Source organism: Pseudomonas sp. S2_C03 (assembly GCF_054668405.1).
The window spans coordinates 3,321,228-3,776,721 of record NZ_CP162766.1 but is presented as its reverse complement, the minus strand read 5'-3'; the positions used below and the strand labels follow the sequence as shown (position 1 = coordinate 3,776,721).

The following is a 455,494-nucleotide window of genomic DNA, read 5'->3' as shown; positions in this document are numbered from 1 at the left end:
CGGGTGAGGGTGGCGACGCTGGAGGCAATCGCCTGTTGTACCGTGACCGCCAGATTGCCCGCCGAAGGCTGGGTGATTGCCAGGCTGGTGCCCTGGGGGAGCGGCTGGTTGCTGGTGGCCTGGACCGTGGTCTGCCGGCCGCCCTCGAGGGTCACCTTGAGCAGCAGCTGAAACGTCTGATCCGCCTGCTTTAACGACAGTACTTCAGCCTTGGCCGATTGCCCGGCGCTGATCAGGCCTTCCACCGGCGTCAGCAATTTGAGCAACTCACCGCTCGTCACCAGCGGCCGTGAGGTCGCGGGGGTGGGTTGGGGGAGCGGGAGGATGTTCATTTCGCCTGTCATACGCGGTCACAACCTGAAGAAATTGCCCTCTTGAGAGTAGGGCATGACATGTATAATGCCGCCCGTCTTTCAGAGAGTGGCAAAAACATTGCAATTGTTTGACGCAGCTCTCTAGAACAGGCCGCCAATGCGACTATGCTGCACCCCTTTAGCGGCCGCCGAGCTGCCGACTTGAACCGTAAAGGCCCGTGATCTCTTGACCAGTCCAGTCCTGCAAACCGTCGCCCTCGCCTGTGAGCGAGACCTCCGACTGCTGTTCGAAAATCTCGATTTGAGACTGGCCAGTGGCGAAATGGTGCAAATCAGCGGTCCCAACGGCAGCGGCAAGACCAGCCTGCTGCGCTTGTTGTCCGGCCTGATGCAGCCGACGGCTGGTCAAATCCTGCTAAACGGCCAACCGCTTAACGAGCAGCGCAACGAACTGGCACGTAACCTGTTATGGATCGGCCATGCCGCCGGCATCAAGGACCTGCTGACGCCGGAAGAAAACCTCAGTTGGCTCTGCGCCCTGCATCACCCGGCCAACCGTGAGTCCATCCAGGATGCGCTTGCCCTGGTCGGACTGCGCGGATTCGAGGATGTTCCCTGTCACACCCTGTCCGCCGGCCAGCAACGTCGCGTCGCGCTGGCGCGGTTGTACCTGGACAGCCCGCCGCTGTGGATTCTTGACGAACCGTTCACCGCCCTCGACAAGCAGGGCGTGGCGCAACTCGAAGCTCATCTGGCCGGCCACTGCGAACGCGGCGGCATGGTGGTGTTGACCACTCACCACACACTGACTCGCAAGCCGGTCAATTATCGCGACATCGATTTGGGGAATTGGGCCGTATGAGTGTGTTCGGTCTGCTGGTGGCCCGTGAGGCGCGTCTGTTGTTCCGCCGTCCTGCGGAGTTGGCCAATCCGCTGGTGTTCTTCGCCATTGTGGTTTCCCTGTTTCCACTGGCGGTCGGACCCGAGTCTCAATTGTTGCAAACCTTGTCTCCGGGACTGGTGTGGGTAGCGGCTCTTTTATCGGTCCTGCTCTCGCTGGACGGGCTTTTCCGCAGTGATTTCGAGGACGGTTCCCTCGAACAGTGGGTCCTTTCGTCGCACCCCCTGCCTCTTCTGGTTTTGGCCAAGGTACTGGCACACTGGGCCTTCTCTGGCCTGGCCCTGGTTTTACTCGCTCCACTGCTGGCATTGATGCTGGGTTTGCCAGCCGCCTGTCTGCCGGTGTTGCTGCTTTCCCTGTTACTGGGTACACCCGTGCTGAGCCTTCTGGGTGCAGTGGGTGCAGCCCTGACGGTGGGGTTGAAGCGCGGCGGCCTGCTGTTGGCTTTGCTGATTCTGCCGCTGTATATCCCGGTGTTGATTCTCGGCAGCGGCGCCTTGCAGGCCGCGTTGATGGGCATGCCGGCGACCGGTTATCTGCTGTGGCTTGGCAGCCTGACCGCCCTGGCAATAACCCTGACACCGTTTGCAATCGCTGCTGGCCTGAAGATCAGCGTCGGCGAATAATAATGAGGTCTGATCAAAAACTGATCACTTCTTTGAACCAAAGAATGACCCACGCTCCTCGTGATGGCGAGTGGCAACCGTGATGGAAACAGCAATGAACTGGACCTGGTTTCATAAGCTCGGCTCACCCAAGTGGTTCTACGGCATCAGCGGCAAGCTGCTGCCCTGGTTGAGCGTCGCCGCCGTGCTGCTGATTGGCGTCGGTACCGTCTGGGGCCTGGCCTTCGCGCCGCCTGACTATCAGCAAGGCAACAGCTTTCGCATCATTTATATTCATGTCCCCACCGCGCTGCTGGCCCAGTCCTGCTACGTGATGCTCGCGGTGTGCGGCATCGTCGGACTGGTATGGAAAATGAAACTGGCCGATGTTGCCCTGCAATGCGCGGCGCCCATCGGCGCCTGGATGACCGCCGTGGCGCTGGTCACCGGAGCGATCTGGGGCAAGCCGACCTGGGGGTCATGGTGGGTCTGGGATGCCCGACTGACGTCCATGTTGATCCTGCTTTTCCTGTACTTCGGTCTTATTGCACTGGGCAACTCCATCAGTAATCGTGACAGTGCGGCCAAGGCCTGCGCGGTGCTGGCGATTGTCGGCGTGATTAACATTCCGATCATCAAGTACTCGGTGGAGTGGTGGAACACCCTGCATCAGGGCGCCACCTTCACCCTCACTGAAAAACCGGCGATGCCCGTGGAAATGTGGTTGCCGCTGCTACTGATGGTGCTGGGTTTCTACTGTTTCTTCGGCGCCGTGCTGTTGCTGCGCATGCGTCTTGAAGTGCTCAAGCGCGAAGCCCGCGCCAGCTGGGTCAAGGCAGAAGTGCAGAACAGCCTGGAGGCCGCTCGATGAGTTTTGCTTCATTTGGCGATTTCCTCGCCATGGGCCATCACGGCCTGTATGTCTGGTCGGCCTATGGCATCTGCCTGGCGGTGCTGGTTCTGAACGTGGCGGCGCCGGTCCTGGCCCGCAAGCGGTATCTGCAACAAGAGGCGCGTCGTCTGCGCCGGGAGAGCGGCAAGTGAATCCGTTGCGTAAAAAGCGTCTTATCATCATTCTGGCGATTCTGGTCGGTGTCGGTGCTGCGGTTGGCCTGGCGCTGAGCGCCCTGCAGCAGAACATCAACTTGTTCTACACGCCCACCCAGATCGCCAACGGCGAAGCGCCGCTTGACACGCGCATCCGCGCCGGCGGCATGGTCGAGAAGGGGTCGCTGCAACGTTCAGGCGATTCGCTGGACGTGAAATTCGTCGTTACCGATTTCCAGAAGTCCGTCACGGTCACCTATCGCGGCATCCTCCCGGACCTGTTCCGTGAAGGACAGGGCATCGTCGCCCTGGGCAAGCTCAACGCCGATGGCGTGGTGGTCGCCGATGAAGTGCTGGCCAAGCATGATGAAAAATACATGCCCCCGGAAGTGACCAAGGCGCTTAAAGAAAGCGGTCAATCTGCCCCAACACCCGTGAAGGAGGGTTGATCGATGACTTCCGGTCTGTTTATTCCAGAGCTGGGTCACCTGGCGATGATCCTGGCGTTGTGTTTTGCCCTGTTCCAGGCCGTGGTGCCATTGTTGGGTGCCTGGCGCGGTGATCGCTTGTGGATGAGCCTGGCTCAGCCCGCCGCCTGGGGGCAGTTTGCCTTCCTGGCGTTTGCCTTCGGTTGCCTGACCTACGCGTTCATGACCGACGATTTCTCGGTCGCCTACGTCGCCGGCAACTCCAACAGCGCATTGCCCTGGTATTACAAATTCAGCGCCGTATGGGGCGCGCACGAAGGCTCGTTGTTGCTGTGGGCGTTCATCCTCGGCGGTTGGACCTTTGCCGTGTCGGTGTTCTCGCGTCAACTGCCGCAAGTCATGCTGGCGCGGGTGCTGGCAGTGATGGGCATGATCAGCAGCGGTTTCCTGATGTTCCTGATCATCACCTCCAACCCGTTCTCGCGCATCCTTCCGCAGATTCCCACAGACGGTCGTGACCTCAATCCGTTGTTGCAGGACATCGGCCTGATCGTGCACCCGCCGATGTTGTACATGGGGTATGTCGGTTTCTCCGTCGCCTTCGCCTTTGCGATCGCCGCGTTGCTTGGCGGTCGCCTCGATGCGGCATGGGCGCGGTGGTCGCGTCCATGGACTATCGTCGCCTGGGCCTTCCTGGGCATCGGTATCACCCTCGGCTCGTGGTGGGCTTACTACGAGCTCGGCTGGGGTGGCTGGTGGTTCTGGGACCCGGTGGAAAACGCCTCTTTCATGCCATGGTTGGTGGGAACAGCGTTGATTCACTCGTTGGCGGTCACGGAAAAACGTGGCGTGTTCAAGAGCTGGACCGTGCTGCTCGCCATTGCGGCCTTCTCCTTGAGCCTATTGGGTACGTTCCTCGTGCGTTCCGGCGTGTTGACCTCGGTTCACGCCTTCGCCGCCGATCCAGAGCGCGGCGTGTTCATCCTGTTTTTCCTGTTGTGCGTTGTCGGTGGCTCGTTGACCCTGTTCGCTCTGCGGGCACCGGTGGTCAAGAGCCAGGTCGGCTTTAATCTCTGGTCTCGGGAAACCCTGTTGCTGGGCAACAACCTGGTACTGGTGGTGGCTGCCTCGATGATTCTGCTGGGCACTTTGTATCCGCTGGTCCTCGACGCGATGACCGGGGCCAAGCTGTCGGTCGGCCCGCCGTACTTCAATGCGCTGTTCATTCCGTTGATGGCCGTGTTGATGGTGGTCATGGCGGTCGGTGTGTTGGTGCGCTGGAAAGACACCCCGGTGAAATGGCTGACAAGCATGCTCACCCCTGTGTTGCTCGGCAGTGCTGCGCTAGCGGTAGTGGCAGGCATCGCTTATGGCGATTTCAACTGGGCGGTGATTGCGACGTTCATGCTGGCGGCGTGGGTATTGCTGGCCGGCGTGCGCGATATCCTCGACAAGACGCGTCACAAAGGCCTGATCAAAGGTCTGCCGACCCTGACCCGCAGCTACTGGGGCATGCAAGTCGCGCACCTGGGCATCGCCGTGTGCGCACTCGGTGTCGTGCTGTCGAGCCAGAACAGTGCCGAACGTGACCTGCGCCTCGCTCCGGGCGAGTCCATGGACCTGGGCGGTTATCAGTTTGTGTTCGAAGGTGCCAAGCACTTCGAAGGCCCGAACTTCACCTCCGACAAGGGCACCATCCGAGTCATCCGTGACGGTCGTGAAATCAGTGTGCTCCATCCGGAAAAACGCCTGTACACCGTGCAGGGCTCGATGATGACCGAAGCCGGGATCGATGCCGGTTTTACCCGCGACCTCTACGTTGCCCTGGGCGAGTCGCTGGGGGATGGTGCCTGGGCCGTGCGAGTGCACGTCAAACCGTTCGTTCGCTGGATCTGGTTCGGCGGGTTGCTCACCGCGTTCGGCGGGTTGCTGGCAGCGATGGATCGTCGTTATCGGGTCAAGGTAAAAAGCCGCGTGCGTGAAGCACTGGGCATGAGTGGAGCCACTGCATGAAACGTTGGTTGATGCTGTTGCCACTGGCGATTTTTCTGGTGGTGGCTGTTTTCCTGTATCGCGGGCTGTACCTGGACCCCGCCGAGCTGCCTTCGGCGATGATCGGCAAGCCATTCCCCGAGTTTTCGCTGCCTGCTGTGCAGGGCGACAAGACCCTGACCCGCGCCGACATCGTGGGTAAACCGGCGCTGGTCAATGTCTGGGGCACCTGGTGCATTTCCTGCCGGGTCGAACACCCGGTACTGAACAAACTGGCCGAGAAGGGCGTGGTGATCTACGGCATCAACTACAAGGACGTCAACGCCGATGCCTTGAAGTGGCTGGCGGAGTTCCACAACCCCTATCAGTTGGACATCCGTGACGACGAAGGCACTTTGGGCCTGAACCTGGGCGTGTACGGTGCGCCGGAAACCTTTTTCATCGACGCCAAGGGCATCATCCGCGACAAATTCGTCGGGGTGATCGACGAACAGGTCTGGCGTGAAAAACTGGCGGCCAAGTACCAGGCCATGGTGGACGAGGCCAAGCCATGAAGCGCTGGATTGCAGCGGCCATTCTTGGTTTGAGCATCGCCGGCGTGGCGCACGCCGCCATCGATACCTACGAGTTCGCCAAGGAAGGCGATCAGTGAGCGCTTTCGCGAGTTGACCAAAGAGCTGCGTTGCCCAAAGTGTCAGAATCAGGACATTGCCGACTCCAATGCCCCCATCGCCGCTGACCTGCGCAAAGAGATTTTCCGCATGTTGGGTGAGGGCAAGGACAATCAGCAGATCATCGACTTCATGGTCGACCGCTACGGTGATTTCGTCCGCTACAAGCCGGCCCTCACCGCCAAGACCGCGTTGCTGTGGTTCGGGCCCGCCGGCCTCTTGCTGGGCGGTGTGGTGATCATTGCCGTCATCGTCCGCCGTCGTCGCTTACAGCGCGCCGACAACCGCGCCGAGCTTTCCTCTGATGAGCGTGAGCGTCTCGACCACCTGTTGGATAAAACCAAGAATGATTGATTTCTGGCTCGCTGCAGGTCTGCTGCTTCTGGTAGCCCTGAGTTTTCTGCTGATTCCCGTTCTTCGTGGCCGTCGTGCCCAGCTCGAAGAAGATCGCACTGCGCTCAACGTCGCACTCTATCAAGAGCGCGTGGCCGAGTTGCAGGCTCAGCAGCAAGAAGGTGTTCTCGACAGCGCGCAAATGGACAGTGGTCGCGCCGAAGCCGCCCGTGAGCTGTTGGCCGACACCGAGGGCGCAGACACTTCCCGGGTTTCTCGCCTGGGCAAACCGTTGCCTCTGTTGGCGGCGATCCTGGTGCCGCTGCTCGGCTTGGGGCTATATCTGCATTTTGGTGCCAGCGACAAGGTCGAGCTCACCCGTGAGTTCGCCCATGCACCGCAATCGATGGAAGAAATGACCCAGCGCCTGGAGCGAGCGGTCGAGGCGCAGCCGGATTCGGCGGAAGGCCTGTACTTCCTTGGCCGTACCTACATGGCACAGGATCGTCCTGGGGACGCGGCGAAGATCTTCGAGCGCACCGTCAATCTGGCGGGTCGCCAACCTGAGCTGTTGGGGCAGTGGGCTCAGGCCCAGTATTTCGCCGACGGCAAGAAGTGGTCGGACAAGATCCAGGCCCTGACCGACGAAGCCTTGAAGGCCGACCCGAAGGAAGTCACCAGCCTTGGCCTCTTGGGCATCGCCGCGTTCGAGAGCGCGCGTTACCAGGACGCCATCGACTATTGGACGCGCTTGTTGACTCAACTGCCGCCGCAAGACAATTCCCGCGCAGCCTTGCAGGGCGGCATTGATCGGGCAACGGAGAAGCTCCAGGCCAGCGGCGGTAAAGTGGCGCAGGCACCTTCGCAAAAGCCACCTGTGGCCAAGGGCCCAGCGCTGCTCAAGGTCAGTGTTGACCTGGCGCCGGAGCTCAAGGCCAAGGTCCAGCCAGGTGACAGCGTGTTCATTTTTGCCCGCGCCGTTTCCGGACCTCCGGCACCGCTGGCCGCCAAACGACTGACCGTGGCGGACCTGCCGGCGACTGTCGAACTGGGCGATGCCGATGCAATGATGCCGCAGTTGAAACTGTCGAACTTCCCTGAAGTCCAACTGGTTGCACGCATCTCCCGCGCTGGTCAGCCGGCAGCCGGTGAGTGGATCGGTCGCAGCCAGCCTCTGGCCAGCAGTACCACCGCGGCGCAAACACTGACCATCGACAGCCCGGACAAATAACAGGAACGCCACCATGACCGCTATCGCACGTATCACTCTGCTCAGTCTTGTCATGGGGTTAAGTGCGTGTGCGGTCCAGCGGCCCGAGCCGACTCCGCTGCCGCCGATCCCGCCCTCGCAGCCGAGCCCGACACCGTCGACGAGCCCGGCACCCGGCAAACCGGGTGTGCCAGCCAAACCGGCCAAACCGGTGCCACGCACCTCTGCCAGCTTCGCGCCGCCGCCGGGTGGCAACAGCCACTGGGATCAGAAGATGGGTGTGTATGTGCTGGACGACCAACCCAATACCTTCTACCGCCAGCGTACCTATTACCGCTGGAACAACGGCTGGAGCCGTTCGATCAGCCCAAATGGGCCATGGGAAGACACCGACATCCATGGCGTGCCGGGTGGCCTGGGACGGCAATTCGGGCAGTAGTATCAAGGCGACCTTCGGGTCGCCTTTTTTGTGGTCGCTCCTTCAAGGACTTCACAATCGGCAACACAACCGAACGTCGTGAACCGGGTTTTTGTGCTTGTATATATAACTCTAGAGTTACTTTTCTCGAGCCGAAGAAAGGAGGCGTTGGTGCAGAGCAGGTTATTGATCAAGGAATTGGAGGAGGCCGGTTGGAGGCTGGATCGAGTCACAGGCAGCCATCATTTGTTCACTCACCCCTACAGCCCGTTCATCGTCCCGGTGCCTCACCCGAAAAAGGATTGACCCATCGGCACGGTCAAGAGCATCAGACGGCGAGCCGCTCTGCACCACCCGCCAGCCAGTCACGCAGGAGATCCATAATGCAATATCCCATCTGTATCGAATGGGGCGACGAGAACACCGCCATCGGTATTCAGATCCCCGATATCCCGGGGGCCGTCACCGCCGGGGACACCTTCGAAGACGCCTATAACGCGGCCATCGAGATTGCCCACATCATGCTTCAGGAAATACCCGCCGACGGCGAGGCGATTCCAATGCCAACCTCGGCAGCTGTCCACCGCAGCAATCCGGACTTCGCTGAAATGGGCTGGGGCATGCTCGAACTGGACATCGCGCCCTACATGGGTAAAACCGAGAAGGTCAACGTGACATTGCCCGGTTATGTCATCCAGCGCATCGACCGCTACGTGCGCGAGCACAACGTGAAGAGTCGCTCTTCCTTCCTGGCCGATGCTGCGCTGGAGAAGCTGGTCCGGCAATGAACATCAGCGGGAAGCTGGCGGTCATGCCGCCGCCAGCGAATGCTCTCGCGAAGCGCTCAGGAAGCGCAACAACGCCAGCAATGGGAACGCGCTACCAACGATCACGATCCACAACCAGCCACCGTGCTCGTACACCACACTGGCCACCGACGACCCGAACGCGCCGCCAATGAAAATGCTGGTCATGTAAAGCGCGTTCAGGCGACTGCGACTTTTGCCGTCGAGGGCATAGACCGCCCGTTGGCCCAGAACCATGTTCATCTGGACGCAAAAGTCGAGCACTACACCGGTGACGGCCAGGCCGATGACGCTGTAGGCCGGGTGGATGAAGGCGGGCAGGAAACTCAGGCTGGCGAACAGCAGGGCCAGCAGCGAGGCGATGCGCGTGTGCCCGGCGTCCGCCAGCCGGCCGGCGATGGGGGCGGCGATGGCACCGATGGCACCTACCAGGGCGAAGATTGCGATCTGCGTTTGCGACAGGCCATGATGACGCGCCAGTTCCAGCGGCGCGGCCGTCCAGAACAGGCTGAAGGTGGCAAACATGCAACCCTGGTAAAACGCTCGCTGGCGTAAAACCGGCTGTTGCCGCAGCAGCGTCCACAACGACCCCAGCAACTGGCCGTAGGAGGCACTGTGGTCAGGCTGCCGTTTGGAAATGGTGAGCGCCAGCACAAGGCTGATGGCTGCCATCAGCGCTGCCGCAATCACGAACATCGCACGCCAGCCGAAATGGTCGGCCACGATGCTGGATACGGGGCGGGCCAAGAGAATCCCCAACAGCAAGCCGCCCATGATGCCACCGACCACTCGGCCACGGCTTTCCTCGGGGGCCAGGTGGGCGGCCAGAGGAATGAGGATCTGCACTGACACGGAGCTGAAACCCACCAGCAGCGAGATCAGCAAGAAGACGTTCGGTTGGTCCGTGAAGGCGGCACCCAGCAGGCTGGCAATCGCCACCAGCGTGGTGAGGATCATCAGTCGGCGGTTTTCCAGCAGATCGCCCAGCGGCACCAGGAAAAACAGGCCCAGGGCGTAACCGATCTGGGTCAGCGACACGATCAGGCTGGCCAGGGTGCTGCTTAGGCCAACGTCCGGTGCGATCAGTTCGATGATCGGTTGCGCGTAGTAGATGTTGGCGACAATGGCGCCGCAGCAGAAGGCAAACAGCAGCACCCTGCCTTTGGTCATGGTTGCGGTGCCGTGGGGGGCGGTGTGGGCTGGTGTCATCAGGTTTCTCGTTGCGCAGGGTGGTATGCATGCAGCCCCGAAAAATAGGGCGAAACGCATTCTTGCTCAATGTTTTTTTGCGCTTGCCGATAGTTTGAAGGCGTAGGTACGTTTCTCTTTTTTCCATTAAGCAGGTCTCTCAGGGATTTGGAGTCGATATGAATGTGCAGGGCATGGCGTTGGCCAGCAAGTATTGTCAGGGCGCAGGCCTGGAGGTCGGTGCCGCTGCGCACAATGCGTTTTATCTGCCCAATTGCATCAACCTGGGTCCCAGCGATGGCGAAGCCTTTCTGTATCCACAGGATCTCGTCGACTACGGTCACTACAAAAAGGAGCAGGCAAATTACAACGTCGAGTCCGCCAGGGTTGATGCGCTGGGCGATTTTATGGACATTCCATTTCTTGATGCGACTTTCGATTACCTGATCAGCTCACATGTGATCGAGCATGTCCCGAACTTGTTTGCCGCTTTCATTGAGTCTTCCCGGGTGGTGAAGGACGGTGGGGTGTTCTTCTGCATTTTTCCGAAAAGAAACGCCGAACCCACCGACCGATCGCGAGCGCTGACCACTCTGGATCAGATGATCGACAGCTATGAAAAGCGTGTCGACATGAACACCGTGGACCTGGAAACGTGGAGATGTCACTACCTGGTGTTATCGTTGCAAAGCATGCTCCGCGCAATCAACCTGATGAACTCGGTCGGCCTCGGGCATTGGCTGATCGAATGCATTGAAGAAACCGATACCAAAGTCGGAAACGGTCACACGGTGGTGTTGAGAAAACAGGTCGGCTTGTCCGCTTCGCTGTACAAGGACATCAAACTGTTCAACGAAGCGTTCAATGCGCACCTGACTGCACAGGAGCTTGGCAAGGCGCTGCACTTGGTCAAGGTCGCTCTGTCATTCGACTTCTTCAATGCTCATTTCTTGTATCTGGCGTTTGCACTCAACTGCCAGATGGACAATATTCGCGAAGGTATAGAATTTTTGCGTCAGGCCTTGGTCATCGATCCTGAGAACGAAGAGTATCGTCGATTGTTCATCCAGTTCACGGGCGGGCCTTATATCAACCCTGTGCAATAAGGCTGTCAGCCAGTCACCCCTGATTGCCTGATACGCTGGCGAAAAAAAGGCGACCTTTACCGGTCGCCTTTTTCATTGCTGGCTTACTGCGTGTAGATCTGATCGAAAATCCCACCATCATTGAAGTGAGTTTTCTGCACGGTACGCCAGTCGCCGAAGGTCTTTTCCACCGACAGGAAGTCCACTTTGGGGAAGCGATCGGTGTATTTGGCCAGCACGGCCGGGTCGCGCGGACGCAGGTAGTTGGCAGCGGCAATTTCCTGCCCTTGCGGCGACCACAGGAATTTCAGGTATTCCTCGGCGGCAGCACGAGAACCTTTTTCTCAACCACTTTGTCGACGACGGACACCGGTGGCTCGGCTTCGGCGGAGACGCTTGGGTAGATGACTTCGAACTGATCGCGACCGAACTCGCGGGCAATCATTTCCGCTTCGTTTTCGAAGGTCACCAGCACGTCGCCGATCTGGTTGGTCATGAAGGTGGTCGTGGCGGCACGGCCACCGGTGTCGAGCACAGGTGCCTGCTTGAACAGTTTGCCAACGAATGCCTTGGCCTTGTTCTCATCGCCACCGTTTTTCAGCACGTAGCCCCAGGCGGACAGATAGGTGTAGCGGCCGTTGCCCGAGGTTTTCGGGTTGGGCACGATCACTTGTACGCCGTCCTTGAGCAGGTCAGGCCAGTCTTTCAGGGCTTTGGGGTTGCCTTTGCGCACGATGAAAACGGTGGCGGAGGTGAATGGCGCGCTGTTGTTCGGCAGACGGGTGACCCAGTTCTCCGGAACCAGTTTGCCGTTGTCGGCCAGGGCGTTGATGTCGGTGGCCATGTTCATGGTGATCACGTCAGCCGGCAGGCCGTCGATGACCGAGCGCGCCTGTTTGCTGGAGCCGCCGAAAGACATCTGCACGGTGATGTTTTCGTTGTGCTCGGCTTGCCAGTGTTTCTGGAAGGCAGTGTTGTAGTCCTTGTAGAAATCTCGCATCACATCGTAGGACACGTTGAGCAGGGTCGGTGCGGCCTGGGCCACGCTGGTCAGGGCCAGGCCAGCGGCCAGAAGTGAGGCGCCAAAGAGTTTTTTCACTGCGCATTCCTTGTTCGATATTTGAGATGAGGCATTTTGCCAGCGACTATAACCGGCGCCGCATAGGCGTTTAAAGATTAAAAAGCACTTTGCTTATTCCAGTTTCTTAAACAACGCATTGCCGCAACGGGAACAGAATGCAGCGCCGTGCTCGTGGCTGTTTTTCTTGCACACCGGGCAGTCGTGTTGGAGCTGTTCGCCACGCATGGCATTGGCCAGTTCGGCGGTAAAAATCCCCGTCGGTACGGCGATGATCGAGTAACCGGTGATCATCACCAGCGACGAAATGACCTGCCCCAGCGGCGTCTTTGGCACGATGTCGCCGAAGCCCACGGTGGTCAGCGTCACGATAGCCCAATAGATGCCTTTGGGGATGCTGGTGAAGCCATGTTCCGGACCCTCGATGACATACATCAGGGTGCCGAACACCGTGACCAGTGTGCAAACGCTGACCAGGAACACCACGATCTTCTGTTTGCTGCCGCGCAGCGCCGACATCAGGTAGTTGGCTTGCTTGAGGTACGGGCTGAGCTTGAGCACCCGGAAGATCCGCAGCATCCGGATGATGCGGATAATCAGCAAATACTGGGCATCGGAGTAATAGAGGGCGAGGATGCCGGGGACGATGGCCAACAAGTCCACCAGGCCGTAAAAACTGAAGGCATAGCGCAACGGCTTGGGCGAGCAATACAGGCGCAGGATGTACTCGGCGAGGAAGATCACCGTAAAGCCCCATTCGATGTACGCCAGCACATCGGCGTAATTCTTGTGGACGGTGTCGATGCTGTCGAGCATCACGATCACCAGGCTTGAGAGGATGATCAACAGCAGAATGCCGTCGAAGCGCCTGCCAGCCTTGGTGTCGGTCTGGAAAATCATGACGTAAAGCTGATCACGCCAGTTTTTGCTGCTGTCCATGGATAACGCCTGACTCGTAGATCAGCGCAGCCTAGGTTGATTGTCCCTGTGAGCGCAAGGCGTGTCATCACGCGGGGTTTTGCCGAACATTTTCATGCCGGTACGAATGAGCCAGCAGGCGAGGATGAAGGGTGCGGTCAGAGTCGCCAGGCCAATGGCAGCGAACAGCGGCGTCAACAACAGCACCATGACGACGCCCAGCAGCGGCAGCCACGGGTGCTGGCGCTGCGTGCTGAGGGCAAGGGCGGTCAGCACGGCGTTGTAGCCACCAAGGCCGAGCAGGGCGGTGCCGGTTTCGTGATGCAGCAAGCTGGAGCCAAGGCCGAGCAGAGACGCCGTCATCGCCCAGCAGAAGGCTCGACGATCAGCAATCAGCAAACCGCTGGCAATCATTGCCCCGGCCAGCGGATGGTCGAGAAACATCACCTGGCCGATCCCCCGGAGCGATGCTGCCAGCAGGTCCACGGTGTTCATTTCGATAAGCGGTGTGGGGACCGATGGCGTGGCGAAACACATCAGTAACCAGCTCAAACCCACGAATGGTGCGGTATAGGCGGGAACACATTGATTGACCCGGGCACGCTTGAGCCATTGCTGGGTGATCATCGCGCTCAGGCCGCCGGCTGCCAGGATAAGCGGTGGCATTATCGCCGACCAAGGGAAATACAAGCTCAACATCAGGCCGAGCAACACGCCGTTGTAGCTGAACAATCCAGCCTGGCGATCAGCCTTCGCATAGTTGCGCCTTTGCGCGGTCAGCAGTCCGGCGACGCCGCCCAGCAGCGCGCCACCCAGTAGCGCCGGCGCAGTGAACAGGATCGCACACAGGCACAGCAGGCCGCATAACGGATGGCGCTGGAGGAATATCTGGCTGAAGCCATTGAGCAGGGCTTCGGCCCAGTCGGGGCAGTGGGTATTGAAGTGATTGGCAGGCATGGCAGTTAAAAAATAAGAAGTGGCACCGAGTCGCCTGCATCGCAGGCAAGCCCGCTCCTACTGGAGCGGGGCTGTTCCGGCGATGAGGCTGGTAAGGGCGTTCTAGATCAACGTCTCGATACGCAACGAGTTAGTCGACCCAGGCTGCCCAAACGGCACACCCGCCGTGATCAACAGGGTATCGCCCCGTTCGGCCATGCCCTGGGCCTGGGCAATTTCCAGTGCGGTGGAGCACACCTCGTCCACCTGGCGCAGGCGGTCATTGACCACCGACTGCACTCCCCACGCTACCGTCAGGCGCCGTGCTGTCTGCAGATTTGGCGTCAGGTTGAGAATCGGCACCGTCGGCCGCTCCCGCGCCGCCCGCAGGCTGGAGGCCCCCGACTCGCTGTAATTGACCAATACCGCCACGGGCAGCACATTGCTGATGCGGCGGATCGCGCAACTGATCGCATCGGCCACTGTGGCTTGCGCCTTCGGTCGGCTCACGTCCAGTTGTGTCTGGTAGTCCGGGCCGTTTTCCACCTGGCGGATGATCTTGCTCATCATCTGCACGGCTTCCAATGGGTACTCGCCGGACGCGGTTTCCGCTGACAGCATCACCGCATCGGCGCCCTCGGCCACGGCATTGGCCACATCGGTGACTTCGGCGCGGGTCGGCGCCGGGGAAAACCGCATTGACTCCAGCATCTGCGTCGCCACCACCACCGGTTTGCCGAGCTGGCGGCAGATGCCAATGATGTTCTTCTGGATCTGCGGCACGCTTTCGGCCGGTACTTCCACGCCCAGATCACCCCGGGCGACCATGATCGCGTCGCTCAATTCGGCGATTTCCCGCAGATGAGTGACTGCCGACGGTTTCTCGATTTTCGCCATCAAGAAGGCTCTGTCGCCGATCAGCGTGCGGGCCTCGCGGATGTCTTCCGGGCGCTGCACGAACGACAGCGCCACCCAGTCCACGCCCAGCTCAAGTCCGAAGCTCAGGTCGCGGCGATCCTTGGCGGTCAACGGGCTCAACTCCAGCACCGCTTGTGGCACGTTTACGCCCTTGCGGTCGGACAGTTCACCACCATTGAGCACCGTGGTGTCGATGGCGTCGCTGTACTTGCTGACCACCCGCAGGCGCAACTTGCCGTCGTCCAGCAGCAGGTCCATGCCGGGTTCGAGCGCGGCAATGATTTCCGGATGCGGCAGGTTGACCCGGCGCTCGTCGCCCGGCGTCGGGTCCAGGTCCAGGCGCAGGGCCTGCCCGCGATGCAGTTGAACGCGGCCTTCGGCGAACTTGCCAATGCGCAGTTTCGGGCCTTGCAGGTCCATCAGGATGCCCAGCGGATAGTTGAGCTGTCGCTCGACTTCACGAATCCATTGGTAGCGCTGGGCGTGGTCGGCGTGATCACCGTGGCTGAAGTTCAGGCGGAAGATGTTCACCCCGGCCTGAACCAGTTCACGTATGCCGTCGATCCCGTCGATGGCAGGACCCAGCGTGGCGAGGATTTTGACCTTTTTATCAGGCTTCATGATGAGGGTTCTCGAGTATCAGGATGGCGCGAAAGTCGTTGACGTTGGTGCGCGTCGGCTCGGTGACGATCAGGGCGTCGAGTGCCGCGAAGTAGCCGTAGCCGTTGTTGTTATCCAACTCGTCGCTGGCGCTGAGGCCCAGGGCGGTGGCGCGGGTGTAGCTGTCCGGGGTCATGATCGCGCCGGCGTTGTCTTCGGAACCGTCGATGCCATCGGTGTCACCGGCCAGCGCGTAGACCCCTGGCAGGCCCTTGAGGCTGTCGGTCAGGCTCAGCAGGAATTCGGCATTGCGTCCGCCACGGCCATTGCCACGCACGGTGACGGTGGTTTCGCCGCCGGAGAGAATCACGCAGGGCGCTGCCAGAGGCTGGCCGTGTTGCACCACCTGACGGACGATACCGGCATGGACTTTCGCCACTTCGCGCGATTCACCTTCCAGGTCGCCCAGGATCAGCGGGCTGAACCCGGCCTGACGGCACTTCACCGCCGCCGCTTCCAGCGATTGCTGCGGGCGCGCGATCAACTGGAAGTGACTGCGGGCCAGGCTTGGGTCACCGGGTTTGACGGTTTCCGATTCCGGGCTTTGCAGCCAGTTGCGCACCGACGCTGGCACGTCGATGCCGTAGCGCTTGAGGATCGCCAGTGCTTCAGCGCTGGTGCTCGGATCCGCCACGGTGGGGCCGGAAGCAATGACAGTAGCAAGATCGCCCGGTACATCGGAAATCGCGTAGGTGTATACAGTCGCCGGCCAGCAGGCCTTGCCCAGGCGTCCGCCCTTGATTGCAGAGAGATGCTTGCGCACGCAATTCATCTCGCCGATGGAGGCGCCGGACTTGAGCAGGGCCTTGTTGATCGATTGCTTGTCGGCCAGGGTGATCCCGACGGCCGGCAAAGCCAGCAACGCCGAACCGCCACCCGACAACAGGAAAATCACACGGTCCTCTTGCGTCAGGTTGCTGACCAGCTCGAACACGCGCTTGGCAACGGCCTGGCCAGCGGCGTCAGGCACCGGGTGGGCGGCCTCGACCACTTCGATTTTCTCGCAAGGGGCGCCATGACCGTATCGCGTCACGACCAGGCCGGATACCTCTCCCTGCCAGCAGCGCTCGACCACTTGAGCCATGGCCGCTGCGGCCTTGCCGGCGCCGATGACGATGACCCGCCCCGTGCGATCGGCGGGCAGATGGGCTTCGAGCACTTGCTGCGGATGGGCGGCGTTGATGGCTGTGGTGAACAGCTCGCGCAGCAATTGTTGCGGATCGACCGACATGGCGGGCTCCCGGGATTCTTGTTATTTGGAGTAGGGCGATAACTTCTGGGCGCCTGGTCTCTTGTGGGCGCTGGCTTGCCTGCGATTCAGACGCTGCGGTCGTACATGTGGACCGAGGTGATTTCATCGCGGGCAAGCCCGCTCCCACAGGACCGGGTTGGAACGGGCAGGGCTTACGGCTTCTCGCGAATCGAAAAATTCGCCATGTGTTCCAGGCCCTTGATCAGTGCCGAGTGGTCCCAGTTACTGCCGCCGATGGCCGCGCAGGTGCTGAACACCTGTTGGGCGTTGGCGGTGTTGGGGAGGTTGATGTTCAGCTCCCTGGCGCCTTGCAGTGCCAGGTTAAGGTCCTTCTGGTGCAGGCTGATGCGGAAGCCCGGATCGAAGGTGCCCTTGATCATGCGCTCGCCGTGCACTTCGAGGATCTTCGAGGACGCAAAACCACCCATCAACGCTTCACGAACCTTGGCCGGATCGGCACCGTTTTTCGAAGCGAACAGCAGGGCTTCCGCGACGGCCTGGATGTTCAGCGCGACGATGATCTGGTTCGCCACTTTTGCGGTCTGGCCATCGCCATTACCGCCGACGAGGGTGATATTTTTGCCCATGGCCTGGAACAGCGGCAGGGCGCGTTCGAAGGCATCGGCGTCGCCGCCGACCATGATGCTCAATGTGGCAGCCTTGGCACCGACTTCGCCGCCGGAGACTGGCGCGTCGAGGTACTGAGCGCCTTTTTCATTGATTTTCGCGGCAAAGGCCTTGGTCGCGGTCGGCGAGATCGAGCTCATGTCGATCACTACCTTGCCTTTACCGACACCGGCGGCTACGCCGTCGGCGCGGAACAGCACGTCATCGACCTGCGGGGTGTCCGGCACCATGACGATGATGAATTCGGCTTCCTGCGCCACTTCTTTCGGGTTGGCCAGGGCGATGGCACCTGCGGCGACCAGATCGGCCGGGGCAGCATCGTGGTGCGCTGACAGGAACAGGCTGTGACCGGCTTTCTGCAGGTTCGCCGCCATTGGGTGGCCCATGATGCCGGTGCCGATGAATCCGATTTTAGCCATGAGAAATTCCTCTTGTATTAATGAGTCGCAACGCCTGCCCCCTGTAGGAACGAGCTTGCTCGCGATAGCGGTGTGTCAGGCAACAGGGGTGTTGAATGTGCCGGCCTCATCGCGAGCAAGCTCGCTCCTATAGGGGAGGGGGTCAGATCGCGTTATGGGTTTTCAGCCAGCCCAGGCCCGCTTCGGTCGTGGTCAGTGGCTTGTATTCGCAACCGACCCAACCCTGATAACCGATGCTGTCCAGGTGTTCGAACAGGAAGCGGTAGTTGATCTCACCTGTGCCTGGTTCGTTGCGCCCCGGATTGTCGGCCAACTGGATGTGGTTGATCTCGCTCAGGTGCGTGGCCATGGTGCGGGCGAGGTCCCCTTCCATGATTTGCATGTGATAGATGTCGTATTGCAGGAACAGATTGGCGCTGCCCACCTGTTCGCGAATCGACAGGGCCTGCGCCGTGTTGTTCAGGTAGAAGCCTGGAATGTCGCGGGTGTTGATCGCCTCCATCACCAGTTTGATGCCCGCCGCTTGCAGCTTGTCGGCCGCGTACTTGAGGTTGGCGACGAAGGTCTTTTCCACGGTGGCATCATCGACGCCTTGCGGGCGGATGCCGGCCAGGCAGTTGACCTGGGTATTGCCCAGTACTTGCGCGTAAGCAATCGCCAGGTCGACGCCGGCGCGAAACTCTTCAACCCGGTCCGGCAGGCAGGCCAGGCCGCGTTCGCCCTTGGCCCAGTCACCGGCGGGCAGGTTGAACAGCACCTGGGTCAGGCCGTTGGCATCAAGCCGGGCCTTGATTTCGGCGGAGCTGAAATCGTAGGGGAACAGGTACTCGACGCCACTGAAGCCGGCCTTGGCGGCCGCTTCGAAACGGGCGAGAAAATCCTGCTCGGTGAACAGCATGGACAGGTTGGCTGCGAAACGCGGCATGGTGGTCTCCTGTAAATCTTGTGAGGACCCCCTGCAGGAGCGAGCTTGCTCGCGATAGTGCATATCTGACACACCGCTATCGCGAGCAAACTCGCTCCTACAGGGGGAGCTTCAATTGTTAATCAAGCATCGAAATCGCCGTCGGCGCATCGTTGCCGACCAGCGCCAGGTCTTCGAACTCGTTGACCGCGTTGATTTCGGTGCCCATGGAAATGTTGGTCACGCGCTCCAGGATAATCTCGACGATCACCGGCACCTTGAACTCTTCGATCAGCGCCTCGGCCTTGCGCAGGGCAGGGGCGATGTCAGCCGGTTCGAACACCCGCAGCGCCTTGCAGCCCAGGCCTTCGGCCACCGCTACGTGATCGACGCCATAACCGTTGAGCTCTGGCGCGTTCAGATTATCGAAGGACAGCTGCACGCAGTAGTCCATTTCGAAACCGCGCTGGGCCTGGCGGATCAGCCCCAGGTATGAGTTGTTCACCACCACGTGGATGTACGGCAGCTGGAACTGCGCGCCCACGGCCAGTTCTTCGATCATGAACTGGAAGTCATAGTCGCCCGACAACGCCACGACCTTGCGGCTCGGGTCGGCCTTGACCACGCCCAGTGCTGCCGGAATGGTCCAGCCCAGCGGGCCGGCCTGACCGCAGTTGATCCAGTGACGTGGCTTGTAGACGTGCAGGAACTGCGCGCCGGCAATCTGAGACAGGCCGATGGTGCTGACGTAGCAGGTGTCCTTGCCGAACACCTGGTTCATTTCTTCGTACACACGTTGCGGCTTGACCGGCACGTTGTCGAAATGGGTCTTGCGTTGCAGGCTGGCCTTGCGCTGCTGGCAGTCCTGCAACCAGGCACTGCGGTTTTTCAGCTTGCCGGCCGCTTGCCACTCGCGAGCGACTTCGATGAACACGGTGAGCGCGGCCGCGGCGTCGGACACGATGCCCAGGTCCGGGGTGAACACGCGGCCGATCTGTGTGCCTTCGATGTCAACGTGAATGAACTTGCGGCCTTCGGTGTAGACATCGACCGAGCCGGTGTGGCGGTTGGCCCAACGGTTGCCGATGCCCAGCACCACGTCGGACTTGAGCATGGTCGCGTTGCCGTAGCGATGCGAGGTTTGCAGGCCGACCATGCCGACCATCAACGGGTGATCGTCGGGGATCGTGCCCCACCCCATCAAGGTCGGGACGACCGGGATACCGGTCAGCTCGGCGAATTCGACCAGCAGGTCGCTGGCGTCGGCGTTGATGATGCCGCCGCCGGCCACCAGCAGTGGGCGTTCGGCCTGATCGAGCAGGGCCAGGGCTTTTTCCACTTGTACGCGGGTGGCGCAGGGCTTGGCCAGGGGCAGCGGCTGATAGGCATCGATGTCGAATTCGATTTCGGCCATCTGCACGTCGAACGGCAGATCGATCAGCACTGGGCCTGGACGACCGGAGCGCATTTCATAAAAAGCTTTCTGGAACGCGTACGGCACCTGGCCCGGCTCCAGGACCGTGGTTGCCCACTTGGTCACTGGCTTGACGATGCTGGTGATGTCGACAGCCTGGAAGTCTTCCTTGTGCATACGGGCGCGCGGAGCCTGGCCGGTGATGCACAGGATCGGAATCGAGTCGGCGGAGGCGCTGTACAGGCCCGTGACCATGTCGGTACCGGCAGGACCGGAAGTGCCGATGCACACGCCGATATTGCCGGCCTTGGTGCGGGTGTAGCCCTCGGCCATGTGCGAGGCGCCTTCAACGTGGCGAGCGAGGACGTGATCGATGCCGCCGACCTTTTGCAGGGCGGAGTACAACGGGTTGATCGCGGCGCCGGGAATGCCAAAGGCGGTTTCAACCCCTTCACGGCGCATCACCAGAACGGCGGCTTCGATTGCTCTCATTTTGCTCATGGTTTTGTGCCTCTTTACGTTTTGTAATTGTATACAAGTGGCTTTGTGTGGAGTTTATTCACGACTGGCTGCGAAGGTCAATCCATTTTCTCAAGCGCCTGTTTCATTCGTCGGAAGGCCAAATTGCTGTGGCTTTTCGTCACATGTAACGTTTTACGCGAATTATTGTATACAAAAAGATAATTTACTGTGTTCTATTTGTTGCATGAGGCTGCGACGTAAACGCGCAGCTCGACCGCTTTCCCTATAACAAAATGAGGACAGCACCATGAGCGCTTTAACCTTGAAAGTGGCAGTCAACCTGGTCAACGAGGCCATCAACGCCGGGCGGGCCATTGCGGCCGCCCCCCTGACCATCGCGGTGCTCGATGCCGGCGGGCATCTGATCGCCCTGCAACGTGAAGACGGCGCCAGCCTGCTGCGTCCGCAGGTCGCCATCGGCAAAGCCTGGGGCGCCATCGCCCTGGGCAAGGGGTCGCGCCTGCTGGCCTCGGACGCCCAGCAACGCCCGGCGTTCATCGCCTCCTTGAACACCATGGGGCAGGGCAGCGTCGTGCCAGCTCCAGGCGGCGTACTGGTGAAAGACCAGGAGGGCATTGTGTTGGGAGCGGTGGGGATCAGCGGAGATTTGTCGGATGTCGACGAGCAGTGCGCGATCGAGGCGATCGAAGCGCTGGGGTTGCGGGCGGATGCGGGGGTGGTGGTTTGAGACTTGTTTGACTGTTATACCGCTTTCGCGAGCAAGCCCGCTCCCACAGGGGAATGCATTCCAATGTGGGAGCGGGCTTGCTCGCGAAGGGGGCGCCGCGATCTACCGATCCAGCTCACATCCCTTGAGCACCAACCGGATAATCGTCTGTGCCGCCGCTTCATAATCGGCTTCGTCCAGCTTTTCCTTGCCGGTGACGGCGGTGATTTGCCAGTCGAAGTCGGCGTAAGTCTGGGTGGCCGCCCAGATGCTGAACATCAGGTGGTTGGGGTCGAGCGGGGCGATCTGGCCACGGTCGATCCAGGTCTGGATGCAGGCGATGTTGTGCCGGGCCTGGCTGTTGAGCTGTTCGACCAGATCGCTGCTCAGGTGCGGGGCGCCGTGCATGATTTCGCTGGCGAACACTTTCGAGGCAAAGGGCAGGTCGCGGGATATGCGGATTTTCGAACGGATGTAGCCGCTCAGTACATCATTGGGTTCGCCTTCAGGGTTGAAGGGGGTCGAAGCCTGCAGAATCGGCTCAATGATGCTTTCCAGGACCTCGCGGTAGAGGTTTTCCTTGGTCTTGAAATAGTAATAGACGTTGGGCTTGGGCAACCCGGCCCTGGCGGCGATGTCGCTGGTTTTGGTCGCAGCGAAGCCTTTGTCGGCAAATTCTTCACTGGCGGCACGCAGTATCAGTTGTTTGTTGCGCTCGCGGATCGTGCTCATAAACCAGGGGGTTCCTTGCCTGTTCTGGCGGTTGCGCATGGTAGCACCGGGCTTCGGCGGCGCTCAAGAATGCTCCATGCGGCGCGCCGCCGCGCTATGCTGCTTGGCATCCATACAAAGAAGGAAGCGTGATTCATGGCAGGAAGCAGCCTACTGTTGCTGATCGACGACATTGCCGCCGTGCTGGACGACGTGGCGTTGATGACCAAAATGGCCGCCAAGAAAACCGCCGGCGTGTTGGGCGACGATCTGGCGCTCAATGCCCAGCAGGTGAGCGGTGTGCGGGCCGAACGGGAAATCCCCGTGGTGTGGGCGGTTGCCAAGGGATCGTTCATCAACAAACTGATCCTGGTGCCTTCGGCTCTGGCCATCAGCGCATTCATCCCCTGGCTGGTGACGCCTCTGTTGATGGTCGGTGGCGCTTACCTGTGTTTCGAAGGATTCGAAAAACTCGCTCACAAAATCCTGCACAGCAAGGCCGAAGAACAGACGGAGCACGCGCAATTGGTCGAGGCCGTGGCAGACCCGGCAGTGGATCTGGTGGCGTTCGAAAAGGACAAGATCAAGGGTGCGATCCGCACCGACTTCATTCTCTCGGCGGAAATCATCGCCATCACCCTTGGCACGGTGGCGGGGGCGTCTCTGACCCAGCAAGTCATCGTGCTATCGGGCATCGCGATCGTCATGACCATCGGCGTCTATGGCCTGGTGGCGGGGATCGTCAAACTCGACGATCTGGGCTTGTGGCTGACGCAAAAGCCAGGGCAGATGGCCCGTAGCGTCGGTGCCGGGATTCTGCGCGCGGCACCGTACATGATGAAAAGCCTGTCGGTGATTGGTACGGCGGCGATGTTCCTGGTAGGCGGCGGGATTCTCACCCACGGGGTGCCGGTGGTGCATCACTGGATCGAGAGTGTCAGTGCCGGGGCCGGTGGGGCCGGGTTTATCGTGTCGATGTTGCTCAATGGCGTGGCGGGGATTATCGCGGGGGCGGCGGTGCTGGCGGTGGTGATGGCTGTTGGCAAAATCTGGAAGGCGTTCAAAGGTTGAATTGAAACACTGAACGGATGTGGGAGCGGGCTTGCTCGCGAAGGCGGTGCATCATTCGACTCAAACGTCGACGGATACAATGTCTTCGCGAGCAAGCCCGCTCCCACAGGTTTAGCTGTTGCCTTTGGTTACTCGGCAATCTGCAACTTGCGCGACTCGGTATACACGTAACGCACCTTTTCATACTCGAACGGCGAGTTCAGCTGACCGTAGCGGAAGCTGGTCTGATAGCGCTTGTCCACAGCCCGCAAGGCCCACACTTCCGGGTGGTTTGAGCTGACTTCGGCCACGTTGAGGAAGTTGATCGCGTTCTCGGCGCTGAAGTCCACCACCAAACCGCCGGTATCGCGCAGGTTCGACGGCCCGAGTATCGGCAGTACGAAGTAGGCACCGGCCGGCACACCGTAGAAGCCCAGCGTCTGGCCGAAGTCTTCGCTCTGTCGCTGGAGCCCCATGGCGGTGGCCGGGTCCCACAGGCCGGCGATGCCGATGGTGGTGTTGAGCAGCAGGCGTCCGGTGATTTCCATCGAACGCTGGCCCTTGAACTGCAACAGGCTGTTGAGCAGGTTCGGCACGTCGCCAAGGTTGTTGAAAAAGTTGCTGACCCCGGTGCGCACGAAGCTCGGAGTGATGTAGCGATAACCATCGACCACCGGCAGGAATACCCACTCGTCGAAGCGATAGTTGAAGTGGTAGACGCGACGGTTCCAGGATTCCAGCGGGTCATACACATTCAACGCACTCAGCGTGGAGCGTTCGAACTCGCGCTGGTCCAGCCCCGGGTTGAACTTGAGTTTGCTCAACGGTTCCTTGAAGCCATCACTGTCGATGACCACAGGCGCGTTGGCCTTGCTGTTGTCAGCATTGGCGGTGGTTGCACAGAGGAGCGCGGCGATAAGCAGGAGGTATTTAGCCACGGAAGAACTCCAGCATGGCGTCGCTGTTGACGCGGTAGTTAAGGTTGCCGCAATGGCCGCCCAGTGGGTAAACGGTCAGGCGATCGCCGAAAGTGCGGCGCAGGAAACCGAGGTCGCCCGGGCCCAGGATCACGTCATCGGCGTTGTGCATGACGGCAATTTTAGGGCTCTTGTGCAGGTAATCCGCCAGTGCGTACAGGCTCACCTGGTCGATCAGTTGCAGCAGGCTGCCGCCATCGGTGCGGGCGCGCCACATCGGGATGACCTGTTCGGTGATGTAGCAGTCGAAGTCGCATTGCAACGCACGCTTGAGGTACGGCGTAAGGCTGGTGCCCTCGGTGATCGGCGTCTTGGGCGGCGTGATCAGGCCGCGACGGTTGATCAGGTCCGAGGTAAAAGCGATATCGGCGGCCGAGAAGCGGAACGAGGTGCCGATCAGCATTGCCATCTGCTCGTTGCTCAAATGCTGCTTGGACTGCTGGAAGTCATAGAGCAGCGCATCGTTGAGGTCGATGTAGCCTTTCTGCTGGAAGTAGCGGGTCAGTTTGTTCAGCACCAGCTCATAGAAGGTGGTGGTGTTGTTGATGCCCTTGACCTCGGTTTGAACAAGCTTGTCGAGGTTTGTGATCGAGGTGTAGAGGTTGACCGGCGGGTTGAGCAGCAGGACTTTCTTGAAATTGAAACTGCGGCGGGTTTCGTCCAGATGGGCGACGAATGCCGCATCCAGTGCGCCCAGGCTGTACCCCGTGAGGTAGTAATCGGTGACCGGCAACTTCGGGTTTTGCGCCCGCACGGCCTGCATGACGCGATACATGTCTTCGGCATCGTCCTTGGTGATGCCTGGCGTGGCAAAGCGCGACGCCGCGCTGATGAAGTCGAAGCTGGTGGGCGAAGACAGCTGTACTACGTGGTAGCCAGCCTTGTAATACAGCTTTTTCAAATACTCGTTCAGGGTGCTGTCATAACGCGCGCCAGTGCCGGCGATCAGGAAGATCAGCGGGGCAGGTTTGTCCTGGGTAGCGATGCGATAGGTGAGTTTTTTCACTGGCCAGAAGTTGTCTGGCAGCTGGAACTCACGCTCAGGGCGTAGCCTGAGGGTGTGATCCGATTGATCGATGTCGTCGTCCAGTGGCAACTCCGGACGCAAGTCCGGTGGCGTCGTGGCGATGGTCGCTTCAAACGGGTTGGTCAAGGGGTAGCCATAACTGGCGGGGTCGATATCTGCCGCCAGTGCGGACGCACTCAGGATAAGGCCACCCAACAGGGCGGCGAAGCGCAAGGAACGGAGCATGACTGAATCCCTTAAGAAAGGTGCCGAATGAAGTTCGCAGGCTATGACCACCGGGTTTGCGCCAAAGTGCCACGCAGCGGCACCAAACAGGCCTGATTTCGGAGTAATAGTAGCTGGACGATACACTTTGCAGCGATTGGATAGCCAGTTAACAGTTGTTAGCGTTTTGCTTAACGCTGACCTGCGATTAAGCTGGCCGCCGTTTTCGATGATTGGAGTGCTTCATGTCCCGCCGCCTGCCCGTGATTCTTCTGCTCATTCTGCTGCCGTTATGGCTGGCCGCCAGCTATGGCGCACGTTACGGCTTCATGGAGGATGCGCAGTGGGTCGGCCTCTGTGTCGATGAGGCGAGCCGATGGGAGTGCCAGGTCCGTTCGAACCTGGGGTTGATGATTCACTTCAAGGTATTGGGCTGGGGAGCAGTCGCCGCCGCCTTGATCGGCTTTGTGCTGCCGGGGCGAGTAGGATGGTGGCTGGCGGTGCTGGCGCTGGTGCTCGGGTTTCCGGCGCTGGCGCTGTACAACACCACGCTGGCGGTGTTTGCGGTGGTGATTGCGGGGTTGCGTCTGGTTCGTGGCGCCTGATAGGCCGCCATCGCGGGCAAGCCCGCTCCTGTGTACGCCACAAATCCCTGTAGGAGCGGGCTTGCCCGCGATGAGGCCAGTAAATTCACCGAAGATTCAAGCCTTGCGCACCCGCAATGATCGCCACAACGCCGCCACCATCAACACGCTCACCAGCGCCCAACCCCAGGCCTGCTGGTTCTGCAGCCCTTCACGAAACAGCTGCGGCGCTATTCCGGCGCCAATGATGAAAGTCAGCAACGCAATTTCCCGACGTGGCACGCTGACCGGACGACACAGATAGACCAGCGCCGGCACGATGAATGCCACGCTCGGAAAGCTGCGATAGCGCGGGTCGAAGACCAGTTCCAGCATCGACACCGCCGCTGCAAATCCAATCAACGCCACCAACACGCCTGAGCGACGTTCGAGCACATTGAATGCACGCCCACGCCAGCCGCTGCGCGGGCTCAATGCCAGTGCCCCATGTGCCAGCGCCAGCAGATTCGACGCTGTCAGCAATCCGACCCACAGCCATTCACTGGAAAATCGCGTGGTCACTCGGGCCAAGTCGCCCCATACGCCGAGCGAACCGGCGGCAAGCGCCCCCAGCAGCGGCAACACAAGGGCGGCACGTGTATCACGCACGCGCCCGCCCAGGATCAGTGTGCCGATGAAGATCAAGCCACCGACAATCAACCACTGCGACCAGTACGGCACATTCGTGACCGGCCCTGCCAGCACGCCCTTGTCCTGGCGGTCGGCATCGAACAATCCCCAGTAACCGCCCACCGCCCCTTCGCTGGCGCGTTTCCATGGTTGGTCGAAGGCCTCGATCAGGTTGTAATGCCAGCCTTGCTGCTCGGCCATGGCGACAAAACCGCGAATGAACTTGGCTTCGTTGACTCGGCTCGGTAATGCCGTTTCACGTTGGCGGCCTTCGCTGGGCCAGCCGGTTTCGCCGATCATCACGTCCTTGGGCGCGAACTTGTTGCCGAATACTTGGCGTACCTCGGCCACATGCTGCAAGGCGGCATCGATATTGGAAGGATCGTCTTCCCAGTACGGCAGCAGATGGATGGTCAGGAAGTCTACCGCCGGTGCGATTTCGGGATGCTTGAGCCAGAACTCCCAGACATCGGCGTAAGTGACCGGTTGTTTGACCTGGCTTTTAACCTTGTTGATCAGTCTGGCGAGTTGTGGGCCGGTCACCTCTTTGCGCAACAATGCTTCGTTGCCGACGATCACTGCGCTGACCACATCCGGGTTGGCGTTGGCGGACGCGATCAGCAGGTCGACCTCTTTCTCGGTGTCCACCGGGTTGCTGTTGACCCAGGCGCCAATCATTAACTTCAGGCCGTGTTTGCGTGCGAGATCCGGCAGGGCGTCGAGACCCGTCATCGAGTAGGTGCGGATGCACTCAAAGCGCGTGGACAGCAGGGCCAGGTCGGCGTCCATGCGCTCGGGACGCAGCTTGAACGGCTGATCGAACGGTGATTGATCCTTGTCGAACGGGGTGTAGGACGCGCATTGAAGCTTGTGCGTGGCGCTGGCGACATCGGGCAGGATCACCGGCTGGCCGATGCCATACCAAAAGCCACCCAGGGCAAACAGGCCCAGCAGGCAAGCGAACAAATAGGCAAAAAAGGAAAGCGTGAGGTCGCGGGCATGGTCAGCCGTCCGGAAGCAAAGCGGCGCATGTTACCTGCATTTGCAGCGCGCTTGGTGGCCTGCACGATTTTGACATGCAAAGTTCAGGCTGATCGTCCGAGACATTTATATGGCGTGTGGTTAATGGCGTTCTGATGTCGTTTCTCGATGCCTTGAGGTCGCTGGCAGCACAGGTTCAGGTTGGCGTCAGGTTGATGATCAAAGCGTCAGTACTCCGCTGATGTTCGAATGAGTTTGCGGTGAAGCGTGATGGGGGCGCTGTGCACCATAACAATACGTTGACGCGGCTCGGCACCCGTCGAGCGCAGCACTTTCGGGGAAGTAACGATGAAGATGCGACGACTTTTAGGCGCAGGTGCCGCTCTGGTACTTGCGATGGGTTCGACATTCGCCAACGCAGAAAAGCAGACCCTGAGCATCGGTTACGTTGACGGCTGGTCCGACAGCGTTGCGACGACTCATGTGGCAGCAGAAGTGATCAAGCAGAAGCTCGGTTATGACGTGAAGCTGCAAGCCGTCGCCACCGGCATCATGTGGCAAGGCGTGGCCACCGGCAAACTCGACGCTATGCTGTCGGCCTGGCTGCCGGTGACTCACGGTGATTACTGGGCGAAGAACAAGGACCAGGTCGTCGACTACGGCCCGAACTTCAAGGACGCCAAAATCGGCCTGATCGTGCCGGAGTACGTCAAGGCCAAGTCCCTTGAAGACCTGAAAACCGATGACAGCTTCAAGAAACGCATCGTCGGCATCGACGCCGGTTCAGGCGTGATGCTCAAGACCGAGCAGGCCATCAAGGATTACGACCTGACCGGCTATCAACTCAAGGCCAGTTCCGGCGCCGGCATGATTGCCGAGCTGACCCGTGCCGAGAAGAAAAATGAATCCATTGCCGTGACCGGCTGGGTGCCGCACTGGATGTTCGCCAAGTGGAAACTGCGCTTCCTCGAAGACCCTAAAGGGGTGTATGGCGCGGCTGAAACCGTGAACAGCATCGGCAGCAAGGAGCTGGATACCAAGGCGCCGGAAGTGGCCAAGTTCCTGAAAAACTTCCAGTGGGCTTCGAAGGATGAAATCGGTGAAGTCATGCTGGCCATCCAGGAAGGCGCCAAGCCTGACGCGGCTGCCAAGGACTGGGTCGCCAAACACCCGGATCGTGTGGCGGAGTGGGTCAAGTAAGCGGTTGAGTTAATCAGACAAGCTTTCTCCCCCCTCCTGTAGGAGCGAGCTTGCTCGCGATAGCGGATTGTCAGGCACGCAAATGTTGACTGACACACCGCCATCGCGAGCAAGCCCGCTCCCACATTTATGTTCCCATGTTTGAAATTGGCGACTCTGTAATGGCGATCTAAGACTAAGGTCGTCTGGAACCCGGCTCGCAGCCGAATAAAGTGGGTACCGTTCCAACAATAATCTGTGCTGCGAGGATAAAAACAATGAACGACAGCATTTACCTCTCGATTCAAAACAGCCCCCGATTCAAGGAGCTGGTGAGCAAGCGAGAAAGGTTCGCCTGGATTCTTTCGGCGATCATGCTTGGGCTTTACTCTGGCTTCATCCTTCTGATCGCTTACGGGCCGCAGGTGCTGGGGGCGAAAATCAGCCCTGAGTCATCCATTACCTGGGGTATTCCAATTGGTGTCGGCTTGATCGTTTCGGCGTTCATCCTCACCGGGATCTACGTGCGACGCGCCAACGGCGAGTTCGACGACCTGAACAATGCGATTCTCAAGGAGGCTCAGCAATGATCCGGCGTCTAATGGCTCTTTTGAGTATCGCGGCCTTTGCACCGGGCGCCTGGGCAGCTGATGCCCTGACCGGTGCCGTGCAAAAACAACCTCTCAACGTATCCGCGATCCTGATGTTCGTCGCGTTCGTCGGCGCGACCTTGTGCATCACCTACTGGGCGTCCAAGCGCAACAAGTCGGCTGCCGACTACTATGCGGCGGGCGGCAAAATCACAGGTTTCCAGAACGGTCTGGCGATTGCTGGTGACTACATGTCCGCAGCGTCCTTCCTGGGGATTTCCGCGCTGGTGTTCACCTCCGGCTACGATGGCTTGATCTATTCGATCGGCTTCCTGGTGGGCTGGCCGATCATTCTCTTCCTGATCGCCGAGCGTCTGCGTAACCTGGGTAAATACACGTTTGCCGATGTGGCGTCCTATCGCCTGGGCCAAACCCAGATTCGCTCGCTGTCCGCCTGTGGTTCGCTGGTGGTGGTGGCGTTCTACCTGATTGCGCAAATGGTCGGTGCCGGTAAGCTGATCCAACTGCTGTTCGGCCTCGACTACCACGTTGCGGTGATCCTGGTGGGTATCCTGATGTGCGCCTACGTGCTGTTCGGCGGCATGCTGGCAACCACTTGGGTGCAGATCATCAAGGCGGTGCTGCTGCTGTCCGGTGCGTCCTTCATGGCACTGATGGTGATGAAGCACGTCAACTTCGACTTCAGCACGCTGTTCTCCGAGGCGGTCAAGGTTCACCCCAAAGGTGAGGCAATCATGAGCCCTGGCGGTCTGGTGAAAGATCCGATCTCCGCATTCTCGCTCGGCCTGGCACTGATGTTCGGTACTGCTGGCCTGCCGCACATCCTGATGCGCTTCTTCACTGTAAGTGACGCGAAGGAAGCTCGCAAAAGCGTACTGTACGCGACTGGCTTCATTGGTTACTTCTACATCCTGACCTTCATCATCGGCTTCGGCGCGATCCTTTTGGTCAGCACCAACCCTGCGTTCAAGGATGCGGCGGGTGCGCTGTTGGGCGGTAACAACATGGCGGCGGTGCACCTGGCCGACGCAGTGGGCGGCAGCATCTTCCTGGGCTTCATCTCGGCGGTTGCGTTCGCGACCATCCTGGCTGTAGTTGCGGGCCTGACCCTGGCCGGTGCCTCGGCGGTGTCCCACGACCTTTACGCCAGCGTGATCAAGAAAGGTAAGGCCAACGAGAAGGACGAAATCCGCGTTTCGAAAATTACCACCATCGCCCTTGCGGTATTGGCGATTGGCTTGGGCATTCTGTTCGAAAGCCAGAACATCGCGTTCATGGTGGGCCTGGCGTTCTCCATTGCCGCGAGCTGCAACTTCCCGGTGCTGCTGCTTTCCATGTACTGGAAGAAACTGACCACCCGCGGTGCGATGATCGGCGGCTGGCTGGGGCTGCTCAGTGCCGTGGGCCTGATGATCCTCGGTCCAACCATCTGGGTGCAGATCCTGCATCACGAGAAGGCTATCTTCCCGTATGAGTACCCGGCGCTGTTCTCGATGATCATTGCCTTCGTGGGGATCTGGTTCTTCTCGATCACCGACAAATCGACTGCAGCCGACAACGAGCGGGCGCTGTTCTTCCCGCAATTCGTTCGCTCGCAGACCGGTCTGGGCGCGAGTGGGGCGGTTTCGCACTAAGGCTTGATACTTTTATATAGATAGCGAAGCTTGAAGAATACCCCGGTCAAGAGATCGGGGTATTTTTTTGCCCGCCCGTCCCCCGGCTTCCCCGCCCCCTGTAGGAGCGAGCTTGCTCGCGATGGTTGTTCAGGCGCCGCAGGCATCCAGGCATCCAGCGGTGTCCGGGCTACCATCGCGAGCAAGCTCGCTCCTACAGGGGGGGTGGTGTTCCGTATCGGCCACAAACAAAAACGGCCTCTATAGGGATAGAGGCCGTTCTCGGTGCAACTCAACACGCTAGAGCAAGACAGGTCTTACTTGCGGTCTTCCAGCTTGGTGATGTCACGCGACTCGTAGCCGGTGTACAGCTGGCGAGGGCGGCCGATCTTGTACGGGCTGGAGAGCATTTCTTTCCAGTGCGAAATCCAGCCTACGGTGCGCGCCAGGGCGAAGATCACGGTAAACATGCTGGTTGGAATGCCGATCGCCTTGAGGATGATCCCCGAGTAGAAGTCGACGTTCGGGTACAGCGAGCGCTCGATGAAGTACGGGTCGGTCAAGGCAATCTCTTCTAGGCGCATGGCCAGCTCGAGTTGCGGATCGTTGTTGATGCCCAGTTCCTTCAGCACTTCGTCGCAGGTCTGCTTCATGACGGTGGCGCGTGGGTCGCGGTTCTTGTAAACGCGGTGACCGAAGCCCATCAGCTTGAACGGATCGTTCTTGTCCTTGGCCTTGGCGATGAACTTGTCGATGTTCGAGACATCTCCGATTTCATCGAGCATGGTCAGCACGGCTTCGTTCGCACCGCCGTGGGCAGGGCCCCACAGTGCGGCGATGCCGGCGGCGATGCAGGCGAACGGGTTGGCACCCGAAGAGCCGGCCAGGCGCACGGTGGAGGTCGAAGCGTTCTGCTCGTGGTCGGCATGGAGGATGAAGATTCGGTCCATGGCCTTGGCGAGCACCGGGCTGATCGGTTTGATCTCGCACGGGGTGTTGAACATCATGTGCAGGAAGTTTTCGGCGTACGACAGGTCGTTACGCGGGTACATCATGGGTTGCCCCATGGAGTACTTGTAAACCATCGCTGCCAGGGTCGGCATCTTGGCAACCAGGCGGATCGCGGAGATTTCGCGATGCTGCGGGTTATTGATGTCCAGGGAGTCGTGGTAGAAGGCCGAAAGGGCGCCGACTACGCCGCACATGACGGCCATCGGGTGGGCGTCGCGACGGAAGCCGTTGAAGAACGTCTTCAGCTGTTCGTGAACCATGGTGTGGTTCTTGACGGTGCTGACGAACTGGGCCTTCTGTTCTGCGGTCGGCAATTCGCCGTTGAGCAGCAGGTAGCAGGTTTCCAGATAGTCCGACTTCTCAGCCAGTTGCTCGATCGGGTAGCCGCGATGCAGCAGGATGCCATTGTCGCCGTCGATATAGGTGATCTTCGACTCGCAGGAGGCGGTCGACATGAAACCTGGGTCAAAGGTGAAACGGCCCGTGGCCGTCAGGCCCCGTACGTCGATAACATCGGGACCAACGGTGCCGGTTAAAATGGGCAGCTCGACGGGGGCTGCGCCCTCGATGATCAACTGCGCTTTTTTGTCAGCCATGTGGCCTCCTATTTATGCTTGAAATCATCAGACAGACCCCCCACGCAGGGCCCGCACCACTATAGTGAGATAAATTCGAATGTCAATTTGCCTAAAGTCTTGCTCCAGAAGGCTTTAACCCTACTTTTTTCTCGAAATTGCCTGCCATTTACGCCTTTTATCCAACTTGCGCAATCCGCTATTAGGGGAAGGTGAACGCGTTGTCATTAGTAGCCTAACTGTCTATACTCGGCAGCCGACCGCCAAGGGCTTTTGGGCTTGCGTTATTGGGGGTCGCCTCCCTGGGTGGTGGTTACCTGACCAGTGCACTCCCCAACAACTTTGCCCTGATTGTTAGGGGCTCTTCAGTGTGAAAAATAAGCCGTGAAAAGCCAACGACCTGTAAACCTAGACCTAAGGACCATCAAACTCCCAGTCACTGCTTACACGTCCATTCTTCACCGTATTTCCGGTGTCATCCTCTTCGTGTGCCTTGCCATCATGCTTTTTGCATTGGACAAGTCGCTCAGTTCCGAGGAAGGCTTCGGCGAGGTGAAAGCGTGTCTGACCAGTCCGCTAGCCAAGCTAGTGATTTGGGGCATCCTGTCCGCTCTGCTGTATCACCTGGTAGCCGGTGTGCGCCACTTGATCATGGACATGGGCATCGGTGAGACGCTGGAAGGCGGCAAGCTGGGCTCGAAAATCGTTATCGCCGTTTCCGTGGTGGTAATCGTTCTGGCAGGAGTTTGGATATGGTAACTAACGTCACGAACCTCTCGCGTTCGGGCCTCTATGACTGGATGGCGCAACGTGTGTCGGCGGTCGTTCTCGCGGCTTACTTCATTTTCCTGATCGGATACGTCGTTGCCCACCCTGGCATCGGCTACGCCCAATGGCATGAACTGTTCGCAAGCAACTGGATGCGTATTTTCAGTCTCCTGGCCCTTGTTGCCCTCGGCGCTCACGCCTGGGTCGGCATGTGGACCATCGCGACCGACTACCTGACGCCAATGGCGTTCGGCAAGTCCGCGACTGCAATCCGTTTCCTTTTCCAGGCAGTATGCGGCGTTGCGATGTTCGCTTACTTCGTCTGGGGTGTGCAGATTCTCTGGGGTATCTGAGTCATGGCTAACATTCCAACGATTTCTTTCGACGCCATCATCATTGGTGGCGGCGGCGCCGGCATGCGCGCAGCGCTGCAGCTGGCACAGGGCGGTCACAAGACTGCCGTGATCACCAAGGTGTTCCCGACGCGTTCGCACACCGTATCGGCTCAAGGCGGCATCACCTGCGCCATCGCCTCTGCGGATCCGAACGATGACTGGCGCTGGCACATGTACGATACCGTCAAGGGTTCCGACTACATCGGTGACCAGGACGCTATCGAATACATGTGTCAGGAAGGTCCTGCCGCGGTTTTCGAGCTGGACCACATGGGGCTGCCGTTCTCCCGTACCGAGCAAGGCCGTATCTACCAGCGTCCGTTCGGCGGTCAGTCCAAGGATTACGGTAAAGGCGGCCAGGCTGCCCGTACCTGTGCGGCATCCGACCGTACCGGTCACGCCCTGCTGCACACGCTTTATCAAGGCAACCTGAAAGCCGGTACCACGTTCCTGAACGAGTACTACGCCGTTGACCTGGTGAAGAACGACGCAGGCGAGTTCGTCGGCGTTATCGCCATCTGCATCGAAACCGGTGAAACCACCTACATCCGTGCAAAAGCCACTGTGCTGGCGACCGGTGGCGCTGGCCGTATCTACGCTTCGACCACCAATGCCCTGATCAACACCGGTGACGGCGTCGGTATGGCCCTGCGTGCAGGCGTACCGGTGCAAGACATCGAAATGTGGCAGTTCCACCCAACCGGCATCGCCGGCGCCGGTGTACTGGTCACCGAAGGGTGCCGTGGTGAAGGTGGTTACCTGATCAACAAGCACGGCGAGCGTTTCATGGAGCGTTATGCTCCGAACGCCAAAGACCTGGCAGGTCGTGACGTGGTTGCTCGCTCGATGGTTAAAGAGATCATCGCGGGTAACGGTTGCGGTCCGAACGGCGACCACGTAATGCTTAAACTCGACCACTTGGGCGAGGAAGTGTTGCACAGCCGTCTGCCTGGTATTTGCGAACTGTCGAAAACGTTTGCTCACGTTGACCCAGTCGTTGCTCCGGTTCCGGTTGTTCCAACCTGCCACTACATGATGGGCGGCGTTGCCACCAACATTCACGGCCAGGCGATCACCCAGAATGGCGAAGGCGTGGACACCATCATCCCGGGCCTGTTCGCTGTAGGCGAAGTGGCTTGCGTATCGGTTCACGGTGCCAACCGCCTGGGCGGCAACTCGCTGCTCGACCTGGTGGTATTCGGCCGTGCTGCCGGTCTGCACCTGGAAAAGGCGCTGACCGACGGTATCAACTACGACGACGCCACCGAAGCCAACATCAATGCCGCTCTGGCCCGTCTGTCCGCCCTCAACGAGCGTACTGATGGCGAAGACGTGGCTACCCTGCGTCGCGAGCTGCAAAGCTGCATGCAGAACTACTTCGGTGTATTCCGTACCGGCGAATACATGCAGAAGGGTATTGCCCAACTGGCCGACCTGCGCAAGCGCATTGCCAACGTCAAGATCAACGACAAGTCGCAAGCGTTCAACACGGCTCGTATCGAGGCACTGGAACTGCAAAACCTGCTGGAAGTGGCTGAAGCTACCGCCATCGCTGCCGAAGTACGTAAAGAGTCCCGCGGTGCTCACGCCCGTGAAGACTTCGAAGACCGTGACGACGAAAACTGGCTGTGCCACACCCTGTACTTCCCGGGTGACAAGCGCGTTGCCAAGCGTGCCGTGAACTTCTCGCCGAAGACGGTTCCGACTTTTGAACCTAAGATTCGGACTTATTAAGGGTGGCCGCCATGTTGCAAGTCAGTGTTTATCGCTACAACCCTGATCAGGACGCTGCGCCGTTCATGCAGGAATTCCAGGTCGATACCGGTGGTAAGGACCTGATGGTGCTGGACGTGCTCGCGCTGATCAAGGAACAGGACGAGGGTTTCTCCTATCGTCGCTCCTGCCGTGAGGGCGTTTGCGGCTCCGACGGCATGAACATCAACGGCAAGAACGGCCTGGCGTGCATCACGCCGCTGTCCGCTGTCGTAAAAGGTAACAAGTTGATCGTTCGTCCTCTGCCAGGTCTTCCGGTGATCCGTGACCTGGTCGTCGATATGAGCATCTTCTACAAGCAATACGAGAAGGTTAAGCCATACCTGCAGAACGACACGCCGGCTCCGGCCATCGAGCGTCTGCAGTCCCCTGAAGAGCGCGAAAAGCTCGACGGTCTGTACGAGTGCATCCTGTGCGCCTGCTGCTCGACCTCTTGCCCGTCCTTCTGGTGGAACCCGGACAAGTTCCTGGGTCCAGCTGCCCTGCTGCAAGCGTACCGCTTCCTGGCAGACAGCCGCGACACCAAGACTGCCGAGCGTCTGGCTTCGCTGGATGACCCGTTCAGCGTATTCCGCTGCCGCGGGATCATGAACTGCGTCAACGTTTGTCCGAAAGGCCTGAACCCGACTAAGGCCATCGGTCACGTACGTAACATGTTGCTGCAAAGCGGCGTGTGATTCAGCTGCAGTACCCGTAGGACTGTTGTACCCGTAGATGCTGCGGCGCAGGCTTCAACCGGCGCCGTAGTTTTAACCTGAGCAGCAGCTCGTGAAGTTGCGGCTCTTATTTTGAAGAAATGAGACAAGCAGGGGCATCCGGGCTGGTACCCGGACTATCAGCGTGATCCTAGGTGGCTTGTTTTGGTCGCTGCATTCGGACTTCTGCAAGTTTGCTCGGTGTCGACGCCGGTGGTGTTCCCCTAACCGAGGGTGACCAAGCATGCAAGAAAGCGTGATGCAGCGCATGTGGAACAGCGCGTACCTTTCCGGAGGTAACGCTGCCTATGTGGAAGAGCTTTACGAGCTCTACCTGCACGACCCTAACGCTGTGCCAGAAGAGTGGCGCACCTACTTTCAGAAGTTGCCGACCGAAGGCAACTCTGCCACCGATGTTTCGCACTCGACAATTCGCGATCATTTCGTCTTGCTGGCAAAGAACCAGCGCCGCGCCCAACCGGTTTCCGCCGGCAGCGTGAGCAGTGAGCACGAGAAGAAGCAAGTTGAAGTGCTGCGATTGATCCAGGCCTACCGTATGCGTGGCCACCAGGCAGCCCAGCTTGACCCGCTGGGGCTGTGGCAGCGTCCTGCACCAGCAGACCTGTCGATCAATCATTACGGCTTGACCAATGCCGATCTTGATACGACCTTCCGTGCCGGCGACCTGTTCATCGGCAAAGAGGAAGCGAGCCTACGCGAAATTCACGAAGCGTTGCAGCAGACATATTGCCGCACCATCGGCGCTGAATTTACGCACATCACCGATTCCGAGCAGCGCCAGTGGTTCCAGCAGCGTCTGGAAAGCGTGCGTGGCCGTCCAGCGTATTCCGCGGACATCAAGAGCCACTTGCTCGAGCGCGTGACCGCCGGTGAAGGCCTGGAAAAATACCTGGGCACCAAATACCCGGGCACCAAGCGTTTCGGTCTGGAAGGCGGCGAAAGCCTCATTCCAATGCTCGACGAACTGATCCAGCGTTCCGGCTCCTACGGCACCAAGGAAATCGTCATCGGCATGGCCCATCGTGGTCGTCTGAACGTACTGGTCAACACCTTCGGCAAGAACCCGCGCGAGCTGTTCGACGAGTTCGAAGGCAAGAAGAAGGTCGAGCTGGGCTCCGGTGACGTTAAATATCACCAGGGCTTCTCGTCCAACGTCATGACCACCGGCGGTGAAGTTCACCTGGCGATGGCGTTCAACCCATCCCACCTGGAAATCGTTTCCCCAGTGGTCGAGGGTTCGGTGCGTGCCCGTCAGGATCGTCGTAACGATTCCACCGGTGAGAAGGTCCTGCCGATCTCCATCCACGGTGACGCGGCATTCGCCGGTCAGGGCGTGGTGATGGAAACCTTCCAGATGTCGCAAACCCGCGGTTTCAAGACCGGCGGTACCGTGCACATCGTGATCAACAACCAGGTTGGTTTCACCATCAGCAACCCGCTGGACTCGCGCTCCACCGAGTACGCGACCGACGTTGCGAAAATGATCCAGGCGCCGATCCTCCATGTAAATGGTGATGATCCGGAAGCCGTCCTGTTCGTGACTCAGTTGGCCATCGATTACCGCATGCAGTTCAAGCGTGACGTGGTGATTGACCTGGTCTGCTACCGTCGTCGCGGCCACAACGAAGCTGACGAGCCAAGCGGCACCCAGCCTCTGATGTATCAGCAGATCACCAAACAGCGCACCACCCGTGAGTTGTATGCCGACAGCCTGACTCAGAGCGGAGTGCTGGATGTAGAGCGTGTTCAGGCGAAAGTCGACGAATACCGCAATGCACTGGACAACGGCCTGCACGTTGTAAAAAGCCTGGTCAAGGAACCGAACAAAGAGCTGTTCGTGGACTGGCGTCCGTACCTGGGCCACGCCTGGACCGCGCGTCATGACACCCGCTTTGATCTGAAAACCTTGCAGGAACTGTCCGCCAAGTTGCTGGAAGTTCCGGAAGGCCTGGTCGTTCAGCGTCAGGTCGCCAAGATCTACGAAGACCGCCAGAAGATGCAAGCCGGTGGCCTGCCGATCAACTGGGGCTTCGCCGAAACCATGGCGTACGCGACCCTGTTGTTCGAAGGTCACCCGATTCGCATGACCGGCCAGGACATAGGCCGCGGTACGTTCTCGCACCGTCACGCTGTCCTGCACAACCAAAAAGACGCCAGCACCTACGTACCGCTGAAGAACCTGTACGACGGTCAGCCGCGTTTCGAAATGTACGACTCGTACCTGTCCGAAGAAGCCGTACTGGCATTCGAATACGGCTACTCGACCACCACGCCGGATGCGCTGGTGATCTGGGAAGCCCAGTTCGGTGACTTCGCCAACGGTGCCCAGGTGGTTATCGACCAGTTCATCACCAGTGGCGAGCACAAGTGGGGCCGTCTGTGCGGTCTGACCATGCTGCTGCCGCACGGTTATGAAGGTCAGGGTCCAGAGCACTCGTCGGCGCGTCTGGAGCGTTACCTGCAATTGTGTGCCGAGCACAACATTCAGGTGGCGGTACCGACTACGCCAGCTCAGATCTACCACTTGCTGCGTCGTCAGGTGATCCGTCCGCTGCGCAAGCCGCTGATCGTGTTGACTCCGAAGTCGCTGCTGCGTCACAAGTTGGCCATCTCGACCCTGGAAGACCTGGCCGAAGGTTCGTTCCAGACCGTTATCCCGGAAATCGATGCCCTGGACCCGACAAAGGTCGAGCGCGTTGTTCTGTGTAGCGGCAAGGTCTACTACGACCTGCTGGAAAAACGCCGTGCCGAAGGCCGTGACGATATTGCCATCGTGCGTATCGAACAGTTGTACCCATTCCCTGAGGACGACTTGAAAGAAGTCCTGGCTCCTTACACCAACGTCAAGCATGCCGTCTGGTGCCAGGAAGAGCCGATGAACCAGGGTGCCTGGTACTGCAGCCAACATCACCTGCGTCGTAGCATCGCAAACCTCAACAAGTCTCTCGTACTCGAGTACGCGGGCCGTGAGGCTTCTGCTGCACCAGCATGTGGTTACGCATCGATGCACGCCGAGCAGCAGGAAAAACTGCTGCAAGACGCCTTTACTGTTTAACGCCTTCGCGCACCTGAAACCGAATTTAAGGAACCACAGACAATGGCTATCGAGATCAAAGCCCCCACTTTCCCGGAATCGGTTGCCGATGGCACCGTTGCCACCTGGCACAAACAACCGGGCGACGCGGTCAAGCGCGACGAGCTGATCGTCGACATCGAAACCGACAAAGTCGTACTGGAAGTGTTGGCCACCGCTGACGGCGTGCTGGGCGCAATCGTCAAGAACGAAGGCGACACCGTTCTGTCCGACGAAGTGCTGGGCTCGATCGTTGAAGGTGGCGCTGCTGCCGCCGCTCCGGCTGCCGCTGCTGCTCCGGCCGCTGCCCAGGCTGCTGCTCCAGCTGCCGAAGGCGAAGACGATCCAGTAGCTGCCCCGGCTGCTCGCAAGCTGGCTGAAGAAAACGGCATCAACATCGCTTCCGTTGCCGGCACCGGCAAAGGCGGTCGTGTGACCAAGGAAGACGTGGTTGCAGCCGTAGCCGCCAAGAAAGCCGCTCCGGCCGCTGCACCTGCCAAGGCTGCCGCACCGGCCGCTGCTGCTCCTGTGTTCGCTGCTGGCGACCGCATCGAGAAGCGCGTGCCGATGACCCGCGTTCGTGCAACCGTGGCCAAGCGCCTGGTAGAAGCCCAATCGAACATGGCCATGCTGACCACTTTCAACGAAGTCGACATGACCGAAGTCATGGCCCTGCGTTCGAAGTACAAGGACCTGTTCGAGAAGTCTCACAACGGCGTGCGCCTGGGCTTCATGTCGTTCTTCGTGAAAGCGGCCACCGAGGCGCTGAAACGCTTCCCGGCTGTCAACGCGTCGATCGACGGTGGCGACATCGTTTACCACGGCTACGCCGACATCGGTGTTGCCGTGTCCAGCGACCGTGGCCTGGTTGTGCCGGTCCTGCGTAACGCCGAACTGATGAGCCTGGCCGAAATCGAAGGCGGCATCGCCACTTTCGGCAAAAAAGCCCGTGACGGCAAACTGTCGATGGACGAAATGACCGGTGGCACGTTCACCATCACCAACGGTGGTACCTTCGGTTCGATGATGTCGACTCCGATCGTCAACCCGCCGCAGGCCGCGATTCTGGGCATGCACAACATCATCCAGCGTCCTATGGCAATCAACGGCCAGGTCGTTATCCGTCCGATGATGTACCTGGCGCTGTCCTACGATCACCGTCTGATCGATGGCAAAGAAGCTGTAACCTTCCTGGTGACCATCAAGAACCTGCTGGAAGATCCGGCTCGTCTGTTGCTGGATATTTAAAAAGCAGCGGCAAGCCGCAAGCGACAAGCCCCAAGCTCAAGCCGAGCGGGCTTTGAACTTGCGGCTTGCGGCTTGTAGCTTGTTGCTAAAAGAGGATTCTTTTACATGTCGCAGAAATTTGACGTAGTAGTGATCGGCGCGGGCCCTGGCGGCTATGTGGCCGCCATCAAGGCCGCACAATTGGGCTTTTCCGTTGCTTGCATCGAGAAATATACCGATGGCGAGGGCAAACTGGCCCTGGGCGGCACCTGCCTGAACGTCGGCTGCATTCCATCCAAGGCGTTGCTGGACAGCTCCTGGAAGTACAAGGAAGCCAAAGAAAGCTTCAACGTCCACGGTATCTCCACTGGCGAAGTCAAAATGGACGTCGCTGCGATGGTTGGCCGCAAGGCTGGCATCGTCAAGAACCTGACCGGCGGTGTTGCCACCCTGTTCAAGGCCAACGGTGTTACTTCGATCCAGGGCCACGGCAAGCTGCTGGCCGGCAAGAAAGTCGAAGTCACCAAGCCTGACGGTTCGGTTGAAGTCATTGATGCCGAGAACGTGATTCTGGCCTCCGGCTCACGTCCGATCGACATTCCGCCTGCTCCAGTCGACCAGAAAGTCATCGTCGACTCCACTGGCGCCCTGGAATTCCAGACCGTGCCTAAGCGCCTGGGTGTGATCGGCGCCGGCGTCATCGGCCTGGAACTGGGTTCGGTATGGTCGCGTCTGGGTGCAGAAGTGACTGTCCTGGAAGCCCTGGACACCTTCCTGATGGCTGCTGACACCGCCGTTTCCAAGGAAGCGCTGAAAACCCTGACCAAACAGGGCCTGGACATCAAGCTGGGCGCTCGCGTGACCGGTTCGAAAGTCAACGGCGACGAAGTCGTGGTTAACTACACCGACTCCAACGGCGAACAGACCATCACTTTCGACAAGCTGATCGTTGCCGTTGGTCGCCGTCCAGTGACCACTGATCTGCTGGCTGCCGACAGCGGCGTGACCATCGACGAGCGTGGTTTCGTATTCGTCGACGACCATTGCGCCACCAGCGTACCGGGCGTCTACGCCATCGGTGACGTGGTTCGCGGCATGATGCTGGCACACAAGGCCTCGGAAGAGGGCATCATGGTCGTCGAGCGCATCAAGGGCCACAAAGCCCAGATGAACTATGACCTGATCCCTTCGGTTATTTATACTCACCCGGAAATCGCATGGGTCGGTAAAACCGAACAGGCCTTGAAAGCTGAAGGCGTAGAAGTTAACGTCGGCAGCTTCCCGTTCGCAGCATCCGGCCGTGCCATGGCCGCCAACGATACCGGCGGTTTCGTCAAGGTCATCGCCGATGCCAAGACTGACCGTGTATTGGGCGTCCACGTGATTGGCCCGAGCGCTGCAGAACTGGTTCAGCAAGGCGCGATCGCGATGGAATTCGGCACCAGCGCTGAAGACCTGGGCATGATGGTTTTCTCCCATCCGACCCTGTCCGAAGCCTTGCACGAAGCAGCTTTGGCTGTGAATGGCGGCGCCATCCACATCGCCAACCGCAAGAAGCGTTAAGACAATAAGAAACCACGGCGGTATGGCCCGTCGTGAGCCTTGCGTGCAAGACTCACCGCGGAATATCCGCTGGACGCAGTCTTGCGTAGCCCAGGCTACGCAAGCAGCAGTCACAGGTGGTGCGGCACTCTGAGTGCAGCACCGAATGCGCAGTACCTAACGAAGACGGTAATAAGCATGAATCTTCACGAGTATCAGGGTAAGCAGCTGTTCGCTGAGTACGGCCTGCCAGTATCCACCGGTTACGCGGTAGACACCCCGGAAGCAGCAGCAGAAGCTTGCGACAAAATCGGCGGCAGCGAGTGGGTTGTCAAAGCCCAGGTCCACGCCGGTGGTCGCGGTAAAGCGGGCGGCGTCAAGCTGGTTCGCAACAAAGAAGACGCCAAAGCCTTCGCACAGCAGTGGCTGGGCAAGCGTCTGGTGACTTACCAGACTGACGCCAATGGTCAGCCTGTCACCAAGATCCTGGTTGAATCGTGCACTGATATCGCTAAAGAGCTGTACCTGGGCGCTGTCGTTGACCGTTCGAGCCGTCGCATCGTGTTCATGGCTTCCACCGAAGGTGGCGTGGACATCGAGAAAATCGCTCACGACACTCCAGAAAAAATTCTGAAGGCCACTATCGATCCACTGGTTGGTGCTCAGCCATTCCAGGGTCGCGAGCTGGCGTTCCAACTGGGTCTGGAAGGCAAGCAAGTTGCCCAGTTCGCCAAGATCTTCGTTGGTCTGGCCAAACTGTTCCAGGATCACGATCTGGCCCTGCTGGAAGTGAACCCGCTGGTGATCAAGGCTGATGGCGATCTGCACTGCCTGGACGCCAAGATCAACATCGACGCCAACGCCATGTACCGTCAGCCTAAGCTGAAGACTTTCCACGATCCGTCCCAGGACGATCCGCGCGAAGCGCACGCTGCCAAGTTCGAACTGAACTACGTAGCGCTGGAAGGCAACATCGGTTGCATGGTCAACGGTGCTGGCCTGGCCATGGGTACCATGGACATCGTCAACCTGCACGGCGGCAAGCCAGCCAACTTCCTCGACGTGGGCGGCGGTGCTACCAAAGAACGCGTTACCGAAGCATTCAAGATCATTCTGTCCGACACCAACGTCGCTGCAGTACTGGTTAACATCTTCGGCGGCATCGTTCGTTGCGACATGATTGCCGAAGGCATCATCGGTGCAGTGAAAGAAGTCGGCGTGAAAATCCCGGTTGTTGTTCGTCTTGAAGGCAACAACGCTGAACTGGGCGCTAAAGTACTGGCAGAAAGCGGTTTGAACATCATCGCTGCTACCAGCCTGACCGACGCTGCTCAACAAGTCGTTAAAGCTGCGGAGGGCAAGTAATGAGCGTCCTGATCAATAAAGACACCAAAGTTATCTGCCAGGGTATTACCGGTTCGCAAGGTAGCTTCCACACCCAGCAAGCCATCGAGTACGGCACCCAGATGGTGGGTGGTGTAACTCCGGGCAAAGGCGGCACCGAACACCTGGGCCTGCCAGTGTTCAACACCGTGAAAGACGCTGTAGCTGCCACTGGCGCTACCGCCAGCGTGATCTACGTTCCGGCTCCTTTCTGCAAGGACTCGATCCTGGAAGCAGCTTTCGGCGGCATCAAGCTGATCGTCTGCATCACCGAAGGCATTCCTACCCTGGACATGCTGGACGCTAAAGTTAAGTGCGACGAGCTGGGTGTTACCCTGATCGGCCCTAACTGCCCAGGCGTGATCACTCCAGGCGAATGCAAGATCGGCATCATGCCAGGTCACATTCACTTGCCAGGCAAGGTCGGTATCGTTTCCCGTTCCGGCACCCTGACCTACGAAGCTGTGAAGCAGACCACTGACGCCGGTTTCGGTCAGTCGACTTGCGTCGGCATCGGCGGTGACCCGATCCCAGGCTCGAACTTCATCGACATCCTGAAGCTGTTCCAGGAAGACCCGAAGACCGAAGCGATCGTCATGATCGGTGAGATCGGCGGTTCGGCTGAAGAAGAAGCGGCTGCCTACATCAAGGCACACGTGACCAAGCCTGTTGTTTCCTACATCGCTGGTGTGACTGCTCCTCCGGGCAAGCGCATGGGCCATGCTGGCGCAATCATCTCCGGCGGCAAAGGCACTGCAGACGAGAAATTCGCTGCTCTGCAAGACGCAGGCGTGAAAACCGTGCGTTCGCTGGCAGACATCGGCAAGGCCCTGGCCGAGCTGACTGGTTGGGCTGTCAAGTAAGCCTCGCGCTTGGCTGACGCTTTACCAAACAAAGGCCACCTTCGGGTGGCTTTTGTCGTTTTGAAGCAGTTGCGAGCGGTAAGCTCCAAGCTGCAAGCAGTCCCAGCGCGAACGAGCTTGTAGCTTGCAGCTCGCTGCTTGAAGCTGCCTTTTTGCGACACAAAGATGTCGTAGATCGGAATGTTTGCCCTCAATCAGTGCGTTTTCCCGCCAGATTCGTTAGTCTAGCCGCGATTTTTTCGCGTGAAGCCCAAAAGGCAGTCTCACGCCAACCGGGTCGGTCCTATACGGATTGACAGCATTTCCCTCACCCATAGGGAAATCCCCCTCTAAATTCCGATTCAGTAGTGTGGTATTTCCTTAATGAAAGTGTTGAAAGGTCAGGACATCCTGGCGCTTGGTTTTATGACGTTTGCCCTGTTTGTCGGGGCCGGTAACATCATCTTCCCGCCTATCGTCGGCTTGCAGTCCGGGCCTCATGTCTGGATGGCGGCGCTAGGCTTTCTGATCACGGCAGTCGGCCTGCCGGTCATCACTGTCGTCGCCCTGGCCAAGGTCGGGGGTGCCATGGACGCCCTGAGCAGTCCCATCGGCAAAATCGCCGGTGGCTTACTGGCGGCCGCCTGCTACCTTGCCGTGGGCCCGTTGTTCGCGACGCCGCGCACCGCGACCGTGTCGTTCGAAGTCGGCCTGGCCCCGCTGACCGGCGAGAGCCCGCTGGCGCTGTTCCTGTATAGCGCCGTGTATTTCCTGCTGGTGTTCTTCATTTCGCTCTACCCGGGCCGCCTGCTGGATACCGTAGGGCGCTTCCTCGCGCCGCTGAAGATCATCGCCCTGGCTGTGCTGGGCATTGCGGCTTTCGCGTTGCCGGCCGGTGACATTGGCGTGGCCACGCCCGAATATGTCGCGGCACCATTTTCCCAGGGTTTCATCAATGGTTACCTGACCATGGATACGCTCGGCGCACTGGTGTTCGGCATTGTGATCGTCAATGCCATCCGTTCCCGTGGCGTTGAATCGCCAGCGCTGATCACCCGTTACGCGATCATTGCAGGCCTGATCGCTGGCGTTGGCCTGGCCCTTGTGTATGTCAGCCTGTTCCGTCTCGGTTCGGGCAGCCATGAAGTGGCGGCCGGTGCGACCAACGGTGCGGCCGTGCTGCATGCTTACGTCCAGCACACTTTCGGCTCGCTGGGCAGCGGGTTCCTCGCGGTGCTGATCTCGCTGGCGTGCCTGGTGACGGCGGTTGGCCTGACCTGCGCCTGCGCCGAATACTTCAGCCGTGTACTGCCGCTCTCCTACAAGACGCTGGTGGTGATCCTGGCCGCATTCTCATTGCTGGTATCCAACCTAGGACTCACCAAGCTGATTGCGTTCTCGATCCCGGTGCTGACCGCGATCTATCCGCCGTGCATCGCCCTGGTCGCCCTGAGCTTCTGCAAGGACTTCTGGCATGAGCAGGGTCGTATTGTCGGCCCGGTCATGCTGGTGTCGTTCCTCTTCGGTGTGATTGATGCCCTCAAGGGAGCCGGCCTGGCGGACTGGATGCCGGCCCAACTGGCTCATCTGCCACTGAGCGAGCAAGGCCTGGCCTGGCTGGTACCGTCGGTGATGACCCTGGTCGTCGCGGTGGTGTGCGACCGTATGCTGGGCAAGCGAGCCGAAGCACTGGCGTAAGCGCGAGAGCCCGCCATGCGCGGGCCGGCAATCCTGGAAATGCCCCGTATCAAACGATACGGGGCATTTTTTTCGCTTCACGCAAATCATTGTGGGAGCGGGCTTGCTCGCGAAGGGGGCTTATCATTCAATAGTTGCATCGACTGATACACCGCGATCGCGAGCAGGCTCGCTCACAGGACTCGGTGTTTTGCCATTTCATCACAAGGACCTGCATGTCGTTCATCCAAGCCAACCTGATCCACATCATCGCCGCTGCCTGGTTTGTCATTTGCTGGGGCGGCTACACCCGCTACGCGACGTGGAAGGGCCGCGACACCGCGTGCCTGGCCAGTGTGTTGCACTTGTATCGCGAAGACTGGATGCGTCGGATGCTGCTGCGCGACAACCGCATCGCCGATGCGAGCGTGATCGGCAACCTGGAACGCAACGCGTCGTTCTTCGCGTCCAGTACGCTGATTATCCTGGCGGGCATTCTGACCGTGTTGGGGGCTTCGGAGAGGGCCGTGTCGTTGCTGGCCGATATCCCCATGGTGCAACAGGCTTCCCAGGGCATGTCGGAGATCAAGCTGCTGTGCCTGGCGCTGGTGTTTGTCTATGCGTTTTTCACGTTCAGTTGGTGCATGCGCCAATACAACTTTGCCGCGATCCTGGTGGGCTCGGCACCGATGATCGGCGAGCGTCACGTCTCCGAACAGGAGCGCAAGGCCTTTGCGGCCCGGGCGGCGAGGGTTATTTCCATGGCCGCCAACCAGTTCAACTTTGGCCTGCGTTCCTACTATTTCGGCATGACGATGCTGGCCTGGTTTGTCAGTCCGTGGCTGTTCATGTTGTTGAGTGCCGGGGTGGTGCTGGTGCTCTATCGCCGGGAATTTCATTCCGACGTACTCGATGTGATGGTCTATACCCCTACAGAGGCGCCATTGCCTGACACACCTAAAGAGGTCGTTTGATGAGTATCCCATTCTGGTGTGTGTTGATCAGTGCTCTATTGATTTACGTGGCCCGCATGCCGGTCACCAAGGCCATGAAGGAGCAGGGTGGTTACAACAACCATCTGCCGCGTCAGCAGCAGGCTCAACTCACCGGGTTCGGTGCCAGAGCGCTCGCCGCGCACCAGAACAGTATCGAGGCGTTCATTTTGTTTGCGGTGGGGGTATTGATGGCGCATACCACGCAGACGGCGGGGTGGCTGATCGATTCGCTGGCAATCATCTTTGTCATCACCCGCATTCTGTACTTGTTCTGCTACTGGCGGGATCTGGCTTCGTTAAGAAGTCTGATGTGGTTGATCGGGCTGGTATGTTCGTTACTGCTGATGATTAGTCCGACTTTTAGAACTATCTTGATCTAAGCATGTAAAACAAACGGACAAAAGAAAACCCGCGATTGGCGGGTTTTCTTATCGCACTGAAAGAACGGTTAGTTCTTTTTGGCTTCTTCAGCAGCGGCTTCGTTCGATTCAGCCTGATCTTTGGCGGCTTCGGCGTTTTCCTTCGCGGCGTCGTTCACTTTATCCTGAGCTTCGTTCATTTTTTCCTGAGCTTGCTCGGCGTGTTGGTTGGCATCTTGAGCTTTGTCCTCGGATTTTTTATCGCAGGCAGCGAGACCGAGGGAAGCGGTCAACATCAAGGCAATAGCTAAAGTCTTACGCATGGGGTGTTTCTCCTTATGGAAATCATCTACTTGCCCTTTCGAGCGCGACCCTCATGGTTAAGTTCCTTGAATCGTTCAGATATATAAGTTTGAAGCTGCGCGGAACTTTTACCGAACGTGCCAAGTGCGATGTCTGACTATTAACAAGAGTACTTTTCAAATGGCCGCAAACCCCGTTTTTGAGCGCGCGACGCGATTTCTGTCGGCCCTTCGCCACTGTCACGTGCTTGGCTTGCGCGTACACAGCGCGAGCAACGACGGCCTTACCGTGATATTGCCGTACAGCCCGCAAATCGTCGGAAATCCCGAGACCGGGGTCATTCATGGTGGTGCTTTGACGTCGTTGATGGACACCGCTTGTGGCATGTCCACGCTTTGCGTGTTGCCGGAGTTCGAGGTCTGTCCGACCCTCGACTTGCGCATCGACTACATGCATGCCGCTGAACCACATAAGGATGTCTATGGTTTCGCCCAATGCTATCGGGTCACCACGGACGTGATCTTTGCCCGAGGGTTCGCGTATCAAGACGATCCCGAGCAACCCATTGCTCACGTGGTGGGTACGTTCATGCGCATGGGCAAGGGCGCGAAAGGCACCAAGGGCTTTGGCGGTGTTATCACGGGGGCTGCGCAATGATCGAGAACCTCACGGAGCAACTGCAACAAGCTCACGAGAAAGGCGACTACACCGAACTGCTGCGACGGATCCCCTACGCCCAACTGATCGGTGTCGAATGTTCGCGGGTGGGAGATGACCTGTTGTTTCGTCTGCCAGCCAACAAGGACAACATTGGTAACCCTTTACTGCCGGCGATCCATGGTGGCGTGATTGCCGGGTTCATGGAGCTGTCAGCAGCGCTGCACTTATTGATATTCACTGGGTCTGCGGACGTACCGAAAATCATCGACTTCTCCCTGGATTATCTGCGTGCCGGGCAGTTTCGCGATACCTGGGCCCGTTGCCAGGTGTGTCGCCAGGGGCGTCGTGTCGCGAATGTGGCCGTGACAGCCTGGCAGAGCACCGAAGGCGAGCCCATCGCCACGGCCCGCGCGCATTTCAAAGTCAATGAGCCCTTGAAATCCTGATCGCTGCCCCCAACTTTGATGACAACCCGCCGCCGACCCTCTAGGACGCGGCCACTGCCATCTGATTGGAGTTTGATGACCATGAGTGTGGAAACTCAAAAGGAAACCCTGGGCTTCCAGACCGAGGTGAAGCAACTGCTGCACCTCATGATCCATTCGCTGTATTCCAACAAGGAAATCTTCCTTCGCGAATTGATCTCGAACGCCTCTGACGCTGTCGACAAATTGCGCTTCGAAGCCCTGTCCAAGCCTGAGTTGCTGGAAGGTGGCGGCGAACTGAAAATCCGCGTGAGCTTCGACAAGGACGCCAAGACCGTCACCCTCGAAGACAACGGCATCGGCATGAGCCGTGAAGATGTGATCACCCACCTGGGGACGATCGCCAAGTCCGGTACCGCCGACTTCATGAAGAACCTGTCGGGCGACCAGAAGAAGGATTCGCACCTGATCGGTCAGTTCGGTGTCGGCTTCTACTCGGCGTTCATCGTTGCCGACAAGGTCGACGTCTTCAGCCGTCGCGCCGGCGCTGCCGCCAGTGAAGGCGTGCACTGGTCGTCCAAGGGCGAAGGCGACTTCGAAGTGGCGACCGTCGAGAAAGCCGAGCGCGGCACTCGCATCGTATTGCACCTCAAGTCCGGTGAAGACGAGTTCGCCGACGGCTGGCGCCTGCGCAACATCATCAAGAAGTACTCCGACCACATCGCTCTGCCGATCGAATTGCCCAAGGAAGTCACGGCTGCCGAAGGTGAAGAGCAACCGGCCGCCGAATGGGAAACCGTCAACCGCGCCAGTGCCCTATGGACCCGTCCTCGCACCGAGATCAAGGACGAGGAATACCAGGAGTTCTACAAGCACATCGCTCACGATTTCGAGAACCCGCTGAGCTGGAGCCACAACAAGGTCGAAGGCAAGCTTGAGTACAGCTCGCTGCTCTACGTGCCGGCCCGTGCTCCGTTCGACCTGTACCAGCGTGAAGCGCCAAAAGGCCTCAAGCTTTACGTGCAGCGCGTGTTCGTCATGGATCAGGCCGAGTCGTTCCTGCCGCTGTACCTGCGTTTCATCAAGGGTGTGGTCGACTCCAACGACCTGTCGCTGAACGTGTCGCGGGAAATCCTGCAGAAAGACCCGATCATCGATTCGATGAAGTCGGCGCTGACCAAGCGTGTGCTGGACATGCTGGAAAAGCTGGCGAAGAACGAGCCTGAGCAATACAAGGGCTTCTGGAAGAACTTTGGCCAGGTCATGAAGGAAGGCCCGGCAGAAGATTTCGCCAACAAGGAAAAAATCGCCGGCCTGCTGCGTTTCGCCTCGACCCACGGCACCGATGAAGAGCAGAACGTTGGCTTGGCCGAGTACCTGGCGCGTGCCAAGGAAGGTCAGGACAAGATCTACTTCCTCACCGGTGAATCCTACGCCGCCGTCAAGAACAGCCCGCACCTGGAAGTCTTCCGCAAGAAAGGCATCGAAGTGCTGTTGCTGACCGACCGTATCGACGAGTGGCTGATGAGCTACCTCAGCGAGTTCGACGGCAAGAGCTTTGTCGACGTGGCACGCGGTGACCTGGACCTGGGCAACCTGGACTCGGAAGAGGACAAGAAAGCCGCAGAAGAAGTCGCCAAGTCCAAAGAGGGCCTGGTCGAGCGCCTGAAAACCGCTCTGGGTGACGCTGTTGCCGAGGTACGGGTTTCCCATCGCCTGACCGACTCGCCGGCGATTCTGGCCATCGGTGAACAAGACCTGGGGCTGCAAATGCGCCAGATCCTCGAAGCCAGTGGACAGAAGGTGCCGGACTCGAAGCCGATCTTCGAATTCAACCCGGCTCACCCGCTGATCGAGAAGCTCGACAACGAGCAGAGCGACGAACGTTTTGGCGATCTGTCGCACATCCTCTTCGACCAGGCCGCCCTGGCGGCGGGCGACAGCTTGAAAGACCCGGCCGCGTACGTGCGCCGTCTCAACAAGCTGTTGGTTGAGCTCTCGGCTTAACCGAGCTGCAACAAAAAACCCGCTTCGGCGGGTTTTTTTGTGGGAGCGGGCTTGCCCGCGAAAGGGCCGACACATCCAACATCTTCGCTGCTGACATACTGCCATCGCGAGCAAGCTCGCTCCTACAAGGGCTCAACGGTGACATCGAGTTCCCCTGTAGGAGCGAGCTTGCTCGCGATGCGGCCGGCACATCCACCATCATTGGCGCCTGATACTCCGCTATCGCGAGCATGCTCGCTCCTACAGGGGGAACAGTGTCGACCACACATTTTTTGGCCGCTGAGATTCACTGTAGGAGCGAGCTTGCTCGCGATGCGGTCAGCACATCCACCATCTTCGCTGGCTGACACACCGTTATCGCGAGCAGGCTCGCTCCTACAGAGGCTCGCTCTCAGGGCAGTTCGATGCGCTCCACTTCTCCTGGTACGGTTGGCCAGTCTCCGGCGGCCCATCGGCGGCGGGCTTCGTCGATGGCTGCCGGGTCGCTCGCGACGAAGTTCCAGTTGATGCGTCGCGGTCCATCCAGGGGCGCGCCACCGAACACCACCGCATGCGCGTCGCTTTCGGCGAACAAAGTCATCTCCTGCCTTGGCGGCAATACCACCAGCGCGTGGGGCTCGATCAGCTCGCCATCGAGCTGTACGGCGCCTTCGAGCACATACAGCGCACGCTCTTCGTGCTCGGTCGGGATCAGCAATGTCGTCGCAGTTTGCAGGTGCAATTCGGCATACAACGTAGGAGAAAGCACCGGTACCGGGGATTCCAGGCAAAAGCCTGATCCGGCGATCATGCGGATTTTTACCCCCAGGTTGTCGCTAAACGGCAACGTCGCCGCCGGGTGATGGCTGTAATGCCCAGGACCCTGCTCATGGTCCTTGGGCGAAGCCAGCCAGATCTGCAAGCCGTGCAGGGTAAACCCGCTGGCTTTCAAGGCTTCGGGCGTGCGCTCGACGTGGGCAATGGCGCTGCCCGCCGTCATCCAACTGACATCGCCGGCATTCACCACCTGATCGGAGCCGAGGCTGTCCTTGTGCTGTACCGAACCTTCGAACAAGTAGGTCAGGGTCGACAGGCCAATGTGCGGGTGCTGACGGATGTTCATGCCTTTACCTGCCGGATAGCGGGTTTCGAGCATGTGGTCGAAAAACACGAAAGGCCCCACGTTGCGGCATTTGGCGGATGGCAGAGGGCGAAGTATCGGTTGGCCTTCGACATCTTCGGTGCGGGGACGGATCACAAGCGGAGAGTTCATGGTGCATTCCAGGCTGAGCGGGTGACGCGTGGAGCATAACCCGCTTGCCCGTGCGTTGCTGCTATTGGCTGAAAGCGCCTTCGGACAGATGAGTCTCGATGCTGACATCAGTGGTGGTCATCAGTTTGTGGATCGGGCAGCGATCGGCCACACGGTGTAACTCATCGCGCTGGGCGTCGGTGAGCACACCCTTGAGGGTCAATTTGACGTGCAGCGCATACTTGCCCTTGAGTTCCTCGCTGTTGTCGCGTTTGACTTCAACGCTAACGCCGGTCAGCGGGATGTTCTTTTTCTTCGCATACAGTTTCAGGGTCAGGGCCTTGCAAGCGCCGAGGGCCGCGTCGAAATAGTCGTGTGGCTCGGGTGCCGAGCCTTCACCACCGGCGGAGGGCGGTACATCGGCAAACAGCTCGTGCTCATCTATTTGCACGCTATGGCGAAAACCCTCGGCGGAAACGGTATTGACGGTGACGGTCATGAGATACCTCAGTAGTCGGAAAAGTCATTGGGTCGCAGACCCTGCTGTTATAGAGCATTACGACCCTTTTACGTTGCACTTTCTTGTTGGTGAACCCAGGTCCATACGCTGGGGTCTACGCTGTTCATGACCCTGGAGATTGCCCGTGCCCTTGAATCGCTTGAGTCTCGCCTGGTTGGGGGCGTTGTGCAGCCTGTGCGTTGAAGCCCGCGAATATTCCTATAGCGATGCGCACCTGCATTACGTGGATTTTTTCCAGGAAACGGCGGGCATGCCGAAACTGCTCAAGGCCATGGCGGACAATCGCATCGAACATGTGATGATTTCGGGCATTCCGGTGGCCAAGAAATGGCACGAAGACGAACCCAAGCGCCCGCGTTACTACGCCGGCGACGACGCCGATGCCTACTGGTACAGCGCAACCGACACCATCGTCGCTGCGGCGGTAAACGGGCTGACGGTCGAGCAGCGCCAGCACTTTCACCCATTCCTGTCCGGCTTCAATCCCAACGACAAGAACTCCGCCACGCATATCCAGCGCATGCTCGATCTCAATCCAGGCCTGTGGCAGGGCATCGGCGAAGTCTTTACCCGCCATGATGACCTGACCGCGCTGACGTCCGGCGACACGCCTCGGGCGAATAACGAGGCGATGACACGCATCTACCACCTGGCCGCCGAGAACGACCTGCCGGTGATGCTGCATTCGAACATTACTTCCAAGCGCGAGCGCAACCCGCTGTATCTAGCCGAAGTTGAGGAGCCGCTGCGTAACCACCCGCATACCCGTTTCATCTGGGCTCACGCCGGAACCAGTGCCGAAATCCACCGGCATCAGACTCGCCTGGATTTTCTGCTGCCAACCCTGACGCGGATGCTGGAGGCGTACCCCAATCTGTATATCGATCTGTCCTGGAGCCTGCTGACGCCTTATCTGCTGGACGAACAAGGCACCCCGCGTCGGGAGTGGGTGCAGTTGGTGGAGCGCTTCCCAGACCGCTTCATGATCGGCTCGGATGTCGTTGGGCGTTTCAACAAGCTTGGAAAGGAAATGCGCAGCTTCGATCCGTTTCTGGACGCGCTGCCGGAGGAGGTGGCGAGAAAGGTCGCCCGGGACAACTTCCTGTCGATCCTGCCGCGAACGGTTCAGCACTGAACAAAAAAAGCCCCGCATTGGCGGGGCTATTTCGGATCGGGGGGGCAGCGGTCTCAGTTGCCTTTGACCGTCTTGCCGTTGACCTTGCCGTCCTGGAGCATGATGTTGTACTCCTTGCCGTCGGTTTCGACCTGTTGCAGGCGAACCAGCAGGTAATCCCAGTCCTTGGCAAACCACAGTACGGTGATGCGCTTGCTTTGTGTCGGGTCGCGTACGCGTTCGACCTTGATTGCATCGATCTGGCCGGCCTTGGTATCGACCTTTTCCGATCCCAGCACGCGGAAATCATAGGTGTCGACTTCGCCATCATCCACAACCTGATAGCTCATGCTTTTCTTGCCGGCGGCCACGTCGTGTTGCAGGGCCAACTGGTAAGTGGACTTGTCGACCATGCCACGGTTGAGCGGAATGTTGACCGCATCGCCGCGATCAGTACCGGTCACCTTTTTCGCGGTCCAGTCAAAGTCCAGGTCGGCTTTCTTGGCTTTGCCCAGGCCGCCACGTTCAAAGTGATAGGACTGTGGCAGCAGGGTGTCCTTGTCCAGCGTGAGGGTGCTTTCTTCGGACAGGCTGGCGATCATCATCGACGCCTTGAAGCTGAGTTTCCAGACGCCGTTGGCTTCCTTGGTCAGGCTGCGCTCGGCTGTGCCGCTCATGGGGAGCTGCTTCCAGTCGGCGGTGTAGCTGGCGGAGAAGGGTTGAAGGTCTGCAGCCTGCACGAAAGGCAGGGCGAACAGAGCGCAAGCGAAGAGCAGGGCGCGACGCATAAAATCTCCTAGGTTCGAATCAAGTGGCCGCTGGCCGCGAGTAACTGGCCATCGAGTAAAGCACCTTGTTCGCCGAGTGATAAACGACCTTCGGCAAACCAGCGTACCGCCATCGGGTAGATCAGGTGTTCCTGGGTATGAACTCGCTGCGCCAGACTCTGCGGTGTGTCGTGCAACTCTACCGGTAATACTGCCTGTACGACCAGTGGTCCGCCATCGAGTTCCTCGGTGACGAAGTGCACGGAGCAGCCATGTTCTGTGTCGCCGGCTTCCAACGCTCGCTGATGAGTGTGTAACCCTTTGTATTTGGGCAGCAACGAGGGGTGGATGTTCAGCAGGCGGCCCGCGTAATGGCGGACGAAGTCAGCACTGAGGATGCGCATGAAACCGGCCAGGACGACCAGTCTCGGTTGGAAAGCGTCGATCAGTTCCATCAGCGCGGCATCGAAGGCCTCGCGGCCCTCGTAAGCCTTGTGGTCCAGGGAGCGGGTGGCAATACCTGCGTCCCTGGCACGTTGCAGGCCGTAGGCGTCGGCGCGGTTGGAAATCACCGCAGCGATGCGGACCGGGCTGTCGCCGGTCCGCGTGCTGTCGATCAAGGCCTGCAAGTTACTGCCGGTGCCGGACAGCAGCACCACGACATCACAGGTGGCAGGCATCAGTGCGCCTTGAGGTTCTTCAGTTCAACCTGGGCCGCGCCTTCGGCAGCGGTAGAGATCTGGCCGATGACCCATGGCTGCTCGCCGCCTTCACGCAGGACGTTCAGCGCGGTCTCAACGTGCTCTTGCGCCACGCAGATCACCATGCCAACGCCGCAGTTCAGGACGCGGTGCATTTCGTTCTCGTCGACGTTGCCTTTCTCTTGCAGCCAGTCGAAAACGGCAGGACGGGTCCAGCTCGCGACGTCGACCACCGCTTGTGCGCCTTTTGGCAGTACGCGGGGGATGTTGTCCAGCAGGCCGCCGCCGGTGATGTGAGCCATGGCCTTGACTGCGCCGGTTTCCTTGATCAGCTTCAACAGCGGCTTCACGTAGATACGGGTCGGGGCCATCAGCAGGTCGGTCAGCGGTTTGCCGTCGAGCTGGGTGTTTTCGAGGTCGGCGCCGGACACTTCGATGATCTTGCGGATCAGCGAGTAGCCGTTGGAGTGCGGGCCGGAAGAAGGCAGGGCGAGCAGGGCATCGCCAGCAGCGACTTTCGAACCGTCGATGATTTCGGATTTCTCCACGACGCCGACGCAGAAGCCGGCCAGGTCGTAGTCTTCGCCTTCGTACATGCCAGGCATTTCAGCGGTTTCGCCGCCGACCAGGGAGCAGCCGGACAGTTCGCAGCCAGCGCCGATGCCGGTCACCACTTGAGCGGCGGTGTCGACGTTCAGTTTGCCGGTGGCGTAGTAGTCGAGGAAGAACAGCGGCTCCGCGCCGCAGACCACCAGGTCGTTCACGCACATGGCGACCAGGTCGATGCCGATGCTGTCGTGCTTGTTAAGGTTCAGCGCCAGACGAAGCTTGGTGCCCACGCCATCGGTGCCGGAAACCAGCACAGGCTGCTTGTAGCCGGCCGGGATTTCGCAGAGGGCGCCAAAACCGCCCAGGCCGCCCATGACTTCCGGGCGCGCAGTGCGCTTGGCGACGCTCTTGATGCGTTCGACCAATGCTTCACCGGCGTCGATGTCTACACCGGCGTCCTTGTAGCTCAGGGAGGGTTGCTTGCTCATGATCCAGGCCTTTAGGGGGGATTCAGGGGTAACGACCGAGTCCAGTGGGGCCGCCGAAACAACGATGGGCAGATGCCATGCGCGGATTTCGGGGGGGCCCGGCTGTTGCCGGTCTGCGAAGGCGCGCGATTTTATCAGGCTTGAGCACCAGCGGCCATCCTCAGGCCGACAGCAGGGGCATATCGACACAAAAAAACCGCGTTGTTCGGCTCCGTGCCTATATAAGGTAGGACCAGGAACCGTCTATCGTTAGGGTTGTACGAAAAACATAAGCGGAACAGGTGAATGTTTTGCGTCGGGCGATGGTCACAGCCTTGCTCGATTGTCTTCATGCGGTCAGTTCCAGCCGCTCTTGTCGTCAGGAATTCTTCATGCGCTTTTTCAGATCATTGTTTGTGGGTTGCTTGTCTGTGGTGAGCCTGGCGAGCCATGCCGAAACCGTCAAAAGCCTTTATCAGGTGCGTGAACCCGTCACCAGCCAGACCCCCGATGAGCGCGATCAAGCCACCCAGCGTGCACTCGACACATTGGTGTTGCGTCTGACCGGCGATCCCAAGGCGGCGCAAAACCCGGGCCTGGCTGACATTCGCAAGGATCCGCAGCAAATCATCAGCCAGTATGGTTTCGATGCGGGCCCGCCGGAAGTGCTGAAGGTCGATTTCGACCCCGCCAGCACCGCGCAGGCATTGCGTCGCGCCGGGCTGTCATTGTGGGGGGCGAATCGGCCATCGATCCTGGCCTGGTGGTTGAACGACTCCACTGAAGGTTCGAGCCTGGTAGGAGATGGCCAGGCGAGCGCCGAACCGCTACGACGTGCGGCTCAACACCGAGGGTTGCCGCTGCGGCTGCCCTTGGCGGACCTCAGTGAGCAACTGGTTGCCACGGCGCCGACGCTCGAAGGAGCCGATGCCACGCCGTTGCGTGATGCTTCCGAGCGTTACAACGCCGATGCCTTGCTGGCGGTGCATGCCCGTGAGGAGAGCGGCCAATGGCAAGCCAAATGGCACCTCTGGCTGGGTGACCAGAAGGAGGCGGGCAGCGTTCAGGGCGCGGACCAGGCAGCACTGGCGGATGCAGTGATGCTGGCGGTCAATCAGCGGCTGGCACCCCGATTCGTGGTCAAGCCAGGCGCATCTGGCGAGCAGTTGCTGGAAGTACAGGGCATGAACCTGGAGCGTTATGCAACGCTGGGACGCCTGTTGGACCCCTTCGGTGCGCGCCTGGTGACTGTCGACGCCGACCGGATTGTGTACCGGGTCAATGGCAGTGCCGAACAGTTGCGCTCGCAGTTGTCGCTGGCGAAGTTGCAGGAGGTTCCGGTGAGTGATGCGCCAGCGCCCACGGCGCCTGTGCAGCCCGCTGCCGAAGGGGCCGCGCCAGCCGTGGCCGCCACACCGGCCCTGGTGCCGCAATTGCGTTTCCGTTGGTAATTTTTTCTCTGGATAGATGCAGATGGAGTGGTACATGGCCGATACGCGGCGTTGGTTCTGGTTGGGTGGAGTGGTCCTGCTCTGTGCTTTTATCTGGTTGTTGCATCCGATTCTGACGCCATTTTTGGTGGCGTTGCTTTTGGCTTACCTGTTCGACCCGCTGGTGGATCGGCTGGAACGGGCCGGGTTATCCCGTACTTGGGGAGTGGTGGCGGTGTTTACCCTGTTCACCTTGATTGTGGTTGCCTTGCTGCTGGTGCTGGTGCCGATGCTCGCCAAACAGCTCGTTCGCCTGTATGAGCTGGCACCGCAGATGCTCGACTGGCTGCAGCACACCGCGCTGCCGTGGGCGCAATCGAAGTTCGGCTTGTCGGATGGTTTCTGGAAGTTCGACAAGGTGAAGGCCGCCATCAGTGAGCACATGGGCCAGACCACTGACATCGTCAGTGTGGTGCTGAGTCAAGCAACGGCCTCCAGTCTCGCGTTGATCGGTTGGCTGGCCAATCTGGTGTTGATCCCGGTGGTGAGCTTTTACCTGCTGCGTGACTGGGATTTGATGATGGCCAAGATTCGCAGCCTGCTGCCACGTGATCGCGAAGAGCGAGCCGTGGCGCTGGCGGGTGAGTGCCATGAAGTGCTGGGCGCTTTTGTGCGCGGGCAATTGCTGGTGATGCTGGCGTTGGGCGTGATCTACGCCGCGGGCCTGATGCTGGTCGGATTGGAGCTGGGCCTGTTGATTGGCCTGATTGCCGGGTTGGCGGCCATCGTGCCGTACATGGGCTTCGTCATCGGGATTGGCGCCGCGCTGATTGCCGGCCTGTTCCAGTTCGGCGGCGATCTGTACCCGATGATCGGCATCGTCGCCGTATTCATGGTGGGGCAGGCGCTGGAGGGCATGGTGCTTACGCCGTTGCTGGTGGGGGACCGGATTGGCCTGCACCCGGTGGCGGTAATTTTTGCGATCCTGGCCGGCGGCGAGTTGTTCGGCTTTACCGGTGTGCTGCTGGCGCTGCCGGTGGCGGCGGTGATCATGGTGCTGGTGCGCCACGTGCACGACTTGTACAAGGATTCGGATATCTACGGCGGCGCCGATGACCCTGAGCTCTAGCGCCTGTCGATGCGCTGCTTGGGGTGGCCTGGTTCATGACCGGGCTGCCCCATGCCTTCGCGTGGCTGTAACTTGCGCCGCCAAAGAAACCTTCGGAAATACGGCGCAATAACGCAAACCTTTGATTTTGCTTGTGGTCTGTCGGATTGTGCGGCCAGCCTCACGGGTATAAACTTCGCGAACTTTACACAGAGGCCACTAACGGTTCATTTGGAACCGTTCAGTCAGCATGAAACCGATTCAGCTGCCCCTAGGTGTGCGTCTGCGTGATGACGCTACCTTTATCAACTACTACCCAGGCGCCAATGCCGCTGCACTCGGCTATGTCGAGCGGCTTTGCGAAGCCGACGCCGGCTGGACCGAAAGCCTGATTTACCTCTGGGGCAAGCACGGGGTAGGGCGTACGCATCTGTTGCAGGCCGCGTGCCTGCGTTTCGAACAGATGGGTGAACCAGCGGTTTACCTGCCGCTGGCCGAGTTGATGGATCGCGGCGTTGAAATTCTCGACAACCTCGAACAGTACGAACTGGTCTGTCTGGACGATTTGCAGTCGGTGGCCGGGCATGCGGACTGGGAAGAGGCGCTGTTCCATCTATTCAACCGTCTGCGCGACAGCGGGCGGCGGCTGTTGATTGCGGCTTCGACCTCTCCGCGCGAATTGCCGGTGAAGCTCGCCGACCTCAAATCACGCCTGACCCTGGCACTTATCTTTCAGATGCGACCCTTGTCCGACGAAGACAAACTGCGCGCGTTGCAGCTACGCGCGTCTCGTCGCGGCCTGCACCTGACTGACGAAGTCGGGCATTTCATCCTGACTCGAGGCACTCGCAGCATGAGCGCATTGTTCGACCTGCTCGAGCAGCTCGATCAGGCCTCCCTGCAAGCCCAGCGCAAGCTGACCATCCCTTTCCTGAAAGAAACATTGGGCTGGTGAGCCCCGGTTTTTCAGGGCTTTCGGCATATTTCAGGCGTCAACAAACCCGCGTTCCTACAGGGTGTAGGCCGCGTAAGCGTCTAAATGGGGCTTAAGCGCTTAGATGTAAACGCGAAAACGAAAAGTCACAAAAGTTTCGATTGAATTTGCAAATGAGGTCGATAGCGGGCATAGTCTCGGCTTCTTTACAACTATGAAGTCACGGTCGTGCCCATGCTAAAGCGCTTCGCACCCCTCGTGCCCCTCGCACTCGTTACCCTGTTGTTCGGTTGCGCCGCCCACACCCCAGTGTCGGAGCAGGCTCCTCAACAGCAGGTCAGCAAAAATTCGGTTACCGCACAATCTTCCGCCGAGCGTTTCCAGCAAGAACTGGAAACCGACAAGGAACTGGCCAACTTCGCCGACGGCAAGTCGTACCAGCTTCCGGTCCTGGCGGACAGCATCCTCGAGCGCGGTATGTCCCTGATCGGTACCCGCTACCGTTTCGGCGGCACCTCCGAGGCTGGCTTTGATTGCAGCGGTTTCATCGGCTATCTGTTTCGTGAAGAGGCTGGCATGAACCTGCCACGCTCCACTCGCGAAATGATCAACGTCGATGCGCCACTGGTTTCCCGTAGCGCGCTCAAGCCGGGCGATCTGCTGTTCTTCGCTACCAACGGCCGTCGCGGTCGTGTGAGTCACGCCGGGATCTACCTGGGCGACAACCAGTTCATCCACTCCAGCAGCCGCAAAAGCGGTGGTGTACGGGTCGATAGCCTGGGCGACAGCTACTGGAGCAAGACCTTCATCGAAGCCAAGCGTGCACTCGCCATGGCGCCGACAGTGGTCACCGCACGCAAGTAATGCTTCATTCGGTCGGTGGCGACCACTGCCGGGCAGTAACCGCACTGGTTACATGGTGAACTTAAAGTCTTACTTGAAGTTTGCCCCATAGGCGCTAGAATCCTGATCTATTATTGATGGCAAACCGCCTGCGCCTTGCGCAGGCGGTTTTCTTTTCTGTCGCTTGGGCAGAAAAAAGCCGCAGACAGATCAGGATGCTCTGCTTATGACGATGTCGGCCCGCCTCGCACTCATGCTCCTCGCCGCGCTGCTCAGCGCTTGCGCCAGCCGCACGCCACCTGCGCCTGTGGTTCGCGCGCCGATTGTCTTTGGTACGCCACAGCCGTCCTCACCCGAGGCAGAAGACGTGTTGTTTCGCGCTCTGGGCCTGGTCGGCACACCTTATCGCTGGGGGGGCAACACACCGGATTCCGGTTTCGATTGCAGTGGCCTGATTGGTTACGTCTATCGCGACGCCGCCGGTATTTCGTTGCCGCGTACGACTCGCGAAATGATCAGCATGCAGGCGGCCGATGTCGGCAAAGAAGGCCTGCAAAGTGGTGATCTGGTGTTCTTCGCCACCAACGGCGGCTCTCAGGTGAGTCACGCCGGGATCTACGTTGGTGAGGGTCGATTTGTCCATGCGCCGGCCACCGGTGGCACGGTCAAGCTCGACAGCTTGTCCAAGGCGTATTGGCAGAAAGCCTACCTGAGCGCGAAGCGTGTTCTGCAACCCGAGCATCTGGCGCGCAACCCCTAGTCTGGAGAGGTTGTCATGACCGCTCGCACGCTGAATCTCGATGATGCCCTGTACCAATACCTGCTCGACGTTTCCCTGAGGGAAACGCCGCTGCTCAAACGCCTGCGCGACGAAACCCAGGCGCTGCCCATGGCGCGCTGGCAGGTGGCGCCGGAACAGGGGCAATTCCTTGCCTTGCTGGTCAGGCTGATCGGTGCAAGACGAATTCTGGAAATCGGCACTTTCACCGGTTACAGCGCGTTGTGCATGGCGGCCGCCTTGCCGGATGACGGTGCACTGATCTGCTGTGATGTACCCGGCGACTATAATGTCATCGCGCGTCGTTACTGGCAGGAGGCGGGCCTGGACGAGCGGATTGACCTGCGGCTGGCGCCTGCGCTGCACACCCTGTCTCAGTTGGATGAGCCAGGGCAGTTCGATCTGATCTTCATCGATGCCGACAAGGCCAACTACCCCCACTATCTTGAGCATGCCCTGCGTCTGTTGCGCGTTGGCGGCCTGGCGGTGTTCGACAACACGCTGTGGAGTGGGCGGGTGCTGGAGTCAGCGCCCGAAAGCGCTGACACCCGCGCGATCCAGGCGCTCAATCGTGCGTTGAAGGATGACGCGCGAGTGGACCTGTCGCTGTTGCCACTGGGGGATGGGTTGACGCTTTGTCGTAAGCGCTAGAGGCCTTCACGCGCGCCCTGTAGGAGCGAGCATGCTCGCGATGGACTGGAAAACGCCGCTGGGTGTCAGATAGCCAACGTTTTCGTTGACGATCATCGCGAGCATGCTCGCTCCTAAAGGGGGAAGGTCATTTCGCGGCAGACACCCGCCACACCTTGTTCCCCACATCATCGGCCACCAGCAGGTCGCCCTGCTGATCGATCACCACGCCCACCGGGCGACCCATGGCTTTCTCTTCGTCATTGAGAAAACCCGTGAGCACATCCACTGGCGCGCCGCTCGGTTTGCCCGCGCTGAAGGGCACGAAGATCACTTTGTAGCCACTGTGCGGTTTCCGGTTCCACGAGCCATGCTGGCCGACGAAAGCGCCTTCCTTGAATTGGGCCGGCAACGTATTGCCTTCTGCGAAGGCCAGGCCCAATGAGGCGGTATGCGGGCCGACTGCGTAATCCGGTGCAATAGCCTTGGCCACCAGGTCCGGATTTTGAGGTTCTACGCGTACATCGATGTGCTGGCCGTAGTAACTGAACGGCCAGCCATAGAACGCACCTTCCTTCACCGAAGTGATGTAGTCCGGCACCAGGTCACTGCCGATTTCATCGCGCTCGTTGACCGCTGTCCACAGCGCGCCGCTCTGCGGTTCCCACGCCATGCCGTTGGGGTTGCGCAAGCCCGAGGCGAATATCCGGTGGTTGCCAGTGGCACGATCCACTTCCCAGATTGCCGCGCGTCCTTCTTCCTTGTCCATGCCGTTTTCGCCGACGTTACTGTTGGAGCCCACCGTGACGTACAGCTTGCTGCCGTCCTTGCTTGCGATGACGTTTTTTGTCCAATGGTGATTCAGCGTGCCACCCGGCAGGTCAATCACCTTCATGGGTTGGGATTTGATCGTGGTGTCGCCTTGCTGGTAATTGAAACGCAGCAGTCTGTCGGTGTCGGCGACGTACAGGTCATTACCGACCAGTGTCATGCCGAAGGGGGAGTTGAGGTTTTCCAGGAACACGGTACGGATTTCGGCGATGCCATCGTGGTCTTTGTCGCGCAGCAACGTGATGCGGTTGGGGCTGGGTACGGCAGCCCCGGCACGGCTCATGACTTTCTTGGTGATCCAGCCCTTGATGCCTTTATCGTCATCGGGTTTGGGCGGCGCATTGGTTTCGGCCACCAGCACGTCGCCGTTGGGCAGTACGTAGAGCCAGCGTGGGTGATCGAGGCCTTCGGCAAATGCAGCCACCTGAGTGCCCGCTGCTGCCGTCGGTTTGGCGCCGGCCGGCCAGCCGATGGCCGGGGCGATGTTCATTGTCGGGAACAGTGTCTTGTTCGGTTCTGGCAGTTGCGGGGATGGGCCGGTGCCGTCGGAGACCTGCAGGGTGGAAGTTTCACCGCAGGCAGCGAGCCCGGCGGCCATGGTGATGACGAGAGCGAGCTGGGGCTTGCGCATGCTGAACTTCCCTAAGAATGCAGTGATCTGATCAGTAGAGAAGCGCAAGCCCGAGATGGTTCAACCGGTCAGCCGTGAGCTTCCTTGAACAACACCGCGATGCCCGGATGATAGTTGCCCGCTTCGTTGCGTAATTTGCGGTAGGCGTAGGGGAAGTACCAGGCGACCGCGCAGGAATGTTCTTTTTGCAGGTCATCGACCATGTCCTGCAGCTCTTCCGGCGTGGCGCCGTGCTGGGCTTTTTGCGGGGCCACGAACAGGCAGCCCAGTTTCAGGTCGCTGCTGTAGCTGATGCGTTTGGCGTCGCTGGTGATTTCCGCCAACGCCTGGGTCAGGTTGAGACTGTTGACCCGTGGCCAGCGTTGGGTGGCCTGAAGATACGCGCGCGTTTCGCTGGAGGCGATGAACAGATTGGCGCGGGCGTTGCGTTCGCCTTCCTCAAGCTGCTTGCGGGTCTGGGTGTCTTGCAGGGTGACCATTTCGGCCATCCAGGCGGCGGCCGCGAGCAAACCCAGATTGGCTTTTTCGTCGTACCAGTAAGGTGTGTCGTTATCGCCCCGTACGGCGTTGTAGCGGTCTATACAATCAAACCAGCGTTCCAGCAGCGGGCGCAGGAATTCCAGTCGCGGATTGCTGATAATCATGCCTTGCATGGTGCTCACCCTTGTTCTTGTGATGTGGGGTTGTGGCTCTTTGATATCACTGCTGGGAGTCTGGCACAAGATTGGCGTCATTTTATTGATCGACGGCAGTTATTCATCCGCCAGCCTCCCGGCTTTAATTGACGCTCCACCCCCAACCCTCTAACCTTCGCGGCTTGTTTCAGGTGCTCTGTGACCCAGGTCGGCAGAGTGAAACAGGGAAGCCGGTGAGTGCGTGCACGATCCCGGCGCTGCCCCCGCAACGGTAAATGAGTGAAAGCTGCGCCTTGAGCCACTGTGTCGATCGCGACATGGGAAGGCGCGCAGTCCGGCGTGATGCCGCTCATGAGCCCGGAGACCGGCCTGATTCAATCCAGCGACATCACGGTGGGCGATGTCGGGCTTCTTGCCATCTGTTTCTTGTGCCTGCCCGCCGTTATCCCGCCTCAACGGAGAGCTCCCCCATGACCGATACCCCAGATCGTGACGAACGCCATTTGGCGCGCATGTTGCGTAAAAAAGCCGTGATCGACGAACGCATCGCCAACTCGCCAAACGAATGCGGCCTGCTGCTGGTGCTCACCGGCAATGGGAAAGGCAAAAGCAGCTCGGCGTTTGGCATGCTCGCCCGTTCCATGGGCCATGGCATGCAGTGCGGCGTGGTGCAGTTCATCAAGGGTCGCAACAGTACCGGTGAAGAATTGTTTTTCCGCCGCTTCCCGGAGCAGGTGCGTTTCCACGTGATGGGCGAAGGCTTTACCTGGGAAACCCAGGACCGCCAGCGTGACATCGCTGCCGCCGAAGCGGCCTGGGCGGTGTCCCGCGAGTTGCTGCGCGATCCGTCGATTGGTCTGGTGGTGCTGGATGAGTTGAACATCGCTCTCAAGCACGGCTACCTCGACCTCGATCAGGTCCTCAGCGACCTGCAAGCGCGTCCGCCGATGCAGCACGTGGTGGTGACCGGCCGCGGCGCCAAACCCGAGATGATCGAGTTGGCCGACACCGTTACCGAAATGGGCATGATCAAGCACGCCTTCCAGGCCGGTATCAAGGCGCAGAAGGGCGTTGAACTGTGAGTGAGCCACGTCATTGCCCGGCGGTATTGATTGCCGCGCCGGCCTCCGGTCAGGGCAAGACCACCGTCACCGCCGCCCTGGCGAGGTTGCATCGCAACCAGGGGCGCAAGGTGCGCGTCTTCAAGTGTGGCCCGGACTTTCTCGACCCGATGATCCTCGAGCGCGCCAGCGGTGCGCCGGTGTATCAATTGGACATGTGGATGGTCGGCGAGCAGGAAAGCCGGCGACTGTTGTGGGAAGCCGCCGCCGAGGCTGACCTGATTCTCATTGAAGGGGTCATGGGCCTGTTCGACGGTACCCCGTCCAGCGCCGACCTGGCGCGTCACTTCGGTGTGCCTGTACTCGCGGTGATTGACGGCACGGCCATGGCGCAGACCTTTGGCGCCCTGGCACTGGGCCTGGCCCGCTATCAACCGGACCTGCCGTTTGCCGGTGTGCTGGCCAACCGGGTCGGCACCCTGCGCCATGCGCAATTGCTCGAAGGCAGCCTGACCGAAGGTTTGCGCTGGTACGGCGCGCTGTCCCGGGAAACCGGAATCGAGCTGCCGAGCCGACACCTGGGCCTGGTTCAGGCCAGTGAATTGAACGATCTGGATCTGCGTCTCGATGCTGCTGCCGATGCCCTGGCCAGCAGTTGCGAAGTCGCGCTGCCGCCCGCCGTGGCGTTTGCGGCCCCCGAAGTGATCGCGGTCGATCCTTGGCTGGCCGGCGTGCGCATTGCCGTGGCGCGTGATGAAGCCTTTGCGTTCACCTATGGCGCCAGCCTGGACCTGCTGCGGGCGATGGGCGCCGAGTTGGCATTCTTCTCGCCGATTCGTGACACGCAACTGCCGCTCGCCGACAGCCTCTACTTGCCCGGCGGTTACCCGGAACTGCACCACGTGGCGCTGGCGCAGAACACGTCGATGCTAGAAGCGATCCGCGCCCACCATGCAGCCGGCAAACCGTTGCTGGCCGAATGCGGCGGCATGCTCTACCTGCTTGATTCGTTGACGGATGTCGAGGGCACTCGCGCCGAGTTGGCCGGCTTGCTGGCGGGGGATGCGGTGATGCAGAAACGCCTGGCGGCGCTCGCCTTGCAGGCGGTTGAATTACCGGAAGGCTCGCTGCGCGGGCACACCTATCACCATTCGCTGACCACCACCGGGCTGGCTCCGATTGCTCGCGGCCTGAGCCCGAACGGGGGGCGCGGCGCGGAGGCCGTTTATCGTGAGGGGCGGATGACGGCTTCTTATGTGCATTTTTATTTTCCGTCAAATCCTCCTGCGATTGCTGCGCTTTTTGCGCCGGACCTTACGGACGCCATCGCGGGCAAGCCCGCTCCTACAGGGGGCGAGTGTATTGGTGTAGGAGCGGGCTTGCCCGCGATAGGGTCATGACCGATAACGCCTTCTCCGAGGCCGAACGCCAAGCGGTCTACCGCGCCATCGCCGAACGCCGTGACATGCGTCACTTCACGGGTGGCACCGTAGAACCTGAGCAACTGCGGCGCCTGCTCGAAGCCGCACACCAGGCGCCGAGCGTTGGCCTGATGCAGCCGTGGCGTTTCATCCGCATCAGCGACCGCAGCCTGCGCGGCAGGATCCAGTCGCTGGTGGAGGAAGAGCGCATGCGCACCGCTGAGGCCCTCGGCGAGCGCAGTGACGAATTCATGAAGCTGAAAGTGGAAGGTATCAACGACTGCGCCGAGGTGCTGATTGCGGCGCTGATGGACGACCGCGAACGGCATATTTTCGGCCGCCGCACGTTGCCGGAAATGGACATGGCCTCGTTGTCCTGCGCGATCCAGAACCTGTGGCTGGCATCCCGCGCCGAAGGGCTCGGCATGGGTTGGGTTTCGTTGTTCGAGCCCCAGGCCCTGGCTGACCTGTTGGGGTTGCCCGCCGGGGCCAAGCCTTTGGCGATTCTCTGCCTGGGACCGGTCGAACAGTTTTATCCGGCACCGATGCTGGTGCTTGAAGGCTGGGCGCGGGAACGTCCATTAAGCGAAATGTTGTATGAGAATTATTGGGGAGTGAGTCAATGAGTGTGGCGTTGTTGAGTGTCGCTGCGGTGGCGCTGGATGCGCTGCTGGGCGAGCCCAAGCGCTGGCATCCGCTGGTCGCCTTCGGCCGTTTTGCCGACCGCATCGAACAACGTTTCAACGGGGGTGGTCGCGGCTGGCGCAGCCATGGCGTGACGGCCTGGGTGATTGCGGTCGTGCCGCTGACCTTGCTCGCCACGGCTTTTTCCTGGGCGCCTTATGTGGGTTGGATCGTCGAGATTCTCGCCCTCTATTGTGCGCTTGGCTTGCGCAGCCTGGGGGAGCACGTCGAGCCGGTTGCCAAGGCTTTGCGTAGCAATGATCTGGAGCAGGCGCGCCAGCGTGTCGGTTATCTGGTCAGTCGCCAGACCACTGAGCTGGATTCAACCGAAGTGGCCCGCGCCGCCACTGAATCGGTCCTGGAAAACGGCAGTGACGCCGTCTTCGCGGCGTTGTTCTGGTTTGCCGTGGCCGGCGCGCCAGGGGTGGTGCTCTATCGCTTGAGCAACACGCTGGACGCGATGTGGGGCTATCGCAACGAGCGTTTCGAACGCTTCGGCTGGGCGGCTGCGAAGATCGACGACGTGCTCAACTACATTCCTGCCCGATTGGTGGCGTTGACCTATGCACTGTTGGGCAAGACCCGACTCGCATTCAAATGCTGGCGCACACAAGGCCCCACCTGGGACAGCCCGAACGCCGGTCCGGTGATGGCCGCCGGGGCAGGCGCCCTGGGGGTCGAGTTGGGTGGGGCGGCGATTTATCACGGTGAGTTGCACCAGCGTCCCCAGTTGGGCGAAGGTGTGCCAGCGGACGCCGATTCCATTGATCGAGGCTGGCAACTGGTCCAGCGCGGGGTATGGTTATGGTTGCTGATTCTGTGTGTGGGAGCTGAATTTTATGCTTGAACACGGTGGTCGGTTGCGCAAGGCGGCGCTTGAATACGGCATTGCCGAAGCGGATTGGCTCGACCTGTCCAGCGGCCTTGCGCCCTGGCCGTTTGCCGTGCCGGACATTCCGCTGCGCGCCTGGGCGCGGTTGCCGGAAGCCGACGATGGCCTGGAGCAGGCGGCCTGCGAATACTACGGCGCCTCGCAGGTGCTGCCGGTAGCGGGCTCGCAAATGGCGATCCAGTTGCTGCCGCGTTTGCGTCGGGCCGGCAAGGTCGGAGTGCTGTCACCCTGTTACGCCGAACACGCCGAGGCCTGGCGCCGCAACGGCTACATCGTGCGTGAGGTGGTGGAACAGGAAGTCGATTTTTTCATCGACAACCTCGATGTGCTGGTGGTGGTCAATCCGAACAATCCAACCGGCTTGTGCATCGCGCCTACGCGTTTGCTGGAATGGCATTCCCGGTTGGCTCAACGGGGCGGCTGGCTGGTGGTGGACGAGGCGTTCATGGACAACACGCCGCAACTGAGCCTGGCACCTTTTTCCCATCAGGTCGGCCTGGTGGTGCTGCGCTCCTTTGGCAAGTTTTTTGGTTTGGCCGGCGTGCGCCTGGGGTTTGTCCTGGCCGAGCGCAAGTTGCTCAAGTTGCTTGCCGAACAAGTCGGACCCTGGGCCGTCAGTGGGCCGACCCGTGTGCTGGGGCGAGTCTGCCTGCTGGATAAACAGGCGCATGCCAGTCAGCGCGCGCGCAGCGATGCCGCCAGTGAGCGGCTGGTGACGCTGCTGGAAAAACACGGTTTCAAACCCCAGGGCGGTTGCGCCCTGTTTCAGTGGCTGAGCACCGAACATGCCGAAGAGTTGCATGAGTTCATGGCCCTGCGCGGCATCCTGCTGCGCCTGTTCTCCAGCACCAGCAGCCTGCGCTTTGGCCTGCCGGGCGAGGAAGCTGATTGGTTGCGGCTGGATCAGGCATTCGAAGCCTATGCCAGGGAAAAACGATGACTGCGCTCAAGCCCCGGGGCTCCACCTTGATGGTACAGGGCACCACGTCCGACGCCGGTAAAAGCACGCTGGTGACGGCCTTGTGTCGTTGGGTCACTCGCCAGGGCGTCGAGGTGGTGCCGTTCAAGCCTCAGAACATGGCGCTCAACAGTGCCGTGACCGCCGACGGTGGCGAGATCGGTCGCGCACAAGCCGTGCAGGCCCAGGCGGCTTATCTCGAACCGCACACCGACATGAATCCGGTGCTGCTCAAGCCCAACAGCGACACTGGCGCCCAGGTGATCATCCACGGCCGTGCGGTCACGACGATGAATGCGGTGGCGTACCACGACTACAAAGCCATCGCGATGGAAGCGGTGCTGGCTTCGCACCAGCGCTTGAGCGCGGCGTATCCAGTGGTCATGGTCGAAGGCGCGGGCTCGCCGGCAGAGATCAACTTGCGTGCCGGCGACATTGCCAATATGGGCTTCGCCGAGGCGGTGGATTGCCCGGTCGTGCTGATCGCCGATATCAATCGCGGCGGCGTGTTCGCGCACCTGGTCGGCACACTGGAGCTGTTGTCGCTCAGTGAGCAGGCTCGGGTCAAAGGCTTCATCATCAACCGTTTTCGTGGCGACATCGCCTTGCTCCAACCGGGACTCGACTGGCTGCAGGCCCGCACCGGCAAACCGGTGATCGGCGTCTTGCCCTACGTGATGGACCTTCATCTGGAAGCCGAGGACGGCATCGACCAGCGTCAGGCCGACAAGGCCGATCAGGTGCTCAAGGTGGTGGTGCCGGTGTTGCCGCGTATCAGCAACCACACCGATTTCGATCCACTGCGCCTGCACCCCCAGGTGGACTTGCAATTCATCGCCCCCGGCCAAGCCATTCCCCCCGCCGACCTGATCATTCTGCCCGGCTCCAAAAGCGTGCGCAGCGATCTGGCGTACTTGCGGGCGAATGGCTGGGACACTGCCATCACCCGCCACCTGCGTTACGGTGGCAAGGTTATGGGGATATGCGGTGGTCTGCAAATGCTCGGTGAACAAGTCCACGATCCGCTGGGCCTTGAAGGCGCGCCCGGTTCCAGTGCCGGCCTTGGGTTGTTGGCGTTCGAGACTCGGTTGGAAGCCGACAAACAACTGCGCAATGTGCGTGGGCGCCTGGTGCTGGAGGATGCGGACGTCATGGGTTATGAAATTCATGCCGGCGTCACCACCGGGCCAGCCCTGGAGCAAGCGGCCGTGTTCCTGGATGACGGTCGCTGCGATGGCGCGCAGAGTGCCGACGGGCAGATTTTCGGCACTTACCTGCATGGCTTGTTCGAGTCGCCGGCGGCGAGTGCTGCATTGTTGCGATGGGCAGGGCTGCGGGATGTGCAGGAAGTCGATTACCACGGGCTGCGCGAGCGGGATATCGAACGGTTGGCGGATCTGGTGGAGAAGCATCTGGATACCGGGCTTTTGCGCAAGCTCTGTGGGATTTGAGTTGTTCCTGCCGGCTCATCGCGGGCAAGCCCGCTCCTACAGGTTTTGTGAACGACACGGTAGGAGCGGGCTTGCCCGCGATGAGGCCGGTTGCCTCACCATCTATTTTTCAGGATGTCTCAATGCTCCAACTGATCCTCGGCGGCGCCCGCTCCGGCAAGAGCCGCCTGGCCGAGAAACTCGCCGCCGATAGCACCCTGGCTGTGACCTACATTGCCACCAGCCAACCGCTGGACGGTGAGATGAATGATCGTGTGGCCCATCATCGCGCCCGGCGACCGGCCGCGTGGGCGCTGATCGAAGAGCCGGTGCAGCTCGCGCACGTCCTGCGTGAAACCGCCCGGGCTGACCGTTGCCTGCTGGTGGATTGCCTGACCCTGTGGATGACCAATCTGCTGATGCTCGACGACGCCGAACGCCTGGCGAGCGAGCGGGAAGCGTTGCTGGACTGCCTAGCGGACCTGCCGGGCGAAATCATTTTTGTCAGCAACGAGACCGGAATGGGTGTCGTGCCGCTGGGCGAATTGACTCGCCGTTATGTCGATGAAGCCGGTTGGCTGCATCAAGCGCTGGCTGAACGTTGCCAGCGCGTGGTGCTGACCGTCGCCGGCTTGCCCCTGACTTTGAAAGGAAACGCGTTATGACCCAATCCTGGTGGCTGAATCCATGCAAGCCCATCGACGCCCAGGCCGTCGAACAGGCGCAGGCTCGCCAACAACAGCTGACCAAACCCGCCGGCTCCCTAGGCCATCTTGAATCGGTGGCGGTGCAATTGGCCGGTATGCAGGGGCAGGTGAAACCAAGCCTGGACCAGGTATGGATCGCCATTTTTGCCGGTGACCATGGCGTGGTGGCAGAGGGTGTGTCGGCGTTTCCCCAGGAAGTCACCGGGCAGATGTTGCTCAACTTCGTCAGTGGTGGCGCGGCGATCAGCGTGCTGGCGCGCCAGCTCGGCGCATCACTGGAAGTGGTCGACCTTGGCACGGTGACGCCCGCGTTGAACCTGCCGGGTGTGCGTCATTTGAACATCGGCCCGGGCACGGCGAATTTTGTCCAGGGTCCGGCCATGAGCCAGGCTCAGGGCGAACTGGCCTTGCAGGCCGGCCGCGACAGCGCACGCCGCGCCCTCGAACAGGGTGCGCAGTTGTTCATTGGCGGCGAGATGGGCATAGGCAACACCACTGCAGCCAGTGCGTTGGCCTGTGCCTTGCTCGATTGCCCGGTCACCCACCTGACAGGCCCTGGCACCGGACTGAACGCTGCGGGTGTCAGCCGTAAGGTGCAGGTCATCGAACGGGCGTTGTCCGTGCACGAGGCCCAGCGCGGCGATGCGTTGCAGACCCTGTTCAACCTTGGCGGGTTTGAGATCGCCGCACTGGTGGGCGCGTACCTGGCGTGTGCCCAGGAAGGGATCGCCGTGCTGGTGGACGGGTTCATCTGCAGTGTCGCGGCGCTGCTGGCGGTACGCCTGAACCCGCAAGCGCGCCAGTGGATGCTGTTTGGTCATCGTGGTGCCGAGCCGGGTCATCGTCATGTGCTGCAAATGCTGGAGGCCGAGCCGGTGCTGGAGCTGGGTCTGCGATTGGGCGAGGGCAGTGGTGCGGCGCTGGCCGTGCCGGTGCTGCGCCTGGCGTGTGATCTTCACGGGCAAATGGCGACGTTCGCCGAGGCTGCCGTCGCGGATCGTCCGGCATGACCTTGCGCCTGGACCTGCTGCGCCACGGCGAAACTGAACTCGGTGGCGGCCTGCGCGGCAGTCTCGACGATGCGCTGACCGACGCCGGTTGGGCGCAGATGCGTGCGGCGGTGGTTGCGCAGGGGCCCTGGGATCGGCTGGTCAGTTCACCCTTGCAGCGTTGCGCGCGCTTTGCTGAAGAACTCGGCGAGCAACTGGGTTTGCCCGTGCAACTGGAGGTCGATCTGCAGGAACTGCATTTCGGCGCCTGGGAAGGGCAGAGCGCAGCCGCGTTGATGGAGACGGATGCCGAAGCGCTCGGCTTGTTCTGGGCCGATCCCTACTCGTTCACACCGCCGCAAGGGGAGCGCGTCGAGGACTTTTCGGCGCGGGTCCTGGCCGCCATTGCGCGGCTGCACGCAGCCCATGCCGGCGAACGGGTGTTGTTGATCAGCCACGGTGGGGTCATGCGCCTGCTGCTGGCGCAGGCACGTGGATTGCCACGCGAGCACTTGCTCAATGTGGAAGTCAGGCATGGCGCGCTGTTTTCTTTAAACGTCACACCCGGTGTCCTTCTCAAGGAATTGATCTGACCATGTTGCCGTTCTGGATCGCCCTGCAATTTCTCAGCAGCCTGCCGATTCGCCTGCCAGGCATGCCAGCACCCCAGGAGCTGGGGCGTTCTTTGCTGTTTTATCCGCTGGTGGGGTTATTGTTCGGGGTGATCCTCTGGACGTTGAACGGCTTGTTGCTCGGTGCGCCATTGTTGCTGCACGCGGCGCTGTTGCTGACGGCGTGGGTGTTGCTCAGCGGCGGCTTGCACCTGGATGGTCTGGCCGATAGCGCCGACGCGTGGCTGGGTGGTTTCGGTGATCGCGAGCGCACACTTGCGATCATGAAGGACCCGCGCAGCGGCCCGATTGCGGTGGTCACGCTGGTAGTGGTGTTGTTGCTGAAATTCTGCGCGTTGCTGGCGCTGATTGAGCAACAGCACGCGGTGCTGCTGATCATCGTGCCGGTAATCGGTCGCAGTGCGTTGTTGGGGCTGTTTTTGACTACGCCTTATGTGCGGGCGGGTGGTTTGGGGCAGGCGTTGGCGGATCATTTGCCGCGTTTGGCCGGCAAGCGGGTGTTGGCGGTTAGCGCTTTGGCGTGTGCGTTGATCGGTGGGCTCAGTGGGGCTTTTGCCGTCGTGTTGGCGGCGTTGGTGTTCGTCTGGTTGCGACGGGTGATGCTGCGGCGGCTGGGAGGGGCGACGGGGGATACGGCGGGGGCACTGCTGGAGTTGCTGGAGGTGGCGGTGTTGGTTGGGATTGTGTTGGTCTGACGTTGTTGTGTGAGGGAGTAGACCGCTATCGCGGGCAAGCCCGCTCCCACCATTTGACTTGTAGACACCAGGCGGAATGTGGGAGCGGGCTTGCCCGCGATAGCAATCTAACTTACAACACCATTTTTGAAACTTGATTTAACTGATTCGCGGGTATATACACGCACCATGCTCGACTCCCAATGTTTATGCATCAACCTGCGTCGCGCCGCTCGTGGCGTCAGCAGGCATTACGACGGCGCTCTCGATGGCTTCGGGATCAACGTCGCCCAGTATTCTTTGCTGTGCAATCTGCAGCGCCTGGACCAACCGAGCATTTCCAGCCTGGCGGAAGCCATGGGCCTGGACCGTAGCACCCTTGGGCGCAACTTGCGGGTGCTGGAAGGCGAGGGCCTGGTGATGCTGGTCGAGGGCGAAGACATGCGTAACCGCATCGTCAAGCTCACCCAAACGGGTGCTGAACGACTGGTGGCGGCCTTGCCGGCGTGGGAAGCCGCGCAACAACGATTGGTCGAACGCCTGGGTGCCGAGAAACGAGAAACCTTGCTCAAGCTGCTGGACGAACTGGCCTGAGGCCTGTTTTTCCGACTTTAAGCGGGTATATACCCGCTACCGGAGAATAAGAATATGACATCGATGTGGCGTACTTGCGGCTGGGTTCTGTTGGGGAGTGCGTTGATTCTTGCGTTGTCCCTGGGCGTACGGCATGGCTTCGGGCTGTTTCTGGCGCCGATGAGTGCCGAGTTTGGCTGGGGGCGTGAAACCTTTGCCTTTGCCATCGCGTTACAAAACCTGATCTGGGGCCTGGCCCAGCCCTTCACTGGCGCGTTGGCCGATCGCTTCGGTGCGGCGAAAGTCGTGCTGATCGGTGGTGTGCTGTACGCCTCGGGCCTGGCGTTGATGGGGCTGTCGGATTCTGCATTGACCCTGTCGTTGAGCGCCGGTCTGTTGATCGGCATTGGTCTGTCAGGCACATCGTTCTCGGTGATACTCGGCGTGGTGGGGCGTGCTGTCCCGCCGGAGAAACGCAGCATGGGCATGGGGATCGCCAGCGCGGCCGGTTCCTTCGGTCAGTTCGCCATGTTGCCCGGTACGCTGGGATTGATCGGCTGGCTGGGTTGGTCGGCGGCGTTGCTGGTGTTGGGCCTGCTGGTGGCCATGATCGTGCCGTTGGTGAGCATGCTCAAGGACAAGCCATTGCCGGCGGCCGGCCACGAACAGACCCTGACCGAAGCACTGCACGAAGCCTGCTCCCATTCCGGGTTCTGGCTGCTCGCGTTCGGCTTCTTCGTCTGCGGTTTCCAGGTGGTGTTCATCGGCGTGCACCTGCCAGCCTACCTGGTGGATCAACATCTGCCCGCGACGGTTGGCACGACGGTGCTGGCGCTGATCGGCCTGTTCAATATCTTTGGTACTTATACAGCGGGCTGGCTCGGCGGGCGCATGTCCAAGCCGCGTTTGCTCACCGGCCTGTATTTGCTGCGGGCGGTAGTAATCGGACTGTTCCTGTGGGCGCCGGTCACGACCACCACGGCCTATCTGTTTGGTATGGCAATGGGCTTCCTCTGGCTGTCGACGGTGCCATTGACCAACGGTACGGTGGCGACCTTGTTTGGCGTCCGTAATCTGTCCATGCTCGGTGGGATCGTGTTCCTGTTCCACCAGCTCGGCTCGTTCCTCGGCGGCTGGCTGGGCGGGGTGGTGTATGACCGAACCGGGAGCTATGACTTGATCTGGCAAGTCGCGATTCTGTTGAGCCTGATGGCTGCCGCGCTGAACTGGCCAGTGCGTGAACGGCCTGTGGCGCGCCTGCAAACGCAAATGAGCGCGACATGAATAGCCTGTGGCCGCGGGTCGCCGTTGCGGCCGCTGGCACCCTGTTGCTGGCCCTGGCGTGGTGGGGCTGGCACCGGGGCGGGCTGGCGTTGATGCAACTGGGCATGGGTGCTTGCTAGCGCAAGCCCAGGGCGAGTAAGTTCGTTGCAGATGACTTGAAGGATGACTGGATATGTTGATGCGCTGGCTTGCTGTTCCCGCGTTACTCCTAGCCGTTGGCGGTTTGGCGCAGGCCGCCGAATGCCCGGAGCTGTTGCAGGGCTCGTTGCCGAAACTGCGCGCCAAGGAGTCCATCGATTTGTGCCAACGCTTCGCCGGCAAACCGCTGGTGGTCGTCAATACCGCCAGTTTTTGCGGCTTTGCCCCACAATTCAAGGGGCTTGAGGCGCTCAATCAGCAATACAAGGACCAGGGGCTGGAGGTCATTGGCGTCCCGTCCAATGACTTCAAGCAGGAGTCCAAGGACGGCGAAGAGACCGCCAAGGTCTGCTACGTGAACTACGGCGTGACATTCACCATGACCGAGCCGCAGAAGGTTCGTGGTGATGACGCCACGCATCTGTTCCGGGTGCTGGCAGCCCAGAGCAGCGCGCCGAAGTGGAATTTCTATAAATACGTGGTTGATCGCAAAGGCCACGTGATCGCCAATTTCTCCAGCCTGACCAAACCGGATGATCCGGCCTTCATCAGCGCCGTGGAAAAAGCCCTGGCCTCGCAGCCCTGATCTGCATGCATTCTGTAGGAGCGAGCACGCTCGCGATGGAGGTTTAGGCCCCGCTGGGTGTCAGGCATCCAGCGTTATCGTTGACGACCATCGCGAGCATGCTCGCTCCTACAGGGACAGGTTCAGGCGTTGATCATCAGAAGCGGTAAGTTGCGCCTACACCAAAACCGTTTGCCGAGTTTTCATACTTGGAGCTATACGACTGGTTGCGAGGTGCACCGTTGGAGTTGTTCACCGTCACCGACTCTTCTTTCAGGTACGAGTACGCCACGTCGATGGTCAGGTCGTCGGTCGGGCTCCAGCCGGCGCCCACGCTGAAGATCGTGCGATCGCCAGTCGGGATGCGTGGGGAGCGGTGTTCGTTGTTGGTCGGCGACTGGTCGAAGGACAGGCCGGTACGCAATACCCACTGCTTGTTCAACTGGTAGGAAGCACCGATGGCGTGAGCCCAGGTGTCGTGCCAGTCTTGCTCTTCAGTGATGGTGCCGAACTGGGGACGCAGTGCGGCTGGAACGCCATCGTTCTCAACCGAGATCTCCTTCAGGCGGCTCCAGCGGGTCCAGGTGCTGCCTGCGTAGAGGGTCCACTGGTCGTCCAACTGGTGAGTCACGGAGAAATCAACCGACTCAGGGGTGGAGATGTCCAGGGAGGCATCGTACTTCTGGTTCGGATTCTGGCCTGCAAGGGCGAGACCGACGTAGCTGACCTTGGTGTCGCCGTCGAGTTTGTACTTCACTTTCGAGTGATAGGTCATGCCCAGGCGAGTGCTGTCGGTGGCTTGAACCAGTACACCCACGTTGAAGCCCAGGGCAGTATCGTCACCCTTGATGGTCACAGTGCCGTCCGGACCCCGAGGGTTCAGCGACAGGTTTGATTCCAGTTTGCCGTCGATGCGGTTGATGGTCGGCCCGAAACCGATCGACACCTTGTCGTTGAAGGCGTAGCTGATGGTTGGCTGGACGGTCACGATCTTGACTTCGCTTTTGCTGCCGAAGTACTTGCCGGCAAAGCCGTTCTCGTAGTCGGTTACCAGGCCGAACGGCGCGTATACGCCCAGGCCGAATGCCCAATGGTCGTCGATTGGCTTGACGTAGTAACCCATAGGTACGCCCATGAACGGAACCATGTCACCTTTATTGGTGCCGCGGTTCGGGCTGGAGCTGGCGTCGCTGATATCGGTGTGTGCGTCAATGAATGCAACACCGCCGGTCACTTGTTCGCGCTTGAGGCGCGCCATGCCGGCAGGGTTGCCAAATACGGTGGATGCGTCGTCGGCAGAAGAAGAGCGCCCGGCAAAACCTGTCCCCATCCCGCTGATGCTTTGTTCGTTGAGGGCGAAGCCACTCGCAAAGATCTGGGTGGAGGCGAGGGTAACGGCGAGGCTAAGGGTGGTTTTGAGCATGACTTTTTTCATTATTAGAACTCCTGATGATCACCGGGGCGGAAATTACCAACATTTTCGTCCGGGCGCTATAGGCTGTATCGCTTGAGTTAGAGCGGTTTTGTAGGACAATCCAACCAGATTCGCGGCATGTTGCACGATCTTTCGGAGCGGGGTGTATCAGCAGGCGACCTGATTCAGCGGTGAAACACAGGTTTGCCAGGCATAGGTGAAGTCTCTGAGGCGTCCTTGCGGCTGAAAGGTCTGGCGCCAGATGCGCGCCATGCCCAACAGATCGTCGGCTTCGGGGAGTGGAGTGTTCTGTTCTTCCACCAGCAGCCAGGCGATGGCTGTGGCGTAACGCAGGTTGACGGTCAATTCAATGTGGGGGCCACTGAGGAAAGCGTGTTGGCTGGCCAGCCCGCGGACCAGGCTGGCGCGTTCCGGGTCCAGTGCCAGGTAATCGTCCCACAGCGCCTGGTGGCGGGGTTCGGCAATTCTGTACAGGCCATGGCCACGGCGGTCATGCAGGGCGGAACCAAGGGCGGACTGACTGGCGGCGATGCCCAGCAACAGGGATTCGGCGGTTGCGTTATGGCGTCCAAGGTAGATCAACGTCGGACGGATCACATAACGGCAAAGTTCGCTGGCAGCGATACCCATAACACCCTCGGAACATGAAGTGGTCGGCGAGTCCTGAGAGGGAGCGTTGGCAGCGGTGGATAAAGACTCAGGCTCGCCGGAAGCGGATCAAGCCGCTTGAGTTGAAGTCTAGTGTCATATTCGCGTTGTAAAGGATTGTTTTTAAAATATTTCTGATCGGCAGTTATAAACGTTATATCGATTGGGACTTAGTCGCTGAGAAACACAAGGCAATAAAAAGCCCCGCTTTTAGGGCGGGGCTTTCGCTTTCGCTGCACTCTGTAGGAGCGAGCATGCTCGCGAATGGAGGTCGGTGCACCGCGGGCATTCAGGCATCCCGCGTTTTCGTTTACGTCCATCGCGAGCTTTTGCTCGCTCCTACATGGCGTGGCAGTGTCAGGCGACCAGCGCCTGGCGAGTACGCTCGATCACGGCCTGCAGCGGCTCGGCGCTGGAGTACTGGTCGGGGTACAGGCGTTCGCTGTGACGAGCGATGCCGTGTTCGTTGACCAGCGTAAAGCTGAAGCAGCCTTTGCGAGCGGCCATGATCAGGCAGTTCATCGGAGCAAAAGCATTGGTGAGGGTGCGGATTGCATCCTGTGTATGGATTTGAGTAGTCATTAAAGGTGTTCCTGCAAGCGACACGGATATGAACCGTGCAAAATTAAAACGTTCCAGTAACGACGACCACCATTGGTCGAACGAAGAACCCGACTGGAACAAAGCAGCCAGTTTGAAGCGCTGATTAAATTGGCGCGCTTGGGCTGGCAGGTAGGTACTTAGGAGGGCAGGCATCACATCGAGGGCAAAGGTTCTGGGCCCGGGGTGAAGATCCTGATCAATTTGCAGGTTGGTTCGGTCAGAGTAAGGGGCTTCGCAACACCCTTTGATTGCGATTCAAAGGTCGTGTTGGCGCAAGTTTTACCTGGAAACCATCGAGGTGGCCGATCCCGCTTGTTCGGTGGGCTTCTGTGCAAGAAGGCATGCCGGGGGGATTTGTTCGACCAGAATTGACTTTCAGCTTGGTACTAACGCCGCGGATAGTAACGGATCGAACGGAGAAAGGGAAGGGTATCGATCAATTACCTTTGAGTAGGCCTCTGGGCTCAATCCCCCTGCGGCATTTCCCGGGGCTTTTTGCCCCGAAATGGCCCGGAATCCGACAGTCGGTCAATGACGTTCGTCGCCCAAAAGGCGGCCTTAGGCCAGGGGTTGCCAAGGTTTATTCCCAGATTAAGTAACAAAACGCGCCGAAAAAGCGCACCCATATAACCGCCCTGGAGGTACTTGTGCACATTAGTTGCGCAACCTGTAACCTCGCTGTCACATCGCCCTCAAGCGCAATGGCTGCCTGCAGGAAAAATTTAAGTCAATGAAAAACATCGCTTTTTTTTACTGGTGAAAAAATCGTCAGTTTGACTGCGAGCCCCATTCCATAAGGCTTTGCGGGAGTTCAAGGGCGGTTGTCCACTGAGTTATCCACAGCTTCTGTGGATTGTCCCGAGCGCTTGCTCTAGGACGGGCGTGCCGGGATTTTTTAGACTTTACCTGTAAGAAAAAGAGAGTAGAGTGGCGCGCCTCCGATTTGCCCCACAGTGCTTTATGAAGTTTCGCTCCGTATCAGTTTCCGCCACCTCAAATCCTTCCAGTGTTACCCCACCTAAACGCATTTCGATGCGCGTAGCCGAGTGGCTGCTCGACAGTCCACGCCTGGGTGACAACACCAATGTCAAACATTTCGCCGGACGTTTGCTCAAGCAGCCAGCTCGCGAAGGGGTGGTGGCCGCGCAAAGTCGCCTCGGCCAGTTAATGTGCCGCGAGTGTGGCAATGCCCGGGATCGCCGTATCGGCCAGGACCTCCTGCGCCAGGCGGCTCGAGCCGGTGACCGCCGTGCCCAGAAGGAACTCGGGTTGATCGAAGACTGAGCTGTCCAAGACCTGACGCCTTGGTTAACCTTCAATTTTCAGCGGATGGGCAGGAATGGCAATGGCGATGGACTTGACCAGCATATTGCTGGGTCTGGCAGGGGCCGCACTGCCGTTGTTGGCGTTGGCCTGGCAACTGCAACGCCGGGCGAGCCATTCGCAGTCGGACGTTGCCCTTTTGGAAGAGCGCCTGGCCATGGCTCAGATGGCCCAGAATGGCTTGAACGCGCAACTTGAAACCTGTCGCGACGAAATAGCCGATCTGGGTCAGGCGAACACCGCCAGGCAGGCTGAACTGGCCGCCCTGCGCCGTGAAGTCGAACTGCTGCAGATCGAGCGTGACGATGCCCGTGACGCTGCTCATGCCTGGAACATCGAGCGTGCGGGCAAGGAGGCCGAGCTGCGTCGTCTGGATGCGCAGGCCGCCTCGCTGAATGCCGAACTGCGTGAGCAACAGGAAAGCCACCAACAGCGCCTTAATGACCTGCAAGGCTCGCGAGACGAGCTGCGTGCCCAGTTCGCCGAACTGGCCGGCAAGATCTTCGACGAGCGTGAGCAGCGTTTTGCCGAATCCAGTCAGCAACGTTTGGGGCAGTTGCTCGATCCGTTGAAGGAGCGCATCCAGTCGTTTGAAAAACGCGTTGAGGAAAGTTACCAGGCCGAGGCTCGCGAACGCTTTTCCCTGGCCAAGGAGCTGGAGCGCCTGCAACAGTTGAATCTGCGCCTGAGCGACGAAGCCACCAACCTGACCCGCGCGTTGAAAGGCCAGAAAACCCAGGGTAACTGGGGCGAGCTGATTCTTGAGCGGGTGCTGGAACACGCCGGCCTGGAGAAAGGGCGCGAGTACCAGACCCAGGTCAACCTCAAGGGCCCGGACGGTGAGCGCTTTCAGCCGGATGTGATTATCTACCTGCCGGGCGACAAGCAAGTGGTGGTCGACTCCAAGGTCAGCCTGACCGCCTATCAGCAATTCGTCGCGGCTGAAGATGACGGCATTGCCCAGATCGCCATCAAGCAGCACGTGCAATCGTTGCGCAGCCACGTCAAAGGGCTGGCCGGCAAGGACTACAAGCGCCTCGACGGCCTGCACAGTCTGGATTTCGTCTTGTTGTTCGTGCCCATCGAGGCTGCGTTTTCCGCCGCGTTGCAGGCCGAGCCGAGCCTGTTCCAGGAAGCGTTCGACCGCAACATCGTGATTGTCAGTCCGACCACCCTGCTGGCCACGCTGCGGGTGATCGACAGCTTGTGGAAGCAGGAGCGCCAGAGCCAGAACGCCAGGGAAATTGCCGAGCGGGCAGGATGGCTGTACGACAAGTTTGTGTTGTTCATCCAGGATCTGGACGAAGTCGGAAATCGTTTGCAGCAGCTGGACAAAGCCTACAGCGCGGCGCGCAACAAGCTGACAGAAGGTCGCGGCAATCTGGTCAGTCGTAGCGAGCAACTCAAGTTGCTCGGGGCGCGCGCCAGTAAAAGCCTACCGGCGGATTTGCTGGAGCGGGCGATGACGGATGTCGATGGGTTGGTCGAGCTGCCTGAATAAACTTCGCTCCAGGTGTCCGCATCCCCCCTGTAGGAGCGAGTTTACTCGCGATGGTCGTCAACGATGACGCTGGGTACCTGACACCCTGCGGTGCCTGGACCTTGATCGCGAGCAAGCTCGCTCCTACAGGTAAAGCGCCGATCACAGCGGCAGATGCCGGCTCAACAAGGCGCGCAGCGCCGCAGGTTTGACCGGCTTGGCCAGGTAATCCAGGCCAGCTGCATGCACCCGCGCCACCGTCTCCGGGTGACCATCGGCGCTGATCACCACGCCTGGCACCGGCTCACCCAGGCGGGTGCGCAGCCAGGCCATCAACTCGGTCCCGGTCTCGCCATCGTCCAGGTGGTAATCGACCAATGCCAATTGCGGACGTATGCCGCTGTCCAGCAGTGCCGCGCACTCGTCACGGTTGCGGGCGGTCCAGACCTGGCAACCCCAGCGGGTCAGCAGGCTGTTCATACCGATCAGGATGCTGTCTTCATTGTCGATGCACAGTACCTGCGCGCCGCTCAACAATTTACCGTTGAGTTCGGTGGCGTTGATCGGTGCGGCAACAGGGGCCTTGCTCAACGGCACGCTGACGCTGAACACGCTGCCGCGTCCTGGCCAGGAGCGCACTTGCAAGGTATGGCCGAGCACACGGCACAGCCCATCGGCAATGGCCAGGCCCAACCCCAGGCCTTTCTCGGCGCGGGTCTGATGGCTGTCGAGGCGCTTGAATTCTTCGAAGATCACTTTCAATTTGTCTTCGGCAATCCCCGGGCCGCGATCCCAGACTTCCAGGCACAGCTCGCCCTTGCGCCGACGTACTCCCAGCAGCACCGGGCCACGGGCATAGCGGAAAGCATTGGTGAGGAAATTCTGCAGGATCCGGCGCAGTAGCTTGATGTCGCTGTCGACCCGCAGGGTGCTGCCGCGCACCCTGAACTTGAGCCCTTGCTCGCGTGCCAGCGCCTTGAATTCCGCGCCGAGAATGTCAAACAGCTCGTTGAGCATGAACGGTTTGATATCCGGGTTGATCTTGCCGTTCTCCAGGCGCGAAATATCCAGCAGGTCGCTGATCAGGTCTTCGGCCGAGCGCAGTGACGAATCCAGGTGTTGCACCAGCTTCTGCGCCTCGCTGGACAAGCCGTCGTCCTGATGGGACAAGGCGGCAGAGAACAGGCGTGCGGCGTTCAGCGGCTGCATCAGGTCGTGGCTGACCGCCGCAAGGAATCGGGTTTTCGACTGGTTGGCCGACTCGGCGGTGCCCTTGGCTTCGGTCAGCGCGATGTTGAGTTGCGACAGCTCGTGGGTGCGCTCCGTTACCCGGCGCTCCAGGCCTTCGTTGGCTTCGGTGAGCGCCTGTTCGGCCTCGCGGAACGCGGTGATGTCGGTGAAACTCATGACAAACCCGCCGCCCGGCATCGGGTTGCCGATCAACTCGATCACACGCCCGTTAGGGAACAATCGTTCGGAGGTGTGGGCGCGGCCCTGGCGCATCCAGTGCAAGCGGCGCGCGACGTGCACTTCCGCTTCACCGGGGCCGCAAAGCCCACGCTCGGCGTTATAGCGGATGATGTCGGCAATCGGACGGCCGACACTGATTAACCCGTCGGGGTAGTTGAACAGCTCCAGATATCGTCGGTTCCACGCTACCAGGCGCAGCGATTGATCGACCACGCTGATGCCCTGGGTGATGTTCTCGATCGCACCCTGCAACAGCGCGCGGTTGAACTGCAGCACTTCCGAGGCTTCGTCGGCGATTCGGACGACGTCCTCAAGTTGCATTTCCCGACCTTCGATGGCGGCTTTTACCACTGCCCGCGTCGAAGACGCGCCGAGTACACCGGCCAGCAGGCGTTCGGTGTGGGCGATCCATTCATCGTCGGCGTTCTGGTTGGGGTTGAAGCCTTTGCCCTGGCGGTAGGCGAAGCGGATAAAGCTCTGGCGGGCCCGTTCTTCACCGACAAAACGGGCCGCCAGTTGCAGCAGGTCGTCGATTTGCACCGCCAGCATTGAACGGGCGCTGGGGCGGGCACTGATTTCCTGGCCAATGAAACGACCTGCTTGCCAATGTTCCGAGACGCGGGTTCGCGACAGTACCGATACCCAGGCGAACAGGGTGAAGTTGCCCGTCAGGGACAGCACCACGCCTTGCGTCAGGGGGGTGATTGGCAGATTCAGTGGATTGCTGTGCAGCCAGGCCAGGCCCGGGAAGCTGCTCAATGACAAGCCCAGGCTGTGGGCGGCAATCGGCAGGACCAGCGTGTAGAACCACAGGAACGTGCCGGCGGCGAGACCCGCGAACACGCCCCGGCGATTCGCCTGTTTCCAGTACAACGCACCCAGCATGGCCGGCGCCAGTTGGGTCACGGCGGCGAAGGCGATCTGGCCGATAGTCGCCAGGCTGGCGGTTGAGCCCAGCAATCGATAGCTGACGTACGCCAGCAGCAGAATTACCACGATGCTGACGCGGCGCACGGAGAGCATCCATTGGCGGAACACTTCGAACGGCCGCTCGGCATTGTTACGGCGTAGCAACCAAGGCAGCAGCATGTCGTTGGAGACCATGGTCGACAGCGCCACGCTGGCCACAATGACCATACCAGTCGCCGCCGACGCGCCGCCGATAAATGCCAGCAATGCCAGCGCGGGATGGGACTGGGCCAGTGGCAGGCTGATCACGAACGAGTCAGGTATCACTGAACTGGGCAGCATCATTTGGCCGGCCAGGGCGATGGGCACCACAAACAGCGCCGCCAGCGCCAGATAGGCGGGGAACACCCACTTGGCCAGGCGCAGGTCCTGCGGATCGATGTTCTCCACCACCGTCACATGGAATTGTCGCGGCAGGCAGATGATCGCCATCATTGCCACACCGGTCTGCACCACCATCGATGGCCAGTTGATGGTTTCCTTCCAGTATTCCTCCAGGCGCGGGGCGAGCATGGCCTGGTCGAACAGGTCGTCAAAACCGTCGTACAGCCCGTAAGTCACGAACGCGCCGACCGCAAGAAAGGCGAGCAGCTTGACCAGCGACTCGAACGCAATCGCCAGCACCATGCCGCGGTGGTGTTCCGTGGCGTCGAGGTTGCGAGTACCAAACACGATGGTAAACAGCGCCAGTACCAGTGACACGATCAGCGCGGTGTCCTGGGCGCGGGTGCCCATCGCGTCGGCACCAGCTCCGATCAGCAGGTTCACGCCGAGCACGATGCCCTTGAGTTGCAGGGCGATGTAGGGCAGCACACCGACGAGGCAGATCAACGCGACGACGATCGCCAGCGACTGGGATTTGCCGTAGCGGGCGGCGATGAAGTCGGCGATGGAGGTGATGTTCTCCTGTTTGCTGATCATCACCATTTTCTGCAGGACCCACGGTGCACAGACCAGCAGCAGGATCGGCCCCAGGTAGATCGGGAGGAACGACCAGAGTTGTTCAGCCGCCTGGCCGACGGCGCCGAAGAAGGTCCAACTGGTGCAATAGACCGCCAGCGACAGGCTGTATACCCAGGCACGCACTCGCGGTGGCAGCGGCGTACTGCGCCGGTCACCGTAGAAGGCGATGGCAAACATGATGGCCATATAGGCCAGGGCAACGGCGGCGATCAGCCCGCTGGACAGCGACATGGAGACTCCAGACAAAAGACACCCGGGGCATGTGCCCGGACAGACAGTCTCGCACGACCGTCTGCGTTAGTCAGTGTCGACCAAGGTCGTGGCGTGGCGGGGTGTCGCATGGGGTTTTCCGGGGGATTTACGGTGGCTGAGCTGGCCTCATCGCGGGCAAGCCCGCTCCCACAGGTACAGCGGTGCTCTTTGTGGGAGCGGGCTTGCCCGCGATGGCGGTTTCACTGACTCAACGCAATCCCGACCAACCCCTGCAACTCCTCAATCTCCAGCGGCGCCGTGGAGAACAGAATGCGGAACACTGAAGGCGCCACCACCAGATTGATCAGATGATCCACGCTGGGCTTGGGCTGATCGGGATAACGATCCAGGATCGCCTGCAACTGCCCGGCAATGATGGTCGCGCAGCAGCCGGGTGTCGGGCTCGCCTGTACATCGCGCAGCATGTTGCGGCCTGGCTCGGAGCTCATTTCGTCCAGGTACTGCTCCGCCCATGCCTGCACGTCGCCGCGAAGGCTGCCGGTATCGAGCGGCTGACTATCGGGCTGCATACGCGCCAGGGCGACGTCTGCGAGCAGGGCCGACAGATCACCCCAGCGCCGATAAATGGTCGACGGCGTAACGCCCGCGCGCGCAGCGATCTGCGGGACGGTCACGCTGGCGCGATCCTGCTCGGCAAGGAGCGCGCGCACCGCCGAGTGGATCGATTCCTGAACCCGGGCGCTGCGACCGCCTGGGCGTAAACCTTCTTTAATAGCCATGTGCCGGACCTTAACACAAAGAATTTGCTTTAAGCGCCAGTGAGTCGCACACTCCGCAAAAGCAAAAAATTAGCTTTTGCGGAGTGTGCACATGCCGAATTCAAATTCCACACGGTCAAGCCTGGGCTTTCTGGCGATCACTTTACTCAGTTTTCTCGCCGCTTCCACGGCGCCGACGCCCTTGTATCACCTGTATCAAGAGCAACTGCAGTTCACGGCGGCAACCCTGACCCTGATTTTCGGCGTGTATGCCATGAGCCTGCTCGTGGCGCTGCTGACAGTCGGTTCACTTTCCGATTACCTCGGACGCAAGCCGGTCATTTTTACCGCGGTGCTGCTCAACATGTTGGCCATGCTGCTGTTTATCCATGCCGACAGCGTGGCCTGGTTGATCGGCGCGCGCGTCCTTCAAGGTTTCGCTACCGGGATGGCCACCGCATCGTTGGGGGCGGCACTGCTCGATTGTGATCGTCAGCAAGGCCCATTGGTCAATAGCGTAGCGCCGTTGCTGGGCATGGCGGCTGGGGCCATGGGCTGCGGCTTGCTGGTGGAGTTCGCACCCCTGCCATTGCAATTGACCTTCTGGATTCTCTTCGCGCTGTTCGCCTGGCAGGCACTCTATGTCTGGCGTCTGCCAGAGAGCGTGAGTCCCCAACCTGGCGCGCTGTCGTCGTTGCTGCCAACGCTGCATGTGCCGGTGCAGGCGCGGCGGACCTTGTACCTGGTGCTGCCGATCAACACCGCCGCTTGGGCGCTGGGTGGTTTTTTTGCCTCCCTCGCTCCTTCGCTGGTGCGAACCGCCACGGGCTCGACCTCGAACCTGATCGGTGGCGCGACCGTGGCCGTGCTCACCGTCACCGGTGCCCTGATGATTTACACCTTGCGCAATCGGCCTGCCGACAAAGTTTTGCGCCTGGGGGCGAGCGTCCTGCCCGTGGGCGTGATACTCATTCTGCTGGCTGTGCACAGCGCCAGCCTGGTGTTGTTCTTCATCGGGACCCTGGTTGCCGGTTGCGGCTTCGGTGCGAGTTTTCTCGGCACGCTGCGCACGGTTGTGCCACTGGCCTTGCCGCATGAGCGAGCGGGGCTGATGTCGGCCTATTACGCGTTGAGCTATCTGGCGTTCTGCTTGCCGTCGTTGCTGGCCGGTAACCTGACGCGAACCTTTGGCCTGGTAAAGACAACCGAGGGCTACGGTGTCGTGCTGATCGTCCTCGCAGTCGGTGCGCTGCTGGCGTTGCTGCGCCAGCAGCGCGCCCAACCGTACAGCGCCGCCGGGCGTCCATGAAATGCGCCGCTGGGTGAAGCCGCAGCGGGGCATTTTGGGTTAGCCTTGGCCGGTCATTCATCGACGGACCGACCATGAACATCATCCGCAGCAAAAGTTTCACCGCCGAGCGTGCCTGGGGTGCGCTCGACATCGCCAACATGAATGGCATCACCACGCGCCTGCACTGGACCGACCAGCCCTACAAATGGCACGTGAACGACGGCCAGGAGGTATTCGTCGTGCTCGATGGCCACGTGCAGATGCGATACCGCGAGGACGGTGTCGAGAAAACCGTCGTACTGGAAGTCGGCGATATCTTCTATGCGTCGGTCGGGACCGAGCATGTGGCGCGGCCATTGGGCGTGGCGAGAGTCCTGGTGATCGAGTCGGAAGGCAGTGTCTAGAACACTTATCTGTAAAATAGATAACAGTTAGAGAAATTACCCGTTATATAGATATTCGATCTGGATCTACCATGGGCTCTACCTCTTCAGAGGACAGGAGTTCGACATGACATGCCCCACTATCGCCACGCCCAGTTTCAGACCTTTAAGCCATTTGCAGCATCCGCGCGATGTCATTCGCCATTTCACCCCGAACTGGTTCGCCGCCACCATGGGCACCGGTGTCCTTGCGTTGGCGCTTGCACAACTGCCATTCGCAGTGCCCGGTTTGCGAGCGTTGGCTGAAGCGCTCTGGCTGTTGAACATCGTTCTGTTTGCCTTGTTCACGGCGCTCTACGCAGCGCGTTGGCTACTGTTTTTCGATGAGGCCCGGCGCATTTTCGGCCACTCCACGGTCTCGATGTTCTTTGGCACCATTCCCATGGGGCTGGCGACCATCATTAACGGTTGCCTGGTGTTTGGGTTGCCGCGCTGGGGCGATGGCATGATTCAGGTCGCCGGGTTGCTGTGGTGGCTGGACGTAGCGCTGTCCGTGGCCTGTGGCGTGTTGATTCCTTATATGATGTTCACGCGCCAGGAGCACAGCATTGACCAGATGACCGCTGTCTGGCTCCTGCCGGTGGTGGCTGCCGAGGTCGCCGCCGCCAGTGGTGGGTTGCTTGCACCGCACCTGGCCGATGCCCATGCGCAACTCGTAGTGCTGGTCACCAGTTACGTGCTGTGGGCGTTTTCCCTGCCGGTGGCCCTGAGCATTCTGACCATCCTGTTGTTGCGCATGGCCCTTCACAAGTTGCCCCACGAAAACATGGCGGCGTCGAGCTGGCTGGCGCTCGGCCCGATTGGGACCGGGGCGCTGGGCATGTTGTTGCTGGGTAATGACGCGCCGGCGATTTTCGCCGCCAACGGCATGCCGGGTGTCGGTGAGATCGCTGCGGGCCTGGGGCTGGTGGCGGGGATTACGCTATGGGGCTTCGCGCTGTGGTGGATGTTGATCGCGTTTCTGATCACCTGTCGTTACCTGAGCTCCGGCATTCCGTTCAATCTGGGTTGGTGGGGCTTTACCTTTCCCCTGGGCGTCTATGCTCTGGCGACGCTGAAACTGGCGAGCCACCTGGACCTGATGTTTTTCAGTGTCTTTGGTTGTGCGCTGGTGGCGCTGCTGGTGGTGATGTGGTTGATCGTCGCCGGACGCACGGTGCAGGGCGCTTGGCGCGGCGATTTGTTTGTCTCACCTTGTATTGCAGGTTTAAAGAAATAACCGTCCAGGATTCGGTAAGGTGTGGCCTGGATCGACGTTCGACATTCCAATAATTAGAATCCAGGCCACTCGTTACCCAAGAACAGGGACACACGGAAGATGAGTCACCCCTCACAGTTCACCTTGCTGCGCACCCGGCGCTTCCTGCCGTTCTTTCTGACTCAGTCCCTCGGGGCATTCAACGACAACGTGTTCAAGCAGTCGTTGATTCTTGCCATTCTGTACAAGCTGACCATCGAGGGTGATCGCTCGATCTGGGTCAACCTGTGCGCGCTGCTGTTTATTCTCCCGTTTTTCCTCTTCTCGGCACTGGCCGGGCAATTTGGTGAGAAGTTCGCCAAGGACGCGCTGATCCGTCTGATCAAGCTCGGGGAAATCGCGATCATGGTGGTAGGGGCGGTGGGGTTCGTCTTCGATCATCTGGCCTTGATGCTGGTGGCATTGTTCGCCATGGGCACGCACTCGGCGCTGTTCGGCCCGGTGAAATACTCGATCCTGCCCCAGGCGCTGCACGAGGAAGAGCTGGTCGGCGGCAACGGTCTGGTGGAGATGGGCACCTTCCTGGCGATTCTCGCCGGGACGATCGGCGCCGGGATCATGATGTCGTCCGCCAACTACGCCCCTATCGTCTCCACGGCGATCATCGGCATCGCGGTGCTCGGTTATTTGGCCAGCCGCAGCATCCCGCGTGCGGCGGCCTCGTCACCGCAAATGCGTCTGAACTGGAACATTTTCAGCCAGTCCTGGGCCACCTTGAAACTGGGGCTGGGGCAAACGCCGGCCGTGTCGCGCTCAATCGTTGGCAACTCGTGGTTCTGGTTCGTCGGGGCGATTTACCTGACGCAGATCCCGGCCTATGCCAAGGAGTGGATGCACGGCGACGAAACCGTGGTGACCCTGATCCTCACAGTGTTCTCGGTAGGCATCGCCCTCGGCTCGCTGCTTTGCGAAAAGCTGTCCGGGCGCAAGGTTGAGATCGGCCTGGTGCCATTCGGCTCGTTCGGCCTGACCGTATTCGGTCTTTTACTGTGGTGGCATTCCGGTGGGATCCCCGACAGCGCCACCGGCCATGGCTGGATCGAAGTCCTCGGTTTCGCTCACACCTGGCTGGTGTTGATGGACATTCTCGGCCTGGGGATCTTCGGTGGTTTCTACATCGTGCCGCTGTACGCGCTGATCCAGTCGCGCACGCCGGAAAACGAGCGGGCGCGGGTGATTGCCGCCAACAACATTCTCAATGCGTTGTTCATGGTGGTGTCGGCCATTGTCTCTATCGTGTTGCTGAGCGTGGTCAAACTGTCGATCCCACACCTGTTCCTGGTGGTCTCGCTGTTGAACATCGGCGTCAATGCCTACATTTTCAGGATCGTTCCCGAGTTCACCATGCGATTCATGATCTGGCTGCTCAGCCATTCCATGTACCGCGTCGAGCATCGCAACCTGGAGGCGATTCCGGATGAAGGCGCGGCGTTGCTGGTGTGCAACCACGTGTCGTTCGTCGACGCGTTGCTGATCGGCGGCGCTGTGCGTCGGCCGATTCGCTTTGTGATGTATTACAAAATCTACAACCTGCCCGTGCTGAACTTCATCTTCCGCACTGCCGGGACCATTCCCATCGCCGGGCGTCATGAGGACATTCAGATCTATGAAAAGGCTTTCACGCGGATCGCGCAGTATCTGAAAGACGGTGAGCTGGTGTGCATTTTCCCCGAGGGAAAGTTGACGGCCGATGGCGAGATCAACGAGTTCAAGGGCGGCTTGACGCGGATTCTCGAGGAGACCCCCGTGCCGGTGATTCCACTGGCGTTGCAGGGCTTGTGGGGCAGCTTTTTCAGTCGCGATCCCGCCAAGGGAATCTTCCGGCGCCTGTGGTCGCGGGTGACGTTGGTGGCGGGGCCGGCGGTAGCGGTTGAGTTGGCGGAGCCAGCCAGTTTGCGCGCACGGGTCGGCGAGCTGCGCGGCACGCTGCGCTGAGGCGTCGAGATGGGCCGCTGCGGCGGCCAGCCCGATTCAGCCTGCCATCGCCAGGCGATTGCGTCCTTCACGCTTGGCCACATAGAGCGCGCTGTCGGCACGGCGAAGCAGGCTCTCGGCCGACTCGCCGGGCAGCAGGGTCGAACAGCCAAGGCTGACGGTCAACTCGATCAAATGACCATCGGCGAGGAAATCCTGGTTCTGTGCACAAGCTCGCAAGCGCTCGCCAACCAGGGCTCCGGCCTCGCGGCCGGTGTTGGACAGCAGGATCAGAAACTCCTCGCCACCGTAGCGAAACACCATGTCGACGTTGCGCAACTGGCTCTTGATCGCGGCTGCCACGGCACGCAGTACGTCATCGCCAGCGCCGTGGCCATGGGTGTCATTGATCTGCTTGAAGTGATCGATGTCCAGCATGAGCACTGACAAGGGCTGCAGATGCCGACGCGACATGTCGATTTCCCGCTGCAGCGTTTGATCCATGGCGATGCGGTTGCCGGTATCCGTCAGCGGGTCGCGCAGAGCGCTTTGGGTAGCTGCGCGATAGAGCAAGGCATTGCGCATCGGGTACAACAGGGTCGAGAGCAGCGATTCGAGGTTGCCCAGCTCCTGATCGCTGAAGCGCTGGTTGCGGCGAAATACCAGCTCGCCCAGGTGCTCGCCTTCATGACTGAGGCTGTAGCTGATCGAGTGGTAGCCGCGTCGGCCGAATTCCAGTCGCAGGTCGCTGGCCTTGTGTTCATAGCTCAAGGCGTCCAGTGGCACCAGCCGATGAATTTCACGGAAAAACCCGTCGAGAATACGTTGCGGCTCAAGACTGGTCTGCAACTGCTGATTCAACTGCTGGCGCACCTGCGCAAGGCTGACCGGCCGCTTCAGCAGTGAGGGTTGTAGACCAATGCCCAGGCGTTGCAATTTGGCAGCGTCGAAGTCAATTGCGTTGGTCTGGGGGGGTGATTTCATATGGCGTGCGCCCTTGAGCAGTAAGTCTGTCTTACAAGCAGGGTGAGGGCGGCACTGGCTGCGCGTCGTACTGATCCATCAGTCCCGTAGGACATTTACGACAAAGTTTAGTGGGAAGAGTGCCGTGACGGGAATTCGCCACGGCACAAAGCCGACGCACGGTATTACTGGGCGTTGAACGCCTGGCCGTTGATGCCAGTGCTGTCCGGACCCATCAGGTAGAGGTAGACCGGCATGATCTCTTCGGGGGTTGGGTTGTTCAGCGGATTTTCCCCAGGGTAAGCCTGGGCGCGCATGCTGGTGCGGGTGGCGCCGGGGTTGATGCTGTTGGAGCGCACCGGGGCAACGGTGTCGACCTCGTCCGCCAGGGTTTGCATTAGCCCTTCGGTGGCGAATTTCGACACGCCGTAAGCGCCCCAATACGCACGGCCCTTGCGCCCGACACTGCTGGAAGTGAACACCACCGAGGCGTCCTGCGACAGCTTGAGCAATGGCAGCAGGGTGCTGGTGAGCATGAACATGGCGTTGACGTTGACCTGCATGACACGCATGAAGTTTTCGCCGGACAGCTGTTCGATGGGCGTGCGCGGACCAATGATCGACGCGTTGTGCAGCAAGCCGTCGAGGTGGCCGAACTCGCCCTCGATCATCGCCGCCAGTTCATCGTACTGATGGGGCTGGGCGGTCTCCAGGTTGAACGGGATCACCGCTGGCTGTGGATGGCCGGCGGCTTCGATTTCGTCGTAGACCTGGGTCAGGTTGGCTTCGGTCTTGCCGAGCAACAGCACGGTGGCGCCGTGGGCCGCGTAGGCCTTCGCTGCGGCGGCACCGATGCCACGACCGGCACCGGTGACCAGGATGATGCGGCCCTGAAGCAGATCGGGGCGTGCGGAGTAATCAAACATAAGAACCTCAACAAATCAGGTTGTGCGCCGGGGTGACCGCTGCGCGGTCAATCGCGAGCAAGCTCGCTCCCACAGGGTCAGGGGTGTAAACACCACTTATGTACGACGCAGTAACTGTAGGAGCGGGCTTGCCCGCGATGGCGTCAGCCGAGACAACGCAAATCTCAGCACCCACACAACGCGCTATCAAGCACCTTGCGCAGCTCCAGCGGATGATCCACCACCACGTCCGCACCCCAATGCCGCGGATTGTCGTCGGGGTGAATGTAGCCATAGGTCACCGCCGCCGTACGGGTGCCGGCGTCGCGGCCCGACTCGATGTCGCGCAGGTCGTCACCGACGAACAGTACGCTGGCCGGGTCCAGGTCGAGCATCTTGCACGCCAGGATCAACGGCTCCGGGTCAGGCTTGCTGTTCTTCACATGGTCGGGGCAGATCAACAGCGCCGAACGCTCGGCCAGCCCCAGTTGCTGCATGATCGGCTCGGCAAACCGCACGGGCTTGTTGGTCACTACGCCCCAGATCAGGTTGGCTTTCTCGATGTCGGCCAGCACTTCAGGCATGCCGTCGAACAGCTTGCTGTGAACGGCACAACCCTTGAGGTAGCGTTCCAGGAACTCCTGGCGCAGCTCTTCGAAGCCCGGCGACTCCGGGTCCATGGAGAATGTCACGGCGACCATCGCCTTGGCGCCACCGGAAATTTCGTCGCGGATATGTTTGTCATTGATTGGCGGCAAGCCGCGATCGGCCCGCATTGCCTGACAGATCGCGATGAAGTCCGGCGCGGTGTCGAGCAGGGTGCCGTCCATGTCGAAAAGGACCGCTCTGATACGCATCGGCTTACTCCTCGCGCAGGGTCTGGATCATGTAGTTGACGTCCACGTCGCCAGCCAGCTTGTAATGCTTGGTCAGTGGGTTGTACGTCAGGCCGATGATGTCCTTGACGGTCAGGCCGGCCATGCGGCTCCAGGCACCCAGCTCGGAAGGGCGGATGAATTTCTTGAAGTCGTGGGTGCCACGCGGCAGCAGCTTCATGATGTATTCGGCGCCGACGATGGCGAACAGGTACGCCTTCGGGTTGCGGTTGATGGTGGAGAAGAACACCTGGCCACCCGGCTTGACCATTTTGTAGCAGGCGCGGATGACCGACGACGGGTCGGGTACGTGCTCGAGCATTTCCAGGCAGGTCACCACATCGAACTGTTCCGGCATTTCTTCGGCCAGGGCTTCGGCGGTGATCTGCTTGTATTCGACCTGCACGCCGGATTCCAGCTGATGCAGCTGCGCGACGGCCAACGGCGCTTCACCCATGTCGATGCCGGTCACGGTGGCGCCGCGCTGGGCCATGGCTTCGCTGAGGATACCGCCGCCGCAACCGACGTCGAGCACCTTTTTGCCGGCCAGATTGACGCGCTCGTCAATCCAGTTGACCCGCAGAGGGTTGATGTCATGCAGGGGTTTGAACTCGCTTTCACGGTCCCACCAGCGATGGGCCAGGGCTTCGAATTTGGCGATTTCGGCGTAGTCGACGTTACTCATGGTTCATCCTCTAAAACTTGAAAAATCCTGTTGCCCCGACGGCGGTCAGGGGGCTTACGATTCGTTGTGGCCGCTGATGCGCTGGCCCCAGGCCCTGGCAGTGGCGGCCAGTTGTTCTTCATCGAGCCGCGTCAGGCGGCGATCATCGAGCAATTGTTTACCGGCGACCCACAGGTGTTTCACGCAGTCGCGGCCGGTGGCATATATAAGCTGCGAAACCGGATCGTAGACCGGCTGCTGCGCCAGGCCAGACAGGTCGAATGCAACCATGTCCGCGACCTTGCCGATTTCCAGCGAGCCTGTCTCGGCTTCGATCCCCAGGGCTCGGGCACCGTTGAGCGTCGCCATGCGCAGGGCGCGATGGGCGTCCAGCGCAGTGGCCGAGCCCGCGACGGCTTTGGCCAGCAGGGCCGCCGTGCGGGTTTCGCCCAACAAGTCGAGGTCATTGTTGCTGGCCGCACCATCGGTGCCGACCGCCACGTTGACGCCCGCCTGCCACAAACGCTCTACGGGGCAGAAACCACTGGCCAGTTTCAGGTTCGATTCCGGGCAGTGAACCACCGTGGTGTTGCTTTCTACCAGCATCGCCAGGTCTTCATCGCTGATCTGAGTCATGTGTACCGCCTGAAAACGCGGTCCCAGCAGGCCCAGGCGCGCCAATCGGGCCAATGGTCGCTCGCCACGCTGCTCCACCGCCTGTTGCACTTCGAACGCGGTCTCATGCACGTGCATGTGGATCGACGCATCCAGTTCTTCAGCGATCACCCGGATTTTCTCCAGGTTTTCATCGCCCACGGTGTAGGGCGCATGGGGGCCGAATGTCACTTTGATGCGCTCGTGATGCTTGAGGTCGTTGAACAGTTCTACGCCCTGACGAATGGCTTCATCGGCGTTGCTGGCGCCCGGGATGGGGAAGTCGAGGATCGGAATCGCGATTTGTGCGCGGATACCGCTGTTATGTACGCGTTCGCTGGCAACCTTCGGGAAGAAATACATGTCAGAGAAACAGGTGATGCCACCTTTGATCTGTTCGGCGATGGCAAGGTCGGTGCCGTCGCGTACAAAGGCTTCATCGACCCATTTGGCTTCTGCAGGCCAGATGTGGTTTTCCAGCCAGGTCATCAGTGGCAGATCGTCAGCCAGGCCGCGGAACAGGGTCATCGCCGCATGGCCGTGGGCATTGATGAGGCCGGGGCTGAGCAGCATGTCCGGCAATTCGCGGACTTCGCTTGCATTGAGCTTGAGCGCGGCGGCGCGTGGACCAATAAACACGATGCGGCCGTCGCGGATGCCCAGGCCATGGTCCTTGAGGACAACGCCAGCGGGTTCGACGGGTACCAGCCAGGTCGGCAGCAATAACAGGTCGAGCGCAGCGGCAGTGTTCGGCATCGAGGATCGGTTCCAGTACTTTTGTAAAAGATGGCGAAGTATACCCGAGCGTCTTCGCGGGGGGATCGCTATAATCGGCGGCTTTTGTTCATGAGTGCGGGGTGAAGGATGCGCGATCGACTGTTGGCGGCGGAGAAAGTTAAGGCCATCGATTGGCGTGATGGCGCCCTGTATCTGCTGGATCAGCGCATTTTGCCTCTCGAGGAAGCCTGGCTTGCGTACACGAGTGCGGCCGGGGTGGCCGAGGCCATTCGGTCGATGGTGGTGCGCGGCGCTCCGGCAATCGGCATTGCTGCCGCTTATGGCATGGTGCTCGCCGCCCGGACACGTATCGCCGAAGGAGGCGACTGGTATGCGGCGCTGGAAGAAGATTTCGCCCTGCTGGCCGACTCCCGTCCCACGGCGGTCAACCTGTTCTGGGCGCTGAACCGTATGCACGATCGGCTCGATCGCCTGAAAGGCCACGACAATCCGCTGGCCGCGCTGGAGGCTGAGGCCATCGCCATTCATGAAAGTGATCGCGAGGCCAACCTCACCATGGCGCAACTGGGTGTGGATCTGATCCGCAAGCACCAGGGCAATGCCCAGACCATCCTGACCCACTGCAACACCGGCGCGCTGGCCACGGGCGGCTTCGGCACGGCGCTGGGCGTCATTCGCGGTGCTTTCATCGAAGGCATGATCGAGCGGGTGTATGCCGACGAAACCCGTCCCTGGCTGCAAGGTTCTCGATTGACCGCGTGGGAGTTGGTCAACGAAGGCATTCCCGTGACGCTCAATGCCGACTCGGCCGCAGCGCACATCATGAAGACCAAAGGCATCACCTGGGTCATCGTCGGTGCGGACCGCATCACCGCCAACGGCGATGTGGCGAACAAGATCGGCACCTATCAACTGGCGGTGAATGCCATGCACCATGGTGTGCGCTTCATGGTGGTGGCGCCGAGTTCGACCATCGACATGAACCTGGCCAGCGGTGACGACATTCCGATTGAAGAGCGCGAAGGTCGTGAGTTGCTGGAAGTGGGCGGCAAGCTGATTGGTGCGGATGTTGATGCGTTCAACCCGGTATTCGACGTGACCCCGGCGGACCTGATCGATGCGATCGTGACGGAGAAGGGCATTGTCGAGCGTCCGGATACCGCGAAGATGGCGCAGTTGATGTGCCGTAAGCGCCTGCATTAAAAATTTTTGTTGTCTGGGTAGGCCTGATCGCGAGCAAGCTCGCTCCTACAGTGGGTTGATGTCGCTCACAATCCCCTGTAGGAGCGAGCTTGCTCGCGATTAGGCCAGTAAAACCAACAAAAGAACCAGATCCAACCCTGTTTTCAACATTCGATACAGCTCTAAGCCCCTCAGGCCCCCGTCAAGCCAGTCACCGCTCATCTAACTACTCTCCATGCGCATCAGGGGGATAGGTGCGTGGCGGCTCTTGTGATAACATCCGGCGGTTTCCAGGGTCGCCCGAGGTGGCGGCCCCAACTGCGCAGATCCATGGCATAACTTGTTGATTTGTCGTAAGTCGGTGCATTGGCAATCAGCCGGCATCGGCGAGCTTCGTTGGTCCTGACGAAGTTTCACCAGAAAAAGGAATCAGGCTTCTCATGGGCGAACTGGCCAAAGAAATCCTCCCGGTCAATATCGAAGACGAGCTGAAGCAGTCCTACCTCGACTACGCGATGAGCGTAATCGTCGGGCGGGCACTGCCGGATGCGCGCGATGGCTTGAAGCCCGTGCACCGGCGTGTGCTGTTCGCGATGAGCGAGCTGGGCAACGACTTCAACAAGCCGTACAAGAAATCTGCCCGTGTCGTCGGTGACGTGATCGGTAAGTATCACCCTCACGGTGATACCGCGGTGTACGACACCATCGTTCGGATGGCGCAGCCATTCTCGCTGCGTTACCTGCTGGTCGACGGCCAGGGTAACTTCGGTTCGGTGGACGGCGATAACGCCGCGGCCATGCGATACACCGAAGTGCGCATGACCAAGCTGGCCCACGAGCTGCTGGCCGACCTGCACAAGGAAACCGTGGACTGGGTGCCGAACTACGACGGCACCGAACTGATCCCGGCGGTCATGCCGACCCGTATTCCCAACCTGCTGGTCAACGGTTCCAGCGGTATCGCCGTGGGCATGGCGACCAACATTCCGCCGCACAACCTCGGTGAAGTCATCGACGGTTGCCTGGCGCTCATCGACAATCCGGAGCTGACTGTCGATGAACTGATGCAATACATCCCTGGCCCGGACTTCCCGACCGCAGCGATCATCAACGGTCGCGCCGGCATCATCGAAGCCTACCGCACCGGTCGCGGACGCATTTACATGCGCGCCCGCTCGACCATCGAAGACATCGACAAGGTCGGTGGCCGCCAGCAGATCGTCATCACCGAACTGCCTTACCAGTTGAACAAGGCGCGCCTGATCGAGAAGATCGCCGAGCTGGTAAAAGAGAAGAAGCTCGAAGGCATCACCGAGCTGCGCGACGAGTCCGACAAGGACGGTATGCGCGTCGTGATCGAACTGCGTCGCGGCGAAGTGCCTGAAGTCATCCTCAACAACCTCTACGCCCAGACCCAGCTGCAGAGCGTGTTCGGCATCAACATCGTTGCGCTGATCGACGGTCGCCCGCGGATCCTCAACCTCAAGGACCTGCTGGAAGCCTTCGTTCGCCACCGTCGCGAAGTCGTGACCCGCCGTACCGTGTTCGAGCTGCGAAAAGCCCGTGAGCGCGGTCACATCCTTGAAGGTCAAGCGGTTGCCCTGTCGAACATCGACCCGGTCATCGCCCTGATCAAGGCCTCGCCAACGCCGTCGGAAGCCAAGGAAGCGCTGATCAGCACGCCTTGGGAGTCGACCGCCGTGGTCGCGATGGTGGAGCGTGCCGGCGCCGATTCGTGCCGCCCGGAAAACCTCGATCCGCAATACGGTCTGCGCGATGGCAAATACTTCCTGTCGCCAGAGCAGGCCCAGGCCATCCTGGAACTGCGCCTGCACCGCCTGACCGGCCTGGAGCATGAGAAGCTGCTGGCCGAGTACCAGGAGATCCTCAACCAGATCGGCGAGCTGATCCGCATCCTCAACAGCGCAGCGCGCCTGATGGAAGTGATCCGCGAAGAGCTGGAAGTGATCCGTGCCGAATACGGCGATGTGCGGCGCACCGAGATCCTGGATGCCCGTCTCGACCTGACCCTGGGCGACATGATCCCGGAAGAAGAGCGCGTCGTGACCATCTCCCACGGCGGTTATGCCAAGACCCAGCCTTTGGCTGCGTACCAGGCACAACGTCGTGGCGGTAAAGGCAAGTCGGCCACTGGCGTCAAGGATGAGGACTACATCGCTCACCTGCTGGTCGCCAACAGTCACACCACGCTGTTGCTGTTCTCCAGCAAGGGCAAGGTGTACTGGCTGAAAACCTACGAAATTCCAGAGGCGTCCCGCGCCGCTCGCGGTCGTCCACTGGTGAACCTGCTGCCGCTGGACAGTGATGAGTACATCACCACCATGCTGCCGGTCGAGGAATACACCGAAGGTCACTTCATCTTCATGGCCACTGCCAAAGGCACCGTGAAGAAGACCCCGCTGGAATCCTTCAGTCGTCAACGCAGTGTTGGCCTGATCGCGCTGGAGCTGGACGAAGGCGACGTGCTGATCTCCGCTGCCATCACCGACGGCGAGCGCGAAGTCATGCTGTTCTCCGACGGTGGCAAGGTGACTCGCTTCAAGGAAACCGACGTCCGTGCCATGGGCCGTACCGCTCGTGGTGTGCGCGGGATGCGCCTGCCGGAAGGCCAGAAGCTGATTTCCATGCTGATCCCGGAAGAAGGCAGCCAGATCCTCACCGCTTCCGCACGTGGTTACGGCAAGCGTACGGCGATCACTGAGTTCCCTGAGTACAAGCGTGGCGGCCAAGGCGTTATCGCCATGGTCAGCAACGACCGTAACGGCCGCCTGGTTGGCGCGGTCCAGGTGCTTGACGGTGAGGAGATCATGCTGATTTCCGACCAGGGCACCCTGGTTCGTACCCGTGTCGACGAAGTGTCCAGCCTGGGCCGTAATACCCAGGGCGTGACCCTGATCAAGCTGGCCAACGATGAAACGCTGGTGGGGCTTGAGCGGGTGCAGGAGCCTTCGGAAGTCGAAGGCGACGAACTGGAAGGTGAAGAGGGAGCAGGGTTCGACGGTGAGGTCGTGATAGACGACGTTGCCGAAGACCAGCAACTCGACGCCGCCGCTGACGAAGAACCGCAAGAGTAAGCGGGTAAAGAGGGGGGCGGATGAAAATTCGCCCCCTTGTTGTTTGCCCCTGATGAAAATATTGATTTCCTGTAGGAGCGAGCTTGCTCGCGAAGACGGACTGACATCCACTGACGATGTCTGCTGATGGATCGCTTCGCGAGCAAGCTCGCTCCTACAGTAGATCGCTGCCGAGCGATCACAGTGTATTTGTCGTGTGATACCACCAAATCAGAGCGAGATTGGATGTGAGCAAGAGAGCCTATAACTTCTGTGCCGGTCCTGCGGCACTTCCCGAAGCTGTCCTGAAGCGCGCTCAAGGTGAACTCCTTGACTGGCACGGCAAGGGCCTGTCCGTCATGGAAATGAGCCATCGCAGCGATGAGTTCGTGTCCATCGCGACGAAGGCCGAGCAGGACCTGCGTGATCTGCTGAATATCCCATCGAACTACAAAGTGCTGTTCCTGCAAGGTGGCGCGAGCCAGCAGTTCGCTCAGATCCCGCTGAACCTCCTGCCCGAGGGCGGCAGCGCTGACTATATCGACACCGGTATCTGGTCGCAGAAAGCTATTGAAGAAGCTTCGCGCTACGGCCATGTCAATGTTGCGGCAACCGCCAAGCCTTACGATTATTTCGCGATTCCCGGCCAGAACGAATGGAAGCTGTCCAGGGACGCGGCCTATGTTCACTATGCGCCGAACGAAACCATCGGTGGCCTGGAGTTCCAGTGGATTCCCGAGACCGGTGACGTTCCGCTGGTCGCCGACATGTCCTCCGACATCCTCTCGCGTCCGGTCGATGTATCGCGCTTTGGCATGATCTACGCCGGTGCCCAGAAAAACATCGGCCCAAGCGGCATCGTCGTCAACATCATTCGCGAGGACTTGCTGGGCAAGGCCCGCGCCCTGTGCCCGACCATGCTCGACTACAAGGTCGCAGCCGATAACGGCTCGATGTACAACACCCCGCCAACCCTGGCCTGGTATCTGTCCGGCCTGGTGTTCGAGTGGCTCAAGGAGCAGGGTGGTGTGGAAGCCATTGGCAAGCTCAATGAAGTCAAACAGCGCACCCTGTACGATTTCATCGACGCCAGCGGCCTGTACAACAACCCGATCAACAATTCCGATCGCTCGTGGATGAACGTGCCGTTCCGCCTGGCCGACGATCGCCTCGACAAGCCGTTCCTGGCCGGTGCCGAAGAGCGTGGCCTGCTGAACCTCAAGGGGCACCGCTCCGTGGGCGGCATGCGTGCCTCCATCTATAACGCCGTGGATATCGGTGCAATCAATGCGCTGATTTCGTACATGGCAGAGTTCGAGAAGGAACACGGCTGATGTCTGAGCAAGAACTCAAGGCACTGCGCGTTCGCATCGACGCCCTGGACACCAAGGTCCTGGAGCTGATTAGCGAGCGTGCACGCTGCGCCCAGGAAGTTGCGCGAGTCAAGATGTCTTCGCTGGCTGAAGGCGAAGTGCCGGTGTTCTATCGCCCGGAGCGCGAAGCTCAGGTGCTCAAGCGCGTGATGGAACGTAACCAGGGGCCGCTGGGTAACGAAGAGATGGCTCGGCTGTTCCGCGAAATCATGTCCTCGTGCCTGGCGCTCGAGCAGCCATTGAAAGTCGCTTACCTCGGCCCCGAAGGCACCTTCACTCAGGCCGCCGCCATGAAGCACTTTGGTCACGCTGTGATCAGCAAGCCGATGGCGGCAATCGACGAAGTGTTCCGCGAAGTGGCGGCCGGTGCGGTGAATTTTGGCGTGGTTCCGGTGGAGAACTCCACCGAAGGCGCGGTCAACCACACCCTCGATAGCTTCCTCGAACACGACATGGTCATCTGTGGCGAAGTCGAGCTGCGTATTCACCACCACCTGTTGGTGGGTGAAAACACCAAGACCGACAGCATCAGCCGCATCTATTCCCATGCGCAGTCGCTGGCCCAGTGCCGCAAGTGGCTGGATGCACACTACCCGAATGTCGAGCGCGTGGCGGTTTCGAGCAATGCCGAGGCGGCCAAGCGGGTCAAAGGGGAGTGGAACTCGGCGGCGATTGCCGGCGACATGGCGGCCAGCCTCTATGGTCTGACCCGTCTGGCCGAGAAAATCGAGGATCGTCCGGACAACTCCACGCGTTTCCTGATGATCGGTAACCAGGAAGTGCCACCGACCGGCGACGACAAGACGTCGATCATCGTCTCGATGAGCAACAAACCCGGTGCGCTTCATGAATTGCTGGTGCCGTTCCACGACAATGGCATCGACTTGACCCGCATCGAGACGCGTCCTTCGCGCAGCGGTAAATGGACCTACGTGTTCTTTATCGATTTCGTGGGTCACCACCGCGATCCGCTGGTCAAGGGCGTGCTGGAAAAAATCAGTCAGGAAGCAGTGGCACTTAAAGTGTTGGGTTCCTACCCGAAAGCCGTTCTCTAAGGGGTAGCAAATGAGTGGCAACTTCCTCGCCCTGGCACAGCCAGGCGTGCAACAACTGTCGCCCTACGTTCCGGGCAAGCCTGTGGACGAATTGGCGCGCGAGCTGGACATCGATCCGGCCAGCATCGTCAAACTGGCCAGCAACGAAAACCCGTTGGGCGCCAGTCCCAAGGCGCTGGCCGCGATTCGTGAAGAGCTGGCGGAGCTGACCCGCTACCCGGACGGCAATGGTTTTGCGCTCAAATCCCTGTTGGCCGAGCAGTGCCGCGTCGAGCTCAATCAGGTGACGCTGGGCAACGGTTCCAACGACATTCTGGAGCTGGTCGCCCGTGCTTATCTGGCGCCCGGTTTGAATGCGGTGTTCAGCGAACATGCGTTTGCGGTCTACCCCATCGCGACGCAAGCGGTTGGTGCCACGGCCAAAGTGATCCCGGCCAAGGCGTGGGGGCATGATCTGCCGGCCATGCTAGCGGCGATCGACGCCAACACTCGCGTGGTCTTCATCGCCAACCCGAACAACCCGACCGGGACCTGGTTCGACGCCGAGGCGCTGGACGAATTCCTCCAGGACGTGCCAGAGCATGTGCTGGTGGTGCTGGACGAGGCCTACATCGAATACGCCGAAGGCAGCGATCTGCCGGACGGTCTGGATTTCCTGGCGGCCTACCCGAACTTGCTGGTGTCGCGCACCTTCTCCAAGGCGTATGGCCTGGCGTCGCTGCGCGTAGGTTATGGCCTGTCCACCGCCGTGGTCGCCGATGTGCTGAACCGGGTTCGCCAACCGTTCAACGTGAACAGCCTGGCCCTGGCGGCTGCGTGTGCCGCGCTGAAAGACGAAGAGTACCTGGCCGAAAGCCGTCGCCTGAACGAGGCCGGCATGCAGCAACTGGAAGCGGGTTTCCGCGTATTGGGGCTGAGCTGGATCCCGTCGAAGGGTAACTTCATCTGCGTCGATCTGGATCGTGTCGCCGCTCCTGTGTTCCAGGGCCTGTTGCGCGAAGGCGTCATCGTGCGTCCGGTGGCCAACTACGGCATGCCCAATCACCTGCGCGTCACCATCGGTCTGCCATCGGAAAACAGTCGCTTCCTCGAGGCGCTGACCAAGGTTCTGGCTCGTGGTTGATGTCACTTTGCCGCAATCTGCTGAGCCTATGATCGGTCGCCTGGTGGTGGTGGGGCTGGGATTGATCGGTGGTTCGTTTGCCAAGGGCTTGCGTGAAAGCGGTCTGTGCCGCGAGGTGGTCGGCGTCGATCTGGATCCGCAGTCGCGCAGGCTGGCGGTTGAGCTGGGCGTGGTCGATCGTTGCGAAGAAGACCTGGTGAAGGCTTGCCAGGGTGCCGATGTGATTCAGTTGGCCGTGCCGATCCTGGCCATGGAAAAACTGCTCGGCCGTTTGGCCAGCATGGATCTAGGGCAGACGATTCTGACCGACGTGGGCAGCGCCAAGGGCAATGTCGTGCGCGCGGCTACCGAGGTGTTTGGCGGCATGCCGGCGAACTTCGTGCCGGGTCACCCGATTGCCGGTTCCGAGCAGAGTGGGGTGGAAGCCTCCAATGCCGAACTGTTTCGTCGTCATAAAGTTATCCTGACCCCGCTGGATCAAACCGATCCGGCGGCGCTGGCACTCGTTGACCGCTTGTGGCGGGAGCTGGGCGCCGATGTCGAGCACATGCAGGTCGAGCGCCACGACGAAGTGTTGGCGGCGACCAGTCATCTGCCGCACTTGCTGGCGTTCGGCTTGGTCGATTCGCTGGCCAAGCGCAATGAAAACCTTGAGATCTTCCGTTACGCTGCCGGCGGTTTCCGCGATTTCACGAGAATCGCGGGGAGTGACCCGGTCATGTGGCACGACATCTTCCTCGCCAACCGCGAAGCTGTCCTGCGCACACTCGATACATTTCGCAGCGACCTCGACGCCTTGCGCGACGCGGTCGATGCTGGGGATGGGCACCAGTTGTTGGGCGTCTTCACTCGCGCCCGGGTTGCCCGCGAACATTTCAGTAAAATCCTGGCCCGCCGGGCTTATGTGGACGCTATGAACTCCAACGACCTGATTTTCCTGGGACAACCGGGTGGCCGCCTGAATGGGCGGATTCGTGTACCGGGCGACAAATCGATTTCCCACCGTTCGATCATGCTGGGCTCCCTGGCTGAAGGCGTGACCGAAGTCGAAGGCTTCCTCGAGGGTGAAGACGCCCTGGCCACCTTGCAGGCTTTCCGCGACATGGGCGTCGTGATCGAGGGACCCCACCACGGTCGCGTGACCATCCACGGTGTCGGCCTGCACGGCCTGAAGCCAGCGCCGGGCCCGATCTACCTGGGTAACTCCGGCACTTCGATGCGTCTGCTGGCGGGGCTTTTGGCCGCACAGAACTTCGACAGCACCCTGACCGGTGACGCTTCGCTGTCCAAGCGTCCGATGAATCGCGTGGCCAATCCGCTTCGCGAGATGGGCGCCGTGATCGAAACCGCCGCCGAAGGTCGTCCGCCGATGACCATTCGTGGGGGGCATAAACTCAAGGGCTTGACCTACACCATGCCGATGGCCAGCGCCCAGGTTAAATCCTGTCTGCTGCTGGCGGGCCTGTATGCCGAAGGCAAGACCACTGTCACCGAGCCGGCACCGACTCGCGACCACACCGAGCGCATGCTGCGCGGCTTCGGTTACCCGGTCAGTGTCAACGGCGCAACGGCATCGGTTGAATCCGGCCACAAGCTGACCGCCACCCACATTGAAGTCCCAGGGGATATTTCCTCCTCTGCGTTCTTCCTGGTGGCCGCATCGATTGCCGAAGGTTCGGAGCTGGTGCTCGAGCACGTCGGCATCAACCCGACCCGTACTGGCGTTATCGATATCCTTCGTCTGATGGGCGCTGACATCACTCTGGAAAACCAGCGTGAAGTCGGCGGCGAACCTGTTGCGGACTTGCGCGTGCGTGCAGCTAAACTCAAGGGTATCGATATCCCCGAAGAGCTGGTGCCGCTGGCCATTGACGAATTCCCGGTATTGTTCGTGGCCGCAGCCTGCGCAGAAGGGCGCACCGTGCTGCGGGGCGCTGAAGAGCTGCGCGTCAAGGAATCGGACCGGATCCAGGTGATGGCCGATGGCTTGCTGGCGCTGGGCGTCAAGTGCGAACCCACTCCGGACGGCATAATCATCGACGGCGGCCTGATCGGCGGCGGCGAAGTGCACGGTCACGGCGATCACCGTATCGCGATGGCCTTCAGCGTGGCGTCACTGCGCGCCACCGCACCCATCCGTATCCATGATTGCGCCAACGTCGCGACTTCGTTCCCGAATTTCCTGGCGCTGTGCGCGCAGGTCGGTATCCGTGTTGCACAAGAGGCTCAGTCGTGAAAAACATTGCCCCGGTTATCACCATCGATGGGCCAAGTGGCTCCGGAAAGGGCACGGTAGCCGGAATTCTGGCCAAGCGTCTGGGCTGGAACCTGCTGGATTCCGGTGCGCTGTACCGTTTGTTGGCGTTTGCCGCGCATAACCATGGCGTCGACTTGACCAACGAAGAACTGCTGAAAAAACTCGCCGCTCATCTGGATGTTCAATTCATTGCGGCGACCGAAGGTCAGTTGCAGCGCATTATCCTGGAAGGCGACGAAGTCAGCGATGTTATCCGCACCGAAACCATCGGTGCCGGTGCTTCCCAGGTGGCAGCATTGCCGGCCGTGCGAGAGGCGCTGCTGCAGCGTCAGCGTGCATTCCAGGAGGCGCCTGGTCTGGTGGCTGACGGGCGGGACATGGGAACCGTCGTTTTTCCGGATGCCCCGTTGAAGATTTTCCTCACTGCCAGTGCCGAGGAGCGCGCGCGCCGTCGATACTTGCAGTTGAAGGGAAAAGTCGATGGTGTTAGTCTGTCGAGTCTGCTAGATGAGATACGTGCGCGCGATGAGCGTGACACCCAGCGAGCGGTAGCCCCGCTCAAGCCGGCGGCTGACGCCATTCAGCTGGATTCCACGGAATTATCCATCGATCAGGTGCTGGAACGCATCATGAGCGAGATCGCCATTCGCGATATCGCCGGGTGACCAAGAGGGCCGCAGGGGACCAGTCATAGTCCTGGGGCGCCTCTTTTAAATGCAACCAACCCACATCGTCTGGGATGTGGAAATGGGCGTATTCTTCGCCCTTATCTACAGGAATTAAAATGAGCGAAAGCTTTGCGGAACTCTTTGAAGAAAGCCTAAAAACCCTGAACCTTCAGGCTGGCTCCATCATCACCGGTGTTATCGTTGATATCGATTACCAAGCTCGCTGGGTAACCGTTCACGCTGGCCTGAAGTCTGAAGCACTCATCCCGCTTGAGCAGTTCTACAACGATGCTGGCGAACTGAACATCAACGTTGGTGACGAAGTTCACGTTGCTCTGGATTCGGTTGAAGACGGCTTTGGTGAAACCAAGCTGTCCCGTGAAAAAGCCAAGCGCGCTGAATGCTGGATTGTTCTGGAAGCAGCCTTCGCAGCCGAAGAAGTGGTCAAGGGCGTTATCAACGGTAAGGTTAAAGGCGGCTTCACTGTCGACGTTAACGGCATCCGTGCGTTCCTGCCAGGTTCTCTGGTTGACGTCCGTCCTGTGCGCGATACCACGCACCTGGAAGGCAAAGAGCTGGAATTCAAGGTCATCAAACTCGACCAGAAGCGCAACAACGTTGTCGTTTCCCGTCGCAGCGTCCTCGAAGCCGAGAACTCCGCCGAGCGTGAAGCTCTGCTGGAATCCCTGCAGGAAGGCCAACAAGTCAAAGGTATCGTCAAGAACCTCACCGATTACGGCGCATTCGTCGATCTGGGTGGCGTCGATGGCCTGCTGCACATTACCGACATGGCTTGGAAGCGCATCAAGCATCCTTCCGAAATCGTCAACGTTGGCGACGAGATCGATGTCAAGGTTCTGAAATACGATCGCGAGCGCAACCGTGTTTCCCTGGGCCTGAAGCAACTGGGTGAAGATCCATGGGTCGCTATCAAAGCCCGTTACCCAGAAAGCACCCGCGTTACCGCTCGTGTAACCAACCTGACCGACTACGGCTGCTTCGCTGAGCTGGAAGAAGGCGTTGAAGGTCTGGTACACGTTTCCGAAATGGACTGGACCAACAAGAACATCCACCCTTCGAAAGTCGTACAAGTCGGCGACGAAGTGGAAGTCATGGTTCTGGACATCGACGAAGAGCGTCGTCGTATCTCCCTCGGCATCAAGCAGTGCAAGTCCAACCCATGGGAAGACTTCTCTGGCCAGTTCAACAAGGGCGATAAAATCTCCGGCACCATCAAGTCGATCACCGATTTCGGTATCTTCATTGGTCTGGACGGCGGCATCGACGGTCTGGTTCACCTGTCCGACATCTCCTGGAACGAAGTGGGCGAAGAAGCCGTACGCCGCTTCAAGAAGGGCGACGAGCTGGACACCGTTATCCTGTCGGTTGACCCAGAGCGCGAGCGCATCTCCCTGGGTATCAAGCAATTGGAAAGCGATCCGTTCTCCGAGTACGTCTCGGTTAACGACAAAGGCGCCATCGTTAAAGGCACTGTGAAAGAAGTTGACGCCAAAGGCGCCATCATCGTTCTGGCCGACGATATCGAAGCGACTCTGAAAGCCTCCGAAATCAGCCGTGACCGCGTTGAAGACGCGCGCAACGTTCTGAAAGAAGGCGAAGAAGTAGAAGCCAAGATCATCAGCGTTGACCGCAAGAGCCGCGTAATCCAGCTGTCGATCAAGTCGAAAGACGTTGAAGACGAAAAAGAAGCCATCCAGAGCCTGCGCGACAAGCCAGTCGCTTCGGATGCTCCAGTAGCCACCACTCTGGGTGACCTGCTGCGTGCTGCACAAGCGGAAAAACAGAACTAAGTTCTGACTTTCTGTGAAAAAGGGCGACTTCGGTCGCCCTTTTTTGTGCCTGAGATTTGGCGCGGCCCATGTATTTCGGGGAAATCCCCCTCGGGAAACCAAAGGCCGTCTACTGGGGTCTGTTTCTGTAGCAGGATCAAATGCTTATTTGCAGCTAGTCTTGGTCTAAAGCGAGTCGCAGTCGGACAGGGTGCCTGGCCTAAGGAAGTGAATGAACAAGCTCATTGTCGTGATAGCCCTAGTGATGCTGGCGGGTTGTGGCACCACAGCAAAGACGCATGCCGTGCGCGGGGTCAGCGGTATAAAGGTCGACTGCTCAGGGTTGGGCTCAGGATGGGAAAAATGCCAGAAGCGCGCCGCCAAGGAATGTAAGGGGGCCGGTTACAAAGTGATCACAAGGTCTGACGACGCCAAGGATGAGGATGAATACCCCTTCGGATTCAACCCTGCTGGCTACTTGACACGTACCATGCTGGTTGTCTGTGTGTAGCTGGCGCCCGGTATTGCTGAATCGCATCAGGTTCTCAATGCAACGTGGGGGCTGATGTCAATACTTAGGCTGTTCAAATGCCTCCGGTCGTGCTAAAACCTCTGAAGCGATTTTCCTAGCTGCTTGAAAAAGAAGGGAAAAATATGACGAAGTCGGAGTTGATCGAACGAATTGTCACCCATCAAGGGCTGCTCTCATCGAAGGATGTGGAATTGGCCATCAAGACTATGCTTGAACAGATGTCCCAATGCCTGGCGACCGGTGATCGGATTGAGATCCGCGGGTTTGGCAGTTTTTCTCTGCACTATCGGGCGCCACGGGTTGGGCGTAATCCGAAGACTGGGCAGTCGGTGAGTCTGGATGGGAAGTTTGTTCCGCATTTCAAGCCGGGGAAGGAGTTGAGGGATCGGGTTAATGAGGAGGAGGAGCAGGAGGTTTGATCCTGTACTCACTTCAGGGGGTATGCTATGCGTAATCTCATGCGGATGGTCTTCGTCGTATCCGTTCTGTTGCTGATTCTGTCGATCCTGGCATTTGTATTGGAGAATCAGCAGTCTGTTGCGCTTTTGTTTCTCGGGTGGGCAGTCCCTGAGTTGCCAGTATCGCTTCTCATACTTCTAGCGATGCTCTTCGGTATGTTGATTGGGCCCACTGTTTACTGGGGTGTGAGGCGCAAGGCTAAAGTCACAAGCAAGCGCGTTGTCTGATTGAATTAGCACGTCCAGTCAGGCGTCAATTGTCTGCTAATTGTTTGAGCTGTAGTTTCCTCTTTCTTTGTGAGTTCGCTGCCTTCCTGTTGGGCTCAATGCTGACGGACCTTTTTCGGGGTTTGTCGGCATCGTCATGTGCGGTTACAAAAACTCCTGCGTTGAAGCTTGGCGCTAAAGGGGAAGTTCTTTTCTATTCCCGGAACGTGTCGTCTTTAAGTAAATCCTCCGGTGCGGCGTCATCGGCTTTCGCGGTTGGAGGATGAGGTGTAGCTGGTCATGACGGGTGGGGGGCAGGATGAGGGGATGTAGTGTGTTAATGTGTAGATCTGCTTGGTCGTCATCGAAGCTGATGGCCATTTGATAAGAAATTTCCGATTGCTTCATTAGGCTGCAAGCGATGGCTGAATCATGGATGCGACCATTAGTGACAAGTACATGCATGTGAACAGCTGCGACCCAAGCCTCCATCTTCCCGCTTGCGAAAAAAGCGAGTGGTATCTCGTGCAGTGTAAACCTCGACAGGATAAGCGCGCTGAAGAAAACCTCAGTCGGCAAGGCTACCAGTGTGCCCGTCCTGTATGTCGTCGCGATCGGGTCGTGCGCGGTAAGCAGGCCTCCGTGCGAGAGTCGCTGTTTCCAGGTTACCTCTTTATCTGCCTTCCAAACAGCGCCAATTGGGCACCTCTACGCTCCACGCGAGGTGTCAGCCGAGTGGTCAGTTTTGGCGGAAAACCCTTGGCGGTTGACCCGGAAATCGTGATCCAGCTACAGCGCCGAGCGGAAGATCCCAGACCTGCATTCGTTGCGGGCGCGCGTGTTCGAGTTTTCGATGGGAAATTAGGTGGTCTGGAGGCTATTTTTATGTCAGCGGACGGTGGTGAGCGCGTAGTATTGTTGATCAATCTGCTCCATCGTCAGCAAACGGTGAGCATGCCACTCGTGAGCGTCTCTGCGTTTTGAAAAAGAGGATGCGGACATTGCAAGCACTACGTTCTCGGGAAGTCGACGTAAAATCCTGTGGCGGTAGCGTGCCCGGTGATGATGACGTTCTTTGACCTTGGTGAACGCTTCTTGTGTTCAAGGCAATGAGTCTTTACTTAAAATTCAAAGGTAAAAGCAAGTGAAAAAAGTATTAGTGACGGGCGCCGATGGCTTTATTGGCTCTCACTTGACGGAGTTGTTGGTTCGAGAGGGCTATGAAGTCAAGGCGCTATCCCAATATAACTCCTTTAATTATTGGGGGTGGTTGGAAGACGTTGATTGTTTGAATAGTATTGAAGTGCTGAGTGGCGACGTGCGAGATCCTCATTACTGCAAGCATATTACCAAGGATGTCGATCTGGTATTCCATCTTGCAGCACTAATTGCCATCCCTTATTCGTATGTTGCACCGGACAGCTATGTAGATACAAATGTCAAAGGGACGTTGAATATTTGTCAGGCGGCGTTAGAGAATGGTGTTCAGCGCATTATTCATACTTCCACCAGTGAGGTGTATGGTACCGCGCAGTATGTGCCGATAGATGAAAAACACCCGTTGCAAGCTCAGTCGCCCTATAGTGCGTCGAAGATAGGCGCAGATGCAATGGCTATGAGTTTTTTCAATGCTTTCGATTTGCCACTGACTATCGCGCGCCCCTTTAACACTTATGGTCCTCGACAATCAGCGAGAGCTGTAATTCCTACAATCATTACCCAGATTGCGAGCGGTAAAAAACAGATAAAATTGGGTGATGTAAGTCCTACTCGGGACTTCAACTATGTGGCAGATACGTGCCGGGGTTTCCTCGAACTTGCTAGATGTGAAAAGGCTGTCGGAGAGACGGTCAATATCGGCTCGAACTATGAGATTTCAGTTGGGGATACACTTCACCTAATCCGCGAGTTGATGGGTAGTGATGTAGAATTTCTGACTGATGATCAGCGTATTCGCCCGGAAAAATCGGAAGTCTTCCGTCTGTGGTGTGATAATACAAAAATAAGCAACCTAACCGGCTTCAAGCCAGAGTACTCTATCCGCCAGGGGTTGCAAGGAACCATCGATTGGTTGTCGCGTCCGGAAAACCTAGCCAAATATAAAGCAGATATATACAACGTTTGAGGCTCTAGCATGTTCGACTCGCTTGTAAGTTTTGTGCGTGAACAGTATCGTACAAACGAATTTATTCCACTGCATGCTCCTAGTTTTAAGGGGAACGAACGGGATTACGTGGTGGAAACCATTGAGTCGACTTTTGTTTCGAGCGTTGGTTCTTTCGTCGATCGTTTTGAACGTGATATATCTGCTTACACTGGCAGCCCGCGGGCTATTGCGACTGTAAACGGGACTGCGGCGTTACACACAGCATTGATGTTGGCTGGTGTAAAGGCGGGAGACCTCGTTATCACCCAGCCTCTAACATTCGTTGCAACTTGCAATGCTATCGCTTACTGCGGAGCTGAGCCGGTTTTTATCGATGTCGATCGTCACACCTTAGGACTGTCCCCAGTTGCGCTAGATGAGTGGCTTCATGAGTATGCCCGATTGGATGTAGATGGGCTGTGCCGGCTTAAGGGGGGGGGGCGCATAGTCCGAGCCTGTTTGCCCATGCACACCTTCGGTCATCCTGTCGAAATTGATAAACTGCTTGAGGTTTGTCGTAGATGGCGGTTGGTAGTCGTTGAAGACGCTGCGGAGTCGTTGGGGAGTTTGTATAAAGGTCGGCATACCGGCACCTTCGGTGAGTTGGGTACTCTGAGCTTTAATGGCAACAAAATCATTACTACCGGAGGCGGTGGCATGATTTTGACCAATGAAAATTTTGGAATAAAAGCCAAGCACTTGACTACGACGGCCAAACTTCCTCACCCATATGAGTATGTGCATGATGAGGTCGGTTACAACTATCGACTTCCCAATCTGAATGCCGCACTGGGATGCGCTCAATTGGAGCAACTGGAAGAGTTCATCAAAATGAAACGGTCCTTGGCAGCGCGGTATGAGAAGGAATTGCAAGGGAGCGAACTGCATTTTGTTCATGAGCCAGAAGATTGTCGCTCTAACTATTGGCTGAACGCGGTGGTGTGTGAAAACCGCGACAGGCGCGACGCTTTGCTGAAGGCGACGAATGATAGAGGTGTCATGACTAGACCCATTTGGCAGCTGATGAACCATCTGCCAAAGTACTCTAATTGTTTACGTGGCGATCTCAGTAACGCGACATGGTTGGAGGCTCGTATCGTCAACCTCCCCAGCAGCGTCACTCCGGAGGTTAGTGCGTGAAACGAAAAGTCGCCGTTTTCACTGGTACGAGGGCGGAGTACGGTCTGCTTTATTGGTTGATGAAGGATATCGAGGCGAGCCGTCACCTCGAACTACAGCTCATCGTCAGTGGCACTCATCTCTCGCCGGAATTTGGTGAAACCTGGCGGCAGGTGGCGGAGGATGGTTTTTCTATTGATGCGAAGGTAGAGATGCTGTTGTCCTCGGACACCTCCGTTGGCGTGGTCAAGTCAATGGGGCTGGGGACTATTGGGTTCGCGGACGCGTTGGACAGGTTGAAGCCAGATGTGCTCGTGGTGCTGGGTGATCGGTTTGAAGCTCTGGCAATCGTCCAGGCCGCTTTGATTATGCGAATTCCGGTAGCACACCTTCATGGCGGTGAAATCACCGAAGGTGCCTATGACGATGCCATTCGACACGCCATCAGCAAGATGGCCTATCTGCATTTTGTAGCGGCGCAGCCCTATCGGACGCGTGTCATACAAATGGGAGAGTCGCCTGAGCGAGTTTTCAATGTGGGTGCTATCGGCCTGGACCATCTGCTTCGCAGCCCCCGGATGGATCTCGCAGAGCTTTCTGAAAGCCTCGGATTCGAGCTTCGCTCGCCGTTTATATTGGCGACATACCATCCCGTCACTATGCTCGAAGAAGATCCAGTCCGGAGTTTTTCTGCCCTACTAGAGGCCCTGGATCAGTTTCCGACACATCAGATAATTTTGACGTATCCAAATGCGGATAATGGAGGCAGAGCGATTATTCCGCTCTTGGAAGCCTATGCTCAAGCGGAACCCGCGCGAGTACTGGCTATTCCTACTCTCGGGTTCAGGCGTTATCTGAGCGCCGTTTCGTTGGCGGCAGTCGTTATTGGCAATTCGTCCAGCGGAATCATTGAAGTGCCAGCATTTGGTATCCCTACCGTTGATATTGGTGCGCGTCAACAAGGGCGATTGGCGGCGGATTCCGTCCTCCATTGTGCGGCGGATACCGCGGCTATTCAGTCGACACTAATCAAAGCTTTGACGAAAGAGTTCGCCGAAATTTGTAGGCACACGATAAATCCTTATGGGAAGGGTAATGCGTCTCAGAGCATCGTGAATGTCCTTGAACGATTCGACGGAATATCTCATAAAACATTCCACGATTTGAGCTGATAAATGAACCAGTCCAGTAAAGATACCGTGTATATCATTGCCGAAGCGGGCGTAAACCATAATGGTGATCGGGCACTGGCTTTTGCGTTGGTTGACGCCGCCGCTGATGCGGGCGCTGATGCCGTGAAGTTTCAGACGTTTGACGCTGCACGTCTGGCCTCGCGTCATGCTCCAAAGGCGTCTTATCAGAAGAAAAGTACGGACGAGTTCGAGAGTCAGCTGTCCATGCTTAAAAAGCTGGAGTTGCCGAGAGAATGGCACAAGGAACTTCAAAGCTATGCCAGAGGCAAAGGGGTTGAGTTTTTATCCACTGCCTTTGATACCGATAGTCTGACGTTTCTTTCGGATCTTGGAATGCCTTTCTTCAAGGTTCCTTCGGGTGAACTAACCAATGGACCGCTATTATGGCAGTTTGCGCGGACCGGAAAAAAACTGGTTCTGTCCACTGGTATGGCAACGCTGAGTGAGGTCGAGCAGGCTCTTGCGATTGTCGCGCATGCAATGCAGTTCAGCCAGGAGCCTGTTGACATGGACGAAGCCTGGCGTTGCTGGGGAATGAGTGAGTGCCGCGCACGGCTACAGGGGCACGTCACGCTACTGCATTGCACTTCTCAGTACCCTACACCGTGGAATGAAGTCAATTTAAAGGCAATGGACACATTGGCAAACGCTTTCAATCTGGACGTCGGTTATTCAGACCATACAGTTGGCTGCCTGATTCCGGTTGCAGCAGTAGCTCGCGGCGCCAAGGTGATAGAAAAACATTTCACACTTGATCGCTCTTTGCCTGGTCCTGATCACAATGCTTCGCTGGAACCCGATGAACTGAAACAAATGGTTTCGGAAATTCGAGCTCTGGAGTTGGCGCTGGGCAGTCCATGCAAAGCACCCCAAGCCAGCGAATGGGACACGCGTAAAGCAGCGCGACAACAAGTCGTCGCTGCGAGGGGTATTGCTGCGGGTTCGAAATTGGTTCGGGAGGATTTGAGCACTGCACGCAGTGGGCAGGGGTTGCCGGCAATCGCGTTATGGAGCTTGGTTGGCACTTTCTCGGCTCGCAGCTATGAAGCGGGCGATGCGATTACCGACCAATGACAAAGAACTCTGCGAATCATATGCCATTGGTCATGCTCGGTGCGGGAGGGCATGCCAAGGTGCTACTGTCACTGGCTCAGTTGTTGGGTTTGGATATTCATGGCATCTGCGCACCAGAGTTGAGGGAGCAGGGCATTGGCGAGTGGCGCGGTTGCAAGGTTCTAGGTGGGGATGAGGTCCTTGAGATGCTTGATCCTGGCAGTGTAGGCCTGATCAATGGCATTGGGCAGTTAGTTGGAGGTGCCGGCAGACGTAATGTCTACGAGCGACTCACAGCACGGGGCTTTCTCTTTCCTGCACTAAAACATCCTGCAGCCTGGGTTGATCCAAGTGTCTCTCTTGGCGACGGGGCACAAATAATGGCCGGAGCCATCATTCAGGCTGACGCTGTCATCGGTGCAAACTCAATCATCAATACCCGAGCCAGTATCGACCATGACTGTCGTATTGGATCACATGTACATGTCGCTCCCGCGGCTACACTGTGCGGAAATGTGCGCGTCGGAGACCGGGCATTCATTGCTTGCAGTGCCGCGGTGATACAAGGCATCAGCATTGGCAACGATGCGGTCGTTGGGGCGGGAGCTGTTTTGGTTCGAGATCTTGCCGCTCACCATATAATGTTTGGCTCCAGGGCACCGAGTCGCTTCGTGCCGGGTGAGTAATCAAAAGAAGGTATTCAATGAAGCAGTGGGAGTTAACGCTCGTCGGCCCAGAGATTTCTCTGGTGGACGCTATTGCTACGCTTGACCGCGTGGCACTGAAAATTGTCATGGTCGTCGATCATGAGCGTCGTCTCTTGGGTACGGTTACTGATGGCGATGTCCGTAGAGCTTTGTTGAAGCGTCTGTCACTGGAAACGCCGGTGCGTGACGTGATGTGTGCTACTCCAAGGACGGCTGAGAAAGGTTGGGACAGGGCTCGAATCCTTGCGGTGATGGAAAAGTACAAGCTGTTGCAGCTACCGGTGCTGGACCCGCAGGGGTTGGTCATTGGCCTTGAGACCTTGCAGGAGCTTCTGGATAAACAGCGCAGGCACAATCCAGTATTTCTGATGGCGGGTGGCTTCGGTACTAGGTTACGGCCACTAACTCAAAATTGTCCGAAACCCCTTCTGAAAGTAGGTGAAAAGCCTATTCTCGAGCTAATCCTGAGAAGTTTTATCAATTCTGGATTTCATCGGTTTTTCATATCTACTCATTACATGCCGGAGATGATCCGAGAGCACTTCGGAGATGGCAGCAAATGGGGGGTAGACATCCGCTACGTGCACGAAGAGGAGCCGCTGGGTACAGGTGGGGCACTGGGTTTGCTACCACATGATGAGATTGATTTACCGCTGTTCATGATGAACGGAGATTTGCTAACGACACTAAATTTCTTGAATCTGCTCGAGTTTCACCAGAATCATTCTGGTGCAGCGACCATGTGCGTGCGCGAATATGAATACTGCGTGCCTTACGGCGTTATTCAAAGTGAAGGTCATCGAATTCGTTCCATGGTAGAGAAGCCAATTCAACGCTTTTTTATCAATGCTGGTATTTACATATTATCGCCCGAGTTGGTGAAACGTGTAGCACCGGGGACTCGTGTTGATATGCCAACTTTGTTGGAGTCAGAGATTGCCGAAGGGCGAGATGTCAACATGTTCCCAGTGCATGAATATTGGCTGGATATCGGCAGGATGGAAGATTTTCAGCGCGCGCAGCAAGAGTTCGGATCGTTATGAATGTTGCTTCTCAGAGTTTCTTTGAGGTGGGCGGCGAAAGCATTGCCCGCAGGTTATTCGATAAAAATTTTGTAATGCTTCAGTACTCCAGTGTTTGACCTGAAGCACAGGTAGAGGCAGTAGTAATGAGTGCGTTGCAATTGTGCGTCACGTGGCAAGGTAGTCGATCGTTGCGTGATGCATTGGTAAATTAAAATAAACTATGGTGATGATCATACTAGTTGGTAACATGCTGAAGGAAAATATATTCCGTTGTATCAATATCGTTCTCCGCGGTATGACATTGGTCAGTAAATTCATATTGATTTTTTTTCTGGCAAAATTTCTGGTATCCGGCGAGGTTGGTTTATTTGGACTTTTGTCAGCGACCGTCGGGTATGCACTCTATGTAGTCGGCTTCGAGTTCTATAATTTCTCGACGCGTGAAATGATCGGTGAGGAACCAAAGCGCTGGCTTGGGATGATCAGAGATCAGTTGGTTCTTTATATCATTTTGTACGTCGTATTCTTGCCATTCGCACTATTTGTTTTCTTCAAGGGATGGCTGCCTTGGACGCATGTTTACTGGTTTGTCACGTTGGCACTGCTTGAACATATCGCCCAGGAACTCAATCGGATATTAGTGGCTGTCTCGGAGCAGTTGCTCGCCAGTGTAGTGTTGTTCCTGAGAAGCGGCGCCTGGTGCCTGGTCGTTGTCGCTGTGATGTGGGTCGATCCCGCGTCACGTAACTTAGAGTTCGTATTAGGAGGTTGGGTTCTCGGTTGTTTTTTTGCTTGCGCCATTGCGATCAAAAAAGTCTTAAGCTTTGATAAGGCTTCATTGAAAGACTCAGTTAACTGGAGTTGGATTGCTAGAGGAATAAAAATTGCCATTCCGTTGCTTATCGCAAGTCTTGCAATAAGAGGAATATTTACTTTTGATCGGTATTGGGTAGAAAGTGTATCTGGATTGAGTGTTTTGGGGGCGTATGTTCTTTACGTCGGTATGGCAACTGCCGTTCTATCCTTTATAGACGCGGGTGTGATTGTGTTTTTTTATCCGAAGTTAGTGTCTTCCGCAAAAAAAGGTGATACGTCTGGTTTCAAGAAAGATATGAAAGATCTGACCATTAATATTGTTGGTGTTACAGCTTTTCTTATTTTAGCTTGCTATGGTGTGAGTGGCTTCGTTTTACAGTGGTTGAATAATTCTGTCTATTCTGAAAATGTCAGTATCTTGTATTGGCTGCTGGCGGCGATTGCCATCTATTCAGTCAGCATGATTCCGCATTTAGGGCTCTATTCCTTCGGTTACGATACGGCTATCTCCTATAGTCAGGTGGCAGGTTTTTTTGCATTTCTGGTAGTTGCATATCTTTTTAGTAATAAAGTAGGGGTGGTCTCCATACCGTTAGGTATGTGTGTCGCTTTTACGCTGATATTGGGTTGGAAGTATTTTGCTTACTGGGCAATGCTAAGAAAAAAAACCATGCTTGAGACGACGCTATAAAGTAAGTAATGGTTATTTCCTGGCGCGCGGCGTAGGGCATGCATACTCTTATTTTGAATTTATGTTGGTGGTTTGTTAATGACTGAACAAGGATTGAGGTTCATTGTTGAATATATCCGGGCTACGGAAAATGAAATCGCGATAGATTGCAGTGTCTATACGCTTTCGAACGTTTTGCCAGAACAGTTAAATTACGTTCCGAGGCCCGCCAAGATCCTGAATAAATTCGCTGGGAATAGAAAAATCTTCAAACTGCTTGTGAGTGTGTTCAAAACAACGTGGCGCTTCGGTGGTGCTTCGTTGTATTTTTTGTATGAGATGATTATTTTTTATCGTCATTCCTTGCGATGCAGCGATCAATTAGGATCAAGTGCTGATGCTGGTGATTACGCCCTGGCATTTTCTTCGCGTGCTGGGGATATCTTGCAGTCGTCAATCCTTGGGTTAGCGCCGAAGTACTGGATTACATTTCCATGGGCGCCCGTAAATCGTCAAAAGCTTAGTGGGCAACATGTCGACATTTTCTCATTACTCGGTGCGAAAGACTTTATACGTGCTTTCAAGTTAGCAATAACAGCGTCCAAGAAGCTGGCGTATCGAAAACAGACGAAAAACTGGATTTTACAGAGCTATACCGCATTTCGATGGTTCGCCGTCAGAATCGCGCTTGATAAACTCAGTATACAAAAGCTCGTGATTGCCGAGCATTACGATAGATGGGCTGTCCTAGCAGATAGAGTTGCCGCAGAAAAGAATGCCTCATTAGTTATGGTTCAGCACGGGGCGCTTTCTGGGTTGACGTTATCAGAACATGAAACCCAAGCAAGGTTGCCATTCCGCCTTGCACATCGTCTTTCCAGTGTGAAGCAACTTTTCGTTTATGATGAATCATCCCGTTCGATCTTTGCAACGGATATTCTATCGGCTGGATGCATTGCCAAGGGTGTGGCAGTCAACTATTTTCAGCCCATAATTGAACTCACTCGCTTTTCATCTAAAAATGCAGTCAGTATTCTATTTGTAGGGCACCCAATTTGTGAGGCTCTGCATATTTATATGTTTAAAGAGTTGAGCCGGGAATATAGCGTAAGTTTTTATTATAAGCCTCATCCAACCGCCGGTGTCAGTGACTCAGTAAGAAAACAAGGCTGGCATGTCATTGAAGGTCGAAGCTGTTTTCCCGAGGTCGACTTTCTGATTGCTTACCCGTCTACACTTGTGAGTGAGTATTCTACATCGGGCATTTCTGCGGTGCTCCATTCCATGAATCAGGACAAGGATTTTTCCGCTGGCCTTCTAGGGTCAGTCAAGTCAAAATTGGACGCGCTTGCTTGTGAAAAATTGGTGTGAGCATGGTTTTCTTTTTCTGGGGTGGATATGAGCAATAAAACGTATCAAGTGTGTTCTCGCTGCATCATGGATAGCAGTGATCCACATATCCATTTTAATGACCAGGGATTGTGCGATTACTGCGTGAATTTTGATTCGGTCATCAAGCCAAACTGGCACCCTGACGAGCGGGGCTACGCTGAGCTCATGAAGCTGAGCGAAAAGATCAAGAAGGATGGTCAGGGTCGTGACTTTGATTGCATCATTGGTCTGAGCGGGGGCCTGGATAGCTCCTACGTAAGCTATATAGCCAAAGAAAAAATGGGTTTGCGACCGTTACTCTTCCACGTAGATGCTGGTTGGAATACGGATCAGGCGGTAGGGAATATCGAAAAGCTGGTCGATGGGCTGGGGCTTGACCTCTATACTGAGGTGATCAATTGGGAGGAGATGAAAGATCTGCAGGTGGCCTTTCTCAAGGCGCAGATTTCCGATCAGGATCTTCCCCAGGATATCGCATTTTTCTCTGGACTTTATAAGTTTGCTAAAGCACACAAGATAAAATATATCTTAACAGGTGGTAATTTTTCCACGGAATGTTGCCGAGAGCCGGAAGAGTGGGGTGGGTACCCCGGTATAGACAAGCGGCTCATCAAGGATATTCACTCGAAGTTTGGACGACGCGCACTCAAAACTTTCCCAATCGTGGATATTCTTTCCTATAAACTTTATTATCGATTCTTGTTAGGAATGAAAGTTGTAAAGCCGTTGAACCTGATTCCATATGTGAAGCAAGATGCTGAGAGCCTTCTAAGTGACTTGTTCGGGTGGAAGAAGTTTCAACATAAGCATCACGAGTCGCGGTTTACTCGGTTTTATGAAGACTTCTGGATGCCCAAAAAGTTCGGCTTTGAAAAGCGAAGGGCGCACTTTTCAAGCTTGATTATGACGGGGCAAATGACCCGCGATGCAGCAATTGCGCGGATTGCAAAGCCAGAGTTGGATGAGCAATTTTTAAAGTCTGAATTTGAATACGTGGCTAATAAGCTAGATCTTACAGTAGATGAGTTGCAAGCGATATTTGATGGGGAAAACAAAACCTGCTCTAATTATAAGAGCAAACGGTTCTTGATTGGGCTCGGTTCACGTGTGATGAGTGCTATTGGCCTGGAGAGAAGATTGTTCAGATGATCACGATCATTGATTATGGATTGGGTAATATTCAAGCTTTCGTGAATGTGTACAAGCGACTGCACATTCCTGTTGCGGTTGCTAGGTGTGTTGATGATCTTGAGGGGGCGCAAAAGCTCATTCTGCCCGGGGTAGGTGCATTCGATCATGCCATCGAGCGCTTGAACGCATCGGGGATGCGACCGGCACTTACGGAATTTGTCCAAGGTAGAAAAGTCCCGGTTCTTGGCATTTGCGTTGGGATGCAAATTCTCGCCGACTCCAGTGACGAGGGTACCTTACCTGGCTTAGGGTGGGTGCCTGGTAGCGTTCGGTCCTTCAAGTCGATTCCCAAGTTAAAGGATTTGGCTCTTCCTCATATGGGGTGGAACGATGTTAGCCCGACGACAGGCTCAGCGCTCTTCAAGGGATTTGAAGCGGAAGCGCGTTTTTATTTCCTTCACTCATACTTTTTTGATTGCGTTGATCCAGAACATGTTGCTGCGACTTCTTCTTATGGTCTGGATTTCAGCTGCGCGGTCAGGGCCGGAAATGTATATGGCGTCCAATTTCACCCCGAAAAAAGTCATCATTTTGGGGTGGGCTTATTGAAAAATTTTGCGGAGCTATAACATGCTGAGGCCGAGAATAATTCCGTGCCTTTTGATCCAGGAAAGTGGCTTGGTCAAAACGGTCAAATTCAAAGATGCCAAGTATGTCGGTGATCCTATCAATGCCGTTAAAATATTTAACGAAAAGGAAGCCGATGAACTGATTGTCATCGATATCGACGCCACTGTTAACGGTGCAGAGCCCAATTACAAGCAGATAGCCAATCTCGCCGCCGAATGCCGTATGCCACTTTGCTATGGCGGTGGAATTCGGACAGCTGATCAAGCTAAGAAGATAATTGCGCTGGGGGTTGAAAAAGTGGCTATCAGCTCAGCTGCCCTTGATAATCCCCACCTTATTTCGCAGATTGCTGAGGAGATCGGTAGTCAGAGCGTCGTAGTGGTTCTGGACTACAAGCCCCGTTTACTTAGTAAAAATCACGATGTTTGGACTCATAATGGTAAACGCAATACGAAGCGTAACGTATTGGAAGTTGCGGTCGAGGTTGAGAAGCTTGGCGCAGGCGAGATTGTATTAAATTCGATCGAGCATGATGGCCGGATGAAGGGTTACGACGTCAGCCTCGCGCGAAAGCTTCGTGAAACAGTGCATATACCCATCACGGTGCTGGGTGGCGCGGGTTCGCTTGAAGATATGCGTGATGTCGTAGCTGCATGTGGGGTTGTGGGCGTCGCGGCGGGAAGCCTCTTTGTATTTAAGGGGCCTTATCGTGCCGTATTGATCAGTTACCCATCGAGCCGTCAGAAAGACGAACTTATTTATTCAGCATTGCGATCTGAATGATTCATTCGCCGTCGCACGCATTGATTCAGGACTTAACTTATGTTTAGCGGAAGAAAACTACTCATCTCGGGTGGTACAGGTTCATTTGGGAATGCTGTCCTAAAGCGTTTTCTCGAGACCGACATTGCTGAAATTCGTATTTTCAGTCGGGACGAAAAGAAGCAAGATGACATGCGTAAACGTTATGCCAATTCCAAACTTAAGTTTTACATCGGTGATGTCCGAGATTATCAAAGCGTCCTGAATGCAACGCGAGGCGTTGATTATATATTTCATGCGGCCGCACTCAAGCAGGTTCCTTCCTGCGAATTTCACCCGATGGAGGCAGTAAAAACTAACGTCATCGGTACTGATAACGTTCTTGAAGCCGCTATTCAGAATGAAATCAAGCGAGTGGTTTGTTTGAGTACTGATAAAGCTGTTTACCCTATTAATGCGATGGGTATTTCCAAAGCAATGATGGAAAAGGTGATGGTTGCAAAGTCGCGAAACGTCGATGAAACCAAGACAGTTATTTGCGGCACGCGCTATGGAAATGTAATGGCGTCGCGGGGGTCCGTTATACCATTGTTCATTGAGCAAATTCGGGCGGGCTTGCCGTTATCGATTACAGACCCAAACATGACACGCTTCATGATGACGTTGGCAGATGCCGTAGATCTAGTTTTGTACGCCTTTGAGCATGGCAATAATGGCGATTTGTTCGTGCAAAAAGCTCCAGCCGCGACAGTCGAGACCCTTGCACGTACCTTGACCGTGATGCTTGGTAAGCCGGAGCACCCTATTCAGATCATAGGCACACGACATGGTGAAAAGCTTTACGAGGCGCTGCTCAGTCGAGAGGAGATGGCCTGTGCTGAAGACATGGGCCAATATTACCGCGTTCCGCCAGACCTGCGCGATCTCAACTACAGTAAATATGTTGAGCAAGGTGAGGAAAAAATCTCCAGCACGGAAGATTACAACTCGCACAATACGGTACGATTGGATGTCGAGGGAATGAAAAATCTTCTTCTTAAACTGGATTTCATGCTCGCAATTCAGCGTGGTGAACACGCTATTCCTGAGGAATAAGGCATGAAAGTATTGGTCACCGGTGCAAACGGATTTGTAGGGAAAAACCTTCTTGCGCATCTTCGAGTGCGGAGCGACATCCAGATTTTCTCATTTTGTCGGGAAGACAGTATTGAACAATTGAGGTCGCTGGTTTCTGAAGTGGATTTCATTTTTCATTTAGCCGGAGTTAATCGACCACAAGATCCGGAGGAGTTTAAGGCGGGTAACACTAACCTGACACACGATTTAGCCGATGCAATCATAGCGAGTGGCCGTCAAATTCCACTGTTGTACACCTCCTCAATTCAGGCTGAGTTGGATAATGCATATGGCAACAGCAAGAGAGAAGCGGAGAAAGCCTTAGCTGAGCTTTCGGATAAGTATGGTTCAGCTGTTTATCTTTTTCGCCTTACCAATGTATTTGGCAAGTGGGCAAAACCAAACTATAACTCCGTTGTAGCGACCTTTTGCCACAATATCGTCCATGGGTTGCCTATTGAAATAAATGACCCGGGCGCGTTGGTGAACCTAGTATATATAGATGATGTTATCGAGAAGTTTTTATCCGTTATGGATGGACGCTATCTCGGTCAAACCTTGATCAAGGTAGAGCCGCAATATTCGCTCACAGTTGGTGAGCTATCAGTACAACTGCATGCATTTCGTGAAAGCCGATATACCATGGTAACCGAACCTGTCGGTACCGGACTGGTGCGAGCGCTTTATTCTACCTACCTGAGTTATTTGCCGACAAAAAAATTTACTTATGAGGTCCCCAAGTATGGTGATCCCCGCGGTGTTTTTGTAGAGATGCTCAAGACCCGTGACGCGGGTCAGTTCTCCTACTTTACTGCTCATCCGGGAATTACGCGCGGTGGTCATTATCATCACTCGAAGACCGAAAAGTTTCTGGTGATCAAAGGGAACGCCTGTTTTCGCTTCCGCCATATTATGTCTGGTGAGTTTTATGAGTTATTTACCACGGGAGACAAGCCTGAGATCGTGGAAACCGTGCCTGGATGGACCCATGACGTAACCAACGTGGGAGCTGAGGAAATGATCGTTATGCTATGGGCGAACGAGGTATTTGATCGCGAGAGGCCGGACACTTTCGCGCTTCCAGTCGGCACTCAGCCGTAAACCTAGCCATGAAGAGAGCGGTAATGAAAAAACTCAAGATTGTCACCGTCGTTGGCACCCGACCCGAGATCATTCGTCTGTCTCGGGTCATGGCCGCGCTGGACAAGCACTGTGACCACGTACTGGTTCATACCGGGCAAAACTATGACTACGAACTAAACGAGATTTTTTTCCAGGATCTGGGCATTCGCAAGCCCGATCATTTTCTCAACGCGGCTGGTGCCAGCGGCGCTGAAACTATCGGAAACGTGATTATTTCGGTCGACCGAGTCCTTGCAGAAGTTGCGCCTGAAGCCATCCTGGTTCTTGGGGACACCAACAGCTGTATGGCGGTGATCCCCGCAAAGCGGAGAAAGATACCCACTTTTCATATGGAGGCGGGAAATCGCTGTTTTGATATGCGCGTTCCAGAGGAGATTAACCGTCGTATCGTCGACCATACTGCGGATATCAATCTCACCTATAGCACCATCGCTCGCGATTATCTGCTGCGAGAGGGGCTAAATCCGGATATGGTTATCAAAACCGGCAGTCCGATGTTTGAGGTTCTTAACCATTTCCGGGACGGCATTGAATCATCTGATGTGTTGGAGCGTCTGTCACTGGCTTCCGGTAATTTTTTTGTAGTCAGCGCACATCGCGAAGAAAATATTGATTCGGATAAAAATTTCCTCAAGCTGGTTGCCGTGCTGAATACCGTCGCCGCTCATTATGGATTGCCGGTTATCGTTTCCACACATCCTCGAACGCAAAAACGCGTCGACGCGATGGGGGTGACCTTTCACGAGAATGTTCGGTTGCTCAAGCCGCTCGGCTTCAAGGATTACAACAAGTTGCAAATTGAGTCGAAGGCGGTTTTGTCAGACAGCGGTACTATTAGCGAAGAGTCTTCAATCTTGAATTTCCCGGCGCTCAATATTCGCGAGGCCCATGAGCGCCCTGAGGGCATGGAAGAAGCTGCCGTAATGATGGTCGGGCTGGAAGTAGAGCGAGTACTGCAAGGATTAAAAATTCTGGAAAGTCAAGATCGTAGTGATTTGCGAAGCCTCCGATTGGTAGGTGATTACAGCATGCCAAATGTTTCCGATAAATTGGTCAGAATTGTTCACAGCTATACTGATTATGTAAATCGCGTGGTTTGGAAACGGTATTGAGTCGAGATTCAGGAATGTCCAATAACAATTTAAGAATCTTGATCGTCTCTCAGTACTTCTGGCCAGAAAATATGCGAATCAACGATCTGGTTCGTGACTTTGTGGATAAAGGGCATGACGTAACGGTCCTTACAGGATTGCCAAACTACCCAGAAGGAAAAATTTACGATGCATATACATCTGACCCGGCTAAATTCACACAGTTTGGTGGTGCGAAGATAGTCAGGATTCCGTTGGTGCCACGTGGTAAGCGAAGTATTAGCTTGATTTTAAATTATTTGTCTTTCTTTATCGGTGCATCATTTTTAGGCCCGATTAAGCTGAGGAAAAAAGATTTTGATGCTATTTTCGTCTATGCCGTTTCACCTATCATGGCTGCTATTCCTGCGTTGGTAATTGGCAGATTGAAAAGGGCGCCGGTTTTCATCTGGGTTCTCGACCTCTGGCCGGAGACTCTCAAAGCTGTGGGAGTGGTGAAACACTCAGTACCACTTGCCTTGGTTGGCCGAATGGTATCTTGGATTTATAACCGAGCCGATTATTTGCTATTGCAGTCGCACGGGTTTTTCGACAACGTTAAAAAATACTGTACGAAAAAGATCGACTCCAGTCGTTTGCAATATTTTCCTAGTTGGGCTGAGGATGACTTTTCGTCCCCAGCGTCCATCGGCTCGAACTTGTTGCCGCGTGACGAGTCCGTCTTCACCATCGTATTCGCCGGCAACCTCGGTGAAGCGCAGGATCTTCCAGCTGTTCTTAATGCTGCTGAAATATTGACCGACGAGTTGCCCATCCGCTGGGTTTTTGTTGGGGATGGTCGCATGAGCGGATGGCTAACTGAGCAGGTCGAGTCGAGAAGCCTGAGCAATGTATTGATCCTGGGCCGTCATCCGCTGGAGGCCATGCCCGCGTTATTTGCTGATGCTGATGCGCTGCTTGTTTCCCTCAAAACGAATGACGTTTTCGAAAAAACGATACCTGGCAAGGTTCAGGCCTATTTGGCGTCGGGGCGACCGCTACTTGGCATGATCAATGGCGAAGCCGCACGGGTCATCAACGAATCTGGTGCCGGTCTCTCGTGCCAGTCAGGTGATGCCGAAGGTTTGGCACGCATAGCATTGGCACTAGCGAAGACGGAGCCAGAGCAATTGAAACTCATGGGCCTGGCGGGGAGAAGGTATTACGAAGCGAACTATTCAAAAACCGTTCTGTTGCAACGGCTGGAAAATATGTTCCGCGCTGCTACTTTGCGTAAGGTGACCAGGTGATGGCGCAATCCGTTTTAGTGACTGGGGTTACTGGGTTTGTCGGTGGCGCGATTCTTCGTCGCATAATCAGCGAAAATAGATACCCTGTAGTGGCGGCGCTGCGTGACCATTCTCCCTCGCTTGTTGAAACGATCGATACCGTGCGTTTTGCGACTTTGGATGGAGCGACTTCGTGGGAGGGATGCTTTGCCCATACGAGGGTAGTGATCCATTCTGCCGCTCGCGTGCATGTCATGAATGACACAGAAAGAGACCCACTGTCTGCTTTTCGCGAAGTAAATGTGGAGGGCACCATCAATCTCGCCCGCCAAGCATTTGCCGCTGGCGTCAGTCGCTTTATCTACATCAGTTCCATAAAGGTAAATGGTGAGGGTACCGCTGAGTCCCAACCGTATGAGGCAGATGACCTTCCATCGCCCGCAGATCCTTACGGTGTATCCAAGATGGAGGCTGAGATAGCCTTGCGCGAGTTGGCCGCAGAGACGGGGCGCGACGTTGTGATTATTCGTCCCGTGCTGGTTTACGGTCCTGGTGTCAAAGCTAATTTTTTGAATATGATGCGTTGGTTGGATAAGGGCATTCCCCTGCCATTCGGCGCTATTCGCAACCGGCGCAGTCTGGTGTCAATTGACAACTTGGTAGACTTGGTCCTGACTTGCGTTGAACATCCAGCCGCCGCTAATCAGACGTTCCTGGTTAGCGATGGCGAGGATTTGTCTACGACCATGCTGCTGAAGAAAATGTCGCAAGCTTTGAATGTTCCGGCACGCCTTGTGCCGGTTCCAAGCTGGGTACTGCAAGTCGGTGCTGGTTTGCTGGGTAAAAGAGCGCTTTCTCAACGCCTCTGTGGATCCTTGCAAGTAGATATATCCAAGACTCGTTCGCTTTTAGGCTGGGCACCTCCAGTTAGCGTAAATGCAGCTCTCAAAGCAACCGCGTTGCACTTTCGGGAACATCAAAAATAATGAACTACGGTTGGATGATTCCAGTTATTGCTGCGTTTTCATTTGTGTTGACTGCATTCCTTCGCAGATACGCGCTGGCTAAAAGCATTATTGATGTTCCGAATAATCGGAGTTCACATTCGATGCCTACTCCTCGAGGAGGCGGTGTCGCGATCGTCCTGGCATTTCTCGCCGCGTTACCATTTTTGGCGGGGGGCGAACAGGTGTCTTGGCAAATGCTGGTTGCGCTCGCTGGAGCCGGCGCTTTGGTGGCTGTCGTAGGGTTCATGGATGATCACAAGCACATCCCGGCACGATGGCGCCTCCTTGGACACTTCAGCGCCGCGATATGGGCGCTTTTCTGGATCGGAGGGTTACCGCCGCTGATCGTCTTCGGAGCGGGTGTGGATCTCGGACTTTCGGGGCATATCCTAGCGGCTGTATATCTCGTGTGGATGCTCAATCTTTATAATTTCATGGACGGCATTGATGGAGTCGCCAGTGTCGAGGCGATCTGTGTCTGTCTGAGTGCCTGCTTGTTATATTGGTTGGGCAATGTCGACAGTATGATCTGGCTTCCGTTGACACTCGCCGTCTCGGTCGCAGGCTTTCTGTTCTGGAATTTCCCCCCAGCGCGTATTTTCATGGGCGATGCTGGGAGCGGTTTTCTCGGGGTTGTGCTTGGCATTATTTCTCTGCAAGCTGCGTGGTCTTCTTCACAGCTATTTTGGGCTTGGTTGATTTTGCTCGGCGTCTTTATCGTCGATGCAACGTTTACATTGGTTCGTCGCATGTTCAGGGGAGATAAGGTCTACGAGGCCCATCGCAGTCATGCTTATCAGTTTGCCTCTCGCAGGTATGGCAAGCACCTGCCGGTAACCCTTGCCATCGGTGCAATCGATCTCTTTTGGCTTTTGCCCGTAGCCCTTTGCGTCATTCTTTTGGGGCTGGATGGGTTTACAGGGGTAATAATTTCATACGTACCGTTGATTTTTCTGGCGGTCAAATTTAACGCTGGGTCTCGCGAACTGGAAAGCTGATATTAGTTGATGAGCTCGGGTATTTTGGTCTTACGTATTTAATCTATCAGCAATCGAAGGCGCAGGGAGAAAGACGGGTGTTCGGAGGATTTTATGGATAATTTGCGAGCTTTCTTGTTGGGATTGTCCCGCCGGTATAAGCGTATTATACAGTTGACCACCGACGTGGTTCTGGTCTGGGCAGCCTTGTGGATGGCGTTTATCGTCCGTTTAGGTATAGATGAATTAATCGACCCGTTCTCGCAGCATCTGTGGTTATTTCTCAGCGCACCCTTGGTCGCAATCCCACTTTTCATCCGTTTCGGAATGTACCGTGCCGTCATGCGCTACTTTGGGAATGACGCCCTGATTGCTATCATTAAGGCCGTCAGTTTGTCGGCACTGATATTGGCACTAGTGGTATATGTGTACAGCAACCATCAGCGTGTGGTTCCCCGCTCCATTATCTTCAATTACTGGTGGTTGAGTCTGATAATGATCGGGGGACTGCGCTTGGCGATGCGTCAGTATTTTTTAGGCGATTGGTTTACCGCTGCTCAGCATGTCCCCTTTACTAATCGGGATGATGGTTTACCGAAAGTAGCTATCTATGGCGCCGGTGCTGCGGGTAACCAACTTGTTGCGGCACTACGCATGGGACGAGCCATGCGCCCGGTAGCATTTATCGACGATGACAGCACCATTGCTGACCGGGTTATTTCTGGGTTACAGGTCTATGAGCCGAAGCATATCCAACAGATGATCGACGCCACGGGGGCTCAAGAAATTCTTCTTGCGATTCCTTCGTCTAATCGTGGTCGACGTCGTGAGATTCTCAGTTTCCTGGAAGGCTTCCCGCTTCATGTACGTAGCATTCCGGGATTCATGGACTTGGCAAGCGGCCGGGTTAAGGTCGATGACATTCAGGAAGTGGACATCGCCGACTTGCTCGGACGGGATTCTGTGCCTGCACAAGCTGAGTTGCTGGAGCACTGTATTAGAGGAAAGTCTGTGCTGGTAACCGGTGCCGGAGGTTCAATCGGCTCAGAACTCTGTCGACAGATTTTGGTTTTACGACCTACGACGCTTTTGCTTTTCGATCATAGTGAGTTCAATCTTTACAACATTCTGTCAGAGCTTGAGCAACGTGTAGATCGAGAGTCGTTGTCAATAAAGCTCCTACCAATTCTTGGATCCGTCCGCAATCCGAAAAAATTACTCGAAGTTATGAAAACGTGGAGTGTGGATACCGTATACCACGCGGCCGCCTATAAACATGTGCCTATGGTTGAACACAACATAGCCGAGGGTGTACTGAACAACGTAATTGGTACGCTGAATACTGCCCAGGCAGCTTTGCAAGCTGGTGTAGCGAATTTCGTGCTGATCTCCACTGACAAAGCGGTTCGCCCGACAAATGTTATGGGAAGTACGAAGCGCCTGGCGGAATTGGTTTTGCAAGCGCTCAGTAGGGAAATCGCTCCGGTTCTATTCGGCGACACTTCCAACATATCCCGGGTGAATAAAACTCGCTTCACTATGGTGCGTTTTGGGAACGTACTAGGCTCCTCTGGCTCGGTTATCCCTCTGTTTCACCAGCAAATCAAGTCTGGCGGGCCATTGACAGTTACGCACCCCAAGATCACTCGTTACTTCATGACTATCCCCGAAGCCGCTCAGTTGGTTATTCAGGCTGGGTCTATCGGCCTCGGTGGGGATGTTTTTGTATTGGACATGGGCGAACCAGTTAAAATCGTCGAACTGGCAGAGAAAATGATTCATCTATCTGGACTAAGCGTTCGTTCAGAAAGAAATATACATGGAGATATGGCCATCGAGTTTACGGGGCTTCGTCCGGGGGAGAAGCTTTACGAAGAATTGCTCATTGGCGATAACGTCGTGGCGACCCAGCATCCAATGATTATGAGCGCTCACGAAGATTATTTGCCATGGGACGTATTGAAAGCGAAATTGGACGAGTTAGTTACAGCGGTTGAGAAAGACGATTACACGCGGGTTAGACAGCTGCTGCGTGATACTGTCAGCGGCTATTCGCCAGAAGGCGAGATTGTTGACTGGATATATCAGCAACACCGTCTGGAACCTGATACTCACCTGCGTTAAGCGTGTGTACAACTGATGATATTCGGAACTCTCTACGACAGTTTAATATCATGTCTGTTTGACTGTTTCACCGCTAATTTCCGCAGGTCGTGATGGTGATGTGGGCTACATTCATGGCCATTTTGCTTCTCTACGTTATCTAAAGGAGCGATTGCGGGTCAATATGGCTAATCTGTAAGCAGATCAGGTTTGTAACGTGTGCCTGAATGGGGATACAGTGAGGATGTGCGTTGTCTCAGCACTGGCGAGTGGTTCATAACTAAGTTATTGACAGAACATTTCTGTCTTTCGCTGCCGAATGAAAAGGAAAGATCTTGGCGTTTTTTGAAAAAATACATTTTAGTGCTGAACAAAAATTCATTGTCTTAGCAGCTTTTCTGTACTCACTAATGCACGTCGGCATATTCTTCATTTCTGATGCGGTATATTTCGACGACTGGGTCGTTGTTGATTCTTCCAGTGAAACAATACTGAATATCTTCCAGCAAGCAGGCGCCATGTTTAATTTGGTTGGCTATCTACATGTCGGTTTTGTCAGTATGGGGGTGTGGAGTTATAAGTTTTTGACGTTTGTACTAATGGCGGTGGCGGGTCTTTTCCTCAACGAAGTGCTCAAGAGAAATGGCACGTTTGGATGTCAAACACGCTGGTGTGTCATCCTTCTGTTTTTGCTACTTCCATTTAATATGGCGCGTGTGCCGCTAATCGACTTTCCTTATACAGCCTGCTATGTGATGTTTTTCGGCGCATGGCTGGCTATTGATCGATATCGAGTTTTGTCCGCCATTCTTTTTTTCTAAGCTTTAATACAAACTCGCTACTTGTTTTTTACGTGTTGCCGATACTCGATCTGTGGTATCGCTCTTCCGAGCGTCATTCTCTTTCGACGTTGATTAAAGTCGCTTTGGCACGCTGGGAATTAATGGTTATTCCGTTCCTGTTTTTTGGGGCGAAGTTCATGTTCTATCGGCCAGAGGGTTTTTATGCAGGATATAACCAGAGCTATAGTCTGAAGGTGATTCCCAGTATGGTCGCGGCTCAGATTAGAGATATTTTTGATTTGCACTTTAATAGTAGTGTCGTTCTAGCACTTTTTCCGCTCGTGTTTTTTTTATTGTGGAAATTATTTTCCTCGAATGGAAAAAAGCAGAACACCCTTTCGCATTTGTGGTATCTGGCGCTTGGGGGCATGGCTAGTGTTCTCGCTTGTTTGCCTTATTGGATTTTAGGCTATACCCCGACGTTCTCAGATTGGACGTCAAGATATCAACTTCTAATGCCGCTAGGCGCTGCTTTGTTAGTTTCTGCAGGGCTAATGCTTCTTCCTAAATTTTTTAAAGTTATCTCGCTTTCTATTGTTTTATCAGCATGCATTAGTTATGGGGTGAGCGGATATTATCATTTCTATATTGATTGGCAAAAGCAGCTTATTCTCCTTGATGAGTTCAGGAAAGATCCCGTAGTTTCTGAAGCCAACCTTATATTAATTAAAGATCGAACCAAAGACCTGGGTGCTTTCGGCCGCACATATCGTTTTTATGAGTGGAACGGTTTGTTGGCGCGCGCGTTGGGGGATGACCGTCGGTTCGGTTTGGAGTTGGGGGAAGTAAGTAAATACGCTAAGGGTGATTTTGATAAGTTTTTCGTAACTCAGTATAAGTCGGGCAAACATGTCCGCAGTGCTGAGGAGGCCGTTGCCATAGTACAACTGAATCTAAAGGCTGAAGATGGAGAGGGTCTATGGTCGCGCCTCGCCCCCAAAATCGCTTACAAATCCCGTATTCTTAGCAAAAAAGAATGGGTGGATCTGAGCTCCAGCGAGGCAGTGCCCCTATAAACTAGTCGACTAATACAGAGCTAAAAGGCTGTATTCTCAAAAATCGTTAGTCAGGCCGCACTGAGGTGAGTTGCCCTTCAGTACATCGATAACAGGGTGTTGTTGATGTACTGGTAGACCTACCTGTAGCCGGAGATGTGGGAATGGGCTCTGGCTAGCAAACTCCTGGCTTTCATGGAGTCAGTCGCTCTAGCGTGGCGTTCCGGTGATTAGTGAAGTGGTATTTAGTGGGAGGTCAAGACGATTGCATTTTTCCAAATTTCGTCGGAAAGAACAATCTGCTTTTTGCCACGCGACCACCATTTCAAGAGAAGCAGCGCATGAGCCTTATGCGGCCAGCATTTGAATCCGGCGATGACAGCGCTTGAGGTAAGCCATCGCCGGATGCTCTATGCTGAACTTGCAACGCAGGCTTAGGGGAATTCACTCATGTCGCGTGGTGGCTAAAATGAATCCTTGCAAGGTTCATGCATATTGTCTCAATGGCAATAAGCGCTAGTTGTTTCAAATGCGGTAAAGCAATTATTCTTTTCTCGCGACTATTAGAAGTGAGCCGCCAACTGGAATACGTATTCCCAGTTTCAGCAGGCCGAGCTCTAACTTCATGATCTTTTCCAGAGAGTAATTTAACCCGGCTGGGATCTTGAATTCGGCCATGGGATCGTAATCGCTGGTCCGTGCCCTGAGTCTCGACAGCCACATTAATGGTACAAGAAAACTCACGAAGGAGGTTGCGTATTCAACGTGAAGGCCCGAAGATTGAATCTTCTCGGTTAGTTCCGAGCGGGTATAGCGACGTACATGGCAAGCGTATTCATCGACTTCTGACCAGAGCCAGCGGTGTTGAGGAACGGAAATCAATAATGAGCCGCCTGTTTTCAGCGCATTGCTTAAGTTGTTAATTACTAACTGATCTTGCTCGATATGCTCGATAACATCAAACGCTCCAATGACGTCGTAGCGTTCACTATCAGTCATTTTTGTAGCGTCTAATTGGGAAAAAGTGGCAGAAGGCATTCTCTTTCGGGCATGCAGAAGGCCTTCTTCGAAATATTCCGAGCCGTAAATATCTGCTTTTGGATAGGCTTTACTGATCCCCTCCAAAACAAACCCGGTGCCGCAACCGATTTCCAGAAAGCTATCAAAGTGACCAACACGTGAAGCGAGGGCCCATAAAAGCACCCGATTGCGTGCACGGAACCACCAATGGCCGGCTTCGGCTGCCGCAAGTGCTGCGAAGGTTTCTTCAGGGAAAGGAGTGCGTGCAGCAGTCATTCCTGGATGCTCCGAAATACAAAAAATTTGAACATGATGAAAAGAAAAGCAGCAACCGCAAAGATAGCTGCGGCCTGGATGATCTGATGTGGGTAACCTAACAGGTCAACAAATATGACTAGTATACCCAAGTTTAAAAGGTATCCAGCTATATGCACCAAAATATATCGGGTCCCCGACCCTAAAATGCTTCCTTTGTACGCAAATGTCAAACGACTGTTCCCGATGAAGCCGATAGTCGCGCCAACCACGTACAACATGGTCATGGACCATTTCGGGCTTACGCCGAGATGTGTCGTAGCGAGATAAAGCAGGTAGCCAACGCCATTAGTGGAGATTCCAATGATCCCGTATTTCATTAATTGTACGACCGTACGGTCAATCCATCCAATTTTGAAGTGCACTTTTTCCGCCAATACTCGTTCCCATTGAAAGGTTCACGGAAATTTGATGTGAACCCCGTCAGAGCCATTTTTCGCTGACTATACCTGATGCTGTTCCCTTAAAAACCTCGCGTACTGAGTCAATCTCCCGGCGATCACGGTGCGTCTATCTGCGCTTCGAAGAGGAGTGCGCAACTTAACTCTAGGTGCTCAATCGCTACGGTGCACATGGCCTCGATGAACTCGTCGAATTTATTGCTCATTTTCGTGTCCATAGGTCTTGCGAACTATATATAAGGGGCGTCGCTTGGCTTCTTGGAATATTTTCGCAATATAGAGTCCAATAATGCCCGTGCCAAGTATTATGGTACCTCCCAAAAACCAAATTGAAATCATAATGGAGGTAAATCCAGACAGCACGGTCTCGGGAAACAATAATTTTTCAACAAAAATTCCGAGTGCGAATACAATAGATCCTAGCCATATCAGTAACCCCGTCAAGAATAGCACCATCAGGGGAGCAACACTGAACGAAGCAAACGAATCAGCGACCTGCACGAGCTTGCGTGACAAGTTGTAGCTCGATTTTTGCAGTGCGATCCGCGGGGTTTTTATCAAGGGGATCGCGACTTGGGAAAAGCCTGCCCAAGCAAATGTCCCTGCTAGGTAGAGCACCCGGTCCTGGACGGTCAGAAGTGCTTCAACATACCTTCTTGTCATTAATCGACATGTCATCGGATTATGGGGAATCCTGACGCTTGACATGAAATTCAGCGCGGACCAGAAAATCTCTCCGAAGAAGTTTGATGTACGGGACGCCGTTCTTTGTTGCTGCACTCCATAAACGACATCCGCATTTGTATGGTCCATTGTTTCGGAAAACAGCTCTAGCCACTCAGGTTGCTCTTCCAGGTCACAGTCCATCAGAAGGACTCGCTCTCCCGTACTCAGTTCCAGTCCTGCAACTATCGCGGCATGGTGGCCAAAATTTCGGGATAAATCTACGACTTTGATGCTCGGATGCTGACTCTGCAGGCTCAAAGCCAATTGCAGCGATGTGTCAGGAGAACCATCATTTACCAAGATGATTTCGAAATTATCGCCAGCATTTTGTCGCGCAGCGGCAATGGTACGTTGGCAAAATTCTTCTAGAAACATGCTGGACTTGTATAGAGTGGCAATAATTGAAAGTTTCACGGATTTGTATGCTTCATATAATTTTTAGCGGATTCCCCGCAATTGAACAGCAGATCCAGAATCGATACCTCATGTGTGAAGTCTCCCCACAACTGAGGGTGGTCCTGATAGCCGGAGTAGTCAAACCAGGTTACTTTTATTCCCCGGTCAGAAAAAACATTCTTGTCCAAATAGCCTTTTGCCGCAGGGCCTGAAATATATTCGCTCGCCGCAGCTTGAGCACATAACTCAACCAGTCGCTCTGACTTTCCCTCTGTCAATGTGTAGTCCCAGGAATAAGTGACTTTTGTATTGATGTTCAAGTAGTTGCAAATAGATTGAATGAACGCGCAGTTGAGTTCGCTGAGATTGGTGTGTTGCTGATTCAAGTACAGTGGTTCGAGCCACGCAGCGACCTCGCGAAAATACCGAGATTTACCATAGTTGGAAGTTAGCGTTTTCCAGTGTTTTATCTGCCAGCGGTAATCGGGTATCTGGACATCCCTGATGCGTCGACTGATATTCTGACCGGTCGGTACGGTTAACCATTCAAGTCCGTTCGGGGTCTTAATACGATTGCGATTTCGCCAATCGTTTTTCGTGTATTGCATATCATCATAAATGATGAACTCATCCACGGCCGCGATCATGTCAAAATATCCCTTCCAGGGAATATAGTTTGATTGAAGAATTGCAATTTTCTTCACTGTGTACACTTCATCGAGTCGTTTTCCTCGATCCGGTCGATGTGAGTCACTAGACCCTCCCCCTGTGGTGTCCCATTTTATGCGGTGATAGTTTGCGGGAAAAGATCATCAAGCACCAAAGGAAAATCCACATAAAAGGTTTGTGTGGCGAAAATCGGCTCACCCCTTTGAGTTCAAGCGGTTGGCATTAGCGAGCCTAGCTCCCGACCTGCGCCACTAAGAGGATGGGGTCGGATTTCCGTCAGTGATCCGGAAAATTGAGAGCCCATATTTCACACAATCGGTAACCTACGCATTTTTGACAGGCTCCACCCATCACCTAAATTTGAGGAGCAGCTTGGGAAAAGCTGCGTTCTCAAATCAATGCCATGGAGCTTCAATTATGCGTACAAACTACTTCCAGTCGCTCATGCTGGTTCTGCTCGCCACTGTCTGTGGTGCTACGGCTTTCGCTGCACCCTCCAATAAACCCGAAACGGTCAACGCTCCCCTTGTCATGGAGATTTCATCCAAGACCTTGTCCGAAAAAGTCGACGTGAATCAAGCCGACGCCTCGACATTGCAACAAGAGCTGGCTGGAGTGGGGGAGGCCAAAGCTCAGGCGATCGTTGCCTACCGTGATGCCAATGGTCCTTTCTCCTCAGTGGACGAGCTGCTCGAAGTCAAGGGAATAGGCAAAGCCATCCTAGATAAGAATCGCGAGAAGCTCGAGGCGAACTAAGCTAGTAACCCTGCGCCATAAGGCCGGTCATTGACCGGCTTTTTGCAATCTCGCATGGGTGCTAAGCGCGCCTTTCGTCTGCATTGAGAAAATTACAGCTATCATATGCAAATTAAATTATGCCTATAATGATAGCGTTCTCCGCAGGCAGCTGGGCCAGCGATCATATGTTTTCTTTCACGCATCTTCAGGAGCACGGTCATGAATTCTCCCCAGTTTCAGGGCATAGCTGTCGTCACTGGCGCTTCGTCAGGCATCGGCGCCTTCTACGCTGAGCGCCTAGCAGCGCGCGGTTTTGATTTATTGCTGGTGGCTCGTGATCAACAGCGAATGGACGCCGCAGCTCACAAGCTCAGATCAAGGCATGGCGTTCAGGTCGAGGTATTGAAAGCCGACCTGACCCAAAAAGACGACGTGCTGAAAGTTGAACAACGTTTGCGCAGCGACTCCAGTATCAGCTTGTTGCTGAACAACGCGGGCGTCGCGGCGGATGGATTGCTCGCCAATACCGACCTTGATCAACTGGAGCGGCTCATTCAGTTGAACGTCACGACTCTGACGCTCCTGGCCTCAGCGGCAGCTGCGAATTTCGCCAAGGCTGGTCGAGGCACGATCATCAACATTGCTTCTGTGGTGGCTTTGTTTCCAGAACGCTTCAACGCTACCTACAGTGCGAGCAAGGCTTATGTGCTGAGCCTTTCGCAGTCACTGAACGCCGAGCTCGATGGCACCGGTGTCAAGGTGCAAGCAGTATTGCCAGGCGTGACGCGCACCGAAATCTGGGAGCGTTCTGGTATTGACGCGAGCCACATTCCGGCAGACATGGTCATGGAGGTGGAAGAGATGGTCGATGCGGCGCTGGCAGGTTTGGACCAGGGCGAGTTGATCACGATTCCTTCGTTGCCGAATGTTGCTGATTGGGACGCCTTCGTCGCTGCGCGTTATGTAATGGCGCCAAATCTTTCCAGGAACAAGGCTGCCTCCCGATACAAGTGAGGCGCCATCCATCGGCTGGAGGTAGTTGTTGTATGAGTAATATTCGAGTGGTTGTTACGGGTATGGGGCTGGTGTCGCCTCTGGGTTGTGGTGTCGATGCGGTTTGGACGCGTCTGCTGGCCGGATGCTCTGGCATAAAGCGTTTGCCGGATGAAGTGGTCGCGGATCTGCCTGCGCGCATTGGCGGTGCCGTCCCGACGTTGGCTGATGATGCGCAGGCTGGGTTTGATCCCGACTTGGCGACACCGCCCAAAGAACAAAAGAAGGTGGACCGCTTCATCCTGTTTGCTATGGAAGCCGCACGTCAGGCGGTTGAGCAGGCGGGGTGGCATGCGCCAACCGATGAGACCCAGGAGCGTACCGCCACCATCATTGGTTCGGGCGTGGGTGGTTTTGGCGCAATTGCTGATGCGGTTCGCATCACTGACAGCCGTGGCCCGCGTCGTTTGTCGCCGTTTACCATACCTTCTTTCCTGGTCAATCTGGCTGCCGGCCATGTATCGATCAAGCATGGTTTCAGAGGCCCTTTGGGTGCTCCGGTAACGGCATGCGCCGCCGGGGTGCAGGCGATTGGTGACGCGGCGAGGCTGATTCGGTGCGGCGAAGCGGATATTGCTATCTGTGGAGGGGCGGAGGCAGCAATTGACCGTGTCAGCCTCGCTGGATTTGCCGCTGCACGCGCCTTGTCCAGTGGATTCAACGAGACTCCCGAACGTGCGTCGCGCCCGTTTGACGCTGATCGTGACGGCTTCGTGATGGGCGAAGGTTCAGGCCTTCTGGTCATCGAATCTCTCGAGCATGCTCTGGGTCGTGGTGCGCAACCGCTGGCGGAACTGGTCGGTTACGGCACCAGCGCAGACGCCTATCACCTGACTGCTGGTCCTGAAGATGGCAGCGGTGCGCGGCGGGCGATGTCGCTTGCCTTGGCCCAGGCCGGTATCTCCCCTGATCAAGTGCAACATCTCAACGCGCACGCCACGTCGACGCCGGTTGGGGATCTGGGTGAGTTGGCAGCGATCAAATCGTTGTTCGGTGCGGACAACAAGATCGCCGTGACGTCGACCAAGTCGGCTACCGGGCATCTGCTCGGCGCTGCGGGGGGGATTGAGGCAATTTTCACCCTGTTGGCACTCCGCGATCAGGTCGTGCCGGCCACCCTCAATTTCGATCACCCGGACCGGGCTAGCGAAGGTGTGGATATCGTGCATGGCAAGGCACGGGAGATGGACATCGAATACGCGCTCTCCAACGGTTTTGGTTTTGGCGGGGTCAATGCCAGTGTATTGTTCAAACGCTGGCAGGATTAATCCTGAGAGTGTTTGAGGTGACACCGGGTGACGTCGAGAATCCGTTGGGCCAGTTCGGGATTCTCGACACTGCGAGACAGCAGCAGCGCTCCGACCAGCGTAGACATGATAACAATGCTCTGATCGGCAGCATCTGCACTCGCCAAGCTGCCTCGTATTTGTTCCAGCCTTGCTTTCAGCACGGTATCAGAGGTCGAGCTTGGCCGTCCGCGCAGACCAAGTTCCGAGGACATGGTCGGTAGAGGGCAGCCCTGATCAGGCGAAGTCTGATGCCACTCAGACAGGTAGCTGTCGATGAACGCTTCAAGAGGGCGGTCCTGAGCAAACAAAACGGCGCAATGCGCATCCAGTTCTTCTCCGGCTGCCTGCAAGGCTTTCTCCACCAGTTCGTCCTTGGAATTGAAGTGCGAATAGAAACCGCCGTGAGTCAACCCTAGAGCTTTCATCAGCGGTTGCAGGCCAGTCGCGCCTATCCCGTCCCGGCGAAATCGCGCTGATGCTTCCTTGATAATGCGTTCATGTGTTTGGGCTTTATGATCCTGCGAGTAACGCATTTTTAATCTCCGCAACTATGCGCCATCTTAACCAATGAAAATAAGATGGTGACTGTACTTCTATTTCTAAAAAGCATTCAGATGCTTGCAGCGCATTTCTGGTGCTTTTAAAAGGCTGGAACGAAGAGTGTGCAGCTCGTCAGCGGACGATTGTGCGGGACCTGTCATATATTCGAGTTGCAAGCTATCAGCGCAAGCCAAACGCTGCGTTTGCCAGTTCATTCGGATGATCGAGGCGCTTGAGGTTACCGAACTCGCCCGGGAGCGCGAGGGCTGGTGTGCTGTTGGCACTCGCAGTCTGGTTTTTCATCAGCAGAGTGTCGGCTGGTTGCGCAGTTCATTGCGATTCGAAGTGTCCATTTACAGCGGTTACACATCGAAAGTGCCTGCCGGTCATATGAGCGAGCGCGATGACATTTCGTTATTCGGCAATTCGTATGCCATGGATGAGTCTGGGTGTGGACAAGCACGAGCACTCCGGCCTCTGCTGATTGATCTTGAGGCCCCCCTGAATAGGGAAGCTCGCGAATCGGTTTATCCCGCGTCTTCAAATGGCTAGGTCGTGAACCGATATCGCTGGTACGGATGCTCGCGCAGGCGTCATTTAATCCTCATACCGGGCGGTTGCCCGCCAAGCGTCCAGCCACCTTGAATGTGCAGCAGCCTACAATAACCCGCATACGCTGCGAGAATGCAAGGCACGATTACCAGTAAGCGCGCATTGAATACCCCACCTCTGGCGATGAGCATGAATCCAATACCACAGAACAGCATGGCGAAATCAGAGACGCCGGGTGCCTTCGTGCGCCGGGAAATCCCAATAAGCATCAGCGTCTGACAGATCGCTACCACGATCCAATCGGCATAAAATGCCCAGCCTCCCAGATGCATAAGCACATTCGCCTTGAGCGGGAAGGTGATGTTCGTGCCACGTTTCGCGACATCCGGATAGATTGCTCGCGTTTCGGCTGTGGAGATCGGCTTGTTCGGCATCAGGCTACGAGGGACAAAAGCCAAGAGTGCGTCCTCAGCCGCATAGGCACCGGGCTCAACATCGTGGTTTTTAATCGCGAGTAGAACGTCTTCTGAAATGAATGCGGCGTTGAAATTCAGGTCCTCATAGCTGTCTGTCGGTGCAACCTCAACAGGTTTCTCGGTAACCGTTTTGCCGTGTACTACAACCTTGCCGTAATCATCTGGTGCGCGCATATCTGTAATGAGGACGAACGACGTTCCGACTGATGCAATCGCGAGGCTCGAAGCGATCAAAAACTTCACGAGGCCTACGCGTTGGAACATCAGTAATACGATGAACATGAGTGCGAAAAGGATCAGTATCCCACGGCCTCCACTGAAGGATACGATGAGGATGCTCACCATCAGGATCGCACCGTTCTTTTTAGTGACGCCGCCGAAATACATGTCCATCAGCTGGAGGAACAAAGCTGAGTACATCGCGAGAATCATCCATGCGCCGCCGTCGGTAGCCTTGAAGTTATAGGTCTGGTATTCCTGAAGAACGTATTCCGGAGAAAGCGTCCCAAGGACGCGATAAATACTAAGCGCCATCAGACTGATAATTCCGACCACAATCAACATAAGAGTCAGTGTCGACAGAGGTTTACGCGTTGGGGTGAACTCATCGAAGTCGCCAAGACGTCGCACTACGAAAACGCCCAGGACAGCGACGATCAGCGCGCCAATTGTGTCTATGACTGCCGCTCCATTCGCATAGGCGGACGTAAGGAGAGGGTATTTCTCTGAGTCCAGATATCGCCCGATGAAAAGGATCTGATAGGCGACATAGCATCCCAGCGGTCCCACACATATCAGGGCAGCCTTCTTGGTTTTGTCGTTGAATAGGCTCATCCGTCATTATGTCCTGTTGGCAAGCATTTTCTGAACTTCAATCAGTAAAGCATGCGCTGGTGATCACGCAGAAAAATTGGTGAGCGATCAGTTTCGAATGCTTTGACGAAGCCATACATCAGCCACGCAAGTGTAAGAAGACCGGCGAGTGCGCCCGTTTTCCGGGGCCACATCCATCTGAATATGAGGGACACATTCCTGCAACTTTTGTGGTCAAGCCACCTTCGCCCACCAGATTTGGATAGGTTACGTTCAGACCTACATTAAGCATACAGGTTGCATCCGCGATCACCTGCGATTTCAGATCCGCGGCTGGCGCGATTTCTCGACGTACGGACTCGCTCGATGACGACGCGTTGCTGGGAGACTCCGGCGCTTGCGCTTGGATTCAAATGGGAGTGCACATCAGATTGGACCTTTCACAGGCGCAACGAACGGTAATTTGTTCACTCAGTTGGCGCAATGAATAGCAGTGATTGTGTTGCCGGTTGCGTTGATTGAATATCTTTATATCGAACGACTTTGTTTCATTGTTGCATTCGATCTTGATAGTAAAGGAGTAAGGCAAGAAGGGTCTTTTATTTTAGTCCGGACGAAGAATTAATTTTTGCTCTGTTAGTAGTTGGTTGGCCAGGTTAATCGATGGCAAGGTGCCGGAGAGGGGCTGTACCAGGATAACTTCGACAGGCGATTGAGGTGTTCCTTTAATAAGGAAAATCCCAGCGATGCCGAGATTTTCCTCCTTTGACAACCACTACTAAACGCACTAGTAACAAACAAACCAATAGGTGCATTTATATTCAGCGATCCTGCGCATCCTTGGCATCCGCTGCCGCATTGCGCTCCGCAACACGCTTGCGCTGCTCATCGGTCAGTTCGACCTTGTTGGCCGTATCGCGCAGCATCATCAAACCGCCGACGATCGAGCCGATTGCAACGACCAGAATCAACCAGGCATACCAGGGCATGGGAATCTCCTTGAGTGCAGTTCGGTTGGCAGTTTTGCCAACCGATCCTGCTTACCACTTTGAGCGATTTATTTTCGCAGTGGTTCCATTCTATGCCTGATCTGCCGGTTGCACCTGCCGTCAGTCAAAGTCCGGTCAACATGGCGTCCGTGGGCGCATCCGCGCGCAGTTGCGCTGTCAGCATGAAGTACACGAATCCCACGGCCATGAAACCGAGGAAAATCAGCCCGATCAACGTGTTGAACCAGGCCATTGCCACCAGGCACACCACCGCCAGCACCAGGGCAATGATGGGCAGCAGGGGGTAGCAGGGAGCACGGAAGGTGCGCTCGAGGTTGGGTTCGGTTTTGCGCAGTTTGAACAGGCTGAGCATGCTCATGATGTACATGACGATGGCACCGAACACGGCCATGGTGATCATCGCTGCCGTCAGTGTCATCCCGCCGAGGTTGATCAGGCCGTCGCTGTAGATGGCGGCGATGCCGACCACGCCACCGGCGATGATTGCTCGGTGCGGCGTCTGGAAGCGCGACAGTTTGGCCAGGGATGCCGGCAGGTAACCGGCGCGGGCGAGGGCGAAGAACTGGCGCGAGTAGCCGAGGATGATCCCGTGGAAACTCGCCACCAGGCCGAACAGGCCGATCCACACCAGCATGTGCAACCAGCCGGAGTTTTCGCCGACCACGGTTTTCATCGCCTGCGGCAGCGGGTCGTTGATGTTCGACAGGGTGCGCCAGTCGCCGACGCCACCGGCGAAGAACATCACGCCCATTGCCAGTATCACCAGGGTCAGGATGCCGCTGATGTAGGCTTTGGGAATCGTGCGTTTCGGGTCCTTGGCTTCTTCGGCGGCCATGGCGGCGCCTTCGATGGCGAGGAAGAACCAGATCGCGAATGGAATCGCCGCGAACATGCCGGCTATCGCGGGGGCGCCGAACACATCGGAACCTGCCCAGCCATTGAGGGCGAAGTTGCTGAAACTGAATGCCGGTGCAACCACGCCCATGAACACCAGCAATTCAGCCACGGCGAGCACGCACACCACCAGTTCGAACGTGGCGGCGAGTTTGACCCCGAGAATGTTCAGGGTCATGAACACCAGGTAAGCGCCGACTGCGGCGTGCTTCGGATCGAGCGCCGGAAACTGCACGTTCAGGTAGGCGCCGATCGCCAACGCGATGGCCGGTGGCGCGAAGACAAATTCGATCAGCGTCGCCAGCCCGGCGATCAATCCACCTTTTTCACCAAAGGCGCGGCGGCTGTAGGCAAAGGTCCACCCGCGTGAGGAATCGCGGTGGTCAGCTCGGTGAAACTGAAGATGAAGCAGGTGTACATGGTGGCGACCATCAACGAGGTCACCAGGAAGCCGAGTGTGCCGGCCACACCCCAGCCGTAACTCCAGCCGAAATACTCGCCGGAAATCACCAGCCCGACCGCGATGCCCCACAGGTGGAGCGTGCCCAGCGTGGGTTTGAGTTGTGTGTTCATGCGTTTCTCCCAGAACGGTTGGAAAGCTCTGGGGAGGGCGTGTGCAGTGGGCGTGCCATTTTGTGGATGAGTGTCGTAAAGGCCTGAAACCTGTCGTATCGGGGATGTTCGCGGCTGGATGGTTGGTTTTTGTGCATCAGTTGAGTGCAGTGGTGGTTGTACTGCCGCTATCGCGAGCAAGCCCGCTCCCACAAGGAAACAATGCATTCACATATCCTGTGGGAGCGGGCTTGCCCGCGAAGAGGCCCGTCCTGCCTCCACAGAGCCCACTCTTTACACTTTCTTTATGCCCCGCCACACCCCTCGATCTCGTTCCTTTACAGCCTCCCTCCTGACAATGACTGCACACGCGGCAATACGCCGTTACACGGAGAATTTCCATGAGCGTTCTGGACGGAGTGTCACTGCTGCTGGCAGTGGGGCTGTTCATTTATCTGTTGGTTGCGCTGTTGCGCGCGGACCGGAACTAGGAGCGGCTATGCACAGTTATGACTATTGGCTGATCCTGGCCTTCTTCGCCGTGGTGCTGATACCGGCACCGTTCCTGGGGCGTTTCTATTACAAGGTCATGGAAGGGCAGCGCACCTGGCTGACGCCGGTGCTGGGGCCGGTGGAACGCGGCTGTTATCGTGTGGCCGGGGTCGATCCGCACGCCGAACAGAGCTGGCAGAAGTACACCCTGGCCTTGCTCGCGTTCAACCTCGCGGGTTTTTTGCTGTTGTTCTTCATCCTGTTGTTTCAGGACCATTTGCCGTTGAACCCGCAGAATCTGCCGGGCCAGGAGTGGACGCTGGCGTTCAACACCGCCATCAGTTTCATGACCAACACCAACTGGCAGGCCTACAGCGGCGAGGCCTCGCTGAGCTACCTCAGCCAGATGGCCGGCCTCACCGTGCAGAACTTCGTCAGCGCCGCCACGGGCCTGGCGGTGCTGGTGGCGCTGTGTCGCGGGATTGGTCGCAAGTCCGCGCAGACCCTGGGCAACTTCTGGGTCGACATGACCCGCGCCACCCTCTACGGCCTGTTGCCGCTGTGCCTGCTGCTGGCGCTGTACCTGGTGTGGCAGGGCGTGCCGCAAACCTTCGCCCAGTACGTCAATGCCGTGACGATGCAAGGCGTGGATCAGGTCATCCCGCTTGGCCCGGCCGCCAGCCAGATTGCGATCAAGCAACTGGGCACCAACGGCGGGGGCTTCTTCGGTGTCAACTCGGCGCACCCGTTCGAGAATCCGACGGCGTGGAGCAACCTGTTCGAGGTTGCATCGATCATCCTGATCCCGGTGGCCCTGGTGTTCACCTTCGGCCACTACGTGAAGGACCTGCGCCAGAGTCGCGCGATCATTGCCTGCATGTTCGCGCTGTTCCTGATCGGTGGGGCGACGTCACTGTGGGCCGAGTACCAGCCTAACCCGAGCCTGAACAACGTCGCCGTCGAACAGACCGCGCCGCTGGAAGGCAAGGAAGCGCGCTTCGGCACCACCGCCACCGTGCTCTGGTCGGTGACCACGACGGCCGCCTCCAACGGTTCCGTCAACGCCATGCATGACAGCCTCAACCCCCTGAGCGGCATGGTCGCGCTGGTCAACATGATGGTCGGCGAGGTGATCTTCGGCGGCGTCGGCGCCGGGCTCTACGGCATGTTGCTCAACGTGTTGATCGCGGTATTCCTCGCCGGCCTGATGATCGGCCGCACCCCCGAATACCTCGGTAAAAAGCTGCAAGCCAAGGAAGTGCAACTGCTGGTGGTGACGCTGCTGGTGATGCCGGTGGGCGTGCTGGTGCTTGGCGCGATTGCCGCGACCCTGCCCGGGCCGGTGGCATCGGTGAGCAACCCCGGCGCGCATGGCTTCAGCCAGCTGCTTTACGCCTACACCTCGGCCAGCGCCAACAACGGCTCGGCGTTCGGCGGCTTTGGCGCCAACACCGCGTTCCACAACCTGATGCTGGGTCTGGGCATGTTGATCGGCCGCTTCGGTTACATCCTCCCGGTACTGGCCCTGGCTGGCAGCCTGGCGATGAAGAAAACCGCCCCGGTTGGCCAGAACAGCTTCCCGACCCACGGTGCGCTGTTCGTCACCCTGCTGACCGTGACCATTTTGCTGGTGGGCGGCCTGACCTTCCTGCCGACGCTGGCACTGGGTCCTATTGCTGAACATTTGAGTATGGGCTTCTAAGCCTCTCTATTTAGGAGCAGCATCATGAATATGCCTGCTGTAAAACCCGCCGCTGCCAAGGCGCCGGAACACGCAAAAACTGCGATCTCTGCGTTATGGCGCCCGGCGCTGATCCAGGCCTTCGTCAAGCTCGACCCTCGTCAGTTGCAGCGTGCACCGGTGATGTTGGTGGTCGAACTGACGGCGGTACTGACCACCGTGCTCTGCTTCATTCCCGACAGCGCGGTGCCGACCTTCGTCGCCGCGCAGATCGCCCTGTGGCTGTGGTTCACCGTGCTTTTCGCCAACTTTGCCGAAGCGCTGGCCGAAGGTCGTGGCAAGGCTCGCGCCGACAGCCTCAAGGCCGGCAGCGAAGGCCTGAGTGCCCGGCGTAAAAACGCCACTGGCACGTTTGAAGTAGTCCCAGCCGCGCGATTGCGCAAAGGTGACGTGGTGCGGGTCGAGGCCGGGGAAATGATCCCCGGTGACGGCGAGGTCATCGAAGGCATTGCAGCGGTCAACGAAGCGGCGATTACCGGGGAGTCCGCGCCGGTCATCCGCGAGTCCGGCGGCGACCGTTCCGCTGTGACCGGCAACACGCGGCTGGTGTCCGACTGGCTGCTGGTGCGCATCACCGCCAACCCCGGCGAGTCGACACTGGACCGCATGATCGCGCTGGTCGAAGGCGCCAAGCGCCAGAAGACCCCGAACGAAGTGGCGCTCGACATCCTGCTGATCGGCTTGACCCTGATCTTCCTGCTAGTGGTCGTGACCCTGCAGCCGTTCGCCCACTTCGCCAACGGCAGCCTGCCGCTGGTGTTCCTGGTGGCGTTATTGGTCACGCTGATTCCGACCACCATCGGCGGCCTGCTGTCGGCCATCGGCATCGCCGGCATGGATCGCCTGGTGCGCCTGAATGTGATCGCCAAATCCGGTCGCGCCGTGGAAGCGGCGGGGGACGTGCATGTCCTGCTGCTGGACAAGACCGGCACCATCACTTTCGGCAACCGTCGTTGCGCGGCGATTTATGCAGCGCCTGGCGTGACCGCGAGGGATCTGGCTGAGGGCGCACTGTTTGCATCGCTGGCGGACGAGACGGCGGAAGGCAAATCCATCGTCGAATACCTACGCAATTTGCATCCACAGTCTGAACCGGCCCCCGAGGTACTGACCGTCGTGCCGTTCAGCGCCGAGACGCGCTTGTCCGGGGTCGATTATCAAGGGCACGTGTATCGCAAGGGCGCCGTGGATTCGCTGCTGACGTTCGTGGGTCAGAAACGCGCTGATCTGGCGCCAGCCCTGTCCCGTGAAATCGACAAGATCGCCCAAAGTGGCGGCACGCCTTTGCTCGTGTGTGTCGACGGCAAACTGCTCGGCGCCATCCACCTCAAGGACGTGGTCAAGCCCGGCATCCGTGAGCGTTTTGCCGAGCTGCGCAAATTGGGTATTCGCACCGTCATGGTGACTGGCGATAACCCATTGACCGCTGCGGCGATTGCGGCGGAAGCGGGTGTTGACGACGTGCTGGCCGAAGCCACGCCGGAGAAAAAACTGGCGCGCATTCGTCATGAGCAGAATGACGGTCGATTGGTGGCCATGTGCGGCGACGGCGCCAACGACGCACCGGCCCTGGCCCAGGCCGATGTCGGCATGGCGATGAATGACGGCACGCAAGCCGCGCGCGAGGCGGCGAACATGGTCGACCTCGACAGCGACCCGACCAAGTTGTTGGACGTGGTGCAGATCGGCAAGGAATTGCTGGTGACCCGTGGTGCGCTGACGACGTTTTCCATTGCCAACGACGTGGCCAAGTACTTCGCGATTCTGCCCGCGTTGTTCGCCTCGATCTACCCGCAACTGGGCGTGCTCAACATCATGCAGTTGAGCAGTCCGCAGAGCGCGATCCTGTCGGCCATCGTGTTCAACGCGTTGATCATCGTGGTGCTGATCCCACTGGCCCTGCGCGGCGTGCGGGTGCAGGCGGCAAACGCGGCGGCACTGCTGCGACGCAACCTGTTGATCTACGGCCTCGGCGGGATCCTGGTGCCGTTCGTGGGCATCAAGGCGATCGACATGCTGCTGACGGCGCTGCACCTGGTCTAACCAACACATTCACCCTGTAGGAGCGAGCACGCTCGCGATGGTCGTCAACGATGACGAGGGGCCTCTGACACCCCGCGGTGATCCCGAGTCCATCGCGAGCGTGCTCGCTCCTACAGGTGAAGCCACCTCTCTGAGTTCGAGGAATTAGAAATGTCCACAATGATACGTCCGGCCCTGAGCCTGCTGGTGTTGATGACACTGATCACCGGTGTCGCTTACCCCCTGGTCGTCACCGGTGTCGCCCAGATTGCATTCCCCATTCAGGCCAACGGCAGCCTGGTACACGACGCCGAAGGCAAGGTGCGCGGTTCGTCGCTGATTGCCCAGGATTTCGTCGGTGACGCCTGGTTCCATCCACGGCCTTCCGCCGGTGCCTTCGCCACGGTGTCGAGCAGCGCGAGCAACCTGTCGCCGAGCAACCCGGCACTGGCAACGCGGGTGATCGACGAGGCCGGTAAACAGTTGGTGCCAGGACAAGGTCCGGTGCCGCTGGCGCTGCTGACCACTTCGGGCAGCGGCCTCGATCCACACTTGCCACCGGCGGCGATTGCCTATCAACTGGCGCGTGTCGCGCAGGCGCGCAATCTGCCAGTGTCGACGTTGCAACAGTTGCTGGAGGCGCACATCGAGCAACCGTTGGTGGGGCCGCCGGTGGTGAATGTGTTGGCGCTGAATATGGCGTTGGAAAAACTTTAAATCTGTGTTGACGCCATCGCGGGCAAGCCCGCTCCCACAGGAGGCGGTGTCGTTCACAAATTTTGTGTTCAACACTCAACCTTGTGGGAGCGGGCTCGCTCGCGAAGGCGGCCTCAAAGACACCTCATCAACATCAGAAAAAACGAGACCCCAGCATGAGCAACTCCGGCCGCGCCGACGCCCTCTTAGCAGACCTGCCCCGCGACGGCCGTGGCCGGCTCAAGGTGTTCCTCGGCGCGGCACCCGGCGTGGGCAAGACCTACGCCATGCTGCAAGCGGCGCACACCCAATTGCGCCAGGGCGTGAAAGTCATTGCCGGCGTCGTCGAAACCCACGGTCGAGCCGAAACCGAAGCGCTGCTCGGCGGCCTGCCGCAGCAGCCGCTGGTGCGTTCGCAATACCGTGGCGTGATGCTCGAGGAAATGGACCTTGACGGCTTGCTCGCCGCCAGGCCGAAGTTAGTGCTGGTGGACGAACTCGCCCACAGCAACGCCCCGGGCAGTCGTCATGCCAAGCGCTGGCAAGACATCCAGGAACTGCTTGCCGCTGGCATCGACGTGTACACCACCGTCAACGTCCAGCACCTGGAAAGCCTCAACGACCAGGTGCGCGGTATCACCGGCGTGCAGGTTCGCGAGACCTTGCCCGACTGGGTGCTACAGGAGGCCTACGAGCTGCTGCTGATCGACTTGCCACCCCGGGAGTTGCTCGAGCGCCTGCGCGACGGCAAGGTGTATGTGCCGGAGCAGGCGAGGGCGGCTATCGACGCGTTCTTCACCCAGACCAACCTCACTGCCCTGCGTGAGATGGCGATGCAAACCGCAGCGGCCCAGGTCGATAATGACCTGACCCAGGGTTATCGCCAGCTCGGCCAGGCTGCGCCCACCGTGCGCGGTCGGCTGCTGGTGGGTGTCGACGGCGATGACCAGGCCGAGCGGCTGGTGCGCCATGCCAGCCGGGTGGCCCAGCGACGGCACCTGCCGTGGAGCCTGGTGCATGTGGACAATGGCCGGGTGGCCGACGAGCAATCGCGACTGCGCCTGCAAAGCGCCCAGCAACTGGCGGAGCGACTGGGCGGCGAAGTGGTGTTACTGCGCGCCGGTGAAGTGGCGAAAACCCTGATCCAGCATGCGGCCGAGCGGCGTGCCAGCCTGGTGCTGGTTGGCCAGTCCCGGCAGCGCTGGCGTCGGCGGGTGTTCGGTGGCGGCCTGGCATCGCGCTTGCTGCGCGATGCCCGTGGGCTGGAAATCAACGTCCTCGACAGCGACCACACACAGGATCAACCGCGCTTGCGGTCGCCGCGTTCGCTTGTCTGGTTCGACTATGCGCTGGCGGTGTTGGCGACGTTGCTGGCCAGTGCCCTGGCCTGGGCGGTGGCCAGTGTCCTGCCGTTGCCGAATATCTCGCTGGTGTTCCTCGCCGCGGTGCTGCTGGTGGCGGTGCGCAGCAGCCTGGGCCCGGCGCTGGTGTGTGCGGCGCTGTCGTTCCTGACCTATGATTTTTTGTTCATTCCGCCGAATTTCTCCTTGAGTATCCAGCGCGAAGAAGACGTGCTGACCTTGCTGTTTTTCCTGTTGATGGCAGCGCTCACCGGCAACCTCGCGGCGCGCCAGCGTCAACAATTGCAGGCGCTGCGCGACACCCAGGAAGAGACCAGCGAATTGCTCGACCTGTCGCGCAAGCTCACGGCCGCCACCGACCGCCAGGCCGTGGTCAGCGCCGCCGCGCAGCATCTCGACGGCTGGCGCGATGCGCAGGTGTGCCTGCTCAATCGCGATGGACCGGCTGCCTGGAAAGTCGAGACCGGCGGCCCGCTTGAATTCACCGAGGCCGAGCGTGCGGCTGCGGACTGGGCCTGGCAACACGACCAGCCCGCGGGCGCTGGCACCGGCACGTTGCCGTTCGGCCGTTGGTGGTGGTGGCCGTTGTCCGTGGACGATGGACCGCTGGCGCTGTTGGGTGTCTGCGCCAAGGAGGGCCAGACGCTGAGCGGGCAGCGCCGACGTCTGTTGACCGCCTTGAGCCAGCCACTGGCCCAGGCCTTGGCGCGTGCACAACTGGCACAAGACCTGGAGGCGGCGCGTCTTCACGGTGAAACCGAACAACTGCGCAGCGCCTTGCTCGCCTCGGTGTCCCACGATTTGCGGACGCCGCTGACCGCCATGCGCGGCAGTATCGACAGCTTGTTGGCGTTGGGCGAAGCAATCCCGCTCCAGGACCGTCGCGAACTGCTCGAAGGCACCCGCGATGAAGCCGAGCGCCTGGACCGTTACATCCAGAACCTGCTGGACATGACTCGTCTGGGCCACGGTGCGCTGAAGCTGGCACGGGACTGGGTGGCGCCGGCCGATATCGTCGGCAGTTCGCTGAGTCGCCTGCGGGCGGTACTGGCGCCACTTCAGGTGAGCGTCGATGTGCCGGCGCAGTTGCCGCTGCTGTACGTTCATGCGGCGCTGATCGAGCAGGCGCTGGTCAACGTGCTGGAAAACGCCGCACGTTTTTCTCCCCTGCACGGTCGTTTGCAGGTGCAGGCAGGTGTGAAGGAAAACGAGCTGTTTTTCTCGGTCAGCGATGAAGGGCCGGGGATTCCCGAGGCTGAGCGGGCGAAGATTTTCGACATGTTCTACACCGCCGCGCGCGGGGATCGGGGCGGGCAGGGCACGGGGCTCGGGCTGGCGATCTGTCAGGGCATGGTCGGCGCCCATGGTGGACACATCAGCGTTGGGGACGGCATCGAGGGGCGCGGTACTTGCATCGCCCTGCACCTGCCGTTGCAGGAGCAACCTGCCGACGAAGACGAGGGCTGAGCCTTGAATCCTCAAGCCAGAACCCGCAAGCCTGATACTCTTTGGATCTCCCCATGCCGCGACCGCCAACCATGAGCCAGACCACGACCATCCTGGTCATCGACGACGAACCGCAGATCCGTAAATTTCTTCGCATCAGCCTGGCTTCCCAGGGCTACAAGGTCCTGGAGGCCGGGACCGGCACCGAAGGCCTGGCGCAAGCGGCACTGAGTAAACCCGATTTGCTGGTGCTCGACCTCGGCCTGCCGGACATGGACGGCCAACAGGTACTGCGCGAGTTTCGTGAATGGTCGACGGTGCCAGTGCTGGTGTTGTCGGTGCGTGCCAGCGAAGGGCAGAAGGTCGAGGCGCTGGATGGCGGCGCCAACGACTACGTGACCAAACCGTTCGGCATTCAGGAATTTCTAGCCCGGGTGCGTGCGCTGTTGCGTCAGGTGCCGGCAGGGGAGGCCCAGCAGGCGGCGCTGAGCTTCGGCCCGCTGACCGTGGACCTGGCCTATCGCCGGGTATTGCTCGAGGGTGTGGAAGTGGCGTTGACCCGCAAGGAATACGCAGTGCTGGCGCAACTGGCGCGGCATCCCGGGCGAGTCATCACCCAGCAGCAGTTGCTCAAGGACATCTGGGGGCCGACCCATACCGAAGACAGTCATTACCTGCGGATCGTGGTCGGGCATCTACGCCAGAAACTGGCCGATGACCCGACCCGGCCGAGGTTTATCGTGACCGAGGCGGGCGTGGGTTATCGGTTGTTGGGGCAGGGGTAGTTTACAGTTTTGTATTGATTGCACTGGCGCTATCGCGAGCAAGCCCGCTCCCACATCGGTCCTGTGTACACAGTTCCCCTGTGGGAGCGGGCTTGCTCGCGAAGAGGCCGGGACAGCCACCCCAAAACCGTCAGGACTCGCGCTCACTCTCATACCGATCCAACGTGTCCCGCGCAATCTCCCGCCCCAGCGCGATCAGCTCCGGTGCCTTGTAGAACTCGAAAAACCGGCACACCCGCTTCGGCACGTTGATCAGAATGTCGGGTGGATAACCGGCGATCTTGTACTGCGCCAGTGAGGTTTGCATCACTTCGAAGCTCTGGTTGATAAGGTCCAGCAGGGACGCCGGCCCGACGTTATCGATGATGAACGAGCCGGTGGCCGATTTCGGCGCGCCATCGCGCTCCGGAGCGGCCGCCGGTTGCTGGGCTTCGGGTGCGGCGGATTCGATCCATGGATTGATCTCGGCGGCCTCGGCGATCAAGGCTTCTTTCTCGAGTTGCAGCAGCTTTTCCGCCTGCTTGCGCCGGAACGGCATTTTTGAGCCCACCGAACTCATCAGGTTGTCGAAACGTGTGCGGAAGGCGGCCGGACGCTGGATCACCGGCAGTTTGTAGTGACCCTGGTTGGTCGAGTTGAGGTTCACCGCGATGATCAAGTCGCAATGGCTGGACACCACCGGCACGATCGGCAAAGGGTTGAGAATGCCGCCATCCACCAGCATGCGGTTGCCCTGCATGACCGGGGTGAACAGGCTGGGAATGGCGGCCGAGGCGCGCATCGCCTGGTGCAGGCAACCTTCCTGGAACCAGATTTCCTGCTGGTTGGTCAGGTCGGCGGCCACTGCCGTGTAGGGAATGCGCAGGTCCTCGATGTTGATCTCGCCGACGATCTTGCGGATCTGCCCGAAGACCTTTTCCCCGCGAATCGCGCCGAGGCGAAAACTGACATCCACCAGGCGCAACACATCCAGGTAGTCCAGGCTTTCGATCCAGTCGCGGTATTCATCCAGTTTGCCGGCGGAATAGATCCCGCCCACCACTGCCCCCATCGAGCATCCGGCGATACAGGCAATGTCATAGCCACGCCGTTCGATCTCCTCGATGACCCCGATGTGGGCGTAACCCCGCGCTCCCCCGGAGCCCAGTACCAGCGCGACGCGCTTTTTCATGAATCGCCCTCGTCTGTCCAGGTTCAACAATGCACCCATCAAGGGGGGCGCTTCAATCGCCGGAGTCGCTCCACACCCTGATCGCGTCGTTTTTTCGACACTCGATGATGGCAGATGGTTATTCTTACCAACGCTAGAGTTTCAGCTGCAGGCCAAGGCACTTTTCACGTGTGGCAACGTCTTAGCAGCACGACTGTTTCCAATATCGAGGAGTAAATGATGAAAGCGTGGATCTGCGTGCCGATGATTGCCCTGGCACTCGCTGGTTGTGCCGGTAAAACCGCTTATCGTGAGAGCTGCGGTAGCCAGATCGATGCCGCGTGGCATGAGCTGGACCTGGCCAAGGCCGAAGGCTTTGCCGGTACGGTCAGTTACTCCAAGGCGCTGTCGCTGCTGACCGGGGCCAAGACCCAGCAGCAGTTCGAAGCCTACGAGGGCTGCACCAGCAAGGCGGAAAAGGCACGCTTCTACATTCGTGAGTCCCGCGCGGGCCGTTGAGGCATGATGCAGGATTGAGCCTGGGATACAGGGAGTAAACGATGTCTGCTTTGGTTGATCGGTTGGTGGCCCATGTCCTGGGTATCGAAGTCCGCTTGTTGGCCTGTCAGGCGCGTTTGCAGGCGCGCACTGACCCCGAGGCGCTTCACGATCTGCGCACCACGGTTCGCCGTTTGCGCAGTCTGCTGCGGCCGTTGCGCGGTTTGCCGGGGGTCGAGCAACTGGAAGAGGCGGCCTCCCGGGTCGGCCAACTGACCACACCACTGCGTGACCGCGAAGTGCTGGCGGCCCATCTGCTTGAGCACAACCAGCCCGAGGCGGCACGGCGGCGCATGGCGCAGATGGCCCAGGCGTATCCGGCGGTGGCGGCGAGCACCGAGCTCACGCAGTTACAGACTATCCTCGCTGCCTTCCCGCGTTTTCTGCGCGCAGCGCAACATCAGGGGTTACTCAAGGGGTTGCGCAGGCAGATCGAGAAACGCCTGGCCAAACAGTGGAAGATACTCGATGAGGCCCTGCACGACCCGGCGCATGATCGCCACCGCCTGCGCCTGCTGATCAAGCGCGTGCGCTACGGCATAGAAGCCTACCCGGAACTCGATCGCCTGCCGAAACCGGCCTTGCCCAGACTCAAGTCTGCACAGGGCGCCCTGGGTGACTGGCACGATGCCTGGCAATGGCTGGCCCGCGCCGAGGAAGAGGCCGATCTGCAACCGTGCGTGGCCGCGTGGAAAACCACCCTGGCCGAGGCCGAAGGCCGTGCCGACAAGGTGCTCGATAAACTCAGCAAGGCCTGCTTCAAATCCTGAGTCGAACACCGCCCCCACCTGTGGGAGCGGGCTTGCCCGCGATGAGGCCAGCACTTGCAACATCAATGCGACTGACCGATCGCTATCGTGGGCAAGTCGAATCGTCGCACCACCGCCCCCACAGGGGCGGGTTGCGCAGACAGATCGGCCCATCTGTCAGTGATTTTGTCCGGAATAAACCCTGTGCCAGCCCCCGGTGCTCGCTAATATCCCTCCATCCTTTTTCGGTTCCTGAGGTCCTCATGCGCTTTTCCGATCTGCTCGATGCCGTCCGCAGCCAGCCGTTGGAGCTATCTATTCCGGCCGAATGGGCGCAGGGCCGGGCCAGCTTCGGTGGGTTGGTGGCGGCGCTGCAATACGAAGCCATGCGTGCGAAGGTACCCGCCGATCGTCCCGTGCGGTCGCTCGCGATCACCTTTGTCGGGCCCGTCGAGCCAGAAGTGCCGGTCCGTTTCGAAGTCGATGTGCTGCGCGAAGGCAAGGCCGTCAGCCAGGTACTGGGGAGGGCTGTGCAGAAGGGCCAGGTCGTGACGTTGATCCAGGGCAGCTTCGGCGCCTCGCGGCCGTCCGAGGTGGCGGTGGCCGCCACGTCTGCTCCATCGATGAAGCACTGGGACGAGTGCCAGGAGCTGCCTTACGTCAAGGGCGTGACCCCGGAGTTCATGCGCCATCTGGCGATGCGTTGGAGCGTGGGCGGTCTGCCGTTCAGTGGCAACAAATCCCGCGAGATGGGCGGCTGGGTGCGCTTGCGTGGGGACGTAAAGGAAGAGGCGGTGAGTGAGTCGCACATCCTGGCACTGGTCGATGCCTGGCCACCGTCGCTGTTGCCGCACCTGAACAAACCGGCGATGGGCAGCACGCTGACCTGGACCATCGAATTCGTCCAGCCGTTGCTCGAGCTGAGCACACTGGACTGGTGCAAATACCTGGTTGAAATCGAACATGCCGCTGACGGCTACGGTCACGCGGCGGCCAAACTCTGGAACGTGGACGGTCAGTTGATCGCCATGAGTCGGCAGACCGTGACGATTTTCGCCTGATCAGTTTCGACGGTGGCGTTCACGCCAGGCGCGCCACCAGCCACCGCTGAGTAAAAAACGCGGAAAGGTCAGGAACTGCTCGACCATTAAACGCGACACCGCGTCCTTACGATCACTGAATGGCTCGGAGGCTTGCGCCTCCAGACTGTGGCCGTGGCGTTGCAGGCCCAGGGCCGCCAGCAAGCCGATGACGCCAATCGCGAAATTCGCAAAGTTCAGGCTGAACACCCCGGACACCATCAGCAAAAATGCCACGATGAACAGCGGCACGGCAATCAGGTGCAGCACCAGGTTGGTCGGGTGCTGGTGGTTGCCCGGATACGCGCGCCATTGCCAGGCGGGGAGGTTGGGGTGACGTTTGCCCATGATGCCGATCCTTAATCCATGTTGAACATGATTGAAGAATAGGCGTGGGACGGGAGGGGAGCGAATCGAGGTTGGCTATTGGGGTGATAGGCGGTCATGTCTTGGATAGGTGTTGACCGGGTAGGCACCATCGCGAGCAAGCTCGCTCCTACAGGGAGGGCGGGTTCCACTGTAGGAGCGGGCTTGCCCGCGATGCGGTCTCAGAGCTTCAGCTGACCAATCGCCTTGCTCAACTCCCCAGCCAGCGCCGCCAGCTCATTACTGGTCGTCGCCGAATCCACCGTTTGCTGCACGGTATTCTCGGTCACATCACGAATACCCACCACCGCACGGTTCATCTCTTCGGCCACCTGGCTCTGCTGTTCCGCAGCCACGGCAATCTGCGTGTTGCTTTCACGCATTTGCGCGACGGCGCCGGTGATCTCCACAAGCGCGGCTCCGGCTTCCTGCGCCTGTTGCACGCAATCGTCGGCCTTGTACGAGCTTTCCTGCATGAAGTCCACGGCATCCCGAGTGCCGGCCTGTAGCGCCGAGACCATCAGCGTGATCTCGTCGGTGGAAATCTGCACGCGCTTGGCCAGGTTGCGCACTTCATCGGCCACCACGGCAAAGCCACGCCCCATTTCCCCGGCGCGGGCCGCTTCGATGGCCGCGTTCAATGCCAGCAGGTTGGTCTGCTCGGCGATGCTGTGGATCACGTTGACCACACCGTTGATCTTCTGGCTGTCCTCGGCCAGGCGCTGAATCATCTCGGCGGTCTGTTGCACGCCTGTGGACAACCCGGCAATCGACTTCTGCACACGAATCACCACTTCCTGGCCACTGCCGGCCAGGGTGTCGGCCGATTGCGAGAGGTCGCGGGTGGCGCCGGCGTGTTGGGCGATGTGGTGCACGGTGGCGGTCATTTCATTGATGGCCGTGGCCGCCTGGTCGGTTTCGCTTTGCTGGCCGAGCATGCCGTGTCGCACCTCGTTCATGCTCGAGGCCAGGCGCGCCGCGCCGACATCGAGCTGCCGAGCGGTGTTGGCCACGGTGTTGACCACCCGCTGATAACCGGCCTGCATCGCGTTGAATGCGCCGGCCATCTGGCCGACTTCGTCGGAGCACGCCAGCGGCACCCGTGCGGCTAGATCGCCGGTTTTCTCAACGTGCAGCATGACGTCTTTCAAGGTGTTGAGTTGGCTCAGCAGGAAGCGGATCAGCAACTGCGAGGCGCCAAGCATCGCCAGCATCAGGATGAACACCGCCACCGCGTAGTTGACGAAACGTTCGCCGAACACCTGGACCAGGCTCGGGCCGTGGGCGATCACGGCGACGCGCTGACCATCGGTGCGGGTCAACACCTCGGCACCCATCAACGGGTTCTCACCAAACAGCGGCATCGAATGGAATTCGACCCAGCCGTTGGCGTCCGTCAGTGCCTGGACGGGTTGCCCGTTCAACACAGGCGCCTGGCCACGGTTGAAGGTCAGCAGGTTGTCGTTCTTGGGCAACGCCTGCCCGGCCGGCCAGGCGGCGAGCAATCGCGCCTGGGCCTGGGCAGATGCCTGAGAAGCGTGGCTGCGGGCCTGCTGCTCGAGCTGTACGGCGTACAACACCAGCAACAATGTCGTGACGAAGGCGACCGCGTTGACCGCCCAAAATTTATATTTCAGCGAGATATTGCTAATCCAGGCACCCATGGAGGTTTTCTCTGATAGCGGAAACAGCATTGGCAAGGTGCCAGCATTGTGCCGCATACCGTGCCGTGGATGTTGATATGCGTCAACCTTCCCGTCGTCGCACCCGCCCAGCGATGAACGGCGTAATGCGCTATTCTTCGCGCCTTCAAAATTCCCTCGCTACAGGACATCGCCCCATGAAAGCCGCACTCGTCGAACTCATCAGCAAAATCAGCTCCGGGTGCATGGGCGAAGACGAAATTCTCAAGATCGCCGGTGAGGCTGCGCAAGCCTACGCAGACCCCGGTGCTTTTCTGGCAGCCAATCCGGACATCAACTACGACGACACTTTCCCGATTCCATTGGGCGAGTGGGTCGTGCTCGGCAGCCTGCCGGAAACGGTGCTGTTCCAGGCTGACACTTACATGGACCTGTTTGCGCAGATCGTCGCTTCGTTCGGCCCGGACGTGGCGTTCAACATCAAGCCCAAGCAACTGGCGAAGACCGAGGCGTTGACCGCGCTCAATCGCATCCAGGTGCAGATGGGCAGCATGAACAAGGAAAATGGCGGTTACACACTGTTGAATTTCAGCCAGTTGCTCGACGACGAATTGCAGGTGGTGCTGGTCTACGGCAACGACGTCCCGCGTGTGCTTGAACTGTGCGCTCAAGTCGGCATCGCTGCTGCACCATCCCTCGAAGCATTAAAAGTGGCGATCCACGTTTAATCGAATAAAACGGAACCCTGGCAATGGCCGACTATTCTAAGAGGCACACCACTCTTAGTAGGGAGCGACACCATGGGTTCAACGTTCAATGGCCTGATTGGCCTGATCATTCTTGCCCTGGACATCTGGGCCATCATCAACGTGCTGAAAAGTGGCGCCAGCACCGGGATGAAAATCATCTGGGTGCTGCTGATCCTGCTCCTGCCGGTTCTGGGCCTGATCATCTGGGCCATCGCCGGACCGCGAGGTAATGTGCGGATCTGACACTATTCCCACGACACCACCGACCCTGTAGGAGCTGGCTTGCCAGCGATGGCAGCGGTGCGATCTGTCTGAATGACTTCAGTGAAGCCATCGCAGGCAAGCCAGCGCCTACAGAGGTTTGGTCCAGCCATCAACAGAGGTTCGACCTGTCATCTTGCGCAACGTAGAATGCGCGCCTTTCCATTACGGGCGGGTCACCGTCCGTTGCAACCCGCATTCCTCGGAGCACTTCCCATGACCACCATCCCGACAGGCGAGTACCTGGAAACCCTCTACGAAGGCTACGGCCAGCGTTTTCGCATGGAAAAACTGCTGCATGAAGTGCGCACCGAACACCAGCACCTGGTGATTTTCGAAAACCCGCGCATGGGCCGGGTCATGGCGCTGGACGGCGTCATCCAGACCACCGAAGCCGACGAGTTCATCTACCACGAAATGCTCACCCACGTGCCAATCCTGGCGCACGGTAACGCCAAGCGCGTGCTGATCATCGGCGGTGGCGACGGTGGCATGCTGCGTGAAGTGACCAAGCATCGCAGCGTCGAGCACATCACCATGGTCGAGATCGACGGCACCGTGGTGGACATGTGCAAGGAATTCCTGCCGAACCACTCCAAAGGTGCGTACGAGGACCCACGCCTGAACCTGGTGATCGACGACGGCATGCGTTTCGTCGCCACCACCACTGAAAAATTCGACGTGATCATCTCCGACTCCACCGACCCGATCGGCCCGGGCGAAGTGCTGTTCTCGGAAAACTTCTACCAGGCCTGCCATCGCTGCCTGAACGAAGGCGGCATCCTGGTAACCCAGAACGGCACGCCGTTCATGCAGATCGAAGAAGTCAAAACCACTGCCGGGCGCCTGCGCAGCCTGTTCCCGGACTGGCACTTCTACCAGGCCGCAGTGCCGACCTACATCGGCGGTTCCATGACCTTCGCCTGGGGCGCGACCAACACCGCGTACCGCAAACTGTCTCGCGAAACCCTGCAACAGCGCTTCGCCGGCAGCGGCATCGTCACCCGCTACTACAACCCGGAAATCCACCTGGGCGCTTTTGCCTTGCCACAATACGTCCTGCAGGCCGTGAACAAGCCAAGCAACGACTAAAGGCTTAAACACCCCCCTGTAGGAGCGAGCTTGCTCGCGATAGCGGTAGACCAGTCGCCAGTTTTATATCTGGCACACCGCCATCGCGGGCAAGCCCGCTCCTACAGTGGTGTCCTGCTATTTATTTGTATCTGTGCATCGCAATCCATGTGAACGTTCCCCCAAGCCCAAAGTCCAGATAAATGTGAACCCACATACGGGTTTGTTCGAGGAGGCTTTGATGCAAAAGTGGAAAGTCACTTTCGTGGATGATCACGGCGAAACAGTCGATGAAGTCTTTGAGTGTGAGCAGTGCCCGGATAACGAGCAAGCCGCCAAACTCATCAAGGCTCGGCTCCTGCCAGTCGCCGCCGAACTGGACCTGAACGATCTGGAAGGGCGAACCAGCGACGCGAGTGTAAAAAGTCTCAAGATTCAGAACAGCATACAAATCCTCGGTATCTCCCCCGTCTGAAACACCTCACCGCACATCTGCTACAACCAGGCCTTGGCAGCTCGACTTGCAAGGGGCTAATCTGCAAGCGAGATCAGCGAATGGATCGCTAAGGTCTGGTCTTGTCAGCTACATGCTTGTTCCCATCGCAGTGCCCGCGTTGTTTGTGCGGGCGTAGGGAGTACGGAAAGTCTATCCATCGGTTTAAGGAGGACGTTTCATGAGCACAGAAGCCTATCAAGAAGACATCAGCAGCTCGGTGCTGCGCCGCATGAAAGAAGGCGGTTTCGATTTTTCACGGTTCCATCCCATCGAGTTCTACGCCATTTTCCCGGACGAGGAGCGGGCGCGCAGGGCAGCAGGGCATTACTGTGGTGAATCCTTGAATGCACAAGTCAGCGCGCGCGACGATGGCGCATGGTCTCTGGAACTGAGCAAAGTGATGTACGCCACCTACGACGGTATCGGCGACTTTGAGCAGGATTTCGAGGCCGTGGTCGAACCGCTCGGCGGCATCATCGAAGGATGGGGCGTCAAGCAGGAGGTGCGAGGGCGACTCGCCTGACATTATGACCGCACTCAATAACGGCTGACCTTCGGGTTGGCCGTTTTCGTTTGAGCAGGGTGAAACCCGTCTTGGCAAAATCCTGAAACAAGAATAGATGACAAAAAAAAGCCGCATGGGGAGGCGGCTAAAAGGGAAGTTCGGGGAGCAAATCCAGCGAATGGGTGGATTATCCGCATCGACAGCCGAGCAGTGAAATCAACTCTGGCTATGCTGCTGATAGACCGCAGTATTGCCTTGCAATGAAGCGGGGATGATCAGGTTGGAGCATTTGTCGCACAGGAATGGTGCGGCCAATGCAGTTTGAATATCCAACCGATTGATATTAAAGCGTTTATGCCGATGGCACGGGCCTTGCGAAGGCCTGTTAGTCCGGGTGACAAGGAGTACGGCATGATCCGCACCTATTACGATGAAATGTACGATGCCGGCGGCCAGGTTCGCCCGCATTACCGGGAATTTGCCCGTTGGCTGGCCGAAACGCCGGATGAGCTGCTGGCTCAGCGCCGTCGCGAAGCCGATCTGCTGTTCCATCGCGCCGGGATTACGTTCACGCTCTATGGGGACGAGCAGGGCACCGAGCGCCTGATTCCCTTCGACACCATCCCGCGCAGTATCCCCGCCAGTGAATGGCGGATTGTCGAGCGCGGCTGCATCCAGCGGGTCAAGGCGTTGAACATGTTCCTCGCCGACCTCTACCACGAGCAGCGCATCATCAAAGCCGGCATCATCCCGGCCGAGCAGGTGCTGGCCAACGAGCAATACCAGTTGGCGATGCAGGGGCTGGATCTGCACCGCGATATCTATTCGCACATCTCCGGCGTCGATCTTGTGCGCGATGGCGATGGCACGTACTACGTGCTCGAAGACAACTTGCGCACCCCCAGCGGTGTCAGCTACATGCTCGAAGATCGCAAGATGATGATGCGGCTGTTCCCCGAGTTGTTCTCGACCCAGCGCATCGCGCCGATCGACCACTACCCGAACCTGTTGCTCGACACCCTGAAAAGCTCCAGCCCGATCGACAACCCCAGCGTGGTGGTGCTGACACCGGGGCGCTTCAACAGCGCGTTCTTCGAGCATGCATTCCTCGCCCGTGAAATGGGCGTCGAGCTGGTGGAAGGCGCCGACCTGTTCGTGCGCGATGACAAGGTGTTCATGCGCACCACGGACGGGCCGAAAGCCGTCGATGTGATCTACCGCCGGCTCGACGACGCATTCCTCGACCCGCTGGCGTTCAATCCGGATTCGATGCTCGGTGTTCCGGGGCTTTTGTCGTCCTACCGCTCACGGAACGTGGTGCTGGCCAATGCCATCGGTACCGGCGTGGCAGACGACAAGTCGGTGTATCCGTTCGTCACCGACATGATCCGTTTTTACCTGGATGAAGAGCCGATCTTGAAGAACGTTCCTACATACCAGTGTCGTAATCCTTCCGAGCTTTCCCACGTCCTGGCCCATCTGCCGGACCTGGTGGTCAAGGAAACCCAGGGTTCCGGCGGTTACGGGATGCTGGTGGGGCCGGCCGCGACGACGGCGGAGATCGAGTCGTTCCGCGCGCGCATCAAGGCCAAGCCCCATGCTTATATCGCGCAACCGACGTTGTCCTTGTCGACCTGTCCGACCTTCGTCGAGAACGGCATAGCACCGCGGCATATCGACCTGCGCCCGTTTGTATTGTCAGGCCGCGAAACCCGGGTAGTGCCCGGTGGTTTGACCCGCGTTGCCCTGCGAGAAGGCTCCCTGGTGGTGAATTCCTCCCAGGGTGGCGGAACCAAGGACACCTGGGTGGTCGAGGATTGAAGGAAGCCTGCCATGTTAAGTAGAACTGCCTCGGATTTGTATTGGATGTCGCGTTACCTGGAGCGGGCGGAAAACCTCGCCCGGATGCTCGACATCAGTTATTCGCTGTCGCTGATGCCCCAGGACGGTCGTGGCGATGGTTTGCACGAACTGGCCATGCCGTTGCTGATCACCGGCACCCTGGACGATTACCTGGCGCGTCACGGCGAATTGCACGCCGAACGCCTGCTGCATTTCTTCGCACTGGACGCGGCCAACCCGGCGAGCATCTACAGCTGCCTCGGTGCCGCGCGGGCCAGCGCCCATGCGGTGCGTGGGCGGATTACCGCCGACATGTGGGAAAACATCAATGCCACCTGGCTGGAAATTCGCGGCATCGCCGAACAGGGTTTAAGTCGCTATGGCATGAGCCGTTTCTGCGAATGGATCAAGGAGCGTTCGCACCTGTTCCGTGGCGCGTCCTATGGCACGATCATGCGCAACGATGCATTCCGTTTCATTCGACTGGGCACCTTTGTCGAACGGGCCGACAACACCTTGCGCCTGCTCGATGCCCGCTACGAAATGGCCGGCGACCAGGCCGAAGCGGTCAGCGACGGCACGGCTCACGCCTATTACCAGTGGAGTGCGTTGTTGCGCGCCTTGTCGTCGTTCGAGGCGTACACCGAAATCTACCGCGATGCGCCAGGTGCCCGGCAGGTCGCGGAACTGCTACTGCTGCGCGTCGACGTGCCGCGCTCCTTGCGGGCCTGCACCGAGGAAATCGACCAGATCCTTGCTCAGTTACCCGGTGCCAACGGCCGGCCTGCACAACGTCTGGCGGCGGAAATGGACGCCCGCCTGCGTTACACAGGCATCAATGAAATCCTCGAGGAAGGCCTGCACGCCTGGCTGACCGAATTCATCCCGCTGGTGCGCCAGTTGGGCAATGCCATACACAGTTCCTACCTGGAGGCGGCATGAGACTTTCCATTAGCCACGAGACCACCTATCACTATGAAGACCAGGTGCGCGCCAGCATCCAGTATCTGCGCCTGACGCCCCACGACAGCGAGCGCCAGCACGTGCTCAGCTGGCAACTGGACCTGCCGCGTCCGGTGCGTGCGCAGCTCGATCCGTTCGGCAACATCCTGCACGTGCTGACCATGGACGAGCCGCACGAAGCGATCATCATTGGCGCTCGGGGTCAGGTCGACATCGACGAACTGCGCGAAGCCGAGCACGAGAGCCAGTCGGCGCTGCCGTTCCTGAGGTTCACCCGATTGACCGAAGCCGACGAATCCTTGCGCGCATTTGCCGAAAAGACCTGCAAGGCCCGCCGTGATCGCACGGCGCTGATCGACCTGATGCACGGCCTGAATGCGCACATGACGTACACGCCGGGCTCCACCGAAGTCGATACCAGCGCGTCCCAGGCCTTCGCCGGGCGTTCCGGTGTTTGCCAGGACCACACCCACGCATTCCTGGCCTGCGCCCGCAGCCTGGGCGTTCCATCGCGTTATGTATCGGGCTATCTGTACAGCGAGAACTCAGAGCACCTGGCCAGCCATGCCTGGGCGGAAGCCTGGCTGGACGATGCCTGGTACAGCTTTGACGTGACCAATGAACTGGCCCGCCCCGAGCGTCATCTGAAGCTTGCGGTAGGCCTGGATTACCTGGACGCATGTCCGGTACGCGGAATGCGTCGGGGCGGGGGTTGCGAGCAGATGCACGCGAAAGTGCTGGTGTCGCCGACGCCGGTGATTTCGGCGGTGCAGCAATAAATTCAACACCCCCCTACAGGGGGGGCGGGTGCTGATCAGGGCTTAACCTTCCGCCCAGCCATGTGTTTCAAATACCCCACCAGCATCTCCAACTCCGCATCGGGCAACACCGCTGCCGCAAACCCGGGCATCTTCGCCTGCGGCCACTGCCGCAGGCTCTGCGGATCACGGATGTAGCGCTTGAGGAAGTCCGCCCCGAAATACTCGGTCGGGTTGAACGGGATATTCAGATCCGGGCCAAACTGTGCATCACCTTCGCCATTGAGGCGATGACACGCCAGGCAGTTTTTCTGGAACAGCGCAAAACCCTGGTTCACCGGATCGTCTGCCTTCAACTTTGGATCGGGTAACAGGGCCGGAAAACGCTCGGCCACCGGCGCCAGGCGCTTGATCGCCGCGACCTGGAACGGCCATTGTTCCGGGCTGATGTGCCCGGCCTTTGGATCGGTCCACACCAGATAAAACGGTCCCGCGCTCGGCTTGCCCGCTGACAGCGCCGGCCAGGGTTTGGCGGGGTCTTCAATCGCCAGCCAGGCCCGCGAGCCCTTGGTATCGAGCAACGGCGCAGCGGCCAGCTCGGCGGCGAACCCATCCAGCGCCACGGCTTGCAGGTGATCCTGTGGCGTGACGCCTGTGAGCAACGCGGCGAGAGGCACGGCGCGATAGTCCATGTCCTTTTTATAGGAAACGTCGTCCTTGATCGTGATGGTCTGGACCTGTGGATGCTTGAGCAAGTCTTCGGTTTGCCAGGTGCGGCTGGTTGCGCCCAGCTCCAGGTTCAGCTGTGCGGCATACAGGGGCGAACCCACCAACAGTGCCCCGATCAGAAAAAGCTTTTTCACATGTTCGCCGCCCATGTCGTGGAAGTGCCGCCAAGGGTGGCACAGCCATGCTGGCCCGGGTAGCGGGCCAGTCACATTTTTAACGAGGCGATAAAAACTGTGTCAGCCAATCACCTTGGTCAGGTTCGGCACGATCAACAACAGAGTAGTGGCGAAGAGAATGAGCCCGGCTTGACGAACTTTCGAATGTTTGAACATGGCTTGACCGCCTTTATTGTTATTTCCTGATGCCTGCCTGCATTTCTCCATGACGGCAGAGCGTTGCACTTCCTGTTTGACGAGCGCTCGGCAAAACCCGACGACAACTTCGTACATGTTCACCTTAGGGCTCGTTGAGGCCCGCGTCAGCCGTGGCTTAGATCCATTTCATATGGTTAAGTTAAATAAAGCTTTAAAAACGGCATGAGGCCTATTGCCAGCTTCTTTGCCGGCCTTTTACTAGACGGCTCGGGATGCTGAGACGGTTCATCCGGTAGTCGACTACCGTTCGTCTGAGCGTGTCCGTCAACCCGGCTGAGCATTGCGGTCATTGATTCGGCGGCGGCTCGGCCTATGGTGAAGGCTCGATATTTTCACCGTCAGGTTCTGTCATGACCCAAGCTCTGATTTTCGACGCGTTACGCACGCCCCGTGGCAAAGGCAAGGCTGACGGAGCCTTGCACAGTGTCAAGCCAGTGACTTTGGTGGCGGGATTGCTCACCGCCCTGCAACAACGCACTGCACTGGACACCCGTCAGGTGGATGACGTGGTCCTGGGCTGTGTGACCCCAGTGGGCGACCAGGGCGCCGACATCGCCAAGACGGCGGTGCAGGTGGCCGATTGGGACGTCAGCGTGGCGGGCGTGCAGATCAATCGCTTCTGCGCATCAGGGCTTGAGGCGGTCAACCTCGGGGCGATGAAAATACGCTCCGGTTTCGAGGATCTGGTGGTGGTCGGTGGCGTCGAGTCGATGTCCCGGGTGCCCATGGGCAGCGACGGTGGTGCGTGGGCGCTGGACCCGGAAACCAACCTGCACAGCCATTTTACTCCGCAGGGCGTGGGCGCGGACCTGATCGCCACACTGGAAGGCTTCAGTCGCGAAGACGTCGATGCCTACGCGCTGCATTCCCAGCAGAAGGCCGCACGGGCCAGAGCCGACGGAGCGTTCAGCAAGTCACTGGTGCCGGTGCGCGACCAGAACGGCATCCTCCTGCTCGACGTTGATGAATTCATCCGCGCCGACTCCACCCTCGAAGGCCTGGGCAAACTCAAGCCGAGCTTCGAGATGATGGGCCAGATGGGTTTCGACGCCACCGCGCTGCGGGTCTACAGCCATGTGGAACGGATCAACCACGTGCACACGCCGGGCAACAGCTCCGGCATTGTCGACGGGGCAGCCTTGATGCTGATCGGCTCCGAAGCGAAGGGCCGCGAACTGGGCTTACAGCCACGGGCGCGGATTGTCGCCACGGCCGTCACCAGTACCGACCCGACCATCATGCTGACCGGCCCAGCGCCGGCGACGCGCAAGGCGTTGGCCAAGGCTGGGCTGCGGGTCGAGGACATCGACCTGTTCGAGGTCAACGAGGCCTTTGCCTCGGTGGTGCTGAAGTTCATCAAGGACATGGCCATCGATCCGGACAAGGTCAACGTAAACGGCGGCTCCATCGCCATGGGTCATCCGCTGGGTGCCACCGGTTGCGCGATCCTCGGCACCCTGCTCGACGAACTGGAAGCCCGAAGCCTGCGTTTTGGCCTCGCGACCCTGTGTGTCGGCGGCGGCATGGGCATTGCCACCATCATCGAACGCCTTTGAGCCTTCAAGGAAGCCTCTTCATGACGCAAGCCATTCGCTACGAACAAGGCCAGGACCGGATCGTCGTCCTGACCATCGAGATGCCGGGCCAGACGGCCAACACCATGAACGCGGTGTATCGCGAGGCCATGGCCGCCTGCGTCGCTCGCCTGGTGACGGAAAAAAACAACATTGCCGGCGTGATCATCACCTCGGCCAAGAAAACCTTCTTCGCCGGCGGCGACCTGAATGAGCTCATCAAGGTCGGCAAGCCCCAAGCCAAAGCCTTCTACGACATGGTGCTGACGCTCAAGAGCCAGCTGCGAACCCTGGAAACCCTGGGCAAACCGGTGGTCGCCGCGATCAACGGTGCGGCGCTTGGGGGCGGTTGGGAGATTTGCCTGGCCTGCCATCATCGAGTGGCGCTGGACAATTCGTCGGTACAACTCGGCTTGCCGGAAGTCACCCTGGGCTTGCTGCCGGGTGGCGGTGGGGTGGTGCGCATGGTGCGCATGCTCGGTCTGGAAAAAGCCTTGCCGTATCTGCTGGAAGGCAAGAAAGTCCGCCCCCAGCAAGCCTTGCAGGCGGGGTTGATCGATGAACTGGCGGCCGATGGTGATGAGTTGCTGGCCAAGGCGCGGGCCTGGATCCTGGCCAATCCGGTGGCAATACAGCGCTGGGATGTAAAGGGTTATCAGATTCCGGGCGGTACGCCGTCGCACCCCAAAGTCGCGCAAATGCTGGCAATTGCGCCGTCGATCCTGCGCACCAAAACCCAGGGATGCCTCCCGGCGCCGGAGAAAATTCTGTGCGCTGCAGTGGAGGGTGCGCAGGTGGACTTCGACACCGCACACCTGATCGAAACCCGCTTCTTCACCGAACTGACCACGGGCCAGATTTCGAAGAATCTGATTGGCACCTTCTGGTTCCAGCTCAACGAAATCAACGCCGGCGGCTCACGGCCCCAAGGGTTCGCACCGTACGTCACGCGTCGAGTCGGTGTGCTCGGGGCCGGCATGATGGGGGCGGGCATAGCCTTCGTCAGCGCCTCGGCGGGTATCGAAGTGGTGCTCAAGGACATCGATACGACGGCAGCCGAGAAGGGCAAGGCGCACTCTGCGGCATTGCTGGACAAGAAGGTCGCCCGTGGCCACATGACCTCCGAGCAGCGCGAGGCGATTCTGGCGCGTATCCATCCCACCGCAAGCGATGCAGACCTGGTCGGTTGCGACCTGATCATTGAAGCGGTGTTCGAAGATCGTGAGCTCAAAGCCAGGGTGTCATGCGCCGCCCAAAATATCGCCGGAGAGGATGCGGTGATCGCCTCCAACACGTCGACATTACCGATCACTGGCCTGGCTACGGCCGTGCCGCATCAGGGTAAATTCATCGGCCTGCATTTCTTCAGCCCTGTTGAGAAAATGCCGCTGGTGGAGATCATCAAGGGCGCAAACACCAGCGATGAAACCCTGGTTCGTGGTTTCGATTTCGTCCTGCAAATCAGGAAAACGCCGATTGTGGTCAACGACAGTCGCGGTTTCTTCACGTCGCGGGTGTTCGGTACCTTCACCAACGAAGGCATCGCCATGCTCGGCGAGGGTGTGAGCGCCGCGATGATCGAAACCGAGGCACGCAAGGCAGGCATGCCTATCGGGCCTCTTGCGATCTCTGACGAAGTTTCCCTCAGCCTGATGAGCCATATCCGTCAACAAACTGCGAAAGACCTGAAAGCGGAAGGCAAGCAAATGGTCGAGCACCCAGCGTTTGCCGTCATCGATTTGTTGCTCAACGAGTACAAGCGGGCGGGCAAGGCCGCTGGCGGTGGTTTCTACGACTACCCGGCGGGTGGCCAGAAACACTTGTGGCCGGCGTTGAAAACCCGTTTCGAGAAAACCGACGGGCAGATTTCCCCGAAAGATATACGAGATCGCCTGCTGTTCGTGCAAGCCATCGAAACCGTACGTTGCGTGGAGGAGGGCGTATTGACCTCGACGGCGGACGCCAACATAGGTTCGATCTTCGGCATCGGTTTTGCGGCCTGGACCGGCGGCGCGTTGCAGTTCATCAATCAGTACGGTGTTAAGGACTTCGTCGCGCGCGCGCAGTATCTGGCCGAACAGTACGGCGAACGGTTTCTCCCGCCGGCCCTGTTGCTGGAAAAAGCGGCCAGGGAGGAAGTGTTTTAAGCGCGTTTTTGGGGACCGATGACGCAAGCCAGGGCTTGCCTGCCAACGTGTTTCGAGGCAGGCTCTGGTGTGTGCATTATTCCCATCACGTGTCAGGTATTTTTTATGTCGCTACGCATCTGCATTCTGGAAACCGACATCCTGCGTCCGGAACTGGTCGATCAATATCAGGGTTACGGGCAGATGTTCCAGCGTCTGTTTTCGCAGCAGCCCATCGCGGCCGAATTCACCGTGTACAACGTGATGCAGGGCGATTATCCCCGTGATGACGAGACCTTCGATGCTTACCTCGTGACCGGCAGCAAAGCCGACTCCTTCGGCACCGATCCGTGGATTCAAACCCTCAAGACCTATCTGCTGACCCGCTATGAACGTGGCGACAAGTTGCTCGGCGTGTGCTTCGGCCATCAATTGCTGGCGTTACTGCTGGGCGGCAAGAGCGAGCGCGCCACCCAGGGCTGGGGCGTTGGCACGCACAGCTACAAACTGGCAGCCAAGGCGCCGTGGATGAACCCGGTGCGCGAGGAGCTGACCTTGCTGATCAGCCACCAGGATCAGGTGACCACGCTACCGGAAAACGCCACGGTCATTGCTTCCAGCGATTTTTGCCCCTTTGCCGCCTACCACATCAATGACCAGGTGCTGTGCTTCCAGGGCCACCCGGAATTCATCCATGATTACTCGCGAGCCTTGCTGGATATTCGCCAGGAAGCGTTGGGCGAGCAAATTTACTCCAAGGGCATCAGCAGCCTTGAGCAGGAACATCACGGCACCACCGTGGCCGAATGGATGATGCGCTTCGTCGCGCACAAGCCACAGACTGTTTGAAACAGCATCGCGAGCAGGCTCGCTCCCACAGGGTCTGGCGTCTATCGCAGATCCAATGTGGGAGCGAGCGTTTTACAACCACCCCGACCTTTTGAAACTGCCCCAAAGCCCCGCACACCCCACCGCAATGAATCCCAACACCGTGAAATACCCGTAGTGCCACGTGAGCTCAGGCATGTTCTGGAAATTCATCCCGTAGATGCCGGCAATCGCGGTGGGGAACGCCAGGATCGCCGCCCATGCAGCAAACTTGCGCTGCACCACGCTCTGGCGTGACGCCTCCAGCAACACCCCGACCTCGATGGTCTGGCTGGCAATCTCCGCCAGTGTCGTCAGGTCCTCCATCTGGCGGGTCACATGGATTTGCACATCGCGAAAATACGGGCGCATGTTCTTGTCGATGAACGGGAAGCTGAGCTTCTGTAACTCCTCGCTGATTTCTACCATCGGCGCCGCATAACGGCGCAGGCGCACCACGTCCCGGCGCAGGCCATGCAGTCTCTGGATGTCGTGTTCATTCAAGGCGCTGCACAACACGTTGCGCTCCAGTTCGTCGATCTCGGCGTGAATGGCTTCGCCCACCGGCTGATAGTTTTCGATCACGAAGTCGAGGAGGGCATAGAGTACGAAATCTTCTCCATGCTCGAGCAGCAGCGGACGCGCCTCACAACGCTGACGGACATGAGCGTAGGACGCCGAGTGACCATTGCGTGCAGTGATGATGTAGCCGTTGCCAGCGAAGATATGCGTCTCGATGAACTGCAATTTGCCGTCGTGACGGATCGGTGAGTAGGTGACGATGAACAGCGCATCACCGAACGTCTCCAGCTTCGGGCGGCTGTGTTTTTCCAGGGCATCTTCGATAGCCAGTTCGTGGAGGTTGAACTGGCGTTGCAGGTTGGCAAGTTCTTGCGCATCCGGCTCTTCGAGGCCGATCCAGACGAAGTGGTCAGGCTTGGCAGCCCAGGCGGCGCCTTCGTCGAGGGTGATATTGGTGACTTTTTTACCGGCGCTGTAAACCGCGGCAGCAACAACTCGACCCATGATTGAGTTTCACTTCTTCTTGGTGGGTGGTAACAGACAATCTTCAGCTTAGCCTTGTCTGTTGCTTGAGAGTCAGTGAAATCTGCGCAGTTCACCCGTCCTTCGCCGGCAAAAGAAAACCCGCACAAGGCGGGTTTGGTATTACGCGGCTTGCAGTTGCCGATCCATCGAGGCGATGCACTCACGCATCTGCTCGCGACACTGGGCGATCAGCTGCGGCATGTCGTCCAGGCTCAATCCTGCGGTCGGAATCGCTGGCAGCGAACGGATCAGAATTTTCCCACTGCGCCAGCGGTTCAATCGCATGTGCTTGACGTAAGTGCTGACACACACCGGCACGATCGGCACACCCGCGGCGATGGCCATCTGGAACGCGCCTTTCTTGAATGGCAGCAAATCCTCTCCAAGGTTGCGCGTGCCTTCCGGGAACACCCAGATCGACGTGTCCTTGTGCTGCAAAGTGTGTGTGGTGGTCAGCATCGAACGGCGCGCCTTGTGCGCGTTGCCACGGTCGATCAGCACATTGCCTGCCAGCCAGAACAACTGGCCGAACAGCGGCACCCACTTCAGGCTTTTCTTGCCGATGCACACGGTACGGTAGGGCACCACGTTGCCGAATACGAACAAGTCATAGTTGGACTGGTGATTGGCGACGATCACGCAGCTCTGCGGTTTGTCCATCAAGGGACCGACGTCCGTCTTGACCCGCAAACGCAGAATGCACATCGCCGGCCAGGCATATAAACGTGCACAAAGTCGGCTGTTGTCCGGATTGAATGGCCGGCACAGCCCAAGAATCACGCCCAGTACACCGGCCAGAATAAAGTGCAGGCCCATCAACGACATACGTAACACAAACAGCATTTTGCAGGCCCCACCGGGACAAAAGGTGGCGCAGTGTACGGATGTGCACTGTTTTCGGCAATTATCCCGGTAGAGGTAGGAGATAGGCGATGTTTAAGTAAAAGTTTCCGACTGCTTGGTCAGATGTGTTCTAGAGCGGCTGTAGGTCTTTTCTGATCACTGTTGTAGGAGCGAGCTTGCTCGCGATGAACGCGAGATCACCGCTGCGTTTCAGGCGTCTCGCGTTCGTAGGGGCATGGCCAGGGTATTTAAACCAAATGCTCCTGATCCATGATGATCGCGTTATCCAGCGTATCCAGCAGCGCCTTGCGCACTTTCAACTTGGTGTTTTTGTGCGCGCTCATGTTGATCTTCTTCAGTTGGCGCGCCGCCGCCAACGCGGTTTCCTGCAGCGCTTCGGGCGCGACCACGACATCGAGGAATCCGGCATCCACCGCGCTTTGCGGGTTGAACATCTCACCATTGATCACCGAACGGTGGAACGCCGACTTGCGCAGGCGATCACGGGCCAGCTCGATACCCGCGTGGTGCATGGTCATGCCGATCTGCACTTCGTTCAAACCGATGCTGAATGGACCGTCGACACCAATGCGGTAATCGGCCGACAACAACAGAAACGCCCCCTTGGCGACCGCGTGCCCAGGGCAGGCAACAATCACCGGGAACGGATGCGACAGCAGGCGCCGGGCCAGGGTCGAACCTGCGGTCACCAGCGACACGGCTTCTTTCGGCCCGGCGGTCATCACCTTCAAGTCGTACCCGCCCGACAGAATGCCCGGCGTGCCAGTAATGATCACCACCGCGCGATCAGTCACAGCCTGATCCAGCGCCGCATTGAATGCGGCAATCACGTCCGGGGAAATGGCATTGACCTTGCCGTTGCTCAAGGTCAGAGTCGCGATACCGTCTTCGAGGTGGTAGGAAATCAACTCACTCATGACGCTATTCCTTGTATGAAAGTTGAGGCAGACGTTACCCACCACCGTAAGCGAGGTAAAGCGCCGTGACTGACTCGCCAGTCACCGTTTTCAGCGGCCAGGCCCCGATGCAGCACGTCCACCGCGCATTGCCTTGCACAACGAAGCGGGAAGCCCAGCCGAAGATTGGCAGGTTTGCCATGCCCCAAAGCACGCGGAACGTCTAAATCGCTAACCGCATGAAAATTCTGCAAAAAAAAATTGCCATCGGAAATGCTTTCGACTACATTAGCGCGCCTCGACAGACAGAACATGTTTGAAGAGATACGGTGAAGTGTCCGAGTGGCTTAAGGAGCACGCCTGGAAAGTGTGTATACAAGAAATTGTATCGAGAGTTCGAATCTCTCCTTCACCGCCAAATTCGATGTAAACAGAACCCCTGATTTCGAAAGAAGTCAGGGGTTTTGTGTTTTCTTGGGGCTGATTTTTGAAGGGGCGTACCTGATCGTATTGATGTAGGACCTTCTGATAATGACGTAGGGCTTTTAACGTGTGTGTGGGACGTAAGGCTCCAACCCCTTGTTGTCAGAGGCTATTTCGGTAAACGGTGTAAAGTCAGCGGATCTGCGGAGGGCTGTTCATGCAGGGCTTTTAGCGTCCAGAATGGTTCAGCGGATGGTGTTGATGACGCCGCCCTTCATAATCCCGGAATGGACGCAGGTACGTTATGCAGGAATTCACCCCCAAACAGGCAGAGCTGGAGAAGGTTCACGTGGAAATCGTCAAGCTGATTGCGGAGCAACGAAAGTTGAACGCTGAGGCCGGCAAGATGACCTGTGAAGTTTTCTGGTATCCGGTGACTGTCGCCATCGGTCTGATCGGCACGGTGGCCACCGTCACGACGTTGCTGCTCAAAGTCCTCTAGTTTTGCTGCCTGCCCTTCAACCAGGGCCATGAATAGGAAATTCCATGATCACCACCACGACCCACGCCATCGAAGGCCGACAAATCACGGCTTACCTGGACGTTGTCAGCGCCGAGTCGGTACAGGGGGTCAACGTTATCCGGGATATGTTCGCCGGGATGCGCGACTTCTTTGGGGGGCGCTCTCAGACATTGGAGCGGGCGCTGAAGGAAGCTCGGATTCAGGCCACCGACGAGATCAAGGAGCGGGCCCGGGCACTTCAGGCCGATGCGGTGGTAGGGCTTGATTTCGAGATCAGCATGCCAGCCGGGAAGGGCGGGATGGTGGTGGTTTTTGTGACCGGGACAGCCGTCAAGCTGCGTTGACCGAATCAGGACAACACAGGCGCCAGAGCGCTCCATTCGTCGGGCATCGTGCCTCTGAATCACAAGTCCACTAATGACCGGCTAGTCTCAAATGCTTGGCGGTCGATAGGTTTCAGGCAATAGGGCTTGCCGATGTCGACCCCACTTTTGAAAGGGGTGCTGAAATGGCTGATCCATATATCGAAGACGATGGTGCTGAGTTTCCAATCAACAACTGCGTGCAGTGCGGCCAGACCGAGTACATGGTGGGCTTCGGTGATGAAGAGGTCAGGCTCGACAAGATGAAGACCACGGTGCGCCTGGGCCCGAAAGCGAAATTCATGCCCAGGGTAGCGGCACCGGCCAAGAGGGAGCAGGTCGTTCACGGACCCCGCCATTGAGCGATTTTTGCCGCGTTTAGAGGAGTGTTTATCGACGTATTTCTGCGTCCGGTTTTTCACAAAGTTTTCACACTGCCTTTCGTAGGCTCAACTCATCCGTTAGAAAGCAACACCTGGCCCGTCTCCCCAGCGGGCTTTTTTTTGCCTGCCATAAAACCTTTTCCTTAAACGCTGTCCAACCGTCGCCAAAGGCGAGGTTGCGTTCGTGCGTCTGGACATTCTCGCCGCTAAAGCATTCAATCTCGACCCTTTTTGATTTCCACCCTATTTTGAGGTTCTTGTCATGCGTTTAACTCTGCCAGCTCTGGTTCTGGGGCTTCTGGTCGCTCAAGGTGCGATGGCTGCTGGCGACGGCACTGCCGCGCTGGGTGGTGGTCTGGGCGGCGCGCTGGGTAACGTGGTCGGCCAAAGCATGGGCGGCAGCACCGGCGCAGCGATTGGTGCAGGTGTTGCGGGCGCCGCAGGCAGTGCCGTGGCCGCGCGCAAGGGCAGCCGCACCAAGGCTGCGATCGGCGGCGGCGTAGGTGCTGCCGGCGGCTCGGTGATCGGCAATAGCCTGGGCGGCAAGACCGGCTCCACCATCGGTGCGGGTTTGGGCGGCGCAATCGGCGGCGGCGTAGGCAGCAACCTGGGCAAGGGGCACAAGCGCCACTGATTCTGATCGCTCAAGAAAGCCCGGCTCGATGCCGGGCTTTTTCGTTCGTGCAGGTTGGAACGTTTGGCGCCAGGCTACCTCTCAACTGGTACACACCTGAATTGATGCGAGGTTTGGTCATGACGCCCAAGACGCAAGGCAAGGAAGAGAAAGGTCCCAGCGGACTGCCTTTTATCAATGATCCGGGCAATGAAGATCCGGGGTCGTTGATGGATGATGCAACAGTCCCACTGATGGATGAGGATGACGACGAAGACACGCCGGAATATCCACTGCCTTCGCCCACCGATTCGCTGAAACGAGATCAGCGGCCGCCGGATGATGAGGATGAGCGCGGCGACAAACAATAAATCGCTTCACAGGCATTAATCGTTGGTGGCCTCTGTATCGAGCCAGCGTTCGAAAAATTGCTTCTGGAGATCGGGATTGTTCGTGAGATTTTTATCCTCGTAATCGAAAATATTCACGACATCACGTCTGGTTGCGTTTCGGCCCAGGGTCAGTTCGTAGGCTTTTACACCCTGTGTCATTTGTGACGACATGCTGGACGGATGGACATTGATTTTGGCGCCCTTGCATAAAAAGGTGACGTCTTGATGCTCTTTTCTTATCTGCCCCAGACACTGGTAAAAATCGTTACCTGCGTAAGACTGGCTATACCCATTGCCCATGACAAAGGTAATAGTCGTATTGTCCGAGTCACAGAGTAAGTCGGCTTGCTGGCGCTCGCCCTGTTTGATAATCGCTATCTCAACACGGTCCATTGCTATTTCCTGTTGGGGTTCAAGATAGTAGTGCCCGTGGCTTGGCCGTTCGCTTCAATGGAGGTTACTCCGAGAATATCCTCTTTCTTGACGCCCCCTTGGATGGCTACTTCTCGTTCACTGGAAAATTTATAACGCTTACCCAACTCTTTGACCAGATCTCGCCCCGGAATAGGCCGAAGGGTATACAAGAAACCTTTTCGCATTCTGAATCTCGTTGCGAAATCAATCCCCACTTCTCGATCCGGGGTGGTACTTACGAAGTTACTTGGAGGATTGCTGCTGTCGTTCGAGTGAAGCAGCAAGTCATTGCTGGTACCTCTGGGCTTGAATCCTGTCTGAAAAATCTCATCCGGATCGCGCGGATCTCCACGGTATAGGTATTTTTCTTCGGGGTAGAGCGGGAGCATGACTTCCGCGTCTACGACGCTTACCCCTTCCGTTGGGTCCTCAGCCTCTGGTGTTGTTGAACACCTTCGCCTACCCGGACACCCATTCAACCCCAACGGATCCACCCACCCCGTCGGGCTCCGCGTATACCGATACTGATTCAGCCCGCCAGCCAACCTGCTCGGATCCGGTGTCAGGTACCGTCCGGTATCGGGCTGGTAATACCGGTGCCGGTTGTAATGCAGCCCGGTTTCAGCGTCGAAGTACTGGCCCTGGAAGCGCAGTGGCTGGTCGAGAACCTCATGGGTGTCACGGGTGAGGCGGGTGAGGCGACCGTAGGCGGTGTAGCGGGCGGCCCAGATGATGTCGCCGCCGGAATCGGTAAGTTCCTGCGGGGTGCCCAGGTGGTCCAACTGGTAGTAAAACGGGCAAGTCTTGCCCGGTCCCTTGCCATTGAGCAGGGCCAGGGGGCGGAAACTGCCCGGTTCGTAAATATAACTGCGGTAGTGCTCGCGGCCGCTTTCGGCAACGAGGTGGTCGCCCTGCCAGAAAAACTTGGTCGTCTTGCCATCTACGGTTTTGCTGATACGTCGACCAAACGCATCGTAGCGGTATGTCGCCTGGCTGCCGTTGGCCAGGGTGGCGCCGATCAGCCGGTGCTGGCAGTCGTAGCGGTATTCGGTGACGAGCTTCTGACCTGCACCGCGACGTTCGCGAATGAGGTTGCCGAACGCGTCGTAGTCGTAATGCCGGTCTCCCTGCACCAGCAGGCGGTTGCCCTTTATCTTTGGTACGCCGGGACGGTCGTACATCATCAGGTTGCCAGCCGGGTCGCGGCCAAAGCGTTCCGGTTGCTGGTCACGAGCGTGACGTACCCCGATCAGACGATCGAGCGTGTCGTAGTCATAGCTGCGTTGGCCGTGGCGCGTGTCGCTGACCCGTTCGAGATTACCGGTGGCGGTGTAGGCATAATCTCGGCGATAAAGTAATTGCTGTTGCATTACAGCATGGGTTTTCAGGCGGCCCTGGTCGTCGAACTGGTACTCGCTGAGCAGCAAGCCCTGGCGGCGGGTCTGCTCATGACCGGCGAAAAATGTGTGCGTTGTCAGTCGCACGCCATTGAGGTCAATGGCTGTAAGCGTGCCGCCACGGGCGTGGTGATAGTCGAGCTTGCTGCCGTCCGGCAGGCGCAGTTGGTTGAGTTGTCCACAGGCATCGTAGCCATAACGTAACGTGCCCCAACCCTGGTGTTCGGTGACCAGCCGATCCTGTGGGTCATATTCGAATTCCAGCGGGTGGTCCTGACCATCATCGACGCTGACCAGCCGCCCGACGCTGTCGTAGCGGTATTGGACCTTGGCGCCATCTGGCAGCGTCTTGACCAGCAGGCGCCCGATCGAGTCGCGCTGGTAGGCGGTGATCAGCTTCGAGTCGTCGTCACCGAACTCGGTTTTCTCCAACAGATGCCCATTGAGGTCGTAGGCATACTTTGTACGCCGACCGTCGAATGCGATTTCCTGACGGATCAGCCCGCCGGACGTGTGGTCCAGGCGATATTTTTCGCCGGATTCGTTTTCGATTTCCGTCAGCAGCAGGCGCGCGTTGTCGAAGCGATATCGCACCTGCGAGCCATCAGGATTGATCCGCAGGCTGGCCAGGTGCAGGTCGTCGAGGTATTCGTAGCGAGTGACGCGGCCCAGCTCATTGCGTTCGGCGATGACCTTGCCATAGGCGTTGTAGCGGAAGGCGCGGCTAGTGCCTGTGGCCGACGTCTTTTGCAGCAGTCGCCCCACGGCGTCCCACGTGTAGTGGGTAATGACGCCGTGCTGCCGGGTCGTGCACCGGCCTCGGACGTCGTAGGAAAAAATCCGTTGGCTACCATTTGGCAGCGTCTCTTCGGTCAGTTGTCCCAGGTCATTGCGGACGTAGACATGCCGGCTGTTATCCGGGTAGCAGGTCGAGAGCAGCCGGCCTTTGTCATCGAAGTAATGGCGAGTGACTTGCCCATCGGGGTCGGTCGCCTCGATAACGTCACCCTGGGCATTGCGCAGATACGTCCACTGCGCCTTGCCGCGGCATTTCGAGTGCAGGAAGCCGTTGCGATGCTCGTAGGATGTTGGCTCGCCTTCGGGCGGAATCAGGGCCTTCAATCGCCCGTTTTCGTCGTAGATATATCGAGTAGTCGCGCCCAGTGGATTCTTTTCGGCGACCAGGCGGCCTTTGTCGTCATACGCCTTAAGGTGCTCTGCGCCGTTCGGTTCGAGGCGACGGATCAGTCGAGCCTGTTCATCATGCTGGTAAAGCGTTTTGCTGCCATCGACGCTTTTGACCTGCACACCACCGTTGTCATCCCAGACATAGTTCGTGTCCATTTGCATGAACGACGCCCAGTGCCGTACGCAACGCACGGCCTTGCCGGACCATTCCCACTCCCAGAAAAAACTCGCGCCACCGGCCAGTTGCCGCTGCAGGATGACGTGCTGATCGTCGTAGTCGTAGCGCTCGCTTTCACCGGCTGCATTGGTCGCCTCGATCAGCCGATGACAAGCGTCATAGCGGTAGAACACCAAGGTCTGCTCGGTGCGCCATGCATCCTCCGGCGTGGCGGCTGCCTGGTAGCTCTGGTACTCGACGGTGGCGAGGTGGCGTCGCTCATAACGCAAACACAGCGCCCGACCGGCACCGTTGTCGAGGCGCATGATCCTGTCGGATCGGTCGCGTTGGACCGTCAGACGATTGCCATAGGCATCGCTGATGGCGGTCAGGTGTCCCGCCCGGAAGTGGTAGAAACGGGTGGTCTCGCCCGCCTGGGAAATGACCAGCTCTTCGGGCTCATCCCCCAGATAAATCGCTGCCCGCGCCAGGCTGTTGTGAATGGCGGGGCGTGCGCTGGTGGCCAATGGAAAACGCGTGCGGCGGTTTTCGTGATCTATCCAGATGACGGTGTCGCCCTCGATTTCCAGCCGATGCGACAAGGAATGACTCCAGCCGAATCCCAGGCCGCTGTCCGTTTCGACCGCACTGGTGCGATAAACGCGGATGAACTCGAAAGGCAAAAGCCCATTCAGCGCGCCATCGCTCAAGATCAGCAGCCCTTCGCCAGTGACCATCGACACCGGGCAGCCATTGGTCGCGGTTTGGTCCGCCGAGTCGACATTCTCGCCATTGGGGTTTTTGGCTGGAGAAGGGGCGTCGTCGCGATGTTCCTGGCGGCTCAACCGGGTCCACGCTACTGACCTGGTGCGTGCGAGAGCCAGCGGATCACTGACTTGCGCAACGGCAGCCTCGGCGGTCGTGATCTGTAGAGCAGCAGCGGGGGCCGCTTTGAGTTGTGCAGGACGGGCAGCGACCATCAACGGTTTGAGTGCGCCGGCATGCCGGGCCAGATTGGATTGGGTGCCCAGCCCGGCCAGTCGCGAACTCGCTGCGGCCAGCCAGCGGCGGGCCTGCTCGGACTTGATCGTGGCCAATACCCGGGGGCTGATGCCGACGTTCAGTCCGGCGGGCCCCGTGAGGCGTGCCAGCAGGAAACCGATCAGTACCGGCGTGCGAACCTGCGCCACGACTTCAGCGACGTACTGCGGCGGCAACAGGCGCAGCCAAGTGGCGAAGGCCGCTAGATGGATGAACATCAGCGGCTCGTCGCTCAGCAGCAACAGCAGGTTGGCAATGGCTTCGGGCGAAGCGCCGAAGAGCGTTTCAAGTTCAGCTGCCGTCAGGTACTCGAGGAGCTTTTCGCGGTTGCCCTGCAGGTCTGCGATCAAGGTGAAGACTTGCTTCACGTCATCCCACAAACCATGCAACGCGTTGTCGAACCCTTGCCAATCGGCTTGTTGCAGCACGCCGTAGCGCTCGGTGAATGCCGCGTCGGAAAATCCAGCCCACAATTCCTGGAACTCGGTCGCCCACTCCTGGCGCAACCAGGTTTCCAGTTCATCGATTTCACGTTGATAGGACGCGTAGAGCGTCTTGACGTGCTCGCTGGAAACGTTGGGGAAGAACGTGATGCGACAGCGCTGGCCGTCGATCGGCTCGCCGAAGGTCGCCACGCCATGGTCTTCGGCCAGGATGGGTTCGAGCCCCCGCTCGATGTCCAACGCCCAGCCGCTCCAGAAATTTTCCGCCCAGGCGTTGTAATCGTTGAGACAAAGACGAAAGTCCGCGATCAGTGGTTCGACGTCCGGTTGCGCGGGGTCCATGGCGGCGACCGCGAGCAGGCCGATGGCGTTGTTCAAGGCCAGGACCTTGTCTGGTTTGGACATTCGCAGTGCCTCGCGCGGATCGAATTTCGGATCGCGAGACTTTGCTGGGGATCAGCAGGGAAAGAAGTCGGGAAAGTAGGCGATTTGTGTAGGGAAAATCGCTAATTCGCGGCCAGCGTCTTCATCCATCATTTTCCGGTGCGGGGAGATTGTCCGTTGATCTTTGTCGACCGCGCTCGCTATGCTGCTGAAACCTTTAATCCAATCCGCGATCCGGCCGCGTCCGGCTCGGTCGGGATGTCGTTAAAAACGGATCAGATGCGATGAATGCACCGCTGAAAGAGTTCCGCCCGATCAAAGCCGTGATTTTCGACATGGACGGCTTGCTGCTGGACACCGAGGGTATCTACACCGAAGTCACCTCGATCATTGCCGGGCGCTACGGTCGCACGTTCGACTGGAGCGTCAAGCAGAACATCATTGGCAGGGGCGCGGGGGATCTGGCGCGGTATGTGGTCCAGGCGCTGGATTTGCCGATCACCGCCGAGGAGTTCCTGGAGATCCGCGAGCCTTTGATGCGCGAACGGTTCCCGACGGCCCAGGCCATGCCCGGTGCCCAGGAACTGGTCCGGCACCTCAAGGCCAATAACGTCCCGATTGCCGTGGGCACCAGCTCGTCGCGTCAGTCGTTCGGCCAGAAAACCACCTTGCACCGCGACTGGTTCGGGCTGTTTGACTTCATCGTGACGGCGGATGACCCGGAAGTCGGTGCGGCCAAACCGGCGCCGGACATTTTTCTCACTGCTGCACGGCGCCTGGGCGTTGCGCCCGAGGACTGCCTTGTGTTCGAGGATTCGCCGTTCGGTGTCACGGCGGCGAAGGTGGCGGGCATGACGGCGATTGCGATCCCCGATGCCGCGATGGCTGACGAAAAATACGCACACGCCGATGGCATTATTCGTACGCTCAAGGCGTTCATGCCCAGTGATTACGGACTACCCGTACTGTAGGAGCGAGCATGTCGAGGCGTCGAACCGTCGCTCCTGCAAAGGGTTGACAGGTCAGGCGCCAAAACCACCATCGATCGTCAGGCTCGCCCCGGTGATGTAACCGGCTTCAGGGCCGGCCAGGTAGGCGACGAAGCTGGCGATTTCTTCGGCGTGTCCGTAACGACCCACGGCCATCAACGGTATCAGGCTTTCGGCGAAGTCGCCGCTGGCCGGGTTCATGTCGGTGTCGACCGGGCCCGGTTGCACATTGTTGATGGTAATGCCGCGTGGGCCGAGGTCACGGGAGAGGCCTTTGGTCAGACCGACCAGCGCCGCCTTGCTCATGGCGTACGGGCCACCACCGGCGAAGGGCATGCGATCGGCGTTGGTGCTGCCGATGTTGATCACGCGACCGCCTTCGGTCATGTGTTGGGCGGCGGCCTGGGTGGCGACGAATACGCTGCGCACGTTGATCGCCAGCGTCTGGTCGAAGTCCTCCAGTTTGAACTCTTCCAGAGGGGCCACGGCCAGCACGCCCGCGTTGTTGACCAGGATATCCAGGCGACCAAAGGTTTGGACGGTGGTGCTGACCGCGTTGCGAATCGCCTCGGCATCGCCGCTGTCGGCCTTGATGGCCAACGCCCTGCCGCCGCTTGCGGTGATGCTGTTTTGCAGCCCTTCGGCTTTGGCTGTGGAACTGACGTAGGTGAAGGCGACGGTCGCGCCTTCAGCGGCCAGGCGCTTGACGATGGCGGCGCCGATACCGCGGGACCCGCCCTGGATCAAAGCCACCTTGCCGCTGAGGTTCTGAGTAGTCATGTCGATCTCCAAGTCCCGAGGCGAAATGTCTCGGCTGATGGAGCGTAGTATCGATGGCGGATAACGGGCTGAGTAGCCGTTGATTTCGGCGTGCTGTTTCAACTGGAAGTTGAAAGTGGTCTACCCCCCTGTAGGAGCAAGCTCGCTCCTACAGGGGAAAACTCACGCCTTCGATTTGCTGATGATGTTCCCGGCATGCAGCCCGCATTCTTTCTGCGTGGCTTCTTCCCACCACCAGCGACCTTCACGTTCGTGCTGGTTCGGCAGTACCGGCCGGGTGCAGGGTTCGCAGCCAATGCTGATGAATCCGCGCTCATGCAGGCTGTTGTAGGGCAGTTCGAGCATGCGGATGTAACCCCAGATTTCTTCGCTGGTCATTTGTGCCAGCGGGTTGAACTTGTACAGCGTGCGTTCCGGGGTGGAGAACGCGGTGTCGATTTCCATCACTGCCACTGCGCTGCGGGTGCCGGGGCTCTGGTCCCGACGTTGGCCGGTTGCCCATGCCTTGACGCCGGACAGCTTGCGACGCAGCGGTTCGATTTTGCGGATGCCGCAGCACTCGCCATGGCCATCCTTGTAAAAGCTGAACAGGCCTTTTTCCTTCACGAAGGGTTCAAGTTTCGTGTAGTCCGGCGAGACCAGCTCGATGTCGATCTTGTAGTGCTCACGCACCTGGTCGATGAAACGATAGGTTTCAGGGTGCAGCCGGCCAGTGTCGAGGCTGAACACCTTCACGTTCTTGTTCAGTTTCCAGGCCATGTCCACCAGCACCACGTCTTCGGCGCCGCTGAAAGATATCCACAGGTCATCGCCGAATTCGGCGAAGGCGAGTTTCAGGATGTCCTGGGCGGATTTATTGGCATAAGTCGTGGCGAGTTCCACGACGTCGAACGTTGGGCTCATCAGGGCGGCTTCCTACAGGTCGGTGGCGCTGGGCGCTCTATATGGAGCTGATGGTAACAAAATCCTGCCGTGGCTGGCGCGGCCTGTGCGTTGCGCCGCTCCCTGTGAGCGGATAGAGTTCGGCGGGCTTTTTGCTCGCGCGGCTCAATAATCAATACAAATGGGGTGTCTTGTGGAAATTGCCTGTCTGGATCTTGAAGGTGTGCTGGTCCCGGAAATCTGGATCGCCTTTGCCGAAAAAACCGGGATTCAATCCCTCAGAGCCACCACCCGGGACATTCCCGACTACGACGTGTTGATGAAGCAGCGCCTGCGGATTCTCGACGAGCACGGCCTGAAACTGGCCGACATCCAGGAGGTGATCGCCACGCTCAAGCCGTTGGACGGCGCCGTCGAGTTCGTCAACTGGCTGCGCGAGCGCTTTCAGGTGGTGATCCTCTCGGACACCTTCTACGAATTCTCCCAACCGCTGATGCGCCAGCTGGGATTCCCCACGCTGCTCTGCCATCGTCTGATCACCGACGAAACCGGGCGGGTGACGAGCTATCAGTTGCGTCAGAAAGATCCCAAGCGCCAGTCAGTCCTGGCTTTCAAGAGCCTTTACTATCGGGTAATCGCAGCCGGGGATTCCTACAACGACACCACGATGCTGGGGGAGGCGGATGCGGGGATTTTGTTCCATGCGCCGGAGAATGTGATCCGCGAATTCCCGCAATTCCCGGCGGTGCACAGCTTCGAAGACCTCAAGCAGGAGTTCATCAAGGCGTCCAACCGCACGCTATCCCTGTAAACCGACCCCTGTAGGAGCGAGCATGCTCGCGATGGACGTATTAACACCACCGGGTGTCAGGTGCCCAGCGGTGTGACCACCACCATCGCGACGGTTCGACGACTCGACATGCTCGCTCCTACAGGTTCAGGTTCAGAGACCCTGCAGGGTGTCGAGTAGCACCTTCACCTTGGTGATCGATTCCTGGTACTCGGCCTGCCACTGCGAATCGGCAACGATCCCGCCGCCACCCCAGCAGCACACCTGTCCGTCCTTGACCAACAGACTGCGAATGGCGATGGAGCTGTCCATCTCGCCGCGCACGTCCAGGTACAGCAGCGAGCCGCAATACAAGCCGCGTCGCGTCGGCTCCAGCTCGTCGATGATCTGCATGGCGCGAATCTTCGGTGCTCCGGTGATCGACCCGCCCGGGAAGCTGCCGGTGATCAGGTCCAGAGCGTCACGACCATCCGCCAGCTCCCCGGTCACGCTGCTCACCAGGTGATGCACATTCGGATAACTTTCCAGGCTGAACAGCTCCGGCACGCGTACCGAGCCGACGCGGCATGTGCGGCCCAGGTCGTTGCGTAGCAGGTCGACGATCATCAGGTTTTCCGCCCGATCCTTGGGGCTGGCCAGCAGTTCGGCGGCGTTCGCGGCATCTTCGTCGGCATTCAGGCTACGAGGACGGGTGCCCTTGATCGGGCGGGTTTCGACGTGGCGCTCGCTGAGCTTGATGAAGCGCTCTGGCGACAGGCTGAGCACCGCGCCACCGTCGGGCAGGCTCTGGAAACCGGAAAACGGGGTAGGGCAGGCTGCCCGCAGCGCGCAGTAAGCGGCCCACGGTTCACCCGCGCATTCGGCGCGAAAGCGCTGTGCGAAATTGACTTGATAGCAATCGCCCGCCTGGATGTATTGTTGGATGCGCTCCAGTGCCTGGCGATAGTCGTCTGCGCTGAGATCGGGCTGCATGGGCGCGTTGAGCTTGAACGCCTCGACCGGATCAGCCAGCGGCTGGCTGAACAGCGCGATCAGGCGCTGGCGTTCGCTGTCGGCCAGTGTCGGATGGAACACCAGCTGGCTGGTCTCGCGCTGGTGGTCGCTGATCAGTGCCCAGTCGTACAAGCCAAAACGTGCATCGGGCAGGTGCAGGTCATCGTGTGCCTGGCTCGGCAGGTGCTCCAGATGCCGACCGAAGTCGTAGCTCAGGTAGCCGATCAGGCCGCCTGCGAAGGGCAGGTCAAACGGGACGCTGGCTTCGCCCAGTCGTTGCAGATGAAGGCGCAGGCGTTGCAGGAAATCGCTGCCGCTGTCGTCGGGCGCGACCGTCAGTTGCTCCAGCGGCCAGGCGCTGAGCAGGTCGAAGCGTCCTCGCTCGGCACTGGGGCGGCCGCTGTCGAGCAGCACGGCGCCGGGGGCATGGCGAATCGCCGCGAAATACTCGGCGGGGTTGGCGCGATAGGGCAGCGGGTGTACGGAGCAGGTCAGCATGGACGGAGCTTAACCTTCGACCGGTGGAATATGCCCGAACATTTCCTGGACGAACGCCATGCGCTCCTCGACGGTCTCCGTCACACCACGGGCTTTCAGCTCCTCCAGCCGAGCCTCGACCGCATGGGTGCGCAATGTCAGGCCGCAGTCGTTGGCGATCTGGATGTTCAGCCCTGGCCGGGCATTGAGCTCCAGGATCAGCGGGCCTTTTTCCTGGTCCAGCACCATGTCGACACCGATGTAACCCAACCCGCACAGCTCGTAGCAGCCCGCTGCGAGCTTCATGAATCCATCCCAGTAGGGCAGTTGCACGCCGTCGACCGCGTTGGTGGTGTCCGGGTGCTTGGTGATGATGTTGTTGAGCCAGGTACCGCGCAGGGTCAGGCCGGTGGCGAGGTCGACGCCGACGCCGATGGCACCCTGGTGCAGGTTGGCCTTGCCGCCTGACTGGCGGGTCGGCAAGCGCAACATCGCCATGACCGGGTAGCCCATCAGCACGATGATGCGGATGTCCGGTACGCCTTCGTAGCTGATGCTCTTGAAGATCTGGTCGGGCGTCACCCGGTACTCGATCAGCGCCCGGTCCCGGTGCCCGCCCAATGAATACAGACCGGTAAGGATGCTCGAGACATGGTGCTCGATTTCCTCATGGCTGATGATCTTGCCGGACACCGTGCGATAGCGGCCCTCGAACCGGTCGGCGATCACGATGATGCCGTCACCGCCCGCGCCTTGGGCCGGTTTGATCACGAAGTCGCTGCGCCCGCCGATGATCTCGTCGAGGTTATCGATTTCTTTCTCTGTGGAGATGATGCCGTACAGTTCCGGCACATGAATGCCGGCGGCGATCGCACGTTCCTTGGTGAGGATCTTGTCGTCCACAATCGGGTACAGGCTGCGCTTGTTGTACTTGAGCACGTAGTCTGCGTTGCGTCGATTGATCCCCATGATGCCCCGGGCTTCCAGGGCTTTCCAGGTCTTCCAGAAACCGAACATCAGGCGTCAGCCTTCTTCAGGAACGCCTTGAAGCGCACCAGTTCGGTGAGGCGGTAGCCGCGATAGCGACCCATGGCCAGCATGAAGCCCACCAGGATCAACAGGACGGCCGGGAAGGTGAACACGAAGTACACCAGCTCTGGCACGCTCATGATCAGGTGCGCCAGGGAGGCGGCGAACAGGGTGCCAATGGCCACCTTCATCGCATGGCCGGAGCCGCGTTCTTCCCAGGTGATCGACAGGCGTTCGATGGTCATGGTCAGGATTACCATCGGGAACAGCGCCACGGACAAGCCGCGCTCCAGGCCGAGTTTATGGCTGAACAGGCTGATCGCCGCGATCAGCACCACCACGAAGGTCAGCACCACCGACAGCCTCGGCAGCATTTGCAACTTCAAGTGCTCAAGGTAGGAGCGCAGCGACAGCCCCAACGCGGTGATCACGGTGAACAGCACGATACCGAAGCCCAACTGGGTTTCGCGGAAGGCCAGGGCGATCAGCACCGGGGTGAAGGTGCCCAGGGTCTGCAGGCCGATCAGGTTGCGCAGGATCAGGATCACCAGCACGCCGATCGGGATCATCACCATGATCATGAACGTCTGCTGGGTTTGCAGCGGCAGGCCGTACAGCGAGTATTCGAGGAAGTTGGCGTCGGTGTTTTCGTCGGTCAGCTTGGCCAGGCGAATGGCGTTCATTTCGCTGTTGTTCAAGCTGAAGGTCACGTTGGCTTTCTTGCCGCCGTCGACGGTGATCAGGTTCTCGTCACCGGTCCACCACAGCAGGCGATCGGTGGGCAGGCCCTGCTCGCCGGTTTCCGGGTTGAAGTACAACCAGTCGGTGCCGTTGAAGCTGCGCAACCACAATTCCGGTGTTTGTGGCTGGTCGGCCACCAGACGGATGGTGTGGACCTTTTCCACCGGCACGTGGGCGATGGACAGCACCAGTTCGACGATCCTGGCCTTGTGCCCGCTGGACGGATCGCCCGCCAGCAACAGTTTCACGTTGTCGTCGTTGAGATTGTTGACACGCTTGATCGCCTCGCCAATGAATGTCTCGACGTCGGCCGAGTGTTGGCGAATCGGTGCGAGCAGCGCCTCGGCAGCAATTTTCTCAGGGCCTTCTACCACGATGCTGTCGCGAAAGGTCGGGCCTTTGATCTTGGTTTTTTCGGCGCTGTAGCGCTTGGTCAGCACCAGGCGGTAATACAGGGTCTGATTGCCCTTGGCCCGACGTGCAGACCAGGTCACCTTGCGGTTGCCATCGACGCGGTTCACCGCCACGCCGTAGTTATTGGAGATGAAGCTTTCATTGAGGCTGACGTAATCGCGGCTCAGTGGCGGCACGAACATCTGGATCTTGACCGGGTCCTTGGCGTTGGCGACGAACTCGACCTTGGCGTCGATGTTCCACAAGTCGTCGGTGGCGTCCTCGGTGACGGGAATGCCGAGCACGAAGATCTGGTAGGCCGTGACCGAAATGCCGAGTACCACCAGGATGGCGATCAGCATTTTCAGATGGAGGGTAAGAGCGCGCATTGGAATTACTCTGCGGTATGTACGTCGGTGGCGCAGGCGGGTTTGCCAGCGGCGTATTTAAGACTGGGGTCGACCAGTGCATCGAAGCGTTTGAGTGCTTCGGAGCCAATCAAAAGTGGGTATTGGAACGCACTTCGGTCGGTCAAGTTCACTTCGATACTGCGCAAGGCCGAACCCATGCAGATATCCAGCTCGATCACAGGACGGGCGGTGTATTTCTTGCCCTCCTCGGGATCATAGTCGCCGGCACGTCGTTTGATCTTGCTGACCCGGGCCAGCGGCCGTTCGATCGGATGCGAATGCGCAGTGTCGATGGCCAGATAGAAGCGCACCCAGGATTCGCCATTGCGTTTGAAGCGCTTGATGTCGCGGGCACTGAGGGAGGCGGTTTTTGCCCCGGTATCGAGTTTGGCCGCAACTTCCAGATTGATGCCGTCCAGCGAGGCGTACTCGTTGAGGCCGTACACGGTTTTTTCCCCTGCCGCGGCGACACCGGGCAGGCAGAGCAGATAAAGAAAGGTCGGGAAGGGCTTGAGTCTCATAAATCCTGGTGCACAGCGGTCCGTGTTTCGATTCGAGGCCCTGGCATCGCTGCGCGAGCTCCTTCGTATGCCTATCAACTGACGATAAGTGCAAATGCCATCGACAAATGCGGGCGGCATTCTAGCACGGTGCTCCTGTGGCGCCACCGCCGAGAGATGGCTATAAACAGAAGGGCTGCTTCGTTCTGGTGCAGACGGTTATTAGACGATTGTCGACAATTCCTATTTATCCTTTGACTGTTACGCCTTGATTCGCTACTTTTTGGCGCATCAGCTTTCAAGGTGTCGACAATATGCTGGATCAACTCGATCCCCCCGTCATTGCTCAGGACGATTCGGAAACACTTTCCGAGAACGTCTTCCGGCGTATCCAGGCGGCCATCGTCAAGGGCGAGATCGCCCCGGGCAGCAAGATCTCCGAGCCGGAGCTTGCGCGTACCTATGGCATCAGCCGCGGCCCATTGCGCGAAGCAATCCACCGTCTGGAAGGCCAGCGCCTGCTCGTCCGTGTACCGCACGTCGGTGCGCGGGTGGTGTCGTTGAATCACGCCGAGCTGGTTGAACTCTACGAGATCCGCGAGTCCCTCGAAGGCATGGCCTGTCGCCTGGCCGCCGAGCGCATGACCGTGGAAGAAATCGACGAGCTGCGTCAGGTCCTGGAGACCCATGAACGCGATGCCGCGTTCCAGGCGGGGGTCGGTTACTACCAGCAGGAAGGCGATTTCGACTTCCATTACCGGATTATCCAGGGCAGCGGCAACCGCACCCTCACGCAAATGCTCTGCGGCGAGCTGTATCAATTGGTGCGCATGTACCGCATCCAGTTTTCCACCACGCCCAATCGCCCGCACCAGGCCTTTGCCGAACACCACCGAATTCTCGATGCCATCGCCGACCGTGACGGTGAGCTGGCCGAGTTGTTGATGCGTCGTCACATCGGCGCTTCCAAACGCAACATCGCCCGTCATTACCAGGACGGCGCCAACCCGACAGCCAAACGAGGTGAGTCATGAGTTCCAACAAGAGCACTCCAGGCCAGCGTTTCCGCGATGCGGTCGCCAGCGAGCATCCATTGCAAGTGGTCGGCGCGATCAACGCCAACCACGCACTATTGGCCAAGCGTGCCGGTTTCAAAGCCATTTACCTGTCCGGTGGCGGCGTCGCTGCCGGCTCCCTCGGTGTGCCGGACCTGGGCATCACCGGCCTGGATGACGTGCTGACCGACGTACGTCGTATCACCGACGTCTGCGATTTGCCGCTGCTGGTGGACGTGGACACCGGTTTCGGTTCCTCGGCGTTCAACGTCGCACGCACCGTCAAGTCGATGATCAAGTTCGGCGCGGCAGCGATTCACATCGAAGACCAGGTCGGCGCCAAGCGTTGCGGCCACCGCCCTAACAAGGAAATCGTTTCGCAGCAGGAAATGGTCGACCGCATCAAGGCCGCCGTCGATGCCCGTACCGACGACAGCTTTGTGATCATGGCCCGTACCGATGCCCTGGCGGTGGAAGGGTTGGAATCCGCCCTTGATCGCGCTGCCGCCTGCATCGAGGCCGGCGCCGACATGGTGTTCCCGGAAGCCATCACCGAGCTGGACATGTACAAGTTGTTTGCGAGCCGCGTGAAAGCGCCGATCCTGGCCAACATCACCGAATTCGGCGCGACCCCGCTGTACACCACCGAGCAACTCGCGGCGGCGCAAGTGTCACTGGTGCTGTACCCACTGTCGGCGTTCCGCGCCATGAACAAGGCGGCGGAAAACGTCTACACCGCCATTCGCCGTGACGGTACGCAACAGAACGTGATCGACACCATGCAGACCCGCATGGAGCTTTACGATCGCATCGATTACCACACCTTCGAGCAGAAGCTCGATGCGTTGTTTGCGTCCAAGAAGTAACGAGTACCCGTGACACTGCCTGAACCTGTAGGAGCGAGCATGCTCGCGATGGTAGACGCCACACCGCTGGGTATTAGATCCCCTGCGTGATCGTTGACGTCCATCGCGAGCATGCTCGCTCCTACAGGGGGTAAGAAATATCTCTGACAAATTCAAGAAAACTGGAGACAGCAATGGCCGAAGCAAAAGTACTCAGTGGCGCCGGGCTCCGTGGCCAGGTGGCCGGGCAGACTGCATTGTCCACCGTGGGTCAATCGGGCGCAGGCCTGACGTATCGCGGTTATGACGTTCGCGACCTGGCGGCTGACGCACAGTTCGAGGAAGTCGCTTACCTGCTGCTGTACGGCGAACTGCCGAGCAAGGCGCAACTGGCGGCCTACATCACCAAGCTGAGCAAGCTGCGCGACCTGCCGCAAGCGCTCAAGGAAGTGCTCGAACGCATCCCGGCCGATGCCCATCCGATGGACGTGATGCGCACCGGTTGCTCGTTCCTGGGCAATATCGAGCCTGAAAACGACTTCTCCGAGCAGCGCGACAAGACCGATCGCCTGTTGGCCGCTTTCCCGGCGATCATGACCTATTGGTATCGCTTCAGCCACGAAGGCAAACGCATCGATTGCGTGAGCGACGAGCCGTCCATTGGCGGTCACTTCTTGCACCTGTTGCATGGCAAGAAGCCAAGCGAGTTGCACGTGAAGGTGATGAACGTTTCGCTGATCCTCTACGCAGAGCACGAGTTCAACGCCTCGACGTTCACCGCGCGCGTCTGTGCGTCGACCCTGTCCGACCTGTTCTCCTGCATCACGGCAGCCATCGGCTCGCTGCGCGGCCCTTTGCACGGCGGCGCGAATGAAGCGGCGATGGAAATGATCGAGCGTTTCTCATCGCCGGAGGAGGCGATCCAGGGCACCCTCGGCATGCTCGAGCGCAAGGACAAGATCATGGGGTTCGGTCACGCGATCTATAAAGACAACGATCCGCGTAACGAAGTGATCAAGGGCTGGTCGAAAAAACTCGCAGACGAAGTGGGCGACAAGGTGCTGTTCCCGGTTTCCGAAGCCATCGACAAGACCATGTGGGAACAGAAAAAACTGTTCCCCAACGCCGACTTCTACCATGCCTCGGCGTACCACTTCATGGGCATTCCGACCAAGTTGTTCACACCGATTTTCGTCTGCTCGCGCCTGACCGGCTGGGCCGCCCACGTGTACGAACAACGCGCCAACAACCGCATCATCCGCCCAAGTGCCGAATACACCGGCGTTGAACAGCGCAAGTTCGTGCCAATCGAACAACGCTGAATGGTGGGGGCTGGAACTGAACACGCCCCCCCTGTAGGAGCGAGCTTGCTCGCGATAGCGGTTGACCTGACACACCGCAATCGCGAGCAAACTCGCTCCTACAGGGGATCGGCGCAACGCCCCGCCTTTTGTATTTACCGTGACCGAGTCCCGACTGATGAACACAGAATTCCGTAAACAACTGCCCGGCAGCAACCTGGATTACTTCGATGTCCGCGCCGCGGTCGAGGCCATTGCGCCAGGCGCCTACGACACGCTGCCGTACACCTCCCGCGTGCTGGCGGAAAACCTGGTGCGTCGCTGCGACCCGGCCACGCTGACCGAATCCCTCAAGCAATTCATCGAGCGCAAGCGCGACCTCGATTTCCCATGGTTCCCGGCTCGCGTGGTGTGCCACGACATTCTCGGCCAGACCGCTCTGGTGGACCTCGCCGGCCTGCGTGACGCCATCGCCCAGCAGGGCGGTGACCCGGCGCAGGTGAACCCGGTGGTGCCGACGCAATTGATCGTCGACCACTCCCTGGCCGTCGAACGTGGCGGTTTCGATCCCGAGGCGTTCGAGAAGAACCGCGCCATCGAAGACCGTCGCAACGAAGACCGTTTCCACTTCATCAACTGGACCAAGAAGGCGTTCAAAAACGTCGACGTGATTCCACCGGGCAACGGCATCATGCATCAGATCAACCTGGAGAAAATGTCTCCGGTGATCCAGGTGCGCGATGGTGTAGCGTTCCCCGACACTTGCGTCGGCACCGACAGCCACACCCCGCACGTGGATGCGCTGGGCGTGATCGCCATCGGCGTCGGTGGCCTTGAAGCGGAAAGCGTGATGCTCGGCCGCGCGTCCTGGATGCGTCTACCGGAAAGCGTAGGCGTCGAGTTGACCGGCAAGCTGCAACCCGGCATTACCGCCACCGACATGGTGCTGGCGCTGACCGAGTTCCTGCGCAAGCAGAAGGTCGTGGGCGCATGGCTGGAGTTCTTTGGCGAAGGCGCGGCTGCGCTGACCCTCGGCGACCGCGCAACCATCTCCAACATGGCCCCGGAATATGGCGCCACCGCAGCGATGTTCTACATCGACCAACAGACCATCGACTACCTCAAACTCACCGGCCGTGAAGACGAGCAGGTGCAGTTGGTCGAAAACTATGCCAAGCAGATCGGCCTGTGGGCCGATAGCCTCAAGGGCGCGCAGTACGAGCGTGGCTTGACGTTCGATTTGTCTTCGGTCGTGCGCAACATGGCTGGCCCGAGTAACCCGCACGCTCGCGTGGCCGTCTCGGACCTGGCAGCCAAGGGCATTTCCGGCCAGTGGGAAGACGTTCCGGGCCAGATGCCGGACGGCGCCGTGATCATCGCCGCGATCACCAGTTGCACCAACACCAGCAACCCACGCAACGTGATCGCTGCGGGCCTGCTGGCGCGCAACGCCAACAAGCTCGGCCTGACCCGCAAACCCTGGGTCAAGACGTCCCTGGCCCCCGGCTCGAAAACCGTGGCGCTGTACCTGGATGAAGCCGGCCTGACCGATGAACTGGAACAGCTCGGTTTTGGGGTGGTGGCGTTCGCCTGCACCACCTGCAACGGCATGTCCGGTGCACTTGACCCTGTCATCCAGCAGGAAATCATCGACCGCGACCTGTATGCCACCGCCGTATTGTCGGGTAACCGTAACTTCGACGGGCGAATTCACCCGTACGCCAAGCAGGCGTTCCTGGCTTCGCCGCCGCTGGTGGTCGCCTATGCCATCGCCGGGACCATCCGTTTCGACATCGAAAAAGACGTGCTGGGCCTGGATGCCGATGGCAAAGAGATCCGCCTGAAGGACATCTGGCCAAGCGACGCAGAAATCGAAGCAGTGGTTAAGGCTTCCGTGAAGCCCGAGCAGTTCCGCCAGGTCTACATCCCGATGTTCGCCATCCACGAAGACACCGGCCCCAAAGTCACGCCGCTGTACGACTGGCGCGAGATGAGCACCTACATTCGCCGTCCGCCGTACTGGGAAGGCGCCCTGGCCGGGGCGCGTCCGCTCAAGGGCATGCGCCCGCTGGCGGTCCTGCCGGACAACATCACCACCGACCACCTGTCGCCGTCCAACGCCATCATGATGGACAGCGCCGCCGGCGAATACCTGGCGAAAATGGGCCTGCCGGAAGAGGATTTCAACTCCTACGCGACGCATCGCGGGGACCACCTGACCGCGCAACGCGCAACCTTCGCCAACCCGAAACTGTTCAACGAAATGGTCAAGGAAGACGGCAAGGTCAAGCAGGGCTCGCTGGCCCGCGTCGAGCCGGAAGGTCAGGTGATGCGCATGTGGGAAGCCATCGAGACCTACATGGATCGCAAGCAGCCGCTGATCATCATCGCCGGCGCTGACTACGGCCAGGGCTCGTCCCGCGACTGGGCGGCCAAGGGCGTGCGTTTGGCCGGTGTCGAAGCGATTGCCGCCGAAGGTTTCGAGCGCATCCACCGCACCAACCTGGTGGGCATGGGCGTGTTGCCACTGGAATTCAAGCCGGGCACCAATCGCAACACCCTGGCCATCGACGGGACCGAAGTCTATGACGTGATCGGCGAGCGCACCCCGCGGGCCGACCTGACGCTGGTGATCCATCGCAAGAACGGTGAGCGCGTCGAGGTGCCGGTGACCTGCCGCCTCGATACCGCTGAAGAGGTATCGATCTACGAAGCCGGCGGCGTGTTGCAACGCTTCGCCCAGGACTTCCTCGAAGAATCGGCAGTCGCTGTTTAAAACTCGGTGTGCAGACAGGGGGATTTCAAATCCCCCTGTTTGCTTCAAGTTCAGGAGTAAGGAACACCATGGCTGACGCAGCTGTTTTTCCGAAGCAAATCAAGATTCCGGCCACCTACATGCGTGGTGGCACCAGCAAGGGCGTGTTTTTCAGCCTGCAGGATTTGCCTGAGGCCGCGCAGGTTCCAGGTCCAGCCCGAGACGCCCTGTTGCTTCGGGTCATCGGCAGCCCCGACCCGTATGACAAGCAGATCGACGGCATGGGCGGTGCAACCTCCAGCACCAGCAAAACGGTGATCCTGTCCAAAAGCATCAAGGCCGATCACGATGTCGACTACCTGTTCGGCCAAGTGTCCATCGACAAGCCCTTCGTCGACTGGAGCGGTAACTGCGGCAACTTGACGGCGGCAGTTGGATCGTTCGCCATCAGCAACGGCCTGGTGGATGCCAGCCGCATTCCGCACAACGGCGTGGCGGTGGTGCGCGTGTGGCAGGCCAACATCGGCAAGACCATCATCGCCCACGTACCGATCACCAACGGCGAGGTGCAGGAAACCGGCGATTTTGAACTCGATGGGGTGACCTTCCCCGCAGCGGAAGTGCAGGTCGAATTTCTCGACCCGGCGGCGGAAGAAGAGGGCGGGGGCGGTTCGATGTTCCCTACCGGCAACCTCGTCGATGACCTGGAAGTGCCGGGCGTTGGCACCTTCAAGGCGACCCTGATCAACGCGGGCATTCCGACGATTTTCGTTAACGCGGCAGACATTGGCTACACCGGTACCGAGTTGCAAGGCGCGATCAACGGGGACCCGAAAGCGTTGCAGATGTTCGAGACCATTCGTGCTTATGGCGCTTTGCGCATGGGCCTGATCGCCAACGTTGACGAGGCGGCCAAGCGTCAACACACACCGAAGGTGGCGTTTGTCGCCAAGCCTGCGGACTACGTGGCTTCCAGCGGCAAGGCAATTGCGGCCGGTGACGTCGATCTGCTCGTGCGGGCACTGTCCATGGGCAAGCTGCACCACGCGATGATGGGCACCGCTGCGGTGGCCATTGGTACGGCGGCGGCGATTTCCGGGACCCTGGTCAACCTCGCGGCGGGCGGCATCGAACGCAACGCAGTGCGCTTCGGCCATCCGTCCGGCACCTTGCGGGTGGGCGCCGAGGCGAGTCAGGTCAACGGTGAGTGGATCGTGAAAAAAGCCATCATGAGCCGCAGTGCGCGGGTATTGATGGAAGGGTTTGTACGGGTGCCGGGGGATTGTTTCTAGCAGACATTGAACAACTGTGGGAGCGGGCTTGCCCGCGATGGCGGTGTGTCAATAACAGAAACTTCGACTGACACACCCAATCGCGAGCAAGTCGAATCGTCGCACCGCCGCTCCCACAGTTTTTGACCGAGTTTCATATTAGAAAAATGATTCAACCCACCGCGATCAACCCGAACCGAGGTCCCATCAACGAACCACTTCACGAGTGAATCGAACATGAGCGCCAACGTTGACCTGAACAATCGCCCGGACTATGACCAGGTCCTGCAGGACATTGCCGATTACGTCCTCAATTTCCAGATCCAGTCTGCCCAGGCCCTGGACACCGCCCGCAACTGCCTGATGGATACCCTGGGCTGTGGCCTGCTGGCGCTGCGTTTTCCCGAATGCACCAAGCACCTGGGGCCGCTGGTCGAAGGCACGGTGGTGCCACACGGCGCACGCGTGCCCGGCACGTCGTTCCGGCTCGATCCGGTCAAGGCGGCGTGGGACATCGGTTGCATCGTGCGTTGGCTCGACTACAACGACACCTGGCTCGCCGCCGAATGGGGCCATCCGTCAGATAATCTCGGTGGCATTCTTGCGGTGGCCGACCACCTGTCGCAAAAACGCCTGGCCAACGGCGAAACGCCACTGACCGTTCGCACCGTGCTCGAAGCGATGATCATGGCCCACGAAATCCAGGGTGTACTCGCGCTGGAGAATTCCTTCAATCGTGTAGGTCTTGACCACGTCATTCTGGTCAAGGTCGCCTCGACGGCCGTCACCGCCAAACTGATGGGCGCCAATCGCGAGCAGTTGTTGTCCGCGCTGTCCCATGCCTTTGCCGACGGTCAAGCCCTGCGCACCTATCGACATGCGCCCAATGCCGGTTCGCGTAAGTCGTGGGCGGCGGGCGATGCGTCCAGCCGGGGCGTGCGCCTGGCGGACATCGCGATGCGTGGCGAGATGGGTATTCCCGGTGTGCTGAGTGCCCGGCAGTGGGGCTTCTACGACGTGCTGTTCAGTCATACCAACAACGATTTGGCGCTCAAGCCCGGGGACAGGCGCGAATTCAGCCTGTCCCGGCCATACGGCAGCTACGTGATGGAAAACGTACTGTTCAAGATCAGCTTCCCTGCAGAGTTCCACGCGCAAACCGCCTGCGAAGCCGCCGTTATCTTGCACCCACAGGTGCGCAATTGCCTTCACGAGATCGACAGGATCGTCATTACCACCCACGAATCGGCGATTCGCATCATTTCCAAGGTCGGCCCGCTGGCCAATGCGGCGGATCGCGATCACTGCCTCCAGTACATGACCGCCGTGCCACTGGCTTTCGGCAATCTGGTGGCCGAGCAGTACGAGGACGATTTCCACAAGGCACACCCGATCATCGACGTGCTGCGCGAGAAAATGGTCATCGTCGAAGAACCGCGTTTCACGCGTGAATACCTGGAAGCGGACAAGCGTTCCATTGCCAACGCGGTGCAGGTGTTTTTCAAGGACGGTTCCAGCACCGAAAACGTGGTGGTGGAATACCCGATTGGCCATCGCCGTCGGCGTGCCGAGGGCATTCCCCTGCTGGAGGACAAGTTCAGGGCGAACCTGGCGACACGGTTTGCCGGGCAGCGCTGCGAGGAAATTTTTGCGTTGTGCAAGGACCAGGAGCGGCTTGAGATGACGCCGGTCAATCGGTTTGTGGATTTGTTTGTTATCTAGGGGACGGCGTTATCGTTCGATCGCGAGCAAGCTCGCTCCTGCAGGGAACGTGTGAACACCGAAGATCCCTGCAGGAGCGAGCTTGCTCGCGATGGCGCCCGAACAGGCGCTACACAATTATTTGAATCGCCGCTCCACACCTTTCTCCACAAGAATCTTCGCCGAGATTTCTTCAACGGAAAAATGCGTGGAGTTGATGTGAGGAATGTTCTCGCGGCGAAACAGGTTTTCCACCTCGCGCACTTCGAACTCGCATTGTGCGTAGCTCGAATAGCGGCTGTTGGGCTTGCGCTCGTTGCGGATGGCCGTAAGACGGTCTGGATCGATGGTCAGGCCAAACAGCTTGTGCTGGTGCGAACGCAGGGCGCTTGGCAGGGTCAGGCGCTCCATGTCGTCTTCGGTCAGCGGGTAGTTGGCGGCGCGAATGCCGAATTGCATGGCCATGTACAGGCAGGTGGGCGTTTTGCCGCAGCGTGACACGCCCACCAGGATCAGGTCGGCCTTGTCGTAATAGTGCGTACGGGCGCCATCGTCGTTGTCGAGGGCGAAGTTAACGGCCTCGATGCGTTCCATGTAATTGGAGTTGGTGCCGATGGAATGGGACTTGCCGACGGTGTAGGAAGAATGCTCTGTCAGTTCCTGTTCAAGCGGTGCCAGGAAGGTCGAGAAAATGTCGATCATGAAACCATTGGACGTTGCGAGAATCTCACGGATGTCCTGATTGACGATGGTGTCGAAGATGATCGGCCGGAAGCCGTCGGTTTCGGCGGCCTTGTTGATTTGTTGTACCATGGCCCGCGCTTTGTCCGCGCTGTCGATGTACGGGCGGGTGAATTTGCTGAAGGTAATGTTTTCGAACTGTGCCAGGAGGCTTTGACCCAAGGTTTCGGCGGTGATGCCGGTGCCATCGGAGATAAAGAAAGCAGATCGTTTCATTTGCACCTTGGCCCTTAAGCTAGTAGCGAAAACTGGATATGATAGGCGCGATTTGCCGGCCGCCAATGGCCCGCATTCTCACTTATTTTCCAGGTCCAGGCCATATAGCTGGCAAATGCTCCATTTAGAGCGCCGGTTTTGAGCTTTTCCAACACAGTTAGTGGAGAGATCACCTTGGTAGAGTACGTAGTTTCCCTCGATAAGCTCGGCAAACACGATGTTGAGCATGTGGGGGGCAAGAACGCATCCCTGGGCGAGATGATCAGTAACCTCGCAGGTGCCGGTGTATCGGTACCCGGTGGCTTCGCCACGACCGCCCAGGCTTATCGTGATTTCCTGGAATTGAGCGGCCTGAACCAGCAGATTCATGACGCCCTCGATGCCCTGGACGTCGACGACGTGAATGCCCTGGCCAAGACCGGCGCACAAATCCGCCAATGGATCATGGAAGCTGAGTTCCCCGAGAAACTGAACACCGAGATCCGCACCGCATTCGCCGCGCTGTCGGCCGGCAACCCTGACGTCGCTGTGGCCGTGCGCTCTTCCGCCACCGCGGAAGACTTGCCGGACGCTTCCTTCGCAGGTCAGCAGGAAACCTTCCTGAACATCCGTGGTGTCGAGAACGTCATTCGTGCCGCCAAGGAAGTGTTCGCTTCCCTGTTCAATGACCGTGCTATTTCCTACCGCGTGCACCAGGGCTTTGACCATAAACTGGTCGCCCTGTCGGCTGGCGTGCAGCGCATGGTCCGCTCCGAAACCGGCACCGCCGGCGTGATGTTCACCCTCGATACCGAGTCGGGCTTCCGTGACGTGGTGTTCATCACCGGCGCCTACGGCCTGGGTGAAACTGTCGTACAAGGCGCGGTGAACCCGGATGAGTTCTACGTCCACAAGGACACCCTGACCGCGGGTCGCCCGGCGATCCTGCGCCGCAACCTGGGCAGCAAGGCCATCAAGATGATCTACGGCGACGAGGCCAAGGCCGGTCGTTCGGTCAAGACCGTCGATGTCGACAAGGCCGATCGCGCGCGTTTCTGCCTGACCGACGCTGAAGTCAGCGAGCTGGCCAAGCAAGCGATGATCATCGAGAAGCACTACCAGTGCCCGATGGACATCGAGTGGGCCAAGGACGGTGACGACGGCAAGCTGTACATCGTGCAAGCCCGTCCGGAAACCGTGAAGAGCCGCACCCAGGCCAACGTCATGGAACGTTACCTGTTGAAGGAAACCGGCACTGTGCTGGTCGAAGGTCGCGCCATTGGCCAGCGCATCGGCGCCGGCAAGGTCCGCATCATCAAGGACGTGTCCGAGATGGACAAGGTCCAGGTCGGTGACGTACTGGTTTCTGACATGACCGACCCGGACTGGGAACCGGTCATGAAGCGCGCCAGCGCCATCGTCACCAACCGTGGCGGCCGTACCTGCCACGCGGCGATCATCGCCCGTGAGCTGGGCATTCCGGCCGTGGTCGGTTGCGGCAACGCCACCGAACTGTTGAAAGAAGGCCAGGGCGTCACCGTTTCCTGCGCCGAAGGCGACACCGGCTATATCTTCGAAGGCCAATTGGGCTTCGACATCAAGAAAAACTCCGTCGACGCCATGCCGGACCTACCGTTCAAGATCATGATGAACGTCGGCAACCCGGATCGCGCCTTTGACTTCGCGCAGTTGCCGAACGCCGGTGTGGGCCTGGCCCGCCTGGAGTTCATCATCAACCGCATGATCGGCGTCCACCCCAAGGCGCTGCTGAACTATGACGGCCTGCCACAGGACATCAAGGACAGCGTCGACAAGCGCATTGCCGGCTACAACGACCCGGTCGGCTTCTACGTCGAGAAACTGGTCGAGGGCATCAGCACACTGGCTGCCGCGTTCTGGCCAAAAAAGGTCATCGTGCGCCTGTCGGACTTCAAGTCCAACGAATACGCCAACCTGATCGGCGGCAAGCTGTACGAGCCGGAAGAAGAAAACCCGATGCTGGGCTTCCGTGGCGCTTCGCGTTACATCAGCGAATCGTTCCGTGACTGCTTCGAGCTCGAATGCCGCGCACTCAAACGCGTGCGCAACGAGATGGGCCTGACCAACGTCGAAATCATGGTGCCGTTCGTCCGCACCCTGGGCGAAGCGAGCCAAGTGGTGGACCTGCTGGCCGAGAAAGGCCTGGTCCGTGGCGAAAACGGCCTGCGCGTCATCATGATGTGCGAGTTGCCGTCCAACGCGATCCTGGCCGAAGAGTTCCTTGAGTACTTCGACGGCTTCTCCATTGGTTCCAACGACCTGACCCAGCTCACCCTGGGACTGGACCGGGACTCCGGGATCATCGCGCACCTGTTCGACGAGCGTAACCCTGCGGTCAAGAAGCTGCTGGCCAACGCCATTGCCGCTTGCAACAAGGCCGGCAAATACATCGGCATCTGCGGCCAGGGCCCTTCGGACCACCCTGACCTGGCCAAATGGCTGATGGAACAGGGCATCGAGAGTGTCTCGCTGAACCCGGACTCCGTACTGGAAACCTGGTTCTTCCTGGCGGAAGGTCAAGCTTCGGCCTGACAAGCAACCCTGTACCTGTAGGAGCGAGCACGCTCGCGATGGACTCAAAAACACCGCGGGGCACCTGATGCCCCGCGTCATCGTTGGCGACCATCGCGAGCGTGCTCGCTCCTACAGATATCCAGATTCAATCAGGGCGGGCATCCACGGATGCCGCCCTTTTTTGTGCAAGAGCATCATGCAAAGCAGCAGCAATCTATTTCCTGTCGCCCTGATCAGCGCCGAACGGCGCGGTGATCTGAGCGAAGATGTCTATCGTTTGAAACCCGGCAACAGCCCCGACAGTACGGTCGAGTTGGCGGTCACGCGTCTGGGCATGGCTGACGAGTCGGTCGCGCGCGGTGTGCCGGTGATCCTGTTGCACGGCAGTTTTTCCAATCGCCGCTTCTGGTTCTCGCCCAAGGGTGTGGGGCTTGGGGCTCACCTGGCGCGTTTGGGGTTCGACGTGTGGGTCGCGGAAATGCGTGGCCATGGCTTGTCCCAGCGTAATCAGGACTACCGCAAGAACCGCGTCGCCGATTACGCCCGGTACGATCTGCCGGCCATTGGCGCGTTCGTGCGCGAGCAGAGCGGCCAGGTCCCGCACTGGATCGGTCACTCCCTGGGGGGCATTACTCTGGCGGCGGCACTGGGGGGCGAATACATCGGTGAGCCGGTCGTGGCCTCGGCGGCGTTCTTTGGCACGCAAGTGAGCCGCACTTACTGGCCGCTGAAGATCCCGCCGGTGGAGTGGGGTGGGCGCTTCATTCTCAAACGTTTCGCCCAGCTGTCCGGTTCACGGCTCAAACGCGGCCCAGAGGACGAGCCCATTGGCCTGGCGCTGGAAAGCATGCGCTGGTACGGCTTGTTCGGGCGCTTTGGTGATCGTGACAAGGATTGGTGGGCCGGTTTGGCCAACGTGCAATTGCCAGTGCTGGCCGTGAGTGCGGCGGGCGATCACCAGGACCCGGAATGGGCGTGCCGCAAGCTGTTCGATCAGTTTGGGTCGGCGCAAAAGCAATTCATAAACCTGGGCCGCGAACAGGGTTTCGGCGGCAACTTCGGGCATGTGGAGATGCTCGTCAGCAAGGCGGCGCAGGCTGAGGTCTGGCCGTTGGTGGTGCGCTGGTTGAACGATCAACAGACGCCATTGTTGGGTGAAAAGCCGGATCTGGCGACGGCGGTCTGAGCCAGATGCTCTATTATGGGCATTTCGCTCTGCATGGCTTGCGGCTAAGATATGACGCATTGCGCTTTTTCGGTCACTTTGCGACATCCTCGATTGTCTTCCTTTTTTCAGGAGTTTCTCGATGAATCATTACCTTACGCCTGACCTGTGCGACGCCTATCCGGAGCTGGTGCAGGTGCTGGAACCGATGTTTAGCAACTTCGGTGGCCGTGACTCTTTTGGCGGCGAAATCGTGACCATCAAGTGTTTCGAAGACAACTCGCTGGTCAAGGAGCAAGTCGAGCTCAAGGGCAATGGGAAGGTGCTGGTGGTCGATGGCGGCGGGTCCCTGCGTCGCGCCTTGCTGGGTGACATGCTGGCGGAGAAAGCGGCAAAAAACGGTTGGGAAGGGCTGGTCATCTACGGTTGCATTCGTGACGTCGATGTCATCGCGCAAACCGATCTGGGCGTCCAGGCCCTGGCCAGCCACCCGATGAAAACCGACAAGCGCGGTATCGGCGACCTCAATGTTGCAGTGACCTTCGCCGGTGTCACCTTCCACCCGGGCCACTACATTTATGCGGACAACAACGGTGTGATCATTTCGCCAAGTCCGCTCAAAATGCCTGAGTAAGCTTTAGCCGACCTTGAGAATGGAGTACGGATGTTCGAGGAAGACAACGCGCAGTGGGGGCTGGTACATGCCCTGGTGCTGGATGGCAAAGGCGGTGCGCGTTCGATTGCCCGGACTGAGCTCGACGATTTGCAGTTGCAGGCGCATGAAAGCCTGTGGCTGCACTGGGATCGCAGCCACCCGCAAACCCAGACCTGGTTGCGTAAATCCAGCGGCCTGAGTGAGTTCAATTGTGATCTTCTGCTGGAAGAGAACACCCGACCGCGTCTTCTACAGCTAACTGACAGCGAGCTGCTGCTATTTTTGCGTGGGGTGAACCTCAATCCAGGTGCCGAGCCCGAAGACATGGTCTCGGTGCGGATCTTTGGTTCGGCGCGGCGGGTGATTTCCCTGCGGTTGCGGCCGCTGCGTGCTACTGATGAACTGTTGGTGCAGCTGGCGGATGGCAAGGGTCCGAAAACCACTTCTGAACTCATCCTTTATATGGCTCAGAACCTCACCAACAAAGTGCAGGATCTGGTCAGTTGCCTCTCGGAAGTGGTCGATGAGGAAGAAGAAAAACTGGATGCCGACGAACGGTATACACCGGAGCATGGCTCCATTTTGCAGATCCGTCGCAGGGCGGCCGGGCTCAAGCGTTTTCTGGCGCCGCAACGGGATATTTTTGGTCAACTGACACGGATAAAATTGCCCTGGTTCGTTGAGGACGATGGCGATTACTGGAACGAACTGAACAACAGCCTGACCCGTTATCTCGAAGAGCTGGAATTGACGCGAGAGCGCGTGGGGCTGGTCCTGGAGGCTGAAGACCGGCGTTTGAGCGTGCGCATGAACCGCACGATGTATCGCTTCGGGATCATCACCGGGATCTTTTTGCCGATGAGTTTTCTCACCGGTCTGCTGGGTATCAACGTGGGTGGCATTCCGTTTTCTGCCAGCCCCTACGGCTTCATGATTGCCTGTTTGTTGATGGTGTTGGTGGCGTTCGGCCAGTGGTGGTTATTCAGACGTTTGCGTTGGGTCTGACAATGCGCCATGTGACCTGTGCAAAATTGACCGCGTCTTTCACAGACATCACGAGAGGTGCGTATGCACGATCCGTTTGAACAGTCTTTGCGCGACATGCTGAACGCTTCACCGTCCACCCGTGACGACGATGCGTGCCTGGGCCGCGTCCTCAAAACCGCCAATCGCCAGGTCGGTGCCGGCGATCTGTTCAGTCTGCTGGGCCGCTGGCTGCCCGCGTTGATGATCGCCTTGAATAACGGATCGGCCCACGTCTCGCCGGTTTCCCGTCTGCATAAATCTACTGCCCGCACTGCTGATAAGGCTGATTGAATATGGAACTTGATCTCTGGACACAGAGCCTCGTCACTGCAATGACTGCGTTATGGACCAAGGTTGCAAACTTCATCCCGAACCTTTTCGGCGCATTGGTTGTGCTGCTGCTGGGTTTCGTCGTGGCGAAACTTCTGGACACTTTGCTGTCGAAGTTGCTCGCCAAGCTGGGCCTCGATCGCCTGATGGGCGGCACAGGCCTCACTAAGTTGATGTCCCGGGCCGGCCTGCAAGTGCCGATCTCAACCCTTATCGGCAAGATCGTCTATTGGTTCGTTCTGCTGATTTTCCTGGTTTCTGCAGCAGAATCCCTTGGGCTTGAGCGAGTTTCAGCTACGCTGGATATGTTGGCGCTGTATCTGCCGAAAGTTTTTGGCGCCGCGCTGGTGTTGCTGGTGGGTGTGTTGCTCGCGCAATTGGCCAATGGGCTGGTGCGCGGTGCTGCGGAAGGGGTAGGTCTGGATTACGCATCAGGCCTGGGGCGAATCGCCCAAGGCCTGGTCATTATCATCAGTATTTCGGTGGCGATCAGCCAGTTGGAGGTCAAGACTGACCTCCTGAACCATGTGATTGTCATCGTTTTGATTACCGTTGGTCTGGCGGTTGCGCTGGCCATGGGGTTGGGAAGCCGGGAAATTGCCGGTCAGATTCTTGCGGGAATCTATGTGCGTGAGTTGTATCAAGTTGGGCAACAAGTGCGTGTTGGCGAGGTCGAAGGCCAGATCGAGGAGATCGGCACGGTTAAAACCACATTGCTGACCGATGAGGGTGAGCTAGTCTCTCTCTCCAATCGGATTCTCCTGGAGCAGCATGTGAGTAGCCGCTAACCCGGCAAACCCTGCTAATGTATGCCGCCGCAAAATGCCCTGAAGGGCTGCGGTGGACATTGACCTGACTGTCGGCCTGACTTGTTTTGAATAACGCTCAACCGCTCTCCACGCGCTATGACCCCCGCGAGCTCTCTGATGAGGAGTTGGTCGCGCGCTCGCATACCGAGCTGTTTCACGTAACGCGCGCCTACGAAGAGTTGATGCGGCGTTACCAGCGAACATTATTTAACGTCTGTGCACGATATCTTGGGAACGATCGCGACGCAGACGATGTCTGTCAGGAAGTGATGTTGAAGGTGCTGTATGGGTTGAAGAATTTCGAGGGGAAATCGAAATTCAAGACATGGCTGTACAGCATCACGTACAACGAATGCATCACTCAGTATCGAAAGGAACGGCGAAAGCGTCGCTTGATGGACGCGTTGAGCCTGGACCCCCTCGAGGAAGCGTCTGAAGAAAAGACGCCTAAACCCGAGGAAAAGGGTGGGCTTGATCGCTGGTTGGTGCATGTGAACCCGATTGACCGGGAAATTCTGGTGCTACGATTTGTCGCAGAGCTGGAGTTTCAGGAGATCGCAGACATCATGCATATGGGCTTGAGTGCAACAAAAATGCGTTACAAACGTGCTCTAGATAAATTGCGTGAGAAATTTGCAGGTATTGCTGAAACTTAGTTCGGCGCAAATTATCTCTTACGTGTAGGCAAGTTCTGATAGAATTGCCGCCGAGTTGTCCCCCGGTTTGTGGGACTGATTCACTATCACCAGATGGGGATTTAACGGATGAAACTGAAAAACACCTTGGGCTTGGCCATTGGTTCTTTGATTGCGGCCACTTCGGTCGGCGCATTGGCACAGGGCCAAGGCGCAGTTGAAATCGAAGGTTTCGCGAAGAAAGAGTACTACGACAGCCAGCGCGACTTCAAAAACGACGGCAACCTCTTCGGTGGTTCGGTTGGTTACTTCCTGACCGACGACGTTGAACTGCGTCTGGGCTACGACGAAGTGCACAACGTGCGTAGCGATTCTGGTAAGAACATCAAGGGCTCCAACACTGCCCTGGACGCTCTGTACCACTTCAACAACCCAGGCGACATGCTGCGTCCGTACGTCTCCGCTGGTTTCTCGGACCAAAGCATCGGCCAGAACGATCGCGGTGGTCGTGACGGCTCCACCTTCGCCAACGTTGGCGGCGGTGCCAAGCTGTACTTCACTGACAACTTCTACGCCCGTGCTGGCGTTGAAGCTCAGTACAACATCGACAAGGGCGACACCGAGTGGGCTCCTAGCGTCGGTATCGGTGTGAACTTCGGTGGCGGCTCCAAGCCTGCTGCTGCTCCAGTTCCAGCACCTGCTGAAGTCTGCTCCGACAGCGACAACGATGGCGTGTGCGACAACGTCGACAAGTGCCCGGACACCCCAGCCAACGTTACCGTTGACGCTGATGGCTGCCCAGCAGTTGCTGAAGTCGTACGTGTTGAGCTGGACGTGAAATTCGACTTCGACAAGTCGGTCGTCAAGCCAAACAGCTACGGCGACATCAAGAACCTGGCTGACTTCATGAAGCAGTACCCAGCCACCACCACTACTGTTGAAGGTCACACTGACTCCGTCGGTCCTGACGCTTACAACCAGAAACTGTCCGAGCGTCGTGCAAACGCCGTTAAGCAAGTTCTGACCAACCAGTACGGTGTTGAGTCGTCCCGCGTTCAGTCCGTCGGCTACGGCGAATCCCGCCCAGTTGCTGACAACGCCACTGAAGCTGGTCGCGCTGTTAACCGTCGCGTAGAAGCGCAGGTTGAAGCTCAAGCTAAGTAATTAGCTCGCAGCTTGAAAAAAGCCCGGCTTAGGCCGGGCTTTTTTTTGCCTGTGATTTGACCACGTCCCCCCATTATCGCGTCATTCGTTTTTTGTAGGAGCGGGCTTGCCCGCGATGGTCGGCAACGATGATGCTGGCTGTCCAAATGCCCGCGGTGCCTGGGCCTCCATCGCGAGCATGCTCGCTCCTACAGGGAACGCGTTTTCTTGTGGGCGCGGGCTTGCTCGCGATGGTCGTCAACGATGACGTGGGCTGTCCAAATGCCCGCGGTGCCTGGGCCTCCATCGCGAGCATGCTCGCTCCTACAGGGAACGCGTTTTCTTGTGGGCGCGGGCTTGCTCGCGATGGTCGTCAACGATGACGTGGGTTGTCTGAGTGCCCGCGGTGCCTGGGCGTTCATCGCGAGCAAGGCTCGCTCCTACAGGGGAACGCGTTTTCTTGTGGGCGCGGGCTGGCCCGCGATGGTCGTCAACGATGACGTGGGTTGTCTGAGTGCCCGCGGTGCCTGGGCGTTCATCGCGAGCAAGGCTCGCTCCTACAGGGGAACGCGTTTTCTTGTAGGAGCGGGCTTGCCCGCGATGGTCGTCAACGATGACGCTGGCTGTCTGAATGCCCGCGGTGCCTGGGCGTTCATCGCGAGCAAGGCTCGCTCCTACAGGGGAAGGCGTTTTCTTGTGGGAGCGGGCTTGCCCGCGAAGGTCGTCAACGATGACGCCGGTTGTCTGAATGCCCGCAGTGCCTGGGTCTCCATCGCGAGCAAGGCTCGCTCCTACAGGACGGCGGTGACTGTCTGGATTTCTGCGCTGCAGGTATTGGCGATGCCGGCCACTGCACCGATGACCAGGATCGCCGGGCTTTTCAGTTCGAAGTCGCGGGCGTCTTCTTCCATGCGACTCAGATCGCTACGACATTCGCGCTGGTGGGGCAGGGAAGCGTTTTCGATCATCGCCACCGGTGTATCGGCCATCATCCCCCCGAGCAGCAGTTGCTCACGGATTTCGCTCAGTTTCGCCACGCCCATGTACACCACCAGGGTCGTGCCGCCCTGAGCCAGTGCCTTCCAGTTCAGGCTGCTGCCATCCTGGGTGTGGGCGGTCACCAGTGTCACGCCGCGGGCCACGCCTCGCAGGGTCAACGGGATGTCACACTGTGTCGCGCCTGCCAGCCCGGCTGTAATGCCATTCACCAAGTCGACTTCGACCCCACGCTCACGCAGCCACTGCGCCTCTTCGCCACCCCGGCCGAAAATGCACGGGTCGCCACCCTTGAGACGGACCACGCATTTACCCTGGCGGGCATAGCGCAGCATCAGTCGGTGGATGAAGGCCTGGGGCGTGGAGCGACAACCGCCACGTTTGCCCACGGGAATGATCCGTGCGCCCGGGCAATGTTCGAGCACCGCCTCGTTGACCAGGTCGTCGATCATCACCACATCCGCTTCGTTCAGTGCCCGAACAGCCTTGAGGGTCAACAATTCCGGGTCACCAGGACCTGCACCCACCAGCCAGACTTTCGCGTTCATAGTGTTTTCCTCACGAGGTGACGGCGACCGGCTGCGCAGTGGCCGCCAGCAAACGCTTGATTTCCGGGACGCAGGAACCGCATTGCGTGCCGCAACCCAGTTCCTGTTTCAAACCTTGCAGATCCAGGCCGCGGCGAATACCGGCGCAGACCGCGCCCTGGCTGACGTTTTTGCAGTTGCACAGTGTTTTGCTGCCGGCACTCGGTGTGCTGACGTTGCCAGGCGGTGCGCTCAGCGGTGCGAGCAGCCAGCGCCGTAACTGTTCGTCGACGCGGCCTTGCAGCCACAAATCTTGCAACCAGTGCTGGGCGAGGGTTTCGCCCGCCAGGCGAATCGCGGTGATACGACCGGCGTCGATGCGCACGCGTTTGCCGATGGAGCGCCGTGGATCGTCGTAGGCCAGCACCGGACCCTCGTCCAGACCCAGGCAGCGGTCGATGTCGCGCAGCAATTGCGTATCCGGCGGGGTGGCGTTGGCTGCGCGTATCAGCAGGGCAGGACGATCCCGCCCGGTCAGGCTGAGGCTGACGTAGGAAAACGCCTCACACAGCGGTCGTAGCGTCTCAAAATGGCGTTGAACATCGCCTTCGACCAAGGCGAAGAACGTCCACGGCAGGTTGACCGGGTCAAGCCGTACGCCGGTGTGTTTGAGTTCCGGTTGCTTCGACAACGGGTCGAACGCTGGTTGGGTAATGCCGTTGACGCCACCCTTGAGAAAGCGATCCCCCCAGTGCATGGGCAAGAACGCCTGGCCGGGGCGCACGCTGTCGTCGCCACCGACGGCGACGATGACTGCACCGCGACGGCTTTTCAGGCTGACCAGTTCACCGGCTTGCAGCCCATGGCGTTGAAGATCATCGGGATGCAGGCTCAACACGGCTTCACTGACATGCCCGAACAGTTGCGCGGCGGTGCCGGTGCGGCTCATGCCGTGCCATTGATCGCGCAGGCGCCCGGTGATCAGCGTCAGCGGGTAGTCGCTGTCGCGTTGCTCCCTGGCGGCGCAATAGGAATCGGCAATAAACCGCGCGCGGCCATTGGCGGTGGGGAATATCCCATCGGTGTACAGGCGTGTCGTACCCGCCGTTGCGCCGGCGGGGAAAGGCCACTGTTGCGGCCCGAGGCGGTCGATCAGGTCGTGGCTGATGCCGGACAGATCCAGATCCCGTCCACGGGTCAGTTGTTTGTACTCATCGAACAACTGCGCGGGCGATTCGAAGGCGAACAGGCTCGGTTGTCCCGGACGCAAATGTTTCTCCAGGCGTTGCGCAAAGTCCACGGTGATCGCCCAGTCGGAGCGCGCTTCACCCGGTGCGACAACGGCGCGGCGAACGTGGGAAATCCGCCGTTCCGAATTGGTCACCGAGCCTTCCTTCTCACCCCAGCTGGCGGCGGGTAACAACAGGTCGGCGAACCTGGCGGTTTCGGTGGTGTGAAAGGCTTCCTGCAACACCACGAACGGGCAGGCCTCCAGGGCTTCGCGCACGGCGTTCTGGTCCGGCATCGATTGCGCCGGGTTGGTGCAGGCGATCCACAGCGCCTTGATGGTGCCATTGCGCACTTGCTCGAACAGTTCGATGGCTGGCAAGCCGGTACTGTCCGGCAGTTGATCCACGCCCCAGTACGCTGCCACTTCGGCGCGATGCTCTGCATTGGCCGCTTCGCGATGGCCCGGCAGCAAGTTCGACAGACTGCCGGTTTCGCGGCCGCCCATGGCATTCGGCTGGCCGGTCAGGGAGAAAGGCCCGGCACCGGGACGACCGATTTGCCCGGTGGCCAGGTGCAGGTTGATCAGCGCACTGTTTTTCGCGCTGCCGGAGGTCGACTGGTTCAGGCCCATGCACCACAACGACAGGAAGCTCGGCGAGGTGCCGATCCAGCGGGCGCATTGCTGCAGTTGTTCGATATCGATCCCGCACAGCTGCGAGACCATCGGCGGGGTGTAGTCGCGCACCAGATCCTTGAGTTCGGCCAGGCCTTCGGTGTGCGCCTCGATGAAGTCGCGGTCAATCCAGCCTTCCCACAGCAGCAGGTACAAAATCCCATGGAACAAGGCGACATCGGTGCCCGGCAGAATCGCCAGGTGCAAGTCGGCCAGGTCACAGCTGTCCGTGCGACGAGGGTCGATGACGATGACTTTCATCTCAGGCCGACGGGATTTGGCCTCTTCCAGGCGGCGAAACAGTACCGGATGGGCGTAGGCCATGTTGCTGCCGACGATCATCACGCAGTCGCTCGACTCGAGGTCCTCGTAGCTGCACGGCGGGGCATCGGCACCCAGGCTGCGCTTGTAGCCGACCACCGCCGATGACATACACAGCCGCGAATTGCTGTCGATGTTGTTGGTGCCGACCAGCGCCCGCGCCAGTTTGTTGAAGCTGTAGTAATCCTCGGTCAGCAGTTGCCCGGAGATGTAGAACGCCACGCTGTCCGGGCCATGTTCGGCAATGGTGCTGGCGAACACGCTGGCGGCGTGATCGAGGGCACTGTCCCAATCGGTGCGGCTGCGGGCCTGGCCCTTGCCCAGGCGCAGTTGTGGATACAACGCACGCGCCGCGAGGTCGCCCGTCAGGTGCAGGGTCGAGCCTTTGCTGCACAGTTTGCCCAGGTTGGCCGGGTGCGCCGGATCGCCGCTGACGCCGAGGATGCGCTCGCCGTCGTGCTCGATCAGCACGCCGCAGCCGACGCCGCAGTAGCAGCAGGTGGAGGCCGTGATCTGGCGGTTCATCAGCTGGCTTCCCGCAAGTCATGCTGCATGGAATCGGCCAATTGAAGGGCGCCGAACATCAGCCGATCACGAATCTCGGCGATGTCGAGGTTCTGCCGAATCTGCTGGAAATATTCCCCGCCATCCACGGTGTCGCCGTACAGGCAGGCGCCGACCAGCACGTCGTCCTTGATCACCAGTTTCTTGTAGATGCCGCTGATCGGATCGCTGAGGGTGATGGTTTCGGTGCCTTCGCCGCCCATGAAGTCGCCCGCGGAAAACAGGTCGATACCGGTGACTTTCAGTTTGGTCGACGTCACCGAGCCCTTGTAGGTGGCGAACCCCAGGCGAGCGAGGTGATTGGCGCAGACCTTGGCCTGTTCGAACAGTGGCGCGACCAGGCCATAGGCGGTGCCACGGTGACTGGCGCATTCGCCGATCGCATACACCCGCGGGTCGTAGGTTTGCATCGTGTCGTTGACCAGGATGCCTCGGTGGCAGGGCAGCCCGGCTTTTTCCGCCAGTTCGGTCGCCGGACGAATGCCAGCCGCCATCACCACCAGGTCGGCGGGGATCGTATCGCCGTTGTGGAATTCCACTGAGCCGACCCGGCCGTTGCCCGCATCGTGCAGCGCTTTGGTGTGTTCACACAGACGAAAATGCAGGCCACGCGCCTCCAGCGCGCTTTGCAGCATGCGACCGCTGACGCTGTCCAGTTGCCGCTCCAGCAGCCACTCGCCGTTATGCACCACTGTGACGTGCATGCCGCGCAGCATCAGACCGTTGGCCGCCTCCAGACCGAGGAGCCCGCCACCGATCACCACGGCGTGGCGGTGGGTTTTTGCGGTGTCGATCATCAAACGGGTGTCGGCGATGTCGCGGTAGCCGATGACACCGTGCAGGGTGTTGCCGGCTATAGGCAGGATGAAAGGGGTCGAGCCGGTGGCAATCAGCAGGCGGTCGTATTCGGCTTCGGTGCCGTCCTCGGCGATGACCCGGCGTTTGATCCGGTCTATCTGCACCACTTTGCGATTGAGCAGCAGCTTGATGCCGTTGTCCTGATACCAGTTCAGGTCGTTGAGCACGATGTCTTCGAAGGACTGCTCGCCCGCCAGTACTGGCGATAGCAGGATGCGGTTGTAGTTGGCATGGGGCTCAGCGCCGAAGACGGTGATGTCGTACAGCTCGTTACTCAGCTTGAGCAACTCTTCGAGGGTACGAACGCCGGCCATGCCGTTGCCGATCATCACCAGTTTGAGTTTTTTCATCAGCTTCTCCAGCGTGTTCGACAAATGGCGCGCAAACAAAAAAGGCATCCCCGCTGGTTATCCAGCGAGGACGCCTTTGTCCTGATCCCGTTCTCTCGGGAAGCCCAGCCGTCATCGTTGAAGGCTGGTCTTTATGTTTGAAGGGAGAGGTAATGCAGCGGTTGTGCCAAGTTGGCGGGCGCCCGTATTTGTTGGGGCGGGGCATTGGTCTGGAAGGCAGGGGTGCACCGAATCGAAGCGGGTTGCCCACAAATGGAGCGGGTATTCAGCAGGTTTTGTGGTGAATGTTGCTCGCGATGGCCGCGACTCGGTTCAGCTGTGAAACAACAAAACCAGCAGCACCAGATTCCCCAACAGCGACACCAACCCCAGCGTGCGCCACACCTTCAGCGGTTCACGCTCCAGCAGCGGTCGAGGTCGCACACTCAGGCTGCGCCGTTCGCCCTGTTCCAGCACCAGCAGCCATTCTTCCGCCGTCTCGAAGCGCTGGCCGGGATCGGCGGCCACCGCACGCTCCAGGCTTTGTGCAATCCACTCCGGCAAGTCCGGCCGATAGCGACTGGCGCTGACCGGCGCGCCGAATCGTGGGCGCTGGAAGGCTTCGATTTCGCCGTAGGGAAAATGTCCGGTGAGCAGGAAATACAGGGTCACACCGACCGCATACAGATCCTGTTGCGCAGTGGGCGGGTCGCCGCGAAAGGCTTCCGGGGCGATATAACTCGGCGTGCCGGGCAACGTCGAGGGCTGATCTTCCGACAGGCCGGGGCAGTAGGCGAGGCCGAAATCCAGCAGGCGCAATTCGCCATCGTCCCCCAGCAGCAGGTTTTCCGGTTTGATGTCGCGGTGCAGGATCTGCCGACGATGCAGCATGCCGACCGCCCGCAGCAGGCGCTCCGCCAGGTCCAGCCATTGCCCCAGCGCCATCGTGATGTTGTGTTGCGCCAGTTGCGCCAGGGTCGAGCCGGCGTACTCGCGCATCGCGTAGTACAGGTGCTGACGTTGGCCGCCGGCATGCACTTCGGGGAAATGTCGCCCGGCGACCCGCTTGAGGAACCACTCCTCTGAGAGCAGTGCCTGCCCGGCAAGATGATCGTCGCGCAGGGCTCCGGGCAAGGTTTTCAACAGCCAGGGTTGTTGCTGGGCGTCGTGTACGCGATACAACAGCGATTGCTGGCTGTGTCCGACGATCCCCTGGACCTGCCAGCCCTCGAAAGACTGGCCCGGCTTCAGTGCGGGCGGAAGGGGCCATTGCTGCAAGTGAATCAACGCGTCGCCGATGCTGGTTTCGCCCAGGGCGTCGACCCGGACCAGCAGTGCACTGGCATTGTCCTGACTGCCGGCCAGGTGCGCGGCGTTGACCAGGGTTTGCGCGGCGCTGTGCAGGTCCGGTTGATCGCGCAGGATCGCCGCAATGGCGGTATCACCCAACACGGCCCAGATGCCGTCGCTCAGTAGCACGAAACTCTCGTCGACACGCAACTCGCCGTCGAGAAAATCCAGCACCAGGTGTTGATCCAGGCCCAAGGCACGCTTGAGCACATGCTGCATGCCTGGCTGGTCCCAGACATGGTCTTCGCTGATGCGTTGCAACTGGTCGGCATGCCAGCGATAAACCCTGCAGTCACCGACATGGGCCAACGTGAAGCGTCGACCGCGCATGACCAACGCGCTCACCGTGGTCAGCAGCGGTTGCCCGCCACCGTTGGCCTGCAACCAGCGATTCTGTGCCAGCAGCAGGCGGTCCAACGCTTGGGCGACACCCCAGGTTTCCGGGGTGGCGTAATAGTCCAGGGCCAGCGCCTGCAAGGTCGAGCGGGCGGCGAGCCCGCCATCGGCGCACTGGCTGACGCCGTCGGCGATGGCGAACAGGTAGCCCTTGCTCGCCGCCAGTGCCGGCGCCGGTGTGACCAGGCGCAGGGCGTCCTGGTTTTCTTCGCGGGGACCCGTGGCGCTGGCTTCGGCGAAACTCAGTTGCAGGCTCATTCAGCCCTCACACCCGCGCGGCGGTGACGGCAGCCGAGCCCCAGGTGGTTCTCCAGCGACGCTTGACCGCGTGCAGGCCGAACCAGGCGAGCACGCCCAGGCTGGCGAATAACCACAAGGCCAGTTGGTAGCTGCCGGTGCTCTGCTTGATTGCACCCATCCCGGCCGCAAGGGCGAAACCGCCGATGCCACCGGCCATGCCGATCAAGCCGGTCATCACGCCGATCTCGCGACGGAAACGCTGTGGCACCAGTTGGAACACGGCGCCATTACCCGCACCCAAACCGAGCATGGTGCACACGAAAAGCGCCAGTGCCGCGTAGGAACTGGGCAGGTTGAAGCCCACGGCCGCGATGCAGATGGCTGCGACGGTGTACATGCCCAGCAGGGTGCGAATGCCGCCAAAGCGGTCGGCCAATGCACCGCCCAACGGACGCATCAGGCTGCCGCCAAACACGCAGGCGGCGGTGTAGTAACCGGCAGTCACCGGGCTCAGGCCGTATTGATCGTTAAAGTAGCCGGGCAGCGCGCTGGCCAGGCCAATGAAGCCGCCGAAGGTCACACAGTAGAAGAACATGAACCACCAGCTGTCACGGTCGCCCAGGGCCTTGAAGTAGTCGGCCATCGACTTGGCTTTGGGCCGTTCCGGGGCGTTTTTCGCCAGGCAGGCAAACACGATCAGGGTCAACACCAGTGGGATCACCGCGAAGCCGAACACGTTGCTCCAGCCAAACGCGGCCGCCAGCACCGGGGCGATCAACGCCGCCAGTACGGTGCCCGAGTTACCGGCCCCGGCGATGCCCATGGCCTTGCCCTGGTGCTGCGGCGGATACCACTGTGACGCCAGCGGCAGTGCCACGGCGAAAGAGGCGCCGGCCATGCCGAGGAACAGACCCAGCACCAGCGCCTGCTCGTAGCTGTGGATCCCGAGTTTCCAGGCGCCGAACAGGGCGCAGATGACGATGACCTGGCCGATGATCCCGGCAGTTTTGGGGGACAGGCGATCGGCGAGCATGCCCATGATGAAGCGCAGCACGGCGCCAGCCAGGATCGGCGTGGCCACGACCATGCCGCGTTGTTGAGTGGTCAGGTGCAGGTCGCCGGCGATTTGCACGGCCAAGGGTCCGAGCAGGTACCAGACCATGAAGCTCAGGTCGAAATAGAGGAAGGCCGCGAACAGGGTCGGGGTATGGCCGGATTTCCAAAAGCTTGAATTCATCGCGCACCTCAGCTGTGAGTCGTCTTGAGAAGGAGTCATGAGCTTGCAGGTGGGGGGCCGCAACGGCCGCTCCACCGGCCCCGAGCTGTGGGGCCAAAACAAAAAAAACGCCGCCACCTGATGGGCCATGGGCCTATCGGGTGAGCGACGTCTTTGTCGTAGGTGGGGCAACCGCCGTTGGTTACCTGTGGAGGAATGCTTAGCCAGATCTGTGCCAACAGGTGAGACCGTGTGACGGCCAATCGCGAGCAAGCCCGCTCCCACAAAGGATTGCGGTCCCTGTAGGAGCGAGCTTGCTCGCGATGGCGTCCTTCAACCCAACAGTTCACTCATGGCAATGATCTGCTCCGCCACCTGAATCAACTTCTGCTGCCGGCTCATCGCCTGGCGACGCATCAGGGTGTAGGCCTCTTCCTCGTTGCAGTCTTTCATCTTCATCAGCAGCCCCTTGGCCAGCTCGATGCGCTTGCGCTCGGCCAGTTGCAGGTCGCGTGCATGGAGCTGGGCGCGCAGGGCCTGGTCGCTTTCGAAGCGGGCCATGGCGACGTCGAGAATGGGTTGCAAGCGTTGTGCGTGGATGCCTTCGACGATGTAGGCACTGACCCCGGACTTGATCGCCTGGCGCATCACATCAGGGTCATGTTCGTCGGTGAACATCACGATCGGGCGTGGCTGGTCGCGGCTGACCAGCACCACTTGCTCCATCACATCGCGGCTCGGTGACTCGGTATCGATCAGGATCACGTCCGGACGCACCGTTTCGACGCGGGCAGGCAGGTCGATGGTCAGGCCGGATTCGTCGATCACTTCGAAGCCGGCTTCGGTCAGCGCCGCTTTGAGCCGGCCGACTTTTTTCGCGGTGTCATTGATCAGCAGGATACGCAACATGTTCGCAGTCTCCTGTCAGCGGCTGGCGAGTAGGGGTGAGCTGTCGCTCATGGCGTGCAGCTTGAAACTGCGGGCATAACCGGCCGGGTCCGAGCCGTCCCAGGTCTTGCCATCAATCAATTGGCTGCTGCGCATTTCCCGGCTCGACGAGGGGATGCCGACGGCGCTGGCGGCCGCTTTATACAAGTCCAATTGCTGCACCTGCCGGGCCACCGCGAGGTAGTCCGGATCGTCGCGCAGCAAACCCCAGCGCCGGAACTGAGTCATGAACCACATGCCATCCGACAGATACGGCAGGTTGACCTCCCCATCGTCGTGGAAACGCAGGGCGTGCGGGTCCTGCCATCGATTGCCGAGACCGTCGTCGTAATCGCCGAGCAACCGGGGCTCGATGCAATCGAGCGGCGCGTCCAGGTACTCAGGCGCGCTCAACAATTGCGCGGTGCTGCGGCGGTTTTCGGTGCTGTCTTCGATAAAACGGCTGGCTTGCAGGATTGCCATCACCAGCGCACGTGCGGTGTTGGGGTATTGCTCGATAAAGGCGCGCGTGCAGCCGAGGACTTTCTCCGGATGATCGGGCCAAATGGTCTGGGAGGTCGCCAGGGTGAAACCGAGGTTTTGTTTCACCGCGCTGGCGGCCCAGGGCTCGCCGACGCAGAAACCGTCGATACGCCCCGCTTGCAGGTGCGCAACCATTTGGGGCGGAGGCACCACCACACTGTCTACATCATGCAATGGATGAATGCCCTGGCTCGCCAGCCAGTAATACAACCACATGGCGTGGGTACCGGTGGGGAAGGTCTGGGCGAAGGTGAGCTTTGGGCGACTTTGGTGCACGTGGCGGTCCAGTGCTTCAGGACCGGTCACTCCCAGCGTTTGTAAACCGTGGGACAGGTTGATGCTCTGGCCGTTCTGGTTCAGGCCCATGAGCACCGCCATGTCGGTGGCCGCCACGCCGCCGATACCCAGGTGCACCGCGTAAACCAGGCCATACAGACTGTGGGCGGCATCCAGTTCGCCACTGACCAGTTTGTCCCGCAGGTTGGCCCATGATGACTGGCGCTTGAGGTTCAAGGTCAACCCGTAGGGCTGGGCGAAACCCTGCGTGGCCGCCACCACGACCGAGGCACAGTCGCTCAGGGCCATGAAACCGAGGTTGATTTCGGTCTTTTCCGGGGCATCGCTGCCATTGACCCAGGCCAACGGGCCGGCTGATGGTTCGTTCATTGCGTCTTCACCTTGCAAAAAAAAGCGTCGCCCCGCGTCCTCGCATGCGCAAGGCCGGGTGACGACGCCATTGTCCGTGCACTCATCCCGCCGTTGACATGAGTGCTGATACCCGGTGGGTGCAAGGCATATGCCAGAGCGGCTTTCATCAGGTTTTCATCAGGACTTGCAGGGCGCGGTCTTTCATCCTGCCGAACCTTGATCGCCAGGCTGAACAGAAAATGGGCGTGCACACTGAACCTCTTTGCCTCACACATCCTGCCCCTGGTCGCTGCGGCGAATGGGTGGTGCATTTGCGCATCAGCGAATCGGGCCTGTGTCTGGGGGGGCGTCACACTGTCGGCTGCCCGGCGGTTGGGAAGGGTTGGTCGCGGCCAGCGAGCCGTTGCACATGCACGGTGGCGGCGTGCAGGTGCTACCGCTGACGCCGGCATTGCTGGTGAAGTTGCAGGTGTTTCTCGACGTGAGCGACGTGCTGATCGACCCACAACCGCGCACCGGCACATGGGCGATGTTGCCAGTCGGGTTGGACACCGTGCGGTCGGAGCGTGGGTTGGAGCAGTGGTACATCGCCCAGGCCCTGGGTGGCGGTCCGGCTTTCCAGGCGTTTGCGCAGGTGCTGCGACATACCGAGAGTTACGGGCTCGTGCGATTCCTGCTGGAGCAGGGCACCCGCAGCGAAAAGCTCATCGAACTGGCACGGCGATACGGCGTGTCGGTGTCGCACTTTCGGCGCCTGTGCCGCCAGGCATTGGGCAGCGCGGCCAAACCTGCGTTGCGTGGCTGGCGCACGGGCAGGGCGCTGCTGAACATGAGCCTGCAAGACAATTCGCTGACAGATGTTGCGCTGGACCTGGGCTATGCCTCGTCTTCGCATTTCTCCCGGGAAATCCGCGAATTGGTGGGCTTCTCCCCCAGCAGCCTGTGCGACATCACGTATCTGCCGGGGAAGTGAGGCAATGAGCCATCGATTGATTTTCCTGTTGGCCATCTGTTTGCACAGCGCCTGGCTCCTGGCGCCACCCAGTGTGCAGGCCAGTGTCTACGAAGCGCGCGAGCAGAGTGTGCGCACCTTTTTCAGCGAGTTGTCCGGGCCGCTCGGCAAGCCGGTCGTCGTCAGCAAGAGCGCGGCGGCCAAGCGGATCTCGGGAACCTTCGATCTGCGCGAACCGCAGCAGGTCTTTGAGCGCGTCAGCAGGCAAATGGGACTGATCTGGTACAGCGAGGGCCAGGCCATTTACCTGTACGACGCCGGCGAATTCAAAAGCTCGATGATGGCACTGCAAACACTGACCGTGGCAAAACTGCAGGCGTTCCTCGAGCGCTCCGGGTTGTACGACCGGCGCTATCCGTTGCGCCACGACGGGCTGCGCACCTTCCATGTCTCCGGACCGCCGATGTACGTCGATCTGGTGATACAAGCGGCCGGGATGATGGACAACCAGCGCTCGGAGCTGATGCTGGGCAAGCAGCAGATCGGCGTGATCCAGGTGCGCAACACCTTCGTCGGCAACCGCCAATACGATCTGCGCGACGACAAGATCACGATCCCTGGCCTTGCGACGGTGATCGAAGACTTGCTGCGAGGCGAGCGCAATGGTGTCGAAGCGACCGTGGCGCAGGCCTCGGTGGAACCACCGGCACAGATGCCGACATTTCCGCTGGCTGGCCTGGCGAACACGCTTTCGGACCAGGACCCGTCTGCACCGCGCATCCTCACGCGAGACATGGCCGCCGGCAACATCCGGGTGGTGGCCTATCCCGACACCAACAGCCTGCTGGTCAAGGGACTGCCGGAGCAGGTGCGTTTCATCGAGAACCTGGTGACGGCGCTCGACACGCCCAAGCGCCACGTCGAGCTGTCGCTGTGGATCATCGACCTGCACAAGGACGAACTCAACCAATTGGGGATCAACTGGCAAGGAGCGGCGAAGGTGGGCGGGAAATTGGGCGTATCGCTCAATACCGGCTCGACCACCACCCTCAATGGCGCGTCATTCGTCGCGCGGATCCTGGCGCTGGAGCGTACCGACCGGGCGAATGTGGTATCGCGACCGATGATCCTGACGCAAGAAAACGTCCCGGCGATTTTCGACAACAATCGCACTTTTTATGCGCCGCTGGTGGGCGAGCGCAGCGTCGACCTGCAACACGTGACCTACGGCACGCTCGTGAATGTCTTGCCGCGCTTTGCCCAGACCGACGAAATTGAAATGTCGCTGACCATCGAGGACGGCAACCAGATCGACACCCCGACCCAAGGCGAGCAACCGAGCGCATTGCCGACGGTGGGTCGCACCCGCATCAGTACCGTGGCGCGGGTACCTCCGGGCAAGAGCCTGCTGGTGGGGGGCTTCACCCGGGATGACCACAGCGAGCAAATTGGCCGGATCCCGGTGCTCGGCTCGATTCCGTGGATCGGTCGGCTGTTCAGTTATCGGCAAAGTCGTTCAGCCAACACGGTGCGTGTGTTTCTGATTCAGCCCAGGGAAATTCGCGATGCGCTGGAGCCGCAGGTCAAAGAGCCCGCTGCGCAATTGCTGACCCCGCAACAGCACGAACGTGTAAGGCGAAGCTACCTGCGGGGGGACGACCGGTGATCCCGTCCCCGATTTCCAGCGGCGGGCGTGCAGCCCAGGCGCGGCTCAACAGCGAGAAGGCGGGTGAGTACCCACCGCCACAGGCCATCCAAAGTGAGGCCGACGACGTTGCGGTCACGCTAAGCCAGCGCCTGGTGCAGGCCAGTGATGAAATGTCCGCTGCGCTCACCCAGTTTTGGGTACGGCGACATTTCGAATTGAAGTCCGAGGGTGTGCCGGACAACTTTGAGCGGGTGCTGGAAGACGACGTTCTACCCAAAGTGCAGCAACTGCTCAGGCTGGCGCCGCTTGCCGACCCACCGGTTGCCGGGCTACTGAGTATGGCTCGCAAGCTGTTCGCCGATGACAGTGATCTGGTGTGGGTGTTGCGTGAGTTGTTGCGCCGCAAGGCGCTGGACACTCTCAGTCGGCAACGACTCGAAATCCTGTTGCAGGCGGTGGTCGCCCAGGCATGTCCCAAGCGCGTTAGCGCGGGGATCAACGCCGCACTCAAGGCCCGACTGTTCGGTGCCAGCATGTCCGTGCGGGCCGCATTGTTGCGAGAAACCTACCGGGATTTTCTCGAATCCGATGACGGACCGGTCGGCTGTTATCAGGACTGGATTGCGCTCTACGGATGGAGTCAACGCAGGCACGTGCTGGCCTTCATCGAGGTAGCGCTGCTCACCGACATCAGCGCCCAGGACCCGAGTTGTTCACGCCTGGAATTTGGCCAACTGCTGACCCGACTCATGGGGCTCAAGTGCCTGCGTTCAGCCGAAATGCTGTTTATCGATGGTGTGCTCGGCGATCCGGCGCTGTGCCGGCACAACGCGGACGAAGGCGACTGGCTGGTGTTCCTGCTCGGGCTGTTGACCTGTCCGGATGAACTCGACGCGTGGCTGTTCGGCGTCCTCGGTGAGTCGGTGCGCTTGAGTTCCCATCCTGAGCGGTCGGCGCTGCTGCAGACGGTACGACGCCTGAGCCTGCAATTGCCGTTGGCGTTGTTTGCCGACGAACAGGCACTGCAGCGTCTGGCACTGCAATTTGTGCATCTGGCCACCATTGCCTTCGGTCACGAAGGCCTGGCCTTGAGACGATCTGGTGGTGACGCGTGACCCGCCTGCTCAATGTGTTTTTAAGCAACATCGGCGCACGACCGGAACTGCTGATCCTGAGCCTCATGGTGATGATCATTGCGATGCTGATCATTCCCTTGCCGACGGTGCTGGTGGATTTTCTGATCGGCCTGAACATCGTCATTTCGCTGTTGGTGTTCATGGGCTCGTTCTACATCGAGCGCATCCTCGCTTACTCGACTTTTCCTGCGTTATTGCTACTGACCACGCTGTTTCGCCTGGCGCTGTCGATCAGCACGAGCCGCCTGATCCTCAGCCAGGCCGATGCCGGTGAGATCATTGCCTCATTCGGCGAATTCGTGATTGGCGAGAGCCTGGTGGTGGGCTTCGTGATCTTTTCCATCGTCACCATTGTCCAGTTCATCGTGATCACCAAAGGTTCGGAGCGGGTCGCCGAAGTGGCGGCTCGGTTCTCCCTGGACGGGATGCCGGGCAAGCAGATGAGCATCGACGGCGATCTCAAGGCAGGTGCACTCAGCGCCGAGGAAGCCCGGGAAAAACGCAGCGTGCTGGAGCGTGAAAGCCAGTTGTACGGCTCCTTTGACGGTGCAATGAAATTCATCAAGGGCGATGCGATTGCCGGCATCGTCATCATCTTCGTCAACTTCATCGGCGGCATGGCCATCGGGGTCGGGCAATTGGGCTTGGACATGTCCACCGCCCTGTCGACCTACACCCTGTTGACCATCGGCGATGGCCTGGTCGCGCAGATTCCCGCGCTGCTGATCGCCATTGGTGCCGGGTTCATCGTCACCCGCGTCAACGGCGACGACAGCAACCTGGGGCGCAACATGCTCACGCAGACCCTGGGCAACCCGTTCGTGCTGGGGGTGACGGCGCTGCTGGCATTGGGGGTAGGCCTGCTGCCGGGTTTTCCGTTGTTGACCTTTGTGCCCATCGCCGCGTTGTTGGCCTCGGTGGTGTATTGGCGCCAACGGCGGGGCACCGGGCAGGCGGGCCCGCACGCCCCGGCCAGCGAGCCGGATGCGCTGAACCCAGGCCCGGGGTTGCTCGATGACATCGACCACATCGCGACCCAAACCATTGCCCTGATGCTGTTGGTGCCCACCGCCCAACTGGGCGGTTTGATCAAGGCCCGTTGGGCTGCGCGTTTTCGCAGCCAGTTTTTCGTCGACTACGGCCTGCGCATTCCCGAACCGCTGCTGCGTGGCAACGACGGCCTGCCGGCGCATCAGGTGGCGGTGCTGATCAACGAAGTGCGTGCCGAGCAGTTCGATATCCATTTCGATCACTGGCGCCTGCTCGACTACTCGCCGGATCTGGAACCGCTGGGGTTCTCCCTGGTGCGCGGCAAGGACAGCAATCGCCAGGGCGGCGTGTGGGTCAATGCTGTCGACAGGGAGCAGGTCCTGCAACTGGGCTATCAACTGCGGGCGGCCGATGAAGAATGTTATCGCTGCCTGGTGACTTTGCTGGCACGGCATATCCAGGAGTTTTTTGGCGTCCAGGAAACCAAGCAATTGCTCGATGAAGCGGAAAGCCGGTACCCCGACCTGCTCAAGGAGGTGTATCGCCACGTCACGGTGCAGAAGGTCGCTGAAGTGCTGCAACGGCTGGTCGGTGAGCGTATTTCCGTTCGCAACCTCAAGCTGATCCTTGAGTCGCTGGCCTATTGGGCCTCGCGGGAAAAGGACGTGCTGGCCCTGGTCGAACACATTCGCGGGACGATGGCGCGCTACATCAGCAACAAATTCGCCCAGGGCAATGACCTGCGGGTTTTGCTGTTGTCGCCGGAGTTCGAAGACGTGGTGCGACGGGGCATCCGGCAGACGTCGGGTGGCAGTTTCATCAACCTGGAACCGGCCGAGGCCGAGGATCTGATGGACCGCCTGGGTGTCGGCCTGGACAACCTGCACATTGCGCACAAGGACATGGTGCTGCTGTGTTCGGTCGATGTGCGGCGCTACCTCAAGAAGCTCATTGAAGGGCGCTTCCGTGAACTGGACGTGATGTCGTACGGCGAAGTGTCCGAGACCGTTTCAGTCAATGTCCTCAAGACGATTTGAACGCCCGATGAACGACCTCCTGACCCCCCTGCAATTGGAACGGCGCGCGGCGCACCCGCTGCGTTTGCGGGGCCCCTTGCTCGAAGCGGCACTGGACAATGTCGTGGTGGGTGAAATCTGCGAAGTACGCGGTCACTGGCGCTCGCCGCAGGTGGCGGCGCGGGCGCAGGTGATCGGTTTCCAACCCGACGCGGTGGTGCTCAGCCTGCTGGGCGACGGCAGGGGGTTGTCCAGGGCGTCCATGATCGTGCCCACGGGCGCGACTTTGCGCCTCAACTGCAGCGAGGCGCTGCTGGGCAGTGTGGTCGATCCCCAGGGGCAGATTGTTGAGCGACTGGCACCGCCGAGCACCGAGGCACCTCAGGCGTATCCGGTGGATGCCAATCCTCCGGCGTATTACCAGCGGCGGCCGGTGACACAGGCGCTGAGCACCGGTATCCGGGTCATCGATGGCCTGCTGACCTGCGGGGTCGGGCAGCGCATCGGTCTGTTCGCCTCGGCGGGGTCGGGCAAGACCACCTTGATCAACATGCTGATCAGTCACAGCGATGCCGACGTTTTTGTCATCGGCCTGGTCGGTGAGCGTGGGCGTGAAGTGACCGAATTCATCGAGAGCCTGCGCCAGTCGCCCCGACGAGCACAGTGCGTGGTGGTGTTCGCGACTTCGGATTACTCCTCGGTGGATCGCTGCAATAGCGCGTTGCTGGCCACGACCATCGCCGAGTATTTCCGCGATCAAGGCCGGCATGTGCTGTTGTTGATGGACTCGCTGACCCGCTACGCCAGGGCGCGTCGCGACCTGGCCCTGGCGGCTGGCGAGGCGCCGGCCCGTCGGGGTTATCCCGCGTCGGTGTTCGACGCCTTGCCGCGATTACTGGAACGGCCGGGCGTCACTGCCAGCGGCAGCATCACGGCCTGGTACACGGTGCTGTTGGAAAGTGACGACGAACCGGACCCGATTGCCGAAGAGATCCGCTCGATTCTCGACGGCCATCTCGAGCTCAGCCGCGCGCTCGCCGCCAAAGGGCATTACCCGGCGATCGATGTCTTGCGCAGCGTCAGCCGAGTGGCCACCCAAGTGACCGGCGCGCAGACGCAGCAATTGGCCGCGTCGGTGCGCGCCGACCTGGCTCGCCTGGAGCAATTGCAGGTATTTCTCGACATGGGCGAGTACACCGCGGGTGTCGATGCCGCCAACGACCAGGCATTGCAACGCCGCGAGGCCCTGACCTGTTGGCTGCGTCAACCGACGGCCGAACATTGTCCCCCGGACGAAACCCTGCGGAGCCTCGATGAACTCTTTGCCTGACCGACAGCGCCTGTTGTCCCTGCGCCAAATGCGCCAGCAACGTGCGCAACGGGCGCTGCACCAGACTCACCAGCAGTTGCAGCCACTGCTGCGTGAACTCTCGGCATTCGACGGCCAGGAGGCCTCGTTGCGCAATCTGCTGGCCAGCCATCGCGCCAGCGATTGCACCCTGGATTGCAGGCAGCTGTTGGCGTTGTTACGTACCCAGGCAGTGATCCGACGACAGATTGATCTGCTGCGCCTGGAGCGCGATCACGTCGCCGGGCAGTGCAGGCAACTGGAGCAGTTGCTGCACCAGCAACAGCAGCAGTTGGGTGATGCGCGGCGTCAGTACGAGACGTGCGCGCGGTCTGTGCAGCAAATGGCACGTACGCAATGGCTGGAGCGATTGCGCCGAGAAGAACGAGACAGCGAAGAAATGATGGGAGCAGGGCGATGAACGACGTTTCCTCGGTTACACCGGCGGCGGCACCGAGTGGGTTACCCGATCACGAAGTGATCGCCCATGGGCCGTCGGTTTTGCGCGTACCGGCTCAACTGGATGAACTGCCGCAAGGCGTGCTGGATTTGCTGGCAATGCTGGTGGTGCAGCCCCTATCCAATGGTGGTGCTGTCCAAACGCGGGCCCTTGCGGGGGAAAAGCGCCCTGAGCGTGCAGCGCAGCGACGACTCGACTTACCCGTGAAGGCGCCCGTGCAGCCAACGACCCCCTCCCTGAGTGTGACGCCAAACATCGTCGATACCTTGGCCGACGCGCCTGGCCCTCTGCCCATCGAGCAAGCGGTTGATGTCCCGGTGATTCCCTCTGTCGACGAGGCCGAAGTCTCCATCAACCTATACGGCACACGCCCCGTACATTCGGGCCAGCCGCTCTTGCTCCCGACCACTCCGACACCAACCCCAAAACCCGTCCTCGAGATGAAGAGTGAAACGCCGTTGGCACCTTACCCAGGTCTGTTGCAGGTGCCCTTCAACAAAGGTGTGGTCAGCGGGCAGGTGACGGTCACTCGAGAATCCGAGGAGCCGGCGCGCACGCTGCTGCTCACTCCGAGCAACGGCCAGGTGTTCGACCACCTCAAGGAACCGTTCGAACACCTGCGCGATCCCGGTTGGCGGTTGGTGGATCAGCGGGGTGAGCAACCGCGTCAGGATGCCCGGCAAGCACGTGAAGACGAACCGCAAGAGTCACCTGAATGAGTTCGTTGCAGTTGCGCCGGGTAGAGGCCGTGACGCACGCCCGCGTAAAAGCGGTGCAGGACTGGCGCCAGGCCGGTCAGCGTGCGGGGCTGGGCCGGCTGACGCGACAAACGACTTACCTGAGGTTTTGCGCTGGCGACTGGCGTGGCCTGGTCAGCCCCCACGAGTGGCTCCAGCACACGTTGCCGCAACTGCACGCCTGGATGCCCGGGGAAGGTTCGGCCACGAGCATCGCGCACCTTTTCCAGTCCGTGCCGCAACCGTTGCTGCCGCAGGTGCAGGCATTGCGTTACCAGGCACTGACCGAGATTGAACTGGTCACTGGGCAGGCCCTGCCGGGCGACGACTTGCCATGGCTCGACACGCCGCGCGGACGAGTGTGGGTGACGCAGCTGCCGACGCGGCGACCGGTCAGTGGACAGCCGTCATCGACGCGCGGGTTGCAGGATTTGCCACTGCATCTGCAGTGGCTGCTGGGTATCAGTTACCTCACTCATGGCAGTTTGGCGAGGCTGGGGCAGGGCGATGTCCTGCGTATTGAGTATCGAACCGACCGCTGTCTGCTGGACAGTCGTTGCATTGGCGTTTTCACGTTCACTGAAGAGGGGCTACACATGCAAGCAACGGTCGCCGACCAGCCCATCGCCGCGCCGGACGAACTGACGACTCTGCCAGTGCGCCTTGAATTCCTGCTCGCCTCCCAGGCGACTGATCTGGGCACGCTGGCGCGGATATTGGATGGACAACTCATCGCGTTGCCGAGCGATGCTGCCCGTCACATCGAGATACGCGCCAATGGCAAATCCGTTGCCCGTGGCGAGCTGGTGCAACTGGACGACGGGTTGGGGATCGAGGTGCTCCAGGTGTACGCGGCAGAGCAGTCGCGATGAACGATGTCTCGCTGATTGCACTGCTGGCATTCGCTTCGCTGCTGCCTTTCCTGGTGGCGGCGGGCACCTGCTACATCAAGTTTTCCATCGTGTTTGTCATCGTGCGCAACGCCTTGGGTTTGCAGCAGGTGCCGTCGAATATGACCCTCAATGCGATCGCCTTGATGCTGGCGATTTTCGTCATGACGCCGGTCATGAAACAGGGCTATCGCTATTACAAGGAAGAGGCGGTCGCCTTCACCGACATCGAGTCGGTGGTCGATTTTGCCGAGAACGGCCTCGGTGGCTACAAGGATTACCTGCGCAAGTACACGGACCCTGAACTGGCACTGTTCTTCGAGCGCGCGCAAGCGGTGCAGAGCGATGACGAGAGCAGCGTGGCCGACGATGAGGCGCTTGCGCCCTCGCTGTTCGCCTTGTTGCCGGCCTACGCGCTGAGTGAAATCAAAAGCGCGTTCAAGATCGGTTTTTACCTGTACCTGCCTTTTGTGATCGTTGACCTGGTGATTTCCAGCATCCTGCTCGCGCTGGGCATGATGATGATGAGCCCGGTGATCATTTCGGTGCCGATCAAACTGGTGTTGTTCGTTGCGCTCGATGGCTGGGCGCTGCTGTCGACCGGCTTGGTCAGGCAATACCTGACCCTGCTGGCCTAGGGGCGCCTGTGAACGATCTGGTGTATGCCGGCAATAAAACCCTGTACCTGATTTTGCTGATGGTGGCCTGGCCGATCATCGTCGCCACGGTGGTCGGCCTGGTGGTTGGCCTGGTCCAGACGGTGACTCAGTTGCAGGAGCAGACGCTGCCTTTCGGTTTCAAGCTGCTGGCGGTGGCGGCGTGCCTGTTTCTGCTGTCGGGATGGTATGGTGAAACCCTGCTCGATTTCAGCCGTGAAGTCATCCGCCTGGCGTTGGCTTAGCGGGATGTCGGTGACGCTGTTCTTCGATCTGTACGCCTGGTTTGCTGGCGCGCTCGTGGGATTCGCGCGGCTGGCGCCGATGTTCTTCATGCTGCCGTTCCTCAACAGTGGCGTGCTGACCGGAGCACCCCGGCAGGCGGTGATCCTGCTGGTGGCGGCCGGGTTCTGGGGATATATAGGCGAGCCGCTGCCGCGTCTCGACAGCCTGGCGTTTCTCGGCTTGCTGCTGCGCGAAGCCGGGATTGGTGTGTTGCTCGGGTGCCTGTTGTGCTGGCCTTTCTGGGTCCTGCACGCCATGGGCAACCTGATTGATAACCAGCGCGGGGCTTTGCTCAGCAGTACCGTCGACCCCGCCAACGGCGTGGATACCTCGGAGCTGGCGAACTTTCTGCAACTGTTTGCCGCCGTGGTGTATCTCGAAGGCGGTGGTCTGCTGTTGATGCTCGAGACCGTCGGCCATAGCTATCGCCTGTGTGCACCGGTCACCTCCTGCGCCGTGAACGTGCAGGCGCTGTTCGGCCTGCTCGATGCGCTGATGGACAAAATGTTGGTCATCAGCGCGCCGGTGGTGGCCACCTTGTTGATCAGTGAAGCGCTGCTGGGTCTCCTTTCGCGGTATGCACCGCAGATGAACGCGTTTTTAGTGTCGCTGACCATCAAGAGCCTGGTGGCACTGGCGGTGCTGATGGCGTATTTCGGCGTGCACTTGCCCGATGAAGTCCTGCGCATGGCACCCAGTTTGCCAATGCTCGAACGGCACCTGACTGTCGACGGGGAGGCGGGCAATGTCCTCCAGCGCTTCGAAGACTGAGAAACCCACCGCCAAGCGCCTGCGTGATGCTTCGCGCAAAGGGCAGACGTTCAAGGCGCGGGATCTGGTGGTCACCTGCCTGACGCTTTGCGGCATCGCCTACATGGTGTTCAACAGTTCGCTGCTGGACCTGATGGAAGGCTATCGACGCATCATCGCCTCGGGTTTTAACGCCGACCTGCAGCAGTATTCGGCGACACTGGTCGTGGTGGGGCTCAAGGTGCTGGTGCCGATGCTGGTGGTGTGTGTCCTGACCAGCGCCGTTCCGGCATTGCTGCAAAGCGGCTTCGCCATGGCCAGCGAAGCCCTGAAGCTGAACTTCGGCGCATTGAACCCGATCAATGGCCTGAAAAAACTGTTCAGCCTGCGCACGCTCAAGGACACGGTCAAAGCGCTGTTGTACCTGGGCAGTTTTGCCCTGGCCCTGTGGATTGTCTGGATCACCCAGCGCAAATTGCTGTTTGCCCAGCTGTTTGCCCGCACCCGGGATCTGTTTTCGATCTGGGGCCACTTGCTGCTGGTGCTGGTGTTGGCGTTTCTGCTCTGCGTGCTGTTGATCGTGGTGCTCGATGCGCTGAGTGAATACTGGCTGTTCATGCGCGATCAGAAGATGGACAAGGACGCCGTCAAGCGTGAACACAAGGAGCTGGACGGCGACCCGCAGATCAAGGGGCGCCGCCGCGACCTGCACCTGGAGTTGTTGTCCGAGCAGGTCAAATCCGATGTGCGCAGCTCACGGATGATCATCGCCAACCCCACTCACATCGCCATCGGCGTGTATTTCCGGCCGGAAATCACCGTACTGCCTTTCATCTCCCTGATGGAAACCAACCAACGCGCCCTGGCCGTCCGGGCGTATGCCAACAAAGTCGGCGTCCCGGTCATCAACGACCCCGCCCTGGCCCGGCGCATCTACAAGACCCACCAGCGCTACAGCTTTCTCCAGGTGCAGGAGGTCGAGGAAGTGCTGCGCCTGTTGATCTGGCTGGAACAAGTCGAGCAGGCCTGACGCATTCCCGTAGGCGCTGCCGGTCGAGGCTCGATGGCTCGCGAGGCTTGCATGAGCGCTATTTGGCAGCGCTGCCTCGTGATGCTTTGGCTCAATGCAGTGGCCAGTAGCGCTGGCAATTTTTCAGGAGTGTGGCCGATGAGTCGCGACAAGCAACAACACGAACAGGTCGCCATGGACGTCGTCGATGCCGTCCTGGGTGGGGCGACATTGAAGGAGGTGCAGGGACTTCGCGACGAACACATGGACGGCCTGTATGGCTTCGCCTTCAAGTTCTATGAACAGGGGCGGCTGGACGATGCCGAGAAGTTTTTCCACTTCCTGTGCATCTACGACTTTTACAACAGCCATTACTGGATGGGTTTGGCGGCGGTGCATCAGCTCAAGCACAACCACCAGAAAGCGATCGACCTGTACGCCATCGCCTTCGCCCAGGGCCGCAACGACTATCGACCGATGTTCTACACCGGTCAGTGCCAGCTCGCCCTGGGCAAGATTGGCAAGGCCAGGTCGTGTTTCCAGTACGTGCTTGAACAGGCCACGCAAGAGGACTTGCGCCAACAGGCCCAGGTGTACCTCGACACGCTGGCCCCCATCGAAGAGAACTGAACATGAGCGAAATCAGCAGCACATTCATTCCGGTTTTTACGCCAGTTCCTGGCCGTTCCGAACGCTTGGACGACAAGCCTACGAAGCTGGACGCCGTGAATTACCACAAGGCAGGCCAGGAAGCGCTGGGGGACCTGATGTCGGTTCAATACGACGCGGGTGCGCGAACGCCCGTCGAGGTCATCGGCCGGCCGCAATTGCACCCGCCCCTGGCCCGCGACAATGGCAAGGCATCGCAGGGTGATCTGTTCACGTTGCTCATGGCGATGATCAGCGAGCTGCTCGGCGAGGTCGATGTCAACAAGCTGAAAAACCGGTTGACGATGTTGCAAAGCCTGGCGAGCGCGAGGCAACAGGGCCACGAAAAACTGGCGGCCAAATACACGTCGGCGGTGGCTGCGATGGAAGCGGCGGAAGGCGCCGTGGACCTCGGTCGACAACAGTTGGAACCTTTGCATGAGCGCGTTCAATACCTGCAGCGCCAATTGACTGAAAGCGAAACCCGCCTGGCAGGGCTGGCGCCCGGCTCTCCTGAACAGGTGAACGAAGTGGCTGTTCGCGACCGTCTCGAAACCGAATTGGCCAAGGCGACCCGGGTGTTCGAGAAAACTATGGATGCCCAACTGAAACTGATCGAGACCGCCAATGCCGCCGCCCGGTCCCTGCTGGTCGTGGCTCGTCAGGTGGAGCAGGCGGGCGTGATTGGCCCGTCGATCAGCCAAGCCGATGAAAAAGCGCTCAATGCCAATGCCCTGGCCTTGCTCAACCGGTTGAAGATCATCGAACTGCTGGGGGACGCCGCGCAGAACAAGGAAGAACTCAACCAGGCGTTGTTGCTGGAACTGCAGGCCCGGTTGCAGGAAAAAATGAAGGTTGAGTCGGAAAAATACCTGGAAGAAGTCCGTAAAGCCGAAGCATTGCAGAAGACCATGGGCTGTGTCGGCAAGATCGTCGGCGCCCTGGTGTCCATCGCCAGCATTGTCGCGGGCGTCCTGACGGTCAACCCGGTGCTGATTGCCGTAGGCGTGATCGGTGCCGCCATCATGATTGCCGAAGAGGTGGTCAAGCAAGCCACCGGAACGTCGTTCATGGGCGAAGTGATGAAGCCGCTGACGGCGGTGATGCAGGAAGCCGTGAAGCTGTTTACCGAGCTGTACACAAAGACGTTGATGGCCTTGGGTGTCGATGAAAAAACGGCGAAGGACATCGGCCAGATCGCCGGCATGATCGCAGGCATCGCCGCCACACTCGCCGCAATCGTTCTCACGGCCATGGTCGGAATCAAGGTGATTGGCCCGATGCTTGGCGCCATCGCGTCGAAAATCGGCGCGGTGGTGGCGCAAGCCGCACCGGCGGCGGTGCAGGCCACCAGGCAACTGGCGTCCTCGCTCGGCAATACCCTGACCCAGATGCTCAGCCAACTGCGCCATTTCGTCAGTAACGGTGCGGACCCGGTGACGTTGGCCCGTTACGCGGCCAGGGTCGAAATCGCCCAGGCTGTCACCGAGTTTGCGGGCGTCGGTGCGCAGGGGGCGCTGGGTGTCCAGAGCGGTGCGCATCAGGCCCAGGCCGCCCGGCACCTGGCGGATGTGCGGGTGCGCACGGCCATCAACGAGCAAATTACGAGCTATCTGACGCAGGTGGTCGAGGATTATGGCAAGGCGATGCAGGACCGCAGCCGACAGATCGAGCAAGTCCTTGCCGACCAGCAACGCAGCCATGCGGTCAGTCTGAGCGTGGCCCGCAACGTCTGAATTCACGGATAGAAGGAGTTTTCCATGATCATCAATACCAGCATTGCGCCTCTTCCCCTGTCACAAGGCCTGGCGATAGCGGACAGAGCATTGCTTTCGCCCAATGACTCGGACCTCCAGCGGCTGGTCGGGCAGGGACAGGTTTTGCAAGCGTTGTCGGACACTTCGCCAGAGGAACTGGCGCGCGCCATCAACGGCTATCAACCCAACGAGTCCGATCAGCGTGATTGGCTCGCCGCCACGCTGGCGGCAGGCGATGAAGTGCGCAACGATCTGATCTTCGACCCCGGCGCCTGGGAGAAGCACGCCAACGTGTTGGTCGCCGCGATCATCGCGTTGAATGTCGCACGGGTGGCCAACGCCCAGCTTAGAGGGCATTTCAGCGTGATGGCCTCTGACGCCGCCAAGTCCCAGGGCGCGGCGATTGTCGAGTCGGGCAAGGCCGCGATGTACAGCGCCATCACGGCCGCAGTGGTTTCGGGGGCCATCGCCGGTTTTGCACTGCTCAAGAACTTTCAGGGGCAGGGACTCAAGCAGGCAGACATTGATCTGCACAAGCGCAATTCGCTGGATGCCGGCACCCTGGAGCGTGACTTGCAGCAGGCGCGCGCCCGCGATGACTGGAACCCGGACACCCCTTACAAGGTGACCACTTTCGATGATTTTGCCCGCCTGAAAACCGTCGATTTCAAACCCCAGGGCTCGACGTTGAGCGCTCAGGAGCAAGCCTGGTTCAACCGTGAAATCATCAAGGCGCAGAACGTCGGGCGAACGTCCGACTGGCTGAGCCAGGCGAGCGGAAAAGGCATTGAAAAGCGCCTGGAAATCGGCCGTGCGCTCAACGCGATGTCGATGAGCCTCAGCCAGGTCGTGACGAGCATGGTGCGTGTGGGCGAGCACGCCGCGCGGGAGAGGGAGGTCCTGCAACAAAGTGCACAGAGCGTGCAAAAAGGCCTGGGCGATGAAGTCGCGCAAAAGGACTCGGCGGATGCCGCGTTGTTGCAAAAACTCATGGAAATAGCCATGCAGTTGTTTCAGTCACGGATAGACGTGATCAGCAAATTGGCCTGATCGGAGAACTGCATGAACATTGTCGACTTCATAGCGCCCCAGAATCGCCAGACCGTAGATTCCCACCAAGTCGCCGACATCCCCCAGCCGTCCGAATTACCCGCAGCAGCGAAGGTTGACCCACCTCTGGCCCAACTGTTGGAACAAGCGAGCAAAGGGGTCAATCGCCAACTTGGCAACCTGCTGAGGGTCCAGCCACCCGCTGAAAAGCTGACGAGTCTGTTGTTGACAGGCGCTACTGCGCAAGCCGACATCACCGCGTTTAGTGAGCAGCTCGAGGGTCAACGCATTCGCGGCCAAATCTGGGCGCAGCAAGTGGACCGGACGGGTACGCTGATGGCGCATGTGCAGCACACCCTGCCCGAGGCAGAGCAGGACCGTCTCATTGCCGCTCAACAGCATGTGTGGGCCGAACTGGACGACAAGGCTGCACTGCCTGGGAACATTGCCGACGCCTTGGATCGGCGTGATGCCCCGCCTGGTGATTTCTTCGGCAAACTGCGCGAACTGATTGAGCTGATCAAGAACAGCTACCTCGCCGTCTATCAACACATCATCGATGGCTTCACCCGGTTCTTCGGCGACTTCAACCAGGCGATCACCGCCAAGCTGAAGGACTGGATCGAAGGTGTGAAGGACGGCAAGGAGGTCAAGCTGGACGTGGGGCAGCTTGCAGCAGCGTTGCGCACACTGGTGCGCAAATATTCGCCACCCAATCCCGCCGCCGTATTGTTCCCGGCTCCGGGGATGAGCAACGGCGCGAACAGGGCAGAGGCACAAAAGTGGCTGGCGGCGCTGGGCCTGCCGGCCGAAAGCCTCAGGAAAAACACCAACGGCACCTACAGCGTGGTCATGGACCTCAGCCCCTTGAACACCATGATCAGCCAACTGCCGACGGGGGCCCGTGTCACCTGGGATTCCGCCCGGTTCCAGTCCTGGCAAACCGGCTTCAACGCCCAGGAGGAGCGACTGAAGAACATGCTGCAATCCTTCACCCAGAAATACTCCAACGCCAATGCCTACCACGATAACTTCAACAAGATCCTGTCTTCGCACCTGAGTCAGTATGCGGAGATGCTCAGGGCGATGCTCAACATCTGACAGGCACGGTATTTTTACGGTTTTGTCCTACGGCAACAGTCGACTTTCCTTTCGCGCAGATGTGATATCGCCCTGCGGAATCATCGCACTCAACTTCCTATAGTCACGCAGCTTGTCATCTTGAGCCCGCTCTACGGCGGGCTCGATTGCGTTTCAGTACCTTCCTGTAGAGAAGTTTTCCAATATGGACAGTGCAACTGATGAAAAGCCGGGCCGGTCATTTGTGTTTGACCGCTGGCTACTGCAAAGCGACGGAACGCTGATGCGAGATGGACACGGAGTCCATGTACCCCCCAAAGAACTGAGTGTGTTGCGCTTGCTGCTGGCATCGGCGGGCAAGGTGATCACCAAGGATCATCTGCTCGACTGTGCATGGCCGGCGATCGATGCCGGCGAGGAATCGTTGACCCGCTGCATTTACGCCTTGCGCAAGCTGCTCAGGGACAACAAGGATTACATTGCAACGGTATACGGCAAGGGTTATCGGTTCACTTGCCCGGTGGTGGCACTAAGGGTTAACGAACAGACAGCGGCCAAGGTCTCGTCCTTGGCTGTCCTGCCGTTTCGCGGTGTGAGTCAATCGCTGGCGCTCGATTGGCAGGACGCAATGATCCGCCAGTTGACCACGGCATTCGGCGAGGCACTTCACGTCGTTCCATCAAGCTTGATGGTCGCCTATGACCCACCTGTCGACACGCGGGGTATGGTCGAGGAGCTGATGGCGGATTTTTACCTGACAGGGCGGCATGTGCAGCGCGAGGGTGGACAACAGTGGTCGACCGAGTTGATACGCGGCAGCGATCATGCGCTGTTGCACGCACAGGCGCTGCCGGGGGAGAGCCTGGAAGAGGCGCTCGGCGAATTGACCCGTCTGGTTGCCCAGCGTTTGCCGGGCCTGCGCCCTTGTGCCAATACGTGCTCGTCCTACCCGGCCGTGGTGGCTTACCTCAATGGGTTATGCAACGTTCAGCAACACACCCCGCAAAGCCTGCGCGAAGCACTGGTGCAGTTCCGTCATGGCCTGCAGTTGGATGAGCGCTACGCTCCCGCCTGGTGTGGCCTGGTCGATGTCTGGCTGGGGCAGGCGATGCTTGGATTGTGCGATCAGGACGACGCCATTGACCTGGCGCAGTCGGCGGTCGCCAGAGCACTGACGCTGGACCCTGGCAGCACGTCAGCCATCGCACGGCTTGCCTTGCTGACCAGCCTGCGTGGTTGCGAGGAAGCTGCGCAAGTGCTGTTCCGACGTTGCCTGCTGGCCGCCGACCAGGCCGATGTGCATTTCCTGCATGGGTGGCATCTCTGGTTTTGGCATCGTAATGGGCAGGCAATCCAGAGCCTCGACAGGTGCCTGCACCATGATCCCCATTGCATACGGGCAAAGTTGCTGCGAGCGCGCATCGCCCAGGCCGGTGAGCCCGGGCAAATCATCGGCGTCGTCTCGGCGGGGCATCCGGCGGTTTTGCCGAGTCGCCCCAGCCCTCTGTTCAATTCTGATGAGGCTGGGGCCGTCACCGCATAATTGGGTCAGGAACCGCACGTGCAGGGCCTCTAGCATGGGGGTACTTTCACTGCCCGGAACCTGATCGGTGACACAGACCTCAGCCTCCCCTCAACAGCCCTGTGTCCTGCGGATCCTGAACGGTCCGCTCCAGGGCTGCGAGTTTCCCCTGGCGGCGCCGCGCACCTTGTTCATCGTCGCGCCGCTTGATCTGTTAGGCACGCAAGCCCAGGCCGTGAGTGTTCCCCAGGACGCGATATTTGTTCCCCTGGAGCAGGACGGCTGCAACTTTGAAGTGGTGCCTGATGAGCACGACCCGAACGGCGTGACCCTGCACATTCTCGGCGACTGCGCGCAAACCCGGCATTGCCCCTTTCAGCAAGCCACCCAGATCGGGGGTTTGCAGATGGTCGTGCTCGAGGCAGGACAGGTTTGGGCACCGCAGAAGGTGGGCGGGCAGCCGGGGCTTTCGACGAATGCGCCTGATCGTCACTGGCCGCCAGCCCGGTTGGCGAAATGGGTGGCGGCGGGGCTGGGGGCTGCACTGCTGATGGCGTCGTCGGGCTTCTGGTCGATGTCTGGCCCGGCGCCACAAACCCAGGTGCGCAGCCTGATTATGGGCGCCGACATCGAGGTCGTGCTGGGGCGAGACCAAAAGGTGTACGTGTTTGTCGCCTCCGAGCGCGATGCCGGTTGGAGCCGGCAAGTGTTGATGCGCAACACGGCGTTGACCAGTCAGGTACTGGTGGTTGAACAGGAGCGCCGTCGCCTGGAGCGCCTGCTGGTCGACCACGATCCACAATTGGCCTGGCACGCGCTTGACCTCAGGGACCCGGCGAAACCCCGGCTGCTGCTCAGTGCGCAGCGCAGTCTGCTCACCCCCGAACGCCAGGCGCAACTGCTCGACGTGTTGCTCAAGGCGGCTCCCTATGCCCGGGAAGTGGTGGTGCAGGTACAGGATGACAAGCTGCTTGCCGACTTGGCCGAACAGGGCTTGCTCCGTCTGGCACTGGCCTTCAGGCGGGTCGGGAATGCCGACAGCGTGACCTTCGCCATCGGCGGGGATTTGCAGGACGCCGAGCTGGCGGCCGCTCGGCAGTACGTCGATGCGTTTCATCGACAGTGGGGTGATCGCTACGTGCATTTCGCTGTCGAGCTCAAGGATGACTTGCTCAAGGGCAAGTCATTTCAAAGTGGCCCACAGGGCTACATCAAGACGACGACGTCGTCCTGGTTTTTTCCCAATTGAATCTGGAGGTGACCTATGTCTGGCGTAGGGAGTGCGGTGAGTTTTGTCGATGATTTTCTCGGTCAACAAGCGGCAGCGTTCGAAGTCGGCGCGAGCAAGCTCAAAACAGAGCTGGACAAGGCATTGGCTGATCTCGGGAACGATGCGTCCGATCCCGGGAAGCTGGCGGCCTACCAGGCAGCCTTCTCGTCCTACACGGTGTTCCGCAATGCCCAGACCACCACGGTCAAGGGCTTCAAGGACATCGACATGGCGATCATCCAGGCGGCCCGCTGATTGTTTTTCCACGGGTCATCGTCCCCTGGCGATGGCCATTTTCACGAGTGCACGGCATGACTGTTCAGAGCATTTCTCCACCGCTGTTCGAGCCTGCGGCCCTCACGCAATTGCGCAGCCCGCAGGAAGGTTCGGTGGTTCCCCTCGAGTATCGTCTGATCGAAGCGTTCGCAGGTGCAGCGGTGGACAGCGCGCGGGAGGTGGCGGCAATCGAGCACCTGTCACAACGTCCCGATATCACCAGCCCCGAAGCGCTGTCGCAATTGCAGGAGCGGACGGGGCAATACAACGTCGACATCAATTTGCTCAATACGTTGGTCCGCAAGGCGGTGGGCACCGCTGAAACATTGTTGCGCGCATCATGAAGGCCCGTGTGTGGTTGTTGGTGGTCTGCCTGGCACTGACGGGATGTCGCCAGCCGAGTCTGCTGGAAGGGCTGGACCAGCAGCAAGCCAATGAAGTGTTGGCGCTGTTGCAACGCAACAACATCGCGGCGAACAAAGTCGACGCCGGTAAAGCCGGTTATGCGGTGAAGATCGATCAGGTGGATTTTTCCGCCGCCGTCGATTTGCTCAACCTCTATTCGTTGCCCTCCCGGCCTCGGCTGCAAGTGGCCGATATGTTTCCCGGCGATGCGCTGGTGGCGTCCCCCAGAGCAGAAAAAGCCAGGCTGTATTCGGCATTGGAGCAGCGCCTGGAACAATCGATCGCCGTTCTTGACGGCGTGGTCTCGGCACGGGTGCACATCAGTTACGACCTGGATGCCGGGGAGGGCGGACGCAAGGTCGCACCCATTCACCTGGCGGCCTTGGCCGTGCATGAACGAGACGTCGAGCCGCAGTTGCTGATCAGCGACATCAAGCGCTTTCTGAAGAACAGTTTTGCTGGCGTCGACTACGAGAACATCTCGGTGGTGCTGTCGGCACGTTCGCCCACGCAACACGTCGCACCTTCGGTGGTTGCGGCGCGGCAGGATGCGCGCTGGATCTGGATGCCCTTGAGTGTGCTGTTGGCCGGCGGCGTTGGGCTCGTGTACCGACTGTCCAAAAGAGGATGGCGCAATGTCGTGCGTTGAGCGCTTGCGGCGAATTCTCGACGAACCGCTGGATTATCTGCACCCGCAGCGGCTGCAATTGCCGGCCGGGTTCAATCATGCAGAGGCGCGACACGCACTCAACCAGATCCTCCTTGAAGGAATGGACTCAACCGAGGCATCGACTTCGATGCCACTCACTGCCGTGGCGCAGTTGTGGATTCGGACGTGGCGGCAATTGCCCTACATCGCTCGTCTGATAGGGGCCTGGCGTCTGTTTCCGCAACTGGTCCGGGACAAGGTTTTGCAACAGTTGCCAGCGCCAGTGCGCCACTTTGCCGGTTGTCGGCCTGGTCCTCGCGTTCGCCTGCCGCTCGAGTGCTCTTGCGCGGTGCTGAATCAGGTGGAAGCGGCGGGTTTCAACGCGCTGGTGGGGTTGTCCGGGTTCATCCCGCCGCCGTTGATCCAGCGGCTGCCCTTGCAGTTTTCTCCCTCGGTTGTCGATCAGCATGCGCAGTGGCCGGACGCAGCTGCCGATACAACGCTTTTTTTCCTGGCGGTGCAGCATGCTCGACTCTATCCGAACCCTGAGTGATATGCCGGCATCGAGCGACGCGCGGGTCGCCCGTGAAGATCTCGTCGCGGCGCGTCAGCGACGGGCCTTGCAAATCGAGGCGCAGCGGCGTGCGCGAGCGTGTGTCGAGCAGGCTCGTGGCGAGGCTGAAGATATTCGCGCCCACGCGTTCAGCGAAGGCTATGCCAATGGCATCGTTCGCGCCGCGCAGGACCTGGCAAACGGCTTGCTCGGGTCGCGGGCGCTCGGCTTGCAACTGCGCGAGGACCTGGCGCGCGGTGCACGCGAGTTGCTGCGCGATGTACTGGTCCGCGGCGAGTGGCTGGACGAGATGCTCGAGCGCTGGCTGGCCGAGCAGTCCGATACCCGGGTGCCCTTGCAGGTGTTGTTGCCTGAACGCTGCAAGTCTCAAGGCCCTGCCTTGCGCGAGCGATTGCAGGCGCTGTGGTCCGGCGCGCTGGTTTTCGATTATCGGCCCGAGGAGCGCTACGTGTTTCGCCTGGCTGACCAGTTACTTGAATTTGATCTTGACGCCGTTTGCCAGCGCCTGGAACCCCTGCTGATGGCGCGGCTGACCCACCTGCCCGACTCGGTGCGACGCCTGGATGCAGCTTCCATCGATCTGTTGCAGGACCTCTGTTCCGGGTTCTGCGCGCAGGTGCGCCATGAAGATTGAGCCCACCTATCACACGCCCAGGTCGGTGACCGCGGTCGAGTCCCTCGAGTCGCGGCTCATGACTGCACTAGGCAAGCCTGCAGGGGCGCCCCTAGACAAGTCGCCGGCCGGTTTCGAAGAACTGTATCGGCGTCTGTCAGCGATGGAGGGACGGGGCGAAAAGTCCCATTACGTTTTTCTCCAGTCGCTGCGTGGCGAAGACGGCACCACACGGCTGTACCCCAACGCCCAGGCGTTGTTGACGGTCACGCAGCAGTTGCTGGTTCGCCTGAAAGAGGATGGGTTGGAGCAGTCGCAACTCTACAAGGAAATCAAAGGTGCCAATGGACGGGCCTTCAACATGAAACTGGCCGTGCTGAACTACATGCGTGATGTGTTTCAGCCGATGGACGACGATGCCAGGGAGAGCAATTAATGGAAACCAACGTACTAGGCACTTTGCCCCCCCCGTCAGCAGCGCACGCCACAGAGTTGCGAGGCACTTCCCCGCCTCTGCTGGGGGCGCTGGCGCTCCATCCCTCTGAACTTGCATCGCAACTTCCGCCGGATCTTCAATCGAAGCGATTTGCGGCGAGTCTGAGGCAGGTGGGCGCCGCCGCTGCAAGGGAGTTCGAGGCGATTGACTTAGGTCACATCGACGCCCAGGTCGCACAAGACATCGAAGACTTCGTCAGGAATGGCCAGCGCTCTGGAGGCTCCGATCTCGAGTCGGTGTTCGTTCAGGCGCAGCGGCTGACCACCGAGCAGACCCCGGTCGGGCGCATGAATGCCCTGTTCGAAGCCGCCAAGGATTTGCTGGCAGCGGCCAAGGGGCCGGCACTCAATCTGGCCCACGTCGCCGGGCGGACCGGATTGATCGTCGGGCTGACGAAAATGCTCAATTACGTCGTGCGTGATTACGTCGACGATGCCATGAAAATGGGTAACACACCCGACGCGGTCAAGGCCTGGTGGGTGTCAGCGCTGGCAATGATTGGCCCGGCACTGATCCTGGTCGGGGCGGTTCGAAACGGACTGAACGGCACGGGAAGCGTTTCTTCGAACCTCTGGCGTGTGCTGACGGCAAGCTTGACGGTGGGGGCGCTTATCGCGTCGCGCCTGACAGGCAAGGCTAGCGAGACGCTGCCGGCGATGGTGGGGGCGACGTTGTACTCGGTGCTCAGGGACCTGCTCAACACGCTGTTTCCACTCAAGGACAATGCGGCCGCCCCCAGCGGGATGAACACCGGGGCGACGGCGGTCATCTATGGTGTGTCCCAATACATTCTGGCGCAGGTGGGACAACTGATCCCGACGGTTAATGGCAGTGGATTGATGCCCAATCTGATTCGCACCAGCCTGGACAGCTTTGGCCTGGTCCTGGATGACGTCGTCTACATGCTGTGCAGAAGCTGTGACTGGCTGACGGGCGCGTCGATGCCGGAACCACCGGTTGCCGGTTATGAACAGGAGCGAGGCAGAACGCTCAAGGTGCTCGCAAGCGCTCAGGTACCTGACCGGCATCAGTGCGCCAATACGGCGTTCAACATTGGCGGGCAGCGGATGGCGGTTGCGCATGCGTTCACACTGATACTGCCGGCGATGTTTTCCATTTTGCAGACGTCAGAGGTCGAAGATCCGCAGGGCCTGTTGAACCTGTTCATCGGATTCATGTCGGCCGCTATCTACCTTCCTTTGGTTTTCGGCGCCCTGATGCGCACCGACCGTTCCTACACGCTGAGCGAAACCCCGACGGCTTGAGTCCGAGCAAAGCAGTCGCCTGTCTGCGCCGTGCCGGCTATAATCGCCGGCACTTTTCGCCGCCCTGAGTTCAAGCCGCCCATGTACAGCCTGGCCCGTCAACTGTTGTTCAAACTGTCTCCGGAAACCTCCCACGATCTGTCCCTCGACCTGATCGGCGCGGGCGGGCGTTTGGGCCTCAATGGCTTGCTGTGCAAAAAGCCTGCAAACGTGCCGGTGAACGTCATGGGCCTGGAGTTCCCCAACCCGGTCGGCCTGGCCGCCGGTCTGGACAAGAATGGCGCGGCCATCGATGGGTTCTCCCAGTTGGGCTTCGGTTTCGTCGAAATTGGCACCATCACCCCGCGTGCGCAACCCGGTAACCCAAAGCCGCGAATTTTCCGCCTGCCCGAAGCCGAGGCGATCATCAATCGCATGGGCTTCAACAACCAGGGTGTCGATCACCTGCTGGCGCGCGTGCAGGCGGCAAAATACAAGGGCGTGCTGGGCATCAACATCGGCAAGAATTTTGACACCCCGGTGGAGCGCGCCGTCGACGATTACCTGATTTGCCTGGACAAGGTCTACGCCCACGCCAGCTACGTCACGGTCAACGTCAGCTCGCCCAACACACCGGGCCTGCGCAGCCTGCAATTTGGCGATTCGCTCAAACAACTGCTGGCCGACCTGGCCGAGCGCCGGGCGGAACTGGCGCTGCGTCACGGCAAGCACGTGCCGCTGGCGATCAAGATCGCACCGGACATGTCGGACGAAGAAACCGTTCAGGTGGCGCAAGCCCTGATCGAAACCGGGATGGACGCGGTGATCGCCACCAACACCACCTTGAGTCGTGTTGGCGTCGAAGGTATGGAACACGGTGACGAGGCGGGCGGCTTGTCCGGCGCGCCGGTGCGGGACAAGAGCACCCACACCGTCAAAGTGCTGGCCGCCGAACTGGCGGGGCGTTTGCCGATCATCGCCGTGGGCGGCATCACCGAAGGCAAGCACGCCGCCGAGAAAATCGCCGCCGGCGCGAGCCTGGTGCAGATCTACTCCGGCTTCATCTACAAGGGCCCGGCGTTGATCCGCGAGTCGGTGGATGCGATTGCTGCGTTGCGCTGACCAGTTACCCCTGTAGTAGCGAGCCTTGCTCGCGATGGTGGCCCAGGCACCGTTGGGTGTCAGGCAGCCCGCGCTATCGTTGACGACCATCGCGACGGTTCGACGCCTCGACAAGCCCGCTCCCACAATTGATCGGCGCCGTCCTGTAGGAGCGAGCTTGCTCGCGATGGTAGCCCAGGCACCGCTGGGTGTCAGGCAGCCCGCGTCATCGTTGACGACCATCGCGACGGTTCGACGCCTCGACGAGCCCGCTCCTACAGTAAGGGGGGGCAGGCATAAAAAAGGGCTCCTCGAAGGAGCCCCTGGGCCGAAGCCCGCCGCCCGGATGGGGCGTGCGTGGTAAGTCGAAACGTAATCAGGTTGTCGTGTCGGAATTAAGTGCCCTGTGTCAGCCGACGGCGTGAAGTTCGTTGAGTCTGTGGATACCCGCAGTGCCGGTCATACCGTCCCAGTTGTCGCCGCGTCCTTCTCGCCAGCCGTTGATCCAGGCTTGGCGTACTGACGGTAGAGTAAAAGGGCAAAGCTCACGGGATTTGCCACCTACGCCATATTGATATCCGCGCAAAAATGCTCTTTCCAACGGATCACGCTTAAGTCTTCTCATAGGGTGTAGCCCTCACTTGTTGACTGTTTTTATCGCGTTGACCTCAATCGAGGTCTGGCAGAAATTTCTGCCGTTGGTGGCTCGCTGCCGGCGTGGCGAGCCAAGGTGTTGACGTCAGTTGTGGCGTCAACCTGTGTTGAGTTCTAACCAATACGTCACATCGAGGGAATGATCGTTTTGTCATAAGGACGTAACGATAAAGATGCTAAGGCCATAAGTAACTCAATGTTTGTTGGGTCTTTATCGGTCAAACCCCTGTATGATCGGCCCCCCACGAGATGATGACGGTAATCCTCCAGTGAGAATGGCTCGTGTTAAATCGCGCGTCATGCGACGAAGGGTCGCGTTATGACATTTTGTTGCATCAACTTTTTTATCTGTCCGTGCATCTAAGCTCTTCTAACCCGAGCAGCACGGGTGGGTCGGCACACCTTCGTGCCACGCGGGCGCTCTCTGAGAAAAGCGCCTGATTGAAAACCGGTCCGGCAACGCGTTGTCGGTCCACTCTGCCAAAGGCTCTGAATCACCATGTCCGATCGTTTCGAACTCTTCCTCACTTGCCCCAAAGGCCTTGAAGGCCTGCTCATCGAGGAAGCCGTCGGGCTTGGCCTTGAAGAAGCTCGCGAACACACCTCGGCCGTGCGCGGCATGGCCACGATGGAAGCGGCCTATCGCCTCTGCCTGTGGTCTCGCTTGGCAAACCGGGTGCTGCTGGTGCTCAAGCGTTTCCCGATGAAAGATGCCGAGGACCTGTATCACGGCGTACTCGACATCGAGTGGCAAGACCACATGCTCAGCGATGGCACCCTGGCTGTGGAATTCAGCGGCCACGGTTCGGGGATCGACAACACCCACTTCGGCGCCTTGAAGGTCAAGGACGCCATCGTCGACAAATTACGCACCCCGCAAGGTGATCGTCCGTCCATCGACAAACTCAACCCGGACCTGCGCGTTCACCTGCGCCTGGACCGTGGCGAAGCGATCCTTTCCCTCGACCTCTCCGGCCACAGCCTGCACCAGCGCGGTTATCGCCTGCAGCAGGGTGCGGCACCGCTGAAGGAAAACCTGGCGGCGGCGATCCTGATCCGTTCCGGCTGGCCGCGTATCGCGGCCGAAGGCGGCGCGCTGGCCGACCCGATGTGCGGTGTCGGTACGTTCCTGGTTGAAGCAGCGATGATCGCCGCCGACATGGCACCGAACCTGCGTCGTGAACAGTGGGGCTTCACCGCCTGGCTCGGCCACGTGCCGGCGCTGTGGAAAAAACTCCATGAAGAAGCGGTTGAACGTGCCTCCGCTGGCCTGGCCAAACCGCCGCTGTGGATTCGCGGTTACGAAGCCGACCCGCGCCTGATTCAACCGGGGCGCAACAACGTCGAGCGTGCGGGCCTGAGCGAGTGGATCAAGATCTACCAGGGCGAAGTCGCGACGTTTGAGCCACGTCCTGACCAGAACCAGAAAGGCCTGGTGATCTGTAACCCTCCGTACGGTGAGCGTTTGGGTGACGAGGCGAGCCTGCTCTATCTCTACCAGAACCTCGGCGAACGTCTGCGCCAAGCATGCCTGAATTGGGAAGCCGCGGTGTTCACCGGCGCCCCGGATCTGGGCAAGCGCATGGGTATCCGCAGCCACAAACAGTATTCGTTCTGGAACGGCGCCTTACCGTGCAAGCTGCTCTTGATCAAGGTCACGCCTGACCAGTTCGTCACCGGCGAGCGTCGCACGCCCGAGCAGCGTCAGGTCGAGCGTGAGCAGGCAGCTTACGATCAAACCCCGGACGTGCCGCAAGAACGCCAGTACAACAAGAATGGCAACCCGATCAAACCGGCGCCGGTGGTGATCGAGCAACCGCGCTTGAGCGAAGGCGGGCAGATGTTCGCCAACCGACTGCAGAAAAATCTCAAGGCGCTGGGCAAGTGGGTCAAGCGTGAAGGCATCGACTGCTATCGTGTCTACGATGCCGACATGCCGGAATACTCCATGGCCATCGACCTGTACCAGGATTGGGTGCATGTGCAGGAATATGCCGCGCCGAAGTCCATTGACCCGGAAAAAGCCTCGGCACGCATGTTTGACGCGTTGGCGGCTATTCCGCAGGCGCTGAACATCGACAAGAGCCGCGTGGTGGTCAAGCGTCGCGAACGCCAGAGCGGTACGAAGCAGTACGAGCGCCAGGCGGCGCAGGGCAAGTTCGTCGAGGTCAACGAGGGCGGCATCAAGCTGCTGGTGAATCTTACCGACTACCTCGACACCGGGCTGTTCCTCGACCACCGGCCAATGCGCATGCGCATTCAGAAAGAGGCCGCCGGCAAACGCTTCCTCAATCTGTTCTGCTACACCGCGACCGCCAGCGTGCACGCGGCCAAGGGCGGAGCGCGCAGCACCACGAGTGTCGACCTGTCGAAAACTTACCTGGACTGGGCGCGTCGTAATCTGTCGCTGAACGGTTTCTCCGACAAGAACCGCCTGGAGCAGGGTGATGTGATGGCCTGGCTTGAATCCAGCCGTGACGAGTACGACCTGATCTTCATCGACCCGCCGACCTTCTCCAACTCCAAGCGCATGGAAGGTGTGTTCGACGTGCAGCGTGACCAGGTGCAACTGATCGACCTGGCGATGGCCCGTCTGGCGCCCGGTGGCGTGCTGTACTTCTCCAACAACTTCCGCAAGTTCGAGCTGGAGCCCAACCTCAGCGAGCGTTATGCCGTCGAGGAAATCACGGCACAGACCCTCGATCCGGATTTTGGCCGTAATGCGAAGATTCACCGGGCGTGGAAGATCACGCTGCGTTGATGCTGATCCTCCTGTAGGAGCGAGCATGCTCGCGATGGATTCAAAAACACCGCTGGGTGTCAGGCGCCCCGCGTTATCGTTGACGACCATCGCGAGCATGCTCGCTCCTACAGGGGAACTGAGTTTCACCCATCGGCGAGTACTGGCCAAATTGATGGCTAATAGCTATAACTCAAGACATGGCCAATGCGCATTTCCAGCACCTGGCGTTTTGAGTGGCCTTTATGTCGTTGTACTCCGTGCGCCCCAAGATACTGGGTTTTATCAGTGAAGACGCTTCGGCCTGGATGGTCGCGCTGCTGGTATTGATTGTCGGCGCGGTCCTTACGGGCCTGCTGGCCTGGTCGACCCTCAACCTCTTTCAGCAGCAACTGCGGCAACGTTTCCAACTGCTGGCCAGTGAACGTTACAGCCGCATCACCGAACGTTTCGAAGACCAGGAGCAACGCCTTGATGGGCTGCGCCGGTTTTTCATCAATTCCGATGCGGTCCAGCGCGAGGAATTCAATGGCTATACCAAACCCCTGCTGCGCCGCACCCAGGCTTATTCGTTTGCGCTGCGGGTCAGTGGTCCCGAGCGCGCCGAGTTCGAGCGCCGGGTACGCGCCGAGGGCTATGCCGATTTCACCATTCGCGAACTGAACGCCGACGGGCAACTGCAACTGGCGGCTGAGCGCGATGAGTATGTGCCGGTGCTCTACAGCGAAACCCAAAGCAAACTCGGCGCGCCGCTGGGTTACGACCTGCTGGCACAACCGCTGCGCCGCGACACCCTTGAACGGGCGGACCGGCACGGGCAGATGGCCGTTTCGCAACCGATGCATCTGGTCAGCATTGACCCAGCCTACGCACGGGGCGTGCTACTGGTGGCGCCGGTCATCCTGCGCAACAGCAGTCCCGACAGCAAACCCTTCGGCTATGTGATGGCGGTGATCAGCATGCGCCAGTTGCTGGCTGAGGACCTGCCGGAAGCCAGCCGCGATTACCTGTCGGTCCGCATCCTCGATCTGTCCGTCGGCGATCAGCATGAAGTGCTTTACGAATCCCCAAGCGGCCCCGCCGACAGCGAACTGGCGGCAACCCGGGAATTGCGGATCGCTGACCACGAGTATCAGGTCGACATCCAGCCCAGCGAGGCCTTCCTGCGGGCCAACCATTCCTCGGTGAGCAGTTTGGTGATCCTTGGGGGCCTGCTCAGCCTGTTGCTCAGTGCGTTGCTTTATGTGCTGGTGAGCCAGCGTCAACGGGCGTTGAAAATGGTCGAACAGCGCACTCAGGAGTTGCGTGACCGCGAGCAGGAGCTGCGCGGTACTCACGGCCAATTGCGTGGCGTGTTGGACGCCGCGACCCAGGTGGCGATCATCGCCACCGATTTGCGCGGTGTCATCAGCACGTTCAATGCCGGAGCGGAGCAGATGCTTGGCTACTCCAGTCTCGGCGTGGTGGGGCACATGACCCTGGAAAATCTCCTGCTGCCCCGGGAGCTCGAAGCGCGCTCGGCGGAGTTGAGCGCACGGTACGGCAAACCGATCCCGACGTGCCAGGCGATGCTGGTCGAAGGCGGCGAGCAGGGCGGGCACGAGGCGCGGGAATGGACCCTGGTGCGCAGCGATGGTAGCCATCTGACGGTGAACATGCTGGCTACGCCGGTGCTCGACGAACAAGGGCTGTGGGTCGGGCACCTGGCAATCTGCATCGACGTCACCGAGCGCAAGCGCGTGCATGAGGCCCTGGCGGCACGGGATCTGCTATTGAAGAAACTGAGCGCTCACCTGCCCGGCGGCATCTATCAGTTCAAAATGGAGTTCGACGGACGCTTCAGCGTGATCTACGCCAGTGACGGCATCCGCGAGATCTACGAATTAGACCCGGAGGTGTTGCTGCTCAACGCCGAATCGATCTTCACCCGGATTCATCCCCAGGACATCTCACGGGTCCGCGCCTCGATCCGTGCGTCGGCGGACACGCTCAGCCCTTGGCGCGAGGAATACCGCGTGCTGCTGCCCACCAGCGGCCTGCGCTGGGTGCGTGGCGAGGCGACGCCGGAGGAGCTGCCCGGTGGCGGCGTGCTCTGGCACGGCTACATCTCGGACATCTCGGACCTGAAGCGGGTCGAGGAAGAACTCAGGGCGCTGTCGGTGACCGACGCCCTGACCGGCATTCACAACCGTCGTTACTTCCAGGAGCGCCTGACCACCGAAATGGCTCGGGTCGAGCGGGGCGGCGGCGAGTTGTCGGTGATCATGCTGGACATCGATCACTTCAAGCGCATCAACGACCAGCACGGCCATGCTGTGGGTGACCGGGTGTTGCAAGCGGTCTGCGAGCGCATCGGTCACCGGCTGCGGCGCACCGACGTGTTCTGTCGCCTGGGCGGCGAGGAATTCATGGTGCTGTGCCCCGACATAGACGGCGAGAAGGCCCATCTGTTGGCGTTGGAGCTGTGGCAGGGGCTGCGCAGTACGCCAATCGACGAAGTCGGGACCGTCACGGCCAGTTTCGGCATTGCCAGCTGGCGGGTGGGCGAGGGCGCGGACGCGCTCTTGCTGCGCGCCGACTCGGGGGTGTACGCGGCGAAGCAGGCCGGCAGAGATCGGGTGGAAAGCGAGATCAACTAGGTTGCCGCCGTTCCTGTAGGAGCGAGCTTGCTCGCGATGGCGTTGTGTCAGTCATGGAGATGTCGAATGACTGACCGCAATCGCGAGCAAGCTCGCTCCTACAGGTTCGGTGGTGTTTTTGTGGGCGCGAGCATCGGCTGGGCGCCGGTTACAACACCGACGCCGTCTCAGGTAATTTCGGCTGGCGATACAGGTCCAGCAGCACCTGATCCAATACCGACGAAGCGCCGAACGGGGCCTTGTCGTTGAGGATCGCCACCACCGCCCAGGTATTGCCGTTGACGTCGCGGCTGAAGCCGGAAATCGCGCGTACGGTGTTCAGGGTGCCGGTCTTGACGTGGGCTTCACCGCGCATCGCCGTGGTTTTCAGGCGTTTGCGCATGGTGCCGTCAGTGCCGGCAATCGGCATCGAGCTGATGAACTCGGCGGCGTATGGGCTATGCCAGGCCGCTTGCAGCATCGCGGCCATTTCCCGGGCGCTGACGCGCTCGGCGCGCGACAGGCCGGAACCGTTTTCCATCACCAGGTGTGGCGCGGTGATGCCTTTCTTCGCCAGCCACTGACGCACCACGCGCTGGGCAGCCCTGGCGTCGTCGCCGTCGGCCTCGGTGCGGAACTTCTGCCCCAGGCTCAGGAACAGTTGCTGGGCCATGGTGTTGTTACTGTATTTGTTGATGTCGCGGATGATTTCCGCCAGGTCCGGGGAAAATGCCCGGGCGATGACCTTGGCGTCTTTAGGCGTGGCGGCCAGCACATCCTTGCCCTGGATGCTGCCCCCCAGTTCCTTCCAGATCGCCCGCACGGCACCGGCGGTGTAGGTCGCGTGATCGAGCAGCGACAGGTAGGTCTGCGAGCTGCAGCCGTCGCCCAATTGACCGCCGACGGTCACGGTCACTGAACCGTCAGGCTGGGTCACGGGGTTGTAGCGCACGCCGCCTGTGCATTGCTTGGAGTTGAGCGCCTTGACCTGGTTTTCGATGCGGATACTGGCAATCGGTGGTTCCACCGACACCAGCACGCGGCCGTTGTCATTACGGGCCACGAAACGCAGAGCCTTGAGGTTGACCAGCAGCGAATCGGGCTTGACCAGGAACGGTTTATTCTCGTCATTGCCGTCATCGTTGAACTCGGGCAACTGTGGTTGCACGAAGAAGCCGCGATCCAGCACCAGGTTGCCGGTTACTTGGGTCACACCGTTGGCGCGCAGGTCGCGCATCAGCAGCCACAGTTTTTCCATGTTCAGCTTCGGATCACCGCCACCCTTGAGGTAGAGGTTGCCGTTGAGGATGCCGCCACTCAGGGTGCCGTCGGTGTAGAACTCGGTTTTCCACTGGTGGTTCGGGCCGAGCATTTCCAGGGCGGCGTAGGTGGTCACAAGCTTCATGGTCGAAGCCGGGTTGACCGAGACGTCGGCATTGAAAATGGTCGGGGTGCCTGGGCCGGTGAGCGGGATCATCACCAGCGACAGGGCGTTGTCTGGCAGCTTGCTGGCCTTCAGGGCCTTTTCGACGTTGGGGGTCAGCGCGGTATTGATGGCGGCGGCAGAAGCGGGGAGGGCCAGGGGGAGAAGAAGGCTGGCCAGTAACAATGGACGCAAAGATTTGATCATGTGAAATAAAACCCTACAGCCGAGGGGAAAAATACGAGGGCATGAAAATAAAGTCCCTCAGTGACATTAAAGTGTCCGCATTATGCCCCAAGGTGTAGCGGCTTGTGCCGTGCGCAGGTGCCCTGATCCGCTATTTTTTTACCGGCGGTCACTGCTCTCGCCCAGAGAACCGGGCAATTGCCTGCTTAAACTGGTAAAGTGCCGGCCGTTAATACTTTTGAGGATTGTTCCAATGGCGACTAACCGTTCCCAGCGTCTGCGCAAAAAACTGTGCGTCGATGAATTTCAAGAGCTGGGTTTCGAACTGAACCTGGAGTTCAAGGAAGATTTGGCTGATGAAGCCATCGACGCCTTCCTCGACGCGTTCCTCAAAGAAGCCATGGAAGCCAACGGTCTGGGCTACGTGGGCGGCGACGACTTCGGTCTGGTTTGCCTGCAGAAGCGTGGCTCGGTATCCGAAGAGCAGCGCGCTGCCGTTGAAGCCTGGCTCAAAGGCCGCAGCGAGCTGACCGAAGTGACTGTCAGCCCGTTGATCGATGTCTGGTACCCGGAAAAGCCAATCAATAAGGCTTGATGGCAGCGGCAAGCTGCAAGCGGCAAGCTGATTCGGCTTGTAGCTTGTAGCTTGCAGCTTGCAGCTTGCAGCTTGCAGCTTAAAGCTGCTTTTTCCAGTTAAGAATCACCAGCGTCACCACCCCCGCAATAATTCCCCAGAACGCCGAACCGATGGAAAACAGCGTCATGCCCGACGCCGTGACCATGAAGGTGATCAGCGCCGCTTCCCGCTCCTTCGCTTCGCTCATGGCGATGCTCAGGCCATTGATGATCGAACCGAACAACGCCAGTGCGGCAATCGACAGCACCAGTTCCTTGGGCAACGCGGCAAACAGCGCCGCCAGCGTCGCGCCGAAAACCCCGGCGATGCCGTAGAAAATCCCGCACCAGACGGCCGCCGTGTAACGCTTGTGGCGATCCTCGTGGGCATGGGGCCCGGTACAGATGGCTGCGCTGATGGCGGCCAGGTTGATGCCGTGGGAACCGAACGGTGCCAGCAGCAGCGAGGCGATGCCCGTGGTCGTGATCAACGGTGAAGCCGGGACCTGGTAGCCGTCGGCGCGCAGCACGGCGATGCCCGGCATGTTCTGCGAGGTCATGGCGACCACGAACAGCGGGATACCGATGCTGATGGTCGCGGCCAGGGAAAAGTGCGGCGTGGTCCAGACGGGTGTCGCCACTTCCAGATGAAACGCGCTGAAATCCAGCAGCCCCATCAGCCCGGACAATGCGGTGCCGATCAGCAGCGCGGCCAGTACGGCGTAGCGCGGTGACAGGCGCTTGACCACCAGGTAGGAGAAAAACATCCCCAGTACCAGGGCGGTTCGATGCTGGGCAGCGACGAAGATTTCGCTGCCGATCTTGAACAGAATCCCCGCCAGCAAGGCTGCCGCCAATGACGCCGGGATCTTCTTCACCAGGCGTTCGAAGCTGCCGGTCAGGCCGCAGATGGTCACCAGCACCGCACAGGTCATATAGGCGCCGATGGCCTCGCCATAGCTGACCCCGCCGAGGCTGGTGATCAGCAGTGCCGCGCCCGGGGTCGACCAGGCGATGGTGATGGGGGTGCGATAACGCAGGGACAGGCCGATGGAGCAGACCGCCATCCCGATGGAGATCGCCCAGATCCACGAGGAAATCTGCCCGCTGGTCAGCCCGGCCGCTTGCCCGGCCTGGAACATCAGCACCAACGAACTGGTGTAGCCGGTCATCATCGCGATGAAACCGGCGACGATGGCCGACGGTGACGTATCGGCCAAGGGGCGCAGCGGCGTGTGTATAGCGTCGTTCATGACGGCGGTGTTCCTGATCTTGATGAATTTCCCGCCCGTCCACTGTCCCTTGCAGGAGCGAGCATGCTCGCTCCTGCAAGGGAGCAGGGGCGGGGGAGGCTGAGCGGGGTTTAAAGACTAAACTCAAATGTGAGCAGGTATTGCCATACAGCCGGTGCGACAAACAGCCGTACAGTCGTGTTGCCACCATCCATTGTGTACAATCGCCGTGTTTTTTACGCGATACTTGCCAGCGACCCGCTGTGTCGTATTACAGTCAAGGTCAATTCGCCGCCGTTCTCCCGACCCGAGTGCCCATGAACGAACAGTTGCAACCCCTCAAGAAACAACCGCGAGCAGGCAAAGCCGGCCGCAGCGGAACCCAGGACGATATTGTCTACGCGCATATTTTCGAGGCCATCCTTGAACAGCGCCTGGCGCCCGGCACCAAGTTGAGCGAAGAAGCGCTGGGGGAAATTTTCGGGGTCAGTCGCACCATCATCCGCCGTGCGCTGTCGCGCCTGGCGCATGAGGGGGTTGTGCTGTTGCGACCGAATCGTGGCGCCGTGGTGGCAAGCCCGAGTGTCGAAGAAGCGCGGCAGGTGTTCTTCGCCCGGCGTCTGGTCGAACGTGCAATCACCGAATTGGCTGTGCAACATGCCAATGCCGAAGAGCTCGCCGAGTTGCGCCAAATGGTCAACGACGAACGCGACAGCTTTTCCCGTGGCGATCGGGGTGCTGGCATTCGTTTGTCGGGCGAGTTCCACCTCAAGCTCGCCGAGGCGGCGAAGAATGCCCCATTGATCAGCTTCCAGCGCAGCCTGGTGTCCCAAACCTCGCTGATCATCGCCCAGTACGAAAGCGGCAACCGTTCCCACTGTTCCTACGATGAACACACACAACTGATCGATGCCATCGAAGCGCGTGACACCGAGCGGGCGGTGGATTTGATGATGCACCACATGAATCACATCGACAGCAAGCTCAACCTCGACGAGGAGAGTGCTTCGGACGATCTGCATGCGGTGTTCTCGCATCTGTTGCAGACCAAGAAGGCGGGGCGGTCGCCGGCCAAGATCTGATCTGGCACCGCGTCGCTTTCATCGCGGGCAAGCGCGCTCCTACAGAGCGTTGTGAGCACCTGTAGGAGCGGGCTTGCCCGCGATGACGGCCTGACGGACACAAAAAATCCCCCGGACTGAAAAAAGGTAGCGGGGGATTTTTTATGCTTGAAAAACCTTACCGCTGATGCACCAGATTCCCCGCCGCATACGTCTGCGCCACCGTACGGTCATCCCCCAGCGTCATCAGCACAAACAACGTCTCGGCAATGTTCTTCGCCTGCTGCAAGCGGTAGGCGAGTAGCGGGGTGGCCTTGTAATCGAGGACCAGGAAGTCGGCGTCGCTGCCCGGTTGCAGGTTGCCGATGCGGTCCTCGAGGCGCAGTGCGCGGGCGCCGCCGAGGGTCGCCAGGTACAGCGACTTGAACGGGCTCAGGCGTGCGCCCTGCAATTGCATGACCTTGTATGCCTCATTCAGGGTTTGCAGCAGCGAGAAACTGGTGCCGCCGCCAACGTCCGTGCCCAGGCCCACATTCACTTTATGTTTCTCGGCCATTGGCAGGTTGAACAGGCCGCTGCCGAGGAAGAAGTTCGAGGTCGGGCAGAAAGCAATCGCCGAACCGGTTTGCGCCAGGCGCGCACATTCGTCGTCGCACAGGTGCACGCCGTGGGCGAACACCGAGCGCTCGCCCAGCAACTGATAGTGGTCGTAGACGTCGAGGTAGCCCTTGCGCTCCGGGAACAGCGCTTTGACCCACTCGACTTCCTTGAGGTTTTCACTGATGTGGGTCTGCATGTACAGGCCCGGGTACTCGCTGAGCAACTGACCAGCAAGGGTCAGTTGCTCCGGGGTGCTGGTCGGCGCGAAGCGGGGGGTCACCGCATAGTGCAGGCGACCCTTGCCGTGCCAGCGTTCGATCAGCGCCTTGCTTTCGACGTAGCTGGATTCGGCGGTGTCAGTCAGGTAGTCCGGGGCGTTGCGGTCCATCATCACCTTGCCGGCGATCATGCGCAGGTCCAGGCGCTCGGCGACCTCGAAGAACGAATTCACCGACTGTGGGTGCACGCTACCAAATACCAGCGCGGTGGTGGTGCCGTTGCGCAGCAGTTCCTTGACGAAGATGTCGGCGACCTGGTCAGCGTGGGCCTTATCGGCGAACTGGCTCTCGCAGGGGAAGGTGTAGGTGTTGAGCCAGTCCAGCAGTTGCTCGCCGTAGGCGCCGACCATGCCGGTTTGCGGCAGGTGGATATGGGTGTCGATGAAACCCGGGGTAATCAGCGCATCCTGGTAATGGTTGATCTCGATATCGGTCGGCAGGGTCGGCAGCAGTTCGCTGGCGTGGCCGAGGGCGGTGATCTGGCCGTTATCGACCACCAGCAAGCCGTCCTCGAAATACTCATAGGACGCTTCGATCCCCACTTCGGCGGGGTCGGCGATGCTGTGCAGGATGGCGGCGCGGTAGGCTTTGCGAGTCAGAGGCATAAGGTTCTCAGTTCGAGGCTTTAAGTTGTGCGGTTTGACTGCGGCGTGACACCGGCAGCAGCTTGGCGATCGGTTCGGCACTGGATGTTTGCTGCCCGAAGTTCGCGTTATAGGTGGCGATGATTTCGCCGGCGATGGAGACAGCGATTTCCACCGGCAATTTGCCCTTGACCTCGCCGATGCCCATCGGGCAGCGCATGCGTTGCAGGACGGCGGCGTCGAAACCCCGGTCGCGCAGGCGGTGTTCGAACTTCACCCGTTTGGTCTTCGAACCGATCAGGCCGAAGTAGGTGAAGTCATTGCGCTTGAGGATCGCCGCCGTGAGTTCCAGGTCGAGTGAGTGGTTGTGGGTCATGACGATGCAGTAGCTGCCGGCGGGCAGGTCGTCGATTTCATCCACGGGCTCTTCGCTGACGATCTTGCGCACGCCGTGGGGGATCTGCTCGGGGAATTCTTCATCCCGCGAGTCGATCCAGCGCACCCGGCAAGGCAGGCTGGCCAGCAGCGGCACGAGCGCTCGGCCGACATGCCCGGCGCCGAACACGGCGATCTGCGCCTGGACCTGGCCCATCGGTTCGAACAGCAGCACGGTGACGCCACCGCAGCACTGGCCAAGGCTGGCCCCCAGGCTGAAACGCTCCAGGTGGGTGTTTTGTTTGCCACTGGCGAGCATCTCGCGGGCGATGTGCATCGCCTTGTACTCCAGGTGCCCGCCGCCGATGGTGTCGAACGCATGGCGGGCGCTGATGACCATCTTCGAGCCGGCATTGCGCGGCGTCGAGCCCTGCTCTTCGATGATGGTCACCAGCACGCAGGGTTCGCCGCGGTTTTGCAGGTCGGCGAGGGCGTCGATCCAGTTGTACATGTTTCACCCCTACAACATCGTTGTTTGTTCGGGCCTCATCGCGGGCAAGCCAGCTCCTACATAGATCCATGGTGCGCAGAAGATCCCTGTAGGAGCTGGCTTGCCAGCGATGGGGTCGCCTCGGTCTCAGAGCGAAGCCATCTCGGTTTCAGTCTCGTCAGCCTTGACCGCCTTCAACTGCCGCATCTGCTCGCAGCCCCACAACACCCGCTCCGGCGTCGCCGGTGCGTCGATTTTCGGTTGATGTTTGTAATCACCGAGGCTCGCCACCGCATCCTTGATCGCGCACCACGCAGCGATGCCGAGCATGAACGGTGGTTCGCCCACGGCTTTGGAGTGGAACACCGTGTCTTCGGGGTTCTTGCGGTTTTCCACCAGCTTCACTCGCAGGTCCAGCGGCATGTCCGCCACGGCCGGGATCTTGTAGCTGGCCGGGCCGTTGGTCATCAGCTTGCCCTTGTTGTTCCACACCAGCTCTTCCATGGTCAGCCAGCCCATGCCCTGGATGAAGCCGCCCTCGACCTGGCCGATGTCGATGGCCGGGTTCAGCGAGGCGCCGACGTCGTGGAGGATGTCGGTACGCAGCATCTTGTATTCGCCGGTCAGGGTGTCGACCAGCACTTCGCAGCACGCCGCACCGAAGGCGAAGTAGTAGAACGGCCGGCCACGCGCCTGGCTGCGGTCGTAGTAGATTTTCGGGGTCTTGTAGAAACCGGTGCTCGACAGCGACACCTGGGCGAAATACGCCTGCTGGATCAACGCCTCGAAGGTGAGGATGTGATCGCGAACCCGCACGTGACCGTTGTGAAAGACCACATCTTCTTCGCTGACCTTGTAGTGTCGCGCGGCGAATTCCACCAGGCGCTGCTTGATCGTTTCGGCGGCATTCTGTGCCGCCTTGCCGTTGAGGTCGGCGCCACTGGACGCAGCGGTCGGCGAGGTGTTCGGTACTTTGTCGGTGTTGGTGGCGGTGATCTGCACGCGGTCCATTTCCACCTGGAAGACTTCGGCCACCACCTGCGCGACCTTGGTGTTCAAGCCCTGGCCCATCTCGGTGCCGCCGTGATTCAGATGGATGCTGCCGTCGGTGTACACGTGCACCAGGGCGCCTGCCTGGTTGAGGAAACTGGCGGTGAAGGAAATGCCGAATTTTACCGGGGTCAGCGCCAGGCCTTTTTTCAGGATCGGGCTGTTGGCGTTGTAACGGCGGATCGCTTCGCGGCGCTCGGCGTACTGGCTGCTTTCTTCCAGTTCGGCGGTCATTTCCTCGAGCATGTTGTGCTCGACGGTCTGGTAGTAATGGGTGACGTTGCGCTCGGTCTTACCGTAATAGTTGGCCTTGCGCACGGCCAGTGGGTCGAGGCCGAGGTGACGAGAGATGGCGTCCATCACTTCCTCGATGGCGACCATGCCTTGCGGACCGCCGAAACCACGGTAGGCGGTGTTCGACGCGGTATTGGTCTTGCAGCGATGGCCATTGATGGTGGCATCGCCCAGGTAATACGAGTTGTCCGAGTGGAACATGGCCCGGTCGACGATCGAGGCCGAAAGGTCCGGCGAGCACCCGCAGTTGCCGGCCAGTTCCAGGGCAATGCCGTGCAGGCGGCCGGTGCTGTCGAAGCCGACGTCGTATTCGACATAGAAGGGGTGGCGCTTGCCGGTCATCAGCATGTCTTCGACGCGCGGCAGGCGCATCTTGGTTGGCTGGCCGGTGAGGTGCGCGATGACCGCGCACAGGCACGCCGGGCTGGCGGCCTGGGTTTCCTTGCCACCGAAGCCGCCTCCCATTCGGCGCATGTCGACCACGATCTTGTTCATCGACACGTCGAGCACCTCGGCGACGAGCTTCTGCACTTCGGTCGGGTTCTGCGTCGAGCAGTACACAATCATGCCGCCGTCTTCGGTCGGCATCACCGACGAGATCTGGGTTTCCAGGTAGAAGTGTTCCTGGCCGCCGATGTGCAAGGTGCCCTGTAGACGGTGTTCGGCTGTGGCTAATGCGCCGGCCGAATCGCCGCGCTGATGGGTGTGGCTGTCGAGCACGAAGTGGCGTTTGCGCAGGGCTTCGACGACGTCCAGCACCGGTTCCAGGTCTTCGTATTCGATGATCGCGGCCATGGCGGCCTTGCGCGCGGTTTCCAGATCCCTGGCGGCGACAGCCACCACCGGCTGGCCGACGAATTGCACGGTGTCGATGGCCAGCAACGGATCGCCCGGCAGCAGGGGGCCGATGTCTTTCAGACCCGGTACGTCTTCGTGGGTGATGGCGATGCGCACACCTTCGAAGGCATAGCAGGGGGTGGTGTCGATGCTGATGATCCGGGCATGGGCGCGGTCCGACAGGCGTGCATAAACGTGCAGCTGATTGGGGAATTCGAGGCGGTCGTCGATGTACTGCGCTTCGCCGGACACATGCTTGGCGGCGCTGTCGTGCTTGACGCTGCGGCCGACACCGGTGGTCAGGTCCTGCGCGAACAATTGCGCCAGTTCAGCCTGGGTCTTCTCTACGACGTGATGATTAGACATAAGCGGTCACCCGGGTCTCGATGTGCGGCGTTTGCAGTTCGATGAAGTATTTGCGCAGCAGGTTCTGGGCGCTGAGCAGGCGATATTCCTTGCTGGCGCGGAAGTCCGAGAGCGGCGTGAAATCCTCGGCGAGGGCGGCACAGGCACGTTCCACCGTGATGCTGTTGAACAGTGCTCCGCGCAATACGGTTTCGCAGGCATTGGCGCGTTTGGGGATGGCGGCCATGCCGCCGAAGGCCACGCGAGCATCGCTGATCACGCCGTTTTCCAGACGCAGGTTGAAGGCGGCGCAGACCGCGGAAATGTCATCGTCCAGGCGCTTGGACACCTTGTACGCCCGGAACAACTGTTCGGCGCTGGCGCGGGGCACGATGATCTTCTCGATGAACTCGCTGTCCTGGCGCGCCGTGACCCGGTAATCGATGAAGTAGTCCTCAAGGGCGATGGTGCGACGTGTGTCGCCCTTGCACAAAACGATCTGCGCGCCGAGGGCAATCAGCAGCGGTGGCGAGTCACCAATCGGTGAGGCGTTGCCGATGTTGCCACCCAGGGTGCCCTGGTTGCGGATCTGCAAGGAGGCGAAGCGTTGCAGTAGTTCGCCAAAGTCCGGGTACTCGGCCTTCAAGGCCTCGTAACAGTCGGACAGGGCAGTGGCAGCGCCGATTTCCAGACGATCGTCGAAGCGCTCGATGCGTTTCATTTCGGCGACATTGCCCACGTAGATCATCACCGGCAAGGTGCGGTGAAACTGCGTGACTTCCAGCGCCAGGTCGGTGCCGCCGGCCAGTAGCCGGGCTTGTGGATAGGCGTCGTAGAGGTCTGCCAGGTCGGCAACGGTCAGCGGCACCAGGCAGCGTTTGTCGCCACTGTTGAGTTCGCCGATGTCGGTGGGGGCGATCGCTTTCAGGCGGGTGATGGTCTCGGCCTCGCGGGCATCGAACTGGTCAGGCTTTTTCCCGTAGCACGATTGCTCGGCTGCTTCCAGGATCGGGCGATAGCCGGTGCAGCGGCACAGGTTACCGGCCAGGGCTTCGTGGGCCTTGTGAGGATCGGGGGCATCACTGTTCTTTTGCAGAGCAAACAGCGACATGACAAAACCGGGTGTGCAGAAGCCGCATTGCGAGCCGTGACACTCGACCATGGCTTTTTGCACGCTGTGCAGTTCGCCCTGGTGCTTGAGGTCTTCGACGCTGATCAGTTGTTTGCCGTGCAGCGACGACACGAAGGTCAGGCAGGCGTTGAGGCTGCGATAGCGAATGTGTTCGCGCCCGGTCTCGTCGGTCTGCAACTCGCCGACGACCACGGTGCACGCGCCGCAGTCACCGCTGGCGCAGCCTTCTTTGGTGCCGGGCTTGCCCACATGGTCGCGCAGGTAATTGAGCACGGTCAGGTTCGGGTCCAGGGCGTGCTCGCTTCGAAGTTCCTGGTTGAGTAAAAACTGGATCACGGAAGGCCTCGCAGATTCATTATTGTTGTTAAGCGACTTGAACCGAATTTATCAGTTCTGACTTTTGGGTCAATGATTTTCTGACTTAAAGGTCAGGAAAAATCATTTTGTCGATCAACAGCACGTTCCCTCAGTATTGACCCTTGCGGCGTCACCTGCTTTTTTGCGGGTTTCGTGCCAAAAACCGCTGTGTGGGCACTCCGCCACAACCCCTCATGTGCGCTACACTGCGCCGCTTGTGCAGATCGAAGAGTTTGAAGGGACAACCATGACGTTCAAGGCGCCGGACAGCCTCGCCGAGCAAATCGCGCACCACCTCGCCGAACGCATCATTCGCGGTGAAATGAAGCCCGGAGAGCGCATCCAGGAACAGAAGGTCACGCTGGCCCTCAATGTCAGTCGTGGTTCGGTCCGCGAGGCGCTGCTTATTCTCGAGCGTCGCCACCTGATCGCGATCCTGCCGCGACGCGGTGCCCACGTCACCGAGCTCACTGCCCACAAAGTGCGCAGCCTGTGCACCCTCATGGGCGAGTTGTACATCATGCTCGGCAACGCCGTGGCCACTGGCTGGCAAGTGCAGGCCGACCTCGCGCCGTTCGTGCAGATCCAGCAACGCCTGCAGGGCAGTTTCGAGCGCCAGGACATCCGCACCTTCGTCGATGACAGCTTCAACGTGATGCGCGCCGCATATCCCTTCGCCGATAACCCGTATTTGCAGGAAACCGTCGAAAACCTGCAGCCGGCCATGAGCCGTGCGTATTTCCTGGCCCTGGACCAGCGCAAGGCGTCGATGAGCGAGTACCTGGCCTTGTTCTCCCAACTGCTGGGCGCGGTCATCGCCCGTGATTTCCCGCAGATACGTGAAGTGCTGACGGCCTATGGCCAGCGCAGCTGTGATCTGGTGATCTCTGCCCTGACGGACGCTTAAGCGTGCGGCTCAAGTGCATCAAGCTGGCGGGGTTCAAATCCTTCGTCGACCCGACCACGGTAAACTTCCCCAGTAACATGGCGGCGGTGGTCGGGCCCAATGGTTGCGGCAAGTCGAACATCATCGACGCCGTACGATGGGTGATGGGCGAGAGCTCGGCCAAGAACCTGCGTGGCGAGTCGATGACTGACGTCATCTTCAATGGCTCGACGAGCCGCAAGCCGGTGAGCCAGGCGAGCATCGAGCTGGTGTTCGATAACAGTGATGGCACCTTGATCGGCGAGTACGCCGCCTATGCGGAAATTTCCATTCGCCGCAAAGTGACCCGCGACAGCCAGAACAGCTACTTCCTCAACGGCGCCAAATGCCGCCGCCGTGACATCACCGATATTTTCCTCGGCACTGGCCTGGGGCCGCGCAGTTACTCGATCATCGAGCAGGGGATGATCTCCAAGCTGATCGAAGCCAAGCCGGAAGACTTGCGCAACTTCATCGAGGAAGCGGCGGGGATTTCCAAGTACAAGGAGCGTCGGCGCGAGACTGAAAACCGAATCCGGCGCACCCACGAAAACCTTGCGCGCCTGACCGACCTGCGCGAAGAGCTCGAACGCCAGCTCGAACGCCTGCACCGTCAGGCCGAGTCCGCCAAGAAATACCAGGAATACAAGGGCGAGGAGCGTCAGCTCAAGGCGCAGTTGTCGGCACTGCGCTGGCAGGCGCTGAACGAGCAGGTTGGTCAGCGCGAGGCCGTGATCGGCAATCAGGAAGTCACCTTCGAAGCATTGGTGGCCGAACAGCGCAACGCCGACGCCAGCATCGAACGCCTGCGTGACGGTCACCATGACCTGTCCGAGCGTTTCAACCTGGTGCAGGGGCGCTTTTATTCGGTCGGCGGCGACATCGCCCGGGTCGAGCAGAGCATCCAGCACGGTCAACAGCGTCTGCGGCAGTTGCAGGACGATTTGAAGGAAGCCGAACGCGCGCGCCTGGAAACCGAATCGCACCTGGGGCACGACCGCACCTTGCTGCTGACCCTCGGCGAAGAGCTGGACATGCTCGTGCCGGAGCAGGAGATCACCAGCGCTGCCGCCGAAGAAGCCGCTGCGGCGCTGGAAGAATCCGAAACCACCATGCACGGCTGGCAGGAACAGTGGGACGCGTTCAACCTCACAGCCGCGGAACCGCGTCGCCAGTCCGAAGTGCAGCAAGCGCGGATCCAACAGCTGGAAACCAGCCTGGAACGCCTGGCCGACCGGCAGAAACGCCTGGGCGAAGAGCGCGATTTGCTTTCGGCGGACCCGGAAGACGCGGCGATCATGGCGCTGACCGAACAGTTGGCGGCGAGTGAGGCGACCCTGGAAGACTTGCAGGCCAGTGAAGAGGCGCAGGTCGAGCGCCTTGAACAACTGCGCCAGCAACTGCAGCAGGCGCTGTCGGCGCAGCAACAGGCCCAGGGCGATTTGCAGCGCCTCAATGGGCGCCTGGCTTCGCTTGAAGCCTTGCAACAGGCTGCACTCGATCCGGGCACCGGCACCGCCGAGTGGCTGCGCGAACAACATCTGGCCGAGCGTCCGCGATTGGCTGAAGGCCTGAAAGTGGATGCGGGCTGGGAGTTGGCGGTGGAAACCGTGCTTGGCGCCGATCTGCAAGCGGTGCTGGTGGACGATTTCACCGGGGTCGACCTCGCGGGTTTCAGCCAGGGCGATCTGCGTTTACTCAGCCCCGCGAGCGATGGCGTGCGTGTGCCCGGCAGCCTGCTCGACAAGGTTGAAGCGCAGATCGACCTGTCTCCGTGGTTGGGCCAGGTCAAACCGGTCGACAGCCTGGAGCAGGCCTTGGCGCTGCGTGGTCAACTGGCGACCGGACAAAGCCTGATCAGCCGTGATGGCTACTGGGTTGGCCGGCACTTCCTGCGCGTGCGCCGGGCCAGCGAAGCGGAAAGCGGCGTGCTGGCGCGGGGCCAGGAAATCCAGCGACTGGGGCTTGAGCGCGAAGAGCGAGAGGCCTCGGTCGAGACCCTGGAAACGCAATTGCAGAACCTGCGGGCGCAACAGCGGCAACAGGAAAACGGTCGTGAACATTTGCGCCGACTGCTGCAAGACGAGGCGCGCCAGCAGGGCGAGCTCAAGGCGCAATTGTCCGCTGGCAAGGCCAAGGCCGAGCAATTGACCTTGCGCCGCCGCCGGCTCGATGAGGAGCTGGCCGAGCTGGCCGAGCAGCGCGAACTGGAGCACGAAAATATCGGTGAAGCGCGCCTGCAATTGCAGGACGCGCTGGATGCCATGGCGCTGGACACCGAGCAGCGCGAGCTGCTGCTGGCCCAGCGCGACAGCCTGCGCGAGCGTCTCGATCGCGTGCGTCAGGAAGCGCGGCAGCACAAGGATCATGCCCATCAATTGGCCGTTCGCCTGGGTTCGCTGCGGGCGCAGCACGACTCCACTCGCCAGGCGCTGGAACGTCTGGAAATGCAGTCCGAGCGCCTGACCGAAAAGCGCGAGCAACTGAGCCTCAATCTGGAGGAGGGCGAGGCGCCGCTGGAAGAGCTGCGCCTCAAGCTTGAAGAGCTGCTCGACAAGCGCATGACCGTCGATGAAGAACTCAAGACCGCGCAAATCGCCCTGGAAGATGCCGACCGTGAACTGCGCGACGCCGAAAAACGTCGTAACCAGGCCGAACAGCAATCGCAGCTGATTCGTGGCCAGATGGAATCCCAGCGCATGGAATGGCAAGCCCTGACCGTGCGCCGCAAGGCCCTTGAAGACCAGTTGCTGGAGGACGGTTACGATTTGCATGGCGTACTCGCCACGCTCGCGCCAGAGGCCAACGAGAAGGACGCCGAAGAAGAGCTCGAACGCATCGCTGCGCGCATTGCACGCCTGGGTGCGATCAACCTCGCGGCCATCGATGAATACCAGCAACAATCGGAGCGTAAACGTTATCTGGATGCGCAGAACGACGATTTGGTGGAAGCGCTGGATACCCTCGAGAACGTGATTCGCAAGATCGACAAGGAGACCCGCAACCGCTTCAAGGATACCTTTGATCAGATCAATGGTGGTTTACAGGCGCTTTTCCCAAAAGTTTTCGGCGGAGGCAGCGCGTATTTGGAACTGACGGGCGAAGATCTACTCGATACAGGGGTGACAATCATGGCGCGCCCGCCCGGGAAGAAGAACAGCACCATCCATTTGCTCTCCGGCGGCGAGAAAGCCCTGACCGCATTGGCCCTGGTTTTTGCGATCTTCAAGTTGAACCCGGCACCGTTCTGCATGCTCGACGAAGTGGACGCGCCACTGGACGACGCGAACGTCGGCCGCTACGCACGACTGGTGAAGGAGATGTCGCAGACGGTGCAGTTCATCTACATCACCCACAACAAGATCGCCATGGAAATGGCTGATCAATTGATGGGGGTGACGATGCACGAGCCCGGATGTTCGCGATTGGTGGCGGTGGATGTCGAGGAGGCCATGGCGATGGTGGACGCCTAGCGGCGTAGCTTCGAGCTGCAAGCTGTAAGCTGCAAGAGGTTGTGCTTGGAACTTGAGGCTTGTAGCTTCAGCCGCGCGCCTGATTAAACGAGCAAATTGTTGGGCGAAGATGGCAAATCGACACAATTTGCGCGGCGATTTCGACAGACGGTGTAAAGTTGTCTTTGGTCGTGCTAGTTTAATGTCAAATTTTCGTATACGTGGGCAAAACGCCTGTCAGAACATAGAGTTGGCGCCACGTTTTAAAGCGGTTTACCAGTTGTAAACCCCTTATTTTTCAGCATTTTTTATAGAGGCACGGGATTACATGGAAATCGGTCTGCGCGAGTGGCTGATCGTCATCGGCATCATTGTCATTGCCGGTATTCTTTTTGATGGCTGGCGCCGGATGCGCGGCGGCAAGGGGAAACTGAAGTTCCGTCTTGATCGAAATCTGTCCAATTTGCCGGATGACGACGGTAATGCCGAGCTATTGGGCCCGTCCCGGGTGCTCGATACCCATAAAGAACCGCAACTGGACGAGCATGATCTGCCGTCGGTCAGCGCCCCGGCCCGTGAGGCTCGTGAGTCGGGTTCCAAACGTGGCAAGCGTGGCCATGGCGAACCGTCCCAGGGCGACATGAACCTCAGCCTCGACCTCGATGGTGGCCCGAGCTTCAACAGCCGTGACGATGATTTTCCGGACGACAGCAAGTCCTCGCCGTCTCTGGGCGACAAGGAGCAGCCACAAGCCGAAGAAGTGCTGGTGATCAGCGTGATCTGCCGCGACGCGGCCGGCTTCAAAGGCCCGGCGCTGTTGCAGAACATCCTGGAGAGCGGTTTGCGTTTTGGCGAAATGGACATCTTCCATCGCCACGAAAGCATGGCCGGTAATGGCGAAGTGCTGTTCTCCATGGCCAACGCGGTCAAGCCGGGTATCTTCGATCTGGACGACATCGACCATTTCAGCACCCCGGCCGTTAGCTTTTTCCTTGGTCTGCCGGGTCCACGTCATCCCAAGCAAGCCTTCGACGTGATGGTGGCTGCGGCGCGCAAACTGTCCCAGGAGCTCAACGGCGAGCTCAAGGACGACCAGCGCAGCGTGTTGACCGCCCAGACCATCGAACACTACCGTCAGCGCATCGTTGAGTTCGAACGTCGCGCATTGACCCAGAAGCGTTGAGAACAGGATCGTGCCACGCGACCTGTACCTGTAGGAGCCGAGCTTGCTCGCGATGGCGTCTATGAGATCGCCATCGCGAGCAAGCTCGGCTCCTACAATAAGTTTTGCCGCATCAACAGATTGAGCAGCTTCGGCTGCTCTTTTGCTTTATGAGAGAACACCCATGACCGCCGCCAAAAACCGCATTCTAGAGCTGCGCGCTGAACTCGATCAGCACAACTATCGTTATCACGTGCTGGACGAGCCGAGCATTCCGGACGCTGAATACGATCGCTTGTTCCACGAACTCAAAGCCCTCGAAGCGGCCAATCCGGAGCTGATCACCAGCGACTCGCCGACGCAACGCGTTGGCAGCGCTGCGTTGTCGGCGTTCACTCAGGTGCGTCACGAAGTGCCGATGCTCAGCCTCGGCAACGCCTTCGAAGAAACCGATATGCGCGAGTTCGATCGCCGGGTGACCGAAGGTCTCGACCTGCCGGCCGGTGATCTGTTCGGCGGCGGTTCGGCAGTGGAATACAGTTGCGAGCCTAAACTCGATGGCCTGGCGGTCAGCCTGCTGTATCAGGACGGCGTACTGGTGCGCGGCGCGACCCGTGGCGACGGCACCACCGGCGAAGACATCAGCGTCAACGTGCGCACCGTGCGCAACATTCCGTTGAAGCTGCAAGGCACTGGCTGGCCGGCGACCCTGGAAGTGCGCGGTGAGGTGTTCATGTCCAAGGCCGGTTTCGAACGCCTGAACGCTACGCAGCTTGAAGTGGGTGGCAAAACCTTCGCCAACCCGCGCAACGCGGCAGCGGGTAGCTTGCGCCAACTGGATTCGAAGATTACCGCCAACCGTCCGCTGGAGTTCTGCTGCTACGGCATTGGTCAGGTCTCGCAAGACATCGCCGACACCCACATTGGCAACCTGAAGCAGCTCCAAACCTGGGGCCTGCCGATCAGCCGCGAGCTGAAGCTGGCGCACGGCATCGACGAGTGCCTGGATTACTACCGCGACATCGGTGAGCGCCGCAATGGCCTGGCTTATGAAATCGATGGCGTGGTGTTCAAGGTCAACAGCATCGCCTCCCAGCGTGAGCTGGGTTTCCGTGCGCGTGAACCGCGCTGGGCGATTGCCCACAAATTCCCGGCAATGGAAGAGCTCACCGAACTGCTCGACGTGGAATTCCAGGTCGGTCGTACCGGTGCGGTGACCCCTGTCGCCCGATTGAAGCCGGTGAAGGTCGCCGGCGTCACCGTGGCCAACGCAACGCTGCACAACATGGATGAAGTGGCGCGCCTGGGCCTGATGATCGGCGACACCGTGATCATTCGCCGCGCCGGCGATGTGATTCCGCAAGTGGTGCAGGTGGTGCTCGAGCGTCGCCCTAAGGATGCACGCGCCGTACAGATTCCCGAGCGTTGCCCGGTGTGCGGTTCCCATGTCGAACGTACCCAACTGGTCAAGCGCAGCAAGGGTCGCGAAACCGTCAGTGAAGGCGCGGTGTATCGCTGCGTTGGCCGACTGGCCTGCGGCGCGCAGCTGAAACAGGCAATCATTCACTTCGTGTCGCGCCGCGCCATGGACATCGAAGGCCTGGGCGACAAGAGCGTCGAGCAACTGGTCGATGAAGGCCTGGTGAGTTCGCCGGCCGACCTTTATGCGCTGAAGTTCGAAGACATCGTCGAGCTCGAAGGTTTTGCCGAGCTGTCGAGCAAAAAGTTGCTCAGCGCCATCGAGGACAGCAAGCGCCCGAGCCTGGCGCGCTTCATCTATGCCCTGGGCATTCCCGATGTAGGCGAGGAGACGGCCAAGGTCCTGGCGCGCTCGCTGGGGTCGCTGGAGCGGGTCCAGCAGGCATTGCCAAACGTGCTGACCTACTTGCCGGACGTAGGGCTGGAAGTGGCCCACGAGATTCACAGCTTTTTTGAAGACAAGCACAACCAGCAAGTCATCGCCGATCTGCTCAAGCATGGTTTGCAGATTCAGGATCAGGGCGAGCTGAGTGCCGAGTTCGCTGCCAGCACGACCCTCGGTGGATTCCTGGACAAGCTGCACATTCCGTCGGTCGGGCCGGGTGGCGCGCAGAAACTTGCGGAAAAATTCGGATCCCTGGAAGGCGTGTTCAATGCCGATTGGCTGGATATGCGCCAGGCCCTGCCGGAGAAACAGGCCAATTCGGTTCGAGAGTTTTTTGCCTTGGCCGAAAACCGCGAGCTGGCGCAAGCGGCGGAGCAACAATTGCGCGATTTCGGCATGCACTGGTTGAGCGAGAAAAAAGTCGTCGAAGGCTTGCCGCTGACGGGCCAGACCTGGGTGTTGACCGGCTCGCTGGAGTTGATGAGTCGCGACGTGGCCAAGGACAAGCTGGAAAACCTCGGCGCCAAGGTGGCCGGTTCGGTATCGGCCAAGACCCACTGCGTGGTGGCGGGGCCCGGTGCGGGCTCCAAATTGGCCAAGGCGAATGAGCTGGGGTTGAAGGTGCTGGATGAGGAGGCGTTTGTCAGTTTCCTGGGTGAGCACGGCATATCTGCGTAGCTACCTCCTGTAGGAGCGAGCTTGCTCGCGATGATGATCGTTCCCACGCACGGCGTGGGAACGATCTCGATGGAGCAATGATCTAGTCTTGGCAACCCCCAAGGAAGAGATCGCCATGCTCCGTTTCTTCGAACAGCTCAGTTCGCGCATCGCCGCACCCTTCATCGGCGAGCGTTCGCGCAACAGCAAGGTGTGGAACTGCCGCTGCGGGCAATCGCTGTTTTTTCCCAACAGCCAATGCCTGGCCTGTTCGGCGGCCCTGGGTTATCAGCCACAGCAAGGCCGCCTGACCTCCATGCAACCCGCCGAACAGGCGGGCACCTGGCTACTCGACGCCGACCCCGACGCCGGTGCCTGGCGCCGCTGTGCCAACCTCGACTCGCCGGCCGCCTGCAACTGGCTGTTGCCGGCCAGCGATTCTCACAGCTTATGCATCGCGTGCCGACTCAATCGCACCATCCCCGACCTGTCGATTGACGACAACCACGAGCGCTGGCGCAAGGTCGAAGCAGCCAAGCGCCGGCTGGTCGCCCAGTTGCTCGGCCTGGGCCTGCCGATCGTGCCCCGGTCCGAAGACGCCGAGGCGGGCCTGGCGTTCGACTTCATCGGCGTCGACCTGGAAGGCCAGCCGCCCACTACCGGCCACGCCAATGGGCTGATTACCCTGGATATCAGCGAAGCTGACGACGCCCACCGCGAACAGGTGCGGGTGCACATGCATGAGCCGTATCGCACGCTGCTGGGGCATTTTCGGCACGAAGTCGGCCACTATTACTGGGATCGACTGATTGCAAACACCGAATGGCAGGCGCCGTTTCGTGACCTGTTCGGTGACGAGCGGGCGAGCTACGCCGACGCGCTGGAACGCCATTACCAGCAAGGTGCGCCTTTGGATTGGCAGCAACACTTCGTCAGCGCTTACGCCACCATGCATCCGTGGGAAGACTGGGCGGAAACCTGGGCGCACTACCTGCACATGATGGACGCAGTGGACACGGCCCTCGGTTTCGGCATGAGCGCCCGGGAGATGGACCTTGACTACCAGCCGTTCCCGGCCAGCGTCCTGTTCGATTCACAGCACCCCGGCGGCGCGGCGTTCCTCTCGTTCGTCAACGCCTGGATCGAACTGGCGAGCATGCTCAACGAACTGTCGCGCAGCATGGGGCAGGCGGATTTCTACCCCTTCGTCCTGCCACCGGCGGCGATCACCAAGCTGCACTTCATCCACCTGGTGATCTCCTGTAGGAGCGAGCTTGCTCGCGATGGTCGTTAACGATAACGCTGGGTGTCAGGATAGCCAGCGGTGCCTGGGCCTCCATCGCGAGCAAGCTCGCTCCTACAGGATTTCACCGTGAACATGCAGCAAGACCCCGCAGAAGCGGGCTCTCCCGCAACAGCCTTTGCATGTCCTTGAACCCACTCAAATTTTTTATCCCGGCCAACGGTTGTAACTTCGTCCCAGACAGGTACAATGGCGCGGCTCGCCGTCAGGCGGGCGTCGTTATGGTGACCCCATCGGTCCCCCCGCAACGATTACCCGTGAACCTGGTCAGAGCCGGAAGGCAGCAGCCACAGCGGGAACATTGTGTGCCGGGGTGTGGCTGGTGGGGTTGCCTCCATAACGCTACGCGGACCCTCTCTCGCGTTATCCCGCTTAAATCATCTTCCCTGCTCTGCCCTGAATGTGCTCAGGGGCGGATTTTTGTCGTTTGCGATTTGGCACACAAAAAAGGAGGCCGACCTGTCGATTCAGGTCGGCCTCCTTTTTTATGTCTGTCGCTCGAGCTTTGAAAGGGCCTGGTCGACCGCGGCGATCAGCTTGCCCAGATCCTTCGGCGCGGTTTTGTGGATGACGGAGAACAGGTAAGCGCGTTGTTCGTCTTCATCATCCAGATCGACAAAAAATGCCTTCAGCTGGACCCCCAGCACAGTGGCAAGCAGGAACAGCGCCTCCACGCTGGGCGTGTAGGTCCCGGTTTCGAAGCGGCTGATGGTTTTGGGGTCAAAACCGGTCCTTTCACCGAGCTCAGCCTGAGTAAGCCCTGCGACCTTGCGGTAACGACGAATGGCTGAACCCAAGCTTGAAATTTGCATCGCTCAATTCCCATTTAGAATCAAGAACTTAACGATAGATTTTCGCATTAGGCAACCGCTCGATTCATCACTTTGCTATGCAAATTGTGATGTAATTCGTAGAATCGCCACTCCCAAGGGGATATTGGGTGTCCGGTTCTCTGAAGTTCGCCTGGTGGCGCAGAGCCAGCACTGCGCTCCTCCCCACCAGTGAGTGGCGGGCTCAGCTTGGCTTTGCCGTGCAAAAAATTACCGAAATGGCCGTTGCTGCGTCCCTGTCGTTGAGACTAGTAGATCGGCGGCTACCAATGGGCCATCAATGGCTGTACATGGAGTGATCACGTGGCGCTGCGCAAGTGGATTCAACTCTTCTTTACCGGTTATTGCGCGCTGGTCGAACGCGATCGCCGCTAGCGGCAGTGAGCCTGAATCATGGACGAGAAATACCGCAGGGCCGTGGATGCCGCCGCGATTTTTTCCGAGACGGACGTCACCGGTCGGATCACCTACGTCAACGATCAGTTCTGCGCCGTGTCCGGCTACAGTCGTGACGAACTGCTCGGACAGAACCATCGTCTGCTCAATTCCGGGCTGCACCCGACCGAATTCTTCCTCAACATGTGGCGCACCATCGCCTTGGGCAATGTGTGGAAGGGGGAAATCTGCAATCGCGCCAAGGACGGCAGTCTGTTCTGGGTAGAGAGCACCCTGGTGCCGGTGCTGGACGACATCACTGGGCGGATTCACCGTTTCCTCGCCATTCGTTTCGACATCAGTGAAAAACGCCAACTGTTGCATTCCCTGCAATGGCGCGTGGGGCATGACGTCCTGACCGGCCTGCCCAATCGTGCGTTTCTTTCCGACTTGCTCGACCAGGCGTTGGCCTTTTCCCGTCAGGAAAACATTCCCTTGGCGGTGTGTATGCTCGACCTCGATGGTTTCAAGGCCGTCAATGATGGCTACGGGCATGCCAGTGGCGATCTGTTGCTGGTGGAAGTGGCCAGGCGCTTGCGCGACATCGTTCGCGGTGAAGACGTGGTGGCGCGGCTGGCGGGTGACGAGTTCGTGCTGGTGTTGCGTTATGTGCGCGACCTGCCGGAGCTGCGCGCGGCCCTCAATCGGGTGCTGGGGGCATTGTCTGCCCCTTATTCGGTGCAGGGCAAGGCGCTCAATGTCTTCGCCAGTATCGGTGTGACGCTGTTTCCCCATGACGACGAAGACGCCGAAACCTTGCTGCGCCACGCCGATCAGGCCATGTACGTGGCCAAACAGAGCGGGCGCAACCGGTTCCATTTGTTCGATGTGGGGCGCGATCAGGAGGTCAAGGCGACGCACCAGACCGTCGAGCGGGTGCGACAGGCGCTGGCTGCTGGTGAATTGCGCCTTTATTACCAGCCCAAGGTGCATATGCGTCATGGCGTCATCGTCGGGTTCGAGGCGCTGCTGCGCTGGGAGCATCCGCAGAAGGGCACGATCCCGGCTCGCGAGTTCTTGCCGGTGGTGGCGCAAACTGACCTGATCATCGACATCGGAGAATGGGTGATCGATCAGGTGTTGCAACAATTGGGTCGTTGGCAGGTCATCGGGCAGGGCTGGCCGATCAGCGTGAACATTGCCGCCCGGCATTTCCAGCGTGCCGACTTTGTCGACCGCCTTGATCAGTTGCTCGCGCGGCATGCCCACGTCCCGCCGCAGAGGCTGGACCTGGAAATCGTCGAGTCGGTCGCCGTCGAGAACATCCAGCATGTCAGTGCTTGCCTGCAAGCCTGTCAGGCGCTTGGGGTTCAGTTCTCGTTAGGGGACTTCGGCACCGGGTATTCCTCGCTCAGTTACCTCAAGCGCTTACGCACGCAGACGATCAAGATCGACCGCTCGTTCATTCGAGACATTCTGCATGATCACGACGATCTGGCCCTGACCAAGGCCGTGATAGGCCTGGCGCGGGCGTTTGGCCGGCAGGTGATTGCCGAAGGGGTGGAAAGCATCGAACATGGCCGGATGCTGTTGCAACTGGGGTGCGACATTGGCCAGGGATATTTCATCGCCCGTCCGATGCCGGAGGACGAGGTGCAGCGTTGGGCCGAACAGTATGTTGCGCCACGGCCATGGCGGCTGGACGAGGCCGTTCCGTGAAAAGGGCGGTTATCGATTGTCCGCATTACCCACATACAGCCGGATGATGTCGTCGATCTCCCCGGACATTTTCATCCGCAGCAGCGTGCGCAGGATGCGCTGCACGGGCACGTTCGGATCGTTGCGAACGAAGCAGCCAACACTTTGCTCCTGCAGCACCGCCACGCCTTGCAGTTGCCGATCTGAGGGCTGGCGTTGGTTGAACCAGTCCAGTGTCCACAGATTGCTCACCGCATAGCGATAGCGTCCGGCCAGCAGCTTCTCCAGCGCCTGATCCTGACTGCGCGCGTCCTCGCGCAGCAAATGGCCGTTGTCGAACAGGGGTTGCAAGGTCGGATAGCTGTAACCCAGCACCGTACCGATGGTCTGGCGCGGCAGGTCTGCCGGGACCACGGCGAGTGGCGGGCCCCGGCGGCTGACCAGCACGTCCGGTTGGGTCCACAGCGGGATGCTCCAGATATAGTCGCCGGATTGATTCGGCAGCCACGATTGCGCGGCATAACAGCGCACATCGACTTCACCATGTTCCATCGCGCCCTGCACGCGTGCCCGGGGCAACACATGGAACTCGGCCGGCACGCCGACCTGAGTGGCCAGGCTGAGCATCGCGTCATACAGGATGCCTTGGGTCGGCTGGCCGCGCTCCAGTTGCACCATCGGCATGGCCCAACTGTCGGGCAGCACAAAGCGCAAGGGCGCCTCTGCGGCGCTGGCGTTCAGACCGATCAACAGCAGTGCCCCCAAGGCCAGCCGCATAGACGCTCCAGTACGGATCGAACCCGGGCCAATAAAAGCCCCAAGTGTGCATCTTAGCCAGATTAGACGAGCATGCCGGATGCAATTTTGCCCTTGCTCCGCTAGCATTAGCCGCTTCTGTTCCTTGGTTGCGACGGTTTTCGATGAGTTATCAGGTTCTTGCACGTAAATGGCGTCCGCGCTCGTTCCGCGAAATGGTCGGCCAGACCCATGTGCTCAAGGCTCTGATCAATGCCTTGGACAGCCAGCGGCTGCACCATGCCTACCTGTTTACCGGTACACGCGGGGTCGGCAAGACCACCATTGCGCGGATCATCGCCAAGTGCCTGAACTGTGAAACCGGCATCACCTCCAGCCCCTGTGGCGAGTGTTCGGTATGCCGTGAGATCGATGAAGGGCGCTTCGTCGACCTGATCGAGATTGACGCCGCGAGCCGGACCAAGGTCGAGGACACCCGCGAGCTGCTGGATAACGTGCAGTACGCGCCAAGCCGTGGGCGCTTCAAGGTCTACCTGATCGACGAAGTGCACATGCTGTCCAGTCACTCCTTCAACGCGCTGTTGAAAACCCTTGAAGAGCCGCCGCCCTACGTCAAGTTCATCCTGGCGACCACCGATCCACAGAAACTTCCTGCAACGATTTTGTCCCGTTGCTTGCAGTTCTCCCTGAAAAACATGACCCCGGAGCGGGTGGTCGAGCATTTGACCCATGTGCTGGGCGTCGAGAACGTTCCGTTCGAAGACGATGCGCTTTGGTTGCTGGGCCGTGCTGCCGATGGTTCGATGCGCGATGCCATGAGCCTGACCGACCAGGCGATTGCCTTCGGTGAAGGCAAGGTCATGGCCGCCGACGTGCGGGCAATGCTTGGCACCCTCGACCATGGTCAGGTGTACGACGTCTTGCATGCGCTGATCGAAGGTGATGCCAAGGCATTGCTCGAAGCGGTGCGCCACCTCGCCGAGCAAGGCCCCGACTGGAACGGCGTGCTGTCTGAAATTCTAAACGTGCTGCACCGGGTCGCCATCGCCCAGGCCTTGCCTGACGGCGTCGACAACGGCCACGGCGATCGCGACCGGGTGCTGGCACTGGCCCAGGCCTTGCCCGCCGAAGACGTGCAGTTCTATTACCAGATGGGCCTGATCGGCCGCCGCGATCTGCCGCTGGCACCGGACCCGCGTGGTGGTTTCGAGATGGTCCTGCTGCGGATGCTCGCGTTCCGTCCGGCAGACACCGAGGGCGCACCGAGGCAACCGCTAAAGCCAGTGGGAATCAGCCAGGCCACGGTTGATTCCGCCAAGTCAGTGGCTGTCGCGCCGGTAGTCGTTGCAGCGCCGGCACCGGCTGCCGTTCCTGAGCCCACGCCCGAGTCGGTCGCTCCTGTGGTTGCGCCTGAGCCGGTTGCCGAGCCTGAGCATGTCGCGGTGGAAGAAGTCGTCGACCTGCCTTGGAACGATCCGGTAGAGCCCGAACCCGAAGTCATCCAGCAGCCTGCCGTCGAGCCGGTGCTGGAAACCATCGCTGAACAGCCCGAGCTGCCGCCAGTCCTGGCGCAGACGCCGGACAGCGTCGTGCCGGACGCACCGGATGTCCCGGAGTGGGCCTCTGCGTCGATTCCCGAGCCTTCTGTGGCTGACGTCGATGCCGCCACACCAGGCATCGACCTGGACGACGATGAGCCGCCGCTGGACGAGGACTACATCGAACCGGACATGGATTCGGCGTACAGCTATCTCGACGAACTGGCCAGCGAACATACCTCGGAGCCCGCGCCGGAGCCCGAGCCGGAACCTGCAGCGATGCCCGCCACCGGACTGGCGCTGGAATGGTTGGAGCTGTTCCCGAAATTGCCTATTTCCGGCATGACTGGCAGCATCGCCGCCAACTGCACATTAATCGCTGTCGATGGCGACACCTGGCTGTTGCACCTCGATCCAGCCCATAGCGCGCTGTTCAACGCGACCCAGCAACGTCGACTCAACGATGCGTTGAACCAGTACCACGGACGCCCATTGACCCTGAACATCGAGCTCATCAAGCCCGAGCAGGAAACGCCCGCCCAGGCGGCATCCCGTCGTCGTGCCGACCGACAGCGCGAGGCGGAGGAATCGATCCATGGCGATCCGTTCATCCAGCAGATGATGCAGCAGTTCGGCGCGGTGATCCGTAACGATACTATTGAACCTGTCGAGGCCCTGGTCAGTCAGGGCTAGTAACTGAAGGCGTTCGACCTGGTGGCCGGACGCTGCTTGATATCCACGTACTTTGAGGTGATTACCATGATGAAAGGTGGCATGGCCGGCCTGATGAAGCAGGCGCAGCAAATGCAGGAAAAAATGGCCAAGATGCAGGAAGAGCTGGCCAACGCCGAAGTCACCGGTAAGGCCGGTGGCGATATGGTCACCGTGGTGATGACCGGTCGTCATGACTTGAAGAGCGTGAGCATTGACCCGAGCCTGGTCGAAGGCATGAGTGAAGACGACAAGGAAATGCTGGAAGCGGTCATTGCTGCGGCCGTCAACGACGCCGTGCGCAAGATCGAAGCCAACAGCCAGGAAAAAATGGGCAGCATGACCGCTGGCATGCAACTGCCACCGGGTATGAAAATGCCTTTCTGATTCGCCTTGGCGGATGAGATGAGTTAAACAGGATGCCAGGCTGAGTGCCTGGCATTTTTGTTTGTGCCTGAACGATATGTGGTGATTGTGAGGGCGCCATCGCGGGCAAGCCCGCTCCTACAGAAGACTTGTGAACACCACCGATCCATTGTGGGAGCGGGCTTGCCCGCGATGGCGTCAACTCGGCCTTACGGTCGGAAACATCGAACCCCAAACCGCCACCAAGGTCTGCTCATCTACACCGGCCAATCTCAACGATCAAAGGAGACGCTCACATGTCCGAAGCATTGACCCTCAACCAACGTATCGTACTGGCGTCCCGTCCGGTGGGCGCACCGACGCCCGAGAACTTCCGTCTGGAAAGGGAGGCACTGCCGGAGCTGGCCGATGGTCAGGTGTTGCTCAAGACACTTTATCTGTCGCTGGACCCTTACATGCGCGGGCGCATGAGTGACGCACCGTCCTACGCGGCGCCGGTGCAGATCGGCGAGGTGATGACCGGCGGTGCTGTCAGTCGGGTCGAGCGTTCGTTGAACCCCAAGTTCCACGAAGGCGACCTGGTGGTCGGCGCTACCGGCTGGCAGAGCCACAGCATCAGTGACGGGCGCAACATCATTGCGGTGCCGTCCGGACTGCCGAGCCCGTCGATGGCCTTGGGCGTGCTGGGCATGCCGGGTATGACGGCCTACATGGGCTTGATGGATATCGGCCAGCCCCAAGAGGGTGAAACACTGGTGGTGGCTGCGGCGTCCGGCGCGGTCGGTTCCGTGGTGGGCCAGGTGGCGAAGATCAAGGGCTTGCGGGTCGTCGGCGTGGCGGGCGGTGCGGACAAATGCCGCTACGTGGTCGAAGAACTGGGGTTCGATGCCTGCATCGACCACAAAGGCGCGAATTTCGCCAGCGAACTGGCGTCGGCCTGTCCCAATGGCATCGACATCTATTACGAGAATGTCGGGGGCAAGGTCTTCGATGCGGTCGTGCCGTTGCTCAATCCCAAGGCACGTATTCCCTTGTGCGGCCTGATTGCGTCCTACAACGCCAGCGAGGCGCCGACCGGCCCGGATCGCCTGCCACAGTTGCAGCGCACGCTGCTGACCAAGCGCGTACGCATCCAGGGATTCATCGTGTTTGATGACTACGGTGACCGCCAGCCGGAATTCGTCAGCGCCATGGCCCCGTGGGTGCGCGATGGCAAGGTGAAATTCCGCGAGGACGTGGTCGATGGTCTCGAGAACGCGCCCGAGGCGTTCATTGGCCTGCTGGAGGGACGCAACTTCGGCAAACTGGTGGTGCGAGTCGCGCAGGACTGAGTATTTGACGCTAAAGAGAGGCGCGGGTATAAACCGCGTCTCGTTGTTTTTGTCGGACTTTTCCCCATGAGCTTCAGCCCTTTGATTCGCCAACTGATCGATGCCCTGCGAATTTTGCCTGGGGTCGGTCAGAAAACTGCCCAGCGCATGGCGTTGCAGCTGCTCGAGCGTGATCGCAGTGGTGGCGCGCGCCTGGCTTCGGCCATGAGCCAGGCCATGGAAGGGGTGGGCCACTGCCGCTTGTGCCGCACGTTGACCGAAGACGACCTGTGCCCGCAATGCGCCGATACCCGTCGCGATGACACCTTGCTATGCGTGGTGGAAGGCCCGATGGACGTCTACGCGGTGGAGCAGACCGGTTTTCGCGGCCGTTACTTCGTGCTCAAGGGCCACCTCTCGCCGCTCGACGGCCTTGGCCCGGAAGCCATCGGTATTCCCCAGTTGCTGGCGCGGATCGACGAGGCGGGGACATTCGCCGAAGTCATTCTGGCTACCAACCCGACGGTCGAAGGTGAAGCCACCGCGCATTACATCGCCCAGTTGCTGGCGAACAAAGGCCTGATCGCTTCGCGCATCGCCCATGGTGTGCCGTTGGGTGGAGAGCTGGAGCTGGTGGATGGCGGGACGCTGGCGCATTCGTTTGCGGGGCGCAAGCCGATTTCGCTGTGATTCCATGGCGCCTGATCTGGCGCTATCGCGGGCTTGCCCGCGATGTCTGTCTGACCCGCACATTCTGGTTGAAAACCAAGCAAGCGCTCGGTTAACTTCGGCGAACCCCTTCAGCGGAGTTCGCCGATGCCTGCTTTCCAGGAATACTTCGACCCCAACCACCAAATGATCCGTGACAGCGTCCGACGCTTCGTCGAACGCGAGATTCTCCCGGGCATCGATCAATGGGAGGAGGCCGAGGGCTTTCCCCGTGAGCTTTACCTCAAGGCCGGTGCGGCGGGGATTCTGGGCATCGGTTACCCGGAAAGGTTCGGTGGCAGTCATGAGGGCGATTTGTTCGCCAAAGTCGCCGCCAGCGAAGAGCTGATGCGCTGTGGCTCGGGCGGGCTGGTGGCAGGGCTGGGATCGCTGGACATCGGCCTGCCGCCTATCCTCAAGTGGGCCCGGGCCGATGTCCGTGACCGTGTCGTGCCGCAGGTGTTGTCCGGCGAAAAAATCAGCGCTCTGGCCGTCACCGAACCCGGTGGAGGCTCTGACGTCGCCAACCTGCAGACCCGTGCCGTACGGGACGGCGATTTCTACCGGGTCAATGGCAGCAAGACCTTTATCACCAGTGGCGTGCGCGCCGATTTCTACACGGTGGCGGTACGCACGGGCGAACCGGGTTTCGCCGGCATCAGCCTGTTGCTCATCGAGAAGGGCACCCTGGCTTCACTGTCGGGCGGTCACTGAAGAAAATGGGGTGGTGGGCCTCGGACACCGCCGAGCTTTTCTTCGACGATTGCAGGGTGCCTGTGGGGCATCTGATTGGCGGCGAGAACATGGGGTTTGCCTGCATCATGGGCAACTTCCAGAGTGAGCGCCTGGCGCTGGCGCTGATGGCCAACATGACCGCGCAACTGGCGCTGGAAGAAAGCTTGAAGTGGGCGCGTCAACGCGAAGCGTTCGGTAAGCCGATTGGCAAGTTCCAGGTGATCAAGCATCGCCTGGCGGAGATGGCGACGGCGCTGGAAGTCTCAAGGGAGTTCACGTATCGGCAGGCAGCAAAAATGGCGGCGGGGCAGAGCGTGATCAAGGAGATCTCCATGGCCAAGAACTTCGCCACCGACACGGCGGACCGGATCGTCAACGATGCCGTGCAGATCCTGGGTGGTCTGGGTTACATGCGCGAGAGTCTGGTGGAGCGGTTGTACCGTGATAACCGGATACTGTCGATTGGCGGGGGGACGCGGGAAGTGATGAACGAGATCATCAGCAAGCAGATGGGGCTTTGATCTGCGGTGTGGCGACCGACGCCATCCCTGTAGGAGCGAGCTTGCTCGCGATGGAGGTCAACGATAACGCGGGCTGTCTGACACCCCGCGGTGTGGCGACTACCATCGCGAGCAAGCTCGCTCCTACAGGGATGGGGCCGTTACAAGTGCCGCTTACTTATCGGTCAACGCAAACTGCGTCAGGCAATACGTCGGTATCCCCATGTCTTCCAGGCGCTGCGAGCCACCCAGCTCCGGCAAATCGATGATCGCCGCGGCTTCATGCACTCGCGCCCCCATGCGCCGAATCAGGTTGGCCGCTGCGATCAGCGTACCGCCGGTGGCGATCAGGTCATCGAACATCACCACCGAGTCGCCTTCGCACAGGCTGTCGGCGTGCACTTCAAGGAAGGCTTCGCCGTACTCGGTCGCATAACCTTCGGCCAGTACATCCGCCGGCAGTTTGCCCTGCTTGCGAAACAGTACCAGCGGCTTGTTCAGTTGATAGGCCAATACCGAACCAATCAGGAAACCCCGAGCGTCCATCGCACCAATGTGGGTGAAATCGGCTTCGACGTAGCGGTGGGCGAAGCTGTCCATCACCAGGCGCAGGGCGGTGGGGGACTGGAAGAGCGGGGTGATGTCACGAAAGATGACGCCCGGTTTCGGGAAGTCGATCACCGGGCGGATCAGGGATTTGATGTCGAAGGAGTCGAAGACCATCGTCGAGGTGTCCTGGCAGGCTGCAAACGTCGCAGTATAACGGCGGCAGAACCGTTTGGCTCAGCCGCCTTCGTCGCATCAGCTCTCGAGCGAGCCGCCGGCCAGAGCGCAGAGCTGGATCGGGTCGAGGATCTGGATTTCCTTGCCCTCGGCAGCGATCAGTTCGTTCGCCTGGAAACGTGTGAACACCCGCGACACGGTTTCCACCGCCAGGCCCAGGTAGTTGCCGATTTCGTTGCGCGACATGCTCAAGCGGAACTGGTTGGCCGAAAAGCCGCGAGCCCGAAAACGCGCCGACAGGTTGACGAGGAAGGTGGCAATGCGTTCGTCGGCAGTCTTTTTCGACAGCAGCAGCATCATTTGTTGATCGTCGCGAATTTCACGGCTCATCACACGCATCAACTGACGACGCAGTTGGGGCAGTTGCAATGCCAGTTCGTCGAGGCGCTCAAAGGGAATTTCACAGACCGATGTGGTCTCCAGTGCCTGGGCCGAGACCGGATGTTTCTCGGTATCCATGCCCGACAGTCCAACCAGCTCGCTCGGCAGATGGAAACCGGTGAGCTGTTCTTCACCGCCATCGCTCAGGCTGAATGTCTTCAGCGCACCGGAGCGTACTGCATAAACGCAATCGAAGTTGTCGCCCTGGCGGAACAGGAATTCGCCTTTTTTCAACGGGCGGCCACGTTTAACGATTTCGTCCAGCGCATCCATGTCTTCCAGATTCAGAGAAAGTGGTAAACAGAGGGGGGCCAGGCTGCAATCCTTGCAATGAGCCTGGTTGTGAGCGCGCAGTTTTACTGGCTCGGACATTTCTTAAATCCTTGTGGGAAATCACACATAAGACGTAAGGGTAACTCAACGGCAGTCATTCAGGCCAGCGGTGTGCCGAATTGTCACATCATGATCAAGGGTGTCCGACGGAACTTTTCCAAAGAGGGGGCCAGCGGGGCCGTTTCAAATCACCCGGGAAAAACGCTGACGATTTTGCTGATCCAGGTAGGCGTCGAACACCATGCAGACCGAGCGTACCAGCAGGCGTCCTGCAGGCAGTACGATGATGCGATCCTCTTTCAGTTCAATCAAACCGTCTGCGGCCATGCCCTGCAATTGTGGCCACAGCGGAGCGAAGTAGCCGCGAAAGTCGATGTTGAAAGTCCGTTCGATGGCGGCGAATTCCAGCTCAAAACTGCAAATCAACTGTTGAATGATCGCGCGCCGCACGCGATCGTCGCTGGTGCACAGCAGGCCGCGGTTGGTGGCCAGTTGCGCCGAGGCCAGGGTGTTCTGGTATTGGTTCAGGTCGCTGCTGTTCTGGCAGTACAGGTCGCCGATCTGGCTGATGGCTGACACGCCCAGGCCAATCAGGTCGCAATGGCCATGGGTGGTATAACCCTGGAAATTGCGTTGCAGGGTCGACTCTTCCTGGGCAATCGCCAGCTCGTCGTCGGGCAGGGCGAAGTGGTCCATGCCGATGTAGCGGTAGCCGGCCCTGGTCAGTTGCTCGATGGTCTGTTGGAGCATTTCCAGTTTCTGTGCAGGCGTGGGCAACTCGTCGCTGTCGATGCGCCGTTGCGGCATGAAGCGTTCTGGTAAATGCGCATAGTTGAACACCGACAACCGATCGGGTTGCAGGCTGATGACTTCCTCGACGGTGCGGGCGAAGTGTTCCGGTGTTTGCTTGGGCAGGCCGTAGATCAGGTCGATGTTGATCGAGCGAAATTGCAGGGTTCGCGCCGCCTCGATCACTGCGCGGGTTTCATCCGGACTTTGCAGGCGATTGACCGCCCTTTGCACGGTAGGGTCGAGGTCCTGCACGCCGATACTGACCCGATTGAAGCCCAGTTCACGCAACAGGCCCATGGTCGACCAGTCGGCCTCGCGCGGGTCGATCTCGATGCCGTAGTCGCCGCTGTCGTCGTCCAGCAAGTTGAAGCTCTTGCGCAACTGGGCCATCAGTTGACGCAGTTCGTCGTGGCTGAGAAAAGTCGGCGTGCCGCCGCCGAAGTGCAGTTGCTCGACTTTCTGTGCCGGGTCGAGATGACAGGCGATCAACTGGATTTCCTGCTCCAGGCGTTGCAGATAGGGCTGGGCGCGTCCGCGATCCTTGGTAATGACCTTGTTGCACGCGCAGTAGTAGCAAATGTTCGCGCAGAAGGGGATGTGCACGTACAGCGACAGGGGGCGCAGGGCCTTGCGGCTTTCGCGAAGGGCGTGGAACAGGTCGAAGGTGCCGACATGCCCGTCGAATTGTACGGCGGTCGGGTAGGAGGTGTAACGCGGACCCGCCAGGTCGTAACGGCGGATCAGGTCGGTATCCCAACGAATGTCGTCGAGCATCATGCGGGCATTCCCCGGATAGGCTGGCAGTGCGGCGAGTCTATGGGGTGCGGCGTTGGGGCATCTTGATTTGCGTCAACGCTCGAGATTTGGCGCGTCTACTCCAACCCTGTAGGAGCGAGCATGCTCGCGATGCGATGTATCAGGCGACGTGTGTATCGTCTGAAACGCCGCCATCGCGAGCAATCGAGCGTCGACCGGCTGCTCCTACAGGAATGGGGGGATTTAATGCCCCATCAACCAATGCTGATGCGGCCCCGGCAGGGTCCAGATTCCAAACAGGATCACCAGCAAGCCACCGGTCATGCGCACGCTGCGTTTGCGCAGCAGCGCCGTGACCCGTTCCGCCGCCAGCCCGGTGGCCAGCAATACCGGCCAGGTGCCCAGGCCGAACGCGAGCATCAGCAATGCGCTGTCCAGCGCATTGCCCTGGCTGGCCGACCACAGCAACGTGCTGTAAACCAGCCCGCACGGCAGCCAGCCCCATAGCGCGCCCAGCAGCAAGGCCCGGGGCAGGCTGGACACTGGCAGCAATGTGTTCGCCACCGGCTGGATATGCCGCCACAGGCCGCGCCCGAGGCTTTCGATACGGATCAGGCCGCTCCACCAGCCGGCCAGGTACAGGCCCATGGCGATCAGCAACAAACCCGCGAGGATGCGCATGAAGGTGGCCGCCGGGCTGTTCGCGACCGCCCAGCCGGCCAGGCCGATCAGCAGGCCGGCGGTGGCATAGCTGAGGATGCGCCCCAGGTTGTACGCCAAGAGCAGGCGAAAGCGTCGGCTGCGTTGCTCTTTCGGAATGGCCAGGGTCAGCGCGCCCATCAGTCCGCCGCACATGCCCAGGCAATGGCCGCCACCCAACAGGCCGAGTATCACCGCCGAGACCAGCAGTGGCGCCAGTTCAAGCATGTGGCGGCGCCTTGTCGTTGTCCGGTTTGGCCGGTTGGCCCGTGGCCTCGTCGACCGCCGCCGTGTGATTGGGGTCCTGGTCGTCGAAGAGGATGCTGTGGGCCGGGCCGTCCAGGTCATCGTACTGACCACTGTCGACTGCCCAGAAGAAGATGTAGATCGCGATGCCGACGATCAGCAGCGCCGCCGGGATCATCACGTAGAGAGCTGGCATGGTAAGGCTCCAGACCCGCGCGGCTCAGGCCGGCAGCGGGCGATATAGCGGTGTGGCGCTGACGGCCGCCGATTTCGGCAGGCGAGTCAGGCGCAGGGCGTTCAGCACCACGACCAACGAACTGATGGACATGCCGACGGCGGCCCATACCGGCGTGATCCAGCCAAGGGCGGCGAACGGCAACATGAGGCCATTGTACAGTGCGGCCCACAGCAGGTTTTCGACGATGATCCGGCGCGTTCGCCGGGCCAGGCTGAAGGCCTGCACCAATGCGTCGAGGCGATTGGACAGCAACACGGCATCGGCACTGGTTTTCGCCAGGTCCGTGGCCGAACCCATGGCCACGCTGATGTCGGCAGCGGCCAGCACGGGAACATCGTTGACGCCGTCACCGAGCATCAGCACCTTGCGACCTTCCTTGTGCAATTGCTGCAGGACTTGCAACTTGTCGTCCGGGCGCAAGCCGGCGCGGGCTTCGTCCATGCCCAGTTCGGCGGCGACACTGGCGACCATCGGTGAGCTGTCACCGGACAGCAGCAGCGTGCGCCAGCCACGGGCCTTGCACGCAGCGATCAGCGCGGGCGCATCATCACGCAAACGGTCATCGAGAACGAACCACGCCAGCGGACCCTCGGTATCACCCAACAGTAGCCATTGCCCGGCTTCATCGGGCATCAACGGCGCGGCGGTGCCACTGAGTTCGCAGACAAAATCCGCCTGGCCGATGCGCAGACGCTGCGTGCCGACCCAGCCTTCCAGGCCCAGGCCCGGAGTGCTGTGAACGGCCTCGGCGGCCAGTGGCGCGCGGCCGAACGCTCGGGCAATCGGGTGCTCGGAGCGATTTTCCAGGGCGGCGGCAAGGCCCAGGCAATCATCGCTGCCCAATGTGCCGAGCGGGTGTATCGAACGCAATGCCAGTCGCCCTTCGGTGAGCGTGCCGGTCTTGTCGAAAATCACCGTGTCGATCTGGTTCAGGCCTTCGAGCACATGGCCGCGGGTCAATAGCAGTCCGAGTTTGTGCAGGGTCCCGGTGGCAGCGGTGAGCGCAGTGGGTGTGGCGAGGGACAGGGCGCAGGGGCACGTCGCGACGACCATCGCCAGCACGATCCAGAAAGCGCGTGAAGAATCCAGCTCCCACCACACCACACCGATGACCGCCGAGGCGATCAGCGAGAGCAACAGGAACCACTGCGCGGCGCGGTCGGCAATCTCCGCCAGACGGGGTTTTTCCGATTGGGCCCGATCCAGCAGGCGGACAATCGCCGACAGTCGGGTGTCGTGTCCCAGTGCGAGGACTTCCACGGTCAGCGCGCCTTCGACGTTGAGCGTGCCGGCGGTGACAGCGTCGCCCGGCAAGCGCGGTTGCGGCAGGTATTCACCGGTCAGCAGGGATTCGTCGATGCTCGATTGACCTTCGAGGATCTTGCCGTCGGCTGGCAGGACGGCGCCAGGATGGACCAGCACCTGATCGCCGACACGCAATTCGCTGAGCAGGATGCGCTCGCTCTGGCCGTCGGCCGCCAGTCGCAGACAAGAGGCGGGCAGCAGGTTGACCAGTTGCGCGGTAGCGGCGGCGGTGCGTTCTCGGGCGCGACGTTCCAGATAGCGCCCGGCGAGCAGGAACAGCGCAAACATGCCGACGGTGTCGAAGTACAGCTCGCCGACTCCGGTGATCGAAGTCCAGATCCCCGCGAGGTAGGCGCAACCAATCGCCAGCGACACGGACACGTCCATGGTCAGGTGGCGGGTGCGCAAGTCGCGCATCGCGCCCTTGAAAAACGGCGCACAACTGTAGAACACGATGGGCGTGGTCAGGAACATCGCGACCCAGCGCAGGATAGTGTGAAGTTCGGGGCTCAGATCGATATTGAATTCCGGCCAGGTGGCCATGGTCGCCATCATTGCCTGGAACCATAGCAGCCCCGCCACACCGAGCTGGCGCAGTGCCAGGCGATTCTCGCTGGCCAGCTGTTCGCTGGCTCGGTCGGGCTGGTAAGGGTGGGCGGCGTAACCGATCTCGCGCAATTGGCTGAGCATCTGGCTCAGCGGCAATTGTCCATCGGCCCAGCGCACGTGCAGGCGATGGTTCGACAGGTTCAGGCGCGCCTCGGCCACAGCGGGCAGGCCGCGCAGGTGTTTCTCGATCAACCAGCCGCAGGCGGCGCAACTGATGCCTTCCATCAACAACGTGGTTTCGGCGAGTTCGCCATCGTGACGTACGAAAGGTTTTTGCACATCGGCGCGGTCGTACAGCGCCAGTTCATCGACCAATTGCACCGGCAACGCTTCGGGGTTCGCCGAGGCTTCACTGCGGTGTTGGTAATAGCTTTCCAGCCCACCCGCGACAATTGCCTCGGCCACGGCCTGGCAGCCCGGGCAACAGAATTCGCGGGTTTCTCCGAGGACGATGGCGGTGTAGCGGCTGCCGATTGGGACGGGCAGGGCGCAGTGATAGCAGGCAAGGGGGCTGGTCATGGGGGATCTATATAGTTTTGAAGGTCCTCATCGCGAGCAGGCTCGCTCCTGTAGGAGCGGGCTTACCCGCAATGCGCGAAGCGCGGCTTTATTTTTTCAGGTCTTCGGCACCTTGAAGCGGTTCGTCACCCAGCAGCAGATCCTTGTCATGGTTGACCAGTTCTTCCTCGAACATACGCCAGGTCTTGTCGCCTTCCACGCCCAGCAGTTCGACAAACCGGCGACCTTCGACTTTATCGCTCAGTTGGCCGATGTAGCGGCCCTGTTCGGTCTCGCTGCGGGCCAGGCTGATCTTGCGATCCTTCTCCGGCTGGGTCGGCGAGATCAGGTTCAGTTCCAGGATTTTTGGCTGGCTGTTACCGCTCAGGCGCAAGTCGACTTCGCCAGTCACGTCGTCCAGGTGCACACTGGCACGCATCTGCAGAGTCTGCGCCAGCAGTTCGCGGTCCAGGGAGCGGTTGATGCCTTTGCCCGCCTCGTAGTAGTTGTCGTTGACCAGATTGTCCGGGTTGTTCACCGCGATGGTCACCATGGACAAGGTCAGCGTCACCGAGCAGGCGAGGATACCAATGATGATCCACGGCCAAAGGTGCTTGTACCAGGGGCTTGCGGCATTTGCTGCGGGCATGATCACTTCTCTCAACGAATTTGTGGGCCGATGAATCGGCTCTTGGCTTCAACGTGGATGGTCTCGTCATCGGCGTCCTTGAGGATGAATTTCACCTCGTTGGTGCTCGATGGCAGTTTTTCCGGGGCCATGGACAGTTCCACTGGCTGGCTGACGATGTCACCCGCGACCACCTTGATCTCGCGTCGACCTTGCAGCTTCAGGTCCGGCAGCCCGCTGGCCTCGAGTACGTAGGTGTGGTCGCGTTGATCCTTGTTCATGATCTTCAGGCTGTAGACGTTTTCGATTCGGCCCTCGGCGTTCTCACGGTACAGGACGCGGTCCTTGCTGACGTCGAAGCCCACCAGCGAACGGGTCGCGAAGGCGGTAGCGAGAAGGGCGATCATGGCCAGCAACACCACGGCATAACCGATCAGGCGCGGACGCAGCTTATGGGTTTTCTGCCCCGAGAGGTTGTGTTCGGTGGTGTAGCTGATCAGGCCGCGCGGGTAGTCCATTTTGTCCATGATCGCATCGCAGGCGTCGATGCAGGCCGCACAGCCCACACACTCGACCTGCAGACCGTCGCGAATGTCGATACCGGTTGGGCAAACCTGTACGCACATGGTGCAGTCGATGCAATCCCCCAGTCCCAGGGCCTTGTAGTCCACGCCTTTCTTGCGCGGCCCACGGCTTTCGCCACGGCGTGGATCGTAGGAAATGATCAGGGTGTCCTTGTCGAACATCACGCTCTGGAAGCGTGCGTACGGGCACATGTAAATGCACACTTGTTCGCGCAGCCAGCCCGCGTTGCCGTAAGTGGCCAGGGTGAAGAAGCCGACCCAGAAATAGGACCAGCCATCGGCGTCGCCCGTAAAGAAGTCCAGCACCAGTTCGCGAATCGGCGAAAAGTAACCCACGAACGTCATGCCGGTGACGAAACCGATGAGAATCCACAGGGCATGCTTGCTGAACTTGCGCAGGAACTTGTTGGCGCTCATCGGCGCCTTGTCCAACTTGATGCGTGCGTTGCGGTCACCTTCGGTCACCTTTTCGCACCACATGAAAATCCAGGTCCAGACGAATTGCGGGCAGGAATAGCCGCACCAGACCCGTCCTGCATAAACGGTGATGAAGAACAGGCCGAAGGCGCTGACGATCAGGATGCCGGACAACAGAATGAAGTCCTGGGGCCAGAAAGTGGCGCCGAAAATGAAGAATTTGCGTTCCGGCAGGTTCCACCAGACGGCCTGATGACCGCCCCAGTTCAGCCAGACCGTGCCGAAGTACAGCAGAAACAGGAACCCGCCACCGATGATCCGCAAGTTGCGAAACAGCCCGGTGAAGGCGCGGTTGTAGATTTTTTCACGAGAGGCATAGAGGTCGACGCTTTTGTCCCCCTTGGCAGGTGGAGTCACGTCGTGTACCGGAATTTGGTTGCTCATCGGTTGCATCCCACGGCAGTGGAGAAATGCCCCGGTCAGTACGTGCCGACCGCGGTCAAAAAGGGGTATTGCAGTGGCGCAATGATACCCCTGTAGCTCTATCACAAGGGTGCGACCATTGGTCACGTTGGTGGAAATGAACTGACAGTGTAATGACCTGTATCAATTGACTGGTGAAATTATGGACGTTTTTGCGGTTGCGGACGCTCAATCCGTCCATGGGTTGATCAGCTCAACGCCGCTGGACTTGAAGTCGTCGATATTGCGTGTGACCACGGTAAGGCCATGCACCAGTGCAGTGGCGGCGATGAGGGCGTCGCTTTCGTTCGCCTGATCCGGAACATGCAGGCGTGCGCAGCGCAATGCCACGGCCGCATCCACCGCGAGGATCCTGCCATCGAAGGCCGGCATGACGTGCCGTTTGAGCCAGGTCCGCAAGACACTTCCCTGGGCGGGGTCACGACGCTCCATGCGCAACACGCCGGTTTCCAGTTCCTTCAATGTGATGGCCGAGATAAACAGGCGTGGCGCGAGGATGCTTTTGGCCCAGGCGACGACGTTCGCATCGGCCTGGGGTTTGCGCAGTTCCGAGATCACATTGGTGTCGAGTAGGTACATCAGGTCAGGTCCACGGGGCGGTGAGTGATCACGGCACGCTCGGTTTCGAATTCGATATCCGCCGCTTCGGGCATCACCAGCAGCTCGACGATATTGGCGTTCATGCCGGTGAGTTTTTCGTAGTCCTCAATGCTTAGCAGTACATGAGCCGGCCTGCCACGATCGGTGATGATTACCGGACCCTGACGGGTGGCTTTTTTGGCACTACTTGTGTCCTGGTTGAATTCACGGCTGGAGAGGGTAGTGATGGCCATGGAGGTATCCCCTTGCAAACAGATTTGTAGAAACGTTACTACATGGTCTGCCGGGTAACAATTCAAGTGGTCGCCATTCGTCGTTTCGACCCGCGCCGTGGAGGAGGTTTCAAGCAAAAAAAAAGCCCCGTCGAATGACGGGGCCGTTTTTTGTAGCAGGCGTTTGCCTTACTGAGCGTCTGGCGCCGGGGCCTTCTCACCGTGAGAAAGGCTGTAGACGTAAGCGGCCAGCAGGTGAACCTTGTCGTTGCCCTGCATTTGTTCTTGCGCAGGCATCTGGCCCTGGCGGCCGTAACGGATGGTCTGCTGCAGTTGAGCGAAGCTCGAACCGTAGATGAACGCGCCTGGGTGGGTCAGGTCAGGTGCGCCCATGGCAGGCGTGCCTTTGCCTTGTGGGCCGTGGCAAGCCACGCAGTTGGCTGCGAACAGTTTCTGGCCCGCTTCCGGGTCAGCCTTCGCGCCTTCAGGCAGCTTGCGGCCATCGAGGTTGGTCAGCACGAACGCAGCGACATCCGCGACGCCTTGCTCGCCGATCGCTTCGGCCCAGGCCGGCATCACGGCGTGGCGACCGCCCATGATGGTGGTCTTGATGGTCTCCGGTTCGCCGCCCCAGCGCCAGTCGGCGTCGGTCAGGTTCGGGAAGCCATAAGCACCCTTGGCGTCGGAACCGTGGCAAACCGAGCAGTTGGACGCGAACAGGCGGCCACCCATCTTCAGGGCTTGTGGATCCTTGGCCACTTCTTCGATCGGCATGGAAGCGAATTTGGCGAAGATCGGCCCAAACTTGGCGTCCGATTTGGCCATTTCCTTTTCCCACTCGTGAACGCCGGTCCAGCCGGTCTGGCCGTTGGCGAACGCGGTCTGCTTTTCGTTATCCAGGTAGTTGTAACCTGGCAGCAGGCCCTTCCAGTTGCCCAGGCCCGGGTACAGCACCAGGTAACCCAGGGCGAAAACGATGGTGCCCACGAACAGCATGAACCACCATTTCGGCAGTGGGTTGTCGTACTCCTCGATCCCGTCGAAAGAGTGGCCGACCGTCTCTTCGGTCTGCTCGGCGCGCTGGCCCTTGCGGGTCGACAGCAGCAGCCAGGTCAGGGAAAAGATCGTACCGAGACTGAGGACTGTGACGTACAGACTCCAGAATGTAGTCATTCTTTGTTACTCCTAGAAGCTTGCTCGACGTGCTTGATGGCTTCGGGATCATCCGCGAAAGGCAGCAAGGTCGCGTCTTCAAACTCCGACTTGCGCTTGGGGCTGAACACCCACAAGGCCAGACCCACGAAAGCCACCATCACAACGACGGTGCCCAGGCCACGAATCATCCCGATATCCATCCAGATCACCGTTTGCTTTTGATGATGGTGCCCAGGCCTTGCAGATAGGCCACCAGCGCGTCCATTTCGGTTTTGCCCTTCACAGCATCCTGAGCGCCGGCGATGTCTTCGTCGGTGTAAGGGACGCCGAGCGTACGCAAGACTTCCATTTTCTTGGCGGTGTCTTTGCCGTCGAGCTTGTTTTCCACGAGGAACGGGTAGGCCGGCATTTTCGACTCGGGCACGACGTTGCGCGGGTTGTACAAGTGCGCACGTTGCCAGTCATCGGAATAACGACCACCGACGCGGGCCAGGTCCGGACCGGTACGCTTGGAACCCCACAGGAACGGGTGGTCCCAGACGCTTTCACCGGCGACCGAGTAGTGGCCATAACGTTCGGTTTCAGCACGGAACGGGCGGATCATCTGCGAGTGGCAGCCGACACAACCGTTGGCGATGTAAATGTCGCGGCCTTCCAGTTCAAGAGCGGTGCGCGGCTTCATGCCTTCGACCGGCTTGTTGGTGACGTCCTGGAAAAACAGCGGAACGATCTGGGTCAGGCCGCCAACACTGACGGCGATAACCATGAAGAAGGCCAGCAGGCCAATATTCTTCTCGACTGCTTCATGCTTCATCAGTGAGCTCCAACTACAGCAATCTGTTCGGCGGCTTTGGCTTCAACCGGGTTCGAGGCGCGTACGGTACGGTAGACGTTGTAGGCCATGAACAGCATGCCGGAGGCGAAGAACGCACCGCCCAGGGCACGCACGATGAAACCAGGATGGCTGGCTTGCAGCGCTTCGACGAACGAGTAGGTGAGGGTGCCGTCATCGTTGATTGCACGCCACATCAGGCCCTGGGTGATGCCGTTGACCCACATCGAAGCGATGTACAGAACGGTACCGATGGTTGCGAGCCAGAAGTGAGCATTGATCAGGCCAACGCTGTGCATCTGGGCACGGCCGAACAGTTTCGGAATCATGTGGTAGATCGCGCCGATCGAGATCATCGCTACCCAGCCCAGAGCGCCGGCGTGTACGTGGCCGATGGTCCAGTCGGTGTAGTGCGACAGCGAGTTGACGGTCTTGATCGCCATCATCGGGCCTTCGAAGGTCGACATGCCGTAGAACGCCAGCGATACCACGAGGAAGCGCAGGATCGGGTCGGTGCGCAGCTTATGCCAGGCGCCCGAGAGGGTCATCATGCCGTTGATCATGCCGCCCCAGCTTGGCGCCAGCAGGATGATCGACATCGCCATGCCCAGCGACTGTGCCCAGTCCGGCAGCGCGGTGTAGTGCAGGTGGTGAGGACCGGCCCAGATGTACAGGGTGATCAGTGCCCAGAAGTGCACGATCGACAGGCGATAGGAGTAGATCGGACGTTCGGCCTGTTTCGGCACGAAGTAGTACATCATCCCCAGGAAGCCGGTGGTCAGGAAGAAACCCACGGCGTTGTGGCCGTACCACCACTGGATCATCGCGTCAGTCGCGCCTGAGTAGGCCGAGTAGGACTTGAAGAAACTGACCGGCAGGGAGGCGTGGTTGACGATGTGCAGCATGGCCGTCACGACGATGAACGCGCCGTAGAACCAGTTACCGACATAGATGTGCTTGGTGTTGCGCTTGGTGATGGTGCCGAAGAACACCAGACCGTAGGTCACCCAGACGATGGCCAGCAGAATAGCCAGTGGCCATTCCAGTTCCGCGTATTCCTTGGTGGTGGTGTAACCCAGTGGCAAGGTAATGATCGCGCCGACGATCACCGCTTGCCATCCCCAGAAGGTAAAGGCTGCGAGGCTGTCGGAAATCAGTCGCGTTTGGCAGGTTCGCTGCACGACGTAGTAAGAAGTGGCAAACAGTGCACATCCACCGAAGGCGAAAATCACCAGGTTGGTGTGCAGCGGGCGCAGGCGTCCAAAAGTCGTCCACGGCAGACCGAAGTTCAATTCCGGCCATACGAGCTGTGAGGCGATGAAGACACCGAGCCCCATGCCAAGGATCCCCCAGACCACCGTCATGATGGCGAACTGGCGGACTACCTTATAGTTATAAGCAGTCGGACTGATTGCTGTGCTCATTCTAAGGTTCCACGGTTTGGGTGTTTTATTAGGAGTAAAAATCGGTCGCAAGTATGGAGAAAGCGGGGGGTCATTGCAACGCGCCATGACCTGGGTCAATGCTTTCAACCGCTGATTCTGCGGCCTTTCCATGCGCCGCGTAGGGTCAAAAATACCCGACGAGAAAACGTCGTTGCGAATGGGAACGATGCGGGGGTCAGGTCGTATGTAACGAGCTGTGTTTAAACGCGACCATCAGGTGGTCGATGGCAAGGGTCGCAATAGCCGGTATCTACCAGCCTTTGCGGCCTGTCATCGCAAGATTCGTCGCACACATCGGGTTGGGTCGACCTCGAGCCGGCACTTGCCATCGCGTGTCGGAGCAAGCTTAGACCCGAATCGGGGGAACTGAAAGGAGGACTAACGAAGGGGTGCGACAAATAGAAGCAGGGCAAAGCTGCAAGCTGCGAGTTGCAAGTTAAAAACCTGTGGCTCGCCAGTTGTTCACTTTGCCCTGAGTACAGCGGGGCGTTTTGCTTTTGCTTTTGCTTTTACTTGTTGCTTGTAGCTTGCAACTTGTCGCTCAACGGCTCGCCCCCTTTCGAGAGACTGTAGACGTAGGCTGCGAGCAGTTGCACCTTGTCGTTGCCAAGCAGTTCGTTCTGCGCCGGCATATGACCTTGGCGTCCATGGCGGATGGTCTGTTGCAGTTGTGCCAGGCTGGTGCCGTAGATGAAGCCGGCGGGTAGCGTCAGGTTCGGCGCGCCCATGGCTTCGGTACCCTGGCCATTGGCACCGTGACAGGCTACGCACATGGTGCTGAACGCTTGCTGTCCGGCTTGCAGGTCGGCCGTATCGTCAGCTGGCAAAGGCAGGCGTGCCAGATCATGACGCACGTAGGCGGCGACGTTTTTTACACCGGCTTCACCGAGCATTTCACCCCAGGCCGGCATCGCAGCGATGCGTCCGCCCATGATGGTGGTCTTGATGGTGTCGGCGTTACCGCCCCAGCGCCAGATGCTGTCGGTCAGGTTAGGGAAGCCGAAGGCGCCCTTGGCGTCGGAGCCATGGCAGACCGAGCAGTTCGAGGCAAACAGGCGACCGCCCATTTTCAACGCTTGCGGGTCCTTGGCCACTTCTTCCACGGGCATGGCGGCGAACTTGGCGAAGATCGGTCCAAATTTGGCGTCGGCCTTGTTCATCTCCTTTTCCCATTCGTTCACGCCGGTCCAGCCATTCTCGTAGCCGGGCAGGATCCCTTTCCAGTTGCCCAGGCCCGGGTAAAGGATCAGGTAGCCGACGGAAAACACCAGGGTGCCGGCAAACAGCATGAACCACCACTGCGGCAGCGGGTTGTCATACTCTTCGATGCCGTCGAAGCTGTGGCCCATGGTCTGATCGACGCTGCCCTTGGTTTCGCCCCTGCGGGTGCCGATCAGCAGCCAGGTCAGGCCGATCAGGCTGCCGATGGTCAGTACGCAGATCCACGTACTCCAGAAGGTGGTCATGACCGGGTACTCCTTGTGACAGGTTCTTGGGTGCTATCAGGTTGAGGCTCATCGGCAAACGGCAGCAGGCGCGCCTCGGCGAATTCCGGATTGCGCTTGCCGTTGAACACCCACAGCGTCAGGCCGACGAAGGCCACGAACACCACGACGGTGCCCAGGCCGCGGATCAAGCCGGTACTCATTTCCAGGTCCATGGCTCACCTCTTGCTCTTGATGGCAGTGCCGAGCACTTGCAGGTAGGCAACCAGGGCGTCCATTTCCGATTTGCCTTTGAGCGATTCGGTGGCGCCGGCAATGTCGGCGTCGGTGTACGGCACGCCAAGGGTACGCATGGCCTTGATCTTCGCTTCGGTGTGGCTGCTGTCGAGTTGATTGGCAACCAGCCATGGGTAGGCCGGCATCTTCGACTCGGGCACCACGTTGCGCGGGTTGTACAAGTGCGCGCGGTGCCAGTCATCCGAGTAGCGGGCGCCTACGCGGGCCAGGTCCGGACCGGTACGCTTGGAGCCCCACAGGAACGGATGGTCCCAGACGCTTTCACCGGCAACCGAGTAGTGACCGTAGCGTTCGGTCTCGGCCCGGAACGGACGGATCATCTGCGAGTGGCAGCCGACGCAACCTTCGCGGATGTAGATGTCGCGGCCTTCCAGTTGCAGCGCGGTGTAGGGCTTCATGCCTTCCACCGGCTTGTTGGTCACGTCCTGGAAGAACAGTGGGACGATCTGGGTCAGACCGCCGATGCTCACCGCGAACACCATCAGCAGCATCAGCAGGCCGACGTTCTTTTCAATCGTTTCGTGTTTCATGGCGGACTCCTCAGGCCATTTGCGCGGCGGCAACGACGTCAGCAGGCTGCGAGGCCCGCACGGTGCGCCAGGTGTTGTATGCCATCAAGAGCATGCCGAAGAGGAAGATTGCCCCGCCTACCAGTCGCACGATGAAGCCTGGGTGGCTGGCCACCAGCGTTTCGACGAAGGAGTAAGTCAGCGTGCCGTCTTCGTTGACTGCGCGCCACATCAGGCCTTGGGCGATGCCGTTGACCCACATCGACGCGATGTACAGCACGGTGCCGATGGTCGCCAGCCAGAAGTGCGCATTGATCAGACCGATGCTGTGCATCTGCTCACGACCGAAGACTTTCGGGATCATGTGGTACAGCGCGCCGATGGAAATCATCGCTACCCAGCCAAGAGCGCCGGCGTGTACGTGGCCAATGGTCCAGTCGGTGTAGTGGGAGAGGGCGTTGACCGTCTTGATCGCCATCATCGGACCTTCGAAGGTCGACATGCCGTAGAACGCCAGGGATACCACGAGGAAACGCAGGATCGGGTCGCTGCGCAACTTATGCCAGGCACCCGACAGGGTCATCATGCCGTTGATCATGCCGCCCCAGCTTGGCGCCAGCAGGATCAGCGACATCACCATGCCCAGCGACTGTGCCCAGTCCGGCAGCGCGGTGTAGTGCAAGTGGTGAGGACCGGCCCAGATGTACAGGGTGATCAGTGCCCAGAAGTGCACGATCGACAGGCGATACGAATACACCGGGCGCTCGGCCTGTTTCGGCACGAAGTAGTACATCATCCCCAGGAAGCCTGCGGTGAGGAAGAAGCCCACGGCGTTGTGGCCGTACCACCATTGCACCATGGCATCAGTCGCACCGGCGTACAGCGAGTAGGACTTGGTGAAGCTCACCGGCAACTCAAGGTTGTTGACGATGTGCAGGATGGCAACGGTAAGGATGAACCCGCCGAAGAACCAGTTACCGACATAGATGTGCTTGGTGTTGCGCTTGGCCACGGTGCCGAAAAACACGATGGCGTAAGCGACCCACACAATGGTGATCAGAATGTCGATCGGCCATTCCAGCTCGGCGTATTCCTTGGAACTGGTGTAGCCCAGTGGCAGGCTGATTGCCGCCAGCAGGATCACCAGTTGCCAGCCCCAGAAGCAGAATGCGGCGATTTTCGGCGCAAACAATTGGGTTTGGCAGGTGCGTTGCACCGAGTAGAACGAACTGGCGAACAGGGCGCAGCCGCCGAATGCGAAGATCACAGCGTTAGTGTGCAGAGGGCGCAAACGCCCGAAGCTGGTCCACGGCAAGTTGAAGTTGAGTTCGGGCCAGACCAATTGAGCCGCGAGAAAAACCCCGAGCCCCATGCCGACGATGCCCCACACCACCGTCATAATGGCGAATTGGCGGACCACCTTGTAGTTGTAGGCGGTACTGATAGAAGTGTTCATGGTTCCCCATCCACGGTTCAGCCCAAGGAAAAACGTTCGCGCAAGGCAGACGCACCCTTCGACTGGAGTTATAGGCAGACTAAAAGCGAGGCAAGCATGGACAAAGAGCACAAGGCCAGTATTGACGGGGATCAATGGGCGCGGTGCCTGGACGAACAGGGATGGTTATGGAATGCAGCGGCTGTAAAGGGTTCGGCGCCGTCCGCGACGCTGATTCTCGCCCATGGCGCCGGTGCGCCGATGGACAGCGACTGGATGACTGACATGGCCGTGCGCCTTGCCGCGCTTGGGGTCAACGTGTTGCGTTTCGAGTTTCCCTACATGGCCCAACGGCGTGTCGATGGTGGCAAGCGTCCCCCGAACCCCGCGCCCAGGCTGCTGGAGTGCTGGCGTGAGGTCTATGCGGTGGTGCGACGCCATGTCGCTGGGCGGCTGGCCATTGGCGGCAAGTCCATGGGCGGGCGAATGGCCAGTCTATTGGCCGATGAACTCGGCGCCGATGCGCTGGTGTGCCTGGGGTATCCGTTTTACGCGGTGGGCAAACCGGAGAAGCCACGGGTCGAACATCTGGCGGGGTTGCAGACGCGCACGTTGATTGTCCAGGGCGAGCGCGATGCGTTGGGAAATCGGGAGGCGGTTGAGGGGTATGGGTTATCGCCGAGTATCGAGATCTGCTGGCTGGTGGCGGGGGATCATGACTTGAAGCCGTTGAAGGCGTCCGGGTTTACCCATGAGCAGCATCTGGCGGCTGCGGCGCAGAGGGTGGCGGGGTTTCTGCTTTAGGATATTTGTGGCCTGGACTTGCCCGCGAAGAGGCCAGGACAGCCAATAAAAAAGCCCGGACAGCACTCACTGTCCGGGCTTTGTTTTTCCCGCGGCACTCAGCGGTTAAACCGCTCCACCAGCGAATACTGGGTATTCGCCGTCTTGATCAGTTCCTCACTGAGCAGCGCCGAGTTCTGCGCCTGTTCCGAGGTCTGGTCCGCCAGGTGTGAGATGTTGCTGATGTTGCGGCTGATCTCTTCGGCCACCGAGTTCTGCTCTTCGGTGGCGGCGGCGATCTGCGTGGTCATGTCGGTGATGTTGGCCACCGCTTCGCTGATCCCGACCAGGGCCTGGTCTGCTTCCAGTACGCGTGCCACGCCTTCTTCAGCCTGGCGATGACCGGCGTCCATGGTCTGCACGGCGGAGTTGGCGGTCTGTTGCAGCTTGGCGATCAGGGCGTGGATCTGCCCGGTGGATTCGCTGGTGCGCTGCGCCAATTGACGGACTTCGTCTGCCACCACGGCGAATCCGCGTCCCATTTCCCCGGCGCGTGCCGCTTCGATGGCGGCGTTCAGGGCCAGCAGGTTGGTCTGGTCGGCGATGCCTTTGATCACATCGACCACGCCACCGATTTCGTCGCTGTCCTTGGCCAGTTGAGTCACGGTCAGGCCGGTCTCACCCACCACCTCGGACAGACGCTGGATCGCATCCCGGGTTTCCCCGGCGATATCGCGACCGCGCCCGGTCAGGCGATTGGCTTCCTGGGTGGCGTCGGCGGTGCGTTGCACGTGACTGGCCACTTCCTGGGTGGTGGCGGCCATCTGATTGACGGCGGTGGCCACCTGCTCGGTCTCGAGGCGCTGGCGCTCCAGGCCGGTTGAACTGTCGTGCGCCAGGGAGTCGGACTGCCGGGCTTGTTCGGTCAAGTGCTCGGCAGTGTCCTGCAGACGGGTCAGGCAGGTGCGAAGACGAGCTTCCTGGCTGAGGATGGACATTTCCAGGCGCGCCTGGGCGCCACGGCTGTCGGTGTACATCTGCGCAATCAGCGGGTCGGAGGTGGTCTGTTCCGCCAGGCGCAGCAGGCGCTTCAGGCCACGCTGTTGCCAGCTCAAGCCGAGCAGGCCCAGCGGCACGGACAGGCCCGCGGCCAGGGCAAAACCCCAATGGGAATTGAGCGAGGCGCCGATCAGGAAGCTCAGTTGGCTGACCAGGATGAAGGGCAGCCAGTCCTGTAGCACCGGCAGCCACTTGTCGGAGGAAGGAATCGCCGACTTGCCCTGGTTGATGCGCTGATAAAGCGCCTTGGCACGCTGGATCTGCTCGGCCGTGGGCTTGACCCTTACCGATTCGTAGCCAATGACCTGATTGCCCTCGTACACCGGGGTGACGTAGGCGTTAACCCAGTAGTAGTCACCGCTTTTACAGCGATTCTTGACGATACCCATCCAGGGTAAGCCTTGTTTGAGCGTGCCCCACATATGCGCAAACACTGCAGCCGGCACGTCGGGGTGACGCACCAGGTTATGCGGTGCACGGATCAATTCGTCGCGGGAATAGCCGCTGATTTCGACGAACGCATCGTTGCAGTAGGTGATCACGCCCTTGGTATCGGTTGTAGAAATCAACCGTTGCTGAGACGGGAAGGTCCGCTCGCTTTGAGTAATGGGCTGGTTGTTACGCATGGCAATTTAAGTCCGCAAGGCTTTCCAGTGTTGTCGGCACCTCCTGCGATTAACTGAAATTAATTTTTAATATTGGCACCTGCGCCGAGCCAGCCAGCGCTGTCAGCCGGCGAGCATCGGGTACGTGAACAAGCCGAAATGCAGCAGGTTCAGACCCAGGTGCGTGGCTATTGCCGCGGCCAAACCGCCGAATCGGTAAGCCAGGCCATAGCCGATGCCTGCCAGGGTTGCCAGCAGCACCCATTGCCAACCCGCGCCCAGGTGGGAAAGGCCAAACAGCAGGGCGGCGAGCAGTAGGGCGAGGTTTTCGCCCTGTGGCAGGCGGTTGAAGACACGGCTCAGTCCGCCCTGGATATAACCGCGAAACAGGGCTTCTTCCACCAACGTCACCAGCAGCAGGTTGTTGAGCAGCCATAACCAGGCCAGGTCGGGCCATTTCGGCGCCCAGCCGACCACACCCAGCGCCACGGCGCCACCCAGCGCCAGCACACCACTCACCATCAGGCCCAGCAGCGTGCCCAGCAGGGCCGGGCGCAGCGAGCGGCCAGCGACGATCCACGGGCAGACCAGCAAGAGCCAGACGCCAATCAGCGGTTTGTCGAGGTTCAGGTACATGGAAAACGGCACGGCATCGTCGGTAAAACGTTGTGGCGGGATGCCTCTTCCATTATGGAAGCCGGGAAGCCAGTGCATCGCCAGCGCCAGCGCCGTGCACACGAACAAGGCGTGTCCCAGGGGACGGCCGACGCCGATATGCGGCTGTCGGGCGGCGTAACCGGCGATCACCAGGGTCAGGACCGTGATGCCCGCCAGCCAGCCGAGTTGGCCGTAGGTCAGGGCCAGGCCGTAACCGAGGGTGAGCAGAATCAGATATGTCCATGGCGGGGCAGTGGGCATTGGGGGTGTCCTTGTGTCCAAAATTGCGTGCGCGCCTGCAGGGTGGCAGGTCCGATAAAAATGCGGCGATTATAAAGGCCGGGTAAATAAACACACCGCCTTGAGTTTTTCTTCTATCGTCGTATCGGTCGGGCGTTGCAATGGCCCGATGACGCTCTGATTGGGTCGCTGAAGCTTGAGCCGGGGGTGAATACGTGTGGGCTGTCATTCTTGTTCGTGTGGTCGGGATCAGTGCCTGGCGAGTGCCTATGTGGGCATACGCGTTGCCCGGTGGCGGACAGCACGTTTGGCACTGCTTTAAGTGAGGTCCCGGGTCGAGAAAATCGTGCTGGCCGCCGACCTTGCCGGTACGGCGGTATTTGCAATCGAAGGCGCGATTACCGCGATGCGCAGCGACCTCGACCTGCTGGGGGTGATGGTGATCTCGTTCATCGTCGCCCTGGGCGGTGGTGTCACCCGCGATCTGCTGATAGGCGCAACGCCACCCAATGCCATCAGAGACTGGCGCTATCCAGCGCTGGCGTTTTCGATGGGCGCGCTGGCATTCATTTTTCATGAGCACGTACTGGGCTGGTCCGGCTCGACCCTCATCGTACTGGATGCAGCGGGACTGGCCTTGTTTGCCGTGGCAGGGGCGCAGAAGGCGCTCAACTTTGGCATCACGCCGTTTGTGGCAATGCTCATGGGCACGATCACGGGCGTAGGTGGCGGGGTGTTGCGCGACATCGTACTGGCGCGGGTGCCGATGGTGCTGCAGGCTGACCTGTATGCGAGTTCGGCGTTCGTAGGTGCCGCCACCTTGATCATCAGCAGGCGCCTGGGCCTGCCGCCTGTGGCTGCGGCGTTTTTGGCGGGCGCAGCCTGTTTGCTGCTGCGCCTGCTTTCGGTTCATTTTGGATGGCAGTTGCCGAAAGTCATGGCGGGTTGATTGGCGATTATCTGCAGGAATCTGGCCCAGGGCTCTTGCGTGAAACGCCCACAAGCCGCGCGAGACAGATCTCTGAATCTGCGTGGGGATTGACCAAGGCACAACCCCCACCCAGGCTGATCAGGACGCGATCAACTGGCGCAGTACGTAATGCAGAATCCCCCCCGACTTGAAGTACTCGACCTCATTGAGCGTATCGATCCGGCACAACACCTCGACTTTCTCGCGGCTGCCGTTTTCGCGGGTGATGACCAGCGTCAGGTTCATCCGCGGGGTCAGTTCCACGCCGGAAAGACCGAGGATGTCCAGGGTTTCCTTGCCGGTCAGATTCAAACTCTTGCGGTTTTGGTCCAGCTTGAATTGCAGCGGCAACACGCCCATGCCGACCAGGTTGGAGCGGTGGATGCGTTCGAAGCTTTCGGCGATGACAGCCTTCACTCCCAACAGGTTGGTGCCCTTGGCTGCCCAGTCACGGCTCGATCCGGTGCCGTATTCCTGGCCGGCAATCACCACCAGTGGCGTTGCCGTGGCCTGGTAACGCATGGCGGCATCGTAGATCGCCATGCGTTCCCCGGTGGGAATGTAGATCGTATTGCCACCTTCCTCACCGCCGAGCATCTCATTGCGAATACGGATGTTGGCGAATGTGCCACGCATCATCACCTCATGGTTACCGCGCCGGGAACCGTAGGAGTTGAAGTCGCGAGGCTCCACGCCTTTCTCGCGCAGGTAGCGTCCAGCCGGGCTGTCGGCCTTGATGTTACCCGCCGGGGAAATATGGTCGGTGGTGACCGAGTCGCCCAGCAACGCGAGAACGCGGGCACCCGTGACGTCCCCGACCGCCGGAGGTGGGCCGCCGATATCGTCGAAAAACGGCGGATGCTGGATATAGGTCGAATCATCCTGCCAGACATAGGTCGCCGCTTGGGGCACTTCGATGGCTTGCCATTGTTCGTCGCCGGCGAACACTTCGGCGTATTCCTTGTGGAACATCGCCGTGTTGACCTGGTTCACCGCGTCGGCAATTTCCTGGGTGCTTGGCCAGATGTCCCGCAGGTAAACCGGCTTGCCGTCCTTGCCGTTGCCCAACGGTTCGCTGCTGATGTCCATGCGCACCGTACCGGCCAACGCATAGGCGACCACCAGCGGCGGGGAGGCCAGCCAGTTGGTTTTCACCAGCGGATGCACCCGGCCTTCGAAGTTGCGGTTGCCCGACAGCACGGAGGCGACGGTCGAGTCGGCGTTCTGGATGGCTTTTTCGATCGGTTCCGGCAGCGGCCCGGAGTTACCGATACACGTGGTGCAGCCGTAGCCAACCAGGTCGAAGCCCAATTGGTCGAGGTAGGGGGTCAAACCGGCCGCCTTATAGTAGTCGGTCACCACTTTGGAGCCTGGCGCCAGGGAGCTTTTCACCCAGGGCTTGCGCTTGAGGCCTTTCTCCACCGCTTTTTTCGCCACCAGGCCAGCGGCCATCATTACGCTCGGGTTGGAGGTGTTCGTGCAGGATGTGATGGCGGCAATCACCACTGCGCCGTTTTTCAGCCGGTGGGTCGTGCCTTCGAATTCATAGTCCACTTCTCCGGCCATGTCGGCATTGCCCACCGCCACGCCACCACCGCCCTCGCTTTCCAGGCGGCCTTCTTCCTTGCTGGTGGGTTTGAGGGTCAGGCCCAGGAAATCGCTGAATGCCTGCGCGACCTTGGGCAGTGCCACCCGGTCTTGCGGGCGTTTCGGCCCGGCAAGGCTGGCTTCGACGCTGGCCATGTCCAACGCCAGGCTGTCGGTGAACACCGGTTCCTTGCCCGGCAGGCGCCACAAGCCCTGGGCCTTGCTGTAGGCCTCGACCAGTTTCACGGTTTCCGGTGGCCGGCCGGAGAGGCGCAGGTAGTCCAGCGTGACTTCATCCACCGGGAAAAAGCCGCAGGTGGCGCCGTATTCCGGAGCCATGTTGGCAATGGTCGCACGGTCGGCCAGCGGCAGGTCCGCCAAGCCGTCGCCGTAGAATTCGACGAACTTGCCGACCACACCTTTCTTGCGCAGCATCTGCGTGACGGTCAGCACCAGGTCGGTGGCGGTGATGCCTTCCTTGAGCTTGCCAGTGAGTTTGAAACCGATCACTTCGGGAATCAGCATCGACACCGGTTGGCCGAGCATCGCCGCTTCCGCCTCGATGCCGCCGACGCCCCAACCGAGTACGCCAAGACCATTGATCATGGTGGTGTGGGAATCGGTCCCCACCAGCGTGTCGGGGAACGCATACGTGCGGCCGTCTTCGTCCTTGGTCCAGACGGTGCGGCCAAGGTATTCAAGGTTGACCTGGTGGCAGATGCCGGTGCCCGGCGGTACCACACTGAAGTTATCGAAAGCGCTCTGGCCCCAGCGCAGAAAGGCGTAGCGTTCGCCATTGCGCTGCATTTCGATGTCCACGTTCTGTTCGAAAGCGCTGGGGCTGGCGAACTTGTCGACCATCACGGAGTGGTCGATCACCAGGTCTACCGGCGATAACGGATTGATGCGCTGCGGGTTGCCGCCGGCCTTTGCCATGGCGGCGCGCATGGCCGCCAGGTCGACCACGGCCGGAACGCCGGTGAAGTCCTGCATGAGCACGCGCGCCGGGCGGTACTGGATTTCCCGGTCTGAGCGGCGCTCCTTGAGCCAGGCGGCAATGGCCCGCAGGTCGGCACCGGTGACGGTTTTTTCGTCTTCCCAGCGCAGCAGGTTTTCCAGCAGCACTTTCAACGACATCGGTAACTTATCCAGGTCACCGAGGCTTTTGGCCGCATCGGGCAAGCTGAAGTAGTGGTAGGTCTTGTCGTCGACTTGCAGGGTTTTGAGGGCTTTCAGGCTATCGAGGGACGGCATTGCAATCACTCCTTTGCGTCCGCACGGCTACGGACTGAGGGGACGGGTAGAGCATTAAACCTAGCTCTATTTGCTGTGTAAGGCGAATGACCGGATGATCTTTGCGCCATCTCGGTGGGTACGATACTCAGAGTCTATGACCATCATGATCGTTCGAATCGATCGCCTCAATCGTCGGATGGTGTTAAGCCACTAAACCCAGGGATATCGAGGATGTGGACTGGGTCCGGGGTGGCGAACTCGGCTATGATGCGCCGGTTTTCGTGACAGGCTCTGCTTCAACGCAGCCTTCGCATTGCGCAGTGGTCGAATGTCTCGCCACGTGCCCAGGAGTAAGAATGAACACCCTTTTCATGCACTGCCGGCCGGGCTTCGAAGGTGAAGTCTGTTCCGAGATTTCCGAACATGCCGCTCTGCTCAACGTTGCCGGTTACGCCAAGGCGAAAGCCGCCAGCGCCTACGCCGAATTTGTCTGCACCGAAGAAGACGGCGCCCGACGCCTGATGCGCGGCCTGCGTTTCAGCGATCTGATTTTCCCTCGGCAATGGGCGCGGGGCGTTTTCATCGACCTGCCGGAAACCGACCGTATCAGCGTGATCCTCGCGCACCTGGAGGATGTTGCACCCTGTGGCAGCCTGTGGCTGGAAATGGTCGATACCAACGACGGCAAGGCCTTGTCGAACTTCTGCAAAAAGTTCGAAGTGCACCTGCGCAAGGCCCTGATCGCGGCGGGCAAGTTGGTGGATGACCCAGCGAAACCGCGTCTGTTGCTGACCTTCAAAAGCGGTCGCGAAGTGTTCATGGGCCTTGCCGAGTCGAACAACTCGGCCATGTGGCCGATGGGTATCCCACGCCTGAAATTCCCCCGTGAGGCGCCGAGTCGCTCGACGCTGAAACTGGAAGAAGCCTGGCATCACTTCATCCCGCGCGAACAATGGGATGAGCGTTTGCACAGCGACATGACCGGCGTTGACCTGGGGGCCGCGCCGGGCGGCTGGACCTGGCAACTGGTTAACCGCGGCATGCTGGTGACCGCCATCGACAATGGCCCGATGGCCGAAAGCCTGATGGACACCGGCCTGGTGCAACATTTGATGGCCGACGGTTTTACCTACAAGCCACGGCAACCGGTGGACTGGATGGTCTGCGACATCGTCGAGAAGCCCGCGCGCAACGCGGCGATGCTGGAGGAGTGGATTGGTGAAGGCCATTGCCGCGAAGCGGTGGTCAACCTCAAGTTGCCGATGAAACAGCGATATGCCGAAGTGAAACGACTGCTGGAGCGCATCGCCGATGGCTTCAAGGCGCGCGGCATCCGGGTTGAGGTGGGCTGCAAGCAGCTGTATCACGACCGCGAGGAAGTGACCTGCCATTTGCGCCGTCTGGACGTGGCCAAGCCAAAATCCCGCTGATGCATCACCGCCTGTCCCTGTAGGAGGATCATGGCGTCATGCCACAGATGACCGAATACCCGCCAATGCGCGACAATGCCGGCCAGCTTCAGGAGTAAACCATGAGTGAAATGCTTGATACGCCGGTAGACGGCACCCTCGACGCCACGGGTCTCAACTGTCCGGAGCCGGTGATGATGCTGCACCAGCACATCCGTGACCTGGCACCCGGCGGCCTGCTCAAGGTGATCGCGACGGATCCGTCGACGCGTCGCGACATCCCCAAGTTTTGCGTGTTCCTCGACCATGAACTGGTTGCCCAGCATGAAGAGGCCGGTACCTACCTCTACTGGATTCGCAAGAAGCTCGCCTGAGCTTCGCGATGGCTTATGCCCGAACTGCCAACCCGCCAAAGGAACCTGCGATGCTGATCGTTGCCGACGAAAATATTCCGCTGCTCGATGCATTTTTCGAACACTTCGGTGAAATCCGCCGCGTTGCAGGCCGCTCCATCGACCGAGCCACCGTCGAACACGCTGACGTTCTGCTGGTGCGTTCGGTGACCAACGTCAACCGCGCGTTACTCGAAGGCAGCAACGTTCGCTTCGTCGGCACCTGCACCATTGGCACTGATCACCTGGACCTCGAATACTTCCAGCAGGCCGGTATTACCTGGTCCAGCGCCCCCGGTTGCAATGCTCGCGGGGTGGTCGACTATGTGCTGGGGAGTTTGCTGACCCTCGCCGACATCGAAGGCGTCGACCTCAACCAGCGCACTTATGGCGTGGTCGGCGCGGGGGAGGTCGGTGGCCGGCTGATCGAGGTGTTGAAAGGGCTGGGCTGGAAGGTGCTGGTGTGCGACCCGCCACGGCAGGCGTGCGAAGCGGGCGACTACGTCAGTCTCGAGCAGATCATCGAACAATGCGATGTCATCAGCCTGCACACGCCGCTGACGAAACAGGGCGCGGAGTCCACCTGGCATCTGTTTGATCGCAATCGTTTGAACCAGCTCAAGCCTGGCGCCTGGCTGATCAACGCCAGCCGTGGCCCGGTGGTGGATAACGCCGCGTTGCGCGAAGTGTTGCTGCAGCGCGAAGACCTCCAAGCAGTATTGGACGTCTGGGAAGCCGAGCCCGAGGTCGATGTCGCGCTGGCTGAGCTCTGCGTGTTGGCCACTCCGCACATTGCCGGCTACAGCCTCGACGGCAAGCAACGTGGCACGGCGCAGATTTATCAGGCCTACTGCGATTTTCTCGGGCAGCCGGCCCAGGTCCAACTCAGCGAGCTGCTGCCGCCGCCCTGGTTGTCGCAGGTGACATTGAGCGCTGACAGTGACCCGGCCTGGGCGTTGGCGATGATGTGCCGGGGCGTTTACGACCCGCGCCGAGATGACGCGGATTTTCGCCGCAGCCTTGGGGGTAGTGTGGGTGAGCAGCGCGCCGCGTTCGATGTGCTGCGCAAGAACTATCCGCCACGCCGGGAGATCGATGGGTTGCAGGTGCGGATCGAAGGGGATTCGCCGCCGTTGCGGGCAATGGTGTTGGCGTTGGGGGCTTCGCTGGTCTAGAGATCGGGTGGGCCCTATCGCGGGCAAGCCTGCTCCCACAGGTTTCTCAGGTCCCGGAGCCCCTGTGGGAGCAGGCTCGCCCACAAAAAACCCGGCCATCAGGGCCGGGTCCGGAAGACGCAGGCTTATCAGTCTTGTTTTGCAGGCTTGACCAATCGTTTTTCCAGTTCGCGGCAGGCGTCCTGGATCATCCCTTCGGTGATTGGTACTTCGCGGCCTTTTTCGTCAATGATCGAGCAACCCAGAGACTGGTTCGGCTGCGTGCGGATCACTTGAATCTTGTCGCTGCTGCTGTTTTGCAAGGACATGGCCTGTCTCCTCATCAGGTTGTGTGCCTACTGTAGAACCGCCAGGTGACCGGGCTGTGACAACTCCCTGCGGTCTGCACGAGGCGGCGATATCAGTCCAACAGAAATATCCGCACATGACTACCCCATAGCTTAGATCGATAGCGCCTAGGGTTGGGTCATCACGGTCATAATTAACCTGACTCATTGTGATTTACAGAGTTCCCCCCATTAAGAGGGGGTAGCAGTCCCTTTATTCTGTGAACTGGAAAATCCTGATGCTTTCTGCCCGTCACCGTCGTGCGATTCGCCTGGCCAGTCGATTCCTCATGCCTTATCGCTGGCAATCCCTGGGCGCCTTGCTCGCGCTGATTGTCACCGCAGGCATTACCTTGTCCATGGGGCAGGGGATTCGGTTGTTGGTGGACCAAGGCTTCATGACCCAGTCACCGCACTTGCTCAACCAGACTATCGGCCTTTTCATGTTGCTGGTGGCGGGTCTGGCGGTCGGCACGTTCGTGCGGTTTTACCTGGTGTCGTGGATTGGCGAACGGGTGGTGGCCGACATTCGCCGTCAGGTATTCAACCATCTGGTTTACCTGCACCCGGGATTTTATGAAAACAATCGCAGTTCCGAAATCCAGTCGCGGTTGACTGCCGACACGACGCTGCTGCAATCGGTGATCGGTTCGTCGTTGTCGTTGTTTTTGCGCAATCTGTTGATGGTGATCGGCGGGGTCGTGCTGCTGTTCATCACCAACCCCAAACTCACCAGCATCGTGGTCGTTGCCTTGCCGCTGGTGATCGCACCCATTCTTATATTCGGCCGACGGGTACGCAGCCTGTCGCGCCTGAGCCAGGACCGAATCGCCGATATCGGCAGTTATGTGTCCGAAACCCTCGGCCAGATCAAAACCGTGCAAGCCTACAACCACCAGGTCCAGGACGAGCAGCGATTTGCCGCGACCGTGGAAGAAGCGTTCAACACCGCCCGCAAGCGGATTTTTCAGCGCGCCTGGCTCATTACTCTGGTGATCGTGCTGGTGCTGGGGGCGGTTGGCGTCATGTTATGGGTCGGCGGCATGGACGTGATGGCCGGACGAATCTCCGCGGGCGAGCTGGCGGCTTTCGTTTTCTATAGCCTGATCGTCGGCAGCGCGTTTGGCACCCTGAGCGAAGTGATCGGCGAGCTACAACGGGCGGCGGGCGCCGCCGAGCGGATCGCCGAGCTGCTGCGCTCTGAAAATATCATTCAGCCACCGGCGACGGGGCTGATAACGTTGCCCGAGCGCGTCGCGGGCAATCTGCTGCTGCAAGACGTGCGCTTTTCCTACCCCTCGCGCCCTGAAAGCTACGCCATCGATGGCTTGAACCTGACGGTGAACGCTGGGGAAACCCTCGCGCTGGTCGGCCCTTCCGGCGCCGGCAAGTCGACGGTCTATGACCTGCTGCTGCGATTCTACGACCCTGCCGAAGGGCAAATCCTGCTGGACGGCGTGCCACTGAGCCAGTTGGACCCACTCGACTTGCGCCGTTGCTTCGCCCTGGTCTCGCAATCCCCGGCCCTGTTTTTCGGCAGCATCGAAGAGAACCTGCGCTACGGTAACCCGACGGCGACGCTGGAACAGGTCAAGGAAGCCGCAAAAATTGCCTACGCCCACGACTTCATCGAGGCAATGCCCCAAGGCTACCAGACCCACCTGGGCGATGCCGGCCTCGGTCTGTCCGGTGGTCAGCGACAACGCCTGGCCATTGCCCGCGCATTGCTGGTGGACGCGCCCATCCTGCTGCTCGACGAAGCCACCAGCGCCCTCGACGCCCAGAGCGAACACTTGATCCAGCAGGCCCTGCCAAGCTTGATGAAAAACCGCACCACCCTGGTCATCGCCCACCGCCTGGCCACCGTGAAAAACGCCGACCGGATCGCGGTGATGGATCAGGGCAGGCTGGTGGCGGTGGGCACGCACCAGGAACTGATCGCCAGTAACGCGTTGTATGCGCGGTTGGCGGCGTTGCAATTTAACGCCACGAACACCCTGTAGGAGCGAGCTTGCTCGCGATGAACGTCCAGACACCGCAGGGTACCAGGCATCCCGCGTCATCGTTCACGGCCATCGCGAGCATGCTCGCTCCTACAGATCGACCAAGTAACCGACCAAGTAAAAGCATCCGGCTACACCAGGCGGATTGAACATCCGGCAAAAAAAAGCCCGCATTTTTCAATGCGGGCATTTTTGTCAGCGCCTCAAGTCGGCTCACTGGTCATCAAAATACCGCTCATGCCAATCCACCAGCGGTTGTGGTGAATTGAGCTTCTGGCCGTAGATCACCGAATACGACAGCACGTTCTGCACATACTGGCGCGTTTCGTCGAACGGGATGCTTTCGACCCACACGTCGAAGCTCAGGGTGATCGGCGCCTCGCAGCCACTGCCGTACGCGGCCGGGGCCTGCGTTGTAGGCGGCTGAGGCGAGGACGCGGTTGCCGTTGAACTGGCTGTGCACCTGGCTAAGGTAGGCGGCGCCGAGCTGGATGTTCTTGTTCGGGTCGAGCACCTGTTGTGGCGACGCCAGGGGAATGCTGAATTTGCGAGCGGTCTCCTTGGCGGTGCCGGGCATCAGTTGCATCAGGCCGCTGGCGCCGACGCTGGAACGAGCGTCGTCCATGAAGGCGCTTTCCTGGCGAGTAATGGCAAACACCCAGCTTGAATGCAGGCCACGCACCTTGGCTTCGCGTACCAGGGTGTCGCGGTGGGCCATCGGGAAGCGAATGTCCAGGTCATCCCAGTATTGCGCCTGGCTGATGGTGCGGATCGCCGGGAAATACCATTTCAGGTCGTAGGCCAGTTTCGCCTGGGCGACCATTTCGTCACGGTTGAAGTGCCGGCTGACGTGGTACCACTCGCGACGCCCATCGACGATTTGTCCGCGTGCATGGAACTCCAGGGCGCGTCGCACACCGGGCGTGTTGCGCACTTTGTTCATCAGTGCCTGGCTGAGCACCAGCGGCTTGTTGACCAGCGAGTACGGCTGTTGCGAGCGGTCGGCGGCGAGGAAGCCGTAGAAGTCGCGTTCACGAGCAAGGTTCTTGTACAGGGTCAGCGCTTCCGGGTTCTGCGGTTGCGCGAGCTCCAGGCTGCGTGCCTGCCAGTAACGCCAGCGGTTGGTGGTCGCCAGGTCCTGCGGCAGGCGGCGGGTCAACTGATAGGCGTCGTCCCAACGTGCCAGGCGCAACAGCAGGCGAAGGCGCCATTCGGACACGGTGTTGTCGCGCAGTTCCGGGTCGTATTTGGTCATCACGTCCAGTGCGCGGCTGTCGAAACGCCGGGCGAGGGTCAGGCCGATTTCCCGGGCGATCGCCACTTTTTCATCGCGGGAAAAGTGCATGCTGCTGGCATAGCCATCGAGCAATGCCATGGCCTTGTCCGGGTCCTGCCGGGCCAGGCGACGCAGGCCGAGACTGACGATGTCGGACATTGGCTCGTCCGCCGGGGTGAAGCGCGACGGCTGGTTGAGCAGTTCAGGTTTCTGCGCCACATCCACCAGCAGGCGGCCGCGTGGGGCGAGGGTGCTCAGGCCGTTGACCAGGCTGTTGGCCAGCGGGTAATTGCGGGTCTGGGCGGCGAGCTTGGTGCGCTCCCAGCGTTTCTGTTCCGTCAACTGGCCTTCGGCGGCCCACATGCCGAACAGCGCATCGCAAGCGGCGGGCTGCGATTTGCCGGTCAGCCAAAGCTTGTTGGCGTTGGCGTAGCCTTCGGACTTGAGGTTATGGCTGATCTGGTATTGCGCGTTCAGGCAGTCCAGTTCAGTGAAGTTGAGCTTGGGATCGTAGTATTTGACGAAAGTCGCCCAATCGCCGCGCTCGGCCAACCAGCGCAACCAGCGCAGTTTCATCCAGTTGGCCTGCGGCAGGTCGCCATGTTCGGCGAGAAATTTCTCGATCTCGGCGTTGCTCGCCGTTTTCAGGCGTGCGGTCAGCTCGTCATAGGCCAGATACGGCTCCAGCGGATAAGTGCTCAGTGCCTGGCTGTAACGAAAGTAAGGGCCGGTATCACCCTTGGCCAGGGCGCGTTTGGCTTCATCGTAATACTGGCGTTGGGTGGACAGGTCCACCGCCTGGACTGTTTGAGCGGCAGTGGCAGAGAGGAGCAAGCAGGATAAAAGACTGAAAAGGCGACTGCGCATGAGACATCCGGGCAGAAAAAACATGACAAGCGCGGACATTGCCCGCGCTGAATTATCTGTAGCTTAGCCTTTTGCCAGCAGCGGGCGAAAGCTTTGCGGCCTCGTCAGCATCAGTTCGCAACATTTGTGTCGCAGAGTGTCTCTCAGGTGAAATTGCCGGCCTTCTGAAGTCTCGATTCAGGTAGAATGCGCGCCCGGTTTTTGGAGAAGCTCATGACCCTGCTCAAATTCAGCGATGTGTCCCTTGCTTTCGGCGCTATGCCGTTGTTGGACAAGGTGTCCTGGCAGATCGCCCGTGGTGAGCGGGTGTGCATCATCGGCCGCAACGGCACTGGCAAGTCCAGCATGATGAAGCTCGTCAAGGGCGACCAGAAGCCCGATGACGGCGCTGTCTGGCGTGCCCCCGGCCTCAAGATTGGCGAATTGCCGCAAGAATTGCCGGTAGCCGACGAGCGGACCGTCTTCGACGTGGTGGCCGAGGGCCTGGACGGTGTCGGCGCGCTGCTGGCCGAATATCACCACTTGAGCCAGAACATCGTCACTGATGCCGATCTGGACAAGTTGATGCACGTCCAGCATGACCTCGAAGCCCGTGACGGCTGGCGTTTGCAAACGCTGGTCGACAGCACCCTCAGCCGCCTGCAACTGCCGGCCGACAAGACCCTCGCCGAATTGTCCGGCGGCTGGCGTCGTCGCGTCCTGCTGGCCCAGGCCCTGGTGTCCGAGCCTGATCTGCTGCTGCTCGACGAACCCACCAACCACCTGGACATCGGTGCGATCGCCTGGCTTGAAGAAGCACTGAAGGATTTCCAGGGGGCCGTGCTGTTCATCACGCACGACCGCTCCTTCCTGCAGAATCTGGCAACCCGTATCCTCGAACTGGACCGCGGTGGCCTGATCGACTGGAACGGCGACTACGCCAGTTTCCTCGTGCACAAGGAAGCCGAACTGGCTGCGGAGGCTACTGCCAATGCGCTGTTCGACAAGCGCCTGGCTCAGGAAGAGGTGTGGATCCGCCAAGGCATCAAGGCCCGTCGTACCCGTAACGAGGGCCGCGTTCGTGCTCTGAAGGCCCTGCGTGTCGAGCGTAGCGAACGCCGTGAGCGCACCGGCAAGGCCAACATTCAACTGGAAACCGCGGAGAAGTCCGGCAAACAGGTCATGGTGCTCGAGAACGTCAGTTTTGCGCACCCGGACGGCCCGTTCCTGATCCGCGATTTCTCCATGGTGCTGCAACGTGGCGACCGTATCGGCCTGCTCGGCGCCAACGGCACCGGCAAGACCACGCTGCTGAAACTGATGCTCAGTGGCTTGCAGCCTACCAGCGGCAAGGTGGAGGAGGGCACGAAGATCGATGTCGCCTACTTCGACCAGTTGCGCCATCAGTTGGATCTGGAAAAAACCGTGATCGATAACGTCGCCGAAGGCCGCGACTTCATCGACATCGACGGTCAGAGCCGTCATGTGCTGAGCTACCTCGGTGATTTCCTGTTCAGCCCCCAGCGTGCGCGTACGCCGGTCAAGGCGTTATCCGGTGGTGAGCGTGCCCGACTGTTGCTAGCCAAACTGTTCAGCAAGCCGGCCAACCTGCTGGTCCTCGACGAACCGACCAACGACCTCGACGTGGAAACCCTCGAACTGCTGGAGGAGGTGCTGCTGACCTTCAACGGCACCGTACTGATGGTCAGTCACGACCGTGCATTTCTCGACAACGTGGTCACCAGCACCCTGGTGTTCGAAGGTGAAGGCAAGGTTCGTGAATACGTCGGTGGTTACCAGGACTGGCTGCGGCAGGGCGGTTCGCCGCGCCTGCTGGGCGTGACCGAGAGCAAGTCCGGCAAGGCTGACCTGAATTCGGCGGTGGTCAAGGCGGAGCCGGCACCGGTTGCGGCTGAGGCATCGGTCGAAGCGCCTGCGGCGAAGAAAAAGCTCAGCTACAAGTTGCAGCGTGAGCTGGAAATGTTGCCTGGCCAGATCGAAGCGATGGAACAGCAGATCGCTGCCGTTGAAGCGCAAATGGCGGATGCCGGTTTCTACCTGCGTCCTGCTGCGGAGACCGCTGCGGTGATCGCCAAGCTGGAACAGATGCAGGCCGAGCTCGACGTAATGGTCGAGCGTTGGGCGGAGCTGGATGCCTGATTGACTGCGCGGTGAACGCCGGATTTGCGATGTTCACTGTACTGTAGGAGCGAGCTTGCTCGCGATAGCGGTGTCAATCGACATATCAGTTGCCTGACACACCGCCATCGCGAGCAAGCTCGCTCCTACAGGGAGCGTGATTTCAGCTTTTGACCAGGCGCACCGCCAGCACATCGCAAGGTGCGCCATGCAACACGTCATTGGCGGTGGAGCCTAGCAGCAATGCCAGGCCATGCCGGCCATGGCTGCCCACGACGATGAGGTCGCAACCCTGCTCCTTGGCCAAGTGGTGAATTTCCTGGCGCGGCTGGCCGTAGGTCAGGTGGCTGAATTCCCGGGAAACTTCCGGATATTTCACAATCAGCCGGTCCAGACGGTCCTTGGCTTGATCGAACTGTTGCTGCTGCAATTGGGAAAGATCCATCGGCACGTCGCCGCCGAACGCCATGGCCATCGGTTCGACGATGTGCACCAGGGACAATTTCGCGCCACTGCTCACCGATAGCTCGCGAGCGCGCTTGATGACAGGGTCACACTCTTCTGTGAGATCTACCGCAACCAGAATGTGTTCATAGGGCATGAGATGCTCCTCCTGAGAACTGCAATAAGAGTAAGTATGGCTGGTTTCAAGCGCTTTGTTTTCAGAGTGGCTTCAAGCGCTCATCAAGAATCGGGTGTACACATATGACGGTCTGGATAGTGGTGTCAATCCTGTTGGTGGTCTTGAGCCCTCTGGCATGGCTACGACCGTCACGCGCCCAGAGTGGGCGAATCGCCCTGCGCACGGAGGCACGCCGTATCGGATTGGCCATGCAACTGGCGCCTCAGGAATGGCCGCACTGGCTGCACCCGGAGCCGCCAAACCCCTGTGCGCAGTACCATCGGCCCCGTCGTGGCAGCCAACCGGCTTGCTGGGTTTACTGGCAGAAATCGCCGGGTGTATGGGTCAATCAGTGGCAGGAGCCCTGCGACGATCAGGCGCTGCTCAATCATTTCGAAAAATTGCCGGCCAACGTGTACAAGGTCGAAGCCGACAAGCAGATGATCACCTTGTATTGGGGTGAGAAGGGCGAAGCTGAAGTGTTGCAGCACATTGATGCGACGCTCAAGGCGTTGGCCTGATGTAGGAGCGGGCATGTCGAACCGTCGCGATGGTCGTTAACGATGACGCGGGATGCCTGATATCCCGCGGCGCCAGGTCCTCCATCGCGAGCAAGCCCGCTCCTACAGAATCTGCATTCCCTGTAGGAGCGAGCATGCTCGCGATGGCCGAAAGTGCGCCAGGGGGTGTCAGGGATCCCGGGTCATCGTTAACGACCATCGCGAGCATGCTCGCTCCTACAGGTCCGCAATAAAAAGCCCGACAACATCGTCGGGCGGGGTTGGCCAGGCAGGCCGGTAATTCGGTCGGGCTGATCCCGCGCATGGCGCTCGCCAGTGCGTTCATCTTTCCCTGTGGTTTCGCCAGCTTAGCCTGTTCCGCGCAGGCTGCGGTGAATTAGGGCGACTTTTCTAATGATTGATTCTATGAATGTGTGTACATGCCATTGCGCGTAGCACGCCTTTTTCCTACAGAAATGACTGCAAAGTCGCTTTTCAACCCGCATTTTGGGCGATTGACAATTGCCGGAAATTCCGTGAAGGTGGCGTACCCAAATCAAACGGGCGTATGAATTGAGCGTTTGCATTAGAGCGCGCTCCAACAGAATCCCGACTATCGCGTTGGCGGGTGTGTCGGGTGGATTGGCGTAGCATCGACGAGGTCGTCCCTGCCAGCCATTCGCCTGCTTCCGACGTGTACTGTTCAGCTTCCATATCGTGGAGATCAGTTGATGATTTACGAAGGTAAAGCCATCACGGTTAAGGCTCTTGAAAGTGGCATCGTCGAACTGAAGTTCGACCTCAAGGGTGAGTCCGTCAACAAGTTCAACCGTCTAACCCTGAATGAATTGCGTCAGGCCGTAGACACCATCAAGGCAGATGCGTCGATCAAGGGTGTGATCGTCAGCAGTGGCAAGGACGTGTTCATCGTCGGCGCCGACATCACCGAATTTGTCGACAACTTCAAGCTGCCGGATGCAGAGCTTGTTGCTGGCAACCTCGAAGCCAACAAAATCTTCAGCGATTTCGAAGACCTCAACGTCCCGACCGTAGCCGCGATCAACGGCATCGCCCTGGGCGGCGGTCTGGAAATGTGCCTGGCTGCGGACTACCGCGTCATGTCCACCAGCGCCAAGATCGGTCTGCCGGAAGTCAAGCTGGGTATCTACCCTGGCTTCGGTGGTACCGTTCGCCTGCCACGCCTGATCGGTGCCGACAACGCGATCGAGTGGATTGCCGCCGGCAAGGAAAACCGTGCTGAAGACGCACTGAAAGTCGGTGCCGTCGACGCCGTGGTTGCGCCTGAGAAGCTGCAGGACGCCGCACTGGAACTGATCAAACGCGCCATTTCCGGCGAGTTCGACTACAAGGCCAAGCGTCAGCCGAAGCTGGAAAAACTGAAACTGAACGCCATCGAGCAGATGATGGCCTTCGAAACCGCCAAAGGTTTTGTGGCCGGTCAAGCGGGCCCGAACTACCCGGCGCCGGTTGAAGCGATCAAGACCATCCAGAAAGCCGCGAACTTCGGTCGCGACAAGGCGCTGGAAGTCGAAGCGGCCGGTTTCGTCAAACTGGCCAAGACCTCTGCTGCGCAGAGCCTGATCGGCTTGTTCCTGAACGATCAGGAGCTGAAGAAAAAGGCCAAGGCCTACGACGAGATCGCCAGCGATGTGAAGCAGGCTGCCGTATTGGGCGCCGGCATCATGGGTGGCGGCATCGCCTATCAGTCGGCTTCCAAGGGTACGCCGATCCTGATGAAGGACATCAACGAACACGGCATCGAGCAGGGCCTGGCAGAAGCCGCCAAGCTGCTGGTCAGCCGCGTTGAAAAAGGTCGCATGACCGCGGCGAAGATGGCTGAAGTGCTCAACGGCATTCGTCCGACGCTGTCCTACGGTGACTTCGGTCACGTGGACCTGGTGGTTGAAGCCGTCGTCGAGAACCCGAAGGTCAAGCAAGCCGTACTGGCTGAAGTCGAAGACAAGGTCAAAGAGGACACCATCCTCGCTTCCAACACCTCGACCATTTCCATCAGCTTGCTGGCCAAAGCCCTCAAGCGTCCGGAAAACTTTGTCGGCATGCACTTCTTCAACCCGGTGCACATGATGCCGCTGGTGGAAGTGATCCGTGGCGAGAAGTCCAGCGAGCAGGCCGTTGCCACCACCGTTGCCTACGCCAAGAAAATGGGCAAGAACCCGATCGTCGTCAATGACTGCCCGGGCTTTCTGGTCAACCGTGTGCTGTTCCCGTACTTCGGCGGTTTCGCCAAACTGGTCAGCGCCGGTGTGGACTTCGTCCGTATCGACAAGATCATGGAAAAATTCGGCTGGCCGATGGGCCCTGCCTACCTGATGGACGTCGTCGGCATCGACACTGGCCACCACGGCCGTGACGTGATGGCTGAAGGCTTCCCGGATCGAATGAAGGACGATCGCCGTTCGGCTATCGACGTTCTCTATGAAGCCAAGCGCCTGGGCCAGAAGAACGGCAAGGGTTTCTACGCCTACGAGGCTGACAAGAAGGGCAAGCAGAAGAAAGTCGCCGATCCGTCGGTGCTGGAAGTGCTCAAGCCGATCGTCTACGAGCAGCGCGAAGTCACTGACGAAGACATCATCAACTGGATGATGATCCCGCTCTGCCTGGAAACCGTGCGTTGCCTGGAAGACGGCATCGTCGAAACCGCCGCCGAAGCCGACATGGGTCTGGTCTACGGTATTGGTTTCCCTCCATTCCGTGGCGGTGCGCTGCGCTACATCGACTCGATCGGTGTTGCACAGTTCGTTGCCCTGGCTGACCAGTACGCTGATTTGGGCGCGCTGTACCACCCGACCGCGAAGCTGCGTGAAATGGCCAAGAACGGCCAGAGCTTCTTCGGTTAAGCGCCCCCAACTAGAGTGAGAGTGAACTTATGAGCTTGAATCCTAGAGACGTCGTGATTGTCGACTTCGGTCGTACTCCGATGGGCCGCTCCAAGGGCGGCATGCACCGCAACACCCGTGCCGAAGACATGTCGGCACACCTGATCAGCAAACTGCTGGAACGCAACGTCAAGGTCGACCCGAACGAAGTCGAAGACGTGATCTGGGGCTGCGTGAACCAGACCCTGGAGCAGGGCTGGAACATCGCCCGCATGGCATCCCTGATGACCCAGATCCCGCACACGTCGGCTGGCCAGACCGTCAGCCGCCTGTGTGGTTCGTCGATGAGCGCGCTGCACACCGCCGCACAAGCGATCATGACCGGCAACGGTGACGTATTCGTGGTCGGTGGCGTCGAGCACATGGGCCACGTGAGCATGATGCACGGTGTCGACCCGAACCCGCACATGTCGCTGTACGCGGCGAAAGCCTCGGGCATGATGGGCCTGACCGCGGAAATGCTGGGCAAAATGCACGGCATCACTCGCGAACAGCAGGACGCCTTTGGCGTGCGCTCCCACCAACTCGCTCACAAGGCGACGGTGGAAGGCAAGTTCAAGGACGAGATCATCCCGATGCAGGGCTATGACGAGAACGGTTTCCTGAAACTGTTCGACTACGACGAAACCATTCGTCCGGAAACCACCCTGGAAAGCCTGGCGGCTCTGAAGCCAGCGTTCAACCCCAAGGGCGGCACCGTGACAGCGGGTACTTCCTCGCAGATTACCGATGGTGCTTCGTGCATGATCGTGATGTCGGCGCAGCGTGCACAGGACCTGGGCATCCAGCCGTTGGCGGTGATTCGCTCGATGGCGGTAGCAGGTGTGGACCCGGCGATCATGGGCTATGGTCCGGTACCGGCCACGCAAAAAGCCTTGAAACGCGCAGGCCTTGGCATCAACGATATCGACTTCTTCGAGCTCAACGAAGCTTTCGCTGCACAGGCCCTGCCAGTGCTGAAAGATTTGAAAGTGCTCGACAAGATGAACGAGAAGGTTAACCTGCACGGCGGCGCGATCGCCCTGGGTCACCCATTCGGTTGCTCCGGTGCGCGTATCTCCGGCACCCTGCTGAACGTGATGAAGCAAAATGGCGGCACCTTCGGGGTGGCTACCATGTGCATTGGTCTCGGCCAAGGCATCTCCACCGTCTTCGAACGCGTTTAAGCGTTCCGTTGACGGAAGCCGGGGCCAAGTGCCCCGGTTTTTGTTTTTCTGACATTATTTTTATTTTTATTTTGAAAAGATTTGAGTGAGGGCCATTACATGCCGATACAACCTGGGCTCTACCAGCATTACAAGGGTCCGCAATACCGAGTATTCAGTATTGCGCGCCATTCGGAAACGGAAGAAGAAGTGGTCTTTTACCAAGCCCTGTATGGCGATTACGGCTTTTGGGTACGTCCCTTGAGCATGTTCCTGGAGTCGGTCGAGGTTGACGGCGAGCAGGTGCCACGCTTTGCTTTGGTGCAGGCTGAACCGAGCGTTTTTTCGAAGCCATAAGCTGAGTGCGCGCGAAACCCTGCGCTTGACCTCATCTTGCAGCCACTATATATAGCGGTGCCGCGTCAGGCGCCAACCGCCTTTCACTTCTAGAATTCAGGAATTTTCTGATCCATGGGCAAATCGCTGGTCATTGTGGAATCCCCGGCTAAGGCCAAGACCATCAACAAGTATCTGGGCAACCAATACGTGGTGAAGTCGAGTATCGGCCATATCCGAGACCTGCCCACCAGCGGTTCGGCGAGCGCCAGCAAAGAGCCAGCCGCCAAGCGCGGCAAGGCTGCGGGCGAAGGTCCGGTGCTCACACCGAAGGAAAAGGCGCGCAATCAACTGGTTTCGCGCATGGGGGTCGATCCCGATCATGGCTGGAAAGCCAAGTACGAGATCCTTCCGGGCAAGGAAAAAGTCATTGAAGAGCTGCGTCGGCTCGCCAAGGATGCTGACACCATCTATCTCGCAACCGACTTGGATCGCGAGGGGGAAGCCATTGCGTGGCACCTGCGCGAAGCCATCGGTGGGGACGACAGCCGCTATAAGCGTGTGGTGTTCAACGAAATCACCAAGAAGGCGATCCAGGAAGCCTTCTCCGAGCCGGGCGAACTGGATATCGACCGCGTCAACGCCCAGCAGGCGCGTCGTTTCCTCGATCGCGTGGTGGGTTACATGGTTTCGCCGCTGCTGTGGGCCAAGATCGCCCGTGGCCTGTCCGCCGGTCGTGTGCAATCGGTTGCCGTGAAGCTGGTGGTCGAGCGCGAACGTGAAATCCGCGCGTTCATCCCGGAAGAGTACTGGGAAGTCCACGCCGACCTGGGCACCGCCAAGGGCGCGACTGTGCGCTTCGACGTGGCTCGCGAGAAGGGCGAGGCCTTCAAGCCGTTGAACGAAGCCCAGGCCATGGCCGCGCTGGAAAAGCTCAAGGCTTCCAGCTACAGCATCGTCAAGCGCGAAGACAAGCCGACCAGCAGCAAACCGTCGGCACCGTTCATCACCTCCACCCTGCAACAGGCCGCGAGTAACCGCCTGGGCTTTGGTGTGAAGAAAACCATGATGATGGCCCAGCGTCTGTACGAAGCCGGCTACATCACCTACATGCGTACGGACTCGACCAACCTTTCGGCCGATGCCGTGGCGATGGCGCGTACCTATATTGAAAGCGAGTTCGGCAAGAAGTACCTGCCGGAATCGCCTAACGTCTACAGCAGTAAGGAAGGCGCACAAGAGGCTCACGAAGCGATTCGTCCGTCCGACGCCAACACCACGCCGGCGAAGCTGTCGGGCATGGAGCGTGACGCTGAGCGCCTCTACGAGCTGATCTGGCGTCAGTTCCTCGCCTGCCAGATGCTGCCGGCCCAATACCTGTCGACTACCGTGACCGTCGGTGCTGGCGAGTTCGAGCTGCGTGCCAAGGGACGCATCCTGAAGTTCGACGGCTACACCCGCGTCATGCCGCAAATCGCCAAGCCAGGTGATGATGACGTGTTGCCTGACATGGCTCAGGGCGATGCGATGAAGCTGATCAAGCTTGATCCGACCCAGCACTTCACCAAGCCGCCGGCGCGTTACTCGGAAGCGAGCCTGGTCAAGGAAATGGAAAAACGTGGCATCGGTCGTCCTTCGACCTATGCGGCAATCATTTCGACCATCCAGGATCGCGGCTACGTAGCGTTGCACAATCGCCGTTTCTATTCGGAAAAGATGGGCGATATCGTCACCGAGCGCCTGTCCGAGAGCTTCTCCAACCTCATGGACTACGGCTTCACCGCCGGCATGGAGGAGAATCTCGATGATGTGGCCCAGGGCGAACGCGACTGGAAAAACGTGCTGGACGAATTTTACGGGGACTTCAAGAAGAAGCTCGAAGTCGCCGAAAGTGCAGAAAACGGCATGCGTGCCAACCAGCCGGTGATGACCGATATCCCGTGCACCACCTGTGGCCGTCCGATGCAGATCCGTACTGCCTCGACCGGTGTGTTCCTTGGCTGCTCGGGCTACAGCCTGCCGCCGAAGGAGCGCTGCAAAGCCACCGTCAACCTGGTCCCCGGCGACGAAATCGCCGCGGACGACGAGGGTGAGTCGGAGTCGCTGGTGTTGCGCGGCAAGCATCGCTGCCCGATCTGCAGCACGGCGATGGATGCGTACCTGCTCGATGAGAAGCGCAAGTTGCACATCTGCGGTAACAACCCGGATTGCGCGGGCTATGAAATCGAAGAGGGCAGCTACCGTATCAAGGGCTATGAAGGTCCGAGCCTGGAATGCGACAAGTGCGGTAGCGAGATGCAGCTCAAGACCGGCCGTTTCGGCAAGTTCTTCGGTTGCACCAATCCGACGTGCAAGAACACCCGCAAGCTGCTGAAGAGCGGTGATGCGGCGCCGCCGAAGATGGACCCGGTGAAGATGCCTGAGCTCAAATGCGAAAAGGTCAACGACACCTACATCTTGCGCGACGGTGCTTCCGGCCTGTTCCTCGCGGCGAGCCAATTCCCGAAAAACCGCGAAACCCGTGCTCCGCTGGTCATTGAGATCATTCCGCACAAGGATGAGATCGATCCGAAGTACCACTTCCTCTGCGAAGCGCCGAAGAAGGACCCGGACGGCCTGCCGGCCGTGATCCGCTACAGCCGCAAGACCAAGGAGCAATACGTGCAGACCGAAGTCGACGGCAAACCGACCGGCTGGAAAGCGTTCTACGACGGTGGCAAGTGGACCGTTGAAGACAAGCGACCTGCTGCGAAGTCTTAAGCGAAAGTGAATGAAAAGGCCGCATCCAGCATGCGGCCTTTTTTGCGCTTGCGGTGGTATCGCCTGATCCCCGACACTGTCTGACCTGCGTTACGCAATTATTTCGTTGTGGAGGCTGCCGTCATGGCCCACGAACTCTATACCCGTACCAACCAGAAGATCTATTTCGCCGGCCTATCGCTGGAGGCCCTTGCCAAGGCGGAAGAGGGGCGGGCGATGAACTCCCTGGCGCTGATCCAGGCCGGGCGTGAGTCGGCACTGTTTCACCTGTATGGAGCGTTGCTGGGGCTTTGTCATGAGATCGCTGGCTTTTATCGCTTGCCGCAGGCAAATGCGCCACGGGCCGAGATGCTGCTGACCCGGGAAGTGCTGGAGACTATTGCCATTCCGGAAATGGCAGAGATGGTCGAGCTGGCGCAAAATCCTGAAACCTGGCTGGCCAGGTTACTGTCGGCGCATGCGGCGCTGTTTCAGCCGCCACGGGCGCCTCACAAGCCAAAGGGGGACGTGACCCAACCGTTGATCGTGGCCGTTAACCTGGATGAAGATGACGAGCCTCAGGAACTCAGTCGCGAAGAACTGGAAGCATGGCGGCAAAACCTCAAGGCGTTGGCGCTGCGCTTTCGTGAAGGGTTGAACGAATGCTGACGACTTGAGCTCCGGGGTCAGTTGCAATGAGCTGATCCAGAAGTTGCTGTCAGAAATTTCTCTTCATGGTGGCATTTGGTCAAGATCCTCAGCGAAGCCTGACCGATGCCTATATAATGCCGGCCTTTCGTGGAGTACAGACCTTTATGCCAACGTCCTTTCTAGAAATTGTCGAGTTACCAGACGGCCGAATCGAGCTGCGAAGGGCTGAGGACGAGGGTTCTCTGGTTACTTTGAATTTCTCCGAGGATGCCAAGGCGTTCCTGCAAGGCCAGCACGTGGAGGTCGCCAAGGCGATGTTGAGCGTCGGCGTTCAGATGGCCGGTCGCCTGGTGGAGGGCGAATTCAACACGGATGAGGGTAATCGGGTCCTTCACTGATCCCGTTTGTCGCTTTTTTCGATACACCTACAGATCGGCTTCTCTGTCCTTGGAGAAGCCCTGCGTCAGACGGCGCACCCCTTGTTTAGCCCAGTCGAATATTCAAGCTTTGTGCATCCCCGGTGCGGGCGGCGCTGATCAACTGTTGCCGTGCGGTGGTTCCCAATGGATTGAGCCAGCTGACGACCGTATGACTGCGCCCCAGGCGCAAGGCCTCACAGGTCAACTGCTGCGCGCTCTGGCTACCGCGCGGTTGCAACAGCAGAATGCGTTCACGATTCAGGCCAGCATCGCGTAGCCAGGTTTGTGTCACGCTGGCAGGTGGGGCGATCAATGTCAGCCACCGTGCATCCTGGTCTTCGCTCAGGTCGCGGAGAATCGGTGCCAAAAGGCTCAGGCAGCTCCCAGCCGCGCCACGCAATGATAGCTCGCTGAAGACTTCAGGTTCGGCGCTCCAGGGCGACTCGACCACGTCTTTCAGGATGGGCGCCATCGGCTGCATCATGAATGCCTCGAACAGCGGCAGTTGGGCTTGCTGTGGTGCGTGTGGGAACTGCATAAAGCCTCCTTTAGCGGCGAATGACGCCGACACTCAAGCCTTCGATCACCAGTTCCTGATCTTTCAGGTTGACTTCGATAGGGGCGAATTCAGGGTTCTCGGCAATCAGCCAGACTTTGCTGCCATCGCGCTTGAACCGCTTGACGGTCACTTCGTCTCCGATCCGTGCCACCACGATCTGGCCATTGCGAGCCTCGCGAGTGGTGTGAACAGCCAGCAGGTCGCCATCAAAAATGCCGATGTCCTTCATGCTCATGCCGTGAACCCGCAACAGGTAGTCGGCACGGGGCTGGAAGAAGGCAGGATTGATGTTGCAGGACTCTTCGACGTGCTGTTCGGCGAGGATTGGGGCACCGGCTGCGACTCGGCCAATGATCGGCAAGGTGGATTCGTCGGCCTTGGCTTCGAAGCCGGGGATGCGGATACCACGGGAAGCGCCCGGCGTCATCTCGATGGCGCCTTTGCGGGCCAGCGCCTTGAGGTGCTCTTCCGCTGCGTTGGGCGACTTGAAACCCAACTCTTGGGCGATTTCCGCGCGAGTAGGTGGATAGCCATTGTCTTCAAGGCAGCGTTTGATGAAATTCAGAATCTCTGCTTGGCGTGGCGTCAGCTTTAGCATTTTGATCGCTCTGTCTTTTTATACAGTGACTGGGATTATATACAGTGAAAGCATCTTGGCAATGCCCCTTTTTTTGCCGACCGCCAGACGGTCGATCCCAGTGCTGATTAACAGGGCATTAATGTATGGTTAAATAGCTGACCGAGCATTCCCAAAACGAACTGGCAGGCTTGACAACGCAAGGGCTGAAACGTATGTTTCAAACAAGTGTTTGTCAGGCGGAGTAGCCATGGCCCAGTCGGAAACCGTTGAACGCATTCTCGATGCTGCCGAGCAGTTGTTCGCGGAAAAAGGGTTTGCTGAAACCTCGTTGCGTTTGATCACCAGCAAGGCTGGGGTCAACCTCGCGGCTGTGAACTATCACTTCGGTTCGAAAAAGGCGCTGATCCAGGCTGTCTTCTCGCGCTTTCTCGGACCGTTCTGCCTGAGTCTCGATAAAGAGCTGGAGCGCCGCCAGGCCAAGCCGGAAAACAAGCCTTCCCTGGAAGAGCTGCTGGAAATCCTCGTTGAACAAGCACTGGTGGTGCAGCCACGCAGCGGCAACGATCTTTCCATCTTCATGCGTTTGCTCGGCCTGGCGTTCAGTCAGAGCCAGGGTCACCTGCGTCGCTACCTGGAAGACATGTACGGCAAGGTATTCCGCCGCTACATGTTGCTGGTGAACGAGGCCGCACCGCGAATTCCTCCGATTGAACTGTTCTGGCGCGTGCATTTCATGCTCGGGGCCGCAGCTTTCAGCATGTCGGGTATCAAGGCTCTGCGGGCGATTGCCGAAACCGATTTCGGCGTCAATACGTCTATTGAGCAGGTCATGCGCCTCATGGTGCCTTTCCTGGCCGCTGGCATGCGTGCCGAAACCGGCGTGACCGATACGGCCATGGCCACTGCGCAGTTGCGTCCTCGTAGCAAATCGACGCCGGTCGCCGCCAAGGTTTGACCGCACATGGGTGGGCGCGGCAGCTGACATCCGTTAAGCTAGCCGCCCATGCCCACTCCCGTTTTGAATCCACTCCCCATTGATATCGCCGACCTGCCGGGTACCGTCCCAGGCAGCGATTGCGTGCGAGCCGGGTTCATCGTTATCAAGGAATCTCTATGACTGCTGGCCTGCAAGGCTCGTTGATGGTGGACGTCGCCGGTACATGGCTGACGGCTGAAGATCGCCAATTATTGCGCCAACCTGAAGTGGGCGGCCTGATCATTTTTGCCCGCAATATCGAGCATCCCCGGCAAGTCCGCGAGCTGAGCGCGGCAATCCGCGCGGTTCGCCCTGATCTGCTGCTGGCCGTGGACCAGGAAGGCGGCCGGGTCCAGCGCTTGCGCCAGGGCTTCGTTCGCCTGCCGGCGATGCGCGCCATCGCCGATAACCCGAATGCCGAATACCTGGCCGAACAGTGCGGCTGGATCATGGCTACCGAAGTGCTGGCCGTCGGCCTGGACCTGAGCTTCGCCCCGGTGCTGGACCTGGATTACCAACGCAGTGCCGTGGTCGGCACCCGGTCGTTCGAAGGCGACCCGCAGCGTGCGGCCTTGCTGGCCGGTGCATTTATTCGCGGAATGAACAGCGCGGGCATGGCCGCCACCGGCAAGCATTTCCCCGGACATGGTTGGGCTGAAGCGGACTCCCACGTCGCCATTCCGAATGACGAGCGCAGCCTCGATGAGATCCGCGCCAACGACCTGGTGCCATTCGCACGGTTGAGTCAGCAACTGGCGGCGGTCATGCCGGCCCATGTGATCTATCCACAGGTCGACTCCCAGCCGGCCGGATTTTCCCGCCGCTGGTTGCAGGACATCCTGCGTGGCGAGCTGCAGTTCGATGGCGTGATCTTCAGCGACGATTTATCGATGGCCGGTGCCCACGTGGTCGGCGATGCCGCGAGCCGCATCGAGGCGGCGCTGACCGCCGGTTGCGACATGGGCCTGGTGTGCAATGATCGCGCCGCCGCAGAACTTGCCCTGAGCGCCGCCCAGCGCCTGAAGGTCAAGCCGTCTGCTCGCATTGCCCGGATGCGTGGCCAGGCCTGCGCCAGCACCGAATATCGTCAGGACCCACGATGGCTGACCGCCATTGGCGCCCTCAAAGACGCTCAACTGATTGAATAAGGATTTTACGTTATGACGGTTTACGCGATCATCGGTGGCACCGGCCTGACCCAATTGGAAGGGCTGAGTATTCGTCAGTCACTGGCCGTCGATACGCCCTATGGTGCGCCATCGGCCGAGGTGCAGATCGGCGAGTATGCCGGTAAGGAAGTGTTGTTCCTCGCCCGTCACGGCCATCCACACCGTTTTCCACCGCATCAGGTGAACTACCGCGCCAATCTCTGGGCGTTGAAACAGGCGGGTGCCGAGGCGATTCTTGCGGTCAACGCCGTCGGTGGCATTCATGCGGCGATGGGCACCGGGCATTTCTGTGTGCCGCATCAACTGATCGACTACACCAGCGGTCGCCAGCACACCTATTTTGCCGATGACCTGGAGCAGGTCACGCACATTGACTTCAGCTATCCGTACAGCGAGCCGCTGCGCCAGCAACTGATCGCGGCGCTGGCGGCCGAAGGGGGCGGCTACAGCAGCCATGGCGTCTACGCCTGCACCCAGGGCCCGCGCCTGGAAACAGTGGCCGAGATCGCCAGGCTTGAGCGTGACGGTTGCGACATCGTTGGCATGACCGGCATGCCGGAAGCGGCACTGGCTCGTGAGCTGGAACTGGATTATGCCTGCCTGGCATTGGTAGTGAACCCGGCGGCAGGCAAGTCGACGGCAGTGATCACCATGGCCGAGATCGAACAGGCGCTGCATGACGGGATGGGTAAGGTGAAGTCGACGTTGGCGCGGGTGCTCAGGGGTTGATTAGGGCTTGATACCGGGTTGACCCTATCGCGACGGTTCGACGCCTCGACAAGCTCGCTCCTACAGGTGCAATGTCGGCCTCTGTAGGAGCGGGCTTGCACGCGATAGCGATGTAACAGGCACCACAAACCTCAGCGTTTATCCAACTTGTCCGGTAACGGCGCAAACAACGCTTCGATATCATCGCTCTGCAACTTCCAGTCCCCGGCTTTGCGCCCATCCAGCACGCCCGCAGCGAGGTCGGATTTTTCCTTTTGCAGGTGCTGGATTTTTTCCTCGACCGTGCCGCGTGCAATCATCTTGTAGACGAACACCGGTTTTTCCTGGCCAATCCGGTAGGCACGGTCGGTCGCCTGGTTCTCTGTCGCCGGGTTCCACCATGGGTCGTAGTGAATCACGGTGTCCGCTTCTGTCAGGTTCAAGCCAACGCCGCCTGCCTTCAGGCTGATCAGGAATATCTGACGCTTGCCGCTCTGGAAGTCCTTCACGGGGGCGCGGCGGTCGCGGGTCTGGCCAGTGAGCAGCGCATAGTCGATACCGCGTTTCTCCAGCTCGGCCTCGATCAATGTCAGCATCGAGGTGAACTGCGAAAACAACAGGATTCGCCGACCTTCCTCGAACAATTCCTCGAGCATTTCCATCAGGCTGTCGAGCTTGCCTGAGGTGCTGCCGCGAGCGGGCAGGGTGGCGTCGTTGACCAGGCGCAGGTCGCAGCACACTTGGCGCAACTTCAGCAGTGCCTCGAGGATGATGATCTGGCTGCGTGCCACGCCTTTACGGGTAATTTCGTCGCGCACCTTCTTGTCCATGGCCAGGCGCATGGTTTCATACACATCGCGTTGGGCTTCGTTGAGCTCGACCCAGTGGATGATTTCCGTCTTCGGCGGCAACTCGGTGGCCACTTGTTCCTTGGTCCTGCGCAGCAGGAACGGCTTGATCCGACCGTTCAGGTGCTGGAGTCTGACTTCGCTGGCGCGTTTTTCAATCGGTACGCGGTAATCGCGGTTGAAGCTTTTCACATCACCCAGCCAGCCCGGCAACAGGAAGTGGAACAATGACCACAGTTCGCCCAAGTGATTTTCCAGTGGCGTACCGCTCAGGCACAGGCGTTGGCGTGCATTGAGTTCACGCGCGGCATGCGCGGCCTTGCTGTTCGGGTTCTTGATGTACTGCGCTTCGTCCAGCACCAGTACATGCAGTGGCTGTGCGGCCAAGCGTTCGACGTCCTTGGGCAGCAGGGCATAGGTGGTGAGGATCAGGTCGTAATCGGCCAGATGGTCAAAATGTTTTTTGCGACTGGCGCCGTACAGCGCCAGTACTTTGAGCTGCGGCGTGAAGTGCGCCGCTTCGTCGAGCCAGTTCGGAATCAGGCTGGTGGGCATGACCACCATGCACGGCCGGTCGAGCCGTCCGGCGTTTTTCTCGCTGAGCACATGGGCCAGGGTTTGCAGGGTCTTGCCCAGGCCCATGTCATCCGCGAGGATGCCGCCGACTTCCAATTGCCGCAGCGACTGCATCCAGCTCAAGCCTTCGAGCTGATAAGGGCGCAAGGTCGCGTTCAAGCCTTCGGGTGCTGTCGCGCTGTAGTCGCGGATGTCGCGCAGGCGCTGGGCAAAGGTGCGGATCTGCTCGCCACCTTCCCACTGCAGGGGCATGTCCTCCAGCGGATTGAGGCGCGTGGCGTCAGCCTTGCTCAACCGCAGAGTGGTTTCGCCGGGTTCTTGCAGGTAGAACTCGCCGAGGGTCGCCAGCACCGGTTTCAAGCGTCCGAAAGGCAGGGCGACTTGCAGTGGGCCGTATTCCGAGTTCGGGCGATTGGGGATATTCACCAGGATCAATTCGTCATCGCGGCGGCGGGCGAGGCGTTCCGGGTTGAGGATCTCGGTATGGGAGCGCATCAGGTTCAGCAGGATCGGCAGCAGGCTCAGCCGCTCGCCATTGACGATGATGCCCAATTCAAGATCAAACCAGTCGCGTTCCGGTGCCTGTTCGACGGTCGCGTACCAATCGTCCACGGCGGTCAGGTCGAAGCCGAAATCTTCGTCGATCTCCAGCTCCCAACCTTGGGCGCGAAGCTTGGGTAGCTCATTGAGCGTGAACGTCAGCCAGGCGCTGTCGTTGACCATTTCATACAGCTCACCGGCGCTTTCCGGCAGGGCCTTGCTCTGGCGGGTGGCGATCTTGAAGCCAAGGATTCGCAGTTGTTCCCTGTAGGCTTGTTCCACTTCCGGATGGCGTTTTATCCGTAGCGTCTGTGTTTCCTGGCGAATCAGCACGTCGGCATTTTTCTGCCCGCTGGTGTATTCATCCAGATAGCTGAAGGAAAGCGCGGCACGGTGCTGGATATAGCGTTGCATCCGCCCGTTACGCGGCTCGAAGGCACTGAACTCGATGCTCGCCAGCCACAAGCGCGGAACCGGTTGCACGTTGTCCACCAGCACCTGGGGTGGTGCCTTCGGGCTGCGGTTTTCCAGAACTGCCTGGAGTTTTTCCAGCAGTTCGGCATCTTGTGCGGCGGCGGGGTAGGCCAGGGTTTCCTGGACTTTGAGCAGCACGGCTGCGCAATGCTTGCAGTTGTTGCGTACCGGGCAGGTGCACGTGGCATCGACCATCAGCAGGGTAGCCTTGGCTGACTCGCGCAAGTGAATGGTCTGGCGGTAGACGTTACCGCCAGACCCTTCGCAAACTGCCGTAATCGTCGAGTCGCCGGCCTCGACGATTCTCACGCGGTTTTCCAGCGCATACCGCCGGCCGCGCTCCAGGCTCTGTTCCTTGAATCGGCTGACCCAGGAAGGTGCCAGGGGTTTGCTCAGGGGCGCGGACATAGGAGGTATCAGTCCGGAATTTCTTCAGGAACCGGGCGCGGCGCAGGAGCGGTCAGCGAGGTAATCTTGATCAGCAGGCCAAGGTGGCCAGCGTCGAGGAAATTCAGTTGGCCGTTCTTGGTATGGCTGTCGGTCTTCAGGCGCTCGCTGGCGGTAACCAGGCCGTCCGCGTTGATCTGGTTGACCCAGAAGTCGGCGTCGACGTCGGTAAAACGCCCCTGCTTGATGCTCAATGTGCCCTCGATCGGGAACTGGCCGAATTGTTCCTTACCGTCGCTGATCGCCACCCTAGACACTTCCTCACCCAGGGTTTGTTGCCAGGCTTTATGGAGCAACACTGTGTAGTCATTGCTGGCGGTGAGCTTTTCCACCTCGCCATTCAGGCTTGGCGTGCGCAGGCTGTCGGGACTGATGCGTTGTGCGCCGGCGTCCCAGTCTTCCGGCGCTGCGCGGCTGACGATGGCCGGCACGGCGTTTTGCCGGACCAGAATCATTTCGACCTGATACAGATCATCGGCATGCGCCATCGGGGCGGCCAGGGTCATCAGCAAGGTCGTGAAGCGAAACAGGCGCATGCGGCGTCCTTCAAGCAGTTTTCGGAATGAGGCACTCAAGCAGTGCCTCTACAGTATTAAAGCGCTCTTCCGGGCGCTCCATCGGCACCATGAACTTGAATATCGTGGCGCCTTCGAATTTGTAGCGTTTGGGTTGGCCCTGAATCAACTTGATCAGTGTCAGCGGATCCACTGGTGTCTGCGCCGCGAACTCGATGCGGCCACCTTGCGGTCCGCCGTCGACTTTCTTGATGCCCAGCCCTTCGGCCTGCAACTTCAGCGCCGTGATGCGCATCAGGTTCTTCGTCGGCTCCGGCAGCAGGCCGAAACGATCGATCATTTCGACTTGCAGGTCCTTGAGGCCGTCCTCATCGGTGGCAGAGGCAATGCGCTTGTACAGGATCAGCCGCGCATGCACGTCCGGCAAGTAGTCTTCCGGGATCAGGGCCGGAACGCGAAGATTGACCTCGGGGCCACCGCCCAGCGGCTGGTCGAGGTTGGGTTGTTCGCCCTTGCGGATCGACTTCACCGCGCGTTCGAGCATTTCCATGTACAAGGTGAAGCCGACTGCTTGAATCTGTCCGCTTTGACCGTCCCCCAGCAGTTCACCGGCACCGCGGATTTCCAGGTCGTTGGTGGCGAGCACGAAGCCGGCGCCCAGGTCCTGGGTGTTGGCGATCGCCTCCAGGCGCTTTTCCGCATCCGGGGTGATTTGCTGGCGCGGCGGTGTCAGCAGATAGGCGTAGGCCTGGTGATGACTGCGGCCAACGCGACCACGCAATTGGTGCAACTGCGCCAGGCCGAACTTGTCGGCACGCTCGATGATGATGGTGTTGGCGCTCGGCACGTCGATGCCGGTCTCGATGATGGTCGAGGCGATCAGCACGTTGAAGCGTTTGTGGTAGAAATCGCTCATCACCTGTTCGAGTTCCCGTTCGCGCATCTGCCCGTGGCCGATGCCGATCCGTGCTTCCGGCACCAGTTCGGCGAGGTCGGCGGCGCATTTCTCGATGGTCTTCACATCGTTGTGCAGGTAGTAGACCTGGCCGCCACGCAGCAGCTCACGGAGCAGGGCTTCCTTGACCGTGCTCTTGTTCTGTTCCATCACGAAGGTGCGCACCGACAGGCGCCGCGCCGGCGGGGTAGCGATGATCGACAGGTCGCGCATGCCCGACACCGCCATGTTCAGAGTGCGGGGGATCGGGGTCGCAGTGAGGGTCAGGATGTCGACCTCGCTGCGCAGGGCCTTGAGCTGTTCTTTTTGGCGTACTCCGAAGCGGTGCTCTTCGTCGATGATCACCAGGCCGAGGTTTTTGATCTTCACATCGTCCTGCAGCAGCTTGTGGGTGCCGATGACGATGTCGATCTTGCCCTCGGCCAGGTCCGCGACCGCTGCGCTGACGTCCTTGGCCGACTTGAAACGGCTCATCACTTCCACGGTCACCGGCCAATCGGCGAAACGGTCGCGGAAGCTGTTGTAGTGTTGCTGGGCGAGCAGGGTGGTGGGCACCAGGATCGCCACCTGCTTGCCACTGTGCACGGCAATGAACGCCGCGCGCATCGCCACTTCGGTCTTGCCGAAACCGACGTCGCCGCAGACCAGGCGATCCATTGGTTTGGGCGCGAGCATGTCTTCGCGCACGGCTTCGATGGTGGTTTGCTGGTCGGGCGTTTCCTCGAACGGGAAGCCGGCACTGAACGTGGCGTAGTCGGCTTTCGGGTCGGCGAAAGCGTAGCCTTCTCGGGCGGCGCGGCGTGCATAGATGTCGAGCAGTTCCGCTGCCACGTCGCGCACCTGTTCGGCGGCTTTGCGCTTGGCTTTCTGCCAGGTCTCGGAGCCCAGGCGGTGCAGCGGGGCCAGGGCATCGTCACTGCCGGTGTAGCGCGCGATCAAGTGCAGGTTGGCCACCGGTACGTAGAGCTTGGCGCCCTCGGCGTATTCCAGGGCGAGGAATTCGGCGGCCTGGTTGTCGATCTCCAGCGTGGCCAGGCCCAGGTAGCGGCCGACGCCGTGGTCGATGTGCACCACCGGCGCACCTTCGCGCAGCTCGGTGAGGTTCTTGATCACTGCATCGTTATTGGCGTCGGCGCGTTTCTCCCGGCGCCGGCGCTGCATCACGCGCTGGCCGAACAGCGGACTTTCGGCAATCAGTGCAAGGGCCGGGTCCTCAAGTACCAGGCCTTCGTCGAGTGGCGCAATGGTGATCGCCAGGCGGTCCTTGCCGGCGACGAAGTCCGGCCAGCTGTCGACGGTTTTTGGTCGCAGCTTCAGGCGCTCCAGTAACTCCAGCAGCACTTCGCGACGGCCCGCTGACTCGGCGGTAAACAACACGCGGCCAGGGAACTCGTCGAGAAAACCGGCCAGCGCGGCCAGAGGTTGGGTCGCCTTGGCTTCGATGGCCAGGTCCGGCAGTTGGCTCGCCGGGAAGCGTTCGCGGCCGGCGCCGGCTTCCACATCCTGCTGGCTGGCGACTACCCGGGGCCAGTTCTTCAGCCGCGCGAAACAGTCTTCCACCGGCAGGAATAATTCCGCGGGTGGCAATAAAGGACGGGAAGGGTCGACGCGGCGCTCTTCATAGCGATTGCGCACGTCATTCCAGAAATTCTCTGCGGCCTGCTCGATCCCCGGCAGGGAAAACACTTGCGTGTCCTGGGGCAGGTAATCGAACAGGGACGAGGTTTCTTCAAAGAACAACGGCAGGTAGTACTCGATGCCTGCAGGGGTAATCCCGCTGCTCAAGTCCTGGAAAATCGGAGTCCGCCGGAAGTCCACGTCGAAGCGTTCGCGAAAGCGCGCCTTGAACCGGGTCACTGCCTCTTTTTGCAGTGGGAATTCCTTCGCCGGCAGCAGCTTGACCGAATCGACCTTGTCGATGGATCGCTGGTTTTCCGGGTCGAAGGTGCGCAGGGTCTCGATTTCGTCGTCGAACAGGTCGATGCGATACGGTAATTTGCTCCCCATGGGGAAAAGGTCGATCAACGAGCCGCGCACCGTGAATTCGCCATGTTCGTACACCGTATCGACGTAGCGGTAGCCGGTGGCTTCGAGCCGGGTGCGCATCTGCTCGACATCGAGCTTCTGGCCGACGTCCAGCACCAGGCTGCTGCCCAGCAGGAATTTGGTCGGTGCCAGGCGATGCAGGGCGGTGGTGATCGGTACGACCAGTACGCCGTGACTCAGCTCCGGCAGCCGGTAGAGCGCGGCGATGCGCTGGGAAATGATGTCCTGATGCGGCGAAAACAGATCGTAGGGCAGGGTTTCCCAGTCCGGAAAATGCAACACGGGCAAATCCGGGGCGAAGAAACCCAGCTCTTGCTCAAGCCGTTCGGCGCTCTGGCTATCGGCGGTCAGCAGCAGGGTAAAGCGCCTGGCAGCGCTGGCAGCCTCGGCGATAGCCAGGCTCAGGGCGGCACCGGGCAAGTTGCCCCAGTGCTGTTTACCTGCCGCGGCAGGGAGATGCGGTAGACGCAGGACGGGCACGGAAGTTTGAGCTCCAGCGTTGCGACAAAGTCGGTAATTGTAGCGGGCAGGGATGCCGCCTGTCAGTTGCAGACTTCGTCTATTACGTACGTTTGGCGAAATGTAGTGGTAAAGACAAAATACAGCGGTTTTTTGTTCAAATTCACTGATTATGTAGTGGCAAAACAAGCGGGTGTTACGGAGGGTTACGGACAAGACGACGGTGTCTACGAAAATGAGGGGCCGCTGAAACCCGCGAGTTTACTGGGCTCCAGCGCTGTCATTTTTTTCGTTCGACTCATTTGTTACGGATCGCACGACAGGCGCGCATTGCTACGCGGGTTTCTCGGCGGCATAATGTAGCCCCTTTTTTCTGCCCCTACATGTGGAAGGTTCCCGTGACTCAGAAGCCCGACCAGTGTCTTGGTGAATGGATCGACCGTGAAGCACTCGCAGAAGCGATGATTCCGCTTATCGGTCAGCTCTACCGCAATAACAACGTGGTGAGCTCGATCTATGGCCGCAGCCTGATCAACCGTTCAGTCATCGCGATTCTCAAAGCTCACCGCTTTGCTCGTCACCGCCAGTCCGACGACACCGAACTGTCCGTCCACGAAACATTCCCGTTGATCAAGGCGATGAGCGAGCTCAAGCTCGGCGCCGCTTCGGTTGACCTGGGCAAGTTGGCCGCCAAATTCAAAGCCGAAGGCAATGGCCGTACTGCCGAGCAGTTCGTCCGCGAAGAGCTGGCCGATGTAGTAGGCCAGCAGAACGCCTCGGCTCGCAAAGGCACCGACGTTGTCCTCTACGGCTTCGGTCGTATCGGCCGTCTGCTGGCGCGGATCCTGATCGAGAAAACCGGTGGTGGCGACGGCCTGCGCCTGCGCGCCATCGTCGTGCGCAAGGGGGCCGAGAATGACCTGGTCAAGCGTGCCAGCCTCTTGCGCCGCGATTCGGTCCATGGTCCGTTCGATGGCACCATCACCATTGATGAAGCCAACAACACCATCACCGCCAACGGCAACCTGATTCAGGTGATCTACGCCAAGAGCCCGGCCGAAGTCGACTACACCCAGTACGGCATCGAAAACGCCCTGATCGTCGACAACACCGGTGTATGGCGTGACGCCGACGGCCTGGGCCAGCACCTGGCCTGCCCGGGTGCTGCCCGTGTGATCCTCACCGCACCTGGCAAGGGCGCGCTGAAGAACATCGTGCACGGCATCAACCATGGCGAAATCAGCCCAGACGACAAGATCATCTCGGCGGCTTCCTGCACCACCAACGCCATCGTGCCGGTGCTCAAGGCAGTCAACGACAAGTTCGGCATCGTCAACGGCCACGTCGAAACCGTTCACTCGTTCACCAACGACCAGAACCTGATCGACAACTTCCACAAGGGCAGCCGTCGTGGCCGCGCCGCGCCACTGAACATGGTGATCACCGAGACCGGTGCCGCCACCGCAGCCGCCAAGGCGCTGCCAGTGCTCAAGGGCAAGCTGACCGGTAACGCGATCCGTGTTCCTACGCCGAACGTGTCGATGGCCATCCTGAACCTGAACCTGGAAAAGGCCACCACCCGCGACGAAATCAACGAGTACCTGCGCCAGATGGCCATGCACTCGGACCTGCACAAGCAGATCGACTACGTCAGCTCCCAGGAAGTGGTCTCCACCGACTTCGTTGGCTCGCGCCACGCAGGTGTAGTGGACGCTGAAGCGACCATCACCCAGGATAACCGCGTTGTGCTGTACGTCTGGTACGACAACGAATTCGGTTACAGCTGCCAGGTGGTGCGCGTGATGGAAGACATGGCCGGTGTGAACCCGCCTGCATTCCCACGCTAAGCACTCGCTGCACATGAAAACGCCCCGGCCTTGGCCGGGGCGTTTTTGTTTGTGGGAGGGGCGCCTGTACCCTGTAGGAGCGAGCATGTCGAGGCGTCGAACCGTCGCGATGGTGTCATGAGCGCCGCTGGGCATCAGGTAGCCAGCGTTATTGTTGACGACCATCGCGAGCGAGCTCGCTCCTACAGGAGTGGGGGGATCAGGCTGTGCCGACGGTCGCCATGCGCAACGCATGACGGTTCCCACGGAACAGCACCAATGTGGCAATCAAGCCCAGTACCGCGGCGCCAGTTAGCCAGATCCCCGGCGCCGCTTTGTTATCCAGTACATGAATCAGGTAAGTACAGGCCGCCGGCGTAAAACCGCCGAACGTCGCGGTCGCCAGACTGTAAGCCAGGGAGAAGCCCGTGGTCCGCACGTGCACCGGCATGATTTCCGTCAGTGCCACGACCATCGCGCCGTTGTATGAGCCATACAGGAACGACAACCACAACTCGACAATCAACAAGTGGCTGAAGCTGGGATTCGCCACCAGCCACGACAGCGCCGGGTAGGCGGTGAGAATCGCCAGGATGGTTGCCGCCAGCAGCAGGGGCTTGCGTCCGACCTTGTCGGACACGGCGCCCATCACCGGCAGCCAGAAAAAGTTCGACAGGCCGATGCACACGGTCACCAGCAAGGCGTCCATGTCCGACAGGTGCAGTTCGGCCTTGCCGAAGGTCGGTGTGTAGGCAGTGATCAGGTAGAACGACACCGTGGTCATCACCACCAGGGCCATGCCGGCGATGACAATGCCGAAGTTCTGACCGATCGAGCGGATGACTTCCGCCAGGCTGGGGCGGTGTTTTCGTGCCTGGAATTCCGGTGTTTCCTCCAGTGAGCGACGAATCACGAAAATCACCGGCACGATCATGCAGCCGATCAGAAACGGCACACGCCAACCCCATTCACCCATCTGTTCCGGGCTCAGCCAATGGTTCAGGCCAACGCCGAGCAGACCGGCGAACACCACGGCGGCCTGCTGGCTGGCAGACTGCCAACTCACAAAAAAGCCTTTGCGACCTGGTGTGGAAATCTCGGCAAGGTATACCGACACGCCGCCAAGCTCTACGCCGGCGGAGAAGCCTTGCAGCAGGCGGCCAAACAGAACGATCAGAGGCGCGGCGACGCCCAGGGTGGCATAGCCCGGCACGCAAGCGATCAGCACGGTACCGGCCGCCATCATGGCCAGGGTGATGATCAGGCCCTGGCGCCGGCCGTGGCGGTCGATGTAGGCACCGAGGAAAATCGCCCCCAAGGGACGCATGAGGAAGCCGGCGCCAAAGGTGGCCAGCGATAGCATCAGGGATGCAAAAGCACTGTCGGCAGGGAAGAAGGTTTTGGCGATGGCCGTGGCGTAGAAGCCGTAGACCATAAAGTCGAACATCTCGAGAAAATTACCGCTGACAACGCGAAAAATCGCTTTGCCTTTGCCCGTATTCGAGGACATGGGAATGCACTCACTCTTGTCTGTCTGATCGGAAATCCCTGATGTAGACGTGTTCCCCCCATCACCTGTGCGGTGAATTCCCTTGGTGGGCGAGTTGTAACAATATGTGTATAAAGATCGTTAGGCAACAACTGGTTAGCTTGCTGCTTAAGCGTTTCAGTCGTCGTCGGATCAAGGTGAGGAGGGCTGGCTTGTCGCATAATGCCGGGCATGGGTGGTGTGTCCGGAATCAAAGCGGGGAGCGCAGCAAGTGTTGAATGGGTGGCAGGGTCTCGGTTTTTTATTGCTTGGCGCGTTGTCGGGCTGCGGCAACGGCGACTCCATGGAAGGTTTTGGCGGCCCGACCATGGGCAGCACCTATTCAATCAAGTACCTGCGTCATGCCGATCTGCCCAAGCCGGCAGAGGTCCAGGCCGAGGTGGAAAAAATCCTCGCCGAGGTGGACCGGCAAATGTCGACTTATCGCAGCGATTCCGACATCGAGCGTTTCAACGATCGACCGGCCAACACCTGTCAGGCCATGCCCGCGCCCGTGCTGGAACTGGTTCGGGTGGGTGAGCAGTTGTCTGCGCAAAGCGACGGCTCATTCGATCTGACGGTGGAACCTCTGCTCGATCTTTGGGGCTTCGGCCCCCAGGCTCGCGGTGAAAAGGTCCCGAGCGCCGAGGCGCTGGCTGACGCACGACAGCGTGTGGGTCATCAGCACCTGCGCATCGATGGCGATCAGTTGTGCAAGGATGCGGCCGTCGAAGTCGACTTCAACAGTATCGCAGCGGGATACGCGGTTGACCGTATCGCTGCGAGGCTCGAAGCCATGGGCATCCGCAACTATCTCGCTGAAGCCACGGGCGAACTCAAGGCTTCGGGCAGGAAACTCGACGGCTCGGCGTGGCATGTCGCCCTGGAGGAACCTCGGGACGATCAGCAGGTGGCGCAACGGATCATCGCCGTCGACGGGTTGGGTGTGTCGACGTCTGGCGACTACCGCAACTATTTCGAGCAAGATGGCCGGCGCTATTCCCACACCTTCGATGCTCGCACCGGTGCGCCGGTCTCACACACGCTGGCGTCGGTCACGGTGATTAATCCTTCGGCGTTGTTGGCCGATGGACTGTCGACACTGCTGCTGATTCTCGGCCCGGAGCGTGGTTGGGACTACGCGGAAAAACATGATATCGGCGCATTTTTTGTGATTCGTGCCGATACAGGTTTCGTCACACGCACCAGTCAGGCTTTTGAACGCCTCATTGGCGCAAAAACCGAGTGATCAAAGTACTGAAGACTGGCGTTGTAGTGCAGGCAAAACTAGCCTACGACGCGACCAAGGGTTAATGTGCCCGGCGTTGACGCTTCTATAGACTGTGTCCGGGTTCTGCACTGGCCCCAAATTGTTCCTTCACGCCGCCGACCGGCGTGATTTAGCCGCAGGCGCACAGCGCCGCGGCCTGTTCTGAGGAGTACGCATGGCTGTCTACAACTACGACGTGGTGGTACTGGGTTCCGGCCCGGCGGGAGAAGGCGCGGCAATGAACGCCGCCAAGGCAGGGCGCAAGGTGGCCATGGTCGACAGCCGTCGTCAGGTCGGCGGTAACTGCACCCACTTGGGCACCATCCCGTCCAAGGCCCTGCGTCACTCGGTCCGGCAGATCATGCAGTTCAACACCAACCCGATGTTCCGGGCCATCGGCGAACCGCGCTGGTTCTCCTTCCCGGACGTGTTGAAAAGCGCCGAGAAAGTCATTTCCAAGCAGGTTGCCTCCCGCACCGGCTACTACGCCCGTAACCGTGTCGACGTGTTCTTCGGCACCGGTAGCTTCGCCGACGAGCAAACCATAGAAGTGGTCTGCGCCAACGGCGTAGTGGAAAAACTGGTGGCCAAGCACATCATCATTGCCACTGGCTCGCGCCCGTATCGCCCGGCGGACATCGACTTCCACCACCCGCGTATCTACGATAGCGACACCATCCTCAGCCTCGGTCACACCCCGCGTAAACTCATCGTCTACGGCGCTGGCGTGATCGGTTGCGAATACGCCTCCATCTTCAGCGGTCTGGGCGTGCTGGTTGAACTGGTAGACAACCGTGGCCAGTTGCTGAGCTTCCTCGACTCGGAAATTTCCCAGGCACTGAGCTACCACTTCAGCAACAACAACATCACCGTTCGCCACAACGAAGACTACGACCGTGTCGAAGGCGTGGACAACGGCGTGATCCTGCACCTCAAGTCCGGCAAGAAGATCAAGGCCGACGCCTTGCTCTGGTGTAACGGCCGTACTGGCAACACCGACCAGTTGGGCCTGGAAAACATCGGCGTGAAGGTCAACAGCCGTGGCCAGATCGAAGTTGACGAGGCTTACCGAACCTGTGTGCCGAACATCTACGGCGCAGGCGATGTGATCGGCTGGCCAAGCCTGGCCAGTGCCGCCCACGACCAGGGCCGTTCGGCCGCTGGCAGCATCGTCGAGAACGGCAGCTGGCGTTTCGTCAACGACGTTCCGACCGGCATCTACACCATTCCCGAGATCAGTTCGATCGGCAAGAACGAGCAGGAACTGACCCAGGCCAAGGTGCCATACGAAGTGGGCAAGGCGTTCTTCAAGGGCATGGCACGTGCGCAGATCGCCGGCGAGCCGCAAGGCATGCTCAAGATCCTGTTCCACCGTGAGACCCTGGAAGTGCTGGGTGTTCACTGCTTCGGTTACCAGGCCTCGGAAATCGTCCACATCGGTCAGGCCATCATGAACCAGCCGGGCGAACTGAACACGTTGAAGTACTTCGTCAACACGACGTTCAACTACCCGACCATGGCCGAAGCCTATCGGGTCGCGGCGTACGACGGCCTCAACCGGCTTTTTGAGCGGCTCCGGCCGGTGGCCTGAGCCGGCCGGGGAGACCGATTTCAGCAATTCTCGAGGGTGGCAGTGGCCAAACCGGGAAAGTCTGTAATCAGGCTGTCAACGCCGAAGTCGGCGAGTCTGCGCATCAGCGCGGGCTCGTTGACGGTCCACACCGACACATGCAGCCCCTGACGCTGCGCCTTCTGCAGGCGTTCCGGCGTACACAGGGTCCAGTTCAGCGCCAGATACTCACAGCCATAGCTCGCCGCGACCTTCAACGGGTCGAGCCAGGCGTATTCGGCCACCAGCCCGCGCGACACATCCGGCACCAGGTCCAGCGCGGCTTTGAGCACTTCCCGTGAGCTCGAGGTGATCGTCACCTTGTCGAGCAGGCCGAAACGCTGGGCCATCTCGCGAATCGCCAGCACCGTGGTCGCGGCGCGGGTGCGTGAAGCGCTTTTGACTTCCAGTTGCCAGTGCTCGAAGGCGCATTTTTCGAACAGCTCCTCCAGTGTTGGAATCGGGCAGGGTTTGATCCAGCCCGGGCCACCCTTGCGCGCGTCGTATGTCACCAGTTCCGCAGCGGTGTGCTCGACCACCTTGCCGCGCCGGTCGGTGGTGCGCTTGAGCGTCGGGTCGTGGATGACCATCAGCTCGTTGTCCATGGACAGGTGCAGGTCGAGTTCGCAGCGGCGCACGCCGTGCTTGAGGCATTCCTGAAAGCTGGTCAGGGTGTTTTCCGGTGCTTCGCCCTTGGCGCCGCGATGGCCGTAGATGAGGGTCACGGTTCTTCCTTAAGTTAAATGCCTGATTCTTGTTCGCGGGCCAGGCGTCGTTCCTGGGCCTGCTTTTGCAAAATGTAGCGGGCGAGCAGTTGGCGCTGGGCATCGGTAGGGCGTTCGAACTCGGTGCCGACATCGAAGCCGTCGCCCTTGGGGTCGCAATGTGTGACACGGGCGCGCAGCAACAAGCCAAGGGCCTGCGGCATCAACACCAGTTTGATCGACAGGTGGGCGCCAGTGGCAATGGGGGTCGGATGCTGGAAGTCGATGCCACCCTCGGAGATGATCACCGGTTGTGGCTCGCCGATCTGGCCGAGCACGGTGAGGGCCACCACCTGGCTGAGCAGGTCGATGCGTTTGTTCTGAACCTTGAGGAATGCCGCGAGGTTGCGGTCGCGCTCGCTGATCTGGCGCAACAGGTGCTGCGACTCGAATTCGCTCAGGTGCAGTTCGCTGAGCAGGTTGAAGAGTGGGGAAGCATCCTGCAACACTTCCTGGGCTGCGGCTTCGGGAGCGGACAGGGGCCGAATTTCCAGTGCGATCGTGTCCTCGATACGGTAGTATTCGCGGCGATCTTCTTCATCTAATGTCGACATGGCGAACCCATGGTAGCGGCGGTGGTCTGAGTGTAAAGCTGGTTATCGACCCCCGCCACAAGGACGTTCCTTTTCCCTCCGAACAAGCCCCGACATGTTCAGACCTCTCTTCGTATTCATTGGCACGCGTTACACCCGTGCAAAGCGTCGCAATCACTTTGTGTCGTTCATTTCCCTGACTTCGATGATCGGTCTCGCCCTGGGCGTGATCGTGATGATCGTTGTGCTGTCGGTGATGAACGGCTTCGATCACGAGATGCGTACCCGCGTGCTGGGCATGGTGCCCCACGCGACCATCGAGTCCAGCGAGCCGATCAGCAACTGGCAGGGCCTGGCCGACAAGGTCAGGCAGAACCCGCAGGTGACGGCCGTTGCGCCATTCACCCAGATGCAGGGCCTGCTGACCAACAACGGCAAGGTCTCCAAGGTACTGCTCAATGCCATCGACCCGGCGCTGGAGCGGCAGGTGTCGATCATCGACAAGTTCATGTTGCAGGGCAAACTCGATGACCTCGAGCCCGGCAGTTTCGGCATCGTCATCGGCGACAAGGCGGCCGCCAAGCTTGGCGCGGCCATTGGCGACAAGCTGACCTTCGTCGCGCCAGAAGTCACCGTGACACCGGCGGGGATGTTCCCGCGCATGAAACGCTTTACCGTGGTCGGCATTTTCCATGTGGGCGCCGGCGAGATCGACGGCTATCTGGGCGTCACCAACCTGCAGGACCTGGCGCGGCTGCACCGCTGGAAGCCGGATCAGGTGCAGGGCATCCGCCTCAAGTTCGAAGACCTTTTCCAGGCGCCGAGCACGGCCTGGAGCATTGCCCAGCAGTTGGGTGAGGATCGTTACTACGCCCGCGATTGGACCCGCACCCACGGTAACCTGTACCAGGCGATCCGCATGGAAAAGGCCATGATCGGCCTGTTGCTTCTGCTGATCGTCGCGGTGGCGGCGTTCAACATCATTTCCACGCTGGTGATGGTGGTGAACGACAAGAAGAGCGACATCGCGATTCTGCGCACCCTGGGCGCCACGCCGCGCACGATCATGGGTATCTTCATGGTGCAGGGCACGGTCATCGGCGTAGTCGGCACATTGATTGGCGCCGTGGTCGGGATCTTCGCCGCGTTGAACGTCAGCGCCGCGATCTCGGCACTCGAAGGCCTGATCGGGCACAAATTCCTCAACGCCGACGTGTATTTCATCGATTACCTGCCCTCGCAAGTGCAGAGCCAGGACGTCGTCATGGTCTGCGCCGCCGCGTTGGTCCTGAGTTTCCTCGCCACCCTGTATCCTGCCTGGCGTGCCGCGCGCACCCAGCCTGCGGAGGCGCTACGTTATGAGTGAGTCGGGCATGAGTGAAAAAGCAATCTTGAGCTGCCGCAACCTGGGCAAGTCCTACGAGGAAGGCCCGGAGTCGGTGCAAGTCCTGGCCAACCTGCAACTGGAGCTGCATCCAGGGGAGCGCGTGGCGATCATCGGCAAATCGGGCTCGGGCAAGAGCACCTTGCTCAATCTGCTCGGTGGCCTCGATACGCCAACCCAGGGCAGCGTCTGGCTCGCTGGCGAAGAGCTTTCGGCGCTGAGTGAGAAGAAGCGTGGCCTGCTGCGTAACCGCGCATTGGGCTTCGTGTATCAGTTTCACCATTTGCTGGCCGAATTCACCGCGTTGGAAAACGTCTGCATGCCGCTGCTGATCGGCAAGACCGCGATCCCCGAAGCGCGCCAACGTGCCAGCGCGCTGCTGGAAAGGGTGGGGCTCGGTCATCGCCTGGAGCACAAGCCGGCCGAGCTGTCCGGTGGCGAGCGCCAGCGCGTGGCCATCGCCCGCGCCCTGGTGAACCGGCCTGGTCTGGTGATGCTCGATGAACCCACCGGTAACCTCGACTTGCACACGGCCGAGGGCATCCAGGATCTGATGCTGGAGTTGAGCACGTCGATGCGCACCGCGTTTCTGGTGGTGACCCACGACATGAACCTGGCTCGCCAGATGGATCGTGTCCTGCACTTGCAGGAAGGTCGCCTGACGCCCATCTGATTGACTGAAACCCGAGGCGCCGAGTGTGCCTCGGGTCTTTTATTTTTATACGGTGCTTCCGCGAATGTTCAGACCGTTATCGATCTATATCGGCACACGCTATACCCGCGCCAAGCGCCGCAATCGCTTTGTGTCCTTCATCTCGATGACCTCGATGATCGGCCTCGCCCTCGGCGTGCTGGCGATGATCGTGGTGTTGTCGGTGATGAACGGCTTCCAGCGCGAAATGAGCTCGCGCATCCTCGGCATGGTGCCCCACGCGACCATCGTCGGCGTGAACCCGATCGACGATTGGCAGCCAGTGGCCGCAGCAGCGATGAAGAACCCGCAAGTGACAGCTGCCGTGCCGTTCACCGAACTGGAAGGCATGCTGTCCTACAAAGGCTCGATGCAGCCGATCCAGGTCAGCGGCGTGGATCCGGCGCTGGAAGGCAAGGTGTCGATCGTCGCCCAGCACATTGTGCAGGGGCGTCTCGATGCGCTGAAGCCGGGTGAATTCGGTGTGGTGATTGGTGAAATCACGGCGCGCCGCTTTCGCTTGAATGTCGGCGACAAGATCACCCTGATCGTGCCGGAAGTCAGCACCGCGCCGGGCGGAATCACCCCCCGCATGCAGCGCCTGAACGTGGTCGGCGTCTTCAAGGTCGGTGCCGAGCTCGATGGCTCCATGGCGCTGATCCACGTCGCCGATGCCGCGCAGATGCAGCATTGGCAACCGAACCAGGTGCAGAGTGTGCGCCTGGCGGTGAAGGATCTGTACGCTGCGCCGAAGGTCTCCAGCGATATTGCCGTTGGCCTGGGCACAGCCTACAAGGCTGACGACTGGACCCACACCCAGGGCAGTCTCTTCAGCGCGATGAAGATGGAAAAAACCATGATTGGCCTGCTGTTGCTGATGATTGTCGCTGTAGCGGCCTTCAACATCATCGCCACGCTGATCATGGTGGTGAACGACAAGGGCGCTGACATCGCGATCCTGCGTACCATCGGCGCCACGCCCCGGCAGATCATGGGGATCTTCATGGTCCAGGGCACGGTGATCGGTGTGGTCGGCACCTTGATCGGCGGTGTTCTCGGAGTGATCGCGGCGCTGAACGTCAGTGAGCTGGTGGGCTGGTTCGAGCGGGTCAGCGGGCAGCACATCTTCAGTTCCGACGTGTACTTCGTCAGCAACCTGCCTTCGGAGCTACAGGGCGGGGATGTGGCATTGATCTGCACGGCGGGGCTGGTGCTGAGCTTCCTGGCGACGGTTTATCCGGCGTGGCGGGCGTCGAAGGTTGAGCCGGCGCATGCGCTCCGATATTCGTAAGCGGTTGAGTTATGTGTTGGCCGGGCCAGTCTCATCGCGGGCAAGCCCGCTCCCACAGTGATCGAGTTGAAGCACGCCCCTGTGGGAGCGGGCTTGCCCGCGAAGAGGCCGGCCGGGCTGGCCTCAATCCCCTTTTGGTAATTCAATCAAGAACCGCGTCCACCCATCCGCTGATTCGCAACGAATCTGTCCACCATGAGCTCGAACGATTGACTCGGTAATCGCCAGCCCCAACCCCGCATGTTCGCTGCTCCCTTCCTGGCGTGCCGGGTCTGCCCTGTAGAACCGGTCGAATAAACGGGGCAGTAAAGCCGCTTCAATACCGGCGCCGCTGTTTTCGACGGTCAGGGTTACGCGCTTGATCTGGTCGACGATCCGCACTCGAACCTCACCGTCTGCCGGCGTAAAGCGCAGCGCGTTATCCAGCAGATTTGACAGCGCTCGCCGCAACATGCCGCGATCACCCTTGATGCGTGCGTTGCCTTCGCGACTCACCATCACCCCGGCGTCCTCGGCCAGCGGTGCAAAAAACTCCAGTAACACATCGGTTTCTTCAGCCAGCTCCAGCGGTTCACGCCTGGGCATCAGCAAGCCGTGGTCAGCCTTCGCCAGGTACAGCATGTCGTTGACCAGTTGCGCCATCCATTGCAGTTCCTCGAGGTTGCTGTGCAGTGCTTCGCGGTAATCCTCGAGGGCGCGCGGGCGGGTGAGGGTGACCTGAGTGTGGGTCAGCAGGTTCGACAGCGGTGTGCGCAGTTCATGGGCGATGTCGGCGGAGAACGCTGAAAGGCGCTGAAAAGAATCGTCGAGGCGTGCGAGCATGGCGTTGAAGTGGTGGGCCAGTTGCGCGAGTTCCGGCGGCATGTCTTCTGCGGGCAAACGCGCGTTGAGCGATTGCGCGCTAACGCCGCGAGCCACTGCACTCATGCGGCGCAAGGGGCGCAACCCGCTGCGCGCCGCCCAGGCACCGAGCAACGCCGTCGCCAGGGCGGACAGGCCGACGGTGAGCCAGATAAGGCGCTGCATGCGTTGCAGAAAGTGCTGGTGATGGGTGATATCCAGCAGCAGCGTCAGATTGGGAGAATCCTTCTTGTCCACGAACAGGGGCGCATTCAGCACACGATAGTCGCTGCCGTTGTCGTTGAGGGTCGATAACCCTGGCGCCTGCGGGAGCCGTTCGGGTACGTCCGCCGAGCTGTCGTACCAGCGCTGGCCATCCGGACCGGTAATGCGCAGGGATAAATCGGCCTGACGGCTCAACTCTTCCGCCAGCCGGGCTTTGCTTTCACTCGATTGCGGGTCATGCAGCGCCCGTCGAAGGCCGATCAGCTTGGCGTCCAGCAGTTGCTGATCCAGTTCAACGAAATGCGCCTCGCTGGCGCGGCTGAACAATACGCCGGCCACCAGCGATACCACGGCGGTGCAGGCTGCGAACAGCAACGCCAGGCGGCTGCTCAAGGACAGTCGGCGCATCAGGCAGGCCGCTCTTCAAGGACGTAACCCATGCCACGCACGGTGTGGATCAGCTTGTTCGGGAACTGGTCATCGATCTTCAGGCGCAAGCGACGGATCGCCACTTCGATGACGTTGGTGTCGCTGTCGAAGTTCATGTCCCAGACCTGGGAGGCGATCAACGACTTGGGCAATACTTCGCCCTGGCGGCGCAGGAGCATTTCCAGCAGGGCGAACTCCTTGGCGGTCAGGTCGATGCGCTGGCCATTGCGTTCGACCCGCCGGCGGATCAGGTCCAGGCGCAGGTCCGCCAGTTGCAGGCTGGTTTCCTGAGGTTGAGCACTGCCTCGGCGCAACAGGCTACGCACTCGTGCCAATAGCTCGGAGAAGGCGAAGGGCTTGACCAGGTAGTCGTCGGCACCGAGTTCGAGGCCGTGGACCCTGTCCTCCACGGCATCTCGCGCTGTCAGAAAAAGTACGGGTGTATCGAGACCTGCGCTGCGCACCGCCTGCAGGATTTGCCAACCATCGCGGCCGGGCAGCATCACATCGAGGATCAGCAATGCGTAGTCACCGCTTAATGCCATCTGCTGACCCGTGTTGCCGTCGGCGACCAGCTCGGTGTTGAACCCGGCCTCGGCCAGGCCCTGGCGCAAATAGAGACCGGTTTTTGCCTGGTCTTCGACGATCAGCAGTTTCATGGACGACTCTGGGTAAAGGATACGAACGCTTTATACCGTGGGCGGTGTCAGCACGGGCCAACCTTACAAAGTTGTAATCTGTCTGTCAGGTTGCGGGCAGCAACGGCAGTTTAGAGTTTTCCTCAGGCTGAACCCTATCTTGTTGGAGTACGACGATGTTTTTACGCAATGTGTTGGCCGCGTGCCTGTTGGCGCTGAGTTCGCCTGTGTGGGCCGCGCCGGGTCACAGCTACGACTTCGGGCAACCGGCACCGGCTGCCAAGGCGACGCGCAGCGTTGAAGTGGTGATGGGCGACATGTCGTTCACGCCCAAGGCCATCGATATCAAGGCGGGTGAGACCGTGCGCTTTGTGTTGGTGAACAAGGGGCAGTTGTTGCACGAATTCAACCTGGGCGACGCAGCGATGCATGCAAAGCACCAGCAGGAAATGCTGAAAATGCAGGAAAACGGCATGTTGACGCCTACGGGTGTGAAGGCAATGGATCACGGCGCCATGACTGCAATGGATCATGGCATGAAGCACGATGACCCCAACAGCGTGCTGGTCGAGCCGGGCAAGACCGCCGAATTGACCTGGACCTTTACCAAGGCAACCAGCCTGGAGTTCGCCTGCAATATTCCGGGCCACTATCAGGCAGGCATGGTGGGCAAATTGACTGTCAGTCAGTAAGCACTCTAAGGCGGGGGCAAAGGCTGATAGAATCCGCTGATTCTTCAGTCAGGTTTCCGCCATGCATCCCGCAGCCGAACACTCGCCGCTGGGCAAATCCAGCGAATACATTGCCACGTACACGCCGTCCCTGCTGTTTCCGATCCCGCGCACCGCGAAATGGGCCGAGCTGGGGCTGACGGCCGAGACTTTGCCGTACAAGGGCGTGGACTTCTGGAACTGCTTTGAGTTGTCGTGGCTGCTGCCGTCGGGCAAGCCGGTGGTGGCCATCGGTGAGTTCAGCATTCCTGCGGACTCTCCGAACATCATCGAATCAAAGTCGTTCAAGTTGTACCTCAATTCCCTGAATCAGACGCCATTCGCCGATACCGCCAGCCTTGAATCGACGCTGGTCAAGGACCTGTCGGCAGCGGCGGGCAAGCCGGTGGGCGTGCGGGTCCGCAGCTTGCGTGAAGTCGAGGCCGAAGGTGTCGTGGCGCTGCCGGGCGTGTGCATTGACGACCTGGATATCAGCGTCAGTAACTACGAGCATCCGCGCCCAGAGCTGCTGCGTTGCGATGATTCGCGGGTTGTCGAGGAAAGCCTTCACAGTCACCTGCTCAAATCCAACTGCCCGGTGACCAGCCAGCCCGACTGGGGCAGCGTGGTGGTCGAATACCGTGGTGCGGCGCTGGATCATGCCAGCCTGCTGGAATACATCGTCAGCTTCCGCCAGCATTCGGACTTCCACGAGCAGTGCGTGGAGCGGATCTTCCTCGACCTGCAACGCTTGTTGAAACCTGCGAAATTGACGGTGTATGCGCGTTATGTGCGCCGTGGCGGGTTGGATATCAATCCGTATCGCAGCACTGAAAGCGTTCAATTGCCGAACCATCGATTGGTCCGCCAGTGACCCGCTGATGGTGGGAGCTAGCCTGCTCCCACCATCACGTTCAGTGGATTGGGATTAATCAGATCCCCATATTGCCCAGCGCCTGGGCGATGTTGCGCAGGGTGCCAGCCAGGGTCGGGTGTTCGAGCTCGAAGCGTTCCACCGCCAGATTGACGCCGTCGGCGAGGCTGGTGTCGGGGGTTTTGGTTTCCAGTTCGAGCTTCAGCTCGATTTGTTGCATCAGTTCGTGCAGGTTCTCGCGCTCGGACTCGGACAGTGGAGGATTCTGTTCCAATTGCTCGCGCAGGGCATTGAGCTGTTCTTGCAGTTCGCGGGCAGGCATGGCGTTCTTCCTTATGTCGATAGGCACTTGCATAGACCGCAGCGGCTCGCCAAAGGTCTATGGCTGACCTTTAGATTAATCCACTCGTGCGCAACCTGCATGATCTCGATCAGGGCTTTTCGCCTTTGCAGCGACGCAGACTGATGTCTGCCAGGCAGGTGTCGAGTTCGCCGAGGTGATCGATTACCGAGTGCACCCCCAGACCGAACAGTTGCACCGTAGCCTTGCCGCGCAGGCGTTCACGTTCCTTCTGGCTCAAGGCATGCCAATCCTTGGGAGCCATCCCGCACAACGAGCCGCAGGACGCCAGGCCAATCGTCCACAACCCGGCGTTCAGGCCGGCCTGCAAGAGTCGTGGTTCGCCGCTGACCAGTACGCAGCCATCCAGTCGCTCGACATTCAACGCCATCAATGCTTGCCAGCAGGCATCCGGCGCCGGCCACGGCCTTATTGTTGCGAGGTGTTGCGATGGTCTGATCCATTCCGGCAGCGCAGTCGCCAGGGATTGGCTGAGGGCAGGGGAGAGTTCGTCGAGCCAGGCGCAGGGTATCTGCTGGCGCTGCAAGCTGAGCAGGCTGTCAAGTGCGCCTGGAGTCATCTCGGCTTGGTCGGCACAATGCACGCCTTGCTGGCGCGTGCGAGCGCCGAAATCCACCAGGCAACCGCTGAGGCCGAACAGGATGGCAGTCAGGTTCGGTGCAGCGAGGGGCAAGGCTTCAGCGTGCGGCATGTCAACGTCCCTGAAATAACGAAAAGACTATGGGACATCGATGACAGTTGAGTGACATTGCTGTGAATGGCTCGCAGTCGTGCGCCAATCACTGTAAGTCATCGCCTACGAGGCTGCATAAATAACTGTTTCCGTCTTATACTTGCCAGCTTGATGCCCGGGCCAAGAGGCCTGCGCCCCGTACAAACCCAAGGAGTTTTTTATGCGCTGGAGCAATCATCTAGCTCAGCTTTGTGTGTGCGCCAGCGTGTTGCTGGTTCCGTTCGTTGCCCAGGCAGCCACGGAAGACGATCCTTGGGAAAGCGTCAATCGTCCGATTTTCGAGTTCAACGACTTCATCGATACCTACGGGCTCAAGCCTCTGGCTCAAGGCTACCAGGCCGTGACCCCGCAGTTCCTCGAAGACGGCATCCACAACATGTATCGCAACGTCGGTGATGTCACCAACCTTGCCAACAACATCCTGCAAGCCAAGCCGGCCGCTGCTGGCGTCGACACGGCGCGCCTGATCTTCAACACCACCTTCGGCCTGCTGGGTTTCTTCGATGTGGGCACCAAGATGGGCCTGAATCGCAGCGACGAAGACTTTGGCCAGACGCTGGGTTACTGGGGGGTCGGAAGCGGCCCATACGTCATGCTGCCGCTGCTGGGTCCAAGCACCGTGCGCGACGCGCCTTCCAAACTCGTCGACAGCTATACTGGCCCTTACCGCTACATCAACGACGTACCGGTGCGAAACTCGATCTTCGCCCTGAATATCGTGGATACACGCGCCAGCCTGCTGTCTAGCGAGAAGCTGATCAGTGGCGACAAGTACACCTTCATTCGTAATGCCTACCTGCAAAACCGCGAGTTCAAAGTGAAGGACGGCCAGGTCGAAGACGATTTCTGATACCGGCCGTAAAAACGACAAAGGCGGCCGACTGGCCGCCTTTGTCCGTTCTGGAATCCGTTATTCCATCTTCAGTATTGTAAGCCCGAGTTTCTGGCCGCCGCCGTCCGGTTCTTTCACCCACACCACTTCGGTATCGGCTTCAAGGCCCCTGAGCGCGGCGTGATCGGATTCGATTCGCACGCTGAGGCGGTCGCCAACCGCAAATGAACGAGGCGCCTCGACTTGCATGCCACTGCTGGAAAGGTCGATGCAGACGGCTGCAACCTCATCTCCCTGATGGATCAGCGCGACATCGGCATCGACCCGCATACGGATGAAATCCCGCTTTTCGCTGTAGTCCCGATCGGTTCGACTCATGGGCTTGGTCCTTCCATTGGGTTACGGTTTTGCCTGTTCTTATAACTCCCGGTGATTTGACAAGTAAAGACGTCAAGCGACCATCGGCGCAAGCTTGAAACGCCCCGCGGATGGGAGTACCGTCTGCGCCTTAGAAGGGCACCTCTGGTGTGCCAGCGAGTAGGGTCCATGCCCGAAAGCGGTGCGGCAGAGAGGCTAGAAAGCGAATCCAGTAGTGTGAGCCGGGACATTTCCCTGCCTGCTACGCCAACCTAATTCTGGCGCCGTTTGCCCACATGCCAAAAACCAGTGCCACGCTGCTGATAATCGATGATGACGAAGTAGTGCGCGCGAGCCTCGCCGCCTATTTGGAAGACAGTGGTTTCAGCGTCTTGCAGGCCAGCAACGGCCAGCAGGGTCTACAGGTATTCGAGCAAGACAAGCCCGACTTGGTCATCTGCGATCTGCGCATGCCGCAGATGGGCGGTCTCGAACTCATCCGCCAGGTCACCGAGCGCTCGCCACAAACCCCGGTCATCGTGGTGTCCGGCGCTGGCGTGATGAACGATGCGGTCGAGGCGCTGCGCCTGGGCGCGGCGGATTACCTGATCAAGCCTCTCGAAGATCTGGCCGTGCTCGAGCATTCCGTGCGTCGGGCCCTGGATCGCGCACGGCTGCTGCTGGAAAACCAGCGCTATCGCGAGAAGCTGGAAAAGGCCAACCGCGAACTCGAAGCCAGCCTGAACCTGCTCCAGGAAGACCAGAATGCCGGTCGCCAGGTGCAGATGAACATGCTGCCGGTCAGTCCCTGGACCACCGACGAGTTCAAGTTCGCCCACCAGATCATCCCGTCGCTGTACCTGTCGGGTGATTTCGTCGACTACTTCCGGGTCGATGAGCGTCGGGTCGCGTTCTACCTGGCGGACGTTTCCGGGCATGGCGCTTCTTCAGCCTTCGTCACCGTGCTGCTGAAGTTCATGACCACGCGCTTGCTGTTCGAGTCCAAGCGCAACGGCACATTGCCGGAGTTCAAGCCTTCCGAGGTCCTTGGCCATATCAACCGGGGCCTGATCAGTTGTAAGCTGGGTAAACACGTCACGATGGTCGGTGGTGTCATCGACGAGGAGACAGGTTTGTTGACCTATAGCATCGGCGGTCATTTGCCGTTGCCTGTGTTGTACACGCCAGAGAGTGTCCGTTATCTGGAAGGGCGTGGGCTGCCGGTGGGGCTCTTCAACGAGGCCACCTACGAAGACCACGTGCTGGAGCTGCCGTCGACGTTCAGCCTGACGCTGATGTCTGATGGCATTCTGGACCTTTTGCCAGAACCTACACTCAAAGAGAAAGAAGCGGCCTTGCCCCAACGGGTCAAGACAGCGGGCGGCACCCTGGATGGGCTGCGGCAGGTTTTTGGATTGGCCACGCTAGGGGAGATGCCGGATGATATCGCCCTGTTGGTGTTGAGCAGGAATCTTCAATGAGTACCGGTAGAATCCAGTTCGCCGAGCAGGACGGCACCTTCGTCCTGAAGTTCGTCGGTGAAGTTCGCCTGACCCTGTGTTCGGCGTTGGATGCGACTATTGAGCGGATCTTCACGGCGTTGAACTTCAACGCGATCGTGATCGACCTGACCGAAACCCGCAGCATCGACAGCACCACCCTTGGCCTGCTGGCCAAGCTGTCGATCCTGTCGCGGCAGAAGGTCGGCCTGCTGCCGACCGTTGTCACCACCCACGAAGACATCACCCGGCTGTTGCAGTCCATGGGCTTCGAGCAGGTGTTCAACATCGTCGACAAACCCGTGCCATGCCCGGAGTGCCTGGACGATCTGCCCGATCAGGATCAATCCGAAGAAGTGGTGCGGATCAAGGTGCTCGAAGCGCACAAGATCCTCATGGGGCTCAACGATTCCAATCGCGAAGCGTTCCATGACCTGGTGAACGCGCTGGAGCGGCGCTGATCCAGGACCTCTGTAGGAGCGATGGTGGCCCCGACACAGCGGGGTTTCAGACATCCCGCGTAATCGTTGGCCTCCATCGCGAGCAAGCTCGCTCCTACAGGGATGGCGCCAGCCGATCCACCTCATGACCCAACGGCCACAAAAAAGGGCGAACCCACCAGGGTTCGCCCTTTTTGCATGGCTACAGATCAGCTCACAGCTTGGCCTGCAACAGCGCCTCGAGCTTCTCCTGATCCCGGGCGAACTGACGAATACCTTCGGCCAGTTTCTCGGTTGCCATTGCGTCCTCGTTGGACAACCAGCGGAATTGCGCTTCGTTGAGGCTCAGGCGCGCTTCGCCGGCATTGCCCGGCACCAGTTTGCGTTCCAGCTTGCCGGTGTCCGCCGCCAGCTTGTCGATCAGGTCGGGGCTGATGGTCAGGCGGTCACAGCCGGCCAATTGCTCGATCTGGTTCAGGTTACGGAAGCTGGCACCCATGACCACGGTCTTGTAGTCATTGGACTTGTAGTAGTTGTAGATGCGCGTCACCGACTGTACGCCCGGATCATCGGCGCCGGTGTAGTCGTTGCCGTTGGCTTTCTTGTACCAGTCGTAGATTCGGCCCACGAATGGCGAAATCAGGAACACACCCGCATCGGCACACGCCGCCGCCTGGGCGAACGAGAACAGCAAGGTCAGGTTGGTCTGGATGCCTTCTTTTTCCAGAATCTCGGCAGCGCGAATGCCTTCCCAGGTGGACGCGATCTTGATCAGTACGCGATCACGGCCAATGCCGGCCTTGTCGTACAGCTCGATCAGGCGGTGCGCACGCTTGAGCATGGCGTCCGTGTCGAACGACAGGCGCGCATCCACTTCGGTGGAGATGCGTCCAGGGATGACTTTCAGAATTTGCTGACCCACCGCAACGCCAAAGCGGTCGCTGGCCAGGCCTACATCACCTTTGCAGTCGCTGACACATTCATTCAGCAGATCGGCATAGCCGGCAATGGCTGCGGCCTTGAGCAGCAGCGAGGGGTTGGTAGTTGCGTCCACCGGCTTGACGCGGGTGATTGCATCCAGGTCGCCGGTATCGGCAACCACGGTGGTCATCTGTTTGAGTTGTTCCAGCTTGGAAGTCATGAGCGTGCTCTGTCCTATGGGTCCAATGACATTACCCGAGCGCTGACAGCCACTCAAGGGTGCATGTACGTATCGAAGGCCCCGGCGGCAACAACCTGAAAAACGGCTGTTTGAATGGCGGGGCGAGGTGTCGATAAATACGATGACAAAACCGCGTACAGGTTCAATGCGAGCGACGGCGAGCGTGATCGTGCCTACCGTCCTTCCAGCAACTGCGCCGCCTGATCGAGCAACGCCAGGGGCTCTTTCGTCTTGTGGATATCCACCGACAGCAACTGGCGGAACTTGCGTGCACCCGGAAAGCCGGTGCCCAACCCCAGCACATGGCGGGTGATGTGGTGCATCGACCCGCCCGCATCAAGGTGCGCCGCAATATAAGGTCGCAACTGCGCCAGCGCCTCGGCCCGGCTGATGATCGGTGCCGTGCTGCCGAACAGTTGCTGATCCACTTCGGCCAACAGATAAGGATTGTGATACGCCTCGCGGCCCAGCATCACACCGTCGAACGTCTGCAAATGCTCGCGGCAGGCCTCCAGCGTCTTGATCCCGCCGTTGAGAATGATCTCCAGCTCCGGAAAATCCGCTTTAAGGCGCGCCGCCACGTCATAACGCAACGGTGGAATGTCCCGGTTCTCCTTGGGCGACAACCCTTCCAGAATCGCAATCCGCGCATGCACGGTAAAACTCGTGCACCCGGCCTCCCTAACCGTACCGACGAAATCACACAACTGCTCGTAACTGTCGCGCCCATTGATGCCGATGCGATGCTTGACCGTCACCGGAATCGACACCGCATCACGCATGGCCTTCACGCAATCGGCCACCAACTGCGGATGCCCCATCAACACCGCGCCAATCATATTGTTCTGCACCCGATCACTGGGGCAGCCGACATTCAGGTTCACTTCGTCGTAGCCATGCTCCTGCGCCATGCGCGCACAGGCCGCCAGGTCCAACGGCACACTGCCGCCCAGTTGCAGGGCAAGCGGATGCTCGGCTTCGTCGTGGCGCAGGAAACGCTCGTGATCACCGTTGAGCAGGGCACCGGTGGTGACCATTTCGGTGTAGAGCAGGGCGTTTTTGGAGAGCAGGCGCAGGAAGTAGCGGCAGTGTCTGTCTGTCCAGTCCATCATGGGTGCAACGGAAAACCGCCGAGACAGCGTAGAGCTTGAATTTACTGCAGATGTAGCTGATTTCTGTACCATTTTGCTCTACGTGTTCAATGCCAGTTTTCGGGGGTAAATGGGCGTTTTTGAGAGGTCATTGGTACAATGTACCAACACCTTTCACAATTGTACCAGTTGACCATGGCCACGATCAGAGCACGGAAACGCACCGACGGCAGCATCAGTTACACGGCACAGATACGCCTGTTTCGCGATGGGGCGCAAGTTTACCAAGAGAGTCAGACCTTTGCCCGAAAACAGGCCGCCCAGGCCTGGGTTCGAAAGCGGGAGACCGAACTGGACCAACCTGGCGCTATCGAACGGGCAAACCGCCAATGCGCAACGGTCAAAGAAATGATCGACCGTTACCTGGTCGAAATGGAAAAGGTCCGCCCATTGGGCAAAACCAAACTGGCGACGCTCAAGGCGATCAGTGAGTCGTACCTGGGAAGACTCAACGACCAAGAGATCAACAGTCAGCAGTTGGTGGAGTATGCGCTGTGGCGCATGGGCAAGGAGGGTGGGGCCGTCCAACCTCAGACGGCCGGTAACGATCTCGCCCACCTCGGTGCTGTGCTTTCGATTGCTCGGCCTGCGTGGGGTTATGAGGTTAACCCGCACGCAATGGCGGACGCCCGAAAGGTGCTGAAGAAGCTCGGCTACAACATGAAAAGTCGAGAGCGCGACCGACGTCCGACCCTGGATGAGCTGGATAAACTTCTGACCCACTTTCGTGGGATTCAAGCCCGCCGACCCACGTCGATCAACATGCTCAAGATGACTGCGTTTGCTTTGTTCTCAACGCGTCGCCAGGAGGAGATTACGCGCATTCAATGGGCGGATCTGGACGAGCAAGGCCAACGAGTGTTGGTGCGCGACATGAAGAATCCTGGTCAGAAGATCGGCAACGATGTCTGGTGTCATTTGCCGCCCGAGGCCTGGGCGATTCTTCAAACAATGCCAAAGTCGCTCCCCGAGATCTTTCCCTATAGCGCTGAATCCGTGTCCACGTCCTGGAGCCGCGCTTGCAAGATCTTGGGCATTGAGAATCTTCACTTCCATGACTTGCGCCATGAAGGTGTTAGCCGTTTGTTCGAGATGGATTGGGATATCCCCCGAGTCGCTAGCGTTTCAGGGCACAGGGATTGGAATTCGATGCGTCGTTACACCCATCTGCGTGGTCGGGGTGACGTGTACGCCAATTGGAAGTGGTTGAAGAAAGTTCTACTGGCGCCCGTAAAATTGGGCGCCAGGACGCTCAAATAAATTAGCTACTGCGTGGCGCGCTGTTCAACTGATTGCTTTCTTTTACGGCGGCAGCGCGCTGGGCATCCAAGTATTCGGAAAGGTCCGCGATGTGAATTCCTTTTGCGCTTTTCTGGCTCGGTTCCATGCGCGTGATAGGGATTTTGATTTGTCCTGCCCCCCACTTTGCGTTGGAACATCTCCGTGGTGAGATGAGTGAAGTAATCCTTACACACACGATCCAGAGGAATCACCACTTGGCCATCATATTGGGCCATCAATACAAACAACGTTTTCATAGCGCGTCTCCTTGGCAAACATCCGACCGAAAATCGGTGCCACATACCTCCAGGGCGTAGCAGGCTAAGTGATCGCCAACGCAAAATGAGTTCGTGGTAGCCTCGGCGACACCGCCATTTTGGATTTGAGCTTGCATGGTTCTCTCCTTTCAGTGGTGGTCGGCGTCGAGGGGTTGCAGCCCCTCGGCGCCATCTTTTTTTACTTGGCGAGCCAAATCAGGACGTCAGGTACCTGAATCGCCGTGATAGCGATCAGTACGATGGTTACGATCGTGCTGATCAGGTTGCTCAAGAACTCCCTGCTGCCTCGATGGGCTGTTTCGTTGGTGCGCTGCATGGTTCTCTCCTTTCAGTGTTGGCCGGTTGCAGCCGGCGTTACATGTCGCTGTCTGGCTTTCGCACCAGGTACAGCTCCAAACCTTCAAATTCGTTGCTGTCCTCACTGCTCGATTGCCAATCCAGTACCGCCTGGATCTGCTGTCGCGAGCAGCTCAGTACCAAAATCTCGCGCTGACCGTTCGTTGCGCGCACTTCCAGGATGTCAACGAGGCCATCAGCACCGTAGGCGTCGGCCTGTACGGTTTTCCGGTGATCGTTGCCCATCTGGCGCATCACTTCGGTGACGCGGTCCTGTAGGTTTGCCGCTGTGCCATTGCAGGCGAGTATTTGAATTTGCATTCGTCTGTCCTGTCGGCGATCCGCAATCACGCGTTAAAAATCCAGCACTTCACAATGGGTTGTTTCGTGATGGTGGCGTTGGAGTGCTTGGCCTGGTGAGCACGTACCGCGCTGTCGGTTGCCTTGTTCGTGTCGATCAACTTCCGAGATCGGGAGTCCTTGAGGCGCTCCCTCAGTTCGCTGATGTCGGCAACTTTCTGGCGGTGCTCGGCCGCGCACTTGACGAAGTCGTTTAAGTTGATCGCGATGGTGTGGTCTTTCTTGCTGTGGTTGACCACCGGGCCGTCAGCGTCCAGGCCTTCGAGGTATTCGTAGACTTCCCAAAACTCAGCCACTACCGGGTGATCCGAGCTGATCGAGGATTGACGCTCGATTGCCATGCGGATGATTTGGGTGCGGGTATGGCTGATTTGTGGCTCGCTGAGGGGGATGACCAGGCGCAGGCAATCGAGCAAGGCGAGCAGCTGGGCGTGGTTCTTGTTGATCCGCTCCACACGGATGTAGCCGCGTAGCTTGTTGCCGCAATGGCCACAATCGCTCTGTTCATCTTTGAATGGCGTTTCGCACGCGAAACAGTGGCTGTGAAGGGTACGCAGCTTGGCTTCGTAACCGGGCATGCGGCTGGCGAACAGCTCCAGCACCTCTGACTCTTTGCGTACCGCCTGCAGCAGGAAGTTGCTGAGCTTTGCGCCTTCAAGGGAGTTGAGCAGGTCCGCCGCCGCACGGCTTTCAGCCGTCACGGTTGGCCGCACAAAGTGCAGCTTCACGATCCTGGTCATGATCGCCTCGGAAGCCACAACAGGTGCGTTCTGACTGATGGCGATCGTGGCGCGAAAGGGCGGCTCGTAGGTTTCGTTGCCGGCAGTTTTTACACCCTTGGTTGCGAGCGTGCCGCCGCCGTAGTAGTCCTTCAACTCGTCCCATTCGAACGTTTTGGCGTGCGCCTTATCGTCGCCGCTACGGTCCGACTCCAGCAGCACGACTGGCATGCCGGAGATCTGGCCCATCAGGCGGCTACGGCCAGCCTTGGTGGATTTGGATGGGTCGAAGCCTTCGTAACCTTCGCGGCCCAACAATTTCCACAGCAAGGTGAGCAGGGTGGTTTTACCGGCGCCGGCCTCTCCGGTGGCTTCCAGGAAAGGGAACGACTGATACCGAGCTCGGATCTGCTCTGCGAACAGCGAGCCGAACCAGAAGGTCAGCGCCACGGTGCCTTGAGCGCCGAAGCATTGCCAAAGCAAGTCCAGCCAGCGCACGTCGTAGTCTTTGGCGTCCTTCTGCAGCGCGATCTTCACGCCTTTTTGGAGGCTTTTGAGCTTCAACTTACCCATCTCGAAGAATTCCTCTTCGTTGATGGTGATTAGCTGGCCGTCGCGAATGGCGACGTCGTTGAAAACGTAGCAGCCGTACTCTCTGCTGTAGCCCACATAGTCGATAGTTTGAACGGTTTTGATGCCGAAAAGCTGGTCTTTCATGATCTTGTCCAACTGTTGTCCACTGCCGGTGAACACGGCTCCGGCACCCATGCCGAGAAGTCTTTTTTGAATTCACTGGCTGCTGCGACTTGGCCACCGGTGAAGGTGTTTTTCACCGAGCCGCCGTCGTGGGGAAAGTCGACGCGGAAGAAGTACCAGGACTCGTCGGTAATCTCGTTGCGCTGGAAATACAGGGCTTTGGGGTAGCAGTTGGCGATCTCGACCACGCAGCCGGACATGCGTAGCGCCTTGGCGCGGCGTGCCTTGTCATTCAGTTGTTGGTCTTCATGGTTGTCGCTGGCATCCAGTGCCTGCATGGCGCTGTTGAACTTCGAGATGTCCAACTTCCACCAGTACAGGCGGGAGTCGAAACCGAAGTGAAACTCTTCACGCTCACGCCACTGGTACATGAGCAAGGCTTTCTCTACAGCGCTCTCTGCAATCAGCAGGGCGCCGTGGTGCTTGGCGTCGTCCAGCTCCTTGTCGATCCGCTGGGTACGGGCTTCGACGTCATCCATGAATGCCCAGCGCTGATGCAGATCGTTCCAGTCGACTTTGCGGGAGTCGGGTTGTGGGATCTGCGCAGCCTCGCATGTGAAGCCAAGGTCACGCGCCTGACGGACCCACATGCGGGTGTATTTGTGCGCACCTGGTTCGTTGTCCAATGCCCAAATCAATTTCGGCGTTTTGCCGGCGCGAGAGGTGATCAGGGCTTTCAGTGATTCTTCTGGATAGGCGTTCGAGGAAAGTGCAGCAACAGCGGGGATGCCGTTTTGCACCAGGGCAATGGCGTCGAAGATGCCTTCAACAATCCATAGTTCATCTACCTGCAGAAGATCGACGCAGGGCGGCACCCACCAAAACCCCTTGTAGCTTTCACCGGGTTTAAATCGCGCCTTCTTCTTGCCGAAACGGTTCGGTTTGTCGATGAGGCGTTCCCAGTAGCCGCCCTTGTCGAGTGGAAAGCGAACAGTGGCCGAGCCGATGTTCAGATCCCGATCAAAGTAATGATCTTGGGAGTACCAGCCTTCAATCTGGCCAATGTCGAAGCCGCGGGCGAAGGTCAAGTAGGCCTTGGCGCTGGCAGCGGGCTGGTCGTCGGTGGCCGGTGCGCGTTTGCTCCAGTCGTCGAAGAGGTCGCTGTACAGCTCTTTGACTGGTTCCATATAGCGGCATTTCTGCTCACGGCCGCAGCGGATGAACCACGGCTCGTCGTAGCGGGAAAATAGCCGCCGCTGGTTGCACTGGGGGCAGGTCCCTTTACGCATGTATTGCGTGCCGGCCATATGCTGCAGACCGAAGTCAGCCTCGAGCCGCTGCAGTACATCAGCGCGCAGTTGGTGGTCCATGGTCTTCACTGCGCACGCTCCACAGCGTTGGAGTCGAGCTGCTTTTTCAGCTCAATGCGAGTACGGCAAATGCCGGCAAGGTGCGGGATGTCCTGGAGTACCTTTGGAGCTCGCTGGCCACGCGGTACATTCCGATAACGATCGGAGTACCAAACGTCGGCCATGGTGGTGTCGTACTGGCTATTGAGCCATTGCAGGTATTGCTCTGCCTGCTGTTGGTTCAACTCCAGTTGGATGGTGATATTGCTCATTTCGGCCACCAGTAAAGTGCAGTTTCCCCTTACCCACGCAAGGCGGGCATATGGCAGGGGCGGTTCAGAGTTAGTTCGAGGTGTCGCGGGAGGTCAGCAAGCGCGCTGGTAAGAAGCGCGCCGGTACCGGGTACCGCTTCTGGGTTTGGGTATCCAGCAACCAGACCAAGTACCGATAGGCACTGCTTGCCGGATAAATGCCCAACAGCGCCACACGCTTTGTGGTCATGCTTTCGAATTCGGCAACTGCCAGTTCAGCGATGCGCTGCACCAGGTGCTCGGATACTTCGAGTGATTGGGCGAGGTAGCGTTTGCAGTTTTCAATCAGCTGGCAATCGCCGGACAGGTGCTGTCCGTGTTGGCGGTAAAGGTAGGCCACGGCAGCCTGTTGCATGGCGGCGCGATAGTCATTGGTGGGATTGATCGTCAAGGTGATGGCGTTCATGCGAGTGAGGCCTCCATTTCCAGTTGATCCAGCAAATCGGGTTGATCGTTGGCTGACTTCATCGCGGCGCGGCGTAGGGCAACATCTGCGACAGGAAGGCGAACGGCGGGGTTAGCCATGCCGCTCGGACTCATTTCATGAGTCATTTCAAACTGGGCGCGGACCGACCAGCCGCAGGCCTCGTTGACGCATTGCAGGTATGCCACGCGCAGAAAAATATGAGTGCCTTCACTGGTGCGAATTCGCATGCGGCCCATGCAGTGGGGGCAAACAAGTTTGTATGTGCTCACTGGTCAGCCTCCTTGCTGTGCAACTGGATCGTAGCGAGCACCTCGGAATGGCGAGCACTCAGATATTTGCTGTGAGCAGCAAGAATTGCAGCTGCTTCACCTTTCTCGATGACGCCATCAGCCAACGCTTTATCGATGATCTGGTCGACTACCCCTCGCTTGGCAGCTGTGCTGACCGAGCGGCTGTACAACTCGATGTTGTCCAGGGTTTCAGGGGCAACGATCGGCACGAACATGCCGCTGTAAAGGGATGCCACATACTCAGGGAAAAAGCTGGTTCCAGCGTCTCGTTCGAGCATATGAATCTGATCGTCGCTCAGCGGGCGGCTACCGGCATTTTCGTAGACGTGGTTATCGAATTTTTTGAGTTCGTAGCCGAGGCGCGCTGCGGCGCATTCACGACCACCTGGGTAAGCACAGACAACCGCGCTTACTACTTGGCGTCTGGTTTCTAGCACTGGGCGTTTCATCTTCTGGTTTCCTCCGTGAGCCAGAGGCCCTAGTTTGTAATCACGCCGTCTTTGATCCCGAGCAGAACGGCTGCCCGATGAGCTTCACCGCGGAGGCACTTTTTCTGCCCATTCAGGACCGCATACACGGTGCTTGGGTTGAGGTTGTGTCGTTTCGCGAATTCAGCAGTGGACAGTCCCTGCTCAACCAACCTTCCTCTGGCACGTTGTAGTGCTTGCTCGGTGATAGCTGCGTTCGGCATAGTGCTAATTCGTGTGATTTGGTGTGGATTTATGGCGATGTTGTCCCAATTAATTGGGACTGTCAAGCCTGAGGGGTACAAATTTGATGACCATTGGAGCTCGGCTACGTGAGGAGCGGGCACGGCTGGGCGTTACTCAAACGGATTTGGCTGTTGCGTGCGGTGTCGCGAAGAACACTCAGCTGAACTATGAGAAGGACGAAAGAAGTCCTGATGCCACTTATCTGCTCCTGGCTAAACAAGCCGGGATGGACATTCACTATGTCCTGTTTGGTGAGCGCTCTCCGGTCCATGCAGACCAACTTTCACCCTATGAGATGGAGATGCTTTCGTATCTAAGAGAACTCCCGGACTTCGATAAAGAGTCGCTTCGACGCATGGCATTTGCCATGTCGGCCGTCGCTAAAACCCAGACACCAGCGCCACGTACATAGCCTGTAACTAACGATAAGGAATCTGTTTTGATGCTTGGGATTGCAAAGAAAATTGCGTTGGCAGTTGCGTTCAGTTCATCCATATCACTCACGGCTCATGCTCTGGAGGCGCAGCACTTCGACAGCCTCCCAGCTATGGTCGAGGATTTTGGGGATTTTTCTGCGGAAAACGGCACATTCAAAGTCGTGGCGGACAAACCGCTGCATGTGCAGTTTGCGCCTCAGGTAGTGCCTGGCGATTTGCCAGAAAATATTCGGTACGAAGTACAGCGTGCTGCGCTTTATGGTGTTTACCGGACCTTCGTACATACTTCGGTCGACTCAGTCCAGGTCACTGCATACCCGATTGAGATCGACCTCAAAAGTCATGTGTCGAAAAACCTAAAAGGCCCCACCGTGAAGGTGACGGTCACGAGGGCGCAAGCACTGGCGGCTGTTCAAAAATTTATTCGTGTCGATGATTTTTCAGAACTCGTAGACCCGAAACAAATGGGCACGATTCAGTTGGATAACTGGACCAAGGACTTTGAAAGTCTCTACTACAAGCAGCCAAATATCGACAAATTGCTGGTGGAGTTGAAGGCAAAACAGGCCTAGCGCTGTTCTTGACGACGTCACCAGAGCCGTATCCCAAAGCTCAGCCTAGGCTGGGCTTTTTTATTACGGGGTTCTCCCCATTGGCGAAATCTGCCGAAAAATGTACTGTATGCGCATACAGTAATGGAGCAAGCCCACCATGGAATCGAGTTGCGTCCCCGCCCACCCAAAAGTCCACGGGTTTACAACAATGGAGCCCGTAACAAAGCTGGAGCGAGACCTGATCGTCGGGTTCCGGTGCCTCTCTTCGGATGACCGGAACCGTATTTTCCTGGTCCTGCAAGCCATGGTGTCAGTTCAACAGTCGAGCGAAGTGGAGGCGGGTGGCCCTAAGGTCATCGTTTGTTGACCTGTCTGCAGACCCGCCCTTCGGTGGGTTTCCTTAACTCTGAAGTCGTTTGAACTCCCGCTCTGTTGCCCTTTTCGCGGATGCTTTGCTCTCGTATAGATGCGTGAGCCGTCTAGGTTTGCTTTGGTCTCCCTCGGTGAGTTGCTTTTGCTCCCCGGTCTTTTCGTCGCGATACCAGGCGACAATTCCCGTGAAGTTGTCCGATGCGTCGGCCAGCTCGTTCACGCCCTCTTCATCCGGCAGCTTGGACTCCAGCTCCAAACTGGTGGTAAACGAATCCGGTGTGAAGCTGTGTTTGACGTTGCCGCCCAACCAGACCACATCCGAAATCTCCTGTTTGATTCCCACCAGAGAGTAAGTCAGCTCGGGTGTCAGATCTGGTCGTCCCTTGGCCAGCGTATAACTGAGAGTGGCGGTACCGCGCTGCAGCCTGCTCATTTCTGCGCGAGCGGCCATCAGCGCGCTCTGTTGATCGGTATAGGTATGGCGCAGGTCCTTCAGATTTTCCCCGCCGCCGGCAATGGCTTCTTTCTTCTGCGCACTGTTGACCTCGTAGTAGAAGGCGCGCACGCCGGTATAGCTATCGCGATCGGCCTGCAGGAAACGGTGCTGATCGCCGTCCTGGCGCGTGAGGGTGATGTGAGGGAGATTCAGGCCGCTAGCCGTGATGGATTTCCCGACGGGCATGAACAGCAGGCGACCGGCTTTCACCGTAGCGATGGCATCATTCTCTATCCCGAGACGGCTGAGCAGGTTGGCATCGGACTCATTGGCCTGGTCAAGGTGCGCAAGGTTGAGCGCGCTGAACGCGGCGCTCACCACGGCACCGAGACCGTACGCCCCGGCAATGGCCTCAATGACGGCCTTCAATGTTTGGCCATGCCAACTGCGCTCCCGCTTGACCTTTAGGCCGGCACGTAGATCCGCGCTCCGGGCGCGGATGCTGAGTTGGTCAGGCGCACCGCTGTGCTCGGTCTCGTCGACGGTATAGGTCCCTTTGGCGATCGGCAGGTCTGGGTCGGCTACGACCCGGCCGAAACCGGCGACAGCGCCGGACTGATTGTGGTGGCACCGCCGCTGGTACCGGGCGGCAAGTTCCGCGTGCTTGAGCGTCATCAGTTCCGGGGCATGGACTTTGCGGCGCAGGCCGAGGCCATCCGCCAGGTGACCAAGCGCTACTGGGTGACCTACATCGGCGTCGACGTTACCGGTCTGGGCAGCGGCGTGGCCCAGCTGGTGCGCCAGTTCTTCCCGGCCGTCACCACGTTCAGCTATTCGCCCGAAGTGAAAACCCGTCTGGTGCTCAAGGCCTATGACGTGATCAAGAACGGACGCCTCGAATTCGATGCCGGCTGGACCGACATGGCCTCCAGCCTGATGGCCATCCGCAAGACCATCACCGCTTCCGGGCGGCAGTTCACTTACACGGCCGGACGTAATGACGAAACCGGTCACGCCGACTTGGCGTGGGCATTGTTCCACGCCCTGCACAACGAGCCGCTGGAAGGGCAGACCGCTGCCAACACCGGCATCATGGAGATTTGTTGATGACTACCGATCTGGTTGAGGCGCTGCCTGCGCAGAGTCAGGCCCATGCATTCACTTTTGGCGATCCGGTACCGGTGCTCGATGGCCGGGAGATCCTCGACTACCTGGAGTGCTGGTCGAACGGGCGCTGGTACGAACCGCCGCTGTCGCTTGATGGTTTGGCCAAGTCGACCCGGGCCAGCGTGTATCTGCAGTCGGGACTCAACTTCAAACGCAATGCCCTGGCTCGAACCTTCATCCCGCACAAACTGTTGAGCCGCCAAGCCTTCGAGCAGGTGGCTCTGGATTTCATCTGGTGTGGCAACACCTACCTGGAGAAGCGCGACAACATGCTGCGACAGGCGTTGGGTTTGTTGCCGGCCATGGCCAAGTTTGTGCGCCGTGGCGTCGAGGAGGGGAGTTACTTCCAGGTGCGTGGCTGGCGCGATGAGCATGAGTTTCGCAAAGACAGCATCTGCCACCTGCGCGAGGCCGACATTAACCAGGAGATTTACGGATTACCCGAGTGGCTGTCAGCGCTGCAGAGCGCCTTGCTGAACGAAGCGGCGACCCTGTTCCGGCGCAAGTACTACCAGAACGGCAGCCATGCGGGCTTCATTTTGTACATGACCGATGCGGCACAGAACGAAGACTTCGTCACTGACCTGCGCGGTGCCATGAAGAGCAGCAAAGGCCCGGGCAACTTCCGCAACCTGTTCATGTATGCGCCTGGTGGGAAGAAAGACGGCATCCAACTGATTCCCATCAGCGAGGTCGCGGCCAAAGATGATTTCGGCTCGATCAAAAACATCAGTCGCGACGATCTGCTCGCGGCCTTGCGGATTTATCCACAACTGATGGGCATCGTGCCTCAGAACTCGGGGGGCTTCGGGTCGATGCGCGAAGCCGCCCAAGTCTGGGGGCTGAACGAACTGGAGCCGCTGCAGGCGCGTCTGCTGCAAATCAACGAATGGTTAGGTGAAGAAGTTATCCGATTTAAACCCTTCGAGGTTATTGAATCTAAATAGAGCGAAAGAATAAGGGATTTCTAATGTTGAATTAGCCATCCCTTAATATTTGCACCTAAGTCAAGCTTGTGTGGAAACTTGTGATGTAGCTGAGTACATGAGGCCATACATGAGGATTTCAAGCTTGGTAATGTCGGAATCCAGTTGTTCGGCAGTCGTATCATTGTTTAATGTGTCACCGTGCGCAATGCTGTGACGTCTTGTTAGAATTTCATCAATATAGTTGTGCCAAATAGTGTTGTTTGGCATGTTCTTTTTTTCTGTTTTATTAATTAATTTGAATGAATATTCGGGAGGCGTTTTTTTGTAGGGGAAAGTGTATAGGTTGGACTTATAACGAGACATGTCGCGGAGTAGCTTGTAGTTTAGTGCTCCGTTGTTCTTAAAGATGTCCTCCAGGCTGCTGTCAGTTAGCGTGTTCAGCATGGAGTGTATGCCAATTTTTTCAAAAGCATTATCAATAAAGCTGGGTGTTGGGTTTTTATTTGGATTTTGATTGTAGCTAATTGCATGAAGATCTATTTGGACAGAATTTTTTTTGAAGAATTCCATAAGCTGATTTGTCCTTTTTTGGTGCTCTACCTCAGGAACCCCTTCAAAATAAATTATTTTTTCGCAAAAAGCCCTTTGCATAATCGAAGGCATCTTCGAGAAATCTTTCAGATAGTAGTTTAAATCCAAGACAAGGCTTCTAGATAATTCCTTGAGGAATCCTTCAAGATTCGAGGCGATCAAAATACAGCAGGCGCGACAAATGGAATTGTAAATAAGCTCGTCTTTCAGTTCGTCCCTACTAAAAATGGCGTGAGTGACCAGCCTTTTCAACTCGCCAAGTCTGGAGGAGATAGACATGGCAACTTCAAACGTGGCTGTACTCATTTATCTATGAACCCTATCATAGCATTAATTCTGGTCGCTACTTTTGCCGCATCATTAACGCTGCCTGACACAGCCGCGAAAAAATCATTATCTGCGAATAACTGAATATAATTATCTAGCTTGCGCTGGTTCGCGGGGTTTCTCATCTCGTCGGTCGATAAGCACTCTGCAGTGCCGACCATAACCGCGTCATATACGGCCGCATTGAATGACGACATTTTTTTAAATTCGCCTTTATCCAGCCGGTACTTTGCGAAAGGCATAGAGCCTGCAGCATCGTGTATAAAATCGACAGTCGCTATGAATTTTTTGCTGGCTTCATCTAGCTCTTCTGGCAAGAGAAGATTGAATTCGTTCAGTGAGTCCGTCAGAAAATCTTTAAAGCCTTTCTTTAGTAACAAGTAGCGCTTGTCAATTAAAGCGAAAAATCGCAAGACTAATTCTACGTCTTCCATTTTTTTTACTTTAGAACTTTCACCCGGATTGTGTTCGTTTATCTGAATGATCTGTCGGAATTTTTTGTTTTTGGCAAGCTCTTTGATAAGTAAGTTAAACGGGCCGCGGGCGGTCGCATTTCGAAGCTCTTGGGCTTCGAGTTTGATTGAGCCGGTATTCAGTCTTTCGAATATATCAAACTTTACCTGTTCGTCGACCGTTGAATCAATTCGTAAGCATTTTACTGTTCTCTCTTCTAATCGTCTAAGTAAGAAAGGAGGGAGGTCGTTATATCGCATTCCATCGAGTTCTGGCAGCGCCTCTAGGCCCTCTAGAGCGTAGTCGTTGTTTAGGAAATTATAAATCGCTGTCAGTCTTTGCTGGCCGTCAATTACGGTGTAGCGGGAGATTGTCTCTCCTATTTCCTCATCCACATCTATGTCCTGAGAAATAAAGACTATAGGGATGGGGATATTCAGAATCAAACTCTCAATTAATCTGGAGGATGTTTCAATTGGCCAGCGATGCCTGCGCTGATAATCAGGGTCTAATTTGATTATATTTTTTGTAATCAATCGTTGCAGCGAGAACAAGTCATACTCAACATTCTGAGTTTTAACTGTGCGTTCACGAGCTTTCTGTTGTATTAGATCAAGTGTCGACTTCAGGCTTTTTTGTTGGTTTGACATTGTGTGCTCGCTAGCTAATTTTGTACGGTCGACACGAGTCGGTGAGTTAACTCGTGTAAAGGATTAGTATTTGTCGCGGGAGATTGAAGGCAAAAGGAACTATGGTTTCTAAGTAACAAGAGATTTGAATTATGCCGCTGATACAACTTCTCCAGGCGAGGCAGAGCGTTTAATGAGTTAGATTTCGGCATCAGTTCACACCTCCCTGTTTGGCCCTTTACGGCAGCATGACCTTTGCGCGATAAGGCCATGAGAATTGCGCGAGTACCGGTAAGGCTGGCAAAGATTTCGTCTTGTTAAACAGGCGTTAAAATTAAAAAATTCCTATCTGATCATGGGGGTTCCAACCAATAAAGTCCAGCGTTGCGCCTATTTGTGTGGGCGGTTTTGCTGTGCCGCATTGTCCCGAGTCGAATGGATTTCTTGTCCGCCGGCACCGATGAGCAATCACCTGGCGCGCGCCGTCGTCCCCCCGCCACGCCTGCGGGCTAAATAGGCCGCTTTTTCTGCACGCCCTGCAGGTGCTGCGGCGCGGGCCTGGCTGCGCTTGCTCTGGCATTGATAGGGGTGAAAAAGCCTGCGAATCCCTGCGAGGGGTAGGCTGTTTTGAGGGCGTGGCTGGAGCGCAGTCTCAGGGCAATTCTGTGAGGTGGCTCGGGGAAAGGGTTAGTTTTTGAAAATGGGGGGATGGCTGCTTTGCAGGCCCCGTGTTTGTTGGGCTTGGGCGCTAACTTTGGAGGGTTAGTTATGGTTAGGTTTGAGGTTATTAAATTGTAAGATGCTGATTTATAAGGATTTTATTTAATGGATTTTTAACAGTTATAAAGGTTAGGAAATTACCTCTCATAACCCTAAAGCTAACCTATGGCATCGGCCGCAAAGCCGTGTAGTACAAGGCTTTCAGGGGGGGGGTGGCAAAAAACTAACCGTCCTAACCGTTTTCCGAGGGGTCAACATGAAATGCCGAAAGCACCTAGGGGGTGGGTGCTGGCCAGGTCCATCTGCTGTTTTGTGCGTGCAAACACACAAACGGACCCCAATACAGCCCCCAACTGAATGCAATCACGTACATGCACCGCTGGAGGCCTTGAGAATAGTGGAGCGGGTGAAGGGAATCGAACCCTCGTTATCAGCTTGGGAACCTGATAACGAGGTGGTCAAGTGAGTAAGTTATTTTCCGGGGCTGCGGAGACTTGTATAGAACCCTACCGCTTTACTCAAGATACGTAGGTATGGCACTGAATCGCGTAATTTTTCTACAGCTTCTTTATAGCTGGTGAGGGCTTCTTGAAAGCTCCCTTTGTTCTCTGCTGCACTTAATGAGAAAAAAATTGTGCCTGATGAAGTTGCGCGAGGCATGTCCATAGGGATCTTTTCGGTACGTGCTAATAAGGTGTCCATTGTTACTTGTCGCATTTCATCAGCAAGATTAGAGCTTATCAGCATGCTTATGGAGAGTATTTCTTGATAGATCAACTCGCCGAACTTTATTACTTCGTCTGGTGTTGGGATGTAGCCTTGGTGTATAACTCGATTCCTTAGTTCCGGAATTTTTTTGTTAAGTGCGTAATTTTTACCGAATGCAAGAAGATGAAGGAACAGAAAGCCCCCGATTTGACGTTCTGATTGCTTGGAAACTTGTTTGTAAGTTTCTTCAAGATTTTCTTTGGGTATGTTGTATTTTTTGCAAAATACATTTATTGCGAATTCGAAAAAGCGCTCATATGCCGAAGATAGGCTAGATGCAGCTTCTATTGTATATCCTTCAATTAAGGCGTTTGCTGCTGATTCAAGCAAAACTTCAAATTTTTGGCTTTGAAGTAAAAGTGCCGACTTATGTCCCTTTGAACACTCAACTAATGCTAGCGCCTCATCGTAATAGTCAGCAATTATCGGTTCAAAAGAAGGGTGCCCCATTTCTTTTTGGCACTCCATACACATCGTAAAAATCTTCACCGGGCTGATTCCTTCAGAGTATGTTTATAAATAGAGCTCGTTTGCTATCGCGTTTATAGCAGTCGCTCATCTGGCTATTGGAGCTAGCAAAGCGTAGCGATTGAGAGCGGTTTGGGTGATTTCGGCCCGATGGAGTTTGTGCTCCGGTACGTGAGCGGTAGCTTTACCTTTCTAGTTCCGGAACAGACCATTCTCTCATTTGGTCGGGTCCTTATCGCCATCCTTGATCTTGGTCTGTGCAGTAGCCTTGCGAGTAGCAACTCTACTCAGCTGACCCACATGCGTCCGATGAGGACTGGAGCCGCGAGCAGGTGATTGAGATACAAGTTTGTGCTGTCCTAACGGCGGTGTGTAAGTCGTTGCGGCTCTCATCGTCAAGCCTAGGCGCAGCCCGAACTTCCTAAGGATAGCCTCGACGGTAGAGAGGGTCGGGTTTCCTTTGTCATTCTCGATCAGATACAAGGCCTTGGTCGACATGTTACACATAGTAGCAAAGGTGTCTTGGTCGAAACCGGTCACCTCAAGTCGTAGTCGGCGAATAGAGGTTCCCAAAGTTTCATTTCCCATATCATGCTGCTGCATGATGTCTTCAATCAGCTTCTTGCGAAGCTCTGGTGTGATCGCATTCATTGAAGACCCCAATCAGCCAAGTGCATATCCAACTTATTCAGGGGGACAGACTGGGCTTTTCTCACTTCTTCTGGAAGATCTACCAGCAGATCCGGTAAAGCTCGGAACGCCTCTGCTGCTCCAAGCAGACGCTCAAAGAGCGCATCAGGGCTAACAAAATTCGAATAAAAACCGCAGATCGTTCTCCAGTTCGGACTTCCCTTGTGCTCAGACTCCCACTTGGTTACTCGAGTGATACCTTCGGGGTCAAGCACCATAGGAGCGAGATCGTAGATCGGTGCCAGTTCAAATCTGCCCCGATGTCTGAAAATCGCCGTATTACGGCCGTGGTTGTCCGAGTTCCCGAGGATCCGGTTAAGCAGATCGCGCCGCAGGTATTCGAACACCAATTCCTCAAGCTCTCCCTTCTGCCCATTCGTAATCCATAGACTGATCAGGCTGTGAATAACGTCCTCATGATTCATCTTTGAACCAGGAGTCGTATTTCCGCACACCGAATAAATCGACTCGACCGGTATCCTTTCCACTTCACCGTTGTTAACTCGCCGATCAAAGCGTGGCATCCATAAGCTCGGCTTATCGGCTTCTTCAAGTACAAGCCCGTCCGTAGATATCGTGTTCAAACCAAGATGTGAGACAGCTTTGTAGTAATGGTACTCGGCCCGCAGGATGTTCTTATCGCGTTCAGTCGCCTGGTTGCGAGCAAATTTCACTAGCCAGTGGCGGCAAGCAAGCTCGTCAGGAAGCATGGCATCCGCGTAAAGAGCCCCATCTACGCCCTCAACCATGATCAGCTTTGGAGCCTCTCCTTGGGCACCTGTAGCGCCGCCTAGCGCAGCACCTGATTCATAGGCGTACTCAAGGAAGTCGTTGGTTCTGTCTACTACCTCCCTGCGTGGGAAGGCCTCCTTGCGGGTCTGATCAATATGTTCGAAAGACTCCTTCACACGCAGGTGCCCGATAGGCGAGGGCGTGCAGCGGCCTAGAAGGAAAAAATCCAAGTCCATCTCATCGGGTTTTTCGCCAGAGAAACGTTTCATTAGTGACTTGCGCGCGGCGCCAGCCGGCATGATGTCGTATACAAACGGGGGGAATCCCTTGCTATCAACAGAGCTCCAGTTCAGTGGAAGATTTACGCTGATAGCTGGTTCGAACCTCGTCTCTAACCTGTCGATGAATTCGACCAAGTAGCTCGGATCGTAAGACACACTGCAGCGCGACGCCTCAACCTTCTGAGGATCCGACGTATAAAGAACCATGGCATCGTGCCATTGGCCTTCAACATATGTTTGGATAGTGATGTGCCCTGGCATGATGCGCGCAACCCAATCGGAATTATGATGCCGATTATTGTGGGCTAATCTCTCATTTTCAGCAATATAATTCCGGTTGGCGTGGGGTGGACGCATAAAACCAGTATTATAATGCTGATTCTCTCTACCCGCGGAGGTGACCGTAACTGACCCGGAGCGGCTTATCTAAATCGCTATTGATGAATCGTTTAATACCTTATGACACGTAAACCCAAATGACTCCCGATGGTACATAAATGGTACAGGCCTAAGCGAAAACTTATGTAGTCCCTATTTTTAAGGCTTTTGGAATCAGTTGGTCCAATCCATCATCGGGGCAACGGAGAACTTTCGAGACAGCGCAGAGCTTGGGGTTACTGCCCTGGGATCAATATTTTTTACCATTTTGCCCAACGTGTTTTTAGCGAAATCTTGAGTGTTTGGGGCGTTTTCTGAGTTTCAGTGGCGCGATGTACCACTTCGAGACTCACGCGTACCATTGCCGATATGGCGACTATCAAGGTGAGAACACTGGCTGATGGGACCGTGAGGTATGCCGCTTAGATCCGCATCAAGCGCGACGGAGTGCAAGTTTACCAAGAGAGTCGGACCTTCGCCCGAAAACAGCTCGCCAAGGCTTGAGAGGACGCGCCCATGCGCATGCACATTTGAAATGCCGGCGCGCATCGAAATTCTCCAATGGCGCGATGGCTCGCTGGCGGAGAAACGATCTCCAAATGGCAGGCGACTTTTCTAGCCGAGGCTGGTCAGGAGTCTACACCAGCCCGTGTCAGATAAGGCTCAAGGTTGCGGTAAAAGGGTGATCCTGAGGGTGACCAGCTACTCTGAGTGGGCGGTATTGACCACTACGGCGGGAAGCTTCGGCGGCCGCTTTATCGGAGTTTTACCGGTGCTCAGAACATGTAGGAATGCGCCCTGAATAGCTCGATGGAGTTGGACGCAGAAAACCGGCATGCTCGTCGAGCTGCCAGCTTAAGACGTAACTAGATGTATTAATCACGCCCGTGCCATAGAAATCTGATTACATTACCGATATTGCCTGCCTAATGGTTTGCCCATGCTTCAACAGGTAATGCTCCGGAAATACCTCCAAACAGGACGATATGAGTATATTCAACAAAAAAACGAAGAAAGTAGCGCTGATATGTGTGGGACCGTTGGGATGTTATGTCGCCTATCAGATCTTGTTTATCGGGCGATATCTGGACATTGAAAAATACCCGTTGCTCACATCTGCTTACTTTAATGGGGCGGCGATCGTAGACATGATTTGTGCATCGCTCGTGGCTGTGCTAGGGGTGGTTGTGGGGCGACGGTTTGGCGCCTGTGATGAGTTTTCCCCAACCCGCAAACCTCTATCGACGCTGACTCTTATGCTGATTTTGATTGGCATAATCAGTCTAATGGCTCTCAATATTTATAGCGTTCTAGGTACGCTCTCTCCGGCTAATATTCTTCTGGAGTACCATACCTACAATTTCAAGGCTACCGATGGCGGAGCGTGGATGATTCTTGCGATGTATGCCGCTTTGTTCCTTCAGTTAATGGACATGTATTTCGGCGGTGTCACGAAGAGGAACGGTGTGTTCCTCATGTTGAGTATCCTCATAGTGTCCTTTAGCGGTGGGCGTGGGATCTTGATCCTTTTCGTACTCATGTTCATCGTAATGCTGATGTACCAACGCATTGGCCTCGTGAAGTTCTTGATGGCGTCGGGTCTCGCAATTGCATCAGTAGGTACGTCGTTCTTCCTCATTACCGATATGCGCGCGCCGACTGATTATGCCGAGGTCGCCTCACATGAAGCGCCGGTCCCTGGAGGCGCAGCGAATGCTGGGGCTGAGGCTGAGGCTGAGGCTGAAAATATGAATGAGGCTCGGGTTGCCCCCACAGACAGCTACGAGGATCTGAATTACAACGCTGCATTCATTTCAGAAGACGTTTTGCTCGCGATTAAAAATCACGATATCGAGCCCCGTGCATATGCAGCCGAAGACGCACTGGTGGCTTTCGTCCCACGCAGGCTAATGCCAAACAAGCCTATATCTACAGCTGAAACGAGGGCAATCTATCCCGATGTAGCAAAACGCGGTACGAACATCACATTCCCGCTCAAGGCCAATTTGCTCATGCATCTTGGTCACTGGGCGTTCTACGCGGATTGGATCGTCGTTGCGATCTGTCAGACTCTTATGTTCATTGGCATCTCGCGGCGCACCAGAACCCCAAGCATCTCCTCGTTCACTTTACTGTTCAGCGGGATCGCCTTCACGCTCATCGCCAGAGGTGGAATATTTAATGCCCGCCTGCTCGTGATCGTGCTCTGCATTTTCGCAGGGTATGTCGGCTATTGCCGCCTGTTAAGTATTCAAAATGGCTGGTTTTTTCGTGGGGGCAGATCAATGTCGCGGCCGATCTAGTATTTCCCGTCAGACCAGTCAGGCGACTCCGCCAGGGGGTTGACAAGTGCTGAGGTTGAGTGAGCGCCGAGCGTTATGCAATGCTCAATGCTGGCTTGTCCCGCAAGCTCTAAACGTGGAAGCCGACTCGTCCGTTGTCTGAAGGGTTGGGAGTAAAAGGAAAAATCAGTAGAATTGGTGTTTAGACTGTGGAGCGGAAATGAAAATACTTGCAATCATTCCCGCGAGGGGCGGCTCCAAGCGTCTAGTTGGAAAGAATATTAAGATTTTGGGTGGGCGTCCGTTGATCGCCTGGACAATTGAAGCAGCGCTGCAAAGTGGCGTTGTGACCGATGTGATAATCTCGACAGATGATATGGCGACTGCGGCCATCGCCAGAGAGTTTGGCGGCAATGTACTTAATATCAGGCCAGCCCATTTGGCGACTGACACTGCTAGCAGCTTCGATGTAGTAACGCACGTGCTCAATGAGTACGAATTCGCTAACGGATCTGTAGATGGTGTGATGCTATTGCAACCCACCTCGCCATTTCGTACGGCAGAATCCATCCAGCGCGCTGTGCTGCAGTTCCGCAAGGATACATCTAGGTCAATAGTCAGTGTCGCGTCGGCGAGTTCTCATCCTGCTTGGTGTTTCAAGCTGGAAGGCGACACGATGACGCCTTTTCTCGGATGGGATAACTTATCCAAGCGCTCTCAGGATCTAGAGCCTGCATACACTTTGACTGGTTCAATTTACCTGCTCTCGCCGAAACTTCTTAGAGAACAGAAAGGATTTTTAGGTCTCAACACTATTCCACTAGTGATAACTAGTAACACAGAGTCGCTGGATATTGATACTCCTGAGGATTGGAGTGTTGCTGAACGTGTTCTGGAGCAGATAGCGATAGACAAAGCTAAATGAAGTGTTGAGTTAAGAAAGATTTTTACTTGATATGCGCTAAGGGTTCTTGATAGGCAGGCAGGAGCCGGGATTACCCGAGTCTCATTGAAAGTGGCCATTGATGTCCAAGGCATCAATGGCCGTCTGGGACTATTTTGCCTCTTGCACCGCAATCCACTGCCCCAACACCTTCTGATACTTCCCCGTCACCTTCGCCAGGTGCAGCCACTGATCGACGTACAGTTTCCACGTCATGTCATCGCGTGGCAGCAAGTACGCTTTCTCGCCGTACTGCATGAACTGCGTCGGGTTCACCGCGCACAAACCGGGCTTGAGTTTCTGCTGGTACAGCGCTTCCGAGGCATCGGTGATCATCACGTCGGCCTTTTTATCCAGCAACTGCTGGAAGATGGTGACGTTGTCGTGCAGGGCCAGTTGGGCTTTGGGCAGGAACGCGTGGACGAAGGCTTCGTTGGTGCCGCCGGCGGGTTCCACCAGGCGCACCGCTGGCTGGTTGATTTGCTCGACGGTCTGGTAGAGCGCCTGGTCTTCGCAGCGCACCAAGGGGATTTTGCCGTCGATGTCCAGGGTGGTGCTGAAGAACGCCTTTTTCTGGCGCTCCAGCGTCACCGAGATGCCGCCCATGGCGATGTCGCATTTACCCGCCAGCAGGTCGGGCATCAGGGTTTTCCAGGTGGTCTGTACCCATTGCGGCTTGACGCCCAGGCTGTCGGCCAGTGATTGGGCCATGGCAATGTCGATGCCTTCGAATTCGCCGCTTTCGGTCTTGAAGGTGTAGGGCTTGTAGTCGCCCGTGGTGCAGACCCGCAGTTGCCCTTGCTCAATGACGTTGTCCAGGTGCGAAGGCTCTGCTTGGGCACCCAACGACAGGGCGAGCAGGCTGCCGATGACTGACACACGTGTTGTTGTTCTCATTGTTATCCGGCTTCCGTGAGGGAGGTGGGGGCCTGATTGTGCCGCAAATAGAGCGGCGAGCCGCAAACCATCGCGAAAGATACCGTGTCTGATTCGATACAAACTCGTGCTTGAATAATAATGAGAAGCCTTATCAATAGCTCTTGTCTAAAGATTACTTTCGATTAGACTCCCGCAGGCCGTAGGCATACGGCGCTCTTGATGTAAGAAAAAACACAAAAATCTTTCGCGGGGAGCGGGGCGTGAAAAAAAATACAATTGCGTTGGCTGTAGGGTCGGCTGTTTGCCTGTCTGGCAGTGTGTGGGCGGCCGACCCATCGAGCACATTGGAGATCGCTCCGATCACGGTGACGGGTGAAAAGATCAACCGTACCCTGGAGCAGACCCAGTCAAGCGTCGTGGTCGTGACGGACAAACAGTTGCGCGAGAAGGAAGATCACAACCTGATCGACGTGTTTGCCCGCACCCCTGGTGTCTACAACCAGTCCGGCAACGAGAACTGGGGTATTCGCGGCGTGCCGGTGTCGGGTTTCGATGACCAGGGCCCGGCCACCCTCAACGGCGCGGTCTCGGTATTTGTCGACGGCGCGGTGCAACCCAACCGTGCACTGACCCTCAGCCCCATGCCGCTGTGGGACGTCGAGCAGGTTGAAGTATTTCTCGGCCCGCAGTCCACCACTCAGGGTCGTAACTCCCTGGCCGGTGCCGTTGTCATCCAGACCAAAAATCCAACCTTCGAACCGAGCTTTTCCGCGCAAACCAACGTAGGCAACTACAACGAGCGCGGTGGCGCGGTGGCGGGCGGTGGTTCGATCGTCGATGACAAGATCGCCGGCCGTATTGCCGTGGACTATCAGGAAGGTGACGGCTACATCGACAACGTCTTCACGGGCGATGACGCCAATCCGACTCGCGCTGCCAATGCCCGTGGCAAATTGCTGATCCTGCCCAACGACGATCTCGATGTGCTGCTCACCTATGCCCACGGTGAAAGCCGCAAGGGTGACAACTCGGTCATGCGCGAGAACGACAGGATTCGTTATTACAAGATGACGTCCAACACCAAGGCGTACGACAAACTCAAGCAGGACACTGTCAGCGCCAAGGTCGATTATCGTCTGGATGACAACTGGTCCATCACCAGTCTTACGGCCAACACCGACTCGGACTACGACGCACGTCTCGACTTTGATCAATCCGCCACGGCCAATCGGGTCGTGCAGCGTAAGCAATACGGTGACTTGTTCAGCCAGGAGCTGCGACTGAACTACAACTCGGACACCGTGAAGAGCTTCGTAGGTGCGTATTACGGTCACAACACCAACAATTTCCACGACCGGTTGTTGAACAACAATGCGCTGTCCGGCACTGTCAAAGGCGATACGACAATTGAAAACAACGCTGTGTTCGGTGAAGTCGACTGGACCTTTGCTCCACGTTGGACGTTGATTACCGGCCTGCGTTACGACCACGAGACCAACGACACCGATATCGAGGTGGATGATTTCTCCAGCCCCGGCAAGGTCAAGAAGTCGTTTGACGCGGTGCTGCCGAAACTGGGTGTGGACTATGAGTTGGCCACCGACCAGTACGTCGGCTTCATGGTGCAGAAGGGCTATCGCGGCGGGGGCGTCAACGTGCGCGCTGGAGGCGGGCACGAAGATTACGATCCGGAATACACCACCAACTACGAGCTGTCCTACCGCGGCTCGTTCTTCGACAAGAGCCTGCGCACCCGCGCCAACCTCTACTACACCGACTGGAAAGACCAGCAGGTCAGTGCGTTGGACCCGAACACCGAGTTTCTCCACGTGTTCAACGCCGGCAGCAGTGACATCAAGGGCCTGGAAGTCTTTGTCGAGAAGGATTTCAGCGAACAGTTGACCCTGACTGCTGGTGCATCGGTGACCGTTGGCAAGTACAAGGATTTCGTCACGGGTGACGGTCGGGACATGAGCGGCGAGGACTTCCTCTATTCGCCCAAGTACAAAATGTCGCTGGGCGGGACCTATCGCTGGAATGATCGCCTGACCCTGAACACCGACGTGGTCTACCAGAGCACGGCACCGTCGGAATACGAGTTCGACGATGCCGGCCAGGTCACGGGCGAGCGCCGCAGTGACAACTACTGGCTGGCGAACTTCAACGCCGAATACAAGATCACCAAAAATGTGGCGGTATCCGGTTACGTGAAGAATGCCTTCGACAAGGAATACGTGACCAACAACCGCAGCGGCGACATCATCGATGTCGGCGCACCACGCACGGTGGGCCTGGTGCTGCGTTACGACATGTAAGGCGAGTCAATCGTGGGACGGGGGAGGGTTCAACGTTTGCTCGTTGATTTCTCCGCTGTCGCCACCGTCCCGCTTCCGCAATTGATGTAGGACGAAGTCTTCAGCCAGCGCTTGTCCGGGTAGTACGAAAACAGCAACTGCCCGCCTTTCATTGAATCAATCAGCTTATGGGCAATGGCCGGGCGCACGGCCGGGCAGCCGAGGCTGCGTCCGATCCGCCCATTCGCCCGCGCAAGCACCGGGCTGACGTAGGGGGCACCATGAATGACGATAGCCCGGTCGAAGGCGTTGTCGTTGAAGCCCGGTTCCAGACCTTCCATGCGCAACGAGTAGCCATTCTGCCCAACGTAGCTCTGCTGGGTGCGATACAGGCCGATGCTCGTGGCGAAACTCTCATTGCGGTTGGAGAAATTGACGGCCATGTTCTCGCCACTGTTGCGGCCATGGGCGACCAGTTCCTGAAACAGCAGTTTGCGCTTCTTCAAATCGAACACCCACAGGCGTTGCTGAGTCGAAGGCAGGGAATAATCGATGACGGCAAGTCTTTGGACAGGAGCAGCGCCTTGAGCGATGCTGCATTGCGAGGCACGAACGGCGAGATCGATGACCTTGGCATCAGCCTGCGGAGCCGCTTTGATAAGGGCGGAGGCCAGGGAATCGGCGTAGGCTGACGGTACGAACATTGCAGTCAGCAACAGGCCCGGCAGCAGGTGGCCAAAACGTAGTAGCGCCATATAGATGTCTCATCATGTTAAGTTCGAGTCTAGCAGTGCGTAGAAAGCCAGGCGTTGAATGCGGGAGATTAAGGATTATCCATGGTGCTTTTAACAAGGTTATTCGTCATAAGCCGCGTATTTTTTATGGTCTTTCTGATCAGCGGCACGGCGCTTGGGGAAACGTCGTCGATTGAGACGTTAACAACAGCTAACTCCGTTTTACCGGCGGCAGCCGATGACGATGTCGCTCTGGCGATCCAGGCTTCGCTGGAGCCGCTTGAAACGGCGTTTCCTCCACTGCTGACGTCGGCGCGTCATCGGCGCCTGGACGTTACTCGTCTGGTCATGGATTTTTACACCCATCGCGCCTACCGCGCAGCATGGACCCAGGACAGCGACGTCGAACAATTGATCGCCAGCCTCAACGCGACCGACGCGGATGGCCTGAACCCGGCGGATTTTCACATCGATGAGCTGATCCGATCCCGGGAAGCGCTGCAATCGTCGTCCGCCACCGCCGAACAGCGAGCGGCATTCGATCTGGCAACCACGCATACCTTCATCACCGCGTTGCTGCAATTGCGGCGCGGTAAGGTCGACCCTGCGCGACTCGACATCCACTGGAACTTCGATGCCGATGGCGTCGATCCTCGTGACGACCTCAACGCATTCTTCGCCGCACTCGACAACCATGAGGTAGCCAGGGCGTTTGCCCTGGCGCCGCCCCAGGAAGCGGTCTACGCGGGGATGCGCCAGGCATTGGCGCAGTTGCGCAGCGTACGCGAGCGTGGCGGCTGGCCAAAAGTGACGGTGGATCATTCGCTCAAGCCCGGCATGGATGAGCCGGCGGTCGCGCAGTTGCGCGCGCGGATGGTCGCGGCCGGTTTTCTCGATCCGCGGCTGATTCACGGCAACAAGTACGACGGCGCCGTCACTGCGGCGGTGAAGAAGTATCAGGACGAGCAATACCTGGGCGCGGACGGCATGGCCGGGGCCAACACCCTGGCGGCGTTGAACGTGCCTGTCGAGGCGCGGATCGATCAGGTACGGGTGAACATGGAGCGCGCTCGCTGGTTGCTTTACAAGCTACAGGGCACGTTCGTGATCGTCGATATCGCCGGCTATAAGGTCGCGATGTACCGCGATGGCCAGCCGATCTGGCGTTCCCGAGTGCAGGTCGGCAAGGCGGCGCGCAATACACCGATTTTCCAGGCGCAGATTTCCTACATCACCTTCAATCCAACCTGGACCGTGCCGCCCACGATCCTCAAGGAAGATGTACTGCCGAAAATCCAAGTCAATCCCGGCTACCTGGCGGCCAACCGCATGCGGGTGATCGATCGCGAGGGTCGCGAGGTGGACCCTTCCACTGTCGACTGGACCAATCCACGTGGGCTCAGTCTGCGCCAGGATGCGGGTAAGGACAGCTCGCTGGGGCAGGTTGTAATCCGCTTTCCCAATGATTACGCCATTTACCTTCACGACACGCCGCATCGCGAGCTGTTTGCCAAGACCGTCCGGGCGACCAGTTCCGGCTGCATCCGCGTGGAGAACCCGCTGCAACTGGTCGAGTTGCTGTTCAACGACCCGATCAAATGGGACAGCGCCGGCATTCAGAAACAACTGGCCAATGGCAAGACGGAGAACATTCGGCTGCCGGTGAAGGTGCCGGTATTGCTGGCGTACTGGACGGTCGATCTGGGCAGCGACGGACGTGTGTCGTTTAAACCGGATGTGTATGGCTACGATGCACCTGTATTACGGGCGTTGAATCGTCCTTCGCCTGTGCCTGTGTTGAGTTTGCACGCGGTGGTGGCGGGCCAATAGTCGACGGGCGAACGTAGGCGAGCGGGGGATGCGCGAAGTCATTGGGCGCATTTGCAAATGCTCGATGTAATACCTGTCGAAAGGACAATTGCCCCTTGTCGACACGTAGACTAAGCTCGCCATGTTTAAGGGTTTTGGGCCGCTTGCCCATGCCTTGCCCTTGCAGGATGAGCTTTTGCCTATCTCCGACGACGACCCCCGCCACTCCAGTGGTACTGCCTTGAAACGGCTGCCCCTGCGCAAGGCTGCGGTGCTGTTTATCACCTTGGTGTGTTTGTGCCTGTTTGGCTTGCTGTACCTGCAACTCGAACAATCACGGCGGCACGATCTGGAGGTTGCCGAGGCGGCGTCCTCAAACCTGACCCGGGCCGTGGCGCAGCAGGCTGAAGATACTTTCACGAAAGCTGACCTGGTGCTGACCAGTCTGGCGGACTGGTTGCAGGCCGACGGTTTCGGCCCGGCACAGATATCCGTACTGCAGAAAATGTTCGCCCGACGTGTGCTGGCGCTGAGTCAGTTGCACGGGATCTTCCTCTTCGACCAGAAAGGCCAGTGGATCGTCACCTCGTTCGAGGGGCTGCCCCGTGGTCCCGGTGTGGCGGACCGGGAGTATTTCCTGTTTCACCAGCAGAATATATCGTCCGTGGCGCACATTGGTCCGGCGATTCGCAGTCGTACCAACGGCGAGTGGATCATTCCCGTTTCCAAGCGGGTGAATGACAGAAACGGCAACTTCAAGGGCGTTTTGCTGGCCGGCATCAAGCTCAGCTACTTCGATCAATTCTTCAAGAGTTTCAGCCTCGATGAAAACGGTTCGATCGCGCTGGCGCTGAGCGACGGAACGTTGCTGGCGCGGCGGCCGTTCGTGGAGGCGCAGATCGGCCAGTCGTTGGCCAAGGGCGAGATATTCAGCAAGTACCTGGCCGGTGCCATGTCCGGCAACGCGATGATCGCTTCGGTGCTCGACGGCTCCATGCGGTTGCATGGTTACCGGCAACTCGATGCCTACCCGCTGGTGGTCACGGCGGCGACCTCCAGGGAATCGATTCTCAAGGGTTGGTACGATACCGCGTTGCAGTCCAGTCTCATCGTGGCCCTGGTGGTACTGGGCGTGGGCCTTTTCGGCTGGGTGTTCGTGCGCCAGGTGCGCCTTGGCGAGCGGGTCGAGCAGGATCTGCGCAAGGCGCAGGAAGCTCTGAAGCTGATCGCGACCCATGACAGCCTCACGGGGCTGGCCAACCGTCGACTGTTCGAGCAGGCACTGGAGATCGAATTCAGCCGTGATATCCGGCAGTCGACTTCGTTGGGCCTGATCATGCTCGATATTGATTACTTCAAACGCTACAACGATGCCTACGGCCACGTGGCCGGTGATCATTGCCTGGCGGAAGTGGCACGTGCGGTGAAAAGTTGCTGTCAGCGCCCGGTCGACCTGGCCGTGCGTTACGGCGGAGAAGAATTCGCGGTCCTCCTCCCTGAAACCGACATTCATGGCACGCTCGTCGTGGCCGAACAGATCCGCCGCAGTGTCATGGCGCGCAACATTATCCACAGCGGCGCGCCCAGCGGCCATGTGACCGTGAGCTTGGGCTGTCATGCCTTTGTGCCGACGCGCCTGGACAGCATTGAGGTGTTCATCGAACGCGCCGACGCGGCCCTGTACCAAGCCAAGCATTCGGGGCGGAACCGGTCGGCGGTGTTGTCGATTGAAGGCGCTTTCGGGGAACTGATGCGTTCTGATCGCTGAGTGCAGCGAGCGCCCTCAACAGGGTCGACTTTATGCGGTCAACCGCCGGTGCCGCCTCCCGCGCCGCCGGTGCCTCCACCTGACGACCCGGTCCCGCCACCCGCGCCGGAGCCACCGGAGCCGCCGGTTCCGCCGGAACTGCCACTGGAGGTGCCCGAGCCGCTGCCGCCCCCGTTGCCGCCGTTCCCGCCATTATTGCCGCCCGAAGGTTCGCCGGGGTTGTTGTTGGGGGACATGGTCGAGCCGCCCGTGGATCCAGATTTGGTGCCGCTGGCGTCAGCGCCATCGCCGCTGGCCGCATAGGCAGTTGCGCCAGTGGCCAGCAGACTCGCCAGGAGCACTGAGGTGAGTTTGATGTTCATCAGGATACCTCTTCAAATGTGAGTCGATACCTGATGTTGGTGTAGCGCGCCGAGGACTTGGTGCTGACCGGGTGACGAGCGGTTAACTAGCGAGAAGCGTCGCCTGCGAGTTTGTGCTCGAGATTTTCGCGTACCTGCGGCCATTCATCATCAATGATGCTGAACCGCACGGAATTGCGCTTGCGGCCGTCCGGCATGATGCGCTCATGACGCACGATGCCTTCCTGCTGCGCCCCGAGCCTGAGAATGGCATTGCGCGATTTCTGGTTGTTTTCATCGGTGGTGAATTGCACGCGCACGCAGCCCAGGACCTCGAAAGCGTGGCGCAACATCAGGTATTTGGCTTCGGTGTTGACGAAGGTTTTCTGCCAGCGACTCGAGATCCAACTGCTACCGATTTCGAGCTTGCGGTTGAGCGGGTCAACCTTCCAGAACCGTGTCGAACCGATCACCTCGCCCGTTTCGTTCAGCACGATCGCGAAGGGCAGCACTGTGCCGGAATCCCGGCCGTCCAACGCTTTTTTCAGGTAGGCGTCCACGGTTGTCGTGGAGGGTACGATGGTGACGGTCAGGTTCCACAGTTCGCCGTCGGCAGCGGCCTGGACCAGAGCATTGGCATCGCTGTATTGCAGTGGGCGCAGGCTGATTCTTTCGCCGTGCAGGGTGGTATCCATGGGCTGATTTTTCTCGGCGGATCAGAAGGGTTCAGGACGCCTATTACGCCGTATCTGCAAACCTCGACGCAACCAGCGCAAGGAGCGGATGTCACACGCACAACACCTTTGTCCGGAGGGCTGGCCCATGAAGAAATTGCGAATCGCAACGTTCAACGTCAACGGCCTGCGCGCCCGACTGCCCAACCTGCTGGCGTGGCTGGAACGAGAGAAACCGGACATCGCCTGTCTGCAGGAACTCAAGTCGGTGGACAGTGCGTTTCCCGCCGCCGAACTTGAGTCGGCGGGTTATGGTGCCATCTGGCAAGGTCAATCGTCGTGGAACGGCGTGGCGATCCTGGCGCGCGATGCCCAGCCCCTGGAAAGCCGACGCGGTCTGCCCGGTGATGACAGCGATACCCACAGTCGCTATCTGGAGGCGGCGGTGCATGGTGTGCTGGTGGGGTGTTTGTATCTGCCCAATGGCAATCCGCAGCCAGGTCCGAAATTTGATTACAAACTGGCATGGTTCGAAAGGCTAATCACGTACGCCAAGGGTCTGCAAGGCACCGAACATCCCGTGGTGCTGGCCGGTGACTACAACGTGGTGCCGACCGACCTGGACATCTACAACCCACGTTCCTGGCTCAAGGATGCGTTGCTCCAACCGCAAAGTCGTGAGTGTTATCAGCGATTGCTGGATCAGGGTTGGACCGACTCACTGCGCCATTTGTATCCCGAGGATCGGCTCTACACCTTCTGGGACTATTTCCGACAACATTGGCAGAAGAATTCCGGTTTGCGTATCGACCATCTGCTACTCAATCCGGCGCTGAGTCCTTATCTGCAAGAGGCGGGTGTCGATGCCTGGGTGCGCAATGAGCCGCATGCCAGCGACCATGCTCCGACGTGGATACAACTGAGTTCACGCAAGCAACGCTGACTTGTTCGAGTGGCAATTGGTGAAATCAATTGTCGGTCGCGACGCTTTTTCCCTTATACAGGGTGCCACAAGCGGCACCTCGTATAAGGAATGACCAATGAGTGAGATACGCCTGAGCAATCGCGCGTTGTACCTGCAACGGCTGGGTTACGACATGACTCCGCCGCCGACCCTGGAAACCCTGCGCCAACTGCAGCTGCGTCACACCGGTGTCTTCCCGTTCGAAAACCTCACCACGTTGTCCGGCCAGCCGGTGCTGATCGACCTGGCCTCTATCGAACACAAGGTCCTGCACCAAGGGCGCGGTGGTTACTGTTACGAACTCAACCATTTGTTCCTGGTGCTGCTGCAGGAGCTGGGCTTCGACGCTCAGGGTATCTCCGGCCGCGTGGTCATGGGCCAGCCTGAAGGCGCCTGGACCGCGAGAACACACCGCTTGAGCCTGGTTACCCTGGATGGCGTGCGCTACATCACCGACGTGGGGTTCGGCGGTATGGTACCCACCGCGCCACTGAAGCTCGACACGGATGCTGAACAATCCACACCCCATGAACCCTATCGCATTGATCGGCATGTGGATGGCTACACATTGCGCGCCAAGGTTGAGGATGAGTGGCGGCCGATGTACATCTTTGACCTGCAGCGCCAGGAAGACATCGATTACGCGGTCGGCAACTGGTACGTCTCGACTTCTCCAGATTCACCGTTCATCCAGCGCCTCATGGTTGCGCGAACGGGTGACGGCTCGCGGCACACGTTGAACAATGGCAGCTTCGCGATCCATCGGATCGGCCATGAGAGCGAGCGACGCCAGGTCGCGGATGTGGAAGAACTGGTTGCGTTGTTGAAGGGAGAGTTCGGCATCCAAGTGCCTGCCAATGAGCCGTTGAAGCAAGTACTTGGGCGGTTGATCGAACCCGTGTAGGGCGGGCCTATGGGCGGGCATCAGGCTCCATCATTTGCTGAATTTCGCTGACGGCGTCGAGCAGCTTTCTCTCCAGTGTTTTCAGGTCAGAGGCGGTAATGCCTTTTTTCAGATGCGCAGCGTCTGGGGCCGCATCTTTTTTTGATTGAGCAGGGCATGGCGCAGTGTGTTGTTGATCACTGTCTGGTAGCCATACCCTTCGCTTTCCGCCAGTGCCCGAGCCGCTTCTATAACGGACTCGTCCAGCATGATGGTAATGCGGGTTTTGCCCTTGGCCGGAGCAACCGACCCGCGCCTGGCATTTTTGAAATCGTATTCATCTTTCATGGCTTAAGCCTCCAGGTATTGGCGACGCTCGTTTCTCGTGGCGGCGCGCGCTGAAATGATTCGAACGAAATTCGGGTCACGATAGGTGTATGCGACCACCAGCAAACGACCTTTTGCATCCAGCCCCATGGTGACCCAGCGTTGCTCATCATGATCTTCATCCTGAAGCGTCAACGCTCTTTCGTCATTAAACACAGCCTCGGAATCAGCAAGGCTCACACCACGATGCTTCAGTTTATTTGCCGCGTTCTTGCTTTTGTCGAACTGAATTTCGAATGACTTCATTATGCATACTTTATATGTATATAAAAGGAGGCAACTCTACCGGTCGTCGCCAGGCTCATTAAGAGCCTAGCGGGGGAAAGCGGCGGCTTTGAGGTCATGTATTTCAAGGTTTATTGAGCCATTACGGGGTATGGCGGCACTGGGGTGTGACCAAGTGTTCATAAAATGTCCATAGAGTTGTATACAACTCTATGGACATTTGTCTTTGGTCTTGCATACAGTGTGCGCATAACAAAAACCAGGGAACCCCCCCAATCATGAAAACGCCCCATGTTTCACACCAACGGCCCGAGGACGAAAACCTTGGGATCGGCGCGAATATGGCTTACGGCCTGCAACATGTTCTGACCATGTATGGCGGTATCGTCGCGGTGCCCTTGATCATCGGCCAGGCGGCCGGGCTCTCACCGGCGGACATAGGTTTGTTGATTGCTGCTTCATTGTTTGCGGGGGGGCTGGCGACGTTGCTCCAGACCCTCGGCCTGCCGTTTTTCGGTTGTCAGTTGCCGCTGGTGCAGGGCGTGTCGTTCTCAGGCGTCGCCACCATGGTGGCAATTGTCAGTACGGGCGGGGAGGGTGGGTTTCAGGCGATCCTGGGCGCGGTGATCGCCGCCTCACTGATCGGTTTGCTGATCACACCGGTGTTTTCGCGAATTACCAAGTTCTTCCCGCCGCTGGTCACCGGAATCGTCATCACCACCATTGGCCTGACGCTGATGCCGGTGGCTGCTCGCTGGGCCATGGGCGGCAACAGCCATGGGGCGGATTTCGGCAGCATGGCCAACATCGGCCTGGCAGCAGTGACGTTGATGCTGGTGTTGCTGCTGAGCAAGATCGGCAGTGCGACCATCTCCCGTTTGTCGATCCTGCTGGCGATGGTCGTGGGTACGATCATCGCGGTGTTCCTTGGCATGGCGGACTTCTCGTCAGTCACCCAAGGCCCGATGTTCGGTTTCCCCACACCGTTCCACTTCGGCATGCCGACATTCCATTTTGCCGCGATCCTGTCGATGTGCATCGTGGTCATGGTGACGCTGGTAGAGACCTCGGCGGACATCCTGGCCGTCGGGGAAATCATTGACACCAAGGTAGACTCCAAGCGGCTGGGCAACGGGCTGCGGGCCGACATGCTGTCGAGCATGATCGCGCCTATCTTCGGATCGTTCACACAGAGCGCCTTCGCCCAGAACGTCGGGCTGGTGGCGGTGACCGGAATCAAGAGCCGCTATGTGGTCGCCACGGGCGGTCTGTTTCTGGTGATCCTTGGCCTGCTGCCTTTCATGGGGCGGGTCATTGCAGCCGTGCCGACCTCGGTTCTGGGGGGCGCGGGCATTGTGCTGTTCGGCACCGTGGCCGCCAGCGGCATTCGTACGCTGTCCAAGGTCGACTATCGCAACAACGTCAACCTGATCATCGTTGCGACCTCCATCGGTTTCGGCATGATCCCGATTGCCGCGCCGAATTTCTACGACCACTTCCCGAGCTGGTTTGCCACGATCTTCCATTCGGGTATCAGCTCCTCGGCGATCATGGCCATTGTGCTGAATCTGACCTTCAACCACCTGACCGCCGGTAACTCGGACCAACAGTCGGTATTCGCCGCTGGCACTGAGCGTGTGCTGCGTTATCAGGACCTGGCCGCGTTACGCGAAGGCGATTACTTCAGCGAAGGCAAGCTGCGTGACTGCGACGGCAAGGAAGTACCCGTGATCGAAGTGGACGACCACGGGCACGGCGAACCGCGAACGATGCACGCCAACAGCAGCGAGCACGCCTGACCCTTGTAGGAGCGAGCTTGCTCGCGATGGCGGTGTGTCAGCCAGCGAAGATGTTGGATGTGCCGGCCTCATCGCGAGCATGCTCACTCCTACAGAGAAAACCTGAAGGTCACTCCACCGAAGTCTGCAACACCTCGATCCACAACGCCCCCTTGCCCGAAGCCGCTTCGCCCACACGTTTGAGCGCGCCCTTGTCGCCGACGGCATAGGTGCCAACCTTTTCGCTTTTCTCACCCGTTACCAACAACCATTTGCCGTTCGGCGAAAATGCGATGTTGCGTGGCTGCTTTTCTTGTACCGGGTAGTTGTCGAGAAAGCGCAAGCCGCCCGAGGCCGTATCGACCGCAAACGCCGACACTGAACTGCTGGTGCGTTCGGTCATGTACAGGAGTTTGCCGTCAGGCGAGAGCCGCAGGTCTGCCGCCCAGATACGCGGCGTCGGGTCGTCCTTCAAGTCGTTGTTGCGCGCATCGCGCACTTCACCGTGAGCCAATTTCAGCCGCTCGGGAATCCCGTTGGCCACGCCAATCTCCTTCAGGGCTCCGGTGCTGTCGTTGATGGAAAACGCAGTGACCGTGCCGCTCATCTCGCCGACCACGTAAAGGAATTTGCCGTCCCTGGAAAACGCCAGGTGTCGAGGTCCGGTATTGGCCGGAACGCTCACGTAGCCGCTGTCGATGGGGGAGAGCGCGCCGGTCTTTGCATCCAGGCGATATTGCAGGACGCGGTCGGCCCCCAGGTTGCCGGTGTAGGCAAAACGATTGCTGGGGTCGGTGCGGACCGAGTGGGCGTGGGGGCCGGTGGGGTAGCTCTGAATGTTGTCCGAAGGCTGATAGCCCTTGTCAATGGCTTGCACGGTCACGGCGTCGCCGCCATATGAGGCGCCGAGCAGGTAGTGCCCCGATCTGTCGGTAGACAGGTAAGCCATGCTTTGCGCCAGCGGTGCCTTGGTCGATGGCGTCAGTTGCCCAGTCTTTGCGTCGATGCTGTAGCCCAACACCTGGAACGGTTTGACCCGCAACGCCGCGAACAACACTTTGCCGTCAGGTGTGATGGCCATTGGGTTGACCTGATCGCCGGCGTTGACCTGATTGACCAGGCTCAGCGTGCCATTGTTCTGATCGAGGCGGTACTGGGAAATCAACCCGTCTCCCGGGCTGGATATGTAGGCGTAGGTGGCGGCATTGGCTTGCAGGCTGAGGCCACCGATGACGGCGGCGGCCAGGAGGAGGTTTTTACTCACAGTGGATCCTTTTATTGTTATTGATGTGGTCAGTCATCCTATGACTGAAACATCTGGACATCAATGCCTCGGCTGCATGAAAACTGAAATTTCCGGAGCTATGGCGATTTGCTATGCCCGCACAACATTTATGGGTTTGAAATATTTTTAAATAATCTCGTTTTACCAAGTGTTGTACGACATCGTACTTACTGTGTTCGACTTCGCGGGTTCTCACAAAAAAAACAATGGAGATACCCTCTATGACCAGCATTCCTTCCGTGGAAGGCCAGGCTGCGGCGCCCGCGCAAAGTCGATTTCTACGAATATTCAAACTCCTGGGCCCAGGCATCATTGCCGTGCTGTCCTGGCTGGGGGCGGGTGACCTGATCACCTCGTCCGTGGCCGGTGCCAACTACGGTTACGCGATGATGTGGGTGCTTGCGGTCTCCCTGTTGCTGAGATACCTGATCGTCAACATCATCGCGCGCTTCCAGCTGTGCAATAACCAGGGCATGACCATCCTGCAGGGCTACGCTCAGCTCAATCCGTTTTTTGCCTGGTTCTTGCTCGTCTACGCCCTATTGATGGGCCACTTGATGAACGCCTACATGATAAAGGGGGCAGGGGAGTCGCTGGCGATGCTGTTCAAGATCGAGCAGCCGTTGCTCTGTTCGGTGGCGGTGGTACTGGCAGTGTGGATGCTGGTCGGTCGCAACATCTACTCGATGATCGAAGGCGTGATGAAGTTGCTGCTGGCGATCATGACCCTGGCGTTCATTGCGCTGGCTGTGATGTCCGGCCCGGATGTAGGCGGCATCATCAAGGGCACCATCGGTTTCAGCATTCCCAAGGACGAGGGTGTGCATGGCGCGTTGCTGGTGGCGGTATCGGTCATCGGCGCTGTTGCCGGTTCGATCGCCAACTTCGTGCATCCTTACGTCATGCGCCAAAAGGGTTGGGTTGGCCCGCAACACAAGCGCATTCAACGCAACGATCTGCTGTTTGCCGTGTTTATAGGGATCATCATCAACCTGGCCATCTGGATCGTAGGCGCGGAAATCCTGCGTCCCAACGGCATCGAGGTCAAAACCCTGGGCGATCTGGGCAAGGCGCTGGAAATCTATTTCGGCTCCATCGGTTGGTATGTGTTCTTCATCGGCGTATTTGCCACGTTGTTCGCCAGTATTTCGGGCAAGACCACCGCATTCCCGATGCTGATCACCGATGCCTTCCAACACGTGTTTCCCAAGCGTCGCGACAAGTATGGCAAAGAGTTTCACCATGACCCGATGCACAAGTGGTTCATGCTGTTCATCCTGGTCACGCCACTGATCTGGTCGCTGCCCGGCATGCCAGACTTCGTGACGCTGACCATCGGTGTCAGCGCGCTGAACATCATTGGCCTGCCCATCATTTCCCTCGGCTTGCTGATCATGTCCAACCAGAAAAAATTGCTGGACAAGCAGTACCGCAACAACCTGTTCGAGAACATCGCACTCGCATTCGCGACGGGCCTTGCACTGTGGGTTGCCTTCCAGTTGGGCGTTGATTTGTTCGCCTGATATCGGGGAATGTCGAGGGGACGCAATGCCCCTCGACATCGATGCCTCAATCGGTCACAGACCCTTTCGGAATTTTTCCGGCAAAACTGTCCACCAGGCTCGCCACCACCATCTCACCCATGCGCGTGCGGGTCTGCACAGTCGCGCTGGCGCGATGGGGTTGCAGCACCACCTGTTCGTTGCCGAACAGCGTCTCTGGAACGCGCGGCTCATCGACGAACACGTCCAGCGCTGCGCCCGCGATCTCTCCGGCCGCCAGTGCCGCGACCAGATCGACCTCGTTGACCAGCTTGCCCCGGGCGACGTTGATCAGATAGCCACCCTTGCCCAGCGCGTGCAGCACATCGGCATTGATGATGGCTTCGGCCTTGTCGGCAGCAGCGGCGAGAATCAGTGCATCGCTTTGGCTGGCCAACTGCTTCAGGTCGGCGACGAAATTGTGGTCCACATCGCTCATCGGTTGCAGGTCGGTGTAGCTGATCGGGCAGCCGAATGCTGCGGCACGAACCGCGACGGCACGACCGACCCGGCCCATGCCGACAATGCCGATGCGCATCCCGGACACCTGGCGCGCCAACGGCAAAGGGGCCAATGGCGTCGGACTATGCGGCCATTGGCCCGAACGCACATAACGGTCACTGGTACACAGGCCACGGCACACGGCGATCAACAGGCCGATGGCCAGGTCAGCCACGTCTTCGGTCAACGCACCGATGGTCGCCGTCACGCGAATTCCGCGATCCCTGGCGTAGGCCAGGTCCACGGCATCGGTCCCTACACCGTTGACGGCCACCACCTCCAGTTTCGGCAACTGCGCCATCAGCGCCTGGGTGATCCCGGTGTGACCGCCGGTGATCACACCCCGAATGTTGTTGCCATGCTCTTTGATATAGGCCGCTTTGTCAGCCTGTTCGAAATAGCGCCTGATGGTGAACAATTCGCCCAGGCGGGTGTTTATTTCCGGAATCAGGATCGGGCTGAGCAGCAAGACTTCTGGTTTCATGTGAACCTCGTGGAGCGCAATAAAAAAGCCGGTCAACCGCGACCGGCAAACGGCATGGCAGTGGCCATGACGGTCATGTTCAGGACATTTGCCGACAACGGCAGGGCGGCGATGTAGCGCACGGCATCGGCGACGTGCTGGACGTCCACCATGGGCTCTACGGCGATACTGCCGTTGGCCTGGCGCACGCCTTTGGTCATGCGCACCGACATCTCGGTCAGGGCGTTGCCAATGTCGATCTGGCTACAGGCAATGTTGAATTCGCGGCCATCCAGGGCCAGGGATTTGGTGAGCCCCAGCACCGCGTGTTTGCTGGCGGTGTAGGCGCTGCTGAAGGGGCGCGGAGTGTGAGCCGAGATCGAGCCGTTGTTGATGATGCGCCCACCCATGGGCTGCTGCCGGCGCATCAGCCCAAAAGCACCGCGGGCGCAGAGGAAAACGCCGTTGAGGTTGGTGTCGATCACGTTTCGCCACTGCTCGAAGGTGAGCTCATCCAGCGGAACGGCGGGGGCATTGACCCCGGCGTTGTTGAACACCACGTCCAGGCGTCCGTACTTCACGGTGATTTCGGCAAACAGCGCATCGACGCTGGCCGGGTCGCGCACATCAGTGGGGACCGCCAAGGCCTCGTGTCCTTCGACGGCGGCCAGTTCCGCCAGTTCCAGCAATGGCTCCGGCCGGCGTCCCGCGAGCACCACGGTGAAGCCGTCGGCCATCAGGCCAAGGGCCACGGCGCGGCCTATTCCGCTGCCGGCACCGGTTACCAGGGCGACTTTCAAAGGATGGGTCATCTTGTTGTTTCCTTTTTTTATTCACTGGGGCGTGTGGTGTGTCAGTGTCAGGGGCGATTGCCGACGCGCATTTCGATCTGGCCGATGCCGTCGATACCGGCATTGATGACGTCGCCGGGTTGCAACACATCGACGCCGGCCGGGCTGCCGGTCATGATCAGGTCGCCGGCACGCAAAGCGACGAAGTGGGAGATGCGGCTGATGACCTCGCTGACAGACCAGATCTGGCTGTCGAGGCTGTCGCGCTGGCGTTCCTCACCGTTGACGTTCAGCCACAGCTCACCCTGTGGATGGCCGGCGCGTGACACCGGCACGATGGCGGTGATGGGGGCCGCGCCGTCGAACACCTTGGCGCCTTCCCACGGCATGCCGTTGCTCTTGGCCGCGATCTGGACATCGCGACGTGTCAGGTCAAGGCCGGCGCCATAACCCCAGACGTAGGCCAGGGCCTGGTCCTCGGGGATATTCGCGCCGCCTTCGCCGATGGCCACCACCAGTTCAATTTCGTGGGCAAACTCTTCGGTCATGGGCGGGTAGGCGATTTCACCCTGTGCATCCACTACGTTGCTCGCTGGCTTCATGAAAAACACCGGCGGCAGGCGGGACTGGCCTTGCGTGCCCGGCCAGGTGTAATTGCGGCCGACGCAAAATACCCGGCCGACGGGGAAGCGCTGCTGGCTGCCGGCGACCGGCAAGGTCACAGGCAGATCGGGGGTAAAAACGTATTCGGTCATGTTCATCCTGGTACGGGTCCTGTAGGAAGCATCAGCGTACGGCGGCAGTCCTGGCTGAAGTTGGACGAATGCCGCCTCGTATTGGAGAAAAAAGCTTTTCTTGAATCAGCGGGCCTTGAGTTCGATGCGATACAGCCGGCCCAGAAGCAACGAGTAGGACAAGGTGCCCATCAGTGCTACACCCCCGATGAACCAGAAGGCCCAAGCGAAAGAGCCCGTCGTCTGGACAATGGCGCCAATCACGATCGGGGTGACGATCCCGCCAATGTTGGCGGCCAGGCTGGTCACCCCTCCCGTCAGGCCGATCAGTTCCTTGGGCGCGACTTCCGATACGGCTGCCCAGGATGAGGAGGCGATTCCCTGGGCGAAAAAGGCGATCGTCAGGATGGCAATGCAGATGACGTTCGAGTCGGTGAAATTCACCAGGACGATCGACATGCCCAGCATCGAACCGACCACCAGCGGCAATTTGCGCGCGAAGGACATGGAGTAGCCGCGGCGTATCAACAGGTCGGAGACGATCCCGGCAAGCAGAATGCCCACTGTGGCGCCAATGAACGGCAGCACGGCGAAGATCCCGGCCTTGATGGTGGTCAGTTGCCGTTCTTCGATCAGGTAGGTCGGGAACCAGGTGAGGAAGAAGTACAGCGCCGAGGTGCTGGCGAACTTGCCGATGCAGATCGCCCAGATTTGCCGGTAGCCGAACAGCTCGGCGATTTGGCGCCAGTTGAACCGGGTGCGCTCCTGGCTGCTCTTGACCAGGCCGCCACCGGATTCGATGTATTTCAGTTCTTCCTTGCTGACTTTCTTGCAACTAAGTGGGTCGCGGTACAGGAACAACCAGATCACCCCGAACACGATGCCGAGCAATCCTGTGCTGTAGAACACATGGCGCCAGTCGAAGGTGGTTGCCAACCAGAGCAATGCGCCGGTGAACAGGGCGGTGCCGAGGTATTGGCCGCACACGTAAATGCTGCTGGCCATTCCGCGTTCGCGCGCCGGGAACCACACCGTCACCGCCCGGCTATTGGCCGGAAATGCCGGCGCTTCCATTGCACCGACGGCCAGGCGCAAGCCGAACAACGAGGCAAAGCCCGTGGCAAAACCCTGGAGCACGGTGACTGTGGACCAACTGATCAGCGACACCCCATAGGTCAGCCGCGAGCCGAAGCGGTCGGCAATGAATCCGGCGGGCACCAGTGCGAGTGCGTAGGTCCAGGCGAACGCGGAAAAAATCAGGCCCATTTCGATCTTGTCCAGGCCCAGGTCCTTGGCCATGAACGGCGCCGCAATCGAGATGTTCACCCGGTCGATGTAGTTGATGATGGTTGCAATCAGCAGCAGCGACAGCATGAACCAGCGTCGACGGGTTGGCAGGCGCTGGGTGGGGGCGGCGTCACTGACGCCGGCCGTCGCCGTGGAGGTGGTGGAGTTGGACATGGATAGGCCTCGTTATTGTTAGAAGAATCGAGATTTCTGCGCGCAGCCGGGCCCAATACCCCAAGGTGGAGCAGTGCAATGCCTGGATGAGCTAAGTGGACAGCCGGGTGTCAGGTCTGCGGCGACACATTGCGCAGGGGGAAATCCGGGGAGGGGGCGGGTGGGTCAGTCAGGGAAAAAAGCAGGTTCATGAGGTGCGCACCAATTGATTGTTTTTGGAGGGGTCGGGCTGCATTGCCTGACACAGTGGTCGTACGACCTTCCAAAATCAACGGCGGCTTTAGATCGTTTTTTCTCTTGGAAACGCTGATCAATGCATCTGTCCAAGAACTTATTTTTGCGTGTTTTGTTTTTTCGTTTTTATAACTACATGTTTTTAAAGAATAAAAAATTGATTTTGTGATTCGTTTTTTTGGACAAGAAATTTTCCACACACCGATACAATTAATTCGTCGATACCCACGTCATCCTATGAGTTGTTGAAATAGGCCCGGTTTCACCGTCACAATCTCCCACGTCGCCGCGTCCCTTACGGCGTGCCGACAAGCTGTCCAAATACCTGTCGAGGATGCCCAGGAGATGTCGTCACCGAGTCGAGTACCCACCTACGTCATGCAGCAGCGCAGTGAGTTGACGGACTTCTACATCCGCGACAAAAAGGGCCGGCGTGCCGAAACCAGCCCCCATCGCCACGAATACTTTCAGATTCAGATCAACCTGGGGGGCGACACCGTTCAGCACATCGGCAACGTCGAGCGTCCGTTCCCGCGCAACACGCTGGCGTTCATCCTGCCGCACCGCGTGCACGTGATTCCGCACCCTGCGGACAGCAATTTCATCGTGATCAATTTCTCCCAGACCTTCCTGTTGCCGCACTTGCAATGCGATCCGATGGATCTGGAAGAGGTGTCGATTCTGCTTGCGCCGGAGCTGTCGCCGTTCCGCTTCCAGGAGCATCTGGATTTCATTCTGGGTGATGAGGATTTCAGCAAAGTCTGCGCCTTGATCGAACAGATGCGCGTGCTCGATGAAAACCGTCAATTCGGCACCCGCGAAATGCTCAAGGGGTTGCTGCTGCAACTGGTGGGAAGTGTGTGCGCCTTGTATGCCGAGCCGCTCAAGCGGCTGGCCGAGGAGAATGCTGCCGAAGTCAGCCGGCGCGACGCGTTGAGCAGGATGTCCGAGTATTTGCGCAAGAACATCGCCGACCCGGACCTCAATCTGATCAAGGTGGCCGCCGCGACCTACCTTTCACCGACCTACCTGACGCACTGGTTGCGCAAGGAAGTCGGAAAGACCTTTACCGAGTTGGTGCTGGAGCGCAGGATGCATGCCGCTCGTAACTACCTGCTCAATGGCACGCGACCCGTGGGGGAGGTGGCGCGGCTGTGCGGATTTGCCGACGAAGCCTACTTTTCGCGGCGCTTTCGTCAGATCCATGGCCAGCCACCGGGGCAATTTCGGCGCCAGCAACTCAATCCTGATACGCCGCAATCACCGTTGAACACGTGATGCGCGTGGCAAAAACGAAAAAACCCGCCATAAGGCGGGTTCTTTGATCTGGCTCCACGACCTGGACTCGAACCAGGGACCCAGTGATTAACAGTCACTTGCTCTACCAACTGAGCTATCGCGGAATGGCGTGTATGTTACTGATTCAAAAAGGGAAGTCAAGCGTCCGTTGGCAATTTGAGGCCGCCGGTGGGACAAACGGTGTTTTGGCAGCGATTGGCGGCCGGCTCAACCACCAAAGGTGATAGTGCCCATCATCAACTTGGCGTACAGCGCCGTGGCGGCCAGTTGCACCAGCCACAGGGCCAGGCCACCGAGGAACACGCCGGTGGCGACCTGCATCACCAGGCTTTTGGCGCGCTTGGCTTGGGGGCGGGGGATGAAGTCATCCAGATCGTCGCGATCATCGCGGTCGGCGCGCAGGTTGTCGTTTTTCATGGAGTCTCCGGGTTCTACACGAATCCCTGTAGGAGCGAGCTTGCTCGCGATTGCGATGTGTCAGTTATCAACAATGTTGAATTAAATACCGCGTCGCGAGCAAGCTCGCTCCTGCAGTTCCTATCTCGGACAAATAAAAAACGGGAAGCGCTCAGGCTTCCCGTTTTTTGTATCAGCGCGAGGTTCAGATCACCGCGACAATCGCCTTGGTGACGACATCGATGTTGCTCTGGTTCAGCGCAGCCACGCAGATGCGGCCGGTGTCCAGGGCGTAGATGCCGAATTCATTGCGCAGGCGGTGAACCTGTTCAACGGTAAGGCCCGAGTAGGAGAACATGCCACGCTGACGACCGACGAAGCTGAAGTCGCGTTGCGGGGCATTCTTGGCCAGCAGGTCAACCATCTGGTTGCGCATGCCTTTAATGCGCAGGCGCATCTCGGCCAGTTCGGCTTCCCACTGGGCGCGCAGTTCCGGGCTGTTCAGCACGGCGGCGACGATGCTCGCGCCATGGGTCGGCGGGTTGGAATAGTTGGTGCGGATCACGCGTTTGACCTGCGACAGCACGCGCGTGCTTTCTTCTTTCGATTCGCTGACGATCGACAGGGCGCCAACGCGCTCGCCGTACAACGAGAAGGATTTGGAGAACGAACTGGAGACGAAGAAGGTCAGGCCCGATTCCGCGAACAGGCGCACGGCGGCCGCGTCTTCGTCGATGCCGTCGCCAAAGCCCTGATAGGCCATGTCGAGGAAAGGTACGTGACCTTTGGCCTTGACCACTTCCAGGACGTTTTTCCAGTCCGCCGGGCTCAGGTCGACGCCCGTCGGGTTATGGCAGCAGGCGTGCAGCACAACGATGGAGCCGGACGGCAGGGCGTTCAGGTCTTCCAGCAGGCCAGTACGGTTGACGTCGTGGGTGGCCGCGTCGTAGTAGCGATAGTTCTGCACCGGGAAGCCAGCGGTTTCGAACAGCGCACGGTGGTTTTCCCAGCTTGGATCGCTGATCGCCACGACGGCGTTGGGCAGCAGTTGCTTGAGGAAGTCGGCACCGATTTTCAGGGCACCGGTACCGCCTACGGCTTGGGTGGTGACAACGCGACCAGCGGCGAGCAGTGGCGAGTCATTGCCAAACAGCAGCTTTTGCACGGCCTGGTCATAGGCGGCAATACCGTCGATCGGCAGGTAACCACGAGAAGCGTGTTGAGCGACGCGAATCGTCTCGGCTTCGACAACGGCGCGCAGGAGTGGAATTCGCCCCTCCTCGTTGCAATAAACACCGACCCCCAGATTGACCTTGCTGGTACGGGTATCGGCATTGAATGCTTCGTTGAGGCCCAGGATTGGATCGCGTGGTGCCATTTCGACAGCGGAGAACAGGCTCATTTTTGCGGCGGCTCTGAATGGAGTGTGGAGGGACGTGCCGCGCTCCAGCCGAATGCACTAGAGCGGTGCACAAACGGGGAGCTAGTATAGAGGCCATCGGCGAGTGCTGGCGACAGCCCATTCGGCTTTTAGCGTAAGTTTTTCCGATTATTTTTCGACCGTTAGTCGATTGGTCGCGTCAGAGTCTTTAAGGGATGTAGGACGTTTGCCTTGAAAGAGCCGGCAATCGACTCCACATTGAGCCCAATCCAGTTTTTTTCCTCGGGCGGCTTCGGTCGTTTGCGGTCTTTTTCGTTGCTGTCCGGTTTGCCCGGACCGGCGCGACCCAGGGGTATTTCATGTCTGAATTCCAGCTAGTCACCCGCTTCGAGCCCGCCGGCGACCAGCCGGAAGCCATTCGCCTGATGGTCGAGGGCATCGAGGCAGGTTTGGCGCACCAGACGCTGCTCGGCGTAACCGGTTCCGGCAAGACGTTCAGCATTGCCAACGTGATCGCCCAGGTGCAGCGCCCGACTTTGGTCCTGGCGCCGAACAAGACCCTGGCCGCGCAGTTGTACGGCGAATTCAAGGCCTTTTTCCCCAACAACGCCGTCGAGTACTTCGTTTCCTACTACGACTACTACCAGCCCGAAGCCTACGTGCCGTCGTCGGACACCTTCATCGAGAAGGACGCCTCGATCAACGATCACATCGAGCAGATGCGCCTGTCCGCCACCAAGGCGTTGCTGGAGCGCAAGGATGCGATCATCGTCACCACCGTGTCATGCATCTACGGTCTGGGCAGCCCGGAAACCTACCTGAAAATGGTGCTGCACGTGGATCGCGGCGACAAGCTCGACCAGCGCGCCTTGTTGCGCCGCCTTGCCGACCTGCAATACACCCGCAATGACATGGATTTCGCCCGTGCGACTTTCCGCGTGCGCGGTGATGTGATCGACATCCACCCGGCTGAATCGGATTTCGAGGCGATCCGCATCGAGCTGTTCGATGATGAAGTGGAGAACATTTCGGCATTCGACCCGCTGACCGGCGAGGTCCTGCGCAAGCTGCCGCGCTTCACCTTTTACCCGAAAAGCCACTACGTCACGCCCCGGGAAACCCTGCTCGATGCGGTCGAGGGCATCAAGGTCGAGTTGCAGGAGCGCCTGGAATATCTGCGTTCGAACAACAAGCTGGTGGAAGCCCAGCGCCTTGAGCAGCGCACGCGTTTCGACCTGGAGATGATCCTCGAACTGGGTTACTGCAACGGCATCGAAAACTACTCGCGTTACCTGTCCGGGCGCCCGGCCGGCGCCGCGCCACCGACGCTCTACGACTATTTACCCGCCGACGCCTTGCTGGTGATCGACGAGTCCCACGTCAGCGTGCCGCAAGTCGGCGCCATGTATAAGGGCGACCGCTCACGCAAGGAGACGCTGGTGGAGTACGGCTTCCGTCTGCCGTCGGCGCTGGACAACCGACCAATGCGTTTCGACGAATGGGAAGGGGTGAGCCCGCAGACCATTTTCGTTTCGGCCACACCGGGCAATTACGAGGCAGAACACGCCGGACGCGTCATTGACATGGTGGTGCGCCCCACTGGCCTGGTGGACCCACAGATCGAGATCCGCCCGGCCCTGACCCAGGTCGACGACCTGCTCTCGGAAATCAACAAGCGTGTCGCTGTTGAAGAACGTGTGCTGGTGACCACGCTGACCAAGCGCATGGCCGAGGACCTGACTGATTACCTGGCCGATCACGGTGTGCGCGTGCGCTACTTGCACTCGGACATCGACACGGTGGAGCGCGTTGAAATTATCCGTGACCTGCGCCTGGGTACTTTCGATGTGCTGGTAGGCATCAACCTGCTGCGCGAAGGTCTGGACATGCCCGAGGTGTCGCTGGTGGCGATCCTCGATGCGGACAAAGAGGGCTTTCTGCGCTCGGAGCGCTCGCTGATCCAGACCATCGGTCGAGCGGCACGTAACCTCAATGGCCGGGCAATCCTGTATGCCGACCGGATCACCGGTTCCATGGAGCGTGCGATTGGCGAGACCGAGCGTCGGCGGGACAAGCAGATCGCTTTCAACCTGGCCAACGGCATCGTCCCCAAAGGGGTGATAAAAGACGTTGCCGACATCATGGAAGGCGCCACCGTGCCGGGTTCGCGCAGCAAGAAGCGCAAGGGCATGGCCAAGGCGGCCGAAGAGAGCGCCAAGTACGAAGCCGAGCTGCGTTCGCCGGGCGAGATCGCCAAGCGGATCAAGGCGCTGGAAGAGAAGATGTATCAGTTGGCTCGGGACCTTGAGTTCGAAGCAGCGGCGCAGATGCGCGATGAGATTGCCAAATTGCGCGAGCGCCTCATCACCGTCTGAGTTCCAAGTCGTTCCTGCTGGCCTCATCGCGGGCAAGCCCGCTCCTACAAGGATTTTGTGCGCACCACAGAACCCTGTAGGAGCGAGCTTGCTCGCGATGAGGCCGGTCAAGGCACCTCAAAACTCAATGCGCCTCCCCAGCCTTGAGCCCCACCGGCAACTTCTTCGTCAACAACACCGCCACCATGCTGATTCCCAGCGCAATCCCGACAAAGTGAAATGCATCGTTGTAAGCCATGATCAACGCCTGCTGGTGGGCGATCTCGCTTAGCTTGCCCAATGCTGCCGTTTCACTACCAAAGCGGTCGGTCAATGAAGCGAGCCGCTCGGCCACCTGCGGGTTGGTCGGCACGATCGCTTCACGCAGATAATCGAAGTAGGTCTTGGTCCGCGCATCCAGCAAGGTGGCGAGGAGGGCAATGCCGATGGCGCCTCCGAGGTTGCGCAGGATGTTGAACAGGCTCGACGCCGACCCCGCGTCCTGCGGCAGGATGTAGGCAGTGGCGATCAGCGAGATGGTCACCATGATCAGCGGCTGGCCAAGGGCGCGGATGATCTGGATCTGATTGAACTGCGGCCCGGCGAAGTCGGGGTTCAGCACGCCCGAGGAAAAACTCGCCAGTCCGAACAGGCCGAAACCCACGGTGCACAGCCATTTTGGCGACACGTATTTCATCAGTTTGGGCACCAGCGGGATCAGGAACAACTGCGGCACGCCCATCCACATGATCACCTCGCCGATCTGCAGGGCGTTGTAGTTCTGGATCTGCGCCAGGTACAACGGCAGCAAATAGATCGATCCGTACAGCCCCACGCCCATGCCAACGCTGGAAATGCTCGACAATCCAAAGTTGCGATTGCCGAGGATGCCCAGGTTGATCAGCGGATTGGGTTTGGAGAATTGTACGATCACAAAGGTGATCAGGCTGACCAGGGCGATGCTGCCGAGAGTGACGATCAGGGTCGATTCGAGCCAGTCCTTGCGATGACCCTCCTCGAGAAACACCTGCAAACAGCCAAGGCCGACGCCAAGGGTGACGATACCGGCGTAATCGGTACTTTTCAGTAATTCCCAGTGTGCCTCTTTCTTCTCCAGGCCATACATCAGGCCTGCAATCATGATCAGCCCCGGGGGTATGTTGATATAGAAGATGTACTCCCAACCCCAGTTTTCCGTGAGCCAGCCACCGAGTGTCGGGCCGATGGAGGGGGCGAACGTGGCGGTCATGGCAAACATCGCCATGCCTTTGGCTCGGTGATGTTCAGGCAGTTTGATCAGCGTCAGGGTGAACGCCAGCGGGATCAGTGCACCGCCGGTGAAACCCTGCAGGGCGCGGAACACGATCATGCTCTCCAGGCTCCAGGCCATGGAGCAAAGCAGCGAAGCGACGAGAAACCCCAGCGACACCCAAACGGCCAGGCGCCGTGCCGATAGCAACTGCACCAGCCACGCCGTAAGCGGAATCATGATGATTTCCGCCACCAGGTAAGACGTGGAAATCCACGAGCCTTCTTCCAGAGTCGCCGACAGCGCGCCCTGGATGTCCTTGAGCGACGAATTGGTGATCTGGATATCGAGCACTGCCATGAACGCGCCGAGCATCACGCTCATGACCGCAATCCAGTCCCGCCGAGTCGGTTCGCCGACCGGGCGGATCAGTTGATCACCGGCCATCGATCGGGGCGTCTTTGATATTCACTGTCGCGGTAACCGACATGCCCGGGCGGATCTTGCCACGCAGCGGGTTATCGGCGGCGAAGGTCAGTTTTACCGGAATTCGTTGTACGACTTTGGTGAAGTTGCCCGTGGCATTATCCGGCGGCAACAGGCTGAACTGCGCGCCCGAGGCCGCGAACAGGCTGTCGACCCGTGCCTGGATGGGCGTGTCGCTGTAAGCATCGAAAGTCAGCTCGGCTTTCTGGCCAGGCTGCATGTGACCGATCTGGGTTTCCTTGAAGTTGGCTTGAATCCAGATGTCCTGGTCCGGGACGATTGACAATAAATAAGCGCCGGCCTGCACGAATTGGCCATTGCGTGCAGCGCGCTGGCCGATCAGGCCACTGATCGGTGCGTGGATTTCGCTGCGCGTCAGGTTCAGTTCGGCCTGGGCCAGGTCGGTCCGGGCATTGGCGATCATGGCGTCGAGGCGCTTGATTTCGGCCGTCAGCGAATCGACCTGCTGGCGCTGGCTTTGCGCATCGGCCTGGGCCTTGCTCACCTGCGAGCGAGCGATGTGGTTGTCGGCGGAAAGGGTGGTGACCCGTTCTTCGGAGACATAACCCGGTTTACGCAGGGCCTGGGCGCGAGACAGGTCGATTTGCGAGCGGCCAAGGCTGGCCTGGCTGGACGCCACCTGCGCATCGCTGGCGGCGATCAGGCTGGCCTGCTGGGTCAGCTTGCTTTGCGCTTGCAGGCGTTCGGCCTGGCGCGTGGCGAGCGCGGCGTTGGCGCGGTCGACGGCGAGTTGGAAGTCATCGCTCTCGAGCTTGATCAGCAGTTGCCCTTTTTCGACGTGCTGGTTGTCCTGCACCAGCACCTGTTCGATGCGCGCACCCAATTGACTTGAGACACGGGTGATCTCGCCCTGGACATAGGCGTTGTCGGTGCTTTCATAAAAACGTCCCTTGAAAAACCAATGAGCAAAAAAGCCCCCGGCAATCAGCAGGACGATCAACAGGAAACTGAACAGGCGACGCTTGAGTTGGGCAGGCATGGGGCAAACTGTAGTCGAGTAATTGTAAGGAAATTTATCAGCAGGCGAATTTGGCATACAGCCAATAGTGGGTAAATGCCATCGGGTGATAATCGGTCATTCATCGAGGCCAAGACCCCTTGCAGACGCAAACTTGGCTTAAATGCCCTGCTCACTGGAGCCGGGCGGGCAACGCCTGTAACATTCGCCCTTTGTTTCATCTTCATTTCGAGACTTGCCATGACCACCGTCCGCACGCGCATCGCGCCATCGCCTACCGGGGACCCCCACGTAGGTACCGCTTACATTGCTCTGTTCAACTACTGCTTTGCCAAGCAGCATGGCGGCGAGTTCATCCTGCGGATCGAGGACACCGATCAGTTACGTTCGACCCGCGAGTCCGAACAGCAGATCTTTGACGCCCTGCGCTGGCTGGGTATCGACTGGAGCGAAGGCCCGGACGTGGGCGGCCCGCACGGCCCATACCGGCAGAGCGAGCGTGGCGATATCTACCAGAAGTATTGCCAGCAACTGGTCGACATGGGTCACGCGTTCCCGTGCTTCTGCACCGCCGAAGAACTGGACCAGATGCGTGCCGAACAAATGGCTCGCGGCGAAACCCCGCGTTACGATGGTCGTGCGCTGCTGCTGTCCAAGGAAGAAGTCGCCCGTCGCCTGGCGGCCGGCGAGCCGCACGTGATCCGCATGAAGGTGCCGAGCGAAGGCGTGTGTGTGGTGCCGGACATGCTGCGTGGCGATGTCGAGATCCCGTGGGATCGCATGGACATGCAAGTGCTGATGAAGACCGACGGTCTGCCGACGTATTTCCTGGCCAACGTGGTCGACGACCATCTGATGGGCATTACCCATGTGCTGCGTGGTGAGGAATGGCTGCCATCGGCGCCGAAACTGATTTTGCTGTACGAATACTTCGGCTGGGAACAACCGCAGTTGTGCTACATGCCGCTGCTGCGTAACCCGGACAAGAGCAAGCTGTCCAAGCGCAAGAATCCGACGTCGGTGACATTCTACGAGCGCATGGGGTTCATGCCTGAAGCCATGCTCAACTACCTGGGACGCATGGGTTGGTCGATGCCGGACGAGCGCGAGAAGTTCTCGTTGCAGGAAATGGTCGACCACTTCGACCTGAGTCGGGTGTCCCTGGGCGGGCCGATCTTCGACATCGAGAAACTGTCATGGCTCAACGGCCAGTGGTTGCGCGACCTGCCGGTGGAAGAGTTCGCCAGTCGCCTGCAGACCTGGGCGCTGAACCCCGAATACATGATGAAAATCGCGCCCCACGTCCAGGGGCGTGTGGAAACTTTCAGCCAGGTTGCACCGCTGGCCGGCTTCTTCTTTGCCGGTGGCGTCAATCCGGATGCCAAGCTGTTCGAGTCCAAGAAACTGTCGGGCGATCAGGTCCGTCAGTTGATGCAGTTGATCCTGTGGAAACTGGAAAGCCTGCGTCAGTGGGAGAAGGACAGCATCACCGCGACGATCCAGGCGGTGGTCGAATCCCTGGAATTGAAGTTGCGCGACGCCATGCCGCTGATGTTTGCCGCCATTACGGGGCAAGCGAGCTCGGTGTCGGTGCTCGATGCCATGGAGATCCTGGGTCCGGATCTCACGCGTTTCCGCCTGCGCCAGGCCATCGATCTGCTCGGTGGCGTGTCGAAAAAGGAAAACAAGGAGTGGGAAAAACTGCTGGGTAACATCGCCTGATCCAGGGTGTGCTTCTGTAGCTGCTGCCGGAGGTGGTGGCTACAGCAGCGCAAATGCCCCGCATTTACGGGGTAGGGCGGTAAGTGATTGTTATGGCGGAAAATTTTTTTGAAAATTGTTGAAAATAAGTTTGACAGGTTTCCGAAGCGCCATTAAGATTCGCCCCGTCCTCAGCGATGAGGGGCTATAGCTCAGCTGGGAGAGCGCCTGCATGGCATGCAGGAGGTCAGCGGTTCGATCCCGCTTAGCTCCACCAATTTACACTTCAAGGTCTGGCCACACCGGCCTTGAAGCGATCAGCACTCAGCACTGATCAGTTGTAAAGAAGGGTTTGCGTCCCCTTCGTCTAGTGGCCTAGGACACCGCCCTTTCACGGCGGTAACAGGGGTTCGAGTCCCCTAGGGGACGCCAGTTTTACACAAGCGATGTTGCAAGATGTCGCTGCGCCGCGAGGCGAAAAATCCGGGGCTATAGCTCAGCTGGGAGAGCGCCTGCATGGCATGCAGGAGGTCAGCGGTTCGATCCCGCTTAGCTCCACCAATTTTACACTTCGAGGTCTGGCCACACCGGCCTTGAAGCGATCAGCACTCAGCACTGATCAGTTGTATAGAAGGTTTTGCGTCCCCTTCGTCTAGTGGCCTAGGACACCGCCCTTTCACGGCGGTAACAGGGGTTCGAGTCCCCTAGGGGACGCCACGATTACCCGCTCTGCGGGATTTATAAGGGTCATTCAATTATTGAATGGCCCTTTTGTTTGTCTGGCGTTTGGCCAAATTCCCTTATTTTCTTCAAACTGTGCATCTGACCGGCGGTCACATTCTTGACTTGCAGAATATTATTATGAGAATAATATTCTAGTCGTAATATTTGGAGGCAGCGATGAACGACAAGAAAGCTCAAACCCGCGAACGCATTCTCAAGGCCGCCAGTGCAGCGCTGATCCAGCGTGGCCCGGCCGAACCGAGCGTGGGCGAAGTGATGGGGGCGGCCGGCCTGACGGTGGGTGGCTTCTATGCGCACTTCGAAAGCAAGGACGCCATGATGCTGGAAGCGTTCAAGCAACTGCTCGGCCACCGCCGTGGACTGATCGCCGACATGGATGCGGATTTGACCGGCGAAGAGCGTCGCGCACTGGTGGCGGCCTTCTACCTGTCACGCAAACATCGCGACTCCTCGGACTCAGCCTGCCCGATCCCGGCCTCGGTCGGCGAGTTGGGGCGCTTGCCCGAGTCGTTTCGTGTGGCGCTGAACGAGCACGTGGAGCTGATGGTCGCGCAACTGGCGGCCAGCCCGGAGGACACCGACAAGGCGTTGGCCGATATGGCGCTGATGGTCGGTGGTCTGGCCCTGGCAAGGGCGCTGGGACCAGGAGAATTGTCCGATCGATTGCTGCGTGCCGCCAAGTCGGCGGTGCTATGACCTGAAGGCATTGGCCTGGGGAGTGAGAGCGATGAGCGCGTTAAAGTGGGTTCGTGGCGTTAATGGCACCTTGGGCTGGTTTGCACCGAAGCTGGTTGCGGCGAAAATGCGACTGGCATTCATGACACCGCGGGAACTGCCGCCGCGCGATTGGGAATTGCCGATGTTGGCGAAATCCGAACGCATCACCTTGCGGTTCGGCCTCTCCGCCTTGCGCTGGGGTCAAGGTCCGGCGGTGTTGCTGATGCATGGGTGGGAAGGGCGGCCGACGCAGTTTGCCAGCCTCATCAGTGCTTTGGTCGACGCCGGCTACAGTGTCGTGGCGCTGGATGGTCCTGGTCACGGTCGCTCACCTGGCCGTGAAGCCAACGTCATGCTGTTCGCCCGCGCCATGCTCGAGGCGGCCGCCGAGTTACCACCCCTGCAAGCCGTCATCGGCCATTCCATGGGCGGCGCGAGTGCCATGCTGGCGGTCCAGTTGGGGTTGCGCACCGAGACCCTGGTCACCATTGCCGCGCCGGCGCGAATTCTTGGCGTGCTGCGTGGTTTTGCCCGTTGCGTGCGGCTGCCGCCGAAAGCCCGCTCTGCGTTCATTCGTCAGGTTGAAAAGGACGTGGGGATGCGCGCGGCGGCGCTGGATGTCGCACGCTATCAGCTCGACATGCCTGGCCTGATCGTTCACGCCGAAGACGACCGCCTGGTCTCGGTCAAGGAATCCCAACTGATCCACGATGCCTGGTTCGACAGCCGTTTGTTGCGGCTGGCCGAAGGAGGGCACCAGCGAGTGCTGGCCGACCCGCGTGTGATTGATGGTGTGTTATCACTGCTGGCCGGTCGCAGCCTGCAATCACGCCAATCGGCCTGAGCATCCGTTACACTGCCCAGGTCGCATTAATCTGACCGGGAGTGGGCATGGGCTGGGATCGGGCAACGCCATTTATCATCGATCTGGAAGTGGGTGCCGAGGACATCGATGGCCTGGGGCACGCCAATAACGCGGTGTACGTGACCTGGCTCGAACGCTGTGCCTGGCGTCACTCCCAGCGCCTGGGGCTGGATCTGGTTGAATACCGGCGGCTGGACAGGGCGATGGCCGTGGTGCGCCACGAGATCGATTACCTGGCGGCGGCCTACGAGGGCGATCAGTTGCAATTGGCGACCTGGATCGTCGATTGGGACCAGCGCCTGAAAATGACCCGGCACTTCCAGCTCAAGCGTCCAAGCGACAACGCCACGCTGCTGCGTGCGCAGACCACCTTTGTGTGCATCGAGCTCTCCACGGGGCGACCCAAGCGCATGCCGGCCGAGTTCATCGAAGGTTATGGCCCGGCCTTGATCCTACCGCCGCCACACCCCCTGTAGGAGCGAGCTTGCTCGCGATGGCGGTGTGTCAGCCAGCATGATTCCAACTGACACACCACCATCGCGAGCAAGCTCGCTCCTACAGGTTCAAGTGCAGTTTTTGGATGTAATCCAGTAAACTGCCGCACGTTTTTCCTCGAGTGTGTTTTCCATGCAAATTGCCTTGGCACCCATGGAGGGGTTGGTCGACAACATCCTGCGTGACGTGCTGACCCGCGTCGGCGGTATCGACTGGTGCGTGACTGAGTTCATCCGCATCAACGACCAGTTGCTGACCCCGGCCTATTTCCACAAGTTTGGCCCCGAGCTGCTGACCGGTGCGCGTACCGCCGCTGGCGTGCCTCTGCGTGTGCAACTGCTGGGATCGGACCCTGTGTGCCTGGCGGAAAACGCAGCACTGGCTTGTGAGTTGGGCTCTGAAGTCATCGACCTGAACTTCGGCTGCCCCGCCAAGACCGTCAACAAGTCCCGGGGTGGGGCCGTGCTGCTCAAGGAGCCCGAGTTGCTCAATCGGATTGTCGAGCATGTCCGTCGGGCGGTACCGGCGCACATTCCGGTCACCGCGAAAATGCGCCTGGGCTTCGACAGTCCGGACGGTTCGCTGGTCTGTGCCACGGCGCTGGCCGAAGGCGGCGCAGAACACATCGTCGTGCACGCCCGGACCAAGACCGATGGTTACAAGCCCCCGGCACACTGGGAATGGATCCCTCGGGTGCAGGACGTGGTCAAGGTGCCAGTGTTCGCCAATGGCGACATCTGGAGCGTCGAAGACTGGCGCCGTTGCCGGGAAATCAGCGGTGTGGAAGACATCATGCTCGGTCGCGGTCTGGTTTCGCGCCCCGACCTGGGCCGGCAGATCATGGCCGCCCGCGCAGGCGAAGAGGTGGTCGAAATGACCTGGGCCGAGCTGCTGCCGCTGATCCAGGACTTCTGGCTGCAAGCCAAGGCGCAGATGACACCCCGTCAGTCGCCGGGTCGCCTGAAGCAATGGCTGGCCATGCTGACGCGCAATTACCCTGAAGCGGTGGAGCTATTCACGGTGCTGCGCCGCGAAACGGAGCCGGATCAGGTTTCGCGTTTGCTCGGGGTGCCTGAAGCTGCCTGAAAAATTTTGCAAAAAATTCTGAAAAACCTCTCTTGAAATGCAATCAGCGGTCCCTATCTAAGGGTTACGCGATGCCGAATCCGGGTCGCGGAGACACAAAAACTTGCTGATTGTTTTCAGGAGATTTGAATCATGACTACTGCATTTTCTCTCGCGCCTCTGTTCCGTTCCTCGGTTGGTTTCGACCGTTTCAACGACCTGTTCGAAACCGCCCTGCGCAACGAGCCAGGCAGCTCTTACCCTCCCTACAACGTGGAAAAACGCGGTGACGATCAGTACCGCATCGTCGTGGCGGCGGCCGGATTCCAGGAAGAAGACCTGGACCTGCAAGTCGAGAAGGGTGTGCTGACCATCAGTGGCGGCAAACGCGATGCAACCGAGGGCGTGACCTTCCTGCATCAGGGCATCGCCCAACGTGCTTTCAAGCTGTCCTTCCGCCTGGCCGACCACATCGAAATCAAGGCTGCGGACCTGCGTAACGGTCTGCTCAGCATTGACCTGCTGCGCGTCGTTCCGGAAGAGGCGAAAGCCAAACGCATCCCGATCAACGGGGAGCAAAAACCGGCTTTGCAACACTAAGGCCGAGCAGTGAAAAAGGGCGCCGAATGGCGCCCTTTTTTGTGCACAGGTGGTTAACGCTGGCCGATCGTCTGCGCGTTCACGGCGCGCGGATGGCGAGACGAAAACAGCAGCCCGCCGGCGATTTGCCAGATCACCGCAAACGCGCCGATCAGGAACACGATGTCGCCGAAGGTGCGGATCCAGCGCAAGGTTTGCAGCAGATCCTGTTGCATGAACTCCTCGCTGCGGGCGTACCACAGGCCTTGGCTGGCACTGGCGTAGAACTGCAGGATGCCGACTGGCAGCAGGCTGGTGAAAATCATCAGCGCCAGGCCGCCGTTAAGCCACCAGAAGCCCGTGCGCATCAGGCGATCATTGAACTCGAGGTTTGGCCGCAGGTAACGCAGGATCAACAGGCAGAAGCCCAGTGCCAGCGAGCCGTAAACTCCGAACAACGCGGCGTGCGCATGCAGTGGCGTGGTGTTCAGGCCCTGGATGTAATAGAGCGAGATCGGTGGGTTGATCAGGAAGCCAAACACGCCGGCACCCAACATGTTCCAGAACGCCGTGGCGATGAAGAACTGCAATGGCCAGCGAATCCGCGCCATCCATTGCGCACGCTCTTTCAGACGCCAGTTTTCCCAGGCTTCATAACCCAGCAGGATCAGGGGGACCACTTCCAGTGCGCTGAAGGTCGCGCCCACCGCCATCACCGGTGTGGTGGTGCCGGCAAAATAAATGTGGTGGAAGGTGCCGGGAACGCCGCCAAGCATGAACAGCGAAGCCGAGCCCAGGGTCGCGGTAGTTGCCAGCCGTTTCGATACCAGACCCATGCTGGTAAAGATGAAGGCCAGCGCAGTAGTGGCGAACACTTCGAAGAAGCCTTCAACCCACAGGTGGACCACCCACCAGCGCCAGTATTCCATGACCGACAGGTTGGTGCGCTCGCCGTAGAACAGGCCCGCGCCATAGAACAGCCCAATGGCGATCACCGAGCAGGCCAGTAACGCCAGCAGGTTTTTATCGCCCGGTTGGCGCAGGGCAGGCACCATCGCGCGCAACATCAGCACCAGCCAGAACACGATGCCGGCGAACTTGGCGATCTGCCACAGACGCCCCAGGTCCACGTATTCGTAACCCTGATGGCCGAGCCAGAAACTCCACTCGGCGGGCATCAGTTGCGCGATGGCGAGGAAGTTGCCGGTGTACGAGCCGACCACCACCAGCACCAGTGCCCAGAACAGCACATCGACCCCGAGCTTCTGGTATTTGGGGTCTTTGCCGCCATTGATGAAGGGTGCCAGGAACAGCCCCGCCGCGAGGAAGCCCGTGGCGATCCAGAACATCGCGCTCTGCAGGTGCCAGGTCCGGGTCAGCGAGTAAGGGAACCACTTCGACAAGGGCAGGCCGTAGAAATCCTGGCCCTCGACCGTGTAGTGCGCGGTCACGCCACCCATCAGCACCTGGAAGCCGAACAGCGCGCCCACCAGCAACAAATATTTGCCCAGGGCCTTTTGCGATGGCGTCAGTTTGATCAGGCTCAACGGGTCCTGCGCAGGAACCGTGGGTTCGCCTTCTTCGTGCTTGCGCAGGAACGCCCAGCCCCAGACAAGGAAACCGATGCCGGCCAGCAGTACGACGATGCTCACAATCGACCAGGCCATGTTCTCGGCTGTGGGATTGTTGTCGATCAACGGCTCGTGCGGCCAGTTGTTGGTGTAGGTAGCGGCCTGGCCGTCACGCTCGGTGGCGGCCGCCCAGGCGGTCCAGAAGAAGAACTGCGTCAATTGCTCGCGCCGGGCGGCGTCCGGCAGGGTGTTCTCTTTCATCGCGAAGCTTTCACGGCTGCCATGCAACGATGGATCGTTGCTGAACAGGGCGTGGTAGTAGGCAGCGGTTTTCGCGATGGCCTGGATGCGTCGCTCACTGAGCACAAGCGTGCCATTCACCAACCGGTTGCCGCGATACTCGCGCTTGAGCTGGTGGCGCAGCAGCGCCTGCTGATCATCATCGATCTGGCTGTAGGCCTTGCCGAAACGCTGTTGCGCCCCCAGGTCCAGCCAGGCGAGCAATTCGCGATGCAGCCAGTCGGCGGTCCAGTCGGGCGCCTGGTAGGCACCGTGACCCCAGATCGAGCCCACCTGCATGCCGCCGATACTCTGCCAGGCGGTCTGGCCGTCGAGGATGTCGTCGGCGCGAAACAGCGTGGTGCCATCGACGCTCTGCACCTGTTCGGGGATCGGTGGAGCCTGTCGGTAGATCTCGCGACCGAACCAGCCCAGCAGGCAGAACGTCACGCCAAGGACGCCTATCAGCGACCACCATAATTTGCGGTATTCACCCATGGAGCACCTCCATCTGAACGGGGTTGTGTGGGGGTCGCGGCAGCGTCATCGCTGTCGGATCGGTGTTGCGGTGCATATCAGCTCCTTGATGTTGACGTTCGGCATTTGGGCGTAGCCCTATCAAGACTCGTGCCGAACGCAATGACCAGGTTTTACGGGTCGGACTGCCAGTCTGGAGTCCAAATGACTCGTTACGGTTGCGGTCACATTGACTGCATCCTGGTCGTTATGACCTACAAAAAAAGCGCCCGCATAACCGGTATGCGGGCGCAAAAAAACCGGCCCTGTGATCGGGAAGGGTGGGCCGGGGTATTGCAGGGAGGGCGATCGACTGTTGGCGATCAGTCAGTGGCGGTGCGGGGGAGGCACGCCGCCGACGTGGGATTAAATCTACGGGGTGGGCGGTGCGGCGTCATTTGTACGCAGGGTCAGTGGCGTCATGTGTAGGTTTGAGGGATTCATACGCAGGTATGGGAGAACCCCTATCCCTGTAGGAGCGAGCAAGCTCGCTCCTACAGGGTTTAGCGCAACAACCGCTCGAACGCCTCCACCGGCAACGGCTGGCTATGCAGGTAGCCTTGATACAGGTGGCAACCCAGCCCCTGTAAAAACTGCAGCTGCTCCGGCGTTTCGACACCTTCTGCAATGACCTTCAATTCCAGGCTGCGGGCCATGGCGACGATGGCGCGGATGATCTCGGCGTCGTTGGGGTCGGTGGTGGCGTCGCGGATGAACGACTGGTCGATTTTCAGGGTGTCCACCGGCAGGCGCTTGAGGTAGGTCAGCGAGGAGTAACCGGTGCCGAAGTCATCCATGGCAAAGCTGACGCCGAGTTTTTTCAGTCGGCGCATTTTGCTGATGGTGTCTTCCAGGTTCTGGATGACGATGCCTTCAGTGATTTCCAGTTTCAGCATCGAGTAGGGCAGGTTGTGACTGGTCAGGCTGTGCTCGATACGCTCGACGAAGTCATTCTGGCGGAACTGCCGTGGGCTGATATTCACGCACAGGCTGAACTGCAAGGGGTTGACCAGGCCCTTGGCAATCAATTGCCGGAAGGCATTGCACGCTTCGTCGACGATCCAGGTACCGACTTCGAGGATCAGGCCGCTGTCTTCCAGCACCTTGATGAATTCGGCGGGGGACTGCGCACCCAGTTCCGGGTGATTCCAGCGCACCAGTGCTTCTGCACCGACGATGCGATTGTCACGCGCGTCGACCTGGGGCTGGAAATGCACATCGAATTCGCCCCGGGAAAGGGCCAGGCGCAAGTCGGTTTCCATGCGCAGGCGTTCACTGGCAGCCTTCTGCATGGTGTTGTGATACATCTGCGCGGTGTTGCGCCCTGAATCCTTGGCCCGATACAACGCGATGTCCGCGCGCTTGAGCAGATCGGTCGGGGTCGAGCCGTGATCGGGGATCAGCGCGATGCCGATGCTTGGCGTGACTTGCAGTCGCTGGCCGTCGAGGAACATCGGTTCCGACAGCAGTTCGCGCATGGTATCGGCCAGCTCGCGGACCTGGGCCGAGACTTCATTGCGCGTGCCTTCGAGGCCACTGAGCAGCACCACGAATTCATCGCCACCCAGGCGCGCAACGGTGTCCTCCATGCGCACGCTGGCTTCCAGGCGCGCGGTGATAATTTTCAGTACCGTATCGCCAACCGGATGACCCAGTGAGTCGTTGATGTGCTTGAAGTGGTCAAGGTCGAGGAACATCAGCGCCCCGCGCAGGTTGTGGCGCTTGAGCAGAGCGATCTGTTGGCTCAGGCGGTCCATCAGCAACGCGCGGTTCGGCAGGTTGGTCAACGGGTCGTGATAGGCCAGGTGCCGGATCTGCGCCTCGGCATTTTTCAGCAGGCTGACGTCGCGAGCGGTCAGGAGCAGGCAGGCCGTTTCGTTGAGGGTGATCGGCTCCACCGAAACCTCGACCGTGAGCAGTTCGCCGCGCTTGTTGCGCCCGAGCATTTCCTGGTGGTGTACCCGGCCCTTGATCTGCAATTCGGCGAGCAGCGCCGAGCGTTGTTTTTCTTCGGCCCAGATACCGACCTGGTACACCGTGCGGCCGACCACCTCATCGGAGCGGTAGCCGGTCAGGCGACAGAAACCGTCGTTGACCTCCAGATAACGCCCGGTATCGCGTTCGGTAATGGTGATGGCATCAGGGCTGGAATGAAACGCCTTGGCGAATTTCTCTTCGCTGGCCTTGAGCGCCGCTTCCGAGCGTTGCTGCTGGGTGATGTCGCGCAACGTGGTGACGATGCAGGGCTGGTCGCCGACACTGATCTGGCGGCTGGAAATCACGCACGTCAATGACTGGCCGTTTTTATGCCTGACCAGGATGGCCACGTTGTTCAGGCCCTGTTCGCGGACCACTTGTTCGATCCGTCGCTGACTCTGGCTCGAGGCGTCCCACAGGCCGATTTCGTCGGCGCTGCGCCCAATCACCTCGGCCGTGCTCCAGCCAAAGGTCTGGGTGAAACTGGAGTTGATCTCGATGAATTGGCCGGTGTCCTGGCGGGTGACGCAGATCGGGTCCGGGCTGACCTGAAACAGGGTGGCGAACTTCTCTTCAGAGGTGATGAGCTTCTGTTCGCGCTCAACCTGATCGGTGATGTCCAGCAAGGTGCCTGCCATGCGCAGAGGCGCGCCGTTTTCATCGCGGTAGAGGCGGGCGCGGCTTTCCAGGTAGCGCGATGAACCGTCCTCGAGTTGCACGCGGTAGGTCAGTTGATAGTTGCCGGCCGGGCCTTCGCGCAGGCTGCGATAGGCGTCGCGCATGCTGTCACGTTCCTCGCCGGGCACGCCTTCGAAAAAATCCTCGAACGATTCATGGAAGGGTTTGGCTTCCAGGCCGTGCAATTGCGCGGCCCGCGCCGAGCCGTAAAGCATGCCGCTGGGAATGTGCCAGTCCCAGGTGCCCAGTTGCGCCGAATCCAGCGCCAGGTCAAGGCGTTCCTGGCTGTCTTTCAAGGCGAGTTCGGCCGCCTTGCGCTCGGTGGTGTCGAGGAAGGTGCTGAGCAGATAGGGCTGGCCTTCGAGTTCGACTTTCTGCGCGCTGAGGATGCCGTCGTGGATCTGACCGTTGCTCGCGCGAAACTGCACTTCCATGCTGATCAGTTCGCCCTTGGCCTTGGTTGCCTTGACCAGTTTTTCCCGCTGCTCCGGGTGCACCCACAGGCCCAGTTCGACCGTCGTGCGGCCAATCGCGTTTTGCACCGGCCAACCGAACAGGCTTTCGAAATACTGGTTGGCCTCGGTGATCAGGCCGTCGTCCTGGCGCGTCAGCAAAACCATGTTCGGGCACAGGTGGAAGAGTGTCGCGAAGCGTTTTTCCGAGCTGCTCAGCGCCTGCTCGCGCTGGCGCTGGTGAGTGATTTCGCGAATCACTCCGATCATTCGGGGCCTGCCGTGTTTGTCCGGTAGCAGGCTGCCGTTGATCTCCAGCCAATGCAGGCTGCCGTCGGGCCAGCGGATGCGGTGGTGCATCGCCTGCTCCAGCGGTGCGCCGGCGATTACGGCGTGGAACGCGCGGATGGTCTTGGCGCGGTCCTCAAGCGGGAGCAGGTCGAGGTATTCCAGGTCGTCGGGCAGGGGCTGGTGAGGGTCGAAGCCGAACAAAGCCTGGGTCCCCCGTGACCAACTGATCTGTCCGCGCTCGATGTCCCAGTACCAGGCGCCCAGGCGTGCACCGTTGAGGGCGGCGAGCAACTGCGGTGCGCTCTCCCAGCTTTGCTCCGACTGTTTGGGGTCAAGCGCCTGGATACGTGGCATGGGTGGAATACGGTCAACAGATTTGGGCATTGGCAAGCCTTAGGCTGAATTGGCGTTGGGCACAGGCTCTCGCGGCTCTATAGGAGTAGCACAAGTCAGCCTTGAGTCCCTGGCAGATCGATTTGTGCATCCAGCAGGGCCATGAAGGCCCGCGCTGCGTTCGAGAGCGTCCGTTCGGTGTGCAAGATATAGCCTAGCTGGCGAGTGAGTTGTATGCCCGGCAAAGGAATGCGCGCTACCTGATCGTCGAGCATGGTGCGCGGCAAGACGCTCCAGGCCAGGCCGATCGAGACCATCATCTTGATGGTTTCCAGGTAGTTGGTGCTCATGGCGATGTTGGGTGTCAGGCCCTGGGCTTCGAACAGCCGCTGGACGATGTGATGGGTAAAGGTGTTGCCGCCGGGGAATACCGCCGGGTGCAGGGCGATATCCGCCAGGCTCACGGCGCCGTTGCTGATCAGTGAATGTTCCGGGGCGACCACGAAATCCAGCGGGTCATCCCAGACCGGCGTGGCCTTGACCAATGTGTGGGGTTCCGGCGCCAGCGTGATGACCGCCAGTTCGGCGCGGCCATGCAGAATTTCTTCGTAGGCCACTTCCGAATCGAGGAACTGAATATCCAGCGCCACTTGCGGGTAACGCCGGGTGAACTCCCTCAGCAGGGGTGGCAAGCGGTGCAGGCCGATGTGGTGACTGGTGGCCAGGGTCAGGCGACCGGTCACTTCGCCAGTTAGGTTGGTCAGGGCGCGGCGGGTGTCGTCCAGCACATTGAGGATCTGATAAGCGCGCGGCAGCAACGCCCTGCCAGCCTCGGTCAAACCGACCTCCCGGCCCAGTCGGTCGAACAGACGCACGTTCAATTGCTGCTCCAGGCCGGCAATACGTTTACTCACCGCCGGTTGCGTCAGGTGCAGCCGTTCACCAGCGCCGGAGAAACTGCCAGTCTCGGCAATCGCAATAAATGCATTCAGGTTGGCGAGATCCATGGGTGTATTCCAGTTGGTTATCCAAAGCATAAAAAATATGAATTTGAGTTATTTAATCTAACCCCATAGCATCAGCCTCACAAGCCAAAGGGTTATTGAAATCAAATAAACCCAGGGCATAGAAACAAGCTGATGAGGAAACCGTCTGATGGCCGGCAAAACGCTCTACGACAAGCTCTGGGAATCGCACCTGGTCAAACAGCGCGACGATGGCTCTGCGCTGATTTATATCGATCGTCACATCATCCATGAAGTGACCTCACCGCAAGCGTTCGAAGGCCTGCGTCTGGCCGGGCGCAAGCCTTGGCGCATCGATGCCAACATCGCGACCCCGGACCACAACGTACCGACCACGCCGGAGCGCAAGGGCGGCATCGAAGCGATTGCCGACCAGGTGTCGCGTCTGCAGGTCCAGACCCTCGACGATAACTGCGATGAATACGGCATTGTCGAATTCAAGATGAACGACGTCCGCCAGGGCATCGTCCACGTCATCGGTCCGGAGCAAGGCGCGACCTTGCCGGGCATGACCGTGGTCTGCGGCGACTCCCACACCTCGACCCACGGCGCTTTTGGTGCCCTGGCTCACGGTATCGGCACTTCCGAGGTCGAGCACGTGCTCGCCACCCAGTGCCTGGTCGCCAAGAAAATGAAAAACATGCTGGTGTCGGTCGAAGGCACTTTGCCGTTCGGCGTCACTGCCAAGGACATCGTCCTTGCCGTGATCGGCAAGATTGGTACCGCCGGCGGTAACGGCCATGCCATCGAATTCGCGGGCAGCGCCATTCGCGATCTGTCGGTCGAAGGCCGTATGACCATCTGCAACATGTCCATCGAAGCCGGCGCACGCGTTGGCCTGGTGGCCGCCGATGAAAAAACCGTGGCCTACGTGAAGGGCCGTCCGTTCGCCCCGAAAGGCGCGGAGTGGGATTTGGCCGTCGAGGCCTGGAAAGACCTGGTGTCCGATGCCGATGCCGTGTTCGACACCGTCGTCAAGCTCGACGCCGCCCAGATCAAGCCGCAAGTCAGCTGGGGCACTTCGCCGGAAATGGTCCTGGCTGTTGATCAGAACGTGCCGGACCCGGCCAAGGAAGCTGACCTGGTTAAACGTGGTTCCATCGAGCGCGCATTGAAGTACATGGGGCTGACCGCCAATCAGGCGATCACCGACATTCAGCTCGACCGTGTGTTCATCGGTTCGTGCACCAACTCGCGGATCGAGGACCTGCGTGCTGCGGCGGTGATCGCCAAGGGCCGCAAAGTAGCCTCCACCATCAAGCAGGCCATCGTCGTGCCGGGCTCTGGGCTGGTGAAAGCGCAGGCCGAATCCGAAGGCCTGGACAAGATTTTCCTTGAAGCCGGTTTCGAATGGCGTGAGCCGGGTTGCTCGATGTGTCTGGCGATGAACCCGGACCGTTTGGAGTCGGGCGAGCACTGCGCCTCGACCTCCAACCGTAACTTCGAAGGCCGTCAGGGCGCGGGTGGCCGTACCCACCTCGTGAGCCCGGCCATGGCCGCTGCGGCGGCGGTGAACGGTCGTTTCGTTGACGTCCGTGAATTGATCTGAGGAGCGCAGCATGAAAGCCTTTACCCAGCACACTGGTCTTGTCGCGCCTTTGGATCGTGCCAACGTCGATACCGATCAGATCATCCCGAAACAATTCTTGAAGTCGATCAAGCGCACCGGCTTCGGTCCTAACCTGTTCGACGAATGGCGTTACCTGGATGTCGGCCAGCCGTACCAGGACAACTCCAAGCGCCCACTCAACAAGGACTTCGTCCTCAACGCCGAGCGCTACCAGGGCGCCAGCGTATTACTGGCCCGCGAGAACTTCGGTTGCGGTTCCAGCCGTGAACACGCGCCATGGGCCCTGGAAGAGTACGGTTTCCGCAGCATCATCGCGCCGAGCTACGCCGACATCTTCTTCAATAACAGCTTCAAGAACGGCTTGCTGCCGATCATCCTGAGCGACGAGGAAGTCGATGAGCTGTTCAAGCAGGTCGAAGCCGATCCGGGTTACCAATTGCAGATCGACCTGCAAACCCAGACCGTGACTCGCCCGGATGGCAAGGTGCTGAGTTTTGAAATCGATGCGTTTCGCAAGCACTGCCTGCTCAACGGCCTGGACGATATCGGCCTGACCTTGCAGGACGGCGATGCGATTGCGGCGTTCGAAGCCAAGCACCGGGCGAGCCAGCCTTGGTTGTTTCGTGATGCGTAAATGATGTAGTCAGGGCCGGCCCTATCGCGGGCAAGCCCGCTCCCACAGGTTTTATGAGCACCACAAACCCTGTGGGAGCGGGCTTGCCCGCGAAGGGGCCGGTACAGGCAACACAAGACTCACCCCAGAAAGGAAGTCCCCATGACCAGCACCCCCCAGCACAGCCAGGTAGTCCAGAATCAATTCGGTGAGCAAGCTGCGGCTTACCTGAGCAGTGCCGTCCACGCTCAAGGCACCGAATTCGCACTGCTACAGGCTGAACTGGCGGGGAAGGGCGCGGCCCGGGTCCTGGACCTGGGTTGCGGCGCTGGCCACGTGAGTTTTCACGTGGCACCGCTGGCCGGGGACGTGGTGGCCTACGACCTGTCGCAACAAATGCTCGACGTGGTCGCCGCTGCGGCGGTCGATCGTGGTTTGAGCAATATTTCCACGGTGCGTGGCGCCGCTGAGCACCTGCCGTTCGCCGATGGCGAATTCGATTTCGTGTTCAGCCGTTATTCGGCGCACCATTGGAGCGATCTGGGCCTGGCCCTGCGCGAAGTGCGCCGGGTATTGAAGCCGGGTGGCGTGGCGGCGTTCATCGATGTGTTGTCACCGGGCAGTCCGTTGTTCGACACTTACCTGCAAAGCGTCGAAGTACTGCGCGACACCAGTCACGTGCGTGATTATTCCGCCGGTGAGTGGTTGCGCCAGGTCAGTGAGGCGGGGTTGCACACCCGCAGCACCACGCGTCAGCGCCTGCGCCTGGAATACAGCTCCTGGGTGGAGCGCATGCGCACACCGCAAGTGATGCGCGCGGCGATCCGCGAATTGCAGCAGTCGATGGGCACTGAAGTGCGCGAGTATTTCGAGATTGACGCCGATGGCTCTTTCAGTACCGATGTCCTGGTCCTGATGGCCGAACGATAGAATTTTTCCGGGCGCGCCTGCGGGCGCACCGACTGATGACATGAGGAAAGCATGAGCAAGCAGATTCTGATTCTCCCAGGCGATGGTATTGGTCCGGAAATCATGGCCGAAGCGGTCAAGGTGCTGGAACTGGCCAACGACAAGTACAGCCTGGACTTCGAACTGAGCCACGATGTGATCGGCGGCGCCGCCATCGACAAGCACGGCGTTCCGCTGGCCGATGAAACCCTGGAGCGTGCCCGTGCCGCCGACGCGGTGTTGCTGGGCGCCGTGGGTGGACCGAAATGGGACACCATCGAGCGAGACATCCGCCCTGAACGCGGCCTGCTGAAAATCCGTGCGCAACTGGGCCTGTTCGGCAACCTGCGTCCGGCGATCCTGTACCCGCAACTGGCAGAGGCTTCCAGCCTGAAGCCGGAAATTGTCTCGGGCCTGGACATCCTGATCGTTCGCGAGCTGACCGGCGGCATCTACTTCGGCGCGCCACGCGGTACCCGCACGCTGGAAAACGGCGAGCGTCAGTCCTATGACACTCTGCCTTACAGCGAAAGCGAAATCCGCCGCATTGCCCGTGTCGGTTTCGACATGGCCATGGTGCGCAACAAGAAGCTGTGTTCGGTGGACAAGGCCAACGTCCTGGCGTCCAGCCAGTTGTGGCGTGAAATTGTCGAGCAGGTGGCCAAGGATTATCCTGAAGTCGAGTTGAGCCACATGTACGTCGACAACGCCGCCATGCAACTGGTGCGGGCGCCGAAGCAATTCGACGTAATCGTCACCGACAACATGTTCGGCGACATCCTGTCCGACCAGGCCTCGATGCTCACCGGCTCCATCGGCATGCTGCCCTCGGCGTCCCTGGACACCGAGAACAAGGGCATGTACGAGCCGTGCCACGGTTCGGCGCCGGATATCGCGGGGCAGGGCATTGCCAACCCGCTGGCAACCATTCTGTCGGTGTCGATGATGCTGCGTTACAGCTTCAATCAGTCGGCCGCCGCCGATGCCATCGAAAAAGCCGTCAGCCTGGTCCTGGACCAGGGCCTGCGCACGGGCGACATCTGGTCGGCCGGTTGTACCAAAGTCGGTACGCAGCAAATGGGTGACGCAGTAGTCGCCGCGCTGCGGAATCTGTAATCTCTCGGGCCCGCTGCCACTTTCACCCCCGAAAGCAGCGGTCCACTTTTCAAGAAGGTGTAGTTGCGATGAAACGTGTAGGTCTGATCGGTTGGCGCGGTATGGTCGGTTCCGTGCTCATGCAGCGGATGCTGGAAGAGCAGGATTTCGATCTTATCGAGCCGGTGTTTTTCACCACTTCCAATGTCGGCGGCCAAGGCCCGTCCGTGGGCAAGGACATTGCTCCGCTCAAGGACGCTTACAGCATTGAAGAGCTGAAAACCCTCGACGTGATTCTGACCTGCCAGGGTGGCGACTACACCAGCGAAGTATTCCCCAAGCTGCGCGAAGCCGGCTGGCAGGGTTACTGGATCGATGCCGCTTCCAGCCTGCGCATGCAGGATGACGCGGTGATCGTGCTGGACCCGGTGAACCGCAAGGTCATCGACCAGCAGCTCGACGCAGGCACCAAGAACTACATCGGCGGCAACTGCACCGTCAGCCTGATGCTGATGGGCCTGGGCGGCCTGTTCGAGGCCGGTCTGGTCGAGTGGATGAGCGCCATGACCTATCAGGCGGCGTCCGGTGCCGGCGCGCAGAACATGCGTGAACTGATCAAGCAGATGGGCGCGACCCACGCGTCCGTCGCCGATCAACTGGCCGATCCGGCCAGCGCGATCCTCGACATCGATCGTCGTGTCGCCGAAACCATGCGCAGCGACGCGTACCCGACCGAAAACTTCGGTGTACCGCTGGCGGGCAGCCTGATCCCGTGGATCGACAAGGAACTGCCAAACGGCCAGAGCCGAGAAGAGTGGAAGGCCCAGGCCGAGACCAACAAGATCCTCGGTCGCTTCAAGAGCCCGATCCCGGTGGACGGCATCTGTGTACGGATCGGCGCCATGCGCTGCCACAGCCAGGCGCTGACCATCAAACTGAACAAAGACGTACCGATGGCCGACATCGAGGGCCTGATCAGCCAGCACAACCCTTGGGTCAAGCTGGTGCCGAACAACCGCGATGTCAGCATCCAGGAGCTGAGCCCGAACAAGGTTACCGGCACCCTGAACATCCCGGTTGGGCGTCTGCGCAAGCTGAACATGGGGTCGCAGTTCCTGGGTGCCTTCACCGTCGGCGACCAGCTGTTGTGGGGCGCTGCCGAGCCGCTGCGTCGCATGCTGCGGATCCTGCTCGAGCGTTGATCGGTTGATGCAATGAAAGAACCCGTGCCTTGTGAGAGGTGCGGGTTTTTTATTTTGGGTTGTCCGCAACGGCCCCATCGCTCTCACAAGTGCACCACCGTACCTGTAGGAGCGGGCTTGCCCGCGATGAGGCCGGTACAATCAACGCAGGCCCCAGCAGAAATTGCCTGCATCCCACCCACCCGGTAAAGTGCCGCTCCCCCCGTTTCGCCAGAGGCAGACCATGACCCAGACCCTTGACATCGCCGTGATCGGCGCCACCGGTACCGTCGGCGAAACGCTGGTACAGATTCTCGAAGAGCGCGACTTCCCCGTCGGCAACCTGCATCTGCTGGCCAGTAGTGAATCCGCCGGCAGTTCGGTGATGTTTCGTAGCAAGAACGTGCGGGTGCGGGAAGTCGATGAATTCGACTTCAGCAAGGTGCAACTGGTGTTCTTTGCGGCCGGCCCGGCAGTCAGCCTGAGTTTTGCCTCGCGGGCGGTGGCGGCCGGTTGCTCGGTCATCGATCTGTCCGGCGCCTTGCCGGCTGATCAGGCGCCACAAGTGGTGCCCGAAGCCAATGCCGAGGTGTTGGCTGGTTTGAAAAAGCCTTTCCTGGTCAGTAGCCCGAGCCCATCGGCCACCATCTTGTCCGTGGTGCTGGCGCCATTGCTCAACGTGCTCGACCTGCAACGGGTCCACGTGACGGGCAGTCTGGCGGTCTCCGATCAGGGGCGCGAAGCGGTCACTGAGTTGGCCCGGCAAACCGCCGAGCTGCTGAACATGCGCCCGCTGGAGCCGAAATTCTTCGATCGGCAGATGGCGTTCAACCTGCTGGCGCAGGTCGGCAAGCCGGATGATTCGGGCCATACGTTGCTGGAAAAACGCCTGGTGCGCGAGCTGCGCCAGGTCATGGCGCTGCCTTTATTAAAGATTTCCGCCACTTGCATTCAAGCCCCGGTGTTTTTTGGCGATAGCTTTAGCGTGACCTTGCAGTCAGCCAGCGCTGTGGACCTGGTGAAAGTCAACCAAGCACTGGAAGACGCTCCGGGGATCGAGCTGGTGGAAGCCGGCGACTACCCGACACCGGTCGGCGACGCGGTAGGGCAGGATGTGGTCTACGTGGGTCGTGTCCGGGCGGGAATCGACGACCCGTCGGAACTTAATGTGTGGCTGACGTCAGATAACGTACGCAAAGGCGCGGCGCTCAATGCTGTGCAGGTGGCTGAATTGTTGATAAAAGACCTGCTGTAAAAGATACTTGGCGACAATTTGCAAAATGATTCCTGGCGAGCACATGGCTTCGCCGGATTGCTGAAGGCGAGTCACCCTGCGGGGCTTTCCGGGGCATGAAAGAAATGATCGCGCGCGGCGACCCTTCGCCGCCGCGCGCAATGCCTTACGGCAGCGACAATCAACACCTTCTCGCTGGCCGAGGAATGTTCAGACAAAGGATGAGGCTATGGTTCAAGTTCGCAAACTGGTGTTAGCAATAGCGGCCGCCTCGGCGCTGTCCTCCGGTATGGCGCATGCGCTCGGGCTCGGGGAGTTGACCCTGAAGTCGTCGCTGAACCAGCCGCTGGTGGCGGAAATCGAGTTGCTCGACGTCAAGGAACTCACCGCTGCCGAAGTGGTGCCAAGCCTGGCCTCGCCGGAAGATTTCGCCAAGGCCGGTGTCGACCGCCAGGCGTTCCTCAATGATCTGAGCTTCACGCCAGTTATCAACGCCAGTGGCAAGAGTGTCCTGCGCGTGACCTCCAGCAAGCCGCTTTCCGAACCGATGGTGAAGTTCCTGGTTCAGGTGATGTGGCCCAATGGTCGCCTGCTGCGCGATTACAGCGTCTTGCTCGATCCGTCCAAGTTCTCCCCGCAAGCCGCTGATGCGGCTGCGCAGCCAGCTCCCGCCCAGTCCGTCACGGCCCCCGTGACCGGTGCCAGCAAACCGGGCGAGTACACGACCACGCCGCGCGATACCCTGTGGGAAATTGCAGCGAAGGCCCGCAATGGCGGCTCGATCCAGCAAACCATGCTGGCCATCCAGGCGCTGAACCCCGACGCTTTCATCAATGGCAACATCAACCTGCTGAAAACCGGCCAGGTGTTGCGTCTGCCCGACCAGACCCAGAGCACCAGCGTGGCGCAACCCAAGGCCGTCGCTGAGGTTGCTGCCCAGAACGCCGCATGGCGTCAGGGGCGTCGTTATGTCGCCAAGCCTGGCACCGGCCAGCAGCAGCTCGATGCAACCAATCGCGGTCGTCGTGACGGCGCTCCCGCGCAAGCGGCCAAGGACAATCTGAGCCTGGTCTCCGCCGAGACCGGAAAAGCCAACGGCAAGGGTCGTGCGGGTGATGCGAAGGCCATCGGCAACAAGCTGGCCGTGACCCAGGAAAGCCTGGATACGACCCGTCGTGACAATGCCGAGTTGAAGAGCCGCATCACAGACCTGCAAAGTCAGATGGACAAGTTGCAGCGCCTGATCGAATTGAAGAACAACCAGTTGGCCAAGCTGGAAGCAGGGGGGGCGGCAGCGCCTGAAGCCGCACCTGCTGCCCCCGCAGGCGCAATCGCCACGGCGCCGGTCATTTCGGCCGAGCTGACCCCGAGCCCGACGCCTGCACCAGCCGCACCGGCAACGCCAGCCCCGCCAGCCGCCGAAACCGCTCCGGCGCAGCCACCGGTCGAGCCAGCGCCTGCGGCGTCGGACGACCAGGCATTCAACGACTTGCTGACCAATCCGGTGCTGTTGGGCCTGATCGGTGGCGGTGCGGTGATTTTGGCCCTGTTGTTGCTGTTGCTGGCGCGTCGTCGCAAGGCCCAGCAGGAAGCCGAGAAACACCTGCGCATGGCCCGGGCGTTGTCTGAAGAACAGGACATGAATTTCGATCAGGACCTGCCGGAAAGCAGCTTCGAAGGCCTGGAAGTGCCTGCAGCCAGCGTCAAGCTCGCCACTGCGCCAGCTCCGGCGCCTGTTGTAACCCCTGCGCCGGTCCCTGCTCCTGCTCCGGTGATCGCGCCGGTCGTGGTGACGCCGCCGATTGCTGCGCCGTTGGTGGCGCCGGCTGGCGAACACGATGACGATGTACTCAACAAGGCTGAGTCGCACATGGCTGCTGGCCGTTTGAATCAGGCTGCAGCGTTGCTTGAAGACGGCATCAAGCAGGAACCTCAGCGCAGTGACCTGCGCCTGAAGTTGATGGAAGTCTATGGCCAGCAGGGCGATCGTGATGCATTCGTCGGCCAGGAGCGCCAGTTGGTGGCCAACGGTGAGAACTTCGCCCGTGTCGAAGAGCTGAAAAGCCGCTTCCCGGCCATGGCAGTGGTGGCGGCCGGTGGCCTGGCGGCTGCCGCCGTCGCGGCCGAGCTGGATGCGCAGTACGTCAAGGACCTCCTGATGGACGAGCCGGCGGCCGAAGAGCCGGCGCTTGGCGATGACGACCTCGACAGCGCGTTCGATCTGAGCCTGGACGATCTGGACATCCCGGTAGCGGCGGCGCCAGCGCTGGAGCCAGAACCGCAAGTGCTGGGGGAACTGGATGAGTTCCCGGCGGAAGACGACCTGAGCTTCGAATCGGTCTTGCAGCAGCAGACCGAAATCAAGGAAAACCTCGATGACCTGTCAGACTTCGATCTGGACATGGATCTGGGGGCCGAGCCTTCGCCTGCCACGCTGGCCGAAGACGATTTCCTGCTGAGCCTGGATGATGACCTCAAGGACTTGCCTGTCGCTGACGCGCCGGCTGCGCCTGAAGTGCTGCTGGACGATCTGGAGCTGCCGTCTGATTTCGATCTGTCGCTGGCCGATGAAATGGACGCGCCGGACGCCTTCGCTGCTGAGCTGGATGATGTCAACGCCGAGCTCGATCGCCTGTCCCAAAGCATGAGCGAACCGACCTTCACCGCAGAGGATGCCATGGCTTCCGCAGCGGACGAGCCGGAATTCGACTTCCTTTCCGGCACCGATGAAGTTGCCACCAAGCTCGATCTGGCACAGGCCTACATCGACATGGGCGACGCCGACGGTGCCCGGGACATCCTCAACGAAGTCGTGACCGAAGGAAACGACGGTCAGAAGAGCGAAGCCAGGGAAATGCTTTCACGTCTGGCTTGAGTGATTGCGTAGCATCGAAAACGGCAGCCCATTGAGGCTGCCGTTTTTGTTTGTGCCCCTCACCGCTGCGCTCATCCTGCCGCCATCGCGGGCAAGCCCGCTCCTACAGGGGGCGCATTCCAGATGTGGGAGCGGGCTTGCCCGCGATGGCGATTGAACAGTCACCGCATAAAAAACAGACCAGCCAATCCGACCGCCTTATAATGCCCGCCTTTGCGTACATCAGCAGGCTTCACTTCTTGGCAAATATAGATAACCCAGCGGCCGAAATGGCGGCCGAGGGCTTTTTTCGCGTGGCCCTGGGCGTTGAATACAAGGGTTCGCGTTTTCGTGGCTGGCAACGCCAGGCCTCCGGTGTGCTCACCGTGCAGGAAACCCTGGAAAACGCGCTGTCCAAAGTCGCCGACTCACCGGTGTCACTGCTCTGCGCAGGACGTACGGATGCCGGTGTGCATGCCTGCGGTCAGGTGGTGCACTTCGACACGCAGGTCGAGCGGTCGATGAAAGCCTGGGTCATGGGCGCCAACATCAATTTGCCCCATGACGTCAGCGTTTCCTGGGCCAAAGTCATGCCGGCGCATTTCCATGCGCGGTTCAAGGCCATTGCCCGGCGTTATCGTTATGTGATCTACAACGATCAGATTCGCCCGGCACACCTGAACGAAGAGATCACCTGGAATCATCGCCCGCTCGACGTCGAGCGCATGGCCGAGGCCGCACAATACCTGGTCGGCACCCACGACTTCAGCGCCTTCCGCGCCGGACAGTGCCAGGCCAAGTCGCCGATCAAGGAACTGCATCACCTGCGTGTCACGCGTCACGGCAAAATGATCGTGCTGGACATCCGCGCCAGTGCTTTCCTGCATCACATGGTGCGCAACATCGCTGGCGTGCTGATGACCATTGGTGCTGGCGAGCGTCCTGTGGAGTGGATGAAAGAGGTGCTGGACAGCCGCATCCGCCGTTCGGGCGGGGTAACAGCTCATCCGTTCGGGCTGTACCTGGTGCAGGTCGAGTACCGGGACGAGTTTGAATTGCCCGAGCGTTACATCGGCCCACACTTCCTGACCGGTTTCACCGAACTTGACGGCTGACGCCCTCGAATGCATTTGCTACCATCCGGGACTTTCCCGGATTTCCCCTGAGGTTTTATCGACATGTCAGCCGTTCGCAGCAAGATTTGCGGGATTACCCGCATAGAAGATGCGTTGGCGGCGGTCGAGGCCGGGGCGGATGCGATCGGATTCGTGTTTTACCCAGGTAGCCCCCGCGCCGTGACGTTTCAGCAGGCACGCGACATCATCAAGGCACTGCCGCCGTTCGTGACCACCGTGGGGTTGTTCGTCAACGTCAGCCACTGCGAGTTGGGCGAGTTGCTCGATGCGGTGCCGCTGGACGTGCTGCAGTTCCATGGCGACGAACCCGCCGCCGACTGTGAGTGCTGGCATCGACCCTACATCAAGGCACTGCGGGTCAAGGCCGGTGATGACATCGCCGCAGCCTGTCGGGCCTTTCCGAACGCCAGCGGCATTCTCCTCGATGCGTATGTCGAGGGCGTTCCTGGTGGAACCGGTGAAGCGTTCGACTGGTCTTTGATACCTAAAGGCTTGAACAAGCCGATCATCCTGGCAGGTGGCCTGACGCCGGATAACGTCGCCGAAGCGATTGCACGGGTTCAGCCATACGCCGTGGATGTCAGCGGTGGGGTAGAGGCCAGCAGGGGCATCAAGGATCACGCAAAGATCCGGGCATTCATTGAAGCGGTACGCGGCAGCAGGTAGTGGATGTGACGGCTGGCAGACTGCCGCCGTCCCAAAATGCACTGCGCCACGCTGCATGCAGCAGACAGGCAGGCAAGGCTGAGGATTGATGGGTTGCACGCTGGTCTCTTCACTGACCCGGCCACTCGATGATCATCGCCACACACATGAATTTAGCTTAAAGGCATACGCGGGACCGCGAACCAGAGCGTTCGGGCCGTCGGTACTGGAGAAAGAAAGCATGAGCAACTGGTTAGTAGACAAACTGATCCCTTCGATCATGCGTTCCGAGGTCAAGAAGAGCTCGGTGCCTGAGGGTTTGTGGCACAAATGCCCCTCTTGCGAGGCGGTGCTGTATCGGCCGGAGCTGGAAAAAACCCTGGATGTTTGCCCCAAGTGCAACCACCACATGCGTATTGGCGCCCGCGCCCGCATCGATATTTTCCTTGATCCGGAAGGCCGTAACGAGTTGGGTGCGGACCTGGAGCCGGTCGATCGCCTGAAGTTCCGCGACGGCAAGAAGTACAAGGACCGCCTGACGGCAGCGCAGAAGCAGACCGGCGAGAAAGACGCACTGGTCTCCATGAGCGGCACCTTGCTGGGCATGCCAGTCGTGGTTTCGGCGTTCGAGTTCTCCTTCATGGGTGGTTCGATGGGGGCCATTGTCGGCGAGCGCTTTGTTCGCGCCGCCAACTACGCCCTTGAAAACAAATGCCCGATGATCTGCTTCGCCGCCTCCGGTGGTGCGCGGATGCAGGAAGCCCTAATTTCCCTGATGCAAATGGCCAAGACCTCTGCGGTGCTGGCGCGTCTGCGTGAAGAGGGCATCCCGTTCATCTCCGTCTTGACCGACCCGGTCTACGGCGGCGTTTCCGCCAGCCTGGCGATGCTCGGCGACGTGATCGTCGGTGAGCCCAAAGCTCTGATCGGCTTCGCCGGTCCGCGCGTGATCGAGCAAACGGTTCGCGAAAAACTGCCGGAAGGCTTCCAGCGCAGCGAGTTCCTGCTGGAGCACGGCGCAATCGACATGATCGTTCACCGTCAGGAGCTGCGTCCACGTCTGGGCAACCTGCTGGCGCAACTGACCGGCAAACCGACGCCGAAATTCGTCGCCGCACCCGTTGAGCCGATTGTCGTTCCGCCGGTACCTGCCAACCTATGACCCAGCGCACCCTTGGCGAATGGCTCGCCTACCTTGAGCAGTTGCACCCTTCGGCCATCGACATGGGCCTTGAGCGCTCGCAACAGGTAGCGTCCCGCATGGGGCTGGGCAAGCCGGCGCCTCGGGTGATCACGGTGACCGGCACCAACGGCAAGGGTTCTACCTGTGCGTTCGTGGCTTCGTTGCTGCGGGCGCAGGGGTTGAAAGTCGGCGTCTACAATTCTCCGCATCTGCTGCGTTACAACGAGCGGGTGCAGGTCAACGGTGTCGAAGCCAGTGACGCCGAGCTGTGCGAAGCCTTTGCAGCCGTGGAGGCGGGCCGTGGCGACACTTCCCTGACCTATTTCGAAATGGGTACGCTGGCCGCCTTCTGGCTGTTCCAGCGATCCGGCCTCGATGCTGTCGTGCTCGAAGTTGGCCTGGGCGGGCGTCTGGACACGGTCAACGTGGTGGATGCGGACATGGCGCTGGTGACCAGCATCGGCGTGGATCACGCCGATTACCTGGGCAACACCCGCGAATCCGTGGCGTTCGAAAAAGCCGGCATCTTCCGCCAGGGCGCGCCTGCGCTCTGCGGCGACCTGAATCCTCCTCAACCTTTGCTGGATAAAGCGCGCGAGCTGGCTTGCCCGTTTTTCCTGCGAGGGCGTGATTTTGACCTCGGTGTGACCGATAACGGCTGGCAATGGCGCGGCGTTGACGCTCGGGGGCAGGTGGTCGAGCTGCATGACCTGCCGCTGCTCGACCTGCCGATGGAAAATGCCGCGCTGGCGTTGCAGGCCTATCAGCTGCTCGGCTTGCCATGGGAGCGGGGGCAGATTGTCGATGCCCTAAGCGCTACGCGGGTGGTCGGTCGCCTGGATCGCCGCTCGTTCAATTGGCAAGGCAAGCGCCTGAACCTGCTGCTGGATGTGGGACATAACCCGCATGCCGCCGAGTATCTGGCCGGGCGGCTGGCAAGTCGGCCACCGCTCGGCAAGCGCCTGGCGGTGTTCGGGTTGCTGGCGGACAAGGATCTGGATGGTGTTATTGGCGAGTTGGGTGCTAGTGTCCAGCATTGGGCCGTCGCGCCGCTGGATTCGACCCGGACGCGGCCGGTTGCCGATTTGCACGAGGCCTTGCTCGCGCGGGGTGCCTCGGTAACATCCTTCGACAGCGTGTCGGCGGCGCTGGAAGGCCAATGTGCACTGGCAACGAGCGACGATGAGATTTTGTTGTTCGGATCATTTTATTGTGTCGCCGAGGCCCTTGAGTGGCTGACTCGGCGCTCCACGGAGGAAGCGGCAAATGGCATTGCTGGATAAGGCCTACAAACAGCGCATGGTTGGCGCTTTGGTGCTGGTGGCCCTGGCGGTGATTTTCCTGCCAATGCTGTTTTCTCGGCAGGATGAACAGCGCCAGTTGACGGTCGAAGCCCCGGCTGCGCCGCAGGCGCCTTCAGTGCCACCGGTGCAGGTTGAGCCCGTCGTGGTGCCGGAGCCGCAAGCCTTGCCGCAAGAGCCGGTGCCAGGTGATGACGAAATCGCCCAGACTGAAGAATCCTCGACGCCGGTGGCGCCGACTGCACCGGTCTCGCCTGCACCCGCCGCAAAACCCGTCGCGCCTGCTGCGCCTGCGCCCGTGCCGGTCAACAAGCCAACCACAGCGCCGAGCCAGCCGATTGGTGCCGTACCCAAGCCCGACACCACGCAAAGCCGTGTTGATGCCAATGGCCTGTCGGTGAGCTGGTCGGTACAACTGGCCAGCCTGTCGAACCGTGCCAGCGCGGAAAATCTGCAAAAGACCCTGCGCAGCCAGGGCTACAACGCCTATATCCGCTCCTCTGATGGCAAAAATCGCGTGTTTGTCGGACCGCTGATCGAGCGTGCCGAAGCCGATCGTCTGCGTGACTTGTTGAATCGCCAGCAGAACCTCAAGGGTTTTGTCGTGCGCTTCCAGCCTGAACGCGGGTAAAAACTATCAGCCCGATTTGAAATGCACTGACAATCGCAGCTTACCGACACGCATGGGCTCTGCTAAAATGCGCCGCCTTATCCGTCTGTAGGCTGCACTGTGCCATTTACCTGGGTTGACTGGGCGATCGTTGCAATCATCGCCATCTCCGCTTTGATCAGTTTGAGGCGCGGCTTCGTCAAGGAAGCATTATCGCTGGTGACCTGGATCATCGCAGGGGTCGTCGCCTGGATGTTCGGTGGTGCATTGTCCGAGTACCTCGCCGGATACATCGAAACGCCATCGGCTCGCGTGATCGCGGGCTGCGCAATCATGTTTGTCGCCACGCTGATCGTAGGCGCAATGATCAATTATCTTATCGGCGAATTGGTTCGCGTCACCGGCCTGTCCGGGACCGATCGATTTCTCGGCATGGCCTTCGGCGCCGCGCGTGGCGTGTTGCTGGTGGTCGTGGCGGTCGGGCTGTTGAGCCTGGGGCCGGTACAGCAGGACGGGTGGTGGCAGCAGTCCCAGCTCGTGCCAAAATTTCTATTGGTTGCAGACTGGTCCAAAAACCTGATTCTCGGGTGGAGCAGTCAGTGGCTTGCCAGCGGTATCAGCGTACCCGCTGAAATACCGTTCAAGGAGCACCTCTTGCCGACGGCCAAAACGCCCCAGTGAGTTGTGTTCAATCCAGTTCCATAAAGTAGGGGTTGCTTCGCATGTGTGGCATCGTCGGTATCGTCGGTAAGTCGAACGTCAATCAGGCGCTGTATGACGCGCTAACCGTGCTCCAGCACCGCGGCCAGGACGCTGCCGGTATCGTGACCAGCCATGACGGCCGGTTATTCCTGCGCAAGGACAACGGCCTGGTGCGTGACGTGTTCCAGCAGCGTCACATGCAGCGCCTGGTGGGCCACATGGGTATTGGCCATGTGCGTTACCCCACCGCGGGCAGCTCGACGTCGGCCGAAGCCCAGCCGTTCTACGTCAACTCGCCTTACGGGATCACCCTGGCGCACAACGGTAACCTGACCAACGTTGAACAGTTGGCCAAGGAGATCTACGAATCGGACCTGCGCCACGTCAACACCAGTTCCGACTCGGAAGTGCTGCTTAACGTGTTCGCCCACGAACTGGCCCAGCGCGGCAAGTTGCAGCCGACCGAAGAAGACGTGTTCGCCGCCGTGACCGACGTGCACAACCGTTGCGTGGGTGGTTATGCCGTTGTGGCGATGATCACCGGCTACGGTATTGTCGGTTTCCGTGACCCGCACGGCATTCGCCCGATCGTGTTCGGCCAGCGTCACACCGACGAAGGCGTCGAGTACATGATCGCTTCCGAAAGCGTGTCCCTGGACGTGCTCGGTTTCACTCTGATTCGCGACCTGGCCCCGGGCGAAGCGGTTTACATCACTGAAGATGGCAAGCTGCACACCCGTCAGTGCGCGACCAACCCATCCCTGACTCCGTGCATCTTCGAACACGTCTATCTGGCGCGTCCGGACTCGATCATCGACGGCGTGTCGGTGTACAAGGCCCGTCTGCGCATGGGTGAGAAGCTCGCCGAGAAAATCCTGCGCGAGCGTCCTGAGCACGACATCGATGTCGTGATCCCGATCCCGGACACCAGCCGCACCGCGGCGCTGGAGCTGGCGAACCACTTGGGTGTGAAGTTCCGCGAAGGTTTCGTGAAGAACCGCTACATCGGTCGCACGTTCATCATGCCTGGCCAGGCTGCGCGGAAAAAATCCGTACGCCAGAAGCTCAACGCCATCGAGCTGGAATTCCGCGGCAAGAACGTAATGCTGGTGGACGACTCCATCGTTCGCGGCACCACGTGCAAGCAGATCATCCAGATGGCCCGTGAAGCCGGCGCGAAAAACGTCTACTTCTGCTCCGCGGCCCCGGCTGTGCGCTTCCCTAATGTGTACGGCATCGACATGCCGAGCGCCCACGAGCTGATCGCCCATAATCGTTCGACTCAGGACGTGGCCGACCTGATCGGTGCCGACTGGCTGATCTATCAGGACTTGCCTGACTTGATTGAAGCGGTCGGTGGCGGCAAGATCAAGATCGACAAGTTCGATTGCGCGGTGTTTGATGGCCAGTACGTCACAGGCGATGTGGACGAGGCTTACCTGGACAAGATCGAGCAGGCACGTAACGATGCCTCTAAGGTCAAGACCCAGGCGGTCAGCGCGATCATCGACCTGTACAACAACTGAGTTTCAACCGGCCCTGAGGGGCCGGTTTTGTATCTACTGAAGAGCAAGGCAAGGAGTGACAGCATGAGTCAGGATTGGGATGCCGGTCGGTTGGACAGCGACCTCGAAGGCGTAGCGTTCGATACCCTGGCGGTACGTGCCGGTCAGCACCGCACGCCGGAAGGCGAACACGGTGATCCGATGTTTTTCACTTCCAGCTATGTATTTCGTACGGCCGCCGACGCGGCCGCACGCTTTGCCGGGGAAGTGCCGGGCAACGTCTACTCGCGTTACACCAACCCGACCGTGCGTGCGTTCGAAGAGCGCATTGCCGCCCTGGAAAGCGCCGAGCAGGCTGTGGCGACTTCTACCGGCATGGCCGCGATCATGGCGGTGGTGATGAGTCTGTGCAGCGCCGGCGACCATGTACTGGTGTCGCGCAGCGTGTTCGGCTCGACCATCAGCCTGTTCGAGAAATACTTCAAGCGTTTTGGCATCGAGGTCGATTACGTGCCCCTGGCGGACCTGTCCGGTTGGGACGCGGCGATCAAGGCCAACACCCGGTTGCTGTTCGTCGAGTCGCCGTCCAATCCGCTGGCCGAGTTGGTGGATATTGCCGAGCTGGCGAGGATCGCCCATGCCAAAGGCGCGATGCTGGTGGTCGACAACTGCTTCTGCACGCCCGCCTTGCAGCAACCGCTGAAGCTCGGTGCAGACATCGTCGTGCACTCGGCGACCAAGTTCATCGATGGCCAGGGCCGTTGCATGGGCGGCGTCGTGGCCGGTCGCAGCGAACAGATGAAGGAAGTGGTGGGTTTCCTGCGTACCGCCGGTCCTTCGTTGAGTCCGTTCAACGCCTGGATTTTCCTCAAGGGCCTGGAGACCCTGGGCCTGCGCATGAAGGCGCACTGTGCCAATGCCCAGGCGCTGGCCGAGTGGCTGGAGCAGCAGGACGGTATCGAGAAGGTTCATTACGCGGGCCTCAAAAGCCACCCGCAACACGAACTGGCCCGGCGTCAGCAGAAGGGGTTCGGCGCCGTGGTGAGTTTCGAGGTCAAGGGCGGCAAAGAGGGCGCATGGCGGTTTATCGATGCGACCCGTTTGATTTCGATCACCGCCAACCTTGGCGACAGCAAGACGACCATCACCCACCCGAGCACCACCTCCCATGGTCGCCTGGCGCCTCAGGAGCGTGAGGCGGCGGGTATTCGTGACAGTCTGATCCGCGTGGCGGTGGGGCTGGAAGACGTGGCTGACCTGCAAGCCGACCTGGCTCGTGGGTTGGCTGCCTTGTGATCGAGTTGTCTTCGTTGACCATGGCATCCATGGGTCGCGTAGCACTGGTGACTGGTGCTGCGCGGGGGATCGGCCTGGGAATTGCCGCCTGGCTGATCAGTGAGGGCTGGCAGGTAGTGCTGACGGACCTGGACCGCGATCGCGGGACGAAAGTGGCGAAGGTGCTCGGCGAAAACGCCTGCTTCATCGCCATGGACGTCGCTAACGAGTCGCAGGTGGCCTTGGGTGTGGCCGAAGTGTTGGGGCAGTTCGGACGCCTGGATGCGCTGGTGTGCAATGCGGCGGTGGCCGATCCGCACAACATTACGCTGGAAAGTCTCGATCTGGCGCATTGGAATCGGGTGCTTGCGGTGAACTTGAGCGGGCCGATGCTGCTGGCCAAGCACTGTGCGCCCTACCTGCGTGCCCACAGTGGTGCGATCGTCAACCTGGCCTCGACCCGTGCACGGCAGTCGGAGCCTGACACCGAAGCCTATGCGGCCAGCAAGGGCGGCCTGCTCGCGCTGACGCATGCGCTGGCGATCAGCCTGGGGCCGGAGATTCGCGTCAATGCCGTCAGCCCTGGCTGGATCGATACCCGTGACGCTGCGGTGCGCCGGGCTGAACCGCTGACGGATGCCGACCATGCGCAGCATCCGGCGGGCAGGGTAGGGACAGTGGAAGACGTGGCGGCGATGGTGGCCTGGCTGCTGTCCAGAAATGCCGGTTTCGTCACGGGCCAGGAGTTTGTGGTGGATGGCGGGATGAGCAAGAAGATGGTCTATGAGCAATGAGGGGCAGCTTCAAGCTTCAAGCTGCAAGTTCAAGCACGATCGACATCCCAGCTTCACCTCGCACTGGCTTTTGCTTGCAGCTTGTAGCTTGGCGCTTTTAGCTGTTTTTGAAAAAAACTCCAATCCTGCTATTGACTTAGGTTCGCCACCTGCGTAAATTTCGCGGCCTCGGAGATGCAAACGGGTGATTAGCTCAGCTGGGAGAGCGTCTGCCTTACAAGCAGAATGTCGGCGGTTCGATCCCGTCATCACCCACCACTCCCGAGAGTCTTGCGAAAGCAAGATGGAAGCTGAAAAGCCTCCACCGACGCGCAGCGGTAGTTCAGTCGGTTAGAATACCGGCCTGTCACGCCGGGGGTCGCGGGTTCGAGTCCCGTCCGCTGCGCCATATTTTACGAATCGGATTTTTCCGGTTCGCGGTTGAAAAGCACCGAAGCTTTCAATCAAACGAGTTTGATGGACGCAAGTCCACAGCGATACGCAGCGGTAGTTCAGTCGGTTAGAATACCGGCCTGTCACGCCGGGGGTCGCGGGTTCGAGTCCCGTCCGCTGCGCCATATCTGCTTCAAGGACCACTGAACGCCTTGATGCTACGAAGGCCGCTGATTCATCAGCGTTTACTTCGGACCGATAGCAAAGACCCTGGTCGAAAGACCGGGGGTTTTTGTGTCTGAAATTCGACTTTTATGCCCCTTTTTCCTTCTCCGTGCGATTTTATGCGTATCCGCTGCATAAAGGGCTTGGTACGGCGCACTGACATTAATTAGAATCACTCTCATTTGCGAAACCCCCGGGGCTTCTTGAGATGAGTGATGTGCTGCAGGAGCTAACCCTTCACGACCTGTACCGCGATCATCGCGGCTGGCTGGAAAGCTGGCTGAGCAGGCGCCTGGGTAACGGTTGTGATGCGGCCGACCTGAGCCAGGATACCTTCCTGCGCGTGCTCGCCAGCTCGCAGCGCATCGCCGACCTGCAGGAGCCCAGGGCCTATCTGCTGACCGTGGGCAAACGCCTGCTGAGCAATTTCTACCAGCGTCGCAGCCTCGAGCAGGCCTATTTGGCCGCACTGGCATCGCTCCCTGAAGAGTGCGCACCATCCCCCGAGCAGCGCTGGCTGCTGCTGGAAACCTTGCAAGCGCTGGATGAATTGCTTGATGGCTTGCCGAGGGCGGTGCGCCGGGCATTTCTGTGGAGCCAGCTCGAAGGCTTGAGCTATCAGCAGATCGCCGAGCGTTTGCAGGTGTCCGAGCGCACCATCAAGCGCTACATGGCGCAAGCCTATGAACATTGCCTGCTGGTGGACCTGTGAACAGCCAGGCGGTGGATCCGCGTCAGGCCGTGCGAGCTGCCGCACAATGGCTCGCGTTGTTGGAATCGGGCGGGGCCAATGAGCAGGACCGGGCGAACCTGCAGCGCTGGCGCGATGCTCATTCCACTCACGAGCACGCCTGGCAGAAGGCTCAAGCGTTGCGCCAGCGTTTCGCCGACTTGCCGCCCGCGCTGGCGATGAGCAGCCTGGATCGTCCTGACCCCGGACGACGTGTGGTGCTCAAGCGCGCGCTGGGTGCAGTGGCATTGGTGCCGGCGGCCTGGCTGATCAGTCGGCAACTCCCGCTGGACGTCTGGCGTGCCGACCTGCACACCGCCACCGGTGAGCGCAGGAAAGTGCAATTGGCCGATGGCAGTTCCCTGCAACTCAATACCGCCAGCGCCGTCGACGTGGATGTGCAGGCGCGCCGGGTGAAATTGATCGAAGGTGAGATGTCGCTGAAAGCGCCGGGTTCGGTGTCGATGACGATCCAGACTCGATTTGGCAGCGTGATCGTCAGTCAGGGCGAGGTCTGTGTGCGTCAGGACGTGCGCGGATGCCGGGTCTCTGTATTCGACGGTTCTGTGCAGTTGCAGCCTTTGCAAGGGCCGGTACGGGTCTTGCGCGCCGGTCAGCAGGTCAGCCTGCAAGCGGCGGGCGCCGGAGCAATTGCGCCATTCGACCCGCTGGTGCCGGGCTGGCGCGAAGGCGTGCTGATGGCGAACAACCAGCCGCTGGGGGATTTCCTTCGCGAGCTCGGCCTGTATCGGTCCGGCATCCTGCGTTGGGATCCGGAGCTGGAAAAGCTGCGGGTGACCGGCAGTTTCCTGTTGGACGACACCGATCGTGTCCTCGCGTTGCTCGCCGCCAGCCTGCCGTTGGAGGTGCATTCGCGTACCCGTTATTGGGTCACCTTGCTGCCGCGTAAAAATAGTGTGTAAAGCCTGTCCCCTTTTGCAGGCTCGCTGGTCATTCAAGGCATGTGAATGATCAAGAGAGCAATTGCGATGCCTGCAACCTGTTATCCGCGCCCGGTTTCTCCCCGTCTGCGTCCGTTGTTGCACCTGACCCTGATGCTGGGCTTGAGTGCCAGTCCATTGTTTGTTGCTCCAAGCTGGGCTGAAGACGGCGCCCGCCGTCAATATCAGGTGCCGGCCGGGAGCCTGGGCAATGCGCTGACCCGTTTCGCCGGCTTGGCGGGCGTCAACCTTTCGGTAGACCCGGCGCTGGTGAGTGGTCGCAACAGCACCGGCCTTTCGGGTGAATACGCTGTAGAGGAGGGCTTCGCCCGGCTGTTGCAGGGTTCCGGCCTGCAACTGCAACCGGTGGGTGAGCAAGCCTACATTCTCACGCCCGCACCCGACGGCAGCAGCCTGCAACTGGCGCCGACCTCGATTCTCGGGGCCGCGGATGGCGCGCAGGGCGAGGTGTTCGCCGGTGGCCAGGTCGCGCGTCGCGGGTCGCAAGGTTTGCTGGGCTCCAGGGACTTCATGGAAACGCCCTTCAGCATGACCACTTACACCAGTGAGGTGGTCAAGAATACCCAGGCGCGGACCTTGGGTGACCTGATTTCCACTGATCCTTCAGTGCGCGCCACCAACCCGGCGGGCGGGCGTTACGAGCAGTTCACCATTCGCGGCTTCAGCCTGTTCAACAGCGATGTTGCCTACAACGGGCTTTACGGCGTGCTGCCGACCTATTCGATCGACATGGAGATGGCGGATCGCGTCGACATCATCAAAGGCCCGAGCCAGCTTATCAATGGCATCTCGCCGCGCGGTGCAGTGGGGGGAGGGATCAACGTCGAGCCCAAGCGTGCGACTGACAAACCCATCACGTCATTCACCGGCAACTATGCGTCCGACAGCCAGGTCGGTGGTGCTGTGGATATCGGCCGGCGCTTCGGCGAGGACAACAAGTTCGGCCTGCGTTTCAACGGCGTGAAGCAATCGGGCGACACCGAATGGGACAACCAGAATGTCGATCGCGAAATGGCCGTGCTCGGCCTGGATTTTCGCGGTGAGCGCCTGCGACTGGCGACCGACATCGGGCGTACCGAGCGTGATACCGATGCGCCGCAGGAGCGGGTGCAGATCGGGGTCAATGCGCAGGTCCCGAGTGCCAACGATGTGCGCCACAACTATGCGCAGCCCTGGAGCAAGGCCAGCACCAATGACACCTTTGGTACGGTGACCGGCGAATTCGATGTCAGCGATTCCGTGATGCTCTATGGCGCTGTCGGGGCACGCGAGAGTCACCATGATTTCCTCCGGCATGCGGTTTCGGTGACCAACAACCGGGGCGATTTTACCGTTCAGCCGCGTGACTTCACCCGTGACGAAAATGTTCGCACTGCCACAGCCGGAGTGCGCAACTGGTTCCACACCGGTGCCGTAAGCCATGAGGTGAACCTGGCGGCCAGCTATTTCTACATGGACTTCGAAAACGGCGGCGCTCGCTATGCCTCGGGCAACAGCAATCTCTATAACCCGGTGGTGACACCGACGCCTGTACGGCCGACGCGACTCGATTCGAAGGTCTACACCGAGAACCGCTTCAGCGGCGTGGCGTTGTCCGACACGCTGGGCTTCTTCGATGATCGTTTGTTGCTGACCCTGGGTGCCCGGTGGCAGCGGGTGAAAGTTGACGACTGGTCTGACGATGTCAAAGGTGACACCGCCTATGACGAGGAAAAGGTTTCACCGTCGGGCGGGATTCTGTTCAAGGCCACCGACAAGCTGTCCTTGTACGCCAACTACATGGAAGGCCTGAGCCAGGGCAAGATCGCACCGTCGACTTCGATCAACGAAGACGAGATTTTCCCGCCATTTGTCAGCCGCCAGGTCGAGGTCGGCGCCAAATACGATGCCGGCCCGTTTGCGGTCACCGCTGCGGTATTCCGCATCAAGCAACCGGCCTACGAGACCAATGCCACCACTCGGGTCTTCGGGCCCAACGGCAAGCGCCAGAACGATGGTGTGGAGTTGAGTGTGTTCGGTGAGCCGCTCAAGGGATTCCGCCTGCTCGGCGGAGTGATGTACATCGACAGCGAGTTGACCCACACCACCAACGGCACCTTCGACGGTAACCGTGCGCCGGCCACGCCCAAATACAACGTCAATCTGGGGGCCGAATGGGACGTACCGAACCTCGAGGGCCTGACGTTGACCAGTCGTGGCATCTATTCCAGCTCGCAATACCTGGACCAGTCCAACGTCAAGGAAATCGATTCCTGGGAGCGGTTCGACGTGGGCGCGCGTTATGCCTTCAAGGTTGAAGACAAGCACATCACACTGCGGGCCAATGTCGAGAACGTGGCGGATAAGCGGTATTGGAGTTCGGCCGGGGCTTCGGATGACAGCGAACCGGGGTTGACCTTGTCTACGCCGCGGACTTATTTGCTGTCGGCGACCGTAGATTTCTGATGGATTTGTATCGTTCGAGCTGACGTTATCGCGGACAAGTCCACTCCTACAGGGGGGCGTAGTCGATCACAAAATGTGTGGATGACACAAAACCCTGTAGGAGCGGACTTAAATTCCCCACCGTCCTCAAAACACTCCCTCTCAGCAAATTTCTGATTCTTTGGTCAGATTTTTCGTATCAAGCTGTTTTCTAAAAGTGCATAAGCCTATAAAGTTAACCTTTCGGTCAGCTTTGCACTGTCTATCGACCCTCTGCTTCGTCAGGAGGGCGCCTGCACGACCCGAGATTCCCAGAACATAACCAAAAGGGCGGATCCACAACCGCCCAGAGGATGATCCATGTCCAACCGTGATATTTCCCGGCGCTCGTTCCTTCAGGGCGGGCTGGTGGCGGGCGTGAGCGTCACGCTTACGCCTCTCAGCAGTAAGGCTCTGGCGGCCCTGATGGAAAACAGCGTGACCGTGCCGTCCGAGCAATGGCTCGGCAGCAACGGCAAGGCGCGCGCCCGAAATGATGCCTTGTCCAAGGTCTGCGGCAGTAAAGTGTTTGCCCGTGATATCCGCGCCAAGGACATGCCGGGCTGGCCGCAGCAGCAAGGCCACGCCATGCTTCTGAAAACCATCAAGGCCGATCGCATCTACGACGGTTACGACCTGTCGTGGCTCGGCACCGAGTTGCAGCCCGACCGTATTGTCACTGCCGACGACCTCGTCAAGGACGGCATCGTCTTTCCGGAAGAGCACGCGCCCGATCCACTGCTGCCGACGGGCAAGGTGCCGATGTTCATCGGTCACCCGGTGGCGATCCTGATCTGGAACGATTTCGAACGTTTCCGCCAGGCCAAGGCCAAGCTCAAGTTCAACGACAAGGCCATCCGTTACGGCGCCCAGGTGCCGTTCTACGAAGGCGATCCGTACGGCAGCTTCCGTTACGTGCGTGTGGGTGGTGCAACGTCAGCGGACGAAGACGAATTCGCCAGCCTCAAGGATTCGATCCTGTTCCCGATGCTGCGCAATCGCCGCCCGGTGTGGAATTCCCAACCGAACCTGCATGGCGACCTGACCGAGCGCGGACTGTTTTACGCCGAACGCATGAAGCAGCAGATCGACACGCCACCGGACAACTGGCTGGTGTTCGACGAGCGTTACAAGACCCCATCGATCGAACCTGCCGCGATGGAGCCGGACAACGGCAACGGTTGGTACGACCCGGCCACCAAGACCCTGCATTTTGTGGTCGCCACCCAATGCCCGCTGGAAACCGCCACCGAGACCGCGAAAATGATCACGCCGTCGCGTTTCGGCCTGGCCAACCTGAACATGCACCCTGGCTACACGGTCGGCTACGGCTCCAAGGACCACAACATTTTCGTCTACTACGCGGCCCTCGCCGCGCTGTATGGCGCGGGTGTGCCGGTGCGCTTGGCCAACGATCGCTACGAGCAGTTCCAGAGCGGCATCAAGCGCCACCCGTTCGACATCCGCTATCAGTTGGCGGTGGACAAGACCGATCATAGCTTCAAGATTTTCCGCGCCGAGATGAGCGTCGACGGCGGTGGCCGGGTCAACTACAGCCCATCGGTGGCGGCGGTTGGCGCCACCGCAGCGCAGTCGATCTACTACATGCCGCAGAACGACCTGCAGGTCACTGCCTACCATTCCCGCGCCGTCGAGGCCGGGTCGATGCGTGGCTATGGCACCCTGCAAAGCATGGCGTCCACCGAAATGATGGTTGACGAAATTGCCGGCCGTCTCGGCATCGACGCCATTGAACTGCGCCGCAAGAACGCTTTGCGCTCGGGCATGAAGAACACCCAGGGCGCGGTTCCTGCGGGGGCCTTGCGCTTGCACGAAATCCTCGACAAGGCTGCCGCCCACGAGGTCTGGAAAAACCGCGACGCGATCAAGCAACAGCGCGAAGCCGCCGACCCGGATAACTGGTACGGCGTCGGTTTTGCGATCTGCCAGAAAGACTTCGGCACAGGTTCCGAAGCGCCGATGGCCAGTATCGAGTTCACCGCTGAGGGACGCATCAGCCTGCGCCACATCGGCATCGAGATCGGTACCGGCATGTCCACTTCACAAGCCATGGTGGTCGCCGACTTCCTCGGTAACCCGGCGCACGAAGTGAAGACCGGCGAAACCGAGTGGAAGGAGATGCAACTGGTCACCGGCGGCAACCCTTACATCATGAGCCAGGCCGAGCAGGACAGTCTGCTGCGCAATCCACGCTGGGTCGGCAAGCTCGCCTCGGCCTCATCGGCGACCAACTCCGCCTACTACTTCAGTCACGCCACCCGTGAAGCGGCGCGTGTGCTGTTCAACCACGGCTTGTGGCCGGCTGCGCTGGAAATCTGGCGACAAGGTCCTTACGGCGGCCAGGCCAACCCGTATGTCGTGCGTCGCGAGGACGCCCATTGGGTCGACGGCAAACTCACCGCCAACGGTATGGAACCGCTGCCGTTCGAGGTACTGGCCAAACGTGCCCACGAGCGCGGACTGGTGACGGGCGCCACGGTGCACGGTTTCAACCGCTGGAGTTGGGCCGAGGCGGAGTTCAGCATTGACGGCGTTCGCGAGCGCCTGCCGCTCGACGGTATGGCGGTCAAGTACGGCGACGGCGCGCCGGCAGCGAAGAAGGCGCAGATGAATAGCGCCGGTTTCCACTTGCTCGACCGCCAGAACGTGCACTACCCGGACACGCAACTGAACAACGCGGCGGTGACGTACTACAGCCCGGTTGCCACGCTGGTGGAGTTGAAAGTGAACAAGGGGTCAGCCGAAGTCCAGGTGCTAAACCACCATTCGTGGGTCGAGTGTGGTCGTGTGCTGGTGCCGGAGCTGGTCAAGGGGCAGATCGAAGGCGGTACGGCCATGGGCATCGGCCATGCGCTGATGGAAGAGATGCCGTTGTACGAAGGCGGGCCGGGGGAGGGGGACTGGAACTTCAACCGCTACCGCCTGCCGATGGCACGCCACGTCGCGGTATGGAAGCAGACGGCGGAGATCCTGCCACCGCTGTCGCCAAGCGATCCGTCCAAGGGTATCGCCGAGGTCGTCATGATCCCTGTGGTCGGTGCCATCGGTAACGCCGTTGCCCACGCCATCGGCAAGCGGGTTCGCGACCTGCCTATCACTTCTGCACGCATCAAGGAGGCCCTCAATGGCTAACCGTCCGCTTCAACTGACCCTCAACGGTCAATCCGTCGGCCCGGTGGACATCCCTGATGACCTGCCGATGATCGATTACCTGCACGAATACAAGAACCTCACCGGCTCGCGCCTGGGCTGTGGCCAGGGCATTTGCCACGCCTGCGTGGTGATCGTCGACAACCCCGACGGCACCAGCGAGGAAGTGCGCACCTGCATCACCGGCGCGCATTACTTCGAAGGCAAGAAGGTGCGGACCATCGAAGGCCACGCGACCCGCGACGAGCAGGGCAAGGTCACCGAGCTGAACCCTGTCCAGCAGCGTTTCGTGGACGAATTCGCCTTCCAGTGCAGTTATTGCGCTCCCGGTTTCGTCAACGCGGCGACAGTGCTGGTGGAGAAGCTGCAGCGCCAGCCAACGGTCAAGAGCCAACTGGAGAAAGTCATCGAGGACAGCCTCGGTCATCACATCTGCCGTTGCACCGGGTACGTGCGTTACTACAACGCGACGCGCAACGTTTTAACCGATCTCGGTCTGGTCAAGGAGGGTTAAGCATGAACCATTTACTGACCCGCCTGGCATTGGCGGTCGGTCTGGCTGCGCCTGTGTTGCTGGCGCAGGCGGGCGATCAAGTGAAGCGCGGCGAATACCTGGCCCGCGCCGCTGACTGCATGGCCTGTCATACCGCGCCGGGTGGGGCGCCGTATGCCGGGGGCCTGCCGATCGTCTCGCCATTCGGCACCATCTACGGCACCAACATCACCCCAAGCAAGGAGCACGGCATCGGCCTCTACAGCGATGACGAATTTTTCGCCGCGCTTACCGAAGGCAAGCGGCGCGACGGGGCGAACCTGTATCCGGCGATGCCCTACACCTCGTATCACCTGATGCCCCGTGAAGATTCGGACGCGATCCACGCCTACCTGAAAACCGTCGAGCCGATCGAGCGTGCCGCGCCGGTCACCCGCCTGAGTTTTCCGTTCAACGTCCGTCCGGGCCTGATTGCCTGGAACCTGATGTACGGCAAGGACGTGAAGCTCTCGCCTGTTGAAGGCAAGAGCGAAGCGTTCAAGCGCGGCCAGTACATGGTCGACGTGCTCGGTCACTGCGGTGAATGCCACACTCCACGCGGGTTGCCCGGTGCGATGCAGCAGGACAAACGCCTGTCGGGCGGCGTCCTCAACGGCTACCTGGCGCCGAGCCTGCTGGCCACTGATCTGGCGGCGCGTGGTTGGAATCATCAGGACCTGAGCACGTTCCTCAAGCACGGCATGAGCGCCCAGGGCACGATGTTTAACGAGATGTTCCCGGTGTTCCACAACAGCACCCAGGGCCTCAATGATGCGGACCTGTCGGCCATGGCCACCTTCCTGCTGGGTGATCAGCCACCGGCAGCGAAGATGCTCACCGATGTGCCACTGGACAAGCTGGGTGCGAGTGCCCGGCGCGGCCGTCAGGAATATTTGAACGTCTGTGCCGGATGTCATGCGCCTGAAGGTGAAGGCAAGCCGCACATTGCCGTGGCCATGCGGGGCAACACCACGTTGCGCCTGGAGGACCCACGCAACCTGGTGCGGGTGATCGACGACGGCATCGGCGAGCAGAAGTTTTCCGGTTTCGAACATATGCAGCCGATGCCTGGGTTCTCTGAAAAACTCAGCCACGAGCAGCTTACCGATCTGCTCAACTACCTGCGTCAGGGCTGGGGCGGGCAGATGAGTGACCTGGCCGTGAGCGATGTGCAGAAGCTGCGCGCCGACGCGCCAGCGCTCGAGCACAAGGCCCACTGACATGCAGCATCTGGATCTGCAAGTGGTGCGCCGTGCGCTGGAGTGGTCGACGGCTGGCCAACAGCTGTGGCTGTGCACGGTGCTCGCCACCTATGGCTCGGCGCCACGCGCGCCCGGCTCGCTGCTGGCGGTGAACGCCGCAGGGCAGTGGATCGGATCGTTGTCCGGCGGTTGTGTCGAAGAGGATTTCCTTGGGCGCGTGGCCGAAGGCGCCTTCGAGCAGGCGGTCAGTGTCGTGCGCTACGGCGAAGGTGATGACCCGCGCTCGCGAGTCAGCCTGCCCTGTGGCGGCGTGCTGGACGTGCTGGTCGAAAAGCTCGAGCCGGACTGCGACGTGCAGGGCCATTTGCGCGAGCTGGAATTGGCGCTGTTGGGCCGACGTCGTTTGATCCGTGAAGTTGACCTGGCCAGCGGCGCCCGCAACCTGTTCGATGATCGTGAGCAGGGCGTGCGTGTCGAACGGGAAATCGACCGCGTGCGCCTGCGAATCGGTGCCGCCCAGCGCTTGTTGCTGGCGGGGTATTCCAGCGTGGCGCAAGCCTGTGCGGAGTTTGCCGTGGGGCTGGGCTTCGAGGTGATCCTGTGTGATCCACGCAATGAAGTACTTGAAGGTGTGGTGCTGGACAACGTCGAGATTCGCCGCCAATTGCCATCGGTGTTCATTGCCGACGGTGGCTGTCATCGTGATACGGCGGTGGTCGCCCTGACCCATGATCCGCGCATCGATGACCTGGCGATGATGGAAGCGGTGCGTACCGAAGCCTTTTACATCGGTGTGATGGGGTCCCTGCAAACCTCGCAAAAGCGCTTCGAACGCCTGCGCCGGATCGGCGGGCTGGGAGAGACCGACCTGGCGCGCATCCACGCGCCCATCGGCTTGAACCTGGGCAGCAAGACCCCGGCGGAAATCGCCCTGGCCGTGCTGGCCGACATTCTGCGTATCCGCAGCGGCATCCCGCGCGATCGCCTCTGATCTCTGTAGGAGCGAGCATGTCGAACCGTCGCGATGGTCGCCAACGATAACGCTGGCTGCCTGAATGCCCGCGTCGCCTGGGCCTCCATCGCGACGGTTCGACATGCTCGCTCCTACAGGGGTGGGTGGTGTTGGTTAATAGCCGAATTTATCCCGCAACCCGTAATACCACGCCCCCAGCGCTGCAAACGGCGTGCGCAACAATTGCCCGCCCGGGAACGGGTAGTGCGGCAAGTCGGCAAACGCATCAAAACGCTCAGCCTGACCACGCAATGCTTCGGCCAGCACCTTGCCTGCAAGATGCGTGTAGGTCACGCCATGACCGCTGCAACCCTGGGAGTAGTAGATGTTGTCACCCAGGCGTCCCACCTGCGGCAGACGCGACAAAGTCAGCAGGAAATTACCCGTCCAGGAGTAATCGATCTTCACGTCCTTGAGCTGCGGGAATGCCTTGAGCATCTTCGGCCGGATGATTGCCTCGATGTTTGCCGGGTCTCGCGCGCCATACACCACACCACCACCGAAGATCAGGCGCTTGTCGCCGCTCAGGCGGTAGTAATCGAGCAGGTAATTACAGTCCTCGACGCAATAGTCCTGAGGCAGCAGGTTGTGCGCCAGCTCATCGCTCAAGGGTTCGGTCGTGATCACCTGGGTGCCGCAAGGCATCGACTTGGCGGCCAGCTCCGGCACCAGGTTGCCGAGATAGGCATTGCCCGCGACGATGATGAATTTGGCGCGCACCTTGCCTTGGGGCGTGTGCACCACCGGGTTGGCACCGCGCTCGATGCGCACCGCCGGCGATTGTTCATAAACCGTACCCCCCAGCGACTCGACGGCCGCCGCTTCGCCCAGCGCCAGGTTCAGCGGGTGAATGTGACCACCGCTCATGTCGAGCATGCCGCCCACGTACTGCTCGCAATTCACCACTTCGCGGATGCGACTTTGATCCATGAGCTCGAGCTGCGTGTGACCATAACGTTCCCACAGGCGCTTCTGCGACTCCAGGTGGCGCATCTGCTTGGGCGTCATCGCGGCAAATACTCCGCCGTCCTTCAAATCACACCGGATATCGTATTTGGCGACCCGCTCCCGAATGATGCGGCCGCCCTCGAAGGCCATCTGCCCCAGCAACTGCGCCTGCTTGGGTCCGACTGAGCGCTCGATCACATCGATGTCGCGGCTGTAGCTGTTGACGATCTGGCCGCCGTTGCGACCCGAGGCACCAAAACCGACCTTGGCCGCTTCCAGCACTGTGACCTTGAAGCCACTCTCCAGGAGAAACAGGGCAGAGGACAACCCCGTGTAGCCAGCGCCGATCACGCAGACATCAGTCTCGATTTCACCCTGCAGTACCGGACGCGGGGGAACTGCATTGGCCGACGCAGCGTAATAGGACTCGGGGTAGGGGGTGTTCGCCATCCTGCAGCCTCTGTTTAATAAATTTAACGAGTGCAGCGATCCTACCCGAGTTGAAAATCCACCGCCAGCCACCTCAAATGCTTCCGCGCCGCAACGAAATTAAAAATTTTGCATATTCATAGGGTTAGCGCGAAAAAAGGTGTTGACACCCCTCCGGATTTCCGTAGAATGCCGCCTCACAGCAGGCACGTAGCTCAGTTGGTTAGAGCACCACCTTGACATGGTGGGGGTCGTTGGTTCGAGTCCAATCGCGCCTACCAAACAAAATCCGCTCTGCTGGGCGGTCTAGAGGGGTCACCGGAAACGGTGACCCCTTTTTGCTGTCTGCGATTTGCAAAACTTTTGCAAAACTTTTGCAAAACTCCCACCTCAGAACGCCAATTCGGCGCCCACCTCCAGATACTCGATCTTCTTTTCGTCATGCCCCTCCTGGTAGTGCTTCGTCATTTTCTCGTCCGCATGCCCCATCAACGCCTGGATGTATTCCTGCGGGAATTTCTGCTGCTCGTACAGCCACGCCCCCAAAGCGCGGATCTCGTGGAAAGTGGGGCGCTCGCCGGCCGGCACATGGTCATAGGCGTGCGCTGCGTCCCGAGCCTTGCTGAACTCTTTGGTTAGGTAGTCCGGTGTCACCGACGTCCAGTGGTCCTTCGCGTCGATCTGTTCCCGCCTGCGGGCTTTGGGTTTGTAATGGATCAGGTACGGCGACACGATCGGCGATCGCATGCACTCACCGACAACTTCCCGCAGCGCAGCGCCCATGGTGATCTTCAGGTGAATCGGGTTGTCGTAGCCCTGGGTTTTCCCGGGCGAGACCGTCAGCGTGTTCTTGTCCATGTCGACGGCCGACTTCAGCCATGTGACGATGTCCTCGCGGCGCTGCAGGCTGGCCAGTGCCAGACGAATGGCCCGCTTCAGCCAGGGGGGCGTTGTCGCCGCGCCGATGATCGTCTTCAGTCCGTCGAGCGTGTGCCGCTGGCGCTTCTTCTCCGCTTCCTTCTTCACCAGGGTCAGTTCGGCGTTGTTGCGCTCGGCCAGGCCCTTGGCCACGGCAAAGGCGAAGATCTGCACCCAGAGCCCGCGGTGCTTCGTGTAGGCGTTGTTGCTGAACTGGTCGAGGTATTCGGCCATCGCTTGGCATCACGGCCAACGCCGAGTTCATCGAATCGTTGTCCTTTATCCGCCCGCGTGCCCGCTCTTCGCTGTCGGTACCATGACCCCAGCCGACTCCGTTCGACTTCCTGGCCACCGCTTTCATATTGCCGTTGCTCTTGGTCCCGCCATTTGCCCGGTCACTGCCGATTTGAGCAAGGACGTCCTGCGAAAGTCGGTTGTGAGTGTTCGGTGAACAGGGTTCAAGGATCGCGTCTTGGTCGAAGTAGTACTTTGGCGACTTACTGAGCAGGAAAATGTATTCGTGCGATTTGGTACAGCGATCACGCACGCTCTCGGGCATTGGGTTCGGCTTGTGCCAGATGATGTCCTGGCGCAAATACCAACCGTCATCCTGCAGGGCGAAAGCCAAGCGCCACGGCATGCCCATCATGTCCTTGACCTTAATCCCTTCCGTCAGAGGTACGCGATCTGGCGAGATGGCAGCTCTATCGCGTCGGAACGTCAAATTTCCGGTAGAGCGAACTGCGTAGCTGTCACCCATGTTCACCCAGGCCGTGCCGTCGTCGCGGAGTACTCGACGAACCTCTCGAAACACTTCGACCAGCCGAGCAATAAACTCTGCCGGCGTTTGCTCTAGCCCGATCTGACCGTCGACACCGTAATCGCGTAACCCGAAGTAGGGTGGGCTGGTTACACACGTGTGAACTGATTGGTCTGGCAGGGTCCGCATCATGTCGATGCAATCACCAACCAGGATGCGGTGCTGTACTGTCATCGCCGTGGCCCCTTGTAGATGAGCCAGGCCATGTAGGCGATGGCATAGACTGGGATGATCATGGCGCTCTCCTTTCTGGCCGGCCGTACTGGTCGTACTCTGGCCGCTCGGGCGGGTATGCCTCCGCGGTGCAGGCTTGGTCGATGGCTGCGCGAAGGTTCTCGTTGTAGTTTTCGCCCAGCACCCGCTCGCAGGGCTTGCCCATGTAGTGGCCGACGATTTCGATGCTGATGCTGGCGTCATCACCGCCCGGGGTAGGGCAGTCGATGAACCGCACATCCCAGCATCCAGACTCCAGAGCGTCGATGCGGGCCTTGTCGCGGCGCAGCGCTTCCAACTCGGATTGGTCGACCAGGACGAAGTGTGCTTTTTTCATGGCGTCACCTGCTGGCCGAGCAGCACATCGCTGACGACTTCCCAGAGCTGGGCCGGCGACCACTGGAAGCGATCGAAGTCTGTGTCGGGCTGGATGCCGAACTTGCAGGTCGAGTGAGCTCCCGCGGGGTACTCGCCGCGCTTGGCCATGATCGTGGCCACTCGGCCATCACCACCTGGCTCTGTGCGGTGATATGCGTAGGCCTGGGTGTTGTAGTCGTTGCCCGCGGCGATGCCGAATGATCCGGCCGGAACCAGATCAGCGCGCCCATCAGGTGTCCATGGCCGGCCACCACCAGCTGTCCGTGCGCCCTCATGCAGGTACAGCACAAACTCCCCCGCGTCATGGCAGACAAGTTCGAACTCGTGGTTGAACTGAGTGCCAACGATCACTCGTGAAGTGAAGTTGAAGCGGTGGTCGTGGATCGCAGAGTGTTCGAAGCAGGCCCGGCGAGGAAGCTCTGGGTGCCAGACGTGCAGCCGCTGATTGCCCTGGAGTTGAACCTGCACGAAACCAAGGCCATGCAGGGTGATTTTGTCGGTCATGACGTCATCGATGATCATCAATAGTCTCCCCAGCTCAAGCCCTGAATGTATTCGCTCGGGATAGTCACGGCCCCGACTGGAATTGTGCTTTCAACTTCAAGGTTGCCGAAGTAGCCGATAGCGGCCAGTGCCCGCTCCATCGACAATTGCGCATGCCGCAGCTGCCAAGACTTACGCGCCTTGTAAGAGCGCAGTGCCAGGGCCTTGTCGGTGTAGGCGAAGCGTCGGCCCCAAGTGCCGCCTTCCTTCAGCACGCGTTTTCGGCGCTTCTTCACCGCCTCAGCGGTCCAGCTGTATTGCGGGCCGTTCACCAGGTCGCACGTGTGCTTGTCGCCGATGTAGTAGCACTGCGCTGTTTCACCGATCACCTGGTAGGTGATGCAGTGCACCTCAAGACCTTCTGGCCCGATGGTGTCGATATAGCGGTAGTGCTCGGGCCAAGCCGTTTTCATTTCTTCAGGCATGACTTCGTCCTTGCCGCTATAGCGGCTGAAAGTTGTACGAGAAATTTGAATTTGTATAGCTGTTGAGACCAGCTGTCAGTTGCGGTTTAGGCGCGCTTGCGCTTCGTTCTCATCGGTCTAGATTTGAACTCGACTCACCATCACGCGAAATTGGCGGGAGGCGATATGAGACTTCGAGGCGATATCTTCTGGGAGTGGGCAGACCCCGAGCTCCACAGCCGAACGCACGATGAAACTCTCAATGATGGGACTCACATCGATGTGCAAGTCAGGCTATCGCGCAACGGCGAAACACAAATGTTCATCGGGATTTATGGTCCCGACGGAATGGCTTTGTATGAAGAGGCTGATGACTCACACCCACGCGAATCGATGACCAGGGCACTGGCTTGGGGTGTCGGTCGAGCTCGTCAGCTGGCTGCCGCCGGAAGGTCAAGTACTCGCCGAGCGGCTTCTTCGAAGTAGCGACTGAGTTTCAAAGGGGAGGGGTGGTGTAAGTACGGACAGATGGGTATGAACTATTTTCCTCACACCACGCTCAACCGCTTGAGTGACAACTGTTACTCGATGGTGGTGATCTCCGCCCAGGGCAAAGAAATGGTTTCTATCGACGACTTCAGGGTCGAGTCACACCGGCTTCTGCTGGAACTGGATGCCGCCACAATGGGCATGATGCAACTGGTTTCATCAAGAGTTGTTTCAGGCCCGGACTGGGACGTTGCGAGCAGGAGACAGCACGATGCCTATGCGTGCTGGGTTGCTTTTATGAATGCCCCACTCGTTCCAGCTGCCAAGAATTTCCCGCCTGCCTCCTGAGCGCGGCTATAGCGGCTGACTTTGAAGGGTGGGGAGTTACTGCGGAGCGGTGATGGCTTTGCGCATTGACTTGAGGATGTAGTTGAACTGGTCGTCCTGCTCTAAGTCCTCGGCACAGCAAGTTTCTTGGTCGACGTTACGTACGAGCCGGCGCATCAATGCGCACTGCTCATCAATCCGCTGATCCGCTGCGTTCAGGCGCTGCTGCAGGGCGTCACGCTCGGCGGTGAGTCGCGCAACGTCACCCGCATCGGGGTGGGCGTAGAGTGGCACGCTAAATCGCAGCGCTCGGTCCTGCTGGCCGAGGAGGTCGCTATTCATTTTCGCCTGAGCCGAAAGAATCTCGCCTTGCTGAATGCTATTTGGATCAAGCCAAGCCGCCGGTATAGCAGTGGCTGCCGGGGCGGCGCCGAGCATGGCAGCCCAGCACAGTTTCGCGCGGAATGCCGCTTGCTGGCAGCCGCTCATCTCTTGGTATTGCTCCCAGACTTCCTCGTCGGTGAAGCACTCATTTGGCACCGATTCAAAACCGTTGATCACCATGGTTTCGGTCGGCTCGACCGGCACCAGTTTCCATTGACTGTTCATCCTGCGATCTCCATCGATACCAGATCATGGGCATTCACAACCGACATGCCGAGTTCGCGAGCGATGTGTACCTCGAGCCGGGCACCTTTGGAGTTTACCCAGCCGGGCAGCACCGCCACCATTCCGCACAACCCCAAGCGGGTCAGGTCGTAGGCCATGTAATCGGCCCACTCGGCATCGGTGACCACACCGTGCTCGGCCGGGTTCTCGACGACGTAGCCCCGGGCGCGCAGATCGGCGGCCATTTTGTTGAAGGCGGGGAAGTTGAAGTCTTCGAAGCCGGTCATGGGCCCGGCCAGGTACAGGCGGTTGTATCGGTCGCTGGCGAGTGTCACTCCAGATGCTGCTGGCGCCGGCGAGAGGTCGTGCCAGGTCTCGACCTCAAACTCTGAAGGGCGCAGGCCAAGGTGTTTGCCATTTGGCAGCACCGCCGCGACCGCGCCGTGGCTGTTGGTCCATACGGGAAAGATTTGACCTTCAGGGCAGATCGGGCCATCACCCTGCAAGAGTGCGGATGCAATTCCCGGCATCGGATCAGGCACGACTGTCGTGAACATCTTCACCGTGCGCGGCACGCGAGCGCCGAACGGGTAGCTGTTGCTGCGCTTGTGCAGCGCCGGGCAGTCGATGCGGGTTTCTGTGGGCATGGCGATTTCCTATGCCGGGGCATGCCCGGGCGGTGGAGTGAGGGGAGGGTTTGAAGCCGGAGATAATGGTAGAGAGCGCAACGTCTCTCTGAGAATCCGGAGACTTTCCCTTGAAAAGAATTTTTGAAGAGTTGTTGATCCAGGTGCTGGCAGACTTCGCCCTCGGTCAATTTCAGAACCTGATCGAATGGCTCAACACAGCGCCCTGGCAGGTGTGGTTTGCGTGAGTCAGTCGGCTACGGCTTTCGACATAGAGCTGACACTCTTCATCCTGACGCGAGTCAAAAGACAAAAAGTCCCACCATTTACGTCCTGTGACGAACATGCAGCCCTGGACTTGCGGCATGTGTTCCTCGGGCATCCCTTCGAGCCAGGTCCTGACGTGAATTGCCTCGTTGAATGGGCACTTCGATTCGGTGCCCCCGTCTTCGGCGATCAGACCGTCGGGTGAGCATCCGAGCCAGTCATATTTGGGGTGAACGATGAACTCCGACGGGATGACGATGTTGCCAGTCAGCATCTCGTAAGCGTCCTGAGCCTTTTGTTCCTCGGTGTGACCCCACTTCATAGAGGCACTGGTGACGTTGAGTTTGGATTTTTTTGCCAAACGTTCGAAGCACAGTTCGCGCATGTAGGAAGTGCGAGCCCCCATAGGCTCGCGCTTCCCATGTTTGTCAGGCTTTCCCCAGGCCATCACGTCCTTGAACCGGCTGGCAGTGACGCGCCCAGATCGGTCTGCATGCCACTTTTCAGTGCCCTGAAGTTCCGCTCTCACTACGCTGCCTCCTCGGCCTGGGACAGGTCGCTGTTCGTTCCAGTCATATCGGTGAAGTCGGCATCAACCGTTGCGGCCATACTCTTCAGCGCTTCGTGACACTCAAGGCCGATCGCCGCGCGTTGCTTCGGCTTGAGCCCCGCCCAGGCTGCTGCGTAGGCATCAATGTCTTGACGCTTGGCCACGTCCAACAGGTCCGCGAATACCCCGTCGATTTCAGGCGACGGCGATTTCGGCCCAAAGGAAACGCTTGAGGTAGCGGCAGCGTTTGCAGCCTGCCTCACGGGAGTGATATCAATTTCTCCGCCGTGCGAATCTTCGAACTCATCGGGTGTGTAGACGCCAAGGATGACGTCAGGGCAGAACAGTCGCGCCCATTTTTTAGTGACCAGGTACGCGATTTGCTGCTTAGGATCTTCCGCCCAAAGCGTGGAATTCCGCGTGCGCACCTGGGTGAGCAAAAGCTCCAGGGTTCGGGGCTCGTCTTCTCCCTTGAAGGTCGCCCAGACGCGGATACCGAGACCTTTCTCGTCATCAAAGCTCCAGGCAGGAACACGGTATTTTTTGAACTCGCCAGTGTCCTCGTCCTTTTTGGTCTTGCTGGTGACCTCACGCATTTTCCCGATGACGTTTTCCCAGCTGCCGAACCACTCGAAGTTCAAGCGGCCTTTGACAGGGGCCTTGGTGGTGATCACTGCGTTGACGAGCTGAGCCTCGTAGCTAAGTGCGCCGCCGTTGACGATGAACGTTTTCTGCGCGACGGCAAATGGATTCATCTGCCATTGCATCGCTTGGAGCACCACCGCCATGCAGTCAGCCTGATTGCCTTTCAAATGCTTCGGGACGGTTGTCACGCCTTTGGACATCATCAGTGCGAGGTCGCTCATCGACTTCATAGTGCCTGGGTCCAAAATGAGCGCTGCGGCGTTGTGCGATGGATCGTGGTAAGTGGCGAGTCCTGTCGGTGCTTGAGTGTCTGAGTCGGTCATGGCGCCCTCTGTGGCCGACGAGAAGTGCGTCGGCTGCTAGATGGAAAGGGGAGGTTAGAAGCGGATGGCGCGAAGCCAAGCGCGCGCAGTGCCGAGGTCCACATCGAAGCCCAGAGCAACTACCTCGACGATGTCGTCAATCGCCGGCGCGATAGTCGTCACGTCATCTGACTCGGCAGCGATCACCTGTGTGATGACAGGGGCGGCTTCAACTGGAGTCGCAGCCGTGGTGATGACCGGAGTCGGCGCGGCCGCTTGAGCACGCAGGCGGGCCAGCTCTTCTTGGTCACGCTGATACTGCGCATCACGTTCGCGCTGCTGGCGCTGTTGTTCTTCCTGCTGCTCACGCTGTTGGCGTTGCTGTGCTTCCATGTCTCGGCGCTGTTGATCCAGTTCGTCCTGCTGTTGCTTCAAACGCTTGCGGTCTTCTTCGGCGCGTTGCTTGCGCAGTTCCTCCGCTTCTGCATCAGCAATACGCTGCTTCTCGCGCAGCTCATCCAGTTCCTTCTGTTGGGCGGCGAGCTTGGCGGCGGCCTCTTCGCGATCAGCGGCAGCCTTGTGAAGCGTCTCAAGCTGCTCAATAGCGTTGTCGCGAGCGATGGTGCCTTCAGCTTCGAACTCGGCATATTCCTCAGGCAGAATCACGGAATCTTTGACGCTCTGCAGAATGTTCGCGACGTCGGCAGCGCTGCGGCTTGCATATGCAGCAGCGACTGAGCTGAAGCGGGTAATCTTTGCCCGGATGGCTTCGACACGCTCCGTCTCGAGACGCTCACGTTCGGCCTTAGCGTCAGCGGCGCGCTTTTCTTCGGCCTTGATTGCTTCGTCCACAGGGGCCTCGATCGCCAAAACGCGATCCTTCAGCGCTTCGCCAAACTCCTTCACCTGGTTGACGCGAGCCTGCGCGTCTTTGACTTTTTGCTGATAGGGGATCAGCGCCGTCTTGGTGGTGTTTGCCAGGGCGTAGCGCACGTCGCGGATGTCGACACGAACTTCTTTCGCATTCGCCAGACCTTCGTTGGTTGAGCAGTCAACGACCAGGTTTGCGTAAGTCGTCTCCAAGCGAACGATCTGTTCCTCGTGCGGCCGATATTCGGCAATGTCGGTGACGGCGACCGAAGGAGCGACAGATTTTTGTGAACCTTCCTTTTCACTCATATCGAGCGAGTCTTGGGCGAAAGCTTTTTTGGTATTGGCGGACATGACAATTCCTTGCCGCGACGTGCGCAGCGCTTGAAGGTGTGGGTTATTGAGTGACGCGGTCACCAACATCGACGCCATCACCGAGATCATCGACGCGAAGCTGCGGTACCCAGGCTCCGCACTGGTTGGGCTTCAATTCGACGCTTCGCAGTTCCAATCGATCCCCACCAGGTCGTTTGACCTGTATGGCCGGATCATCCGGGTACCGAACAACTATGACGCAGAGACCCGGACCTACACCGGCGTCTGGGATGGCGGTTTCCAAAGCGCCTGGACCGATAACCCCGCATGGATCTTCTACGACCTGCTGCTGCACTTCCGCTATGGCCTGGGCCACCTGCTCAACGCCAGCCAGATCGATAAGTGGGAGCTGTACCGCATCGGGCAGTACTGTGACCAGTTGGTACCGGATGGGAAGGGCGGCATGGAGCCGCGTTTCACCTGCAACCTGTATCTCTCGGTGCGCGCAGACGCCCTGAAGGTGTTGCAGGATATGGCCACCACGTTCCGGGGCATGGCGTATTGGGCTGCTGGTTCGGTCATGGCTGTGGCCGACATTCCGGAAGACCCGGTCTACACCTACTCCAACGCCAACGTCATCGACGGAAAATTCGGCTACTTCGGCTCGGCCAAGAAAACGCGCTACACCGTCGCCCTGGTGAGCTGGAACGACCCGACCGACTTCTACCGGCAGAAGCCCGAGTACGTCGACGACCAGGCCGGTATTACCCGCTACGGCATCCAGCAGACCGAAATCACGGCCACCGGCTGCACGTCTCAGGCCCAGGCACATCGCATCGGCAAGTGGGCGCTGCTCACCAACCGCCTGGAAACGGAAAGCGTGGGCTTCTCGGTCGGCCTGGACGGCACGCTGGCGCGCCCTGGGCAGATCATCCGTGTCGCTGACAACGACCGGGCAGGGCGTCGTATCGGTGGCCGCCTGCGTTCTTCGACCCTGGACACGCTGGTGCTGGATGCCGACGTGACCGCTTTCCCCGGCGACACCATCACGCTGATCATGCCCAACGGCAAAGCCGTCTCGCGCGCGATCAAGTCCGTGGGTTACCCGCTGACCTGGGACAGCACCGGCATTACCTGGGACAACGGCAATGTCACGTTCGACACCACGGGCTTTCCTGCCGAGGTGCAGCAGGTGGTGCTGGCCGAAGATCTCGACGACCTGCCACCGCGCCATTCGATGTGGGCGATCGATTCGCCGACCCTGGCCGTCCAGCAGTTCCGTGTGATGTCGGTAGCTGAGGATTTCTCGGACTCGGAAATCAAGTTCACCATCAGCGCCGTCCGGCACAACTCGAGCAAATACGGCGCCATCGACAACGGCACACGCATCGAACGGCCACCGATCACCGTGATTCCGCCAAGCGTGCAACAGCCGCCGGCGACCGTGACCGTCAGCAACGACCACTTCGTCGACCAGGGCAGTGCCATCAGTGTGATGACCATCGAGTGGGATCGGCCGCCGAACGCGATCGCCTTCGAAGTGTACTGGCGCAAGAACGACGGTGACTGGATCTTCGCGGGCCGCACCGGCACCACGTCGGTTGACGTGAGCGGGATCTACGCCGGCCGCTACGTGGCCAAGGTCCGGGCGATCAACTCGCTCGACATCGGCTCGGTGTTCGCGACGTCCATCGAGACGGTGTTGAACGGGAAGACCACGCCGCCACCGGTGGTGTCTTCGTTCACCGCAGAATCGATCGTATTCGGCATCAAGCTCAAGTGGGGCATTCCCCAGGACGTGAGCACCGCCGACCTGCAGCGCACTGAGATCTGGTACAGCGAAACCAACCAGATCGCCGAGGCCATCAAATTCGGTGACTACGCCTATCCGCAAACCGACCTCACCGTCATGGGCCTTGCGGCCGGGAAGACGTTCTTTTTCTGGGCCCGCCTGGTGGACCGGATCGGCAACGTCGGCGCGTTCTTTGGGCCGGTCTTCGGCCAATCGTCTGCGGACGCCGGCCCCATCCTGGATTACCTGAACGGCAAGATCACTGAAACTCAGCTGAGCCAGCTGCTGCTGGACAAAATCGAGGCGGGTGACGGGTCGCTGGTGCTGATCGAGCAGGTGAAAACTGAGCTGGCGGCGATGTACAGCATCAAGACCCAGCTCACCGTCGACGGGAAGCCTTATTTGGCGGGTATCGGCGTTGGAGTCGAGAACGACGAAGGGATCATCACCAGCCAGGTACTGATTGCCGCCAGCAGATTCGCAATTGTTGACCCCAATGCCTCGGAGATTTTTTATCCGTTCGTGGTCGAGAACAACGTCGCCTACCTCAAGGCCGCATTCATCGAGGATGGGTCAATCACGAACGCGAAGATCGGCAACACCATTCAGTCAAACGACTACGTCGCCGGCACCTCAGGCTGGAAGCTGGGCAAGGCCACCGGCTGGGAAATGAACGGGGCTGTTCCAGGTACTGGCCGGCTGACGATGAATAACACGGTGATCAACGTCTACGACGGCGCTGGAACGCGGCGTGTTCGATTGGGGATGTGGTAATGCCAGCAGGCCTACAAGTGTGGGATCCGGCGGGGAATCTGGTGGTGGATATCACCACCAGACTTTCTCGATTCCTTGGCAGCGTCAACAGTGGTACGAGCGCAGGATCAATCTCTGTGCCGGACTTGGTGCAGGGTACGCCGTTTTACTTCGTGATCATTTCCGGCGGGGCA

At 59.3% G+C, this 455,494-nt stretch carries 398 protein-coding genes, 10 tRNA genes, 1 other RNA gene, 16 pseudogenes and 1 riboswitch (2 of these 426 only partly in view); of the genes and pseudogenes, 267 read left to right on the top strand and 158 right to left on the bottom strand.

The genetic code is table 11. The features are described 5' to 3' along the window. Positions 1-344 carry the start of a flagellar hook-length control protein FliK gene (gene fliK, locus AB4N64_RS17420; protein ID WP_460117130.1) on the bottom strand. It extends 1,231 nt beyond the left edge of the window, so the window shows 344 of its 1,575 coding nt (coding positions 1-344); its start codon is at positions 342-344; its stop codon lies beyond the left edge, outside the window. Positions 345-540: 196 nt separating this feature from the next. On the opposite strand from fliK, the gene ccmA reads away from it, so the two are divergent. From ccmA to AB4N64_RS17360, 12 genes and pseudogenes are all read left to right on the top strand, one after another. After that, the gene (gene ccmA, locus AB4N64_RS17415) at positions 541-1,176 is read left to right on the top strand and encodes a cytochrome c biogenesis heme-transporting ATPase CcmA (RefSeq protein WP_460117129.1); all 636 of its coding nucleotides are present in this window, start codon (positions 541-543) and stop codon (positions 1,174-1,176) included. Then, entirely contained in the window at positions 1,173-1,841 is a 669-nt protein-coding gene (ccmB, locus tag AB4N64_RS17410) for a heme exporter protein CcmB (protein WP_266018381.1), read from the top strand. Before ccmA ends, ccmB begins: the two co-directional genes overlap by 4 nt. A 94-nt stretch (positions 1,842-1,935) precedes the next feature. Continuing rightward, entirely contained in the window at positions 1,936-2,691 is a 756-nt protein-coding gene (locus AB4N64_RS17405) for a heme ABC transporter permease (RefSeq protein WP_460117128.1), read from the top strand. Further along, entirely contained in the window at positions 2,688-2,864 is a 177-nt protein-coding gene (gene ccmD, locus AB4N64_RS17400) for a heme exporter protein CcmD (RefSeq protein ID WP_368553104.1), read from the top strand. The genes AB4N64_RS17405 and ccmD overlap by 4 nt, the downstream gene beginning before the upstream one ends. After that, positions 2,861-3,316, top strand: a complete 456-nt coding sequence (gene ccmE, locus AB4N64_RS17395; protein WP_460117127.1) for a cytochrome c maturation protein CcmE — start codon at positions 2,861-2,863, stop codon at positions 3,314-3,316. The genes ccmD and ccmE overlap by 4 nt, the downstream gene beginning before the upstream one ends. Before the next feature lie 3 nt (positions 3,317-3,319). Then, positions 3,320-5,308: a heme lyase CcmF/NrfE family subunit gene (locus AB4N64_RS17390; protein ID WP_460117126.1), complete on the top strand. Its 1,989-nt coding sequence runs from the start codon at positions 3,320-3,322 to the stop codon at positions 5,306-5,308. Then, positions 5,305-5,841, top strand: a complete 537-nt coding sequence (locus tag AB4N64_RS17385) for a DsbE family thiol:disulfide interchange protein (RefSeq protein ID WP_460117125.1) — start codon at positions 5,305-5,307, stop codon at positions 5,839-5,841. The genes AB4N64_RS17390 and AB4N64_RS17385 overlap by 4 nt, the downstream gene beginning before the upstream one ends. Next, positions 5,838-6,312: pseudogene (locus tag AB4N64_RS17380) on the top strand (cytochrome c-type biogenesis protein). The gene AB4N64_RS17385 and the pseudogene AB4N64_RS17380 overlap by 4 nt, the downstream one beginning before the upstream one ends. Then, positions 6,305-7,522 carry a c-type cytochrome biogenesis protein CcmI gene (gene ccmI / locus AB4N64_RS17375; RefSeq protein WP_460117124.1) on the top strand — a complete coding sequence of 406 codons (1,218 nt, stop codon included), beginning with the start codon at positions 6,305-6,307 and terminating at the stop codon, positions 7,520-7,522. Before AB4N64_RS17380 ends, ccmI begins: the two are co-directional and overlap by 8 nt. A gap of 13 nt (positions 7,523-7,535) precedes the next feature. Further along, on the top strand, positions 7,536-7,940 hold the full coding sequence (locus AB4N64_RS17370; protein WP_460117123.1) for a hypothetical protein: 405 nt from the start codon (positions 7,536-7,538) through the stop codon (positions 7,938-7,940). Positions 7,941-8,090: 150 nt separating this feature from the next. Then, positions 8,091-8,303 (top strand): annotated as a pseudogene (locus AB4N64_RS17365) (type II toxin-antitoxin system HicA family toxin). Next, positions 8,303-8,707 (top strand): type II toxin-antitoxin system HicB family antitoxin, encoded by a 405-nt coding sequence (locus tag AB4N64_RS17360; RefSeq protein ID WP_460117122.1) that lies wholly within the window; start codon positions 8,303-8,305, stop codon positions 8,705-8,707. Before AB4N64_RS17365 ends, AB4N64_RS17360 begins: the two are co-directional and overlap by 1 nt. A gap of 21 nt (positions 8,708-8,728) precedes the next feature. On the opposite strand, the gene AB4N64_RS17355 is transcribed toward AB4N64_RS17360, so the two are convergent. After that, on the bottom strand, positions 8,729-9,934 hold the full coding sequence (locus tag AB4N64_RS17355; RefSeq protein WP_460117121.1) for an MFS transporter: 1,206 nt from the start codon (positions 9,932-9,934) through the stop codon (positions 8,729-8,731). Between the two features lie 158 nt (positions 9,935-10,092). Here AB4N64_RS17355 and AB4N64_RS17350 point away from each other — a divergent pair, with 158 nt between their 5' ends. Then, entirely contained in the window at positions 10,093-11,019 is a 927-nt protein-coding gene (locus AB4N64_RS17350) for a class I SAM-dependent methyltransferase (RefSeq protein WP_460117120.1), read from the top strand. An 83-nt stretch (positions 11,020-11,102) separates the two neighbouring features. Here AB4N64_RS17350 and AB4N64_RS17345 read toward each other — a convergent pair. From AB4N64_RS17345 to gcl, 8 genes and pseudogenes are all read right to left on the bottom strand, one after another. Next, positions 11,103-12,097: pseudogene (locus AB4N64_RS17345) on the bottom strand (sulfate ABC transporter substrate-binding protein). Positions 12,098-12,190: 93 nt separating this feature from the next. Then, positions 12,191-13,015, bottom strand: a complete 825-nt coding sequence (locus AB4N64_RS17340; protein ID WP_460117119.1) for an ion transporter — start codon at positions 13,013-13,015, stop codon at positions 12,191-12,193. 21 nt (positions 13,016-13,036) lie between these two features. Then, positions 13,037-13,951, bottom strand: a complete 915-nt coding sequence (locus AB4N64_RS17335; protein WP_460117118.1) for an urea transporter — start codon at positions 13,949-13,951, stop codon at positions 13,037-13,039. A gap of 102 nt (positions 13,952-14,053) precedes the next feature. Beyond that, positions 14,054-15,469 (bottom strand): pyruvate kinase, encoded by a 1,416-nt coding sequence (gene pyk / locus AB4N64_RS17330; RefSeq protein ID WP_460117117.1) that lies wholly within the window; start codon positions 15,467-15,469, stop codon positions 14,054-14,056. Then, positions 15,459-16,739: a glycerate kinase type-2 family protein gene (locus AB4N64_RS17325; RefSeq protein ID WP_460117116.1), complete on the bottom strand. Its 1,281-nt coding sequence runs from the start codon at positions 16,737-16,739 to the stop codon at positions 15,459-15,461. Before AB4N64_RS17325 ends, pyk begins: the two co-directional genes overlap by 11 nt. A gap of 173 nt (positions 16,740-16,912) precedes the next feature. Continuing rightward, positions 16,913-17,806 (bottom strand): 2-hydroxy-3-oxopropionate reductase, encoded by an 894-nt coding sequence (locus AB4N64_RS17320; protein WP_460117115.1) that lies wholly within the window; start codon positions 17,804-17,806, stop codon positions 16,913-16,915. 142 nt (positions 17,807-17,948) lie between these two features. After that, complete coding sequence (hyi, locus tag AB4N64_RS17315) at positions 17,949-18,731, bottom strand: hydroxypyruvate isomerase (protein ID WP_460117114.1); 783 nt, start codon at positions 18,729-18,731, stop codon at positions 17,949-17,951. A 118-nt stretch (positions 18,732-18,849) separates the two neighbouring features. Further along, on the bottom strand, positions 18,850-20,625 hold the full coding sequence (gcl, locus tag AB4N64_RS17310; RefSeq protein WP_460117113.1) for a glyoxylate carboligase: 1,776 nt from the start codon (positions 20,623-20,625) through the stop codon (positions 18,850-18,852). Positions 20,626-20,893: 268 nt separating this feature from the next. On the opposite strand from gcl, the gene AB4N64_RS17305 reads away from it, so the two are divergent. After that, positions 20,894-21,334, top strand: coding sequence for a GlcG/HbpS family heme-binding protein (locus AB4N64_RS17305; RefSeq protein ID WP_460117112.1), 441 nt, complete (start codon positions 20,894-20,896; stop codon positions 21,332-21,334). 102 nt (positions 21,335-21,436) lie between these two features. On the opposite strand, the gene AB4N64_RS17300 is transcribed toward AB4N64_RS17305, so the two are convergent. Continuing rightward, a complete protein-coding gene (locus AB4N64_RS17300; RefSeq protein ID WP_460117111.1) occupies positions 21,437-22,045 on the bottom strand; it encodes a TetR/AcrR family transcriptional regulator in 609 nt (202 codons plus the stop codon). A 135-nt stretch (positions 22,046-22,180) separates the two neighbouring features. On the opposite strand from AB4N64_RS17300, the gene AB4N64_RS17295 reads away from it, so the two are divergent. Then, positions 22,181-23,095: a DUF808 domain-containing protein gene (locus AB4N64_RS17295; protein WP_460117110.1), complete on the top strand. Its 915-nt coding sequence runs from the start codon at positions 22,181-22,183 to the stop codon at positions 23,093-23,095. A gap of 128 nt (positions 23,096-23,223) precedes the next feature. Here AB4N64_RS17295 and AB4N64_RS17290 read toward each other — a convergent pair whose 3' ends face one another. Then, a complete protein-coding gene (locus AB4N64_RS17290) occupies positions 23,224-24,012 on the bottom strand; it encodes an MlaA family lipoprotein (protein WP_460117109.1) in 789 nt (262 codons plus the stop codon). Next, positions 24,005-25,303: an alpha/beta fold hydrolase gene (locus tag AB4N64_RS17285; protein ID WP_460117108.1), complete on the bottom strand. Its 1,299-nt coding sequence runs from the start codon at positions 25,301-25,303 to the stop codon at positions 24,005-24,007. The genes AB4N64_RS17290 and AB4N64_RS17285 overlap by 8 nt, the downstream gene beginning before the upstream one ends. Positions 25,304-25,527: 224 nt before the next feature. Between AB4N64_RS17285 and AB4N64_RS17280 the strand changes: the two genes are divergently transcribed. Next, on the top strand, positions 25,528-25,887 hold the full coding sequence (locus AB4N64_RS17280; RefSeq protein WP_460117107.1) for a hypothetical protein: 360 nt from the start codon (positions 25,528-25,530) through the stop codon (positions 25,885-25,887). A 96-nt stretch (positions 25,888-25,983) separates the two neighbouring features. Here AB4N64_RS17280 and AB4N64_RS17275 read toward each other — a convergent pair. Then, positions 25,984-27,577: pseudogene (locus AB4N64_RS17275) on the bottom strand (glycoside hydrolase family 17 protein). A gap of 287 nt (positions 27,578-27,864) precedes the next feature. Here AB4N64_RS17275 and AB4N64_RS17270 point away from each other — a divergent pair. The 3 genes from AB4N64_RS17270 to AB4N64_RS17260 all read left to right on the top strand — a co-directional run bounded on the left by AB4N64_RS17270 (position 27,865) and on the right by AB4N64_RS17260 (position 30,940). Next, positions 27,865-28,716, top strand: a complete 852-nt coding sequence (locus tag AB4N64_RS17270) for a glycine betaine ABC transporter substrate-binding protein (RefSeq protein ID WP_460117106.1) — start codon at positions 27,865-27,867, stop codon at positions 28,714-28,716. Positions 28,717-28,973: 257 nt separating this feature from the next. Next, positions 28,974-29,285, top strand: coding sequence for a DUF485 domain-containing protein (locus tag AB4N64_RS17265; RefSeq protein WP_008052644.1), 312 nt, complete (start codon positions 28,974-28,976; stop codon positions 29,283-29,285). Then, positions 29,282-30,940, top strand: coding sequence for a cation acetate symporter (locus tag AB4N64_RS17260; protein WP_460117105.1), 1,659 nt, complete (start codon positions 29,282-29,284; stop codon positions 30,938-30,940). The genes AB4N64_RS17265 and AB4N64_RS17260 overlap by 4 nt, the downstream gene beginning before the upstream one ends. Positions 30,941-31,236: 296 nt before the next feature. On the opposite strand, the gene gltA is transcribed toward AB4N64_RS17260, so the two are convergent. Next, positions 31,237-32,526, bottom strand: a complete 1,290-nt coding sequence (gene gltA / locus AB4N64_RS17255) for a citrate synthase (protein ID WP_421140421.1) — start codon at positions 32,524-32,526, stop codon at positions 31,237-31,239. 363 nt (positions 32,527-32,889) lie between these two features. Here gltA and sdhC point away from each other — a divergent pair, with 363 nt between their 5' ends. The 12 genes from sdhC to AB4N64_RS17195 all read left to right on the top strand — a co-directional run bounded on the left by sdhC (position 32,890) and on the right by AB4N64_RS17195 (position 47,276). Continuing rightward, positions 32,890-33,264 (top strand): succinate dehydrogenase, cytochrome b556 subunit, encoded by a 375-nt coding sequence (gene sdhC / locus AB4N64_RS17250; RefSeq protein WP_460117104.1) that lies wholly within the window; start codon positions 32,890-32,892, stop codon positions 33,262-33,264. Then, positions 33,258-33,626 (top strand): succinate dehydrogenase, hydrophobic membrane anchor protein, encoded by a 369-nt coding sequence (gene sdhD, locus AB4N64_RS17245; RefSeq protein WP_027922414.1) that lies wholly within the window; start codon positions 33,258-33,260, stop codon positions 33,624-33,626. The genes sdhC and sdhD overlap by 7 nt, the downstream gene beginning before the upstream one ends. 3 nt (positions 33,627-33,629) lie before the next feature. Then, positions 33,630-35,402: a succinate dehydrogenase flavoprotein subunit gene (gene sdhA, locus AB4N64_RS17240; protein WP_460117103.1), complete on the top strand. Its 1,773-nt coding sequence runs from the start codon at positions 33,630-33,632 to the stop codon at positions 35,400-35,402. Positions 35,403-35,413: 11 nt separating this feature from the next. Beyond that, entirely contained in the window at positions 35,414-36,118 is a 705-nt protein-coding gene (locus AB4N64_RS17235) for a succinate dehydrogenase iron-sulfur subunit (protein ID WP_192302072.1), read from the top strand. A gap of 262 nt (positions 36,119-36,380) precedes the next feature. After that, complete coding sequence (locus AB4N64_RS17230; RefSeq protein ID WP_460117102.1) at positions 36,381-39,212, top strand: 2-oxoglutarate dehydrogenase E1 component; 2,832 nt, start codon at positions 36,381-36,383, stop codon at positions 39,210-39,212. Between the two features lie 42 nt (positions 39,213-39,254). After that, positions 39,255-40,478 carry a 2-oxoglutarate dehydrogenase complex dihydrolipoyllysine-residue succinyltransferase gene (gene odhB, locus AB4N64_RS17225; protein WP_368553157.1) on the top strand — a complete coding sequence of 408 codons (1,224 nt, stop codon included), beginning with the start codon at positions 39,255-39,257 and terminating at the stop codon, positions 40,476-40,478. Between the two features lie 105 nt (positions 40,479-40,583). Continuing rightward, positions 40,584-42,020, top strand: a complete 1,437-nt coding sequence (lpdA, locus tag AB4N64_RS17220) for a dihydrolipoyl dehydrogenase (RefSeq protein ID WP_460117101.1) — start codon at positions 40,584-40,586, stop codon at positions 42,018-42,020. A 177-nt stretch (positions 42,021-42,197) separates the two neighbouring features. Continuing rightward, complete coding sequence (gene sucC / locus AB4N64_RS17215) at positions 42,198-43,364, top strand: ADP-forming succinate--CoA ligase subunit beta (protein ID WP_003223015.1); 1,167 nt, start codon at positions 42,198-42,200, stop codon at positions 43,362-43,364. After that, the gene (sucD, locus tag AB4N64_RS17210; RefSeq protein WP_068587916.1) at positions 43,364-44,245 is read left to right on the top strand and encodes a succinate--CoA ligase subunit alpha; all 882 of its coding nucleotides are present in this window, start codon (positions 43,364-43,366) and stop codon (positions 44,243-44,245) included. The genes sucC and sucD overlap by 1 nt, the downstream gene beginning before the upstream one ends. 363 nt (positions 44,246-44,608) lie before the next feature. Beyond that, the gene (gene brnQ / locus AB4N64_RS17205; protein WP_460117100.1) at positions 44,609-45,922 is read left to right on the top strand and encodes a branched-chain amino acid transport system II carrier protein; all 1,314 of its coding nucleotides are present in this window, start codon (positions 44,609-44,611) and stop codon (positions 45,920-45,922) included. Positions 45,923-46,137: 215 nt separating this feature from the next. Further along, on the top strand, positions 46,138-46,875 hold the full coding sequence (locus AB4N64_RS17200; protein WP_460117099.1) for a DUF599 domain-containing protein: 738 nt from the start codon (positions 46,138-46,140) through the stop codon (positions 46,873-46,875). Beyond that, positions 46,875-47,276, top strand: a complete 402-nt coding sequence (locus tag AB4N64_RS17195) for an MAPEG family protein (RefSeq protein WP_460117098.1) — start codon at positions 46,875-46,877, stop codon at positions 47,274-47,276. Before AB4N64_RS17200 ends, AB4N64_RS17195 begins: the two co-directional genes overlap by 1 nt. A gap of 68 nt (positions 47,277-47,344) precedes the next feature. Here AB4N64_RS17195 and AB4N64_RS17190 read toward each other — a convergent pair whose 3' ends face one another. Next, a complete protein-coding gene (locus tag AB4N64_RS17190) occupies positions 47,345-47,578 on the bottom strand; it encodes a hypothetical protein (RefSeq protein ID WP_460117096.1) in 234 nt (77 codons plus the stop codon). A 160-nt stretch (positions 47,579-47,738) separates the two neighbouring features. Here AB4N64_RS17190 and AB4N64_RS17185 point away from each other — a divergent pair, with 160 nt between their 5' ends. From AB4N64_RS17185 to htpG, 3 genes are all read left to right on the top strand, one after another. Then, positions 47,739-48,215 (top strand): PaaI family thioesterase, encoded by a 477-nt coding sequence (locus AB4N64_RS17185; RefSeq protein WP_460117095.1) that lies wholly within the window; start codon positions 47,739-47,741, stop codon positions 48,213-48,215. Beyond that, on the top strand, positions 48,212-48,664 hold the full coding sequence (locus AB4N64_RS17180; protein WP_460117094.1) for a PaaI family thioesterase: 453 nt from the start codon (positions 48,212-48,214) through the stop codon (positions 48,662-48,664). Before AB4N64_RS17185 ends, AB4N64_RS17180 begins: the two co-directional genes overlap by 4 nt. An 81-nt stretch (positions 48,665-48,745) precedes the next feature. Further along, on the top strand, positions 48,746-50,650 hold the full coding sequence (gene htpG, locus AB4N64_RS17175; RefSeq protein ID WP_460117093.1) for a molecular chaperone HtpG: 1,905 nt from the start codon (positions 48,746-48,748) through the stop codon (positions 50,648-50,650). Between the two features lie 391 nt (positions 50,651-51,041). Here the strand turns inward: htpG and AB4N64_RS17170 are convergent, their stop codons facing one another. Continuing rightward, the gene (locus AB4N64_RS17170; RefSeq protein WP_460117092.1) at positions 51,042-51,902 is read right to left on the bottom strand and encodes a pirin family protein; all 861 of its coding nucleotides are present in this window, start codon (positions 51,900-51,902) and stop codon (positions 51,042-51,044) included. A gap of 61 nt (positions 51,903-51,963) precedes the next feature. Then, complete coding sequence (locus AB4N64_RS17165) at positions 51,964-52,380, bottom strand: OsmC family protein (protein ID WP_460117091.1); 417 nt, start codon at positions 52,378-52,380, stop codon at positions 51,964-51,966. 145 nt (positions 52,381-52,525) lie between these two features. On the opposite strand from AB4N64_RS17165, the gene AB4N64_RS17160 reads away from it, so the two are divergent. Next, entirely contained in the window at positions 52,526-53,536 is a 1,011-nt protein-coding gene (locus AB4N64_RS17160) for an amidohydrolase family protein (protein ID WP_460117090.1), read from the top strand. A gap of 53 nt (positions 53,537-53,589) precedes the next feature. On the opposite strand, the gene AB4N64_RS17155 is transcribed toward AB4N64_RS17160, so the two are convergent. Genes AB4N64_RS17155 through purM form a run of 3 tightly spaced genes read right to left on the bottom strand, consistent with a single transcriptional unit; the run spans position 53,590 to position 56,020 of the window. Then, positions 53,590-54,303, bottom strand: a complete 714-nt coding sequence (locus AB4N64_RS17155) for a DUF3108 domain-containing protein (protein WP_460117089.1) — start codon at positions 54,301-54,303, stop codon at positions 53,590-53,592. 8 nt (positions 54,304-54,311) lie between these two features. Then, positions 54,312-54,962, bottom strand: a complete 651-nt coding sequence (purN, locus tag AB4N64_RS17150; RefSeq protein WP_460117088.1) for a phosphoribosylglycinamide formyltransferase — start codon at positions 54,960-54,962, stop codon at positions 54,312-54,314. After that, the gene (gene purM / locus AB4N64_RS17145) at positions 54,962-56,020 is read right to left on the bottom strand and encodes a phosphoribosylformylglycinamidine cyclo-ligase (protein ID WP_460117087.1); all 1,059 of its coding nucleotides are present in this window, start codon (positions 56,018-56,020) and stop codon (positions 54,962-54,964) included. Before purM ends, purN begins: the two co-directional genes overlap by 1 nt. Before the next feature lie 371 nt (positions 56,021-56,391). Here purM and AB4N64_RS17140 point away from each other — a divergent pair, with 371 nt between their 5' ends. The 6 genes from AB4N64_RS17140 to AB4N64_RS17115 all read left to right on the top strand — a co-directional run bounded on the left by AB4N64_RS17140 (position 56,392) and on the right by AB4N64_RS17115 (position 61,743). Then, complete coding sequence (locus tag AB4N64_RS17140) at positions 56,392-57,450, top strand: DUF2066 domain-containing protein (protein WP_460117086.1); 1,059 nt, start codon at positions 56,392-56,394, stop codon at positions 57,448-57,450. Between the two features lie 34 nt (positions 57,451-57,484). Then, complete coding sequence (locus AB4N64_RS17135) at positions 57,485-58,558, top strand: AI-2E family transporter (RefSeq protein ID WP_460117085.1); 1,074 nt, start codon at positions 57,485-57,487, stop codon at positions 58,556-58,558. Between the two features lie 229 nt (positions 58,559-58,787). After that, a complete protein-coding gene (gene hda, locus AB4N64_RS17130) occupies positions 58,788-59,492 on the top strand; it encodes a DnaA regulatory inactivator Hda (RefSeq protein ID WP_460117084.1) in 705 nt (234 codons plus the stop codon). 213 nt (positions 59,493-59,705) lie between these two features. Next, complete coding sequence (locus AB4N64_RS17125) at positions 59,706-60,335, top strand: C40 family peptidase (protein WP_460117083.1); 630 nt, start codon at positions 59,706-59,708, stop codon at positions 60,333-60,335. 205 nt (positions 60,336-60,540) lie between these two features. Next, positions 60,541-61,074, top strand: coding sequence for a C40 family peptidase (locus AB4N64_RS17120; RefSeq protein WP_460117082.1), 534 nt, complete (start codon positions 60,541-60,543; stop codon positions 61,072-61,074). Positions 61,075-61,089: 15 nt separating this feature from the next. Further along, entirely contained in the window at positions 61,090-61,743 is a 654-nt protein-coding gene (locus AB4N64_RS17115; RefSeq protein ID WP_460117081.1) for an O-methyltransferase, read from the top strand. Positions 61,744-61,870: 127 nt separating this feature from the next. Here AB4N64_RS17115 and AB4N64_RS17110 read toward each other — a convergent pair whose 3' ends face one another. Together AB4N64_RS17110 and AB4N64_RS17105 are read right to left on the bottom strand one after the other, a co-directional pair. Further along, positions 61,871-63,184: a PQQ-dependent sugar dehydrogenase gene (locus AB4N64_RS17110; protein WP_460117080.1), complete on the bottom strand. Its 1,314-nt coding sequence runs from the start codon at positions 63,182-63,184 to the stop codon at positions 61,871-61,873. A 68-nt stretch (positions 63,185-63,252) separates the two neighbouring features. After that, the gene (locus AB4N64_RS17105; protein WP_460117079.1) at positions 63,253-63,837 is read right to left on the bottom strand and encodes a hypothetical protein; all 585 of its coding nucleotides are present in this window, start codon (positions 63,835-63,837) and stop codon (positions 63,253-63,255) included. A 154-nt stretch (positions 63,838-63,991) separates the two neighbouring features. After that, positions 63,992-64,206, top strand: a riboswitch (cobalamin riboswitch). Between the two features lie 83 nt (positions 64,207-64,289). On the opposite strand from AB4N64_RS17105, the gene cobO reads away from it, so the two are divergent. The 14 genes from cobO (at position 64,290) to AB4N64_RS17035 (ending at position 75,848) form a co-directional block, all read left to right on the top strand. Then, entirely contained in the window at positions 64,290-64,901 is a 612-nt protein-coding gene (gene cobO, locus AB4N64_RS17100; RefSeq protein ID WP_075948452.1) for a cob(I)yrinic acid a,c-diamide adenosyltransferase, read from the top strand. Then, positions 64,898-66,280, top strand: coding sequence for a cobyrinate a,c-diamide synthase (locus tag AB4N64_RS17095; protein ID WP_460117077.1), 1,383 nt, complete (start codon positions 64,898-64,900; stop codon positions 66,278-66,280). Before cobO ends, AB4N64_RS17095 begins: the two co-directional genes overlap by 4 nt. Continuing rightward, positions 66,277-66,927 (top strand): 5,6-dimethylbenzimidazole synthase, encoded by a 651-nt coding sequence (gene bluB, locus AB4N64_RS17090; RefSeq protein ID WP_460117076.1) that lies wholly within the window; start codon positions 66,277-66,279, stop codon positions 66,925-66,927. The genes AB4N64_RS17095 and bluB overlap by 4 nt, the downstream gene beginning before the upstream one ends. Next, entirely contained in the window at positions 66,924-67,832 is a 909-nt protein-coding gene (cbiB, locus tag AB4N64_RS17085; RefSeq protein WP_460117075.1) for an adenosylcobinamide-phosphate synthase CbiB, read from the top strand. Before bluB ends, cbiB begins: the two co-directional genes overlap by 4 nt. Continuing rightward, positions 67,825-68,817 (top strand): threonine-phosphate decarboxylase CobD, encoded by a 993-nt coding sequence (cobD, locus tag AB4N64_RS17080; protein WP_460117074.1) that lies wholly within the window; start codon positions 67,825-67,827, stop codon positions 68,815-68,817. The genes cbiB and cobD overlap by 8 nt, the downstream gene beginning before the upstream one ends. Continuing rightward, a complete protein-coding gene (locus tag AB4N64_RS17075; RefSeq protein WP_460117073.1) occupies positions 68,814-70,286 on the top strand; it encodes a cobyric acid synthase in 1,473 nt (490 codons plus the stop codon). The genes cobD and AB4N64_RS17075 overlap by 4 nt, the downstream gene beginning before the upstream one ends. 122 nt (positions 70,287-70,408) lie before the next feature. After that, the gene (gene cobU, locus AB4N64_RS17070) at positions 70,409-70,930 is read left to right on the top strand and encodes a bifunctional adenosylcobinamide kinase/adenosylcobinamide-phosphate guanylyltransferase (RefSeq protein ID WP_460117072.1); all 522 of its coding nucleotides are present in this window, start codon (positions 70,409-70,411) and stop codon (positions 70,928-70,930) included. Further along, on the top strand, positions 70,927-71,982 hold the full coding sequence (gene cobT / locus AB4N64_RS17065) for a nicotinate-nucleotide--dimethylbenzimidazole phosphoribosyltransferase (RefSeq protein ID WP_460117071.1): 1,056 nt from the start codon (positions 70,927-70,929) through the stop codon (positions 71,980-71,982). Before cobU ends, cobT begins: the two co-directional genes overlap by 4 nt. Continuing rightward, positions 71,979-72,554: an alpha-ribazole phosphatase family protein gene (gene cobC / locus AB4N64_RS17060; protein ID WP_460117070.1), complete on the top strand. Its 576-nt coding sequence runs from the start codon at positions 71,979-71,981 to the stop codon at positions 72,552-72,554. The genes cobT and cobC overlap by 4 nt, the downstream gene beginning before the upstream one ends. A 2-nt stretch (positions 72,555-72,556) precedes the next feature. After that, complete coding sequence (locus AB4N64_RS17055) at positions 72,557-73,288, top strand: adenosylcobinamide-GDP ribazoletransferase (RefSeq protein ID WP_460117069.1); 732 nt, start codon at positions 72,557-72,559, stop codon at positions 73,286-73,288. Positions 73,289-73,456: 168 nt separating this feature from the next. Further along, complete coding sequence (locus AB4N64_RS17050; protein WP_460117068.1) at positions 73,457-73,861, top strand: MarR family winged helix-turn-helix transcriptional regulator; 405 nt, start codon at positions 73,457-73,459, stop codon at positions 73,859-73,861. A gap of 54 nt (positions 73,862-73,915) precedes the next feature. Further along, on the top strand, positions 73,916-75,124 hold the full coding sequence (locus tag AB4N64_RS17045; RefSeq protein ID WP_460117067.1) for an MFS transporter: 1,209 nt from the start codon (positions 73,916-73,918) through the stop codon (positions 75,122-75,124). Next, on the top strand, positions 75,121-75,243 hold the full coding sequence (locus AB4N64_RS17040) for a hypothetical protein (protein ID WP_460117066.1): 123 nt from the start codon (positions 75,121-75,123) through the stop codon (positions 75,241-75,243). The genes AB4N64_RS17045 and AB4N64_RS17040 overlap by 4 nt, the downstream gene beginning before the upstream one ends. A gap of 53 nt (positions 75,244-75,296) precedes the next feature. Continuing rightward, positions 75,297-75,848, top strand: a complete 552-nt coding sequence (locus tag AB4N64_RS17035; protein ID WP_460117065.1) for a glutathione peroxidase — start codon at positions 75,297-75,299, stop codon at positions 75,846-75,848. Positions 75,849-75,984: 136 nt separating this feature from the next. Here the strand turns inward: AB4N64_RS17035 and AB4N64_RS17030 are convergent, their stop codons facing one another. The 3 genes from AB4N64_RS17030 to AB4N64_RS17020 form a co-directional block, all read right to left on the bottom strand. Then, positions 75,985-77,262, bottom strand: coding sequence for an OmpP1/FadL family transporter (locus AB4N64_RS17030; RefSeq protein ID WP_460117064.1), 1,278 nt, complete (start codon positions 77,260-77,262; stop codon positions 75,985-75,987). Positions 77,263-77,409: 147 nt separating this feature from the next. Beyond that, positions 77,410-77,892 (bottom strand): hypothetical protein, encoded by a 483-nt coding sequence (locus AB4N64_RS17025; protein WP_460117063.1) that lies wholly within the window; start codon positions 77,890-77,892, stop codon positions 77,410-77,412. Positions 77,893-78,267: 375 nt separating this feature from the next. Continuing rightward, the gene (locus AB4N64_RS17020; RefSeq protein ID WP_008031832.1) at positions 78,268-78,492 is read right to left on the bottom strand and encodes a hypothetical protein; all 225 of its coding nucleotides are present in this window, start codon (positions 78,490-78,492) and stop codon (positions 78,268-78,270) included. 981 nt (positions 78,493-79,473) lie between these two features. On the opposite strand from AB4N64_RS17020, the gene AB4N64_RS17015 reads away from it, so the two are divergent. Continuing rightward, positions 79,474-79,797 (top strand): sel1 repeat family protein, encoded by a 324-nt coding sequence (locus AB4N64_RS17015; protein ID WP_460117062.1) that lies wholly within the window; start codon positions 79,474-79,476, stop codon positions 79,795-79,797. 196 nt (positions 79,798-79,993) lie between these two features. Then, positions 79,994-81,337, top strand: a complete 1,344-nt coding sequence (locus AB4N64_RS17010) for a DNA recombination protein RmuC (protein ID WP_460126788.1) — start codon at positions 79,994-79,996, stop codon at positions 81,335-81,337. 141 nt (positions 81,338-81,478) lie between these two features. On the opposite strand, the gene AB4N64_RS17005 is transcribed toward AB4N64_RS17010, so the two are convergent. Together AB4N64_RS17005 and AB4N64_RS17000 are read right to left on the bottom strand one after the other, a co-directional pair. Continuing rightward, positions 81,479-84,949 (bottom strand): hybrid sensor histidine kinase/response regulator, encoded by a 3,471-nt coding sequence (locus AB4N64_RS17005; RefSeq protein WP_460117061.1) that lies wholly within the window; start codon positions 84,947-84,949, stop codon positions 81,479-81,481. Between the two features lie 221 nt (positions 84,950-85,170). Continuing rightward, positions 85,171-85,710, bottom strand: coding sequence for a TetR/AcrR family transcriptional regulator (locus AB4N64_RS17000; RefSeq protein WP_460117060.1), 540 nt, complete (start codon positions 85,708-85,710; stop codon positions 85,171-85,173). 91 nt (positions 85,711-85,801) lie between these two features. On the opposite strand from AB4N64_RS17000, the gene AB4N64_RS16995 reads away from it, so the two are divergent. The 4 genes from AB4N64_RS16995 (at position 85,802) to AB4N64_RS16980 (ending at position 90,616) form a co-directional block, all read left to right on the top strand. Then, the gene (locus AB4N64_RS16995; RefSeq protein ID WP_460117059.1) at positions 85,802-86,998 is read left to right on the top strand and encodes an MFS transporter; all 1,197 of its coding nucleotides are present in this window, start codon (positions 85,802-85,804) and stop codon (positions 86,996-86,998) included. A gap of 74 nt (positions 86,999-87,072) precedes the next feature. Beyond that, the gene (locus AB4N64_RS16990; protein WP_460117058.1) at positions 87,073-87,384 is read left to right on the top strand and encodes a cupin domain-containing protein; all 312 of its coding nucleotides are present in this window, start codon (positions 87,073-87,075) and stop codon (positions 87,382-87,384) included. 106 nt (positions 87,385-87,490) lie between these two features. Beyond that, entirely contained in the window at positions 87,491-88,642 is a 1,152-nt protein-coding gene (locus tag AB4N64_RS16985; protein WP_460117057.1) for a TDT family transporter, read from the top strand. Between the two features lie 99 nt (positions 88,643-88,741). Further along, positions 88,742-90,616: an MFS transporter gene (locus AB4N64_RS16980; protein WP_460117056.1), complete on the top strand. Its 1,875-nt coding sequence runs from the start codon at positions 88,742-88,744 to the stop codon at positions 90,614-90,616. Between the two features lie 36 nt (positions 90,617-90,652). On the opposite strand, the gene AB4N64_RS16975 is transcribed toward AB4N64_RS16980, so the two are convergent. From AB4N64_RS16975 to AB4N64_RS16955, 5 genes are all read right to left on the bottom strand, one after another. Beyond that, positions 90,653-91,579, bottom strand: coding sequence for a GGDEF domain-containing protein (locus tag AB4N64_RS16975; RefSeq protein ID WP_460117055.1), 927 nt, complete (start codon positions 91,577-91,579; stop codon positions 90,653-90,655). Positions 91,580-91,743: 164 nt separating this feature from the next. Further along, on the bottom strand, positions 91,744-92,484 hold the full coding sequence (locus AB4N64_RS16970) for a YciK family oxidoreductase (RefSeq protein ID WP_460117054.1): 741 nt from the start codon (positions 92,482-92,484) through the stop codon (positions 91,744-91,746). Between the two features lie 164 nt (positions 92,485-92,648). Further along, positions 92,649-93,320 (bottom strand): N-acetylmuramic acid 6-phosphate phosphatase MupP, encoded by a 672-nt coding sequence (gene mupP, locus AB4N64_RS16965; protein WP_460117053.1) that lies wholly within the window; start codon positions 93,318-93,320, stop codon positions 92,649-92,651. A gap of 4 nt (positions 93,321-93,324) precedes the next feature. Continuing rightward, the gene (gene ubiG, locus AB4N64_RS16960) at positions 93,325-94,023 is read right to left on the bottom strand and encodes a bifunctional 2-polyprenyl-6-hydroxyphenol methylase/3-demethylubiquinol 3-O-methyltransferase UbiG (RefSeq protein WP_460117052.1); all 699 of its coding nucleotides are present in this window, start codon (positions 94,021-94,023) and stop codon (positions 93,325-93,327) included. A gap of 54 nt (positions 94,024-94,077) precedes the next feature. Continuing rightward, a complete protein-coding gene (locus tag AB4N64_RS16955; RefSeq protein WP_460117051.1) occupies positions 94,078-95,412 on the bottom strand; it encodes a TRZ/ATZ family hydrolase in 1,335 nt (444 codons plus the stop codon). 108 nt (positions 95,413-95,520) lie between these two features. Here AB4N64_RS16955 and mtnA point away from each other — a divergent pair, with 108 nt between their 5' ends. The 32 genes from mtnA to AB4N64_RS16795 all read left to right on the top strand — a co-directional run bounded on the left by mtnA (position 95,521) and on the right by AB4N64_RS16795 (position 132,320). After that, complete coding sequence (mtnA, locus tag AB4N64_RS16950; RefSeq protein WP_460117049.1) at positions 95,521-96,597, top strand: S-methyl-5-thioribose-1-phosphate isomerase; 1,077 nt, start codon at positions 95,521-95,523, stop codon at positions 96,595-96,597. A 419-nt stretch (positions 96,598-97,016) separates the two neighbouring features. Then, on the top strand, positions 97,017-99,671 hold the full coding sequence (gene gyrA, locus AB4N64_RS16945) for a DNA gyrase subunit A (protein ID WP_460117048.1): 2,655 nt from the start codon (positions 97,017-97,019) through the stop codon (positions 99,669-99,671). Positions 99,672-99,898: 227 nt separating this feature from the next. Continuing rightward, positions 99,899-100,984, top strand: coding sequence for a 3-phosphoserine/phosphohydroxythreonine transaminase (serC, locus tag AB4N64_RS16940; RefSeq protein ID WP_460117047.1), 1,086 nt, complete (start codon positions 99,899-99,901; stop codon positions 100,982-100,984). Continuing rightward, on the top strand, positions 100,984-102,078 hold the full coding sequence (gene pheA, locus AB4N64_RS16935) for a prephenate dehydratase (protein ID WP_460117046.1): 1,095 nt from the start codon (positions 100,984-100,986) through the stop codon (positions 102,076-102,078). The genes serC and pheA overlap by 1 nt, the downstream gene beginning before the upstream one ends. A 10-nt stretch (positions 102,079-102,088) precedes the next feature. Beyond that, on the top strand, positions 102,089-103,201 hold the full coding sequence (gene hisC / locus AB4N64_RS16930; protein WP_460117045.1) for a histidinol-phosphate transaminase: 1,113 nt from the start codon (positions 102,089-102,091) through the stop codon (positions 103,199-103,201). 28 nt (positions 103,202-103,229) lie between these two features. After that, positions 103,230-105,437 (top strand): bifunctional prephenate dehydrogenase/3-phosphoshikimate 1-carboxyvinyltransferase, encoded by a 2,208-nt coding sequence (locus AB4N64_RS16925; protein WP_460126786.1) that lies wholly within the window; start codon positions 103,230-103,232, stop codon positions 105,435-105,437. Beyond that, entirely contained in the window at positions 105,434-106,123 is a 690-nt protein-coding gene (gene cmk, locus AB4N64_RS16920) for a (d)CMP kinase (RefSeq protein WP_460117044.1), read from the top strand. The genes AB4N64_RS16925 and cmk overlap by 4 nt, the downstream gene beginning before the upstream one ends. A gap of 119 nt (positions 106,124-106,242) precedes the next feature. Beyond that, complete coding sequence (gene rpsA / locus AB4N64_RS16915; RefSeq protein WP_460117043.1) at positions 106,243-107,937, top strand: 30S ribosomal protein S1; 1,695 nt, start codon at positions 106,243-106,245, stop codon at positions 107,935-107,937. 211 nt (positions 107,938-108,148) lie between these two features. Next, positions 108,149-108,427, top strand: a complete 279-nt coding sequence (locus AB4N64_RS16910) for a hypothetical protein (RefSeq protein WP_460117042.1) — start codon at positions 108,149-108,151, stop codon at positions 108,425-108,427. A 143-nt stretch (positions 108,428-108,570) separates the two neighbouring features. After that, positions 108,571-108,867: an integration host factor subunit beta gene (gene ihfB, locus AB4N64_RS16905; protein WP_460117041.1), complete on the top strand. Its 297-nt coding sequence runs from the start codon at positions 108,571-108,573 to the stop codon at positions 108,865-108,867. Positions 108,868-108,894: 27 nt separating this feature from the next. Further along, positions 108,895-109,134, top strand: coding sequence for a LapA family protein (locus AB4N64_RS16900; protein WP_460117040.1), 240 nt, complete (start codon positions 108,895-108,897; stop codon positions 109,132-109,134). A 438-nt stretch (positions 109,135-109,572) separates the two neighbouring features. Continuing rightward, the gene (rfaH, locus tag AB4N64_RS16895) at positions 109,573-110,097 is read left to right on the top strand and encodes a transcription/translation regulatory transformer protein RfaH (RefSeq protein ID WP_460126784.1); all 525 of its coding nucleotides are present in this window, start codon (positions 109,573-109,575) and stop codon (positions 110,095-110,097) included. A gap of 160 nt (positions 110,098-110,257) precedes the next feature. Next, on the top strand, positions 110,258-111,238 hold the full coding sequence (locus AB4N64_RS16890) for an NAD-dependent 4,6-dehydratase LegB (RefSeq protein ID WP_460117039.1): 981 nt from the start codon (positions 110,258-110,260) through the stop codon (positions 111,236-111,238). A 9-nt stretch (positions 111,239-111,247) separates the two neighbouring features. Continuing rightward, positions 111,248-112,399: a LegC family aminotransferase gene (locus AB4N64_RS16885; protein WP_460117038.1), complete on the top strand. Its 1,152-nt coding sequence runs from the start codon at positions 111,248-111,250 to the stop codon at positions 112,397-112,399. Further along, on the top strand, positions 112,396-113,550 hold the full coding sequence (neuC, locus tag AB4N64_RS16880) for a UDP-N-acetylglucosamine 2-epimerase (protein ID WP_460117037.1): 1,155 nt from the start codon (positions 112,396-112,398) through the stop codon (positions 113,548-113,550). Before AB4N64_RS16885 ends, neuC begins: the two co-directional genes overlap by 4 nt. 3 nt (positions 113,551-113,553) lie before the next feature. Continuing rightward, positions 113,554-114,645 (top strand): N-acetylneuraminate synthase, encoded by a 1,092-nt coding sequence (gene neuB / locus AB4N64_RS16875; protein WP_460117036.1) that lies wholly within the window; start codon positions 113,554-113,556, stop codon positions 114,643-114,645. Further along, a complete protein-coding gene (locus AB4N64_RS16870) occupies positions 114,642-115,310 on the top strand; it encodes an acetyltransferase (RefSeq protein ID WP_460117035.1) in 669 nt (222 codons plus the stop codon). The genes neuB and AB4N64_RS16870 overlap by 4 nt, the downstream gene beginning before the upstream one ends. Before the next feature lie 17 nt (positions 115,311-115,327). Further along, positions 115,328-116,374, top strand: a complete 1,047-nt coding sequence (locus tag AB4N64_RS16865) for a nucleotidyltransferase family protein (RefSeq protein ID WP_460117034.1) — start codon at positions 115,328-115,330, stop codon at positions 116,372-116,374. Positions 116,375-116,603: 229 nt separating this feature from the next. Beyond that, positions 116,604-117,863: a lipopolysaccharide biosynthesis protein gene (locus AB4N64_RS16860; RefSeq protein WP_460117033.1), complete on the top strand. Its 1,260-nt coding sequence runs from the start codon at positions 116,604-116,606 to the stop codon at positions 117,861-117,863. 78 nt (positions 117,864-117,941) lie between these two features. After that, positions 117,942-119,213, top strand: a complete 1,272-nt coding sequence (locus tag AB4N64_RS16855; protein ID WP_460117032.1) for a hypothetical protein — start codon at positions 117,942-117,944, stop codon at positions 119,211-119,213. A gap of 27 nt (positions 119,214-119,240) precedes the next feature. Then, positions 119,241-120,383: an N-acetyl sugar amidotransferase gene (locus AB4N64_RS16850; protein WP_460117031.1), complete on the top strand. Its 1,143-nt coding sequence runs from the start codon at positions 119,241-119,243 to the stop codon at positions 120,381-120,383. Continuing rightward, complete coding sequence (gene hisH / locus AB4N64_RS16845; protein WP_460117030.1) at positions 120,380-120,994, top strand: imidazole glycerol phosphate synthase subunit HisH; 615 nt, start codon at positions 120,380-120,382, stop codon at positions 120,992-120,994. Before AB4N64_RS16850 ends, hisH begins: the two co-directional genes overlap by 4 nt. 1 nt (position 120,995) lies before the next feature. Further along, complete coding sequence (locus AB4N64_RS16840; protein WP_460117029.1) at positions 120,996-121,778, top strand: AglZ/HisF2 family acetamidino modification protein; 783 nt, start codon at positions 120,996-120,998, stop codon at positions 121,776-121,778. Positions 121,779-121,817: 39 nt separating this feature from the next. Further along, entirely contained in the window at positions 121,818-122,852 is a 1,035-nt protein-coding gene (locus tag AB4N64_RS16835; protein ID WP_460117028.1) for a polysaccharide biosynthesis protein, read from the top strand. A 3-nt stretch (positions 122,853-122,855) separates the two neighbouring features. Then, entirely contained in the window at positions 122,856-123,974 is a 1,119-nt protein-coding gene (gene wbjC / locus AB4N64_RS16830) for a UDP-2-acetamido-2,6-beta-L-arabino-hexul-4-ose reductase (protein ID WP_460117027.1), read from the top strand. Positions 123,975-123,997: 23 nt separating this feature from the next. Then, positions 123,998-125,128, top strand: a complete 1,131-nt coding sequence (gene wecB / locus AB4N64_RS16825; protein WP_460117026.1) for a non-hydrolyzing UDP-N-acetylglucosamine 2-epimerase — start codon at positions 123,998-124,000, stop codon at positions 125,126-125,128. A gap of 14 nt (positions 125,129-125,142) precedes the next feature. Next, entirely contained in the window at positions 125,143-126,396 is a 1,254-nt protein-coding gene (locus tag AB4N64_RS16820) for a glycosyltransferase family 4 protein (protein ID WP_460117025.1), read from the top strand. Further along, positions 126,396-127,361: a UDP-glucose 4-epimerase family protein gene (locus AB4N64_RS16815; RefSeq protein ID WP_460117024.1), complete on the top strand. Its 966-nt coding sequence runs from the start codon at positions 126,396-126,398 to the stop codon at positions 127,359-127,361. Before AB4N64_RS16820 ends, AB4N64_RS16815 begins: the two co-directional genes overlap by 1 nt. Then, positions 127,361-128,380, top strand: coding sequence for an MraY family glycosyltransferase (locus AB4N64_RS16810; RefSeq protein ID WP_460117023.1), 1,020 nt, complete (start codon positions 127,361-127,363; stop codon positions 128,378-128,380). The genes AB4N64_RS16815 and AB4N64_RS16810 overlap by 1 nt, the downstream gene beginning before the upstream one ends. Before the next feature lie 93 nt (positions 128,381-128,473). Continuing rightward, on the top strand, positions 128,474-130,483 hold the full coding sequence (locus AB4N64_RS16805) for a polysaccharide biosynthesis protein (RefSeq protein ID WP_460117022.1): 2,010 nt from the start codon (positions 128,474-128,476) through the stop codon (positions 130,481-130,483). Between the two features lie 314 nt (positions 130,484-130,797). Further along, positions 130,798-131,283 (top strand): hypothetical protein, encoded by a 486-nt coding sequence (locus tag AB4N64_RS16800; RefSeq protein ID WP_460117021.1) that lies wholly within the window; start codon positions 130,798-130,800, stop codon positions 131,281-131,283. Positions 131,284-131,315: 32 nt separating this feature from the next. Further along, positions 131,316-132,320, top strand: a complete 1,005-nt coding sequence (locus AB4N64_RS16795) for a hypothetical protein (RefSeq protein ID WP_460117020.1) — start codon at positions 131,316-131,318, stop codon at positions 132,318-132,320. A gap of 522 nt (positions 132,321-132,842) precedes the next feature. On the opposite strand, the gene AB4N64_RS16790 is transcribed toward AB4N64_RS16795, so the two are convergent. From AB4N64_RS16790 to AB4N64_RS16775, 4 genes are all read right to left on the bottom strand, one after another. After that, positions 132,843-133,595, bottom strand: coding sequence for a class I SAM-dependent methyltransferase (locus AB4N64_RS16790; protein ID WP_460117019.1), 753 nt, complete (start codon positions 133,593-133,595; stop codon positions 132,843-132,845). After that, entirely contained in the window at positions 133,592-133,954 is a 363-nt protein-coding gene (locus AB4N64_RS16785; RefSeq protein ID WP_460126782.1) for a GtrA family protein, read from the bottom strand. The genes AB4N64_RS16790 and AB4N64_RS16785 overlap by 4 nt, the downstream gene beginning before the upstream one ends. 276 nt (positions 133,955-134,230) lie before the next feature. After that, positions 134,231-135,175 (bottom strand): glycosyltransferase family 2 protein, encoded by a 945-nt coding sequence (locus tag AB4N64_RS16780; protein WP_460117018.1) that lies wholly within the window; start codon positions 135,173-135,175, stop codon positions 134,231-134,233. Next, complete coding sequence (locus AB4N64_RS16775) at positions 135,172-135,861, bottom strand: WbqC family protein (protein WP_460117017.1); 690 nt, start codon at positions 135,859-135,861, stop codon at positions 135,172-135,174. The genes AB4N64_RS16780 and AB4N64_RS16775 overlap by 4 nt, the downstream gene beginning before the upstream one ends. A gap of 382 nt (positions 135,862-136,243) precedes the next feature. Here AB4N64_RS16775 and AB4N64_RS16770 point away from each other — a divergent pair, with 382 nt between their 5' ends. From AB4N64_RS16770 to fabF, 3 genes are all read left to right on the top strand, one after another. Then, positions 136,244-136,582, top strand: coding sequence for a ComEA family DNA-binding protein (locus AB4N64_RS16770; protein WP_460117016.1), 339 nt, complete (start codon positions 136,244-136,246; stop codon positions 136,580-136,582). Between the two features lie 201 nt (positions 136,583-136,783). Continuing rightward, entirely contained in the window at positions 136,784-137,578 is a 795-nt protein-coding gene (locus AB4N64_RS16765; protein WP_460117015.1) for an SDR family NAD(P)-dependent oxidoreductase, read from the top strand. A gap of 32 nt (positions 137,579-137,610) precedes the next feature. Beyond that, positions 137,611-138,885 carry a beta-ketoacyl-ACP synthase II gene (fabF, locus tag AB4N64_RS16760; RefSeq protein WP_460117014.1) on the top strand — a complete coding sequence of 425 codons (1,275 nt, stop codon included), beginning with the start codon at positions 137,611-137,613 and terminating at the stop codon, positions 138,883-138,885. Here fabF and AB4N64_RS16755 read toward each other — a convergent pair. Next, positions 138,882-139,439, bottom strand: coding sequence for a TetR/AcrR family transcriptional regulator (locus AB4N64_RS16755; protein ID WP_460117013.1), 558 nt, complete (start codon positions 139,437-139,439; stop codon positions 138,882-138,884). The genes fabF and AB4N64_RS16755 overlap by 4 nt on opposite strands. Before the next feature lie 174 nt (positions 139,440-139,613). Between AB4N64_RS16755 and AB4N64_RS16750 the strand changes: the two are divergent. Then, positions 139,614-139,782: pseudogene (locus AB4N64_RS16750) on the top strand (GntR family transcriptional regulator); the annotation flags it as partial. A 257-nt stretch (positions 139,783-140,039) separates the two neighbouring features. On the opposite strand, the gene AB4N64_RS16745 reads toward AB4N64_RS16750, so the two are convergent. The 3 genes and pseudogenes from AB4N64_RS16745 to eat form a co-directional block, all read right to left on the bottom strand. Beyond that, positions 140,040-141,308, bottom strand: coding sequence for a hypothetical protein (locus tag AB4N64_RS16745; protein ID WP_460117012.1), 1,269 nt, complete (start codon positions 141,306-141,308; stop codon positions 140,040-140,042). Between the two features lie 800 nt (positions 141,309-142,108). After that, entirely contained in the window at positions 142,109-142,276 is a 168-nt protein-coding gene (locus tag AB4N64_RS16740) for a DUF2897 family protein (protein WP_460117011.1), read from the bottom strand. A 124-nt stretch (positions 142,277-142,400) separates the two neighbouring features. Continuing rightward, positions 142,401-143,764: pseudogene (gene eat / locus AB4N64_RS16735) on the bottom strand (ethanolamine permease). A gap of 380 nt (positions 143,765-144,144) precedes the next feature. Between eat and kdpF the strand changes: the two are divergent. The 6 genes from kdpF to AB4N64_RS16705 all read left to right on the top strand — a co-directional run bounded on the left by kdpF (position 144,145) and on the right by AB4N64_RS16705 (position 152,286). Continuing rightward, complete coding sequence (kdpF, locus tag AB4N64_RS16730; protein ID WP_007899818.1) at positions 144,145-144,234, top strand: K(+)-transporting ATPase subunit F; 90 nt, start codon at positions 144,145-144,147, stop codon at positions 144,232-144,234. A gap of 8 nt (positions 144,235-144,242) precedes the next feature. Then, complete coding sequence (gene kdpA, locus AB4N64_RS16725) at positions 144,243-145,937, top strand: potassium-transporting ATPase subunit KdpA (RefSeq protein ID WP_460117010.1); 1,695 nt, start codon at positions 144,243-144,245, stop codon at positions 145,935-145,937. A gap of 24 nt (positions 145,938-145,961) precedes the next feature. Further along, the gene (gene kdpB / locus AB4N64_RS16720) at positions 145,962-148,019 is read left to right on the top strand and encodes a potassium-transporting ATPase subunit KdpB (protein WP_460117009.1); all 2,058 of its coding nucleotides are present in this window, start codon (positions 145,962-145,964) and stop codon (positions 148,017-148,019) included. 150 nt (positions 148,020-148,169) lie between these two features. Further along, positions 148,170-148,715, top strand: a complete 546-nt coding sequence (kdpC, locus tag AB4N64_RS16715) for a potassium-transporting ATPase subunit KdpC (protein WP_460117008.1) — start codon at positions 148,170-148,172, stop codon at positions 148,713-148,715. Between the two features lie 155 nt (positions 148,716-148,870). Then, complete coding sequence (locus AB4N64_RS16710; protein WP_460117007.1) at positions 148,871-151,522, top strand: DUF4118 domain-containing protein; 2,652 nt, start codon at positions 148,871-148,873, stop codon at positions 151,520-151,522. A 71-nt stretch (positions 151,523-151,593) separates the two neighbouring features. Next, positions 151,594-152,286: a response regulator gene (locus tag AB4N64_RS16705; protein ID WP_460126781.1), complete on the top strand. Its 693-nt coding sequence runs from the start codon at positions 151,594-151,596 to the stop codon at positions 152,284-152,286. Positions 152,287-152,416: 130 nt separating this feature from the next. Here AB4N64_RS16705 and AB4N64_RS16700 read toward each other — a convergent pair whose 3' ends face one another. Continuing rightward, a complete protein-coding gene (locus AB4N64_RS16700; protein WP_460117006.1) occupies positions 152,417-153,457 on the bottom strand; it encodes a patatin-like phospholipase family protein in 1,041 nt (346 codons plus the stop codon). Positions 153,458-153,676: 219 nt separating this feature from the next. On the opposite strand from AB4N64_RS16700, the gene AB4N64_RS16695 reads away from it, so the two are divergent. The 3 genes from AB4N64_RS16695 (at position 153,677) to AB4N64_RS16685 (ending at position 155,804) form a co-directional block, all read left to right on the top strand. After that, positions 153,677-153,955: a hypothetical protein gene (locus AB4N64_RS16695; RefSeq protein ID WP_368553346.1), complete on the top strand. Its 279-nt coding sequence runs from the start codon at positions 153,677-153,679 to the stop codon at positions 153,953-153,955. A 41-nt stretch (positions 153,956-153,996) separates the two neighbouring features. Further along, positions 153,997-154,764 carry a CHAD domain-containing protein gene (locus AB4N64_RS16690; RefSeq protein WP_460117005.1) on the top strand — a complete coding sequence of 256 codons (768 nt, stop codon included), beginning with the start codon at positions 153,997-153,999 and terminating at the stop codon, positions 154,762-154,764. A 242-nt stretch (positions 154,765-155,006) separates the two neighbouring features. Next, positions 155,007-155,804: an acyl-CoA thioesterase gene (locus AB4N64_RS16685; protein ID WP_460117004.1), complete on the top strand. Its 798-nt coding sequence runs from the start codon at positions 155,007-155,009 to the stop codon at positions 155,802-155,804. Here AB4N64_RS16685 and AB4N64_RS16680 read toward each other — a convergent pair whose 3' ends face one another. Beyond that, a complete protein-coding gene (locus AB4N64_RS16680; RefSeq protein WP_460117003.1) occupies positions 155,805-156,170 on the bottom strand; it encodes a terminase in 366 nt (121 codons plus the stop codon). Between the two features lie 200 nt (positions 156,171-156,370). After that, entirely contained in the window at positions 156,371-157,852 is a 1,482-nt protein-coding gene (locus AB4N64_RS16675; RefSeq protein WP_460117002.1) for a methyl-accepting chemotaxis protein, read from the bottom strand. 176 nt (positions 157,853-158,028) lie between these two features. On the opposite strand from AB4N64_RS16675, the gene AB4N64_RS16670 reads away from it, so the two are divergent. The 8 genes from AB4N64_RS16670 (at position 158,029) to AB4N64_RS16635 (ending at position 164,497) form a co-directional block, all read left to right on the top strand. Beyond that, positions 158,029-158,559, top strand: coding sequence for a hypothetical protein (locus tag AB4N64_RS16670; RefSeq protein ID WP_460117001.1), 531 nt, complete (start codon positions 158,029-158,031; stop codon positions 158,557-158,559). Between the two features lie 72 nt (positions 158,560-158,631). Beyond that, complete coding sequence (locus AB4N64_RS16665) at positions 158,632-158,823, top strand: PLDc N-terminal domain-containing protein (protein ID WP_131062453.1); 192 nt, start codon at positions 158,632-158,634, stop codon at positions 158,821-158,823. Between the two features lie 234 nt (positions 158,824-159,057). After that, positions 159,058-159,933: a polyamine aminopropyltransferase gene (speE, locus tag AB4N64_RS16660; RefSeq protein ID WP_460117000.1), complete on the top strand. Its 876-nt coding sequence runs from the start codon at positions 159,058-159,060 to the stop codon at positions 159,931-159,933. A gap of 220 nt (positions 159,934-160,153) precedes the next feature. Continuing rightward, the gene (locus AB4N64_RS16655) at positions 160,154-160,387 is read left to right on the top strand and encodes a hypothetical protein (protein WP_460116999.1); all 234 of its coding nucleotides are present in this window, start codon (positions 160,154-160,156) and stop codon (positions 160,385-160,387) included. 199 nt (positions 160,388-160,586) lie between these two features. Next, on the top strand, positions 160,587-160,931 hold the full coding sequence (locus AB4N64_RS16650) for a ribonuclease E inhibitor RraB (RefSeq protein ID WP_192301951.1): 345 nt from the start codon (positions 160,587-160,589) through the stop codon (positions 160,929-160,931). Positions 160,932-161,324: 393 nt separating this feature from the next. Then, the gene (locus tag AB4N64_RS16645) at positions 161,325-162,734 is read left to right on the top strand and encodes a circularly permuted type 2 ATP-grasp protein (RefSeq protein ID WP_460116998.1); all 1,410 of its coding nucleotides are present in this window, start codon (positions 161,325-161,327) and stop codon (positions 162,732-162,734) included. A gap of 12 nt (positions 162,735-162,746) precedes the next feature. Further along, on the top strand, positions 162,747-163,697 hold the full coding sequence (locus AB4N64_RS16640; RefSeq protein WP_460116997.1) for an alpha-E domain-containing protein: 951 nt from the start codon (positions 162,747-162,749) through the stop codon (positions 163,695-163,697). Next, positions 163,694-164,497, top strand: coding sequence for a transglutaminase family protein (locus AB4N64_RS16635; RefSeq protein ID WP_460116996.1), 804 nt, complete (start codon positions 163,694-163,696; stop codon positions 164,495-164,497). The genes AB4N64_RS16640 and AB4N64_RS16635 overlap by 4 nt, the downstream gene beginning before the upstream one ends. 35 nt (positions 164,498-164,532) lie before the next feature. Here AB4N64_RS16635 and AB4N64_RS16630 read toward each other — a convergent pair whose 3' ends face one another. Both AB4N64_RS16630 and AB4N64_RS16625 read right to left on the bottom strand, forming a co-directional pair. Then, positions 164,533-165,354, bottom strand: coding sequence for a c-type cytochrome (locus tag AB4N64_RS16630; RefSeq protein WP_460116995.1), 822 nt, complete (start codon positions 165,352-165,354; stop codon positions 164,533-164,535). An 87-nt stretch (positions 165,355-165,441) separates the two neighbouring features. Further along, entirely contained in the window at positions 165,442-165,660 is a 219-nt protein-coding gene (locus AB4N64_RS16625; protein ID WP_460126897.1) for a hypothetical protein, read from the bottom strand. A gap of 269 nt (positions 165,661-165,929) precedes the next feature. Between AB4N64_RS16625 and AB4N64_RS16620 the strand changes: the two genes are divergently transcribed. The 3 genes from AB4N64_RS16620 to AB4N64_RS16610 all read left to right on the top strand — a co-directional run bounded on the left by AB4N64_RS16620 (position 165,930) and on the right by AB4N64_RS16610 (position 170,128). Next, entirely contained in the window at positions 165,930-167,135 is a 1,206-nt protein-coding gene (locus tag AB4N64_RS16620; protein WP_460116994.1) for an acetyl-CoA C-acetyltransferase, read from the top strand. Positions 167,136-167,155: 20 nt separating this feature from the next. Then, positions 167,156-169,300, top strand: coding sequence for a 3-hydroxyacyl-CoA dehydrogenase NAD-binding domain-containing protein (locus AB4N64_RS16615; RefSeq protein ID WP_460116993.1), 2,145 nt, complete (start codon positions 167,156-167,158; stop codon positions 169,298-169,300). 105 nt (positions 169,301-169,405) lie between these two features. Then, positions 169,406-170,128 carry an amidotransferase gene (locus AB4N64_RS16610; protein WP_460116992.1) on the top strand — a complete coding sequence of 241 codons (723 nt, stop codon included), beginning with the start codon at positions 169,406-169,408 and terminating at the stop codon, positions 170,126-170,128. Between the two features lie 72 nt (positions 170,129-170,200). On the opposite strand, the gene AB4N64_RS16605 is transcribed toward AB4N64_RS16610, so the two are convergent. The 3 genes from AB4N64_RS16605 to AB4N64_RS16595 form a co-directional block, all read right to left on the bottom strand. Next, a complete protein-coding gene (locus AB4N64_RS16605) occupies positions 170,201-171,172 on the bottom strand; it encodes a magnesium and cobalt transport protein CorA (protein ID WP_460116991.1) in 972 nt (323 codons plus the stop codon). A 141-nt stretch (positions 171,173-171,313) separates the two neighbouring features. Beyond that, complete coding sequence (locus tag AB4N64_RS16600; protein ID WP_460116990.1) at positions 171,314-172,036, bottom strand: 1-acylglycerol-3-phosphate O-acyltransferase; 723 nt, start codon at positions 172,034-172,036, stop codon at positions 171,314-171,316. A gap of 248 nt (positions 172,037-172,284) precedes the next feature. Beyond that, a complete protein-coding gene (locus tag AB4N64_RS16595; protein WP_460116989.1) occupies positions 172,285-172,974 on the bottom strand; it encodes a crotonase/enoyl-CoA hydratase family protein in 690 nt (229 codons plus the stop codon). A 307-nt stretch (positions 172,975-173,281) separates the two neighbouring features. Between AB4N64_RS16595 and AB4N64_RS16590 the strand changes: the two genes are divergently transcribed. From AB4N64_RS16590 to AB4N64_RS16565, 6 genes are all read left to right on the top strand, one after another. Beyond that, a tRNA-Ser gene (locus tag AB4N64_RS16590) sits at positions 173,282-173,371 on the top strand. 309 nt (positions 173,372-173,680) lie between these two features. Then, a complete protein-coding gene (locus tag AB4N64_RS16585) occupies positions 173,681-173,878 on the top strand; it encodes a hypothetical protein (protein ID WP_460116988.1) in 198 nt (65 codons plus the stop codon). Between the two features lie 44 nt (positions 173,879-173,922). Further along, positions 173,923-174,243, top strand: coding sequence for a YbjQ family protein (locus AB4N64_RS16580; protein ID WP_460116987.1), 321 nt, complete (start codon positions 173,923-173,925; stop codon positions 174,241-174,243). 164 nt (positions 174,244-174,407) lie between these two features. Next, positions 174,408-174,623: a hypothetical protein gene (locus AB4N64_RS16575; protein WP_460116986.1), complete on the top strand. Its 216-nt coding sequence runs from the start codon at positions 174,408-174,410 to the stop codon at positions 174,621-174,623. A gap of 283 nt (positions 174,624-174,906) precedes the next feature. After that, positions 174,907-175,278 (top strand): bacteriocin, encoded by a 372-nt coding sequence (locus AB4N64_RS16570; protein ID WP_192301938.1) that lies wholly within the window; start codon positions 174,907-174,909, stop codon positions 175,276-175,278. Between the two features lie 119 nt (positions 175,279-175,397). Beyond that, positions 175,398-175,628, top strand: coding sequence for a hypothetical protein (locus tag AB4N64_RS16565; RefSeq protein WP_460116985.1), 231 nt, complete (start codon positions 175,398-175,400; stop codon positions 175,626-175,628). Positions 175,629-175,643: 15 nt separating this feature from the next. On the opposite strand, the gene AB4N64_RS16560 is transcribed toward AB4N64_RS16565, so the two are convergent. Next, a complete protein-coding gene (locus AB4N64_RS16560; protein ID WP_460116984.1) occupies positions 175,644-176,042 on the bottom strand; it encodes a hypothetical protein in 399 nt (132 codons plus the stop codon). 2 nt (positions 176,043-176,044) lie between these two features. Continuing rightward, the gene (locus AB4N64_RS16555; protein WP_460116983.1) at positions 176,045-180,694 is read right to left on the bottom strand and encodes an RHS repeat-associated core domain-containing protein; all 4,650 of its coding nucleotides are present in this window, start codon (positions 180,692-180,694) and stop codon (positions 176,045-176,047) included. 263 nt (positions 180,695-180,957) lie between these two features. Between AB4N64_RS16555 and AB4N64_RS16550 the strand changes: the two genes are divergently transcribed. Continuing rightward, a complete protein-coding gene (locus AB4N64_RS16550; protein ID WP_460116982.1) occupies positions 180,958-181,644 on the top strand; it encodes an HAD-IA family hydrolase in 687 nt (228 codons plus the stop codon). A 51-nt stretch (positions 181,645-181,695) separates the two neighbouring features. Here the strand turns inward: AB4N64_RS16550 and AB4N64_RS16545 are convergent, their stop codons facing one another. Together AB4N64_RS16545 and AB4N64_RS16540 are read right to left on the bottom strand one after the other, a co-directional pair. Next, entirely contained in the window at positions 181,696-182,442 is a 747-nt protein-coding gene (locus AB4N64_RS16545; RefSeq protein ID WP_460116981.1) for a 3-oxoacyl-ACP reductase family protein, read from the bottom strand. A gap of 162 nt (positions 182,443-182,604) precedes the next feature. Continuing rightward, positions 182,605-183,345, bottom strand: a complete 741-nt coding sequence (locus AB4N64_RS16540; RefSeq protein WP_007971943.1) for a phosphoadenylyl-sulfate reductase — start codon at positions 183,343-183,345, stop codon at positions 182,605-182,607. Between the two features lie 172 nt (positions 183,346-183,517). On the opposite strand from AB4N64_RS16540, the gene thrH reads away from it, so the two are divergent. Then, positions 183,518-184,135 carry a bifunctional phosphoserine phosphatase/homoserine phosphotransferase ThrH gene (gene thrH, locus AB4N64_RS16535; protein WP_460116980.1) on the top strand — a complete coding sequence of 206 codons (618 nt, stop codon included), beginning with the start codon at positions 183,518-183,520 and terminating at the stop codon, positions 184,133-184,135. 132 nt (positions 184,136-184,267) lie between these two features. On the opposite strand, the gene pabB is transcribed toward thrH, so the two are convergent. Genes pabB through rloA form a run of 4 tightly spaced genes read right to left on the bottom strand, consistent with a single transcriptional unit; the run spans position 184,268 to position 188,678 of the window. Then, positions 184,268-185,605, bottom strand: a complete 1,338-nt coding sequence (pabB, locus tag AB4N64_RS16530) for an aminodeoxychorismate synthase component I (protein ID WP_460116979.1) — start codon at positions 185,603-185,605, stop codon at positions 184,268-184,270. Positions 185,606-185,614: 9 nt separating this feature from the next. Continuing rightward, positions 185,615-186,601 (bottom strand): alpha-L-glutamate ligase-like protein, encoded by a 987-nt coding sequence (locus AB4N64_RS16525; protein WP_460116978.1) that lies wholly within the window; start codon positions 186,599-186,601, stop codon positions 185,615-185,617. Next, the gene (gene rloB, locus AB4N64_RS16520; protein ID WP_460116977.1) at positions 186,601-188,136 is read right to left on the bottom strand and encodes an osmotic stress tolerance membrane protein RloB; all 1,536 of its coding nucleotides are present in this window, start codon (positions 188,134-188,136) and stop codon (positions 186,601-186,603) included. The genes AB4N64_RS16525 and rloB overlap by 1 nt, the downstream gene beginning before the upstream one ends. A 5-nt stretch (positions 188,137-188,141) precedes the next feature. Beyond that, the gene (gene rloA / locus AB4N64_RS16515) at positions 188,142-188,678 is read right to left on the bottom strand and encodes a retropepsin-like aspartic peptidase RloA (protein ID WP_460116976.1); all 537 of its coding nucleotides are present in this window, start codon (positions 188,676-188,678) and stop codon (positions 188,142-188,144) included. Positions 188,679-188,974: 296 nt separating this feature from the next. Between rloA and AB4N64_RS16510 the strand changes: the two genes are divergently transcribed. From AB4N64_RS16510 to prpD, 6 genes are all read left to right on the top strand, one after another. Continuing rightward, positions 188,975-189,691 carry a GntR family transcriptional regulator gene (locus tag AB4N64_RS16510; RefSeq protein ID WP_460126779.1) on the top strand — a complete coding sequence of 239 codons (717 nt, stop codon included), beginning with the start codon at positions 188,975-188,977 and terminating at the stop codon, positions 189,689-189,691. Beyond that, entirely contained in the window at positions 189,688-190,578 is an 891-nt protein-coding gene (gene prpB / locus AB4N64_RS16505; protein ID WP_460116975.1) for a methylisocitrate lyase, read from the top strand. Before AB4N64_RS16510 ends, prpB begins: the two co-directional genes overlap by 4 nt. Positions 190,579-190,751: 173 nt before the next feature. After that, positions 190,752-191,879 carry a bifunctional 2-methylcitrate synthase/citrate synthase gene (gene prpC / locus AB4N64_RS16500; RefSeq protein ID WP_460116974.1) on the top strand — a complete coding sequence of 376 codons (1,128 nt, stop codon included), beginning with the start codon at positions 190,752-190,754 and terminating at the stop codon, positions 191,877-191,879. 157 nt (positions 191,880-192,036) lie between these two features. Continuing rightward, positions 192,037-194,634 carry a Fe/S-dependent 2-methylisocitrate dehydratase AcnD gene (gene acnD, locus AB4N64_RS16495; protein WP_460116973.1) on the top strand — a complete coding sequence of 866 codons (2,598 nt, stop codon included), beginning with the start codon at positions 192,037-192,039 and terminating at the stop codon, positions 194,632-194,634. Positions 194,635-194,702: 68 nt separating this feature from the next. Further along, the gene (prpF, locus tag AB4N64_RS16490) at positions 194,703-195,905 is read left to right on the top strand and encodes a 2-methylaconitate cis-trans isomerase PrpF (protein WP_460116972.1); all 1,203 of its coding nucleotides are present in this window, start codon (positions 194,703-194,705) and stop codon (positions 195,903-195,905) included. Positions 195,906-196,121: 216 nt separating this feature from the next. Then, complete coding sequence (prpD, locus tag AB4N64_RS16485; protein ID WP_460116971.1) at positions 196,122-197,606, top strand: 2-methylcitrate dehydratase; 1,485 nt, start codon at positions 196,122-196,124, stop codon at positions 197,604-197,606. A 117-nt stretch (positions 197,607-197,723) separates the two neighbouring features. On the opposite strand, the gene ppsR is transcribed toward prpD, so the two are convergent. Then, positions 197,724-198,542, bottom strand: a complete 819-nt coding sequence (gene ppsR, locus AB4N64_RS16480) for a posphoenolpyruvate synthetase regulatory kinase/phosphorylase PpsR (RefSeq protein WP_460116970.1) — start codon at positions 198,540-198,542, stop codon at positions 197,724-197,726. Positions 198,543-198,716: 174 nt separating this feature from the next. Between ppsR and ppsA the strand changes: the two genes are divergently transcribed. From ppsA to AB4N64_RS16440, 8 genes are all read left to right on the top strand, one after another. Beyond that, the gene (gene ppsA, locus AB4N64_RS16475) at positions 198,717-201,092 is read left to right on the top strand and encodes a phosphoenolpyruvate synthase (RefSeq protein ID WP_460116969.1); all 2,376 of its coding nucleotides are present in this window, start codon (positions 198,717-198,719) and stop codon (positions 201,090-201,092) included. A gap of 178 nt (positions 201,093-201,270) precedes the next feature. Then, positions 201,271-202,260, top strand: coding sequence for an alpha/beta fold hydrolase (locus AB4N64_RS16470; protein WP_460116968.1), 990 nt, complete (start codon positions 201,271-201,273; stop codon positions 202,258-202,260). A 121-nt stretch (positions 202,261-202,381) separates the two neighbouring features. Further along, on the top strand, positions 202,382-202,873 hold the full coding sequence (gene rraA, locus AB4N64_RS16465; protein ID WP_046027054.1) for a ribonuclease E activity regulator RraA: 492 nt from the start codon (positions 202,382-202,384) through the stop codon (positions 202,871-202,873). Between the two features lie 30 nt (positions 202,874-202,903). Next, a complete protein-coding gene (locus AB4N64_RS16460; RefSeq protein ID WP_460116967.1) occupies positions 202,904-203,899 on the top strand; it encodes a zinc transporter ZntB in 996 nt (331 codons plus the stop codon). Positions 203,900-203,962: 63 nt separating this feature from the next. Next, entirely contained in the window at positions 203,963-204,211 is a 249-nt protein-coding gene (locus tag AB4N64_RS16455; RefSeq protein WP_460116965.1) for a CrfX protein, read from the top strand. Between the two features lie 2 nt (positions 204,212-204,213). Next, positions 204,214-205,038 (top strand): mechanosensitive ion channel family protein, encoded by an 825-nt coding sequence (locus tag AB4N64_RS16450; protein WP_007916401.1) that lies wholly within the window; start codon positions 204,214-204,216, stop codon positions 205,036-205,038. A gap of 86 nt (positions 205,039-205,124) precedes the next feature. Further along, positions 205,125-205,715, top strand: a complete 591-nt coding sequence (sigX, locus tag AB4N64_RS16445; protein WP_460116964.1) for an RNA polymerase sigma factor SigX — start codon at positions 205,125-205,127, stop codon at positions 205,713-205,715. A gap of 108 nt (positions 205,716-205,823) precedes the next feature. Next, the gene (locus AB4N64_RS16440; RefSeq protein ID WP_460116963.1) at positions 205,824-206,858 is read left to right on the top strand and encodes an OmpA family protein; all 1,035 of its coding nucleotides are present in this window, start codon (positions 205,824-205,826) and stop codon (positions 206,856-206,858) included. 770 nt (positions 206,859-207,628) lie between these two features. On the opposite strand, the gene cobA is transcribed toward AB4N64_RS16440, so the two are convergent. The 7 genes and pseudogenes from cobA to AB4N64_RS16405 all read right to left on the bottom strand — a co-directional run bounded on the left by cobA (position 207,629) and on the right by AB4N64_RS16405 (position 217,673). After that, positions 207,629-208,381: a uroporphyrinogen-III C-methyltransferase gene (gene cobA / locus AB4N64_RS16435; RefSeq protein ID WP_460116962.1), complete on the bottom strand. Its 753-nt coding sequence runs from the start codon at positions 208,379-208,381 to the stop codon at positions 207,629-207,631. A gap of 10 nt (positions 208,382-208,391) precedes the next feature. Continuing rightward, the gene (locus tag AB4N64_RS16430; protein ID WP_460116961.1) at positions 208,392-211,109 is read right to left on the bottom strand and encodes a nitrate reductase; all 2,718 of its coding nucleotides are present in this window, start codon (positions 211,107-211,109) and stop codon (positions 208,392-208,394) included. 32 nt (positions 211,110-211,141) lie between these two features. Next, positions 211,142-212,356, bottom strand: a pseudogene (locus tag AB4N64_RS16425) (NAD(P)/FAD-dependent oxidoreductase); the annotation flags it as partial. Positions 212,357-212,668: 312 nt separating this feature from the next. Further along, entirely contained in the window at positions 212,669-214,339 is a 1,671-nt protein-coding gene (locus tag AB4N64_RS16420) for a protein kinase domain-containing protein (RefSeq protein WP_460116960.1), read from the bottom strand. 7 nt (positions 214,340-214,346) lie between these two features. Then, positions 214,347-215,558: a nitrate/nitrite transporter gene (locus AB4N64_RS16415; protein WP_460116959.1), complete on the bottom strand. Its 1,212-nt coding sequence runs from the start codon at positions 215,556-215,558 to the stop codon at positions 214,347-214,349. A 312-nt stretch (positions 215,559-215,870) separates the two neighbouring features. Further along, complete coding sequence (locus tag AB4N64_RS16410) at positions 215,871-216,446, bottom strand: ANTAR domain-containing response regulator (RefSeq protein WP_084318725.1); 576 nt, start codon at positions 216,444-216,446, stop codon at positions 215,871-215,873. Between the two features lie 15 nt (positions 216,447-216,461). Then, a complete protein-coding gene (locus AB4N64_RS16405; RefSeq protein WP_460116958.1) occupies positions 216,462-217,673 on the bottom strand; it encodes a CmpA/NrtA family ABC transporter substrate-binding protein in 1,212 nt (403 codons plus the stop codon). Positions 217,674-218,037: 364 nt separating this feature from the next. Here AB4N64_RS16405 and AB4N64_RS16400 point away from each other — a divergent pair, with 364 nt between their 5' ends. From AB4N64_RS16400 to AB4N64_RS16275, 26 genes are all read left to right on the top strand, one after another. After that, a complete protein-coding gene (locus tag AB4N64_RS16400) occupies positions 218,038-218,628 on the top strand; it encodes a helix-turn-helix domain-containing protein (protein ID WP_460116957.1) in 591 nt (196 codons plus the stop codon). Between the two features lie 4 nt (positions 218,629-218,632). Beyond that, positions 218,633-220,273, top strand: coding sequence for a type III secretion system outer membrane ring subunit SctC (gene sctC / locus AB4N64_RS16395; RefSeq protein ID WP_460116956.1), 1,641 nt, complete (start codon positions 218,633-218,635; stop codon positions 220,271-220,273). Then, on the top strand, positions 220,270-221,370 hold the full coding sequence (sctW, locus tag AB4N64_RS16390; RefSeq protein ID WP_460116955.1) for a type III secretion system gatekeeper subunit SctW: 1,101 nt from the start codon (positions 220,270-220,272) through the stop codon (positions 221,368-221,370). The genes sctC and sctW overlap by 4 nt, the downstream gene beginning before the upstream one ends. Before the next feature lie 5 nt (positions 221,371-221,375). Beyond that, positions 221,376-223,418, top strand: a complete 2,043-nt coding sequence (locus tag AB4N64_RS16385) for an EscV/YscV/HrcV family type III secretion system export apparatus protein (protein WP_460126777.1) — start codon at positions 221,376-221,378, stop codon at positions 223,416-223,418. Between the two features lie 7 nt (positions 223,419-223,425). Continuing rightward, positions 223,426-224,727 (top strand): type III secretion system ATPase SctN, encoded by a 1,302-nt coding sequence (gene sctN, locus AB4N64_RS16380; RefSeq protein WP_460116954.1) that lies wholly within the window; start codon positions 223,426-223,428, stop codon positions 224,725-224,727. Next, complete coding sequence (locus tag AB4N64_RS16375) at positions 224,711-225,166, top strand: type III secretion protein (protein WP_460116953.1); 456 nt, start codon at positions 224,711-224,713, stop codon at positions 225,164-225,166. The genes sctN and AB4N64_RS16375 overlap by 17 nt, the downstream gene beginning before the upstream one ends. Beyond that, complete coding sequence (locus tag AB4N64_RS16370; RefSeq protein WP_460116952.1) at positions 225,163-225,924, top strand: SpaN/EivJ family type III secretion system needle length determinant; 762 nt, start codon at positions 225,163-225,165, stop codon at positions 225,922-225,924. The genes AB4N64_RS16375 and AB4N64_RS16370 overlap by 4 nt, the downstream gene beginning before the upstream one ends. Next, positions 225,921-226,814: a FliM/FliN family flagellar motor switch protein gene (locus tag AB4N64_RS16365; protein WP_460116951.1), complete on the top strand. Its 894-nt coding sequence runs from the start codon at positions 225,921-225,923 to the stop codon at positions 226,812-226,814. Before AB4N64_RS16370 ends, AB4N64_RS16365 begins: the two co-directional genes overlap by 4 nt. Next, positions 226,811-227,470, top strand: a complete 660-nt coding sequence (locus AB4N64_RS16360) for an EscR/YscR/HrcR family type III secretion system export apparatus protein (RefSeq protein WP_460116950.1) — start codon at positions 226,811-226,813, stop codon at positions 227,468-227,470. Before AB4N64_RS16365 ends, AB4N64_RS16360 begins: the two co-directional genes overlap by 4 nt. A gap of 8 nt (positions 227,471-227,478) precedes the next feature. Then, on the top strand, positions 227,479-227,733 hold the full coding sequence (locus AB4N64_RS16355) for an EscS/YscS/HrcS family type III secretion system export apparatus protein (RefSeq protein WP_460116949.1): 255 nt from the start codon (positions 227,479-227,481) through the stop codon (positions 227,731-227,733). Positions 227,734-227,737: 4 nt separating this feature from the next. Further along, on the top strand, positions 227,738-228,544 hold the full coding sequence (gene sctT / locus AB4N64_RS16350; protein ID WP_460126775.1) for a type III secretion system export apparatus subunit SctT: 807 nt from the start codon (positions 227,738-227,740) through the stop codon (positions 228,542-228,544). Beyond that, complete coding sequence (locus tag AB4N64_RS16345; RefSeq protein WP_460116948.1) at positions 228,519-229,553, top strand: EscU/YscU/HrcU family type III secretion system export apparatus switch protein; 1,035 nt, start codon at positions 228,519-228,521, stop codon at positions 229,551-229,553. Before sctT ends, AB4N64_RS16345 begins: the two co-directional genes overlap by 26 nt. A gap of 138 nt (positions 229,554-229,691) precedes the next feature. After that, complete coding sequence (gene sicA / locus AB4N64_RS16340) at positions 229,692-230,162, top strand: type III secretion system translocator chaperone SicA (RefSeq protein WP_460116947.1); 471 nt, start codon at positions 229,692-229,694, stop codon at positions 230,160-230,162. A gap of 2 nt (positions 230,163-230,164) precedes the next feature. Further along, positions 230,165-231,916, top strand: coding sequence for a type III secretion system translocon subunit SctE (sctE, locus tag AB4N64_RS16335; protein WP_460116946.1), 1,752 nt, complete (start codon positions 230,165-230,167; stop codon positions 231,914-231,916). A 24-nt stretch (positions 231,917-231,940) separates the two neighbouring features. Further along, positions 231,941-232,987, top strand: a complete 1,047-nt coding sequence (locus tag AB4N64_RS16330) for a cell invasion protein (RefSeq protein WP_460116945.1) — start codon at positions 231,941-231,943, stop codon at positions 232,985-232,987. 12 nt (positions 232,988-232,999) lie between these two features. After that, a complete protein-coding gene (locus tag AB4N64_RS16325) occupies positions 233,000-234,088 on the top strand; it encodes an IpaD/SipD/SspD family type III secretion system needle tip protein (protein WP_460116944.1) in 1,089 nt (362 codons plus the stop codon). A 184-nt stretch (positions 234,089-234,272) separates the two neighbouring features. Beyond that, complete coding sequence (locus AB4N64_RS16320; protein WP_460116943.1) at positions 234,273-235,610, top strand: winged helix-turn-helix domain-containing protein; 1,338 nt, start codon at positions 234,273-234,275, stop codon at positions 235,608-235,610. 67 nt (positions 235,611-235,677) lie between these two features. Continuing rightward, positions 235,678-236,838: a PrgH/EprH family type III secretion apparatus protein gene (locus tag AB4N64_RS16315; protein WP_460116942.1), complete on the top strand. Its 1,161-nt coding sequence runs from the start codon at positions 235,678-235,680 to the stop codon at positions 236,836-236,838. A gap of 15 nt (positions 236,839-236,853) precedes the next feature. Beyond that, positions 236,854-237,114 (top strand): type III secretion system needle filament subunit SctF, encoded by a 261-nt coding sequence (sctF, locus tag AB4N64_RS16310; RefSeq protein WP_460116941.1) that lies wholly within the window; start codon positions 236,854-236,856, stop codon positions 237,112-237,114. 56 nt (positions 237,115-237,170) lie between these two features. Further along, positions 237,171-237,479, top strand: coding sequence for a type III secretion system inner rod subunit SctI (gene sctI / locus AB4N64_RS16305; protein WP_460116940.1), 309 nt, complete (start codon positions 237,171-237,173; stop codon positions 237,477-237,479). Next, positions 237,476-238,189, top strand: coding sequence for an EscJ/YscJ/HrcJ family type III secretion inner membrane ring protein (locus AB4N64_RS16300; protein ID WP_460116939.1), 714 nt, complete (start codon positions 237,476-237,478; stop codon positions 238,187-238,189). Before sctI ends, AB4N64_RS16300 begins: the two co-directional genes overlap by 4 nt. Then, positions 238,176-238,742 (top strand): secretion system protein, encoded by a 567-nt coding sequence (locus AB4N64_RS16295; protein WP_460116938.1) that lies wholly within the window; start codon positions 238,176-238,178, stop codon positions 238,740-238,742. The genes AB4N64_RS16300 and AB4N64_RS16295 overlap by 14 nt, the downstream gene beginning before the upstream one ends. After that, positions 238,714-239,397: an oxygen-regulated invasion protein OrgB gene (locus tag AB4N64_RS16290; RefSeq protein ID WP_460116937.1), complete on the top strand. Its 684-nt coding sequence runs from the start codon at positions 238,714-238,716 to the stop codon at positions 239,395-239,397. The genes AB4N64_RS16295 and AB4N64_RS16290 overlap by 29 nt, the downstream gene beginning before the upstream one ends. A 58-nt stretch (positions 239,398-239,455) precedes the next feature. Continuing rightward, the gene (locus AB4N64_RS16285; protein WP_460116936.1) at positions 239,456-239,812 is read left to right on the top strand and encodes a hypothetical protein; all 357 of its coding nucleotides are present in this window, start codon (positions 239,456-239,458) and stop codon (positions 239,810-239,812) included. Continuing rightward, a complete protein-coding gene (locus AB4N64_RS16280; RefSeq protein ID WP_460116935.1) occupies positions 239,812-241,137 on the top strand; it encodes a hypothetical protein in 1,326 nt (441 codons plus the stop codon). Before AB4N64_RS16285 ends, AB4N64_RS16280 begins: the two co-directional genes overlap by 1 nt. Before the next feature lie 81 nt (positions 241,138-241,218). After that, a complete protein-coding gene (locus AB4N64_RS16275; RefSeq protein ID WP_460126773.1) occupies positions 241,219-242,238 on the top strand; it encodes a quinone-dependent dihydroorotate dehydrogenase in 1,020 nt (339 codons plus the stop codon). Positions 242,239-242,626: 388 nt separating this feature from the next. Here AB4N64_RS16275 and rmf read toward each other — a convergent pair whose 3' ends face one another. Beyond that, positions 242,627-242,842 (bottom strand): ribosome modulation factor, encoded by a 216-nt coding sequence (gene rmf / locus AB4N64_RS16270; RefSeq protein WP_003223300.1) that lies wholly within the window; start codon positions 242,840-242,842, stop codon positions 242,627-242,629. A gap of 528 nt (positions 242,843-243,370) precedes the next feature. On the opposite strand from rmf, the gene rlmKL reads away from it, so the two are divergent. Both rlmKL and AB4N64_RS16260 read left to right on the top strand, forming a co-directional pair. Then, complete coding sequence (gene rlmKL / locus AB4N64_RS16265) at positions 243,371-245,632, top strand: bifunctional 23S rRNA (guanine(2069)-N(7))-methyltransferase RlmK/23S rRNA (guanine(2445)-N(2))-methyltransferase RlmL (RefSeq protein WP_460116934.1); 2,262 nt, start codon at positions 243,371-243,373, stop codon at positions 245,630-245,632. 224 nt (positions 245,633-245,856) lie between these two features. Then, entirely contained in the window at positions 245,857-248,250 is a 2,394-nt protein-coding gene (locus AB4N64_RS16260) for a sensor domain-containing diguanylate cyclase (protein ID WP_460116933.1), read from the top strand. 148 nt (positions 248,251-248,398) lie between these two features. Here AB4N64_RS16260 and dacB read toward each other — a convergent pair whose 3' ends face one another. Then, positions 248,399-249,859 (bottom strand): D-alanyl-D-alanine carboxypeptidase/D-alanyl-D-alanine endopeptidase, encoded by a 1,461-nt coding sequence (dacB, locus tag AB4N64_RS16255; protein WP_460116932.1) that lies wholly within the window; start codon positions 249,857-249,859, stop codon positions 248,399-248,401. Positions 249,860-250,091: 232 nt separating this feature from the next. Here dacB and AB4N64_RS16250 point away from each other — a divergent pair, with 232 nt between their 5' ends. Then, positions 250,092-250,433: a YggL family protein gene (locus AB4N64_RS16250; protein WP_460116931.1), complete on the top strand. Its 342-nt coding sequence runs from the start codon at positions 250,092-250,094 to the stop codon at positions 250,431-250,433. 79 nt (positions 250,434-250,512) lie between these two features. Here AB4N64_RS16250 and AB4N64_RS16245 read toward each other — a convergent pair whose 3' ends face one another. Continuing rightward, positions 250,513-251,706 (bottom strand): benzoate/H(+) symporter BenE family transporter, encoded by a 1,194-nt coding sequence (locus tag AB4N64_RS16245; RefSeq protein WP_460116930.1) that lies wholly within the window; start codon positions 251,704-251,706, stop codon positions 250,513-250,515. Between the two features lie 296 nt (positions 251,707-252,002). On the opposite strand from AB4N64_RS16245, the gene AB4N64_RS16240 reads away from it, so the two are divergent. Then, the gene (locus AB4N64_RS16240; RefSeq protein WP_460116929.1) at positions 252,003-252,767 is read left to right on the top strand and encodes a GntR family transcriptional regulator; all 765 of its coding nucleotides are present in this window, start codon (positions 252,003-252,005) and stop codon (positions 252,765-252,767) included. Between the two features lie 157 nt (positions 252,768-252,924). On the opposite strand, the gene guaD is transcribed toward AB4N64_RS16240, so the two are convergent. The 4 genes from guaD to xdhA form a co-directional block, all read right to left on the bottom strand. Then, positions 252,925-254,229 (bottom strand): guanine deaminase, encoded by a 1,305-nt coding sequence (gene guaD, locus AB4N64_RS16235; protein WP_460116928.1) that lies wholly within the window; start codon positions 254,227-254,229, stop codon positions 252,925-252,927. 7 nt (positions 254,230-254,236) lie between these two features. After that, a complete protein-coding gene (xdhC, locus tag AB4N64_RS16230; RefSeq protein WP_460116927.1) occupies positions 254,237-255,094 on the bottom strand; it encodes a xanthine dehydrogenase accessory protein XdhC in 858 nt (285 codons plus the stop codon). A 126-nt stretch (positions 255,095-255,220) separates the two neighbouring features. Further along, positions 255,221-257,620 carry a xanthine dehydrogenase molybdopterin binding subunit gene (xdhB, locus tag AB4N64_RS16225; protein WP_460116926.1) on the bottom strand — a complete coding sequence of 800 codons (2,400 nt, stop codon included), beginning with the start codon at positions 257,618-257,620 and terminating at the stop codon, positions 255,221-255,223. Continuing rightward, positions 257,613-259,067, bottom strand: a complete 1,455-nt coding sequence (gene xdhA, locus AB4N64_RS16220; protein WP_460116925.1) for a xanthine dehydrogenase small subunit — start codon at positions 259,065-259,067, stop codon at positions 257,613-257,615. The genes xdhB and xdhA overlap by 8 nt, the downstream gene beginning before the upstream one ends. Positions 259,068-259,335: 268 nt before the next feature. On the opposite strand from xdhA, the gene AB4N64_RS16215 reads away from it, so the two are divergent. The 6 genes from AB4N64_RS16215 (at position 259,336) to ffs (ending at position 268,779) form a co-directional block, all read left to right on the top strand. Beyond that, positions 259,336-259,995 carry a GntR family transcriptional regulator gene (locus AB4N64_RS16215; protein WP_460116924.1) on the top strand — a complete coding sequence of 220 codons (660 nt, stop codon included), beginning with the start codon at positions 259,336-259,338 and terminating at the stop codon, positions 259,993-259,995. Positions 259,996-259,997: 2 nt separating this feature from the next. After that, positions 259,998-263,486: a chromosome segregation protein SMC gene (gene smc, locus AB4N64_RS16210; RefSeq protein ID WP_460116923.1), complete on the top strand. Its 3,489-nt coding sequence runs from the start codon at positions 259,998-260,000 to the stop codon at positions 263,484-263,486. 307 nt (positions 263,487-263,793) lie between these two features. Beyond that, positions 263,794-264,648: a cell division protein ZipA gene (zipA, locus tag AB4N64_RS16205; protein ID WP_460116922.1), complete on the top strand. Its 855-nt coding sequence runs from the start codon at positions 263,794-263,796 to the stop codon at positions 264,646-264,648. 163 nt (positions 264,649-264,811) lie between these two features. After that, complete coding sequence (ligA, locus tag AB4N64_RS16200) at positions 264,812-267,169, top strand: NAD-dependent DNA ligase LigA (protein ID WP_460116921.1); 2,358 nt, start codon at positions 264,812-264,814, stop codon at positions 267,167-267,169. Between the two features lie 115 nt (positions 267,170-267,284). Then, positions 267,285-268,442 (top strand): zinc-binding metallopeptidase family protein, encoded by a 1,158-nt coding sequence (locus AB4N64_RS16195; protein WP_460116920.1) that lies wholly within the window; start codon positions 267,285-267,287, stop codon positions 268,440-268,442. Between the two features lie 240 nt (positions 268,443-268,682). Next, positions 268,683-268,779: signal recognition particle sRNA small type (ffs, locus tag AB4N64_RS16190), an RNA gene on the top strand. A 157-nt stretch (positions 268,780-268,936) separates the two neighbouring features. Here the strand turns inward: ffs and AB4N64_RS16185 are convergent. Then, on the bottom strand, positions 268,937-269,263 hold the full coding sequence (locus tag AB4N64_RS16185) for a helix-turn-helix domain-containing protein (protein WP_460116919.1): 327 nt from the start codon (positions 269,261-269,263) through the stop codon (positions 268,937-268,939). Positions 269,264-269,674: 411 nt separating this feature from the next. On the opposite strand from AB4N64_RS16185, the gene AB4N64_RS16180 reads away from it, so the two are divergent. Further along, positions 269,675-271,375, top strand: coding sequence for a putative bifunctional diguanylate cyclase/phosphodiesterase (locus AB4N64_RS16180; RefSeq protein WP_460116918.1), 1,701 nt, complete (start codon positions 269,675-269,677; stop codon positions 271,373-271,375). 9 nt (positions 271,376-271,384) lie between these two features. On the opposite strand, the gene AB4N64_RS16175 is transcribed toward AB4N64_RS16180, so the two are convergent. Continuing rightward, positions 271,385-272,131, bottom strand: a complete 747-nt coding sequence (locus AB4N64_RS16175) for a substrate-binding periplasmic protein (RefSeq protein WP_460116917.1) — start codon at positions 272,129-272,131, stop codon at positions 271,385-271,387. A 143-nt stretch (positions 272,132-272,274) separates the two neighbouring features. Between AB4N64_RS16175 and dnaX the strand changes: the two genes are divergently transcribed. The 5 genes and pseudogenes from dnaX to AB4N64_RS16150 all read left to right on the top strand — a co-directional run bounded on the left by dnaX (position 272,275) and on the right by AB4N64_RS16150 (position 277,999). Then, a complete protein-coding gene (gene dnaX / locus AB4N64_RS16170) occupies positions 272,275-274,341 on the top strand; it encodes a DNA polymerase III subunit gamma/tau (protein ID WP_460116916.1) in 2,067 nt (688 codons plus the stop codon). Between the two features lie 66 nt (positions 274,342-274,407). Beyond that, complete coding sequence (locus AB4N64_RS16165; RefSeq protein WP_460116915.1) at positions 274,408-274,746, top strand: YbaB/EbfC family nucleoid-associated protein; 339 nt, start codon at positions 274,408-274,410, stop codon at positions 274,744-274,746. A 275-nt stretch (positions 274,747-275,021) separates the two neighbouring features. After that, positions 275,022-276,056 (top strand): NADP-dependent oxidoreductase, encoded by a 1,035-nt coding sequence (locus AB4N64_RS16160; RefSeq protein ID WP_460116914.1) that lies wholly within the window; start codon positions 275,022-275,024, stop codon positions 276,054-276,056. A gap of 66 nt (positions 276,057-276,122) precedes the next feature. Continuing rightward, positions 276,123-276,725: a recombination mediator RecR gene (gene recR, locus AB4N64_RS16155; RefSeq protein ID WP_460116913.1), complete on the top strand. Its 603-nt coding sequence runs from the start codon at positions 276,123-276,125 to the stop codon at positions 276,723-276,725. 126 nt (positions 276,726-276,851) lie between these two features. Then, a pseudogene (locus tag AB4N64_RS16150) lies at positions 276,852-277,999 on the top strand (acyl-CoA dehydrogenase family protein). Positions 278,000-278,152: 153 nt separating this feature from the next. Here AB4N64_RS16150 and AB4N64_RS16145 read toward each other — a convergent pair. From AB4N64_RS16145 to ccoN (AB4N64_RS16060), 18 genes are all read right to left on the bottom strand, one after another. Beyond that, positions 278,153-278,701 carry an adenine phosphoribosyltransferase gene (locus tag AB4N64_RS16145; protein WP_368553529.1) on the bottom strand — a complete coding sequence of 183 codons (549 nt, stop codon included), beginning with the start codon at positions 278,699-278,701 and terminating at the stop codon, positions 278,153-278,155. A 78-nt stretch (positions 278,702-278,779) separates the two neighbouring features. Continuing rightward, complete coding sequence (gene fnr, locus AB4N64_RS16140) at positions 278,780-279,514, bottom strand: fumarate/nitrate reduction transcriptional regulator Fnr (protein ID WP_460116912.1); 735 nt, start codon at positions 279,512-279,514, stop codon at positions 278,780-278,782. 144 nt (positions 279,515-279,658) lie between these two features. Continuing rightward, positions 279,659-281,041, bottom strand: a complete 1,383-nt coding sequence (gene hemN / locus AB4N64_RS16135) for an oxygen-independent coproporphyrinogen III oxidase (protein WP_460126771.1) — start codon at positions 281,039-281,041, stop codon at positions 279,659-279,661. A 225-nt stretch (positions 281,042-281,266) separates the two neighbouring features. Further along, entirely contained in the window at positions 281,267-281,950 is a 684-nt protein-coding gene (locus AB4N64_RS16130; RefSeq protein ID WP_460116911.1) for a sulfite exporter TauE/SafE family protein, read from the bottom strand. Then, positions 281,943-282,164, bottom strand: coding sequence for a cbb3-type cytochrome oxidase assembly protein CcoS (ccoS, locus tag AB4N64_RS16125; RefSeq protein WP_460116910.1), 222 nt, complete (start codon positions 282,162-282,164; stop codon positions 281,943-281,945). The genes AB4N64_RS16130 and ccoS overlap by 8 nt, the downstream gene beginning before the upstream one ends. A 24-nt stretch (positions 282,165-282,188) precedes the next feature. Beyond that, on the bottom strand, positions 282,189-284,639 hold the full coding sequence (locus tag AB4N64_RS16120; protein WP_460116909.1) for a heavy metal translocating P-type ATPase: 2,451 nt from the start codon (positions 284,637-284,639) through the stop codon (positions 282,189-282,191). An 88-nt stretch (positions 284,640-284,727) separates the two neighbouring features. Continuing rightward, positions 284,728-285,267, bottom strand: a complete 540-nt coding sequence (locus AB4N64_RS16115) for a FixH family protein (RefSeq protein ID WP_460116908.1) — start codon at positions 285,265-285,267, stop codon at positions 284,728-284,730. Between the two features lie 11 nt (positions 285,268-285,278). Beyond that, complete coding sequence (gene ccoG, locus AB4N64_RS16110) at positions 285,279-286,691, bottom strand: cytochrome c oxidase accessory protein CcoG (RefSeq protein WP_460116907.1); 1,413 nt, start codon at positions 286,689-286,691, stop codon at positions 285,279-285,281. A 207-nt stretch (positions 286,692-286,898) separates the two neighbouring features. Beyond that, complete coding sequence (locus AB4N64_RS16105; protein ID WP_460116906.1) at positions 286,899-287,309, bottom strand: PIN domain-containing protein; 411 nt, start codon at positions 287,307-287,309, stop codon at positions 286,899-286,901. Further along, positions 287,309-287,563 carry a type II toxin-antitoxin system Phd/YefM family antitoxin gene (locus AB4N64_RS16100; protein ID WP_460116905.1) on the bottom strand — a complete coding sequence of 85 codons (255 nt, stop codon included), beginning with the start codon at positions 287,561-287,563 and terminating at the stop codon, positions 287,309-287,311. The genes AB4N64_RS16105 and AB4N64_RS16100 overlap by 1 nt, the downstream gene beginning before the upstream one ends. 168 nt (positions 287,564-287,731) lie before the next feature. After that, positions 287,732-288,715 (bottom strand): cytochrome-c oxidase, cbb3-type subunit III, encoded by a 984-nt coding sequence (gene ccoP, locus AB4N64_RS16095; RefSeq protein WP_460116904.1) that lies wholly within the window; start codon positions 288,713-288,715, stop codon positions 287,732-287,734. Continuing rightward, entirely contained in the window at positions 288,712-288,897 is a 186-nt protein-coding gene (locus AB4N64_RS16090) for a CcoQ/FixQ family Cbb3-type cytochrome c oxidase assembly chaperone (protein WP_032831505.1), read from the bottom strand. The genes ccoP (AB4N64_RS16095) and AB4N64_RS16090 overlap by 4 nt, the downstream gene beginning before the upstream one ends. Positions 288,898-288,902: 5 nt before the next feature. Beyond that, positions 288,903-289,511: a cytochrome-c oxidase, cbb3-type subunit II gene (gene ccoO, locus AB4N64_RS16085; protein WP_460116903.1), complete on the bottom strand. Its 609-nt coding sequence runs from the start codon at positions 289,509-289,511 to the stop codon at positions 288,903-288,905. Beyond that, entirely contained in the window at positions 289,511-290,953 is a 1,443-nt protein-coding gene (ccoN, locus tag AB4N64_RS16080) for a cytochrome-c oxidase, cbb3-type subunit I (RefSeq protein WP_460116902.1), read from the bottom strand. Before ccoN (AB4N64_RS16080) ends, ccoO (AB4N64_RS16085) begins: the two co-directional genes overlap by 1 nt. 530 nt (positions 290,954-291,483) lie before the next feature. Continuing rightward, entirely contained in the window at positions 291,484-292,440 is a 957-nt protein-coding gene (gene ccoP, locus AB4N64_RS16075) for a cytochrome-c oxidase, cbb3-type subunit III (protein WP_460116901.1), read from the bottom strand. Beyond that, complete coding sequence (locus AB4N64_RS16070) at positions 292,437-292,634, bottom strand: cbb3-type cytochrome oxidase subunit 3 (protein ID WP_460116900.1); 198 nt, start codon at positions 292,632-292,634, stop codon at positions 292,437-292,439. The genes ccoP (AB4N64_RS16075) and AB4N64_RS16070 overlap by 4 nt, the downstream gene beginning before the upstream one ends. A 3-nt stretch (positions 292,635-292,637) precedes the next feature. Beyond that, on the bottom strand, positions 292,638-293,246 hold the full coding sequence (ccoO, locus tag AB4N64_RS16065) for a cytochrome-c oxidase, cbb3-type subunit II (RefSeq protein WP_192301849.1): 609 nt from the start codon (positions 293,244-293,246) through the stop codon (positions 292,638-292,640). Between the two features lie 10 nt (positions 293,247-293,256). Beyond that, positions 293,257-294,681, bottom strand: coding sequence for a cytochrome-c oxidase, cbb3-type subunit I (gene ccoN / locus AB4N64_RS16060; protein ID WP_460116899.1), 1,425 nt, complete (start codon positions 294,679-294,681; stop codon positions 293,257-293,259). 96 nt (positions 294,682-294,777) lie between these two features. On the opposite strand from ccoN (AB4N64_RS16060), the gene AB4N64_RS16055 reads away from it, so the two are divergent. After that, positions 294,778-295,464 carry an alpha/beta family hydrolase gene (locus AB4N64_RS16055; RefSeq protein WP_460116897.1) on the top strand — a complete coding sequence of 229 codons (687 nt, stop codon included), beginning with the start codon at positions 294,778-294,780 and terminating at the stop codon, positions 295,462-295,464. A 98-nt stretch (positions 295,465-295,562) separates the two neighbouring features. Here the strand turns inward: AB4N64_RS16055 and AB4N64_RS16050 are convergent, their stop codons facing one another. Then, the gene (locus AB4N64_RS16050; RefSeq protein ID WP_460116895.1) at positions 295,563-297,128 is read right to left on the bottom strand and encodes a methyl-accepting chemotaxis protein; all 1,566 of its coding nucleotides are present in this window, start codon (positions 297,126-297,128) and stop codon (positions 295,563-295,565) included. A 102-nt stretch (positions 297,129-297,230) separates the two neighbouring features. Beyond that, positions 297,231-298,025, bottom strand: a complete 795-nt coding sequence (locus tag AB4N64_RS16045) for a CPBP family intramembrane glutamic endopeptidase (protein WP_460116893.1) — start codon at positions 298,023-298,025, stop codon at positions 297,231-297,233. Positions 298,026-298,350: 325 nt separating this feature from the next. Between AB4N64_RS16045 and AB4N64_RS16040 the strand changes: the two genes are divergently transcribed. Beyond that, on the top strand, positions 298,351-298,953 hold the full coding sequence (locus tag AB4N64_RS16040) for a trimeric intracellular cation channel family protein (protein WP_460116892.1): 603 nt from the start codon (positions 298,351-298,353) through the stop codon (positions 298,951-298,953). Positions 298,954-299,073: 120 nt separating this feature from the next. On the opposite strand, the gene acnA is transcribed toward AB4N64_RS16040, so the two are convergent. Continuing rightward, a complete protein-coding gene (gene acnA / locus AB4N64_RS16035) occupies positions 299,074-301,815 on the bottom strand; it encodes an aconitate hydratase AcnA (RefSeq protein WP_460116890.1) in 2,742 nt (913 codons plus the stop codon). Positions 301,816-302,153: 338 nt separating this feature from the next. Here acnA and rlmM point away from each other — a divergent pair, with 338 nt between their 5' ends. The 3 genes from rlmM (at position 302,154) to pdxB (ending at position 304,773) form a co-directional block, all read left to right on the top strand. Then, positions 302,154-303,227, top strand: a complete 1,074-nt coding sequence (rlmM, locus tag AB4N64_RS16030) for a 23S rRNA (cytidine(2498)-2'-O)-methyltransferase RlmM (RefSeq protein ID WP_460116889.1) — start codon at positions 302,154-302,156, stop codon at positions 303,225-303,227. Positions 303,228-303,328: 101 nt separating this feature from the next. Further along, positions 303,329-303,580 carry a sulfurtransferase TusA gene (gene tusA / locus AB4N64_RS16025; protein ID WP_054054315.1) on the top strand — a complete coding sequence of 84 codons (252 nt, stop codon included), beginning with the start codon at positions 303,329-303,331 and terminating at the stop codon, positions 303,578-303,580. A 50-nt stretch (positions 303,581-303,630) separates the two neighbouring features. Continuing rightward, the gene (gene pdxB / locus AB4N64_RS16020) at positions 303,631-304,773 is read left to right on the top strand and encodes a 4-phosphoerythronate dehydrogenase PdxB (protein ID WP_460116887.1); all 1,143 of its coding nucleotides are present in this window, start codon (positions 303,631-303,633) and stop codon (positions 304,771-304,773) included. 128 nt (positions 304,774-304,901) lie between these two features. On the opposite strand, the gene AB4N64_RS16015 is transcribed toward pdxB, so the two are convergent. Beyond that, positions 304,902-305,081 (bottom strand): PA1571 family protein, encoded by a 180-nt coding sequence (locus AB4N64_RS16015; RefSeq protein ID WP_192301840.1) that lies wholly within the window; start codon positions 305,079-305,081, stop codon positions 304,902-304,904. A 257-nt stretch (positions 305,082-305,338) separates the two neighbouring features. Between AB4N64_RS16015 and AB4N64_RS16010 the strand changes: the two genes are divergently transcribed. Next, positions 305,339-307,102, top strand: a complete 1,764-nt coding sequence (locus tag AB4N64_RS16010) for an ABC transporter transmembrane domain-containing protein (RefSeq protein ID WP_460116885.1) — start codon at positions 305,339-305,341, stop codon at positions 307,100-307,102. Between the two features lie 213 nt (positions 307,103-307,315). Here AB4N64_RS16010 and AB4N64_RS16005 read toward each other — a convergent pair. Beyond that, a pseudogene (locus AB4N64_RS16005) lies at positions 307,316-309,245 on the bottom strand (transglycosylase SLT domain-containing protein). 213 nt (positions 309,246-309,458) lie between these two features. Between AB4N64_RS16005 and AB4N64_RS16000 the strand changes: the two are divergent. Then, positions 309,459-311,384 (top strand): ATP-binding cassette domain-containing protein, encoded by a 1,926-nt coding sequence (locus AB4N64_RS16000; RefSeq protein ID WP_460116883.1) that lies wholly within the window; start codon positions 309,459-309,461, stop codon positions 311,382-311,384. 142 nt (positions 311,385-311,526) lie between these two features. Here AB4N64_RS16000 and AB4N64_RS15995 read toward each other — a convergent pair whose 3' ends face one another. Continuing rightward, a complete protein-coding gene (locus tag AB4N64_RS15995) occupies positions 311,527-311,964 on the bottom strand; it encodes a universal stress protein (protein ID WP_460116882.1) in 438 nt (145 codons plus the stop codon). A 104-nt stretch (positions 311,965-312,068) separates the two neighbouring features. Here AB4N64_RS15995 and AB4N64_RS15990 point away from each other — a divergent pair, with 104 nt between their 5' ends. From AB4N64_RS15990 to AB4N64_RS15960, 7 genes are all read left to right on the top strand, one after another. Continuing rightward, entirely contained in the window at positions 312,069-312,506 is a 438-nt protein-coding gene (locus AB4N64_RS15990) for a hypothetical protein (RefSeq protein ID WP_460116880.1), read from the top strand. Between the two features lie 710 nt (positions 312,507-313,216). Beyond that, complete coding sequence (gene fadB / locus AB4N64_RS15985) at positions 313,217-315,364, top strand: fatty acid oxidation complex subunit alpha FadB (protein ID WP_460116879.1); 2,148 nt, start codon at positions 313,217-313,219, stop codon at positions 315,362-315,364. A 29-nt stretch (positions 315,365-315,393) separates the two neighbouring features. Further along, positions 315,394-316,569, top strand: a complete 1,176-nt coding sequence (gene fadA, locus AB4N64_RS15980) for an acetyl-CoA C-acyltransferase FadA (RefSeq protein WP_096512656.1) — start codon at positions 315,394-315,396, stop codon at positions 316,567-316,569. A 99-nt stretch (positions 316,570-316,668) separates the two neighbouring features. Then, positions 316,669-316,905 carry a DUF1653 domain-containing protein gene (locus tag AB4N64_RS15975; protein ID WP_123365569.1) on the top strand — a complete coding sequence of 79 codons (237 nt, stop codon included), beginning with the start codon at positions 316,669-316,671 and terminating at the stop codon, positions 316,903-316,905. 114 nt (positions 316,906-317,019) lie between these two features. Then, a complete protein-coding gene (gene topA / locus AB4N64_RS15970) occupies positions 317,020-319,644 on the top strand; it encodes a type I DNA topoisomerase (RefSeq protein WP_460116877.1) in 2,625 nt (874 codons plus the stop codon). A 123-nt stretch (positions 319,645-319,767) separates the two neighbouring features. Further along, positions 319,768-320,292, top strand: a complete 525-nt coding sequence (locus AB4N64_RS15965) for a DUF6586 family protein (protein WP_460116875.1) — start codon at positions 319,768-319,770, stop codon at positions 320,290-320,292. Between the two features lie 146 nt (positions 320,293-320,438). Then, positions 320,439-320,672 (top strand): hypothetical protein, encoded by a 234-nt coding sequence (locus tag AB4N64_RS15960; RefSeq protein WP_460116874.1) that lies wholly within the window; start codon positions 320,439-320,441, stop codon positions 320,670-320,672. A gap of 85 nt (positions 320,673-320,757) precedes the next feature. Here the strand turns inward: AB4N64_RS15960 and sulA are convergent, their stop codons facing one another. Then, entirely contained in the window at positions 320,758-321,231 is a 474-nt protein-coding gene (gene sulA, locus AB4N64_RS15955; protein WP_460116872.1) for an SOS-induced cell division inhibitor SulA, read from the bottom strand. Between the two features lie 10 nt (positions 321,232-321,241). Beyond that, positions 321,242-321,850: a transcriptional repressor LexA gene (gene lexA, locus AB4N64_RS15950; RefSeq protein ID WP_460116871.1), complete on the bottom strand. Its 609-nt coding sequence runs from the start codon at positions 321,848-321,850 to the stop codon at positions 321,242-321,244. Positions 321,851-322,079: 229 nt separating this feature from the next. On the opposite strand from lexA, the gene AB4N64_RS15945 reads away from it, so the two are divergent. The 3 genes from AB4N64_RS15945 to AB4N64_RS15935 all read left to right on the top strand — a co-directional run bounded on the left by AB4N64_RS15945 (position 322,080) and on the right by AB4N64_RS15935 (position 324,706). Next, entirely contained in the window at positions 322,080-322,787 is a 708-nt protein-coding gene (locus AB4N64_RS15945; protein ID WP_460116870.1) for a TetR/AcrR family transcriptional regulator, read from the top strand. A 158-nt stretch (positions 322,788-322,945) separates the two neighbouring features. Beyond that, a complete protein-coding gene (gene nagZ / locus AB4N64_RS15940) occupies positions 322,946-323,956 on the top strand; it encodes a beta-N-acetylhexosaminidase (protein ID WP_460116868.1) in 1,011 nt (336 codons plus the stop codon). Between the two features lie 12 nt (positions 323,957-323,968). After that, positions 323,969-324,706, top strand: a complete 738-nt coding sequence (locus AB4N64_RS15935) for an S-methyl-5'-thioinosine phosphorylase (protein ID WP_460116866.1) — start codon at positions 323,969-323,971, stop codon at positions 324,704-324,706. Positions 324,707-324,837: 131 nt separating this feature from the next. Here the strand turns inward: AB4N64_RS15935 and AB4N64_RS15930 are convergent, their stop codons facing one another. From AB4N64_RS15930 to mfd, 3 genes are read right to left on the bottom strand one after another with little or no spacing between them, the layout of a single operon-like run. Then, positions 324,838-327,531 carry an SNF2-related protein gene (locus AB4N64_RS15930; protein ID WP_460116865.1) on the bottom strand — a complete coding sequence of 898 codons (2,694 nt, stop codon included), beginning with the start codon at positions 327,529-327,531 and terminating at the stop codon, positions 324,838-324,840. 8 nt (positions 327,532-327,539) lie between these two features. Beyond that, a complete protein-coding gene (locus AB4N64_RS15925) occupies positions 327,540-328,106 on the bottom strand; it encodes a CsiV family protein (RefSeq protein ID WP_460116863.1) in 567 nt (188 codons plus the stop codon). Positions 328,107-328,116: 10 nt separating this feature from the next. Beyond that, positions 328,117-331,566: a transcription-repair coupling factor gene (gene mfd / locus AB4N64_RS15920; RefSeq protein WP_460116862.1), complete on the bottom strand. Its 3,450-nt coding sequence runs from the start codon at positions 331,564-331,566 to the stop codon at positions 328,117-328,119. A 362-nt stretch (positions 331,567-331,928) separates the two neighbouring features. Between mfd and AB4N64_RS15915 the strand changes: the two genes are divergently transcribed. Further along, positions 331,929-333,392: a glyceraldehyde-3-phosphate dehydrogenase gene (locus AB4N64_RS15915; RefSeq protein ID WP_460116860.1), complete on the top strand. Its 1,464-nt coding sequence runs from the start codon at positions 331,929-331,931 to the stop codon at positions 333,390-333,392. A 199-nt stretch (positions 333,393-333,591) separates the two neighbouring features. On the opposite strand, the gene tcuC is transcribed toward AB4N64_RS15915, so the two are convergent. Then, complete coding sequence (gene tcuC / locus AB4N64_RS15910; RefSeq protein WP_460116858.1) at positions 333,592-334,881, bottom strand: tricarballylate/proton symporter TcuC; 1,290 nt, start codon at positions 334,879-334,881, stop codon at positions 333,592-333,594. 250 nt (positions 334,882-335,131) lie between these two features. Here tcuC and AB4N64_RS15905 point away from each other — a divergent pair, with 250 nt between their 5' ends. Further along, positions 335,132-336,148 (top strand): FAD:protein FMN transferase, encoded by a 1,017-nt coding sequence (locus AB4N64_RS15905; protein ID WP_460116856.1) that lies wholly within the window; start codon positions 335,132-335,134, stop codon positions 336,146-336,148. A 196-nt stretch (positions 336,149-336,344) separates the two neighbouring features. Continuing rightward, entirely contained in the window at positions 336,345-337,760 is a 1,416-nt protein-coding gene (gene sthA, locus AB4N64_RS15900) for a Si-specific NAD(P)(+) transhydrogenase (protein ID WP_460116855.1), read from the top strand. Between the two features lie 20 nt (positions 337,761-337,780). On the opposite strand, the gene AB4N64_RS15895 is transcribed toward sthA, so the two are convergent. Both AB4N64_RS15895 and AB4N64_RS15890 read right to left on the bottom strand, forming a co-directional pair. Beyond that, positions 337,781-338,503, bottom strand: a complete 723-nt coding sequence (locus AB4N64_RS15895; RefSeq protein ID WP_368553611.1) for a glycerophosphodiester phosphodiesterase — start codon at positions 338,501-338,503, stop codon at positions 337,781-337,783. A 14-nt stretch (positions 338,504-338,517) separates the two neighbouring features. Then, positions 338,518-339,096 (bottom strand): PilZ domain-containing protein, encoded by a 579-nt coding sequence (locus tag AB4N64_RS15890; RefSeq protein WP_460116853.1) that lies wholly within the window; start codon positions 339,094-339,096, stop codon positions 338,518-338,520. A 94-nt stretch (positions 339,097-339,190) separates the two neighbouring features. Here AB4N64_RS15890 and AB4N64_RS15885 point away from each other — a divergent pair, with 94 nt between their 5' ends. The 3 genes from AB4N64_RS15885 to AB4N64_RS15875 all read left to right on the top strand — a co-directional run bounded on the left by AB4N64_RS15885 (position 339,191) and on the right by AB4N64_RS15875 (position 342,441). Next, on the top strand, positions 339,191-340,441 hold the full coding sequence (locus AB4N64_RS15885) for a lipoprotein-releasing ABC transporter permease subunit (RefSeq protein ID WP_460116850.1): 1,251 nt from the start codon (positions 339,191-339,193) through the stop codon (positions 340,439-340,441). 7 nt (positions 340,442-340,448) lie between these two features. After that, positions 340,449-341,132, top strand: coding sequence for a lipoprotein-releasing ABC transporter ATP-binding protein LolD (gene lolD, locus AB4N64_RS15880; RefSeq protein WP_460116848.1), 684 nt, complete (start codon positions 340,449-340,451; stop codon positions 341,130-341,132). Between the two features lie 64 nt (positions 341,133-341,196). Then, a complete protein-coding gene (locus tag AB4N64_RS15875; protein WP_460116847.1) occupies positions 341,197-342,441 on the top strand; it encodes a lipoprotein-releasing ABC transporter permease subunit in 1,245 nt (414 codons plus the stop codon). Positions 342,442-342,564: 123 nt separating this feature from the next. Here AB4N64_RS15875 and AB4N64_RS15870 read toward each other — a convergent pair whose 3' ends face one another. Next, a complete protein-coding gene (locus tag AB4N64_RS15870) occupies positions 342,565-343,914 on the bottom strand; it encodes a heavy metal sensor histidine kinase (RefSeq protein WP_460116845.1) in 1,350 nt (449 codons plus the stop codon). After that, positions 343,914-344,594, bottom strand: coding sequence for a heavy metal response regulator transcription factor (locus tag AB4N64_RS15865; protein WP_460116843.1), 681 nt, complete (start codon positions 344,592-344,594; stop codon positions 343,914-343,916). The genes AB4N64_RS15870 and AB4N64_RS15865 overlap by 1 nt, the downstream gene beginning before the upstream one ends. 155 nt (positions 344,595-344,749) lie before the next feature. On the opposite strand from AB4N64_RS15865, the gene copI reads away from it, so the two are divergent. Then, complete coding sequence (gene copI, locus AB4N64_RS15860; protein ID WP_460116841.1) at positions 344,750-345,265, top strand: copper-resistant cuproprotein CopI; 516 nt, start codon at positions 344,750-344,752, stop codon at positions 345,263-345,265. Between the two features lie 61 nt (positions 345,266-345,326). After that, positions 345,327-346,157: an NADPH-dependent 7-cyano-7-deazaguanine reductase QueF gene (gene queF, locus AB4N64_RS15855; RefSeq protein ID WP_460116840.1), complete on the top strand. Its 831-nt coding sequence runs from the start codon at positions 345,327-345,329 to the stop codon at positions 346,155-346,157. A 58-nt stretch (positions 346,158-346,215) separates the two neighbouring features. On the opposite strand, the gene AB4N64_RS15850 is transcribed toward queF, so the two are convergent. Next, on the bottom strand, positions 346,216-346,479 hold the full coding sequence (locus tag AB4N64_RS15850; protein WP_460116838.1) for a DUF4404 family protein: 264 nt from the start codon (positions 346,477-346,479) through the stop codon (positions 346,216-346,218). A gap of 109 nt (positions 346,480-346,588) precedes the next feature. Then, positions 346,589-347,209, bottom strand: coding sequence for an HAD family phosphatase (locus AB4N64_RS15845; RefSeq protein ID WP_460116836.1), 621 nt, complete (start codon positions 347,207-347,209; stop codon positions 346,589-346,591). A 202-nt stretch (positions 347,210-347,411) separates the two neighbouring features. On the opposite strand from AB4N64_RS15845, the gene AB4N64_RS15840 reads away from it, so the two are divergent. Next, positions 347,412-348,101: an MlaA family lipoprotein gene (locus AB4N64_RS15840; protein ID WP_460116834.1), complete on the top strand. Its 690-nt coding sequence runs from the start codon at positions 347,412-347,414 to the stop codon at positions 348,099-348,101. Positions 348,102-348,161: 60 nt separating this feature from the next. Here AB4N64_RS15840 and AB4N64_RS15835 read toward each other — a convergent pair whose 3' ends face one another. After that, positions 348,162-348,461, bottom strand: a complete 300-nt coding sequence (locus AB4N64_RS15835; protein WP_460116832.1) for a PilZ domain-containing protein — start codon at positions 348,459-348,461, stop codon at positions 348,162-348,164. Positions 348,462-348,736: 275 nt separating this feature from the next. Between AB4N64_RS15835 and rssB the strand changes: the two genes are divergently transcribed. Together rssB and rssC are read left to right on the top strand one after the other, a co-directional pair. Further along, complete coding sequence (gene rssB, locus AB4N64_RS15830) at positions 348,737-349,921, top strand: two-component system response regulator RssB (protein ID WP_460116831.1); 1,185 nt, start codon at positions 348,737-348,739, stop codon at positions 349,919-349,921. Next, positions 349,918-350,400, top strand: a complete 483-nt coding sequence (gene rssC / locus AB4N64_RS15825; RefSeq protein ID WP_460116829.1) for an anti-sigma factor antagonist RssC — start codon at positions 349,918-349,920, stop codon at positions 350,398-350,400. Before rssB ends, rssC begins: the two co-directional genes overlap by 4 nt. 193 nt (positions 350,401-350,593) lie before the next feature. On the opposite strand, the gene tal is transcribed toward rssC, so the two are convergent. Together tal and dusA are read right to left on the bottom strand one after the other, a co-directional pair. After that, positions 350,594-351,520, bottom strand: a complete 927-nt coding sequence (tal, locus tag AB4N64_RS15820; RefSeq protein ID WP_460116828.1) for a transaldolase — start codon at positions 351,518-351,520, stop codon at positions 350,594-350,596. 194 nt (positions 351,521-351,714) lie between these two features. Beyond that, the gene (dusA, locus tag AB4N64_RS15815) at positions 351,715-352,725 is read right to left on the bottom strand and encodes a tRNA dihydrouridine(20/20a) synthase DusA (protein ID WP_460116826.1); all 1,011 of its coding nucleotides are present in this window, start codon (positions 352,723-352,725) and stop codon (positions 351,715-351,717) included. Positions 352,726-352,827: 102 nt separating this feature from the next. On the opposite strand from dusA, the gene AB4N64_RS15810 reads away from it, so the two are divergent. Next, complete coding sequence (locus AB4N64_RS15810; protein WP_460116825.1) at positions 352,828-353,952, top strand: site-specific integrase; 1,125 nt, start codon at positions 352,828-352,830, stop codon at positions 353,950-353,952. 1 nt (position 353,953) lies between these two features. Here AB4N64_RS15810 and AB4N64_RS15805 read toward each other — a convergent pair. The 9 genes and pseudogenes from AB4N64_RS15805 to AB4N64_RS15765 all read right to left on the bottom strand — a co-directional run bounded on the left by AB4N64_RS15805 (position 353,954) and on the right by AB4N64_RS15765 (position 359,430). Beyond that, a pseudogene (locus tag AB4N64_RS15805) lies at positions 353,954-354,230 on the bottom strand (pyocin activator PrtN family protein). Positions 354,231-354,429: 199 nt separating this feature from the next. Next, positions 354,430-354,567, bottom strand: a complete 138-nt coding sequence (locus AB4N64_RS15800; protein ID WP_460116824.1) for a hypothetical protein — start codon at positions 354,565-354,567, stop codon at positions 354,430-354,432. 38 nt (positions 354,568-354,605) lie between these two features. Beyond that, on the bottom strand, positions 354,606-354,908 hold the full coding sequence (locus AB4N64_RS15795; protein ID WP_460116822.1) for a hypothetical protein: 303 nt from the start codon (positions 354,906-354,908) through the stop codon (positions 354,606-354,608). Between the two features lie 26 nt (positions 354,909-354,934). Beyond that, positions 354,935-357,732, bottom strand: a pseudogene (locus AB4N64_RS15790) (toprim domain-containing protein). A 5-nt stretch (positions 357,733-357,737) separates the two neighbouring features. Next, positions 357,738-357,983: a hypothetical protein gene (locus AB4N64_RS15785; RefSeq protein WP_175390546.1), complete on the bottom strand. Its 246-nt coding sequence runs from the start codon at positions 357,981-357,983 to the stop codon at positions 357,738-357,740. Between the two features lie 70 nt (positions 357,984-358,053). Further along, on the bottom strand, positions 358,054-358,428 hold the full coding sequence (locus AB4N64_RS15780) for a hypothetical protein (protein ID WP_460116820.1): 375 nt from the start codon (positions 358,426-358,428) through the stop codon (positions 358,054-358,056). Next, positions 358,425-358,718, bottom strand: a complete 294-nt coding sequence (locus AB4N64_RS15775) for an Ogr/Delta-like zinc finger protein (protein ID WP_460116818.1) — start codon at positions 358,716-358,718, stop codon at positions 358,425-358,427. Before AB4N64_RS15775 ends, AB4N64_RS15780 begins: the two co-directional genes overlap by 4 nt. Beyond that, complete coding sequence (locus AB4N64_RS15770) at positions 358,715-359,188, bottom strand: YmfL family putative regulatory protein (RefSeq protein ID WP_460116816.1); 474 nt, start codon at positions 359,186-359,188, stop codon at positions 358,715-358,717. Before AB4N64_RS15770 ends, AB4N64_RS15775 begins: the two co-directional genes overlap by 4 nt. 29 nt (positions 359,189-359,217) lie before the next feature. Continuing rightward, a complete protein-coding gene (locus tag AB4N64_RS15765) occupies positions 359,218-359,430 on the bottom strand; it encodes a DNA-binding protein (RefSeq protein WP_448647209.1) in 213 nt (70 codons plus the stop codon). An 86-nt stretch (positions 359,431-359,516) separates the two neighbouring features. On the opposite strand from AB4N64_RS15765, the gene AB4N64_RS15760 reads away from it, so the two are divergent. Together AB4N64_RS15760 and AB4N64_RS15755 are read left to right on the top strand one after the other, a co-directional pair. Further along, the gene (locus AB4N64_RS15760; protein WP_273921151.1) at positions 359,517-359,864 is read left to right on the top strand and encodes a helix-turn-helix domain-containing protein; all 348 of its coding nucleotides are present in this window, start codon (positions 359,517-359,519) and stop codon (positions 359,862-359,864) included. A gap of 30 nt (positions 359,865-359,894) precedes the next feature. Further along, a complete protein-coding gene (locus tag AB4N64_RS15755; protein WP_460116814.1) occupies positions 359,895-360,461 on the top strand; it encodes a hypothetical protein in 567 nt (188 codons plus the stop codon). Between the two features lie 382 nt (positions 360,462-360,843). Here AB4N64_RS15755 and AB4N64_RS15750 read toward each other — a convergent pair. Next, positions 360,844-361,815, bottom strand: a pseudogene (locus tag AB4N64_RS15750) (contractile injection system protein, VgrG/Pvc8 family); the annotation flags it as partial. On the opposite strand from AB4N64_RS15750, the pseudogene AB4N64_RS15745 reads away from it, so the two are divergent. Together AB4N64_RS15745 and AB4N64_RS15740 are read left to right on the top strand one after the other, a co-directional pair. After that, a pseudogene (locus AB4N64_RS15745) lies at positions 361,804-362,358 on the top strand (phage terminase large subunit family protein); the annotation flags it as partial. The pseudogenes AB4N64_RS15750 and AB4N64_RS15745 overlap by 12 nt on opposite strands. Then, on the top strand, positions 362,358-363,365 hold the full coding sequence (locus AB4N64_RS15740; protein WP_460116813.1) for a phage portal protein: 1,008 nt from the start codon (positions 362,358-362,360) through the stop codon (positions 363,363-363,365). The pseudogene AB4N64_RS15745 and the gene AB4N64_RS15740, both read left to right, overlap by 1 nt. A gap of 60 nt (positions 363,366-363,425) precedes the next feature. On the opposite strand, the gene AB4N64_RS15735 is transcribed toward AB4N64_RS15740, so the two are convergent. The 5 genes from AB4N64_RS15735 to AB4N64_RS15715 all read right to left on the bottom strand — a co-directional run bounded on the left by AB4N64_RS15735 (position 363,426) and on the right by AB4N64_RS15715 (position 369,267). Continuing rightward, positions 363,426-364,244 (bottom strand): HEPN domain-containing protein, encoded by an 819-nt coding sequence (locus tag AB4N64_RS15735; RefSeq protein WP_460116811.1) that lies wholly within the window; start codon positions 364,242-364,244, stop codon positions 363,426-363,428. Next, entirely contained in the window at positions 364,241-365,368 is a 1,128-nt protein-coding gene (locus AB4N64_RS15730) for a GmrSD restriction endonuclease domain-containing protein (RefSeq protein WP_460116809.1), read from the bottom strand. The genes AB4N64_RS15735 and AB4N64_RS15730 overlap by 4 nt, the downstream gene beginning before the upstream one ends. Positions 365,369-366,538: 1,170 nt before the next feature. Continuing rightward, a complete protein-coding gene (locus AB4N64_RS15725) occupies positions 366,539-367,324 on the bottom strand; it encodes a hypothetical protein (RefSeq protein WP_460116808.1) in 786 nt (261 codons plus the stop codon). 195 nt (positions 367,325-367,519) lie between these two features. Next, complete coding sequence (locus tag AB4N64_RS15720; protein WP_460116806.1) at positions 367,520-367,954, bottom strand: helix-turn-helix domain-containing protein; 435 nt, start codon at positions 367,952-367,954, stop codon at positions 367,520-367,522. Next, positions 367,951-369,267, bottom strand: a complete 1,317-nt coding sequence (locus AB4N64_RS15715; RefSeq protein ID WP_460126769.1) for a type II toxin-antitoxin system HipA family toxin — start codon at positions 369,265-369,267, stop codon at positions 367,951-367,953. The genes AB4N64_RS15720 and AB4N64_RS15715 overlap by 4 nt, the downstream gene beginning before the upstream one ends. A gap of 486 nt (positions 369,268-369,753) precedes the next feature. Between AB4N64_RS15715 and AB4N64_RS15710 the strand changes: the two are divergent. The 3 genes and pseudogenes from AB4N64_RS15710 to AB4N64_RS15700 all read left to right on the top strand — a co-directional run. After that, positions 369,754-369,885: pseudogene (locus AB4N64_RS15710) on the top strand (site-specific integrase); the annotation flags it as partial. A 485-nt stretch (positions 369,886-370,370) separates the two neighbouring features. After that, positions 370,371-371,687, top strand: a complete 1,317-nt coding sequence (locus AB4N64_RS15705; RefSeq protein ID WP_460116804.1) for a hypothetical protein — start codon at positions 370,371-370,373, stop codon at positions 371,685-371,687. Positions 371,688-371,886: 199 nt separating this feature from the next. Continuing rightward, a complete protein-coding gene (locus AB4N64_RS15700) occupies positions 371,887-372,591 on the top strand; it encodes an acylneuraminate cytidylyltransferase family protein (protein ID WP_460116802.1) in 705 nt (234 codons plus the stop codon). Between the two features lie 129 nt (positions 372,592-372,720). On the opposite strand, the gene AB4N64_RS15695 is transcribed toward AB4N64_RS15700, so the two are convergent. After that, positions 372,721-373,506, bottom strand: coding sequence for a transporter substrate-binding domain-containing protein (locus AB4N64_RS15695; RefSeq protein WP_460116801.1), 786 nt, complete (start codon positions 373,504-373,506; stop codon positions 372,721-372,723). A 242-nt stretch (positions 373,507-373,748) separates the two neighbouring features. Between AB4N64_RS15695 and AB4N64_RS15690 the strand changes: the two genes are divergently transcribed. Next, the gene (locus tag AB4N64_RS15690; protein ID WP_460116799.1) at positions 373,749-375,803 is read left to right on the top strand and encodes a TonB-dependent receptor; all 2,055 of its coding nucleotides are present in this window, start codon (positions 373,749-373,751) and stop codon (positions 375,801-375,803) included. Positions 375,804-375,832: 29 nt separating this feature from the next. On the opposite strand, the gene AB4N64_RS15685 is transcribed toward AB4N64_RS15690, so the two are convergent. Then, positions 375,833-376,537 (bottom strand): murein L,D-transpeptidase catalytic domain family protein, encoded by a 705-nt coding sequence (locus tag AB4N64_RS15685; RefSeq protein ID WP_460116798.1) that lies wholly within the window; start codon positions 376,535-376,537, stop codon positions 375,833-375,835. 81 nt (positions 376,538-376,618) lie between these two features. Here AB4N64_RS15685 and AB4N64_RS15680 point away from each other — a divergent pair, with 81 nt between their 5' ends. After that, positions 376,619-378,346 carry a L,D-transpeptidase family protein gene (locus AB4N64_RS15680; RefSeq protein WP_460116796.1) on the top strand — a complete coding sequence of 576 codons (1,728 nt, stop codon included), beginning with the start codon at positions 376,619-376,621 and terminating at the stop codon, positions 378,344-378,346. A 175-nt stretch (positions 378,347-378,521) separates the two neighbouring features. Beyond that, positions 378,522-380,093: a sensor domain-containing diguanylate cyclase gene (locus tag AB4N64_RS15675; protein WP_460116795.1), complete on the top strand. Its 1,572-nt coding sequence runs from the start codon at positions 378,522-378,524 to the stop codon at positions 380,091-380,093. Between the two features lie 38 nt (positions 380,094-380,131). Here the strand turns inward: AB4N64_RS15675 and AB4N64_RS15670 are convergent, their stop codons facing one another. Continuing rightward, a complete protein-coding gene (locus AB4N64_RS15670; protein ID WP_460126767.1) occupies positions 380,132-380,458 on the bottom strand; it encodes a hypothetical protein in 327 nt (108 codons plus the stop codon). Between the two features lie 83 nt (positions 380,459-380,541). Continuing rightward, positions 380,542-381,129: a GNAT family N-acetyltransferase gene (locus tag AB4N64_RS15665; RefSeq protein WP_460116794.1), complete on the bottom strand. Its 588-nt coding sequence runs from the start codon at positions 381,127-381,129 to the stop codon at positions 380,542-380,544. 127 nt (positions 381,130-381,256) lie between these two features. On the opposite strand from AB4N64_RS15665, the gene AB4N64_RS15660 reads away from it, so the two are divergent. Then, positions 381,257-382,051, top strand: coding sequence for an exodeoxyribonuclease III (locus AB4N64_RS15660; protein ID WP_460116792.1), 795 nt, complete (start codon positions 381,257-381,259; stop codon positions 382,049-382,051). A 97-nt stretch (positions 382,052-382,148) separates the two neighbouring features. After that, on the top strand, positions 382,149-382,976 hold the full coding sequence (locus tag AB4N64_RS15655; RefSeq protein ID WP_460116791.1) for an arylamine N-acetyltransferase family protein: 828 nt from the start codon (positions 382,149-382,151) through the stop codon (positions 382,974-382,976). A 7-nt stretch (positions 382,977-382,983) separates the two neighbouring features. Here AB4N64_RS15655 and AB4N64_RS15650 read toward each other — a convergent pair. Then, positions 382,984-383,303 (bottom strand): annotated as a pseudogene (locus AB4N64_RS15650) (BrnA antitoxin family protein). 3 nt (positions 383,304-383,306) lie between these two features. Next, entirely contained in the window at positions 383,307-383,588 is a 282-nt protein-coding gene (locus AB4N64_RS15645) for a BrnT family toxin (RefSeq protein ID WP_460116789.1), read from the bottom strand. 257 nt (positions 383,589-383,845) lie between these two features. On the opposite strand from AB4N64_RS15645, the gene AB4N64_RS15640 reads away from it, so the two are divergent. After that, positions 383,846-385,366, top strand: a complete 1,521-nt coding sequence (locus tag AB4N64_RS15640; protein ID WP_460116787.1) for a nucleobase:cation symporter-2 family protein — start codon at positions 383,846-383,848, stop codon at positions 385,364-385,366. Positions 385,367-385,475: 109 nt separating this feature from the next. Here AB4N64_RS15640 and AB4N64_RS15635 read toward each other — a convergent pair whose 3' ends face one another. After that, positions 385,476-386,609 (bottom strand): lactonase family protein, encoded by a 1,134-nt coding sequence (locus AB4N64_RS15635; RefSeq protein ID WP_460116785.1) that lies wholly within the window; start codon positions 386,607-386,609, stop codon positions 385,476-385,478. 242 nt (positions 386,610-386,851) lie between these two features. Between AB4N64_RS15635 and AB4N64_RS15630 the strand changes: the two genes are divergently transcribed. Continuing rightward, positions 386,852-388,153, top strand: a complete 1,302-nt coding sequence (locus AB4N64_RS15630) for an Nramp family divalent metal transporter (RefSeq protein WP_460116784.1) — start codon at positions 386,852-386,854, stop codon at positions 388,151-388,153. Between the two features lie 46 nt (positions 388,154-388,199). Here AB4N64_RS15630 and AB4N64_RS15625 read toward each other — a convergent pair whose 3' ends face one another. The 4 genes from AB4N64_RS15625 to AB4N64_RS15610 form a co-directional block, all read right to left on the bottom strand. Then, a complete protein-coding gene (locus tag AB4N64_RS15625; RefSeq protein WP_460116782.1) occupies positions 388,200-389,156 on the bottom strand; it encodes a 2-hydroxyacid dehydrogenase in 957 nt (318 codons plus the stop codon). Between the two features lie 32 nt (positions 389,157-389,188). Further along, positions 389,189-389,947, bottom strand: a complete 759-nt coding sequence (locus tag AB4N64_RS15620; protein ID WP_460116780.1) for an SDR family oxidoreductase — start codon at positions 389,945-389,947, stop codon at positions 389,189-389,191. A gap of 47 nt (positions 389,948-389,994) precedes the next feature. Next, the gene (locus AB4N64_RS15615; protein WP_460116779.1) at positions 389,995-390,687 is read right to left on the bottom strand and encodes a fumarylacetoacetate hydrolase family protein; all 693 of its coding nucleotides are present in this window, start codon (positions 390,685-390,687) and stop codon (positions 389,995-389,997) included. A 99-nt stretch (positions 390,688-390,786) separates the two neighbouring features. After that, positions 390,787-392,121 carry an MFS transporter gene (locus AB4N64_RS15610; protein WP_460116777.1) on the bottom strand — a complete coding sequence of 445 codons (1,335 nt, stop codon included), beginning with the start codon at positions 392,119-392,121 and terminating at the stop codon, positions 390,787-390,789. Positions 392,122-392,700: 579 nt separating this feature from the next. Here AB4N64_RS15610 and AB4N64_RS15605 point away from each other — a divergent pair. Further along, on the top strand, positions 392,701-393,633 hold the full coding sequence (locus AB4N64_RS15605) for a helix-turn-helix transcriptional regulator (RefSeq protein WP_460116775.1): 933 nt from the start codon (positions 392,701-392,703) through the stop codon (positions 393,631-393,633). Between the two features lie 49 nt (positions 393,634-393,682). Here AB4N64_RS15605 and AB4N64_RS15600 read toward each other — a convergent pair. The 3 genes from AB4N64_RS15600 to AB4N64_RS15590 form a co-directional block, all read right to left on the bottom strand. Then, positions 393,683-393,758 (bottom strand) — tRNA-Asn (locus AB4N64_RS15600). Between the two features lie 103 nt (positions 393,759-393,861). After that, positions 393,862-394,071 (bottom strand): hypothetical protein, encoded by a 210-nt coding sequence (locus AB4N64_RS15595; protein WP_460116774.1) that lies wholly within the window; start codon positions 394,069-394,071, stop codon positions 393,862-393,864. A 184-nt stretch (positions 394,072-394,255) separates the two neighbouring features. Next, positions 394,256-395,452 (bottom strand): amino acid aminotransferase, encoded by a 1,197-nt coding sequence (locus AB4N64_RS15590; protein WP_460116772.1) that lies wholly within the window; start codon positions 395,450-395,452, stop codon positions 394,256-394,258. A gap of 338 nt (positions 395,453-395,790) precedes the next feature. On the opposite strand from AB4N64_RS15590, the gene uvrB reads away from it, so the two are divergent. Further along, positions 395,791-397,806 (top strand): excinuclease ABC subunit UvrB, encoded by a 2,016-nt coding sequence (gene uvrB / locus AB4N64_RS15585; RefSeq protein ID WP_460116771.1) that lies wholly within the window; start codon positions 395,791-395,793, stop codon positions 397,804-397,806. A gap of 124 nt (positions 397,807-397,930) precedes the next feature. Here the strand turns inward: uvrB and AB4N64_RS15580 are convergent, their stop codons facing one another. Together AB4N64_RS15580 and AB4N64_RS15575 are read right to left on the bottom strand one after the other, a co-directional pair. After that, on the bottom strand, positions 397,931-399,481 hold the full coding sequence (locus AB4N64_RS15580; RefSeq protein ID WP_460116769.1) for an MDR family MFS transporter: 1,551 nt from the start codon (positions 399,479-399,481) through the stop codon (positions 397,931-397,933). Next, complete coding sequence (locus AB4N64_RS15575; RefSeq protein WP_460116768.1) at positions 399,471-400,520, bottom strand: HlyD family secretion protein; 1,050 nt, start codon at positions 400,518-400,520, stop codon at positions 399,471-399,473. Before AB4N64_RS15575 ends, AB4N64_RS15580 begins: the two co-directional genes overlap by 11 nt. A 219-nt stretch (positions 400,521-400,739) precedes the next feature. On the opposite strand from AB4N64_RS15575, the gene gltX reads away from it, so the two are divergent. From gltX to AB4N64_RS15525, 10 genes are all read left to right on the top strand, one after another. Then, positions 400,740-402,221: a glutamate--tRNA ligase gene (gltX, locus tag AB4N64_RS15570; RefSeq protein WP_460116766.1), complete on the top strand. Its 1,482-nt coding sequence runs from the start codon at positions 400,740-400,742 to the stop codon at positions 402,219-402,221. A 180-nt stretch (positions 402,222-402,401) separates the two neighbouring features. After that, positions 402,402-402,477: transfer RNA gene (locus AB4N64_RS15565), tRNA-Ala, on the top strand. Between the two features lie 79 nt (positions 402,478-402,556). Next, positions 402,557-402,632, top strand: a tRNA-Glu gene (locus AB4N64_RS15560). 53 nt (positions 402,633-402,685) lie between these two features. Next, a tRNA-Ala gene (locus tag AB4N64_RS15555) sits at positions 402,686-402,761 on the top strand. Positions 402,762-402,841: 80 nt separating this feature from the next. Beyond that, positions 402,842-402,917: transfer RNA gene (locus AB4N64_RS15550), tRNA-Glu, on the top strand. A gap of 183 nt (positions 402,918-403,100) precedes the next feature. Continuing rightward, positions 403,101-403,640 (top strand): TetR/AcrR family transcriptional regulator, encoded by a 540-nt coding sequence (locus AB4N64_RS15545; protein ID WP_460116765.1) that lies wholly within the window; start codon positions 403,101-403,103, stop codon positions 403,638-403,640. A 31-nt stretch (positions 403,641-403,671) separates the two neighbouring features. Beyond that, positions 403,672-404,505: an alpha/beta fold hydrolase gene (locus tag AB4N64_RS15540; RefSeq protein WP_460116763.1), complete on the top strand. Its 834-nt coding sequence runs from the start codon at positions 403,672-403,674 to the stop codon at positions 404,503-404,505. A gap of 47 nt (positions 404,506-404,552) precedes the next feature. Continuing rightward, the gene (locus tag AB4N64_RS15535; RefSeq protein WP_460116762.1) at positions 404,553-405,002 is read left to right on the top strand and encodes an acyl-CoA thioesterase; all 450 of its coding nucleotides are present in this window, start codon (positions 404,553-404,555) and stop codon (positions 405,000-405,002) included. A gap of 151 nt (positions 405,003-405,153) precedes the next feature. Continuing rightward, positions 405,154-406,107, top strand: a complete 954-nt coding sequence (locus tag AB4N64_RS15530; protein WP_460116760.1) for a tRNA dihydrouridine synthase — start codon at positions 405,154-405,156, stop codon at positions 406,105-406,107. Between the two features lie 132 nt (positions 406,108-406,239). Continuing rightward, positions 406,240-406,686: an Hsp20 family protein gene (locus AB4N64_RS15525; protein WP_460116758.1), complete on the top strand. Its 447-nt coding sequence runs from the start codon at positions 406,240-406,242 to the stop codon at positions 406,684-406,686. A gap of 53 nt (positions 406,687-406,739) precedes the next feature. Here the strand turns inward: AB4N64_RS15525 and AB4N64_RS15520 are convergent, their stop codons facing one another. From AB4N64_RS15520 to AB4N64_RS15510, 3 genes are all read right to left on the bottom strand, one after another. Then, positions 406,740-409,013: a nitric-oxide reductase large subunit gene (locus AB4N64_RS15520; protein ID WP_460116756.1), complete on the bottom strand. Its 2,274-nt coding sequence runs from the start codon at positions 409,011-409,013 to the stop codon at positions 406,740-406,742. A gap of 521 nt (positions 409,014-409,534) precedes the next feature. Next, positions 409,535-412,813 carry an EAL domain-containing protein gene (locus AB4N64_RS15515; RefSeq protein WP_460116754.1) on the bottom strand — a complete coding sequence of 1,093 codons (3,279 nt, stop codon included), beginning with the start codon at positions 412,811-412,813 and terminating at the stop codon, positions 409,535-409,537. Positions 412,814-412,878: 65 nt separating this feature from the next. After that, on the bottom strand, positions 412,879-413,769 hold the full coding sequence (locus AB4N64_RS15510; protein ID WP_460116752.1) for a LysR family transcriptional regulator: 891 nt from the start codon (positions 413,767-413,769) through the stop codon (positions 412,879-412,881). A 148-nt stretch (positions 413,770-413,917) separates the two neighbouring features. Between AB4N64_RS15510 and leuC the strand changes: the two genes are divergently transcribed. From leuC to AB4N64_RS15380, 26 genes are all read left to right on the top strand, one after another. Beyond that, complete coding sequence (gene leuC / locus AB4N64_RS15505) at positions 413,918-415,336, top strand: 3-isopropylmalate dehydratase large subunit (protein ID WP_460116750.1); 1,419 nt, start codon at positions 413,918-413,920, stop codon at positions 415,334-415,336. Positions 415,337-415,346: 10 nt separating this feature from the next. After that, positions 415,347-415,991 carry a 3-isopropylmalate dehydratase small subunit gene (leuD, locus tag AB4N64_RS15500; RefSeq protein ID WP_460116748.1) on the top strand — a complete coding sequence of 215 codons (645 nt, stop codon included), beginning with the start codon at positions 415,347-415,349 and terminating at the stop codon, positions 415,989-415,991. Positions 415,992-416,132: 141 nt separating this feature from the next. Then, positions 416,133-416,900, top strand: a complete 768-nt coding sequence (locus AB4N64_RS15495; protein WP_460116746.1) for a class I SAM-dependent methyltransferase — start codon at positions 416,133-416,135, stop codon at positions 416,898-416,900. Between the two features lie 51 nt (positions 416,901-416,951). Continuing rightward, positions 416,952-418,034 (top strand): 3-isopropylmalate dehydrogenase, encoded by a 1,083-nt coding sequence (leuB, locus tag AB4N64_RS15490; protein WP_460116745.1) that lies wholly within the window; start codon positions 416,952-416,954, stop codon positions 418,032-418,034. 68 nt (positions 418,035-418,102) lie between these two features. Continuing rightward, positions 418,103-419,215, top strand: a complete 1,113-nt coding sequence (gene asd, locus AB4N64_RS15485; RefSeq protein WP_175377544.1) for an aspartate-semialdehyde dehydrogenase — start codon at positions 418,103-418,105, stop codon at positions 419,213-419,215. A gap of 223 nt (positions 419,216-419,438) precedes the next feature. Continuing rightward, entirely contained in the window at positions 419,439-420,449 is a 1,011-nt protein-coding gene (locus tag AB4N64_RS15480) for an aspartate-semialdehyde dehydrogenase (RefSeq protein WP_460116744.1), read from the top strand. A 208-nt stretch (positions 420,450-420,657) separates the two neighbouring features. Next, positions 420,658-423,303: a FimV/HubP family polar landmark protein gene (locus AB4N64_RS15475; RefSeq protein WP_460116742.1), complete on the top strand. Its 2,646-nt coding sequence runs from the start codon at positions 420,658-420,660 to the stop codon at positions 423,301-423,303. A gap of 269 nt (positions 423,304-423,572) precedes the next feature. Beyond that, the gene (gene truA / locus AB4N64_RS15470; RefSeq protein WP_460126765.1) at positions 423,573-424,397 is read left to right on the top strand and encodes a tRNA pseudouridine(38-40) synthase TruA; all 825 of its coding nucleotides are present in this window, start codon (positions 423,573-423,575) and stop codon (positions 424,395-424,397) included. Positions 424,398-424,460: 63 nt separating this feature from the next. Next, on the top strand, positions 424,461-425,084 hold the full coding sequence (locus AB4N64_RS15465; RefSeq protein WP_460116740.1) for a phosphoribosylanthranilate isomerase: 624 nt from the start codon (positions 424,461-424,463) through the stop codon (positions 425,082-425,084). A 220-nt stretch (positions 425,085-425,304) separates the two neighbouring features. Then, the gene (gene accD / locus AB4N64_RS15460; RefSeq protein WP_460116738.1) at positions 425,305-426,225 is read left to right on the top strand and encodes an acetyl-CoA carboxylase, carboxyltransferase subunit beta; all 921 of its coding nucleotides are present in this window, start codon (positions 425,305-425,307) and stop codon (positions 426,223-426,225) included. Continuing rightward, positions 426,222-427,529, top strand: coding sequence for a bifunctional tetrahydrofolate synthase/dihydrofolate synthase (folC, locus tag AB4N64_RS15455; RefSeq protein ID WP_460116737.1), 1,308 nt, complete (start codon positions 426,222-426,224; stop codon positions 427,527-427,529). The genes accD and folC overlap by 4 nt, the downstream gene beginning before the upstream one ends. After that, positions 427,513-428,178: an SPOR domain-containing protein gene (locus tag AB4N64_RS15450; protein ID WP_460116735.1), complete on the top strand. Its 666-nt coding sequence runs from the start codon at positions 427,513-427,515 to the stop codon at positions 428,176-428,178. Before folC ends, AB4N64_RS15450 begins: the two co-directional genes overlap by 17 nt. A 99-nt stretch (positions 428,179-428,277) precedes the next feature. Next, positions 428,278-428,838: a CvpA family protein gene (locus tag AB4N64_RS15445; RefSeq protein WP_460116733.1), complete on the top strand. Its 561-nt coding sequence runs from the start codon at positions 428,278-428,280 to the stop codon at positions 428,836-428,838. 41 nt (positions 428,839-428,879) lie between these two features. After that, positions 428,880-430,385: an amidophosphoribosyltransferase gene (gene purF, locus AB4N64_RS15440; protein ID WP_368553716.1), complete on the top strand. Its 1,506-nt coding sequence runs from the start codon at positions 428,880-428,882 to the stop codon at positions 430,383-430,385. Positions 430,386-430,448: 63 nt separating this feature from the next. Beyond that, complete coding sequence (locus tag AB4N64_RS15435) at positions 430,449-431,660, top strand: O-succinylhomoserine sulfhydrylase (RefSeq protein ID WP_460116731.1); 1,212 nt, start codon at positions 430,449-430,451, stop codon at positions 431,658-431,660. Beyond that, the gene (locus tag AB4N64_RS15430; RefSeq protein ID WP_460116729.1) at positions 431,657-432,433 is read left to right on the top strand and encodes an SDR family oxidoreductase; all 777 of its coding nucleotides are present in this window, start codon (positions 431,657-431,659) and stop codon (positions 432,431-432,433) included. The genes AB4N64_RS15435 and AB4N64_RS15430 overlap by 4 nt, the downstream gene beginning before the upstream one ends. 182 nt (positions 432,434-432,615) lie before the next feature. Next, positions 432,616-432,691: transfer RNA gene (locus AB4N64_RS15425), tRNA-Val, on the top strand. 53 nt (positions 432,692-432,744) lie between these two features. After that, positions 432,745-432,821 (top strand) — tRNA-Asp (locus tag AB4N64_RS15420). Positions 432,822-432,913: 92 nt separating this feature from the next. Beyond that, positions 432,914-432,990, top strand: a tRNA-Asp gene (locus AB4N64_RS15415). Positions 432,991-433,238: 248 nt separating this feature from the next. After that, positions 433,239-433,742 (top strand): sigma-70 family RNA polymerase sigma factor, encoded by a 504-nt coding sequence (locus tag AB4N64_RS15410; protein WP_460116728.1) that lies wholly within the window; start codon positions 433,239-433,241, stop codon positions 433,740-433,742. Next, a complete protein-coding gene (locus AB4N64_RS15405) occupies positions 433,739-434,683 on the top strand; it encodes a FecR domain-containing protein (protein WP_460116726.1) in 945 nt (314 codons plus the stop codon). The genes AB4N64_RS15410 and AB4N64_RS15405 overlap by 4 nt, the downstream gene beginning before the upstream one ends. A 66-nt stretch (positions 434,684-434,749) precedes the next feature. Beyond that, positions 434,750-437,167 (top strand): TonB-dependent siderophore receptor, encoded by a 2,418-nt coding sequence (locus AB4N64_RS15400; protein ID WP_460116724.1) that lies wholly within the window; start codon positions 434,750-434,752, stop codon positions 437,165-437,167. Positions 437,168-437,506: 339 nt separating this feature from the next. After that, on the top strand, positions 437,507-440,338 hold the full coding sequence (locus AB4N64_RS15395) for a xanthine dehydrogenase family protein molybdopterin-binding subunit (RefSeq protein ID WP_460116723.1): 2,832 nt from the start codon (positions 437,507-437,509) through the stop codon (positions 440,336-440,338). Next, positions 440,331-440,870 (top strand): (2Fe-2S)-binding protein, encoded by a 540-nt coding sequence (locus tag AB4N64_RS15390; RefSeq protein WP_460116721.1) that lies wholly within the window; start codon positions 440,331-440,333, stop codon positions 440,868-440,870. The genes AB4N64_RS15395 and AB4N64_RS15390 overlap by 8 nt, the downstream gene beginning before the upstream one ends. A gap of 2 nt (positions 440,871-440,872) precedes the next feature. Further along, positions 440,873-442,108: a c-type cytochrome gene (locus AB4N64_RS15385; RefSeq protein ID WP_460116719.1), complete on the top strand. Its 1,236-nt coding sequence runs from the start codon at positions 440,873-440,875 to the stop codon at positions 442,106-442,108. Position 442,109: 1 nt separating this feature from the next. Next, positions 442,110-443,081 (top strand): XdhC family protein, encoded by a 972-nt coding sequence (locus AB4N64_RS15380; protein ID WP_460116717.1) that lies wholly within the window; start codon positions 442,110-442,112, stop codon positions 443,079-443,081. A 135-nt stretch (positions 443,082-443,216) separates the two neighbouring features. Here the strand turns inward: AB4N64_RS15380 and AB4N64_RS15375 are convergent, their stop codons facing one another. Next, a complete protein-coding gene (locus tag AB4N64_RS15375) occupies positions 443,217-444,500 on the bottom strand; it encodes an NAD(P)/FAD-dependent oxidoreductase (RefSeq protein WP_460116716.1) in 1,284 nt (427 codons plus the stop codon). A 183-nt stretch (positions 444,501-444,683) separates the two neighbouring features. Here AB4N64_RS15375 and AB4N64_RS15370 point away from each other — a divergent pair. After that, positions 444,684-444,760: transfer RNA gene (locus tag AB4N64_RS15370), tRNA-Val, on the top strand. 109 nt (positions 444,761-444,869) lie between these two features. Here AB4N64_RS15370 and AB4N64_RS15365 read toward each other — a convergent pair. The 5 genes and pseudogenes from AB4N64_RS15365 to AB4N64_RS15345 all read right to left on the bottom strand — a co-directional run bounded on the left by AB4N64_RS15365 (position 444,870) and on the right by AB4N64_RS15345 (position 447,776). Further along, the gene (locus tag AB4N64_RS15365) at positions 444,870-445,631 is read right to left on the bottom strand and encodes a tyrosine-type recombinase/integrase (RefSeq protein WP_460116714.1); all 762 of its coding nucleotides are present in this window, start codon (positions 445,629-445,631) and stop codon (positions 444,870-444,872) included. Positions 445,632-445,854: 223 nt separating this feature from the next. Then, positions 445,855-446,391: pseudogene (locus AB4N64_RS15360) on the bottom strand (DNA-methyltransferase); the annotation flags it as partial. 58 nt (positions 446,392-446,449) lie between these two features. Next, positions 446,450-446,767 carry a hypothetical protein gene (locus AB4N64_RS15355; RefSeq protein ID WP_460116712.1) on the bottom strand — a complete coding sequence of 106 codons (318 nt, stop codon included), beginning with the start codon at positions 446,765-446,767 and terminating at the stop codon, positions 446,450-446,452. Continuing rightward, the gene (locus tag AB4N64_RS15350; RefSeq protein ID WP_460116711.1) at positions 446,764-447,330 is read right to left on the bottom strand and encodes a hypothetical protein; all 567 of its coding nucleotides are present in this window, start codon (positions 447,328-447,330) and stop codon (positions 446,764-446,766) included. Before AB4N64_RS15350 ends, AB4N64_RS15355 begins: the two co-directional genes overlap by 4 nt. Next, positions 447,330-447,776 (bottom strand): hypothetical protein, encoded by a 447-nt coding sequence (locus tag AB4N64_RS15345; RefSeq protein ID WP_460116709.1) that lies wholly within the window; start codon positions 447,774-447,776, stop codon positions 447,330-447,332. Before AB4N64_RS15345 ends, AB4N64_RS15350 begins: the two co-directional genes overlap by 1 nt. A 165-nt stretch (positions 447,777-447,941) precedes the next feature. On the opposite strand from AB4N64_RS15345, the gene AB4N64_RS15340 reads away from it, so the two are divergent. Both AB4N64_RS15340 and AB4N64_RS15335 read left to right on the top strand, forming a co-directional pair. Next, the gene (locus tag AB4N64_RS15340) at positions 447,942-448,241 is read left to right on the top strand and encodes a hypothetical protein (protein WP_414864932.1); all 300 of its coding nucleotides are present in this window, start codon (positions 447,942-447,944) and stop codon (positions 448,239-448,241) included. 48 nt (positions 448,242-448,289) lie between these two features. Next, positions 448,290-448,592, top strand: coding sequence for a hypothetical protein (locus tag AB4N64_RS15335; protein ID WP_460116707.1), 303 nt, complete (start codon positions 448,290-448,292; stop codon positions 448,590-448,592). Positions 448,593-448,628: 36 nt separating this feature from the next. On the opposite strand, the gene AB4N64_RS15330 is transcribed toward AB4N64_RS15335, so the two are convergent. The 5 genes from AB4N64_RS15330 to AB4N64_RS15310 all read right to left on the bottom strand — a co-directional run bounded on the left by AB4N64_RS15330 (position 448,629) and on the right by AB4N64_RS15310 (position 452,794). Beyond that, positions 448,629-449,180, bottom strand: a complete 552-nt coding sequence (locus tag AB4N64_RS15330; RefSeq protein ID WP_460116706.1) for a hypothetical protein — start codon at positions 449,178-449,180, stop codon at positions 448,629-448,631. After that, positions 449,177-449,827 carry a DUF4406 domain-containing protein gene (locus AB4N64_RS15325; protein WP_460116704.1) on the bottom strand — a complete coding sequence of 217 codons (651 nt, stop codon included), beginning with the start codon at positions 449,825-449,827 and terminating at the stop codon, positions 449,177-449,179. The genes AB4N64_RS15330 and AB4N64_RS15325 overlap by 4 nt, the downstream gene beginning before the upstream one ends. Before the next feature lie 172 nt (positions 449,828-449,999). After that, positions 450,000-450,602, bottom strand: coding sequence for a lambda exonuclease family protein (locus AB4N64_RS15320; protein WP_460116703.1), 603 nt, complete (start codon positions 450,600-450,602; stop codon positions 450,000-450,002). Continuing rightward, positions 450,602-451,591 carry a RecT family recombinase gene (locus AB4N64_RS15315; protein WP_460116701.1) on the bottom strand — a complete coding sequence of 330 codons (990 nt, stop codon included), beginning with the start codon at positions 451,589-451,591 and terminating at the stop codon, positions 450,602-450,604. Before AB4N64_RS15315 ends, AB4N64_RS15320 begins: the two co-directional genes overlap by 1 nt. Positions 451,592-451,645: 54 nt before the next feature. Beyond that, positions 451,646-452,794, bottom strand: coding sequence for a hypothetical protein (locus AB4N64_RS15310; RefSeq protein ID WP_460116699.1), 1,149 nt, complete (start codon positions 452,792-452,794; stop codon positions 451,646-451,648). A gap of 46 nt (positions 452,795-452,840) precedes the next feature. Here AB4N64_RS15310 and AB4N64_RS15305 point away from each other — a divergent pair, with 46 nt between their 5' ends. Both AB4N64_RS15305 and AB4N64_RS15300 read left to right on the top strand, forming a co-directional pair. After that, complete coding sequence (locus AB4N64_RS15305) at positions 452,841-455,321, top strand: TipJ family phage tail tip protein (RefSeq protein ID WP_460116698.1); 2,481 nt, start codon at positions 452,841-452,843, stop codon at positions 455,319-455,321. Positions 455,322-455,365: 44 nt separating this feature from the next. Then, a protein-coding gene (locus AB4N64_RS15300) for a hypothetical protein (protein WP_460116696.1) crosses the window boundary here: on the top strand, positions 455,366-455,494 show its 5' portion. 114 nt of this gene lie beyond the right edge of the window; 129 of the gene's 243 nt are visible here — the first part of the coding sequence; the start codon lies at positions 455,366-455,368; its stop codon lies beyond the right edge, outside the window.

Excerpts from the sequence above, each read along its gene's own strand:
- AB4N64_RS15355 (WP_460116712.1), bottom strand. The coding sequence starts at position 446,767 with ATGAAAAAAGCACACTTCGTCCTGGTCGACCAATCCGAGTTGGAAGCG.
- odhB (WP_368553157.1), top strand. The coding sequence starts at position 39,255 with ATGGCTATCGAGATCAAAGCCCCCACTTTCCCGGAATCGGTTGCCGAT.
- prpF (WP_460116972.1), top strand. The coding sequence starts at position 194,703 with ATGGCTGACGCAGCTGTTTTTCCGAAGCAAATCAAGATTCCGGCCACC.
- AB4N64_RS16975 (WP_460117055.1), bottom strand. The coding sequence starts at position 91,579 with ATGAAATCACCCCCCCAGACCAACGCAATTGACTTCGACGCTGCCAAA.
- AB4N64_RS17040 (WP_460117066.1), top strand. The coding sequence starts at position 75,121 with ATGAATAGCCTGTGGCCGCGGGTCGCCGTTGCGGCCGCTGGCACCCTG.
- AB4N64_RS16710 (WP_460117007.1), top strand. The coding sequence starts at position 148,871 with ATGAGCAACTCCGGCCGCGCCGACGCCCTCTTAGCAGACCTGCCCCGC.
- AB4N64_RS16555 (WP_460116983.1), bottom strand. The coding sequence starts at position 180,694 with ATGTCCAAACCAGACAAGGTCCTGGCCTTGAACAACGCCATCGGCCTG.
- AB4N64_RS15665 (WP_460116794.1), bottom strand. The coding sequence starts at position 381,129 with ATGGATACCACCCTGCACGGCGAAAGAATCAGCCTGCGCCCACTGCAA.
- AB4N64_RS16525 (WP_460116978.1), bottom strand. The coding sequence starts at position 186,601 with ATGTTCGGTTTCTGGAAGACCTGGAAAGCCCTGGAAGCCCGGGGCATC.
- AB4N64_RS15590 (WP_460116772.1), bottom strand. The coding sequence starts at position 395,452 with ATGAGCCTGTTCTCCGCTGTCGAAATGGCACCACGCGATCCAATCCTG.
- acnA (WP_460116890.1), bottom strand. The coding sequence starts at position 301,815 with ATGCCGTCCCTCGATAGCCTGAAAGCCCTCAAAACCCTGCAAGTCGAC.
- AB4N64_RS15800 (WP_460116824.1), bottom strand. The coding sequence starts at position 354,567 with ATGCAGCGCACCAACGAAACAGCCCATCGAGGCAGCAGGGAGTTCTTG.
- AB4N64_RS15760 (WP_273921151.1), top strand. The coding sequence starts at position 359,517 with ATGACCATTGGAGCTCGGCTACGTGAGGAGCGGGCACGGCTGGGCGTT.
- AB4N64_RS16665 (WP_131062453.1), top strand. The coding sequence starts at position 158,632 with ATGGGTTCAACGTTCAATGGCCTGATTGGCCTGATCATTCTTGCCCTG.
- AB4N64_RS15375 (WP_460116716.1), bottom strand. The coding sequence starts at position 444,500 with ATGGCGAACACCCCCTACCCCGAGTCCTATTACGCTGCGTCGGCCAAT.
- AB4N64_RS15715 (WP_460126769.1), bottom strand. The coding sequence starts at position 369,267 with ATGCCAGGGCACATCACTATCCAAACATATGTTGAAGGCCAATGGCAC.
- AB4N64_RS15645 (WP_460116789.1), bottom strand. The coding sequence starts at position 383,588 with ATGAAGTCATTCGAAATTCAGTTCGACAAAAGCAAGAACGCGGCAAAT.
- lexA (WP_460116871.1), bottom strand. The coding sequence starts at position 321,850 with ATGCTAAAGCTGACGCCACGCCAAGCAGAGATTCTGAATTTCATCAAA.
- AB4N64_RS16325 (WP_460116944.1), top strand. The coding sequence starts at position 233,000 with ATGAACATTGTCGACTTCATAGCGCCCCAGAATCGCCAGACCGTAGAT.
- AB4N64_RS15630 (WP_460116784.1), top strand. The coding sequence starts at position 386,852 with ATGACCAGCATTCCTTCCGTGGAAGGCCAGGCTGCGGCGCCCGCGCAA.
- AB4N64_RS15975 (WP_123365569.1), top strand. The coding sequence starts at position 316,669 with ATGCCGATACAACCTGGGCTCTACCAGCATTACAAGGGTCCGCAATAC.
- AB4N64_RS17025 (WP_460117063.1), bottom strand. The coding sequence starts at position 77,892 with ATGGGTATCGCTGCCAGCGAACTTTGCCGTTATGTGATCCGTCCGACG.
- AB4N64_RS17285 (WP_460117108.1), bottom strand. The coding sequence starts at position 25,303 with ATGCTCCGTTCCTTGCGCTTCGCCGCCCTGTTGGGTGGCCTTATCCTG.
- AB4N64_RS16745 (WP_460117012.1), bottom strand. The coding sequence starts at position 141,308 with ATGAGCCTATTCAACGACAAAACCAAGAAGGCTGCCCTGATATGTGTG.
- AB4N64_RS17230 (WP_460117102.1), top strand. The coding sequence starts at position 36,381 with ATGCAAGAAAGCGTGATGCAGCGCATGTGGAACAGCGCGTACCTTTCC.
- AB4N64_RS17340 (WP_460117119.1), bottom strand. The coding sequence starts at position 13,015 with ATGGACAGCAGCAAAAACTGGCGTGATCAGCTTTACGTCATGATTTTC.
- AB4N64_RS16635 (WP_460116996.1), top strand. The coding sequence starts at position 163,694 with ATGAGACTTTCCATTAGCCACGAGACCACCTATCACTATGAAGACCAG.
- AB4N64_RS16785 (WP_460126782.1), bottom strand. The coding sequence starts at position 133,954 with ATGAAATACGGGATCATTGGAATCTCCACTAATGGCGTTGGCTACCTG.
- AB4N64_RS15385 (WP_460116719.1), top strand. The coding sequence starts at position 440,873 with ATGAACCATTTACTGACCCGCCTGGCATTGGCGGTCGGTCTGGCTGCG.
- AB4N64_RS16055 (WP_460116897.1), top strand. The coding sequence starts at position 294,778 with ATGGACAAAGAGCACAAGGCCAGTATTGACGGGGATCAATGGGCGCGG.
- accD (WP_460116738.1), top strand. The coding sequence starts at position 425,305 with ATGAGCAACTGGTTAGTAGACAAACTGATCCCTTCGATCATGCGTTCC.
- neuB (WP_460117036.1), top strand. The coding sequence starts at position 113,554 with ATGAACCAGTCCAGTAAAGATACCGTGTATATCATTGCCGAAGCGGGC.
- AB4N64_RS16755 (WP_460117013.1), bottom strand. The coding sequence starts at position 139,439 with ATGCGTTACTCGCAGGATCATAAAGCCCAAACACATGAACGCATTATC.
- ccoO (WP_192301849.1), bottom strand. The coding sequence starts at position 293,246 with ATGAAACACGAAACGATTGAAAAGAACGTCGGCCTGCTGATGCTGCTG.
- AB4N64_RS17155 (WP_460117089.1), bottom strand. The coding sequence starts at position 54,303 with ATGCGTCGCGCCCTGCTCTTCGCTTGCGCTCTGTTCGCCCTGCCTTTC.
- folC (WP_460116737.1), top strand. The coding sequence starts at position 426,222 with ATGACCCAGCGCACCCTTGGCGAATGGCTCGCCTACCTTGAGCAGTTG.
- rlmKL (WP_460116934.1), top strand. The coding sequence starts at position 243,371 with ATGTCCGATCGTTTCGAACTCTTCCTCACTTGCCCCAAAGGCCTTGAA.
- xdhB (WP_460116926.1), bottom strand. The coding sequence starts at position 257,620 with ATGTCTAATCATCACGTCGTAGAGAAGACCCAGGCTGAACTGGCGCAA.
- bluB (WP_460117076.1), top strand. The coding sequence starts at position 66,277 with ATGACCGATAACGCCTTCTCCGAGGCCGAACGCCAAGCGGTCTACCGC.
- AB4N64_RS16610 (WP_460116992.1), top strand. The coding sequence starts at position 169,406 with ATGTCGCTACGCATCTGCATTCTGGAAACCGACATCCTGCGTCCGGAA.
- AB4N64_RS17235 (WP_192302072.1), top strand. The coding sequence starts at position 35,414 with ATGTTGCAAGTCAGTGTTTATCGCTACAACCCTGATCAGGACGCTGCG.
- AB4N64_RS17105 (WP_460117079.1), bottom strand. The coding sequence starts at position 63,837 with ATGCAAGGCATGATTATCAGCAATCCGCGACTGGAATTCCTGCGCCCG.
- AB4N64_RS15380 (WP_460116717.1), top strand. The coding sequence starts at position 442,110 with ATGCAGCATCTGGATCTGCAAGTGGTGCGCCGTGCGCTGGAGTGGTCG.
- AB4N64_RS16045 (WP_460116893.1), bottom strand. The coding sequence starts at position 298,025 with ATGCCCACTGCCCCGCCATGGACATATCTGATTCTGCTCACCCTCGGT.
- asd (WP_175377544.1), top strand. The coding sequence starts at position 418,103 with ATGAAACGTGTAGGTCTGATCGGTTGGCGCGGTATGGTCGGTTCCGTG.
- AB4N64_RS16675 (WP_460117002.1), bottom strand. The coding sequence starts at position 157,852 with ATGGGTGCCTGGATTAGCAATATCTCGCTGAAATATAAATTTTGGGCG.
- AB4N64_RS17045 (WP_460117067.1), top strand. The coding sequence starts at position 73,916 with ATGACATCGATGTGGCGTACTTGCGGCTGGGTTCTGTTGGGGAGTGCG.
- mtnA (WP_460117049.1), top strand. The coding sequence starts at position 95,521 with ATGCGCGATCGACTGTTGGCGGCGGAGAAAGTTAAGGCCATCGATTGG.
- AB4N64_RS15770 (WP_460116816.1), bottom strand. The coding sequence starts at position 359,188 with ATGAAACGCCCAGTGCTAGAAACCAGACGCCAAGTAGTAAGCGCGGTT.
- AB4N64_RS16330 (WP_460116945.1), top strand. The coding sequence starts at position 231,941 with ATGATCATCAATACCAGCATTGCGCCTCTTCCCCTGTCACAAGGCCTG.
- AB4N64_RS16405 (WP_460116958.1), bottom strand. The coding sequence starts at position 217,673 with ATGAACGAACCATCAGCCGGCCCGTTGGCCTGGGTCAATGGCAGCGAT.
- leuB (WP_460116745.1), top strand. The coding sequence starts at position 416,952 with ATGAGCAAGCAGATTCTGATTCTCCCAGGCGATGGTATTGGTCCGGAA.
- cobD (WP_460117074.1), top strand. The coding sequence starts at position 67,825 with ATGCTTGAACACGGTGGTCGGTTGCGCAAGGCGGCGCTTGAATACGGC.
- AB4N64_RS16015 (WP_192301840.1), bottom strand. The coding sequence starts at position 305,081 with ATGTCCTTGCAAAACAGCAGCAGCGACAAGATTCAAGTGATCCGCACG.
- AB4N64_RS17185 (WP_460117095.1), top strand. The coding sequence starts at position 47,739 with ATGGCCGCAAACCCCGTTTTTGAGCGCGCGACGCGATTTCTGTCGGCC.
- lpdA (WP_460117101.1), top strand. The coding sequence starts at position 40,584 with ATGTCGCAGAAATTTGACGTAGTAGTGATCGGCGCGGGCCCTGGCGGC.
- AB4N64_RS16285 (WP_460116936.1), top strand. The coding sequence starts at position 239,456 with ATGACTGCACTAGGCAAGCCTGCAGGGGCGCCCCTAGACAAGTCGCCG.
- AB4N64_RS16175 (WP_460116917.1), bottom strand. The coding sequence starts at position 272,131 with ATGCGGCTGGCCTTGGGGGCACTGCTGTTGATCGGTCTGAACGCCAGC.
- AB4N64_RS16105 (WP_460116906.1), bottom strand. The coding sequence starts at position 287,309 with ATGTACCTACTCGACACCAATGTGATCTCGGAACTGCGCAAACCCCAG.
- AB4N64_RS16000 (WP_460116883.1), top strand. The coding sequence starts at position 309,459 with ATGACCCTGCTCAAATTCAGCGATGTGTCCCTTGCTTTCGGCGCTATG.
- AB4N64_RS16090 (WP_032831505.1), bottom strand. The coding sequence starts at position 288,897 with ATGGATATCGGGATGATTCGTGGCCTGGGCACCGTCGTTGTGATGGTG.
- purF (WP_368553716.1), top strand. The coding sequence starts at position 428,880 with ATGTGTGGCATCGTCGGTATCGTCGGTAAGTCGAACGTCAATCAGGCG.
- tusA (WP_054054315.1), top strand. The coding sequence starts at position 303,329 with ATGAGTGAAATGCTTGATACGCCGGTAGACGGCACCCTCGACGCCACG.
- AB4N64_RS17180 (WP_460117094.1), top strand. The coding sequence starts at position 48,212 with ATGATCGAGAACCTCACGGAGCAACTGCAACAAGCTCACGAGAAAGGC.
- AB4N64_RS17075 (WP_460117073.1), top strand. The coding sequence starts at position 68,814 with ATGACTGCGCTCAAGCCCCGGGGCTCCACCTTGATGGTACAGGGCACC.
- AB4N64_RS15595 (WP_460116774.1), bottom strand. The coding sequence starts at position 394,071 with ATGAAAAACGACAACCTGCGCGCCGACCGCGATGATCGCGACGATCTG.
- hemN (WP_460126771.1), bottom strand. The coding sequence starts at position 281,041 with ATGCTCGACGACATTCGTTGGGATACCGACCTGATCCGCCGTTACGAC.
- AB4N64_RS16680 (WP_460117003.1), bottom strand. The coding sequence starts at position 156,170 with ATGGGCAAACGTCACCCCAACCTCCCCGCCTGGCAATGGCGCGCGTAT.
- AB4N64_RS15340 (WP_414864932.1), top strand. The coding sequence starts at position 447,942 with ATGAGACTTCGAGGCGATATCTTCTGGGAGTGGGCAGACCCCGAGCTC.
- AB4N64_RS17115 (WP_460117081.1), top strand. The coding sequence starts at position 61,090 with ATGACCGCTCGCACGCTGAATCTCGATGATGCCCTGTACCAATACCTG.
- purM (WP_460117087.1), bottom strand. The coding sequence starts at position 56,020 with ATGAGCAAGCAACCCTCCCTGAGCTACAAGGACGCCGGTGTAGACATC.
- AB4N64_RS15845 (WP_460116836.1), bottom strand. The coding sequence starts at position 347,209 with ATGCCGCACGCTGAAGCCTTGCCCCTCGCTGCACCGAACCTGACTGCC.
- AB4N64_RS16765 (WP_460117015.1), top strand. The coding sequence starts at position 136,784 with ATGAATTCTCCCCAGTTTCAGGGCATAGCTGTCGTCACTGGCGCTTCG.
- kdpA (WP_460117010.1), top strand. The coding sequence starts at position 144,243 with ATGCACAGTTATGACTATTGGCTGATCCTGGCCTTCTTCGCCGTGGTG.
- AB4N64_RS15395 (WP_460116723.1), top strand. The coding sequence starts at position 437,507 with ATGTCCAACCGTGATATTTCCCGGCGCTCGTTCCTTCAGGGCGGGCTG.
- rloA (WP_460116976.1), bottom strand. The coding sequence starts at position 188,678 with ATGAGACTCAAGCCCTTCCCGACCTTTCTTTATCTGCTCTGCCTGCCC.
- rraA (WP_046027054.1), top strand. The coding sequence starts at position 202,382 with ATGAATCATTACCTTACGCCTGACCTGTGCGACGCCTATCCGGAGCTG.
- AB4N64_RS15875 (WP_460116847.1), top strand. The coding sequence starts at position 341,197 with ATGTTCAGACCGTTATCGATCTATATCGGCACACGCTATACCCGCGCC.
- AB4N64_RS15935 (WP_460116866.1), top strand. The coding sequence starts at position 323,969 with ATGACGGTTTACGCGATCATCGGTGGCACCGGCCTGACCCAATTGGAA.
- AB4N64_RS15680 (WP_460116796.1), top strand. The coding sequence starts at position 376,619 with ATGGTGCTTTTAACAAGGTTATTCGTCATAAGCCGCGTATTTTTTATG.
- cbiB (WP_460117075.1), top strand. The coding sequence starts at position 66,924 with ATGAGTGTGGCGTTGTTGAGTGTCGCTGCGGTGGCGCTGGATGCGCTG.
- AB4N64_RS16275 (WP_460126773.1), top strand. The coding sequence starts at position 241,219 with ATGTACAGCCTGGCCCGTCAACTGTTGTTCAAACTGTCTCCGGAAACC.
- prpC (WP_460116974.1), top strand. The coding sequence starts at position 190,752 with ATGGCCGAAGCAAAAGTACTCAGTGGCGCCGGGCTCCGTGGCCAGGTG.
- AB4N64_RS16980 (WP_460117056.1), top strand. The coding sequence starts at position 88,742 with ATGAGTCACCCCTCACAGTTCACCTTGCTGCGCACCCGGCGCTTCCTG.
- AB4N64_RS15885 (WP_460116850.1), top strand. The coding sequence starts at position 339,191 with ATGTTCAGACCTCTCTTCGTATTCATTGGCACGCGTTACACCCGTGCA.
- sdhD (WP_027922414.1), top strand. The coding sequence starts at position 33,258 with ATGGTAACTAACGTCACGAACCTCTCGCGTTCGGGCCTCTATGACTGG.
- sctC (WP_460116956.1), top strand. The coding sequence starts at position 218,633 with ATGAGCCATCGATTGATTTTCCTGTTGGCCATCTGTTTGCACAGCGCC.
- fadA (WP_096512656.1), top strand. The coding sequence starts at position 315,394 with ATGAGCTTGAATCCTAGAGACGTCGTGATTGTCGACTTCGGTCGTACT.
- AB4N64_RS16360 (WP_460116950.1), top strand. The coding sequence starts at position 226,811 with ATGAACGATGTCTCGCTGATTGCACTGCTGGCATTCGCTTCGCTGCTG.
- AB4N64_RS15840 (WP_460116834.1), top strand. The coding sequence starts at position 347,412 with ATGCGCTGGAGCAATCATCTAGCTCAGCTTTGTGTGTGCGCCAGCGTG.
- ppsR (WP_460116970.1), bottom strand. The coding sequence starts at position 198,542 with ATGAAACGATCTGCTTTCTTTATCTCCGATGGCACCGGCATCACCGCC.
- AB4N64_RS17350 (WP_460117120.1), top strand. The coding sequence starts at position 10,093 with ATGAATGTGCAGGGCATGGCGTTGGCCAGCAAGTATTGTCAGGGCGCA.
- AB4N64_RS17035 (WP_460117065.1), top strand. The coding sequence starts at position 75,297 with ATGTTGATGCGCTGGCTTGCTGTTCCCGCGTTACTCCTAGCCGTTGGC.
- AB4N64_RS17135 (WP_460117085.1), top strand. The coding sequence starts at position 57,485 with ATGGCCGATACGCGGCGTTGGTTCTGGTTGGGTGGAGTGGTCCTGCTC.
- wbjC (WP_460117027.1), top strand. The coding sequence starts at position 122,856 with ATGAAAGTATTGGTCACCGGTGCAAACGGATTTGTAGGGAAAAACCTT.
- AB4N64_RS16115 (WP_460116908.1), bottom strand. The coding sequence starts at position 285,267 with ATGCCCGCAGCAAATGCCGCAAGCCCCTGGTACAAGCACCTTTGGCCG.
- AB4N64_RS16865 (WP_460117034.1), top strand. The coding sequence starts at position 115,328 with ATGAAGCAGTGGGAGTTAACGCTCGTCGGCCCAGAGATTTCTCTGGTG.
- AB4N64_RS16595 (WP_460116989.1), bottom strand. The coding sequence starts at position 172,974 with ATGAGTGAGTTGATTTCCTACCACCTCGAAGACGGTATCGCGACTCTG.
- wecB (WP_460117026.1), top strand. The coding sequence starts at position 123,998 with ATGAAAAAACTCAAGATTGTCACCGTCGTTGGCACCCGACCCGAGATC.
- AB4N64_RS16070 (WP_460116900.1), bottom strand. The coding sequence starts at position 292,634 with ATGGACCTGGAAATGAGTACCGGCTTGATCCGCGGCCTGGGCACCGTC.
- truA (WP_460126765.1), top strand. The coding sequence starts at position 423,573 with ATGGCGGCCGAGGGCTTTTTTCGCGTGGCCCTGGGCGTTGAATACAAG.
- AB4N64_RS15870 (WP_460116845.1), bottom strand. The coding sequence starts at position 343,914 with ATGCGCCGACTGTCCTTGAGCAGCCGCCTGGCGTTGCTGTTCGCAGCC.
- AB4N64_RS17010 (WP_460126788.1), top strand. The coding sequence starts at position 79,994 with ATGGCTCAGATGGCCCAGAATGGCTTGAACGCGCAACTTGAAACCTGT.
- sulA (WP_460116872.1), bottom strand. The coding sequence starts at position 321,231 with ATGCAGTTCCCACACGCACCACAGCAAGCCCAACTGCCGCTGTTCGAG.
- AB4N64_RS16180 (WP_460116918.1), top strand. The coding sequence starts at position 269,675 with ATGGACGAGAAATACCGCAGGGCCGTGGATGCCGCCGCGATTTTTTCC.
- sctI (WP_460116940.1), top strand. The coding sequence starts at position 237,171 with ATGACTGTTCAGAGCATTTCTCCACCGCTGTTCGAGCCTGCGGCCCTC.
- AB4N64_RS16670 (WP_460117001.1), top strand. The coding sequence starts at position 158,029 with ATGAAAGCCGCACTCGTCGAACTCATCAGCAAAATCAGCTCCGGGTGC.
- AB4N64_RS16955 (WP_460117051.1), bottom strand. The coding sequence starts at position 95,412 with ATGCCGAACACTGCCGCTGCGCTCGACCTGTTATTGCTGCCGACCTGG.
- AB4N64_RS16245 (WP_460116930.1), bottom strand. The coding sequence starts at position 251,706 with ATGAACGACGCTATACACACGCCGCTGCGCCCCTTGGCCGATACGTCA.
- AB4N64_RS16120 (WP_460116909.1), bottom strand. The coding sequence starts at position 284,639 with ATGACCAGCCCCCTTGCCTGCTATCACTGCGCCCTGCCCGTCCCAATC.
- AB4N64_RS16010 (WP_460116885.1), top strand. The coding sequence starts at position 305,339 with ATGCTTTCTGCCCGTCACCGTCGTGCGATTCGCCTGGCCAGTCGATTC.
- xdhC (WP_460116927.1), bottom strand. The coding sequence starts at position 255,094 with ATGTACAACTGGATCGACGCCCTCGCCGACCTGCAAAACCGCGGCGAA.
- AB4N64_RS15545 (WP_460116765.1), top strand. The coding sequence starts at position 403,101 with ATGAACGACAAGAAAGCTCAAACCCGCGAACGCATTCTCAAGGCCGCC.
- AB4N64_RS15530 (WP_460116760.1), top strand. The coding sequence starts at position 405,154 with ATGCAAATTGCCTTGGCACCCATGGAGGGGTTGGTCGACAACATCCTG.
- AB4N64_RS15535 (WP_460116762.1), top strand. The coding sequence starts at position 404,553 with ATGGGCTGGGATCGGGCAACGCCATTTATCATCGATCTGGAAGTGGGT.
- AB4N64_RS16655 (WP_460116999.1), top strand. The coding sequence starts at position 160,154 with ATGCAAAAGTGGAAAGTCACTTTCGTGGATGATCACGGCGAAACAGTC.
- AB4N64_RS15390 (WP_460116721.1), top strand. The coding sequence starts at position 440,331 with ATGGCTAACCGTCCGCTTCAACTGACCCTCAACGGTCAATCCGTCGGC.
- AB4N64_RS16740 (WP_460117011.1), bottom strand. The coding sequence starts at position 142,276 with ATGCCCTGGTATGCCTGGTTGATTCTGGTCGTTGCAATCGGCTCGATC.
- AB4N64_RS15930 (WP_460116865.1), bottom strand. The coding sequence starts at position 327,531 with ATGTCCGCGCCCCTGAGCAAACCCCTGGCACCTTCCTGGGTCAGCCGA.
- AB4N64_RS16215 (WP_460116924.1), top strand. The coding sequence starts at position 259,336 with ATGACGTTCAAGGCGCCGGACAGCCTCGCCGAGCAAATCGCGCACCAC.
- AB4N64_RS16420 (WP_460116960.1), bottom strand. The coding sequence starts at position 214,339 with ATGAGCCTGCAACTGAGTTTCGCCGAAGCCAGCGCCACGGGTCCCCGC.
- AB4N64_RS15450 (WP_460116735.1), top strand. The coding sequence starts at position 427,513 with ATGGCATTGCTGGATAAGGCCTACAAACAGCGCATGGTTGGCGCTTTG.
- ihfB (WP_460117041.1), top strand. The coding sequence starts at position 108,571 with ATGACGAAGTCGGAGTTGATCGAACGAATTGTCACCCATCAAGGGCTG.
- ccmB (WP_266018381.1), top strand. The coding sequence starts at position 1,173 with ATGAGTGTGTTCGGTCTGCTGGTGGCCCGTGAGGCGCGTCTGTTGTTC.
- AB4N64_RS15720 (WP_460116806.1), bottom strand. The coding sequence starts at position 367,954 with ATGAATGCGATCACACCAGAGCTTCGCAAGAAGCTGATTGAAGACATC.
- AB4N64_RS17280 (WP_460117107.1), top strand. The coding sequence starts at position 25,528 with ATGTCCCGCCGCCTGCCCGTGATTCTTCTGCTCATTCTGCTGCCGTTA.
- AB4N64_RS16820 (WP_460117025.1), top strand. The coding sequence starts at position 125,143 with ATGTCCAATAACAATTTAAGAATCTTGATCGTCTCTCAGTACTTCTGG.
- rssB (WP_460116831.1), top strand. The coding sequence starts at position 348,737 with ATGCCAAAAACCAGTGCCACGCTGCTGATAATCGATGATGACGAAGTA.
- AB4N64_RS16850 (WP_460117031.1), top strand. The coding sequence starts at position 119,241 with ATGAGCAATAAAACGTATCAAGTGTGTTCTCGCTGCATCATGGATAGC.
- AB4N64_RS15755 (WP_460116814.1), top strand. The coding sequence starts at position 359,895 with ATGCTTGGGATTGCAAAGAAAATTGCGTTGGCAGTTGCGTTCAGTTCA.
- AB4N64_RS16605 (WP_460116991.1), bottom strand. The coding sequence starts at position 171,172 with ATGGGTCGAGTTGTTGCTGCCGCGGTTTACAGCGCCGGTAAAAAAGTC.
- AB4N64_RS16320 (WP_460116943.1), top strand. The coding sequence starts at position 234,273 with ATGGACAGTGCAACTGATGAAAAGCCGGGCCGGTCATTTGTGTTTGAC.
- sucD (WP_068587916.1), top strand. The coding sequence starts at position 43,364 with ATGAGCGTCCTGATCAATAAAGACACCAAAGTTATCTGCCAGGGTATT.
- rmf (WP_003223300.1), bottom strand. The coding sequence starts at position 242,842 with ATGAGAAGACTTAAGCGTGATCCGTTGGAAAGAGCATTTTTGCGCGGA.
- AB4N64_RS15625 (WP_460116782.1), bottom strand. The coding sequence starts at position 389,156 with ATGAAACCAGAAGTCTTGCTGCTCAGCCCGATCCTGATTCCGGAAATA.
- AB4N64_RS15620 (WP_460116780.1), bottom strand. The coding sequence starts at position 389,947 with ATGACCCATCCTTTGAAAGTCGCCCTGGTAACCGGTGCCGGCAGCGGA.
- AB4N64_RS17055 (WP_460117069.1), top strand. The coding sequence starts at position 72,557 with ATGTTGCCGTTCTGGATCGCCCTGCAATTTCTCAGCAGCCTGCCGATT.
- AB4N64_RS16300 (WP_460116939.1), top strand. The coding sequence starts at position 237,476 with ATGAAGGCCCGTGTGTGGTTGTTGGTGGTCTGCCTGGCACTGACGGGA.
- pdxB (WP_460116887.1), top strand. The coding sequence starts at position 303,631 with ATGCTGATCGTTGCCGACGAAAATATTCCGCTGCTCGATGCATTTTTC.
- rssC (WP_460116829.1), top strand. The coding sequence starts at position 349,918 with ATGAGTACCGGTAGAATCCAGTTCGCCGAGCAGGACGGCACCTTCGTC.
- AB4N64_RS15865 (WP_460116843.1), bottom strand. The coding sequence starts at position 344,594 with ATGAAACTGCTGATCGTCGAAGACCAGGCAAAAACCGGTCTCTATTTG.
- AB4N64_RS15330 (WP_460116706.1), bottom strand. The coding sequence starts at position 449,180 with ATGAACAGTCAATGGAAACTGGTGCCGGTCGAGCCGACCGAAACCATG.
- AB4N64_RS15515 (WP_460116754.1), bottom strand. The coding sequence starts at position 412,813 with ATGCCCAAATCTGTTGACCGTATTCCACCCATGCCACGTATCCAGGCG.
- AB4N64_RS15610 (WP_460116777.1), bottom strand. The coding sequence starts at position 392,121 with ATGTCCAACTCCACCACCTCCACGGCGACGGCCGGCGTCAGTGACGCC.
- AB4N64_RS16835 (WP_460117028.1), top strand. The coding sequence starts at position 121,818 with ATGTTTAGCGGAAGAAAACTACTCATCTCGGGTGGTACAGGTTCATTT.
- AB4N64_RS16160 (WP_460116914.1), top strand. The coding sequence starts at position 275,022 with ATGTCCGAAGCATTGACCCTCAACCAACGTATCGTACTGGCGTCCCGT.
- AB4N64_RS16790 (WP_460117019.1), bottom strand. The coding sequence starts at position 133,595 with ATGACTGCTGCACGCACTCCTTTCCCTGAAGAAACCTTCGCAGCACTT.
- cobA (WP_460116962.1), bottom strand. The coding sequence starts at position 208,381 with ATGAACGCGAAAGTCTGGCTGGTGGGTGCAGGTCCTGGTGACCCGGAA.
- AB4N64_RS15765 (WP_448647209.1), bottom strand. The coding sequence starts at position 359,430 with ATGCCGAACGCAGCTATCACCGAGCAAGCACTACAACGTGCCAGAGGA.
- sctF (WP_460116941.1), top strand. The coding sequence starts at position 236,854 with ATGTCTGGCGTAGGGAGTGCGGTGAGTTTTGTCGATGATTTTCTCGGT.
- hyi (WP_460117114.1), bottom strand. The coding sequence starts at position 18,731 with ATGCCGCGTTTCGCAGCCAACCTGTCCATGCTGTTCACCGAGCAGGAT.
- purN (WP_460117088.1), bottom strand. The coding sequence starts at position 54,962 with ATGCCTGCCACCTGTGATGTCGTGGTGCTGCTGTCCGGCACCGGCAGT.
- AB4N64_RS17165 (WP_460117091.1), bottom strand. The coding sequence starts at position 52,380 with ATGACCGTCACCGTCAATACCGTTTCCGCCGAGGGTTTTCGCCATAGC.
- AB4N64_RS15965 (WP_460116875.1), top strand. The coding sequence starts at position 319,768 with ATGGCCCACGAACTCTATACCCGTACCAACCAGAAGATCTATTTCGCC.
- AB4N64_RS17325 (WP_460117116.1), bottom strand. The coding sequence starts at position 16,739 with ATGTCGGTCGATCCGCAACAATTGCTGCGCGAGCTGTTCACCACAGCC.
- AB4N64_RS16550 (WP_460116982.1), top strand. The coding sequence starts at position 180,958 with ATGAATGCACCGCTGAAAGAGTTCCGCCCGATCAAAGCCGTGATTTTC.
- AB4N64_RS16685 (WP_460117004.1), top strand. The coding sequence starts at position 155,007 with ATGCGCTTTTCCGATCTGCTCGATGCCGTCCGCAGCCAGCCGTTGGAG.
- AB4N64_RS16690 (WP_460117005.1), top strand. The coding sequence starts at position 153,997 with ATGTCTGCTTTGGTTGATCGGTTGGTGGCCCATGTCCTGGGTATCGAA.
- AB4N64_RS16370 (WP_460116952.1), top strand. The coding sequence starts at position 225,163 with ATGAACGACGTTTCCTCGGTTACACCGGCGGCGGCACCGAGTGGGTTA.
- fadB (WP_460116879.1), top strand. The coding sequence starts at position 313,217 with ATGATTTACGAAGGTAAAGCCATCACGGTTAAGGCTCTTGAAAGTGGC.
- AB4N64_RS15350 (WP_460116711.1), bottom strand. The coding sequence starts at position 447,330 with ATGATCATCGATGACGTCATGACCGACAAAATCACCCTGCATGGCCTT.
- AB4N64_RS16565 (WP_460116985.1), top strand. The coding sequence starts at position 175,398 with ATGACGCCCAAGACGCAAGGCAAGGAAGAGAAAGGTCCCAGCGGACTG.
- AB4N64_RS15835 (WP_460116832.1), bottom strand. The coding sequence starts at position 348,461 with ATGAGTCGAACCGATCGGGACTACAGCGAAAAGCGGGATTTCATCCGT.
- recR (WP_460116913.1), top strand. The coding sequence starts at position 276,123 with ATGAGCTTCAGCCCTTTGATTCGCCAACTGATCGATGCCCTGCGAATT.
- rlmM (WP_460116889.1), top strand. The coding sequence starts at position 302,154 with ATGAACACCCTTTTCATGCACTGCCGGCCGGGCTTCGAAGGTGAAGTC.
- AB4N64_RS16295 (WP_460116938.1), top strand. The coding sequence starts at position 238,176 with ATGTCGTGCGTTGAGCGCTTGCGGCGAATTCTCGACGAACCGCTGGAT.
- ccoS (WP_460116910.1), bottom strand. The coding sequence starts at position 282,164 with ATGCCAGCTCTCTACGTGATGATCCCGGCGGCGCTGCTGATCGTCGGC.
- speE (WP_460117000.1), top strand. The coding sequence starts at position 159,058 with ATGACCACCATCCCGACAGGCGAGTACCTGGAAACCCTCTACGAAGGC.
- AB4N64_RS15795 (WP_460116822.1), bottom strand. The coding sequence starts at position 354,908 with ATGCAAATTCAAATACTCGCCTGCAATGGCACAGCGGCAAACCTACAG.
- AB4N64_RS16185 (WP_460116919.1), bottom strand. The coding sequence starts at position 269,263 with ATGCAAATTTCAAGCTTGGGTTCAGCCATTCGTCGTTACCGCAAGGTC.
- ubiG (WP_460117052.1), bottom strand. The coding sequence starts at position 94,023 with ATGAGTAACGTCGACTACGCCGAAATCGCCAAATTCGAAGCCCTGGCC.
- AB4N64_RS16545 (WP_460116981.1), bottom strand. The coding sequence starts at position 182,442 with ATGACTACTCAGAACCTCAGCGGCAAGGTGGCTTTGATCCAGGGCGGG.
- AB4N64_RS16620 (WP_460116994.1), top strand. The coding sequence starts at position 165,930 with ATGACCCAAGCTCTGATTTTCGACGCGTTACGCACGCCCCGTGGCAAA.
- fabF (WP_460117014.1), top strand. The coding sequence starts at position 137,611 with ATGAGTAATATTCGAGTGGTTGTTACGGGTATGGGGCTGGTGTCGCCT.
- AB4N64_RS17110 (WP_460117080.1), bottom strand. The coding sequence starts at position 63,184 with ATGCGCAAGCCCCAGCTCGCTCTCGTCATCACCATGGCCGCCGGGCTC.
- AB4N64_RS16260 (WP_460116933.1), top strand. The coding sequence starts at position 245,857 with ATGTCGTTGTACTCCGTGCGCCCCAAGATACTGGGTTTTATCAGTGAA.
- sthA (WP_460116855.1), top strand. The coding sequence starts at position 336,345 with ATGGCTGTCTACAACTACGACGTGGTGGTACTGGGTTCCGGCCCGGCG.
- AB4N64_RS16900 (WP_460117040.1), top strand. The coding sequence starts at position 108,895 with ATGCGTAATCTCATGCGGATGGTCTTCGTCGTATCCGTTCTGTTGCTG.
- sctT (WP_460126775.1), top strand. The coding sequence starts at position 227,738 with ATGTCGGTGACGCTGTTCTTCGATCTGTACGCCTGGTTTGCTGGCGCG.
- AB4N64_RS16860 (WP_460117033.1), top strand. The coding sequence starts at position 116,604 with ATGCTGAAGGAAAATATATTCCGTTGTATCAATATCGTTCTCCGCGGT.
- ccoP (WP_460116904.1), bottom strand. The coding sequence starts at position 288,715 with ATGACTACATTCTGGAGTCTGTACGTCACAGTCCTCAGTCTCGGTACG.
- AB4N64_RS16815 (WP_460117024.1), top strand. The coding sequence starts at position 126,396 with ATGGCGCAATCCGTTTTAGTGACTGGGGTTACTGGGTTTGTCGGTGGC.
- AB4N64_RS16575 (WP_460116986.1), top strand. The coding sequence starts at position 174,408 with ATGGCTGATCCATATATCGAAGACGATGGTGCTGAGTTTCCAATCAAC.
- AB4N64_RS16165 (WP_460116915.1), top strand. The coding sequence starts at position 274,408 with ATGATGAAAGGTGGCATGGCCGGCCTGATGAAGCAGGCGCAGCAAATG.
- prpD (WP_460116971.1), top strand. The coding sequence starts at position 196,122 with ATGAGCGCCAACGTTGACCTGAACAATCGCCCGGACTATGACCAGGTC.
- AB4N64_RS16195 (WP_460116920.1), top strand. The coding sequence starts at position 267,285 with ATGCTCCGTTTCTTCGAACAGCTCAGTTCGCGCATCGCCGCACCCTTC.
- AB4N64_RS15580 (WP_460116769.1), bottom strand. The coding sequence starts at position 399,481 with ATGGCCGGTGATCAACTGATCCGCCCGGTCGGCGAACCGACTCGGCGG.
- AB4N64_RS16700 (WP_460117006.1), bottom strand. The coding sequence starts at position 153,457 with ATGAAAAAGCGCGTCGCGCTGGTACTGGGCTCCGGGGGAGCGCGGGGT.
- AB4N64_RS15685 (WP_460116798.1), bottom strand. The coding sequence starts at position 376,537 with ATGGCGCTACTACGTTTTGGCCACCTGCTGCCGGGCCTGTTGCTGACT.
- AB4N64_RS16280 (WP_460116935.1), top strand. The coding sequence starts at position 239,812 with ATGGAAACCAACGTACTAGGCACTTTGCCCCCCCCGTCAGCAGCGCAC.
- cobU (WP_460117072.1), top strand. The coding sequence starts at position 70,409 with ATGCTCCAACTGATCCTCGGCGGCGCCCGCTCCGGCAAGAGCCGCCTG.
- AB4N64_RS16585 (WP_460116988.1), top strand. The coding sequence starts at position 173,681 with ATGCAGGAATTCACCCCCAAACAGGCAGAGCTGGAGAAGGTTCACGTG.
- acnD (WP_460116973.1), top strand. The coding sequence starts at position 192,037 with ATGAACACAGAATTCCGTAAACAACTGCCCGGCAGCAACCTGGATTAC.
- AB4N64_RS15705 (WP_460116804.1), top strand. The coding sequence starts at position 370,371 with ATGAGTATATTCAACAAAAAAACGAAGAAAGTAGCGCTGATATGTGTG.
- AB4N64_RS16600 (WP_460116990.1), bottom strand. The coding sequence starts at position 172,036 with ATGCTGTTTGTGTTACGTATGTCGTTGATGGGCCTGCACTTTATTCTG.
- queF (WP_460116840.1), top strand. The coding sequence starts at position 345,327 with ATGCATCCCGCAGCCGAACACTCGCCGCTGGGCAAATCCAGCGAATAC.
- AB4N64_RS16050 (WP_460116895.1), bottom strand. The coding sequence starts at position 297,128 with ATGCGTAACAACCAGCCCATTACTCAAAGCGAGCGGACCTTCCCGTCT.
- AB4N64_RS16695 (WP_368553346.1), top strand. The coding sequence starts at position 153,677 with ATGAAAGCGTGGATCTGCGTGCCGATGATTGCCCTGGCACTCGCTGGT.
- AB4N64_RS16410 (WP_084318725.1), bottom strand. The coding sequence starts at position 216,446 with ATGTTGCGTATCCTGCTGATCAATGACACCGCGAAAAAAGTCGGCCGG.
- guaD (WP_460116928.1), bottom strand. The coding sequence starts at position 254,229 with ATGCCTCTGACTCGCAAAGCCTACCGCGCCGCCATCCTGCACAGCATC.
- AB4N64_RS16705 (WP_460126781.1), top strand. The coding sequence starts at position 151,594 with ATGAGCCAGACCACGACCATCCTGGTCATCGACGACGAACCGCAGATC.
- AB4N64_RS15945 (WP_460116870.1), top strand. The coding sequence starts at position 322,080 with ATGGCCCAGTCGGAAACCGTTGAACGCATTCTCGATGCTGCCGAGCAG.
- AB4N64_RS17320 (WP_460117115.1), bottom strand. The coding sequence starts at position 17,806 with ATGGCTAAAATCGGATTCATCGGCACCGGCATCATGGGCCACCCAATG.
- AB4N64_RS15995 (WP_460116882.1), bottom strand. The coding sequence starts at position 311,964 with ATGCCCTATGAACACATTCTGGTTGCGGTAGATCTCACAGAAGAGTGT.
- AB4N64_RS16145 (WP_368553529.1), bottom strand. The coding sequence starts at position 278,701 with ATGGTCTTCGACTCCTTCGACATCAAATCCCTGATCCGCCCGGTGATC.
- AB4N64_RS17370 (WP_460117123.1), top strand. The coding sequence starts at position 7,536 with ATGACCGCTATCGCACGTATCACTCTGCTCAGTCTTGTCATGGGGTTA.
- AB4N64_RS15475 (WP_460116742.1), top strand. The coding sequence starts at position 420,658 with ATGGTTCAAGTTCGCAAACTGGTGTTAGCAATAGCGGCCGCCTCGGCG.
- AB4N64_RS15540 (WP_460116763.1), top strand. The coding sequence starts at position 403,672 with ATGAGCGCGTTAAAGTGGGTTCGTGGCGTTAATGGCACCTTGGGCTGG.
- AB4N64_RS17195 (WP_460117098.1), top strand. The coding sequence starts at position 46,875 with ATGAGTATCCCATTCTGGTGTGTGTTGATCAGTGCTCTATTGATTTAC.
- AB4N64_RS16455 (WP_460116965.1), top strand. The coding sequence starts at position 203,963 with ATGCACGATCCGTTTGAACAGTCTTTGCGCGACATGCTGAACGCTTCA.
- AB4N64_RS16450 (WP_007916401.1), top strand. The coding sequence starts at position 204,214 with ATGGAACTTGATCTCTGGACACAGAGCCTCGTCACTGCAATGACTGCG.
- AB4N64_RS16290 (WP_460116937.1), top strand. The coding sequence starts at position 238,714 with ATGCTCGACTCTATCCGAACCCTGAGTGATATGCCGGCATCGAGCGAC.
- AB4N64_RS17005 (WP_460117061.1), bottom strand. The coding sequence starts at position 84,949 with ATGTCGCTGTCCAGCGGGCTGATCGCCGCCGTTGCCCTGGCCTATATG.
- AB4N64_RS16240 (WP_460116929.1), top strand. The coding sequence starts at position 252,003 with ATGAACGAACAGTTGCAACCCCTCAAGAAACAACCGCGAGCAGGCAAA.
- lolD (WP_460116848.1), top strand. The coding sequence starts at position 340,449 with ATGAGTGAAAAAGCAATCTTGAGCTGCCGCAACCTGGGCAAGTCCTAC.
- AB4N64_RS17170 (WP_460117092.1), bottom strand. The coding sequence starts at position 51,902 with ATGAACTCTCCGCTTGTGATCCGTCCCCGCACCGAAGATGTCGAAGGC.
- AB4N64_RS15810 (WP_460116825.1), top strand. The coding sequence starts at position 352,828 with ATGGCCACGATCAGAGCACGGAAACGCACCGACGGCAGCATCAGTTAC.
- ccmI (WP_460117124.1), top strand. The coding sequence starts at position 6,305 with ATGATTGATTTCTGGCTCGCTGCAGGTCTGCTGCTTCTGGTAGCCCTG.
- AB4N64_RS16560 (WP_460116984.1), bottom strand. The coding sequence starts at position 176,042 with ATGGACCGTGTTGAGATAGCGATTATCAAACAGGGCGAGCGCCAGCAA.
- AB4N64_RS15435 (WP_460116731.1), top strand. The coding sequence starts at position 430,449 with ATGAGTCAGGATTGGGATGCCGGTCGGTTGGACAGCGACCTCGAAGGC.
- AB4N64_RS16925 (WP_460126786.1), top strand. The coding sequence starts at position 103,230 with ATGATCGGTCGCCTGGTGGTGGTGGGGCTGGGATTGATCGGTGGTTCG.
- AB4N64_RS15640 (WP_460116787.1), top strand. The coding sequence starts at position 383,846 with ATGAAAACGCCCCATGTTTCACACCAACGGCCCGAGGACGAAAACCTT.
- dnaX (WP_460116916.1), top strand. The coding sequence starts at position 272,275 with ATGAGTTATCAGGTTCTTGCACGTAAATGGCGTCCGCGCTCGTTCCGC.
- sctN (WP_460116954.1), top strand. The coding sequence starts at position 223,426 with ATGAACGACCTCCTGACCCCCCTGCAATTGGAACGGCGCGCGGCGCAC.
- AB4N64_RS17120 (WP_460117082.1), top strand. The coding sequence starts at position 60,541 with ATGACGATGTCGGCCCGCCTCGCACTCATGCTCCTCGCCGCGCTGCTC.
- rpsA (WP_460117043.1), top strand. The coding sequence starts at position 106,243 with ATGAGCGAAAGCTTTGCGGAACTCTTTGAAGAAAGCCTAAAAACCCTG.
- AB4N64_RS16130 (WP_460116911.1), bottom strand. The coding sequence starts at position 281,950 with ATGCTTGAACTGGCGCCACTGCTGGTCTCGGCGGTGATACTCGGCCTG.
- AB4N64_RS17190 (WP_460117096.1), bottom strand. The coding sequence starts at position 47,578 with ATGCGTAAGACTTTAGCTATTGCCTTGATGTTGACCGCTTCCCTCGGT.
- AB4N64_RS16645 (WP_460116998.1), top strand. The coding sequence starts at position 161,325 with ATGATCCGCACCTATTACGATGAAATGTACGATGCCGGCGGCCAGGTT.
- AB4N64_RS17020 (WP_008031832.1), bottom strand. The coding sequence starts at position 78,492 with ATGACTACTCAAATCCATACACAGGATGCAATCCGCACCCTCACCAAT.
- zipA (WP_460116922.1), top strand. The coding sequence starts at position 263,794 with ATGGAAATCGGTCTGCGCGAGTGGCTGATCGTCATCGGCATCATTGTC.
- nagZ (WP_460116868.1), top strand. The coding sequence starts at position 322,946 with ATGACTGCTGGCCTGCAAGGCTCGTTGATGGTGGACGTCGCCGGTACA.
- AB4N64_RS17015 (WP_460117062.1), top strand. The coding sequence starts at position 79,474 with ATGAAGTTTCGCTCCGTATCAGTTTCCGCCACCTCAAATCCTTCCAGT.
- topA (WP_460116877.1), top strand. The coding sequence starts at position 317,020 with ATGGGCAAATCGCTGGTCATTGTGGAATCCCCGGCTAAGGCCAAGACC.
- AB4N64_RS17300 (WP_460117111.1), bottom strand. The coding sequence starts at position 22,045 with ATGAGCACGATCCGCGAGCGCAACAAACAACTGATACTGCGTGCCGCC.
- ccoN (WP_460116902.1), bottom strand. The coding sequence starts at position 290,953 with ATGAGCACAGCAATCAGTCCGACTGCTTATAACTATAAGGTAGTCCGC.
- AB4N64_RS15345 (WP_460116709.1), bottom strand. The coding sequence starts at position 447,776 with ATGCCTGAAGAAATGAAAACGGCTTGGCCCGAGCACTACCGCTATATC.
- AB4N64_RS16770 (WP_460117016.1), top strand. The coding sequence starts at position 136,244 with ATGCGTACAAACTACTTCCAGTCGCTCATGCTGGTTCTGCTCGCCACT.
- hda (WP_460117084.1), top strand. The coding sequence starts at position 58,788 with ATGAAACCGATTCAGCTGCCCCTAGGTGTGCGTCTGCGTGATGACGCT.
- AB4N64_RS17405 (WP_460117128.1), top strand. The coding sequence starts at position 1,936 with ATGAACTGGACCTGGTTTCATAAGCTCGGCTCACCCAAGTGGTTCTAC.
- htpG (WP_460117093.1), top strand. The coding sequence starts at position 48,746 with ATGAGTGTGGAAACTCAAAAGGAAACCCTGGGCTTCCAGACCGAGGTG.
- AB4N64_RS16570 (WP_192301938.1), top strand. The coding sequence starts at position 174,907 with ATGCGTTTAACTCTGCCAGCTCTGGTTCTGGGGCTTCTGGTCGCTCAA.
- AB4N64_RS16885 (WP_460117038.1), top strand. The coding sequence starts at position 111,248 with ATGTTCGACTCGCTTGTAAGTTTTGTGCGTGAACAGTATCGTACAAAC.
- AB4N64_RS15660 (WP_460116792.1), top strand. The coding sequence starts at position 381,257 with ATGAAGAAATTGCGAATCGCAACGTTCAACGTCAACGGCCTGCGCGCC.
- AB4N64_RS16345 (WP_460116948.1), top strand. The coding sequence starts at position 228,519 with ATGTCCTCCAGCGCTTCGAAGACTGAGAAACCCACCGCCAAGCGCCTG.
- rloB (WP_460116977.1), bottom strand. The coding sequence starts at position 188,136 with ATGCGCGCTCTTACCCTCCATCTGAAAATGCTGATCGCCATCCTGGTG.
- AB4N64_RS15410 (WP_460116728.1), top strand. The coding sequence starts at position 433,239 with ATGAGTGATGTGCTGCAGGAGCTAACCCTTCACGACCTGTACCGCGAT.
- AB4N64_RS15465 (WP_460116740.1), top strand. The coding sequence starts at position 424,461 with ATGTCAGCCGTTCGCAGCAAGATTTGCGGGATTACCCGCATAGAAGAT.
- brnQ (WP_460117100.1), top strand. The coding sequence starts at position 44,609 with ATGAAAGTGTTGAAAGGTCAGGACATCCTGGCGCTTGGTTTTATGACG.
- AB4N64_RS16640 (WP_460116997.1), top strand. The coding sequence starts at position 162,747 with ATGTTAAGTAGAACTGCCTCGGATTTGTATTGGATGTCGCGTTACCTG.
- AB4N64_RS15915 (WP_460116860.1), top strand. The coding sequence starts at position 331,929 with ATGTGGAAGGTTCCCGTGACTCAGAAGCCCGACCAGTGTCTTGGTGAA.
- AB4N64_RS15495 (WP_460116746.1), top strand. The coding sequence starts at position 416,133 with ATGACCAGCACCCCCCAGCACAGCCAGGTAGTCCAGAATCAATTCGGT.
- kdpC (WP_460117008.1), top strand. The coding sequence starts at position 148,170 with ATGTCCACAATGATACGTCCGGCCCTGAGCCTGCTGGTGTTGATGACA.
- AB4N64_RS16440 (WP_460116963.1), top strand. The coding sequence starts at position 205,824 with ATGAAACTGAAAAACACCTTGGGCTTGGCCATTGGTTCTTTGATTGCG.
- AB4N64_RS16990 (WP_460117058.1), top strand. The coding sequence starts at position 87,073 with ATGAACATCATCCGCAGCAAAAGTTTCACCGCCGAGCGTGCCTGGGGT.
- AB4N64_RS17355 (WP_460117121.1), bottom strand. The coding sequence starts at position 9,934 with ATGACACCAGCCCACACCGCCCCCCACGGCACCGCAACCATGACCAAA.
- AB4N64_RS17050 (WP_460117068.1), top strand. The coding sequence starts at position 73,457 with ATGCTCGACTCCCAATGTTTATGCATCAACCTGCGTCGCGCCGCTCGT.
- AB4N64_RS15480 (WP_460116744.1), top strand. The coding sequence starts at position 419,439 with ATGACCCAGACCCTTGACATCGCCGTGATCGGCGCCACCGGTACCGTC.
- sdhA (WP_460117103.1), top strand. The coding sequence starts at position 33,630 with ATGGCTAACATTCCAACGATTTCTTTCGACGCCATCATCATTGGTGGC.
- leuD (WP_460116748.1), top strand. The coding sequence starts at position 415,347 with ATGAAAGCCTTTACCCAGCACACTGGTCTTGTCGCGCCTTTGGATCGT.
- cobT (WP_460117071.1), top strand. The coding sequence starts at position 70,927 with ATGACCCAATCCTGGTGGCTGAATCCATGCAAGCCCATCGACGCCCAG.
- AB4N64_RS17140 (WP_460117086.1), top strand. The coding sequence starts at position 56,392 with ATGCGCTTTTTCAGATCATTGTTTGTGGGTTGCTTGTCTGTGGTGAGC.
- AB4N64_RS16840 (WP_460117029.1), top strand. The coding sequence starts at position 120,996 with ATGCTGAGGCCGAGAATAATTCCGTGCCTTTTGATCCAGGAAAGTGGC.
- AB4N64_RS17360 (WP_460117122.1), top strand. The coding sequence starts at position 8,303 with ATGCAATATCCCATCTGTATCGAATGGGGCGACGAGAACACCGCCATC.
- AB4N64_RS17270 (WP_460117106.1), top strand. The coding sequence starts at position 27,865 with ATGAAGATGCGACGACTTTTAGGCGCAGGTGCCGCTCTGGTACTTGCG.
- hisH (WP_460117030.1), top strand. The coding sequence starts at position 120,380 with ATGATCACGATCATTGATTATGGATTGGGTAATATTCAAGCTTTCGTG.
- AB4N64_RS16870 (WP_460117035.1), top strand. The coding sequence starts at position 114,642 with ATGACAAAGAACTCTGCGAATCATATGCCATTGGTCATGCTCGGTGCG.
- prpB (WP_460116975.1), top strand. The coding sequence starts at position 189,688 with ATGAGTTCCAACAAGAGCACTCCAGGCCAGCGTTTCCGCGATGCGGTC.
- AB4N64_RS15890 (WP_460116853.1), bottom strand. The coding sequence starts at position 339,096 with ATGTCGACATTAGATGAAGAAGATCGCCGCGAATACTACCGTATCGAG.
- AB4N64_RS15700 (WP_460116802.1), top strand. The coding sequence starts at position 371,887 with ATGAAAATACTTGCAATCATTCCCGCGAGGGGCGGCTCCAAGCGTCTA.
- ccmD (WP_368553104.1), top strand. The coding sequence starts at position 2,688 with ATGAGTTTTGCTTCATTTGGCGATTTCCTCGCCATGGGCCATCACGGC.
- AB4N64_RS15325 (WP_460116704.1), bottom strand. The coding sequence starts at position 449,827 with ATGCCCACAGAAACCCGCATCGACTGCCCGGCGCTGCACAAGCGCAGC.
- hisC (WP_460117045.1), top strand. The coding sequence starts at position 102,089 with ATGAGTGGCAACTTCCTCGCCCTGGCACAGCCAGGCGTGCAACAACTG.
- AB4N64_RS15310 (WP_460116699.1), bottom strand. The coding sequence starts at position 452,794 with ATGTCCGCCAATACCAAAAAAGCTTTCGCCCAAGACTCGCTCGATATG.
- ccoN (WP_460116899.1), bottom strand. The coding sequence starts at position 294,681 with ATGAACACTTCTATCAGTACCGCCTACAACTACAAGGTGGTCCGCCAA.
- AB4N64_RS16985 (WP_460117057.1), top strand. The coding sequence starts at position 87,491 with ATGACATGCCCCACTATCGCCACGCCCAGTTTCAGACCTTTAAGCCAT.
- AB4N64_RS16470 (WP_460116968.1), top strand. The coding sequence starts at position 201,271 with ATGCAAAGCAGCAGCAATCTATTTCCTGTCGCCCTGATCAGCGCCGAA.
- AB4N64_RS16415 (WP_460116959.1), bottom strand. The coding sequence starts at position 215,558 with ATGAATTCAAGCTTTTGGAAATCCGGCCATACCCCGACCCTGTTCGCG.
- AB4N64_RS17000 (WP_460117060.1), bottom strand. The coding sequence starts at position 85,710 with ATGGCTATTAAAGAAGGTTTACGCCCAGGCGGTCGCAGCGCCCGGGTT.
- AB4N64_RS15990 (WP_460116880.1), top strand. The coding sequence starts at position 312,069 with ATGACGGTCTGGATAGTGGTGTCAATCCTGTTGGTGGTCTTGAGCCCT.
- AB4N64_RS15850 (WP_460116838.1), bottom strand. The coding sequence starts at position 346,479 with ATGCCTGCCCGCGAACTGCAAGAACAGCTCAATGCCCTGCGCGAGCAA.
- AB4N64_RS15520 (WP_460116756.1), bottom strand. The coding sequence starts at position 409,013 with ATGGGTGAATACCGCAAATTATGGTGGTCGCTGATAGGCGTCCTTGGC.
- AB4N64_RS15400 (WP_460116724.1), top strand. The coding sequence starts at position 434,750 with ATGCCTGCAACCTGTTATCCGCGCCCGGTTTCTCCCCGTCTGCGTCCG.
- AB4N64_RS15605 (WP_460116775.1), top strand. The coding sequence starts at position 392,701 with ATGTCGTCACCGAGTCGAGTACCCACCTACGTCATGCAGCAGCGCAGT.
- AB4N64_RS15615 (WP_460116779.1), bottom strand. The coding sequence starts at position 390,687 with ATGAACATGACCGAATACGTTTTTACCCCCGATCTGCCTGTGACCTTG.
- AB4N64_RS15780 (WP_460116820.1), bottom strand. The coding sequence starts at position 358,428 with ATGAACGCCATCACCTTGACGATCAATCCCACCAATGACTATCGCGCC.
- AB4N64_RS16630 (WP_460116995.1), bottom strand. The coding sequence starts at position 165,354 with ATGGGCGGCGAACATGTGAAAAAGCTTTTTCTGATCGGGGCACTGTTG.
- pyk (WP_460117117.1), bottom strand. The coding sequence starts at position 15,469 with ATGAAGCCTGATAAAAAGGTCAAAATCCTCGCCACGCTGGGTCCTGCC.
- AB4N64_RS16805 (WP_460117022.1), top strand. The coding sequence starts at position 128,474 with ATGGATAATTTGCGAGCTTTCTTGTTGGGATTGTCCCGCCGGTATAAG.
- ccoP (WP_460116901.1), bottom strand. The coding sequence starts at position 292,440 with ATGACCACCTTCTGGAGTACGTGGATCTGCGTACTGACCATCGGCAGC.
- AB4N64_RS15575 (WP_460116768.1), bottom strand. The coding sequence starts at position 400,520 with ATGCCTGCCCAACTCAAGCGTCGCCTGTTCAGTTTCCTGTTGATCGTC.
- AB4N64_RS16970 (WP_460117054.1), bottom strand. The coding sequence starts at position 92,484 with ATGTTTGATTACTCCGCACGCCCCGATCTGCTTCAGGGCCGCATCATC.
- cobO (WP_075948452.1), top strand. The coding sequence starts at position 64,290 with ATGACCGATACCCCAGATCGTGACGAACGCCATTTGGCGCGCATGTTG.
- AB4N64_RS15695 (WP_460116801.1), bottom strand. The coding sequence starts at position 373,506 with ATGAGAACAACAACACGTGTGTCAGTCATCGGCAGCCTGCTCGCCCTG.
- AB4N64_RS15925 (WP_460116863.1), bottom strand. The coding sequence starts at position 328,106 with ATGCGCCTGTTTCGCTTCACGACCTTGCTGATGACCCTGGCCGCCCCG.
- tcuC (WP_460116858.1), bottom strand. The coding sequence starts at position 334,881 with ATGTCCTCGAATACGGGCAAAGGCAAAGCGATTTTTCGCGTTGTCAGC.
- AB4N64_RS16855 (WP_460117032.1), top strand. The coding sequence starts at position 117,942 with ATGACTGAACAAGGATTGAGGTTCATTGTTGAATATATCCGGGCTACG.
- AB4N64_RS16650 (WP_192301951.1), top strand. The coding sequence starts at position 160,587 with ATGAGCACAGAAGCCTATCAAGAAGACATCAGCAGCTCGGTGCTGCGC.
- gcl (WP_460117113.1), bottom strand. The coding sequence starts at position 20,625 with ATGAGCAAAATGAGAGCAATCGAAGCCGCCGTTCTGGTGATGCGCCGT.
- leuC (WP_460116750.1), top strand. The coding sequence starts at position 413,918 with ATGGCCGGCAAAACGCTCTACGACAAGCTCTGGGAATCGCACCTGGTC.
- AB4N64_RS17260 (WP_460117105.1), top strand. The coding sequence starts at position 29,282 with ATGATCCGGCGTCTAATGGCTCTTTTGAGTATCGCGGCCTTTGCACCG.
- AB4N64_RS15525 (WP_460116758.1), top strand. The coding sequence starts at position 406,240 with ATGACTACTGCATTTTCTCTCGCGCCTCTGTTCCGTTCCTCGGTTGGT.
- AB4N64_RS15785 (WP_175390546.1), bottom strand. The coding sequence starts at position 357,983 with ATGAGCAATATCACCATCCAACTGGAGTTGAACCAACAGCAGGCAGAG.
- AB4N64_RS17200 (WP_460117099.1), top strand. The coding sequence starts at position 46,138 with ATGTCGTTCATCCAAGCCAACCTGATCCACATCATCGCCGCTGCCTGG.
- copI (WP_460116841.1), top strand. The coding sequence starts at position 344,750 with ATGTTTTTACGCAATGTGTTGGCCGCGTGCCTGTTGGCGCTGAGTTCG.
- AB4N64_RS16100 (WP_460116905.1), bottom strand. The coding sequence starts at position 287,563 with ATGGCCATCACTACCCTCTCCAGCCGTGAATTCAACCAGGACACAAGT.
- ccoG (WP_460116907.1), bottom strand. The coding sequence starts at position 286,691 with ATGAGCAACCAAATTCCGGTACACGACGTGACTCCACCTGCCAAGGGG.
- AB4N64_RS17305 (WP_460117112.1), top strand. The coding sequence starts at position 20,894 with ATGAGCGCTTTAACCTTGAAAGTGGCAGTCAACCTGGTCAACGAGGCC.
- AB4N64_RS16460 (WP_460116967.1), top strand. The coding sequence starts at position 202,904 with ATGTTCGAGGAAGACAACGCGCAGTGGGGGCTGGTACATGCCCTGGTG.
- AB4N64_RS15335 (WP_460116707.1), top strand. The coding sequence starts at position 448,290 with ATGAACTATTTTCCTCACACCACGCTCAACCGCTTGAGTGACAACTGT.
- dusA (WP_460116826.1), bottom strand. The coding sequence starts at position 352,725 with ATGGTACAGAAATCAGCTACATCTGCAGTAAATTCAAGCTCTACGCTG.
- AB4N64_RS16615 (WP_460116993.1), top strand. The coding sequence starts at position 167,156 with ATGACGCAAGCCATTCGCTACGAACAAGGCCAGGACCGGATCGTCGTC.
- dacB (WP_460116932.1), bottom strand. The coding sequence starts at position 249,859 with ATGATCAAATCTTTGCGTCCATTGTTACTGGCCAGCCTTCTTCTCCCC.
- mupP (WP_460117053.1), bottom strand. The coding sequence starts at position 93,320 with ATGCGTATCAGAGCGGTCCTTTTCGACATGGACGGCACCCTGCTCGAC.
- gltX (WP_460116766.1), top strand. The coding sequence starts at position 400,740 with ATGACCACCGTCCGCACGCGCATCGCGCCATCGCCTACCGGGGACCCC.
- AB4N64_RS17125 (WP_460117083.1), top strand. The coding sequence starts at position 59,706 with ATGCTAAAGCGCTTCGCACCCCTCGTGCCCCTCGCACTCGTTACCCTG.
- ccoO (WP_460116903.1), bottom strand. The coding sequence starts at position 289,511 with ATGAAGCATGAAGCAGTCGAGAAGAATATTGGCCTGCTGGCCTTCTTC.
- sctE (WP_460116946.1), top strand. The coding sequence starts at position 230,165 with ATGAGCGAAATCAGCAGCACATTCATTCCGGTTTTTACGCCAGTTCCT.
- tal (WP_460116828.1), bottom strand. The coding sequence starts at position 351,520 with ATGACTTCCAAGCTGGAACAACTCAAACAGATGACCACCGTGGTTGCC.
- AB4N64_RS15740 (WP_460116813.1), top strand. The coding sequence starts at position 362,358 with ATGACTACCGATCTGGTTGAGGCGCTGCCTGCGCAGAGTCAGGCCCAT.
- AB4N64_RS15655 (WP_460116791.1), top strand. The coding sequence starts at position 382,149 with ATGAGTGAGATACGCCTGAGCAATCGCGCGTTGTACCTGCAACGGCTG.
- fnr (WP_460116912.1), bottom strand. The coding sequence starts at position 279,514 with ATGTCCGAGCCAGTAAAACTGCGCGCTCACAACCAGGCTCATTGCAAG.
- sucC (WP_003223015.1), top strand. The coding sequence starts at position 42,198 with ATGAATCTTCACGAGTATCAGGGTAAGCAGCTGTTCGCTGAGTACGGC.
- AB4N64_RS15730 (WP_460116809.1), bottom strand. The coding sequence starts at position 365,368 with ATGTCAAACCAACAAAAAAGCCTGAAGTCGACACTTGATCTAATACAA.
- AB4N64_RS16910 (WP_460117042.1), top strand. The coding sequence starts at position 108,149 with ATGAACAAGCTCATTGTCGTGATAGCCCTAGTGATGCTGGCGGGTTGT.
- AB4N64_RS16250 (WP_460116931.1), top strand. The coding sequence starts at position 250,092 with ATGGCGACTAACCGTTCCCAGCGTCTGCGCAAAAAACTGTGCGTCGAT.
- AB4N64_RS17335 (WP_460117118.1), bottom strand. The coding sequence starts at position 13,951 with ATGCCTGCCAATCACTTCAATACCCACTGCCCCGACTGGGCCGAAGCC.
- AB4N64_RS15365 (WP_460116714.1), bottom strand. The coding sequence starts at position 445,631 with ATGGCCGAATACCTCGACCAGTTCAGCAACAACGCCTACACGAAGCAC.
- cobC (WP_460117070.1), top strand. The coding sequence starts at position 71,979 with ATGACCTTGCGCCTGGACCTGCTGCGCCACGGCGAAACTGAACTCGGT.
- ligA (WP_460116921.1), top strand. The coding sequence starts at position 264,812 with ATGACCGCCGCCAAAAACCGCATTCTAGAGCTGCGCGCTGAACTCGAT.
- kdpF (WP_007899818.1), top strand. The coding sequence starts at position 144,145 with ATGAGCGTTCTGGACGGAGTGTCACTGCTGCTGGCAGTGGGGCTGTTC.
- AB4N64_RS16580 (WP_460116987.1), top strand. The coding sequence starts at position 173,923 with ATGATCACCACCACGACCCACGCCATCGAAGGCCGACAAATCACGGCT.
- AB4N64_RS17030 (WP_460117064.1), bottom strand. The coding sequence starts at position 77,262 with ATGAAAAAAGTCATGCTCAAAACCACCCTTAGCCTCGCCGTTACCCTC.
- gltA (WP_421140421.1), bottom strand. The coding sequence starts at position 32,526 with ATGGCTGACAAAAAAGCGCAGTTGATCATCGAGGGCGCAGCCCCCGTC.
- AB4N64_RS15315 (WP_460116701.1), bottom strand. The coding sequence starts at position 451,591 with ATGACCGACTCAGACACTCAAGCACCGACAGGACTCGCCACTTACCAC.
- AB4N64_RS16430 (WP_460116961.1), bottom strand. The coding sequence starts at position 211,109 with ATGAACCGCCAGATCACGGCCTCCACCTGCTGCTACTGCGGCGTCGGC.
- pheA (WP_460117046.1), top strand. The coding sequence starts at position 100,984 with ATGTCTGAGCAAGAACTCAAGGCACTGCGCGTTCGCATCGACGCCCTG.
- rfaH (WP_460126784.1), top strand. The coding sequence starts at position 109,573 with ATGCATGTGAACAGCTGCGACCCAAGCCTCCATCTTCCCGCTTGCGAA.
- uvrB (WP_460116771.1), top strand. The coding sequence starts at position 395,791 with ATGTCTGAATTCCAGCTAGTCACCCGCTTCGAGCCCGCCGGCGACCAG.
- AB4N64_RS17390 (WP_460117126.1), top strand. The coding sequence starts at position 3,320 with ATGACTTCCGGTCTGTTTATTCCAGAGCTGGGTCACCTGGCGATGATC.
- sicA (WP_460116947.1), top strand. The coding sequence starts at position 229,692 with ATGAGTCGCGACAAGCAACAACACGAACAGGTCGCCATGGACGTCGTC.
- AB4N64_RS16540 (WP_007971943.1), bottom strand. The coding sequence starts at position 183,345 with ATGAGCCCAACGTTCGACGTCGTGGAACTCGCCACGACTTATGCCAAT.
- AB4N64_RS15510 (WP_460116752.1), bottom strand. The coding sequence starts at position 413,769 with ATGGATCTCGCCAACCTGAATGCATTTATTGCGATTGCCGAGACTGGC.
- gyrA (WP_460117048.1), top strand. The coding sequence starts at position 97,017 with ATGGGCGAACTGGCCAAAGAAATCCTCCCGGTCAATATCGAAGACGAG.
- AB4N64_RS16375 (WP_460116953.1), top strand. The coding sequence starts at position 224,711 with ATGAACTCTTTGCCTGACCGACAGCGCCTGTTGTCCCTGCGCCAAATG.
- AB4N64_RS17385 (WP_460117125.1), top strand. The coding sequence starts at position 5,305 with ATGAAACGTTGGTTGATGCTGTTGCCACTGGCGATTTTTCTGGTGGTG.
- AB4N64_RS15735 (WP_460116811.1), bottom strand. The coding sequence starts at position 364,244 with ATGAGTACAGCCACGTTTGAAGTTGCCATGTCTATCTCCTCCAGACTT.
- AB4N64_RS16810 (WP_460117023.1), top strand. The coding sequence starts at position 127,361 with ATGAACTACGGTTGGATGATTCCAGTTATTGCTGCGTTTTCATTTGTG.
- pabB (WP_460116979.1), bottom strand. The coding sequence starts at position 185,605 with ATGCTGACCTGCTCCGTACACCCGCTGCCCTATCGCGCCAACCCCGCC.
- AB4N64_RS17265 (WP_008052644.1), top strand. The coding sequence starts at position 28,974 with ATGAACGACAGCATTTACCTCTCGATTCAAAACAGCCCCCGATTCAAG.
- kdpB (WP_460117009.1), top strand. The coding sequence starts at position 145,962 with ATGAATATGCCTGCTGTAAAACCCGCCGCTGCCAAGGCGCCGGAACAC.
- AB4N64_RS17295 (WP_460117110.1), top strand. The coding sequence starts at position 22,181 with ATGGCAGGAAGCAGCCTACTGTTGCTGATCGACGACATTGCCGCCGTG.
- AB4N64_RS15960 (WP_460116874.1), top strand. The coding sequence starts at position 320,439 with ATGCCAACGTCCTTTCTAGAAATTGTCGAGTTACCAGACGGCCGAATC.
- AB4N64_RS16365 (WP_460116951.1), top strand. The coding sequence starts at position 225,921 with ATGAGTTCGTTGCAGTTGCGCCGGGTAGAGGCCGTGACGCACGCCCGC.
- AB4N64_RS16995 (WP_460117059.1), top strand. The coding sequence starts at position 85,802 with ATGCCGAATTCAAATTCCACACGGTCAAGCCTGGGCTTTCTGGCGATC.